The sequence below is a fragment of the Mesorhizobium sp. LjNodule214 genome, from assembly GCF_964252735.1.
In the GTDB taxonomy this organism is placed as follows: Bacteria; Pseudomonadota; Alphaproteobacteria; order Rhizobiales; family Rhizobiaceae; genus Mesorhizobium.
The window spans coordinates 778,604-1,222,406 of record NZ_CAXUPE020000001.1; the positions used below are offsets into that span (position 1 = coordinate 778,604).

Here is a 443,803-nt window from a genome sequence, read left to right on the forward strand (position 1 = left end):
GGCAGAGCGACCTGGTCCCGGTAGTAGCGGTCTTCGGCCTTGGCGGCCATCGGCACCGGATGGCCCTTCGAACGAATGTTCGTGGCGACAAGACTGTAGATATCCATGGCTTCCTCCTGTGCTGGCGCTTTCATCACAGGCATCGTGGCATGGTGGGGCACTCTCAGCTGTCATGCGCGCGAGCGACAGCGGACCAGTTTCTACCGGGATGGAGACACGAGCGCTCACCTTCACCGGGTGGGCATGCCCAGCGAGCGGCTTGCCCCACACGGTCCACAAGGCTCTCCAACGCGAGGTCCTGATGCGGTAGTTCAGCAAACCGCTGGAACTCGGGCTGGACGATTCGCGAGGAATTTTCTGGACTGCCGAAAAAACCTCTGTGACAGCCGCCGCTCGCTTGAGCGGGATGCGGCTTGCGTATCCAATAGCCGTCGCCTGCTTTGCGCAGACCGGCGGAGGATTCTATGTACAAGCTCTACACACGCCCCGGCAGCGGCGGCTTTGTCGTCGAGGCAGCGCTGGCTCTAGCCGGCGCTCCGTTCGACCAGATCGACGTGCCGAAGAAGGACCCGCCCGATCCGGCCTTTCTCGACATCAGCCCTCTGAACCAGGTTCCGGTGCTGACCTTGCCGGATGGCAGCTCGATCACCGAATCGGCGGCGATCTGCATCCTGCTCGCCGAACGCCACCCGGAGGCGGGCCTAGCACCGGCAGCCGGTTCGCCTGCCCGCGCCGACTTTCTGCGCAGGATGGCGTTCATGTCGTCGGCCCTCTATCCGGCGATCCTGCGGTTCTACTACGCCCATCGCTACACCGCCGACGCCGAGGGGGTGAAAGCAGTGAAGCAGGCAGCGGTCGCCGAGATGGATCGCGGCTTTGCTATCCTCGACAAGGCCCTCGCCGGCCGTGACTGGCTGGTTGGCGAGCGGCTGTCGGTGGCCGATATCTATCTCATCATGCTGGTGGCCTGGCATCCCGATGTCGAGAAGGCTCACGTCGCCTGGCCTGATATGGAGCGGCTGTGGGCCAGATTGCGCGATCATGAGCTGATGCAGAAGCTTAACGTTGCACATGACATGTGGCCGACCTGACCAACGCGCGAACGGCTCAGCCCTTCGTCGCGCCATCGCCGAGTTCCGCGCGCCGTTGTTGCAGGAAGCGGCGCACGGCCGGGTCGCGTTCCAGGCCGATCGCTTGGTCGTAGGCCTGTGCGGCTTGCGTGGTCTGGCCGAGCCTGGCCAGCAGGCCCGCACGCGCCGCCCAATAGGGCTGGTAGTCGGCAAGCCGCTTGTCGTCGCCCAGCCGCTTGTCGTCGCCCAGCACGTATAGTGCTGCCAATCCCGCTGCGGCACCATCGGCCTCGGCAATCGCCACGGCGCGGTTGATCGCCACCACTGGCGAACCGGCAATCGCCAGCAGGGCGTCGTAGAGCTGACGGATCGCCGCCCAGTCGGTGCGGCCGCTCCGACGCCGCGCCGTATGGGCGGATTGCACCGCCGCCTCGAGCTGGTAACGGCCGATCACCGCCTTGGCGGCAGCGCGGGAAAGCAGCGCTTCGGCCTCGTCGATCAGCGTGTCATCCCACAGCCCGATGTCCTGTTCGGCAAGCGGCACGAAATCCCCTTCGGGGCTGCGCCGCGCGGCGCGGCGGGCCTCGGCGAACAGCATCAGCGAAAGCAGGCCGAGCGCTTCGGGTTCCTCCGGCATCAGCGAGGCCACCAGCCGGCCGAGCCAGATGCCTTCGGTGGCGAGGTTGCGCCGCTGCGTCTCGGTGCCGGCCGGATCGGACCAGCCTTCCGCGAAGGCCGCATAGATGGCTTCCAATACCGCGTCGAGCCGCATGCCAAGCTCGGCCCGTTCGGGTACGCGAAAGGGAATGCCGGTCTCGCGGATGCGGCTCTTGGCGCGCACCAGGCGCTGGCTCATCGTTGCCGGCGAGACCAGAAATGCCGAGGCGATCGTCGCCGCATCGAAACCGAGAATGGTCTGCAGGATCAGCGGCGCGCGTACGCTCGATTCGATCGCCGGATGGGCGCAGGCAAACATCAGCCGCAGACGCTCGTCGGGCAGCTCCTCGTCAGTCATGTTCGCCTCCATTTCCTCGGCGACCAGCCTGAGATGGTCGCGGGCCGCCTCGCCGGTCAGCCGCCGCCGGATCGCGTCGACCCGGCGCCGTCGCGCCACCGCAAGCAGCCAGGCTTCCGGCCGGTCTGGAACGCCGGCCTTCGGCCAACGCTCCAGCGCCGCCGCGAAGGCATCGGCCAGCGCGTCCTCGGCGCCGGCGACATCGCGCGTGCGGGCGGCGAGCCAGGCGACCAGCTTGCCGTAGCTCTGCCGGGCGGCCGCTTCCGCCGCCGCCCGCGCGATCTCCAGGCCATTTTCCATCACATGGTCTGTTCCCAGATCGGCCGCAGCTCAACCGTGCCGGCGCTGGCGGCGGGGCAGCGTGCCGCCCAGGCGATAGCGGCATCGGCGTCCTCAGCCTCGATCATGTAGAAGCCGGCGAGCTGCTCCTTGGTGTCGGCATAGGGACCGTCGAGCACGTTGGTCTTGCCGTTGGCCATCCGCACCGAAGTGGCGGCCTGGGTCGGCTTCAGCCGGTCGCCGGCGAGCCAGGCGCCCGACTTCTTCAACGCCTCGGTATAGGCGCCATAGGCCGCGCTGATCTCGTAGGTCTTCTCGGTTGGCGCTGCCGCCATCGCGGCTTCGTTGACGTAGATCAAAAGCATGTATCGCATGGTCTTCTCCCGTTTTCTCGAAGGCCGCTTCGTTGCTGGCCGACCCTATGTCGCGTGGCCTCGCCCGATTTCGACAGGCGCCGCAAAAATCTTCGGATTCGTCACGGCGTTTCGATCATTTCTCAGGCAGGTACTCGGTCATTTCCCAGATCGGGCGCACCTCGACCGTGCCGGTGCTGGCTGCGGGACAGCGCCCAGCCCATTCGATGGCCGTGTCGATGTCGGTCGCCTCGATCATGTAGAAGCCGGCAAGTTGCTCCTTGGTGTCGGCATAGGGGCCATCGAGCACGTTGGTCTTGCCGTCAGCCATCCGCACCGAGGCGCCCGCCTGGGTCGGGCGCAGCCGGTCGCCGGACAGCCATGCGCCGGACTTCTTCAACGCTTCGGTATAGGCGCCATAGGCCGCGAGGATCTGCTCGGTCCTCTCACGCGGCGCATTCGCCATTGCGGCTTCGTCGTTGTAGATCAACAGCATGTAACGCATGGTCTTCTCCCGTTTTTTCGAATCGGCCGCTTCGTTGCGGGCCGGACCCTATGTCGCGCGGCCTCGCCCGATTTCGACAGGCGCCGGAAAATCTTTCGGCCTTGGTCGCATCATGCGCAAGCCGGCGCCCACCGCGACAGCACTCAACCGTTCGTCACAGACCATGATCCCAAAAAGTGGAAGCCGGTTTTTGGAAAAGATCATGGTCAGATAGAAGGCATGCAATTGCGGGTTGGCATTTGCCGTCTGCCGTCTAAACTCGCCCCGCTCATGCCGAGGAGGGCAGTGCGGCGCCGCTATTTCAGGGAGGAAATCACGATGCTTAATTTCAGGACGAAACTTGTTGCTGTCGGCGCAATGGCGCTGTCGCTTGGCCTTGGCGCGATGCCGGCCGGGGCGCAGGAATTCATCAACGTGCTGACCGGCGGCACCTCCGGCGTCTACTATCCGCTCGGCGTCGCGCTGTCGGAGATCTACGGCAAGGGCATAGAGGGCGCCCGCACCCAGGTGCAGGCGACGAAGGCCTCGGTCGAGAACCTCAATCTCTTGCAGCAGGGCAAGGGCGAGATCGCCTTCGCGCTCGGCGACTCCGTCAAGATGGCCGCCGAGGGCAACACCGAAGCCGGCTTCCCCGGCAAGCTCGACAAGCTGCGCGGCATCGCCGCCATCTACCCCAACTACATCCAGATTGTCGCCAGCCAGGAGTCCGGCATCAAGACGCTCGCCGATTTGAAGGGCAAGAGCCTGTCGGTCGGCGCACCGGCCTCCGGCACCGAGCTCAACGCCCGCGCCATCTTCGCCGCCGCCGGGCTGAAATATGAAGATCTCGGCCGCGTCGAGTATCTGGCCTTTGCCGAATCGGTCGAGCTGATCAAGAACCGCCAGCTCGACGCGACGCTGCAGTCGGCCGGGCTCGGCGTCGCCTCGATCCGCGACCTCGCCACCTCTGTGCCGATCAACGTCGTGGCCGTGCCGGCGGATGCCGTCGCCAAGATCGGCTCGCCCTATCTTTCGGTGGTTATCCCCAAGGGCACCTATGAAGGCCAGAGCGAGGATGTCGCCACCGCCGCCGTCGGCAATTTCCTCGTCACCCACGCCGACGTCTCCGACGAGACCGCCTATCAGATGACCAAGCTGATGTTCGAGCATCTCGACCAGCTTGCCGCCGCCCATGCCGCCGCCAAGGCGATCGATCCGGCCAAGGCGCTCGACGGCATGCCGGTGCCGCTGCATCCGGGTGCGGAGAAGTATTACAAGGAGAAAGGGCTCATCAAGTAAGCCGTCCCCCTCCCCGTTGAGGGGACGGTGGCCCGCAGTGCGGGGAGGGGTTCTCGGCGACACGCTCCACCTTTAGGCAAAGGTCGAGGCGGTTGAGGCTACCCCACCCGTCCATCCGCCTTCGGCGGCTGTCCACCCTCGCCTCAAAGGGGGAGGGGAGCGCCTCGCCAGGAGCCCGCCAATGACCGAAACGCCGACCGTCCTTTCTCCAACCGCCGAAGAGCCCATCGAAGGCCTGCCGCCGGGCTTTGGCGAAGGCATCGCCGGCAAGGCCGCCTTTCTCATCGCCATCGCCTTCTCTGCCTTCCAGATCTATGTCGCCGCCTATGGCAGCCTGCCCAGCCAGGTGGTGCGTGCGATGCATGTCGGCTTCCTGCTGCTGCTCGGCTTTGCCCTGATCGCCAATCTGCGCGCCAGCAGCCTGCCGGCGAAAGCGGCGTTCTGGGCGCTCGGCCTGCTCGGCTTCGGCACCGGGCTCTACAATTGGGTGTTCTATGCCGACCTCATACGCCGTCCCGGCTTCCTGACCACGCCGGACCTGATCGTCGGTTCGCTGCTGGTGGTGCTGGTCTTCGAGGCCGCCAGGCGGCTGATGGGACTGCCGCTTGCCGTCATCGCCTTCGTCTTCCTCGGCTATTGCTTCGTCGGCAATCATTTGCCGCCGCCCTTCATCCATCGCGGCTATGATTTCGCCCAGCTGGTCGACACCTTCGCCTTTGGCACCGAAGGCATATACGGCACGCCGGTCTATGTTTCGGCCGCCTATATCTTCATCTTCGTGGTCTTCGCCGCCTTTCTCGAACGCGCCGGCATGATCGCCCTGTTCAACGATTTCGCGCTGGGCCTGGTCGGCTCGTGGCGCGGCGGCCCGGCGCAGGTCTGCGTGCTGTCCTCGGCGCTGATGGGCACCATCTCCGGTTCCGGCGTCGCCAATGTCGTGGCCAGCGGCCAGTTCACCATCCCGCTGATGAAGCGCTTCGGCTTCCGCCCGGCCTTCGCCGGCGCCGTCGAGGCGACCTCCTCGATGGGCGGCCAGATCATGCCGCCGGTGATGGGCGCGGTCGCCTTCATCATGGCCGAGACGCTGAACATCCCCTATGCCGAGGTGGTCAAGGCGGCGATCATCCCGGCGCTGCTCTATTTCGGCGCCTGTTTCTGGCAGGTGCATCTGGAGGCCGGCAAGGCGAACCTGCACGGCATGGCCAAGGCCGACCTGCCAAACCCCTGGGACGCGGTGAAGAAACACTGGCCGCTGGTGCTGCCGCTCGCCGCGCTCGTCTATCTCCTGTTTGCCGGCTACACGCCGATCTTCGCCGGCACGATGGGCTTGGCGCTGACCATCGTGCTCATCCTCGGTACGCCCCTGGCGGCCCTGATCGGCCCGTTCGCCTTCCGCGTCGTCTTCTGGCTGGCGCTGGGGCTTGCCGCCGCCTCCTTCATGAGATTCGGCGTCAACATCCTCAGCCTCGTCATCGCCGCGCTCATCGCCGCCTGCTTCACCTTCAAGGGCGGCCGCGAGACACTTGTCATATGCATCGACTCGCTCGCCGAGGGCGCCAAGAATGCGCTGCCGGTCGGCATCGCCTGCGCCATTGTCGGCATCGTCATCGGCACGCTGACGCTCACCGGCATCGCCTCCACCTTCATCGGCTGGATCATTTCGATCGGCGAGAGCAACCTGTTCCTGTCGCTGGTGCTGACCATGCTCACCTGCCTGGTGCTGGGCATGGGCATCCCGACCATCCCCAACTACATCATCACCTCGTCGCTGGCCGGACCGGCGCTGTTGTCGCTCGGCGTGCCGCTGCTGGTCAGCCACATGTTCGTCTTCTATTTTGGCATCATGGCCGACCTCACCCCGCCCGTAGCGTTGGCCGCCTTCGCCGCCGCACCCATGGCCAAGGAGAGCGGCCTCAAGATCGGCGTCCAGGCGACCAAGCTAGCCATTGCCGGCTTCGTCGTGCCGTTCATGGCGGTCTACACGCCGGCGCTGATGCTGCAGGATGCCGGCCCGCTCGCCGCCCAGTTCGGCTATCCGGTCGAGGTCGCCTATGTCGTCGTCAAGGCCTGCATGGGCATCGTGCTCTGGGGTGCGGCCGCCGTCGGCTTCCTCGTCCGGCGCATGGCCTGGTGGGAACGCCTGGTCGCCTTTGCCGCCGGCGTGCTGCTGGTCGCGGCACTGCCGCTCACCGACGAAGCCGGCTGGACGCTTTCCCTGATCTGGATCGGCTGGCATGTCTGGCGCGCACGCCAGGCCTCCGGCACCGCATGAGCCTCTGCATCCTCGCCGCCGGCAAAACAGTGACGCTGGCCGTCACCGCCTTCACCCTGTCCTGGACGCACTCGGTGGAATGGACGCGCTGGCAGGAAGACTGGACGGTGACGCCCTCCGGCCTACAGATCGTCGAAGCACGCGTGAAAGGGTCCGGCGCCGGCATGGAGCCGCCCGAGGGCGCGGTGTTGCGGGATGGCTGGTGGTCCTACAGGCCCGGGATCGGGCTGCAGCCGCGCCTCGTGCTCGCCGCATCCGGCGCGACCGGCGAAGGCTGGACGCTGTGCACGGATCAGGGCTGCCGCGAACTGGGCAAGGCGGCTGGCGACACGATCGTGCTGGAATCGTGCGCCGGGCCATGATCCCGAACCGAAGGTCAGCGCAGCAAAAAGTGGAACCCGGTTTTTCGGCAAAGATCATGGTCAAACAAAAGGATAAAGCCCGATCCAACCCGATCCTGTCGGGATGGATCAGGCTTTGGGCTCAAGCCAGCCTCGATAGCGCACGATCAATCCGGTGAGCGGGTGCGAGATCTCGACATGGAAACGGAAGCGGCCATCCTCGACCGTCTCGTAGGAGGTCGAGCGCGGGCAGAGCCACATCGGGAACGGCAGGCCAAGAAGGCTCCAGCGGCGCAGCACCAACGACAACCGGTTCTCCTCGGCAACCAGCGCCATCGCAAAGCTCAGCGGCCCGAAGCGCTCGCACAGCAACCGCTCGGAGCGGCCACGCCCGGCGAACTGGCGGCTGGAAAAACTGTGCGTGCCGAAAGTCCGCGTCCAGGTCTCGCCGTTCGAATCTATTTCGAAACGGACCCGCACCGGGACATCGGCATTCGCTTTGGGAAATCCGACCAACCAGGCCGCTAGCCGGCTAAGGATATTTTGGCCTCGCTCGACACTGGCGCGCCCTTGCGCTTCTGTCGTGCAGTCATGCATGGCGCGGATCTGCAGGGGCAGGTCGTGCCAGGCGTCGCCGAGCAGGCCCGCATAAAGCGGCTTGCAGGCATCGGCGGTGTCGTCACTGAAACCGGTATGGATCGTCTTGCTGGCAAACAGCGCCTCGTAGTCGCCGAGTTCCAGATCGCGCACCGCCGCTCGCGCGCCCGGCGCCGGCACATGCCCGTCCAGCATCTTGCGCACCAGCGCCTCGACCGCCATCGACGGGATCAGCGGCCCATCATCGCCCTCCGCCAGCAGGTGCCAGGAGCGTTTCGCCGGCCGGCCAGTCTCGCCCACGCCTTCGACCGCAACGAACATGCCGCCGCGGTGCTCGCCCCAGCTGAGCCGGTTGCTCGCCCAATGCATCAGCGGCGCCAAAGGCGACAGCGAACGGACCAGTCCGGCGCGCACCAGCCAGGCAAGGCCGATCAAGGCACGGTGCAGCACCTCCGGCACCGGCCCCGCTCCCATCCAGACGGTCTTGGCCTGCGGCCAGAGATCGGCGAGCGCTCGCAGGTCCGGCACGTCGACCAGAGAGAACAGCGTGCTTTTCAGCGGCAGGCGGCCGGGCGGCGCGATCGTGGTGCGCATCTGTTCGGTGAGAGGGCGGCCCTGTTGCTGGCGACCGTCACGCACCAGTCCGACCGGCCGGCCGGCATAGCTGGCAATGGCACGGATGACGTTTTCGCCGACGCCGGCGAACGGCGACGGCGCGATGCCGCCGCGAATGGCCTCGACCTTTGTCATCGCGGACGACAGCCGGCGCACCACCGCCGCCGTCAGCACGGGGAAGCTCGACACGCCGGACAGCACGAAAAGCCCTTCCGCCTTCGCCGGGGCATCGAAGGCGGAAACGCCAACGACGAAATCCGAACCATCGGCGAGGTCGAGATAGTTGACGCGTGCCGCGATGCAGGCCTCGATCAGCCGGTAGCGACCCGCGCCGTAGGCCTGGAACGGTCCGCTGGCGTCGACCAGAACATCGGGCCGCAACGCGGCCAGCTGCGCGGCGAGATCGCCGTCGCGGTCGAATGCGGCCGGGACCAGCCGAGCCGCGGCGCCGGCGCGGCGTTTGCAATAGGCCCCCGCCTTGGCGGGCGAACGTCCGGCGATGATCAGCGTCAGGCGCGGCTCGCTGTCCAGCAATTCGACAATGCGGCCGCCGAAGGTTCCGTAACCGCCGACGATCAGAACCTTCATACGAATGCTCCTGGGTTCCGATGCCTAGCCAATCAGCCGCTCCCGCATCGCCGCTGACGGAATCTCGCAGCTGTCCCGTCTGCCGAACAGGGCATAGCGGTTCTTGGCGATGCGATCGTAGAGCCAATCGCGCAGCGGGCGTGGCAAAAGCAGCAGGAGCTTGGCCGCCCGCCACGGCCAGCCCAGTTCGGCCATCACGGCGACGAAACTATCGAGGCGGGTGAAGGCGGCACCGTCAATGAGGGCCAGATTGGTCTCGTAGCTGTCGGTCGGCAGGCCGTGCTTGCGAAACAGCGCTTCGCCAAACGGCGACTGCGCCGTGGCAAAGCGGAAGCGCTGCTTGCGGTCGAGCCGGATCACCATCCGGACAAAACCCGAGCAGAACACGCATACGCCGTCGAAGACGATCAGCGGATGGCTTGCGTCGAAGGGGTCAGGAAGAGGGGCTGGTTCAGGAAGGGAGGTTGGCTTGATGACGTCGGTCACGATTGCCTCGGCTGCTCATGTCCTTGGACACTAAGCCAGCCGATGGCTGCATCAAAGCCCTGGCGTTGTCGCACGCCGTCCGTCGGCCAGCGCGGGGCGCTCGGCGCGGTAGGTGGTTGCGCGATGATTGTCGGCCGGTTTGCAGATCCGGCTGTCATGACGGCTTTCGACGGTCATGATCAGTGCGCGCTGATGCCCAGCGAATTGCCGCGGCGTGCGCAGGCCGGGCCCGGGCCGCGCATGTAATAGCGCTCCGGCCGATAGGTCGGCGCGACGAACTCGCGGAGGGCGACGGCGTAGCCGGCGATGTGATTCCAGAACTTCATTTTCCCTGTCCCTGTCCCGATTTCGGATGTCCCTTCCGAATTGCCTGGGATGATAGCGTTGAGGCGTGAATAGTCGGTGAACGTGATGTTAATTTCTGGTCCGAAACGCCCTGGTTCGTGGCCGGAATGCGGCTGATTCGCGGTGTTTCCGTGCAGTCTGTCGGCATTTCGGCTTGTGTGACTTTTGCATCACATATGTTTCGCCTGGATGTCGCTTGGGCGCGGTTCTGTTTCAACGCTTGGCCCCCAGACGAAATTTCCGTGCGCGCGCCCAAAAAAGCTTCCAGCCTTGCCGCGCGTCCCGCCGGAACCGGAATGGGCCCTGTCCGTTCTCGGGTTAAGCCGTATCGCAGAGGGAGTTCGCCATGGCGCCGCGTCCCGCCTGGAAGGGTTATCTGAAGCTTTCGCTGGTCACCTGCGCATTATGCCGGCCGCGTCGGCACCGGCTTCTCCGGCAAGGTGGCCGCGGTTCTGAAGAAGCGGCTCGACGGCCTCAAGGCAAAAACCTCGCCTTTCTCCGCCGCCGTGCCGAAAGGCAAGGGACTGGTCTGGGTCGAGCCCGAACTCGTCGGCGAAGTGGAGTTCCGCAGTTGGACATCCGACCGTATAATCCACCACGCCTCGTTCCAGGGACTGCGTGAGGACAAGCCGGCGGAGGAAGTCGTGCAGGAAAAGCCGAAGCAAGCCACCGGCAAGGCCAGGAGCAACTCGAAGGCGGATGACGCCAAGGCGGCACCGAGGGCTGCTTCGGCCGGAACCGCGAAGACCTCGGTGAAGCTGTCGCACCCGGACAAGCTGCTGTGGCCCGACGAGAAGATTTCCAAGCAGGGTCTGCTCGATCACTACGCGCTGGTCTGGCCGCGCATGCAGCAGTTCGTCGTCAACCGGCCGCTCAGCCTGGTGCGGGCGCCGGACGGCATCGGTGGCCCGCGCTTCTTCCAGAAGCACGCTTCGGCCGGCATGCACGACAAGATCCTGAGGATGAAGGATCCGACGGACGGCGAGGAGATCCTGTCCATCCGGGATTTCGACGGCCTCGCCGCGCTGGTCCAATACGGCGTGGTCGAGGTCCACATCTGGGGCTGCGTCGTTGACGAGCTGGAGAAGCCCGACCAGATCATCTTCGATCTCGATCCCGACGAGGGCGTCGACGTCAAGGCGGTGCGCGAGGCAGCGCTCGACATCCGCGCCCGGCTGGACGAGCTGTCCTTGCCAAACTTCGTCAAGACATCCGGCGGCAAGGGCTATCATGTCGTCGTGCCACTGAAACCGTCGGCAGATTGGGAGGAGGCAAAGACCTTCGCCCATGATTTCGCCCGTGCGCTGGAACAGGCCGCACCCGACCGCTACACGGCGACGCTGTCGAAGAAGGCGCGCACGGGAAAAATCTTCGTCGACTATCTGCGCAACGGCCGCGGTTCGACAACGGTCGCGCCCTATTCGTCGCGGGCCAAGAAGGGAGCGACGGTGTCGATGCCGGTGACATGGCCGGAGATCGAGAAAGGGCTGGCGCCGAACGCTTTTGCCATCGGCGACAAGGCGACGCTGAAGCAATTGTCGAAGGCCGATCCGTGGAAGGATTTCTTCAAGCTGGGTAAGCCACTCAAGCGCGGCTAGATCTAGCCCGTCAGCCCAAAAACACCTTCTCGAACGCCTGCTTGCCCGTCGGTGAAAACACCACCGCCCGGCTGTCCTTTTCGCGTCGCGCCCATTTTTCGGCGAGGATCTTGTCGAGGATCGCTGCCCCCAGCGTGCCGGCGAGGTGCGAGCGCCGCACGCTCCAGTCGAGGCAGGCGCGGCAGATCGGCCGCCGCGCCTTGGTCTCGACGTCGATGCCGAGCGCGGCGAAATGCGAGGCGGCCGACGGCCCGAGGCGGATTTCCTTTTCTTCGCGAACCAGAACGTTCCTGTCGACGAGGCGATCGAGCATCGCCACGGCCTGCTCGCCGGCGAGATGGTCATAGCAGACGCGCGCCACGCGCATCGCCGCGTCGCGCGGACCCGGCCGCACCCGCTTTGGACCGACGGCTTCCGCGACGCCGGTGATCGCCTCGATCATGCCGGCCACTTGCGGGCCGGCGAGGCCGTAGTAGCGGTGCCGCCCCTGGCTCGCCAGCGTCAGCAAGCCGCCCTCCATCAGTTTCGACAGATGCGAAGAGGCGGTCGGCAGCGACACGCCGGCCTCCAGCGCCAGTTCGCTCGCCGTCAGCGCCGTGCCGCCCATCAGCGCAGAGAGCATGTTTGCCCGCGCCGGATCGCCGACCAGGCTGGCGATGCGGGCAATATCCGGTCCTTCACGCATAGTTCGTTCCTCATCGAAGCATTCTCGCGAGAATGCCACTATCCTGCGATCAGATCAAGGAGATGGCGATGAGCGCCACAACGCTCCTGACATCGAATTGCCTAGCATAGGCAAGCGCGCAATGTTTCGACCGTGCTCGAAGCGTCGCCGTAACAGACCCAAGCTGACGAGGAGACAAAAATGACCGTCACATGCTTCATCCGCTACGAGATCGATCCGTTCGGCAAGGCGGCATTCGAGGAGTATGCCCGCAACTGGGGTCAGGTCATCCCGCGCTGCGGCGCCGACCTGATCGGCTACTTCGCGCCGCATGAAGGCTCGGCCACCACCGCCTACGCCGCCTACAACATCGACAGCCTCGCGGCCTACGAAGCCTACCGCGCCAGGCTTGCCGCCGATCCTGCCGGCAAGGCAAACTACGAACTCGCCAGGCGGGAAAAATTCATCCTGAAGGAGGATCGCATGTTCCTGAAGCTCGCCTCCGGGCCGCACGCCAAATTGGTGCTGCCGTGATCGCCGTCATCTTCGAGGTCGAGCCGGCAGCGGGCCAGCGCGACGCCTATCTCGGCATCGCGGCCGAACTGCGCCCGCTGCTCGACGGCATCGACGGCTTCATCTCGATCGAGCGCTTCCAGAGCCTTGTCGATCCGAACCGCGTCCTGTCGCTGTCGTTCTGGCGCGACGAGGAGGCGGTCAAGGCCTGGCGCAACACGGAGGAGCACCGGCAGGCGCAGAAGGTCGGCCGCGGCGGAATCTTTGCCGGCTACCGTTTGCGGATTGCGCATGTCGTGCGTGACTATGGGCTGACTGAGAGGGCCGAGGCGCCTGCGGATAGCCGGGCGGTGAATGGCTGAAGGATAGCTAGGCATTCCCAATCAGCACGCCGGCCGCGAACACCAGCGCGCCGCCCAGCACCACCTGGAAGGCGGCGCGCCAGAATGGGGTCTGCATGTAGCGGTTCTGCACGAAGGCGATCGTCCACAATTCGAAGAACACCACTACCGCCGCCACCACCGTCGCCGTCCAGAAGAACGGGATGAGATAGGGCAGCGCGTGGCCCAAGCCGCCCAGCGTGGTCATGATGCCGACGGTCAGCCCGCGCTTCACCGGCGAGCCGCGGCCCGACAATTTGCCGTCGTCGGAGGCGACCTCGGTAAAGCCCATCGAGATGCCGGCGCCGATCGAGGCGGCAAGCCCGACCAAAAAAGTCTGGAACGTGTCGTGCGTGGCAAACGCCGCGGCAAAGATCGGCGCCAGCGTCGACACCGACCCGTCCATCAGCCCGGCCAGCCCCGGCTGCACATAGGTCAGGATGAACTGGCGCTGCTCGGCGCTTGCCTCTTCGATCTTGACCTCGCCCGGCACATGTTCCTGCTCCAGCTGATGCGCCGAACTCTCATGGCCCTGTTCGGCGGCCGCCAGATCGCCGAGCAGCTTTCTGGTCGAGGCATCCGTGGTGCGTTTGGCCGCCTCGACATAGAACAGATAGGCCTGCCGCTCCATCGCTTCGGCCTGCCGGCGCACGGCGTCGATGCCGAGCGGCCTGACCAGCCAGTCGGGCTTGCGCTCGTAATAGCCCTTCACATGCTCGCGCCGGATCAGGGGAATGCGCTCGCCGAAGCGTTTTCGGCAAAGCTCGATCAGCGAGTCGCGGTGGCCGTCCTCCTCTTCCGCCATCGCCTCGAACACCTTGGCCGATTGCGGAAAGCTCTCCGCCAGCCCGTCGGCATAGGCGCGGTAGATGCGCCCGTCATCCTCCTCGGAAGAAATCGCCAACGCCAGGATCTCCTGCTCGGACAGCGAATCGAAGGAACGGCGGCCGAAGCCGAAAACACGGGAAAGCATGAGGAAGTCACCCTTGTTTAGAATAGTTCTAAACTAGGAGCTTGGGCATCGCCGGTCAATCACGCATCACCGGGAAGGTTCAAAAAATGTTGAACAGGGCCAGTGCCGCCAGCCCTTCATTATCGGCGAACGTTCACTTAGATAGGTAAACCTAAGCCAAAGAAGGAAGCCATGGATGACCGACAGGCCGCACGCGCACCCATTTGACCCAAAACCTGTCCTCGATCTCATCGCCAGCATCGAGGCCGATCTGCAACGCCTCAAAGGCCTGGTCGAGCAGCAGGCCGAAAAATTCGATCCCGCCAACCCGCACAACAAGACGCCCGACGGCAAGCTGACCGAGGAGGGCGTCGAATGCTGCTACCGCATGTTCGACGAAGGCAAGTCGCGCTATTCGGTCGCCCAGCAGATGAAGATCTCCTTCGCCGCCGCCACCCACCGCTTCAACGCCTGGCGCAAGGCTGGTGGCGACAAGCGGCGGAAGACATTGCTGGGGTGAGAACCAGGTTCGCCGCAGGCGAATTGAAAGGTTCTGTGGACCTTTCAAAGGGTTCGAACCGGTCAGCTGCCGGAGGCAGCGGGCCTCCGGCTGAGGCAAAGGCGATTTTGTAACGGTCACATTTTTTCGTTGGCATGCTGCCGCATTTTCCGTGCACCATGAGTGGACCCACCTTCCTGCAAGGCCATCCCCATGACCGCTACCCTTCCCGGCATTGCCGACATCCACCACGCTGCTGTCCGCCTTTCCGGCCTGATCGTTGAAACGCCGCTGATCGAATCGCAAGAGCTCAACAAGCGCTTCGGCGGACGCATCCTGTTCAAGCCCGAGACGCTGCAGCGCACTGGCTCGTTCAAGTTCCGCGGCGCCTACAACAAGCTGTCGTCGCTCAGCGAAGAGGAGCGCAGCCGCGGCGTCGTCGCCTTTTCGTCGGGCAACCATGCGCAGGGCGTGGCCGCTTCCGCCGCGATGTTTGGTGTCAAGGCGATCATCGCCATGCCGGCCGACGCGCCGGCGATGAAGATCGCCAATGTCCGCAAGATGGGCGCCGAGGTGGTTGCATTCGACCGCGTCCGCGAGGACCGCATGACCGTCGTTCGCCCTTACATCGAGCAGGGCATGGTGCTTGTGCCGCCCTACGACGATCCCAGGATCATCGCCGGTCAGGGCACTATCGGCCTCGAACTGATACGCCAGGCAAAGGCGCTTGGTGCGAGCCTCGACGCCGTCGTCATTCCATGCGGCGGCGGTGGCCTCTCCAGCGGCATCTCGATTGCGGTCAAGGACGCTTCCCCGGGCACCTCGGTCTGGGGCGTCGAGCCCGAGCATTTCGACGACACCCGCCGCTCGCTGGCCAACGGCGCCAGGGTCATGAACGAGCCCGGTCATCAATCGATCTGCGATGCGCTGCTCGTCGCCGAGCCGGGCGCGATCACTTTCGAGATCAACCGCAAAAACCTCGCCGGCGTCATTGCCGTCTCCGACCAGGCAACGCGACAGGCGATGCGCGACGCCATGGCCCATCTCAAGCTGGTCGTCGAACCGGGCGGCAGCGTCGGGCTGGCGGCACTGTCGTCGGGCGAGATCGACCTTGCAGGCAGATGCGTCGCCGTGGTGCTCTCCGGCGGCAATGTTGATTTCGGCACCTATGCGGAAATCATGTCGGCGGCCTAGGGTGAAGACCGGTTCGGGGTCGCGCGCCTCTTTCCACCTGCAAGGATCGGAGGGCGTGGGGCTAATAGCTCTGCCCACGGGAGTCGTCAAAGCACGAACGTCTTGCCGACCGCAGATGGAACGACCCTCTCGCCATAAGCGGCCGCAAGTGCGCTAATGGCGCGCCAACCCGTGCAGTGCCCGGGTGAAATCAATTGCAGGTCAAACTGCGCCAGCGCTTCGACCGTCTCCGGGATACTTGGCTCGGTGATCCCGGAGAGGTGGAAGCCGCCAAACACGGCGTAGAGCGGGATATCCGGAAACCGTGCCTTGGCGTGCGTCAGAACGTTGATCAGGCCGGCGTGCGAGCAGGCGGTGAAGACGACTTGCCCCTTGCCGGCCACGTTGATCGCCACGAAACGCTCGTCCGGCATTACTTCGTCCAGCTCCCAACTGCCTGCCGCGGTCTGGCGATACTGGCCGGGAAACCCGCGTTCGAACCGGGTCACGCGAGGGATTTCGCCGCTCACATAGAACGTCTCGTCAAAAAGCAGCAGCTCATCTCGGGTAATGATGACATCGGCGCCGTTTCCGGACAGGACATCCACGCTCGGCACCAGTTCCATCGGCCGAAACTGCCCATCGCCGGATTTGGTCGCGCGCAAGGCGAACATATCGGGATGCATGTAGGTTGGGATACGCTGCCCGCCATTGCTCATCGTGATCATTTGGAGGGCGCGCGGCATTGCACCTGCATGATCCCAGTGACCATGCGACAGCATCACCGCGCCGACTTCCCCTAGATCGACGCCGAGCCTGACCACGTTGCGCTCAAACACCCATTCCTCGGGCCCGGTGTCGAACAGGAGTGTGCGGCTGGCGGGTCCAGTCCGGGCGGTGATCAAGCAGGACAGCCCATGCGCGGCGCAGCACAGGCATTTCCCGGTTAGCCATTGCATCCCTTGTCGGCGGTGGCGGGCGAACTCGGTCTCGACGAAACCAGGATTCGACGAGAGACTGTCGGTCGCGTTGTCGACCAGAAAGATGATCTCTGCAGTATCGACGGCTTTCATGGGAGCGACCCGCCTGACGATGCATAGGGGCCGCCACTCTATCCAATTCTGGTGCCGCGCACAGCTCCGATAGGCATCCAGAGCCTATGCATTTCCTGACCCTAATCCAGCGTCCGCCTGAACCGCACCAGCGCCACGCCGGCAAACAGCGCCACGAACACCACCAGCCAGCCGATCTCGGTCGCCACGGCCGGCATCTCGGCGCCCTTCAGCATCACCGCGCGGATGATGCGCAGGAAATGGGTCAGCGGCAGGATCTCGCCGAAGATCTGCGCCCAGTCCGGCATGCCGCGATAGGGGAACATGAAGCCGGACAGCATGATCGACGGCAGGAAGAAGAAGAAGGTCAGCTGCAGCGCCTGCATCTGCGTGCGGGCGATGGTCGAAATGGTGTAGCCGAGCAGCACCAGCGCCAGCACGAAGATCAGCACGGCGGTCAAGAGCAGCGATATCGAGCCGGTGAAGGGAATGGCGAACAGAAGTTTTGCCGCCGCCAGCACCACCACCACCTGCACGGCGCCGACCACCAGATAGGGCAACACCTTGCCCATCATGATTTCGAGCGGGCTGGTGGGCATGGCGAGCAGGTTCTCCATCGTGCCGCGCTCGGTCTCGCGCGTCAGCGCGATCGAGGTCATCATCACCATCGTCATCTGCAGGATGACGCCGAGCAAGCCGGGCACGATGTTGTATTGCGAAATGCCTTCGGGGTTGTAGCGCCGGTGCACCACCACTTCGAGCTGGCCCTTGGCGCTCTCGGCGGCGGCCTCCTGCATGCCGCGCGCCCGAAGCAGCGCCTGGTTGGCGACGGTGCCGAGCGTCGAAATGGCGCCGCTGGCCACCGCCGGGTCGGTGGCGTCGGCCTCGATCAGGATCTGCGGGTTGTCGCCGCGCTCGACCCGACGGGCGAAATCGGCGGGAATGGTGACGACGAAGGCGACGTCGCCGCGCGACATCAGGAACTCGGCTTCGGCGGCACTTTGCGCGACATGGTCGAAGCGGTAGTAGCCGGTGGTCTGCAGCGCCGAAACCATGGCTCGTGTATAGGGATCGCTGCTCGTTGCCACGAGCGCGGCCGGCAGGCTCTTCGGATCGTTGTTGATGGCATAGCCGAACAGCACCAGCTGCATCAGCGGCACGCCCAGCATCATGGCGAAGGTGATGCGGTCGCGCCGCATCTGGATGAACTCCTTGATCAGCAGCGCGCCGAGCCGGGCGAAGGAAAAGACGCTGTTCATGCCATATTGTCCTTTGAGCCGGACATGAACTGGATGAAGACGTCCTCGAGGCTGGTCTCGCCCGGCGCCACCGTCACACCCTTATGCTTTTTCTCGACATCGGCGAGTGCGGCCTGCAGCGCCCTCCTGTCGGAGCCGACGACATGCAGAGTCGCGCCGAACGGTGCCACCTGGTCGACGCCGGGCCGGCCCTGCAGCGCTTCGGCCACCTGGTCGAGGCGCGGACCTTGCAGCACGAAAGTCGTCAGCCCGGCATTCTTCACCACCTCTTCCACCGTGCCGGTGGCCAGCATCTTGCCGTAGGAGATGTAGCTGATCCGATGGCAGCGCTCGGCCTCGTCCATGTAATGGGTGGAGACCAATACGGTCAGCCCGCCGCTGGCGAGGCGATGGATCTCGTCCCAGAATTCGCGCCGGGCCTTCGGGTCGACGCCCGCGGTCGGCTCGTCGAGCAAAAGCAGCTTCGGCTTGTGCATGATGCAGGCCGCAAGCGCCAGCCGCTGCTTCCAGCCGCCCGACAGCGTGCCGGCGAGCTGGTTGCGGCGCGTGGTCAGGCCAAGGTCTTCCAGCGTCCGCGCCACGTGCTCCTCCACCGGCTTCAGCCGGTAGAGCCGGGCGACGAATTCGAGATTCTCGCCGATCGTCAGATCCTCGTAGAACGAGAATTTCTGCGTCATGTAGCCGACTTCGCGCTTGATGCTGAGGCTGTCGGTGCGTATGTCGAAGCCCAGCACCGTGCCCTCGCCCTCATCCGGCGTCAGCAGACCGCACATGATGCGGATGGTCGTCGTCTTGCCCGAGCCGTTCGGCCCGAGGAAACCGACGATCTCGCCTTCGGCCACCGTCATCGTCACATGGTCGACGACGGTTTTGTCGCCGAAGCGCTTGACCAGGCCATGGACGTCGATGGCGTTCATTTGGCGCCATCCGCCAGATCGACGTCGACGATCTGCCCGGGCTGCAGGGCACCCGCATCGCCCTCCGGCCGCGCCTCGACCAGATAGACCAGCTTCTGCCGGTTCTCGAGCGAGTAGATCACCGGCGGCGTGAACTCCGGGTCGGGCGAGACATAGCTGACGCGCGCCTTCACATCCGCTCCGCAGCCGTCGCAATGGACGCCGAGCAGCGTGCCGACCTTGACGGACGAGAACGCGCTTTCCGGAATGTAGACGCTGAGCTTCACGGCGCCGTCCGGCAGCATCGAAATCACCGGCGCGGTCGGTCCGGCGGTGTCGCCCGGATTGCGGATCACGTCGTTGACGCGGCCGGGCGAGGGCGCCGCCAGCACGCGCTTCGACAGCCGCCATTGCGCTTGCTCCAGCGCCGACTGCGCCTGCTTGACCTGGTTGTCGGCGGCCTTGATCGTCTCGGGGCGCGCCGGCAGACCGCCGACAGCGAGATTGGCCTCCGCCTGGCCGACCTGCGCATTGGCGGTCTCCAGCGTCGCTGAGGCCGTGTCGTAGTCAGCCTGCGTGCCGGTGCCGCGCTTGAACAGGTCGCTGGCGCGGTCGTATCTGCGCCTGGCGTTGGTGGCCTGAGCCTTGGCCATGTCGACCTGCGCCTTCAGCACCGCGATCTCTTCCGGACGCTTGCCGACCTGAAGGTCCGCAAGTTGCGCCTCAGCCTGCGCGAGCGCCGCTTCGGCCTGCGCCACGGCGATCTTTGCGTCGGCGCTTTCCAGCGTCACCACCGGCGTGCCCGGCGCGACACGGTCGCCGCGCTTGACCGCGACCGTCTCGACCTGCGCCACCTCGATTGGCGCCAGGAGCACATAGTCGCCCTCGACATAGCCGACGGCTAAAGGTGCGGCCGGCGCGCAGGCGCCGAACAGCTGGGCGGCAAGCGGCAGCGAACAGAGAAAACTCATGATTTGCCCTCCTTGCGGGCGGCCAGACTATGGGCGGTAAGAATCGCGCCGAGATTGTCCGCCGTCACCGCCACCACCTTGGCGGCTTCGGTCTCGCCGATCTCGCGCCAGCCCATCCTGCGCATGACTGCCTCGCGGCCGATGCGGAAATAGATGACCTGGCCGATCAGCGTGAACACGGTGAGCCGGGTAGCCTCGCTTTCGGCCGTCTCGCCCGTCGCCTGTTCCCACATCTGGCAGAGCCGGCGATGCGTCGGCTCGAACACCCCGCCATAGATGCGATCGAGCGCCGCCGTTGGATGCGACAGCTCTCTAAGTACGAATTGTACGATCTCGCCGGCCTGCGGGCTTGCCACGATGAAGCCCACCATCCGCTCCAACGCCGTGAAGAGCTGCGCCCGCGCCGCCTCGGGAGTGGACGGTGAGCCCGCCTGGGCCGCGCCGGTGGCCTGCCCGGCTATCACCTGGATGGTGTCGACGATATAGTCGGCGGCGGCGGCGCGCAGCCCTTCCTTGCTGCCGAAGTGGTAGGCGATGGAGCCGATATTGGCTTTCGCCTCGGCCGCGATCTCGCGTGTCGAAGTGCCGTCGAAGCCTTGCCGCCCGAACAGCTTGAGTGCCGCATGCACGAGTGCAGCACGTGTTTGGTCGGCAGGCGAAGCTTCGCGATGCGAAGGTTTGGCGCTCGTTTTCCTGCTCATGAGATTGATTTAATCAATCGATTGATTAAGGTCAAATTGATTCTCAGCTTCGGCTTGCCATCCCGAGCCTCTCGCGCTTTAGTGCGCGGCCATGGGCAAGGAAGTCGAGCGCAAATTCCTGGTCTCCAGCACTGCTTGGCGTGAGCTGGTCGAGGCGCATATCCGGATTCGACAATTTTACCTTGCCGCCGCGCCCGGCCGCACGGTGCGCGTGCGCATCAGCGACGGCACCTCGGCCAAGCTGACGCTCAAATTCGGCAGCAAGGCGCGCGAGCGCGACGAGTTCGAATATCCGGTCCCGCTCGCCGAGGCCGAGGAGATGCTGGCGTTCGCCATCGGCCATGTCATCGAGAAGACACGCCACCATGTTAGGCATCGCGGCTATCTCTATGAAGTCGATGTATTCGGCGGAATGCTGGCGGGGCTTGTGGTTGCCGAACTCGAGACGCCGGAAGACGTGCCGGACGAAATGCTGCCAGATTGGCTCGACCGTGAAGTCACCGGCGAGCACAGGTTCTACAACGCGTCGCTCGCCCTTGAGGGGATTCCGGAGATCGCCGCATGAGCTTTCGCATCGATCCGCGCCTGCCGCTGACCCGCGAGGTCAGGCGTATCCTCGCCGAAGAGGTTGGCAAGGCGCTCGCCCATCTGGATGCAGCGCGCGACAATCCCGAGAAGGCGCTGCACAAATGCCGCAAGCGGCTGAAGAACGCCCGCGCGTTGCTGCGACTGGTCCGTTCCGGTGACGAAACATTCTGCAAGACCGAGAACGAGTGCTATCGCCATGTATCGGCCCTGCTCGCCGGCCCGCGCGAGGCGACGGCGCTGATCGAGACCATCGACCGTCTTGCAACAAGCTTTCCCGAGCAAACCGCCGGCGGCGGTCTTGATCCCGTCCGCGACAGGCTGGTGGTGCGCCAGCACGAGATGCATGCGGGCGCCGGCCTCGACGCCGCCATAGGTGCTGCGACCACCGCTTGCGCGGAAGGTCTCGGCCACATCGACAGGCTGGTCCTGCCCGATCAGCCGGAACAGGCCGCTGATATCCTGGCCGACGGCGCCCGTACCTCCTTGCGCCGGGCTCGCAAGGCGCTGGACAAGGCAGGTTCCCGCGGCGCGGCCGATGATTTCCACGATCTGCGTAAGGCGGCCAAGACCCACAGCATGCATCTGTCGCTGCTCGGCCGGCTGTGGCCGACGCCGATCAAGGCCCGCCGCAAGGCGGTCGACGAACTGGGCGAGCGGCTGGGCGACCTGCATGATGTGTTCGTCATGCGCGCCCTTCTCGATACCGATGGTGAGCCGCTCGGTTCGCCGGAGGACACAAAGCTTCTCGCCAAGCTTCTGAAGCGCTCGGAAAAGAGCCTGAAAAAGACTTGCCTCGCCGATGCGGCCGAACTGTTCGGCGACAGTCCCAAGCGGTCGACGAAAAAACTGGCGCGCAAGGTGCGCGACGACCTGGCCGGCGCTGCTCAGGAAGATGCAGGCCTGCCCGTCGCCAGCTGATCATGGTCCAGACCGCCGGTCTGTGCTAATCGCCATCTACGATGACCGCGCCCGCCGAAACGCTTCTCGACCGCCTTGGCCGCTGGCTTGCCGGCCGGCTGCTGGACGAATCCTCCGGCTACGAGCCGTACACGCCGTCCGACGCCGAAACGCTGCGGCGCACGCTCCAGCCAGGTGACGTCCTGCTCATAGAGGGCAACCAGAAGATCTCGGCTGTCATCAAGTATTTGACGCAGTCGACCTGGTCGCATGCGGCTTTCTATGTCGGCGACGCTCTGGCTGAACCCGAGGACGGATCGGAGCGGCGCCGCCTGATCGAGGTCACGCTCGGCGAAGGTTGCGTCGCCGTGCCGCTGTCGCGCTACCGCACCTATAACACCCGCATCTGCCGGGCGAGCGGCCTGGCGCCGGAAGACCGCGACAAGGTCGTCGCCTTCATGATCGGCAAGCTCGGGCTGAAATACGATCTCAAGAACATTTTCGACATGCTGCGCTTTTTCCTGCCGACGCCGCCGGTGCCGGTGCGCTGGCGCCGCCGCATGCTGGCCTTCGGCTCCGGCGATCCGACGCGGGCCATCTGCTCGACGCTGATTGCCGAGGCCTATGGCCAGATCCGCTATCCGATCCTGCCCGAGGTCACGCGCGCGCCCGGCCGCGCTTCGGCGCAGTCGAGCTACATGCGCCGGGAAATCCTGCACATCCGCCACCACTCGCTCTACACGCCGCGCGACTTCGACCTGTCGCCCTTCTTCCGCATCGTCAAGCCGACGCTGGAATATGGCTTCGACTACCGGGCGGTGACCTGGGACGACAAGGCTGCCGACGCAGAAGCGAAGGTGGCCGAATAGCTAAGCGGGCATCGGTCGCCGTGCCCTGGAGGTCGGATCTTTTGCTTTCGCGGCGGCATCTCGTGCGTGCGGGCCAACCGGCATGATCGCCGGAAACGGTGTCGCGCCGAACGCAAAGGTCCATTTGTAGCCGACAAGCGCCTCTTCGGGCGTCGTGTGCTGGTCGTGATGGGCAAGCAGCTTTGCGCGTTCCGCCAACTCTTCCGCCTCTCGCCGCACCATCTCAGCCGTCTCCGGCCGCATCCGCCGGGAGAAGCTGACGAATGTTGCCTCACGCTCCAGGTGGTTGATCGCCCAGCCGATGAAATTCTTGTTGGTCGTCTCGAACAACGGCCTGAGCGGGCCGTCGAAATTCCACTGGATCGGCGTCTCGACCAGCAGCCTCGCCGAAAGGCCGCGGCCGAGCGCGACCAGGCCGAGCTCCTCGAGGTCGCGCAAATAGAGGAACATCGAGGCTTCGCTCAGGTCTTGCGAGCGCATGATACCTTCGGGCGTGAATTTCTCGGACAGCATGATGAAGACGAACAGCAGCGCCGGCCGGCTCGCGAGTTTGCGCTCGATCTCCGGCGCCACATGGTTGGCTGGCCCCGGTCCCCGGTTCATCGAGCCCAGCACGTTCTCCAGCTCGACCTCGGCAGCAGTGCAGATCTCGACCAGACGGTCGAGCTTGCAGTTGCGCTCATGGAATATGCGCTTCACCGTCGGCTCGGAAACGCCCATGCGCTCGGCCAGCATGCGATAGGTGAGGCCTTTTGCCTTCAGCGTTCGTTTCAGCGCCTCGAAGATCGGGCCTTTCATGGAATGCACCTCTTTCGCGCGATTTCGTATCGATCTTCGATACTAGCGCCAAGAGGCCTTTCGGAAAAGTATCGAAAAAACTAGCTCTCCACCGTCACCACAGGAGAGCAACCATGAAGACCCTCATCACTTCGATACTCCTCGCCATTGTCGGTACCACGGCGGTGCCCGCTGCCCAGGCCGGCGAGATCTGGCGCGCTTCCGGCTTCGAGCAGCCCGAGTCGACCCTCTTCGACGCCGCCAACAAGCGCATCATCGTCTCCAACATCGTCGGCAATCCCGGCGAGGCCGACGGCAACGGTTATCTGTCGGTGCTGTCGCTTGACGGCAAGATCGTCACCCGGCACTGGACCGACGGCATGGACGCGCCCAAGGGCATGGCGATTTCGGGCGACAAGCTTTACGTCGCCGACATCACCAAGGTCCGCGTCGTCGACCTCGCCAGCGGCAAACTGGTTTCAAGTATCGGCGTTCCGAACGCGGTCTTCCTCAACGACATGACCGCCGACGCTTCGGGCAAGGTCTATGTCACCGACATGCTGGCCGACACGATCTATCGCATCGACGGCGACAAACCGGAGCTGTTCGTCAAGGACGCCGTACTTGCCTCGCCCAATGGCGTCTTCGCCGACGGCAACAGGCTGATTGTCGCCTCCTGGGGCAAGGGCATCAAACCCGATTTCAGCACCGCCGAGCCCGGCGGCCTGCTGTCGGTCGATCTCGCCACCAAGGCGGTCACGCTGCTGCCTGGTGCCCAAAAATTCGCCGACCTCGACGGCGTCATTGCCATCGGCGACGGCATCTATGCCACCGCCTACATGACCGGCACGCTCTACCGCTACTACGCGGGTGGTGCGCCGGAGGTGGTGGCGACCTTCAAGCTGGGCAGCGCCGACATCGGCACCGACGGCAAATCGACCATCTACGTGCCTCTGATGAATGAGGGCGAGGTGGCGGCGCTGAGCCTCGACTAAGGGAGGCAGCCGGCCGAATCCGTTTTCGACCGGCCGGCTCAGGCTGCAGATACTGGCCCCTTCAATTGCGAGCCTTCTTCTTCAGCGCCGCCTCGACCGTCGGCACGGTGCTGGACCGCATCGCCGACCAGCGCAAAAACTTCATCCTCGATTGCTCGGCGGTGCCATTCTTCGATTCGACGGCGGCCAATGTCGCCCGAGATCCGGTAGACGACGGTGTCGGCATCGCTGGCCTCGCTGGAACATAGGTGAATGGTCGGAAGCGAAACCCCGGCGCGCTCGGCTAGCGTCTTCTGATCGATTCCGGCCAGCCAGAACCCTTGTCTGAGTCTGCAGTATCAATGGACAATATAAGGGTCATGTTGTTTCAAACATCATCATGAACGGATCAAACATGGTCAATCACTGTCGGCCACCGCTTTGCGCCGCTGCAGCACGCGCGCCACCAGCCAGCACAGCATGGCCCATGCGAAGCCGGCGCACCAGCCGGCCAGCACGTCGGAGGGCCAGTGGACGCCGAGATAGACGCGGCTGATACCGACCAGCACGGTGGTCAGCACCGCCAAGCAAAGCACGAAAATCTTGGTCGTCCGCCCATGCAGGAAGCGCGCCGCCAGCGAGCCGAGCGTCAGATAGGTCACCGCCGACAGCATGGCGTGGCCGCTCGGGAACGAGAACGACGTCTCATTGACGAGATGCGAGACGAGATCCGGCCGCGGTCGGTCGATACCGGCCTTCAGCAGGCTCGACAGCACCTGGCCGCCGGCCACGGCGACAAAGATCAGCAGGGCCGTTGCCGGCCTGCGGATCATCAAGAGATAGACGATCACCGCCGTTACGATCAGCACCAGCACGCTGCCGCTGCCGAGGCTGGTGATATCGCGCATCGCCCCCTCCAGCCAGGGCGGCCCGATTGGGCTGTCGGGTTGGCCCGCCTTGCGGAAGGCAAGCAGGATTTCGGTGTCGAAGGCATGCGGCGTGCTCGCCCGCGCCACCTCCATCAATTCCTCGAACCCCCACAGCCCGCCGGCGATCACCAGGCCGGCCAGCAGGACCGGGAATTCGATACGGTTGAGCAGCGTGCGAGCGAAGGTCTTCATGGGGTCTCGCTAGAGGCGCGGTTGCAGATAGGGCCCGAGCATGATCAGCGCCACCGCCGCGACCGCCAGCGCGATGCCCGTCGCCTGCAGCGCGTTGACGCGCTCGCCGAAGAACACCAGCGCCACGACATTGACCGATACCAGCTGGATCACCGCCGACAGGCTGAACGACACCGACATGCCGAATTCGCGGATCAATCTGAGCATGATAAGATTGCCCAGCGAATAGAGCGCCAGCGTCACCACGATCTTGCCCAGGCTTGGCGCCAGCCCCCATTGCTTGGCCGCCGTTGCCGCCAAGAGGAAGATCACGGTCGAAATGCCGAGCTGAAGTAATCCGGAAAGACTCACTTTTTGCCCCTGAGTGACGTTTGTGGCAGCCCTTGTTTCCGAAGCGTGCCGGGACGTCAAGCAACGTCCATCGCACCAAGGTCCAGCTCGTGATTGAAACCGGCTTACAATGTCACGAAAGTGTGATCAGTCGACTGTAAGGGTCGAACAGGTACCCATGCTCCAGCCACTCCAAAAAGCCAGAGGCAAGCCCCCATGACTGAACATCGCTCGACCGACGCCCGTTTCCGCACCAGCCTGCTCGAGGAAAATGACGGCCCGGCCATCAATCCCACCGACAACCGCACCATGGGCGAGATCATCGCCTCGCGCTTTTCGCGCCGCGGTTTTCTGAAAGGCTCGCTCGCCGTCTCGGCCATCGCCGCCACCGTCAGCCCGCTGGCATTGGTCAGTGCCGACAACGCCCGTGCCGCCGAAGGTTCCGCCTTCAGCTTCGACGAGCTCGAGGCCGGCATCGACGACAAGCATCACGTCGCACCCGGTTACGATGCCGATGTTCTGTTGCGCTGGGGCGATCCGCTGTTTGCCGATTCGCCTGAATTCGACCCGACGAAACAGTCGGCCGAGGCCCAGTTGAAACAGTTCGGCTACAACAACGACTATGTCGGCTACATTCCGATCGACGGCTCGGCCGAGCACGGCCTGCTGGTCGTCAACCACGAATACACCAACTCGCATCTGATGTTTCCGGGCATCGTGAAAATCGTCGAGAAGGAGGGCAAGAAGGCGCTCGAAGTCGCACCGCTCAGCAAGGAGCAGGTCGATGTCGAGATGGCAGCACACGGCGGCACCATCGTCGAGATCCGCAAGGAAGCAGGCAAATGGCAGGTCGTGCGCGACGGCAAGCTCAACCGCCGCATCACCTCCAACACCGAAATGGCACTGTCCGGCCCTGCCGCCGGCCATGACCGCCTCAAGACCAGCGCCGATCCGTCTGGCACCAAGGTCATCGGCACCTTCAACAATTGTGCCGGCGGCGTCACGCCTTGGGGCACCTATGTCATGGCCGAGGAGAACATCCACGGCTATTTCTCCGGCGAACTGCCGGCCGACCACAAGGAAGCCGCCAACTACAAGCGCCTCGGCATTCCCGAAGGTGCCTATGAGTGGGGCGCGCACTACGACCGTTTCGACCTCGCCAAGGAACCGAATGAGGCCAATCGCTTTGGCTGGATCGTCGAGGTCGACGTCAACGATCCCACTTCGACGCCGAGGAAGCGCACCGCAATGGGTCGCTTCAAGCATGAGGGCGCTGAATCGATCGTCGCCAAGGATGGCCGTGTCGTCTTCTACCTCGGTGACGACGAGCGCTTCGACTATGTCTACAAATTCGTCACCAAGGGCACGTTCAACCCGAACGACCGCGCCGCCAACATGAACCTGCTCGACGACGGCACGCTGCATGTCGCCAAGTTTGCCGAGGACGGCTCGGTCGAATGGCTGCCGATCGTCTTCGGCCAGGGCCCGTTGACTCCCGAAAACGGTTTTGCCGATCAGGCCGACGTCCTGATCGAAACGCGCCGCGCCGCCGACCTGCTCGGCGCTACCAAGATGGACCGCCCCGAGGACATCCAGCCCAATGCTGGCAACGGCAAGGTCTATGTCATGCTGACCAACAATTCGAAGCGCAAGGCCGAGCAGGTCGACGCCGCCAATCCGCGCGCCGAGAATGCCTTCGGCCACATCATCGAGATCGTCGAGGACGGCGGCGACTTCACCGCAACCAAGGGCAAGTGGGAAGTGCTGCTGAAGTGCGGCGATCCCTCGGTGGCCGAAGTCGGCGCCACCTTCTCGACGGCCACGACAGCCAATGGCTGGTTCGGCATGCCGGACAATTGCGCCGTCGATTCGGCCGGGCGCCTGTGGGTCGCCACCGATGGCCAGGGCCCGAAGGCCACCGGCCGCACCGATGGCCTGTGGGCGGTCGACACCGAAGGTGCCGCGCGGGCAACCTCAAAACTGTTCTTCCGCGTGCCGATCGGCGCCGAAATGTGCGGCCCGCTGTTTGCGCCGGACGACCAGACCGCTTTCGTCGCCGTCCAGCATCCGGGCGACGGCGGCGAAGACTGGAAGCCATTTGGCCGGCCCTCCTACTACGAGGATCTGTCGACCCGCTGGCCCGATTTCAAGCCCGACATGCCGGTGCGGCCATCGGTGGTCGCCATCACCAAGCAGGGCGGCGGCAAGATCGCGGTCTGACCAGGCGGCGACAACGCGCGATACGAAGGAGGACCTGGAGACGGCCCTCCTTTTTGACGGCGGCACTCCATGTCGGGCGAGGCCGATCGTACGGGCTCGGCTTGGCTTTGCCGCCTTTTGGCCGAGATTGCCCTGCAGATGACGCCGATTGCGCCTCTATGGCGCATGCGCGATATGATCGATAATCAGGTCGCGTCAGTGCGACTGATTCGAGGCCTGTGGGCTGGCGGGTCTTCCTTTCGACACGCGGACCGGCCATGCCCTCCTTGCGCATCACCATCGACAGGTTTCTTGAAGGCGCAGCACCCAAGGTTCCGCGCCAGGAACTGACGCATGTCGAGCGCCTGGCGCTGGTTCGCCGGCATGGCGATTTCTCGCTCGCCTACTCGACCGCCGTGCAGCAGAAACTGTCCTATTTCGGCGACAGCGACGGCTACATCGCCTTCGGTACCAAGATGAAGCACCATTTCGCGCTCGGCGACCCGGTGGTGCATCCGCCTGACCGACCCGACTACATCAGACGTTTCGTCGAAGCCGCCAGCGGCCCCTGGTTCGTGCAGATCGGCGCCGAGACCGCGCGCGTGCTGGCCTCGCTCGGCTATCAGGTCAACCGCCTGGGCATCGACACCAGGCTGCCGCTGCCCGACCATGATTTCTCCGGCAAGCGCAACGAGACGGTGCGCTATTCCGAACGCTGGCTGCTGAAGAAGGGCTATTCCTTCGAGGAAGACAGGCGCAGCATCTTCCTCGACGAGATCGCCAGGCTGTCCGAGAACTGGCGCGGCGAGCGCATCGTCAAGCGCTGGGAGATGGGCTTCCTCAACCGGCCCTTCGCCGATCATCTCGGCGCCGACATGCGCCGTTTCGTGCTGCGCGGCCCCGATGGCGAGCTCGTCTCCCTGCTCGATTTCGATCCGCTGTTTCGCGACGGCAAGGTCATCGGCTACACCACGGCCTTCAAGCGCAAGCATGTCGAGGCCACCTCGCATGCCGAGATCGGCCTGACCAAATTCGCCGTCGACCGCTTTCGCGAGGAAGGCATTTCCGTCGTCACGCTGGGTCTGTCGCCCCTGGTCGACATCGAAGCCAGCGGCTTTGCCGAAAATGGCTTCTGGCGCAGTGCTTTCCAGCGCGCCTATGATTCGCCCTGGGTCAATCGCTCGAAGTTCAATTTGCAGGGCCAGGCGGCATTCAAGCGCCGCTTCCACGGCCAGGAGCAGCCGACCTATGTCGCCTTCCGCCAGGGGACGCTGGTCGAGATGCTCGGCCTGCTGCGGCTGGTGAAAGCAATCTGAAGCGGCCGCCCGGTCAGTTCCTTAGCCGGTAGCCCGTCCTGAAGATCCAGGCGACGATCGCTATGCAGATCAGCAGAAAGACGACCGTCATGCCAAGGCTGATACCGACCGAGACGTCCGACTTGCCGTAAAAGCTCCAGCGGAACCCGCTGATCAGATAGACGACCGGATTGAACAGCGTCACCGTGCGCCAGATGTCGGGCAGCATGTTGATCGAATAGAAGCTGCCGCCCAGGAAGGTCAGCGGCGTGATGATCAGCAGGGGCACCAGCTGCAGCTGCTCGAAGCTCTTGGCCCAGATGCCGATGATGAAGCCGAACAGGCTGAAGGTCACCGCCGTCAGCACCAGGAAGGCGAGCATCCAGACCGGATGTTCGATGTGAAGAGGCACGAACAGCGAGGCCGTCGCCAGGATGATCAGGCCGAGGATGATCGACTTGGTCGCCGCCCCGCCGACATAGGCAATGACGATCTCCAGATAGGACACCGGCGCCGACAGCAGCTCGTAGATCGAGCCAACGAATTTGGGGAAATAGATGGCGAAGGAGGCATTGGAGATCGACTGCGTCAAAAGCGACAGCATGATCAGCCCGGGCACGATGAAGGCGCCGTAGCTGATGCCGTCGATCTCGGTGATGCGCGAGCCGATGGCCGAACCGAAGACGACGAAATAGAGCGATGTCGAGATGACCGGCGAGATGATGCTCTGCAGCACGGTGCGAAGGGCGCGCGCCATTTCCACCCGGTAGATTGCCCATACTGCACGAAGATTCATGGCCGCGCGCAGGTTCATGGCTCTTGCCTCAAAAGATTGACGAAGATCTCTTCGAGCGAGCTGTTTTCCGTGTCCATGTCGCGGAAATGGATGCTGGCGGCCTCGAGGTCGCGCAGCAACGAGGCGACGCCTGGCCGGTCGCTCTGGTTGTCATAGGTGTAGGTCAGTTGCTGGCCGTCCGGCGACAGCTCGAGCGCGTAGCGCGAGAGTTTCTCGGGGATGGCCTCGAGCGGGCTGCGCAGCTCCACCAAAAGGCGCTTGCGGCCGAGCTTGCGCATCAATTCGGCCTTGTCGTCGACCAGGATGATCTCGCCGCGGTTGATGACGCCGACGCGATCGGCCATCGCCTCGGCCTCCTCGATGTAATGCGTGGTCAGGATGATGGTGACGCCGTCCTCACGCAGCCGGCGCACCATCTCCCACATGTCCTGCCGCAGCTCGACGTCGACACCGGCTGTCGGCTCGTCGAGGAACAGCACGCGCGGCTCGTGCGACAGCGCCTTGGCGATCATCAGCCGGCGCTTCATGCCGCCCGACAGCGTGATCGCCTTGGCATCCTTCTTGTCCCACAGCGAAAGGTCGCGCAGCACCTTCTCGACGAATGCCGGGTTGGCCGGCTTGCCGAACAGGCCGCGGCTGAAATTGACCGTCGCCCATACGCTCTCGAAGGCGTCGATGGTCAGCTCCTGCGGCACCAGTCCGATCAGGCTGCGCGCGGCGCGATAATCCTTGGTGATATCGTTCCCGTCCACTGTGACCGAGCCCGACGAGCGGTTGACGATGCCGCAGACGATCGAGATCAGCGTCGTCTTGCCGGCGCCGTTAGGCCCGAGCAGGGCGAATATCTCGCCGCGTTCGATGTCGAGGTTGATTTCCTTGAGCGCCTTGAAACCGGTGGCGTAGGTCTTGGTGACCCCGGAAATCGATATGATTGATGGCATGGCTGAAAACGGCTGCTTGAAAGGGGGCGGGAGATTTTTATTCCGCTGAATGTTGGTGCGCGCGGCGGGAAGTCAATGCCACTCCTGACAATTCTGGATAATCGTTCCCCCGCGAGCCGTTTGCCGGCAGGCTGATGCCTTCGCCCAAAGTGCTGCGACATCGCGCCCCGCGTGACGCCAAGCCGCTTTGACCGGACCGCGCCTGCGCCCTATTCTCCAGCCACAAGCAGCAGCCGGAGCCCGCCATGGACCCGCTCATTCTGTCGCGCATCCAGTTCGGCGCGAATATCTCGTTCCATATCCTGTTTCCGGCGATCACCATCGCGCTTGGCTGGGTGCTCTTGTTCTTCAAGCTGCGTTACAACGCGACCGGCGATTCCGCCTGGATGCGCGCCTATTTCACCTGGGTGAAGGTGTTCGCTTTGTCCTTCGCCATGGGCGTGGTCTCCGGCGTCACCATGAGCTTCCAGTTCGGCACCAACTGGCCGGGCTATATGGAGACGGTCGGCAACATCGCCGGCCCTCTGCTCGCCTATGAGATCCTCACCGCCTTCTTCCTCGAGGCGGCCTTCCTCGGCATCATGCTGTTCGGCTTTCGCCGCGTTTCCAACCGCATCCATACGCTGGCAACGGTGCTGGTGGCCGGCGGCACGACGGTCTCCGCCTTCTGGATCATTGCGCTGAATTCCTGGATGCAGACCCCGGCCGGCTTCGAGATGCGCGATGGCGTCGCGCATGCGGTCGACTGGTGGGCGATCGTCTTCAATCCGTCGATGCCCTACCGGCTCGTCCACATGCTGCTTGCCTCCGGCCTGACGGTCTCGTTCCTGATCGCCGGCCTGTCGGCGCTTCGCTATCTCTACGGCGACCGTTCGGAATCGATGTGGAAGGCGCTGCGCACGGGCGTCTTCACCGCCGCCATCCTGATTCCGATCCAGATCTTCGCCGGCGACCAGCACGGTTTGAACACGCTGGAGCACCAGCCGCAGAAGATTGCCGCCATGGAGGCAAACTGGAACACCGGCCCCAACGTGCCGCTGGTGCTGTTCGCGCTCCCCGACGAAGCGGCCAGGGAAAACAAATTCGAGCTCGCCATCCCTGACGGCGCCAGCGTCGTGCTGCGCCACAGCACCAGCGGCGTGGTGCCGGGCCTCAACGACTATCCCGGCAACCATCCGCCGGTCTTCCCGGTGTTCTGGGGCTTTCGGATCATGGTCGGCACCGGTGTCCTGATGTTGCTCGTCTCCTGGTCGGCGGCCTTTTTCCTCAAGCGCCGCCACAGCCTGCCGAAGCCGCTGGCGCTGCTGATGGTGCCGATGGGACTGTCCGGCTGGCTGGCGACGCTTGCCGGCTGGTACACCACCGAAATCGGCCGCCAGCCCTGGCTGGTCACCGGCGTCCTGAAGACCGCCGACGCTGTCGGCCCGGTCGCCGGCAGCCATGTCGCGCTGACGCTTGCCGTTTATCTCATCCTCTACGTGCTGCTTCTGATCGCCTATCTCGGCGTGCTGGTGCATCTGGCGCTGAAGGCGGCCAAGGATGGCGACGCCTCGCCGTTGCCCGGCGTCATGAACGCGGCATTGTCGCAACCGGCGGCCGGGGAGTGAGGAGAAGAACATGACCTTCGACTGGCCAACCTTGCTCCCCCTGATCTTCGCCGGCCTGATGGGCCTCGCCATCCTGATCTACGTCATCCTCGATGGCTTCGACCTCGGCATCGGCATCCTGTTCGCGGCTGCTGAAGACGCCGAGCAAGATACGATGATCGCGGCAATAGGCCCGTTCTGGGACGCCAACGAGACCTGGCTGGTGCTGGCCGTCGGCCTGCTGCTGGTCGCCTTCCCGCTGGCGCACGGCACCATCCTCACCGCGCTCTACATTCCGGTCTTCCTGCTGCTCGTCGGCCTCATCCTGCGCGGCGTCGCGTTCGATTTCCGCGCCAAGGTGCCGGCCGGCAGGAAGCATCGCTGGAACCGCATCTTCTTCCTCGGCTCGATCATCGCCTCGCTGGCGCAGGGCTATATGCTGGGCGTCTATGTGCTCGGCCTCGATGTCGGCTTTGGCGGCGTGGCCTTCGGCGCGCTGGTGGCGCTCTGCCTCGCCGCCGCCTATGCGGCGATGGGCGCCGCCTGGCTGATCTACAAGACCGAGGGCGCATTGCAGAAGAAGGCGGTGGGCTGGCTGCGCACGGCGCTGGTGCTGGCCGCACTCGGCATGGTCGCGGTGTCGCTGGCGACGCCCTTTGCCAGCCCGCGCATCTTCGACAAATGGTTCGTCTGGCCACAAATGCTCTATCTGTCGCCGCTGCCGATCCTGTCGGCGCTGCTGTTCGTCTGGCTGTGGCGGCAGACCTTCCATCTGCCCAGGCCCGACGACCGCCACGCGCTGACGCCGTTCCTGACTCTGGCCGCCATCTTCGCGCTTGGCTTTGCCGGGCTGGCCTGGTCGTTCTACCCCTTCGTCGTGCCCGACAAGCTGACCATCTGGCAGGCGGCTTCGGCGCCCGAAAGCCTCGCCATCATCCTCGCCGGCACCGTCGTCGTGCTGCCGATCATCATCTTCTATTCCTTCTACGCCTACCGCGTCTTTGGCGGCAAGGCGACGGATCTGACGTATGATTGAGACGACAAAGGGTGGCGTTTCAGGGGCGGCGCATCAAATCCCTTCGTCATCCTAGGGTCTCCGCGACGTCGCTTCGCTCTAGGATGACGAAGGGTGGAGGGTTCGCCCCGCCCTCCCTGCCAGGCCTCAGCTCTTGCTGCTTGCCAGCACCAGCACCGGCTTGTCACTATACAGCGCCGGGAACAGCGCCTTCAAATTCGCCACCTTGGGCAGGTCGTTGTAGACGATGTAGGGATAGGTGGGGTTCAGCGTCAGAAAATCCTGGTGGTAGGTCTCGGCCGGATAGAAGGCCTTGCCGGTCTCCAGCGTGGTGACGATCGGCTTCGAAAACACCTTGGCCTTGTCGAGTTGGGCGATGTAGCTCTCGGCGATCTTCTGCTGCTCCTGGTTCTCGGCAAAGATGGTCGAGCGATACTGGGTGCCGCTGTCCGGGCCCTGGTAGTTGAGCTGCGTCGGATTGTGCGCCACCGAGAAATACACCTGCAGCAGCTGGCCGTAGGTGACCTTGGACGGATCGTAGGTGATCTCGACCGATTCGGCGTGCCCGGTGCGGCCAGTGCCGACCGTCTCGTAGACGGCGTTTTCCTGGCTGCCGCCGGCATAGCCGGAAACGGCACTGCTGACGCCCTTGACGTGCTGGAACACGCCTTGCACGCCCCAGAAGCAGCCGCCGGCGAAGACCGCCTTCTCGCTGCCGCTGGTGGCCTTCTCGTCCAGCGCCGCCGGCGGGATCACCACCGCGTCCTCGGCCGAGACGGCCGGGCTCTGCCACAGCGCGGCCCCCGCCGCCGCCAGGATGAGGGCGGCCAGCGCGCCCCTGGCGAAATTGGCCGATCGCCGCGCGGCTTTTTCGTGAATGCCGGTCATGTCTGATCTCCCATGATGGTGTCCTATTATATGGCGGATCGCACCGCCCTTGTCTCACATTGCCGTGCACCGCGCGCTCCAGCCCGGCCCAGTCCGTAAGAGGACCGTCCCTGACCTGGACAGGGAACGGCCATGGCCAGGGACGGCCGGAGGCGAGCCAAAGCTAGTTGGCCGCCCCCATCGCGTCGCAGGCCTTGGTCGCCTCGTCCTTCTTGATGGCGTCGGTTTCCATGGCTGCCTTGTCCATGCAGTCCTTCTTCATCGCATCAGCCGCCATCGGGTCGGTCGATTTCATCGCGTTTGTGCTCATTGCGTCGGTCGCCATGGCGCCGGCCGGTTTCATCGCATCCGTTGCCGGCTTCATCGCGTCCGTGGCCATCGCATTGGCCGGCTTCATCGCATCCTCGGCGCGCGCGATGCCGCCGGCATACAGCGCCGTCGAGCACAGCGCGAAGGCGAGCGCCGGCAGCGTCAGGCGAGAGAAATGGGTCATGATGGTCTCCTCTGGAGGGTTGATGGCGCGAGGGCCGGGAAGTGCGCCGCCGCTCCATGCGGCGTCGCGAAACTTTTGAACGATTAGTTGGCGGCGGCGGCCAGGATCGACCCGCCGGGCGATTGCACCAGCACCGCGGTGCTGAGGCCGCTTGAATCGGCGGGCAGGGAAAACGTCGTCGCCTCGCCCGTCCAGCTGCCAAGCTTCTTCAGCGCGTGCACGACATTGGCATGCGGCAAGGTGCGGCCGGTGTTTTCGCCGCGCGCCACCGGAACCTCGATCACGCCCTGGCGGTAGCGCACCAGCCAGACATCGGCGCGGCCAGCGGGCGCCTTGCCGGCGCCGATGGCGATCTTGCCGCCGCTGAGCGACAGCGATGGGCCTTTTATGCGGCCGCTGCTGGCAATCAGCTGTTCGATCTCGCCGGGACGGGCGCCGACCGCATCGGCATCGCCATTGACCACCACTTGCGGCGTGAACGGGCCGGAGCGGCCGAGCGACGGCTCATAGTTGACCTGGCGCTGCGTGAATTCTTCTCTGCCGAACGTGTCCTTCCAGCCGAGATAGTCCCAGTAGGTGACGTTGAACGACAGCGCCAGCACGCCCGAGCGGTCCTTGACCTTGATCAGATTGGCATTGGCCGGCGGGCAGGACGAGCAGCCCTGGCTGGTGAACAGCTCGACCACGGTCAGCGGCTGCGCGGCGGCGCCTGTCGCGGCGAGGACAAGGAGCGCCGCACCGGCGCCGAGCCACATCGCGCCCCTTTTCGCCTTTGAACCAGTCATCTTGGGTCTCCGTTGCAAGCTGGGCCATGACAACGGTTTCGCCGGTGCGGGGAGCTTCGTTACATCGTTCACCGCTTCGTGATTGGCTGCCTCGGTTTGGGCCAGACTCCGGACGTTTGCGCCGCCCCTCACCTGCCTGCCGGCATCCTCTCCCCGTGTAGTGACGGGGAGAGGGGCGCTCTCGTCAATGGTTTCGCCAACCGCCGACATTGCAGGAAGGGGTGCCGAGGTCGCGGTCAGCCTCTTTCTCCCCGTTCACGGGGAGAAATGCCCGGCAGGGCAATGAGGGGCAGCACCAGCTTCGAAAATTGATCATTCGCAGTCGGCCGACAAGCTAAAACGCCGCCCGGCAACCGGACGGCGTTGGCATAGGGCGTCTGCGACTTGCCCCCCTACTGGGTCAGCACCGTATCCGAAGGCCGCTGGTTGAAGTCGCACTTGCCGGTCACGGTGTAGAAGAAGTCGGCGTTGGAAACCGCGGCCGGCACGGGATTGCCGCCGTCCTCCCAGGCCTGGTAGCCCGGCTGGCCGCAGGGCACGGCGGTGAAGATGTCGACGGTCTGGCCGGTTGCGATCTCGGGCATGTCGGTCGGGCTCGTGCCGATATAGAGCCGGTTGGAGGTGGCCGGATCGTTCGACTTCAGGATCTTCGGCGAGCCGGACGGCACGTCCATCTGCAGATAGAGGCTGCTCATCTGGCTGACGTCGACCACGGCGCCGGCGCCATTGGCGGGATACATCGTATCGACACAACCATATTTGGTGCCACTCGAGTCCGTCTGGATGGCCGTTCCGGCGGGCAGGCTCTTCTGGAGGTCCTTCGTCTTGCCGACCACGCAGACCTGCTTCTGGACCGTCGTGGTGACGTCGGCGCCGCCCGAATTGGTGATGTTGTTGACGATGGCCGTGCCGTAGCCCTTCGGATCGCCGGTGTTGCCATAGGTATAGGTGATCGTCATCAGCGGCTTGGCGTCGGTCGCGCCGAACTTCACGCCGTAGAGCGTCATCGTCTTGCCCCAGTAACCCGACACCTTCGTGACCCTGAACGTGGTCTGCACCAGCGCCGGCCGCTTGCGCACCGCCGAGCCGACGGCGACCTGCACCGTGTCGATCCTGGCGATCTGCATGAAATTGGTCGGCATCGGATAGCTCGCCGATGCCTTGGCGGTGGCGGTGCCGTCGGCGGCGATGTCGAAGCTGTCGAGCTTGGCGGTGCCTTGCCCGCCATTGGCGGCGAAGGACTGCTCAAGTGCCGTCTGGCGATCGGCAAGGGCCGTGCCGGCCGGCATCGTGGTGACCGACAGGATCGCCGCATCCAGGGCATTCTGCATGTTGCCCCTTGTCTGCACCGCAGAGGTGTAGTCGACCGAAAAGCCGACGGCGAGCGCCAGCGGGATCAAGGCCATGATGAAAACGGGCACGAGCGAGCCGCTCGTCGAGCGGAAAAAGCGTATTGCTGATCTGAATGGATGGACGAACATTTTGAGCCCCCGGACCACGGCAGCATGCCGGGCTATCACGCAAGGCGCGGATGATGCCCTAAACGAGTGGATTAAGGTTTAAGCAGTTCCGCGTGTTCGCGGCGGTTGCGACGGGGCGCTTCTGAATATGGATGCTGGCGGGCCAGCGCCCTTGCGCCATGCGCCCCGCCCCGCTTGCCCCTGCAACCCGCCCCTGCTAAAGGCCGCCGCATGACCACCCCGCTCGACCACATCCGCAATTTCTCCATCGTCGCCCATATCGACCATGGCAAATCCACGCTTGCCGACCGGCTGATCCAGTCCACCGGCGGGCTGGAGCTGCGCGACATGAAGGAGCAGGTGCTGGACTCGATGGACATCGAGCGCGAGCGCGGCATCACCATCAAGGCGCAGACGGTGCGGCTGAAATACCGCGCCAACAATGGCGAGGACTATATCCTCAACCTCATCGACACGCCCGGCCATGTCGACTTCGCCTATGAAGTGTCGCGTTCGCTGGCCGCCTGCGAGGGCTCGCTGCTGGTCGTCGACGCGAGCCAGGGCGTCGAGGCGCAGACGCTGGCCAATGTCTACCAGGCCATCGACAACAACCACGAGATCGTCGTGGTGCTGAACAAGGTCGACCTGCCGGCCGCCGAGCCCGAGCGCATTCGCGAGCAGGTCGAGGAAGTGATCGGCATCGACGCCTCCAACGCCGTGCTGATCTCGGCCAAGACCGGCTTGGGCATCCCCGACGTGCTCGAGGCCATCGTCCACCACCTGCCGCCGCCGCGCCAGGGCGACGCTGCCGCCCCTTTGAAGGCGATGCTGGTCGACAGCTGGTACGATGCCTATCTCGGCGTCATCGTGCTGGTGCGCATCATCGACGGCGTGCTGAAAAAGGGCCAGACCATCCGCATGATGGGCACCGGCGCCAAATATTTGGTCGAGCGCACCGGCGTCTTCACCCCGGCCCGCATCAATGTCGACGAGCTCGGCCCTGGCGAGTTCGGCTTCTTCACCGGCTCGATCAAGGAAGTGGCCGACACCCGCGTCGGCGACACCATCACCGAGGACAGGCGCCAGACCGCGCATGCCCTGCCCGGTTTCAAGCCGGCGCAGCCGGTGGTGTTCTGCGGCCTGTTCCCGGTCGACGCCGCCGATTTCGAGGATCTGCGTGCCGCCGTCGGCAAGCTGCGCCTCAACGACGCCTCCTTCTCCTACGAAATGGAAACCAGCGCCGCGCTCGGCTTCGGCTATCGCTGCGGCTTCCTTGGTCTCTTGCATCTGGAAATCATCCAGGAGCGGCTGGAGCGCGAGTTCAACCTCGACCTCATCGCCACCGCGCCCAGCGTCGTCTACCGCTTGGCTCTCAATGACGGCTCGGTCAAGGAACTGCACAACCCGGCCGACATGCCCGACGTGGTGAAAATCTCGGCCATCGAGGAGCCGTGGATCCGCGCCACCATCCTGACGCCGGACGACTATCTCGGCGGCATCCTGAAACTCTGCCAGGACAGGCGCGGCATCCAGGCCGACCTGTCCTATGTCGGCAAGCGCGCCATGCTGACCTACGATCTGCCGCTCAACGAAGTCGTCTTCGATTTCTACGACCGGCTGAAGTCGATCTCCAAGGGTTACGCCTCCTTCGATTATCATCTGACCGACTACAAGGAAGGCGACCTGGTGAAGATGTCGATCCTGGTCAACGAGGAGCCGGTCGACGCGCTGTCGATGCTGGTCCACCGCACGGCGGCGGAAAAGCGCGGCCGCCAGATGTGCGAGAAGCTGAAGGAGCTGATCCCGCACCATCTGTTCAAGATCCCGATCCAGGCCGCGATCGGCGGCAAGGTCATCGCCCGCGAGACGATCTCGGCGCTGCGCAAGGATGTCACCGCCAAATGCTACGGCGGCGACGTCTCGCGCAAGCGCAAGCTGCTCGACAAGCAGAAAGAGGGCAAGAAGCGGATGCGTCAGTTCGGCAAGGTGGATATCCCGCAGGAGGCGTTTATCCAGGCCTTGAAGATGGGGGATTGAGCGGTCCGGCCTCAGGCCGGACGCATCGACCCGGTGGGTCAATGCGAGCGAAAATCCGGGTGGGAGCTGCCGAGGGCAGCGGGTCCCACCCTGGGGGGTTGCGGCAGTGCGGTGACCCGTTAGGCGCGCAGAGCGCGCCAAGGCACCGATCCAGTGAATCGATGGCAGGCTTCGAAGGAGGTGCCAGAGGTAGCGGCCTTCTAGGCGCTAGGTCTGCGGGTGCGAATGGGACGTTCTGCGTTGGGTGTGTCGATACCGAACTATTCCTCAGCGAAGTATCGATTTACCTCCGTGAGCATGTCGCAGAATTCCGCATCGAATTCCGATGCGTGAAATTCATCCAATACCTGGAATAACGAGATAGATACCCCGTAGGCTTCGTCGAGCGCTCGATTGAAAGCGGAAAAGAACTCTTTCCCGGAAATCCGACAGCCAAATCCCCGAGTCGCCCGATCTTTATCAAATTCACTCTTAGCTAACTTCAAAATAGTTTGAGTATCCCTTCCGTCTCGCTTAAGTTGATAAAACTTACTTGTGGAAGATTGGACGTTTATGAGGCAATCCTCCCGAAATTCCAAGGAAATGGAGGACAAAAGATCGTCAATCCAAACATCCTCTATAACTTTTTCTTTCTTTTTAGCAGCCTTCTGCGTAGCCTTGCATATCGCATCACGAGCGATGACATAATTCTCGATCTCTTTACGCCGGAGGACGTGACAAAAAACCCCCGACTTTCTCAGCTTCTGCTCGTGGCCTTCGATTTCCTCTAAGCATCGATAATCTCGGTCAAAGATTGCAGCGATCTTTGGTTGAATTCCAAAAAGCTCTTGAAACGCCCAAGGCAAATTGCCGACCCGCGGCCATTGTTCGTACCCACCAATTTTGATTAGCATCGTATCAGGATCGCTAAATACCCCATCGGAGATCAACATTTGCTCGAACCTGCGATAGATGGAACGATCGTTTCCCTCGAACGCTATTATTCTTTTAGCTCTTGAAAGACGGGCAAAGTCAGCGTTTTCAGAGGAACCCAAAAGTGCATGTGCGCTGCGGTAGCCTTCTTCCGTGGTGATCCGTTTTCCGGTTTGAAATTCTGACCTCACCAGAACGACGTCGCCCGAGTTGGCTTCGTTCATGATCTCCGCTGAATGCGTGGCAAGAAGGATTTGAGAAAATCGCTTTTTGGCAATGCCGTAAAGTCTTCTCTGGAGGTCAGCGTGAAGGTAAACATCTGGCTCGTCCAAGACGAGGATGTCTCCTCCTGATCCTCGAAGAAAATGAGTCATAATTTGCATCCACGCCTGAAATCCAAAGCCAGATAAATAGATTTCCCGTGGATACCCATTCTCAAGGTAGATCATCTCAAGGGTCGATGGCACCCCGACAATTATCTTCGGTTTCTGAACCTCGATGTCTTTCCAGTTGCCCTCTACCAGCGCCGAAAAGTCCTGAAATTCGCTATGGCTCTTCTGTCTCCAAATATTCCGAAAGTTTCGTGCGGCAAGCCGAGTATGTTCGACGCTTCTAACATAGTCGAGATCGTTCGGTTTCTCCGTCTCCTCAAGCTGACTTAACGTAGGAACAACAATTATGGATTCTGGAAAGCATTGCTTGAAGTAAGCCTTTGTGCTCTTAGCTCTCTTCTCTGATTGAAGAAAAACGGTCGGTTGACGATCAGCGTTGAGTATCAGGTGAAGAGCAGAACCATTGTCATGATATATAGAAACCTTAACGTCTTCCTCGGATTCGTTTGTCGGTATGTTTGCGATAGGTAGGCAGAAATTCTTGTTGGTCATTTCGTACGTCGCGCAGACACCGTACGGATTTTGTGTCTTAAGAATTGGAAGCCTGTATTCTGCATAACGCGCGACATCTGCGAACAGCCGAAGAGCGTCGAGTACAGAGGACTTTCCAGCATTGTTAGGACCTACAAAGATATTTCTTTCTTTGCGGGTAACACGGAATTTAGAGTGCTTTCTAAAGTTTTCAAACTCGATTCGTCTTAGAATTTATGCCTCCCTCGCCAAATCCGACCGTGGGCCGGATTTTTACACGATTCTGCAAGAGTCGTAACGGTATCACGTCCGTGCTTTTGTCCTTGGGCCTTCCGCCATTGAGTCCGCATCGCTCCAAGATTGTGATACTCCATCGGCACAATACTCCCGGTCCTTAAGTTCGTGTCCATGACCGCCTTCACTTGCCTAGTGCGCACTCCTCCCCTTCACCATCACCCCGCCTTGGCGTATCCTCCTCCCGGCTGGGGAGACCTCAAATGCGCTCCACTCTCGACACCGTCGCAGCGATCGGCCTAGCCATCGGCGGCGCCTTTGGCCTAGCCGGCACCTTCGTTGAAAGCGCTCCGCTTCGCGAAACACTCTGGACCATCGACGGCGTCGCGCTCGTCGTGGCGGCAGCACTTTTGACGATGAAGTACCAGCGATTGGGCAATGACTGCGTCGCGGCCGGCTTCCTCACCTTCGTCGCCGGCGAGAGCCTGCTGCTGGCAGGCTTCGAAAGCGGGGGAGCTGCTGGAGGCAGCGGGGCCCCGCCAGCGCGACGCTGAAGCTGCACGATTGGGATCAAGCCATCGGTGCCGCGCCGCGCCGCTCGAGCGCGGTCTTGCGGATGATTTCCGCGATCTCCGGGCTGCTGCTGCACAGCATCTGGAAATCCGCCGAGTGCAGCGACAGGAGTGAGACCGCCGTTGCGGCGCTGACGGTCGCCGAACGCGGTTCGCCGCTGATCAGCGCCATCTCGCCGAAGAAGGCGCCAGGGCCAAGCTCCACCGGGTTCGGCATCGCGACTCTGACGCGCCCCTCCACGACGAAGAACATCCGATCACCGGTCTCGCCATTGCGACAGATCACGGCACCCGCCGGCACGATGCGAGGTCTTAACGCGCGCACGATCTCGATTAGCGCGGCTGGGCCGAGCTTCTGAAACAACGGCACGGCGGCGACCAATTGCCAATTGCGGACGAAATCCTCGCGACGGATTTCTTGATAGAAGCCGGAGGCAAGAATGCCAGCCCAGAGCGCGAAGATGCCGATGCCACACATCATGACCCCCCCGGCAAGGACGCGGCCGGCGAAGCTTTCCGGAATAGCGTCGCCATAGCCGGTAGTGGAAAGCGTGACCACCGCCCACCACATTGCCTGGGGGATGCTGCCGAACTTTTCCGGTTGGATGTCGCGCTCGATGACATAGGCCGCGAGCGAGACACCGAACAGAACGATGCCGAAGACCGTGGTGACGCCGATCAGGTTGCGCGCTTCGTTGGTCAGGACCCTGCCCAGCAGCGGGAAGAAAGTCGAGTCGCGCAGCGGTTTCAGCAGCCAGACAGCACAGTAGAGGCTCCGGTCGGGCGTGTCGACGAGCAGAAATGCGGCGAGTGGAACCAAAACCGCGAGCACATCAATGGCGATTGCCGGCGTCCTGTCCCGAACGTCTCCCGTCCGGCGCTTGAGCAGCGTCCCGGCCAGTTGCAGGAGATAGGCGCCCCAAATGACCGCGAGCACGGCAGCCAGAGCCAGTCTGCTTCGTCCGGACATGTCCGGTGTCGTGAGCGTAGCCACCGCCACAAGCCCAGTCGCAGCCAGCAGCGCGTTGAGCGGCGCGTGAATTCTTAAGAAAGGCAGTACCGACATTCTATGCCCACGAGCGGCTACTACCCTCCAGAATAGGATGCCTTCAAGGCAAGCGCAAAGGTGCTTACTGTCGCTGCGATGCGCCGATATCGGTTCTCGGGCAAGGCTAACTTTGTCGACTGTGGGCGCTGCGGGCCGCTCTCTCGATAGTCTCCGCTTTTTCTCCTTCACTCCCTTGTCAATTTCGAACTGCCACCGGAGCCGCGTGGGGAAGTCAAATAGGCGAGAGCGCCTCGCCATCGGCGAGTATTGGATCAGACGCCGCCCTGCAGTATCCTCTCCCCAGCTGGGGAGAGACATCAAATGCGTTCCACTCTGAACACCGTCGCCGCGATCGGCCTCGCCATCGGTGGCGCTTTCGGCCTGGCCGGCACCTTCGTGGCGAGCGCCCCGCTCCGCGAAACGCTCTGGGCGATCGACGGCGTGGCGCTCGTGGTGGCGGCAGCACTCTTGACGATGAAGTACCAGCGGCTGGGCAATGACTGCGTCGCGGCCGGGTTCCTCACCTTCGTCGCCGGCGAGAGCCTGCTGCTGGCAGGCAATGCGGCGGGCCTCGAGGCCAGTGTCCCCTCCTATGTCGGCGGCATCTCGCTCTGGGCGGCAGCCCTCGTCCTGATCAGCGCGCCGAAAACCTTTGCCCTGTGGATGCGCCTCACCGGCCTCATTGCCGCCATCCTGTTTGCCGTGACGGTGGCCATGGTGCTCTGGGGCGCGCCCTTGCTGCCGACCTCGGCGCCGCTGCCGGCCGCCGGCTATCCATTCCTGGTGTTGACCTTCATCGGCTGGATCTGGACGCTTGTGAAGCCGGGGCGGTAAGTAGAGGCGATATATTGGGCCTTGGGGGATTTCAAATTGCGCAAATATGTCCTGCTGTTTCTCGGTCTCTGCCTCGATTACGTCTGGATGAATGCGGCCGTCGTTCTGGTCGACCGGTTGTTTCCTGGCGTTGCCGAGACCGTTCTTGGTCAGCCGACCTCGTGGGCGGCCCGCACCGTCCTTTCGCTGATCCTGGTCAGCCTGGCGTGGGTGGCGAACGTCTCGGTGGGCGAATGGCTGCTGTCTTACGCGCTCGCCGAGCAACCGGCCGGCCGGCGTCAATGGCCCAACCTGCTGCTTGGCACGCTCGGCTTCGTGTCCGGGATCTGGTATGTGCTGCGCCTCACCCAACCTGACGACGGCATGCCGTTCCTGTTCATGGTCGAACAGACGCCGCTGAAGATCGCGGCGGTTGCACTCTACATTGCCCTTTACGGTTGGTGTGGCGTGATGCTGCTGCGGTTTGAGCCCAGGGCAAAGCTCTACAACGCACTGCTGTTCGCATCGACCTTGCCATTGGCCGCGATAAACCAGCTGTTTTCCCATGATGCGCTGGTAGCCTCGATGGTGGCGCGCGCTAACAGCGAGGGTCGCACCTTCACGATGGAAAAAGCGGAGCTCTATGCCCGCCTGTCGATCTATTACGCCGTTCTGCTTGTCGTGGTGATGCTGGCGATCCTGTATTTCTGCCGGGAGAGGCCGGCCACTGCTGCCGAAAGGTCGCTCGAAGGCTCGCCGAGCGGCCGGGCGTAATCCTATCGACTCCGGTCTCTTTCGGGCTCAATCTCGTCCAATGTCCGCGCCGCTCGAACTCCGCAACAGCGCCACCGGAAAGATCTTTCCGTCCATCGGGCCGTTCATCATCGGCGCGATGTTCGGCTTCGGCGCGCTGCAGGGGCTGGCGTCTGGCGCCGATGGCGGGCATGTTCTGGTCATTGCGCTGCTGGCGGTGGCCTGCCTTGGGCTCGGCTTCTTCATCGCCCGCGGCGCCTTCGACACTTCGGTCAAGGTCGTGCTCGACGAAAACGGCTTTCGCGACCGCCGCGCCGGCGACGTGCTGGTGCCCTGGCACGAGGTGCGCAGCGTGCGCCTCACCTCCGGCAAGGGCTCGGCGATGCTCAATTTCGAGCTCACCGAGGAGCCGCCCGACGAGATCAAGTATGCGCCGGCCAACGCGCTGAGCCTGATCCTGCCCTTCGGCAAGAACATCGTGCACATGGAGGTCTCCTCGCTCGATGTCCGTGGCGACGACATGATCGACGCGATCCGGCGGCTGGCGCCGCATGTGGTGGTAACGCCCTGATTCTTCCTTCACCCCACAGGGGGAGAAGGGAGAACCGCCGCATGTGGCGGTCAGCCCCTGATCGTGCGAGCCTGCCCGTCTCCTCCCCGGAAACGCCCCCATGATTCGCCTCACCCTCGCTGCCCTTCTCCTCGCCGCCCCGGCGCATGCCGCCGACATGGCGTTCTTCGTCAAGAACCTGCGGCAGCAATCGGTGGCGGTCGAGCTGTTCAGTCGCGACCGCGAGACGGTCTGGCCGGGCGACGGCAAGGTGTTTTTGATCCAGCCGGGCTCACAGAAGTCGGTGCCGATCTCCTGCAATCCGGGCGAAAACATCTGCTACGCCGCCTGGGTCAACGGCAACGACCAGATCTCCGCCGGCGTCGGCCCGGACAACGACCTGCCCTGCGACAATTGCTGCTTCATCTGCGTGGAGAAGACCACCGAGACGATTGATCTTGTGCCGTAGCGGGGGCGCGGGACTTCGCTTCTCCCCAGGGGAGAAGGGAAAAAGGGGATTACCCCAATCCTCCCTTCCTCCCTCCGGCATCGCATGCGATGATTCTCCCCTCGGCCGTGGGGGCCGATTCTCATCCCAGGGGGTTTTATGTCTTTCGCCTTTCCGCGCCGCATCGTCGTCGCGCTTTCGCTCGCAGCCTTGTTCGCGCCCGCGGCCCATGCCGGCGACGTCACTTTCGAAATCAAGAACAGCCATCCCAACGCCATGCGCGTCGAGCTCTACAGCCAGGACCGCGACTATGTCTGGCCGGGCGATGGCAAGGATTTCTATCTCGACGACGGCGAGACCAAGCAACTGCCGATCTCCTGCGAGGAGGGCGAATCGATCTGCTACGGCGCCTGGGTCGACGGCGACGAGGCGACCTACTGGGGCGTCGGCCCCGGCAACAAGGAAAAATGCGACGACTGCTGCTACACCTGCACCGGCGGCGAGACCGAGGAAATCGACCTGGTCGAGTAGGGCGCAGGGCTGCAAGGCAAAGTGATGACGGCGCTTCGTGTGAGGTGACCGACCCACCGATGTCGGCGCTGCCCTCATCTGCCTGCCGGCATCTTCTCCCCGTATAGTGACGGGGAGAAGGACGCCATCATCGACGGTTTCCCCAATCGCGAGCGTTGCAAAATGAAGCGCCATGATTGCGGTCAGCGGGCTTCTCCCCGTTCACGGGGAGAAGGTGCCGGCAGGCGGATGAGGGGCGGCGCCAACGCTGAAGTGATTGCCCTCTGAATGGGCTACCTGGCTTGACGCCCTCGGCTCCATCGCCCTAGCCTGCCTTCCTTCACAGGAGACCTACCCATGGCAGGCACGGTCGAAGGCGAGAAGATCGATGTCGGCTTTTCCGGCCGGCGCTGCATCCATTCGCGCAACTGCGTGCTGGGCGACCCACATGTCTTCGTGCCCAACGCCATGGCCGAGTGGATCCATCCCGAGGCGGCCAGCGTCGAGAAGATCGTCGCAATCGCCGAGAGCTGCCCGTCGGGCGCCATCACCTACCGTCGCAAGGATGGCGGGCCGCAGGAACAGCCGCCGGTGGTCAACACCGTGCGGCTCAGGGAAAACGGCCCGCTCGCGGTGCATGCCGAGATCGTGCTTGGCGGCGAGACGTTCCACCGCGCCACGCTCTGCCGCTGCGGCGCCTCGGCAAACAAGCCGTTCTGCGACGGCAGCCACAACAAGACCGGATTCACCGCCACCGGCGAGCCGCCACTCAAGGACACGCCGGCGCTGGAGGCGAGGAACGGCCCGCTGAAAGTGACGCCGACCACCAACGGCCCGCTCAAGCTCGAAGGCAATGCCGAGATCGTCACCGGCACCGGCCACACGATCGACCGCACGACGCGGGTTTTCCTCTGCCGCTGCGGCCATTCGGCCAACAAGCCGTTCTGCGATAACACGCATAAGAAGGTGGGGTTCGTGGGCTAAGGCGGCGCTGCGGCCGAAGCAGCCGAGCCCCCCTCCGGCCTGCCGGCCATCTCCCCCACGAGGGCGGAGATTGGCTCTCCTTCCTTGGCCCAGCGCTCGCTGCTTTATCCGCCGCGCCGTATCGGCTAAGGGGCGGGGCAAGAGAATTCCCCGGACCTGCCCATGACCGCCAAGCCAAAACCCCTCCCTCTGTTCCTCGGCATCGACACCGGCGGCACCTATACGGATGCCGTGCTTTGGTCGGAAACCGGCAGCCCGCGCGGCAAGGTGCTGGCCAAGGCCAAGGCGCTGACGACGCGGCACGACCTCGCCGTCGGAATCTCCGGCGCGGTCGATGCGGTGCTGGAAAAATCCCGCACCGATCCCACGGCGATAAAACTGGTATCGATGTCGACGACATTGGCCACCAATGCGCTGGTCGAGGGCCAGGGCGGCCGCGTGGCGCTGGTCATGATCGGCTTTTCCGAGGCGGACCTTGCGCGTGACGGGCTGAAGACAGCTTTGGGCACCGACCCCGTGGTGTTCTGCCCCGGCGGCCATGATGTCCACGGCAATGCGGCAAAGCTAGACCTCTCCGGGCTGGAAGCGGCCCTGCCCGAACTCGGCGGCTCGGTGTCGGGTTTCGCCGTCTGCGCCTATTTCGCCACCCGCAACCCGGCGCACGAGATCGCGGCCCGTGAGCTGATCCGCGAGAGGACCGGCCTGCCGGTCACCGCCAGCCATGAGCTGTCGGCAAAACTCGGCGGCCCGCGCCGGGCGCTGACGACGCTGCTCAACGCAAGGCTGATCTCGATGATCGACCGGCTGGTGGCGGCGACCGAAGGCTTTTTGGAAGCGCGCAAGATCGCGGCACCCTTGATGGTGGTGCGCGGCGACGGCGCCCTGGTGTCGGCAGCGTTCGCCCGCCAGCGGCCGATCGAGACCATTTTGTCGGGCCCGGCCGCCAGCCTGGTCGGCGCCCGCCACATGACCGGCCTCGACGACGCCGTCGTCTCCGACATCGGCGGCACCACCACCGACGTCGCCGTGCTCGACGGCGGCCGTCCCCGGCTCGACCCGGAAGGCGCAACCGTCGGTGGCTTCCGCACCATGGTCGAGGCGGTGGCCATGCGCACTTACGGCCTCGGCGGCGATTCCGAAGTGGCGCTGGAGGAGGGCGCGCTCAACCCGAAGATCCTGCTCGGTCCGCGCCGACTGGTGCCGCTGGCGCTGGCCGGCATGATGCACAGCGACGCGGTAACCGTCGAACTGGAACGCCAGCTGCGCGCGCCGAACCCCGGCCGCATGGATGGCCGCTTCGCGGTGCGCACCGGCGTGCCGGAGCGACTGGCGGCCGGGCTGACCGGCGCCGAGGCCAAGCTCTACGAAGTGATTGGCGCCACGCCGCTGCCGCTCGACAGGCTGCTCACCTCCAACGCCCAGAACGCCACCTTGAACCGTTTGGTGTCGCGCGGGCTGGTGCATATTTCGGGCTTCACGCCGTCGGATGCCGCCCATGTGCTGGGCAAGCAGGCGAACTGGGCCGCCGCCCCGGCCCGTCTCGGCGCCGAGTTGTTCGCCCGCAAGCGCGACGGCCGGGGACAGGCGATTGCCGCCACGCCGGAGGCGATTTCCGAGCGCGTGCTGCTGACACTGACGCGCTGGTCGGCCGAATACATCCTCGAAACCGCCTTTGCCGAAGATGGGCTCGATGGCGCCGCCACCGTGGCGCATGCGCTGGTGCAGCGCGCCGTCGATTTCCACCCCGGCATCGCCCGCCTCAGCGTCGCGCTCGACCGCCCGGTCATCGGCCTCGGCGCCTCGGCGCCGTTGCACTATGCCGGGCTGCCGCCGCTGGTCGGCAATGGCTGCGTGGTGCCCGACGATACCGACGTCGCCAACGCGCTCGGCGCCGTCGTCGGCCAGGTCCGCGTCTCGGCCGAGGCCCGCGTCAGCCAACCCGTGGAAGGCCTGTTCCGCCTCGCGTCGGGTGAAAGCGTCCGCGATTTCACCGACGAGGCGGCTGCGGTCGCAGCGGCGGAGGCCGATGTGCGGGCCATCGCCGCCAAACGGGCGAAGGACGCCGGCACCGACAGCGCCGAGATCGAAGTCGCCACCGAATTCAGCGTCTCCACCGTCGAAAGCCAGCGCATGTTCATCGAAGCGCATGTGGTGGCGGTGGCCTCGGGAAGGCCAAGGATTGCGGTGTAGAAGAGCGGTTCTTCCCTTCTCCCTCAGAGGGAGAAGGGAGAGGCGAAATACGCCGACCTTCACCCTAAGCTGAATTGACCGTACCACCTCGACATGCCAAAGGCCCGGCCTAGCCTTTCATCTGGAGACGCCCTGATGACCGATCGCATTGAGATCGCTGGATTGCGGATTGCCCGCGAACTGCATGACTTCGTCGTCAACGAAGCGCTGCCCGGCACTGGCATTGCCGCCGATGCGTTCTGGAACGGGTTTTCGACCATCGTCCACGATCTGGCACCGAAGAACCGGGCGCTGCTCGCAAAACGCGACGCCATGCAGGAAAAGCTCGACGGCTGGTATCGCGACAATGGCGCGCCGCTCGATATGGAGGCCTACAAAGGCTTCCTGAAGGAGATCGGCTATCTCGTCCCGGAAGGCCCCGCCTTCAGCGTTTCCACCGACAATGTCGATCCCGAGATCGCCGTGGTCGCCGGACCACAGCTGGTCGTGCCGGTGATGAATGCGCGCTATGCATTGAACGCCGCCAATGCGCGCTGGGGTTCGCTCTATGATGCGCTCTACGGCACCGATGCCATCCCCGAAACGGGCGGCGCGGAAAAAGGCAAGGGGTTCAACGCCGTGCGCGGCGCCAAGGTCGTTGCCTGGTCCAAGGACTTCCTCGACCAGGTGGTGCCGCTCACCTCCGGCAAATGGGCCGGCGTCAACGGCCTGTCGGTGGCGAATGGCGCGCTCAAGCTCAGCGCCGGCGCCGGCGGCACCACGCTGGCCGATCCGAAACAGTTTGCCGGCTATCGCGGCGATGCAGCGAACCCCGAAGCCGTGCTGCTGGTCAAGAATGGCCTGCATATCGAGATATCAATCGACCGCGCCAACCAGATCGGCCGCACCGACCCGGCGGGCATCGCCGACATCATCCTGGAATCGGCGCTGACCACCATCCAGGATTGCGAGGATTCGGTCGCGGCGGTCGATGCCGAGGACAAGGTCGTCGTCTACCGCAACTGGCTCGGCCTGATGAAGGGTGACCTCGCCGAAGAGATCAGCAAGGGCGGCAAGACGTTCGTCCGCAAGCTCAATCCGGACCGCGGCTACACATCGCCCAACGGCGGCCAGCTTGCGCTGCCCGGTCGCTCGCTGATGCTGGTGCGCAATGTCGGCCACCTGATGACCAATCCGGCAATAACAGACCGCGACGGCAACGAGGTGCCGGAAGGCATCATGGACGCTGCGCTGACGGCGCTGATCGCCCTGCACGACGTCGGCGCCAACGGGCGGCGGATGAATTCCCGTGCCGGCTCGATGTATGTGGTGAAGCCGAAGATGCATGGGCCGGAGGAAGTCGCCTTCGCCGTCGAGATTTTCGACCGCGTCGAAGCGCTGCTCGGCATGGCCAAGAACACCATCAAGATGGGCATCATGGACGAGGAGCGGCGCACCACCGTCAACCTCAAGGAGGCGATCCGCGCGGCGAAGGAGCGCGTGGTGTTCATCAACACCGGTTTCCTCGACCGCACCGGCGACGAGATCCACACCTCGATGGAAGCCGGCCCGATGATCCGCAAGGGCGACATGAAGCAGGCCGCCTGGATTTCCGCCTATGAGGCGTGGAATGTCGACACCGGCCTCGAATGCGGGTTGGCCGGCCACGCCCAGATCGGCAAGGGCATGTGGGCGATGCCCGACCTGATGGCGGCGATGCTGGAGCAGAAGATCGCCCATCCCAAGGCCGGCGCCAACACCGCCTGGGTGCCGTCGCCGACGGCGGCGACGCTGCACGCCACCCACTACCACAAGGTCGATGTGCACGCCGTCCAGGCGGCGCTGAAGACCCGGCCCAAGGCCAAGCTCGACGACATCTTGTCGGTGCCGGTGGCGGTACGGCCGAACTGGACGCCCGACGAAATCCAGCGCGAACTCGACAACAACGCGCAGGGCATTCTGGGTTATGTCGTGCGCTGGGTCGACCAGGGCGTCGGCTGCTCGAAAGTGCCTGACATCAACGATGTCGGCCTGATGGAGGACCGCGCCACGCTGCGCATCTCCTCGCAGCACATCGCCAACTGGCTGCGCCACGATGTCTGCTCGAAGATCCAGGTCATGGATGCCCTGCAACGCATGGCGGCCATCGTCGACCGGCAGAATGTCGGCGATCCGCTCTACCAGCCGATGGCGCCCGACTTCGATAACTCCGTCGCCTTCCAGGCCGCCTGCGATCTGGTCTTCAAGGGCAGCGTCCAGCCCAACGGCTACACCGAGCCGGTGCTGCACAAGCGGCGACTGGAACTGAAGGCGCGCGGGCAGGCCTGAACCGAAGGCCAAGCGTCAGCGCCCCTCCCCTCAAGGGACTACGCCGCTTGCGCCATCCGCTCCGACATCATCCGGTAGGAAATCGCCTCGGCCAGATGGATGCGGCCGACCGTCTCGCTGGCGTCGAGGTCGGCCAGTGTCCGCGCCACTTTCAAGACGCGATGATAGGCACGCGCGGAAAAGCCGAGCTTTTCGCTGGCGTCCTTGAGCAGTGTCAGGCCGGCGGTATCCGGCACGGCTATCTCCTCGATGATCGAGGGCGAGCAATGCGCATTGGTGATGGCGCTGGTGACGCCCAGCCGCTCGAAACGCTCGCGCTGGATGGTGCGGGCGCGCGCCACGCGCAGCGCCACGGCCGCACTCTTCTCCGCCTTGTCGGGCCGGACCAGATCGCCGGCCGAAACCGCCGGCACCTCGATGCGGAGATCGATACGGTCGAGCAGCGGGCCTGATATCCGCGCCTGGTAGTCGGTGCGGCAGCGCTCGCCGCGCAGGCAGCGATAGCCCGGCTCGCCGGCCATGCCGCAGCGGCACGGATTCATCGCCGCCACCAGCTGGATGCGCGCCGGATAGGTGACGCGATGGTTGGCGCGCGCGATCATGCAGTCGCCGGTCTCGAGCGGCTGGCGCAGCGCGTCGAGCGTCTGCGGCGTGAATTCGGGAAACTCGTCGAGGAACAGCACGCCGTGATGGGCAAGCGACACTTCGCCGGGCCGCGCCCTCAGGCCGCCGCCGACCATCGCCGCCATCGAGGCAGAATGGTGCGGGGCACGGAACGGCCGCCGGTCGGTCAGCTTGCCTTCGCCGAGTTCGCCCGCGACCGACGCGATCATCGAGACTTCGAGCAATTCCTTTGGCGCCAGCGGCGGCAGGATCGACGGCAGCCTTTGCGCCAGCATCGATTTCCCCGAGCCCGGCGGGCCGACCATCAAGAGATTATGTCCGCCGGCCGCCGCCACCTCCAGCGCCCGCTTGGCGCTCTCCTGGCCCTTGATGTCGGCGAGGTCGGGCAGGTCACGCGCCGAGGCGTGGATGCCGGCTTCGGGCCGCGACAGCACTTGCGTGCCGCGAAAATGATTGGCGATGGCAATCAGGCTGCGTGGTGCCAATATGTCGAAATCCTTGCCGGCCCAGGCCGCTTCCGGCCCGCAGGCGAACGGGCAGATCAGGCCCTTGCCTTCGGCATTGGCGCCGATCGCCGCCGGCAGCGCGCCGGCCACCGCGGCAATGGTGCCGTCGAGCGACAGTTCGCCGAGCACGACATAGCCGGCCAGCATGTCGCCCGGAATGGCGCCAAGTGCCGCCATCAGGCCGAGCGCGATCGGCAGATCGTAGTGGCTGCCTTCCTTCGGCAGGTCGGCCGGCGCCAGATTGACGGTCACCTTCTTCGACGGCATCGACAGGCCCGACGCATGCAATGCCGCCTGCACCCGCTCGCGGCTTTCGGCCACCGCCTTGTCGGCGAGGCCGACGATATGCATGTTGACCTTGCCCGGCGCGATCATCACCTGGACGTCGACCGGCACGGCCTCGATGCCCTGGAAAGCAACCGTGCGAACCCGCGCCACCATATTTTTCAACACCCCCGGACCTGACTCGCTCAAAGCCGATGCAATCAGGCCGTGAGCGACGTCGAGCAAGACAAGCACAGATTTCCGAGTTAATCAAGAACATTACGGGAACATAGGGTCTGTCGCCTTCCGGCGAAATGTCAACGCAGTGCGCAGAACTCCATCGGACTGCCTCCGCCCGGAGCAGAATTAACCAACATGGAAAAGGCGAAGGGGTTTGTCACCGATCAGACTCGCATACGATGTTATGGTTGGAAACGGAGGACATCCGCAGCGCGTCCAGGCGCAAACGTGAGGAACACAGGATGCCGACCTTAAGCAACGGCAGTGAGCTCACAGTATGGGAAGAACCCGAATTTCCCAATCCGAGCCCTGACGCGGTGCTTTTCAGCATTGCGGAAACCGACGGCGACGTGATCGGACCGATAGGGGCAAAGGCGGATTTCCCATTCGGTGGGATCGACCTGGCTTCGGTAGATGTCTTCGACGGCTTTTTCACCATCACCAGTCTCACCCACGAGGGCAGGACCGAGACCTGGACGACGGTGGAAACGCAGGTTTTCGACAATGAAGGCAATTTCATCCGCACCCTGTCCGACCAGGCGGCCTACCTGTCGGCCCGGATCGTCTCGGTCAACGCCGACGGCCCCGACACCGTCACGGTGACATGGATCGGGGCGAACGAATATTTCGGCGGCGAAAACACCCAGTACGGCCAGCATCAGATCACCCTGGAAGGCGGCGCGCTTCAGCCCGACACCTTCGTCAATCATGCGCCCACGGTGGCCAATCTGAATTTGTCGGTTTCGCAGGGGCAATTTCTCGACGACATCAAGTTCAGCGCGGCGGATGCCGACTACGATCTCCTGAGCTTTGTCATCCTGGACGGGCCCGACCACGGCGTCCTTGAGCCGAGAACAAATTTCGACGGCAATTACTATCCGTTTCACCAAGGTCACGTCGGCACCAGCCTGCACTATCATGCGGGCTTTCTGAGCGACAATCTGTTCGACTACATGCCCGAGGCCGGCTTCGTCGGCACCGACAGCTTTACGGTTTACGCCACCGACGGCCAGGGCAACAGCAATGTGGCGACGATTGCGATCACGGTCACACCCCCGGCCGAATCCATCGCACTGAGCGACGCCGCAAGCACCGTGAGCTATGGAAGCTACGATCATGCCGTTGTCGTCGCGGCACTGGGCGGCGGCGACCGCGTCAGCGGCACTCCGTTCAACGATACGCTCGACGGCGGCGCCGGCCACGACCAGCTGTTCGGCGGCGAGGGCGCCGACACGATCATCGGAGGCGCTGGCACCGATTGGCTGGACGGGGGCGCCGGCAATGATGAGATGAGCGGCGGTGCCGGCACAGACGCCATCCGCGGTGATACGGGCGACGATTTCCTCGACGGCGGCGCCGGCTCCGACGACCTGCGGGGCGGCTCTGGTGACGACACCCTCAATGGCGGCGCTGGCCGCGACCGGCTGGCCGGCGACGCTGGCAGGGATGTCTTCGTGTTCGACGCGCTTGGGCCGGCGAACTACGACAGTATCGACGACTTCAATGCGCTGGATGATATGTTCCGGCTGGACAGTTCCGTATTCGTCGGGCTGTCGACCGGCCCGCTTTTCGGTGCGGTCTTCGCGCTCGGCGACAAAGCCGCCGATGACAGCGACCACATCCTTTACGACGACACGACAGGCGCTCTGCTGTTCGATGTGGACGAGGCGGGCGGAGCGGCGGCCGTCCAGTTCGCCACCGTGCGCCCAGGCACCTGGCTCACCGCCGACGACTTCTTCGTGGTCTAGTCTAGAGCAATTCCAGGAAAAGTGCGTAGCGGTTTCCGTCCGGAATTGCGTAAAAACAAATGCTTAGAGCGGGTCGGCGGTTCTATCAAAAACTGAACCGCTCTAGGGCAATTCCAGGAAAACCGTTTCACACTTTTCCTGGAATTGCTCTAGAGGATCGGTGGGGCGCAGTTGCGTGGACTACCGCCTCTTGTTCTCAACTGCATCCCAGAACAGGCCGGCAATATCGGCGCCACCAAAGCGCTGCACTTCGCGCACGCCGGTCGGCGAGGTCACGTTGATCTCGGTCATGTAGTCGCCGATGACGTCGATGCCGACGAGGATAAAACCGCGTTCTTTCAGCGACGGGCCGATGCGGGCGCAGATCTCGCGTTCGCGCTCCGTCAGCTCGGTCTTTTCGGCGCGGCCGCCGACATGCATGTTGGAACGCGAATCGTGCTCGGCCGGCACCCGGTTGATGGCACCCACCGGTTCGCCGTCGATCAGGATGATGCGCTTGTCGCCCTTGCGCACGTCCTTCAGATAGCGCTGCACGATATAGGGCTCGCGGAACATCTGGCCGAACATTTCGAGCAGCGAGGCGAGGTTGCGGTCGGCCTCGTGCAGATGGAAGATGCCGGCGCCGCCATTGCCGTAGAGCGGCTTGACGATGATGTCGCCGAACTCCTTGCGGAAGGCGGCGACTTCCATGGGATCCTTGGTGATCAGCGTTTCCGGCATCAAGTCCGGAAACTCGGTGACGAAGATCTTTTCCGGGCTGTTGCGCACCCAGGCCGGGTCGTTGACCACCAGCGTCTTCGGGTGGATGCGCTCGAGGATGTGCGTGGTGGTGATGTAGTTCATGTCGAAGGGCGGATCCTGGCGGAGCAGGACGACATCCATCTCGGACAGGTCGGTGCGCACCTTCTCGCCCAGCGAATAGTGGCTGCCCTTCTCGTCGCGGACCTGCATTTCCTCGATGCGGGCAAACACCTTGCCGTCGCGCATCGACAGCCGGTCGGGCGTGTAGTGGAACAGCTGGTGGCCTCGCCGCTGTGCCTCCAGCGACAGCGCAAACGACGTGTCGCCGGTGATCGACACCGTTGAGACATGGTCCATCTGGACGGCGATTTTCAAGGGCATCTTGGGTCTCCGGCGCGATCCTTGTCGCCGATATAAGGAACTCGGCGGCTTCTGCCAATCAGCCAGAGCCTATCGATCGAAGACGAGGCGGGAATAGCCGAGAAAGGAAAGCGCCATGGCGACCAGCGAGGCGATAGCGAGCGCCGCCAGCGGCGGCATTGCCGGCAGGGCAACCAGGATCGCGCAATAGACGACATAGTTGATGATGCTGGTGGCGATGCCGACGCCGCCATAGCGCGCGCCCTCCGTCGCGATGCCGCGGCTCGACGGCGAGAAGGTCAAATGGCGGTTGAACTGCCAGGTGACGGCCAGCGCAAACCCGATCGAAAGCACGCGGGCGACAAGCGGGCCAAGCGGCGTGACGGCCAGCAGCAGCCACAGGGCCGCCGCATCGGCGACGAAACCGACGCCGCCGGCAAGGATGGAGCGGAGGAGACGGCTCACGGTTCTAGGCCGCCCGGGGAGTCTTGCCCGGTGAGGGTTTCAGGGCAGTCTGCTCAGCGGCCCGTTCACGCCGTTCGACGCGGCCGGACGGCATCGACAGATAGAAGATGCGTTTCTGTTCGGCGCGGCCGCGCGAGACCGAATCGAGGATCAGCCCGGTCACCACCGCCAGCATGGAGAGCAGCAGCAGGCCGACGGACAGCACCCAGGTCGGCATGCGCGGCACGAGGCCGGTCTCGGCGAATTCGATCAGCACCGGCGTCATCAGGGTGAGGCTCGCCCCCAGGAAGAACACGGCAAAGGCGCCGAAGAAGCGCAGCGGCTGCGTCTCCTTCATCAGCATGGCGAACATCCAGAGGATCCTGGCGCCGTCGCGATAGGTCGACAGTTTCGACGATGAGCCCTCCGGCCGGCGGCCATAATCGAGCGCGATCTCGCTGACCGGCAATTTGAGCTGCGAGGCATGCACCGACATTTCGGTTTCGATCTCGAAGCCGCCCGAAACGGCTGGAAAGCTCTTGACGAAGCGCCTGGTGAAGACGCGGTAACCGGAGAAGATGTCGGTGAAGTCAGAGCCGAACAGCCGCTTGTAGAGGCTGTTGAAGATGCGGTTGCCGAAGGCATGGCCGGAGCGGCCGGCGTCGTCGGTGACGCCTCGCCTGGTGCCCACCACCATGTCGCAGCGTTCGGTCAGAAGCGTGTTGATCAGCTGCGGCGCGTCCTCCGGCGCGTAGGTGCCGTCGCCGTCGGCCATCAGATAGATGTCGGCCTCGATGTCGGCGAACATGCGCCGCACGACATTGCCCTTGCCCTGGCGCGGCTCGCGGATGACGGTGGCACCGGCCGCGCGGGCTCGCAGCGCCGTCAGATCGCGCGAATTGTTGTCGTAGACATAGATCGCGGCCGAAGGCAGCGCCTCGCGGAACCGCCGCACCACCTCGGCGATCGTCGGCTCCTCATTGTAGCAAGGCAGGAGCACGGCAATATCGGGCTCGTGGCGAACTTCATGCGGCATTTTCGTCTCCGGAGGCCTGTTTTGGCACGCTGGCCGCGTTGAGTGCCAGCCCGTTCAGGCGGCTTTACTATTTATTGAAGCCGTTAAGGCTAGGTTTAAGCCGCATTCCTTCCGACAAGGGTCACGACGATGAGCTCAGGCAAGGCCGGCGCTTCCTCCTGGAAGTCCGATTTGATGCTGGCGCTGCTTGCCATGCTGGTGGCGCTGGCCGTCAATGCCGGCACCGGCTTCCGCGAATTGACCGATGCCGGCGGCGACAATGACAATCTGCTGCGTCTGGTCGAGGTCCGCGACCTGCTCAGCGGCCAGGGCTGGTTCGACCTGCACCAGTACCGGATGGGGCTGGAAGGCGGCTTCGTCATGCATTGGTCGCGGCTGGTCGACACGCCGATCGCCGCCATCATTCTTGTCGTGCAGGCTTTGACCGGCAGCACCGCTCTTGCCGAGGATGTCGCGCAGATTGCCTGGCCGTCGCTGCTCTTCTGCCTGACCGTGTTCTTCACCACCCGCGCGGCGCGCAATGTCGCCGGCGAGAGCGCGGTTTTGCCCTCCGTCGTCGTCGGCGCGGCGGCGTATCATTTCATCGGCATCTATTCGCCGGGGGCGCTCGATCATCACAACGTCCAGCTGATGCTGACCATGGCAAGCCTCTGCCTGTTGCTGGAGGCGCCGGTGCGACGGACGGCAGCGCTTTTCTCCGGACTTTGCGCCGCGCTGACGCTCGCCGTCGGCATGGAAACCGTCCCCTATGTCGCCACCATCGGCGTCTCGGTCGCTCTGCTGTTTGTCGTCGACAGGTCGGGCGAGAGCCGGATCGCCAGGGATTTCGGCCTCGGCTTTGCCGGTGTCTCGGCCCTGGTCTTCATTGCCACCATCCCCTTCTCGGCATGGGGCCAGGCGCAATGCGATGCCTTCTCAACCGTGCAGTTCGTCGTGGCGGCACTTGCTGGCACCGGCCTTGCAGCCATCGCGTCGATCGATGCCGCCGGTCGCAGCTGGCAGCGGCGTCTCGCGTCGCTCGGCCTGCTCGCCGCAGCCATTGCCGCGGTCGTCGTGGCGCTGTTCCCGCAATGCCTGGCGGCGCCCTATGCCAATCTCGATCCGCGCCTCAAGGAACTGTGGCTCGATCACATCGACGAAGCCCAGTCGCTGTTCACGCTTCTCGCCCATGCGCCGGCCCGCGTCGCGGCCCGCTACGCCACGCCGCTGGTGGCCATCGTGCTGATGGCGATCAGCTTTGGCCGCGGCAACTGGCGGCGGCAGGAAAGCCTCGTGGCTGCGTTGCTCGTCGTTGCTTTCGCCGTCAGCGTCTGGCAGGTGCGGGGCTCGACATTCTCGATCGGCTTCGCCGTCATCCCGCTCTCGGCCTGGATCGCCAAATGGCGCCAGCGCGCCGAGGTCAGCTCCTCACGCGGCGTCGTCCTGCGCATGGCCGCCGCCTGGCTGGTGTCGGTGAACGCCGTCTGGACCGGTGCCGCGGCGGCAACCTCGGTGGCGCTCGATTCCAAGAACACTGTGGCGGCCGACAGCGAGACCGACAATCGTTGCTACCGCATGGCGACCTTTGCGCCGCTCGGCCACATGCCTGATACCACCGTGCTGGCGATCTCCAATCTCGGCGCACCGATCCTGGCCTATTCGGGACATCGCGTGTTCGCCGGGCCCTATCATCGCAATATCGCCGGAAATCTGCTGGCGCTCGATGCCTTCCTGGGGTCTGCCGACGATGCGCGCAAGATCGTGGCGGACCATCACGTCGGCCTGGTCGCGCTTTGCCGCGGCAGCACCGAAAGCGAGCTTCTGGCAGAGAAGGCGCCGCAAGGCTTTCTCGCCGGGCTGATGCACGGCAGTGTGCCGGACTGGCTCGAGCTGGTCGCGGAGACCAAGGGAACCCCGATCGAACTCTATCGTGTCCGGCAAGGCGCCTGAAGGCATCCGACCCTGAAAAGGCCGGACATTTCAGGCGATCGGCGGCCTTTTTTCAGCCGGCGAAAAAATCGATTTGCGATACGTTTCCTAAAGGGTTTGCTGCCAGTCTGCGCGTGAATTCGGACGTGCAAACAGGGACACCGATGCAAACGACGTTTGGCACCGGGCAGGCGGCCAAGGAAAACACGGATCTGGCGTTCACGGATGCGTTGACCGGGCTCGGCAATCATCGCCGTTTCTTTGACAAGGTCGACCGCCTGATCAGCGATCGGTCCGAGGACCCGGCGCCCTTCACCGTCGGCATCCTCGACCTCGACGGCTTCAAGCCGATCAACGATTTGTTCGGCCACAAGGCCGGCGACGACATCCTGATCCAGGTGGCGATGCGGCTGCGCGCGTCGATGGACAGCTATTCCACGGTTTGCCGCATCGGTGCCGACGAGTTCGCCTACCTCTATCCGATGGTGTTCAGCGAGGAGGCGGCGGCGGAAAAGTCGCGCATGCTGATCGAGATCCTTTCGGCGCCCTACGATGTTGGTGAGCGCACGGCCAGGCTTTCGGCCTCGGTCGGCTGCTCGCTGTTCTACTCCGGCGACGAGACCACCGAGATCCTTGTCAACAAGGCCGAAACCGCGCTCTACCATGCCAAGCGCTCCGGCCGTGGCCGGGTCGTCGTCTACACCCGCGAGATGGAGGAAGCCGCCAAGCGCGTCACCCGCATCGAGCAGGCACTGCGCCGCGCCGTTTCGGCCGGCGAGGTGGAGCCGCATTTCCAGCCCATCGTCGATCTCACCACTCGCCGCACCATCGGCTTCGAGACACTGGCGCGCTGGACCGATCGCGACCTCGGCATGGTGCCGCCGAGCGTCTTTATCCCCATCGCCGAGGAACGCGGTATCATCGGTCCGCTGTCGCAGCTGGTGCTGCGCAAGGCCACCGAGGCGGCCCGCAGCTGGCCGAACGATCTGTTCCTGTCCTTTAACCTGTCGCCGTCGCAGCTTGTCGACCAGAACACCGGCCTGCACATACTGGCGATCCTCGACCGCACCGGATTCGACCCGCGCCGGCTGGAGATCGAGATCACCGAAACCGGCCTGATGAACGATCCGGCCTCGGCCGAGAAGATCGTCGAGGATCTGCGTCGCGTCGGCATCCGCGTTTCGCTCGACGATTTCGGCACCGGCCAGTCCTCTCTCGGTCGGCTGCGCGAGTTCCATTTCGACAAGCTCAAGATCGACCGCGCCTTCGTTTCCTCCATCCTCGACGACCGGCCGTCGGAACACATCATCCGCGCCATTCTCGCAATGTGCGAGGGGCTTGGCATGGACGTGGTTGCCGAGGGTATCGAGGAGGAGGCGCAGGCGGACCGCCTCGTCCAGTTCGGCTGCGCCGGCGGGCAGGGCTACCTGTTCGGCAGGCCGGTCGATGCCGAAGCCACGCTCGGCTATCTGCGCGATTCCTATCGCGGTGCCTTGCGCGCCAAGGCGATCTGACGGCGGTTACCGCCAAAGCGTCGCCTATCCGGCGGCCCCGGTGAGGGCGCTCCCTCCATTTTGTCAGACATAAGCGCCAAAATCCGCTTTTCGCACTTGCTCGCCGGAGATCGCTGGATAGGATGCGCGCCGTCCATAGCGGAGAGAGAAAACATGATGCCATCGGCGCGCTTTGCCGACCTTGAAGGCGCCTCGGTGCTGATCACCGGCGGCGGCTCCGGCATCGGCGCCGCGCTGACCGAGGGCTTCTCCCGGCAGGGCGCGAAGGTCGCCTTCATCGACATCGCCGATGGCCCGAGCACAGCACTTGCCGATCGCATCGAAAACGAGCTTGGCCGGCGGCCGCTCTACCTCAAGACCGACCTGCGCGATATCGAAGCGCTGCGGGCCTCGGTCGCCAAAGCGGCTGCTGCGCATGGCGATGTCACCGTGCTGATCAACAACGCCGCGCTCGACGACCGCCATGCCGTCGAGGACGTCACCGTCGAGTTCTGGGACAACAACCACGCGGTCAATCTGCGTCCGCATTTCTTCACCGCGCAGGCTGTGGCGCCGGGCATGAAGCGGGCCGGCGGCGGCTCGATCATCAATTTCACCTCGACCTCCTATCTGATCAACCACCCGGATATGCCGGCCTATACGGCCGCCAAGGCAGGCATCCTCGGCCTCACCAAGGGGCTCGCCGGCAAGCTCGGCGCCGACCGCATCCGCGTCAACGCGCTGGCGCCCGGCTGGGTAATCACCGAACGGCAAAAAGAGCTCTGGGTCACCGAACAGGGGCTCGCCGCCCATCTCGCCAAGCAGTGCATCAAGGAGGTCATGCAGCCGGACGACATCGTCGGCACGGTGCTGTTCCTGGCGTCCGACGCCTCGCGCATGCTGACCGCCCAGATGCTGATCGTCGACGGAGGCTTCCTGTGAGCGCGCTACCGGCGGTCGCCGCGGTCGATTGGGGCACCACCCGCATGCGGGTCTGGCTGATCGACGAGAAAGGCAAGGTTCTCGCCGAGCGTCGCGGCGACGACGGGCTGATCACCGCGCAGCAGAAAGGTTTTTCCACCATCCTCGAAGGACATCTGGCGGCTCTCGGCGCGCCGGAAGCGCTGCCGGTCATCGTCTGCGGCATGGCCGGCTCCCGCCAGGGCTGGCTTGAGGCGCCCTATGTCACCGTGCCGGCGCCGATCGGCGCCATCCTTGCCGGTGCTGCCCGCATTCCCGGCCAGCAGCGGGATATCCGCATCGTGCCCGGCCTCGCCCAGCGCCTCGCCGATGCGCCCGATGTCATACGCGGCGAGGAAACCCAGCTTGCCGGCTCCGGTTTGCCGGCAAAGGGCCGCCATCTCGTCTGCATGCCGGGCACGCATTCGAAATGGGTCCTGGTCGAGGACGGCGCGGTTGCCGGCTTCGGCACCTGGCCGACCGGCGAACTGTTCTCGGTGCTGGCGGCGCACTCGATCCTGCGCCATTCGCTGGGCGAGCAGCCGAAGCCCGTCGCGTCGGACAGTCCGTTCTTCCAGGATTGGTGCCGCAGGGCGCTGGCCGAAGGCGGCGATGTCACCTCAAAGCTGTTTTCGATCCGCGCCGCCGGCCTTCTGCAGGACCTGAAGCCCGACGATGCCGCCGCCTGTCTGTCCGGCCTGTTGATCGGCGGCGAGATCGCCTCGGCCAAGCGCCGCTATGGGGCAGGCGCGGCACCCGTCGTGCTGGTCGCGTCCGGGGCGCTGGCCACACTCTATGGAGCAGCACTCGGCCTTGCCGGGTTCGACGTAAGAGCCGTCGACGCCGATGATGCGGTGCGGGTCGGCCTGGTCGAGGCGGCGCGCGAAAACGGCATGATCGCCAGAAGTGGAGTTGCAGCGTGACGCAGACCGCACCGTTCCCGAAGCTCAAGCGCGGCCTGGTCGCCATCCTGCGCGGGCTGAAGCCCGAAGAGGCGGTGGCCATCGGCACGGCCGTCTTCGAGGCCGGCATCGAGGCGATCGAGGTGCCGCTCAATTCGCCGGCCCCGTTTTCCTCGATCGCCGGCATCGCCGGGGCGCTTCCGGCCGCCGCGCTGGTCGGCGCCGGCACGGTGCTGACACCGGCCGATGTCGACGGCCTGCACAAGGCCGGCGGCAGGCTGCTGGTCAGCCCCAACATCGACGCCGATGTGATGCGCCGCGCCATGGACCACGGCATGGTGACGATGCCTGGCGTCTTCACGCCGACCGAAGCGTTCCAGGCCATCCGGCTCGGCGCCTCGGCGCTCAAATTCTTCCCGGCCAGCGTGCTGGGTGCGGGCGGCATTTCGGCCGTGCGTGCGGTGCTGCCGGCAGACACGCTGATCGGCGCCGTCGGCGGCGTCTCGGAAAAAGATTTTGCCGGCTATAAAGCGGTTGGCGTCACCGTCTTCGGCCTCGGCTCCAGCCTGTTCAAGCCGGGCATGCGCGTCGACGAGGTGGCGGCCCGCGCCCGTGCCGCGGTGGTGGCCTGGGACATGGCTTTCGGGGGCGCATGATGGACACTGTTTCGGTCTTCTGCGACCACATCTGTCAGCTCGGCGAGGGGCCGAGCTACGATCCTGGCACCGATGCTCTGTTCTGGTTCGACATCGTCAATGGCCTGCTGTTGGAGAAGGGCGTTACCTCCGGCGCGCTGAAGATCCATGAGCTTGGCTTGATGGCCAGCGCCATCGCCATCATCGACGACCAGCGCCAGCTGATCGCCACCGAAACCGGCCTGCATATCCGCGATGTCGCGACCGGCAGGCTGACGCTGCACACGCCGATCGAGGCCGGCAACCCGCTGACGCGCTCGAACGATTCGCGCGTCCATCCCTGCGGCGCCTTCTGGGTCGGCACGATGGGCAAGGGCGAGGAAAAAGGTGCAGGCTCAATCTACTGGTTCTTCAAGGGTGAGTTGCGCAAGCTGTATTCCGACATCACCGTGTCGAACTCGATCTGCTTTTCCGAGGACGGAACGGTCGCCTATTACACCGACACCGGCACCGGGCTGCTGATGCGCGTCGCCTGTAACCCGGTAACCGGCCTGCCTGCCGGCGAGCCGAAGATCTTCGTCGACCATCGCTCGGCCAAGGGCTATGTCGACGGCTCGGTCGTCGACCGCGACGGCGTGCTGTGGAACGCGGTCTGGGGCGGCAAGGCGGTCAAGGCCTATGCGCCCGACGGCACGCTGCTGCGCGAGGTTTCGATGCCGGTGACGCAGCCCTCTTGCCCTGCCTTTGTCGGCGCGAAGGCCGACAGGCTGGCGGTGACCTCGGCCTGGAAGGGCAAGGACGACAAGCAGCGCAAGCTCGACCCGCAGGCCGGCATGACCTTCCTGTTCGATATTCCCGTCAACGGCCGCTTCGAGCCGCGCGTGCTGATCGCCTGATCGGAGGACGCTGTTACGCAACCGTCCGGAGCAGTCGGTTTCGCGAAAGCCGATGGCAGGCGCCATGCGAAGGTGGGCGCATTGCCGGGAGCGTTGATCAATGTCGAGCCGCCAACCAAAACTGATCCTTGTCTACGAGCCGGAACAGGCCTGTTTTGACCGGCTGGTCGCCGATGGTCATGCGCCGGAACGCGCCGCCGAGATTTCGTCCTATCTGGCGCAGTCGACCGATCTCGCCCGCGAATTCGATACGCTTGCCACCGCCTGCGACAAACGTGGCCTCGGCTTCGTGCCGGTGGCGCTCGACGATGCGACAGGTGTGCTCTCCGGAGCCGATCCGGGCACGACGCTGGTATGGACGCTGACAGACGGCATCGCCTATTTTCGCGGCGCCGCCGCCCCTGCACAGGCGCGGCTGAACGGCCTGGCGACGATCGGCGCCGACGACGCGCTGTTCGCGCTCTGCCAGGACAAGTTTCGCTCCGGCGCCGTGCTCGGCGCGCTCGGCCTGCCGGTGCCGCAGGCCGGACTTGCGCGCGACGGAAGCTGGCTGGTCGAGCCGCCGGCCTCGGCGGCCGGCTGGTTCGTCAAGCCGAACCGGCTCGGCGCCAAGATCGGCATCTGGCCGGAGTCCCGCTGCCACGATCTCGGCCACGCGCTGGAGCTTAGCCGGCGTGTTTTTGCCGCCTATCGCGACGATGTCGTCGTCCAGCCCTATGTCTCCGGCCGCAATGCGCGCGCCAGCTTCCTTGGCCTGAAGCCGGACACCGGCGTCGAGGCGCTCGGTATCGCCTTCGTCGATTCCGTCGGCGACTTCCAGACCATGGCGGACAGCCTCGCTCTCTATGGTGACACCGGCCAGGCCGCCAGGGCGGCGGGGGCCTATGTTGAGCCGGAGTTGGCGCCGGTCGCCGCCAGCCAGCCGGCGGCAGATCGGGCGATCCGCGCGATCGCGCAAAGGCTGTTCGCCGGGCTTGGCCTGAAAGACGTGTTTTCCATCGATTTCAGGATCGAGGCCAACGACCGCGTTCACCTGATCGAGTTCGAGGTCTGTCCCGGCCTGCCCTGCTTCGACTTCCGCGACTATTGCCGCCAGCAATGGGGCTTGAGCCTGGCGGATGCCATGGCCGAGACGGCGGTGAGCCGGCTGCCTGCCCAGGCCGTTTGAACGGCGCGAGGCTACAAACGCGCTGGCCTTTGGCCGCGTGCAGTCGGCTGCGCGCCTTGACGCTTTCTGTCATGCCTCTAGTGTCGGTCGGCGAGGCCCAACGAAGACCGCGCGATGAACACCACGCCCGTCAGTTCCGAGACGCTCCACCATCATGTCAGGCGCATGGCTGGACGCCATCCGCATGAGGAGCATCGCGTCGCAACCCCGCTCGAACTTCTGTTCGACCTTACTTTCGTAACAGCTTTCGGCCTTGCCTCATCCCAGCTCGCGCATGCGCTGGCTGAGGGCCACTATGCGGCGGCCCTGCTGGGCTTCGGCTTCGCAAGCTTCGCCATCTGCTGGGCCTGGGTCAATTTCTCATGGTTCTCCTCGGCCTACGACACCGATGACTGGATTTTCCGCCTTGTCACCATGGTGCAGATGATTGGTGTGCTGGTGCTGGCAATCGGCCTGCCGCGCATGTTCGCCTCGATCGAGCATGGCGAGCACCTCGACAATTCGGTCATGGTGCTGGGCTACGTGATCATGCGCTTGGCCATGGTGTTCCAATGGCTGCGCGCTGCCCGACAGGACCCTGATCGGCGCCGGGCCTGCCTGACCTACGCCACAGCCATCTCGGTGGCCCAGGTCGGCTGGGTGGTGCAGATCCTCGCCGATTTCTCGGTCGGCGTCAGCCTCATACTCGCCTGCGTCCTCGCATTGGTCGAATTGGCGGGGCCGGTGGTCGCCGAACGCAAGGATGGCGGCACGCCCTGGCATGCCCATCATATTGCCGAGCGTCACAGCCTGTTCGCCATCATCGCGCTGGGCGAGGGGGTCGTCGGCACACTCGCGTCGCTGTCGGCCGTGGTCGAGGAACAGGGCTGGACCATGGATGCGGCATTGGTTTGCATCGCCGGCACCGGGCTGACCTTCGGCATGTGGTGGGTCTATTACATACTGCCTTCAGCCCGGACGCTTCACGCCCACCGCGATCGCGCATTCGTCTGGGGTTATGGTCAGATGCTGATTGTGACCGCCATCGTGGCGACCGGCGCCGGCCTCCACGTCGCGGCCTATTTCATCGAGCACAAGGCTCACATCGGTCCGCTCGCGACGCTGCTTACGGCCGCTGTTCCCGTGGGTGTTTTCCTGGGGCTGATCTATGCGCTCTACTACTATCTCGTTCCGCGCTTCGATCTCCTGCACGTCTGGCTGCTGCTTGCGACCGCGGCCGTCGTCGCACTTGCCATTCTCGCCGCGCTTGGCGGCGTCGACATGGCGGTCTGCCTGATCATTCTGATGCTGGCGCCGGCCGTGACTGTCGTCGGCTACGAAGCGCTCGGACACCGCCATCAGGCGGAAGCGCTCGCAAGCGGCGAGCACTCGACACGGCCCTAACTCATTGTTTTGACGCAATTCCGGACGGAAAACCGTTTCACACTTCTTTTGGAATTGCTCTAGCCGGATGGCCTCCAGAGGAACTATCCGTGCAGCATTCGCTCGAATGCCCGCAATGACGGATCCATAATGTCCCAGCCATGGCCGCGGATCGTGTAGGTCACCGCCTGCGGCTCGAAATCGCCGGGGTTATCGAGGCTGGTCGCGTGAATTGCTATCAGCTCCGGCATCGCGACGAATGTCAGATAGACCGGCGTTCCACAGGTTGGGCAGAAGGCATGCACCTTTTCGTTGCCGCTGGCGCCCGCCACGTGCCAGGTGCTCGCCTCGCCGGTAATTGCCATATCGGCGCGCCGGCCGAAGGTCAGATAGGATCCGTGACCAGTGCCGCTGCGCTTCTGGCAATCGAGGCATTGGCAGTGGTTCTGGAAGATGGGCTCGCCGCTTGTTTCATAGCGGATCGCGCCGCATGCGCATCCGCCGCTATAACGCTTGGTCATTGTCACTCTCCCGCTGGGATCAGGCCGATTTGGGCTTGGCGAAAAGGTCGATGCCGCTGCCGGTTTCGAGGAAGGATTTCATGCTGGACAGCACCGCCGGCCAGCCCTGGCTGATGCCTTTCGCCATGCCGCTGCCGGCTTCGAGCTCGTCGTGGGTGACGGTCAGCCGCACCATGGTGTCGTATTCCTCGATGCCGAACGTCACGCGGCTGTATTTCGACGGGTCGTCGGCCTGCGAGGCGTTCGCCCAGGTCATCACGAGACGGGTCGGCGGCGAGATTTCGACGACCTTGCCGACGAGTTCGACGGTGCGCTCGTCATTGGCGCGGATATGTTCCCATTTCGATCCCGCCTTCCAGTCGGAGACGTTCTCGTGGCCCCAGTAGCGCCTGGCGATATCGGGCCTGGTTATGGCCTCGAACACTTTTTGCGGCGTCGAGCGGATGTAGGTCACATAGACAAAACTGGTCGTCTCTCTGGTCATTGGTCATCTCCTTCGAGTTCCTGCCTCAGGTCGTGCAGCAGGCTGAGCCGCTGCCGTTCGAATTTTCGCACCCACCGCTCGTAGATGTCGTGCAGCGGCACGGGGTTGATGAAGTGCAGCTTTTCCCGGCCGCGCTTGACCGTGCTCACCAGATTGGCCGCCTCCAGCAGGTCGAGGTGCTGGGTGGCGGATTGCCTTGCCATCTCCAGGTTTTCGCAAAGCTGGCCGAGCGTCTGCCCGTTCTGCTCGCACAAAAGGTCAAGCAGCTTTCTGCGCGTCGGGTCGCCCAGTGCTTTGAAAACCTTGTCGGCGTCCATCGGCCTCACTCTGTTGTAAGGCTAACATGCAGGTAAATACCTGCATGTCAATCACCGATCGTCCGGCCTTGCAATTGTTCGATGAGGCTATTCGGACCTGGACGTCGATTGCCGGATGGGTCGCGCGCCAGCCATGTATCGGTTGTTGTCAAACGGCTCCGGCCGGTTGTCGGCCAGGCTCCATAGCTGCCGGCTGGTCCCTGGCAGGTCGCCCAGATAGACATGCAGGGCCCCGGAACGGGCGCTGCCCGTATTCGCGACCGAGTGAATGGTGTTGGACGACATGTGCACCACCGCGGGCGCCAAAAAATCCTGCCGCTCCGGCTCATCGACCTGATCGCCGGCGAGCGGGTAGATGAAATTCGTCTCGCTGCCGCTGTAAATGCCGATCAACGCATCCATCAGGTGGTTGTGCGGCGGATACTGCACGCCAGGCGAGAGCGTGATGTGATAGATCGTCAGGTTCGGGCTTGCGTGCAGCAACAGCTCGTCGTCGTCCTTTTCGTGAACGAGGCCACCGAGCGCGTGGAAGCGACTGGTATAGTCGCTGAGCACGGCTTTGACCTGTCCGAAGGGATCGGGACCCGCCGCCGCGTTGACGATATCTTTGATGGCAGGGTAGAGAGGAGAGTCAGCGGATAGAGGCATTCCACAACTCCAATGTGAGATGCTCAGAGATCGTATCTAAGATGATCAATGCTAGCCAATGCCGATGCCAACGTCAACCGGGGCCAAAGCGAGAGAAATATGAAATCGACGAAATTGACGCCGTCGATGGCGCCCGCAGACGGGCCAACAACGCTATCGACGGCGGACGTGCTGCGCAGCGAACAGGCCTACGAACAATTGAAGAGCGATATTGTCGCTTGCGTCCTGTCGCCCGGCGAAGCGTTGACCGAGAAGCAGATCGAGGCCCGCTACGGGATCAAGAAGGCGACGATCCGCTCGGCGCTCGCCCGCCTCATGCAGGAAGGACTGGTCAGGAGCGAGCCGCGCCGTGGCTATGTCATCACGACGCTGACCTTGCGCGACGTCAACGAGATCTTCGACGTCCGCAGCCTCATCGAGCCCGAAGTGTTCAGGGTTGCCACTTCAGGCATCACCGAACGCGGACTGGATGAGATCAGGCTGGCGGCCAGAAAGGTGCTCAAGCCCGAGACGTTGCGCAGCCCTGTTGCATTCCTGGCGGCCGACCGTGCCTTCCGCCTGGCGATTGCCGAGCTCTCCGGGAACCTGCGGCTGGCTCAGCTGCTCAGCCAAATTCTCGATCAGTCGGAACGGGCGCTCCACCTCGGCTTCAAGTCACGCGATTTCATGCAGCTGATCATCGAACAGCAGAAGCAGTTGCTGCAGGCCTGCGAGAAGAGCGACGTCCCCGCAATCGTGAAACTTGCCCGTTCGCAGTGCCTCGCCCTCAAGCACCAACTGGTCGGGGCTCTGCTTGGCGGGGCGAAACTGCGGGACGTGAACCTTCAGGACTTCGTCTGAACGCTGCCAGCTCTGGTGGTCACCGGGATAGGCCTCAGACCCCTTCGACCAGCACGATCTCGCCATCGGCCACCTTCTGCCGGATCGCGACGGCGCGCTGATATTCCGGCGAGTGGTAGCAATCGTGCGCCGCGGCAAGTGACGGAAACTCGATGATCACGTTGCGTGCGCGACCGGGGCCTTCCGCCTTTTCATGCTCGCCGCCGCGCGCCAGGAATGTCGCGCCGAACCGCTCGAAGGCCGGCTTGGCGGCGGCGACATAGTCCTTGTAGCCTTCCGCGTCACGCACATCGACGCGGGCGACCCAGTATCCTTTCGGCATTCGTCTTCTCCCGAATTGGTCCTTGTCTGTTACGCCGAGCGCATTTCGTCGAGGATCGCTTCTGCGACCGCTCGCCTGTCGGCGGCGCCGACGATCGGCCGCCCGACAACGAGGTGGCTGGAGCCGTTGCGGATCGCCTGCGCCGGCGTCACGACGCGCTTCTGGTCGCCATGGTCGCTGCCCTTCGGCCGTATCCCCGGCGTCACCACGGCCATGCCGGGGCCGACGATCCGGCGCACCGCTTCCGCCTCCTCGGCGGAACAGACGACGCCGCCCATGCCGGCATGCAGCGCCTGTTCGGAGCGGCGCAGCACCAGCGTATGCGGGTCGTATTCGTAGCCGGCGTCGATCACATCCTGTTCGTCCATCGAGGTCAGCACGCTGACCGCGAGCAGGCAAAGCTCGCTGCCCCTGGCGGCTTCCACGGCCGCCCGCATCGCCTTGGGATAGGCATGGATGGTCAGCATGGTCATGCCCATCTTGGCGATGTTCTCGACGCCCTTGGCCACCGTGTTGTCGATGTCGAGCAGCTTCATGTCGAGGAAGATCTTCTTGCCCCCGCTGGCGAGCTCGCGGGCGAAATCGAGCCCGCCGGCGAAGGCGAGCTGGTAGCCGATCTTGTAGAAGGAGACGACGCCTTCGAGCTCGCGCACCGCCTGCTCGGCCTCGCGCAGCGTCGGCAGGTCGAGGCCGACGATCAGCCTGTCTCGCATCGTCTCGGCGTGCATGGCGTCCTCGGCGTCAATCACGCCTCGATCCGGGTGGACAGCATGCGCGAGGTTTCGATCAGTGTGCGGCATAGGCGCTCCATCGATTGGCGTAGTCTCTCATCCCTGAAATGTCCATCGTCGCCGAAGGCCTCGCCGGCGCCCGACACCGAACATTCCGGTGTTACCACCTCCATCTGGCAGCGCACCAGCACGGCGCGCAGATGGTTGATGCAGCGTATGCCGGCGAACTTTCCGTCGGAGGAGGAACACAGGCCGGCCGGCTTGCCGGGGAAAGGTCGGAATGACCGGCCACCATCCCTGCGTATCCGGCTCACCCAGTCGATGCTGTTCTTGAGCAGCGGCGGCAGCGAACCATTGTATTCCGGCGTCGCGATCAGCAGCCCGTCATGCGCGGCGATCAGCCGGCCGAGCTTCAGGGCGTTTTCAGGGATACCTTTTTGCGTTTCCAGGTCCTCGTCCATGATCGGCAGCGGATAGTCGCCGAGCGAGATGCGGGTCACCTCGGCGCCCTGCATGGCCAGCTCTTTCTGCGCCACATCGGCGGTCCTGCCGCTGAACGCGCCCGACCGGACCGAGCCGGCGAAGACGAGGATTTTCGGGATCACTGCCATTGGCATCCGGGGGAAGCGGACCGCTTCAGGGTGTGTTGAGATTCAAGTCAGGCCGAGTCGAAAATGGTGGGGTCCGAGAACCTGAGCGGAGCGTACTCAAAGTACGCGAGCACCGGAAGCGCAGGAAGCTGCCATTTGCAGGCCGGCCTCACCTGAATATCGGCATACCCTAATGTGCCTCGCGCCGGTAGATCCATAGCTGCGTCGGCGGGATGTTGCGGATGATGAAGTCGAAATGCTTGACCGTGTAGTCGCCGCGGCCGGGCGGGATCGGCGACAGCGGGCCATAGGTCAGCTGCACGATCGGCCTGCCTGCCGGGATGCGGTCGAGCAGGCTTTCGATATAGGCGATGCGCTGCGCGACCGGGAAGTTGAGCAGCGGCACGCCGGAGACGACGGAATCGAACACCATGTCGCGCTTGTCGCCGAGCGTCGCGTTGAGATTGAAGGCGTCGCCTTCGATGACGTTGACGCCCGGATAGAGCTGGCGCAGGTGGCGCACGAAATCGGTCGAATATTCGACCGCATAGAGATTTTCGGGTTTCACGCCGAGCGCCAGGATGGCGCGGGTGATGACGCCGGTGCCGGGTCCGACTTCGAGCACCGGCAGGCCGGATTTCGGGTTGACGATGGACGCCATCTTGCGGGCGGTGATGGAGCTGGTCGGCACGATGGAGCCGACCGCCTTCGGCTTGTCGATCCAGCCCTTGAAGAATTTCAGCTCGTCGTCGAACTTCTCCGCCAGCGACTTGCGCAATCCGGGTCCACGTGCCATGCGAGCTCTCCTCAACGGCTCCCCCGAAACGCTACTTAGCAGCTACGGGGTTCAAGACAAGGCTCGAGCCGGCATAAGGTGTTGATGACGCTTGGGAAGCGTCGCGGTGCATGTCGCCCAAAAGTGCGTAGCGGTTTTGGGATAGCGACAATGAAGCAAAGGGCATCAGCGATCGCCGAAGGACTCGAAGAAGTCCTTCATGCGGGCGAAAAAGCCGCTCGACTGGGGCGAATTATCCTGTGACGACAGCTGCTCGAACTCCTCCAGCAGCTCGCGCTGGCGGCGCGACAGGTTCTGCGGCGTCTCGACCGCGGTCTGGATGTAGAGGTCGCCGACATTGGGCTGGCGCAACACCGGCATGCCCTTGCCCCTGAGCCGGAACTGGCGGCCGTTCTGGGTGCCTTCCGGCACCTTCACCTTGGTCTGGGTGCCGTCCAGCGTCGTCACCTCGAACGAGCCGCCAAGCGCTGCCGTTGTCATCGAGATCGGCACCTTGCAGTAGAGATCGGCGCCGTCGCGCTGGAAGAATTCATGCGGCTTGACCGCCAGGAAGATGTAGAGATCACCCGACGGGCCGCCGCGCAGGCCGGCCTCGCCCTCATTGGCAAGCCGGATGCGGGTTCCATCCTCGATCCCGGCTGGAATGTTGACCGACAGCGAGCGCTCCTCGGTGACGCGGCCCTGGCCGGCGCATTTCGGGCATGGGTCCTTGATCGTCTGGCCACGGCCCTGGCATTGCGGGCAGGTGCGCTCGATCGAGAAGAAGCCTTGCGTGGCCCGTACCTTGCCGTGGCCGTTGCACATGGCGCAGGTGACAGGCTGGGTGCCGGGCTTGGCGCCGCTGCCGGAGCATTCCGCACACGAGATGGAGGCCGGCACGCGGATCTGCGCGGTCTTGCCGGAAAAGGCCTCTTCCAGCGAGATTTCCATATTGTAGCGCAGATCGGCGCCGCGCTCGCGACCGCCCGACGAGCGGCGCTGGCGGCCGCCCATCATGTCGCCGAAAATATCCTCGAAGATATCGGCGAAGCCGCCGGCGCCGAAGCCTTGCGCGCCGCCATTCATGCCGCCCTGTTCGAAGGCGGCGTGGCCGAAACGGTCATAGGCCGCGCGCTTCTGCGGGTCCTTCAGCGTCTCATAGGCTTCGTTGATTTCCTTGAATTTGTGTTCGCAGGCATGATCGCCTGGATTGCGGTCGGGATGGAACTGCATGGCGAGCTTGCGGAAAGCGCTCTTGAGCTCCTTCTCGTCGGCCCCCTTTTGCACGCCCAGCGTTTCGTAGAAATCAGCTTTCATCTTTTCCCGCTGTCCGGATGCTCAACGTCTTGATGCATACTTTGCGTCGTTTGCCGGCATGTTGCTTCGATTTAGGAGCGATGCTGCCCGGATGCCAGTGCCGACTTGGGGGCAGCTCGTGTTTTTCCGTCACTTTTTCGGCGAAGGTTGCAAAAAAGCCCGGCCTTGCGCCGGGCTTTTTCGCTTTATCTGCCGTCGGACGGCTCAGGCCGACTTCTTCTTGTCGTCGTCCTCGTCGATTTCCTCGAAATCGGCGTCGACCACATCCGAGTCCTTGGCGGCGTCCGCCTTGGCGTCGGCCTCCGCGGCTTCCTTCTGCGAAGCCTCGTACATGGCCTGTCCGAGCTTCATCGAGACTTCGGCAAGCGCCTGTGACTTGGCCTCGATCTCCGCCGCGTCGTCGCCTTCGGCCGCCGTCTTCAGCGCCGCGATCGCATCGGCAATCGCCGTACGGTCGGTCTCAGAGACCTTGTCGCCATATTCCTTCAGCGACTTCTCCGACGAATGCACCAGCGCTTCGGCCTGGTTGCGGGCCTCGACCAGCGCACGCCGCTTCTTGTCGCTCTCGGCGTTGGCCTCGGCGTCCTTCACCATCTTCTCGATGTCGGCGTCCGAAAGGCCTCCAGACGCCTGGATGCGGATCTGGTGCTCCTTGCCGGTGCCCTTGTCCTTGGCCGAGACGTTGACGATGCCGTTGGCGTCGATGTCGAAGGTGACCTCGATCTGCGGCACGCCGCGCGGTGCCGGCGGAATGCCGACGAGATCGAACTGGCCGAGCATCTTGTTGTCGGCCGCCATTTCGCGCTCGCCCTGGAAGACGCGGATGGTCACCGCCGACTGCGAATCCTCGGCCGTCGAGAACACCTGGCTCTTCTTGGTCGGGATCGTCGTATTACGCTCGATCAGGCGGGTGAACACGCCGCCCAGCGTCTCGATGCCGAGCGAAAGCGGCGTCACGTCGAGCAACAGCACGTCCTTGACGTCGCCCTGCAGCACGCCGGCCTGGATGGCGGCGCCAAGGGCCACGACCTCGTCCGGGTTGACGCCCTTGTGCGGCTCCTTGCCGAAGAACTGCTTCACGATCTCCTGGATCTTGGGCATGCGGGTCATGCCGCCGACCAGGACCACTTCGTCGATCTCGCCGGCTTTCAGGCCGGCATCCTTGAGCGCTGCCTTGCAGGGGTCGATCGTGCGCTGGACGAGATCCTCGACCAGGCTTTCGAACTTGGCGCGGGTCAGCTTCAGCGTCAGGTGCTTCGGTCCAGTCGCATCGGCGGTGATGAAGGGCAGGTTGATCTCGGTCTGGGTCGTCGACGACAGCTCGATCTTGGCCTTTTCAGCCGCCTCCTTGAGGCGCTGCAAAGCGAGCTTGTCGTTCTTCAGGTCGATGCCCTGTTCCTTCTTGAACTCGGTCGCCAAGTATTCGACCAGGCGCATGTCGAAATCCTCGCCGCCGAGGAAGGTGTCGCCATTGGTCGACTTCACCTCGAACACGCCGTCGCCGATCTCGAGCACCGAAATGTCGAACGTGCCGCCGCCAAGGTCATAGACGGCGATGGTCTTGCCATCCTTCTTGTCGAGGCCGTAGGCAAGCGCTGCCGCGGTCGGCTCGTTGATGATGCGCAGCACTTCGAGGCCGGCGATCTTGCCGGCGTCCTTGGTCGCCTGGCGCTGGGCGTCGTTGAAGTAGGCCGGAACGGTGATGACCGCCTTCTCGACTTTCTCGCCGAGATAGGCTTCCGCCGTTTCCTTCATCTTCTGCAGGATCATGGCCGAGATCTGCGAGGGCGACTGTTTCTTGCCGCCGGCCTCGACCCAGGCATCGCCATTGTCGCCCTTGACGATCTTGTAGGGGACAAGCTTCTTGTCCTTCTCCGTGACCGGATCGTCATAGCGGCGGCCGATCAGGCGCTTGACCGCGAAGATGGTGTTTTCAGGATTGGTGACCGCCTGGCGCTTGGCCGGCTGGCCGACGAGGCGCTCGCTGTCGCCGCTGATGGCGACGATGGAAGGGGTCGTACGCGCGCCTTCCGCATTCTCGATGACCTTCGGCTCCTTGCCATCCATGATGGCGATACAGGAGTTGGTCGTTCCAAGATCGATACCGATTACTTTTGCCATTGTTCTGGTTCTCTCCGCTAAGCAGGCTCTCAGGACCCGTGAAGGCGTTCCGACGAAAGCCCCTGTTCACAAGAAATTCCGTTCCGGCAACCGGCGTTCCGGCGCCGAACGGCTTGGCGCGTATATAAGAACAGGCTGCACGGCGCGCAAGCATTCTGCGCAAGGCTTCCACCATCATACCGGTGGGCAGGCAGCGGACCAATTGTCGCCGCCCGTGGTCCGCGCCGGGCGCCAGGCGCAAAATCAAGAAACATTACAGCCGGGTCACGGCCTAAAAGCCTCGGAGCAGAGTGTCTGCAACTTGGGGTAGATCGCTGTTCCGGATGCAATCACCAGCGTCCCATCCCGCAGCACGGTCGTCGGATCGGGCTTGAGAACCGTGCCGCCAGCTTCCTCCACCAGGAGCATGCCGGCCAGGCAATCCCAGGCGTTCATGTGCTCCTCGACATAGCCGAGCAGCCTGCCGGAAGCGGCATAGGCCAGCATCAGGGCGCCCGAGGCATTGCGGAAGAAGACGCCGCCCTCCGCCATGATCAGCCGGATGAGCACGGCGACATGTTCGGTCGCCGCCCGGTTCGAAAGCCCGGTCCCGACCGAGCCTTCGCTGAGGCTGGAGGCTTGGCTGGCCTTGATTGGCCGGCCATTGACGAAGGCGCCGCCACCGCGATGGCCGTGGAAGGTTTCACCGGTCGAGGGTTCATGGATCACGCCGACGACGGTCTCGCCATCCCGGGCGCAGGCGATCACCACACACCAGGCTGGAATGCCGCGCACGAAATTCGCCGTGCCGTCGATCGGATCGATCACCCAGACATAGCCGGTCGACCCGGCCACCGCTTCATGTTCCTCGCCGACGATGCCGTCCTGCGGGTAGTCGGCCGCAATTGCCGCGCGAATGAACAATTCCACCTCGCGGTCGCCATCCGAGACCAGGTCCTGATGGCCCTTGCTCTCGATGATCAGGTTCTCGAGGTCGCGAAAATATTTCAAGCCGAGTTCGCCGGCGCGTCGCGCCAGGTCGATGGCAAAGCGCATGCGCGCGTCAAGGTCGTTGGTCACGGGAAAGCTCGATCGTCAGAGGGCGCTCTGCAAGTAGCAAAAGCCAGATGCGCGCAAAAGGCTCAAAAGGCGCCGAGCTGCCTCAGGCCGCTTGCGACAGCGATTTGTGGACGTCGGCCAGCATCTCGAACGAGCGCACCCGCGCTGCATGGTCGAAGATCTGCGCCGTAACCATCAGTTCGTCGGCGCCGGTGCGGCGCACGAAGGCGTCGATGCCTTGCCGGACCGTTTCCGGCGAGCCGACGACGGCGCAGGACAGCGCCTGGCCAAGCATGGTCTTCGCCATCGGATCGAGGCCGGCTTCATAGCCCTCGACCGGCGGCGGCAGCCGGCCCGGCCGTCCCGTGCGCAGATTGACGAAAGCCTGCTGCAGCGAGGTGAACAACAGCCGCGCCTCAGTGTCGGTAGGTGCGGCGAAGACATTGAGGCCGAGCATGACATAGGGCTTGTCGAGCTGTTCCGACGGCTGGAAGCGCGAGCGGTAGATGTCTAGCGCATGGTCGAGCTCGGCCGGCGCGAAATGCGAGGCGAACGCATAGGGCAGGCCGAGCATGGCGGCGAGCTGCGCGCCATAGAGGCTGGAGCCGAGGATCCAGATCGGCACCTGCTGACCCTCGCCGGGCACGGCGCGCAGGCGCTGGCCCTCCTCGGCCGGCAGGAAATAGCCCATCAGCTCGACGACATCCTGCGGGAAATTGTCGGCGCCGGCCTCCAGATTGCGGCGCAAGGCCCGCGCCGTTCCCATGTCGGTTCCGGGCGCGCGGCCAAGGCCGAGATCGATGCGGCCGGGATAAAGCGCCGCCAGCGTGCCGAACTGCTCGGCGATGACCAGCGGCGAATGGTTGGGCAGCATGATGCCGCCGGCGCCGACGCGGATGGTTTTTGTGCCGCCCGCGACATGGGCGATGACGACCGCGGTGGCGGCGCTGGCGATGCCCGGCATGTTGTGGTGCTCGGCCAGCCAGTAGCGCTTGTAGCCGAGACGTTCGGCGTGGCGGGCGAGGTCGAGGGAATTGGCCAGCGACTGCGAAGCATTGCTGCCTTCGACGATCGGCGACAGGTCGAGGACGGAAAGAGCGGTCATTGAGTCTCCACGATTTTCTTGTCCCGCACCTTGGCCTCGAAGGCGGCCCGGTCAGGGATGACGATTTCGAGCTGGCTTTCGAGGATGTCGGCCAGTTCGGCGGCTGTCGCGATTTCTCTTTGCTCGGTGCGGCCGCCAAGATGATGCGTCGACAGCCGGTTGTTGCGCAGCGCGTAGCGCCGGTCGGGCAAGGCGCGCGCCGCGATCACCGTTGACAGGAAATGCGAACTCGGATGGGTCGACAGGAAATGGCTGCTGACCGCGTAGTCGACCTCGTAGCTCTGCTGCATGTCGAAACGGTAGATGGTGCGCCAGTCGCCGCCGATATCGGCCTGCAGGCGAAAATGGTCGCCGGCCTCAACGATGCGGAAGGCTTCATGCGGGGTCTGTTGCACGAGCCCGGGTTCGAGCAGCAGCGGCGCCGTCAGCGTCAGCCCGCCGAAGCCGACATCGGCAACATAGGTGCGCCCGTTGAGCTCGACACGCAGCAACATGTGGCTGCGCGCGGTAATAGTGTCGTCGGGCTGGCCCCACAGCACCCGTGCGGCAAGGCCGCTGGCCTCGAAGCCAAGCGCCTTCAGCGCATGCATGAAGACCAGATTGTGCTCGTAGCAATAACCACCGCGGCCACGCGCGAAGATCTTGTCCTGCAGTGAGGCGAGATCGAGCTTCACCGGAGTGCCCAGGAACGGGTCGAGGTTTTCGAACGCGATCGCTTGCGGGTGCTGCCGATGCAATGCCGTCAGCGCTTCCAGCGAAGCGTCTGTCCGACCACGGTAGCCGATGCGGGCGAAATAGGCGTCGATGTCGAAGGAAGCGTCGGTCATGGAAGGAAGTCCGGCTTGACCGGGTCGATATAGGCACTCCACCCTGAGACGACAAACAGGCGGCAAACAATTGCCTGTCGGTCATGCCCGGGCCTTGTCGGTCTCCTCGACCGGATCCTCCTCGACGACGACGCTGTGTTGCGCCGCCAGGAAATTGCCGACATGGCTGAGACCGTCGAAATGGTCGCAGAACACCTTGATGACGACCAGCAGCGGCACCGCCATCAGCGCGCCGACGAATCCCCACAGCCACGACCAGAAGGCGATGGCGATGAAGACCGCCACCGCATTGATCTCCAGCCGCCGGCCGACCACCATCGGCGTCACGAACTGGCCCTCGACGAGGTCGCACAGCAACACGAAGGCGGGCGCCAGCAGCGCGAAGGAGATGCTGTCGAAGCTGATCAGCGCGATGACCGTGACGAGCAGTATGGTGATCATCGATCCGACATAGGGCAGGAAGTTGAGCAGGGCCGCCGCCGCGCCCCAGACCAGCGGATTGGGCACGCCGAGCCCCCACAGGCCGAGGCCGATCACCGTACCGAGGCCGAAATTGATCACCGTGATCGTGAGCAAATAGTACGAGATCTCGCGCTCGACATCGTAGACGACACGCAGCGCCCGCTTCTTTTCGCTGAGGCTGGCAAAGGACTGGATGATCTTCTCGTAGAACATCGTGCCCGAGGCGAGCAGGAACAGCGACAGCACGAAGACGATGGTGATGCTGGTGCCCGCCGACAGGATGTTGCCGGCAGCCGAAGACAGGATGCCCGACTGCGCGAATGTTACCTTTTGCACACCCGGTTCCTGCGAGGTCTCAGTCAACCCTTCCAACTGGTACGCAACCTGCATGACCCTTTCGAGCGGCCGCTTGAGCTGCGCCAGGCGATCTGTGAGCTGCTGGCCGATCGACGAGGTGTTGTTGATGAGGTCGATGACAGGGCCGCTCAAGAGATAGCCGGCGCTGGCGAGGAAGACGACCGACAGCAGCACCAGCAGCGTCGCCGACAACACGTCGGGCACGCCGTGCTTGCGCAGGAAGCGCACGATCGGCGTCAGCGTCAGCGCCAGCAGGAAGGCAAGGATGACCGGCATGAAGAAGGCGCGCGCGAAATAGAGCGCATAGATGGTCATCAGGATGAAGATGCCGATGAGCAACGACCGCATCAGATGCGTATCCGTACGCGCTACAGCACGCGCGTCCGGGCTTTCGGCAACACCAGCGCCCGAAGCGGTCGGTTCGGCCTTCATCGTCTCCCCTCGAGCGCACCGCAATCGGCGCGGTTCATCGGCGGAAACGCCCTGGCTGCGCCAAGGTTCCGTTAGCCGGCAATGACCGCGATGCGGACCTCGCCAAGGGCTTATGAATCCGCGCCGCGCTTCCTTGGCTGCTTCATCGACATGGCCGCCCGCCGGGGACCGCGTAACATGTTGCACCTCATGTTCGATCCCTTAGGCATGCGCCCGTACGTCGCCAATTGGCCCGATGTTGCGAGGAGTTTGTTCGAACGTGTCTATCGCGAATCCATCAGCCGCATCATCGACCAGAAGACGAAGGACTTACTGGCCGAGCTGCTCGCCTATCCGGACGTGAAAAGCGAATGGAAAAACCCTGTGGCGATCGGCTTCATGCCCACCATTCCGCTAGGTTTCGTCAAGGGAGATCGGGTTCTTAACTACTTTTCGATGGTCACCACCGTGGGCACGCCCCAAACCGTCGCCGCTCAGGAACTGCGTATCGAGTGCATGTTCCCGGCGGACGAGGCGACCGAGATCCATCATGCGGAGATGATGGGGACCGCCGGCAACCCGTAGCGTGCTACGGCCGGGCCTGGACGAGCCGGCCGTCGCTCAGGCGACGGGCGCTGCCACCGCTGGCGCGGATTTCGCTGTTTCCTTGCGCACGATCGGCGCCACCTTGGTGCCGTAGAGTTCGATCGCCTTCATGACCTTGGCGTGCGGCATGATACCGATCGCCATCTGCAGCAGGAAACGGTCATTGCCGAAGATCCTGTGCTGGGCGACGATCTTTTCGGCCACCTGTTCGGGATTGCCGACGAACAGCGCGCCGTTCGGGCCGCGCGACTGGTCGAAGTGCGCCCGCGAGGTCGGACCCCAGCCGCGCTCGCGGCCGATGCGGTTCATCACCTCGGCCTGCGGCCCGTAGAAATCATCGGCCGCCTTCTCGGTCGTCTCGGCGATGAAGCCATGCACGTTGAGGCTCGTGGCGAGGCTTGCCGGGTCGTTGCCGGCGCGTCTTGCTGCCTCGCGGTAGACCTCGAACAGCGGTGCGAAGCGCGCCGGCTCACCGCCGATGATGGCGAGCGCCAAGGGCAGGCCGAGCGCGCCCGCGCGCGCCGCCGATTGCGGCGTGCCGCCGATCGCGATCCAGATCGGCAGTTTTTCCTGGAAGGGGCGCGGATAGACGCCGCGGCCGTTGATCGGCGCCCGCAGCCGGCCCTGCCAGGTAACTTTGATGCTGTCTCGGATAGCCAGCAAAAGGTCGAGCTTCTCGGCGAAGAGCTCGTCATAGTCCTCGAGGTTGTAGCCGAACAGCGGGAAGGATTCGATGAACGAGCCGCGCCCGGCCATGATCTCGGCGCGGCCGCCGGACAGAAGGTCGAGCGTCGCAAACTGCTGGAAGACGCGCACCGGATCGTCGGAGGACAAAACGGTGACCGCGCTGGTCAGCTTGATGCGCTTGGTGCGCTCTGCCGCCGCAGCCAGCGCCACCACGGGCGCCGATGCGGCATAGTCCGGCCGGTGATGCTCGCCCAGCCCGAACACATCGAGTCCGACCTGGTCGGCCAGCTCGATCTCCTCGATCAAATTGCGCAGACGCTCATGCGGGCCGATCGAACCGGGCCCCGGTTCCGGGCTGACGTCGGCGAAAGTGTAGAGACCAAGTTCCATGGCATGTCATCCCAGCGTTTTGATTTTCGAGCTAGAGGTAGCGATCGGCCGGCTGTGCCGCCAGAGGGGCGGACGGTGAACAGTGCATGTCGATTTCGGCCGAAAGGAGCGTCTCCCGGTTGCAACAGCCCAGAATTTCATGGCTGGCATACCGTTTTGGCGCTTGAACTCTCGGTTTTCGCGCGTATGTAAGCGTCGCGAATTGACTTCAGGGAAGTGGACTTGGCTATCTACAGGGAAAAAGACATTTTCGAGCGGCGCAATGCCGCAAACGAGGCAAAGAAGGCGCTTCTGGAGCGCTTCAAGTCAAAGCCGGCGGCAGATGATCCTGCGGTGCTGGCGCGACAGGCCGAACGCAAGGCAATCCTCGAGGCACGTGCGACGCGCGAGGCCGAAAAGGCCAGGCTGAAGCAGGAAAAGCTTGCGCGCGAAGCGGTCGAGAAGGCCGAGCGCGAGGCAGCCGCGGAAGCGGCCCGCATCGCTGCTGAAGAAGCGGCGCAAGCGGAGGCGAAGATTCGGGAAGCAGAAGAAAACGAGCGCATTGCCCGTCTGCTTGCCGACGAAGCCGAACGCAAGGCCAAGCGCGACGCACGTTACGCGGCTCGCAAGCAGCGCACCGGCAGGACGCCTCCGGGCTTCTCCGCCCGATAGCTTTCGGCGCGATCGACTCGGATCGAATGCCAGGGCCGCCCGCAGCGGCCCTGAATGCGTTTGTGCATGCAAAATTTGTCAGGCATGCGAGCGGGCGGCCTGCCTGCATCAGGCTGCGAGTTTCAACCCCATGATGCCGCAGACGATGAGCGCGATGCAGCCGAGCCGGATCGCGGTCGCCGGCTCGCCGAGCAGCCAGATGCCGAGCAGCGCCGTGCCGACGGTGCCGATGCCGGTCCATACCGCATAGGCCGTGCCGACCGGCAGCGCCTTCAGCGCCAGGCCAAGCAAGCCCAGGCTGACGATCATCGAGGCGATGGTGAGGACTGTCGGCAGCGGCTTCGAGAAGCCATCGGTGTATTTGAGGCCGATCGCCCAGCCGATCTCGAACAGGCCGGCGAAGAACAAAAAAATCCACGACATCGGGAACGCTCCATTGCTGCGTGTCGCCCAAAAGTGCGTAGCGGTTTTGGGACAACGACACGCACCCGATGGCGGGTCGTCCCGGCCGGATTTCGGAGAAAGCGCGAGGTCGTCCTCGCCGCTCCATTTAGGAAGCTTCCCCTGCCCGATCAACAAAACACCGGCAGCATTGTTCATGCCGCCGGTTTGTAATCTGCGCCGAAACGGATTTGCCGGGATTAGAATATCCCAGAGCGGCCTACTTTTCCTTGAGCCTCATCGCCTTGACCGGTGGCGCCTTGAGCGCCGGGGCTGCGGCGGGCTTCTTCGCATCCTTCTTCGGCTTGCGGGCTTCCTTGCCCGCCTTCATCGCACCTTTAGCCATGATTCGTTCCTCCAATTGGTGGCCCCGAAGTGAAACAAGAGATTGGTCCGACTGCAAGAGCCTGTTGCATCTCGGCGCGCCAGTTGAGGGGCTGTCAACGCATTTTCTATTTTCCTCGTCATCGGCCCCGGACCATGCGATGGTCTTGGCCGCACTGCAGCATCAATCCGGCTTTCGCCGGATGACGATCAGGCAGGCCGGTCAGGACGAGAATGCGAATCCACATCGGCTGCGAGATGAGCTTCGACTTTCCGCAGGAAACACCGCTGATAGCGATGCTCAATGTCCACTATTCCAGGGCATCCGATCTCGAACGGCCGGATTTCCTGACCTCCAATCCACCGGTGCCGATCGAAAGCTACCGCGACAGCTTCGGCAATTGGTGCAACCGTCTTGTCGCCCCGCCCGGGCGTTTCACCTTCGGCACCGACGCGGTGATCCGCGACCCCGGCACCTTCGAGATGGGCGACCTGATGGCCTGGCAGCATGAGGTGCGCGACCTGCCGTCGGACACGCTGCTGTTCCTGCTGCCCAGCCGCTATTGCGAGAGCGATGTGCTGGCAAACGAAGCGTGGCGGCTGTTCGGCCACACTCCGCTCGGCGTTCGACGTGTCCAGGCGGTCTGCGACTTCGTTCACAACCACATCGTCTTCAACTACGGCAATGCGCGGCCGACGCGCACCGCAGCCGAGGCCTATCGCGAGCAAAGCGGTGTCTGCCGCGACTTCGCGCATCTGGCGGTCGCCTTCTGCCGGGCGCTGAACATCCCGACCCGCTACTGCACCGGCTACATCAGCGACATAGGCACGCCAAAACCATGGTCGAGCATGGACCTCGCCGCCTGGATGGAGGTCTATCTCGGTGGCCGCTGGCACGCTTTCGATCCGCGCAACAACGCCCCGCGCATCGGCCGTATCCTGATCGCCTCCGGCCGCGACGCAGCCGATGTGCCGCTGACCCATATCTTTGGGCCGGGCACGCTCGCCGGCTTCAAAGTATGGACCGACGAGGTCGTCGAGTAGGGGCTCGCGGTGGTCACCTTCCCTCTGAACGACTGGACCGTTCGCGCGTTGTGAATGCCTGTGGAGCTTTGGCGGGTTGGCCACTAGGCTCTCGGGAGCATAGGACAGGGCAGCACACCATGGCGGCGCATGGCGGGTCGAGGAAGGTCATCTACGCGGCGCTCGCCGGCAATCTCGCCATCGCGCTGACCAAATTCGCCGCCGCCTTCTTCACCGGCAGCTCGGCAATGCTGTCGGAAGGCGTCCATTCACTGGTCGACACCGGCAATGGCGGGCTGCTCCTCTACGGCATGCACCGCGCCGCCCGGCCGCCCGACCGCACGCATCCGCTCGGTCATGGCCGCGAGTGGTGCACATCATGGCGCCCGAGCCGGTCGCCAATGCCATGGTCAATTATGCGGTGCTTGGCCTCTCCTTCCTGTTCGAAGGTAGCTCCTGGTACGTGGCGCTGAAGGAGTTCCGCCGCGAGAAAGGCAGGCTCGGGTGGTTCGAGGCGGTGCGGCTCAGCAAGGATCCAAGCGTCTACACGGTGCTATTCGAGGACAGCGCCGCGCTGCTCGGCCTGATCGTAGCCTTTGTCGGCATATTGGCGGCGGAGGTATTCGCCATGCCTGAACTCGACGGCGCCGCCTCGATCGGCATCGCACTGATTCTGGGTGCGACAGCGATCTTCCTGGCCCGCGAGAGCAAGGGCCTGCTGCTCGGCGAACCGGCCTCGCCCGAAGTGCAGAAGAAGGTGCTGGCCATTGCCCAGCAGGACCCGGCTGTGCAGCGCGCCAATGGTATACTGAGCGTCCATATCGGCCCGCAGGAAATTGTCGCCGGCCTCAGCATCGAATTCGAGGACCATCTGACGGCACCGGAGATCGAAGCTTGCGTCGAGCGGCTGGAGGCCGTGCTGAAAACGGAAATGCCGGAGATTTCGCGGCTGTTCGTCAAGCCGCAGGCGACAGGAACCTGGGAGCGCCGGCGCAAGGCGATCGTATCGGCATCCGGAGAGGCTCTGGACTAGCCGCTGGCCCGTTGCCTCGCGACCGCGCCACGCTAAGATTGCGGCTGGATTTCGGGAGGAACGAAGATGAGAATCGACGGCGGGTGCCATTGCGGCGCCATCACCTACGAGGCGGAGATCGATCCGGAAAAGACCTCGATCTGCCATTGCACGGATTGCCAGAAGCTGACCGGCACTGCCTTCCGGGTGACGGTTCCGGCACCGGAAAGCAATTACAGGATCACCAGCGGCACACCGAAGGTCTATATCAAGACCGGATCCACCGGCGCCAAGCGCGCCCAGGGTTTTTGCGGCGAGTGCGGATCGCATCTCTATGCGACATCCGTCGGCGACGGTCCGAAAATCTACGGCATCAGGGTCGGCACGGCGCGTCAGCGCGAGGAGCTTGTGCCGAGAAAACAGGTTTGGCACCGCTCGGCATTGCACTGGCTGCCGGAATTTGACGGCATGACGACCGTCGAGGAGCAGTAGCGCCGGACGGTCAGTCGCCGTCTTCGACCACACGCAGCCGAAGCTGACCGGTCTTGGAATCGGCGACGCGCGCGCTGGCTTCGACCTTTCCGGCACCGGGGCCCGGCGCCTCGGCTTCGCCTTCCGCGAACTCCAGCGCTTCGATCTTCTGGCCGCGCTTGGTCACTTTCGACGTCGAGACGAGGATGTCGTCGATGTCCTTCGTCGCCTGGCCGAAATGCGTCTGCAGCCGGCGCACCCGCTCGTCGACGCGCCCGACATCCTCCATCAGCCGGATGACCTCGCCCTGGATCAGATGCGCCTGCTCGCGCATGCGGGCATCCTTGAGGATCGCCTGGATGACCTGGATCGACAGCATCAGCAGCGATGGCGAGACGATGACGACGCGCACGCGGTGCGCCTTCTGCACCACCGCCTCGAAATTCTCGTGGATCTCGGCGAACACCGATTCCGAGGGCACGAACATGAAGGCGGTGTCCTGCGTCTCGCCCTGGATCAGGTATTTTTCGGCGATATCGCGGACATGGATCTCGATATCGCGGCGGAAGGCTTGCGCGGCGACCTTCTGCAGGTCGGCGCCGTCGGCGGCGCGGATGGCGTTCCAGGCTTCCAGCGGGAACTTGGCGTCGATGGCCAGCGACGGTGCGCCGTTCGGCATCCTCACCAGGCAGTCGGGCCGGCTGCCATTCGACAAGGTCGCCTGGAATTCGTAGGCGCCATGCGGCAGGCCGTCGGCGACGATCGCCTCCATGCGCGACTGGCCGAAGGCGCCGCGCGTCTGCTTGTTGGAGAGGATCGCCTGCAATTGCACCACCTGGCCGGCAAGCGACTGGATGTTGCCTTGCGCCGTATCGATCACCGCCAGCCGCTCTTGCAGCTTGGCCAGGCTCTCATGCGTCGATTTGGTCTGCTCGGTCATGGTCTGGCCAAGACGTCCGGTCATCGCATCAAGCCGCTGGCCGATCGACTGGGTGAGTTCGGCCTGCCGCGCGCCGAACACTTCGGCTATCGCGCCCATCCGGCCCTGCATCTCGGCCTGGCTCTGCAGGATGCCGGCCATCCGCGCCTCGGCATCGCGGGCGTGGTCAGCGGCTTCCGCAGCCGCCACCGCGCGCGCCCTGGCCGACCGCCACAGCGCGACGACCAGCGCCAGGAACAGGCCGAGAAACAGCACCGTGCCGAAGGCCAGCGCATGGCCGAGCGTGAACGTGCTGGCGCCGAGCCGGGCGACGGGTTCGGAAAGGATGGAGGTCAGGTCGTTCATCGTGCCAGCATAGATGATTCGGTCTGCTGGCACAGATCAAAACGTGAACGAGCCTAAACTGCCCCCCGTTGACGCTTTTCGCATGACGTCTTAGGTGAGACGCCATGTCGATCAAGCCGCTCATCATTCTTCCCGATCCCGTCCTGCGCCAGGTTTCCAAACCGGTCGAGCGCGTCGACGCGCCCTTGCGCAAGCTGGCCGGCGACATGCTGGACACCATGTATGACGCGCCCGGCATCGGTCTCGCGGCAATCCAGATCGGCGAGCCGCTGCGCATGCTGGTCATCGACCTTGCCAAGGAAGACGAGACGCCGGCGCCGCATGTCTTCATCAATCCGGAGATCCTCGAAAGCTCCGACCAGCGCTCGGTCTACGAGGAGGGCTGCCTGTCGATCCCGGATTATTATGCCGAGGTCGAACGCCCTGCTTCGGTGCGGGTGAAATATCTCGACCGCGACGGCAAGCTGCAGGAGATGCAGGCCGAGGGCCTGATGGCGACCTGCCTGCAGCACGAGATCGACCATCTCAACGGCGTGCTGTTCATCGACCACATATCGAAACTGAAGCGCGACATGGTGGTGAAGAAGTTCAAGAAGCTCGCCAGGGACAAGGCGCCGGGCAAGATGGTGGGATAGGGGCATGCCCCTCCGCGTCATCTTCATGGGCACGCCGGAGTTCTCCGTCCCGGTGCTGCGCGCGATCACCGAAGCCGGGCACGAAATATCAGCCGTCTACACGCAGCCGCCCCGCGCCGCCGGCCGGCGCGGGCTGGAGCTGACGCCGTCGCCGGTGCAGCGCGAGGCGGAACGGCTGGGCATCGAGGTGCGAACGCCGACATCGCTGAAAAGCGAAGCGGAGCAGCAGGCGTTCGCTGCCCTGCGCGCCGATGTCGCAGTGGTTGTCGCCTATGGGCTTTTGCTGCCGAAGGCTGTTCTGGAAGCAACCCGGCTCGGCTGTCTCAATGGCCATGCGTCGCTTCTTCCGCGCTGGCGCGGCGCTGCTCCCATCCAGCGCGCCATCATGGCCGGCGACACCGAAACCGGCATGATGGTGATGCGGATGGAGGAGGGCCTCGACACAGGTCCGGTGGCAGTGGTTGAAAAATGCGCCATTGAACCCGATATGACGGCCGGCGAGTTGCATGACCGGCTGATGGACATGGGCGGTTCGCTGATCGTGGAAGCATTGACGCGGCTGGGGATAAATTGTCTGACATTTACCCAACAGGCGACGGCGGGGGTGACCTACGCCAAAAAGATCGATAAATCGGAGACACGCGTAGACTGGACGCGGCCTGCCGGCGAAGTCCACAATCACATTCGCGGCCTCTCGCCCTTTCCGGGTGCGTGGTGCGAGGTCGACATTGGCGGCCGCATGGAGCGGCTGAAACTGCTTCGCTCGACGCTTACGGATGGCGTCGGCGAGTCGGGAGGAATTCTCGATGACCGACTGACGGTCGCCTGCGGGTCAGGCGCGATCAGGCTGGTCGAAGTTCAACGGGCGGGCGGAAGGCCCACCACCGCGCAGGAATTTCTGCGCGGAGCCAAGATCGAAAAAGGAACGAAACTCTCATGAGCATGATGTCGATACGCGTGGCGACGCCGCGGGATCGCGAGGCAATCCGCCTCGTCGAGGAACATGCATTCGGCCAGCAGGCGGAGGCCGGACTGGTCGACGCGCTGGTCACCGGCGGCGATGCCGTCGTCGAGCTGGTGGCGGAAGAGGACGGTCAGGTGGTCGGCCACATCCTGTTTTCCAGGCTTTTCGTGGGCAACGGCGGCAAGAGCTTCCCGGCCGTGGCGCTGGCACCGCTGGCCGTCGAACCGTCCTTCCATGGCTCGGGCATTGGCGGCGCGCTGATCCGTGAGGCGCATATCCGCCTCAAGGACGCCGGCGAGAGCTTGGCCGTGGTGCTCGGCGATCCGGCCTACTACGGCCGCTTCGGCTACACCCATGCCCGCGCCGAGAACTTCGAAAGCGAGTACCAGGGCGAGGCGTTGCAGGCCCTCGCTTGGGGCGATGCGCCCGAGGCCGGCAAGCTGGTCTACGCTTCGGCCTTCACTGCGCTTGCCGCCTAAGCGGCGAACAGCTGCCTGTCATGCCGCGTTTTCGTCTCGACATCGAATATGACGGCAGCCTCTATGCTGGCTGGCAGCGCCAGGCCGGCCAGCCTTCGATACAGCAGGCGATCGAAGAGGCGATTGGCAAATTCTGCGGCGAGCAGGTTTCACTGCGCGGCGCCGGCCGCACCGATGCCGGCGTCCACGCCACTGCCCAGGTCGCGCATGTCGACCTCGTCAAGGCGTGGCCTGATGACAAGGTACGCGATGCCGTCAACGCCCATCTGCAAATGGCCGGAGCCCGCATTGCCATTCTCAAGGCGGCGGCCGTGCCCGACGGCTTCGATGCGCGCTTCTCGGCGACCGGCCGCCACTACCTCTACCGCATCGTCAACCGCCGCGCGCCGGCGGCGCTGGACAAGGGCAAGGTCTGGTGGGTGCCGAAGCGGCTGGACGCCGCCGCCATGCATGAGGCGGCAAAGCTGCTGCTTGGGCGGCATGATTTCACCACCTTCCGCTCCACCCAGTGCCAGGCCGACAGCCCGGTCAGGACGCTCGACCGTCTTGACGTCAGCCGCGAGGGCGACCTGATCGACGTCAGGGCCTCGGCGCGTTCCTTCCTGCACAACCAGGTGCGCTCGATGGTCGGCTCGCTGAAGCGCGTCGGCGACGGCAGTTGGAGCGCCGCCGACCTCAAGGCAGCGCTCGACGCGCATGACCGTGCCGCCTGCGGCCAGGTGGCGCCGCCAGACGGGCTTTTCCTGATCGGCGTCGATTACCCGCAGGCTGCCGGAGATTACCCGCAGCCTCCCGGAGAAGCCGGGTAGGTACGCCGATCAGCTAGCAGTAGCCGCGCCACGTTTGCGCGAACGTTCTGCCATCTCCTCCGCCGAAATACCCCTGCCAGGGTCTGCTTTCCAGGCGTGATATGTCGGCGCGACGTCCTCGCGCAGCCAACGCTCAGCGGCGGCGTCACACTCTTGCAGCGCGCGCGGCTTCATGTTCCAGCCTCGGTCGGTATGGTGATGCCGAGGAGCGCCTGCAGCCCGAACAGCACGGCCAGCGACGCCACGAACATGCCGGCGAAAACCGCGGTGCCGACTGCCGCGCCCCTGCCGATGACGGCATTGGTCATGCGCCAGGTCAGCACTATCGACAGCGCAAACAGGAGCAGCGACACCAGCCCCGAGACTTCGTCGGTCGACGGCAGGAAAAGCCTGATCAGCGCCGACGGCAGCATCAGCCAGGCGATGATCGCCGACGCCCAGTTGCTGGCGACGACATAGTGGACGAAGCGACCGCCGATCCCAGCGCGCGGCGCGATTAGAGCGAGAGCGACGAGCGGCAGCACCCAGGAGCCGATGTCGACGGTCGCCAGCCGCAGAAGCATGCTGAAGCGCCCGGCGAATGCGTTCGGGTCGCCGATCTCGTTGGCGATGCCGACCCAGCCGACGATCAGCGCCGGCGCCGCCACGACGATGGCGAAGAAGGAATTCCAGAAGCCGTCGGCCGAAAGGTCGAGCAGGCGCAGGCCGTCGGCCTTGCCGAGCATCAGCCGCCAGGCGCCGGCCAGCGAAGCGTAGGTTTCATCGGCCGAGAGCATGATCACACCGAAAGCATGGTTAGGCTGCGCCTCGCTCGAACCAGTCTTCGATGAAGCGCTGGTAGATCTGCGTCAGCGTCTCGAGATCGGCAAGTGCGACGCGTTCATCGACCATGTGCATGGTCTTGCCGACCAGCCCGAACTCCACCACCGGACAGTAATCCTTGATGAAGCGGGCGTCCGAGGTGCCGCCCGAGGTCGACAGCGCCGGCGTCCTGCCGATGGCCGTCCTGACCGATTGGCTCAGCGTTTCGATCAGCCGGTCGTCGCGGGTGAGAAACACGTGGCTCGGCCGGTCGCGCCAGACAATATCGTAGTCGACCGGCGTCTTCTTGCCCGGCCGGTACTTTGTGCGGCCGGCCGCCTGGTCGAGGCGGTTATGGATCTCGGCCTGGATGGTCTCGGCCGTCCATGTATCGTTGAAGCGGATGTTGAAGGTCGCCGTCGCCTTCGCCGGTATGACGTTGGTGGCGGGGTTGCCGACATCGATGGAGGTCACCTCCAGATTGGTCGCCTGGAAATCCTTCGTTCCCTCGTCAAAGGCCGGATAAAGCAAGGCATCGACCAGGCTCATCAGCCCGCGCACCGGGTTGTCGGCAAGCTGCGGATAGGCGGCGTGGCCCTGTCGGCCATTGACGGCGACGCTGCCGGACAGCGAGCCGCGCCGGCCGATCTTGATCATGTCACCGAGCGCGTCCGGATTGGTCGGCTCGCCGACGATCGAGGCGTCCCATTTCTCGCCCTTGCTGGCGGCCCATTCGAGCAGCTTTGTCGTGCCGTTGATCGCCGGGCCTTCTTCGTCGCCGGTGATCAGCAGCGAGACCGAGCCCTTCGGCCCGCCATTCTCCTCGACATGGCGCGCCACCGCCGCGATGAAACAGGCGATGCCGCCCTTCATGTCGACGGCGCCGCGGCCATACATCTCACCATTGACGATTTCGGCGGCGAAGGGCGGGTGCGTCCAGGCGGCCTCGTCGCCGACCGGCACCACATCGGTATGGCCGGCAAACATCAGATGTGGCCCGTTGCCGGAGCGCCTGGCATAGAGGTTTTCGATGTCCGGCGTGCCGTCTTCCGAAAACACCGGGCGCTCGACGGAAAATCCGAGCGGCTTCAGCATCGTCTCCAGCGCGCTCAGCGCCCCGCCTTCGGCGGGCGTCACCGAGGCACAGCGGATCAGGGCGGCAAGGTTTGCGGCGGGGTCGGTCGGCAATTTCATGGGCAAAGCGATAGTCGAAAGCGGAAGGTCTGTCACGGCCAGACATCATGACCAGCCATGGCGCCGACAATATGGTTTTCATGCCGTATAGTTGCGGGCCAATAAAGGACTATCGCATGGCCAACAACGACAGTCTGGTCGCAATAGCCGGCGCCGGCAGCATCGGCTGCTATGCCGGCGGCTGTCTGGCGCTGGCCGGCCGGCGGGTGATGCTGCTGGCGCGGCCACGCATCGGCGAGGCGGTGCGCAAGGATGGCCTGCGGGTCACCGATCTCGACGGCCGCGACCGCAGCGTCAAGCCAGAGGCGCTGCCGGCCACCGCCGATCCGGCGACCGCCCTGCGCGACGCCGAGGTGATCCTGGTGACGGTCAAGAGCGGCGCGACGCAGGAGATGGCTGCGCTGATCGCCGCCCATGCCCGCCCGGACGCGGTGGTCGTCAGCCTGCAGAACGGCGTCGACAATGCCGACAGGCTGCGGGCCGGGTTGGCCGGCCGGCAAGTGCTTGCCGGCATGGTGCCGTTCAACGTGGTGCAATCGCCAGACGGCGAAGCGCCGCTGCGCGTGCACCGCGCCAGCGAGGGCAAGGTGATGATCGAAGACGGCCTGGCCGGCCTGGCCGGATTGCTCGCAGTCGAGGGGCTGACGGTCGAAACCCATCGCGACATGACGGCGGTGCTGTGGGGCAAGCTGTTGATGAACCTGAACAACGCGCTGGTGGCACTGTCCAACCTGCCTTTGGCCACCGAACTGGCAGACCGCCGCTGGCGGCTGATCCTGGCTGGCCAGATCGGCGAGGCGCTGGTGGCAATGAAGGCTTGCGGAATCAAGCCCGCACGGATTGCCGGCTTGCCCCCCGCGCTGATGCCAAAAGTGCTCCAACTGCCGGACTGGCTGTTCAAGCGTCTGGCGCGGCGCATGCTGGCCATCGACCCCGAAGCGCGCTCCTCAATGTGGGACGATCTGCAACGCGGCCGGCCGACCGAGATCGGCGAGCTGCAGGGCGCGGTGCTCAGCCTGGCGCAAAGGGCAGGCGTGCCGGCGCCTGTGACAGGACGCGTCGCGGCTTTGGTGCGCGAGGCCGAGCGGCAAAGGCGCGGCTCGCCCGGGCTGAGCTCGGAAGCGGTCGTGGCCTGAACGATCGCGATGGATCAGGGTTGGTTCTTTTTCCCCGGTCGACCAGCCTGAGGCCGGCCTTCGATCAGGGTGATCTTCTGCCAGATCTTGCGCGACAGGTTGGAGGCCAGGTTCTCGATGTCGTTGACGCCGTCGATGACGACGGCGTCATTGACGGACTGGGCGAACAGCGCGGCGATCTTGCCGGTGATTGACAGCATTTCCGAGCAATAGTCGAGGTAGCGGGCGAGGTCGGCGGCGTTGGTGATGCGGGCCGGCGAATGCGCGGTCGGCTTGAAACTGGCGGAAAGCGTCGCCGGGTCCTTGGTCAGCTGGTGCATGTCGATGACATGGATCAGCGAGCGCAAGCCGTGCAGCTGGCGAAAGACCTGCTTGCGCTTGATGCGTTCCTCCGAGCGGATCAGCGCCAGGAAGCCGACAATGGCGAGAATGACCATATTGAGCGAGGCTTCGATGCCTTGCACCGACTGGACGGCGTCGCCGGGCTTGGAAATGCGGTCGAACGGCAGGACGGTGCCGACGAACAGGAACATCAGCGCCCCGGCGACGACGGCGGCGACGACGAGGACGCGCAGCCACCAGATCGGCGCTTCGAGCGCCTTGGCGCCCTTTGCCAGGTCGCGCGACAAGGAGACCAGCTCGGCGGCGACGCCGCGCAGGCCGGCATCGGGAAAACGCTCGGCGACGCGCTCCTGCAGTTTTTCGGCCGTCTCGATGATCAGTTTCGGGTCAAGCGTGCGGTAGCGCATCGACCGGTCCTCGTCAGTCGGCCGGCGCGTTGGTGCGCCTGCCGTAGCGGTTGGGGCCAGGTTGCCCGGGAAACAGGCAGAGCACCAGGAAGGCGATGATCGAGACGACCGGCACGAACAGCACCAGCGCCGCGATGCCCGGCTTGTCGAGATCGTGCAGCCGCTTCACCGCCAGCACGATGTTCGACCACAGCGAGGCGATGAAGGCGACGAAGAAGATGAACGACCACATGTTGCTCTCGGGCGAGCCTTCCGCCACCAGCGTGAAGCGGTAGAGCGGAAAGGCCTGCACGATGGCCACCAGCAGCCCGCCGAGAAAATAGGCCGCGCGGCTGACGCGGCCTGAAGTTTTGAAGAAAAGCCAAATGAGGTCTGATTTTTCAGGCAAGCGGGTCCGGTCCATACTGATTGGCGCCCCTGGTGCCTTCGAGAATACCGAGCTCGACCAGCATCCAGATGCCGCCGATGATCGGCACCAGCCCGATCAGCGACCACCAGCCCGACTTGTCTCGGTCGTGCCAGCGTTTGGCGTAGACACCGAAGACCGGGTAGAGCATGGCGAGCCCGTATATCGCATAGATGAAGCCATAAGGCATGCCGTTGAACGTGGTGCCGATTATGTTGTCGAGGATCATCGCGATAATGGCGCCGACGACTATCACACCAACGCAAGCCCAGAACTTGCCGCGATTGATACGCCCCTCGTAACTTGTCAGAAGGTATTTCCAGTCCATGTTACCCCTCCGCGTTGAAGGCGCGACGCATCGTCGCGCCGGCGGAAGGTGCGTCCGTTTCCGGAAAAGATCAATCGCGCAGCAATTCGTTGATCGAGGTCTTGGAGCGGGTCTTGGCGTCGACCCGCTTGACGATGACAGCGCAGTAGAGGCCCGGTCCTGGTTCGTTGTTCGGGAAAGGCTTGCCCGGAAGCGATCCGGCGACGACGACCGAATTGGGCGGCACTTCGCCATAGAAGACCTCGCCGGTGGCACGGTCGACGATCTTGGTCGACTGGCCGATGAACACGCCCATGCCAAGCACCGAGCCTTCACGCACGATGCAGCCCTCGACCACTTCCGAGCGCGCGCCGATGAAGCAATTGTCCTCGATGATGGTCGGGCCGGCCTGCATCGGCTCCAGCACGCCGCCAATGCCGACGCCGCCCGACAGATGCACGTTCTTGCCGATCTGGGCGCAGGAGCCGACCGAGGCCCAGGTGTCGACCATGGTGCCGCTGTCGACATAGGCGCCGACATTGACGAAGGACGGCATCAGCACCGCGCCCGGCGCGACATAGGCGGAGCGGCGCACGACCGACGACGGCACCGCGCGGAAGCCGGCCTTTTCGAAGTCGACGGCACCCCAGCCATCGAACTTCGACGGCACCTTGTCCCACCACACCGCTTCGCCCGGACCACCCTTGATGATCTCCATCGGGTTGAGCCGGAACGACAGCAGCACGGCTTTCTTCAGCCACTGGTTGACGTGCCACTTGCCGTCGGCCTGGCGCTCGGCGACGCGAGCGGCGCCTCGGTCAAGCAGGTCGAGCGCCGACTGGATGGCGTCGCGCGTCTCGCCGCGAGTCGCGGTCGAAATCGTGTCGCGCTCCTCGAAGGCCTTCTCTATGGTCCTTTCGAGGCTCGCCAGATCGGGCTTCGACATGATTTCGCTCCGTTACCAAGCTGTTAAGGGGCAGCGCCTTAACCTGTTTTGAAAGTCGCGCGGACCCTATGTTAAGGCTTATTGGGGGTCAATCGCGAGTGCGCCATGGGACGGCGCAAGTGAATTATTGGGACGGGTAGAGCAAATGACGCCAATGGAAAAGGCGGGGTGGACGCCGCTGCCGCATTCGGACGAGGATCTGGAGCGGGCAAAGAGCGTGCCGGACACGCCGCAGACGCGCGCCGACACCTACCGGCTGGCCTGGAACGATCCGGAGTTCATGACGCGGCGCGAATTGCGTGCGGTGCGGCTGCAGCTCGAGCTCTTGAAGCCCGAGATGATCCTGGCTGAGCGCGGCATCCGTTCGACCGTGATCCTGTTCGGCGGCGCGCGCATTCCCGAGCCCGGCGGCGAAGCCTGGGCGGCGAAGAACGAGACGCAGAAGAAGAACCTCGAGCTGAACAGCCGATACTACGAGGAGGCGCGCAAGTTCGCCCGCCTCTGCTCGCAGCAGTCTGCCACCTCCTACTACCGCGAATTCGTCGTCGTCACCGGCGGCGGGCCCGGCGTCATGGAGGCCGGCAACCGCGGCGCCGACGATGTCGGCGCGCCGTCGATCGGCCTCAACATCGTGCTGCCGCACGAGCAGGCACCGAACGCCTATGTGACGCCAGAACTCTGCTTCAACTTCCACTATTTCGCCATCCGCAAGATGCATTTCGTCATGCGCGCCAAGGCGGTGGCGGTGTTCCCCGGCGGCTTCGGCACGATGGACGAATTCTTCGAGACGCTGACGCTGATCCAGACCGGGCGCATGGAGCGCGTGCCGGTGATCCTGTTCGGCAAGTCCTTCTGGCAAAAGGCGATAGATCTCGATTTCCTGGCCGAACAGGGCACGATCACGCCCGGCGACCAGGACATCATCGACTTCGTCGACACCGCCGACGAGGCCTGGGGCATCATCGGCCGCTTCTACAATCTCTGAGCGTAGCTGGCCCGCGTCTCAGGCGGGCACTTCGACGATCGCCGTGAGAAAGCTGGCGAGGTCGTCGGTGACGAAATCGACGTCGTCTTCGTTGGCCGGGTCGCGTTCCCAGATCTCCGAGAAGGTCGGCTCGAAGTTGCGCGGCACCACCAGCACCGTGGTCATGCCGAGCGATTTCGGCACGGCCAGATTGCGCGCCAGGTCCTCGAACATCACCGCATTGTGGCCGGTGACGGCGTGCAGCTCGGCAAACCGCTCATAGGTCTGGCGTGCCGGCTTGGGGTTCAGCCCGGCCGCGACGATGTCGAAGATGGCATCGAAATGCTCGAGTATGCCAAGCTGGCGCGCGGTGCGTTCGGCATGCCTGCGATCGCCATTGGTGAAGATGAACTTGCGGCCGGGAAGCTGGCGGATGGCGGCTCCGAGGACCGGATCGGGCACCAGCCACGAATAGTCGATGTCGTGCACCTTCTCGAGAAAGTCGTCGGGGTCGATGCCGTGGCGCGTCATCAGCCCGTTCAGCGTCGTGCCATACTCTAGGTAGAGTTCCTTCTGCAGCTTGCGCGCTTCGTCGCGCGGCAGTGTCAGCAGCTCTCCGACATAGGCGGTCATCTTCACGTCGATCTGCGCGAACAGGTTCGAATGGTGCGGATAGAGCGTGTTGTCGAGATCGAATACCCAGTCGGTGACATGGGCGAAGCGTGCGGGGTCGGGCAGCGTGGTCATGCTTCCTTATGGCACGCTGGCCAGGCGTTTATCCACAACTTATGCGCGTCGAAAGATGTCAAAATGGCGCCTCGTTTCAAATTTTAAGCATCGCCGAAAGGTGGTCTTCAGGGCTTGCTGGGCACAGAGGCGGTTCTGTGGGAGCCAGCGATGAATCGCCTAATTCTGAAATCCGCCGCCGTCGCTTTCGGCTCGGTAGCAGCCTCACTTTTGTTGACGCTGATCATCGTCCCCGCACTGGGCCTCCCGATCAGCCGCACGATCTGGCTGACCTCCACAGTCTGCCCGCTGGTCCTCGCCTGGATCGCCAGCGCAACCACCTTCTGGCAGAGCGACAGGGTGAAAAGCGCGCATCGCGAACTCGCCCGGGCACACGCCCAGCTTGCCGCCGCGCATCGGCGCCTGTCGGAAAAGGCAAGCCGTGACGACATGACCGGCATGCTCAACCGCGAGAGCTTCTTTGCGGCGCTTGAGGGTTCGCGGCGCAAATCCGATCGCGGCGCGCTGCTGATCATCGATGCCGACCACTTCAAGAAGATCAATGACAGCTTCGGTCATCTGACCGGCGACGACGCGCTGCTGCTGATCGCCGCCGCCATCGAACGCGGCGTGCGCAGCGGCGACGTGCTCGGTCGCGTTGGCGGCGAGGAATTCGCCGCCTTTCTTATCGGCGCCGCCGAACAGGAGGCCAAACGTGTCGCCGAGCGCATCCGGCGGGAGGTCGAACTGATCCGCTTCCGTCCCGTCGACGAGCGGACGGTTCCGCTGACGGTCAGCATCGGCGGCACCACTTGCGGCGAAGGCATCGGCGTGTCCGACCTGATGCGCGCCGCCGACCGCCGACTCTACGAGGCCAAGCATCGTGGCCGCAATCTCGCGATCCTCGACCGCGATGTTCCGGAAGCCGCCTGAGGCCCGCAGCAGTTAGGAAAATCCTAACCCTGGTTGCCCTCAACCAGCCCGTTTACCCGGTTGTAGCAGCTTTCCGGCTAGGCTTGGCACGAAACTGGCTTTTCCTGGCGGGCGTGTGCCGTTCAGGGAACGCCGTGCGTGGATCGAAGCCCCCATCGAGAGACGTGACATGACCTTCTTCACCGGGAAATTCTTCACCAGAAAAATGCCGCGCCGCATGATCGTGCAGGTGCTCATCGCACTGCCGGCGCTGTCGCTGTTCCGCAACCAGGCTGTCGTCGTCGACCCTGACGAGATCGTCGAGGTCAACGGCTGGATCCTCAAGCGGGGCGACCTTGCATGATCTTCGACAGCTACGAGGCCTTTCGCGCGGCCAACTTTGCCGCCAAGGTGTGTATCCTCGGTTCCGGCCCCGCCGGCACCACGATCTCCAGGAAGCTTGGCGCCGCGGGCATTCCGGTTGTCGTGCTGGAGGCGGGCTCGCGCGAATTCAGCGACGAGTCGCAGGATTTCTATCGCGGGACCACGGTCGGCGATCCCTATTTCGACCTCGACATCACGCGGCTGCGCTTCATGGGGGGCTCCTCGAACCATTGGGCCGGCTGGTGCCGTGTGCTCGACAAGCAGGACTTCGAGCCCAAGGCCTGGGCGCCGGACACCGGCTGGCCGATCAGCCGTGCCGACATCGAGCCCTATCTGCCTGAGGTGCACGAGATCCTCGAGCTCCCCGACTTCCGGCCGGATGTGCCGATTTCGGACGACATCCGCTGGGTGCAGCTGATCAAGAGCCCGGCTGTGCGCTTTGGCGAGAAATTCGCCGACGAGCTGGACGCGAGCAGGAACATCGCCGTGGTGCTCAACACCTATGCCACCGAGCTCGCCGGCGACGGCAAGCGGGTGACCGGCGCCAGGCTGTGGTCGAATGGCCAGGACGCCGGCGCCTTCAGTGCCGATTATTTCATCGCCTGCACAGGCGGGCTGGAGAATTCGCGGCTGCTTTTGTGGTCGAACCAGCGCTCGAATGGCGGCGTCGTGCCGAACGCCACCGCGCTCGGTCGCTACTGGATGGAGCATCCGACCTTCGAGGGCGGCAATGCCATCCTCGCCGACTATGGCGAGTTCGAGGTCGATGCCGTCGACGAGGCCTTCTTCTCGCCGACGCCGGCCGCGATGGAACGACTTCAGATCATGAATTTCGGTATCAGGCTGATCGAGACGCCCTATCCCCACGTCAAGCGACTGATCGCCGACCTGGCCTGCACGGCGCCCGACATGGCCGAATGGATGTCCTCCCAACTCAGCCAGAACCTGCGTTGCGCCGCCCAGCTCTATGTCGCCTGGGAACAGGCGCCCCTGGCCTCGAACCAGATCGAACTGTCGAAGACCGATGTCGACCATGCCGGTGTGCCGCGCATCGAACTGCATTGGAAAAAGTCGAAACTGGAACGCCGCACCTTGCTGGAGGGGTTGAGGCTGTTCGGCACGACGATGGCGCAGAAGAATCTTGGCCGCGTGCGCCTCGCCGACTGGATCGCCAATGGCGAGGACTATCCGACCAACGAGGAGACCGCCGGCCATCATCATATGGGCGGCACGCGCATGGGCATGGATGTGACCAGAAGTGTGGTCGACGCCAACTGCAAGGTCCATGGCATGGACAATCTCTATGTCGGCGGCTCCTCGGTGTTCTGCACGTCGGGCGAGTGCAATCCGACGACCACCATCACCGCCCTGGCCTGCCGGCTGGCTGACCACCTGGGCAAGGTCATCACGGTGTGACGAAGTCATCACGGTGTGACGAAGTCATCACACACCGTCTGACGTCCAAAAGCAGGTGGCGCCGGCGCCTGTGATGGCGGCCGGCGCCGCCCTGGCGCGCCTTTGAGAAGATCGTACTGAGTTTACAGGCCGTACACGGCGATGCGCACCAGCACGGCCGCGGCGGCCAGCGCCACCAGCAGGATGCCGAGGCCGATGGGCGACCCCCAGCCATACCATTCCATGGCCAGCTTGGCGTATTTGAACTCCTCCTCATGCGAGAGAGGGGCACGGTGCTGAATCAGGCTCATTTTTCACTCCTTGTCGGCGACTGGTCCTTGCCTTGCGCGAGCCACAGCCGCATATTGCTGCGATCGTCTTAATGTTAGACAGATTGATAGTTAGATGATCGAAATAAATTCGTCAAGCACAAATCGTCCCGAAATGGCCGAGGCGATCAGCCTTGCCATCATGCGCTGGCAGGATGCGACGCAGGCCTATGATGAGGCGGTGGGCGCCAAGCTTGGGCTGAACGCGGCCGAACGGCATTGCCTCGGACTGCTCTATGGCGGCCCGCAATCGGCCGGCGCTGTCGCGGCCGCGACGGGGTTGACCCCGGCCGCCGTTACCGCGCTGATCGACCGGCTGGAGGCACGTGGCCTTTTGACCCGCACCCGCAGCCTCGAGGACAGGCGCAAGGTGGTGATCGAGGCAACGGAGCGCACACGGGAGCTGTCGGCGCGCTACTACGGCGCCATTGCGCAGGAAGGGCAAAAAATGATGGCCAGCTTCGGCGATGCCGAGTTGGCCACCATATTGCGCTTCACCACCGCGGCACTCGACCTGCAGCGCGAGCAGCTTGCCCGTCTGAAGGCCGAGGTCGGCTGAGCCATCTGTTTACGCAATTCCAGGAAAACCGCTGCGCACTTTTCCTGGAATTGCCTTAGACCGCCGCCGGGTCGAGCGCCGGCTTGCCTTTGTTGCGTCCGACGATGCCGGCCATGTCGGCGGTCTGGAAGGCATCGCGCAGGACATCGAAGGACGGCAACACGAAATAGGCGCGTTGGAACTTGTCGATCTCGTAGCCGGTGCGCATCACCGTTTCGAGGTCGAAGGGCACATGATGCGCGTCCTTGCTCTCGACGGCGAACTGCAGCTCGGTGAAGGATGACATCAGCCCGGCGCCAAAGGCCTTCAGCGGTTGGCCGGCTTCCTGCATCAGCCCGTATTCGGCGGTATACCAGTACAGGCGGGTGATCATCTCGTCGCCGCCGAGCGCGATCACGTCTTCGGCCTTCTGGCCGTACATCTGCATGAAATCGGCGAAGACCGGCTGCGTCAGGATCGGCACGTGGCCAAAGAAGTCATGGAACATGTCCGGCTCGACGATATAGTCGAGCTCCTGCCGCGTCCTCAGCCAGTTGGTGACCGGGAAGCGGCGGTTGGCGAGATGGTCGAAGAACGGCGCGGCGGGGATCAGCCCCGGCACGGCGACGATTTCCCAGCCGGTGAGCTTGCGCAGCTTTTCGCTGACCGCACCGAAATCCGGGATCCTGTCGAGAAGCCCAAGTGCCGCGACGCCGTCGAGATAGGAGTGATGGGCGAGCTTCTGCGTCAGCTTCGTCTGGCGGTCGCACAGCGTGCGCCACACCGCCTGTTCGTCGGCTTTGTAGTCATAGCCTTGCGCCACGGTGAAATCGGCGCGGCAGACCGAATAATCGCCGCGCAGGCCCTGCGCCGCACATTCCCTTGCATAGTCGGCAACGCTCATCGTCATGGCTGTTCTCCTCATGAATTCATGGCCAATCGTGGAGCAATTCTAGCCCGCGACGGCGAGGCATATCCGCTTTGATGGTGGCCTAAACGCAGCATTTGAGGTAAAAGGCACTATCGGAAAGCTGTTGGAGAGTGAAAATGCCTCAGTTTGACGAGTTCGAAATCAGGATGCTCGACATCCTGCAGCGCGACGGCCGCAAGCCGGTATCGGAACTCGCCCAGGAGATCGGCCTGTCGACCACACCTTGCGCGCGCCGCTTCGAGGCCCTGCAGGACACCGGCGTCATCAAGGGCTTTGCCGCCGCCATTAGCCGTCGCGCCGTCGGCCTGACGGTCGAGGTGTTCATCCAGGTGCGGCTGGTCAGCCATAGCGACGGCTCGCCGGAAAGCTTCATCGCCGCCGTTCAGCGCATGGACGAGGTGTCCGCCTGCTGGACGATGACCGGCGACCACGACTTCCTGCTGCATGTCATGGTGCCGTCGGTCGACGAGCTCAATCACTTCGTCATGCACCGGCTGATGCGGCTTGATGGCGTCCGCGACGTCCACACCCAGCTCGTGCTGCAGAACATCAAGGGCCCGGGCCATGTGCCGCTCGCCCACCTTCGACGCTAGAGCCTGTTCCATCCCGATGAATCGGGATGGGGCTCTATCCTTTTTTTGGCATGATCGTTTCTGAAAACCAGTTCCCACTTTTCAGGATCATGCTCGAGACAGCCTTCCCGCCAATTCTGCGGAAAAGCTGCACGCAAACTGCGCAATGACGCCAAGTCCGGATCGAGATCGGCGGCTAGGAACCTGCGGACCGTCACCGCAAGGGGTCCGCCATGAACATCGTCCTGATCAATCCGCCGCACACCGCCATCGGCAGCCGCGTGCCTGACGACCATCTGCCGCCGCTCGGGCTCTTGGCGCTGGGCGGTCCGCTGCTCGATGCCGGCCATCGGGTGCGGCTCGTCGATGCCGAGTTCGGGCCGATGCCGCTTGCGGTGCTCGTCCGCGACGCTCTGAGCGGGCAACCAGACTGCGTCCTCATCGGCCATTCCGGCTCGACCTCGGCGCATCCGACGGCCTTGCGCATCGCGCAGATGCTCAAGGCTCACGCTCCGGCGACGATCGTCATCTATGGCGGCGTGTTTCCGACCTATCACTGGCGTGACATTCTCGCTGAAACGGATGTCTTCGACTTCATCGTGCGCGGCGAGGGCGAGGCCACCATTGCGGCACTCATCAAGGCGCTGCAGCGGCGCCAGCCGCTGTCCGATGTGCCCGGCATTGCCTTTCGCGACGATTTGCGCCGCCCGTTCGCCACCCAGCCGGCGAAGACGATCACCAATCTCGACGATTACCGCGTCGGCTGGGAACTGATCGACCACGGCCGCTACAGCTATTGGGGCGGCAAGCGCGCCGTGGTCATGCAGTTTTCCAGAGGATGCCCGCATCTGTGCAACTATTGCGGCCAACGCGGTTTCTGGACCCGCTGGCGGCATCGCGATCCCAAGAAATTTGCGCAAGAGATAGCCTGGCTGCACCGTGAGCACGGTGTCGAACTGATCAACCTCGCCGACGAGAACCCGACCGTCTCGAAGAAGGCATGGCGCATCTTCCTCGACGCGATGATCGCCGAGAACGTGCCGGTGCTGATCGTTGGCTCCACCCGCGCCGACGACATCGTGCGCGACGCCGACATCCTGTATCTCTATCGCAAGGCAGGCGTCATCCGCTGGCTGCTCGGCATGGAAAACACCGACGAGCAGACGCTTCAATTGATCCGCAAGGGCGGCAGCACTTCATCCGACCGCGAGGCGATCCGGTTGCTACGCCTGCATGGCATCCTGTCGATGGCGACCTGGGTCGCCGGCTTCGAGGACGAAGACTTTCGCGACCTCTGGCGCGGCTTCCGCCAGCTGATCGCCTATGACCCGGACCAGATCCAGGCGCTCTATGTCACGCCGCATCGCTGGACGCCGTTCTTCAGGATCGCCAGGGACCGCAAGGTGATCCAGCTGGACGCCCGCCTGTGGGACTACAAGCACCAGGTTCTGCAGATGACCCGGCTCAAACCCTGGATGCTGTTCTTCAGCGTCAAGCTGATCGAGCTGGCGGTACAGTCGCGGCCGAAGGCGCTGGCGCGCATCCTGTTCCACAAGGATCCCGAGCAGCGCCATTCGATGCGCTGGTATACGCAGATGGGCCGCCGCGTCTGGTTCCGCGAGGTCTGGGGGGTTCTCGTCCGCGACCGCCGCCTGAAGGACGGTCCGACGCTGGCCGAATTCTGGGGCGCTCCGCAGGATGCCGAAGAGGAATCGATGATCGTCCAACGCCTGGCGCGAAAGCCGGCCATTCCCGTCATCGACAATCTCGAAGCTCCGGCTGGGAAAAGATTAGCCGGCTGACAAGCCGTTACGGCACGATCAGCGTGCCGGCGCCGTGCTCGGTGAACAGCTCCAGCAGCACCGAATGCGGCGTCTTGCCGTTGAGGATGACGACGCCTTCGACGCCGCGCTCGATCGCCTCGATGCAGGTCTCGACCTTGGGGATCATGCCGCCCGACACCGTACCGTCCTTGATCAGCGCTTTGGCCTCGGCCACCGTCAACTCGTCGATCAGCTTCTTGTTCCTGTCGAGCACGCCGGGCACGTCGGTAAGGAACAGAAGGCGCGAGGCCTGGCAGGCGCCGGCGATGGCACCGGCGAATGTGTCGGCATTGATGTTGTAGGTATGGCCATCGCGGCCGGGAGCCACCGGCGCCAGCACCGGGATCATTTCGGAGCGCGCCAGCAGATCGAGCAGCGTGCGGTCAACCTCGACCGGTTCGCCAACGAAGCCGAGATCCAGCACCCGCTCGATGTTGGAGTCCGGGTCGATCATCGTCTTGCGCGCCTTTTCGGCGAACACCATGTTGCCGTCCTTGCCGCACAGGCCGATCGCCCACTCGCCCTCGGCATTGATCAGCGCCACGATCTCCTTGTTGATCGAGCCGGCCAGCACCATCTCGACGATCTCGACCGTCTTCTGGTCGGTGACGCGCAAGCCGCCCTCGAACTTCGATTCGATGCCCATCTTGTTGAGCATGGCGCCGATCTGCGGCCCGCCGCCATGCACGACGATCGGATTGACGCCAGATTGTTTCAACAGCGCGATGTCGCGGGCGAAGGCCTTGCCGAGCTCGTGGTCACCCATGGCGTGGCCGCCATATTTCACCACGACCGTCTTGTTTTCGTAGCGCTGCATATAGGGCAGCGCCCTGGAGAGCAGCGCGGCCTGCATTTCGGCGGTGGCGGCGATGTCCGTCATCGATATGGATCCCAGCTTGGCATGAACGGCGGGGTCTTAGCGGGAATTGGCGCAGGCCGCAAACGGCTTTGCTGTCACAATCTCGAAATCGCCTGCTGCGGGTTCCTATACCGGCGCCTTGAGCGGTGCCCGCCGCTTCTGCCAGCCGGATATCTTCTCCATCTGTGCGGCGAAGGACAAAAGCGTCTCCTCGTCGCCTGGGCGTCCGACGGCCTGGATGCCAAGCGGCAGGCCGGCCGCGGTGACATGGACGGGCAGTGCGATCGATGGCTGGCCGCTGACATTCTGGATCGCCGGCCAGTGGGTAAACCACAGGCTCTTGTCCATCAATTGCCCGAACAGCGATTTCATCTTCAAAAGCCGGGTGAGGTGCATCTTGTCCAGCATGTTCTCGATGAATTCGTCGGCGCCCTTCGGGTCCATGGCGCCGCAGGCGAGCGGCGGGTGCGCGATGATCGGCATCAGCACGGCGTCGTACTGCGCGGTCTCGCCGATCAGGTGACGCGATGTGGCATGCAGCCGCTGCAGGATCTCATAGATCTCGCCGGCGGGAATGATCTCGCCGAAGCGGCTGAGCACGCGCGTGGCACGCTCGATGTCGCCGGCAACCGAGCGGCCGACGCGCAAGGCCTCGGCACGCATCGTGCCGGCCACGGCTGAAGTCACCGTCTTGCAGAAATCAGCCATGAAGTCGCGACCGATATAGGGTAGGTCGATTTCTTCCACCGTATGGCCACCCTCGCGCGCCAGTGCCACGGCTGTGTCCATCGCCGTCAACGTCTCGGCCGAAATCGGCAGGCCGAGCGGCGATTTCCGGTAGACGGCGAGCTTGAGCTTGCCGGGATCGCGCGCGGCGGCGGCGGCGAAAAGGCCTTTCGGCGCCTGCGCGGCATAAGGCGACAGCGGATCGGCGCCGTGGGTCAGGTCGAGCAGCAGCGCCGAATCGCGGACCGAGCGGCTGACGGCATGATCGACGACCATGCCGTACCAGCTCTCGCTGACCAGCGGCGTCAGCGGCACGCGGCCGCGCGAGGTTTTCAGCCCGACCAGCCCGCTGCAGGCCGACGGCACGCGGATCGAGCCGCCGCCGTCCGAGGCGTGCGCCGCTGGCACCACGCCGGCCGCCACCAGCGCGGCGGCACCGCCGGACGAGCCGCCGGTCGTATGGCCCGTATTCCACGGATTGCGGGTGATGCCGAACGCGGCCGACTCGGTCATCAGCCTCAGCCCGTGCTCGGGCGAAGTGCTGGTGGCGATCGGAATGAGGCCGGCGGCAAGGTAGCGCTCGGTCATCACCGAATTGAAGTCGGCGGTGAAAGCCGGAATGCGGCTGCCGCCATGGGTCGGCACGCCGTTGATGGCGATGCCGAGGTCCTTGATCGCAAAGGGTACGCCGGCAAGCGGCAGCTTGCGGTCGACGGTTTTGGCGCGCGATCGCGCCGCGTCGTAGAGCGGCTCGGCGATGGCGTTGATATCGGGGCGGGTCGCCTCGGCCCGGGCGATCGCCGCATCGACAAGCTCCTGCGGCGAGACCTCTCCTTGCTGTACCAGCCCGGCCAGGCCGGTTGCATCCTGCTCCCACAACACCCGTTCAACCGACATCGCCGCCTTCTCCCGCCTGGCTGGAGGCTAGCGGCAGGCGATTTCCTTGGCAACGGCGGAAGATTTGTCGGCGGCAAGCAGGCTCGCCTGGGTGGTGAACAACATCGTCTCCGCGATTGCAAATATAACGCAATCGCCTAATTTGCGGGCATGGCGCCGCAGGACATCAGCAAGCTGATCGTCCGGACTTCGATGAAGGACCGGGCCGCGTTCGATCTGCTCTACAGGCAGACAAGCGCGAAACTTTTCGGCGTCTGTCTTCGTGTATTGAACGACCGGGGAGATGCCGAAGAAGCGCTTCAGGAAGTCTTCGTCAAGATATGGACCAAGGCGGACCGTTTCGCTGTCTCTGATCTGAGCCCGATTTCTTGGCTGGTGGCCATTGCGCGCAATCATGCGATCGATCGCATCAGGGCGCGGCGCGTGCCCGCCGCCCATATCGATGCCGCGCTCGACGTGGCCGATCCGGCGCCGGGACCGGAGGCCATGGTTGTGGCGGGCGGTGAGTCCGAACGCATCTACCACTGTCTCGATGAACTGGAAAAGGACCGGGCGGCGGCCGTCCGGGGCGCCTATCTCAACGGCGAAAGCTATGCCGAACTTGCGGAACGCCATCGCGTGCCGCTGAACACGATGCGGACCTGGCTGCGGCGCAGCCTGCTCAAACTTAGAGAATGTCTGGAAAGATGACGCTGGCAGAGGACAACGGACTGGAACGTGGAGGTGACGACCTGTTCGCCGCCGAATACGTTCTTGGCGTGCTCGCCACGGACGAGCGCCAGATCGCGGCCCGCCGCATCGACACCGAAACCGGTTTCGCCCGCCTGGTCGACAACTGGGAAGTGCATTTTTCGCCGATGGCCGCCGCCTATCCCGAGATAGAGCCTCCGGCTTCGGTCAAGCCGGCTGTCGATCGCCGGCTGTTCGCCTCCTCGTCCGCGGCGGCACAGCCGCGAGCCGGCCTCTGGTCGAGCCTCGGCTTCTGGCGCGGCCTTGCCGCGGCGGCCGTCGCCGCGCTCGCCATCTACGTCGCCGTGCCCTACCTCAACCCGCCGGTCGTTGCGCCGCAGGAGCGGCTTGTCGCCTCGCTGGCAGCCGACGGCAGCGACGTCAAATATCTCGTCGTCTATGACGCCGCCCGCCGCGATGTCGGCCTGTCGCTGGTTTCCGGAGAGCGTGCCGCCGGCAAGGACTTCGAGCTGTGGATGATCGAGGGCAAGAATGCTCCGGTCTCGATGGGCGTCATCCCGGCCGGCCAGACCACGCACCTAGCCGTTACGCCGGCCGTCCAGCAGAAGCTCGCGCAAGGCGCCGTGCTCGCCGTCAGCGTCGAGCCGACAGGTGGCTCGCCGACCGGCCAGCCGACCGGACCGGTCGTCGCCGCCGGCGATCTCAAGGGCATCTGATTCCCTCTGAAGTCCTGATTTGCTGGCGCAAGAAGATTTTTAATCTATCTGGGGCGTCGGAGCGATCACGAAAGCATTTAAGCTGGCAAAGGGTCGATAGAAGAAAATCCGACCGTCGCCGTTCGAAATAAAACTTTTTTCGCAGACCGCCGAAACTCATGCATTTCTACTCCGTATCTCCTTGCGTTCCCAAGAACGGGAAACGATCTCAAGAGGAGTCAGAAATCATGCGTAAACTCGCCACCCTTTTGCTTGCCAGCACGATCGCCGTTTCCGCGCTCGGTGCCGCTGCCTATGCCGCCAATCCGATGGTCGGGGGCGCCCCGATGTATGCCAAGAAGAACATCATCGAGAACGCCGTCAATTCGAAGGACCACACCACGCTGGTTGCCGCCGTCAAGGCAGCCGGCCTGGTCGACACGCTGCAAAGCGCCGGTCCCTTCACCGTGTTCGCACCGACCAACGAGGCCTTCGCCGCACTTCCGGCCGGCACCGTCGAAACGCTGCTCAAGCCCGAGAACAAGGACAAGCTGACCAAGATCCTGACCTGCCATGTCATCGGTGCCAAGGCGCTGGCGGCTGACGTGACCAAGATGGTCAACGATGATGGCGGCGCGCACAAGGCCAAGACCGCCGGCGGTTGCGAGCTGACGCTCAAGGCCGATGGGGGCAAGGTCACCGTCACCGACGAGAACGGCAATGTCGCCAATGTGACGATCGCCGATGTCGAGCAGTCGAACGGCGTCATCCACGTCATCGACAAGGTTCTGTTGCCGAAGATGTAACAAAGGGCCCGCTGCCGGCGAACTGGCAGCTAGAGCATGATCCCGAAAAGTGGGAACCGGTTTTCGGAAAAGATCATGCTCAACAGGCTCGAAGCACCCTGCCGATTGCGCGGGTCAATGACCCGCGCGATCGGCAAAGCGTCCGCTCCGCAGCGTTGCTCCAGGCATGGAGCCGGTGCGGAGTGTTCGTTTTCAGGACCGTCACCGGCTTTTGATTTCCGGCTGGCGGTCTAATCTGGCAAATTGATTTCAGGAGGAATGGCATGACCCGTCGCGACTTTCTCTGGAGCGGCGCCGCTGCCGTGGCACTGGTGGCCGGCGCGGCGGCAATGCTGCGCATGGGTGGCTCCCAGGATGCGCTGGCGGCCCAGACCTTCGAGGTCACCAAGACCGACGCCGAGTGGCGCGCCATCCTGTCCGACGCGGCCTACAACGTGCTGCGCAAGGAAGGCACCGAATATCCCGGCACCAGCCCGCTGCTCAACGAGCACCGCAAGGGCGTTTTCGCCTGCGCCGGCTGCGACCTGCCGCTCTATTCGTCCGAGACCAAGTTCGATTCCGGCACCGGCTGGCCGAGCTTCTGGCAGGAAATCCCCAATGCCGTCGGCAAGACCGTGGACCGCTCGCTCGGCATGACCCGCACCGAGGTCCACTGCCGCCGCTGCGGCGGGCATCTCGGCCATGTCTTCGACGATGGCCCGCCGCCGACCGGCCTGCGCCACTGTATCAACGGCGTGGCGCTAAGCTTCAAGCCGGCCGCCGCCTGACAATTCCAACTGCGGCAAAAAACTCCGGGCTTGCGGCCCGGAGTTTTTTGCGGGATCGGAGCTTCGGACCTGGACTGGAGGAGCATCCCCGAAAACCCGCTGCGCACGTCTGAAAATCAGTGACCGCCACCACCACCGCCGGCCTGTTCGGCTGGCTTGCGGATGAACAGGACGAACAGCCCCAGCGTCGCGAACAGCACCGTCAGCATGAAGAACACGTCCATGAAGGATAGCAGCGCCGCCTGCTGCTGGACCATGCCCGACAGTTTGGAGATCGCCGCCTTGGAGGCATCGAGCCCGGCGGTCTGCTCGAAGTTGAGCGTCATGTTCTGCAGCTTCTGCTGCGCCTCGGCACTGCCCCACTGCACGTGCTCGGCAAGCCTCGCATAGTGGAAGGCGTTGCGGTCGATCAGCACCGTGTTGATGAGAGCGAGGCCGACGGCGCCGCCGAGATTGCGGGTCAGGTTGAACAGGCCCGACGCATTCTTCAGCCGATCCGGCGGCAAGGTGCCCAGCGCGATGTTGTTGATCGGCACCATGCACAGCATCATCGAGCAGCCGCGCAGGATCTGCGGGATCAGCAGTTCCCAGAAATCCCAGTCGGCGGTCAGATGCGTCATCCACCATGTGCCGGTGGCAAAGCCGAAGAAGCCGATCATCATCATCAGCCTGAGGTCCATCTTGCGCGACAGGATGCCGGAGATGGGCGCGGTGAAGAACATCGCCAGGCCGCTGACGAACAGCGCCTCGCCGATCATCATCGAATCGTAGCCGCGGATGCGTCCGAGATAGACAGGGTACAGGTAGGTCAGGCCATAAAGGCCGATGCCGATGACGAAGGAGAACAGCGAGCCGAAGGCGAAGTTGACGTTGCTGAAGGCCCTGAGGTCGACGATCGGCTCCTCGGCGGTGAAGACACGCCAGAAGAACAGCACCGCGCCGACGGTCATGACAATGGCGCAGATGAACACCGCCTGGTCCTGCAGCCAGTCGTTGTTGGGGCCTTCCTCCAGCACATATTCCATGCAGCCGAGGAAGGCGGCCATGCCGGCAAGGCCCCACCAGTCGAACTTGCTGAACAGCTTGAGATTGGGCTTGTCGAAGTCGATCAGCGTCCAGGCCGCTGCCGTCACCATGATGCCGGGCACGACATTGACCAGGAACAGCCAGTGCCAGGACATGGCGTGGCTGATATAGCCGCCGACGGTCGGGCCGATGGTCGGCGCCAGCGTCGCCACCAGGCCGATCATCGGCGAGACGAAGGCGCGCCGCGACGGCGGGAAGATGGTGAAGGCGGCCGCGAAGACGCTGGGAATCATGCCGCCGCCGATGAAACCCTGGATGGCGCGGTAGACGATCATCTGGTCGATGTTGGTGGCCGTCGCCGCCAGCGCGCTGGCGGCGGTGAAGCCAGCCGCCGAAACCGTGAACAGCACGCGTGTCGACAGCATCCGGCTAAGGAAGCCGGACAGCGGGATCATCACCACCTCGGCGATCAGATAGGCGGTCTGCACCCACGGGATCTCGTCGGAGCTGGCGCTGAGGCCCGCCTGGATCTCGGACAGCGAAGCCGAGACGATCTGGATGTCCAGGATCGCCATGAACATGCCGAACACCATCGCCAGGAAGGCGATGACGCGGCGAACTGGCATGTGGTCGGCCTGCACCGGCGCAGCCGGCACCGATCCTGCGGTCAGGGTTGCGGTCGCCATGACACTGCTCCCGGGTTTGGTTTACTTCGTGGCGGCCGGCGCGGTGCGGCTGTCGACGGCGACGACGACGCTGAGGCCGGCGCGCAGCCTGCCGCTCTTCAGCACGTCAGCCGGCACGTCGATGCGCACCGGGATACGCTGCACGACCTTGGTGAAATTGCCGGTGGCGTTTTCCGGCGGCAGCAGCGAGAACACAGCACCCGACGCCGGCGCCAGCGACGAGACCGTGCCTTCGAAGTCATGGCCGTCGATGGCGTCGACCGAAATCCGGACCTTTTCGCCGGGCACCAGCCGGGCAAGCTGCGTCTCCTTGAAATTGGCGACGATGTAGAGCTTGTCCATCGGCACGATGACCGCGAGCTTCTGTCCGGGGCTGACCAGGTCGCCCTGCTCGACGGAGCGGTTGCCGACGACGCCGTCATAGGGCGCCTTGAGCACGGTGAAGGAAAGGTCGCGCGCGGCCTTGTCGTGGCTGAGCTGCAGCGAGGCCAGCGTGCTCGCCGATTCGGCGCGCTGTGCTTCGAGCACGCCGATATTGGCCGCGGCCGCCGCGATCTGGGCATCGGCGCCGACAAGTGCGGCCTTGGCCTGGTCGAGGGCGGTCTGGGCGTCGTCAAGCTGCGCTTGCGTGCCGACATGCGTCTTTACGAGTTGCGCCGCGCGCTGCTGGGCACGGGCCGCATTGTCGGTCGCGGCCTGGTCGGCGGTCTTCTGCGCCTGTGCCTGCTGCAGCGAGGCCTGTGCAGCCTTGGTCTGCGCGTCTATGCGGTCGAGCGTCTTGCTCAGCGTGGCGATCTGCGCCTCGGCTTGGGCGACGGCAATCTTGTAATCTCCGTCATCGACGGTCAGCAGCGGGTCGCCGGCCTTGACCTGTTGGTTCTCGGTCACCTTGACCTGGTCGACATAGCCGGAAATCTTCGGCGAGACGAACGCCATGTCAGCCTGGACATAGGCGTCGTCGGTTGAGATCATGAAGCGGCCGTCGGTCCAGTAATCGTAGCCGTACCAGGCGCCGGCGCCGAGCAGTCCGAGCCCGATGATGGGCAAAAGCAGGGAGCGCACCGAGCGCTTCTTCTTCGCCGGCGCCTCGGCCGGTGCGTCGGTGACGGGCTGCAAGGGCACTTCCGGCGCTTCGGTCGACGGCGCGACCTTGGCATTGGGGAATGGGCGGACTTCGGCGGTGACGGGCGCGTTCGAGGACATGATATCTCTCTATCGGTACTATATAAGGGAAACCTGTTAGACTGAACCGTTCGGTTCGATATGGGCGTTGACTTAGCGCCAAAACGGGCCCATATCAAGGGGCAATCGAACCGTTCGGTTCGAATTATTTTGCGAGGTGTGACTTTTATGGCCGAAACACTATCCGACACCGGCAAGGACCAGTGCGATGTGCTGGACAGCCTGCGTCGTGGCCGCCCGGCGGCCGGGCAGGATCCGGTCAAACGCAGCCAGATCATCGATGGCGCCCGCCGTGTCTTCATCGACAAGGGCTTCGAAGCCGCATCGATGAACGACATCACCCGCGAGGCGGGCGTCTCCAAGGGCACGATCTATGTCTATTTCGCCAACAAGGAAGAACTGTTCGAGGCGCTGATCGAGGAAGAGCGCGGCACGATCTTCAAGAACATGTACGAAATGCTCGACCGCGCCGACGACCTTCGCCAGACGCTGGTGAAGTTCGGCAAGGTGCTGTCGCTCAAGATCACCTCGGCCAAGGTCATCCAGGCGCAACGCACGGTGATCGGCGCGGCGGACAGGATACCCGACATGGGCGCGCGGTTTTACGAACGCGGGCCAAAACGCGGCCATGACAGGATGGTGGCTTTTCTCAATGCCGCGATCGAACGCGGCCTGCTCAAGGTCGACGATGTCGATCTTGCCGCCTATCAATTCACCGAACTCTGCCTGGCCGGGTTTTTCCGCCAGTGCATATTCTCCTACCGCACCAAGGCCCCGAGCCAGGAGGAAATCGACCACGTTGTCAGGTCGGGCGTCGGCATGTTCCTGAAGGCCTACGGCACCGAAAGGCTTGCCGAAGAGGAAAGCCACCAGATGATTGCGCTGGAGGCGAAGCGCTAGTCTCGTTAGCCGCCGTTGGCGGCGAGCACGATCGCCGCGCGCAATTCCTCAAGGCCCTCGCTCTTTTCCGACGAAGTCACCAGAACGAACGGAAACGCCGCCGGTCGTTTCTTGATCTTCGCCAGCGTCTCCTCGATCAGTCGCGGCACGCCGGCCGCCTTGATCTTGTCGGTCTTGGTCAGCACGATCTGGTAGGACACCGCCGCCTTGTCGAGCAACGACAGTACTTCGTCGTCCTTGGCCTTGATGCCATGGCGGGCGTCGATCAGCACGTAGACGCGCTTGAGCGTGACGCGGCCCTTGAGATAGTCGAAAACCAGCTTCGTCCAGTCGTCGACCTTTTCCTTCGGCGCGCTCGCATAGCCGTAGCCCGGCATGTCGACCAGCGCCATCGGCGGCAGGTCGGTGCCTTCGCCGGAAAACCCGCCCGGCACGAAATAGTTGAGCTCCTGCGTCCGCCCCGGCGTGTTGGAGGTGCGCGCCAGCCCCTTCTGGTTGACCAGCGCGTTGATCAGCGACGACTTGCCGACATTCGAGCGGCCTGCGAAGGCGATCTCCGGCGGCCCTTCCGGCGGCAGGAATTTCATCGCCGGCACGCCGCGGATGAAGATCCACGCCTGCGTGAACAGTTCGGGCGCGATCACGGCCTTGTCCAGGGCGTTCAAACGGCTGCCTCCAGGCGGGCAATGTCGGCGCCCCTGATGGCGTTGAGGTTGCGGCTGATCTTGTCCACCGGCCAGTTCCACCATGCCGCCATCAGCAGCCGCCGGACCGTCTTGTCGTCGAAGCGCATTTTCACCACCTTGGCCGCATTTCCGGCAATGATCGCATAGGGCGGCACGTCGTGCGTGACAACCGATTTTGCCGCGACAATGGCGCCGTGGCCGATCGTCACGCCGGGCATTATCACCGCGTCCATGCCGATCCATACATCATTGCCGAGCACCGTGTCGCCGCGTATTTCCTTCGACCAAGTCTTCGGGTCGAACCCCTCTTCCCAGCCATGGCCGAAGATGTTGAACGGATAGGTCGAGAAGCCGGACATGGCGTGGTTGGCGCCGTTCATGATGAAGCGCGCGCCCTCGGCGATGGCGCAGAACTTGCCGATGATCAGCTTGTCGCCGATGAACGGGTAGTGGTGCAGCACGCACCGCTCGGCGAATTTGTCGGGCCCGTCCGGGTCGTCATAGTAGGTGAAATCGCCGATCTCGATGTTCGGCGCGTTGACCAGCCCTTTCAGGAAACCGACACGCATATGCATCGGGATCGGATGCTTGATGTTTGGGTTGGGTCCGCTCATGGCCTGGCTCCGTATCATCTCGGGCAGGTCCAAAATAGCGTGATTTGGGGCGAGATAAACCGGGGTCCCGTGAAGGACGACAGGACCCCGGTCGCCGGGACGGCCTCCCAAACACCGGCGCCTCTGCGCCGGAAGCCGTCACCGTGGCGTGGTGTCTTGCCGCGACTAAGAAACATGACGATCGGCAAAACCCGTGGCCGCTTCCCTCAAGACGGCGTGCCGCCGCGCGCGCTGCGAGGTCGCAACACAACAGATACGGCGCGCGACGCGCCGGAGTTTCGCCGGGTACAAAATGTGATCCCGGCAACAAAAACCCCGGACGAACCGGGGTTTTTGAGAACGTTCGGGGGGTCGAGGCGCCCGCTATTCCGCGGGCGAGGGTTTCTTGCGGAACAACGCCACCAGATTGTCCCACAGCTCGATCTTGGCGCCCTGGCGCTTCATGATCACGCCTTGCTGCAGGATCGACAGCAGGTTGTTCCAGGCCCAGTAGATGACCAGGCCGGCGGGGAAGCCCGCCATCATGAAGGTGAAGATCACCGGCATCCAGGTGAAGATCGCGGCCTGGGTTGGGTCCGGCGGCGTCGGGTTCATGCGCATCTGCAGGAACATGGTGACGCCCATGACCAGCGGCCAAACGCCGATCATCAACATATGCGGCAGCGTGATCGGGATGAGACCGAACAGGTTGAACAGCGATGTCGGATCGGGTGCGGCCAGATCCTGGATCCAGCCGAAGAACGGTGCGTGCCGCATCTCGATGGTGATGTAGAGCACCTTATAGAGCGCGAAGAACACCGGGATCTGCAGTGCCACCGGCCAGCAGCCGGCAATCGGATTGATCTTCTCCGTCTTGTAGAGCTCCATCATCGCCTGCTGCTGCTTCATCTTGTCGTCGGCGTATTTCTCGCGGATCTCGAGCATCTTCGGCTGCACCTTCTTCATGTTCGCCATCGACGCGTAGGACTTGTTGGCGAGCGGGAAGAAGATGGCCTTGACGATGACGGTGGTGGCGAGGATGGCCAGGCCGAAATTGCCGAAGAATTTGTAGAGCGTGTCGATCAGCCAGAACATCGGCTTGGTGATGAAGTGGAACCAGCCCCAGTCGATCAAGAGGTCGAACCGCTTGATGTTGCGGCCTTCGGCATAGGCATTGATCTTGCCGACTTCCTTGGCGCCGGCGAAGATTTCCGACTCCACGGTCGTCGACTGCCCGGCCGCAACCGTGATCGCATCGGACAGGAAATCGGCCTGGTAGCTGTGGCTGTGCGGCCCGGCATTGAATTCGAAATAGGAGAAGTTGGGCTGGAACGGCTGCTTCTCGGTCGGCACCAGAGTGACTGCCCAGTATTTGTCGGTGATGCCAAGCCAGCCGTCGGTCGATTTGCCCGGTTTGTATTCCTTGTCCTTCTCGATCGACGCGTATTTGTGCTCCTGCAGGCCTTCGGTACCGGTGAAGCCGATCAGGCCCTCATGCAGCACATAGATGCTGGCGACGGCCGGCTTGTCGAAGCGGGTGACACGGCCATAGTTGAACAGCGACACGGCGGCGGCGCCGGAATTCTGCACCGTATCGGAAACGGTGAACATGTAGTCGTTGTCGACCGAGAAGGTGCGCTTGAAGGTCAGGCCGTTGGCGTTCGAATAGGTCAGCGTGACCGGGGTCGCCGGCGTCAGCGTCGCGTTGCCGTCGACCTTCCACACCGTGTCCGCGCCCGGCACCGCGCCGGTCTTGTCGTTGCCGACGAAACCGATCTCGGCGAAGTAGCCATTGGGCAGCGCCGCCGGATTGAGCAGCTCGATCTCGGGCGAATTCTTGTCGACCGTTTCGGTGTAGTGCTTGAGCTTGAGGTCGTCGAGGCGCGCGCCGGTGAGGTTGATCGAGCCCTCGAGGCTCGGCGTGTCGATCTTGACGCGGCTGGTCGCCGCCAGCGCCTGCTCGCGGCCGGCCGGGGTCACGGCTTCGCCGCCGGGCGTGTTGGGGATGGCGCCCGGAGCCGGAGTCGGCGTAGTGGCGGCGCCGGGATTGGCCGCTTCAGCCGCCTTCTTCTGCTCGGCCGCCCGCTGCTCTTCGATGCGGGCCGCCTCGCGCTGGGCTTCGACGCGCGGGTTCATGTAGAACACCTGCCAAAGCGTCAGGATCAGCACCGACAGCGCGATGGTGATGAAGAAGTTACGATTGTTTTCCATCGAAGCCCTTGGCCTATCGTGTTCCGCGCAGTCGGCGTGAGAGTTCGGCCTTCAACTGGCCGAACGGGATGGCAAGCACATCTTCACGTCCAACGATGACATAGTCATTGCCGGGCGCCATGTCATCGGCCGCATGCGTGCGCACGGCTTCCCTCAGCCGCCGCCTGACGCGGTTGCGGACGACCGCATTGCCGACCTTCTTGGTGACGGTGTAGCCGACGCGCGGCGCGAGACCGTCGCCGCGGTCGAGAACTTCAACGAGAAAAAGCCGCCCGCGCCGCTTTTCACCGCGGCGGACGGCCAGAAAATCCGCGCGCTTCAGAAGCCGCTTGGGATTTGGCCCCACTGGCTTGCCGGTTGCGGGCAACGATCTCGTCTTCCGTTCAGGCGCTGAGCCGCTTGCGGCCGCGGTTGCGGCGAGCTGCGACGACGCCGCGACCACCCTTGGTGGCCATGCGGGCACGGAAACCGTGCCGGCGCTTGCGGACGAGTTTAGACGGTTGGTAGGTACGCTTCATTTGTTTTAATACCGCGGGGTGCGGCCCTTCTTGATTCTGTCACTGTGTAACAGGAGCTTTGCCGGGCCGGTTTAGGCGCGATCGAAACCGCGCCGGGACGAATGGCCCGAGCGTGAGCGGGCTTATAGAAAGAAGGCTTTTGGAAGTCAATCCGGGCGGCGGGCCGGGTTGTCGCGGTCTTTCGGGCGGCCATATTTGTTCGCCCAAGGATGAAATTGGCAAAAAAGCCGCAATCGCCTAATCTTGGCTGTTCAAGTGTTTGTGAAGACGCTGCATGAGTGAAGCCCTAGCCACGGACGAAAAGGCCGGACCGGCGACCACCGCCGCCCGTACGGTGCCGCTGTCGCGTGGGTTGTCGACGAAGCTTCTCCTGCTCACCATCGTCTTCGTGCTCTTGGCCGAAGTCCTGATTTTCCTGCCCTGGATCGCCAGCTACCGGTTAAGCTGGCTGAAGGAGAGGCTGGGCACGGCGGCCGCGGTATCGGTCGTGCTGGTGCAGGGCGAGCCCAACTCGCTGTCGCGCACCGCCCAGAACGACGTGCTGATGGCGATCGGCGCCAAGGCGATCGCCGTGCGCGACGGCGGCGTCTCCAGGCTCCTGGTGGTGTCCGACATGCCGCCGCAGGTCGACGAGCATATCGACATTGCCAGTGTCGGCCTGGTCGAGGGCATGAGAGGCGCGCTCGACACGCTGTTCTTCGGCGGCAACCGCATGCTGCGCGTTTTCGGGCCGGTGGGCGAGAGCGACAAGGAGTTCGAGCTGATCATGCCTGACTACGCATTGCGCAACGCCATGCTCATCTATTCGCGCAACGTCGCCTTCGTCTCGCTGCTGATCTCGCTGTTCACCGCCATGCTCGTCTATGCCGCGATCGACCTGATCATGATCGGCCCGATCCGCACGATGACCCGCTCGATGCTGTCCTTCTCCGAGGCACCCGATGACCCCGGGCGGATCATTCGTCCGGCCGCCCGCGCCGACGAGATCGGCGTCGCCGAGCGCGAGCTGTCGCAGATGCAGGAACGGCTGCAGAAGATGCTGACCGAGCAGAAGCACCTCGCCGATCTCGGCCTCGCCGTGTCGAAGATCAATCACGACATGCGCAACATCCTCGCCTCCGCGCAACTGATGTCGGACCGCTTGCGGCAGGTGAAAGATCCAACCGTGCAGGCCTTCGCGCCAAAACTGCTGCGCGCACTGGACCGCGCCGTGTCCTACTCCGAAGGCGTGCTGGCCTATGGCCGCACCCAGGAGCCGCCGCCCTCGCGCCGGCGCGTGCGGCTGCGCCAACTGGTCGAGGACGTGCACGGCCTGCTCGACATCGAGGAAGGCATCGAGTTCGTCAATGCCGTCGAGCTGGCCTTCGAGGTCGACGCCGATTCCGACCAGCTGTTCCGCGTGCTCACCAATCTTTGCCGCAACGCCGTGCAGGCGATGGCGGCGGACACCGAGGGCGCTGTGGTGCGCCGGCTGGCGGTATCGGCCGAGCGCATGGGCAGCGTCAGCCGCATCATCGTCACCGACACCGGGCCTGGCCTGCCCCCTAAGGCGCGCGAGAACCTGTTCGCGGCATTCCGCGGCTCGGCGCGCAGCGGCGGCACCGGCCTTGGCCTGGCCATCGCCTACGAGCTGATCCGCGCCCATGGCGGCACTGTCGAGCTGGTCGAATCGATCGGCGGCCGCACCACCTTCGCCGTCACCATCCCCGACCAGCCGGTCCGGTTCGACCAGGCCCGCGGCAACCTGCGCCGCCCGGCCTAAGGTGTGTCGCGATTCAGGTGAGGCCGGCCTGCAGATGGCGGTGTCCTGCGCTTCCAGTGCTCACGTGGTAAAACTACGCTACGCTCCGGTTCTCGGAATCCACGATCTTTGGCTCAGCCTGACCTGAATCGCGACGCACCTGATCTGCACTAGCGGAGCGCCTGCGACAAAACTTTTGCCGGATCGGCTTGCTTTTCGGAAATTCAGTCGCTAGGGAACACGTCTCGTCGCGGCCGGTCGTTCACGATCGGATCGCGGGGCTATGCAAAGCATGGCCTGTTGCGCGCCCGTAGCTCAGCTGGATAGAGCACCAGACTACGAATCTGGGGGTCAGGAGTTCGAATCTCTTCGGGCGCGCCATATTTTCCAAGGGGTTGAGGCATATGGCCAAGAACAGCCTCGCCCTTGGGGGCACACCAGGGGCACAAACTTCCTCAGTCATCGCAGACTTTCTGCAGATCCAGTTCGATTTCACCGATGAGCAAAAGCAGCGCCTCTTGGCCCTGTGTCCTCCCTCAGAACAATTCCTAGAATCCTACCGTCAGACCTTGGCGGCGTGGGTTCCAACGCCAGAAACTGCCATCCTAGAAGCTATCCGAGCTTGTGGGCGCCGGTTCCTCCGCAATAAGGTGCAACCGATCAGCAAGGCCAACCAGCGAGAGTATTTGGAGGCCATCGAGAAACACACGTCGGCGCTGAAGACGCTCTTCACCAGCGTTATGGATTTCGACCACACCATTGCCGACCCCTTCCAGTTCCTCGAACTGTCCGGCCGCCAACGAGGCGACAAACGCTCCAGGCGTGAACATTGGTCGGAAGTGCTCGGAATGGTGGTTATGTTGAACTTTTTCGCCAAATGGCAGCTCGGTCGAGATGTGAAGCCGGCCGATACCGACGTAAAGGAGAAGACGAGACGAAAGACCGAATATCCGCGGCTCGTGCTGATAGCTGATCTGCTTGCGGCCTATGAGAGGATCACCGGGCTAGTGCCTAGCGCCACCGCTTACCAGGATGCAAACGGTCAGCGACGCGTTAGTCAGGCGGTCGACTTCATAAGCGTTGCCGTGCCGCCGATCATGAAGGCGTCTCGTGTCAAGAATTCTGAAGTGCTCGACGACCAGACCATCCGAAAGGAGGTCGCCAAGATCAAGAAGCTGTGGGAGCGCGACCGCCATCCCGAGCGCGAGTACGCATTTCGCGATTGGTAGGGTAAACTTTTTCGAAAATTTCGCGCAGAACAAATTCCTATTATTCGTGACGTTCCCGCCTTCTACTGCGCTCCATCGCATAGGAGGCGAAGCACATGGCGATTCGCATGATCCCGATAGAGGAGGTGCTTGACCGCACGAGCCTCTCTCGCGGGACACTCTACACAGAAATATCCGAAGGCAGATTTCCTCGCCCGGTTCAGATGACCGCCCGTCGGGTTAGCTGGCCAGAGACGGATATCGAAGACTACCTCGCTCATAAGATCGCGGCGCGCGACGGGGGGATCGCCGCATGAAGGCGCTCGACCTCTCCCCGCCCGAGCCCGAGCATTCGGCGATCGTCGACGAGGCGATCGAATTCTATTTCGCGAACTATGGCCAGATCGAGAGGCCGATCATTCCTGCCCTCAAGCGCCGGTTCCCTTTGACAACGCACCAAGCGGTGATCGTGGTCAGAGAGACGACACTGCGCAGGGCGCGCGCCGCATGACGGAGGACGAGGACGATCTCGACGCGCTCGAAGAGCGCATGCGCCGCAAGCTCGGCGCCTTGCAGGTGCCGACTGCGCCTAAGTTCTCCACCCAGGAAGTGGCCATAGCCCAACGGCTGCTCGGCCAGGACAATGCTGAAGCGCTCCAGCGGCGGGTGCGCGACGGTGAGCGATTCAGGCCCAAGCCCGTCACAGTGGTCTATGAATATTGGTTCGTCGATGGCGGCGCCTATTCGATGGGCCACTGGCAACTTGCCCGGATAGAAAACGGCCGCGTAACGCACCAGAAGTCCTGCGATCACGACGAACTGTTAGCGGACGCTGGCCGGCTTCGACGCGAAGGCATTACCGTTCGCGAGTTCAAGGTCGGCACCAGTTCGAGCCCCACGACCCGACCTAAGGCCGACGCCGGCCGCAAGTCCTTTGCCGAGCGCTATGGCTCGCTGAAAATCGGAGGCGGTCGCTGATGGCCAGGAGTCGGTTCAAGCGAAAGGGCAACGCCAAGTTCATCATGATCGAAGGCTACATCATGCGCTCGGCGGCCTGGCTGGCACTCTCCGCAAATGACAGGGCTGCGTATCTGGAACTCAAGTGGAGATACGACGGGCTGAACAACGGTCGCATCGGCCTGGGCGAGCGGGAGCTAGGCGGGGCCTTGCACATCAGCCGCGAAACTGCTCGACGGGCGCTGAATAGCCTGGTCGAGAAAGGCTTTGTCGCACGGGCGAAAGCCAGCGGATTCAATGTCAAAAGCCGGGTCGCTACTGAGTGGCGGCTGACCGAATATCGTTGCGACGTATCCGGCCATCTCTCGACCAAAGACTTCATGAGATAGGCGCCCGACGAAAAAAACACAGGGGCAGCACAGGTCCGTACAGGGGCACCACAGGTCAAGTGGGATCACAAAAAGGAGTCCGGATATGCGTGACAGGGGCATCTCAAGCCCTGTGAAGCCCATTTTCAGCACCTCGCAGGGGCACCACAGGTCCACATATAGTACTACCATGGGAGGGAGCCATGCAGAGTGACGACCTGCCTCTATTCCGGTGGAGGCCGCCTGTCCGGATCATCATCTTTCCGTTGACCAAGCGGGTGGGCAAGGTTCGGCATACAGCCAAGATGCTGGCCGGCAAGCATGGCGAGGACGCGACGCTCTACTGGCGACAGGTCATTGCGGCCAATCGTCGGCACCTGGAACGTGTCGGGCTGCCAGAGACGGACATTGAGGCAGAGCTGCGGTCATTCTTCGATGCCGTGCAGGGTGAATTGGCTCGCATGGCATATGCCGGCCAGAATACCGGCGGTGCCGCTTGACCGAGCGACCGAAAGTCATCTGGACGGCAGCGGCGATCGGCCAGCGTATCGGCGTGAACGGCGACTTCGTCCGATCCGTGCTTGCAACCGAGCCCGGAACGCCGATCCGGCGATGGGGAAAGCGGCTGTACGTGATCGAGGCCGACCTGATCGAATGGCTTCGAAACCCCGACGCCACATAACCCACTGCAACCCACTCAACACATAGCGAGTTCCCGCCGCCGATAAGATCGGCATGCGGCTCTGGCCGCCGAAGGTGCCCGGCGCTATGCCGGTGAAATTCCTGACGCGCGCTAGGAGGCCCGCATTTGCCTGGAATAAATTGGAATGAGGTCTGCAATCCCTTCTGCAATCCTTCTGCCGGAATGAAGGGCTCTTCGATCTCTACCTCGGTCGGCTGGCTGCCTGAAGAAGGCACGCAGATCAGATATCCATAGCGTAAGCGGGGAATTCCTTCTGGAACGAGCTGCGCTATCGGCCTTTTTTCATGTCCGAGCGGGATAAGAGTCGTTCGAGTTCCCACGTTATTTCGGGAAAATCGGAGGCACAAATGGGCGGCCTAGGATCGGGAAATCGCTGGCGAAGCGGAGCCCGCCAGAAGTGCGAGGACCTGCTGGATCTTCGCATTTCGGCCTTGCGCAAGAACGGGCTGCTGGAGCCGGGGCGCCGAGGGAATTTGGAGTGGACCGTCAATGGCCGGTTTGTCGGTTCGATTGGAACCTTCGCGGACGAAGGTAGCTTGGAGTTGACCTACCGCCATCAAGGTCCGTCCCAGGAATGGCGGGACGTGCGCGATCTCATCGCGCTTGATTTTACGGAACAACATTTCGGCGGGCAGCGCCGTTGGTTCATCTGCCCTTCCTGCGACCGAAGGTGTGCAGTGCTTTACGCTGGCGAGAAATTCCGCTGCCGCTTGTGTCTGGATCTCACCTATCGCTCCCAGAGCGAGGATCCTCGCTCTCGGTCTCTCTCCAAAGCCCGGAAATTGCGCCAGCGCCTTGGAGTATCCGCAAACATGCCGCTCCACCTTCTAGACAAGCCGACGGGAATGCACTGGCGGACATACAGTAGGCTCTACGAAAAGGGGTTGACACTGGAGCAGGCGACGCTGCGTGCTTTCGCAGAGATAGCCGACAAGCTACGTGCCGTCAGTAGGACAACAAGCGTCCGCCGGTGAAGGACTGTACGTCCTTCTTCGAGGTCAGGTGAGCCTGATAACGGTGATTCCGAGCTTCTCGGCGTAGGTTCCGCCGCCGCCCGGAAATCCGTTCGTTGCGGACCAGTGCGGTGTGAGCCTTCACTTTTCCAGTGGTGCGGGCAACTCGACCAGCTCTATGCCCTTCGTGTGTGCCCATTTGCCCGCAATACGATCCCCCGCGCGCCTCCTCGCAAGCTGGAGGCAAGGAAAAGATCGGTAACATTACGCGGTGGTGTTCACCGCTTTGTCCGGTCGACCGCTTGGATCTGGCGCATGACCTCGTGCGGGTCGAACCCAATCACCTTGGCTAGATCGAGGAATTCAACGAGATCCAGGCGACGATCGCCGTTTTCTATGTTGGCAATGAAAGGTTGATGGCGATCGAGAGCTTTGGCGACGGCTGCCTGCGTCAATCCTGCCAGCTTTCGCTTCTCGGTCAGCAGTTCAGCAAGTCGCCGATGGCGGTCCGAATGCAGGGTTTTGGCCATCCGCTCGTCGAGCAATTTCCACTTCGACGTTGCGGTAATCCGAATTTCGTATTATCCAAAAATTGGATTTTTGCTGAGACTTTGGGGTCCCCGGACCTGTAAATCTCGGCGGGGACAACGGCCGCCTAGGTCAAGCAGCCAATCCGCACTGGTGGGCGTCGACCATGAAAGCTGATGAGCGCAGAACGTTTTGGCTAAACTATTGGGCCTGCTTCGGGAAGTCGATGGCAGTCTGGTTGGCGATCGCCTGCATCTCGCCTCTGATCGCCGACACATCGTCCATGTCGGCTTTCTCCGTCGTAAGCAGCTTATTGGTGTGGGCGGCAATGGCTGCGGTGTGGTCGATTGACCCGGCTGAGAATGCCGTACGACTTTCTCGTATCGGCTAAAAAGCGATCATGCGAGTTCGATGGGGACAAGCCAGCAGACCCAATTCAGGCCATTTTGAACCGATGCCCCGTATGACTCCACAGCAAAGGATTGCACTGGCTCGAAAGCTCGAGAGCCGCGCTGAAACGGCTGAAGGACTGAGCTCAGAGAAAAGAATAGAGCTTCGCCGCGCAGCGAAGAACGTGCTCGCGTTGAACGCTTTGGAGGAGCGCAGGAACCAGTCGAAGTCCTCGGCCGAAGGACTCGCACGCATATTCGATCAAACTGCAGAGCAACGCTGGTCGGAGGACCTGCGCGAGGAGCTCGGGTATCGTCATATGATATACATGGCCGACGTGTTCGAGGGATGGGCATTCGACAGCCGCATGACGCCTGAATGGACAGCCAAGCTTGCGGGATGGGCAGGGTCAATGCGCCGGCTGGCCGAGGAAGTCGGCCCAGAATGGGATCCACCAAGGCCGACGTGGCGTCCCTCGATCGTTGGATTTCTCGGCCGGAAGCTTCTTGACGAAGGTTGAGAAGCTTGACCGTTCCGGATCGTCGGCGATATCTGAAGTATCGTTCGGACTCAATAAGCTCTGCCCTTGGCGTGGGTAAGGATGGGCTGAGTGACTTTGCCACCGACCACGCCTAGAGCGCCCACATTGCCAGTGCCTTCTCCGCTCCAATCCGGTCGTCCCTGATTCTGAGGACCGCCTGCCGCGTCAAGCCCGTGACCTTGGCTATGGCTGATGCACCAGCCCCTGTGCCCAGCATTGTAACCACCGTGTCGAATGCCTCACGGTCGTAGCTCGGCTTCCTGCCACGGTACGACCTGGGGTCGGACTTGGCGTCCTCAATGCCTGCCTTCTGGGCTTCCTTGGCCGCGACCGCCTGTGCTTCCGCCGTTGCTGCCATGAAGGCTATCAGCGCGTCCCTAACGGCCTGCTGGATGGGGTCTTTGGTCGCTCCGTCGAACACCATGGCATTGATGACGGTCTTGATCACCACACCGTCACGCATGAAAAGCCGGATGCTATCCGACACGTCCCGATAGTCGCGGCCCAGCCGGTCGACCCAGCGCACCACCAGCGTGTCACCAGGGCGGAGGATGTCGAACAGCCGCTTTCCTTGAGGTCGCTCCGCCAGCTTGGTCGAGATGCCGGACACACCGTGGTCGGCAATCTCTTGATCAATCTTGAAACCTGCTAGTTCGGCCTGCCTGCGTTGATGCTCAAGTGTCTGGTCGGCAGTTGAGACGCGGGCATAAAAGACTGTCTTGGTCACAGGGCGACTCCTATCCGAAAGGGCTGTGTCCGTTGACTAACTTGTCCGTTGATCCAAGTCAACCCTAACGGACACTCTTTAGGAACCCATTTCACTTGGCCGCTAGGCTATACCCCAGCGTACATCATTCCTGCCGTTCTTGCTCCACGATTTCGGGGTGATGGCGGGCAGGAACACGCCGGTGATGGTCGGCACTCGCCCCCGGCCTTGTCGGCGGCGGGGGTAGGGTGGCTTTTTGGGGCCCCTGCAAGACATGCGTTTTACGTGCTGGGCAGACTTCCGTCAGGGTTGGCGTCGCGATGGAAACAAGCTCGAAACAGACCTGGCGAGCCGGTGGCGATGGTCGGTTACGAGATCGAGCTATGCCTATACCATCGGAGCTTCGGCCTCACATCAAAAGGCGGCTGAGGCGTAAGTCGCTGCCGTCCTAAGTTCATATGAGAGGATCAATTATGCGATCCGCAACGGTTCTGTCATCGTTGCTCGCGCCGGCTCTGTGGGCGGCTCATCTTTTGCTCGTCGTCTGGGGTCTTCATACCGCGGCGCGGTCCGATCCGGTGTTTTGTTCTAGCGCTTCATCGATCCGAACGACACCGAACCAGCCAACCGAGACCACCACGGCATGTCCGTTCGTGCTGGCGGGATCATCGAGCAATGGTTCGGGGTGATCGGACTTTGGCTTTGCGAACTCATAGCGCCGAGCACCGCCAGCGCACTGAGGGGCTGCCCCGAAACGACGACGATGCAAACGGCCGAAATCGATTGTCAGCGTCGGAGCTCATCGCGCCGAGCCCTGGAGACCGGGCAGGGGAGCCGTCGCCCAAGCAACCTACGCGGCGCGTCGTTGAGCGAAGTGGAGACCCGAGCGGGCTCGACGGGGATCGACGGCGGTGACGATGCTGTGGTGGTGATCGCAGTAGACGCGATCCGGCGAAGTTGGCCCAGCACAAAAACGGTAACCGCCGGGTACTGACGGGTCTTCGCTCACCGGGAAGCGGCACTGATAGAGGCCCAGCTGAATGAGGGGGACGTCTCGCGAAGTTAGTCTGATATTTTCAGGCATGATGATTTCAGGTTCCTAGTTCATAGCCATTGCCGGCTGACGGCCGCAGGCGACCGCGTCGGGGCGAGCTTCTCTCGTTTTTGGAGGGCTATGGGTCACCATATGGTGTCGGTCGCAGCGTCAATGAAGTCTGAGGCTTTGCTTTCTGAAGCCAATTGTTTGCGACCTAAGGCCACACCTCCGCGGGTAAGAACGCACAGGCAAGTGCCATTGTAGGCTGTCTCGGGCGCCGGCCCCGACGAAGTTGTCGGTGGCGGGGGTGGGGTTGGCTTGTGGGGCGCCTATCAGCCCCGCCCGGCCCCTCGTTCAGGTTCAGGGCACTCGTAGCCGCCTCTCTCACCCCAAAACCAAAGCTCCGAAAGACGGAGTTCGACCCCAACGGTGACCTTCAATGTCCGTATTGCGAATGGCAGCAATGCGCCGCATGGCAGTCGTTCCTACGGTCCCGTGTATTCACCAAAAGTGGACATCGCTAATGCCACAGCTCCGCGCGAACAAAGGAGTCGCTTCCCCGAGCATGCACTTGCGGGTCCCGGCCTAGCCTGTAAAAGCTACGACCGCGCGTGTTCCGGTAGACCCGCCTTGCGAAGGCCATCGAGCAAAGGTTCGATCGCTCCAGGATCGGCGTGGGGAAGCAGCATGATTAGCTCATGCAAAGACACGTCTGGTTTGATTTCGAGTGCAGCAGCCAGCGCATGCTCCATGAGCGAAGCGTGCTCGAGATGAGCGTGGGCTGACGCCAGCATGAGCCAAACCAAATGGTGCTTTTTCGGCAAGTGATCCAACGCCTCTACTGCTTCATCGTATCGGCGCAAGTCGAACAAGATTCCACCACGTATTAGCCAGAACCAAAGTGGTGAAAAGACGCTTCTTCCCAGCGCTTCGTCGATAGCCACCAAGGCCTCCGCCTGGCGGCCGGAAAATCGTAGCCAGTGTGCGCGGTCGGCGCGAATTTGGGCATCAACGGGGTTTAGTGCGATAGCGCGATCGAAATGCATGCCAGCCCGCTCATACTGGCGCGACCAAAGCGCTATAATACCGTTGGCATGGTGAACGGTGGGGTCGCTGCTGTCCAGTTCCAAGGCTCGTTGTCCCGCGATCGAAGCGTCTCGCAACGTCCCCGGGTTGGCGTCGAACCAATATTGCCCGAGATGAGCGATAGCCAACCAGGCGTGAGCCTGGACAAACGAAGGATCGATCGCTACCGCTCTGGAAAAGAGCGGAATGGCCTCCCTTTCATGATTGGCGTCACAGAGTTCTCGGCCTTGCAGAAAAAAATCATAGGCCGTCCAGCTTGATGTTGGACGCTTCCGAACCTGAACCGCTGCTGCCGCAACCATTCTCCCCTCAAGCGTCGATGCTACCGCTGCAACGACCTCGTCCTGCACGACAAAGATATCGAGGGATTCGGTGTCGTATCGCTCGGCCCAGATATGGTTGCCGGACTTGGCGTCAATCAACTGCGCCGTGATGCGAATGCGATCACCCGCCCTGCGCACGCTGCCTTCAACGACATAGTTTGCGCCTATATTCCGCGCCGCTTGGACAGAATTTGCCGCTTTGCTCGCAAGCTGGAACGACACGTGACGCGCCGCGACAGTCAGGTTCTTGAAGCGCGACAGTTCGGTTATGATGTCTTCGGTAATGCCATCCGAAAGATATTGCTGACCGGCGTCGCCGCTCATGTTGTCAAATGGCAGCACGACGATGGACGGTTTTGTGGCGGCGGAACTGTCTGTGACGTAGACACCCATCCGTTCGACTTTCGTGCCAACGCGGTAGGCCCGCACCGGTCTCGCCATATTCTTGAGCTCAACCTCGCCGAGATCCTCGAAAGGGGCGTCGACCTTGTCTCTCGTCTCCTCGTATACCTTCGCCGAAATGCAGATCCCTCCTGGTTCCGCCAAGGCTTCGAGACGGGCCGCAACGTTGACGCCTTCGCCGTAGAGGTCAGAGCCTTCGCCAATCACGTCGCCGAGATTGATACCGATGCGGAGAACAATGTGACGCTCCTGCGCCACGGTGTTGTTGGCTTGCGACATTCTTGTCTGGAGTTCCAGCGCAGCTTCGACCGCATGCACTGCGCTGGAGAACTCCATCAGTACTCCATCGCCCATAAGCTTGACGATACGCCCGCCATGCCCGCGGATGAGAGGCTGTAGTATGTCGCTGCGGCGGTGCTTCAACGCCGCCAGGGTGCCGACCTCGTCAACTTCCATCAATCGGCTGTAACCGACAACATCGGCTACCGCTATCGCGGCAAGGCGGCGCCGGACGCGTTCATCAGCCATATTACGTTCGCCTCGGAAGCCGGTCTCGGTGTAGATTACGTACGTCTTATCGCCGAGTCCACAATGACGGATGCTCGGAACGGTAAGCTCGCGAGTCCCCGTAGCCCGCACAAATTTCCCTCCTAAAAAGGCCGCATTGTAAGATCGTGTTATGTTTTGAATGACTAGGTCCGAGCCGCCCGTTCCGAACAGGGAGCTTTGCGCGGCAACGCTGGCCGCGCGAGTCCAACTCGGCATCTCTTTGGCCGCAGACGAGATGGAGCCTGCAATCGCCATGGCGGAGCAGGCAATTCACTTGGCGCCGGAAGACCCCTGGTCCCATTTTGCAGCTGGCTACGCACACATGGTTGCTCGCCATTCTACCGAGGCGTTAGAGGCGCTCAACGAGGCCATTGCGATCAATCCAAGCTTTGCCCTCGCTCATTTGATTCTCGGCTCGACTTACGGTTACGCGGGGTCGGGCGAAGAGGGACTTCATCACCTGGCACTCGCTGAACAAATGAGCCCGCGGGACTCTAGCCAGTCCGCGATCTTCGCAACCGCGGCTACTTGCCACTTCGTCCTTGGTCGTTACGCGGAGGCGATCGCACTGGGCCGACGAGCAGTGCAATTGCGGCCTCACTTCGGCACTGCGTGGCGAACACTCTCGGCATCATCAGGCATGGGGGGCGAAATCGAAACCGGCCGGCAAGCTTTGGCTCACGCGAAAAATCTCCATCCAACTCTCACGCTGGACTGGATATCGCGCTTCCACCCAATCGTGCGCAAGACCGACCTCGATCGCTATCTCGCTGGGCTCCGAGCGGTAGGCTTGGACTAACAACACCGCGTTAGCTCGCCCAGCTCGTCAAGGTACTCCGCAGTCAAGCGTTGAACGTCCTCTATCGTTCTTCACTGACCACAAGCGGACCGACTGCTTCCGGCCAGAACGCGACGTCAGAGCATCTGCTCGGCAATGACCACTCCTAGCGCGTTCTGACATTCAGTCAGCCAACGAGACAATGACGACGGGCAGCTTCGCGCCTGATGGCAGCCATTCCTAAGGTCTCGTCGCTTCACCAAAAGCGGACGGCGCCAACGCATATGCCACGGGCAGCGTTGCGCCAAGAATGGACTTGGGCGAGCCGCCGAGACTGGGGCAGATTTCCGATCCGAACATAGCCGCTAGATTGAGCGAAGGTTGCAATCAAGCGCGCAGATCTAGCACGGAACGCCATGGAAGGGTTCGGACTATTGGTGAACCGCTTCATTGGTGAAAGAAGCGTCGAGAGTTTGGCCACCGATTTTCCCCTCTGCAATTGTGAGACGGAGGGATTGATTGCGGGTGGCCTAGATTTTTCGGTTCTATTCTGCCTATGGTTTTTGACTCGACCTTGTGGGCAGCGTTGTGGACCGAAGGCCAGGATCTGCACATGCGGGAATCATACAGCGCACTCCAAGCTAGGATTGAGGTCCTCGCCAAGGAACTGAGTGAAGGGCGCGAGCAGCAGGCGGCGGCTGGCGCTATCCTTGGAGTGATTGCCGCATCGCCGACGGACATTCAACCCGTGCTGAACGCCGTCGCTGAAAGCGCTGCGCGACTCTGCAATGCGTTTGACGCGACGATCTACCTGCTGCGCGGCGAGAGGCTAGCCGTCGGGGCGCATCACGGGCCGATCCCGGTTAGCGCAGGTGGCCTACCGGTCGTGCGCGACATTGTCACCGGCCGCGCCGTGCTGGATCGAGCGCCCGTCCATGTTCACGATCTGCTCGCGTCCGGAGGCGAGTTTGCCACCGGACGAAAAATGGCTGAGATGCTCGGCTTCCACACGGTTCTTGCCACTCCATTGTTGCGAGAAGGCGAAGCGATCGGGGCCCTCATGATCCGTCATAAGGAGGTCCGACCGTTCAGCGCGAAGCAGATAGAACTCCTCAAGACGTTTGCCGATCAGGCCGTCATCGCCATCCAGAACGTGCGGCTGTTCGAAGAGGTACAAGCGCGTACGCGCGACCTCGGCGAAGCGCTGCAGCAGCAGACGGCGACCGCAGATGTGCTCAAAGTGATCAGCGCATCCGCCTTCGACCTGCAGACTGTTCTGGACACGCTCGTGGAATCGGCAGTCCGGCTGTGTCGCGCGGACAAGGGTTGCCTCGAACGAGTTATCGATGGCAGGTTCGAATACGCCGCCATCACCGGATTTCCCCCGGGCTTCGGGGAGTATGGCGAAGCGCACCAGACGGAACCCGGCCGCGGATCGGCAGTTGGGCGCGCCGCCGAGGAACGGCGCGTCATGCAGATCGAAGATGTCACGGTGGACCCCGAATATACACATTCGGCGATTGCCGCGGTCGGCGGCATGCGCACCGTCCTGGCAGTGCCGCTGCTGCGCGAAGGCGAACTCCTTGGCACCTTTGCCATGATCCGCACCGAGGTGCAGCCCTTTAGCGAGAGGGAAATCGAACTGGTCAAAACCTTCGCCGACCAAGCGGTGATCGCGATCGAGAATGTGCGCCTGTTCGACGAGGTGCAAGCGCGCACGTCAGAACTCGGCGAGGCGCTGCAGCAACAGACGGCGACCGCGGACGTGTTGAAGGTAATCAGCGCTTCGGCCTTCGATCTCGACACCGTGCTGACGGCGCTGACGACGTCGGCGGCGTCGCTCTGCAACGCCGGCACTTCCGGAATCTTCATGTTGAAGGACGGCGCCTATCACATCAGCGCAGCGATCGGCATTTTGCCGGAACACCTTGCCTATGAACGTGCCAATCCTCAGACTCCCAGACGCGGCAGTTGGGTAGGCCGTGCCGCGATCGAGAAAGCGGTGGTGCACGTACCCGACGTCAGCACGGACGCCGAGGCCGAATATCTTGAAATCGCGAAGATCGGCGGTTTTTCAGCCGTCCTCTGCGTGCCCTTGCTGCGCGAGGGAGCCGTGATCGGCGTCTTCGGACTGACGCGGTCCGAACCAGGCCCGTTCAGCGAGCGGCAGATCGAGCTGGTACAGACATTCGCCGACCAGGCGGTAATCGCGATCGAGAATGTCCGCCTGTTCGACGAGGTGCAGGCGCGGACACGCGAAGTGACTGAAGCGCTGGAGCAACAGACGGCGACCGGCGCGATACTGCAAGTGATCGCCGGGTCTCCTACGGACATTCAGCCAGTGCTGGACGCCGTCGCCGAAAGTGCCGCGCGGCTCTGCGACGCCTATGACGCAACGATCTATCTGCTGCGCTCCGACAGGCTAGCGGTGGGAGCGCATCACGGACCGATTCCGATCGACGACGCTGGCTTGCCGTTGGCGCGGGACGTCGTCACCGGCCGCGCCGTATTGGATCGAGTGCCGGTCCACGTTCATGACTTGACGGTCGCCGGAGAAGAGTTTGCAACTGGCCGAATGATGGCCCATCGGCTTGGCTTTCGAGCGATTCTTGCCACTCCGCTATTGCAGGAAGAAAAAGCGATCGGAGCGCTTATGATCCGGCGCAATGAGGCTCGGGCCTTTAGCGCCAATCAGATCGACCTCCTCAAGACCTTCGCCGACCAAGCAGTGATTGCCATCCAGAATGTGCGGCTGTTCGACGAGGTGCAGGCGCGCACCGCCGATGTCAGCGAGGCGCTGAGGCAGCAGACGGCGACTGCAGATGTGCTGAAGGTGATCAGCCGCGCGGCTTTCGACCTGCCGACCGTGTTGAACGCGCTTGTCGAGTCCGCCGCCAAGCTGTGCGGCGCAAGTTACGGTGGGATCTTCCTTCGTTACGGCGACATGCTGCGTGGCCGCGCCACTATCTCCGAGAGAAAGACCGATTGGACGATGGATCATCCGATCAAAGTCGACCGCCGGTGGCTTTCGGGACGCGTAGCCCTCTCGGGTAGTATCGAGTACATACCCGACGTGGAGGAGGATCCGGATTTCAATCTGCAGGAATTCCGGGCAATCACCGACACAAGGGCGCTGATGGGTGTTCCGATGCTCAGGGAAGGCAAGGTCGAGGGCGTGTTCTTCCTCGGGAAGATGGAACCGAATTCATTCACTTCGCGCCAAGGCGAACTTGTGCAGACGTTCGCCGACCAAGCCGTGATCGCGATCGAGAACGTCAGGCTGTTCGATCAGGTGCAGGCACGCACGCAGGAACTGGCGGCATCCCTCCAGGATCTGCAGGCCGCACAGGGACGGCTGCTGCAGACGGAAAAGCTTGCCTCGCTCGGCCAACTCACCGCAGGCATCGCCCACGAGATCAAGAACCCGCTCAACTTCGTCAGCAACTTCTCGCTGCTGTCGAACGAGCTGGTCGACGACATCCGCACGGTGCTGGAAGGGGCGGGAATCGACGGCGGCACAAGAGCCGAGGTCGAGGAGCTTGGCGATACGCTGAAGGCCAATCTCGACAAGGTGGTGCAGCACGCCAAGCGCGCCGATTCCATCGTCCGCAACATGCTCATGCATTCGCGAGAGGGCTCCGGAGAGCATCGCGTCGTCGACATCAACTCGCTGGTCGACGAAAGCCTCGGTCTTGCCTATCACGGCGCGCGCGCGGAAAAGAAGGATTTCAACGTCACGCTGGAAAAGAACTACGATCCGCGGGCCGGCTCGGTCGATCTCTACCCGCAGGAGATCACCCGCGTGCTGCTCAACCTGATCGCGAACGGCTTCTACGCAACCGCAAAGCGCGGCGCCGAAGGCAATGGCGCAGCTTACGAGCCGATGCTTTCCACCTCGACGAAGAACCTCGGTGACGCGGTGGAAATCCGCATCCGGGACAATGGCACGGGCATCCCGCCGGAAGTGAAGGAGAAGATGTTCAATCCTTTCTTCACCACCAAACCTGCCGGCGAAGGCACTGGGCTTGGCCTGTCGCTCAGCCACGATATCATCGTCAAGCAGCATTCCGGCACGATCGAGGTCGAGACGGTGCCGGGATCGTTCACCGAGTTCCGTATCGTCCTGCCGCGCAGCGGCGTGGCGACGGCGAAGCTTGAGCTTGAGCCGGAGGCGGAGGCGGAGGAGCGAGCATGAGCGTGCTGATCCTCGTGGTCGACGACGAACCCGACATCGAGCCGCTGTTCAGGCAGCAGTTCCGGCGCGATTTGCGCGCCGGTCGCTTCGTCATGGAGTTCGCGCTGTCTGGGGAAGCGGCGCTGCAGCTGATCGAACGGGCCGAGGTGGCCTCGCTGATCCTGATCCTGTCTGACATCAACATGCCCCCCGGCATGAGCGGGCTGGAGCTGCTGCCCAGGGCTAAGGCCGCGCGGCCGGATGTGCCGGTCATCATGATCACCGCCTACGGCGACGCCGAGACGAAACGCAAGGCGCTCGAAAACGGCGCCGAGGCGCTGCTCGACAAGCCGATCGACTTTTTGGTGCTGCGCGGCGTGATCGAGGCCAAGCTCGGATGGGCGGCGTGACGTCGCGCATCCTGGTCGTCGACGACGAGCCGGACCTCGAGTCGCTGGTGCTGCAGAAATTCCGCCGACAGATCCGCGACGGGCAGGTGAGCTTCCTGTTCGCGCGCGACGGTATCGAGGCGCTCGGTCTCGTCGGACAGAACCCGGACCTCGACATGGTGGTGACCGACATCAACATGCCGCGCATGGATGGGCTGTCGCTACTGCAGAAGCTGCAGGAAGCGGAGGGAGAGCTTTCGACCATCATCGTCTCGGCCTATGGCGACATGGCTAACATCCGCACGGCGATGAACCGCGGTGCCTTCGACTTCCTGACCAAGCCGATCGATTTCGCCGACCTCGAGGCGACGATCGCCAAGACGCTGCGACATCTCGAAGTGCTGCGTGAGGCCCGGCGGCGCCAGTTCTCTGCCGAGCGCGCGCATGCGTCCCTGTCGCGCTACTTCTCGCCCAACCTCGCCGAGCGTCTGGCAAGCGACCAGCAAGGGATCGACCTGGCGGGATGCCGGCGCGAGGTCGCGTCGGTGTTCACCGACATCGCCGGCTTCACCTCGCTTGCGGAGGCGATCGAGCCGGCGGCTCTAGGCGCCCTGCTCAACGAATACGTCGCCGGCATGACTGACATCGTGTTCGCGCATGAAGGTACGGTGACGAAGATTATCGGCGATGCTCTGCATGTGCTGTTCGGCGCGCCGGGCGAGCAGGCGGACCACGCGGCGCGGGCGGTCGCCTGCGCGCTCGACCTCGACGCCTTCGCCGAGGACTGCCGCAAGCGATGGAGCGACAATGGGGCCGCTCTGGGAGCGACCCGCATCGGCGTCCATGCCGGGCCGGCGATCGTCGGCAATTTTGGTAGCACGCGCTTCTTCGACTACACAGCCTATGGCGACACAATCAACATCGCAGCGCGGCTGGAAGCCGCCAACAAGCAACTAGGCACGCGTATCTGCGTGAGCGAGCGCGTCGCGAGGCAAGTTGGGAATTTCCGGGGGCGGCCAGTGGGCGACCTCGTGTTGAGAGGACGAACGGAGTCGCTGCGCGCTTTCGAACCACTGCGGCCTGAGCAATGCGACGACCTCGCGACGAAGGATTACCTCGCGGCATTTGCCAAGTTGGAAGCCGGCGATCCCGGTGCGATAGCCGCGTTTGCTGCTGAAGTAGGCAGGCGTCCGGAGGACCAGCTTGCGAGCTTCCACCTGAAGCGATTGCTGAACGGGGCGACAGGTGCGCGGATCGACATGGACTGATCTAACGCAACGTTCAAATGTCCGCTTCCTTCGCTGCCTATTTCTTCCTTCCGCGGTTCCACGCAGCACGGTCCCTTCGCGGAGCGACGGTCGATCGCTCGGAATCCAAAGTCGCCAATGGGTCAAGTCACGACATTGGAGCTTGGAGGTTGAAGGTCCGCTATCGTCATTCCCTGTACCACAAGCGGACCTACTGCTGTCGGCCCCAATCTGACACCGGAGCATTCCAGAGACAGGGCTCCCCTGCTTGTTGAAGTCAATCACACGTAGCGACAGCCTTGAGCGCTTCGGCACGGGAGGGTTTGTTCAAATCCGCGATCCGTCGAACAGCAGCGTAGAACCTGGGATAATCGCCGGAGCACAAGTCGAACAAGCGAAGAAACGCCGGACCTGTTCGCCGTAGACAGCAGTCGCGGCGAGCTTTGCGTTGTTGATCGGGGCATCGAACCAGGCGTCGTATCCCCGGTATCCGGCCCAGCGCTTGACGCGCATTTGCCGGTAGCGCATTCGCAGCTTGTCGATCGTAGCTGCTTTGGCAGCCGCCAACTGCTCCGAGGTACGGGAGCTTTCATAGACCTGCCCTAACTCGTCCCGAGTTTCCGACACCAGTCCGAGAAAATCGGCGCTGCGCTTGCGATCGGCTTCGTAGCGGCGCAATCCGGCGTAATCGCCAGCTGCGCGGAGCCATTTCCTTACACCGGTGGTTTCGACAGCAACTGCGAAAGCCTCATTGAATGCTGAGTCGTCATCGACATAGATGCGCTGATGCGCCAGCTCATGAAAAATGAGGCTTGCGAGATACGTGTCATCCTGACGGAGCATGGTGCTTAGTAGCGGGTCACTGGACCAGCCCAGCGTGGAATATGCGGTGACGCCTGTGACATATACGTCGAGCCCCTGTCTATGATGCGCAAATGCGGTCGATGAGCGAGCTTGATGACCATGGGCATCCCGGTGGGTTTTGACCTCGATCTGCTCCGTAGCTTCGTCGCCATCGCGGAGGAACGAAGCTTTACCCGTGCAGCTGCCCGCGTCGGACGGACGCAGTCGGCAGTCTCCCTTCAGATGCAGCGGCTCGAAGGGGTTCTCGGTCAGACTGTGATCGTCCGAGGCAAGGGTGGCAGCGTCGAGCTGAACCCGGAGGGGCAGTATCTGCTCGGGCGAGCACGCGAGCTCCTCGCGCTCAATGACGACATCATGCAGTCGCTGCACGCCGCTCCGGTCCACGGCACCATCCGACTTGGCATTCCCGCGGAACTGTCGGCGCGCTTCCTGCCACGAATACTCGATCGCTTCTCGCATGCCGCGCCGGCGGTCGAGGTCGAGGTCGAAGTCTCGGACTTGCGCAAGGGCAGGTTGCTGGCGCCCGGGCGCCGAGGGGAGTTGACCTGGAATGTCGGCGGCCGTCCTTCCAGTTCGATCGGAATTTTCACGGAGGAAGGCAGCTTGGAGTTGACCTATCACCGTCGAGGACCGGCCCAGGAGTGGCTGCACGTGCACGAGGTCATCGCGCTTGATTCCACGGAACAACATTTCGGCGGCGAGCGCCATTGGTTCATCACCTTGGCTAGGTCGAGGAATTCAACGAGATCCAGGCGACGATCGCCGTTTTCTATGTTGGCAATGAAAGGCTGATGGCGATCGAGAGCTTTGGCGACAGCTGCCTGCGTCAATCCCGCCTGCTTTCGCTTCTCGGTCAGCAGCTCAGCAAGTCGCCGATGGCGGTCCGAATGCAGGGTTTTGGCCATCCGCTCGTCGAGCAAATTTCGCTTCGACGTTGCGGTAATCCGAATTTCGTATTATCCAAAAATTGGATTTTCTTCTTTTGCATGAATTGGATCGGGGACGGTAAATCCGGGCAAAGGCAAAGCTTACTGCACTTAACCAACTCGCCTCGGCATATGGCAGAGTCGTTCGGCTTTGAGTTTGACACGTGGCTGGGGGCCGGGATTCTAGACGTGACGCGTCGGAAACCAACGTGCGTCAATTTCCGACCTTATACCGTCGCTGATATGGAAGCCGGCTTGGTGTCCGAGATCAGACGCTCGGCTGTCGCGGACTTTCTGGCCGCCGCGAAGCTATTCGGGCAACCCCAGTATGCGGGCGCCTTCTGCGAGCCTATCCGCCACTGCCCGTACCATGCCGACCTCGAACATCACGCGGAGCCGAAATCCGGGTTCTAACTCCAGCAATCGTTGCACAATCGGCAGTGCTTCCTCCTTGCGTCCGGCTAGTGCCAGCGACGCGGCATGAAAGAAAAAGAGCGTGCTGAAGCGAGGGTTCGCTTGCGTTGCATTGGCAGAATGCGATGCCGCCTCGTCGTAGCGCGTCTCCTGGACGGCCGCTGCTGCGAGCGCGCAATGGTGCCAGGAACGCGAAAGGGTCGAATGGACTCAGCCGTAGTGCGCGATTGGCGTGGGTGATTGCAGTGGCAGGGTTGCCGCTAATAGCGTGGATATACGCGCCGAAATAGAGCGCCGTGGCGCACGAGACGTTGAGCGACAAGGCCCGCTCGAGCGCGCTCAAAGCCGTTGTGTGGTCTTTGCTCAGTATGGTGATCGCAAACGCGGCTAGGGCCAACGCCGTCGCATCATCGGCACCGCTCGCGATCACAGCGCGCGTGCGCGATGCCGGCGGCTTTGTCGGCCTCGTCAAACCCGGCGCGCGCGAAGAAAATCTCATGGCACCAAGCGAGAAGAGCATGGGCGGTGGCATAGTTCGGGTCAAGCCTGAGCGCGTCCTCCAGAAGCCCCGCCGCGATCTTGGCGTCTGCAGGCATCACCGTTGCCATGTGCGGAACGGCGCGCAGATAGAGGTCATAGGCGTCGAGATTTTCGGGACGCTTTCGCCGCGAGCGTTCGATCTCCGACCGCTGCAGGCTCGGCTCGACGATGCCGACCACTTTGTCAGTGATCTGGTCCTGCAGATCAAAAACGTCCTCCAGCGCACCGTCGTAACGGTCGGCCCACAGATGCGCCCCGGTCTCGGCTTCGAGAAGCTGCGCGGTGATGCGCAGGCGGTTTCCAGCCTTGCGCACGCCCCCTTCCAGGACGTAGCGCACGCCAAGCTCGCGTCCCACCTGCCGAACGTCCACAGCCTTGCCCTTGTAGACGAAGCTCGAATTGCGCGCGATCACGAACAGCCATTTGATCCGCGACAGCCCGGTGATTATCTCTTCCACCATCCCGTCGGCGAAATATTCCTGCTCCGGATCGCCGCTCATGTTCTGGAACGCCAACACAGCGATCGAAGGCTTGTCAGGCAGCGCGAGCTGTGGCGAAGGTTTCTCAGGCACAGCGGGCTCCGCAGGTGCCGCGGGCTTGGCGTGAGCGGGAACGCCGACTTGTAGCGAATAGACTCGGACAGGATCGGCGATGTTCTTGAGGCGCACCGCGCCGCGATCGTCGATCGCGAGATCGAGCCTTGCTTTGACCTGCCAGTACGCTTGCTCAGAGAGGCAGATACTGCCGGGCTCGCATATGCCTTCGAGGCGCGCGGCGATATTGACGCCGTCGCCCATCAGATCGCCGTCGCTCTCCTCTACGACGTCGCCCAGATGGATACCGACGCGGAACTCGATGCGGCGCTCCGGTGGCAGGCCCGCGTTGCGCTCGACCATGCCATTCTGCACCTCGATGGCGCAGCGCACCGCGTCCACGACGCTGCGGAACTCGACGAGGCTCCCATCGCCGGTTCGCTTGACCACGCGACCATGGTGCACGGCGATGGTGGGATCGATCAAATCGCTGCGCAGCGCCCGCAGCCGCGCCAGGATGCGATCCTCGTCCGCGCCGGCGAGCCGACTGTAGCCGACCACGTCCGAGACTAGGATTGCTGCTATTTTCCGGGTCTCATTCATGCCGTCCTCTCTCTCCAGACCTAGCACGCCAGCCAGACCGGTGCCGTAGCGGATCTTGTTGGAATTCGGCGGAGCAGCCTCCGGTAGGTTGAGATTACCGGTTCATGCGGCGAGGTCAATCTGCTGATCAAGCGGCTTGATGGAGAGCGTGTGCCAGCCGTCGACCGTCGTGCAGACCGCCTTCCTGAGAGCGAAGGGTCTGATTTACGTCCATAGAGAAGCTCGCAGCCGAGTCTGCGGCGGCCTGCTCCTGACTTCTGCTGCCTTCTGCCCCACTGAAGGGCGGCCTGAAGACGCCAGAAGACATGCGAGCAACACGTCCGCATGGGCAGGGTCCACCGGACGTCCGGACAAGCACCTCGTTCTGCGTCCAGAAGAATGGGTATTGACTTTTGGACGCGTCTGACTCACAACCCTAGATGCTATTGGACATCGGGGGCTTGGTATGCAGATTGGATACGCAAGGACGTCGACGGAAGAACAGGTGGCTGGGCTGGAGGCGCAGGTGCGTGATCTCCAGGCTGCCGGTTGCGAGGAGGTCTTCTCGGAACAGGTGTCGGCTCTAGGCGACCGGAAGGAACTGGAACGCGTCCTCAAGTTCCTGCGAAAGGGCGACACGATGGTGATAACCAAGATCGATCGTCTTGCCCGCAACACGCGGACTCTCGGCGAGATTGTCGACGACCTTCATGGGCGCGGCATAGGGCTGAAGGTGCTTCAGTTCGGAAACGAGACGGTGGACACGACGGGCGCGTATGGTCGGCTGATGCTGAACATGTTCGCGGCCTTCGCGGAGTTCGAACGCGACCTGATGAAAGAGCGCCAGAAGGAAGGTATCGCCAAGGCCAAGGCGGAGCAGAAGTACAAGGGCCGAAAGCCCACCGCCCGCGCAAAGGCAGGTGAAGCGGTCGAGTTGTTCCACCAAGGAAAGACTGTGTCCGAAGTGGCCAAGGCTGTTGGCATCGGGCGTGGTTCGGTGTATCGCGCCCTGGAGGCTGCGGGCCTCAAGGAGACCGCACCTTCGCAATGACTCAGACCGGGTCGTAGATGCGCCCTGGAGAGTCGCGGCGCAATTCCGGCTCCCCAACTACTCCCGCGCCGCCCTGCCCATCCTTGACCCTCTGTGTGGCCGTGGGGAGAGGGGTGGCTATTTTGACGAATTGGGGGTTCGCTGTTGGACCAGATTTCTCCGGATATCACCACCCTAGACGACGAAGATGACGAACGAGATCGCCCGTTCAACGCCTATCGGTTCGCCGCATCCGACAACGGTAAGGGCATCGTCGCGGAAGCTATCAAGCTCAGAAGATGTACAAGCGCCGCGCCTGGGACCAGGAGACCTTCGACCTGACCGTGGACGCCATCCTGTCCGACCTGATGCACCATCACCTCGTGGACTATCCCGAGGGAATCCACGTCATCCGCTCCAACAGGGTCTTGGGGACGAAAGGTCGGTATAGGCCGCGAGCCTACAGCAAGGTCTTTCCACGCATCCTGGACCTCCTAGCCAAGCCCGAGTTGGGTTATGTGCGCCAGGACAAGGCTGCTCCGATACTTGGAGCTTTCAAATCGACGGTTATCCGACCAGGTCCGACCCTGCTTGCGCGAATAGATGACGCCGACATCGCCACCGACGACCTCGACGAACATCCACACGGCGAGACGATCATCCTCAGTACGACGACACACCCATCACGGATCGTTATCGCCGAGAGCTTGATGACATCAATCGATGGCTGGCTGCCGCCGACCTCCAGTATGATCGCCGGGGCATTCCTTGGCCGCACACGTCCTTCGACATCGGCGACAGACGGTTACCCCGCATCTTCACCCAGGCGCGGTTGAACGTGGCGTTGATGTTGACGTTGACGCTCTGCGACACAGGGTCGAGCTCGAGCAGCCTTTGCTTTTCCTTGATCGCGGTCGCCGCCGCCGCCGGCTGGCCCAGCTCATGAGCGACCAGCGTTTCGCGCGTGATCATCTGCTTATCGGCAAGCTGATCGATCAATTCCCGCAGCCTGGCGCGCACCAAGCCAACGGCGATGAACCAGCGGGCCAAGGTAAGAGCAATGGACGCCGAGGGCATGACCCGGACGGCAATTGCAGCGATGCTCGGGATCAGCGAGCGTAGCGTCTATCGGGCACTGGTCGCCGCATGAGGCATAAGCCGCGCTGGTGCCCATGAGCCATTAGATCTCGGCTATGGTTGCCCGGCTCAACTGGTTCTGGGAGGGGCAGCGCATGCAGGTGCCGACGATGTCGGTTACGAGCTGCCGCTTTGTAGCCCGCCTCGATGTAGCTTTCGCGCTGCGTGTCCTTCGGCGACCATTCGGCAGAACAGTTCCTGCCGCGCGTTGATCTCCGGTCGGGGGCTCGTCGGGCTGATACGTGCCGCCACGGCCGCGAAGGTTAGATCACCGCGCGAATTTTCTCAACGATGCCTGAATGACGGAGTTGCTTCAATCCGAACCACCCGCGCTTCATGACACCAGGTGGGGAGGGGAAGTGGCGCATCTCCTTCCCGGCATGGTCTCCACATCTGGCCGGCGACCAAATAGCGCTTGGTGCGATACGCCAAGGGCGTTTCGACGACCCGATCGTCAAGGCGTACCTCGCCGGTAGACTTGAAGCCGGTGCGCCCTTTAGCTAGATGACGAACAAGTCAAATGATTTAGCGCCGCGAGAGGCCGGGCCGAGAGACTCTCAGAAAATGAAGTCGGCCGCAATCAAACTGCTCACCCCCGTGAGGTTGATGGCCAGTTCAGCGCTCGAGGTATTCCCATCGATATCGACATAGACTGTCGAATTTCCGCCGGAGGCCGAATACCATACGCCATTGACGGTCGCGGCTGTGCCGCCAAAGGCAAAAGTATCATTTACTCCCCCAGGGATGGCGTCGATCGCCGAGAGGTCGATTGCATCTCCACCGGTCAAGCCGGCACCTTCGAAATCGGTGATGGTGTCGCCCGTGTCGAGAAGCGAAAGATACGCAAAAGTGTCGTCGCCAGTGCCTCCATTCAGCGTGTCGGCCCCATAGCCGCCCGTGATCAGGTCGCTACTGTCTTGCCCGTAAATCGTATCGGCTCCGGAACCTCCATAAATGGAGTCGCTCCCACTGCCACCGCCTGGACTTACCGGGGGCTCTCCGCCGTAAAGAGTGTCATTTCCAGTGCCACCGTACATTGTGTCATTTGAACTTCCACCAGTAATCGTATCAGCACCGGTTTGGCCATAAAGGGAAACGTCGGCACCGTTTTGGCCATTTATGATGTCATCTCCATCATGTCCAAAGACATTATCAGATCCGTTTCCGGCATTGATCGTATCGGAACTATTAGTTCCGTTATAACTCTCACTCTCACTCGTTCCACTGATAACTGTGACTGTGACGGTTGAAGATGCCGCTCCCCCAGCCGCGTCGAAATCGTTCGGATCGCCACTACCAGTAAATACCGGCGGCAGGCTAACACCATCATTGGTATCGCCGACGGTGACGGCGATGGCCTGGGTGTCGGTGCTGATGCCGTCGGAGACCCGCACCTGCACGTCGTAGACGTTGTCGGCGCCGGCGTCGGCGGGGTTCTCGAAGTCGGGTGCCGAGACGAAGGCCAGCACGCCGGTGATGGGATCTATGGTGAACAGGGCGGCGTCCGCGCCGCCGACGATTGCGTAAGTCAGCGTCGCGCCGGCATCGGCGTCGGTGGCGGTCACCGTGGTGACGGCGGTGGCGTTCTCGGCGACCGCGACCGAAGCGCTCGCCCCGCCGCCGTTGGAGGTGATCGCCGGGGCATTGTCGTTGACGTCGCCGACGGTGACGGCGATGGCCTGGGTGTCGGTGCTGATGCCGTCGGAGACCCGCACCTGCACGTCGTAGACGTTGTCGGCGCCGGCGTCGGCGGGGTTCTCGAAGTCGGGTGCCGAGACGAAGGCCAGCACGCCGGTGATGGGATCTATGGTGAACAGGGCGGCGTCCGCGCCGCCGACGATTGCGTAAGTCAGCGTCGCGCCGGCATCGGCGTCGGTGGCGGTCACCGTGGTGACGGCGGTGGCGTTCTCGGCGACCGCGACCGAAGCGCTCGCCCCGCCGCCGTTGGAGGTGATCGCCGGGGCATTGTCGTTGACGTCGCCGACGGTGACGGCGATGGCCTGGGTGTCGGTGCTGATGCCGTCGGAGACCCGCACCTGCACGTCGTAGACGTTGTCGGCGCCGGCGTCGGCGGGGTTCTCGAAGTCGGGTGCCGAGACGAAGGCCAGCACGCCGGTGATGGGATCTATGGTGAACAGGGCGGCGTCCGCGCCGCCGACGATTGCGTAAGTCAGCGTCGCGCCGGCATCGGCGTCGGTGGCGGTCACCGTGGTGACGGCGGTGGCGTTCTCGGCGACCGCGACCGAAGCGCTCGCCCCGCCGCCGTTGGAGGTGATCGCCGGGGCATTGTCGTTGACGTCGCCGACGGTGACGGCGATGGCCTGGGTGTCGGTGCTGATGCCGTCGGAGACCCGCACCTGCACGTCGTAGACGTTGTCGGCGCCGGCGTCGGCGGGGTTCTCGAAGTCGGGTGCCGAGACGAAGGCCAGCACGCCGGTGATGGGATCTATGGTGAACAGGGCGGCGTCCGCGCCGCCGACGATTGCGTAAGTCAGCGTCGCGCCGGCATCGGCGTCGGTGGCGGTCACCGTGGTGACGGCGGTGGCGTTCTCGGCGACCGCGACCGAAGCGCTCGCCCCGCCGCCGTTGGAGGTGATCGCCGGGGCATTGTCGTTGACGTCGCCGACGGTGACGGCGATGGCCTGGGTGTCGGTGCTGATGCCGTCGGAGACCCGCACCTGCACGTCGTAGACGTTGTCGGCGCCGGCGTCGGCGGGGTTCTCGAAGTCGGGTGCCGAGACGAAGGCCAGCACGCCGGTGATGGGATCTATGGTGAACAGGGCGGCGTCCGCGCCGCCGACGATTGCGTAAGTCAGCGTCGCGCCGGCATCGGCGTCGGTGGCGGTCACCGTGGTGACGGCGGTGGCGTTCTCGGCGACCGCGACCGAAGCGCTCGCCCCGCCGCCGTTGGAGGTGATCGCCGGGGCATTGTCGTTGACGTCGCCGACGGTGACGGCGATGGCCTGGGTGTCGGTGCTGATGCCGTCGGAGACCCGCACCTGCACGTCGTAGACGTTGTCGGCGCCGGCGTCGGCGGGGTTCTCGAAGTCGGGTGCCGAGACGAAGGCCAGCACGCCGGTGATGGGGTTGCCCGCGAAGAGTCTCTGGGGGTTTGTCGACGATCCAGATCCAACCGGCGGGTCATGTCCCTTCGAGCCGTCTAGTGGCTTCTTGTCCGTACTCGTCGCCTCGGTTCTGACTGTATCTTCTGCGGGTGACGAAGCCGTACTCGATTCAAATTTGCCAGGACGATCAACCGTTTCGTCGCCGGTCGCCATTCCTTCGCGGGCGAGCAAAGATGCATCCGGGCTGCCGGTATTGATTTCGAGCGGCTCCGAGGCAGAAGAGACCTCGAGCGCGGACTTCAACGCGAGCACCGCAAGAATAAGGGCGTTGAGCACACTGATGGCAACGACGGCGGGAAATGCTGTAAAACCGGTCTGTGCGAGACGCCGCCCTGGTGCCATCACACCCTTAGCGGCGCTCATCATCGGGCGACATGTGCGGACAAGACCAATTATCGCGCCGCCAGCAAAAGCGAACAGGAAGAGCTTTCCAGCGATCGAAAGGCAGACCAATACGAAAACGCCAACCCGACTAGGCTTGCCCGCCCGGGCGTCTAGCTCATTTGTTCGCGAGCTTGGTACCACCACACCGTCTATAGGTTTTCAATAGTTAACGGCCGATCCCTGGTCGCATTCCTCTATATCCGGGCACTTTCTAAATTTTTCTGTAACCTTCGGCGGGCTACGCTTCATCCCGAAGGTGTTCGCATGGCATGGATAATGACGTGTCAATTAATTACTGAAAAAAGGAAGGTTTGATGGCCAAGGGCTTTGCACAATCCCTGTTAGCCCGCTCATGGTACCGACCATCCACTGACGTCGTGCACCCTGGCCCCGAACTAATGCATGCGTAGGAGCGATTGTTCATCGCTCGTCAACGAACCCGAGCTCGGAATATGAGTCCTGTATGGTACCTTGTCCTGCCAACTCTCGCAGTCGTTGATTTTGCGATTGGCATCACTGCAATCTCGTTGCCCGACGCGATGAGAGATACTGTGATCGAGGCGACGCATCGAAGCAGTGTGGAACTGGCGAATCAATTCAAATTGACGCGTGACGATCAGAGTCGTTACCTGAGCGCTCTTCTAAAGAGATATGCCGATGCAAACTCAAATACCCAACTTGATACTAATATCCCGTTCAAATTTCATTTGGAGAATTTCCGAAAAGGAATATCTGGAGAAGTCAATTTAACTTCTACCACCCCATACCTTATATTTAATACAGGAAAGGGCCGGTTGGATGATTTTCAGGCAAAAGCTTGGGAGGCTTTCCAAGAGAATTCCGATGTTGTTCTTGAGAGACTGGAAATCATGGGGGGCCAACGCTCGCTACGAGTAGCTGTTGCCGATCACATGACCAATTCGATTTGCATTTCTTGCCACAACAGCAACACGCAATCCGGGAAACACGACTGGAAAATTGGTGACGTTAGCGCCGTACTTGAAGTGACCAGGCGTGTTGAACCTTATTTGGCCGCCGCGGAACAACGCAGCAACATAATTGTAGGGAGCCTTGCGGTTGGCGGTTGTGCCGTCGCACTTGTCCTCATCGCATTCACCGGTCTGATCGCCCGTCGCACACAAGAGAAGCAGGAGGCTGACTGGGCATCCAGCATCAAGATTACCCACCTCGCCCGGCACGACTCATTGACGGGCCTCATAAATCGCGCGGTCTTCATGGAGAAGATCGAGGAGGCCTGCGCCGGCCTACGCCTGCGCGACGAGACATTTAACGTCCTATTGCTGGATTTGGATCGGTTCAAAGCGGTAAACGATATGCTCGGACACCCCGCCGGAGATGCGCTGCTCCAGGAGGTGACGCAGCGCTTGAGATCTGCGCTGCGCGAAGCCGATGTCCTGGCGCGGCTTGGCGGCGACGAGTTCGCGATCATCATCAGGTCGGAGACCAATCCGCGTGGATTCGCAACCGAGCTCGCGAACCGAATTATCGGCGCCATTTCAGAACCGTTCGGTATCGACGGGAACCAAGTGAACGTCGGCGTCAGTGTCGGGATCGCCGCGGCTCCGGACGACGGCGCCGACCCAGTCGATCTGGTCAAGAAGGCCGACATCGCGCTCTATCAGGCAAAAGCGGGCGGTCGGAGCCGCTACTGCTTCTTCGATGCCGGGATGCTCTCCGATCTGGATGCCCGTAACCGGCTCGAACACGACCTGCGCGGGGCGATATCAAGTAAGGCACTGGAACTCCACTATCAGCCCATCGTCGATGCCAAGACTGGAATACCTTGCGGCGTGGAGGCCCTGGCGCGCTGGCATCACCCGGAGTTGGGAATGGTCGCAGCCGACAGGTTCATTCCTCTCGCCGAACAAACCGGACTTATAGTGCCGCTAGGGGAATGGATCCTGCAGAAGGCGTGCGCCGACGCGGCCGGCTGGCCGGAACATATCAAGGTAGCAGTCAATCTGTCTCCTATGCAGTTCAAACAGACCAATCTGCTAGATGTCGTCATGTGCGCACTTGTCGAGTCCGGGCTGCCGCCGCAACGTTTGGAGCTGGAGGTCACGGAGACGGTGTTTCTGGCAAACGATCCGGAGCACTGGGCCGTCCTGCGTCAGCTCAAGGGACTCGGGATATCGATCGCTCTCGACGATTTCGGGACCGGCTATTCGTCGCTCAGCCACGTGACGATGTTCCCATTCGATAAGATAAAGATCGACAAGTCGTTCACGCAGGACATGACAAAAAGCGCCAGTTGCGCCGCGGTTATTTCATCGACACTCGCCATTGGTCGCGGTCTTGACATGACCACTACCGCCGAGGGCGTTGAGACCATGGAGCAATTCGAGCTTCTGCGCGCGAGTGGCGTCACGTTCGTGCAGGGCTATTTGTTCGGAGAGCCTGGCCCCGCTTCCAAACTTGAATTCAGCCGCGTGGGCAACGTGCAAATCAATAACGCGGCCTAGTCTAGCGATGGCGTTTGATCGTGACTGCGCAGCGGAGCCTGATTGACGATCTCGAGGACGCCATTGCGGCAATAAAATGTCGCAGACAGCCGTGAGAACATCGTAGCGGCGTGCAAATTCTGCAATCGTCTACTGGGCGGCCGAAAGGCGAAATTCAGGCGAATCGGGCGTTCGACTTTCTTCCTTTCGGCAGGACAGTTCCTGTCGCGCGTCGATCTCCGGTCGGGGGTTCGTCGGACTGATACGTGTCGCGATGGCCGCGAAGGTTAGATCACCGCGCGAATTTTCTCAACGATGCCTACTTCCTCGTGCCCTCGGCGATCACCATCATGTTCGGCTCGGCGAGGTCGCGTGTGCAGGAAGGCCCGGCTGCTTTGCGGCATCAGGCTCGCCGCATCAACACGATCTGCGGTCCGCTGTTGCTGTCGTTCGTGCCGAAGCTTGCGCCACGCCGACGGAAGGCTCTGTTCCCAGCGCGTGAAATCCCGGATCATCCAGTCGCGATCGGGCAGTTGCACGTCGAACATCGGCGGCAGCACAAGCCCCATCATTACGCCAACCCAAATTTGGAAACTAGGATGACCGGCGGAATGGAAGTCCTCCGAACGGCTATGCACGCAACGCGGCAACGGAGGTAAAAACAGAAAGGACACGGCGCTGAACGCTGCGGTAGACGGCGTTAACTTCAACGATACTTTTGAGCTCGATAATGCGCTCTTTGGCCAGCAAGGGGTACCGTCCACTCGACTACTCAAGGCCTGTTGGAGCGGCCGAGCGGATTTACCGGCGGGACTTTCAATGGCGCGCGGAACCAAATTCCCCTATCTGGGAAGGAGCCTGATCGAGATCGGCATCTTTTCGGCGGTGAGCAACGTGTTGCTGCTGGTGATGCCACTGTATCTGCTGCAGATCTACGACCGCGTGCTGCCGGCCAACAGCATGAGCACATTGATCTATATCAGCCTGCTCGCTGCTGCGGCGCTGGTGGTGCTCGGCATGCTGGAGATCATCCGCGCCTATTATGCCGACAAGGTCGCCTCGCGGCTCGACACACAGATCGGCTCCGATGCATTCCTCGTGTCGATGACCGCGCCGCGCGCCGCGCTCGGCGACGTGCAGCCGCTGCGCGACCTGCAGACGATCCGCACCTTCATCAACTCGCGCTCGCTGTTCTTCCTGTTCGACCTGCCGTTCTCGCCGTTCTTCATCGCGCTGCTCTACCTGATCCATCCGGTGTTGTTCTTCGTCACGCTGTTCGGGGCCTTCGTGATGGTGGGCGTCGCGCTCGCCAACCAGAAGGCGACCGCCAAGCCCGGACAGCAGGCGGCCGACTCCATGATGGTCTCCATGAACATGGCGCAGTCGTTCGGTCGCAACTTCGAGACCGTGCGCGCCCTCGGTATGGTGTCGAACGTGACCGAGGTGTGGGGCAAGAAGTTCGCCGAGTCGCTCAACCAGGCGGCCAGCGCCTCGCGCCGCAACGCGCTGTTCGGCGGCTTCTCGCGCACCACGCGCCAGCTCTTGCAGAACGGCATATTGGGCGCCGGCGCCTATCTGGTGCTGCAGAACGAGATGACGGCGGGGATGATCTTCGCCTCCTCGATCATCTCGGGCCGCGCCCTGCTGCCGCTAGACCAGATCATCGGCGGCTGGCGCCAAGTGACCGACGCCGACCGCGCCTGGAAGCGGCTGAGGAGCATCGACACCTCCGCGACCACCGTCAACAAGGATAGCATCAAACTGCCCGACCTCAAGGGCGCTGTCGCGATCGAAGGCCTGATCTACTATCCGCCGGACGCCGACCGCGCCGCTGAGCCGCTGATCAAGCGGATCGGTCTGCGCATCGAGCCCGGCGAGACGGTGGCCATCATCGGTCCGAGCCGCGCCGGCAAGTCGACGCTCGCCCGCCTCATCGTCGGTGCCATCAAGCCGCATGCAGGCGTCATACGCCTCGATGGCGCCGACATCCAGAATTTCGATTCCGACCAGCTCGGCCGTCACATCGGCTACCTCAGCCAGGAGGTCGAGCTGTTTCCGGGCACGATCGCCGAGAACATCTCGCGCTTCGAGCCGAACGTCGACGACGCGGCGATCTTGCGCGCCGCCGAGGTTGCCGAGACGCACAAGCTGATCCTCGCCCAGAAGAACGGCTACGCGACGATGATCGGCGCGACCGGCGTGCGCCTGTCTGGTGGCGAGCGCCAGCGCATCGGGCTCGCCCGGGCATTCTATCGCGATCCCAAGGTGATTATGCTCGACGAGCCGAACGCCAATCTAGACGCCGAGGGCGAGCAGGCGCTGGAGCGCGCCGTGCTCAACGCCAAGCAACGCGGCACGACCGTGCTGTTGATCACGCACCGGCCGTCGATCGCCGCCAAATGCGACCGCATCCTGATGCTGCGCGAGGGCGTGGTCGAGATGTTCGGCCCGGCCCAGGACGTGCTGCAGAAGCTCGCGCAGGGCGCCGGGACGCCGCTGAAGCCGCCGGCGCCGGACGCGCAGCCGCAGGCCCAGCAGCCGCAACGCGAGCCGGCGGCGGCGCAGCCGTCCGCCTCGTTCGTGGCGGTGATGCGCGCCAACTGATGGTGTCGGATCGAAAGCGTGAGCGGCTTTCGGGATGAATCCGAAGTGGAAACAAGAGATAGAGCGCGAGTTCCGATCTCGTTGGAACTGGCGCACCCTGGGGCGGGATTTCGATGGCAAAAAAGCCGCGCATCTATGACTGGACGAAATCGGTCGACACTAGCACGGCAAATGTCTCGCGCTTCGGCTATGCATTCATCATCGTCTGCCTCGGCGGCTTCGGCCTGTGGGCCTCGACCGCTCCTTTGGCCGGCGCTACCATCGCCCCAGGCTACGTCGCCGCGGCCGGGCAGAACATGATGATCCAGCACCTCGAAGGCGGGATCATCAAGACTATCGGCGCGCGCGAGGGCGATCACGTCAAGGCGGGACAGCCCTTGCTGACGCTCGACTCGACGACGGCCGAGGCGCAGCTCAATCGCATGCTGAAGCAGCTTGCGGCACTGCGCGCCAAGTCGATGCGGCTCGAAGCCGAGCGCGACCTCGGGAGCAAGCTCGTCATCCAGGCCGATATCGTGCGCAGTTCGCGCGGCGACGGCTTTCCCGACGTCGTGGCCGAGCAGCAGGTCGAGTTCAACGCGCGTTATGCGCGCTACATCGCCGAGCGCGAGATCCTCAAGCAGCGCATCCAGGCTCTCCGCGAGGCGATGAGCGGCCTCGACCAGCAGAAGAAGGCGAGCGAGAACCAGCTGAAGATCGTTCGCGAGGAAATCGAGCGCAAGAAGCAGCTGCTCGAGGACGGCCTCACCAACCGCACCGAATACACCAATTTGCTGCGCGTCGAGGCCGAGCTGATCGGCCAGGTCGGCTCGCTGCAGTCGCAGATTGCCAGCTCGTCGACACAGGTCGTCGAGACGAAGCAGCAGATCGAGCGGCTCACCACGGCGCGCGTCGAGGACGCCGTCGCCGAGCTCAACTCCGAGCGGGCGACGATCGCTGACGTCGAGGAGCAGGCGCGGGCCGCGCAGGCGATCCTCGACCGCACTGTGATCCGCGCTCCCGCCGACGGCATCATTGTGCGCTCGGTCCACAATTCGCCGCAGGCCGTGATCAGGGCCGGCGAGCCGTTCATGGAGCTACTGCCCACTTCCGACCTGTTGGTCATCGAGGCGCGCATCAGCCCGCACGACATCGACACGCTGCGCATCGGCCAGCAGGCGCGCCTGCATTTCTCTGCGCTCAACGCACGCATCACGCCGCAGGTGGACGGTACGGTCACCTACATCTCGGCCGACCGCCTGGTCGACCAGGCGTCCGGCCAGCCCTTCTACACCGCGCGACTCAAGATCACCGACGACCTGCCACCAGAGGTGTCGCGCGACAAGATCTATCCGGGCATGCCGGTCGAGACCTACATCTCGACGGGCGAGCGCACCTTCGTCGAGTATCTCGTGCGGCCGCTGCTGGATTCCTTCGGCCGTGCCTTCCGCGAGTCGGACTTGTAGGTATCGCGTGAGCAATAGCCCGAAAAATTAACTGTTGCTCAGTTCGGAGTCTCCTGTGAAATTTAGCCAACGTGAAGTGAATGCTCGCTCATATCCGGCTACCTCCCTGACGATGGGGAAATTCGGCAATTTGCGGGGTCGAACGGGTGCGACTCGTTCCCCGTGGCCGTCCCGTAGACCTTCGGTCCCGAGGTAGGCGGCTGCCGATGTTGCCGAACGCGCGGTGCGGCTTGATCCGAGCGACGCTGAAGCACACGCGGTGTTTGGTATGAGTCTTGCCGATATGGGCGACATCGCCCGTGCCAAGGCTGAGTTGGACACGGCCCTCCGTCTTGCTCCCGGTTCGTCTGAAATTCTGACTTTCTATTCGGGCTTTGCAGCACGCTTCGGTGAACCCGAACACGGCGCTCAGATTGTCGATCAAGTAATGCGGCTCGACCCGAACTACCCGATGTGGACATCCAACTTTTTCCGGTGCCTATTTTATGGCCGGCCGGTATGAGGACGCGTTGAAGATGCTGGAGCGCATAGCGCCTAACAACTACCAAAAGTGGAATTGGGTGGTGCGTAGCAGCTCCCTTGCAGCACTGGGTCGAATCGATGAGGCGAATGCTTCGGTTAGGGAAACTCTCAAGCACCACCCGGACCTGACCGTCGAGAGCATCATCAATGAATCCGGCATGAGCACGACAGAGCGCAGTCGTTTCATAGAGACAATGCCGCTAGCTGGCTTCCCGGCGTGCGCCAAGACCGGGGCGCTGGCAAAACTCGCCAAGCCTGTGCGGCTGCCGGAATGCGAGGCAGAGGAGGCGCAGCCTCTCGGGCAGCCATAGAACAGCTCGGTCGCAAAGGAGGTGTTAGCCGCTGATCGCCCCGGCACTGGCGGGCGGCCGCGCCAATGTGACCGGCAGGCATCCCGTATCTTTACCTGGGATCGATGCCAGAAACGGCGGCCGCCGAAATCCGACCACATACAGGCGAGGTCGCCTGTGTCGCGGACTTTACAATTCCCGAGATCCAGGCGGTCGACCTGCGCAATCCGCGCAAGCTTGTATCTCCCTTCATCCTCGAAGATGCCGGCGCCATCGGCCAGCTGCGCGCAGATCTACCGTTTCTTGAGCGACTCGGTGAGGAGTTGACCAGACCCGTGCTGCCGTCGGGCGCCGCGATTGATTACATCCCCAGCCAGTATCTTTGCGAATTCATCAAGAAGAGCGGCTTCGACGGCGTCGTTTATCGCAGCTCAGTAAGTGACGGCATCAATTTGGCCCTGTTCGATCCTAGCAAGGCCCAGGGCGGCGTCGTTGCCATATACAACGTCGACCGAGTCTCAGTTCAAGTCTCGCAAGCCTAGACCCCGGCCCGAGGGGTCGGTGCCGACGACGAACCTATGATGGGCGCCTGCGAACGGTATCCAACGTCACGGGAAAGCCCATGGGGCCGCAGCGGCGAGCTAACGGTCGCGCACTACGGCAGCAACTCGCAAGAGGGTTGGGCGGGCTCCCGCGCCACGCTCCCAGGCCATGACGAATGCGAAGCCGAAGACGAGCATGGCGGCGACGTGCTCGACGAGCCGCATGACGGCAGAGACGATGACGAGTACGAACTGGGCTGGACAGAGCACATCGACCAGCACCTCGCCGGCAAGGTCGAGCCAAAGACTTGGAACCGCCCCGAAGGTGAGCCGCTGCTAAGCTGGTGCGAAAACCACGGTAAGGGCGTGATGCTTGGTGAACCGGCGGACGATCGCGAAGGCGACGACGAGCAGCCAGACCACTACTGACTTCTGCAAATTTGCAGAAGTGGCCCGCTGCCTCACGGTGGCGGGGTTTTCTCTTTGATGATCTGCCGGACCAACTCCGCCCATGCGTCGAGCGCGCGGCGCTTCTCTCGCAGATAGTCGTTGACGTCGTAGTGTTGCGCCGTCACCGCCGCGCCTCCGCCAGTGTCGCCCGCATGGGCAAGAACCTGCGACACGATGAACCGAGGAATCCCTAACCGCTCGCTGGTCATGATCGAGGCACCTGTCCGTCGCAGGTCATGTGGGGAAGCCTGCGATAGTTTCAGGTCCGAAACGAGTCTCGCCATGGCGCGAGAAAAGGCGCGGCGATCGAGGTGCGCGTCTTGGCCATCCTCGACCCGTGGCGACGCAAAAACGTACTCGCTGCCATTGCCTTCGGTCAGGCGAGCGGCTTCGTCGACCAAGGTGAGAGCGAGGTCTGACAGCGGCACAAAATGAGGGCGCTTGCCCTTCATTCGCGCGGCAGGAATCAGCCAGGTCTTGGATGCACGGTCGATCTCATCCCAACGCATGCCGACCACCTCACCGCCGCGCTGTAGCGTGACTGTGGCCATGCGCAGCGCCACTCCCATGAGGGCGCCGGACGTGTCCCAAGCGCTCCAGACAGCCAGCAACTCGGCATCGGTTAGGACGCGCTGACGCGGCTTCGACATTGATACGGCGATGTCCAGAGCGGGATTGTGCTCGATCACGCCCTCGCGCACCGCATAGGCCATCATCTGGCGGATGATGTTACGACAGTGCCGGCCATTCGATGCCGCCTTTCTCCCTTGCAGCGCGACGAAATCCTTAATCTCGTTGCGCGTGATGGTCGCGACGCCTCGATCGCCAAACTTGGGCTTTACCAGCGTTTCGAAGATGCGCTTCTCCTCGCCAATCGTACTCGGACGCTTCGGCTTGGCTACAGGGCCGCCTCGATGCGTACCGGCCGCTGCTGCCTCGAAATAGGCCTCGCCCAACCCAGAGAACGCATGCAAGCGCTTGCGCCGCTCCTCTGCCTTGGCTTCCTTCGCGACCGCTACGGGATCGACGCCAACGGCAACCTCGCCCTTGGCGGTCCTGGCCAACGCGCGGGCTTTCGAGAGCCCGATCGTCGGGAACTTCCCAAGGCTCTTGCGTCTCTGCTCGCCTGCGGCATTGCGATACCGTACCGACCAAGTCCGAACGCCATTCTCGGTGACGCGGAAAATCAGGCCCGGCTCTTTGTCGTCACGCAGCTCCAGCCGCTTATCGGCTTCGGGCATGACGGTCTTCAGAAAGTCATCGGTCAGCTTGGGCAAAGGGACACTGGGGGGCACGCCGGGGGCACAAAAACGTTGCAGGGCTCCGCACTATCTTGCACACTGCCGCACAATGAGCAAATCAGAAAGCCTAGGTTTTCAGCTATTTATGAGCCATTCGGCATTTCTTCGCACAAACCCGCACGAAAATCTGACCAGACTACGAATCTGGGGATCAGGAGTTCGAATCTCTTCGGGCGCGCCAATTTTCCACCACTCCAGAACAAACTGGGAACCGGGCAGTTTCTCACCCGAGGCAGGCGAGCACTCAAGAGACACCCGGGTTCCGCTTAGCGACCGGCGGCTTTGCGCCTCATGTCGGCCGTAGGAGATCAGCTTTGCCTCTGCCTGAAAGCCGACATCTCAAGAGCAGACCGGCGGTCGTGGTTGCGCCACAAGCGGAATCCCTGGCGCGCGTCCAGGGTCCATCAATTGCCTCTGATATTGGACAGCGCGTCCTTACGTAAATGCCAACCAGAGCTTCATTCTGGAGTGCCACGAGCGCAGGTAGCGGTTCAACCAGAGCCGGAACGGCTTGTGCTGCCGCTGGTCCAAACCAACCCAGTCGCTTCAGGCGCCTCCCTTGCATGTAGCACGCGTCGCGAGCGTCGGCTGTTTGCCCGCCACACTCGGGCGCGCTATGATCCGTCGCGGGCCGAAACCGTTGGCCCGCGACGGAGTAACTAAACAAGAGCAAGAACGAACAGAAGAGGTTACCCGCCCATCTCGTGAGGGGATGCGCCGCCTCGTTTCCTTTTCTTGGGCATGCCCGTTCTCCATCTGGATCTGAAGGAGAAACCAGGAAATGACGGAATTCGAATTGAAGCTGCAGTCGGCCGCCAAGCTTGCCGCGAAAGGCAGGGTTTCGCGTCGTGACTTTGTTCAACTGGCGCTCGCCGCCGGCCTTACCGCCTCGGCCGCCAATGCGATGTTCGTGCAGGCGGTGCGCGCCGAGCCCAAGAAGGGCGGCACCTTGAAGATTGGCATGGGCGAGGGCTCCGCCACCGATACACTGGACCCGGGTCTCTCCCTCAACTCGTTCACCGGCACCGCGCTATTTGGAACCTTGTCGAACAGCCTGACCGAGATCGATTCCAAGGGCAACGTGGTCCCCGACCTCGCCGAAAGCTTTGAGCCGTCAGACGGCGCCAAGAAGTGGGTGTTCAAACTGAGGAAAGGCGCCACCTTTCACAATGGCAAGTCGGTTACCGCCGATGATGTCGTGGCCTCGGTCAGGCATCACACCATCGAGGGCACGAAATCGGTGGCGAAATCGCTCTTGGCTTCGGTCAAGAATGTCGTCGCCGACGGTGCCGAGACGGTCGTGTTCGAACTCGACGGCGGCAACGCCGACTTCCCCTACATCATGTCGGACCTCCCGATCGTGCCGGCAAAAGAGAGCGGCATCGACTGGGAGTCGGGCATCCGCACCGGCCCCTATATGCTCGAGAAATTCGAGCCCGGCGTCATCGCCACCTTCAACAAGAACCCGAACTACTTCAAATCCGACAGGGGCTGGTTTGACCGTGTCGAATGCCTGGCGATCAATGATGTAACGGCGCGCACCAACGCGCTCTATACCGGCGAGGTCCACTACATGGATCGCTGCGATCTGAAGACGCTCGACATTCTGAAGCAGAACCCCGATCTCGTGATCTCGGAGACGACGGGCTACGGCCACTACGTCTATGTCATGAACGTCCAGAAGGCGCCCTTCGACAATCCCGATGTGCGCAATGCGATCAAATACTCGCTCAATCGCGACGAGATCGTGCAGAAGGTGTTTCTCGGCCACGGCGCCATCGGCAACGACAATCCGATCGCACCGACCGTCAAGTTCGCGACCGATCCGCAGCCGAAGCACGTCTACGACCCCGACATGGTCAAGAGCCTCCTCAAGAAGGCGGGGGCCGAGAACACCCAGTTCGACCTGTCGGTCGCGGATGCCGGCTTCACGGGTGCGACCGACTCCGCTCTCCTCTGGCAGGAGCATGCCCGGGCGGCCGGGCTCAACCTGAATGTGATCAGGGAGCCCAATGAAGGCTACTGGGACAATGTTTGGCTCAAGAAGCCGTTCTACGCCTCTTACTGGGCCGGCCGGCCGAGTTGCGACTGGATGCTCACCACCGCCTATGCGGCGGAAGCCGTGTGGAACGAAACGTTCTGGAAAAATCCGCGCTTTAATGAGCTGCTCGTCGCCGCCCGCTCGGAGACCGACGATACCAAGCGTGCCGGCATGTATGCCGAAATGCAGCAATTGCTGCATGACGACGGCGGGCTCATTAATCTCGTCTTCAACTCCTATGTCGATGCCCACACCAAGGCTCTCGCCCATGGCGAGGTGGCTTCGAACTGGCCGATGGACGGGCAGAAGATCGCCGAACGCTGGTGGTTCGCCTAGAGCAATTCCAGGAAAAGTGCGTAGCGGTTTTCCGTCCGGAATTGCGTCAAAACAAATGCTTAGAGCGGGTCGGCGATTCTATCAAAAACTGAACCGCTCTAGGCCGTGTACTCATAAATTGGGATGGCGAACTGGACGCGTTTGATGTCTCCTTGTCCCCCAACGGCGGCTCCGGAGCGGACATCGCAGCGCGTCCGAGTTGGACCACAAGCGGAAATCCCTGGCGCGCGTCTAAGGGTCCATCAATTGCCTCTGATTTTGGACAGCGCGTCCTTTGCGTAAGCGCCAATCAGAGCTTCATTCTGGAGAGCCACGAGCGCAGGTATCGCAGCTCGTGCCGAAGGCCCGACCTTTCCCAGCGCCTCGATGGCCTCCCGGCGGAGATATTCAACCTTAAGCGCTTCAACCAGAGCCGGAACGGCTTGTGCTGCCGCTGGTCCAAACCAACCCAGTCGCTTTGCTGCATATTGCTGGGAAAAGGGATTGCCGGTCCCAAGCTCTGCTTCCAGGCTCGTAACGGTGACGTCCAGCGGCAGCGCAGCGACACGGACACCGTCATTCAGGCGCTCCCGGACGCTTGCGTGTTCATAATCCCATTTGAACGAGAGGTGTAAGGTGTCGGGAAGGTTTTCGAGCCCTTTCTGGTCTACACCCGGTCGGAACTTCAGTAGCATTTGCCTCGCTTCTTCCCGGCGACCGAGCTGCGCCAGCACCGAACTGAGAGGTAGAAAGAGCGCAGTTGCGTCTGGGTTTCGCCTGACGCCTTCTCCGAACACCTCAGCCGCTTGTTTCAGATCACCCATTGCAAAAAGCGCCAATCCACGAGCGAGAACGTAGTGGCTTGGATAGTTCGGGTTGAGCCGCATGGCGGTCGCGACGAAATTCAGCGCCTCGGCAGGTTCGCCTGAGATCGTCAGCGCCAAAGCCGTTGCGATGTGTGCCTCGGGGTCGTTGGGATCCGATGCAATCGCTCGACCGGCATTCCTGCGTGCATCTTCGGCCAGACCTTGATAAACGTCCCGCAATGCCTCGACCGTATAAGACAGTGAAGTTGGATATTTCTTGGCCAGCTCTACGTAATCGTGAGCTCCCCACCAGAAATATGGTTCGTCCCTACCGAGTTCCTTACCCCAGAGTGACTCAACGACGCGGAAGTAGGCCAGCGCCAGGGCGGCATAAGCGCGCCCATATTCAGGATCAAGTTCAGTTGCTTTTTTCAAGGAAGTGATGGCGGCAGCTGTGTCCTTTGCGTTGTAACGGAGATAAAGGCTCCAACCCTGTTCGAAAGCTTCCTTGGCTGCAATGTTGTCCGGCTTGGCACGGGCAATTTCCGTTTTTTCGGTGGTGGTGAGATTGACCTTCAACGCTTCGACGATCTTTGCGACAAAAACGTCCTGGATCGCAAAAATATCGGCGACGTTTCCATCGAACCTGTCCGCCCACACATGCCCGCCGGTGAGGGCATCAATGAGCTGGGCGTTGACTCGCACCTGCTCGCCGGAGCGGCGGACGCTACCTTCGAGGACGTAACGGACGCCAAGTTCTTCGGCGACCTGGCTGATATTTACCGGCTTGCCGCGGTAAACGAATGTCGAGTTTCGCGCGATCACGAAGAGGCCGGAAACCTTGGAAAGGTCGGTGATCAAATCATCGGTCATGCCGTCAGTAAAGGTCTCTTGCCCCGCCTCGTCGGACATGTTGATGAACGGGAGCACGGCGACTGACGGCTTATCGGGCAGCGGCAGCGCCATCTTCGATTGCGAGGCCACGTCACCGGGTCGAACGAGATCGTCACCAAAGCGCTGCCAAAGCACCAGCCCCGCGACGATCAGAATCAATACTGTGGTCGCGACTGCGATCCAGCGCCGCGTGCCGTCAGGTTTGCGACTTCCTGAGATAACCGGGCTGCGCGGGTCCACTCGGTAGAGGCGAACGGGCTTCTCGATGTTCTTGACACGCTGTTCGCCCAAAAACTCGAACCCGTAGTCCAGCTTCCGCTCGACCTGATCAAATGCTGTTCCCGAAATCAACACGCCTCCCGGCGGCGCCAACCCTTCGAGCCTCGCCGCCACATTCACCCCATCACCGTAGATGTCCGCCCCTTCGATGATGATGTCGCCAAGGTTGATGCCAATGCGGAATTCGAGCTGTTTTTCTTTCGGCAGTTCGGCATTGCACTCTGCCATGGTGCGCTGGATTTCGACGGCGCAGGTGACTGCATCAACAACGCTCGGGAACTCTACCAGCGTACCATCACCCATGAGCTTAACGATTCGCCCATTGTGAGCTGCGATTTTCGGATCGATCAGGTTCTCGCGCGTGCTCTTCAGGCGCGCCAATGTATCGGCTTCATCCGCTTCCATAAGGCGGCTGTAGCCAACGACGTCGGTGGCAAGAATCGCTGCAAGTTTGCGCTGCATGCCAGCTCCAGACGTGGGGCACGCTCGCTGTCATGTTAGGCGAGTTTTGCTCCTGAGCCTAGGGCTGCTCAGCTTCGGGTCAGATCGAGACTTCACGCCTTCCATCAGGCTCCAGCGATCTCCCAGGGCATCGAGAGTCAGATTGATCGGGCAGCCCGAGCGTGGGTCGTTTATGCGCACTCCAAAAACCGATTGCAAGATAAGATCAGTTGACTTACAACCGATTGCATTATGCAAGCAGAACTGCGGATACGCCGCGCGAGGAAAGGAAGTGGCATGGCCGAGCTCGTGTTCGGAATGAACCAGTCCCTGGACGGCTACGTCGACCATATGGCGTTTGCGCCAAGCCCCACGCTCTTCCGCCACTTCATCGGGGACATGCGCGGCCTGGCCGGCGGCGCGCAAAAAATGTTGACGGAGATGAAAAGATGAACGCCTACGCCTCAATCACCATCACGCCAATCCTCGTTGCCGACCTGCTCGCCGAGGGCGAGCGGATGCCAGTCTACGTGCACGTCATCGACCATCCCGGCGCGCGCATACTGGTCGACACCGGCATGACGGAGCTGCACCCGGCGATGGCCGACCTCGATCCCCGCCTCCATCCGCTGAGCAAGCAGGACTTCGACCTCACCGGCATCGACATCGTCGTCAACACACACCTGCACGCCGACCATTGCGGCGGCAACCACCTCTTCGCCGACAAGCCGATCTACGTCCAGCGTCGGGAGCTTGACGACGCCCACAGCGAGGACGACTACACCATTCGCGAGTGGGTCGATGCGCCCGGCGTGCGGTATGTGCCGGTCGACGGCGAACTCGAGCTGCTTCCCGGGCTCTGGCTCGTCCCGGCGCCGGGCCACACAGCCGGCATGCAGGTCGTCGTCGTCGAGACTGGCGGGCGCCCGGTCGTCGTTGGCGGCGACGTGGCGGTTTGGTTTGGCGAGCTTGACGAGCCGCACACCGAAGGCCAGCTGCGGGTGCGCGCGCTCGACCCCGAGTTGGTCTGGCTCGCGCACGAGCACGAGCCGTGGCGACCCCGCACCGTATAAGGCATCACGCCGGCGCTCTCTGGGCGGGCGGGGCAAGCGCATATTAACCTGACTGCGCCCTAGCGCAGACCATATTGCATTGCGCCTCGGTCGCGCGGCGCTTGGGAGGAGAATGAGAGTATGGCTAAGCTCGTGTTCGGAATGAACCAGTCCCTGGACGGCTACGTCGACCATATGGCGTTTGCGCCAAGCCCCACGCTCTTCCGCCACTTCATCGAGGAGGCTCAGGGGCAGGCGGGCAGCGTCTACGGGCGCCAAATGTATGAGGTCATGCGTTACTGGGACGACGATCATCCTGAATGGGATGCAGAGCGATACGCCTTCGCGGTGGCGTGGCGGAACCAGCCGAAATGGGTCGTCTCGCGCTCGTTGAAGTCGGTCGGCCCCAACGCCAGGCTTGTTAAGGATGATCTTGAGGGCTCGATCCGCGAGCTGAAGGCCGAGCGCGACGGGGAGATCGAAGTTGCTGGCCCGGACTTGGCGCAAAGCCTCACTGAACTTGGCCTGATCGATGAGTATCGAATCTACCTGCACCCCGTCGTGCTTGGTCACGGCAAACCATATTTCGCCGGACCCCGGCCGCCGCTCCGCCTTATGACCAATGATCGGATTGGCGAGGATGTGATCAGGTTGACCTACGTTCCTGCTTGATCTCGCGACTCGCCGGATGGAAATCGCCGCTGAAGTCCGGTCTCGGGCTTCTGCCGGGCCGCACACGGTCACCCGTCACTCCGGCAACCCCGCGAACCGCACATGTTCGAGCCATCGGTCGAGACTCCCGGGGGCGGTGTACATCTTCTCCCACTGCCTGCGTTGTTTGCTGATGGAGTCGCCGGGCGAGTCTTTGAGGAAAACCGCAAGCGCTTCCTTTGCCTCCCGCTGGTTTCCCAGACAAGCGTAGATCCCCGCAAGCATTCGGTGTGCGCCACTCGTGATTCTGGACATTTTCCGCATCGCCGTCAGCGCAGCCCCGCAATCGTTCTTTTCGTAGAGCGCCCAGCCCATGTCCCAGTGGAACCAACTAGGGTGGAAAGGATCGATGCCCATAGCCTGCTTGATCCGATCGATAGCTTCGTCGATTCGGCCGGCAAAGATCAGCGGGGCCGCACTGCCGTCGAGGATATTCGAGGCGCTGGGATTCAGGGCGATCGCCTGATCGTACCGTGCAATGGCCTGCTCGATCTCTCCGGCTTCGGTATGAATTTTGGCGCGGGCATAATGCGCGTTGGCATCGTCCGGAGCGAGCAGGATGGCCTTGTCGGCGTATTCGGCGGCGCGCTTCAACGCCTCGTCGGGGTTATTTTCCAGCTTGTGCCAGAATACCGCGTCATTGCGATAGGTAAAGGCCAGCCCGATATAGCCGTACTGGGAGTTCGGATCCGCTTCGATCGCCTTGAGGCTGAACTCCCGTAGCAGCTCGTTCCCCGCGGCAGAGAAATCCTTGTCGGTCTCGGCAAACCCCATCTGGACATAGCGGAGTGCGCTGACCTGCGCGGCGTCGCTCCTTGGCAGCGGGCGCTCGATCCTCCGCCCGACCCGATCCGCAAGCGTGCGGATGATCTCCTCCTGGACGACGAAAAGATCGCCAATCTCCCGATTGTAGGTGTTGGCCCAGACATGCGATCCGTCATGCGCATTCAGCAACTGGGCGGTCACTTTCAGCCAGTCTCCGATCTTCTGCTGGCTGCCTTCGAGCAGGTAGTCGACGCCGAGTTCATCTCCGATCTGCCTGGCGTCAACCGGCTGGTCGCGGTACCTGAAGCTCGAGTTCCGAGCGATGACGGCATAAGTCTTGCTCCGCGCAAGCTCGGTGATGATCCCCTCGGCGACGGCATCGCTGAGATATCCCTTGTCCCCGCCGGTACTGAAGTCGTCGAAGGCAAGGATCGCAATCCGGGGCATGTCGCTCGAACGAACCGGAGCGGCTCGCCATATGTCCGCGCCGTAATATGCGCCGATGGCTGCCGCAACGAGAACGAGTGCACCAAGAACGAAGCTGCGGCGCGGGGATCGCACCTGCGAAGGTCCTACGCCGGCAATGGTGGTCGAGCCTGCTGCGCCCGATGGATCGGCATTCAGCCGGTAACCTCTCTTTGGGAGGGTTTCCACGATCACGTGCCTGTCGTCCCCCAACGCGCGGCGAATATCGGCAATGCATTGAGTAAGGCTGTCGTCGGTCACGAACGTATCGGGCCAGACCGCCTGCATCAGCGCATCCTTGGACACGATCTCGCCCGGTCGCGAAACGAGCAAGGAGAGCACCTCGGCAGTCTGGCTGCGCAGATTGACCGCTTTGCCTTCGACGGTTCGGAGTTCTCTGCTTTTCGTCAGGAAGGCAAAACCGCCGAACGTGATCGTTTCAGCAGATTTCGGCTCAATTTCAGGAGCCGTTCGGGACATTTCACCCTCCTGGCGCGCTTCCTAGTTTAGCCAATTCGGCCTTCGCTTCCAAGCGATCCTTGTAACACACCGGATTGGAAGAGGATGAAATGAAACGCACCAGACTCATCATCGCTCTCGCTCTCCTCTTGGCAGCGCAAACGGCTGCACAGGCGGATTCACGCATCGCGAGACTCTGTGGCCCTGGCCATGTCAACGAGGCTGCCTCGGAAGACGACGTCCGTCCCAACCCCGACGGCTATTATGTTACCAGCATTAGGGAGCAAGTCCGCCAGGGTGACCCTCGCATCATCGTGAGCCCGAGCGAGGAGTTCTATCTCTGCACCCGAGCGGCCGCGACCCCCGATATGGACTCGTCAAAGGCGCTGTTGCTGATGCACGAACGCACCGTGAAGTATCTCTTCGTGCCAGTCATTTGGCGCGGCACACGCTCACCATCCTAAACAGCCGCCCGATCGTAATCCGGGAGATGGAGCCGGTGACGTCAAAGCGCCGGCTCCAACGATTACGCAGGGAACGACCAAAGGTCGCGCAGACTGGCTGGCCGCGTCGGTATTCGGCCCGAAACCGGAGGCCCTGCGTCGCCACTCGGGAATTGTGCGAGCTGGCGACCGGTCCTTTCGTCCGCCGCAATCGCCAGACGGTGATCACCGCACTGCCGCAAAAGAGGCGCAACATTTCCCGATCGGCTGATGATTGGAGGAATGATAGATGAGGCGCGAGGTGGTTCTTGCCGTATTAACTGCGGCCAATTTGGTTTGGCTCCTGGGAATCGGGTTGACGCAAGTCTTGCCGGCGACCGCACAGGGCGGCATGGGCATCGTTCGCGGCAGCGCCTTCGAGCTCGTGGACCCCCGGGGGCGGGTGCGCGCCAGCCTGTCCATCCAGCCCGAGGTCGAAGGGGCGAGCGAAACCGTGCTGTTCCGGCTGATCCATCCCAACGGCCAGCCCTCGGTAAAGATCAGTGCTTCGATGACTGGAGCGGGCTTAAGCTTCGTCGGCGGCGACGACGAGAGCTACATTATCCTCGAAGCGGACGGGCCTGAAAGCCGGCTCAAGATGGTGGAGCAGGACGGGCGCGAGCACCTGGTCTCGCCCTAGCAGGTGCGACTGTTGCCGGCCTCCCGAGTGCTGCGTCTTGTCGTCGACCAGTGATCGGGCCAGAGGGGAGAACCCTCCTAGGGCAACCTTCTAATCGTCGATGAGGCGAATATCCGCGTCAGCGACACAATAGGGCGCATAACGGAAATCGCGGATCGCGACGACTTGCTCGTCCAGCCACTCGACCAGCATGAAGCCGCGCACGGCGCCGTCCGCCTGCGGATCGCGGATCAGGATCGCCGGCCTGCCGTCGACGAAGCCGAGCGACAGCGCCCAGTCGCTGACGCGGTCGTAATTGCCGAAATAGGTCGAGGCCTGCGCCTTGCCGCTGAGGCGGGTGCGGTTGACGACCTCAAGCTGGATATCCTCGGCGATCAGCGCCCTGACCGCGTCGAAGTCGCGCGCGTTGAACAGGTCGACATAGCGGCGCAGGCGCCGCTCGTCGCCAGCGTTGAGCTTTGGCGCGACCGTCTCGTCCGGCATTGATGCCAGCGCTCTCAACTCGCCCCGGCCGCGATGCAGCGCCGCCTTGGTGGCAGCCAGCGTCGCGCCCGTAACCTCGCAGGTCTCGGCAAGGCTGAGGCCAAGCACATCGACGAGGATCACGGCGCTGCGCTGCGCCACCGAAAGCTGCATGAAGCTGCGCAGGCTGGCAGCAGCGGCGAGCCGCGCATCGGCACCGGCGGAAGGATCCTCGATCGTCGTCATGTCGGCCTCGGTCATGCGCGACCGCTCCCGCTGGCGCCGGCGCAGATGATCCTGCGCGGCATTGTGGGCGATGCGAAACAGCCATTGCTCGGGACGCTCGACCAGGACATTGCCGTCGAGCGCCTGCAGCGCCTTCAGCATCGTCTCCTGCACGATGTCCTCGCCGTCGATCACCGAGCCCGACATGCGGGCGCAGTAGCGATGCAGCTTCGGGCGCAGGCCAGCAAGCATCGCCTCGAGTGCCGCGCGGTCGAGTTTTGGTGTGCTCATGGTCCTCGTGCTCCGCGTGGCCGGTCCGACATGACGCCAGTACCGCGCCGCCACCTATAGTCAGGCCGGCATGGCCTCTTTGGCGTCCGTCAGCATACGATAGTTGCCGACGATTTTTGCCGCCGATCTGCTGAGTGGCCCGGAGCGCCGCCCGGCATGGTCGGCGCTGAACGCCTTGAAGGCGTCGAGTCCGGTAAGAGCGGAACTGTCCTTCTCCTGGCCGACGAAGTGGACGAACTCTCCAGTCTCCAGTTCCAGCACCAGATAGCGCACGGATTGCGGCTTCGTTTCGTTGAGCGCCTCGAACACCTTTGCCACCAGCGCCCGGTTGTCGGCGATGCTGGCGTCTTTCACGCGGTAGCGGATGAGATTGTAGCCCATGGTCGTCTCCTGATTGGTGGGTCTGCACGAGAAAGACGTTCCGGATTGCCGAAAAGATTCTCGGCATCCTGCGAATCTTTTCGATCGTCTCCATCGTCTTTCATTCGTCGAGGCTGCGCCGCGGCCTCTGTGATGAGGAGAGACATCATGCATATCCAGTTTGCCGAACTTCCCGTGTTCGACCAGGACCGCGCCAAGGCGTTCTACACCGGTCACCTTGCCTGCCAGCTCATAGCCGACCAGCCGATGGGCGACAGTGGCTGGCGTTGGATCGAGCTGGCATTTCCCCATGCGGTCACCAACCTGCATTTCGTCAGGCGGGCAGATAGTGCGCCGAGCGCGGAGCCGGTGCTGGTCCTGGTCGACGACAATGTCGAGGCAACGACCGCGACGCTGAAGGCACGAGGCGTCGAGATCGTCACCGAGCCGCAGGAAGCGCCTTGGCAGCCGGGCCGCACCGTCGCCGAATTCCGCGACAGCGAAGGCAACCGCATGGTTCTCGCCAGCAGATAGGCAAAGCCATCGCTGCCGGCGCATCCATTTTTCGAACCCAGAGGAGATACTGCCATGAATTATCAGGACACGACCCGCAACGGCATCACCGCTTCGACGCTGAAAGTACCGGGGGCCAGCCTCTATTACGAGACGCGCGGTTCCGGCCCGGTGCTGCTGATCATCCCCGGCGGGCCGCAGGACGCCGGCGTCTTCGCCGATGTCGCGCGCCACCTCGCCGACCGCTACACGGTGGTCGCCTACGACCCGCGCGGCAATTCGCGCAGCATGTTCGACGGGCAGGCCGAGGCGCAGAGCCTTGACGTCCACGGTGATGATGCCGGACGGCTGATCGAGGCGCTCGGCGTCGGCCCGGCCTATGTGTTCGGCACCAGCGGCGGTGCCCAGATCGGCCTCAATCTCGCCGCCCGCCATCCTGACCGTGTGCGTGTGCTGGTGGCACATGAGCCACCCAGCATGATGATGCTCGACGACCCGTCGCAGGCCCTGGCCGGCATGCGCGAGCTGCACGACACCTATCGCAGCCACGGCGTCGAGGCGGCGATGCAGAAATTCTTCAGCGACAATGGCCTGTCCGAGGGACCGGACCACGACGAGGCCGGGCAGGAAGACACCGAACAGCCGGCGGCGCCGCAGTTTGCCTCGACGCCGGAGGAGGTCGAAACCTTTGCTCGGGTGAGCGGCAATTTCGAATACTGGCTGGCGCACGGCATCATGCCGCTGTCGCTCTACCGCCCCGACGTCGACGCGCTGCGTGGCGCCCCTGTCGTGATCGGCATCGGCGAAGACTCCGTCGGCCAACCGATCGATGGCATGGGCAAGGCATTGGCCGACAAGCTCGGCACCGGGCGAGTGGCCTTTCCCGGCGACCATATGGGCTTTGCCCCTTACCCCGATCGGTTCGCGGAGACCTTGCACCAGGCGCTTAGCGGCGCGGGGGCCAGTTCCTAACGTCGCGACGGCAATTCCAGAGAGACGGCGTCCGCGCGGGCGCCGTTTCCGTTCACCCGACCGCCGCCGCGGCGGCTCGCCCCGCACTGCGGCCCGAGAAAATGCAACCGCCGAGGAAGGTGCCTTCGAGCGCGGCATAGCCATGCACGCCGCCGCCGCCGAATCCGGCGGCTTCGCCGACCGCATAGAGCCCTTCGACAGGCTGACCATCGGCGCCGAGAACACGGCTGTCGAGGTCGGTCTGCAGGCCGCCGAGCGTCTTGCGCGTGAGGATGTTGAGGCGGACCGCGATCAGCGGCCCGTTCGCCGGATCGAGCATCTTGTGCGGCTTGGCCGTGCGGAACAGCCTGTCGCCGAGATAGGCACGGGCACCGCGCAAGGCGGTGATCTGCATGTCCTTGGAGAACGGGTTGTCGAGCTGCAGGTCACGGGCGCGGATCTCGCGCTCGACCTGCCCGAGTTCGAGCAAGGGCTCGCCGCCGGCCAGCGCATTCATCCGCGCGACCAGCGCCGGAAGCTCGGCCTCGACAATAAAGTCCTCGCCCTTTTCCATGAACGCCTTGACCGGACCCGGAATGCCGGAGGTGGCGCGCCCCAGCACCTGGCGCCAACTCTTTCCTGTGAGGTCGGGGTTCTGCTCGGAACCCGACAGGGCGAACTCCTTCTGGATGATCTTTTTCGTCAGGATGAACCAGGAATAATCGAAGCCGGTGCTCATGATGTGGCTGAGCGTGCCCAGCGTGTCGAAGCCCGGATAGAGCGGCACCGGCAGCCGCTTGCCGCGCGCGTCGAGCCACAGCGAGGACGGGCCGGGCAGGATGCGGATGGCATGGTCGGTCCAGATCGGCGCCCAGTTCTTGATACCCTCGACATAGTGCCACATGCGGTCGCGGTTGATGATCGAGCCGCCGGCCTGTTCGGTGATCGCCAGCATGCGGCCGTCGACATGGTCGGGAACGCCGGTGATCATGCGCCTCGGCGGCGCGCCCAGCCGCTGCGGCCAGTTCTTGCGTACAAGCTCGGGATTGGCGCCGATGCCGCCGGAGGCGACGATCACCGCTTGCGCATGAAGCTCGAAATCGCCTGAAATCTCGCGCGAACTCTTGTGGCCGCGCTCGACATTGCTTGGCTCGAGGATATCGCCGCGCACGCCTGTGACGGTCTTGTCGGTCCGGATCAGCTCGTTGACCCGGTGGCGGAACCTGAAGCTTATCAGTCCCCGCTTTTCCGCCTCGCGTACGCGCTGGACGAAAGGTTCGAGAACGCCGGGGCCGGTGCCCCAGGTGATGTGGAAGCGCGGCACCGAATTGCCATGGCCGATGGCGTTGCCGCCGCCGCGCTCGGCCCAGCCGACGACCGGAAAAAACTTGATGCCACGCTCGATCAGCCAGGAGCGCTTTTCGCCGGCGGCGAAGCCGACATAGGCCTCCGCCCATTTGCGCGGCCAGAAATCCTCCGGCCGGTCGAAGGCCGCCGTGCCCATCCAGTCCTCGAGCGCCAGATCATGCGAATCGCGGATGCGCATGCGCCGCTGCTCGGGCGAATCGACGAGGAAGAGGCCGCCGAACGACCAGAACGCCTGGCCGCCCAGCGACTGCTCCGGTTCCTGGTCGACGATGATGGTCTTCTTGCCGGCCTCGGCCAGTTCTGCTGCGGCGACGAGGCCGGCCAGCCCCGCCCCGACAATGATCACATCCGCATCGTCAGCCATCTTTTCTCCCCCCAGGCTTTGGAAAAGTATCAGACGTTCTCCCAACCGTCCTTGCCGCCGGCGCGGAAGATGGCGTCGATGACCTTCTGGTTGAGCACCGATTCCTCCAGCGTGAAGACGCGCTCCTTGCCGCCTTGTGCCGCACGCGCGAAGGTCTCGACCTCCAGCCGGTATTGCTGCGTGCCGGGGAAGCGGAACACCTGCGCCTCGGTGTGGTTCTGGTTGTGCAGCTCGATGCGATGGTGGTCGTAGAGCCCGGCATTGAACGGCGAGAACACCTCGATGAAACCCTTCTCGCCGTGGAACACCATCACCTGCCGGGCCGCCATCTGCGTCGACAGGTAGAAGGACAGCTCGAAGTCGCCGAAATCGGCACGGATCGAGGAGTAGATGTCGGTGCCGAAATTCTTGTCGCGCTCGATCGTCGCCTGCACGCGCAACGGTTCCTTGCCGGTCGAAAAGCGTGTCGACACCGTCGGATAGACGCCGATGTCGGGCAGCGCGCCGCCGCCGAGATCGAGCTGGTTGCGCATGTTCTTGGGGTCGACATTGTAATAGGAAAACGCGCCCTGCACATGCCGCAGCCGGCCTATGGCGCCGCCGGCGATGAGGTCGCGCACCTTGATCCATTGCGGGTGGTAGGTGACCATGAAGGCTTCGCAGACCAGCACCTTCTTCTGGTCTCGCAGCTTGATCAGCGGCAGGATGTCCTTGGCGTCGAGCGCCAGCGGCTTTTCGACCAGCACATGCTTGCCGGCCTCGATCGCCTTCGCCGTCCATTCGACATGCTGCGAGGTCGGCAACGGGATGTAGACGCCGTCGATATCCTTGGAGGCGAGCAATTCCTCATAGGAGCCGAAGGCATGCGGCGCGCCGAAGCGGTCGGCCAGCGCACGCGCCTTCGACAGGTCGCGGCTGGCGATCGCCGACAGCACGCCGTTCTCTGCCTCGACGATCGCCGGCAACAATTGCTCGCGGCCGATCTTGGCCGTCGACAAAACACCCCATCGGAACATCGGGCTTCTCCATCTCTAGATTGCAGGCGTCGAGGTTTGCCCGAAATCGATGGAAAAGCCAATTGGAGACTGGCCCTTCGAACCACACCTTCGTCATCCTCGGGCTTGACCCGAGGATCCATGCCGTTACCTCGGCCAAAGAGCGCGGCGGAGCAGACTTCTTCACCGCAGCAACGCACCGATGTCACGGCATGGATCCTGTGGTCCGCGCCGCTTCGCTTCGCTCCTTGCTTCGCTCCAGGATGACGACCCCGCCAACCCTGCGCCCCGGGACTAGCCTCTTCTCCCCGTCAGCGTCATGTCGAAGTTGACGACGTTGGAATAGATCGGCGTGCCGACATCCATGCCGTAGCGCGACCTCAGCACCTTGCCGGTGACGTGGAATTTGATCGTGCCACCCTTGAGGCCGCCGAGTTCGGCAGTGAATTTTTCGGCAAACGTCTTGCCGCGCGCCGTCAGCTGCCCGGCGACCAGAGCCGTCGTGTCGCTGGTGCGTTTGACGCTGGTCGAGCGGAACTGGATTTCCGGGCTGTTGGCCGCGTCGAACACCGCGTCGGAGCGCAGGAACGCATCGATGCGGCCCTGGCCGGTGCCAACGCTTTCCGGATAGATGGTGAGGTTGACAGCGGAGCGCCCGACATCGCTGTTGTCGATGCGGATCGTGCCCTTGAAACGGGCGAAGGCGCCGTCGAACCCGCCGCCGCCGGCCTTGCCGATGGTGAAGCGGATGCTGGAACCCGCCGGGCTGATCGTATAGCTGCCGGCCGCGTCGCTGAGGGCGACCGCGGCGAAGACAGGCATGGCAAGGCAAGCGGCAAAAGCCGCCAATCCGAGGATGCGCGCATACATAGGTTTTTTCCTTCTGGAGACACGCACTGTCTGCGTCCTCGTCCCATGAACGTATCAGCCGCTCGTCCTATTCCCCGTCCTGCGCTGACGAAGGCGTGATCATGCGAACGAGCACGCTGTCGCGCAGCCAGAAATGATGGCGCAGCGCAGCCAGCGCATGCAAGACGACAAGGGCGATGCCAACATAGGCAAGATACCAATGCGCTTCTGTCCAGAAGCTCTCCGCAGCGTCCGACATGGCAAGCGGCAGGTTCGGCATCACGAACAGATTGAACGGCATGCTGGGGATTGCCAGCATCGACACCGACACCAGCGCCCAGCCGGACATGGGCAAGGCAAGCTGGAACGCGTAGAGCGCAAGATGCGCGACCGGTGCCGTTCGCCGCTCCAACGCTCCGACCGAGCGTGGCAGCGCCGGCGCCGCATTGCCGAGGCGCCAGGCGATGCGCAGGATCACCAGGCCGAGCAGCAGAAACCCGAAGGATTTGTGCAGCTGGATCAGCTCGAAAGCCGTGCGCTGGCTCTCGATCCGCACCATGACGAAGCCGAGCCCGAACTGGCCGATGAAGATAATCCCTATCAGCCAGTGGAGGATGATTGTTGCCCAGCCATAGCGGGTCGGGCTGTTGGTGATCATTGTCGTCATGGCCACTCAACGATTGCCGGACCAACTTTCGTCCGGTCAGCCACTCACCTTGAAGAAATCGACAAAAGCCCTCAACGCCGGTCGCATCTGACGCCGGCTCGGATAATAGACGAAGAAGCCGTGGAAGGACGGGCACCAGTCCTCCAGCACGCGGGTGAGACGGCCGTCGCCTGTGGCATCGCGCACATAGTCCTCGAACACGAAGGCAAGACCGGCGCCGTCGACTGCCGCCTGGGCGATCAGATGATCCTCGTCGAGGATCAGCGGGCCCTGCGCGGTGAACTCGATCTCCTCGCCGTCCTTCTCGAATTCCCAACGGTAGAGGATGCCGCTGGAGAAGCGGAAGCGGATGCAGCGGTGGTCGGCGAGATCGCGCGGGTGGCGCGGCCTGGGCATGTTTGCGAAATAGGATGGCGCGCCGACCACCGCGCCCCGGATGTCGGGCCCGATGCGCACCGCGATCATGTCGCGCTGCAGGCTCTCGCCGAGCCGCACGCCGGCATCGAAGCCGCCTTCGACCACGTCGGTGAAGCGGTCTTCGATGACGATCTCCAGCACGATGTCGGGATAGGCCCGGGCAAAGGCGCCGAGCCGTGGCGTCAGCGCCAGATGGGCAGCGGTGCGTGGCACGGTCAGCCGGAGATTGCCGGCCGGCCGGTCGCGCGCCTCGACGGCCGATTCCAGCGCAAGGTCAATCTCCGACAGCGCCGGCCTGAGCCGCTCCAAAAGCTGCGCTCCCTCTTCGGTTGGGGCGACACTGCGCGTGCTGCGCGCCAGCAGCCGCACGCCGAGCCGCGTCTCCAGGCTGGACACCGCGTGGCTGACCGCCGAGGGCGCAATGGCAAGTTCCCTGGCCGCGCCGCGGAAGCTGCCGCATTGGGCAACGGTTGCCAGCACCGCCAGCTGGGAAAGATGGGTTCGATTCATTGATCTATCTTATAGAACAGGCTGTGCAAGTGAGAGCCGATTATCGAACAGGAAGCAAGGCGCTATTTCTGTCGCATCACAACAAGGAGATGCGTGATGCAAACCCGCAAGCTAGGTAGTGAACTCGAAGTCTTCCCGGTCGGCCTCGGCTGCATGGGCATGAGCTTTGTCTATGGCGGCCAGCCGGAAGCCGAGGCGATCGCCACCTTGCATCGCGCCGTCGACATCGGCGTCAATTTCTTCGACACGGCGGAAGTCTACGGCCCCTACGAGAATGAGATCCTGCTCGGCAAGGCATTAAAGTCGGTGCGCGATAAGGTGACAATCGCCACAAAATTCGGCTTCAAGATCTTGGAGGAAGGCACGGGCATCGACCGCATGGCCGGCGTAGACAGTCGCCCCGAGCACGTCAAGGCCGTCGCCGAGGCGTCGCTGAAGCGGCTGGGCACCGATGTCATCGACCTCTACTATCAGCACCGCGTCGACCCCAACGTGCCGATCGAGGACACGGTCGGCGCCATGGCCGAGCTTGTGCGTGAGGGCAAGGTCCGCGCGCTTGGCCTGTCGGAGGCGAGTGCCGCGACCATCCGCCGGGCGCATGCCGTGCATCCGATATCGGCCGTACAGAGCGAATACTCGCTGTGGAGCCGCGACCCGGAAGACGAGGTGTTTGCCCTCTGCCGCGAACTCGGCATCGGTTTTGTCCCCTACAGCCCGCTCGGCCGCGGCCTTTTGACCGGCACCATCGCCAAACCCGAGGCCTTGAGCGACGACGATTGGCGCCGCACGCTGCCACGCTTCCAGGCCGACGCCATGGCCGCCAATGCGGCCGTCATCGCCGTGCTGGAAAAGATGGCGGCGGAGAAGGGCGTCACGTCGGCCCAGCTGGCGCTGGCCTGGGTGCTGCATCAGGGCGATTTCATCGTGCCAATCCCCGGTGCGCGCAAGATTCGCCATCTGGAGCAGAACACGGCGGCTGCGGAGATTGATCTCAGCGCTGCCGAGGTGGCGGCCATCGGTGATGCGCTGTCGCCGGACAAGGTCGTCGGCAAGCGCTACACCGAGGAATTGCTGGCGCTGGTGAATGGGTGAGCGGCGACCGATTGAACGATCAGAAAAGAGGGGGCGCTCTGGCGTCCCCTTTTTCGATCGCCGCGCTGCAAAAAAGTTGCGAGAGGTTGGCGCGAAACACCCCCCTCTGAGGGGGGTGCTGTCCCGCCGACATTCAAACCTGTAGGCCTACCAAGGCACGACGGTAATCTCCGGCCAATTGGCTCGCGCCCGCGCACCCTTGGCCTCATGCGTCCCCTGATTGTCCATCACCCGGTTCGGCGTGATGCGGAACGAAAAAATGTCGTCCAGCCCGAACGGCGCCACCACATCAAGTTGCCCATTGCTGCCGAAGCGGACCCCGACCGCATGCGTCTTCGACGCAAAATAGCTGACGGATTCGCTGGAGCTCGTGTAGCGCGGGCACGATTGTCCGAATTTGATCGGGTACCACAGATGCACCCGCGCCTGGTTGCGCACCTCGACCGGCAGCGCCAGCCCCTCGAAATGCTTTGCCGCTAGGCGGATGACCGCATCCTCGGCCTCGTAGGAGAGGTTGGCATCATCGAAATAGAACAGGTCGACATCCTTGATGCCGTAGCCGGACGGTTTGCCGGTCAGGCGGTTCCAGACGCTGTTGTACAGCGCGCCGGAAACCACCAGCCAGTCCGGCAGGTCAAGCTGGCGCACCCGCGCCAGCGTCTCTGCGATCAGCGAGTCAGCCGCGACGATATCGAGAAATGCAGCGCGCTGCTCTTCGAAGGAGAGGCCGGCATAGCGAAGGTGATCCATCGCCCTTTGGAGAGCGATTCGCCACCTGCCGGCAATCCCTCAGCCGCGCAGCACGCCGCCTGTCTGCTTGCCGACATTCTCGACGATGCGCTTGGCCAGCGCCTCGAAATCCTCGTCGGTCAAAGTCTTTTCGACCGGCTGGATCGCCACCTCGATGGCGATCGACTTCTTGGCGGCACCGAGCGACGCGCCTTCGAAGATATCGAACACAGAGACACCGGTGATCAGCTTCTTGTCGGCGGCCAAAGCTGCGCGCACCAGCGTGCCGGCTTCGACCCCTCTGTCGACGACGAAGGCGAAATCGCGCTTCACCGCCTGGAAGGCGGACAGCTCCAGCTTCGGCTTGGTCCGCGTCGGCTTGGCCTTCGGCTCCGGCACTGCGTCGACGAAAACCTCGAAACCGCATAGCGGTCCGGAAACATCCAGCGCCTCCAGCGTCTTCGGATGGAATTCGCCGAACGTGCCGAGCACCACCTTTGGCCCGAGCTTGAGCGTGCCGGAACGGCCGGGATGGTACCAGGCCGGGCCACCGGGCTCGATCTGCAGTCGCTCGACAGGCGCGCCGCAGGCTTCGAGTGCCGCAATCGCATCGGCCTTGGCGTCAAACACGCCGACCGGACCGGCATTGCCGGCCCAGTTGCGGCCGGAGCCGTCCAGCTTGGCGGTGCCGCGGCGCACGCCAGCGGCGACACGCCGCTGCTGGTCGGCGCCGTCGCCCTCATAGGTGCCGGAGACCTCGAACAGCGCCACGTCGCCAATGCCCTTGTCGGCATTGCGCTGCGCGGCGGCGATCAGGCCGGGCAGCAGCGAGGGCCGCATGTCCGACATGTCGGCGGCGATCGGGTTGGCGAGCTTCAGCGTCGCCTGGCCGCCACCGAACAGTTCGGCATGTTTGGCCGGAATGAACGACCAGGTGACGGCCTCCATCATGCCGCGCACGGCAAGCGCCCGCTTGGCCGTGCGGGTGCGGATCTGCAGCGTGGTCAGGATCTTGGAATTGACCGCGTCGTGAGAGCCGAGCGGCTGCGGCGCGATGTTGTCGACGCCGTGGATACGCATGACTTCCTCGACCAGGTCGGCCTTGCCGTCGACATCCGGCCGCCAGGAGGGGACCGTCACATCGACGATCTCGCCCGAGCCCTGCGGCTCGAAGCCGAGGCGCGACAGGATATCGAGGCATTCCGCCCTCGGCACCGCGATGCCGGTCAGCCGCTTCACTTCCGACAGCGGGAAGGCAACGATCTTCGGCGTATGGCCGGCATAGCCGGTCACCTCCATCTCAGTCGGCGTGCCGCCGCAGAAATCGAGCACCAGCTTCGTCGCCAGCTCGACGCCCGGCACCATGAATTCGGGGTCGACGCCGCGCTCGAAGCGGTAGCGCGCATCGCTGATGATGCCGAGCGTACGGCCGGTGCGGGCCGTGGTGATCGGGTCCCAAAGGGCCGATTCGATCAGAACGTCGGTGGTGCTCTCGTCGCAGCCGGAATGCTCGCCGCCCATGATGCCGGCGATCGATTCGACGCCGTCCTGGTCGGCGATGACGCACATCTCCGGCGTCAGCGTGTATTCGCGCCCGTCAAGCGCCTGCACTTTTTCGCCGTCCTTCGCCCGGCGCACGGTGAGGTTGCCGGCAACCTTCTTCGCGTCGAACACATGCAGCGGCCGGCCACGATCGAAGGTGACGTAGTTGGTGATGTCGACCAGTGCGCTGATCGGCCTGAGCCCAATGGCGATCAACCGCTGCTGCAGCCATTTCGGCGACGGGCCGTTCTTGACGCCGCGCACCAGCCGCAGCGCGAAGCCGGGGCAAAGCTCTGGCGCCTCGATCGTCACCTTCACCGGGCACATGCCGTTGCCGGCATGCGGCATGATCGCGCCGCCGACGAGGCGGCCAAGGCCGCTCGCGGCCAGATCGCGGGCAATGCCGTAAACGCTGGTCGCGTCCGGCCGGTTCGGCGTCAGATTGATCTCGATCACCGGATCGTCGAGATGCGCATAGGCGGCGAAGCTGGTGCCGACCGGTGCATCTTCAGGCAGGTCGATGATGCCGTGATGCTCGTCGGACAGTTCCAGCTCGCGCTCCGAGCACATCATGCCGTGGCTTTCGACGCCGCGGATCTTGCCGACCGTCAGCGTCACGTCGATGCCGGGAACATAGGTGCCGGGCGCGGCGAAGGCGCCGATCAGGCCCGCGCGGGCGTTAGGTGCCCCACAGACGACCTGAATGGGGGCCTTGCCGTCGCCGGTATCGACGGTCAGCACACGCAGCCGGTCGGCATCGGGATGCTGCACGGCCGTCAGCACCTTGGCGATGACGAAGGGTTTCAGGCCGGCCTTGTCGTCGACATGTTCGACTTCGAGGCCGATCGAGGTCAGCCGCTCGACGATTTCCGTCAGCGAAGCGTCGGTCTCGAGGTGATCCTTGAGCCAGGAGAGAGTGAATTTCATGACTGTGTTCCGTCCGGGTTAGACGATGATGGTCTTGGCACGCTGGTCTTGAGATGGCGCTGCAAGTCGTCCGGCATGTGCAGGAAGGGCAGCTGCTCGCGCACATGGGCGTGGTGCGTCGGCCTGAAATAGGCCGGCATGTCCATGGCGCCGAGCGTGAAATAGATGTGGTCTTCGAGCCGCCCGTCGACATAGGCGATCGGCGAGCCGCAAATGCCGCAGAACGAGCGTGTCACCGGCCCGTTCTCGAACATCTTCAGCGCCTTGCCGGTGAAGACGACCTGATCGGCCGTGAAGCCGACAAAGGCCGACACCGGCGCGCCGCTCGCCCGCCGGCAATCGCCGCAATGGCAATAGCTGACATGGTGCGGTTCGGCCGAAGCCTCGAACCGCACGGCGCCGCAACGGCAGCCGCCGGTGTGGGGCGCTGTCATGCGCTTAGGCCTCCGAACAGCGTCGGCATGTCGAGCGGTCGGAAACCGTAATGCGACAGCCAGCGCACGTCGGCGTCGAAGAAGGCGCGCAGGTCCGGCATGCCGTATTTCAGCATGGCGATGCGGTCGATGCCCATGCCCCAGGCGAAGCCCTGATATTCGTCGGGGTCGAGCCCGCCATGGCGCAGCACATTGGGATGCACCATGCCGCAGCCGAGGATCTCCATCCAGTCGGAGCCTTCGCCGAAGCGCACTTCGCCCGACCGCGAGCGGTCGCACTGGATGTCGACCTCGAGGCTGGGCTCGGTGAACGGAAAGAAGGACGGCCGGAAGCGCATCTTGACGCTCGGCACCTCGAAGAAGGCCTTGCAGAACTCCTCCAGCACCCACTTCATGTTGGCGACGTTGGCCGATCTGTCGATCACCAGCCCCTCGACCTGATGGAACATCGGCGAGTGGGTGGCATCGGAATCCTGCCGGTAGGTCTTGCCGGGGATGACGATACGGATCGGCGGCTTCTGCCGCTCCATGGTGCGGATCTGCACCGGCGAGGTGTGGGTGCGCAACAGCTTGCGCTCGCCCTTCTCGTCCGGCTGGAAGAAGAAGGTGTCGTGCATCTCGCGCGCCGGATGGCCCTCGGGGAAATTCAGCGCGGTGAAATTGTAGTAGTCGCTTTCGATGTCCGGACCTTCGGCGATGGCGAAGCCGAGGTCGCCGAAGATCGCCGCGATCTCGTCGATGACCTGGCTGATCGGGTGGATGCGGCCGCGCTCGGCCGGCGACTGGCGCACCGGCAGAGTCACATCGACCGTCTCGGCGGTAAGCCTGGCGGCGATCGCCACGTCCTTCAACTCGGCCTTGCGCGCCGAAAGTGCCTCGGTGACGCGGTTCTTCAGGCCGTTGATCGCCGGTCCCTTGATCTGACGCTCCTCGGCGCTCATCGCGCCCAGCGTCTTCAGCATTTCGGAGACCGAGCCCTTCTTGCCGAGCGCCGAAACGCGCACGGCTTCGATCGACGCCTCGTCGGCGGCCGAGGCGATGTCGGTCATCAGGGAATTTTCGAGAGTTTCCATATCGCTCATGTTCCAGACCCGATTGAGCCAAAGAAAAACCCGCGCCAGCCGTGCCAGCGCGGGTTCCCAAAATCAGAATTGCGAATGCTTGGGAAGCGCTGGTCTTAAGCGACAGCGCTTTCAAAAGCGTTCGGCGTGGTGTTCTTGAGGTATTCGAGCGCGACCTTGGCCTTGGCCACGAGAGCGGCGAACGCCTGCGGCTCGTGGATGGCCATGTCCGACAGGATCTTGCGGTCTATCTCGATGCCAGCCTTGTTGAGGCCGTCGATGAAGCGGCCATAGGTCAGGCCGTGCTCGTGGGTCGCGGCGTTGATGCGCTGGATCCACAGCGCGCGGAACGAGCGCTTGCGGTTCTTGCGGTCGCGATAAGCGTACTGCAGCGACTTTTCCACCGCCTGCTTGGCGATGCGGATGGTGTTCTTGCGGCGGCCGTAGAAACCCTTGGCGGCTTTCAGGACCTTCTTGTGCTTGGCGTGCGAGGTGACGCCTCTCTTTACGCGTGCCATGTCATGATCTCCTTAAAAGCAATTCCAGGAAAAAGTGCCTAGCGGTTTTCCGTTCGGAATTGCGTCAAACAAATGCGTGTCCGGACCGAATGCCTTAGAGGCCGTTCGGCAGAAAATTCTTGATGACCTTCTTGCCATCCGGTTCAGCCAGAACCATCGTGCCGCGGGCATTTCGAATGAACTTGTTGGAACGCTTGATCATGCCGTGACGCTTGCCGGCCGCAGCCGACAGGACTTTACCCGTACCTGTGATCTTGAACCGCTTCTTGGCGGCCGATTTGGTCTTCATCTTGGGCATTTTGCTACTCCGTTTCTATGAGGTCCCTGTCGTGCCTTCGGCACTCCGCGCCTCTTGTTTTGTTCGCTTCGGGCCGACCAAAGCCCGAAAAGCAAATGAAACCGCCACGGCATGCCCTGCCGGGCGGTTTTCTTGGAACGGCGGTCCTATACGTCAAAGCAGGCTGGTGCGCAACACCTGCCGGGATGCGACGTTATGGCAGCCGGAACAGCACCGGCAGTATCCCCGATTGCTGCGCGCCATCGATGGTCTCGAAGACTGGCAGCGCTACCAGGAACACCAGCCCGTCGAGCAAAGTGGTCAAGAGCAGGCGCGGCTTGAAGCTGCCGGTATCGCCTTCCCCATAAAGCGAAAGCTTTGGGAAGAAGCGCGGCACTTTCGCCAGATAGGCCTGGTATGGCGCGCCGAGAGCCTCCTTGAGGAATTTCTCTTCGCGCAGGATGACGATATAAAAGGCGCCCGCGCAGAGCAGCCCAAAGCCGATCGTCGCCGTGATCGAGCCGATCTGTGCGCCGACGCCGGCTGCGCCGATGCTCGAGAAGACATAGAGCGGGTTGCGGGTGATCGAATAGGGTCCGCCGGTCACCACCTCGGCGGATTTGCGACCGCCGATGTAGAGCGTCGACCACAGGCGACCGACAACGCCGAGGAAGATCAAAAGCACGCCGAACATTTCGATGGACTCATGCACCGGGGTGTCTGGCGGAAAGGTCGACTGCCCGAACAGCAGCGCTGCGAAAAGGACGACGACGAGCACCGCAAGCACCATCCGGCGTGTGTGCTGGTAGTTGCCCAGCCCATATTTGAAGTCCTTGACGTCGGCAGACTTCACTTCATTGACCATGTCGGAATCCGATCGTCGAGGAGCTGAGAGCAAATTGCTTCGACCTGAACATGCTTTGCTCCAGCCGGCGATCGCAGCGTCTGGACAAGAAAAAGGCGTCCCGCCGATCGCCGGGACGCCCTGGGGTATGATTCAGGCGGATTTAAAGCGCGATGACCACGCTGAACTGATCGTGATCAGCGAGGCGCCAGCACCATCATCATCTGGCGGCCTTCGAGCTTCGGTTCCGCTTCGACCTTGGCGATCGGCGCCACTTCCTCGCGAACCTTGTTCAGAAGCTGCATGCCGAGTTCCATATGCGCCATCTCGCGGCCGCGGAAGCGCAGCGTCAGCTTGACCTTGTCACCCTCCTCGAAGAAGCGCCGCACGGCCTTCATCTTGGTCTCGTAGTCGTGGCTGTCGATGTTCGGGCGCATCTTGATCTCCTTGATCTCGATGACCTTCTGGTTCTTGCGCGCCTCGGCCGCCTTCTTCTGGTTGGCGTATTTCAACTTGCCGAGATCGAGGATTTTTACGACGGGCGGTACCGCATTGGGCGATATCTCGACCAGATCGAGCCCGGCCTCTTCGGCGAGCAGCAATGCGTCGTTGATGGAAACGTCGCCGCGGTTCTGGCCTTCTGCGTCGATAAGCTGGACCCGGGGAACCCGGATGTCGCGGTTGGAGCGCGGCCCATCCTTGGTGGGCGCCGCTGCTTTGAAAGGTCTGCGAATGGTCGTGGTCTCCTTGAGCCGTTTCGTTCAGGGTTATTGCAGTTCGGATGTTCAGGACGCGCCAATGTGGTGAGCGCGAGGCGCAAGTCAATAGCACAGCCTTCTCAGGAAATCACCTGATCGCGGGCCTGCACCAAGCAAAGAAAGTTGCAGACCGCTTTTCGTTGAACGCCTGGCTGTGCCAAAAGACCCGGCGTGAGGGAAAAGCCATGACCGCCACTGCACCTGAGTTCCTGGACGTCGAGGGAACCGATATCGCCGTCAGGCGCGCGCCGGGGGCAGCACCCGGCGTCGTCTGGCTCGGCGGCTACAAATCCGACATGCTGGGCACGAAGGCCGAGGCGCTGGCTGAATGGACGGCAAAGGAAGACCGCGCCTTCCTGCGCCACGACTATTCCGGCCATGGTGAGTCGGGCGGCGCCTTTGCCAACGGCACCATTTCGAAATGGCTTGGGCAAAGCCTCGCCGTCTTCCGTCGCTTCACCAAGGGCAAGCAGATCCTGGTCGGCTCCTCGATGGGTGCCTGGATCGCATTGCGCATGATCCAGGAATTGCGCAAGGCGGGCGATGACCGCATCGCCGGCCTGGTGCTGCTGGCCCCAGCGCCGGATTTCACCGCCGAGTTGGTCGAGCCGGTGCTGACCGAGGCACAGAAGCGCGATCTCCAGGAAAAGGGGTTTTTCGAAAAGCCGTCCGACTATTCGGCCGAGCCTTACATCTACACGCGCGCGCTGATCGAGGACGGCCGCAACAACCTTGTCATGACCGGGCCGATCGACACCCATTGCCCGGTTCACATCCTGCAGGGCCTGGCCGATGCCGACGTGCCGTCAAGCCATACGCTGAAGCTGGCCGCCCTGATGCCGGCCGATGACGTGACGCTGTCGCTCATCCCCGACGGCGACCATCGCCTGTCCCGCCCCCAGGATCTCGACATGCTGCTGCGGGCAGTCGGCGACATGGTGCGGCGAGCAGGGTAGGTCATGCGCATTTCCATCCCGATATCCGCCTTCGTCGCGGCAATCGTCGGCTTTGGCGGCACGCTGGCCGTCGTCATCGCCGCCGCCAAGGCTGTCGGTGCGACGCAGCTCGAGACCGCGAGCTGGGTGACGGCGTTGTGCCTGGCGATGGCGATCGAGTGCCTGTGGCTGTCCTGGCGCACGAAAATGCCCGTCATCACCGCCTGGTCGACGCCGGGCCTGGCGCTGATGGCGGCATCGAGCGGCTTTACGACAAATGATGCGGTCGGCGCCTTCATGGTCACCGGCATTCTTTTGATCGCCACCGGCCTGTTCAAGCCGCTGACCCTGCTGATCGCCAGGATCCCGGCCTCGGTCGCTTCCGGCATGCTGGCCGGGATCCTCGTCAGCTTCGCCACCGGCGCGGTCAAGACCATTCCCGCCGATCCCTGGCTGATCCTGCCGCTGATCGGGACATTTTTTGTCATCCGCCTGTTCAAACCGGCGCTGTCGGTTCTGGCGGTGCTGATCGGCGGCGGCCTCGCCGCCTTCCTCACCGGCCGGGTCGGCGGACTGCCGGTGCCGGAACTGTCGACCCTGACGCTGATTGCGCCGCACTTCGGCGCCGCGTCGATCATCGGGCTGGCCTTGCCACTCTACCTCGTCACCATGGCCTCGCAGAACCTGTCTGGCCTGGCCGTGCTGCGCGCCGCCGGCTACCATCCCGAACCCGGCCCGCTGATCGGCGTCACCGGCCTGTTTTCGCTGCTGTCGGCGCCCTTCGGCGCCTCGACCACCAACCTGGCGGCGATCTCGGCGGCGATCTGCACCGGGCCGGACGTGCATCCGGATCCCGCAGAGCGCTGGAAGACCGGTCCCTATTATGCGCTGGCCTATCTGGTCTTTGCCATGTTCGGCGCCTCGCTGGTGGCGATCTTCGCCGTGCTGCCGCAAAGCCTGATCGTGCTGGTCGCCGGCCTGGCGCTGATGAGCCCTTTGGCCAACGCGCTATCGATCGCGCTCAAGGAAGAGGGCGAGCGCATGGCCGCCACCGTCACCTTCGCCGTCACCGCTTCCGGGCTGACGCTGTTCGGCGTCGGCGCCGCGTTCTGGGGCCTGGTCGCCGGCCTGGCCGTGCTTTTCCTCGAAATGCTCAAAAAGAAATAATCATTTCAGCCCTTTGTCCGGTTTTGGCCGGATCTGTCTTGAATCGCCGTTTTCCCCATCCCATTTCGATTCCACGCAGCCGATCTGGCTGTCTCCAACGGAAGGACTGGGAGAAAATGAACACGACTGCATTGATCCGCCCGGCCTGGACGCCGGCGACCATCGCGTTGATGGTGATCGGCTTCATGGTGTTCTGGCCGCTCGGCTTCGCCATGCTCGCCTACATCATCTGGGGCGACCGGCTCGACGGCTTCAAGCGCGACGTCAACCGCGCCACGGACGGTATCTTCGCCGGCTGCCGCCGCGGTTCCGACAAGGCCGCGCGCTGGGGCCACGGCTCCGCCCGCACCGGCAACGTCGCTTTCGACGACTGGCGCGAAAAGGAACTTGAGCGCCTCGCCGAAGAGCGCCGCAAGCTCGACGAGATGCTGAGCGAGTTCGACGACTACGCTCGCGAACTGCGCCGCGCCAAGGACCAGGACGAGTTCGACCGCTTCATGGCCAACCGCAACAAGTCGACCGCCCCGACGACGACTGAGTCGAGCAAGTCGACGACCACCAAGCGAGGCAAGGGTTCGAACCTGCTTGACGACTGAGGCCGCGCGACAGGTCTCGGCATGACAAACGGCGTCGCGCGAGCGGCGCCGTTTCTTTTTTGTTCTCTTTTCGGCTTCGCTCCACTGGTCGTTTTCCTCGAATCGCGTATCGTCCAGCCATGTCCTTCGGCTTCTTCCGCAACCTGACAAAACCCAAGCCGGCGCCCGTCGTCGAGCGCGAGCATTGCGTCGCCGGCCGCACGCTGCCGCTCAAGATCGTCGAGAGCGCCAGGGCCCGCCGGCTGACGCTGCGCATCGATTCCGGCGGCCAGGGCCTGCGCATTACCGTGCCGCCGGGGTTGCGCCGCGGCGAGGTCGAAAAATTCCTCGACCGCCACCAGGACTGGCTGGAGCAGCGGCTGGCCAAGGTGCCGACAAGGCCGCAGGTGCGGCCCGGCATCAAGATCCCGGTGCGCGGCGTGGCGCACCGCATCGTCCATGAACCGGCCAAACGCGGCACCGTCACCGTGTCGCGCGACGAGCGTGGGCCGCTGCTGATCGTCCATGGCGAGCGCGTGCACCTGCCGCGCCGCATCGCCGATTATCTCAAGCGCGAGGCCAAGCGCGAGATCGAGCGCCTGGTGGCCAAGCACAGTGCGGCGATCGGCAAGCGCGCCAAGGCGATCCGCTTCAAGGACACATCAAGCCGCTGGGGCTCCTGCACGTCCGACGGCAATCTGTCCTTCTCCTGGCGCATCATGATGGCGCCCGCGCCGGTCATAAACTACCTCGTCGCGCATGAGGTGGCGCATCTCAAGGAGATGAACCACGGCCCGAAATTCTGGAAACTGTGCGAACAGCTCTGCCCCGACACCGAGCGCTGCAAGGACTGGCTGAAACGCAATGGCGGTGCGCTACAGGCGATCGTGTTCGATTAGGGCGTCCGGGCCGGCCTCGCCAGCCACTCAATCGTCATTCGCCGCGTTCAACTCCTCGGGCCTTAAGCCCTCATCGCCCTGGCGCGGCCACGGCAGGAAATTCCGCTCGAAGGCGTCGCCGCCAAAATATTCGAGCGCGCGGTGCGCCTCGGCGCCGTTGAAGGCTGCCTTGTCCATCAGATGCGCGATGACCTCGCGCGCCTGCGCGATCTTTTGCCTGAGTTGGGCAACGCTCTGGTCTGTCATGGTCGTTTGCTCCCGCCTGTAGTCCCTATGGGAAAGGTAGTGCTTTCTGGCCTGGCGGCAAACAGCATGCTTTTTCTCGACTCTTATGCTGTTTCGTGCCAATCCCCGCGCCATGGCGCTCGACATCAAGATATGCGGGTTGAAGACCGATGAGGCATTGGCCGCGGCGTTGGCCGGCGGCGCCAGTCATGTCGGCTTCATCTTCTTCGCCAAAAGCCCGCGCTATGTCGATCCTGCGGAGGCAGGGCGCCTGCGCCAGGCGGCAAGCGGCAAGGCCAAAGCGGTGGCCGTCACCGTCGATGCCGGCGATGCGTTCCTGGATGAGATCGTCGAAGCAATGCACCCCGACATGCTGCAGCTTCACGGCTCAGAAACATCGGAGCGACTGGCGCAGCTCAAGGCCCGCTATGGCTTGTCGGTCATGAAGGCACTGTCGGTCAGCGAGGCCGCCGATCTCGAGCGGATAAAACCCCTCATCGGCATCGCCGACCGCTTCCTGTTCGACGCCAAGCCGCCGAAAGGTTCGGAATTGCCGGGCGGCAATGGCGTCGCCTTCGACTGGCGCATTCTGGCCGGCCTTGACGCCGGCGTCGATTACATGCTTTCCGGTGGGCTCAATGCCGCCAATATCGGCGATGCCCTTCAGCTTGCCAATCCGCCCGGAATAGACATTTCCTCGGGCGTGGAAAGCGCGCCGGGCGTCAAGGATCCGGCGCTGATCGAGCAGTTTTTCCGGGCCGTCAGGGCCGCGCGCGACGACCGCGCCGCCTGAGCGTGCTCTAAACCAAAACATGTCCCGGAAAAGTGGGAACCGGTTTTCCGACAAGGACATGCTCAAGACAAGATGCAGGAGATCGGCGATGGACAAGCCGGCGACACCCAATTCCTTCCGCACCGGACCCGACGAGCAGGGCATGTTCGGCATCTTCGGCGGCCGCTTCGTCGCCGAGACGCTGATGCCGCTGATCCTCGACCTGGAACGGAACTGGAACGAGGTCAAGAACGATCCGGATTTCAAGGCCGAGCTACAGAACCTGTCGACCCACTATGCCGGGCGGCCGTCGAAGCTCTATTTCGCCGAAGGCCTGACCAGGCATCTTCGTGAGGTTTCCTCGGCGAAGGGTCTCGGGGGCGGCGCCAAGGTCTATTTCAAGCGCGAGGACCTGAACCACACCGGTTCGCACAAGATCAACAACTGCCTCGGCCAGATCCTGCTCGCCAAGCGCATGGGCAAGAAGCGCATCATCGCCGAGACCGGCGCCGGCCAGCACGGCGTCGCTTCGGCCACGGTCGCGGCGCGCTTCGGCTATCCGTGCGTCGTCTATATGGGCGCCACCGACGTCGCCCGCCAAAGTCCCAATGTCTTCCGCATGAAGCTGCTTGGCGCCGAAGTCAGGCCGGTGACCGCCGGCCACGGCACGCTGAAGGACGCCATGAATGAAGCGCTTCGCGATTGGGTCACCAATGTCGAGGACACCTACTACCTGATCGGCACCGCCGCCGGCCCGCATCCCTATCCGGAACTGGTCCGCGACTTCCAGTCGGTCATCGGTTCGGAGGCGCGCGCCCAGATCCTCGAGCAGGAAGGCCGGCTGCCCGACACCATCATCGCCTGCGTCGGCGGCGGTTCGAATGCCATCGGCATGTTCCATCCCTTCCTCGACGACAGGCAGGTCCGCATCATCGGCATCGAGGCCGGCGGTCGCGGCCTCGACGGCATCGAGCACTGCGCCTCGATGAATGCCGGCGCGCCCGGCGTGCTGCACGGCAACCGCACCTATCTCTTGCAGAATGCCGATGGCCAGATCATGGACGGCCACTCGATCTCGGCCGGCCTCGACTATCCGGGCGTCGGCCCCGAGCACTCCTGGCTGCGCGACAGTGGCCGCGTCGAATATGTGCCGATCCTCGATGATGAAGCACTGGACGCGTTCCAGCTGACGACGCGCGTCGAAGGCATCATCCCGGCGCTGGAATCGGCCCATGCCATCGCGCATGCGGTCAAGATCGTGCCCGCCATGGACAAGGACCAGATCGTCATCGTCAACCTGTCCGGTCGCGGCGACAAGGACGTGCACACGGTGGCCTCGATGCTGGGCATGGAGATCTGATCATGACCACCCGCATCGACCGCCGCATGGCGAAACTCAAATCAGAAGGCCGCCCGGCTTTGGTCACCTATTTCATGAGCGGCGACCCCGACTATGGCACCGCTTTGTCGATCATGAAGGCGCTGCCGAAGGCAGGCGCCGACATCATCGAAATGGGCATGCCGTTTTCCGATCCGATGGCCGACGGCCCGGCGATCCAGGCCGCGGGCCTGCGGGCGTTGAAAGGCGGCCAGACGCTGGTCAAGACGCTGCAAATGGCGGCGGAATTCCGCGCCGGCGACAACGAGACGCCGATCGTGCTGATGGGCTACTACAACCCGATCTACATCTACGGCGTCGACCGCTTCCTCAAGGACGCCATCGCCAGCGGTATCGATGGGCTGATCGTCGTCGACCTGCCGCCGGAGATGGACGAGGAACTCTGCATCCCGGCGCTCAAGGCCGGCATCAACTTCATCCGCCTGGCGACGCCGACCACCGACGACAAGCGCTTGCCCAAGGTGCTGCAGAACACCTCCGGCTTCGTCTACTACGTCTCGATGACCGGCATTACCGGTTCGGCACTGGCGGACACCGGCAAGGTTGCGGCGGCGGTCAAGCGCATCAAGGGCCACACCGACCTGCCAGTCTGCGTCGGCTTCGGCGTCAAGACCGCCGAGCAGGCGCGCACCATCGGCGCCAATGCCGACGGCGTCGTCGTCGGCACCGCGATCGTCAATGCGGTGGCCAATGTGCTGGGACCCAAGGGCGAAAAGACCGCCGACCCGGCCGAGGCGGTCGCCACTTTGGTCAGCGGGCTGTCGCAAGGCGTGCGCTCGGCCCGCCTTGCTGCCGCCGAATAGTCTGACTATTTGTTGTTACGCAATTCCGGACGGAAAACCGCCACACGCTTTTCCTGGAATTGCTCTAGGTCTCTTCCAGGACAGGAGCCGAAGCGATGAACTGGATCACCAATTACGTCCGCCCGAAGATCAATTCGATGCTCGGCCGCCGTACCGACATGCCCGAAAACCTCTGGATCAAGGATCCGGAAACCGGCGAGATGGTGTTCCACAAGGACCTGGAGCAGAACCAGTTCGTCATCCCGTCCTCCGGCCACCACATGAAGATCTCGGCCAAGGAGCGGCTGAAATACTTCCTCGACGACGGCAAATACGAGACGCTCGAAAACCCCAAGGTGATGCAGGATCCGCTAAAATTCCGTGACGAGAAGCGCTACACCGACCGGCTGAAGGACGCCAAGGCCAAGACCGGCCTCGAGGACGCCATCGTCAATGCGCTGGGCAGCATCGACGGCCTGCCGGTGGTGGTCACGGTGCAGGATTTCGCCTTCATGGGCGGCTCGCTCGGCATGGCCGCCGGTGACGCCATTGTGCACGCCTTCGAGGTCGCCTTGCAGCGCAAGCGGCCGCTGATCCTGTTCGCCGCCTCCGGTGGCGCCCGTATGCAGGAAGGGATTCTCTCGCTGATGCAGCTGCCGCGCACCACGGTCGGCGTCGACCGCCTGAAGGAGGCCGGCCTGCCCTATATCGTCGTGCTCACCAACCCGACCACCGGCGGCGTCACTGCGTCTTACGCCATGCTGGGCGATGTCCACATCGCCGAACCCGGTGCCCTGATCGGCTTTGCCGGGCCGCGCGTCATCGAGCAGACCATCCGCGAGAAACTGCCCGACGGCTTCCAGCGCGCCGAATATCTGATGGAGCACGGCATGGTGGACATGGTGGTGTCGAGGCTCGAATTGCGCCAGACGATTTCGCGGCTGTTGAAGATGCTGCTCAAGATGCCGGAAGAGCAGAAGCCGCTTGAGCCAGAAATCCTACCGCCGGCGCTCGCCCAGCCGGAAACGCGGCCTCAGGCCTGACGCGACATTCTTAGCCGCGAACCGCGATTGCGCGAGACTCCGCGCACGCTTAGGATTCTTTTATGACCACGCTTGCCGCCGACCGCGAAATCGAAGCCCTGATGGCGCTTCACCCGAAAGGCTTCGACCTTTCGCTCGACCGCATTTCGCGGTTGCTCGAGCGTCTCGGCAATCCGCAGGAGCGGCTGCCGCCGGTCATCCACATCGCCGGCACCAACGGCAAGGGCTCATGCGCCGCCTTTTCGCGGGCGCTGCTCGAAGCCGCTGGCCATCTCGTCCACGTGCACACCTCGCCGCATCTGGTGAACTGGCATGAGCGCTACCGTCTTGCCGCCGATGGCGGCGGCAGGCTGGTCGACGACGAGGTTTTCGCCGAGGCCATCGCCCGCGTCGCCAAGGCCAATGGCGGCCAAAAGATAACCGTCTTCGAGATACTCACTGCCGTCACCTTCATCCTGTTTTCCGAACATCCGGCCGCCGCCGCCATCATCGAGGTCGGCCTCGGTGGCCGCTTCGACGCCACCAATGTCATTGCCAGGCCGGCGGTATCCGTGATCATGCCGGTCTCGCTCGACCACGAAGCCTATCTCGGCGACCGGGTCGAACTGATCGCCGCCGAAAAGGCCGGCATCATCAAGCCCGGCTGCCCGGTTGTCATCGGCGCCCAGGAGACCGAAACGGCGCTCCAGGTGCTGATCGAAACCGCCGAGCGGCTCGACTGCCCGACCTTCGTCTACGGCCAGGATTTCCTCGCCTATGAGGAGAACGGACGTATGGTCTATCAGGACGAGGACGGCTTGATGGACTTGCCGCCGCCACGCCTGCCGGGGCGTCACCAGTTCGCCAATGCGGCGGCCGCGATCGCCGCGGTCAAGGCGGCGGGTTTCGAGATCAGCCACCGCGCAGCCGAGAAGGCGATGACCAGTGTAGCCTGGCCGGGCCGCATGCAAAAGCTGGCGCAGGGCCGGCTGGCGGAGCTTGCGCCGAAGGGCGCCGATATCTGGCTCGACGGCGGCCACAATCCGGGCGCCGGCGTCGTCGTCGCCGAAGCGCTGGCCGAGCAGGAGGACAAGAACCCGCGGCCGCTGTTCCTGATCTCCGGCATGATCAACACCAAGGACCAGAGCGGCTATTTTCGTGCCTTCAAGGGCCTTGTCCGGCATGTCTACACGGTGCCGGTGAGCATGAGCGATGCCGGCGTGCCGAATGACGAACTGGCCGTTCGCGCCGTCGAGGCCGGTCTGTCGGCTGAGCCGGTAAGCTCTGTCGCCAGCGCCCTGATGCTGTTGCGCGATACATGGGACGGCCCGCCGCCGCGCATCCTGATCGGCGGTTCATTGTACCTGGCCGGCGCCGTATTGGCCGAGAACGGCACGCCGCCAGCCTGAGCGCGCGACGATCACCGCAAGGAGCCAGTGATGATCAAGGTAAAGCAACTCGCTCACGCCTGCATTTTTGCGCATGATCTGGAAGCGACGCGAAGCTTCTATCGGGACGTGCTTGGCATGGACACCCAGTTCAATTTCCTGCGCGACGGCAAGGTTTTTGGCTTCTACCTCAATTGCGGCGGCCGCAGCCATGTCGAGGTGTTCCAGAAAGACGAGGCTCGCTACAACGACCTGAACCAGATCAACCATTTCTGCCTTGAAGTGGAAAGCATCGACACGGCGATCGCCCACATAAAGTCGAGGGGGGTCGACATCACAGCCAAGAAACATGCCTGCGACGACACCTGGCAGGCCTGGATTCGCGACCCCAACGGCGTGAAGATCGAGCTGTTCGAATACACCGAGAAAAGCGCGCAATTCGTCGGCGGCGATCGTGTCGCCGATTGGTGATCGCGCGGCCGCGAGTGGTTATTTCAGTTCGATCTCAATGAAAGCGTATTCGCCCTCATTGGCGTTGATGACGTCGTGCTCGACGCCTTCCTTGCGGAAATAGGGCGCGCCCTTCTTCATCTCGGCGAAGGATTCGCCGTCCTTGGTCAACAGCTTCACCTTGCCGTCCATCAGCGGCACGACGACATAGTCGTGGCCATGGCGATGCCAGCCGGTGTTGTCGCCCGGCTGGAAGCGGTATTCGGTGACGATGACGCGCTCATTGTCGATGAAGACGGTGGCCTTGGCGGATCCGGTCATGGGGTTCTCCTGTCTCTTTCAAGCAGAAGACATGGACGACCGGCGCGCGAGGGCCAGAGCGCATTGAGCGATGGCGCCAAAGAAAAAGCCCGGCGCGATGGCCGGGCTTGTCCTTCAAACACTTTGACTGGCTCAGGCGAGGTTGCCGTTGATCCAATGCGACAGCGCGGTCTTCGGCGCGGCACCCACCTTGATATCGGCGCGTTCGCCACCCTTGAAGATCATCAGGGTCGGGATCGAGCGCACGCCGAACTGCGCCGCCAGTTCCGGGTTCTCGTCGATGTTCAGCTTGGCGATCTTGACCTTGCCGCCGAGTTCGGTGGCGATCTCTTCGAGCGCCGGCGCGATCATCTTGCACGGGCCGCACCATTCGGCCCAGAAATCAACCACGACCGGCTCCTTGGCGTTGAGCACATCGGCCTCGAAATTGCTCTTGTCGACCTTGACGGTGGCCATGCAGAAATCCTTTCGAAAATTCAGTTGCACCAAATGTGGTGGTTGTCGCGCCCTTCTTCAAGCAGTTCTTGTGTCACGCTCCCGTGAGTCGGGCAAGGGCATCATCCATGGCCGCCGGCGGCAGCTCGATCAGCCGGGGAGCCTCGGTAAACAGCAGAGCTGCCGACACCTCGTGGCCGGGATAAAGCGGTTGAAGCAGCGCGCGATAGAGTGCGAGCTGCAGCACATAGGCCGCCGGCACCTCGGCAATCGTCGCAGGCGCCGGCCGGTTGGTCTTGTAGTCGACGATCGACACGCGGCCCGATGTCACTGCCAGGCGGTCGATCTTGCCGGAGATGGAGCGTTTCCTGCCCTTCACCTCGAGGCTGCCCATGATCGAAACCTCGGCGCGCGAAGAGGCGCCGAACAGCGGTGCGAAGCGCGGGTCGGCGAGGATCGAGAACACCGAGGCCAGCGCCTTGTCGCGCTCGGCGGGGGGCCATTCGGCGCCGGCGCGGGCCAGATAGCGTTGCGCGGCATTCCGGCGTTCGCCCTCGGCGATGCCGGGCAGCATTTGCAGAAGCTTGTGCAGCGCCAGCCCGCGCATAACAGCGAAACCGGGTTCCGCCTCCGCATCCAGCACCGGCGAGCGCGTGTCGGCCACGGTTTCCTTGCCCTCGTCGATCAGTGCCGAGGCGCCGGACGGCGACAGCGGCCGCGGCAGGTCCTCGTAGGGCGGCAGTGGCTGGAACAGGCTCTCCGGCAACGGCGCGAACGGCTGCGCCGGCCTGTTCTCTCCGGTTGCCGCGATGCCCACCGGCGGCAGCTTGGTCATGTGGAAGCGGTGCACGGGCTCGCCGGTGGCTGGGTGCTTGCGCTCAGTGCTTTCCGGCGCGCCGACCAGCGCGCGGCTGACGATCGAATGCCAGGTGCCGGTGCTCGGCGCCCGCTTGCCGTGATAGCCACAGACGATCAGCCGGTCCTCGGCCCGCGTCATGCCGACATAGAGCAGCCGGCGGTATTCATCGTCGGCAAGTTCGCGCGCACGCGCTGCTGCTGCCTTCGAAAAGCCGTTGGCGACGTCGCTGGCCGAGCGCCAGAGATAGCCCTTGCCGACGAAATGCTCGCCCGAGCTATTGAACGGCATCAGCCTTGGCAAATGCTGGTCGCTGAACGGCGCCGAGCCGCCATCGACCAGGAAGACGACAGGCGCCTCCAGGCCCTTGGCGGCATGCACCGTCATGACGCGCACCTCGTTGCGGGTCTGGTCCATCTCGCGCTTGATCTCGGGGCCGGTGCTTTCCAGCGTCGCCAGGAAGGCTTCCAGCCCCGGCAGGCCGGTCCGCTCCTCGGCCAGGCAGAAGCTCAGGAATTCGTCGACAATATCGCCGGCCTCCGGTCCAAGCCGCGCGATCATCTTCTTGCGCAGTCCGTCGCGGGCGAGTGCCGCGGCATAGAATTCGAACACCGGCTTGAACGCTGCCTCGTGCGCCCAGGCATCGAGCCGGCTAACGATGGCGGCCAGCGCGGCGTCCTGGCCGGCATGCAGTCTCAGCGAGCCGATCAGCGACAGTCCCGGCGTCCGCCCGCCTGCCAGCGCAAACAGCCGCTCCTCGGACACGTCGAAGATCGGGCTGCGCAGCACTGCGGCCAGCGACAGGTCATCCTCCGGCTGGATGAGGAAATGGCCGAGCGCGATCAGGTCCTTGACCGCGATATGGCCGGGCAGGCTCAGCCGGTCGGCGCCCGCAACCGGGATTTGCCGGTTCTTCAGGCTGCGCGACAAGGCATGGACGAAGCGGTCGCGCTTGCGCACCAGCACAAGAATGTCGCCGGCCGTCAGCTTCCTGCCCTTGCCTTCGATGATCTCGCCGTCCCGGAGCCAGCTCTGGATGGTCGCCGCGACATGCTCGGCAACGCGCACCGCAGGCGCGCTGGCATGGTTGACCGGCAAGGTCCAGTCATCAGGTTCCTCGACCGCATCGGCGCCGATCGACGGCCAGACCTCGACGTAGCCGGGCGCGTCGGTGCGGATCGCCTTGTGGTTCAGCGGATCGGGATCGTGGCTGATGCCGCGCCGCACGCCCGGTTCGGCGAAGACGCGGTCGACGGCGGAAAGCACGTCGTCGGTCGAGCGGAACGACCAGGTCAGCTTGAGATCGGCGAACGAGGCGTCCGCGTCGCGCACGCGTCCGGCAAACAAAAGCCGGCTGTCGGCAAAGGAGTCCGGGGCGGCACCCTGGAAGGAATAGATCGACTGTTTTTCGTCGCCCACGGCAAACACCGTGCGCTGCACGGTCTCGCGCTGGCCGAGCCCGGCAAAGAATTCTTCGGTCAGCCGCTTCACCACCTCCCACTGGTCGGGGCTGGTGTCCTGCGCCTCGTCGAGCAGGATATGGTCGATGCCCTGGTCGAGCTTGTATTGCACCCAGGGCCCGGCATCCGGCCGCGCCAGCAGGCTGACTGTGCGGGTGATGAGATCGTTGAAATCGAGGAAGCCGCGGCTGCGCTTCAGCTGCTCGTAGCGGGCGATCAGCCAGCCGGCGATCGTCAGCGCGGCGCACGTGCCTTCCAGCATCCGGAACAGCGCCAACCTGTCCGAAACCTCGAGGATGGCATTGACGGCCGCCAGATAGCGTTCTGGAAGGTCGGGCAGCCGGTCGAGCAACGCCTTCTTGAATGCTTTTGCCGGATCATAGGGGTCGCCATCCGCCTTGAGGAAGGCCTTGCCGAGCATCTGCAGCCGGCGGATCGGATCTTTCTCGGCAAAGGCGGCACGGGCATAGGGCAGCAGATTGTTCAAGACCGTGCGGGCGTCGGTGGCTTCGGCAGCCTGGGCGAAGCCGGCAAAATAGTCGGGCAGGAAGCCCGGCAGCGGCCAGGCCGAGGCGGCTATGCCTTCGGCCGTTTCTCCGGCGCGGAACCGGAAATCGTCGAACAGCGGCTGGAAGCCCAGCCCGTCACGGCCAAGCGCGCCGATGAAGGCGCGCAAGCCGTCGCGCTTGTGCACGATCTCGGCAAGCAGCGCGTCGAGACCGGCTTCGCCGCCACGCTCCAGCACGGTGGCAAAAGCCTCTGCCAGTCCGGCGTCGCCAGCGGTGGTGCCCGAAATCATGTCGCGGCGTGCGGTGGCGAAAAGCGACGCCTCCATCTGCGGATCGAGCATTTCGAAATGCGCCGGAATGTTGGCTTCCAGCGGGAACTGGTGCAGCACCGATTCGCAGAAGGCGTGGATGGTCTGGATCTTCAGCCCGCCCGGCGTCTCCAGCGCCTCGGCGAACAGCCGTCGCGCCCGGCGCATCGTGTCGCGATCGGCCGCCCCTCGGCCGTCCATTGCTTCGATCCGTGTCGCCAGTTCCGTGTCGCCGAGCGCCGTCCACTCGGAAAGCGTCGAGAACACCCGGTTCGACATATTGGCGGCGGCGGCGCGCGTATAGGTCAGGCACAGGATCTTCGACGGATCGGTGCCGCGCAACAGAAGCCGGATGACGCGCTGCGCCAGTACATGCGTCTTGCCGGAGCCGGCATTGGCCGACACCCAGGCCGAATTCAGTGGGTCCGAGGCGCGCTGCTGGCTGGCGGCGGTGTCGCTCGGGATCGGGTAGGCCCTCTTCATGCCTCCCCCGCCTCGTCGTTGGTGTCGCCGCCGGCCGACCATTCGAGCACGCGCGCCAGATGGTCGTAGTCGCCGTCCGCCTCGCCCTCGCGGAAGGGCAGCGCGCGCGACAGATAGCCGGTCGTCGGGTCGGCATAGTGGAAGAGCAGGTTTTCTAGCCGCGCCCAGGCCTCTTCGGCGAGATCGGCGGCGGTCCTGGGCTTGCGGTTATATTCGAGGATCGATTCCTCGAACACGTCGCCATTCGGCTTCAGCCTGACGAAGGCAAGCTGCGACGGCTCGCGGGCGCCAAGATCCCTGAACGCGCCGCGCCTGAGCAGCGCGCCTTCCAACGCCAGCTGCGGCGCCAGCAGCGTGTGCGCCTGCGCTTTGGAGGGCGAGGAGCCGGTCTTGTAGTCGAGTATGTCGGCCATGCCGCCGGCCAGCAGGTCGACGCGGTCGGCATAGCCGGACAGCGTCACGCCGGTGCGGCCGACGGTGGTCTTCTCGGCGCGCTCCTCCGAATGCCGCCTTGCCACCGCATCGGCGCGGGTCTGCTCCCATCCGATGATGTTGGCGGCGAGTTTTTCGAAGCGCGGCCACCATACCGCCTCGACGTCGGGCGGCAGCGCGGCCTCGGCAAAGCTGACGCGGCCGGCTTCGATGAGGCCGTCCAGGGCGCCGGGTTCGCGCGGGTCCAGTACGCGGCGCGAGAACAGATGCAGGATGGCGTGAAACAACGTGCCGCGCTCGGCTGCGCCCGGGTCGCGGATCACCGGATCGAGCGGCTTCAGGTCGAGGATTTTCCTGGCGTAGATCGCATAGGGGTCGCGGCGCAGCGTCTCGATCTCGGTGACCGAGAATTGCTGCGGCCGGACGCTGAGTGGCGGCCTCGGTTGCGGCCGAGGCGCAAAATCCTGCTTTTCGCCGGCGTCGAGCGCGCGCGCCCAGGTCAGCAACTCGTCGCCGCGTCGCAAGGGCGGCGCCGCATGCTCCATGCCGATGAAGGTGAGCAGGCGCTGCAGCCAGCGCGACGGCACCGCCGGTGCGTCGCCGGAACGGGCCGACCGCGTCAGCACGACCTTTCGCGCCCCCATCGCCATCTGGAAGTCATGCGCGGCAAGGCCGATGCGCCGTTCCGGTGGTTCCAGATCGATACCGGTCTTCATCAGCCGCGACATGAAGCGGTCGCCTTCCGGCTTACGCGGCCACACGCCTTCGTTGAGCCCGCCGATGACCAGCGTGTCGACGCTCTGCAAGCGGGCTTCCAGCGCGCCCCAGATGGCGATGTTGCGATCGGTGCCCTGTGCCGGCTTGACCGTTTCCGGCGCCATCAGCGCCTCCATCACGTCGGGCCATTCGACTGCCGCGAAGGAGAACGGCGCCGAAGCAGCGACCAGGCCGCGCAACAGTTCGGCGAGTTTTTCGCCGGCATCGCCGGCATAGAGATGGGCGAGGCTGCCATCCACTGCCCGGCCGAGGTTTTCCAGCGCGACGATGCTCTCCCGCGTCAGCGCGGCGAGATCGGCGTCGCGCTCGCCACGAAAGGCGGTCAGCGGCGAGAGTGCGGCCACGAGACGATTGAGCACATCCCGTGCATTGTCGATGCCGCGCACCGTCAGGCGAGAAAACCAGAAGGGCGGTCGGCTGTCGCCAAGGCTAGAGAGCCGGGCCTCGAAGAGGTCGACGAGCGAAGCGGCGTCGGGGCGTCCGGTGCCGCCGCGCAACGCCACCAGTTCGACGATCTGCGCCGCGTGGCGGACATCAGCGCGTTCGAGGCCGAGACCGAGCAGCGGGTGCTTGAGCAGCGACAAGAGGCCAACCGGGTCACCCGGCCGGAAAACGGCCTGCAGCGCCAGCCTCAGCATGCTGGCCGCTGGCGTGTTGATGAGCGGCGTGCCGCCGGAATCGTCGGCGATGACGCCGAAGCGTTTGAGTTCAGCCGAAACGCGGCGCGCCAGCGCGCGGTCGCCGGTGACAAGAGCGGCGCGCCGGCCGGGCTGCTCGACGGCACGCTTGAGCGCCACCGCGATCGCCACGGCCTCGTCGCGTTCGCTGGCGGCCTCCACCAGGGTCACGTCGGCCAGGGCCTCGGCGATATCGCCGGCTTCGAAAGCAAGGCGCGTCTCGGTCCAGAGCTCGGTGGTCTCGGCCGGTCGCAGCGCCTCGCCGACCAAGGCCGCGCGCAGTGCCAGCGGCCGGTCCGCGGCGGCGATCTCCTCGACATCCGCCCGCAGCACGCCGACGCCGTTGATCAGCTTCGCCAGGCCGTATTGCGGGTGCCCAAGCAGGGCCGGGCGCGCGCCGGGCGCCGAAAGTGCGGCGAAGGACGCCTCGTCCAGCCTGGTGTCGAGGCCGGGCAGCACGACGGCGCCGTTGGGCAGGCTGGCGATCGCGGCCAGCAATTCGGCCGTCGCCGGGATCGAGCCGGTCGAGCCGGCGGCGATCACCGGTCCGGCCGGCGGATTGCGTTTCAGCCGCGCCGCCTCCAGCCGGATCAGCGCGCTGCGATGCGCGGCCGGGTTCGAGCTCTGGCGCTCTTCCAGCAGCTTCGGCCAGTTGTCGGTGACGATACCGAGAAAATCCAGCGTCACCTGCCACCAGCCGGCGAGATTGCCGGTCACCAGCGTGGCGAGCTTGGCCCAGTCCGTGCCCTCGGTCTCGATCTCGTCCATCAGCCGGGCAAGGTCGCGCGCCAGCCAGATCGCATCGGCGGCCGAGGCCGGAATGACGATCTCCTCGTTGAAACGGGCAGCGACCGCCGCCGGCAGATGGCTCTTCCACAGCCGCACCAGCGGCGCCAGCAAGAGCAGGCGCTCCTGCGCAGCGATCGGCGGCGCCAGATCGATGGCCAAAGCCGCCTCGGCATCGAAAGCGGCCTCGTCCTCGTCGAACTCGCCGAGCGGGCGCACCACCGGCAGGATCGCCGAGCGGCCGCCCAGATGGTCGACAAAGGCGCCGCGCAGCGCCCGTGCGGCACGGCGGGTCGGCACATAGATGGTGACGTCGGCCAGTGCCAGTGGGTCGCCGTCGAAACGAAACCCGGGAACCAGCCGGCCGGCCAGCAACGCCTCCGCCAGCGTCGACAGAAACGGCGCTCCTGATGGTATCGAGAAGACGCGGCGCGAGCCGCTCATTGCGACTCGGTGAGGGCGCCGGCGACCGCCGCTTCAGCCTGCGGAATAGCGTCGGGCGTGCCGACGGTGATCCAGTGGCCTTGCATCTTCATGCCGAACAGGCGGCCAGCGGCGATGGCCGTATCGAAATAGGCGTTGAGCGAGTGCGGTCCTGCCGGGGCGTCCTTGAAGATGCGCGGATGAATGATCGCCGCCCCGGCATAGATCACCCCGGCCGGATCGCCCTTCGATCGGCGTAGGGCGCCATCCAGCGCCATCAGGAAATCCGTGCCGACGCAGTGTCCGGTCGCTGAATCGAGATCGGTTAGCATCAGCAGAATATCCATTTTCGAGCCGTCCCATGCAAGGGAAAGGCGCTCGAGGCTGGGCTGGCCGCTATCGATCCAGAATGTGTCGGCATTGATGATGTAAAAGGCACCCTTGCCCAGCTCCGGCAGCGCCTTGACGATGCCGCCGGCCGAATCGAGCAAGGCTTCGCTCTCATCGGAAATGAGGATTTTCGGCGCCCGCCGTGCGGCGACATGAGCGACGATCTGCTCGGGAAGGTAATGGACGTTGACGATAGCGCTCTCGACGCCGGCCATGGCCAGGCTGTCCAGCCCCCAGTCGAGCAGCGTCTTGCCGGCGACTTTCACCAGCGGCTTCGGCATCGTGTCGGTGATCGGCCGCATGCGCTTTCCAAGCCCCGCGGCAAGCACCATCGCTGTCTTGGGGTTAGCGGTCACAGCGGTCGTTCTTCCAGCAGGCCATGGGCGACATAGAAGGCGTGTAACCCGGCAAGTGCCGGATGCGCCAGTGCCCGCCTTAGATAGTCGCGGATGCGCGGCAGGTGCTTGAGGTAGAATGGCTTGCCGTCGCGCTTCTCGAGCCGCACGAAAATGCCGAGGATCTTCGAATTGCGCTGCGCCGCCATGATGGCATAGGCCTCGACGAACGCGTCTTCGTCGAAGCCGCCGGCCGCGTGGCGCGCCGCGATGTAGGCCTCGAGCGTCCGCTTCTCGATGTCGGGCGATATCGTGACGCGGGCATCCATCGCCAGCGAGGCGACGTCATAGGCGGCGGGGCCGATCAGCGCGTCCTGGATGTCGACGATGCCGAGGCGGTCGTGCCCGGAACGCTCGCCGCGCCAGATGATGTTAGGTGAATGGAAGTCGCGCAGCATCAGCGTGTACTCGCTGGCCGCGAGCCGGTCGAGAACCGCGTTCCATTCCCTGGTGTAGCCGGCCCGCAGGGCCTCGCTTGCCGGGCCTCCGGTGACCATCGGCACATACCAGTCGACCAGCAGCTCGGCCTCGATCATCACCGCGTCGCGGTCGAAGGGCGGCACGTCGTGGAAGATGCCGGGCGCTGCCTGCATCCGCTCGGGCCAAGCCTTGCCATGCATCATGGCCAGCAGTTCGGCAGCCGCCGCGTAGCGCTCGGCGACCGGCTCGCCGTCGCTGCCCAAAAACCCCTCTGAGCCGAGATGCTCAAGCAGCAAGAAGCCCTGCTCGAGATCCTCGGCATGGATTTCCGGCACGCAGACGCCGGCGGCCAGCAAAGCCCTGTCGATGGCGACGAAGGCCGTGACGGATTGCGCGGAATGGGCGATCACGGCATAGGGCTTGCCGTCACGCACTGGCGGCCCCAGCACCAGTCGTGGCGAATTCATCAGCACGCGCGGCGCAAGGCCGGCGCGCGAGACGATCTCATACGAGCGGGCCGAAGCGTCGCCGACGAAATGGCGGCGGCTCGCCTCACCCCATCCGGCCGAGTCGAGAAAGTCGCGCATCGCCATCGACCGTGCCGCGCGCTCGATGGCGGCACCTTGCCCCGACAGGCTTGCCCGGCGGCCCTCGCCCTGATGGACGAGTTCGATCCAGAGCGTGCTTGCCGGCATCTGGGTTTCGGCCCGTTCCGGCCACTCGACCAGCGCTGCCCCTTGCGCCAGCGCATCGTCGAAGCCGAGTTCGTCGAGTTCGGACGCCGAAGATAGGCGGTAGAGATCGAAATGATGCACGGGTACGCGCGTGTCGTAGCTCTGCACCAGCGTGAAGGTCGGGCTCGGCACGTCGAGGGCCGTATCGTCGGCCAGCGCCCTGATCAGCGCCCGTGCCAGCGTCGACTTGCCGGCGCCGAGATCGCCCTTCAGCGCCAGCACATCGCCGGGGCGCAGCACCGTGGCGAGATCCTCGCCGAGCCTTGCGGTCGCGGCCTCGTCGGCGAGAAAGCGCTCCAGCCCTGCCATGAAGCGCGCTACTCGGCCGCGGCGCGGATGCCCGAAGGCGCGTCGGGGAATGTGCAGATGACCGTGGTGCCGCTGTCCCTGCCGGTCTGGATGCGGACGCTGCCGCCATGCAATTCGACGAAGCTCTTGACGATGGACAGGCCAAGGCCTGCACCGCGCCGGCGCCCGCCATTGGTCCTCGGCTCGAAGCGCCGGAACACCGAATCGAGCACGTCCGGCGGCATGCCTGGGCCGTCGTCATGGACGGAGAATTCCACGCCCTCTGCCAACTGGCGGCAGGCAAGCGTGACCGTGCTTGCCTCCGGCGCGTAGTTGGCGGCGTTGCTCAAGAGGTTGTAGAGAATCTGGCGGATGCGGGTCTCGTCGCCGTGGAAGCTTTTCGGCGCCGCCGCCGCATCGACCTTGAGCTTGATCGAATGCTCCTCCAGCCGCTCGGCGACCAGCTCGGATGCTGCCGCGATGGTTCGCTCGACGCTGACTTCGGAAATGTCCAGCTGCATGATGCCGGCGTCGACCGTCGCCAAGTCGAGTATGTCGTTGACGATGGTGAGCAGCACCGAAGAGGATGAGCCGACATGCTCGACATATTCGCGCTGCTTCGGCGTCAGCGGTCCGGTCGCCGGCAGCGACAGAAGCTCGGTGAAGCCGATGATGTTGGTCAGCGGCGAGCGCAGCTCGTAGGAAACGTGCTGCACGAAATCGTTCTTCAGCTGGTCGGATTTCTCCAGCGCCTCGTTCTTGTCCTTCAGGGCCCGCTCGACATTGACGCTGTCGGTGACGTCGACGAAGGTCATCATCACCTGGCCGTTGGGCAGGTGGATGACGGCATAGCGCAGCACGGTGCCGTTGGTGAGCTCGGTCTGGCCATGGCGGTCGCGACGCTCGTCGTCGAAGCCGGTGATGGCAGCGACGAACCCGCCCCACGGGCTGTCCGCGGCGCGCTGGTCGCACAAATCGCGGATCGCCTGGACATGGACGTTGGGCTTGACCACGTCCTGGCTCAGGCCCCACAGAGCGACGAATGCGGGGTTGGACAGGCGAAGCCGCCCGTCGGGTCCGAACACCGCCACGCCCTCGGCAAGGTTGTCCAGCGTCTCGCCCTGGACCCGGACCGCCGTCTGGTATCGGCTTTCGAGGTCCATCTTCTCGGTCAGGTTCTCGAATACCCAGGTCACGCCGCCCTTGGGCTGCGGGTTGGCGACCACGCGGATCGTCTTGCCGTCGGGCAGATGCCACCAATGCTCCTGCGATTCGACCGCGCGGTAGGCGCTGAGCAAGCCCTCCTTCCAGCGCCGCCATTCGGGCTGCTCGGCGATCTTGCCTTCGCTGCGCAGCCGGTCGAGCAACAGGGCGTTGTCCGGGGCGCTGTGCAGGAAGCCACTGTCGAGGTTCCACAACTTCTGGAACGCCTGGTTGAAGAAGCGCAGCTTCTCGTCGGTGTCGAAGATCGCAACCGCCGTGTTGAGCTGGTCGAGCGTGTCGGCGTGGCTTCGGACCGTGCGTTCATATTCGCCGCGGATGGTTTCGGTGGCGCTGGTGTCGCAGGCAAGCCCGGCCGAGCCGTCGGTGCCGGCGAAGTCGGTCACCGCGAACACACGACGGTCGCCCTCGATCACGGTCGACAGCGTCTGCTCGAAGATCGGGCGCGATTTGTGCTGTTCGGCGATCGTCTCGCGCGCCTGGCCGCCAAGGAATTCCTTGGCGTCGCGAACCGCGGCTTCGGCGTTTGGCGCCTCGACCGCCTCGGCATAGGCGCGGTTGACCCATTTCAGCCGCCCGTCGGCCGCGCGCAGCCATGTCGGCATCTTCAGCGCGTCGAGCAGTCCGAGCATGGTGTCGTAGACGGCGCCGAGCCGCTGGTTCTCGATCTTGAGCCTCGCCTGGCTGCGCAGCGTTTCCGACAGCGAGACGAAACGCACCAGCACATGCGCCGCGCTCTTGCGGCCATAGACTTCGAGCGGCACCCCGGCCTGCGTTTCGATGACGAGATCGAAGGCCCTGGCCTGCTCGCGCAAGGCGGCCACGGCATGCTCGAGCGCCGCCGCCGAGCGCGGCATCAGCCAGCGGCCGAAGGCGAGGAAGGCGGCCCGGTCCTCGGGGGCGCCGCTCTCCACCGGCAAGGTTCCGAGGAGCTCGGGCTTCTTGTTCTCCGAGGCCCAGACGACAACGCGCTGGTCGCGCAGGTTGAGCAGCGCTTCCGAGCGCTGCAGCGCCGCGTTGACGTCGGCTATGCGGGTCCTGAGTTCGGCATTCTGCGCCGAGGTGCGGGCCCTTTCGCGGATCAGGAAGATCGCCGAGACGAGTGCCGCGCCCATGACCCCGGCGAACATGGCCATTTGCATGACCTCAACCGCGCTGACCCCCAGTCCGGCCTTTTGCGCGACATCGGGTTCGGCATGCGCGGCAAATACAAGCAGCGGACCGGAAAGCACCGAGGTGGCAAGAAATGCCCTGATGCGTGCTCCGGCACGCCATGACAACCGCCCGCCCGCAACGGCGGGGCCGGTCATTGTCGAATCGTCATGGCCGCCGGAAACGGCCTGTCCCGCCTGACGCGGGTTTTCCCCCGGCATGTCTTGGTCCTCTTCGCCGCCTGAATGCAAGACCGCCCTGATGCGTGCGCCGTCCCTCGTCCCCGAACCGCGAATCACAACATAGCGCTTGCTGGAATCGGCGTGAAGAATCAATCGGCGCAAAAATAAAGCCGGGCGAAAAGTCAATCGCCCGGCTTCAATATGTGGTAGGAATTTTCGCCTTGGTTAATAGCGGTAGTGTTCCGGCTTGAACGGCCCCTGCGGCGTCACGCCGATATAGGCGGCCTGTTCGCCGGACAGTTCGGTTAGCCGGGCACCGAGCTTGCCGAGATGCAGGCGCGCGACCTTTTCGTCGAGGTGCTTCGGCAGCACGTAGACCTGGTTCTGGTACTGGCCGGGCTTGCTGTAGAGCTCGATCTGCGCCAGCACCTGGTTGGTGAACGAGGCCGACATGACGAAGCTCGGATGGCCGGTGGCGTTGCCGAGATTGAGCAGCCGGCCTTCCGACAACAGGATCATCCGCTTGCCGTCCGGGAAGGTGATCATGTCGACCTGCGGCTTGACGTTGGTCCATTTCAAATTGCGCAGCGACGCCACCTGGATCTCGTTGTCGAAGTGGCCGATATTGCCGACGATCACCATGTCCTTCATCGAGCGCATGTGGTCGAGGGTGACGACATCCTTGTTGCCGGTGGTGGTGATGACGATGTCGGCGGTGGGAGCGGCGTCTTCCAGCGTGACGACCTCAAAGCCGTCCATCGCCGCCTGCAGCGCGCAGATCGGATCGACCTCGGTAACCTTGACGCGGGCGCCGGCGCCCTTCAGCGAGGCCGACGAGCCCTTGCCGACGTCGCCATAGCCGCACACCACCGCGACCTTGCCGGCCATCATGGTGTCGGTGCCGCGGCGGATGCCGTCGACCAGCGATTCCTTGCAGCCATACTTGTTGTCGAACTTCGACTTGGTCACCGAGTCGTTGACGTTGATGGCCGGGAACGGCAGCAGGCCCTTCTTCTGCAACTGGTAGAGCCGGTTGACGCCGGTCGTCGTCTCTTCGGTGACGCCGCGGATCGCTTCCCTCTGCTTGGTGAAGAAGCCCGGCGAGGCCTTCAGCCGTTTCTTGATCTGGGCGAACAGGATCTCTTCCTCTTCGCTGCCCGGGTTGGACAGCACGTCCTCACCGGCTTCGGCGCGGGCGCCGATCAGAATGTACATGGTGGCGTCGCCGCCATCGTCGAGGATCATGTTGGAGGTACCGCCATCGGTCCACTGGAAGATCCTGTCGGTGTAGTCCCAGTAATCCTCGAGCGTCTCGCCCTTGATGGCGAACACCGGGATGCCGGCTTCGGCGATCGCCGCCGCCGCGTGGTCCTGGGTCGAGAAGATGTTGCACGAGGCCCAGCGGATGTCGGCGCCCAGCGCCTTCAGCGTTTCGATCAGCACCGCCGTCTGGATCGTCATGTGCAGCGAGCCGGTGATGCGCGCGCCCTTGAGCGGCTTCTTGTCGCCGAATTCCTCGCGGCAGGCCATCAGGCCCGGCATTTCCGTTTCGGCGATCTCGATCTCCTTGCGGCCCCAGCCGGCAAGCGAGATGTCGGCGACCACATAGTCCTTGCTACCCGTCATGGCAGTGCTCCGGTGTGAAATGTCAGTGGCACGCGCCCGCGCCGGAAGGCACATGGAGGGGCGCGAATTGCCGGCCTGACTAGCAGATCGGCCGTCAAACGACAATGGGATATAAAGAAATCTTTATTCGTGCATGTCCTTGCGGGGCGGCGTCAGCATTTCCTGGAAAGCCGCCGCCGGCAGCCAGGCAAGGCGCCGTCAGCTTTCCTCGCCGAAGCGCGAAGCGACCAGCTGCTCCAGCGCGTCCATCGCCTGCAAGGCTTCCGGCCCGCTGGCGGAGACGCGGATCGAATAGCCGGGGCTCGCTGCCAGCATCATCAGCCCCATGATCGAAGTGCCGCCGACCTTGACGCCGTCCTTCTCGACATCGACCGTGGCGTCGAAGCCGCTGGCGACCTGGACGAACTTCGCCGAGGCGCGCGCATGCAGGCCGCGCTGGTTGACGATCGGGAACTCGCGCACGACCTGGTCTTTCTCCGGCGACAGCGCGGTCATTTGCTGCTCAGGAGCTGACTGGCCACGTTGATGTATTTGCGCCCGGCCGCCTGCGCCTCGTCGAGCGCGGCGGCCATGTTGTCGCCCTTGCGGATCGAGGAAAGCTTGATCAGCATCGGCAGGTTCATGCCGGCAATCACCTCGGTGCGGCCGGATTCCATCACCGAAATGGCGAGATTTGAAGGCGTGCCGCCGAACATGTCGGTCAAAACGATGACGCCAGCCCCGGTGTCGACGCGCGCCACGGCGTCGACGATGTCGCGGCGGCGCTGCTCCATATCGTCATCGGCACCGATCGCCACGGTTTCGAAATTGTCTTGTGGCCCGACGACATGTTCCACGGCATGTCGGAACTCGGTGGCCAGTTGACCGTGCGTTACAAGCACGAGTCCGATCATTCGTTGGTGGCTCCCGTCATCGCCGCTTCACAGACGCATTTTATGCTCGCCAGCCATTCCAGGCGGCGGGAGCGCTATCTTGTCGACGCGAGGCGCGTTGACAAGCCCAAAATTGCGCCGGCCCGGGCCATTTTGACGCATTGCAACAAAAAATCCGGACCGGATCATAAAAAAGGCGCGATGGACAACCGCGCCATCACCGCCGGCAAGGCCGTGGCGGCGTTGCGCTCGGCAAGGTCAATACGCGGCACCGGGCAGCCTGCGACCGGCTCGCTGATTTCCTCCTGGAAACGGGCCATCTCCGCCTTCGGCACCAGCCGCACATGCAGGTCGATTACGCCGCCCGCTTCGAATGGCAGCGGGCGCGGCATGAACCCAGGCACTTCGGCGAGGCCGGCGATGGTCGCCGGCACGCGACAGACCAGTCGCCCGGCGTGGGCCGCGGCCAGCAGCCTGTCGTCGCCGATCAGCCGTGAGAAAAGTCCGCGCGCCCGGCAATGGTCGATGAGCACCAGTGCCAGCGTCGTCTTGCCGGCGCCGGACGGCCCGGTGATGAGGACGCCGCGCTCGCCGATCAGGATCGCGGTTCCGTGGATGTTTTCAGGCTTCGCGGCGGCATCGGGCATGATCGTATTCGGGCCGGATCAGCCTTCGGCCGGCAAGGTGACGACGAAGCGCGCGCCCTTGATCTCGCCGGGCTTGGTGCCCGGGATGTTCTCGGCCGTCAGCGTGCCGCCATGCGCCTCGACGATCTGCCGGCTGATCGACAGGCCGAGGCCTGAATTCTGGCCGAAGGCCTCGCCGGCCGGCCGGTCGGTGTAGAAGCGTTCGAAGATGCGGTCGATATTGTCAGCCCGAATGCCGGGGCCGTTGTCGTCGACGGTGACGATGTTGACCTTGCCGGCGCGCGCCAGCGAAATGGCGATGTGGCCATGGTCTTCCGGCACGAAGGAGCGGGCATTCTCGATCAGATTGGTGATGACCTGGCCGATCCTGAGATCGTGGCCGGTGACGAGATAGCCTTTGACGCCTTGCGGCAGCTTGGCGACCTTGAACTCGATCTCGACCGCCTTCTTGTTGCGCGTCGCCTCACGCGACACGGCGACGAGATCGGTGATGAATTTCTTCAGGTCGACGGTCCCGGCGTCTTCCCGCGCGAGCTCCGCGTCGAGCCGGGAGGCGTCGGAAATGTCGGTGATCAGCCGGTCAAGCCGGCGGACATCGTGCTGGATGATCTCCATCAGCCGGCCGCGCGAATTGTCGTTCTTGGCCAGCGGCAAGGTCTCCACGGCGCTGCGCAGCGACGTCAGCGGGTTCTTCAGCTCATGCGAGACGTCGGCCGCGAAACTTTCGATCGCCTCGATGCGCGCATAGAGCGCATTCGTCATGTCGCGCACGGCGATCGACAGATTGCCGATCTCGTCCTGGCGGTCGGAAAAGTCGGGGATTTCCTCGCGGTTCTTGACGCCGCGCCGCACCCTGACGGCGGCCGCCGACAGCCGCCGCAGCGGATTGGCGATGGTCGAGGCGAGCAACATCGACAGGATGGCGGTGACGAGTGCGGCGATGCCGAAGACGCGCAGGATCGCCTTGCGTTCGGCGGCGACGATCTTGTCGATGTCGCCACCCTCGGTCGATAGCATCAGCACGCCAAGCACGGCGCGGAAGCGCTGGATCGGCACGGCCACCGAAACGATCTGCTCGCCCTGCTCGCTGATCCGCACGATGGTCGATGGGCTGCCGGTCAGCGCCTTGACCACTTCGGGGAAAGCCGCACCATTGCCGCCCGGCTGTTCGTGGTAGACCGGCAGGTCGGTGTTGCGGAAGAAGTCGAAGACGAATTTCTGCACCCGCTCAAGGAGGTCCGGCTCCTCTTCCTCGACCGGCGGCAGGTCGTAGCGCAGGATCTGGCCACGCGAATAGAGATGGCGCGAATCGAGCAGCAGGTTGGCGTCGCGATCGTAGATGCGGGCGCGCGTGCGCGTCGGCGAGATCAGCCTTCTCAGCACCGGCGCGACGCGCTCCGGATTGATCGGGAAATCCAGATTGTCGAGCTGGTCGGAGCCGGGTCCGAGGCTTTCGCCGGCCTGCAGCTCCAGCAGCTTTTCCGGATCGATGCTGATCGAATCGGTTTCGACCGTCGCCGACGCCGCGATCGCGCCGGCGATGATCTCGCCCTGCGTCATCAGGCTTTCGACACGGGCATCGATCAGCCCGTCGCGGAAGGTGTTGAGGTAGAGAATGCCGGTGACCAGGACGGCGAGGCCGGCAAGGTTGAGGAACAGGATGCGCCGGGTCAGGCTGGAAAAGATGTGATGGCCGAGGAACCGGCGCATCGGCACGGTGATCTTCGACAGGAATGCGGGCAGAATCCTCGACGGGCGCCTGGCAGCGCCCGCCCTTCTGCTCCGCTCTACGTCCACTGCCATCGAATAGCAGCTCCCGCTGAAATCAAGCCTCGCGGAACCGGTATCCGACTCCGTAAAGGGTTTCGATCATCTCGAAGTCATCGTCGACGGCCTTGAACTTCTTGCGCAGCCGCTTGATGTGGCTGTCGATGGTGCGGTCGTCGACATAGACCTGTTCATCATAGGCCGAATCCATCAGCGCATCACGGCTTTTTACCACGCCGGGACGCTGCGCCAGCGAATGCAGGATCAGGAACTCCGTCACGGTAAGCGTCACCGGCTCGCCCTTCCAGGTGCAGGTGTGCCGCTCCTGGTCCATGACCAGCTGGCCGCGTTCCAGCGAGCGGGCCTGCTGGCTGGGCGCCTTGGCCGCCGCCTCGCGGGCGCTGGTGCGGCGAAGCACCGCGCGCACCCGCTCGACCAGAAGACGCTGCGAAAACGGTTTGCGGATGAAGTCGTCGGCGCCCATCTTGAGGCCGAACAGCTCGTCGATCTCGTCGTCTTTCGAGGTCAGGAAAATCACCGGCAGGTCGGATTTCTGGCGCATCCGGCGCAACAGCTCCATGCCGTCCATGCGCGGCATCTTGATGTCGAGGATGGCGAGATTCGGCGGCCGCGCCGCCAGGCCTTCCAGCGCTGACGCCCCATCCGTATAGGTCTCGACGCGGTAGCCCTCCGATTCGAGGGCAATCGACACCGAAGTCAGAATGTTGCGGTCGTCATCGACAAGCGCGATTGTTGCCATTTCAAGCGGCTCCCTCATGAGCTGTCCCTTCTTTCGTAGAGAAGGGGCTTTTGCAGGACAAATTAGGTACAAAATGTGGCATAGGCTCCGCCCGATGTCACGGACGGCATGCCGGCGGCCACTATCGCACCCCTACGCGGATTGGACGATCAACGACTGCCAATCCTTTGGGCAACCATCAGACTTTTTGCACATATAAACGATTTAAACAACTTTCTAAATTTTTAAATCGATTAATGATTTGATATCATTCGTGTTTTCTGGTTCTGACCATCTCAGCCTCCTTCGCGGAGCACAGGTAATTCACCAGCCATGATGCGGCAAATCATTGAAGGGGCACTTGATGTCGGAAGCCGGCAAACGCAATCCCGCATGCCCGATCGATCTCGAGACCACCGGCATGGTGCGCTATAATTTTAGCGCCGCCGCGCTCTATGAGGAGGCAATCGGCCGCGGCGAGGCACGGCTAACCGCCCATGGCGCGCTCGTCGCCGAGACCGGCCAGCACACCGGCCGTTCGCCGAAGGACAAATTCGTCGTTCGCGACGCGGCGACCGCGCCGCATGTTTGGTGGGACAACAACAAGGCGATTTCTCCGGCTGAGTTCGACACGCTGCTTGCCGATTTCCGCGCCCATGCGGCGGATAAGGATCTCTACGTTCAGGATCTGGTCGGCGGCGCCGATGCGGAGCTGAAGCTGCCGACCAGGGTCATAACCGAATTCGCCTGGCATTCGCTGTTCATCCGCAATCTGCTGATCCGACCTGAAGCCGCCGAACTCGAGCATTTCGTGCCGCAGATGACGATCATCGACCTGCCGTCCTTCCGCGCCGACCCGGCTCGCCACGGCACCCGCACCGAGACGGTGATCGCGGTCGATCTCACGCGCAAGATCGTGCTGATCGGCGGCACCTCCTATGCCGGCGAGATGAAGAAGTCGGTGTTCACCATGCTCAACTATCTGCTGCCGGCGAAGGGCGTGATGCCGATGCACTGCTCGGCCAATGAAGGGCCGGCCGGCGACGCGGCGGTGTTCTTCGGCCTGTCGGGCACCGGCAAGACGACACTGTCGGCCGATCCGTCGCGCACGCTTGTCGGCGACGACGAGCATGGCTGGGGTCCGCACGGCATCTTCAATTTCGAGGGCGGCTGCTACGCCAAGACGATCAGGCTTTCGGCCGAAGCCGAGCCGGAGATATTCGCCACCACGCAGCGTTTCGGCACCGTTCTGGAAAATGTCGTGCTCGGCGCCGACCGCGTGCCGGACTTCAATGACGGCAGCCTGACCGAAAACACGCGCTGCGCCTACCCGCTCGACTATATCCCCAACGCCAGCAAGACGGGCCGCGCCAGCCATCCGAGGAACATCATCATGCTGACCGCCGACGCCTTCGGCGTGATGCCGCCGATCGCCAGGCTGACGCCGGCGCAGGCGATGTACCATTTCCTCTCCGGCTACACGGCCAAGGTGGCCGGCACCGAAAGGGGCGTCACCGAACCGGAAGCGACGTTCTCGACCTGCTTCGGCGCGCCGTTCATGCCGCGCCATCCGTCCGAGTACGGCAATCTGCTGCGCGAGCTGATCGCCCGCCACGGCGCCGATTGCTGGCTGGTCAACACCGGCTGGACCGGTGGCGCCCATGGCACCGGCCGCCGCATGCCGATCAAGGTGACGCGGGCGCTGCTCGCAGCCGCACTCGACGGCTCGCTGAAATCAGCCGATTTCCGCACCGACGCCAATTTCGGCTTCGCGGTGCCGGTCGCGGTTGCCGGCGTCGACAGCGCCATTCTCGATCCTCGTTCGACCTGGGCCGACAAGCCGGCCTATGATCGGCAAGCGGCAAGGCTGGTCGGCATGTTCGCCGCCAATTTCGAGAAGTTCGAAGCCCATGTCGATGCAACGATCATGGGCGCCGCGCCACGTCTGCAGGAAGCCGCGGAATAGCCCTTTCGGCATCCGCTCGCACATCGAGACCCGGCTTCGGTCGGGTCTTTTCTTTTTTGCCCCGCCGCGCCATGACTGCGGCATGACCAACGACGACAAGATCACTATTGCCGACGACGCCGTGATCCACCCGGGCGACCTGCACGAGGATTTCATCCGCTCGTCCGGCCCAGGCGGCCAGAACGTCAACAAGGTGGCGACCGCGGTGCAGCTGCGCTTCGACGCCGCCAACGCGCAGGGCCTGTCGGAGCGCGTGCGCGAAAGGACCATAAAACTCGCCGGCCAGCGCGCCACCAAGGACGGCGTCGTCGTCATCGAGGCCGGACGCTTCCGCACGCAGGAGCAGAACCGGGCGGACGCACGCGCCAGGCTGACGGCTCTGGTCGCCAAGGCGGCCGAGCCGCCACCACCGCCGCGCAAGAAGACCAGGCCGTCGAAGGGCGCCGTCGAGCGCCGTCTAAAGACCAAGGCTGGACGATCCACCGTGAAGAAGCTGCGCGGCCGAGTCGGCGACGACTGAGGTTGCCTTGCCCGGCGAAAGCGGCTTTCGGGTCGCCGTTTTCTTCTGATGATGGCATTCTCTGCCAGACAAACCGAATGAGGCGGAAACTCTGATGCTGGTTCTGCCCAAAGGCGTGCGCCATATGCCCGGCTACCTGCCGCGTCCCGCGCAGGAAGCGCTGGTCGAGGAGATCAGGAAGGTGGTGCAGGCCGCACCTTTGTTCCTGCCGGCCATGCCGCGCACCGGCAAGGAGATGAGCGTGCGCATGACCAATTGCGGCGCACTCGGCTGGGTCACCGACAAGGAGCAAGGCTATCGCTATCAGCCGACGCACCCGGTGACCGGATTGCCGTGGCCGCCGATCCCGGAGGCGTTGCTGCAATTGTGGCAAGAGGTGGCGGCTTATCCACATCCGCCGCAGGCTTGCCTCGTCAATTTCTATGCGCAGGACGCCAAAATGGGCCTGCATCAGGATCGCGACGAGGCGGATTTCTCCGCCCCCGTCGTCTCCGTGTCATTGGGCGACGACTGCCTGTTCCGCGTCGGCCAGACGACGCGCGACGGCGATACCAAATCGTTCAGGCTGAAGAGCGGCGATGTCGTCGTGCTCGGCGGCGAGGGCCGCCTTTGCTTCCACGGCGTCGACCGGATCTATCCGTCGACCTCGGCGCTGCTCAAAAATGGCGGCCGGATCAATCTGACACTGCGGCGGGTGACCCTGCCGGCGTGATGGCCCGGCGCTGCCCGGCAAGTGCAAGGCGAAGCATTTCGGCGCCTGCGCTGACAAAAGACCCGGCCGCGCTCGCGCGGTAGAACAATGAGGTCGCGATACTGATTGTGAGCGCGGCGATGCCGAGGCCGGCAATCACGTCGACCAGATAGTGGTTCGCATGGCTGACCGCCGAGGTCGCCATCAGGATATTCAGCACCAGGAGCGGGTAACGCAGGACGCGGCTGTCCCAGGCTGCCCAGGCGCAAAGGCCGGCCACGCCGGCATGGACGGAAGGAAAGGTAACGATACCCGCGGCCTGGCCGATCCTCAGCGCGAACTCGTGTTGGTCGCGAACCGCATGGAACTGGTCGAGGAAGAAGAAGCCGAATTTGGCATTGATGTTTGCGAGATCGCCATTTCCGACGCCATAGGCCACATAGGTGCCAAGCGCCGGATACCAGGCTCCGAGAATGGTCGAGAACAGGCACAACAGTGCATAGCTGAACAAGAGGGCGCAGGCTCGGACGCCGCTGCCGGAGATTGCGAGCCACATCGGAAGCAGAAAATATTGAATGGAGAAAGATCCGTAGGCAAGGCCAAGCAGGCGGGCAAGGCGCAGGCGGTGGTCGACATAGGTGATGAAACTCCACCAGTCGAAGTGCAGGGCTTTGTCCATCGCAATCAGATTCGCGTCGGCCAGCGGCAAGGCAAGGCTCATCCCCGCATAGGTCCACACCAGCGATGGGATCGTCAGGAGAAAAGCCGCGATAAGTGTCTCGAGGGCTGCATCGATTGGGCGTATCCGGCGCCAATAGGCATAGAGCAAGGCCGGAACGGGTATGGCAGCCACATAGGCGTGAGCTGCCTGCTCATAGTCGAGACTTACCTTGGTGGCGAGAAGGCAAAGCACCATAAGGACATAAGAAAGTCCTACAGTCCAAATCAGGACCTGCCTGGCTTCGCTGTAAGCTGCAGGTCTCATCATTGTATTAGAATTTTCTGTATTAGAGATACATGTACTTTATATCTACTATGATTGACAAGTATTTGTTTTGGTCTGACTCCATTAACAAGAAATGAAAAGCAACGGGTCCCGTGTGAGGTTCCATGTTGGTGCATGCTCACTTGACCGTTACTCGCCGAGCAAGTCCTTCGTGGCGAAACTCGCCTCGAAGCAAAAACAGGCGGGATGGCTTCATGTTGCGAGTGGCCCATCGCCGCCGCGCCAGGGCAAGTTGGCGACGGCTTGCGATCAGGCGGCCGCATGAATCAGACAGTGCGGCGAGCGATGAATTGGGCTGGGCTTGCTCAGGTGGCGGGAAGCGCGTTGCGCCTATGGGTCCAGCGCGGCCCTACGCGCACAAAACCGTCCTCGACCGGCTAGAGCGGATCAGTTTTTGATAGAATCGCCGACCCGCTCTAAGCATTTGTTTTGACGCAATTCCGGACGGAAAACCGCTACGCACTTTTCCTGGAATTGCTCTAAACCGTATCGGCAATCATGCCCCAGAAGCAGGCGCAGGAAGTGTCGCCGCCGTCGTCAAGACAGCGTCGCGACCTATGAGCGGCATCGCAACAGAACCAGTGCGCTGCCCGGGCACTGCGCCTACTTTGACGCGTGTTCTGTACCGACCTGGAGAGCGGAAACCCTGTTGCTGCGCAGATACACGGTGAGTGTCGGCTCGCGATGCAGGACCTCGTATTGCTGCAGCACAAGTGCGATCCGCGGATCGCGCAGCATGAGATCGTCCCAGAGCGGCCCGGTCCCGGCGCTGTAAAGCACGATGTCCGGTTTCTTGGCGGCAATCTCCGACGCCAATTGCCCGATAATGTCGTCGCGGATGGCTTCCAGCCGGTGCCGCTGCCCGGGATCATCGGTGCCGGCGGCGAGCAGGTTGGCGTTGTAGACGGCCCAGGCCGCAGGATAGCGCGAGACGAAGTCGCCATTGACCAGCCTGGCGAGAGGGTGAGCCACCTGCAGTCGGGCCGCAAGCGACATGATCGTCGGCTTTGGGCCGATACGCTGGATCGAGGCGACGGTCCGCTCGATTGCCCCGTTGTCGGCGGCGAGGAAGAGCCGCTGGATGCCGGCTGTGGTCTGTAATATGAGAAAGCCGCCAAGGGCGGCGGCGAGCCAGCCGACCGGCTTCACGCGGCCATTGTCGCCCGCGCGCAGCAATTGCACCCCAAAGGCAAGGATGCCGAGAACCATCATCGGCAAGGCATGGTTTGGCCAGCCCTTGCCCATGATCAGGAAGGCTGGAACGAAGCCGAGCGCGGCCAGCAGCAGGATTTTGGCGTCCCAATGCATCTGCCTGAAACCGCCGGCCAGAAGCACCGTCGCTGCCGCGAAAAAGAACAGCAATCGCGGCCAGTTCAAGAGCAGAGCGAGCAATGGCACGCGTGCCGGCAGATAGACATCTCGCAGAAACGGCAGGATCTCGGTCAGGAATGTCGTCTGGAAAATCACGACATAGGCGATGTAGAGCGCAACGACCGCGGCGCCGATGATGTTTTCGACAACGAACAGCGGTTTCAGGGATCGGCGCTGGAAAGCCAGGCAAATGGCGGGCAAGGCAAAGGCCAGCGCGAAATGCGGCGGCTTGACCATGACCACGATGGCCGCGCAGACGCCCGCGCCGACCTGTTCCCAACCCGTGCCGGCGGCAAATCCCGGCGCCCGCTGGCGAGCGCATTGAAGCGCGATCCAGGGCAGGATCGCGATCGTCGCGAAATGCTCGCGCTGGCCGAATTCGCCCGGGTGGAAGCAAAGCAGGACAAAGAGTGCGGCCGGCAACGCCCACAGCGCGCGGGGCTGGCGATAGGCCGCATCGGCGCGCGCCAGGATGCGGGCGGAGATGGCAAGGCTGGCCAGTCCGGCGCCGATCACGCCGAGGGCCAGCCACAGTTCGGCGCGGCCGCCGACCAGCCGTTCCAGAACCATGAACGGCATGTAGAGCCAGATCGAGAACGGCGGATTGACCTCCATGACATCGGCGTTCAGCCGCTCTCCCGCGAGCAGCCGATCGCAGACGACCAGCAGCCACGACACATCGACATTGGTCGGCACGACCGTGATCGCCAGCCATGCGGCGTAAGCGGCCACCGCCAACGTCAGGAAGAGCGGCACCACCGTCAGCCAGAGGGGTCGCGACGACAGCGCCATGCGCGCCAGGGGCTTGTCGAACGGTTCCGCCCTAGACATTGCGGAACGTCCGTCGGCCGGGCACGATGGAATTCGCCAAAGGCACGGCGATGCCGGTCGAAACGACCGGAACGGCCGCGCGCATGTCCAGCTTCTCGATGAGAAGGACCGGCATGGTGATCGCCAGGCTCACCATGCTGTCTTGTGCCGAAGTCGCTCGGCCTCCTGACGCGCGGTGGAGCGAACATAGACAGTGATTGCCGGCTCCCTGTGCAGCACACGATAGTCGCTCAAGACTGCCGCGATCCTCTTGTCGTTTAGCATGAGCGCATTCCAGGCGGGATCGGCTTCGGGTCCCGACAGCAGGATATCGGGCTTCCTTGCCGATATCTCGGTGGCGAATTCTCCGATTGTCCGATCGCGGATGGCCTCAAGTCTCTGTTTCTGTTCGGGATCATCGGCGTTGCGCGCAAGTTTCTCCGCCTTGGAGACCACCCACGCACCCGGGTGGCGCGAAACGAACCTGCCAACGACCAACCGGGTCAGGGGGTGTGCAGCCTGCATCTGGGAGGCGATCGATATGATCGTAGGGTGTTCGATCGTGCAGCGGATTGCGGCGACCGATCGCTCGATCGGCCCGTTGTCCGCCGCCAACGCGATATACTGCGCTCTGACCGTCGTTTGCAGCACGAGCGCGCAACCGAAGACCAGCGCGGCCCTGCGCACGATCCCTGCCTTGTGAAAATCACCAAACCGCAGGAGCTGGAGGCCTGACGCAAGTACCGTGATCGCCACCATCGGCAGCGCATGGTTCGGCCAGCCCTTGCCCATGAGCAGGAATGCAATGACCAGGCCGAGCGCGCCCGTCAGCAGGATCCTGGTGTCCCAGTGCACATGTCTCGTCCCGCCCATGGCGATGACGATGGCGGCGGACAGCAGCAGCACGACCTTTGGCCAGTTCGCCAAATTGTCGATGAACGGAGCGCGGATCGGCAGATAGACATCCCCGAGAAGGGGCAGGATCTGCGTGAAGTAGGCGCGGTCAAAGATCGCAATGCAGGCGACATAGCTGACGGCTATCGCTGCGCCGATGAGGTTTTCCGTGACGAAGACCGGTCTTGGGGAGCGCCGTTGAAATGCAAGGCACAGCGATGGCAGCACCAGGGCCAGCGCGAAGTGGGGCGGCTTGACCATGACCATGACACCCGCACCCAGCCCGGCCAGGATGCGCTCGGCAAGAGTTCCGGCGACGAAATCCGGCGTCCGCTGGCGTGCGCACTGCAACGCCAGCCAGGGCAAGACGCCTATCAGCGCGAATTGCTCGCGTTGACCAAACTGGTCCGGCAGGAAACACAGGATCATGAATACTGCAGCCGGCAATACCCAGAGGACGCCGGGCTGCCGGTAGACCGGGTCGACGCGCATGAGAATTCGAGCGGAAACGAACACGCTGGCCAGACCGAGACAGACGACTCCGAGCGCCAACCAGAGTTCAGCCCCTATGCCGGTCAGCTTTTCCAGAAGCATGAACGGCATGTATAGCCAGATCGAAAAAGGTGGATTGGTCTCCAGTATGTCCGTGTTCAGCCGCTCTCCAGCGAGCAGCCGGTCGCAGACGACCAGCAGCCACGACACATCGACATTGGTCGGCACGATCGCGATCGCCAGCCATGCGGCGTAGGCGGCTGTCGCCAATGTCAGGAAAAGCGGCACCACCGTCAGCCAGACAGGTCGCGACGACAGCTCGAGGCCCGCCAGGGGCCTGTCGAAAGGTTCAGCGCTAGACATTGCGGAACACCCAGCGGCCGAGCACGATGTAATTCACCAGCGGCACGGCGATGCAGGTCAGAACGACCGGAACGGCCACGGGCATGCCCAGTTTCTCGGTGAGAAGGACCGGCAGGGCGATGGCTGTCGCCAGGCCTGTCGCGTTGAGCAGGAGAAAGCGCGGCAATTCGAAGGCGTGGGCGCCCGCCGACACGAAGGTGAAATATTTGTGCCCGGCATAGGAGAACAGCCCGGCGACCGCATAGGCGACCGCCGACGCCAGGGTCGCCGGCAATATGGCCGCCCCGGTGCCGCCTCGCGAAAGCAGCAAGGCGCAGGCGCCATAGATCAGCGTCGAGGCGCCGCCGATGACGGCGAAGCGCGAAATCCGGCCATAGCGGGGCATGTTCAGCATCTTGGGGGTCAGGCCGCCAGTCGGCCACCTTCGGGCGCCGCGTCGAAAGCCGCATCCTTGCCGAACACGGCCAGCAGCGACACGCCGAAAGGCAGTTCGGCATTCGGCACGATCCGGCTTTCCGCCGAAAACAGCGCCTTCATCGCGCTGTTGATCGGCTTCGGCGGCATTGCCTGCCCGGAGGCGGTGTTCGAGCGGCGCAGGCGATCGGCTAGGCGGGCAAGTGCTGCGACAGGAAACAGCGCCGCGTTGGTGTAGCTCAGCTTCTCGATCCGGTATCCGGCCTGCTCGATGCGCGCCTTCAGCAGCTCGCGCGAATAGCGCCGCATATGGTGCAGCCCGACATCGTGCTTGCTCCACAGCCATTGGTGGGCGGGAACCGTGAGCACGACCTTGCCGCCTGGTTTCAGCATGCGGCGGATCGTTGCCAGCGAGGCTTCGTCTTCGGCAACGTGCTCCAGCACGTCGAACAGGCAGATGAGGTCGAAACCCTGCGACGCGACGGGCATGCCGTCGGGGAGGTGCCCGGCAAGGAAGTCGTGGCCGGTCTTCTCGCGGGCGATCTGGCGGGCAAGATCGTTCATCTCCACCGCGGTGACAGCGCCGAACTGCTCCAGCATCTGGATGTTGCCGCCCGTGCCGGCACCGATCTCGAGGATATCGGCGTCGCCAGGCAGGCCCAGGCTGCGGATAACCGCTTCGGCGATGGCGCGCCGCCCGCAGAACCACCAATGCTCGTCCTCGGTGGCCGCCATCTGGCGGTAAGCGTCGAGCTCCATCAGTCCGTCCCCTCATATGTGCGGCGCACGATGTAGATCGGGCGCTGTTTGATCTCGGCATAGACGCGACCGAGGTACTGACCGATGATGCCGATGCCGAGCAACTGGATGCCGCCGAGGAAGAGGACGCTGACCAGCAGCGAGGCATAGCCGGGAACGTCGATGCCGAACACCAGCGTCTTGGCGATGATCAGCAGGCCATAGAGGAATGACAAAGCCGAGATCGTCGCGCCGACATAGGTCCAGATCTCGAGCGGCGCGGTTGAGAAGCTGGTGATGCCTTCCAGCGCGAAGTTCCACAGCCGCCAGCCCGAGAATTTCGATTGTCCGGCGATGCGCTGGTCGCGTTTGTATTCGACGGTCGCGGTGCGAAAGCCGACCCAGGCGAACAGGCCTTTCATGAAGCGGCGCCGTTCAGGCAAGGAGCGCAGCGCCTCGATCACCTGCCGGTCGATCAGCCGGAAGTCGCCGACATCGTGCGGGATCTTCTGCTGCGCGATCCAGTTGTGGACGCGGTAGAACATCGACGCCGAGCGCTGCTTGAGGAAGCTGTCGCTCGATCGGCTGGAGCGCTTGGCGAGCACGACCTCGAAGCCCTCGCGCCATTTTTCGACGAGCAGCGGAATGACATGCGGCGGATCCTGCAGGTCGACATCCATGGGGATCGCGGCATCGGCATCGCAGCAGTCGAGACCGGCGGTGAGCGCGGCTTCCTTGCCGAAATTGCGTGACAGGTCGATCACCTGGATACGCCGATCGGTTCGCTGTGCCTCGATCAGCCGTTCGAGCGTCGCATCGCTGCTGCCGTCGTTGATGAAGATGAATTCGAAGGCGACACCGGCGTCCTTCAGCGGGTCGGTATTTTCACGCACAGCCGCCAGGAACGGAGCGATCGCTGCTTCCTCATTGTGCACCGGCACGATCAGCGCAACCGTGGCCGTCCCGCTCTTCGGGCTCGTTTCGCCGGCAGTTGCCGGTCGATCGATATGAAAGAATGGCGCGTTCATTGCCTGCCGAAGCCCGCGGATCAGGCCCCGACAATAGAAAAGCTCGGTTAAGATGACTTTAAGGAATGCCTCAAGATTTCACAGCTTCCTGAGAGCCACTTCCTCGACCAGGTGATTGGCGCCCTTGCGCAGGATGAGATCGGCGCGCGCCCGGGTCGGCAGGATGTTCTCGCGCAGGTTCTTCAAATTGATGTTGGCCCACAACCCCTCGGCGATGGCGCGCGCCGCATCTTCCGACAGCTGCGAATAGCGGTGGAAGAAGGAGTCCGGGTTGCGGAAGGCGGTTTCGCGCAACCGCATGAAGCGCTGGATATACCATTGGTGGATCAGCGCCTCCTCGGCATCGATATAGATGGCGAAGTCGAAGAAGTCGGACAGGAACGGCACGATCTTGCCGTCCCTCGGCAATTTACCCGGCTGCAGCACATTGATGCCTTCGAAGATCAGTATGTCTGGCCGGTCGATGGTGACGAACTCGCCGGGAATGACGTCGTAGGTCAAATGCGAATAGACAGGCGCGCGGACATTGCGCTGCGCCGATTTGATGCCCGACAGGAACCTGAGCAGTGCGCCGACATCGTAGCTGTCAGGAAAGCCCTTGCGCTCCATCAGATTGTCGCGGCGCAGGATCTCGTTCGGTAGCAGGAAACCGTCGGTGGTGATGAGATCGACCTTGGGGCTCGACGGCCAGCGCGCCAAAAGTTCCTTGAGCACGCGCGCAGTGGTCGATTTGCCGACCGCGACGGAGCCGGCAATGCCGATGATGAAGGGCGTCTTGACCACATCCTGGGCATTGAAGAAGGCCTGCCGCTGCCTGAACAGCAGCTGGCTCGCCTCGACATGCGCCGACAGCAGCCGCGACAGCGACAGATAGATCCGCTTGACCTCTTCGAGGTTGACCGGGTCGTTCAGCGAGCGCAGCCGGTTGATCTCGTCTTCCGTCAGCGTCAGCGGCGTGTCGGCGCGGAACTGTGACCATTGCTCGGCCGAGAAGAAACGATAGGGCGAATATTTCTCGGTAGGAGCAAGCTGGTCCATCGAGTTTCCTGCCCTCCTCGCGGTCAGCCCTTCGACCGGGATGCCTTTTCAGCGACGCCCGAACGGCCGGTGCGGCCCTCGAGTTCTCTCAACACGTCATCCAGCGGAACCCCCGCGATGCCGAGAACGACAAGCCAATGATATATAAGATCAGCACTTTCCGAAACGAGGGCCTGCTTGTCGCCCTTCACGGCGGCGATCACCGTCTCGACCGCCTCTTCGCCGAGCTTCTGTGCCGCCTTGTCGATGCCCTTCGCGAACAGCTTTGCCGTCCACGAGTCCGGGTCACCGGACCGGGCGCGTTCGCCGATGATTTTTTCCAGATCGGGCAGCGAAAAGTCAGCCATGGGCGCCGTTTAGAGCCGATTATCCAGGGAGTCCAGCCGCATCGGCAAGCCGGCGGCGGCCATATGCGCCTTGGCCTGCGCGATTGTGTAGGTGCCGAAATGGAAGATCGAGGCCGCGAGCACGGCCCCGGCATGGCCGTCGCGTATGCCTTCGACCAGATGGTCGAGCGTGCCGACGCCGCCCGACGCGATGACCGGCGCACGCACCGCGTCCGCAACGGCGCGGGTCAGCGCAAGGTCGTAGCCGGCCTTGGTGCCGTCGCGGTCCATCGACGTCAAAAGGATCTCGCCGGCGCCGCGATCGACCATCTGCCGAGCGAATTCGACCGCGTCGATACCGGTCTTTTCGCGCCCGCCATGGGTGAAGATCTCCCAGCGGTCGGCCTCATTGGCCCCGGATACCTTTTTGGCGTCGATGGCAACGACGATGCACTGGTTGCCGAACTTGTCGGCGGCTTCCGCGACGAAATCCGAGTTCTTCACCGCCGCCGTGTTGATCGACACCTTGTCGGCGCCGGCGAGAAGCAGCTTGCGGATGTCGGCCACCTGGCGCACGCCGCCGCCGACGGTCAGCGGCATGAAACATTGTTCGGCGGTGCGGGCGACGACGTCGAAGATGGTCTCGCGGTTGTCCGACGACGCGGCGATGTCGAGAAAGCAGAGCTCGTCGGCGCCGGCCGCGTCATAGGCCTTGGCCGCCTCGACCGGATCGCCGGCATCGACCAGGTCGACGAAATTGACGCCCTTGACGACGCGGCCGTTCTTGACGTCGAGACAAGGGATGACGCGGGCCTTCAGCATCAGCTTTTCTCCAAGGTCGCGAGCAGATCGACCAGCAACTGACCGACCAGCGGCGGCACGTCGCCCTTGGCGTCGAACGCTGGATCGTAGGCGGAGATGGTGAGGCCGGAGATCGGCAGCAAGCCCGCCATGCCGCACATCGCCTGGCGCAACTGCTCCGGAGCCGGGCCGCCGGGAGTGGCGTAGCGGTTGGCCTGCAGATCCTCGGGGTCGTGCACGTCGAGATCGAGATGCATATGGACGCGTTCGGCGCCGGTGCTCTTCAGCCTCTGCGCCGCACCGGCCCAGTCCGGGCATTCCGTCCGGATGACCGGCAGCGTCTCCAGCAATTGCCTTTCCGCCGTGTCGAGGTCGCGCGCGTTGACCAGCACGCAGCGGGCGGGATCGATTGCCTTGAATCCGAGGATCTGTGCCGCCATCGGCCGCCAACAAAGCCCGAGCACGGCCGCCAGCGCCATGCCGTCGAGAAAACCCGATGTCGAGGTATCGGGCGTATTGAGGTCGCCATGCTGGTCGGCCCAGATCATGGCATCGGCGCCTTCGCCGGCCACCGCGCCGGCGCTGGTCAGGCAATTGCCGGCAAGCACAATGGGAAACCGGCCACGGTCGCGGGCAATACGGACTTCGCCCGACACGGCGCTGCAGACGGCGAAGCCGGTAGCGATCTCGCGCTCCTGCTCACCACTCATCTTGCCGATGTCGTGAACATCGATGTCGTGGCCGGCAAGCTTGAGTGCCTCGGTCAGCCCGCCGGCAATCAACGCGTCCGGCCCCTGGCCGCAGCCGCCGTGATAGTGGCCGCTGTCATAGGACGCCAGGATGATCGATACGTTCACGGCGTTGCCTCCACCGGCTTGCCGTTCAGGATCGCCAGCGCTTCGGCCGGATCGATGCGCCCGTCATAGAGCGCGCGGCCCGAGATCGCGCCTTCGAGCCTTTTCGCGTCGGGCATGGTCATGCGCACGATGTCGGCGATCGAGGCGAGCCCGCCGGAGGCGATCACCGGGATCGACACCGCTTCGGCGAGGTCGATGGTGGCGTCCCAGTTGATGCCGGTCAAAACGCCGTCGCGGTCGATGTCGGTGTAGATGATGGCGGCGACGCCGGCGCCTTCGAACTTCTTCGCCAGTTCGATGACGCCCAGGCTCGACGCCTCAGCCCAGCCTTCGACCGCCACCTTGCCGCCCTTGGCGTCGATGCCGACGGCGATCTTGCCCGGGAACGCCTTGCAGGCTTGCTTTACCAGGTCGGGGTCGCGCACCGCAACCGTGCCGAGGATGACGCGGGCAAGCCCACGGTCGAGCCAGTCCTCGATCTGCGCCAGCGTGCGGATGCCGCCGCCGAGTTGCACCGGGTTCTTCGTCGCCTTGAGGATGGCGCCGACCGCCGCGCTGTTGACGCTCTGGCCCTTGAAGGCACCGTTGAGGTCGACGACGTGCAGCCACTCGAAGCCTTGCTCCTCGAAGGCTCTAGCCTGTGCGGCCGGATCGTCATTGTAGATCGTCGCGGTCGCCATATCGCCGTGCTTCAGGCGCACGCATTTGCCGTCCTTCAGGTCGATCGCCGGAAACAGGATCATCTAGGCGCCCTCCACGATGGCGAAATGCCCGGTTGAAGCCGCCCGCCGATGCTTGAGCGCCGCCTGATAGGCCTCCGACCGATAGCAGTTCAGCGCCGTTTCGTAGCTGGCGAACTCGACCGCCACATGCCTGCCAAAGTCCGAACCTTCGGGGTTTGTGACCTGTCCGCCGCGCACGAGATAGCGGCCTCCGAAGCTGGAAATGGCATCGCCAATGGCGTCACGATAGCGCTGGTGGCCCTCGGGATCGGTCACCGTGAGCATGACCATCCAATAGCCCTTCTTGCTCATGGGTTAAGGCCTCCAGCGCAGGAAATTGGTGATCAGGGCGAGGCCGAGCGCCTGGCTCTTCTCGGGATGGAACTGTGTGCCGACGAGATTGTCCCGCGCGACCGTCGCCGTGACCGGGCCGCCATAGTCCGCGACCGCCAGCACCTCTTCGGCCTTCTTCGCATCGAGATGGTAGGAATGGACGAAATAGGCGTGCAATCCCTTGGCTCCGGTCGCGATGCCGGAAAACAGCGGGTGCTTGCGCGTCATCTCGATCGTGTTCCAGCCGATCTGCGGGATCTTCAGCGCTGGATCGCTGGGCGTGATCTCCTTGACGTCGCCGGCGATCCAGCCAAAACCCTTGGTCACGGTCTTTTCCAGACCACGTTCCGACATCAGCTGCATGCCGACGCAGATGCCGAAGAAGGGCCGGCCCTTGACGATCGCCACCTCTTCCACCGCGTCCCACATACCGGCCACAGCCTTGAGGCCGGCCGCGCAGTCGGCATAGGCGCCGACACCGGGCAGCACGATGCGGTCGGCGGTGCGGACGCGTTCGGCATCAGCCGTCAGTTCGATCGCCGCCGCGATGCCCGCCTCATGCGCCGCGCGCTCGAAGGCCTTGGTGGCCGAGCGCAGATTGCCCGACCCGTAATCGATGATCGCTATCCGCATGTCAGGGCTTTCCGGGCGTGTGGGTCAGGCCCAATGCAATGCCGGTCTGAGGCGGTCGCGCCCGGGCGGCGTCCGGAACGATGCGCTGCATCGTCGCCTGCTCTTCCGCCATCGCTTCGGCCTCCAGCGCATCGCGCGTCTCGGCGTCATAAAGCCTGTCGGCCGCGATGACGCCCCTTTCATGCCAGCCGCGGCGGCGCAGTGCGGAGATCCGCAACGCCTGCCCCTCCAGCCCGATGTAAAGCGAGACCAGCAGCGACAGCAGCGAGCAGGCCCAGGCCAGCCCCAGTTTCTCGCCAAGCATCGACAGGATGGCCATGACGACAAAGGCCAGTGCGGCCTCGATCCACAGCCGGTTCCAGGCGAGCCACAACGGCGCCGCCAGGAAGCCGAGCCAGGCAAATCCGTCGCGGATAAAGGTCACGTCGGCCTTTTCGCTGCGGCCCGGCGGTTCCATCACGACATAGATGGCCATCGCCTATCCTTTCAGGGATCCCTTGGTGGAGGGCACCGCATCCGGCTGGCGCGGGTCGCGTTCGAGCGCCGCACGCAGCGCGCGCGCCACCGCCTTGAAGCAGGTTTCGGCGATGTGGTGGTTGTTGGCGCCGTAATGATTGGTCACGTGCAGCGTGATCCCGGCATTCTGCGCCAGCGCCTGGAAGAACTCGCGCACCAGCTCGGTGTCGAACGTGCCGATCTTGGGCGACGAGAAGGAGACGTTCCAGACCAGGAACGGACGGCCGGAGACGTCGATCGCCGCCCTGGTCAGCGTCTCGTCCATGGCAAGATCGATCGAGGCATAGCGCATGATGCCGCGCCGCTCGCCGAGCGCCTTGGCCAGCGCCTGTCCGAGCGCAATGCCGGTGTCCTCGACCGTGTGGTGATCGTCTATGTGCAAATCGCCCTTGGCCTTCACCGTCATGTCGATCAGCGAATGGCGCGACAGCTGGTCCAGCATATGGTCGAAGAAGCCGACGCCGGTCGCAATGTCGGACTTGCCCGAGCCGTCGACATGGACCGATACGGAGATATCGGTTTCCTTGGTCTTGCGGCTTGCTTCGGCGGAACGGGGCGACATGACCTCATCCTTGTCCATGGTTTCACGCCTTCCAAGCCGTCACATGCTTGAAAGCGAGAGCCTTCTAGCAGCATGATCCGGCGATTGCCAGTTGCCATGCGCGGCGCTATCGAGGCTTGCCGGAGGCCGCTTTGCAATCGCTTGACCCATGCATACATATGGCCGATCAAGTCACTCGTAACGCGCCGGATCGCCTTATCGGGATCGGTGCTGATCGGAGCAGAAAATGTCGAATGAACTGACCATGCACGCCACGACCATCGTGACGGTGCGCAAGGGCAGCAAGGTGGTGATCGCCGGCGACGGCCAGGTCAGCCTTGGCCAGACCATCATGAAGGGCAACGCCAAGAAGGTGCGCCGCATCGGCAAGGGCGGCAATGTCATTGCCGGTTTCGCCGGCGCCACCGCCGACGCCTTCACCCTTCTGGAGCGGCTTGAAGCCAAGCTCGAACAATATCCGGAGCAGCTGACGCGGGCCTGCGTCGAACTCGCCAAGGACTGGCGCACCGACCGCTATCTGCGCCGGCTGGAAGCGATGATGCTGGTGGCCGACAAGTCGGTCTCGCTGGCGCTGACCGGCACCGGCGACGTGCTCGAACCCGAACATGGCGTCATGGCCATCGGCTCCGGCGGCAATTATGCGCTGGCCGCCGCCCGCGCGCTGATGGACTCCGACAAGGACGCCGAGGAGATCGCCCGCAAGGCGATGCAGATCGCGTCCGACATCTGCGTCTACACCAACAACAACTTCGTCATCGAAACGCTCGATGCCGCCTGAGCGGGCCAAACAGAGCGATACATACGAATTTCGGCCGGTCACCGAAAAGGACCTGCCGATGATCGCCGGCTGGCTGGCCGAGCCGCATGTCGCCGAATGGTGGGACGATCCCGAAAAAGAGATCGCCGAGATCCGTGAGCATGTCGACTCGATTTCGGTCGAACCGCTGATCGTCGAGTTGGACGGCAAGCCGATCGCCTATCTGCAAAGCTACGACCCGCATCTGGAGGACGATCATCCCTATGCCGACCAGCCGTTCGGTACGCTGGGCATCGATCTCTCCATAGGCAGGCCGGAGCTGGTCGGCGTCGGCCATGGCTCGGCCATCGTGCGTCAGTTCGTCGAACAGCTTTTCGAGGAAGGGGTGCCGCGCGTCATCATCGACCCGCATCCGGAGAACGCGCGCGCCATCCACGCCTATGAGAAGGCCGGCTTCAGGGAGATCGGGCGCAGGCAATCGGAATATGGGGACGCCGTGCTGATGGCCGTTGATGCGGCCGATGGCGACGCGCAAGAGGGGCACTGACCAAATGAACACTACCGGCGAAGACAAGACGCTCTCGGCCTATGAAGACAGCTGGCGGATGGGGCTTCTGCTCGTGCTGGCTCTGGTCATCTTCCAGGCCGGTGTCCTTTACGGCATGGGCCATCCGCCGATCTGCACCTGCGGCTATGTCAAGCTGTGGCACGGCGTCGTCCAGAGCTCGGAAAATTCCCAGCACATTTCCGACTGGTACACGCCTTCGCACATCATCCACGGCTTCCTGTTCTATGCGCTGGCGCGGTTCCTGTTCCCGCGCTCGCCGGTCGGCCTCCGTCTGGCCTTCGCCGTCCTCATCGAGGGTGGCTGGGAGCTGCTCGAGAACAGCCCCTTCATCATCGAACGCTATCGCGCCGGCACCATCTCGCTCGACTATTACGGCGACAGCATCATCAATTCTGTGGCGGATACGTTCGCCATGGTGCTGGGATTTGTGATGGCGCGAAAGCTTCCTATATGGGTGATCGTCAGCCTTGCCGTGATCTTCGAACTGGGCACCGGCTACATCATCCGGGACAATCTGACGCTCAACGTGATCATGCTGCTGCATCCGTTCGAGTCCATCCGGCAGTGGCAAAGTGGAATTTGAGTGATATGAGCACATTCTCCCCGCGCGAAATCGTTTCGGAACTCGACCGCTTCATCATCGGCCAGAAGGACGCCAAGCGCGCCGTGGCCATCGCCTTGCGCAACCGCTGGCGCCGCCAGCAGCTCGAAGGCCAGATGCGCGAAGAGGTGATGCCGAAGAACATCCTGATGATCGGGCCGACCGGCGTCGGCAAGACCGAGATCTCGCGCCGCCTGGCGCGGCTTGCCGGCGCGCCCTTCGTCAAGGTCGAGGCCACCAAGTTCACCGAGGTCGGCTATGTCGGCCGTGACGTCGAGCAGATCATCCGCGACCTGGTCGAGATCGCCATCGGCCTGGTGCGCGAGAAGATGCGCGAGGACGTCAAGGCGCGCGCCCACCTCAATGCCGAGGAACGGGTGCTTGAGGCGCTCGTCGGCAAGACGGCAAGCCCGGCCACGCGCGACAGTTTCCGCAAGAAGCTGCGCGACGGCGAGCTCGACGACAAGGAGATCGAGGTCGAAGTGGCCGACACCGGCACCGGCGGCATGCCCGGCTTCGAGATTCCCGGCATGCCGGGCGGCAATATCGGCGTGCTCAACATCAACGACATGCTGTCGAAGGCGATGGGCGGCCACAAGACCAAGACACGCAAGACGACGGTGAAGGAATCCTACGCGCTGCTGATCAGCGACGAGTCCGACAAGCTGCTCGACCAGGACGAGGTGGTGCGCAGGGCGCTCGAATCGACCGAAAACGACGGCATCGTCTTCCTCGACGAGATCGACAAGATCGCGTCGCGCGAAGGCGGCATCGGCGCCGGCGTCTCCCGCGAAGGCGTGCAGCGCGACCTGTTGCCGCTGGTCGAGGGCACCACGGTGGCGACCAAATACGGACCGGTGAAGACCGACCACATCCTGTTCATCGCCTCGGGCGCGTTCCATGTCGCCAAACCGTCGGACCTGCTGCCGGAGCTGCAGGGCCGCCTGCCGATCCGCGTCGAGCTGCGGGCGCTGGAGAAGGACGATTTCGTCCGCATCCTGACCGAGACCGAGGCCAGCCTGATCAAGCAGTACATCGCGCTGATGAAAACCGAGGGCGTCGAACTCAGCTTCACCGATGACGCCATCGATTCGCTTGCCGGCATCGCCGTCGATCTCAACGCCAGTGTCGAGAACATCGGCGCCAGGCGCCTGCAGACGGTGATGGAGCGGGTGCTGGACGAGATTTCCTACGACGCGCCGGACCGCAACGGCACGGCGGTCACCATCGATGCCGCCTATGTGCAAAAGCATGTCGGCGACCTTTCCAGGAACACGGATTTGTCCAGATTCATCCTGTAGAAGCGGCGCCGGGCGGGCTCCCGGCGCAAGAACCAGGGTGTGGCCAAATGGAAGCATCTGGCCGCTTTCGTCCGGCGAGACGAGGCGGTTCTCTCGACTCTCCATTGGGCTTTACCTAGTTTGCCCGGCGACTCACAGGCGGCGGCGCATGAAAAAACGCATACTTCTCCTTCTCGGCTTGGCGCTGGCGGCAGCGGTGCCCGCCGCCGGTGCGGCGACGCTGGTGCCGCCGGGAAACCGCAATGCCGAGCAGCCCGACATACCGGGCGCCTCGAGCCGCCGCACCCAGGCCACCAGCACCACCTTCCAGGCCAAGTACCGCAAGGTCTACGCGCTGCTGCAGAACGACGCCGATCTTCGCGGCAAGATCAAGCAGCAGGCGGCGGCCTATGGCATCGATCCCATTCACATCGTCGGCGCCATCGTCGGCGAGCATACCTACAATGTCGACGCCTACGACCGGCTGCAGACCTACTACGTCAAGGCGATCTCCTATTTGTCGAGCAAGCTCTCCTTCGCCTATGACGGCGAGGACATCACGGATTTCGTGCAGCGGCCGGAATTCAAGAAATGCGCTGGCCTGACCGACAGCTACGATCTGTGGGAGTGCCGCGAGCAGGTGTGGAACCATTCCTTCCGCGGTAAGAGTGTTGGTGGCGAGAGCTTTCCCAACGACCGTTTCGGCGCCACCTTCTTCCAGCCCTATTATGCCGGCCAGACCTTCGGCCTTGGCCAGCTCAATCCGCTGACCGCGCTGCAGATGAGCGATTTCGTGCACAAGGTGTCCGGCCTGCCCAAGCTCGACGTCGCCGATCCGAACGGGGTCTACAAGACCATCATGGATCCGGACCTGACGCTTCCTTACGTCGCGGCGACGATCAGGAAATCGATCGACGCCTACAAGGGCATCGCTGGTTTCGACATTTCGGGCAATCCCGGCCTCACCGCGACGCTCTACAATGTCGGCAATCCCGAGCAGCGCGCCGATGCGCTGAAGGCCGAGAACGACAAGCGCCGCGCCGCGGGCGAGCCCGAAAAGCTGCCCGAGGAAAATTATTATGGCTGGCTGGTCAACGACAAATTGTCGGAGCTGAAGGCACTCTTTTAGAGCTGAGGAGTAAGCCGCTCAGGCCTGGGATTCGAGGAACGCCTCGAACTTGCGCAATTCCTCGGCGTCCACCCCGACCATGTGCTGCGGTGCTGGATAGGCGCCGGACTGGATGTCGTCGGCATATTCACTGAACGCGGCAATGCGCTCGTTCTGGATGCGGTCGAACTCCGCCGCCAGGTCGCGATAGCGTTTGGCATGGCGCGGATAGTGTCCGCGATGGGTGCCGAGCACATCTTCCGAGAACAGATACTGGGCATCGCAGCCGGCGCCGGCCCCCATAGAAATCATGATCAGTGGCGTGCGCCTGGAGATCGCGCTCGCCATTTCGGCCGGCACCACCTCGATTTCGGCGGCGAAGGCGCCTGCCGCTTCCAGGTCCTTGACCTGTTTCCAGACGAAGGCGGCACTTCCGGCGGTCTTGCCCACCGCCTTGAACCCGCCCGTCCAGGTCGCATGCGCCGGGATCAGCCCGACATGACCGCAGACCGGAATGTGCTCGTCGCGCAGCCGCCGGATCGTCTGCAGGCTGGCCGAGCAATACATCGCGTCGGCGCTTGCCGCGCGCAACTTCACCGCCGTGCGCAAAATCTCGTCCGTGGTCGCGCCCATTTTGGACTGCTCGTCGCCGGGAATGGCAAAGCAGGTCGGTGCCGCATCGCGAAAGCGCGGGTCGAAGATCAAATCATAGGGGACGGAGATGATATCGATGCCGGCGCGCTCCGCGGCCTCGGCCTCTTCCATAGAGAAGACCCTGAGCTTGGAAAGCTGCCGCTTGCCCTTCAGCGATTGCAGGTCGGCGACCGTCGGTCTGGTGCGCGGCATTTTCTTCCCCTCTATGTCCTTGATTTCCGGATGGCGCGGCTCACGCCGCCAACAGAGACTTCAGCTTGACCGTCTGTGAGCCGAGCGCCTCCGGCGTCGGCGTTGCTCGTTTGGCAATCAGCATTTCGGCCAGCCTGATGTCGCGGGCGACCGCATTGCCCGGCCCGATGCCGCTTGCAGCGACCAGACGGCCGTCCCCAGCCAGATGGAACAGGATGAAGGCGCCGTCTTCGAGGTCGCGGCGCACGACGCTATGCCCCTCGTCCGAAAGCCCGGCGATCTGCAAGGTCAGGCCATATTGATCAGACCAGAACCAGGGCACGGCGGCATGGGCCTCGCCGGCGCCCAGCATGTTCCTGGCCGCCAGCGCACCTTGCTCCTGCGCGTTGCGCCAGGCTTCAAGCCGCACCCGCCTTCCGCCATAGACGGCAAGCGGAAACGAGCAGCAGTCGCCGGCGGCAAAGATGTCCGGATCGCCGGTGCGAAGTTCGGCGTCGACGGCGATGCCATTGTCGATGGTCAATCCGGCTTCCGCGGCCAGCCCGGTCACCGGCATCGCGCCGATGCCGATGATAGCGAGGTCGGCAACGACCTCCAGGCCGCTGGCAAGCGTGATGCGCACCTCGGCGCCGTCGTCGGCGATGGCCGAGATGCCCTGGCCGGCGAGGATCGTCACGCCCTCGGCTTCGTGCTGCTTGTGGATGATTTCGGCGATTTCGGCGGGCACGCCGCGCATCAGGATGCGCGGCTGCGCCTCGACGACGGTGACGGCAGCGCCGAGCTTGCGCGCCGAGGCGGCGAGTTCGAGACCGATGAAGCCGCCGCCGACGATTGCCACGCGGTTTCCGGCCCTGAGATGGGCGCGGATGGCCTGCGCGTCATTGAAGGTCCTGAGATATACGCAGCGCGCTCCGAGGCCCGGCATCGGCAGCTTGCGCGGCAGCGAGCCGGTCGCCAGCAGGAGCTTGTCGTACGGCAGCGCCGAGCCATCCGACAGGCGCACGACATGGGCGGCGCGGTCGATCGCCACGGCCTGAACCGAATGGATATGCCGGATCGACCGCTCGGACAGGATTTCATCGCTGGCGATCGCCTTGATCGCGGGCGCCTCGCCGGTCATGGCCTCTTTCGACAGGGGCGGACGCTCATAGGGCAGATGCGGCTCGTCGCCGACCAGCGTCACTGGGCCTTCGAAGCCGAGATCGCGCAACGCGAGCGCTGCGCGTCCGCCGCATTCGCCGGCGCCGATGATGACCATTGCCTTTGTCATCACCGTCATCCGATCTGAATGAGGACTTTGCCGGCGTCGACCCTGACCGGATATGTCCTGATGTTGACGCAGACCGGCGCGCCCCTGGCCTGCCCGGTCTTGTAGTTGAAGCGGCCATTGTGCTTCGGGCACTCGACGATGTCGTCCATCACCAGCCCGTCGGCCAGATGCACCTTTTCGTGCGAGCAAAGCCCGTCCGTCGCGAAATACTCGTCGTCGGGGCTGCGGTAGATGGCGAAGGTGCGGCCGCCATGGTCGAACCGCATCACGTCCTCTTCATCGATATCTTCGGCGTCACAGGCTTCGACCCAGTCGCTCATTGGTTCCTCCGGAAAAATTGGATTTTCTCTGCGCCCGTCAGGCCGGTCATTCAGCCGCGGCGACGGCGCTGTCGTTGTGCAATTCCTCGCGATACGGCCTGGCGGTCGGCGGCAGCTCGCGCTTGAGGAAATAGTCTTCGTTGCGCAACTGGCGCAGGAAGGCCGGGATCACTTCGCGGTAGCCGGCCAGGATCGACGGCGTCGGCGCCGGCAGATCGTGCTTGATCAGCTCGTGCAGCCTGGGCAGCGCGTGATAGGGCACCATCGGGAACATGTGGTGTTCCACATGGTAGTTCATGTTCCAGTAGATGAAGCGGCTGATGGGGTTGATGTAGACGGTGCGGCTGTTGAGCCGGTGGTCGATGGCATTGTCGGCCAGACCGCCATGCTGCAGGATGCCGGTCAGCACATGGTGCCAGGCGCCGTAGAGCCTGGGCAGCCCGACCAGCATGAAGGGCAGGAACGAGCCCATATAGAGCGCCAGCGCGATCGTCGCGGCATAGATCGCCAGCCAGATACGGGCGAAGAAGATCGCCCTCGGCTGTTCCTGCTCGGGAACATAGGTCTTTTCCTCGGCGTTGATGATGCCGGCCGCGTGGCGGACCATGTCCTTCATGGCGTGCCAGGCATCGAGGACGCCGACGAAGGCGAGGATGACGCGGATGAGGTCCGGCGGCCGCATGATGGCGATCTCGGGGTCGCGGCCGACGATGATGGTGTCGGTATGGTGGCGCGTATGGCTCCAGCGCCACGTCACCGGGTTGCGCATGATCATGAAGCAGGCGATCTGATAGATCGCGTCGTTCATCCACTGCGTGCGGAAGGCGGTGCCATGGCCGCATTCGTGCCAGCGCGAATCGGTCGAGGAGCCGTAGAGCGTGCCGTAGACGAAGAAGAACGGCACGCACCACCAGGTTCCCCAGAACCAGGCGCCACCGGCGCCGCTCAGGATGAGCACGCCGAGCCAGATGACGGTGTCGCGCATCGCCGGCCCGTCGGAGCGCTGCATCAGCTCCTTCATCTGCTTGCGCGGAACGTCGGTGTGGTACCACTCGGCCGCCGCCAGCCCGTTCTCGACGGCCAACTGCGTATCGCGGCCCACCAGGCTGTAGTCGCGCCGGGATGGCGTTGCAGACATCGTTGCCGCCATTGGAACCTCCACCAGCGCCTCGCGATCCCGTCCCGGCGAATGCCAAGGGTATGATCGCAGGCGTCGGAATTCAAAATAGCGCCACTAGATGATAGGATCAATCTCACAAAGATAGTTTCTATCATTTCCCATCAAGATGATGTAAAAGGGTTCGACAAATCAGAGGGCAGTCATGGCAAAACGGCCGACCATTACCGATCTGGCGCGCATCTCCGGCGTCAGCGTTGCCACTGTCGACCGGGTGCTGAACAACCGCCTGCCGGTGCGCGAGGAAACAGCGCGCCGTGTCTATGAGGCCGCGACCGGCATCGGCTATCACGCCGCCGGGCTGATCAAGCAGCGCATGCGCCAGGAGTTGCCGGAATACCGGCTCGGCTTTCTGCTCCTAAGGGGCAATGATGTTTTCTACAGCGATTTCGCGCGGGAGCTCGAACTGGCGGTGTCGCAATCGCAGCGCTTCCGCGGTGTCGCAACCATCGACTTCGCCAGTTCGCTGGCCCCCGACGAGATCGCCGCCCAGATGCGCAAGCTGGCGGCGAAATCCAGGGCCGTCGCCGTTGTCGGCCCGGACCATCCGACACTGACGGCGGCCGTCGAGGCGCTGAAGGCGAGGGGGCAACCGGTGTTCTCTCTGCTGTCCGACTTTGCCGCCGGCATCCGGGAGGGCTATGTCGGCCTCGACAACCGCAAGGTCGGTCGCAGCGCGGCCTGGATGATCGCCAAGGCGGCGAGGAAGCCCGGCAAGGTCGCCCTGTTCGTCGGCAGCCATCGCTTCCATGGCCATGAGCTGCGCGAGATCGGCTTCAGGTCATTCTTCCGCGAACATGCGCCGGAATTCACGGTGATGGAGACGCTGGTCAACCTGGAAGCCAACCAGGTGACCCATGATGCGATGATCGATCTTCTGGCGCGCTATCCGGATCTTGCCGGCTGCTACGTCGCCGGCGGCGGCATGGAAGGCGCGGTCTCGGCGCTGCGGGCGGCGAGGCCCGAAAATATGCCGGTGGTCGTCTGCAACGAGATCAACGCCGAATCGCGCGCAGCACTCGCCGACAACATCCTCACCATGGTGATTTCCACGCCGCTGCCGGCCCTATGCCGCGAGCTTGTCGGCCTGATGGCGCATGCCATCGAAACCGGCGCTGCCAATGCGCCGGGCCAGACCTTCCTGCCCTTCGACATCTATCTGCCGGAAAACATCTAGGCCGGTGAGCCGGCGCCCCGGCACGGCGGAACCGGTCGCAATGATGGGATCCATCACCCTGATAGAATATTGCAAGGCCCTGCCGCGAAAATCCGGCTCGGTTTTTGGAATCGCCCTTGACGGCCTCACCCAAAATGGAATAAATATTTCACTGACTAGGTATTTTGGTCCTTTCGTTCCGGAACATCTGTTTCAAACAGAGGGCTTGGCGTTCCAATCGCAGGGAAACGCCATCCGGAGCAGGGGAGCAGGTGGGAGAGATTCCTCGGGAGATCGGGGATTCCGGGCGAGATCGGTGCAGCCGGACACCAATGTGTGGAGGAGAAATACAATGAAGAAACTGATTTTGGGCGTCGCCTTTGCGGCGCTGATGAGTTCGTCGGCATTCGCGGCCAAGGTCGGCGTGTCGATGGCCAAGTTCGACGACAACTTCCTGACCGTGCTGCGCAACGGCATGATCGAGCAGGCCAAGGGCATGGACGGTGTTGAGCTGCAGGTCGAGGACGCGCAGAACGACGTCGCCAAGCAGCTTGACCAGATCAAGAACTTCGTCGCCTCGGGCGTCGACGCCATCATCGTCAACCCGGTCGACACCTCGGCCACCCAGGCGATGTCGGATGCGGCGGCCGCGGCCAAGGTCCCGCTGGTCTACGTCAACCGCGAACCGGTCAATGTCGACACGCTGCCGGACAACCAGGCCTTCGTCGCCTCGAACGAGGCCGATTCCGGCACGCTCGAGACCAAGGAAGTCTGCCGCCTGTTCACCGAAGCCGGCAAGAAGGAAGCCAATGTCTATGTGATCATGGGCGAGCTTTCCAACCAGGCTGCGGTGATGCGCACCAAGGACATTGACGACGTGATCGCCACGCCGGACTGCAGCTTCATCAAGATCATCGACAAGCAGACGTCGAACTGGAACCGCGATGAGGCCCAGAACCTGATGACCAACTGGCTGTCGACCGGCAAGCCGTTCGACGGTGTCATCGCCAACAACGACGAAAGCGCCATCGGCGCCATCCAGGCGATGAAGGCCGCCAACATCGACATGAAGTCGGTCGTCGTCGGCGGCGTCGACGCCACCCAGGACGCGCTTGCCGCCATGCAGGCTGGTGATCTTGATGCGACCGTGTTCCAGGATGCGGCCGGCCAGGGTGCCGGTGCTCTCGACGCTGCGCTGAAGCTTGCCAAGGGCGAGAAGGTCGACAGCAAGGTCTACATTCCGTTCCAGCTGGTTACGCCGGCGAACATCGACAAGTTCCTGAAGAAGAACTGAGGCTGGCGCTTCGATAAGGGGCGGCGCATCAAATTAGAAAAACAGCGCCGCTCCTCACTTTCCTCCCGCCCCAGCGGGCGGGAGGATGAATGTGGCCGACGGAGGAAAAGACGTGGCACAGACATCTCCTGGCATCGGTGGGCTCACCTATGATGCAAAAAAACGTGCATGGCCTGCTGAGTTCAACGTTTTCCTGGCGCTCGTCATCCTCGTCGGCGCTTTCGAACTGATCGGCCGGGTCTTTCTCGGCGACAGTTTCCTGTTCAACACCCGCGACAATGTCGATGCGATCTTCAACCAGCAGCGCCTCGAAATCATCATCCTGCAGGTGTCGATCGTCGGTATCATCGCCATCGGCGTGACGCAGGTGATCATCTGCGGCGGCATCGACCTGTCCTCGGGCTCGGTCGTCGGCGCCACGGCGATGATTGCCATGAGCTTCGCCCAGGTGGCGACGGTCAACGGCAACCCGAACCCCAAGGCGATGTTCGTCGGCTGGACCGACCTGCCGGTGATCGTGCCGGTGCTGGTCGCCATCGGCTGCGGCCTGCTGGCCGGCCTGGTCAATGGCGCCTTGATCGCCTACACGCGCATCCCGCCCTTCATCGCCACGCTCGGCATGATGGTGACCGCGCGCGGCATCGCCAAATGGTGGTCGAAGGGACAGCCGATCTCGTTTCCGACCGAGAGTTTCGCGGGCATCGGCAAGGGCCTGATGCCGGTCGTGATCTTCATCTCGCTGGCGATATTGTTCCAGCTGATCCTGACCTACACCAAATACGGCAAGCACTGTTATGCCATCGGCTCCAATGAGGACGCCGCGCGCATGTCGGGCATCAAGATCGCCAACCACAAGATTCTCGTCTACGTCATCGCCAGCATCCTCGCCTCGCTTGCCGCCGTGGTGCTGTGCTCGAAGAACCTCACCGCCCAGTCCGGCATGGGCGTCATGTACGAACTCGACGCCATCGCCATGGCGGTCATCGGCGGCGTCTCGCTGTCGGGTGGCCGCGGCTCGATCATCGGCACGGTGATCGGCTCGCTGATCTTCGGCGTCATCATCTCCGGCTTCACCTTCTTGCGCCTCGACGCCTACTACCAGGAGATGGTCAAGGGCGTGATCATCGTCGGCGCGGTGGTTCTCGATCAATGGCGCCAGCGTCGCCGCGCGATAGGAGCTTGATATGTCAGACATCATTCTGAAGACCGAAAACCTGACCAAGCGCTATGGCGGCGTGCATGCGCTCGAAGGCGCCAATTTCGAGCTGCGCAAGGGCGAGCATGTCGCCATCATGGGCGACAACGGCGCCGGCAAGTCGACCTTCGTGCGCCAGATCACCGGCGTCGAGCAGCGCACCGACGGAAAGGTGTGGTTCGACGGCAAGGAAGTGAACTTCGCCGGCCCGATCGAGGCACGCGAGGCGGGCATCGAGACGGTTTTCCAGAACCTGGCGCTGGCCGACGACCTCGACGTGCCGTCGAACCTGTTCCTTGGTCGCGAAAAGGTGCTGTTCAACCTCGGCCCCTTCTCGATCCTCGATCGCAAATACATGCGCAAGGCGACCGAGGCGGCACTGGTCCGCACGGCGGTGAAGATCCCCAATTTGTCCAGCACCATCCGCCATATGTCCGGCGGCCAGCGCCAGTGCGTGGCGATCGCCAGGACGGCGACCTTCGCCTCGAAACTGATCATCATGGACGAGCCGACGGCCGCCCTCGGCGTGCAGGAGACGGCGCAGGTCGAAAACATCATCCGCACGCTGAAGGCAAACGGCGAGCCGCTGATCCTGATCAGCCACAACATGCGCCAGGTGTTCGATCTCGTCGACCGCATCGTCGTCTTCCGGCGCGGCAAGATCGTCGCCAACCTGCGCAAGCAGGACACCGACGGCAACGATATCGTCGCCTACATCACCGGCAGCAAGACCGGGGAGGCGGAACTTGCGGCAGCCTAGTATTGTTTGCGGCGGGCGGTAGCCTCTAGCGGCCCGCTGCAATCCGAAAATCATCCGCGCCCCGATGGGCGCGGAAATTCGTTCGAACCCATCCCCAAAGGAAATATCCATGACTCTCCGCTTCGCTCTTCTCGGTGCCGGTCGTATCGGCAAGGTCCACGCCCGCGCCGTCGGCTCCAACCCCGAGGCAAAACTGGTTGCTGTGGCCGACGCCTTCGAGAAAGCGGCGACGGATCTGGCGTCGGCCTACGGCGCCGAGGTGCGCAACATCGAGGCGATCGAAAAGGCGAAGGACATCGACGCCGTCATCATCTGCACGCCGACCGACACCCATGCCGACCTGATCGAGCGCTTTGCCAAGGCCGGCAAGGCGATCTTCTGCGAGAAGCCGATCGACCTGAATGTGAAGCGCGTCGAAAAATGCCTCGCCGTGGTCGACAAGGCCAAGGCCACGCTGATGGTCGGCTTCAACCGCCGCTTCGACCCGCATTTCGCCGCCGTGCGCAAGGCGATCGACGACGGCGCCATCGGCACGGTCGAGATGGTGACCATCACCTCGCGCGATCCCGGCGCGCCGCCACTCGACTATATCGCCCGCTCGGGCGGCATCTTCCGCGACATGACCATCCACGATTTCGACATGGCCCGCTTCCTGCTCGGCGAGGAGCCGGTGGCGGTCAGCGCCCATGCCTCGGTGCTGGTCGACAAGAAGATCGGCGAGGCCGGCGATTTCGACAGCGTCAGCGTCATCCTCGAAACCGCGTCCGGCAAGCAGGCCGTCATCTCCAACTCGCGCCGCGCCACCTATGGCTACGACCAGCGCATCGAGGTGCATGGCTCGAAGGGCATGGTCGCGGCCGAGAACCAGCGGCCGGTGTCGATCGAGCTGGCCAATGAGAAGGGCTATACGCGCCCGCCGCTGCACGACTTCTTCATGACCCGCTACCTCGACGCCTATGCCAACGAGATCGCGTCCTTCATCGCCGCGGCAACGAAGGGCAAGAAGGCGGCACCAAGCGGAGCGGATGGCCTCGTGGCACTGAAGCTGGCCGACGCGGCTCTGAAATCGGCGAAGTCGGGCAAGACCGTCCGCCTCGACTAAGCCTGTTGAATTTCGAAAAGGAGCAGAGCGATGAACGGTTCAACCGGTCGCAATTCCGAAACGCGCGCCATCGTCACCGGTGGCGCGCAAGGCATCGGCTTCGCCGTCGCCGAGGCCCTGGCTGATGAAGGCTGCCGCGCTTTGGCGCTGATCGGCCGCTCGCAGGAGAAGGGCGACAAGGCGGTCGCCACGCTCAAGAAGGCCGGCGTCGACGCCATCTTCATCAGCGCCGATGTCGCCAAGGTTGCCGACTGCAAGCGCGCCGTCGACACGGCGATCGCCCATTTCGGCACCCTCAATGCGTTGGTCAACGCCGCCGCCACCTCGGCGCGCGGCTCGCTGGTCGAAACGAGCGAAGAGCTGTTCGACACGATCTTCGCGACCAATGTGCGCGGCCCATTCTTCCTGATGCAGGGCCTGGTGGCGCATCTGCTCGAACGCAAGGCGCCCGGCTCGATCGTCAACGTGCTGTCGATGTCGGCGCATTGCGGCCAGTCCTTCCTGACGCCCTATTCGACCAGCAAGGGCGCGCTGATGACGCTGACCAAGAACGTCGCCAGTGCCTATCGCACCAATCGCATCCGCTGCAACGCTGTCCTGCCCGGCTGGATGGACACCGAGGGCGAGGCGATCGTGCAGAAGAAATGGCACGACGCGCCGGACGACTGGCTGGCAAAGGCCGAGGCTTCTCAGCCGATGGGTCAATTGGTGAAGCCGGCGCAGCTCGCTCGCCTGATCAGCTACATGGTCAGCCCGCAATCCGGTGTCATGACCGGGTCGCTGGTCGACTACGACCAGAACATCGCAGGGTCGTCGCCGGAGTAACACCGGCGAATGTCTCGGCGCAGGCGTATCCATGGGCTCTGGCCGAGGGGCGGTCTTTGCGAGAAGATGGCCCCGGTTGCGCCCAAGCCGAGCAAGAACGTCTGATGCATCAATATTGGATCAAGATAAGCGGTCATCTTGGCGTCGGCGTCACCGCGCAGTCGGAAGCCGACGCTCTGCAACTCTTCTCACTTGCCTTCGGGTCCGCCGAGAAAATCATCAGCATCGAGATCATCAAGGATATGAACGATCTCGACCAAAATCATGTGGTGCCCAATTTGGGTGGGGCCAACTGGCTTCGGCGCGGCATCTGGTTTCCCCAAGGCCAAGAGCACATTTCAAACTGAGATACGAGTTCCTCGGCCCGTGGCAGGTCGGATGTTGCTTGTGCTCACAGGCCGCATCCTTTGGCGATTAGCGAAAACGCCCATCACTTCGTCATCCACGGGCGGAGCAAGGAGCGAAGCGACGCGGCGCAGACCCGAGGATCCATGCCGTGACATCAACGTGTTGCCGCGGTGCAGAATTCTGCTCCGCCGCACTCCTTGGCCAAGGTTACGGCATGGATCCCAGGGTCTCCGCGACGGAGCTTCGCTCCTGCTTCGCCCAGGGATGACGAACTCGTGAGGCTTCGGCCCATCCGGCATTGGTGCTGTCAGGACACGTGACAATCGCTTCGGCTTCGACTATATGAGCCTGATGATCAACCTGACCGCCAAATATTGGTACTTTAGCAGCTCGCTGGCGGCGGGAGGATTGCGCTCGATCTGAAGATTGCAGCATCAAAATCCGAACAGCCGCCAGACCTGGCGGCTTTTTTGTTTCAGCCGGCAGGTCTCCCAATCAGGAGCAGAAAGCCGTGTTGACCACCACAGACGATCTTCGGGTCACCGAAATCAAGGAACTGAGTACGCCGGAAGAGGTGATGCGGGAGATCCCGCGCACGCTGACGGCGACGCGCACCGTTGCCGCTTCGCGCAACGCCATCCATTCTATTTTGAGCGGCACCGACGACCGGCTGTTGGTCGTCGTCGGCCCTTGTTCGATCCACGATCCGGTCGCCGCCATGGATTACGCCAGCCGTCTGGCGGCGCTGCGCGAGAGCCTGTCGGACCGGCTGGAGATCGTGATGCGCGTCTATTTCGAGAAGCCGCGCACCACGGTCGGCTGGAAGGGCCTGATCAACGATCCCGACCTCGACGGCAGCTTCAACATCGACAAGGGGCTGCGGATGGCGCGCAACGTGCTTTCTGCGGTCAACAATCTCGGCCTGCCGGCGGCGACCGAATTCCTCGACATGACCACGCCGCAATACATTGCCGACCTCGTCGCCTGGGGCGCGATCGGCGCGCGCACGACCGAGAGCCAGATCCATCGCGAGCTCGCCTCGGGTCTCTCTTGCCCGGTCGGCTTCAAGAACGGCACCGACGGCAATCTGCGGATCGCCGCCGAAGCCGTGAAGTCCGCCGCCCAGCCGCATCATTTCATGGCGGTGACCAAGGGCGGACGCAGCGCCATTGCGACGACCACCGGCAATGAGGACTGCCACGTCATCCTGCGCGGCGGCATTCAGCCCAATTATGACGCGGCGAGCGTCGCCGCCGCCTCTGCCGAACTCGGCCGCATTGGCATAGCACCGCGGCTGATGATCGATGTCAGCCACGCCAACAGCTCGAAGAAGCCGGAGAACCAGCCGAAGGTGGCGGCCGACGTGGCGGGCCAGGTCGCCGCGGGCGACGAGCGCATCATCGGCGTCATGATCGAGAGCAATCTCGTCGCCGGCCGCCAGGATGTCGTGCCCGGCAAGCCACTCGTCTATGGCCAGAGCATCACCGATGGCTGCATCGACTGGGCAACCACCGAGACGGTGCTGCACGGCCTTGCCGGCGCCGTCGAGTGGCGCCGCTCGGCGCGCCGCGCCATGCTGGACAGCCGCCAGGGAGCCGCCTGAGACAAATGACGCCGCCGCGCCGGAACCGGCGCGGCTGCCCGTTATCGCACGTCGATCCAGCGCTGCTCCTCGAACGAGCGCGCCATGGCGTGCACGGTGCGTTCGATCTCCAGGCCTTCGTCGAAATCGATGATCCGCGCCGGCTTGCCGGCGAGCCGGGTCAGGAGTTCGCGGCATTCGATGATCTTGAGATCGTTGAAGCCAAGGCCATGGCCGGGCGCCGGCAGGAAAGCGTCGTAGGGCTTGTGGTGCGGCGCCACCAAAATGGTGCGGTAACCTTGCTCGGTCGGCCGGTCGGCGGTGAGGTAGAGCTGGAATTCGTTGAACCGTTCCTGGTCGTAGAGGATCGAGCCTTTCGAGCCGAAGATCTGGATGGCGATGCGGCCCTTGCGGCCCCAGGCCGAACGGTTGACCAGCAGCGTGCCGGCGACGCCGTTTTCGAGATGCATGAGCACGCTGGCGATGTCGTAGGTTTCGACCGCGCGGCGTCCGCCCGACGCCAGTTTACGATCGGCATAGGGCTTGGCCATGTCGCACATGACGCGGGCGACGCGGCCGAACAGCACGTTGACCAGGGACAGCGGATGCACGGCGAAATCGTCGAGCGCGCCATAGCCGGAAGCCGCCTCGTGCTTCCAGAAGAACGGCGCCTCGGGGTCGGCCATGAAATCCTCGTCCATCTCGATGCGCAGATGGTTGACCTCGCCGATGATCTTTTCCTCGAGCAACTGGCCGATATGGCGAATGGCCGGGTTCTGGATGTAGTTGTAGCCAAGTGCGGCCACCTTGCCGGATTTCTTCGCCGCCGCGGCCATGGCTTGCGCCTCGGCGAAGCCCGGCGCCATCGGCTTTTCGCACCACAGATGCTTGCCGGCCTCAAGGATGGCGATGGCCATTTCCGGGTGGAACTGGTTGGGCGTGGTCAGCGAGACGACATCGACCTCCGGGTCGTTGACGACGGCACGCCAGTCGCCGGAACCCTTGGCGAAGCCGAACTCGCCCGCTTTGCGGTTGGCAAGCTCGTCATTGACCTCGCCGAGATGCACCAGCCTCGGCTTGGCCACATCGGGAAAGACGGTTCCGACCGCGCTCCAGGCAATCGCATGGCACTTGCCCATGAAGCCCGTTCCGATAAGACCGACTCCGACCATCTCTGCAATCTCCGCTGCGGGGAAAAATAGTGTGGATGAATTAATCCATTTTGTTCGCAAATGGAACGTGTGACTCATTTTTTATGGCCTTCTTGCACAGTCTCGCTATGATGTGCACAGAGGGGCGTCGACAGATGGGCTTGGGCGGAGCGACTATGGACGAACGGGTGCCCCGCGATTTCGAGACGCTGCGGGCGACGATCCTTGAGCGGCGCCTGAGCCTGCCCAAGCGTATCGCCCAGATCGCCGCCTATGCGCTCGACAACCCTGACGATATCGCCTTCGGCACCGCCGCCAGCATCGCCGCTTCCGCCGGCGTTCAGCCTTCGACCTTGATCCGTTTTGCCCAGCAGCTCGGTTTCGATGGCTTCACCAGCCTGCAGCAGGTGTTTCGCGAGCGCCTGCGCGAGCGCAATTCCTCCTATGACGAGAGGCTGGCCGCGCTGCGCGCCAAGGCCGAGGAGGGCGCCGGTCACCGGGCGATTTTCGACGGCTTCGTCGCCGCCGCCAGCACCTCGCTGAGCGACATTTCGCGCACGCTCAACGAACCGCATTTCGAAGAGGCGATCGCCCTGCTGGCCAAGGCCGAGACCATCTATGTGCTGGCCAAGCGCCGCTCCTATCCGGTCGCCTCCTACATCGCCTATGCGCTGGGCAAGCTGAAGATCCGCAACCAGCTGATCGAATCGGCCGCCGGCCTGAACGCCGAGATGGTCGGCTTTGCCACGCCGAACGACGCCGTCATCGCCATCAGCTTTTCGCCCTATGCGCCAGCGACCATCGAGGAGACGCGCGCCATCTCGGAGCAGGGCGTGCCGATCGTGGCGATAACCGACAGCTCGTTTTCGCCGCTCGCCCAGTTCGCCAAGGTCTGGTTCGAGGTCGCCGAAGCCGATTTCGGCGGCTTCCGCTCGCTGTCGGCGACAATGGCGCTGGCCATGGCGCTGACCGTCGCCGTCGGCGAGAAGCGGCGCGACACGGGCCGCAAGCGCAAGGCTTAGTATTTTAGGGGGCTCGGCGGTGTCAAAGAAATGGATGAATTCTTAGACCACTATGATCGCGCGGTTCATTCGGATTTCCTGATTCACTGGACAGGGAAAGATCTGGATAAGGAGCACTCGCCAAGCTGGCATACGAGCGGTCACCGATCCAGAACTTCGCCGGAATTGGATCAACTGTACCTCGAACGCCTTCGCAACATCCTGACCTATGGCCTCTGGATGACCGAGGAAGGTGAGCGCACACGAAATTTAGGAACTGCGCAGATTACAATTCCGGCAACGCCGCAATGCTGTTTTACAGAACTCAAGCTATCCGAATCCCGCCGACACGCGAAAAGCTATGGGCGTTTGGGTATTGGGGTTAAACGGCCGTTCCTATTTCAACGCTTTGGCAGACCGCTTGCCTATTTTGGCTACGGCGAGGAAAACAGCGACGACAAATTTTTGGAGGCGTGCTCACGCGACCTTCGAGACAAAAGCTTGCTGAACTTCTTCAAGCCAATGAACCGCGACAAGCTCACTTACGAATATTATGCGGAGTCGGAATGGCGAATCCTCTATTTCGAGGAGTTGCTGAGGGATCGAAAAATCATTGATCCACGCGATAACGCCAACGCGGCCCATCATGAATATTTCAAAGGCCTCCCACCTGAGCACCAGAGAAAGCTCAAGTACCTGATACCGCTAGATGGATGGTTTGCGATGATCATCTATCCCTGTTTGTCGATAAAGAACCGAGCGCAATGGGAAACGAAGCTCGGGATTCTCGACCAGATCGAGAAAATCAAAAGTGTTGACGACCATGGCAACCGAGTCGAAGGCCCGCCGGGCCCAAGAACAGGAAACTGGCCGATTGAGGTAGACCTGGACGCGACCATGCACTTTTGATCGCGAGGTCAGACGCTGCAGGTGCGCGGGGCTATCGAGCGATCGAGCCAGCTCTCCAGGCTCGATCCAGGCACTTTCCAGCAAAGGAATGCTCATTCCATCTTGACTATGGATTGGAATTATTATTTCATATTGACGGCGCCACGCTGCCGCTCGCACGTGTACCCCAAAAATGAAGTTGCTCAAGACAACAAGGCCGATGGGAGGTTCCAATGGGCGAAGCCGTGGAAGCGAGACATACACCGCTCGACGTCATCACCATCGGCCGTGCGTCGGTCGATCTCTATGGCCAGCAGACCGGCTCGCGCCTGGAGGACATCACCTCCTTCGCCAAGTCGGTCGGCGGCTGCCCGGCCAACATCTCGGTCGGCACGGCCAGGCTCGGCCTGCGCTCGGCGCTGCTTACCCGCGTCGGCGACGAGCAGATGGGCCGTTTCATCCGCGAACAGCTCAGGCGTGAAGGCGTCTCGGTCGACGGCCTCAAGACCGACAAGGACCGGCTGACGGCCTTGGTGCTCCTGTCGGTTGAGGAGGAGGGCGTCTCGCCGATGATCTTCTATCGTTCCGACTGCGCCGACATGGCGCTGGCGGAGGAGGACATCGACGAGGCCTTCATCGCCTCGGCGCGCTCCGTCGTCGTCACTGGCACGCATTTTTCGCGGCCCAACAGCGACGCCGCGCAGCGCAAGGCGATCCGCATCATGAAGGCCAAAGGCGGCAAGGTGGTGTTCGACATCGACTACCGCCCCAACCTCTGGGGCCTCGCCGGCCATGCCGAAGGTTTTGAGCGCTATGTCAAATCCGATCGCGTCTCGGCGCAGCTGAAGACCGTGCTGCCCGATTGCGATCTCATCGTCGGCACCGAAGAGGAGATCATGATCGCGTCCGGCGCCGACGATTGCCTGAGTGCGCTGAAGACCATCCGCTCGCTGTCCAAGGCCACCATCGTGCTGAAGCGCGGCGCCATGGGCTGCATCGTCTATGACGGGCCGATCAGCGACGATCTCGAGGACGGCGTCGTCGGCAAGGGCTTTCCGATCGAGGTCTATAATGTGCTCGGCGCCGGCGATGCCTTCATGTCCGGCTTCCTGCGCGGTTGGCTCGGCGGCGAAAACCTTGCCACGGCGGCGACCTGGGCCAATGCCTGCGGCGCCTTCGCCGTGTCGCGGCTGCTCTGCGCGCCGGAATACCCGACCTTCGAAGAACTGCAGTTCTTCCTCAAGCACGGCAGCAAGCATCTGGCGCTGCGCAAGGACGAGGCGATCAACCACATCCATTGGGCGACGACGCGCCGCCGCGACATTCCTTCGCTGATGGCGCTGGCCTGCGACCACCGCGTCCAGCTCGAGGATGTCGCGGCCAAGGTCGGCGCCGACTTCGCGCGCATCGAGGATTTCAAGGTGCTGACCGTCAAGGCGGCCGCCAAGGTGGCTGCTGGTCGTAGCGGCTATGGCATGCTGCTCGACGAGAAATACGGCCGCGACGCGATGTTCGAATTCGCCCGCCATCCCTTCGCCTGGCTTGGCCGCCCGGTCGAATTGCCGGGCTCACGGCCGCTGCGCTTTGAGTTCTCGCAGGACATCGGCTCGCAACTGGTCGAATGGCCGGTCGAGCACTGCATCAAGTGCCTGTGCTTCTACCATCCCGACGATCCGGCGGCGCTGAAGGAAGAGCAGCAGCAGAAGCTCAGAAGCCTGTTCGAGGCCGCGCGGAAAGTAGGCAGGGAACTTCTCGTCGAGATCATCGCCGGCAAGCACGGCAAGCTCGACGACACGACGATCCCGCGCGCGCTGGAGGAGCTTTATGCGCTTGGCATCAAGCCGGACTGGTGGAAGCTCGAACCGCAGGCCTCCGCGAGCGCCTGGGCCAAGATCGAGGCGGTGATCGTCAGGAACGATCCATGGTGCCGCGGCGTCGTGCTGCTCGGGCTGGAAGCGCCGCAGGACGAGTTGGAGGCGGCCTTCGCCGCCACCGCCAAGGCGCCCATCGTCAAAGGCTTTGCCGTCGGTCGCACCATCTTCATCAACGCCGCCGAACAATGGCTGGCCGGCAGGATGTCGGATGACGAAGCGGTGGCAGACATGGCGTCGCGCTTCGAGCAATTGACAGAGGCATGGCTTGCCGCGCGCGGCCGTAAGGCCGCATAAGAAGACGGAAGGCCGGAGGAAACGACATGACCAAAACCGTTCGCCTGACGATGGCGCAGGCTGTGACCCGCTTTCTGTCCCGCCAGATGACCGAGATCGACGGCAAGAAGGTTCAGATCTTCGGCGGCGTCTGGGCGATCTTCGGCCACGGCAACGTCGCCGGCATCGGTGAGGCGCTCTATCAGGTGCGCGACGACCTGCCGACCTTCCGCGGCCATAACGAGCAGGCGATGGCGCATGCGGCGATCGCCTATGCCAAGGCCAATTTCCGCCGCCGCTTCATGGCGGCGACCTCTTCGATCGGCCCCGGCGCGCTCAACATGGTGACGGCTGCAGCACTTGCGCATGTAAACAGACTGCCCGTCCTGTTTCTGCCGGGCGATGTCTTCGCCAACCGCTTGCCCGATCCGGTGCTGCAGCAGGCTGAGGATTTTTCCGACGGCACCGCGACCGTCAATGACTGCTTTCGCGCCGTGTCGCGCTATTTCGACCGTATCACCCGTCCCGAGCAGATCATCCCGGCGCTCAACCGCGCCATGCAGGTGCTGACCGATCCGGCCGAATGCGGCCCGGTGACGCTGTCGCTGTGCCAGGACGTGCAGGCCGAGGCCTATGATTATCCGGAAAACTTCTTTGCCGAGCGGGTGTGGACGCCACGCAGGGTGCGCCCGGATCGCAACGAACTGGCAGCGGCGGTCGCGGCGCTCAAGGGCGCGAAAAAGCCGCTGGTGATCGCCGGCGGCGGCGTTCTCTATTCGCAGGCTTCCGGAGAATTGGCGAAGCTGGTGCAAGGCGCCGGCATTCCTGTCTGCGAGACCCAGGGCGGCAAATCCTCGCTGCCGGACGATCATCCGCTCAACATGGCGGCGGTCGGCGTCACCGGCACTTCGGCTGCCAACCGGCTGGCGGAAGAGGCCGACGTGGTGCTCGCCGTCGGCACCAGGCTGCAGGATTTCACCACCGGCTCTTGGGCGCTGTTCAAGAATTCCGGCCGGACCATCATCGGCCTGAACAGCCAGCCTTTCGACGCCGGCAAGCACTGGGCGCTGCCGCTGGTCGCCGACGCGGCGGAGGGGCTCTCCGAACTCACAGCCGCGCTGAAGGGCTGGAAGGCGCCTGCCTCCTGGACCGACAATGCGCTCAAGGGCAAGACGGACTGGCAAGCCGATGCCACCAAGGTGACGGCCTCGACCAATGCCGCCTATCCGTCCGACGCGCAGGTGATCGGCGCCGTGCAGCGTACCCTGGGCTCCGGCGTGACCTTGTTGCATGCCGCCGGCGGTCTGCCCGGCGAGTTGCACAAGCTCTGGCAGGCCGGCGCGCCGGGCTCCTACCATGCCGAATACGGCTTCTCGACCATGGGCTATGAGATCGCCGGCGGGCTCGGCGTCAAGATGGCCAAGCCCGACGAGGAAGTCGTCATCATGATTGGCGACGGCTCCTATCTGATGCTCAATTCCGAGATCGCCACCTCGGTGATGCTTGGCCTCAAGCTCACCATCGTGCTGCTCGACAACCGCGGCTATGGCTGCATCAACCGGCTGCAGATGGCGACCGGCGGCGCCAACTTCAACAATCTGCTGAAGGACTCGCGCCACGAGATCTTGCCCGACATCGACTTCGCCGCGCATGCGGCAAGCCTGGGCGCCATATCCGAGAAAGTGACCTCGATCGCCGGTCTTGAAACGGCGCTTGAGCAGGCGAAACAGAACAGCAGGACCACGGTGCTGGTCATCGACACCGATCCGCTGGTCTCGACCGACGCCGGCGGCCACTGGTGGGATGTCGCCGTACCGGAAGTCTCGGCACGGCCGCAGGTGAACGCCGCGCGCAAGAAATACGAGGAAGCCCTGAGCGAACGGCAGGCTTGAGCCCGCCGTTCATAAACCCTGGGCCGCCCGCAACGATCTGACATTGGAGTGACGACTTGAAAGCCAAACTGGGCATGTCCCCCATCGCGTGGTGGAACGACGATCTTGCGGAACTGAGCGATGACGTGTCGCTGGAGGAATGTCTGCGCCAGTCCCGCTCGGCCGGCTTCACCGGCATGGAGATGGGCCGCCGCTTCCCCAACGACCCCAAGGTGATGCTGCCGATCCTGAAGGAAGCCGACGTCACGCTGTGCGGCGGCTGGTTCTCCGGCACGCTGGTCGACGAGGAAATGGCCAGGAACAAGGATCGCATCCAGCCGATGATCGATCTGTTCAAGGCCGTGAATGCGCCTTGCATCGTCTATGGCGAGGTCGGCCGTTCCATCCAGGGCGACCGCTCGAAGCCGCTCGCCACCAAGCCCAAACTTTCGAGCGACGAGATGAAGGCCTACGCCAAGCGCCTGACCGAATTCGGCGAATGGTGCGCCGAGCAAGGCATGCCGCTGTCCTACCATCATCATATGGCGGCGGTCGTCGAGACGGAGACGGAGCTCGACGCCTTCATGCGCCATTCGGGCGAGGGCATTCCGCTGCTGCTCGACGCAGGTCATTTGGCCTTTGCCGGCGGCGACGTGCTGCGCGCCATCGACAACCACCACAAGCGCATCAACCACGTCCATGTGAAGGACGTGCGCATGGGCGTGATCGACAGTCTCGACCGCACCAGGCAATCCTTCCTCGATGCCGTGGCGCTTGGCGCCTTCACCGTGCCGGGCGACGGTTCGCTGGATTTCGGCGCTATCGTGCAAAGGCTGGCGGACCATGGCTATGAGGGCTGGTTCGTCGTCGAGGCCGAGCAGGATCCGAAGAAGAACCCGCCGCTTAAAATGGCACAGGTCGGCTACAAGGAACTGATGCGGGTGATGACGGCGTCGGGCTACACGGTCGAGACGCAAGGCTTCCCCAACGCATGAACGCTGGATTTGCCGTGACCGGCGGCCTATCTGAGGTCCGGTTGGTGAAATCCGGATTGGCCCGATGAAAGATAATGAGCACCCGTTCTTCCGGCCGCTGTGGCGGCGCGTTGCCATCGTCGCGGTCTGCCTGATCTGGTCGGCGATCGAGTTCGCCTCCGGCACACCGTTCTGGGGCGTGATCGCGCTCGGCTTCGCCGGCTACGCCGTCTGGCAGTTCTTCTATCTCTACAAGCCAGCCGAAGAGGGCAAGGCACCGACCGAGCCCGAACCGAAGGAGTAACCCAGATGTCGAAGCTGCTCGTCAAAGCCAACAAGGGCCATGGCCGCGTCGCCCATGTGACGCCGAAAAATGCCGGCTGGACCTATGTCGGTTTCGATCTGCATCGGCTGAAGCCCGGCGAGAGCGCCTCGGGCCAGACCGCCGATCGTGAGGTCTGCCTGGTCTTCGTCACCGGCAAGGGCAAGGCGAGCGCCGGCGGCAAGGAACTTGGCCTGCTCGGCCAGCGCATGTCGCCTTTCGAGGGCAAGCCGTGGTCGGTCTACGTGCCCGAGGGTTCGGACTGGTCGGTGACCGCCGACACAGATCTCGAGCTTGCCGTCTGCTCGGCGCCCGGCTTGAGCGGTGACCTGCCCGTCCGTGTCATCGCGCCGGACGATCTTGGCCAAGAGGTGCGAGGCAAAGGCACCAACACGCGTTACGTCACCAACATCCTGCCGGAGGGCAAGCCGGCCGACTCGCTGCTGGTGGTCGAGGTGATCACGCCCGGTGGCCACACCTCGAGCTATCCGCCGCATAAGCACGACCAGGACAATTTGCCGGCCGAGTCCTATCTCGAGGAGACCTATTACCACCGCCTCAACCCGCCGCAGGGCTTTGCCTTCCAGCGCGTCTACACCGATGCCGACAAGAATGGCGAGCGCGATCTGGACGAGGCGATGGCGATCGAGGACGGTGATGTCGTGCTGGTGCCCAAGGGTTATCATCCTTGCGCAGCCTGTCATGGCTACGACCTCTATTATCTCAACGTCATGGCCGGCCCGAAGCGCACGTGGAAGTTCCACAATGCGCCCGAGCACGAATGGTTGATGACGGCCTGACAGAGCATTTTGCAGCCGAGCGGCATCGCTGGGCTTGCTGAAATGCGGCCAAACGAAAGCCGGAATACATTTGGTTCGAAGGGGTCCCGGCTTGCTTTTCTGCTGAAGCTATTGGTCCAGCACGGAAAAATCGTCGGCTAAGGACTTGCCGTGTCGATTTGCCATCGAAAACCCTTCAAAGCTTCGTCAATCCGTCATGCAAATCGCCTATGGCAGCGGGGCCAGTGCATGTCGCCCAAAAGTGCGCAGCGGTTTTGGGACGACGACATGCCAAAAACCAAGACTTAAAGCGCGTCGCACCATCTCCTCAAACGCGTCGCGCTTTAACGAGGAATTTTCGATGCGCTACGCCATCTACTTCACCCCAGGACAGGACGAGCCGTTGGCGCGGATCGCCGCCAACTGGCTTGGCCGCGATCCGTTTGGCGCGGCGACGCGGCCGGTCGAGGCCGTGGGCGAATTGTCGGCGGCGGAAGTCGCCTTCCACACCGCCTCGGCGCGGCGCTACGGCTTCCATGCGACGCTGAAGGCGCCCTTCCGGCTGGCCCCGAACGAGACGGAAGCCTCGCTTCGTGCGGCACTTGATGCTTTTGCCGAAGCGACGCCGGCAGTCACCATTCCGCGCCTGGTCGTCGGCCAGATCGACGGCTTCTTCGCGCTGGTTCCCGAGGCGCCGCTGGCGGCACTCAACCGCTTTGCCGACGACGTCGTGCTCGGCTTCGACCGTTTTCGCGCGCCGCTGACCGAGGCAGAAATAGAACGGCGCAGCCCGGATTCGCTGAAGCCCGCCGAATTCCGCAACCTCTGCCAGTGGGGCTACCCTTACGTCTTCGAGACCTTTCGCTTTCACATGACGCTGTCCGGCCGCGCCGCGTCACAGGAAAGCCCTCGTCTGCGCGCAGCAATCGACAGCCTGTTTGCGGAGGTGCTGCTGCGGCCGGTGCCGGTGGATGCGCTGACGCTGTTTGTCGAAACCGAACCGGGCGCGCCGTTCATGGTGCTTTCCCATCACGCGCTCGGGCGTCGCCCGGCCAGAAAAACTGCTTGAGATCAAGGACTGCCTGAAATGACCGCCGAGACCGTTCTTACCAACGCCCGCATCGTGCTTGCCGACGAGATCGTCGAGGGCTCGCTCGTGCTGCGCGACGGCCTGATCGCCGCCATCGATACCGGCGTCGCCCACACCGGCGAGGACATGGGCGGCGATTACATCATCCCCGGCCTGGTCGAGCTCCATACCGACCATCTCGAGGGCCACTACGCACCGCGGCCGAAAGTGCGCTGGAACCCGATCGCCGCCGTGCTTGCCCATGACGCGCAGGTGGCGACTGCCGGCATCACCACCGTGCTCGACGCCTTGCGTGTCGGCATGGACGAGGACGCCGACCTGACTTCCGCCGACATCCGCAAGCTGGCCGACGCGATCGAGGACAGCGTGCGCGAAGATCGGCTGCGGGCCGATCACTTCATCCATCTGCGCTGCGAGGTTTCAGCGCCCGATTGCCTCAGGGCCTTCGCCAATTTCGAAACCGATGAAAGGGTGAAGCTGGCTTCGCTGATGGATCATGCGCCGGGACAGCGCCAGTTCGTCAATCTCGAGACCTATGCCTACTACTACCAGCGCAAGCTGAAGCTGACGGATCGCGCCTTTCAGAAGTTCTGCGAGAAGCGCATGGCGGAATCGGCCATGAATTCGGGCCCCAACCGCGTCTTCATCGCCGCCGCCTGCCATGAGCGCGGCATCGTGCTGGCGAGCCACGACGACGCCACCTCGGGCCATGTCGAGGAGGCGATCGAGCAGGGTGTGCGCGTCGCCGAATTCCCGACCACCGAGGAAGCGGCACGGGCCTCGAAAGCGGCCGGGCTCGGCGTGCTGATGGGCGCCCCCAACGTCATGCGCGGCGCCTCGCATTCCGGCAATGTCTCGGCCCGCACGCTGGCCGGTGACGGCCTGCTCGACATCCTGTCGTCGGACTACATTCCTTTCAGCCTGATCCAGTCGGCCTTCTTCCTCGGCGATGTCGTCGAGGGCATTTCGCTGCCGCAGGCGGTGGCCATGGTGTCGAAGAACCCGGCCGAGGCGGTCGGCCTCAGCGATCGCGGCGTCATCGAACAGGGACGCCGCGCCGATCTGGTGCGCGTGCGCGTCGACGACCATGTGCCGGTCGTCCGCACTGTCTGGCGCCAGGGGCGCCGGGTCGCATGATGGTCTCGGCGTTGATCGAACGCGAACTGTCCACCGATACCTTTCCGATCCGCCACGGCGTCTTCGTCGCCGTGGTCGGGCCGAGCGGCGCCGGCAAGGACACGGTGATCGGCTATGCCAAGGCGCGTTTCGCCGATGAGAGCCGGCTGGAGTTCGTCCGCCGGGTCATCACAAGGCCGAGCGATGCGGCGAGCGAGGATCACGACACGCTGGCCGACGCGGCCTTCGCCGAGGCCGAGGCCGACGGCGCCTTCGCCATAGCCTGGGAGGCGCATGGCCTGCGCTATGGCATTCCGGCCGATGTCGACTGGTCGGTCGCCAACGGTCAGGTCGCCGTCGCCAATGTCTCCCGCGCCATCATCCCGGCGTTGCGCGACCGCTACGCCAATCTGGCCGTTGTCGAGATCACCGCGACGCCGGAAATCCTCGCCGAGCGGCTGGCCATGCGCGGCCGCGAGTCGCGTGGCGAGGTGCTGGCTCGGCTGGCGCGCAGCACGTCCGTCGCGCTGTCCGGCCCCGATGTCACCTCGATCGACAACAGCGGCGCCCGCGAAGTGGCAGGCGAGCGCTTTGCCGAAGTGCTGTGCAAGGCGATGGCGTTCTCCGACCTGTCGAGCATGATCTAGAGCAATTCCAGGAAAAGTGCGCAGCGGTTTTCCGTCCGGAATTGCGTAAAAACAAATACTTAGAGCGGGTCGGCGATTCTACCAAAAGCTGAACCGCTCTAGGCTGCTTCTTACCTTCTCCCACAAGGGGAGAAGGGAGAGACGAGCAGCTATTCCGCCGGCGCGCCCGCCACGTTCTTGCGCGTGGCGTCGATCATCTGCCGCCGTGCCCGGAACACGCCCCATTGCTGGTCGACCAGCACGCCGATCAGGATCACTCCGCCCATCACCGCGAAATTGAGCGAGGACGGGATGCCGAGCAGATTGACCAGGTTCTGCAATTCCTGCAGCAGCACGGTGCCGAGGATGACGCCGATCAGCGAGCCTTCGCCGCCGCGCAGCGAGAAGCCGCCGAGCACGGCCGCGGCAATGGCGTAGAGCTCGTAGAACTGGCCGTGGCTGGCCGGCGAGATCGAGCGCGTGTACATGGCGAAATAGATCGCCGACAGCGCCGTCAGCACGCCGCAGATGACGTAAGCGGCCATCACCACGCGGCCTGTGCGGATGCCAGAATATTTCGCCGCTTCCTCGTTCTTGCCGATGGCGTAGAGATAGCGCCCGAACACCGAGCGGTGCAGCACCACCCACATCACGATGGAGATGACGATCAGCGCGATGAAGCTGTTCGGCACGCCATAGCTGCGGCCGGCGGTCAGGAATTCGAGATCCGGGAAATTCTGGCCGAAGCCGAAGCCCGCCGTGCCGTCGGCGGTGTAGAAGCGCGCCACGCCGCGATAGATGAGCAAGCCGCACAGCGTCACCACGAAGGGCTGCAGCTTCAGCCGCGTGATCAGCCAGCCATGCACCAGGCCGATGACGGCGCCGAGCGCGATGATCAGCACGAAGGCCAGCGGCCAATCCATCCCGCGCACGGCGATGAAGTCGATGAACAGCGTACCGAGCAGCGCAACCACCGAGCCAACCGACAATTCGATGCCGCCGGTGATGATGACGAAGGCCTGGCCGATCGACAGAATCCCGAACAGGCCGATCAGGTTCGAGGTGTTGGCAAGGTTGATCGGCAGCAGGAAGCGCGGATTGATGATCGCCACCACCGTTCCCACCACCAGGATCAGGATCAGCAGGCCGAGGTCTTTCTTGCTCATCGTCTTCTCCCCAATGCCTGCCTGAGCAGGTTCCGCCAAAGTGTTCCGCGGTTTTGCGACCAGAACCTGCGGCGAAACAAGATCTAGTTCGGCTTCTTGCCGACCGCGAGCAGCAGCACGTTTTCCTGGCTGAAATCGTCCTTGTCGAGAATGCCAGAGATCTGGCCCTCATGCATGACGGCGATGCGGTCCGAGACGCCGATCACCTCCTCCATGTCGCTGGAGATCATCAGCACGGCGACGCCGGCATCGGCCAGCGCCCGCATCAGCCCGTAGATTTCCGCCTTGGCGCCGATGTCGATGCCGCGCGTCGGCTCGTCGAGGATCATCACTTTGGGGTTCATCGCCAACCACTTCCCCAGCACCACCTTCTGCTGGTTGCCGCCCGACAGCGTGCCGGTGCGCGTCGCCACCGACGGCGCCTTGATGCCGAGATTTGCCTTCTGCTTCGCGGCGGTGGCGGCCTCGGCGCTGGTCGAGACCAGCGAGCGCTTCGCATGCGCCGGCAGATTGGGCAGCGAGATGTTCTGCGCTATCGAGAGGTCGAGCAGGATGCCGGTCAGCTTGCGGTCCTCGGGCACCAGGAAGATGCCGCTGGCCACCGCATCTGCGGCCGAGCCGAGCGCGAGTTCCTTGCCGTCAAGCTTGACGCTGCCGCCGAAACGCTCATCGATGCCGAACAGCACCCGCGCCAGCTCGGTGCGGCCGGAGCCGACCAGGCCGGCCAGGCCGAGGATCTCGCCATGCCGGACGTCGAGATCGACCGGCCGGTCGGGATAGGCGCTGGTGCGCACCGCCTTGGCCGAAAGCGCTACGCCGCCCGGCGCGCGCGCCGATTCCGCGGCCTTCTCCCGTTCCTTCAGCATGCGGCCGATCATCAGCTTGACCATCTGGTCATGGTTGATGGCGCTTTTCGGCAATATGCCGGCCAGCATGCCGTCCCTCAGCACCACGACGCGGTCGGCGACCCGCTCGACCTCATGCAGGCGGTGCGAGATGAAGATGACGCTGATGCCTTCCGCCTTCAGCGCCTTGATGACATCGAGCAATTTGTCGGTTTCGGCGAGCGGCAGGCTGGATGTAGGCTCGTCGAGGATCACCAGCCGGGCCTTGATCGACAGCGCCTTGGCGATCTCGACCATCTGCTGCTGGGCGAGCGACAGCGAGGCCACCGGCGCGTCGGCCGAGAAATTGGCGCCGACCCGCTTCAGCAGCGGCGCCACCATGATGCGCAGTTTGGCGCGGTCGACCAGCCTCAGCGGCCCGCCACGGAGCGGCTCGCGGCCAAAGAAGATGTTGGCGGCAACGTCGAGGTTTTCGAACAGATTGAGTTCCTGGTGGACGAAGGCGATGCCGGAGCCGAGACTGGCTTCGACGGTGAGCCCGTCATGCGCCACGCCGTCAACGGTGATGGTGCCGGTGTCCGGCCGGGTCACGCCGCCGAGGATCTTCATCAGCGTCGATTTGCCGGCGCCGTTTTCGCCGACAAGGCCGATCACTTCGCCCGGCCTCACCTCCATCGAGAACCCGTCCAGCGCGACCACGCCGGGATAGGTCTTGCGCACGCCCTCCAGGCTCAGAAACGGAGCGACAGTCGATGCAACGATGGATGTGTCGGAATAATTCATCACGCCTGACCGCAGCCGGTGAGCCCCAGCATGACCCCTTCAGCAGACTGACGGGCCCGCGCAGGCCCGTCAATACGAACGCCGGCTCAAGGCTACCCTTGAGCCGGCGCAATTGTTCTCGCCTTAGTTTCCGGACATCGCCTTGAGATCGGCGGCGTAGGCGTCGACATCGTCCTTGCCGATGATCTTGGTCGGGATGATGATCAGGCCATCGGCCGGAACGCCCGACTTGTCGCCCTTGAGATAGGCGGCCATCAGCTTCATGCCCTGATAGGCCCATTCGAAGGGCTGCTGTACGACGGTGGCCGCCACGGTGCCTTCCTTGACGCCGCCCAGCGTGATCGGATCGTCGTCGAAGCCAACGACGGTGATCTGGCCGAGCTTGCCGGCATCGCGCAGCGCTTCATAGATGCGCGGCGTGTTGTAGGAGTAGAAGCCGACCATGCAGGTCACGTCGGGGCTGGCAACCAGCGCGTCCTCGACATTCTTCTTGGCGCGGGCCTGGTCGATATCGTCGCCGCGCACGTCGATCAGCTCGATCTTGGTGCCGGCGAGCCCGTCCTTCATGCCCTGGATGCGTTCCTTGGCATTGTCGGCGCCGAGCAGGCCGACGAAGCCCAGGCACTTGCCGCCGTTTGGCATCGCCTTCTTGGCGATCTCGGCCGCCTGCTTGCCGGCATCGACATTGGACGAGCCGATATAGGCGACACGCTTGGTCTGCGGGGCATCGCTGTCGGTGGTGAACAGCGCCGTTTCCGACGCGATCTTGTTCAGCCCGTCGGTCGAGGTCTTGGGGTCGACGGCCGACACCATGATCGCCTTGACGCCGGCGGTCACCAAATCGTCCATCAGCCGCTGCTGGATGGCGACCGATGACTGCTCGGGATATTTCAGCTCGAGATTGTAGTCGGGCAGTTCGCCCTGCGCCTTCTTCACGCCGGCTTCGGCCGCCTTCCAGAAGTCGGACGCGCCGTTGACGACGAAGGCCAGCGTCGGCTTGTCGTCGGCGCGCGCGATTGCACTCACCGACAGGCCGAGAGCCAAGGCCGCGGCGGCGATGGATGCAGTACGGATCACAGATTTCATGGTTCAACCTCCCTTTTGAAACTCATCGCTGATGTCTCGGCTGCGGCCCGGACGCCCTCCTCCTCAAGGGTCTGCCCAAAGGTCTGGCAACTAAAGAACGGCGCCAATCCAGCCGCGACCGAAACACTAGACACTCATTTGTCGTTCGTAAATAGTCTGATTTGTCTGACATTTTCGTGAGTGCGCGGCGGGCCTTTTCCGGTGGCAATCCGGACCGGTGGTGCGCCACACATCGGGTCTCGTCGCCACCGGTCCGAGCTCGGATCAGTCACGACGAGTTGACAGTAGAACGCTTACGACTATTAGTAAATAGTATTAGTCATGGTGTTGGAAAGGGCGCGCCGCGGGGCGGAGGAGGCCGGTACCGCGGGGAACATCAGGGAGGAAGGACGGCGGCGGCGCCATGGCTGCTGTTGCAGCGAATAGCTCGAGGAAATCACCGGTTTTGCGGCCTCGACCAGTTGTTTTTGTCGCCATGCGGCGCTACTGGCGCAGAACGCTTCGTGTATGATAATAGTTATAAATAGCGCGCATCTCCGATTAACACGCCGGATTGAAACCGCCTTGCCGTCGATGCCGGCCTAACGGGGCCGGCTTTTGGGAAACGATGCCGACATGAGCGAACCGACGGAACTGCGCGATCCCCCGGAGGCCTCCAGGCGTCGCAAGCCGTCCGCCAGAGGTCCCAAGGGTCGCGTCACCATGACCGACATCGCGAGAGCCGCCGGTTGTTCGCAGGCGACGGTGTCCTTCGTGCTCAACAATTCGCCCGGCATCCGGCTGTCGCAGCAGACCCGCGACCGCGTCATCGAGGCGGCGCGGACGCTCGGCTATGCCGCGCCGGCCTTCTCCGCCTTGCGCCCGCCGGTGACGTCCTTTGAAGGGCTGGACGGCGTCATTGGCTTCGCCGTCGACCAACTCGCCACCAGCCCCGAGGCGGTGGTCGCCATCGAAGGCGCGCGTCAGGCCTCGTGGAATGCCGGCAATGTGCTCCTGGTGGCGCAGACCATGGGCGATGCCGTCATGGAGCCGCGCGCCATCCAGGCACTCACCAGGCGTGGCATCTCGGCGCTGATCTACATGACCATCTTCACCCGCGAGATCACGGCGCCCGACTTCCTCTACAGCCTCGACATCCCGGTCATCCTGCTCAACTGCTATACGGCGGACTATGCCTTCCCCGCCGTGGTGCCTTCCGAGATCGCCGGCGGCCAGAGCTCCACCCGCCATCTGATCGGCCATGGCCACCGCCGCATCGCCACCATCACCGGCGAGCCCTGGATGCAGGCCGCTCAGGACCGGCTGAAGGGCTACCGCCGCGCGCTCGCTACCGCCGACATTCCTTTCGATCCGGAGTTGGTGGTCGAGGGCGACTGGTCGGCCAGCGCCGGCTATGCCGCGACCGTCAAGCTGCTGGCGCTGAAAGACCGCCCAACCGCCATCTTCTGCCAGAACGACCGCACGGCCATCGGCTGCTACGAGGCGCTGAAGGAGGCCGGCCTGCATATCCCGCAGGATATCTCCGTGGTCGGCTATGACGACGAGGAGATCGCCCGCCACCTCTTCCCGCCGCTGACCACGTCGATCCTGCCGCATATGGCCATGGGACAGTGGGCGATCGAGCAGCTGGAAGTGCCGCCTGCGCCCGGACGAGGGCGCTATCCCATCACCAAGCTGGAATGTCCGCTGGTGGAGCGGGAGTCGGTGGGGTCCGTGGCGTCCGCATGATTCCGATGACCCGACCCCATCGCAGGCCTATGCTGGGATTGCGTGCGATCCTCCCTTGGATACCGGAAAGACGCTCATGTGGCCGAACCGTCGTTCATGCGATCTGCTGAAGATCGAGCATCCGATCATCCAGGCGCCGATGGCTGGGTCGGCGACGCCCGAGCTCGCCGCGGCCGTTAGCAATGCCGGCGGCTTGGGATCGCTCGGCTGCGCATGGATGCTGCCGGATGGTCTGCATGAAGCGGTTCGCAAGCTCAGAGCGGCGACTAATCGTCCGTTCAACCTCAATTTCTTCGCCCATCCGCAACCCCGCACGAGCGATGCCGTCCTGGCGCAGACCATCGATAGGCTGCGCCCTTACTACGAGGAGCTTTCCCTCGGCGCGCCGCCGGCAAGGCTGCCGTCGCTGGGGCTGGGTTTCGACGACGCCAGGCTCGAACTCGTGCTTGAGGTCCGCCCACCTGTCGTCAGTTTCCACTTTGGCATACCGGACGCTACAGCAATTGCCAGGCTGAGGCAGGCCGGGATCGTAGTATTGAGCACCGCGACGAACGTCGCCGAGGCGCACAAGCTTGCCAAAGGCGGAGTCGACGCGGTTATCGCCCAGGGATGGGAGGCAGGAGGGCATCGCGGCTCTCACGTTCCGACCGATCCAGGTGACGGCGTGGGAACGATGGCGCTGGTTCCCCAAATCGTGGATGCCATCGATCTCCCGGTCATTGCCGCGGGAGGCATTGCCGACGGCCGAGGCATAGCGGCTGCTTTTGCCCTTGGCGCCAGCGGCGTGCAGATCGGCACCGGTTTCCTGTCCTGTGACGAGGCCGGCACGGATGCGCCGCGTCGCGCCCTTATCCGCTCCGCGACCGACATGGATACGATGGTCAGCAATGCCTTTTCCGGTCGGGCGGCACGGGCGAGGCGCACGCGCTACGCCCTGGAGATGGAAGAGAGCCGAACGCGCCTGCCGGATTTTCCTCAGATGTATGTGCTCAGTGCGCCGCTCGGCGATGCCGGGCACGCAAAGGGGAAGGGAGATTTCGATTGTCACCTGTACGGGCAAGCGGCCGCGCTGAACAGGGAGCTTCCGGCAGGGCAGCTGATGCGCATGCTTGTCGCCGAAACCAAAGCGATATTCGACGCCCTGTCGGCATAGTGTGGCGACAGGCGGCGCGCCCTACCCGCCGACCATCAGCTTGACGACTTCGTCGTGGTTGGTTTCCGAGATGTTGCGCTCGCCGGCCTGGACGCCGCGCCTGAGCACGACGATGCGGTCGGACACGGCGAAGATGTCCTGCAGATTGTGCGAAATGAAGATCACGCCACGGCCTTGCGCCTTGAGCTGGTGGATCAGCGAAATGACCTTGCGCTGCTCGGGCACGCCAAGTGCGGCGGTCGGTTCGTCCATGATCAGGATCTGGGCGTCCCAATAGACGGCGCGGCCGATGGCAACCGCCTGGCGTTGGCCGCCGGAGAAATTGCTGACCGGGGCATCGAGCCGGCTGACATGGAAATCCAGCCGCCCCATGGTCTGCTTGGCGGCAACCGCCATCGCCTTGCGGTCCAGCACCGGCAAGAAGCCGAAGGCTTTGCGCATCGGTTCGCGTCCCAGGAAGATGTTGGCGCCGATCGACAGGTTGTCGGCCAGCGCCAGGTCCTGGTAGATGGTCTCGATGCCCTTTTCGCGCGCCTCCTGCGGCGTCGAAAAGCTCACCGGCTGACCCCTGAGCAGGATCTCGCCGCCGGTCGGCTGGAAGACGCCTGAAATCGCCTTGATCAGCGTTGTCTTGCCGGCGCCGTTGTCGCCGGCAAGCGCCACCACTTCGCCCGGCCGCACGGCCATGGAGAAGTCGTTGAGCGCACGCACCGCGCCAAAATGCTTGGAAAGGTTGCGGACCTCCAGCAGGGGGGTCTGTTCTTGGTTATTCATCCTGGCGGGCTCCACTGAACCGGCGTTGCGCCTGGTCGATAAGGACGGAAATGATGATGACGACGCCGACGGCGATGAACTGCCAGAACGGCTCGACATTGACGAAGACCAGCCCGTACTGGATGACCGCGATGACCAGCGCGCCGGCGACCGTGCCGAAGATGGTGCCGGAGCCGCCGAACAGGCTGGCGCCGCCGATGACGACGGCCGCGACGCTGTCGAGCAGCAGCGGCTCGCCGGCCTGGGCCGCGCCCGCGGTGAAGCGCGCCGCATAGAGCGCGCCGCCGAGGCCGGCGCACATCGCCGACAGCACATAGAGGCGCAGTATGTGGTCCTTGATGTCGATGCCGGCGCGGCGTGCCGCCTGCACATTGGCGCCGATGGCGTAATTGTGCTGGCCGAACCGGGTCTGGCTGAGGATGTAGTGCATCACCACGACGAAGATTGCGGTGATGATGACGAGATAGGGCACGCCGTAGAGCCGGCCGTTGCCGAGCAGAGCGAACCAGGAATTCTGTACCGGCACGGTGGTGCCGCCGGCGAGCAGGAAGGCCGCACCCCGCGCCACGCCGAACATGCCGAGCGTGCCGATGAAGGGCGGGATCCTCAGGCGCGAGATCAAAAGGCCGTTGATGACGCCAGGCACGCCGGCGACGAGTACGGCAGCGAGAATGCCGGCCAGCATGGCCAGCGGCAAGGGAATGGCGGCTCCGGCCATGTTCGTGGCATGGGCCGCGACGACGGCCGCAAGGCCCATGATGAAGCCGAGCGAGAGGTCGATGCCGCCCGAAATGATGACGAATGTCTGGCCGGTCGCCAGCAGCAGCGGCGCCACGGCAAAGATCGCGATGGACTGCACGTTGAACGGGTTGAGCACGAAGGTGGCGCCGAAGGCAAGCCGCGACCAGACCTCGAAACAGATGATCAGGCCGGCGAGGAACAGCCAGGCACGTCCATCGGCGATACGTGCGGTCAGGCTTCTTGCGGGATCACCGTGGTCCGCCTGGGGGGCAACATGCGTTTCGCCGGTTGATGATGTTGAGGTCATGAATGGTTCCGATCCGCGGTGCGGCCTTCTTCAAACAGTCCCAGGACCCGGTCCCCTCCCGACAGGCCGGAAGGAGACCGGACCGGTCAGGACTCATTCGGAGTAGAGGTACTTCGAGATGTTCGGGTCGGCGATGTTGGACTTGTCCATGATCGTGAAGCCGGTGCCGATCGCAACCGGGATCGAATGGCCGGTCAGGTGGGCATAGGCCGAAACGACGCCGAAATAGCCGATCTCGGCCGGATGCTGGGCAATCGCCACGTCGACCAGGCCGGTGTTGATGTTGTCGACGATGCTGACCGGCGCATCGAACGCCACCACCTTGACGGTGCCGCTCTGCCCGGCCTGCTTGACGCCGTTGGCAGCACCCAGGGCGGAGAACAGATTGGCACCGAACACGCCGACGAGGTCGGGGTTGCGCGCGAACACGGCCTGCAGCTGCGAGGCCGCCTTGTTGGCGTCGTCATCGTTGAACTGGGTTTCCAGCACGGTGATGCCCGGATGCTTGGCCATCTCCTTCTTGAAGCCTTCTTCACGCTGGTCGGTGGTCGAGATGCCGGGCTTGACGTTCGAGACGTAGACCTTGCCCTTGTCGCCGATGGACGTCGCCAGTGCCCGCGCGGCGATCTCGCCGCCGAGGATATTGTCCGACGCGATGTAGGAGAGCGGGAAGTCCGCATCGCCGGCGCCGGTCTGGTAGACGCCGCTGCCGATGAAGGTGTCGACGGTGATCACCGGAATGCCGGCATCGCTGGCCTTGCGCAGCGGCTCGACCAATTGGACCTTGTCGGTCGGCGCGATCAGGATCGCGTCCGGCTTCTTGGCGATGACGGCGTCGAGCACGGGAACCTGCGTCACCGGGTTGAAATCCGAAGCGCCCTGGAAAACCAGGGTGACGCCGAGCGCATCGGCAGCCGCCTGGGCGCCCTTGCGCATGGTGATGTAGAAACCGTCGGTGGTCAGGCCAGGAATGAGCGCAATGGTGTACTTCTTGTCCTGCGCCGACGCAGGCGCGATCAGCGCCGATGCCGAGATGGCGAGCGCCGCGAGCGCGGCAACGATCTTCTTCATGAATTCCTCCTCATGGTGTTGGCAGATATGCTGTGGACACTGGAATGGCCGTCGATCTCGGATCGGGACCATGGCGTCGGCCGAAAAACGGATTTCGCCTGCCTGGCTGTTGCGGGCGGCTTTCCTCCCAAGCGCCCCTGTCGTCAGTCCAGCCAGTCGAAACCGGCCATTGTGATGTCAGCGGTCTCGTTCCCCGCCTCCGCAAGGTCGACAAAACCGCGCCGCCCGGCACGCATTCGTGCCGGGTTCGCAGAGTTGTAACACTTTGCTGAAATAAATTGCAAGCGGGTGTTTGGCGGGCCGAACCGCCGCCATTTCAAAACCGGACATCGCCTGTTCGCTCCGCAGAGCCCCGCACGGGAACTATCGCGCCAACGTGGCGACGGCACAACGGGTGATTTCGATGGCCGACGCTATCGGGGCAGGAGCACTTCGAGGATGGCCTGCGCCGTCTTGGTGTCGGTGATGAGAGCATTGATCAGCTTGGCGCGTGCGGCGCCGATGATGGCTGTTGCTTTCTCCGGTCCGGCGGCGACGCCGATCACCAGTGGAACGGCGCGAAGCTGGGCCGGCGACATGGCGATCATCCGGCTTTCCCCTTCCCAGGAGATCAGCGTGCCCTCGGCATCGAAATAGTGGCGAAGGACGTCTCCGGCCGCCTGGAACAGCGCCTGCTCGCTCAGCGTCGCCGCACTTGCCTCCGGCGGGTTGATGGCATGCGGCAGGCCGATGCCGACGATCGCAACGTCGGTCCGGTCCCAGAGTGCCACGCTGTCGCTGATCGCCGCATCGCCAAGGAAGACATCGCGCAGTTCGGTCGACGGCAGATACGGCGCATGGATGAAATGCGGCGTCCCGCCGAACTCCTCGGCGGCCAGCCGCACGAATTCGTTGATCTGGAAATGCGCCGCCTGCTGCTGCATGCCGCCGGTGGCGGCGACGGTGAGCACGCCGGGAATGCGCGGCAGGCCGGCGCGGATCACCTCGCGGATGGCGCGCCCCCAGCCGATGGCCACCACCGAGCCGGCCGAAAGCTCCGCTTGCCTGAGCAGGCCGCCCAGCGGTGCTGCCAGCGCCGTCAGCACGCCGGCTGCCGGCGTCTCGACGACGGCGGCGTCGCGCAGCCCCAGCCCCTCGACCAACTGCGCGGTGACAGCTTCGGGCGTCACGATATCGAGCACCTCGATGCGCACGATGCCCTCCGCCCGCGCCCGCTGCAGCAGGCGCGATATGGTGGCGGTCGAGACCCCCAGCCGCCGCGCGATATCGACCTGCGACATCTCCGCCTCATAGTGCAGCTTGGCGACCGTATGCAGCATCGTACGCGATGCGGTCGCATCCTGGATGGGAGGAACAGACAGCTTGCAATTCCTTTCAGCAATGTGTTACAGACCTGCCGACCACGGGAGTTATCGCCCAAATTTGGCAAAGCCGCAACTTGGGCTCGCTTCCATATCGCGTCCCGAGGGCGCCAGGATCGGACAAAAAGACCATGACCAGGATGACCACCGCGGAGCTGCGCGGCTACCAGCAGATATGCGGCAGGGACGGGGCGATGATGGCCATCGCCTGCGACCAGCGCGGCGGCATGCGCACCTTGCTGGCGTCGGATCCGGAAGAGCAGGCCAGGATCACCAACGACATGCTGGGCGACACCAAGGCCGACATCACGCGCTACCTCGCCAGCGAGGCCTCCTGCGTGCTGCTCGACCCGCTCTGCGCGGTGCCGCGCGTCGTCGATGAAGGCGTGCTGAACCGCGACACCGCACTGCTCATCGGTCTTGACGCCTCCGGCTTCGACGTCTCGCCCGACGGCTACCGCCTGTCGCGCCTCGTTCCCAGCATCAACGCGCGCCGCGTCCGCGAGCTTGGCGGCACCGGCGGCAAGATCATGGTGTATCTGCGGGCCGACAGACCGGAGGCGAACGAGCACAACATCGCCATCCTCAACCAGTGCATCGCCGACTTCGCGCAGGAGGACCTGCTGCTGGTCGTCGAGTTCCTGACCTATCAGCTCGAGGGCGAAAGCGCCGAGGACTACACCGCCAAGATCCCATCGCTGATCGAAGAGGGCACGCGGATCTCGCTGCAATGCGGAGCCAAGGTGCTCAAGCTTCCCTATCCCGGCACGCCGGACGCCTGCGCCCGGATCACCAAGCTGGCCGGCGATGTGCCGTGGGCGGTGCTGTCGGCGGGCGTCAACCATTCGACCTTCCTCGGCCAGGTCGAGATCGCCATGATGAACGGTGCGTCGGGCGTCATCGCCGGCCGCTCGCTGTGGAAGGACTGCATCTCACTCGACCGTGACGTCCAGCGTGAGAAGTTGAGGACCATCGCCGTGTCGAGACTGCGCGAGATCCAGGCGGTGATTGGCAACTACCGGCGCAAAGCCGCCTAGGTGTTGTCGATATTCAGGTGAGGTCGGCCTGCGAATGCTGGTTTCCTGCGCTTCCGGTGCTCACGTACTATAGGTACGCTCCGCTCCGGTTCTCGGAAGCCACCATTCTCGACTCGGCTTGAATCTCAACACACCTTGGAGCAGAGTCGGACAAGCACGAGACGTCATGCGACAAAAATCGATGGCCATAGGGATCGATATCGGCGGCACCAATCTGCGTGCCGCCCGCATCTCGGGCACGGGCGAAATCCTCAAGCGCGTCTCCGAGAAAAGCGCGCCCGACCCGGAGCTGGTGCTCGGCCGCATAGCCGACATGGTGCACCAGCTCGATACCCCCGAAGTGGCGGCGATCGGCATCGGCGTTCCCGGCCGCGTCGATGCGCGGCGCGGCGCTGTGCTGTCCGGCGGCTATGTCGACCTCGCCTCGGTGGCGCTGGCGCAGCGGCTGGAAAGCATGTCCGGCAAGCCCGTCACCATCGACAATGACTGCAACATGGCTCTGTCAGCCGAAATGGCCCGGGGTGCCGCCGTCGGCCACGACAACATCGTCATGTTCACCATCGGCACCGGCATCGGCGGCGCGGTCGCCGAAGGTCGGCGCATCGTGCGCGGCAAGGCGACGGCCGGACAGCTCGGCCATATCGGCGTCGACCTCAACGGCGAAGTCTGCAAATGCGGCCGGCGCGGCTGCGTCGAAACCACCAGCTCCGGCACCGCGCTTGGCCGCCACATCGCCCACGCCGGTCTCGGTCCCGAGGTCACGATCGACCAGCTCTTTGCCCGCGACGCCGACGGCGACGCGCTGGCACGCGGCATATTGGATGCCTGGGCACGGCCGCTGCGCGCCGCGATCGATACGGCGGTCGCCATGTTCAACCCGGACCTGGTGCTGCTCGGCGGCGGACTGGGCGGGGCGGTGCACCGGGCGCTCGCCAATGCGCCGGCTCTGGCCGCCTGGTACCAGGCCCCCGTGCGGCCGGCCCTGCTCGGCGACGACGCCGGCGTGATCGGCGCCGGCCTGCAGGCGCTCGCGGCCGAGACGACAGCTTCCCACGCCTCGCCCCTATCTCTGCCGCTCTCCCTGCCGAGCCATGGCCGGTCTGCCGTGCTCGGCCGGCGCGCCGTGCTGGTCAACGGCATTCCCGCTTCGGGCAAAAGCACGGTCTCGCGCGGCATTGCCGAGCGCATGGGCTGGCCGTTGCTGGCGCTCGATACGATCAAGAACCCGTTCCTCGAAGTGCTGGGCGGCGGCGACCGCGAGTTCAACCGCACGCTCGGCCGTGCCAGCTATACGGCCATCTGGTCGCTCGTCGGCGAGGCCCCGGCGGGATCGATTTTCGTCGTCGATGCCTGGTTCGGCTTCCAGCCGCGCCAGGTGCTCGAGGATCACCTGAAGCGCGCCGGCGTCGTTGAGACCGCCGAAATCTGGTGCCATGCGCCCGGCGAAATCCTGGCCGAGCGCTACCGCGCCCGGCTCGACCAACGCCTTCCCGGCCATCCGGGCGCCGCCTACATCCCCGAGCTGATCGAACTCGCCAAACGCGCCGAGCCGCTGCGCCGCGGCCCGCTCTTCGACGTCGACACGACGCAACCGATCGCCTTCGACGCCATCACCGCGTGGCTGCGGACGACGCTGGCGCCATAGGCTGGGCTAGGGTCTGTTGAGAGTCAGGTCAGGCCGAGCCGGAGTCGAAGACGGGCGCGAAGCGACCAAATTGGGTGGGTTCCGAGAACCGGAGCGGAGCGTACTTGAAGTACGTGAGCACCGGAAGCGCAGGAATCCGCCATTTGCAGGCCGGCATTCACCTGAATACCAACGGACCCTAGAACCAGCGCTCCCTGCGCGGCTCGCTGGCGCCAAGCGCTAGGCCCAGCAAGAGGCCGGCGGCGCCGCCCAGGATGAAGGCGGACGACACCGTGCCCGGATTGTCGTGAACGACACCCGACACCGACTGTGCCCTGCTGCGCAGCGCCTGCGCGGTGCGGGAGGCGCGCTCGGCGGCGCTGTCATACCAGCCATTGGCCTCCTCGACCGCCTCTTCGGCCCGCTCGGCCAGCGCCCGGTTGATCTTGTTGATCTCGCGCTTCAGCTGCGCGACCTGCTTTTCCAGGGCTTCCTGAGCTTCGCGCTGCGTCATCCTCGGTGCCGTGTTTACGTTCGGGTCGTCGGCCATTGCTGTCTCTCCTTTGCTGAAGGGCTTCGGGGGTCAACGACGAGCCGCGGGTCAAGGTTCCCAAGGCAATGACCCTCCGGGGCCTTGGCCTCAGCCTCGACCCGGAGATTTCAGCACAGCCGGTTGCTAGAGCATGATCCAGGAAAGATCATGCTCTAGCAAAAGGCATAGAGTCCCATCCCGATTTTAATCGGGATGGGACATGGCTCTGGAGCAATTCCAGGAAAAGTGCGTAGCGGTTTTCCGTCCGGAATTGCGTAGAAACAAAGAGCAATTCCAGGAAAAGTGCGTAGCGGTTTTCCGTCCGGAATTGCGTAGAAACAAAGAGCAATTCCAGGAAAAGCGCGTAGCGGTTTTCCGTCCGGAATTGCGTGAAAGCAAACAGTCTAGAACCGGTAGAACACCCAGACACGCCGGCGATAGCACCGCCTGCGATAGTAGCCATGACGCCAATAGCGGCGGCAGTGCCGTCTCCAGACGCGGCGCCTGCGACGGCGGCGATGCCAGTGGCGATGATAGACAGGCTGTAAGTCCGCCTGTGTGCCATCATCATCGAAAGGCTGCGTATCCGGCGCGTCAAGCTCATCGAGAATGCCTGGACCGACATTCGGAACCCCGGCCACTGCGTTGATAGGGCGAACCGCACTGGCAAGGGCCGCTGCCCCCGCAACACCAAACATTGCCGTCAAGAATGATCGCCGATCCATCAAAACCTCCCGATCTCCAACCAGCGAAAAGGGGAGATAGCGCGGTGGAGGAGAAAGCCTAGGTGGGCGGGCTTGGAGGAGGGATTGGCGGGGCTGGCAGGAGCCTGATTGCTCTAACCGCGGTCGGTCTTAACCACCTCCAGATTGGGCGGCTGGCCAGCGCCGCGCTCCGGCTCAGGCGACAATAGATCCTCGAGGAAGAACGCCCCTAGCTCCGCCCGATTGGCGAGACCGGCCTTGCGGTACACTGCAGCCGCCTGCTGGCGGACGGTCGCCTCCTCTGAGCCGCGCAAATGCGCAATCTCCTTGTGCGTCAAGCCCTTCAACATGAGGAGTGCAATGTCGGCCTCGCTTTCGCTTAGCCGCCAGGCCTTGAATTGATCGTTGATTGCCCGGCCGAGCCCATCGATGTGCACGCGCGCTGCCGAGCGCCATCTGTCGCTTTCGCTGTGCACGCGGGAGAGGTCGTTCAACAGGTCAAACCGTTCGCGCCTGAGGCCTTTGGTTTCGAGTGCGACATAGGCAGTCGCCGCAACGGCGAGGGCCAGCAGCGCCTTCTCGAACAGGTCGAGCGCGAAGCCGGACAGAGTGAACGGCTCGCCACCCTGCAGATTCTCGACAACGATCAGAATCGCGAACAGCCCGCAGGCAGTCGCCGCCAGAACCAGGATTCTCTTCATGGCCGTTCGCTCCACTGCAAGAGACGACGCAGGGCCGCGCTGGTGCACGGTCCCGCTCAGTTTAGCTCATCTGGTCGAGAATGTACCGGACTGCAGGGTCTGGTTGCCGCCCTCCTCGATCGCGAGAACCTCCCACAGGTAGCCCGTGCCTGGCTCGAAGAACTCCGCCGGGATGGTCATCGCCGTCACCGACGCCGGCAGATACATGCTCAACCCGCGCTTGCCGATCATTTTGGGATGCGGGTCCTCGTCCTTTTCGATGATCAGCTGGTACGCGATAATGTTGACGGTCGAGCCATCGAGCGCCCGTTCTGACGGCGTCCAACTGACGGCCAGCTCGCCCGGTGGCACAGTCTCTCCCTCCTTCGGCGATACGAGCGTAACCCCCGCCGGTATCTTGTGGGTCAGTGTCGCGATCCCGCTGACAGATCCTTCGCTGCCTCCGAGGGCGGAGTAGAGAGTGCGGAACTCATATTTGCCGGCCGGCAGCATTTCGAGAACCTGCGCCAGCGGCAGCTTGGCGTTCTCGGGCTCGGTGGTTTCAAAGAACAGTTCGGTGAGGCCCAGACCATTGACCGTCCCCTTGCCCTGAAACTCGGCGACAACGCCGTTCGGCCCGATGATTTCGAGGCGCTCCCACCCGTCGGCGTCGATGAACGCCTGAAAGCCCGTGTCGTTGTCGGTGGCGTTGTGCTCGATGATGATCTTGGCCTGCTTCAGCGGCGCCGCGCTCGCCGATCCGGCGAGAACGAGGGGAGCAGAGACAGCCAATATGGTGAAGACGGCAAGCAGTAGCGCGGTGTTGGTCGCTGGGGTTCGTTTCGTCATGATGTTCTCCTTAAAGCGGTGACGCATACCCATCGGGTTCGAGCGCCGCCGTCGGGAGACAAAGCCACCGTCAGTCGACTGGAACAATCCGGCGGACATCATAGATGCAGATGCGGGCCAGGACCGGCTGCCCAAGTCCAACGGATGTGATATGGGCCGCCTCGGCCTCGGAGGCGAGCGCCAAGTGCTGTCGTCTTCGATTTTGCCATGCGTGAGAGCAACGCCGTACTAGAAAGCGGACCATTTACCGATTTCACGAAGTACAATAGGGTGACGATCCGAGGGGAGCGTAATGACGAGCGGAACGGACATCCTTGATGCCGTCGTCATCGGTGCCGGTTGGGCGGGGCTAGGCGTCAGTCATGCGCTGACGCAGCGCGGCTTGCGTCACAGAGTGTTGGAGCGAGGTCGCATCGGTGAGACTTGGCGGACCCAGCGCTGGGACTCCTTTCGGGTAAACACACCCAACAGCCAAACGGTTATGCCCGGGGATACCTATGTCGGCCCCGATCCCGACGGTGCGATGACAAGCGGCGAGTTTGTCGCGCTGTTGGAGGACTATGTCCGCCGGCATGGCCTCCCGGTGGAAACCGGTACGCCGGTGATCGACCTTGTTGCGAGCGGTGGCCTGTACCGGCTGGCCCTTCCGCGCGGCGCCCTGTGGGCGAGGAATGTGGTGATCGCCAGCAGTAACCAGAACTGCCCGGCGCGCCCGCCTTTCTCTGCTTTGTTGCCGCCCAAAGTCCAACAGATCGATGCATCAGCCTACCGCAACGCAGCTGGTCTCGACAGTGGAGCCGTGTTGGTGGTCGGTAGCGCCCAGTCGGGCGGCCAAATCGCCGAGGACTTGGTCAAGACGGGGCGAACTGTGTTTCTTGCAACGAGCCGAGTCGGCCGGCTGCCCCGAATGTACCGCGGTAGGCACATCAGTGTCTGGATGGTTCTTAGCGGACTGATAGATGTGACGCGCAGGGAAATCCTTCAACAGGGGCCCATCCCTGGAAGGCCGCTGACAGGAGCGCTCCATACGATCAGCCTGCAGTCGCTCAGCGCGCAAGGCGTTGTCTTGCTGGGTCGGCTCACGGGCGTCGACGACGGCCGCCTCTCGTTCAGCGACGATGCAGAAGCGCATGTTCGCCATGCAGACGAGGGCTCCGCTAAAATTCGAAGCCAGATCGACGAGTACATCGCGCGCAACGGGATCGATGCCCCGAGGGCTGAGCCGGACCCGGCGGAGGTGATTGGCGCGCTTCTGCCGAATCCACCAATCCGATCAATTGACCTCGCCGCGCGCGGGATCACAACGATGATCTGGTGCACCGGGTTCAGAGGGGATTTCGGGTGGGTGCGCGTTCCCAATGTGCTCGATGCACAAGGCCAACCATTGCACGAGAACGGGTTCGCGGGCGTTCCTGGCGTGTATTTTGCCGGCCTGCCTTTCGCGATCTCGCGACGGTCGGGCACAATATTGGCAATTGCGGAGGAAGCAGCCCTGCTGGTCGAAGATATCCAGCGTCGTTTAGACACCTGCCTCTGACGTCCCGATTCAGGGATGCCGACTCTCAGCGAATATCATCCGGTTTGGCGCGCCACTTGCGCGCTGGCGGCGTGACGATGCCCGCCCGTCGGTTGGTTATTCATCCTGGACCGCGCCGAGACTGCGGCGCGCATCAATGCGTTCAGCGTCGGCGCAGTGTCGACCACACAGGCCCAAGCGGAGCTTTGCGACCGACTTTAAGCCGTGAACCTAGGCCACGGCCTTAGAAGCCGTATATTGCGATGACGATCGCGAAGGCGATGACGACTAAAATGCCGACGAAGGTCATCGCACTCACAATGAAGGCGGCCGCGACTGGATACAGCTTGCGCCACGCCAGCGTTGCCGCAACGATCGCGATGATGGGGGATAGCACGAAGAAGATCGGGGTAATTCGGTCGTCGCCGCGAAAGTCGAGTCCTTGTACAGCGACCGACGGAAGCATCGAAAGCCAGCCCAGCATGATGCTGGCGGCAATCGCAAGGGTAGTGCCGCGAAGATCGCGTCGAACGGCCAGCACGAAGGCCGCTATCGCCGCAACCGCCTGGAGCCCGCCTGTCGTGGCCACTGCCCATCCACCGAGCCCGGAGGCCGGGTTCGACACCCCCATGAACACATAGGCAACCGACGACAGTCCCACATACGCCTGAAGCGCAGCCGTGAGAAAAAGGAGCGGCCACACCGCCTTTGCCGCCACTGATTTGTTCCGCTGCTCCTCGCTCGCCATGTTTTGGTCTCCGAAATTCTCGGGCTACCTCGCCTATGCAGCAGTCTGGTCGGAACCTGTCTCTGAGGAAGCGGCCCTTAGCGCGGAGTTGTCAGCCCGGAGGCGGCGTTTTGCAACCCCACCCTCACGACAAGTCTTGGCGCAAAGCGCCCACCGGCGCCTTCAGCAACTATGTCCGCCTTGGGATGGATCAGCCGGAACAGCACGGTTTCGCTCGCCCCTTCGACCTCGGGCTGGATGGACAGGCTGGCGCGCACCCGCCCCCGGGGGTCCACGAGCTCGAAGGCGCTGCCGCGAAGGATGCCCATGCCGCCCTGTGCGGTCGCCGGCAAGATTTGCGTCAACCCGATTCCTAGGAGCAAAACCAAATTGGCCGCAGTTAATACGCCAAGAAATACCTCGCGCCTCATCTATCATTCCTCCAATCATCAGCCGATCGGGAAATGTTGCGCCTCTCTTGCGGCAGTGCGGTGATCACCGTCTGGCGATTGCGGCGGACGACCCATCCTCTGATCGGGTGGCGCGAACAGAACGCGATGGCCCTTTCTATCAAAGGCGGTGTAGACCTCGTTTGCAAGATCAAGCGCTCGAACCAAGCTATGGCAGTCGACGCTCAGGCGAGGCTCGCAGCCAGAATGCGTTGCGATCCCTTTCCACGCATTTCCTCGCGTTGAAGCGTTTTGACGGCATGGTCGTACTGACCCGCGGCATAGAGCGCAAAGCTGTAGTACCAGTGCTATGGGGGAGCTGGGTACTAGCTGCCCTAGTCCGAATGAGTGCCGGTACTGAGGGCCGTTGATGCCGTTCTCCGCACCCAGCCACGTTCAAAGCCACGGCCCATCACTCGATCGGGGATGCGATCGGCTTTCCCTTCTCCACGACGTAGGTCGCGATCACCTTGGCGCCGGCGGGACCGGTCCTGGCGTCGTGGACCTTGGCCGGCGGCACCTGGTAGGATTGGCCGGCCGCGAGATGTCGCGGCGGCTCGCCCTCGATCAGCAGCTCGAAGCCGCCCTCGATGATGTAGCCCGACTCCGGTCCCGGATGTGTGTGGCGTCCGACCGCAACGTTAGGTGCTATTTCGGCAATGCCGATAACCGTCTCGTACGCGGTGCCGGGCACGTCGAAGCGCTGCAACGGCGTACGCTTGATTGGTTGCTGGTCGGTCGCGGCCGCCGGCGTTTCCTGAGCCCCGAGCAGGCCCGTCCAGGCAAAGCCTGACAGCGCGGCGCAAAGCGCAAGGGTGTACCTGAGTTCGGGCATCTATCGCCTCCCTGATTTGACAGTGCCATTATCGGCGACGACTGGGCAGAGCGTCTCGGACTCCCGCGAAGTCCTCCTATGCCGTGGACGAACTGACGATCCCGTGGCCATTGAACGGTATATTCATCCAGTCTAATATCTTTGGGCTGCGGAAGGCGGCGCGGGGGTAGCCAGGGATGAACGGCACCGACTTTGCCTCCTTGCATTTCTCGACGCGCGAGCTTGCACCGGGCAAGCGCCTGCAGGCGCTGCGCGAGCTGTTCGACCGGGCGGTCCGCCTCAACATCGACACCGAGCCCGGCCGTGCGGTTGAGATGCAGATGCACGTCGCACCGGGCCTGCGTCGGGCAACCATGCTGTCGCCGCTGACGGCGCGCCTCACCCGCCCGGCGCCGATGCTCGCGGACGGCGAGGACACCATCTGCCTGATGATGAAGACCAGTGGTCACATGGCCCTGGCTCAGGGGCGGCGCGAAGGCGTGCCCGAGATCGGGGACGGTGTACTCCTCGTCTATCGCGAGCCGGTCGAGCTCCATTTCGTTGACGCTACCTATCTTTCCGTGCGCGTGCCCTTCACCGCTCTGGCCGGGCTGGCCGACGTCGAGGCTGCCGCCGCGCGGCGCATACCGGCCACGACGGAAGCGCTATCGTTGCTGCGGAGCTATGTCGTGGGCCTGCCCGACCGCTTTGCCGACCCTCGGCTCGCCCGGCTATGCGCAACCCACGTCTACGACCTTATCGCTCTGGCGATCGGCGCGACCGAGGAAGGGCGCGAGATTGCCGGTCAACGGGGCTTGCGGGCCGCGAGGCTGCAGGCGATCAAGGCCGACCTGGTAAAGGATGCCGCGATCCACATTGACGAGCTCGCGGCGCGCCACGGGATTTCGCCGCGCTATGTCCAGATGCTGTTCGAGGGGGCCGGCACAACCTTCTCGGATTTCGCTCTCGAACGGCGGCTCGACGCGGCCCGCACCATGCTGACCAGTCCGCGCTACGCGAGTTGGTCGGTCACCGAACTCGCGTTCGAGGCGGGCTTCGGCGATCTTTCGCACTTCAACCGGCGGTTCAAGCGCCGGTTCCTGATGACCCCGTCGGAAATGCGCCACAACGGCAAGGCTGAGGCCACAACCGAACCAGATCTCGCGCCTTGATGGTGCCCACGGCAAAACGTCCGCCGTCGGCGTTTGCGAGCTATCTCAGGCTCAGCTAGCCATTCGCAGCGAGCATCGGGAGTGGTGCGGACAGGACCGCCGCCATTCCAGTCGGCGCCTACGAGCCGGAACGATTGGCGAATCTCGGTATCGGACACGGCGCAATCGATGTCGGCGGTGGATACACGTACTTTGACCCTTCCACTGGAACTGAAGCTTCGGCCGTCCTCGGCTTCACCTACAATTTCGAGAATCCTGATACCGACTACCAGAACGGCATCGACATGCATGTCGACTGGGGCGTTGCGCAGTTCGTCAACGAGCAGTTCTTCGTCGTGCTGCCGGCTACTACTACCAGCAGATCACGGGTGACAGCGGCGCGGGCGCGACGCTCGGCGAATTCAAGTCCCGCGTCGCCGGCATCGGACCACAGCTCGGCTATCTCTTCCCGATCGGCGACAGCATACAAGGCGCGTTCAACGCAAAAGCCTATTGGGAATTCGCTGGCCAAAACAGGTCGGAAGGCTGGAACTTCTGGGCAGCCTTCTCATTCTCTCCGGCTGCACCAAAATAAACGCGCTGGGGTCGGTGCCGGTCAATGGACAGTCCCCTGTCACGATCGAATGTCTGCCTTGGCGCTTAGCAGACGTTGGAAAACGCGGGCTGAACAACAGCGTGGGACGCCGCAACTGGATTCGGTGAACGCCCGCCGGAGGAGCCTTCTCACACCCGTAGGCTACCGTAATTTACGTTGCCCGCTGCCCAAGATTGCCGCAACGTAAGGCTGTACCCCCCAAGGAGGACGGCCATGCCAAGAGGAGTAATCCGAAGTCGTGTCGCTGATCGTCGCGACCGAGAAGATGATTGTTAAGGTATAGTTTTGCGCGACGCGCTTTGACTTCACAGGCACCGATCGCACTGCTTTGTGGTTTGCCTGTAATACTTTCATGGGATATATTAGCAAAGTCGAGAGGGGCCGCGGTGACTCCAGTTCCGCAAGTGCGCGCCAGTGCCTACCTTCCGTTTGTCCAATTCATGGAGGGGCTCGGCGCGCCATATGCGCGGGAGATGGATGATGGATTGATCCCTGCGGTGACAGGCAGGGACTATGAAGCACTGGTTCCGGCCCATCTCGCACATGCCTTCCTTGAGAAAAGCGCCCGGTCTGCCGGCATACCGAACCTCGGCTACATCGTTGGCCGCGATGCGCGAGTAGAGGGCCTCGGTGCTTTCGGGCGCAACCTTCTGCGATCGCTCACGCTGCATGACGCGCTGGGCAAGATCCGCTCCACGTTCTCCCTTTACAGTTCAGCGGAGCAACTTTGGTGGACCCTCTCCGGGTCGAACGTCCAGTTCTTTCATCGCCACATGCACGAGACCGGACCGGGCAGTCGTGTCGCCCAGCAATGCGCCCTGCTGCTGATGCGGGACCTCATCAGGCTCGCCGCCGGACCTGACTGGCAGCCCAGCGAGGTCCTGATGACTCCGAACCGCAACGTCTCCGCAGCGCAGCTGGCGTTCGAAACGGAGAATGTGCGTCCGTCGGAGTTTTGCGGCTTCGTCTTTCCCGCTGAGTTGATGAGCCTGCCCCTTGAGCGGTTCCGGGGCGACGCGAGCGTACACGATCGCGACCTGATGGCGTTCGACGCCTCCGCGCCGGCAGTGGATTTCGTCGGCTCGGTCAAGCAGATCATCGCCGCGCTGATGGTCGAAGGCCGCTGCCATCTGAACGTCATCGCCGAAGCGCTCGGAATGCACTCTCGAATGCTGCAGCGGATTCTCGCGGATTGTCACAACGACTATTCCGAGCTTCTAGCCGAGGTCCGTTTCGAGGCCGCGGTGAGATTGCTGGAGGACCCCAAGCGACGGGTCATCGATATCGCCTTTGAAATCGGCTACAGCGACTCTGCCAACTTCACGCGGGCATTCCGGCACTGGACCGGTGTCTCGCCGTCGGACTTCCGTCGACTGCGGCAGGAGCGCCGCCAGTGAGCCGCCATCGCACGGCCCGTGCCTTCCCGTCCCTCGATCCCGCGTTGTCGTGAAATGACAGGACGGACCAGTGCGCGTCAGGATAGCATCGGGCCAATCTCTGCAACTGCTGAAGTTAGATGAAGTTAGAGGTTCGCTTTTGCCGATAGCGGCTCGGCTGCTGCCGGTCAACTTTTTGAGAGGGATCGCAAAATGACCACCAGACGGAACTTGCTCCTGACCGCTTCCGCCTTTGCCGCTGCAGTGGGATCGACCAAGGCGAAGGTCGCGCAAGCGGCTGACGACATGGCCGATTTTCTGTTCGTCCAAACGGCCGACTCGATGAGTTACGACAAGGCCACGAACAAGTTGACGCTGGTGGATGTTGCCACCTCGACGCTATTCTTCACGGATCGGCCGGAGCGCCTCGCCGGGAACATGAAGACAGCGGCCTTCATTCCATTCTGGAGCACGGGCAAGGACAGCTTCCTCTCCGATCCGCCGAACGCCGACCTGTCGATCCTCGAGGGCGACCAACTCAAACAGTTCGTAGTTGTCCTCAAGGACCCGCAGCTGAACGGCGGCGACCTTTCTTACACTGTCCAGGTCATCGACGGGGATATGCCCGACAAGGGTTCCGAGATCTCTGTTTTCATCGACATCATCGGCATGCCGTTGACACCGCTTTCCTATGCGGGAGTGGCGCGGCGCTCTTTCAGGCGGGCAGCGCTCTACTAATCCTACACCGAGCGGGCAGTTCGCTCAGCCCGCAGATGCCTATCGATGCGGTGGGGCCATCGAAAGAGGATTTCCGACACATGAATGCCTCTCTGCTTCGACCCTCGCGGTGGCGTCTTTCTCCTTCGCGGACAATCCCATCCCCGCGATGGCTGAACGCGCGATCCCCGGCAATCCATAGCGGTCGTGACGGCTTGCAGCCAGCACTGCCAACCTTGTGAACCTAGGAAAGGGACTGACCATGAAATCGATACACAGCGGACACTCTGCATTGACGATGTTCCTTGCGGCATCCACTTTTCTCATTACCAACATTGAGAGCATCGCCCAGGCCACCGAAATCCCCCCATCGCTGGTTACCCCCGACAAGCTCGAGTCGTCGCTCGGCACGCTCGAATTCAAGGACGGCGCCCCGAGTGCGGAGACCGTCCAGAAGGCCTTGGATGCCCTGGACTTCACGCACGCGCTCGACGCCTATGTCAACAGTTTCGGCGGCGCGTCGGCGTATGCGATTTGCCAGGGGTTTCAAAGCGTCGGAGCGAACCCGAACTCGATTGTCGTCTTCTCCGAGCTCATGGATTCGAATTCGCTGTTTCTCACGGGAAATGCCGACACGGTCTACTATATGGGATGCCTCGATCTGACGAAGGGTCCGCTGGTGATCGAACAGCCTCCCAAGTCGGTCGGCACGATCAACGACATGTGGTTCCAGTGGGTCATCGACATCGGCTTCCCCGGTCCTGACCGCGGTGCGGGCGGCAAGTACCTTATCGTCCCTCCGGACTACGACGGGCCGCTCCCGGACGGCGGCTTCTTCGTCGGGCGCGCCAAGACGACCCTCGCGCTCTACGCATCTCGCGCTTACCTGACGGATGGCAAGGACCCGAAACCGGCCGCCGACATGATCCGCCAGACGATGAAAATCTACCCTTATAAGCCCGGAGGCTACGGCACGAGCATCGCCACCGCTCTCGACGGCACGGTCGGGCTCGCCTCCGATCCGCCGGTTCCCGAGACCAAGTTCGTGGAGGGGAGCGGGAAATCGTTCAACACGATCCCGCCGAGCGACTTCGGGTTCTTCGAAACGCTCAATGCCAATGTCCAGCAGCAGCCGGCCACTTCCTACAACAAGGAACTTGCTGGACAACTCGCCGCCATCGGCATTGTGCACGGCAAGCCGTTCGCCCCGGACGACCGTATGCGCAAGATTCTCACCGATGCCGCCGCCGTCGGCAACGCCGCCTCGCGTGCACTGAACTGGCGCGGGAGCGACGTTCCGGGCTGGGCCTTATATCCTGACTCCGGCTGGTGGAGCATGCTCTGGGAGGGCGGCGCCAATTTCGAAACGCCGCCGCCAGTGATGGGCGCCGACGGTCTGTTCAAGCCTTTCCCGCCGACCGGCGCCACCACGCTCAACTCCAAGACAGCGTTCTACTACGGCTACACGCTCGACTCGCCGGGCATGATCATGACGCTCCCGAAGGTCGGCTCTCAGTACCTCATGGGCGCAGTCGACGCCGACAAGAACTATTTCGATGGTGGCAAGACCTACAAGGTGACGCTGCCGAAGGACATTCCGGCGGCCGCGTTCTGGTCGTTCACGCTCTACGACAACCAGTCGCGCTCCATGCTCCAGACGCCGCAGCGCTATCCCCGCGCCGGCAGCCAGAACTTTCCGTCGCCCGCCGCCGAAGCGGACGCCGACGGCACCACCACGGTCTACTTCGGCCCGACCCAGCCAGAGGGGGTGAAACGCGGCAACTGGATCCAGACCATGCCTGACAAGGGCTGGTTCACGCTGCTTCGGCTCTACAGCCCGCTGGAAACTTTCTTCACCAAGGAATGGAGGCCGAGCGAGATCGAGTTGGTCAAGTGATGGCCGCTGGTTCTTAGAGATCGCGTCCCTAACCCTGCACGGGAGTGTGCGCACATGAACCCGACTAAGCATTTGGCAATGCTCACCCTGATCGTCGCGTGCCTCATGTTGCCGGTGTACGCAACGACCGTCCAAGCGCAAACCGTCGAGACCGGTATCGTCAAGCTGACCGATTCCAACATCGAGTACTTCAGCCGGGGAGAAGGCGAACCCATAGTCCTGCTGCCGGGCGGAACCCTGACCGTGGGCTACCTGGATGGCCTGGCCGATGCCCTCGCCAAGGCCGGCCATCGGGTGGTTGGCATCAACTTCCGGGGTTCGGGCAAGAGCACGGGTCCAAGCGAGGGCGTCACGCTTCAGACGATGGCGGACGATGTCGCGGGTGTGATCAAGGCCCTCAACCTCGGGCCGGTAAATGTGGCCGGCAACGACTTCGGCAATCGCGTTGCGCGCATGTTGGCCGCGTCTCATCCTGAGCTGACGCGCAGCGTCATTTTGTTGGCCGCAGGCGGGAAGGTGCAACCCGCACCGCCCGCGGCCAAAGCCCTAGGGATTATCTTCAACCCCGCGTCCACCGACGCCGACATTCTGGCGGTATTCCCCTTTCTGGTTTCCAATCCTGCGGATTCCGCCCGCGTCTGGAAGCTTTTCAAGCCTTCTCTCGATCCGGGAGCGGCGGCTATTGAAAGGGCGGCTGCGGAAAGCACTCCCCTCGATACTTGGTGGGCGCCTCCGGGAGAGACCAAATATCTGATCCTGCAGGGAGCCGAGGATCAGATCGCGCCTCCTGAAAACGGCGAGCAGCTTCAGAAGGAACTCGGCGACCGGGCCACACTCGTCAATGTCCCCGGAGCGGCGCATCTCCTGCCCTTGGAACAGCCAGAAGTGGCCGCGTCTCGAATAGTCGATTTCCTCAAGCAGCTTTGACGCAAAAGTGTTGGCCGCGTTCCAGCGGGAGAGGCCGCGTCTCAGATGCCAGGGAAATGCTGTAGACTCGGATTTCTGTCGAAGCTGGAGGTCCCTCTCGAAGAATTGGGGGCTTGGAGTCCGACATGGTTACCGCGGCGGTGACAGCTTTTGGCAGCAAAGCGGACGATACCCTCCTGGTGATCAAGCGTCTGCATCGGGTCAGGTGAGGACAGAGCCTGCGCCGGGCTGAAAGTCCGCTCACTTACACCTCACACTGGAAGCCGCCAGCCAGCTTTCGGCCCAAAAGGCTGCCGGGCTGCAATGCGCCGCATATCCGACATTGAGGCCCACTCGGTCGTTTCCCGAAAGCTGACGGTCGGCTCAGGCGGGATGATGTCCGGGTTTGATCCAAGCAGGTCATTCACCTGGCGCATCCGGAAGGTCTTGAATGGCGGGGAGCTGTCATTGACACACGCCGTTTTGACAAGAATGTTGTAGCGTCGTGTTTGAACTGCCCGCCCGACTCGAAGGGGGGACAACTGCCGCGACTGTCGGCATTCAGGTCCGCCTGGCGAATAACGTCATTCCGGCGAACCATCGCCACCAGCCTGGGCGATCCGTCAAGGTTGTCTCACGAAGGAGGATGAGTGACATGAAAGCAGCAACTTGTATTGCAGCGGCAACGAGTTATTGTCACAATCCCCACGTATCGTTCAGAAGTAGAACCCTTCACGACATCCGGGAATAAGCTGCCATGAGCATACTGCGACGGGCGGATAGTGAAAGTCGGTCCGAAAACTTGGGTGGGCAACCAAAGAGGACGACCCCTAATGTTTGCAACGCCTGATTTTCTGAAACTAGCCTGTAGCGTGGTGTTTGGCTTGGTGGCCGCCCTGCTCGTGCTAGGCTCGGCGCATGCCATGGGAAGCCTCAGGCGAATTGTTTTCTGCTCCTCGGCTCTGATCTTGATGCTGCTAGCGGCAAATGCGGACCCTCTCACGACGATGGACGAGGTTGGAGCGGCCATCTTGTCATGCTGGAAACCACCGGTCGGTGTTGAAAAGTCCACTGTTACGCTGAGTTTCAGTTTAAAGAGCGATGGATCGTTAGTTGGTCCGCCACAATCGACATTCGTTAATGTCGCCGGCGATGAGGAAGTTCGTCAGCACTTTGTTGCTGCTGCAATGGACGCGGTGGATCGATGCACACCCGTTGAACTGTCTCCCGCCTTGGCCCAAGGGATCGGGGGAAATCCGTTCACGCTGGAATTTGCATCATCCGATAAGGCGCAAACCCTCACGCCCTCGAATTAGCGGAACCCTTTAGCGAGCAGCTCGACGGGAGGTTCTGGCCGAGGTCCATTCGTCGAAGTGTCGCGAACATCTCCTCACTTCGCCGAGCCGCCCGTACATTTGTGTCCGGACGGAGTCGCCATCGTGTGCAGAATTGCGGCGCGAATGTCTGCTCGCGAGTCGGACACGGCCGTTGCGGCAGCGTCCAGGAAAGTCCGACAGTGGCGCAACTTTCCCGTTCGACAATGCGAAGGTTTGACCCGATCCGGACCTTCTAAGGCTTGCCGCCGAGCCCTCGAATGAAGCTGATCATGTGAGCCGCCGCTGCCTCCGGCTGTTCCAAGGGCATGAGATGGGCTGCTCCTGGCACGTCGATCAGCGTCGCCCGATCGCCCAGCTCCTTCTGAAGCTGCTCGCCGTTCTCAGGCGGCGCGATTTGATCCTCTGCTCCCTGCAAGATCAGGTATTTCGTCTCCCCCGGAGGCGCCCACCAAGCATCGAGAGGGGTGCCTTCCGCGGCCGCTTTTTCGATACCTGCCGCTCTTGGATCAAGAGAAGGCTTGAAGAGCCCCCAGACCCGAGCGGAATCTGCAGGATTGGACACCAAGTATGGAAAGACCGCCAAAATATCGGTATCGGTGGACGCCGGATTGAAGATAATCTCCAACGCATGCAAGGCCGCTGGTTTGGGTTGAATCCTTCCCCCTGCCGCCAGCAGGGTGACACTGCGAGTCAACTCTGGATGAGACGCGGCCAACATGCGGGCCACGCGATTGCCAAAGTCGTTTCCAGCCACGTTGACCGGCTCTAGCTTCAGGGCCTGGATCACCCCTGCCACATCGTCAGCCATCGTCTGAAGCGTCACCCCGTCGCTTGGACCGGTACTCTTGCCCGAGCCCCGGAAGTTGACGCCGACGACGCGGTAGCCAGCCTTGGCGAGTGCATCCGCCAGCCCATCGAGATAACCTACGGTCAGGGTTCCGCCCGGCAGCAAAACGATCGCTTCACCTTCGCCTCGGCTGAAATACTCGATGTCGGAATCGGCCAGCTTGACGATGCCGGTCTCGACGGCTTGCGCCTGCGCAGTTGGTGCGAATGCCAACAGCGCGAGGCCGGCGGTGAATAGTGCGATCAATGCTGGTTGCTTTGTTAGGATCACGGTTCTCTCCCATTAATGCAGGACATCGTCGCCAAAGCTATCTGGGGGAAACAGCAATGGAAGGTAATTTACGTGGCGGGCGTGTAAAGCGGGCGCAAAGCGGTCCACACTAGGCTGGACTTTCTAGCCCAATTTTCACGAAAGCGGATCTTCCGCTTCCGGCCCATTTCGGTCATCGCCGACCGCCTACGAGATGACTACGGCATTCCTATCCAAACTCGTCATGGTCTCAGGAGCCTGAGCGCTGCCTTTGTGGGCAACAGTCAACTATCCGCTGGTTGGTTATCTGATTTTCACTTTGCTAGAAAACGGGGCTGTATTTGCAGTATTCCACAAGCGTTAGCATCGATTGGCGCCTGCGCGGTCAGCGGAGAACCGAGGTCTGCCGCTTACGTGGGAATTGCCCAACTCTCAACCGGCCGACCTATGCCACATCTAACCGTTTGTAATATATAACAAAATTGGCGCACCCGACAGGATTCGAACCTGTGACCTCTGCCTTCGGAGGGCAGCGCTCTATCCAGCTGAGCTACGGGTGCCTTCAGGATCGGCGATCTTGAAAACGAACCAGCCGGTGAACCGGCCAGCCACGGCTTCTTAGCGGAAGCGGCGGCGGGCTTCAACGGGCAATTGGAGGTGCGTTGCCTGCTCGCGCAGAGGTCACAGGTTCGAATCCAGTCGGTGCGCCAAATCTACGCTCGGCGTGATATCGTGCTGCGGCCTGAATTGACCCCGCTTCCAACCGGAGCAGCTTGCGCGAACCACGCTACGAAATGTTGATGATGAGCCCCTCACCGGAAGCCGCCACCTTCTTCACGAATTGCTGCACTTCGGCGTAACAGCCAGTCAGCCAGCCGAGGGGTGATTCGTCTGGGGTGAAAGGTCGGTTCCAGATCACACCGGGGTAGATATCGAGCTCCGTCATCCGCGCAGGATCGTAACGGCGGGCGAACTCGGCAGGTGTGAGCGTATCGAGATACACCGCGAAGCGGCGAACCTGATCGGGTCGTAGCGCCCGTGCGTGGCCCTCATCGTCGAGATCTTGGCCACCCCGCACGAAGTAGCAGGCGGGCTCGTCGCCTTCGTCGGCAGTGCCGGTGAAGAGAAAGTGCAGGCCATGCCAGCCCCGGTCGATGTCGATACTCCGATCCGGATCGGGCGGGTGGATCGCCGCGCCGCCGTTGGAGTCGGGAATCACTTCTTCGATCGTGATTGGCGTCAGACGCAATAGCCAGCCGAGCACCCCTCTCGGCCAGACCTTTCTCACCCGCAGCGTCGAGCCGTCTTCAGGGTAAAGGAAGCCGGCCATCGCATCTGGCTCCGCAAGCAATCGCTTGATCTCAGCCTCTGACGCACGATGCAAGCTACATGTCAGGCCCATCTGCCGCCCCCTTCAACGAAGCGCCATTCTATTGGCGCGAACCACTGCCTGCCATAGGGCAATCCGAGCCGGTTTTCGGAGCAATCGGTCGTAGTGGCTTGGCGGGTCTCGGATGCGAGCGGTGGTATTCGCGAAGGCCAGCAAGCCTGAAACGAAAAAACCCGCCTCGGCGGCGGGTCGCTGGCGCAAATCAGCACCATCTCCAAAATAATAGCATAATTGCCGTCACCGGGCAACCGATCGCGAGCCCGCCGGTTCCGCCCACAACGGAGCAAGCGGGCCCCTCACGGCTGCTCCGCAGCCTCGTCTTCGCATCCGCCGCCATCGGCGCAAGGCTGCAGTCACCTCGACATGGTCGTTGCGCTGGGCGGGCTGCCGGCGGCTGCAAACATGACCAAGCTAGCTCGCGCCGCCCTCCGTCTCGCTCTTCACAGCCCGCCTGCGCACGCCGCGCGGCACCCGCTTCGCCTTCTTCGCGCCGGTCAGCTCATGCATGGCGTCGAGCTGCATCTGCTGCATTTCGGCCAGCCGCGTCCATTGGCGCGCGATCAGATAGTCGAGCTTCTCGTGCAGGTGCCGCACTTCCAGCTCGGCCTTCAGATTGACCCGGTAGTCGTTGAACGAGCGCAGGCGGTCTTTTGCTTCCTGCCGCTTCTGGCTCATCATGATGATCGGCGCCTGGATGGCGGCAATGCAGGAGAGCAGAAGGTTCAACAGGATGAAGGGGTAGGGGTCGAAGGCGCTCACCGCGCCCTCGATCAGGTTGATGCCGATCCACACCAGCAGCACGCTGGCGAACGAGATCAGGAACCACCAGCTGCCGCCGAACGCAGCCATATTGTCGGAGACGCGGTCGGCGAATGACCTGTGCTCCTCGAACTCCTCTTCGCTGTTTTCGGAATCGTGTCCTGCCTGGCGATGCTCTCCACCACCTGCCGGTCCAGCTCGGAGAATTCGCCGTGCTCCTGCTGCAGAAGCTCCTCCATGTAGCGCATCCGGTAGCGGCCGAGCTCCTCGCGGCTGATGCGGGCGCCTGTCGGCAGATCCGGGTGATCGGCGCGGATGCGGTCGGCGAGGCTTGGGCGCAAATCGTCGATGCGCACCAGGTCGCGCTTGCGGAATCTTCTGCCGCTGATCGCCGACGGCTTCTTCTTCGGCTTTGCCCGTCCGGGCAGGGCCGGTTCCGAGTCCGGCACGTCTGGCGTTTCGAGCTGCTCGTCCGAACTTTGAGCCCCGATGGTCGGCGCCTCGAAATATTCGCCGCCACTGTCGTTGTCTGGCGCCTTCTCGAGCGTCTTGGGGGCGGTGCTCATGCTGCGGGCTCCTGCTGTTACGCTGGGCGAGAGGCCAGGGCGGCGGAGCATATCCACCGTTCGGGCGGATTTCGCATCCCATGTCCGGCTTTTGCGGTCGAGTCGGAGAAGCAGCTGGGCAGCGGCGGCGCGTTCACGATCGCGCGAGCAGGGCGCCTGCTGCCGGCCTGCGTGCCGAACCTGCCGGCAGGTGCGAAGCTTCTATCCGCCGCTCACTGCTGCACGAACATCAGCCGCGTCTTCGCATCGGCGATCGTCGGCGACAGGCTGCGCTGGATCAGCGCCTCGACATGGTCGTTGCGCTGGCGGGCGCTGTCGGCGCCCATCACCACGATGATTAGCTGGCGGCCGTCGGCGCTGTAGGAAGTCACGATGTTGAAGCCGGAGGCCCTGATATAGCCGGTCTTGATGCCGTCGACGCCGCGCACCCGGCCGAGCATGTCGTTGTGGCCGCGGACCAGCCGTCCGCGGAACATGAAGTCGCTTTCGGAGAAATAGTGGAAATGCTGCGGGAAGCGGTTGCGCAGCGCCATGCCCAGCACCGCCATGTCGCGCGCCGTCGTCACCTGGCCGCCGTCGGGCAGGCCCGACGCGTTGCGGAACACGGTGCTCGCCATGCCGAGCTGGCGCGCCCTGGCCGTCATCATGGCGGCGAACTGATCCTCGCTGCCGCCGAGATACTCGCCGACCGCCACCGCCACGTCATTGGCCGATTTGACGACGATGGCGCGGATGGCGGAATCGACGTCGATCGTCTCGCCGCGCCGGAAGCGCAGTTTGGTCGGCGGCTGCCTGGCGGCATTGTCCGAGACCGGGATCGGCGTGTCCTTGGCTAGGCGACCGCTCTCCAGCGCCTCGAACAAAAGATACAGCGTCATCATCTTGGTCAGCGAGGCCGGATAGCGCTGGGCGCCCGAATTCACCTCGAACAGCTGCTTGCCGGTCCTGGCGTCGACGACGATCACCGCGTATTTCTGTGGCGCCGCCGGCACTGCCAGCACAGTGTCTGGCGGCGCCGTGGTGCAGCCGGCGACAAGCGCCAGCAGGGCAAACACGGCCATCAATTTCTGGATGAGCGGGAAGGGACGCTGGTCGGACAAGGGCTGGACTGTTCTGAACGCGGCTGTTGCTGAGATGCGGCGAAGCTAACGTAACGCGCCTGCCGCGTCCATTTGGTTAACACCTGCAATGACGCATTTGCCCAGTTTTCGGAGGCTGGCGCCGCCCCTCACCTGCCTGCCGGCATCCTCTCCCCGTAAACGGGGCGAGGGACGCTGTCATCGACGGTTCGCCGATCACCAGCGTTGCAAGAACGCGCCAGCGCCGCGGCCAGCCCCTTTCTCCCCGTCACTATACGGGGAGAAATGCCCGGTAGGGCAATGAGGGGCAGCGCCGGCCCTTGCAGGGTTTCCCTCTGCCGCGCCCACAGCCTCCCACGTCCCCCGCCCCGAAAACGCCTGCTTCCTGTCCTGTTTGGTCTTCGGGGTCGCGCTGCTATTATGCGCGCGGCATTGGCTTGGGGGTTTTTATGACGGGTGGAATGGAACTCGGCGCCAAGGCGCCGTCTCTTATCAAGGCATCGCTGGGCCGTACCGGCAAGTGGGCCGGCAGCGTCGCGTTCGTCAGTGGCGCCGTTTCCGACGTGCTCAATCCGCTGGCACCGTTTGCCGCCTATATCGCTTTACTCGCCGCGGTCGCGGCGGTCATCATCGCGATTGCCGTCGTGCTCAAGCTGGTGCTGGCGGCCAAGGCCGTGCCGGCGCTGATTTTTGCCACCAGTGCGGCGGCGGTCGCCGGCGGCGTCTACGGGCTTCAACAGCAGACCAATGCGCAAAACGGGGTGATTGCCAGCCTGGTGCCGGCCATCGCCGAGCTGCAGCAGTCGATGGGCATCGTCGCCGAGAAGGTGGCCAAGATCGAGCAGACCGTCACGCAGACGCAGAAGACGGTCGAAGCCGTCAAGCAGTCGACGGACACCGTGGCGAAAAAGACCGAGGAGATTGCTTCCAACCAGCAGCAGCAGGCCGCGCAAGGCGCGGAAACGCAAAAGACCGTCGAAGCGGTGAAGCAGACCACCGACACGCTGGCCGCCGGCCAGCAGCAGCAGGTGGCGCAGGCCGACAAGCTGCAGGCGACGACCGAGCAGATCGCCGCTTCCATCGACACCATCGCCAAGGGGTTCGCCGCCCTTGCCGCGCAGGGCGGCGCGATCGCCGACCCCAAGCGTCCCGACGAGTTTTACCACAATGCCCGTGTCTACGAACTGTCGGGCGACATGCTCAATGCAAGGCGCTCCTACCTCGCCTTCGCCGGCTTCGATGTCGACGCCGTCGACCCCTACACCCGCTTTGCCACGCTGCTTCGGGTGCAGGACGGCAAGGCCGACGCCCGCGAGGTGTTCGGCGCGCTCTCCGACAAGGGCAAGGCGCTGTCGATCAAGCTGGTCCATCTCATGCAGTTCGACGATGTCCAGCGCCTCGACAAGCTCAACGCCTTCATCGCCGCCCATCCCGACTTCGCGCCGGCCTATTTCCTGCTGGCGCAGGAGTTTTCCGAGGACCGCCTCGGCAGCCAGTCGCTGTCCGACAAGCGCAGCGAAGCCCAGGCGCTGACCAAGTTCGTCGCCTACGAGAAGGATGGCGGGCTGCTCAAATATTTCGTCGACCAGAGAGAACTTGCCGACTGGCTGGACCGCAGCCGCAGCCGGCTGGCCGCCCTTGGCGACGTGCTCGATCCTGCGCTGTTCGCGCCGACGCTGACGCCGATGCGGTCGAACCAGGGCTGGTCGATGACCATCTCGCTGCCCGAGCCGGCAACCGCCATTTCCTGGAGATTGGGCAACAGCGGCCCGTTCACCGACACCGGTTTCATGGCGATGAACGACCAGCGGACCGGCAAGCCGATGCCCAATCCGAGCTTCGAACTGCCCGACAGCACCGCTGCCACCACCATCGGGATAAAGTATCTCGATCTGCGCGGACGCGAGACCGGCCCGTTCGACATAAGCTTCGATCCGGACGCCGCGCTTCAGCAAGGTGCGAAGCAGATCCTCGACCAGTTCTGGACGTCGTGGATCGCCTTCGACGCCAGCGGCAACCACGGCCTGGTCTACTTCTCGCAGATGCTGTCGTTCCGCTGCGCCATCAAACAGGTGCATTACGGCCTGAATGGCGCCGCGCTCGACAAGGAGATCAAGATGCCGCCTTGCGACAAGAAGGACCCTTACGCCATCCCCTACGACTACCAGCCCTATTTCAAGGTCGCCGACAGCGTGAAGTCGATGTCGGTGCAGGTCACCTACACCGATGGCACCAAGTCACCGGTGCGGGAGTACAAGCGGCAGTAGACTTGGTTGCTGTGGCATTGGCGATGACTAGGCGTCGGCGCCGCCCCTCACCTGCCTGCCGGCATCCTCTCCCCGCATAGTGACGGGGAGAGGGGTGCTTTCGCCCAGGATTTCGCCAATCACCAGCATTGCAGAAAGGGCGCTGCAGCCGATGCCGGCTTCTTTCTCCCCGGGCAATGAGGGGCAGCGCCGACTTCGACAATTGGCACCTCTGGCCTCGCCTGATGCAAAATGCCTGCCCTCACGCTTGCGCAATCAACCCCGAGCGGGCTTTGCTCACACCGGGCAGAATCGGCAGGTGGACATGGACACGCTCACTATCGGCGCAAAGGGCATTTCGGTCTCGCTCGATCTCACGGTCGGCCATATCGCCGACATGGTGGTCGACATCGACGGCCGCCGGCTAAACCCGTTGCATCGCGCACCCTGGGTCGGTGCGCCACGCGAAACGCTGCCTGAAAACCTGCCCGAGGGCACGGTGCGCCTGTCTGGCGATTTCCTCTGTGCGCCGTTTTCGCGCAGCGATGTCGAGGAGGCACCTCTGCATGGCTGGCCGGCCAACAGTCAATGGGATGTCGTCGACAGCAGCGCCATCGCCGATGGTTGGCGCGCCACCTTCCGGTTGCGCCGCAAGGTCATGGGTGCCGCAGTCGACAAGGTCCTGACCGTGCGCGACGGCCACCCCTTCCTCTATCAGGAACATGTCTTCTCGGGCGGCGCCGGCGCCATTTCCGTCGCCCATCATCCGATGACGGCGATGAAGGACGGCGGCAGGCTGGCCTTCTCGCCCAAGCGCTTCGCCGCCACACCCGCTGATCCGCTGGAGCCCGATCCGGCGCGCGGCCGCTTCATGCTCGCCTATCCGGCGCGTTCCGCCGACCTGGCGCGGTTTCCGACCGCCGATGGCGGCACGGCGGACCTTGGCGACTATCGCAACGATCAGCTGCGCGAGGATTTCCTCACTCTGGTCGAGGCCGATCACGGCGGGCCGGGCTGGACGGCGCTGGCGCGACGTGCCGAGCAGGACCTGGTGCTGGTGCTGAAGAACCCGGCCGAACTGCCGGTCACCATGCTGTGGTTCAGCAATGGCGGGCGCGACTACGCGCCGTGGAACGGCCGCCACCGCGGCGTGCTCGGCATCGAGGACGGCCGCGCCGCCGTCGGCCGCGCCGCCTCGCTCGGCGACAACTGGCTGAAGCGCGAAGGCGTTGCGACAGCCTTCGCGCTTGCCGAAGGGCGCTCGGTGTCGTTCCGCCATGTCATCGGCGCCGTCCCCCTGGCCGGCGGCGAGCCGCCGCGCGACATCGAAACCACGCAAGGCCGGATGCGCATCCTCGCCGCCGACGGCACGGCGATGGAGATTGCCTTCGACGGCGACTTCCTGCGCATCGGCCGGTCCGTCCCGGCCTGAGGCGCGGGCGCCAATCCCGCGTTTGAAATTTCCACCAACTGTCGCCAAGATGCGCCGATCACCCTGCGGAACATCCAGCCAGGAATGCCTCATGTCCGAAATCGCCCATCTCGCTGCCACCATCTTCAAGCGTGCCGGCAAGGCGTCGCGCTTCGTCGTCGCCATCGCCGGCCCTCCCGGCGCCGGCAAGTCGACGCTATCTGCCTCCCTGCATGACCTGCTGCCGGAAGGGTCTTCGGAGGTCGTGCCGATGGACGGCTTCCACTATGACGACATCGTGCTCAACCAGCGCGGCCTTCGACCAAGAAAAGGTGCGCCGGAAACCTTCGACTTTGCCGGCTTCGAAACGCTTTTGAAACGCATCCGCTCGGGCGAGCCCGACATTGCCATCCCGGTGTTCGACCGCAGCATGGAATTGTCGCGCGCCGCCGCGGCAATCGTCGGTGCCGGCACCAAGTTCATCCTGGTCGAGGGCAACTATCTCCTGCTCGACGAAGAGCCGTGGTCGCGGCTGGCGCCGCTGTTCGATTTCACCATCTTCGTCGACGTGCCGCGCGACGAGCTCGAACGCCGCCTGCTGGTGCGCTGGCACGGGCATGGCCGCTCCGATGAAGACGCCCGCGCCTGGATCGCGTCCAACGACATGCCCAACATCGACCGCGTGCTGGCGCGGCGGCGGCCCGCCGATCTTGTCATCGGCGATCATGCCGGATTTTAGCATTGTTGGTCGGGGAACCTTAAGACTTTCCGGTCGTTATGCCCGACACGGCATTTAGCTGGATCAGGGAATATCCGATGGCACCCAGGACCCAAAAACCCGCCAAGGGCAGGTCAGTTCAACCCAGGGCAACGCAGGCAAAAGCCGGTGCCGGCCCGGCAATCGCCGAGCGTTCGAAGGACGCCAAGCCTGCCTTCGGCAAGGCCGCGCCAAGGAAAGTGATGTCGGGCGCCGCGCCGAAGGTCACCAAGGCGAGGAAGCCGGCGGCAAGCACCGGCTCGAAGGGCGCCGTTCGCACGGCAGCCAACATTGCGGCCGGAGCGGTCGTCGCCACCGCGCGAGGCGTCGCGTCGTTTGCTGCCTCCGTCGTCGGCAGGGGCGGGTCCAAAGCCAAGGCAAAATAGGCCCGGTCAATTCCCCCCGTCCTTGCGGCAGGCCGCGTTCAGCCCCTTGCGGGAATGGTCAGGCCCTTCTGCACGGCCGGTCGCGCAAGGCCGCGCTCCAGCCAGGCGCCGACGATCGGAAAATCGTCGAAGCCGACCAGTTCGCGCGCCTCATAAAAGCCGATCAGATTGCGTACCCAGCCGAGCATCGAAATGTCGGCGATGGTGTAGTCGTCGTCCATGATCCATGTCCGGCCCTTTAGCCTGGTTTCGAGCACGCCGATCAGCCGCCGCGATTCGTCGCGGTAGCGTTCCAGCGGCCGTTTGTCGGCGATCTCGCGCCCGGCGAATTTGTTGAAGAAGCCGACCTGTCCGAAGATCGGCCCGATCGAGGCCATCTGGAAGAACACCCACTGGATCGTCTCATAACGCCGGATCGGATCGGCAGGGATCAGCTTGCCGGTCTTGTCGGTGAGATAGAGCAGGATGGCGCCGGATTCGAACAGGCCGATCGGCTGGCCGCCGGGACCGTTCGGGTCGATCATCGCCGGTATCTTGCCATTCGGGTTCAGCGACAGGAATTCCGGCGTCCAGCTCTCGTTCTTGCCGATGTTGACCGCATGCGCCTCGTAGGGAAGGCCGAGTTCCTCCAGCGCGATCGAGATTTTCACGCCGTTGGGTGTTGTCGCGGAATAAAGCTGGAGGCGGTCTGGATGCTTGGCCGGCCAGCGCTTGGTGATCGGAAAGGCGGACAGGTCGGTCATGGAAGGCTCCGGGATCGGGCGCGGAACAGGCGCAAGGGACGGGTCGCAAAGAATTAGGAGCAGGCCCGGCCCCGATCAATATGGCCGGCAAAGGTTCCGGGCAAATGGTGCAGGACGGCCTCAGACCGCCTTGAAGGCCAGCACCGCATTGGTGCCGCCAAAGGCGAAGCCGTTGCTGATCGCGACGCGCACCTTGCGCTCGCGCGCCACGTTCGGCGTCACGTCGAGATCGCAATCAGGATCAGCTTCGCGGAAATTCGCGGTCGGCGGCACGATGCCCTCGCGGATCGCCATGACGCAGGCGATCATCTCCAAGCCGCCCGAGGCGCCGAGGCAATGTGCGTGCATCGACTTGGTCGAGGAGATGGCGAGCGAATGCGCGTGCTCGCCGAAGACGCGCTTGATCGCCGCCGTCTCGATCTGGTCGTTGGCCTTGGTGCCGGTGCCGTGCGCGTTGAGGTAGTCGACATCCTCCGGATTGAGCCCGGCATCGGCGAGACAGAAGCGCATCGCCGCTTCCGGTCCTTCAATGGTTGGCGCGACGATGTCGGAGGCGTCGGCGGACAGGCCCGTGCCGGCGATTTCGGCCAGGATGGTGGCGCCGCGCGCCATGGCGTGGTCGTAGCTTTCCAGCACCGCCATGCCGGCGCCTTCGCCGAGGATCAGGCCCTGGCGATCGGCCGAGAACGGTCGGCATGTGTCAGGCGACAGAACGCGCAGCGCCTCCCAGCCCTTCAGCACGCCCCAGACCAGCGGCGCGTCGGTGCCGCCGGCGACCATGACGTCGGCGCGGCCGAGCCTGATCTGGTCGACCGCCGAGGCCATCGCATGGTTGGCCGACGAGCAGGCCGAGGTGACGCCAAACACCGGCCCGCGCAGGCCGAGATGCATGCTGACCTGGCCGGAGGCTGCGCCCGGCATGACTTTCGGCACCGTGAAGATGCCGGCGCGGTTCTTTTTCTCGATCAAAATCGCGCGATAGTTTTCCTCGATCGCCTCAAACCCGCAGACCCCAACGCCGACGATGGTGCCCATCCGGTAGGTGTTGTCGGCATGCGCGGTCAATCCGGAGCGCTGCATGGCTTCGCGCGCGGCAATCACCGCCAGCAGGCTGAAACGGTCCATCGATACCAATTGCTTGCGGTCGATGCCGTGCTCGGGCAGCGCCTTGATCTCGCAGCCGATCTTGACCTTCAAATCATGCAGCAGCGGATTGTCGATCGGGCCGATCGCCGAGCGGCCGGCGCGCATCTCGCTCCAGATTGCCGGTGCATTGGTGCCGAGCCCGCAGATCCCGCCGATGCCGGTGATGACGACGCGTTTCAGCATTCGGTCAGGCTTTTTTCGTGATCAGTGCGCGAACTGCCTCGACCATGTCGCCGACATTCTTCAAATTGCTCCAGGCATCGACCGTGTTCATCTCGATCTCGATGCCATACTGTTCTTCGAGATCGAAGATGATCTCCGTCAGTTCCAGCGAATGGATGCCCAGCGACGTCAATTCGGTATTGGTGGTGATCTCTTCGCCGCCAGGCTCGGCATGAGCCTTGATCTTCGCGATGATGTCCGCTGCCAGCTGGTCAGCCATTCGGTTTCTTCCCCAACTTTGTCGTTTCCCGACGCCGACTGATCAGCGCCCCTTTGTCCCCGGATTCACATCGTCGTCGTCGCCCTATACCCCGCCAGGCGCTGCGTGACCGTTCCAAGGTGGCTCCCTCTATAGAAACCGAAACGTTGTGAAGCAACAAGCTATATATCGACAAAGCCACGGGAGTGCTTAACGTTGGTCGTGTGGACATGATGGAAACTATCTCGACTTCAGCGCCCGCGGCCCAGCGTGTTGCGGGGCGAGCCAGGCTTTTCTGCGGCAAGAGCGATGGTCGCACGCGCCTTCGGCGTCTCTATCAGGACGGTTCGGCCAAGATCCGCATGCCGGCAGTCTCGGCCGATCCGCTCGAAGCCGTGCTGATCAACACCGCCGGCGGCCTGACCGGCGGCGATCGTCTCGGCTGGGAGGTGGATGTCGGCGCCGGCGCCTCGGCCTCGATCACCACCCAGGCCTGCGAAAAAATCTATCGCGCGGCATCGGATCGCGGCGAGGTGCGGGTGAGGCTGACCGTCGGCGCCGGGGGCCGCATCGCCTGGCTGCCGCAGGAAACCATCGTCTTCGATCGGGCGGCCTTTGCCCGCACCCTCGACGTCGAGCTTGCCGCCGATGCCGAGGCGCTGCTGCTCGAGGCCACCGTCTTCGGCCGCCTGGCCATGGGCGAGCGCACGACGCATGGCGGCTTTCACGACCGCTGGCGCGTCCGCCAGGGCGGCGCGTTCGTGCACGCCGAGGATTTCCGTATCGGACCGGATATTGCCGCCAGCCTTGGCCGTGCGGCCGTCGCCGGCGGCGCCGCTGCGATGACGACGGTGCTGTTGGTCTCGCCGCGCGCCGAGGCGTTTCTCGATCCGGTTCGCGCAATCATCGGTGGCGAGGGCGACGCCAGTGCCTGGAGCGTGAAAAAATCTGGCAAGCTTCTTGCGAGGCTGTTTGCCGAGGACGGCTACCAGCTCCGCAAGCGGCTGGTTCCGCTTGTCGAATTGCTCAACGGACGGGCGGGTCTGCCCAAATTATGGTCACTCTGATTCTGACTAGGTCAATCCAGGAAAACGCATGAACCTGACGCCGAGGGAAAAGGACAAGCTGCTCATCGCCATGGCGGCGATCGTGGCGCGCAAGCGGCTCGAGCGCGGCGTCAAGCTCAACCATCCGGAGGCGATTGCGCTGATCACCGATTTCGTCGTCGAGGGCGCCCGCGACGGCCGCCCGGTCGCCGAACTGATGGAGGCGGGCGCCCATGTCGTCACCCGAGCGCAGGTGATGGACGGCATCGCCGAGATGATCCACGACGTGCAGGTCGAGGCGACGTTTCCCGACGGCACCAAGCTGGTGACCGTGCACGAACCGATACGGTGAGGAGAAAAGATGCTCGAGCTGCGCCCAAGCTGCGAATGTTGTGACAAGGACCTGCCGCCGGAGGCGACGGATGCGCTGATCTGCACCTTCGAATGCACTTTTTGTGCCGATTGCGTGGAAAAAGTGCTCGGCGGCACTTGCCCGAACTGCGGCGGCAATTTTTCGGCGCGGCCGATCCGCCCGGCGGTGATGCTGCAAAAATATCCCGCTTCGACCAAACGCGTGCTCAAGGCCGGGGGCTGCGGTCCCCGCAAGGCCGCATGACCGGCATAACCCCCGTCAGCAGAGAAGGCATTTCGATGATATCAGCTCCGATGAAACGCACCGCGCTTTCGGCGATCCTGCTGCTCGCCGCTGCCGTGCCCGCCTACGCTCATGTCGGCGTCGGCATCACCTCGTCCTTCACCGCCGGCTTCATGCATCCGCTGTCCGGCCTCGACCACATGACGGTGATGATCGCTGTCGGGCTGTGGGCGGCGCTCAACGGCGGCAAGGCAATCTGGGCATGGCCGGCGGCATTTGTCGGCGTCATGCTGGTGGGCGGTGCGCTCGGCATGCTGCATATGCCGGTGCCCTTCGTCGAACCCGGCATCCTCGCTTCTGTCGTGGCCTTGGGCTTGCTGGTGGCGCTGGCGGTTGATCTGCCGGTTTCGGCCGGCGTCGCCATTATCGGCCTGTTCGCGCTGTTCCATGGTCACGCCCATGGCACCGAGGTTCCTGAAAACGCCGGCGGGCTGGAATACATGGCCGGCTTTGCCGCTGCCACAGCGATGCTCCACGCGACGGGTATTGCGGCTGGTCTCGGCCTTGGTGTGCGCTTCCGCGGACTTGCCCGCGCCGCCGGCGCCGCCTGCGCGGCCGTTGGCGTCGGCCTTGTCTTCGGCGTGCTGTGAGGCCCCAGATGATCCCGGGCGAAGTCATCACCGCAAGCGGCGAAATCGAACTGAACAAGGGCCTGCCGACTGTGACGCTGAAAGTGGCCAACAGCGGCGACCGGCCGATCCAGGTCGGCAGCCATTATCACTTCTTCGAGACCAATGAAGGTCTGAAATTCGATCGTGCCAAGGCGCGGGGCATGCGCCTCGATATCGCCGCCGGCACGGCGATGCGCTTCGAGCCCGGCCAGGAGCGCGACGTAACGCTGGTGCCGCTCGGCGGCAAGCGCGAGGTCTACGGCTTTCAACAGAAGGTGATGGGCAAGCTGTGAGATCGATTGCTGATGCATGTCGCCCAAAAGTGGTGAGCGGTTTTGGGGCAACGACTTGCATGCAAACAAGCAGCGCTTTCGGCTCAGCCCGACGGCTTGGCCGCCGCATAGATGACGACTTTTCCCGGATCGTCGAACTCGACGGCGAGAATGTCCTCGGCAAGCACGCGCCTGGAATCGATGGCATTGAACAGCAGCGCGTTCGCCTCGATCTCCTTGCGCAGTTCCGCGATATCGTCCTGATGCTGCTTGATCTTGGTCTCGATCGCGGGTGGCGGGCCGCCTTCGCTGCGCGCCGCGTCGGTGAGGAACACGATATCGACCTTGTCGAGCTTGGACGTCTTGCGCACGGTGCCGATGTTTTCCCGCGTCCGGTCGATCGCGATGCTGACCCTCCCGGCTTCAGCGCTTGTCCTGGTCTCTTCCTGCTTGACCTCCGAGCCGATGATGCGGTCGACGGTCTCGGTGCTTCCAAGCCCTTGCGCGTTGAGTTCGGTGTGGGAACCGGCCGCAGCGAGAAGCGCCAGCACGGCCATCGCTTGCGGCCATCTTGTGGTAGGGGTGATCGCCATCGCTCGCTCCAGACGGAACTCTTTTCGGGACGCGGTTCAGCGCGAAAAGAACGAAACGAATCCCGCCCGGCGAAGGTTCCCTTTCTGATGTGGCGGGCGGGCCGGGTGCCGGCCCGCCGCAGCCACGCGTCAGCTCGCCTTCCCGGATCAGCTCGCCTTCTTTGTGATCAAGGTCAGCGCGCCGTCGGTGTTCATGCTGGCGGCGATCACCTGCGCCGAGGTCAGCCCCTTGGCTTCGAGCGCCGACTTGACCTTGGGCGTTGCATCGATCGAGCTGCGCAGCTTCTGCAAACCGGCCTCGCCGCGCTGGGCGATCACCTGGTTGACCTGCGTCTGGGTGTCCTTGGGCAGTTCCGTGATGTCGACGATGTTCACGCTCTGGATCGTCGGCACGGCGGGCTGCGCGCCGGGCGCGGCGGGCGCGGCCGGCGGCTGGCTGGGCTGTTGCTGCGCGGGCTGTTGCTGAGCGCTGGCTGCGCTCGCCAACGCCAGGGTGGCGGCGGCTGCGAGAAGTATCGTTTTGCGCATGGATCTTCCTTCCATCGATTTGGCAAACGGTCGTTTTGGGGTGACTCGCCCACCTCAACCGCCAAATGGGAACACAAGGTGTCGCCCAGCAGGTCATTGCGTGACCATAGGATGGCGGCAATGTGGAGCATGGCTTCGCAGCCGCATTTCGGGAGCAGTTTCTGATGGCTAGAATTACCCGCGCCGCCTATGCGCAGATGTACGGCCCGACGGTCGGCGACAAGGTGCGGCTGGCCGACACCGAGCTTTTCATCGAGGTGGAAAAGGACTTCACCGTTCACGGCGAGGAAGTGAAGTTCGGTGGCGGCAAGGTCATCCGCGACGGCATGGGCCAGAGCCAGGTCTCGCGGGCGCAAGGCGCTGTCGACACCGTCATCACCAATGCGCTGGTGATCGATGCGTCGGCCGGCATCTTCAAAGCCGATATCGGCCTCAAGGACGGCCGCATCGCCGCCATCGGCAAGGCCGGCAATCCGGATACTCAAGATGGCGTCACCATAATCATCGGCCCCGGCACCGAGATCATTGCCGGCGAGGGCAAGATCCTGACCGCCGGCGGCTTCGACGCGCATATCCACTTCATCTGCCCGCAGCAGATCGAGGAAGCGCTGATGAGCGGCATCACCACCATGCTCGGCGGCGGCACCGGTCCGGCGCACGGCACCTTGGCCACCACCTGCACGCCGGGGCCTTGGCACATGGCGCGCATGATCCAGTCCTTCGACGCCTTCCCGATGAACATCGGCCTGTCGGGCAAGGGCAACGCCTCCCTGCCGGCCGCACTTGAAGAAATGGTGCTCGCCGGCGCCTGTTCGCTAAAGCTGCATGAGGACTGGGGCACGACCCCGGCTGCCATCGACTGCTGCCTGTCGGTCGCCGACGACTACGACGTGCAGGTGATGATCCACACCGACACGCTGAACGAGTCCGGCTTTGTCGAAAACACGGTCGCGGCGATCAAGGGCCGCACCATCCATGCCTTTCACACCGAAGGAGCCGGCGGCGGCCACGCGCCCGATATCATCAAGGTCTGCGGCTTGCCCAACGTCATCCCGTCCTCGACCAATCCGACCAGGCCCTACACTGTCAACACGCTGGCCGAGCACCTCGACATGCTGATGGTCTGCCATCACCTTTCGCCGTCGATCCCCGAGGACATCGCCTTCGCCGAAAGCCGCATCCGCAAGGAAACGATCGCGGCCGAGGACATATTGCACGACATCGGCGCCTTCTCGATCATCTCGTCGGATTCTCAGGCCATGGGCCGCGTCGGCGAAGTCGCGATCCGCTGCTGGCAGACCGCCGACAAGATGAAGCGCCAGCGCGGCTCGCTGCCGCAGGAGACCGGCGACAACGACAATTTCCGCGTCCGCCGCTACATCGCCAAATACACCGTCAACCCGGCCATCGCGCACGGCCTGTCCAAGGAGATCGGCTCGGTGGCGGTGGGAAAACGTGCCGATCTCGTGCTTTGGAACCCGGCCTTCTTCGGCGTCAAGCCGGAGATGGTGCTGGTCGGCGGCTCGATTGCCGCGGCTCCCATGGGCGATCCCAACGCCTCGATCCCGACGCCGCAGCCGATGCACTACCGGCCAATGTTCGGCGCCTATGGCAAGGCGCTGACCAACTCCTCGGTGACCTTTGTTTCGAAAGCCGCATTCGACGCCGGCCTTCAGGCCAGGCTCGGCGTCGACAAGGCCATGGTCGCGGTCGAAAACACCCGCGGCGGCATCGGCAAGCATTCGATGGTGCTCAACGACGCCACGCCGCATGTCGAGGTCGACCCCGAAACTTACGAGGTCCGCGCCGACGGCGAGCTGCTCACCTGCGAACCGGCGACCGTGCTGCCGATGGCGCAGAGGTATTTCCTGTTCTGATCGATTGGCTTCTAGCTTCGCCAGGTTCATGAATTTGGTCAAATGTGCCTGACTGGAAAGCGTACACGTTTTGTCAATCGCTCGCGCAAAGCCGTGCACGATTTGTCAACCGCGCTGCCGCAAATGGCTCCGTTGGTCACCTGATAGGCTCTATTCGTAGCTCCCAACTTGGAAATCTTGCGCCTTTGGAGCACTATACGCTGCATGAACAAGATTTTTCGAAAACAGCAATTGACGCCTTACGAGGCCGATTATGCTCAGTGGTGCGCCGAACAGGGCGCGCTGTTGCGCGAAGGTCGTCTGTCCGACCTCGACCGCGAGAATCTTGCCGAGGAGATCGAGAGCTTGGGGCGGAGCGATAAGAGGGAAATTGCGAACAGACTTGGCACTTTGCTTCTGCATTTGCTCAAATGGCAGTTCCAGGCGGAGAAACGCAAGGCAGGCTGGTTGCTTACAATCCGGGAGCAGCGGCATCAGATCAGCAAGTTGATCGACGAAAGTCCAAGCCTGAAGACCTATCCGCGAAAGCAGCTTGCAAGTGAATTCGAGTTTGCGCGACTGAAAGCGGTTGACGAAACGGGCTTGCCCGAAGCGGGTTTTCCGGTCGATTGTCCTTATCAAATTGCCGACGTGCTCAATCGGGATTTTTTCCCCGGCGTGCCGTGGTTGCCGGATCAACTCATTCGCGATTAGGAGGCGGGGTTTTCCGCATAGCACCGGACGTCGCAATGTGCGGCCGATGAAAATCAGCTTTGTGATCAGGCATGGCCACCGAAATAGCCTCACCCCACGACGTCTTCCCGCATATCCGCATCGTCATGGGCATGGTGATCGGCCTCGGCGTCACCCGGCTGCTGTCGGGGCTCGCCCGCATCGTCCAGCATCCCGGCCAGTACAAGCTCTATCCCGTGCATCTCGCCTGGGTCGGTTCGATGCTGTTGCTGCTGGTGCATTTCTGGTGGTGGGAATTCGGCCTCTACGCCATCGAGACCTGGACCTTCGGCACGTACCGGTTCCTCATCTTCTATGCCGTCACTCTGTTCCTGCTCTGCGCGTTGCTGTTCCCGGACTCCATGCTCGACTACACCAGCTACGAGGATTTCTTCTATTCGCGCCGCGCCTGGTTTTTTGGCCTGCTGGCGATGACCTATCTGCTCGACGTCGTCGACACGCTGCTGAAAGGGCCGGAGCATTTTGCCCACTACGGCAATGAATATCTCATCCGCACCCCGGTTTTCGTTTTGCTGTGCATCGCAGCCATCCTGGTCCGCGATCGCCGCTTTCACATCGTTTTCGTCGCCGGCACGCTGATCTATCAGGTATCGTTCATCCTGCGGCTCTTCGACACGATCGTATGACGGCAGCGGATGGATGAGGTTTCTCGGAAAAGGCAGGTTCCAACAATGTACAAGGCCGTCGGATCGCGCGGATCCCGGGTCAGCCGTGTTCTCTGGATGCTCGAGGAACTCGGGCAGCCCTATGACTTCGTCGAGGTCAAATTGCGTTCGCCGGAGGCCTATGCGCTCAACCCGTCCGGCAAGGTGCCGATCCTGATCGACGGCGAACTGAAGGTAACGGATTCGGCGGCGATCTGCGTCTATCTCGGCGAAAAGCACGCGGATAAGGGCATGGGCGCCAATCCCGGTCTCGCCGGCCGCGCCGAGATGGATTCCTGGATGCATTTTGCCCAGTCGGAATTCGAGGCACCGCTGTGGAACAAAGTGCGCCACCGCTTCCTGCTGCCGAAGGAGGTGCGGGTCGATGTCGGCCCCGCCGCGGCGCATGACTTCGCCACGGAGGTCAAGGCGCTGGACCGCCGGCTTGGCGACAAGCCTTTTGCCCTCGGCGACCGGTTTTCCGCTATCGACGTGCTTTTAGGCGATATGGGTGGCTGGGCCCGCGCCGGCCGGTTTCGGATAGAGTCCGACAGCGTCAACGCCTATTTCGACCGCGTGCTGGCCCGTCCAGCCCGCGCCCGTGCGCAGGCCAATGGAGGATCTTCCAGATGAAGCTCGACATCCGCACCGACTTCACCAAGTTTCCGCGCGCCGTCTCGGTGCTGGCCGCCGCAGAGACGGGCACGACCGTGCCTTACGCCAAGGCTGTGCTTGCTCACGACGAGCGGCACCTGCGTCGCCGCGCCATCGAGACGTCAGGCGACGAGAAGGTGCTTGTCGATCTGCCGGAGGCGGTTGCCTTGAACGACGGCGACAGGCTGGTGCTGGAGGATGGCCGCCATGTCGAGATCGTCGCGGCGCATGAAGAGGTCTATGACATTCGCGCCCGCAACGCCGTGCATCTGGCCGAGCTCGCCTGGCATATCGGCAATCGCCACCTCGCCGCGGCGATCGAGACCGACCGCATCCTCATCCTGCGCGACCATGTCATCAAGGCGATGCTTGAAGGGCTCGGCGCCACGGTGAGCGACGTCTCCGAACCCTTCAAGCCAGTGCGCGGCGCCTATTCCGGTCACAGCGGCCATGGCCACGATCACGGTCATGCCCATGCCGAGGCGCATGCGCACAGCCATGCCGAAGCGCATTCCCACTCGCACAGCGAATCGCATTCTCACTCGCACAGCCATGGTCATTCCCATTCGCATGATGACGACCATCATCACCATGACTGACCAGCCTTCCGGCATCGCCTTGCTGCGGCTGATGGCGTGGCTGTCGCCGGCCTTTCCAGTCGGTGGCTTTTCCTACAGCCATGGCCTCGAACGCGCCGTGCATGACGGCCTGATAACCGACAGGCAAAGCCTCGCCGCTTGGCTGGAAACGCTGATCGAGATGGGCTCGGGCTGGAACGATGCCGTGCTGTTCGCCGCAGCCTGGCGGCGCGTCCACGACACCGGCGATCTTGATGAGATCGCCGCACTCGCCGAAGCCCTGGCCGGCTCGCGCGAACGCCATGCCGAGACCATGCTGCAGGGCGCCGCCTTCCTGAAGGCGGCGTCGGCATGGCCCTCTCAGGTGCTGGACCGTCTGCCGGAAGACTGCGCCTATTGCGTCGCCGTCGGCGCGGTTGCCGGCGGCAACAGCATCGCCTTGCAGGACGCACTGTCTGCCTTCCTGCAGGCCTTCTTCTCCAACCTCGTCCAGGCCGCGATCCGGCTCGGCGTCGTCGGCCAAAGCGACGCCACCGCGCTGCTCGCCGGCTTCGAACCATTGGCCTTGGCGACGGCGGCCCGTGCCGCCCTCTCGACAATAGACGATCTCGGCGGCTGCGCCTTCGTCTCCGACGTCATGGCGATGAAGCACGAAACCCAATATTCGCGGCTGTTTCGCTCATGATCCTCCTCGCCTTTGCGCTATCGTTCGTCCTGCTCGTGATCACCGTTCTGCATGTCTATTGGGGCATTGGCGGTGTCTGGCCGGGCGGGACGCTGCCTCCTGCGCCCATGCCGTTGTCGGCTTTCGCGGCGTCAGCGAGATGCCCTCGCCCTTTTGCCAGCTTTGCCGTTGCCGCCTGCCTTGGCCTGGCGACGCTGTGGCCGATGGCGCTCGAAGGCGTCTTTGCCTCGCCCTTTCCCAAGCAAGGCCTTGCCGCCACATCGATGCTGATTGCGCTGGTCTTCCTCGGGCGCGGCATTGCCGGCTTCACGCCCTGGTGGCGGCGGCTGGCGCCCGAGCAGCCTTTCGCGCGGCTCGATGTCCGTTACTATTCGCCGCTGTGCCTGCTGATCGGGCTCGGCTTTGCCGTCCTTGCCATCATGGAGTTCCCCGCATGACCCAGGCCAACGGTCCCCTTCGCATCGGCATCGGCGGTCCTGTCGGTTCCGGCAAGACGACGCTCACCGAAAAGCTCTGCAAGGCGCTGCGTGACGAGTTCTCCATCGCCGTCGTCACCAACGACATCTACACCAGGGAAGACGCCATGATGCTGGCCAGGCTGCAGGCGCTGCCCGAAGACCGCATCGTCGGCGTCGAGACCGGCGGCTGCCCGCACACCGCCATCCGCGAGGACGCCTCGATCAATCTGCAGGCGATTGCCGAGCTGAACAAGAAATTCCCGGATCTCGACGTCATTTTCATCGAGTCCGGCGGCGACAACCTTGCCGCCACCTTCTCGCCCGATCTCGCCGATCTGACGCTCTATGTCATCTCGGTCTGCCAGGGCGAGGAGATCCCGAGAAAGGGCGGCCCGGCGATCACCCGCTCCGATTTCCTTATCATCAACAAGAGCGATCTCGCGCCCTATGTGAACGTCAATCTCGATGTCATGGAGAGCGATGCCGCCCGCATGCGTGGCAAGCGGCCCTTCGGCTTCACCGACCTGTCGCGCGGCAAGGGCCTGCAGGAGGTGATTGATTTCATCGTCGAGCATGGCGGGTTGCAGTCGGCCCGCTCGGCGGCCTAACAGCTGCGCCATCAGTTTGCCATTGCTGGCCTGCTTTGGGCGCGGCATTCTCGGGAAAATGGAGTTTTTCGATGAGCATTGCCCGCCTGCAGAAAGAGCCGCTGACCAATCTGCCCTTCTATGAGGAGCGCGTCGATCTCGCTTGCGCCTTCCGCTGGACGGCGCGGCTCAACATGCACGAGGCGGTGGCCAATCATTTCTCGCTGGCCATCAACGAGGACGGCACCAAATTCCTGATGAATCCCAACCAGGTGCATTTCTCGCGCATCAAGGCCAGCGACCTGCTGCTCATCGACGCCAGCGATCCCGAGACGCTCTCCGGCCCCAATGCGCCCGACCCGACGGCGTGGGGCCTGCACGGCGCCATCCATCGCAATGTGCCGCATGCGCGCTGCGTCATGCATGTGCATTCGGTCCACGCCACCGTGCTCGCCGCGCTCGCCGACTCGCGGCTGCCGCCGGTAGACCAGAACTCGGCGATGTTCTTCAACCGCCATGTCGTCGACGCCAATTATGGCGGGCTGGCCTTCGAAGAGGAAGGCGAGCGCTGCTCGCAGCTTCTGACCGATCCGAAGGTCAAGGTCATGGTCATGGGCAATCACGGTGTGCTTGTCATCGGCGACAACGTCGCCGATGCCTTCAACCGCATGTTCTATTTCGAGCGCGCCGCCGAGACCTACATCAAGGCGCTGTGGACCGGCCGTCCGCTGCGCACGCTGTCCGACGCCATTGCCGAGAAGACGGCGAGCGAAATGGACGACTATCCCGGCCAGGCCGAACGGCATCTCAGCGAATTGAAGGCGATCCTCGACGAGCAGGAACCGGTCTATCGGAACTGAGAGCTATCTCTTTGTTTGACGCAATTCCGGACGGAAAACCGCTAGGCACTTTTCCTGGAATTGCTCTAAAGCCCGAATTCCCGGCGCAGATCTTCGGCGCTGTTGATGACGGTCGCACCTGGCGGCCCTTCCATCGGCGCTTCCGGCCAGAACATCGTGCGCATTCCCGCCGCCAGCCCGGCCATGGCGCCGGTGCGGCTGTCGTCGACCGCCGCGGCGTCAGCCGGATCGACGCCGGCCAGGAAGGCGGCGCGCAGGAACGGCTCGGGATGCGGCTTGCCTTCGTGCACGTCGTTGCGGCTGATCGTCTTCATGCCGGGATAGACGAGGCCGACCGCGCGCAAATTGGCATCGACGATCAGCCGGTCGGAATTGGAGACCACCGCCTGCTGCACGCCGCGTTCCCGCAGTTCGTTGAAGATCTCGATCGCGCCGGGGCGCGGCTTCAGCGTCTCGGCCATTGGCAAATAGTGATCGTATTTGCGCACGATCCAGTCGTCGAAGGGCAGGTCGAGGCCGAACTCCTCGCGCAGCATCTCGTAGACCGGCCATGCGGCGACGCCCAGCACCCGCTCATGCAGATTGGTCGGCGGCGCGATGCCGACGCTGCGCAGCGCCGCCACAAGGGCTGCCTCGTGCAGCGGCTCGCTGTCGACCAGCGTGCCGTCCATATCCCAGAATACCGCTTTCGGCGTCATGCAAGGCTCCTTTTGTGACCCCCATAAAGCGTTTGTGTCCGGAGATAAACCGTCGAACCCGCGATCCTCGATATTGACGCAGCTGCAGCCTCTGCGCGGAGGTCCGGTTTATGATGCCAGAGTCCGGTCAGGCATTCCAAAGGGCTTAAGCAATTGCCCCTTGTGATAGACAATTGCGCATGGCGCCATTCCTTGTAAGCTAAGGCGCCCGCTTGCGTACTAGGCGGGGCTTGGGAGGCAGGACGTGAATTCGCGGCAGGACGGCGGCAGCAACCGGTTGGACGACGCAGCGCGCGCCGGCTGGCTCTATTATGTTGCCGGCAACACGCAGGACCAGATCGCCGCGACGCTCGGCATCTCCAGGCAGACGGCGCAGCGGCTGGTGTCGCTGGCGGTGTCCGAAGGGCTGATCAAGGTGCGCGTCGATCACCCGATCGCCAATTGCCTCGATCTGGCGGCGCGGCTGAAATCGCGCTTCGCGCTCGATCTGGTCGAGGTCGTGCCGAGCGACCCGACCTCCTCTTCCACCATCGTTGGCGTTGCCGAGGCGGCCGCGGCCGAGATCGAGAGGCGGCTGAGATCGCCGGCGCCGATCGTCATGGCGATCGGCACCGGACGCACGCTGAAGGCCGCGATCGAGCAGTTGCCGCCGATGGAGTGTCCGCAGCACAAGGTGGTCTCGTTGACCGGCAACATTTCGCCTGATGGCTCGGCCGCCTTCTACAACGTCATCTTCACCATGGCCGACAGGGTCAAGGCACGCTCGTTCCCGATGCCGCTGCCGGTCATCGCCTCTTCGCCGGAGGAACGCGAGATGCTGCTCGCCCAGCCGATGATCCAGCCGACACTGGCGCTTGCGGCAGAGGCCGACGTCACCTTCGTCGGCATCGGCGACCTCGGCCCGAAGGCGCCGCTCTACGAGGACGGCTTCATTTCGGAAAGCGAGTTGAAGGCATTGCAGAAAGCCGGCGGCATCGCCGAGATCGTCGGCTGGGTGTTCGACCGCGAAGGCCGCATGATCGAGGGCATTACCAACGAGCGGGTTTCGTCGGCGGCGCTGCCGTCCCGCGAAAAGTCGCTGGTCATTGCGCTCGCCATGGGCGAACGCAAGCTGCCGGGCATCCAGGCGGCGGTGAACCGGCGGCTGGTCAACGGCCTCATCACCGATGAGCGCACCGCCGCGGCCCTGCTCGCGGCCAGCTGACTTTGCATAAGACAGGCAAGCCTATTTATACGGTTCGCTGGGGTCGTTGCCGTCGAGGAAACCCATGTCGCGCTGCAGATGCGGTGACAGCTCCCTTATGTCGATGTAGGCCCGCCGCCTTGCCGTGTGCCGCGCAAATCCACGCGCCAGCCACGAAAACCAGCCTTGGCCTGGCGTGAAAGACAGCTTTTCCTGTACCGTGGTCATGATCGTCAGCCTCCGCTATGTCTAGACGAGAGTGATCGTCGACCCCAGATATCGGCAGGATCGGGGCTCGCTTCCAATCAAACGTCGATCATGGCCCATAAGGAGGACTTATGCCGAATCTTGAGGCGCGACAGATTTCCCAGCTCCCTCCGCTGCAGGCGATCAGGGTGTTCGAGGCAGTGGCGCGGCATCTCTCCTTCACCAGGGCGGCCGAGGAACTCGGCATGACGCAAGCGGCGGCAAGCTATCAGATCAAGCTTCTGGAAGAGCGCGTCGGCGGCCCCTTGTTCCTGCGCCAGCCAAGGCAGATCGCGCTGACCGAGGCCGGGCAGCGCATGGCGCCTGCCGTCAGCGAGGCGTTTGCGTTGTTGAGCGGGGCCTATGCCGCCGCACGCACCGGCGCGGATAGCTTGCTGTGCGTCACCACAGTTCTGACCTTTGCCTCCAACTGGCTGGCGCAGCGCCTGGGCTCGTTCCAGATCGCCCATCCTGCGCTGGCGGTGCGGCTCGACACGTCGAGCCGGCTGACCGACTTCGCCCGCGAGGAAGTCGATCTCGCCATCCGCTCAGGCAGCGGCAATTGGCCAGGCTTGGAGGCCCACAAGCTTCTCGATGCGGATTTCACGCCGATGCTCAGTCCCAAACTGGCGGCGAGCATTGGTGGTGTGAAGGAGCCGGCCGATCTGCTGCGGCTGCCCATCCTCGACCCTGGCGACATCTGGTGGAAGGAATGGTTTGCTGCCGCCGGCGTGCATTCGCACGACCTCGCCAGCCGACCCGAGAGCCGCATGGGCGCGCAGGCCTATGAGGCCAATGCCGCCATCGCCGGCCATGGCGTGGCGATCCTGACCGGGTCGCTGTTCAAGGCCGAGTTGGCCGACGGCCGCCTGATCCAGCCCTTCGACCTGGTCGGCAACGACGGTCATGCCTATTGGCTGGTCTATCCCGAGACACGGCGCAACGCGCCGAAGATCCGCGCCTTTCGCGACTGGATCCTGACTGAGATCGCCCGCCAGTAGGCAGCCAGCTTTCCCGCGACTCGTCGCCGGGATCCGCAGCTTCCCTGCCGCGACATCCATCTTCCTACGTCCTCAAAGCGCCCGGCGCACGATGCCGCGCGGCTTCGTCGTGCTGCGTTGCAGCAACGAATCTGGCTTGACATATTTAACGCCAAGTGAGTAATTGCTCACAGCCAAGGCAAATGCTCATCTTGGTTTATGGGAGGAATTTGATGAAACTTCGCACGCTCACACTGGGCCTGTTGTCGGCCAGCGCTCTTGCGTTCGCCGCTCACGCCGAATCCATCACCATCGCCACCGTCAACAATGGCGATATGGTCCGCATGCAGAAGCTGACGGACGACTTCACCAGCAAAAATCCCGACATCCAGCTCAACTGGGTCACGCTCGAGGAAAACGTCCTGCGCGAGCGCGTCACCACCGACATCGCCACCAAGGGCGGCCAGTACGACGTGATGACCATCGGCACCTACGAGGTTCCGATCTGGGCCAAGCAGAGCTGGCTTCTGCCGCTCGACAAGCTCGGCGACGACTATGACGCCAAGGACATCATCCCGGCTATCGCCGGCGGTCTTTCGGTCGACGGCAAGCTCTATGCCGCGCCTTTCTACGGCGAAAGCTCCTTCGTCATGTACCGCAAGGACCTGATTGAGAAGGCCGGGCTGACCATGCCCGACGCACCGACCTGGGACTTCATCAAGCAGGCCGCCGAGAAGATGACCGATCGCGCCAATGGCGTGAACGGCGTCTGCCTGCGCGGCAAGGCCGGCTGGGGCGAGAACATGGCCTTCCTGACCGCCATGTCGAACTCCTTCGGCGCCCGCTGGTTCGATGAGAACTGGAAGCCGCAGTTCGACCAGCCGGAATGGAAGAACACGCTGCAGTTCTATGTCGACCTGATGAAGGCCGCTGGTCCGGAGGGCGCCTCGTCCAACGGCTTCAATGAAAACCTGGCGCTGTTCCAGCAGGGCAAGTGCGGCATGTGGATCGACGCCACGGTCGCTGCTTCCTTCGTCTCCGACCCGAAGGCATCCACCGTCGCCGACAAGGTCGGCTATGCGCTGGCGCCGGACAATGGCCTCGGCAAGCGCGGTAACTGGCTGTGGGCCTGGTCGCTGGCCATTCCCGCCGGCACCCAGAAGGCTGACGCGGCACAGAAGTTCGTGTCCTGGGCGACCAGCAAGGGCTATGCCGAGCTCGTCGCGTCGAAGGAAGGCTGGGCCAACGCACCGCCCGGAACGCGCTCCTCGCTCTATGCCAACCCCGAGTACCAGAAGGCAGCGCCCTTCGCCAAGATGACGCTGGACTCCATCAACGCCGCCGACCCGACGCATCCGACCGTCAAGCCGGTGCCCTATGTTGGCGTCCAGTTCGTGGCCATCCCCGAGTTCCAGGGTCTCGGCACCACCGTCGGTCAGCTCTTCTCGGCGGCACTCGCCGGCCAGTCGAGCGTCGACGATGCGCTGAAGCAGGCCCAGGACGCCGCCACCGCGGCGATGACCGAAGGCGGCTATATCAAGTAAGGCTCCTCCCGGTGCCGAAAGCCGGTCGCACACCATGACCGGCAGGGGCCGCCCGAATCCCAGTTCGGGCGGCCACCTTCAAAACCCGGGAAATTCTGGCACAACTCTGAAATCTGTCTGACCTTTGGAGGGTGACCGTCATGGCTACTCAGCAGACCCGCTCGCTTGCCCGCTTCATGATGGCGCCATCCGTGGTGCTGCTGTTCGTCTGGATGATTGTGCCGCTGGTCATCACCATTTGGTTCTCCTTCCAGCAGTACAACCCGCTCAACCCGATCCGCGATGGGTTCGTCGGCTTCTCGAACTACGCGCTTTTCTATTCCAACCCGGCCTTCCTGCAGTCGATCCTCAACACGCTTGTCCTCGTCGGCAGCGTTCTGTTGATCACGGTGATCGGCGGCATCGCGCTGGGGCTGCTGATCGATCAGCCGATGTGGGGACAAGGCATCGTCCGCATCCTCGTCATCTCGCCCTTCTTCGTCATGCCGCCGGTGGCCGCATTGGTCTGGAAGAACATGATCATGCATCCGCAATACGGCGTCTTTGCCGACATTGCGCGTTTCTTCGGCATGCAGCCGATCGACTGGTTCGGGCAGCATCCGATGCTGGCGATCATCATTATCGTCGCCTGGCAGTGGTTGCCCTTCGCGACGCTGATCCTGCTGACCTCCCTGCAGTCGCTTGACGGCGAGCAGAAGGAAGCCGCCGAGATGGACGGCGCCGGCTTCGTCAGCCGCTTCATCTATCTGACGCTGCCGCACATGTCGCGGGCGATCACCGTCGTCATCCTGATCCAGACCATCTTCCTGCTGTCGATCTATGCCGAAATCCTGGTCACCACCAATGGCGGCCCGGGCTACGCTTCCACCAACCTGCCTTTCCTCGTCTACCAGAAGGCATTGCTGGAGTTCAAAATCGGCCAGGCATCCGCCGGCGGTGTGATCGCCGTCATTCTCGCCAACATCGTCGCCTTCTTCGCCATGCGCGCCGTCGGCAAGAACCTGGACAAGTAAGGGAGGCTAAGATGGCACGTGCAGTCACCACCCAGCACAAGACGATCGCGACCGCGGCCGCATGGATCGTCGCGCTGCTGATCTTCTTCCCGATCCTTTACACGATCATCACCTCGTTCAAGTCTGAGCAGGAGGCGATCCAGGGCTTTGCCCTGATCCCGTCCGGGACCATCGAGAGCTATTCCGAGGTCCAGGCGCAGAGCGGCTACTTCAAGTTCTTCCTGAACTCGGTGCTGCTGTCGGTCGGCTCGACCATCCTCGCCCTGCTCGTCGCCATACCGGCGGCGTGGTCGATGGCCTTCTCGCCGACCAAGCGGACCAAGGACATCCTGATGTGGATGCTCTCGACCAAGATGATGCCGGCGGTCGCCGTGCTGTTCCCGATCTACCTGATCTTCCGCGACTCGGGCCTGCTCGACAGCCGCGCCGGCCTGATGGTCATGCTGATGCTGATCAACCTGCCGATCGTGGTCTGGATGCTCTACACCTACTTCCGCGAGATCCCCGGCGAGATCCTGGAAGCAGCGCGCATGGACGGCGCCTCGCTGTGGAACGAGATCGTCTATGTGCTGACGCCGATGGCGGTGCCAGGCATCGCCTCGACCATGCTGCTCAACATCATCCTGGCCTGGAACGAGGCATTCTGGACGATCCGGCTGACCACCACGGAAGCCGCACCGCTCACCGCCTTCATCAGCTCCTTCTCCAGCCCGCAAGGCCTGTTCTGGGCCAAGCTATCGGCAGCCTCGACGCTGGCGATCGCGCCGATCCTGATCATGGGCTGGTTCAGCCAGAAGCAGCTGGTGCGCGGCCTGACATTTGGCGCGGTGAAATAACAACGCCGCAGGCGGACGACGGACACCAATCCCCCGGGAGGAAACCATGGGAAACATCACGCTCAAGAACGTCTCCAAATCCTTTGGGTCGACGTCCATCATCCCCGGCCTCGACCTGGTCATCGAGAATGGCGAGTTCGTCGTCTTTGTCGGCCCGTCCGGCTGCGGCAAGTCCACGCTGCTGCGGCTGATCGCCGGCCTGGAGGACACCAGCGGCGGCACCATCAACATCGATGGCCGCGACGTGACCGGCGAGGCGCCGGCCAAGCGCAAGCTGGCCATGGTGTTCCAGTCCTACGCGCTCTACCCGCACATGACGGTGGCCAAGAACATCGCCTTCCCGCTCAAGATGGCGGGCGAAGACCAGGTGACCATCGACAAGAAGGTCAAGGACGCGGCGCGAATCTTGAACCTCACCAACTATCTCGAACGCCGGCCCGGCCAGCTCTCCGGCGGCCAGCGCCAGCGTGTCGCCATCGGCCGCGCTATCGTGCGCCAGCCTTCGGCCTTCCTGTTCGACGAGCCGCTCTCCAACCTCGACGCGGCACTGCGCGGCACCATGCGCCTCGAGATCAGCGAACTGCACCACCAGCTCAAGACGACGATGATCTACGTCACCCACGATCAGGTCGAAGCCATGACCATGGCCGACAAGATCGTCGTGCTCAATGCCGGCAATATCGAGCAGGTCGGCTCGCCGATGGAGCTCTACAAGACGCCCAGGAACCTGTTCGTCGCCGGCTTCATCGGCTCGCCGAAGATGAACCTGATCGAAGGCGCGTCCGCCGCCAAACATGGCGCCAAGACGATCGGCATTCGTCCCGAGCACCTGCAGATCTCGACCACGGCTGGCGAGTGGAAAGCGACCGTCGGCGTTGCCGAGCATCTCGGCTCCGACACCTTCCTGCACGTCCAGGCCGACGGTGTCGGGCCGCTGACGGTACGCGCCGACGGCGAGCTCGCCGTCCATCACGGCGACACCATCCACCTGACCCCGGACAAGGCCAAGCTGCATCGCTTCGGCCCCGACGGGAAGGCGATGTAAGCATGCGCCTGGCCGGCAAATCGGCGCTGATCACCGGGTCGGCGCGCGGCATCGGCAAGGCCTTCGCCGAAGCCTATGCGCGCGAGGGCGCTATCGTTGCGATTGCCGACATCAACCTCGAAGCCGCCGAGAAGACGGCTTCGGAGATCGGCGGGAAGGCCTATGCGATCAAGCTTGATGTCAGCGACCTCGCTTCGATCGAAGCGGCGGTGAAGGCGGTCGAGACCAGGACGGGTGGGCTCGACATATTGATCAACAACGCCGCTCTGTTCGACCTCGCCCCGATCGTCGAGATCACCAAGGCAAGTTACGACAAACTGTTTTCGGTCAATGTCGCCGGCACGCTGTTCATGCTGCAGGCGGCAAGTCGATCGATGATTGCACGCGGCAAGGGCGGCAAGATCATCAACATAGCAAGCCAGGCCGGCCGGCGCGGTGAGGCGCTGGTCGCCGTCTACTGCGCCACCAAGGCCGCCGTCATCTCGCTCACCCAGTCGGCGGGGCTCGACCTCATCAAGCACCGCATCAACGTCAATGGCATCGCACCGGGCGTCGTCGACAGCGACATGTGGGATGATGTCGATGCGCTGTTCGCCAAATACGAGAACCGGCCGAAGGGCGAGAAGAAGAGACTGGTCGGCGAGAGTGTGCCTTACGGCCGCATGGGCAAAGCGGAAGACCTGACCGGCATGGCCGTGTTCCTGGCCAGCGAGGACGCCGAATACATCGTCGCCCAGACCTACAATGTCGACGGCGGACAGTGGATGAGTTGAGGGGGCGAAGGCGCTCTTCTCCCCGTACCTCCGCGGGGAGAAGACGCCGGGATCGCGAAAGCCGGGTTCGGCCAAAGGGTAAAAGCAGATGACCGTGAAACTCTCGTCTTCCATTCTCACCAAGCTTCCCTCGGAGGTCGCCGGCCCGAAATACGTTCGCTCGGCACTCAAGGCCGGCATCGTGCATTTCGGCGTCGGCAACTTCCATCGCTCGCATCAGGCAGTCTATCTCGACGATCTGTTCAATGCGGGCCTTGGCCACGACTGGGCGCTGGTCGGCGCCGGCGTCTTCGAGGGCGAGAAGGTCGGCCGCGGCAAGCTGCAGGAACAAGACTGGCTGACCACCGTGGTCGAGCAGGACTCTGGCCATATGAGCGCCCGCGTCACCGGCGTCATGATCGACTTCCTGATGCCGGGCGATGCGGCTGGTATCATCGAGCGGCTTGCCGATCCGGCGATCAGGATCGTTTCGCTGACCATCACCGAAGGCGGCTATTTCATCGACCCGGCCTCCGGCGTGTTCAACCCGACCCATCCCGATATCGTTGCCGATGCGCAGGCTGGGGCGACGCCGAAGACCGTTTTCGGCCTGATCCTCGCCGGCCTGATGCGCCGCCGCAGCGACGGTGTCGTGCCTTTTACCGTCATGTCCTGCGACAACATCCCACACAACGGCCACGTCACCTCCGACGGCGTCATCGGCCTTGCCCGCCTGATCGACGAGGACCTCGCCAATTGGGTCAGCGACAACGTCGCCTTTCCGAACGGCATGGTCGACCGTATCACGCCGGCCACCACCGACCGCGAGCGTGGCATCCTGGCCAGCGATTTCGGTTTGGAGGACAATTGGCCGGTGTTCTGCGAACCGTTCAAGCAGTGGGTCCTTGAGGATCATTTCACCGACGGCCGCCCACCGCTGGAAAAAGTCGGCGTGCAGTTCGTCAAGGATGTCGCGCCCTACGAGCTGATGAAGATCCGCATTCTCAATGGCGGCCATGCGACGATCGCCTATCCGGCTGGACTGATGGACATTCATTTCGTGCATGAGGCGATGCAGGAGCCGCTGGTGCGCGGCTTCCTCGCCAAGCTTGCGCGGGACGAGATCATCCCGACCGTGCCGCCCGTGCCGGACACCGTGCTGGAAGACTATTATCAGCTCATCGAGCGCCGTTTCTCCAACCCGAAAATCGGCGACACCATCCGCCGGCTTTGTCTCGACGGCTCCAACCGCCAGCCGAAATTCATCATCCCGGCCATCGCCGACCGGCTGAAGGCGGGAAAGAGCGTCGCTGGGTTGGCGCTGGAATCGGCGCTCTGGTGCCGCTACTGCTTCGGCACCACCGACAGCGGCGCCGTCATCGAGCCCAACGACCCGAACTGGGACCGGCTGCAGGCGGCGTCGCGGACCGCTAAGGACGCGCCATCCGCCTGGCTTGCCATGGAGGACATCTATGGCGATGTCGGCCGCTCGCCGGTCTTCGCCGCAGCGTTCGCGCATGCGCTCAAAATTTTATGGGCGAACGGCGCGCGCACGACGCTGACGCGCTATCTCGTCGGCCAGCTCTGACGCCGGTTGGACGCATCGAATGACGCCCGAACTGGTCATCTTCGACTGTGACGGCGTCCTGGTCGACAGCGAGGCGCTCTCCGTCTCGGCGCTGCTCGGCATGATCGCGCTTGCCGGCGGCGCCGTCAGCGAGGATCAGGCCTACGAGCATTTCCTCGGCAAGAGTATGAAGAGCGTCCGCGAGATCCTCGGCCGCGACTTCGGGCTCTACATCACCGACCAGCAACTGACCGCGATGCGCGTTGAACTGATGCGCCGGTTCCGCGAGGAGCTGCAACCGATTCCTGGCATCAAGGACGTGCTGCCGAAGCTTGGCGTGCCGTTCTGCGTCGCTTCCTCCGGCACGCTCGAGCGCATCAGCTATGCGCTCGACGTCACCGGATTGCTCGGCCTTCTGCAGCCGCATCTGTTCAGCGCCACCATGGTGGCTAGAGGCAAGCCGTCGCCGGACCTTTTCCTCCACGCGGCCGCCAGCATGCGCGCCCATCCGCGCAAATGCCTCGTCATCGAGGACAGCCCGGCCGGCATTGCCGCAGCGCGGGCGGCGGGCATGCGCGTCTTTGCCTTCACCGGCGGCTCGCATGCCGGCAACCCGGCATTGAAAGCGCGGCTTGCGTCGAGTGAACCGGACTTTATATTCGCTGACATGCTGCAATTGCCCGATCTGATTGCAGGCCTGGGAGCGAGAGTAAAAGCATCTTGACCAACAGTTTCGTTTGCGCGGTCGATGTCGGCACCGGGAGCGCCCGTGCGGGCATTCTCGACACCAAGGGTACCTTGCTTGGCCGCGCCGATCACCCGATCGCCATGAACCAGCCCAGGGCCGATCACGCCGAGCATGATTCGCAGGATATCTGGTCGGCGGTGTGCATCGCCGTGCGCGCCGCCCGGCAAAAGGCCGGCGTGGCGGCGGGCGACATTGTCGGCATCTCCTTCGATGCCACCTGCTCGCTCGTGGTGCGCGACAGGCAAGGTGGCCAGCTCAGCGTGTCGGTGACCGGGGAGCGGCGCTGGGACACCATCGTCTGGCTCGACCATCGCGCCATCGCCGAGGCCGATGAATGCACGGAAAGCGGCCATGTGGTGCTCGACTATATTGGTGGCGTCATGTCGCCCGAGATGGCGACGCCGAAGCTCATGTGGCTGAAGCGCTATTTGCCGGGGACATGGAATGAAGCCGGCTCTCTATTCGACCTCACTGATTTCCTGACCTGGAAGGCGACCGGATCGCTGGCGCGCTCGCAATGCACACTGACCGCCAAATGGACCTATCTGGCGCATGAAAAGACCGGTTGGAGGCGCGATTTCTTCGAGACGGTCGGTCTTGGTGATCTTTTCGAGCATGGCAATTTGCCGGAGAAGGCCAGTCCGGTCGGCGCCGACATCGGCCCGCTCAGCGCCGAAGCGGCGGCGGAGCTTGGCCTGACGGAGAAATGCCGGGTCGGTGCCGGCGTCATCGATGCCTATGCCGGCGCGCTCGGCGTGCTTGGCGGCTTTGCCGGCGACGACAGCAATATCAGCCGCCATCTGGCTCTGATCGCCGGCACCTCCTCCTGCGTCATGGCGATGTCGCCCGATCCGCAACCCTTCGCCGGCGTCTGGGGACCATACTATGGCGCGGCACTGCCAAAACTCTGGCTGTCGGAAGGCGGCCAGTCGGCAACCGGCGCGCTGCTTGACCATATCATCCGCTGGCACGGGGCCGGTGGCGAGCCTGATGCCGCCATGCACGCAAAGATCGCGCGCCGCGTCGCTGAATTGCGCGCCACCGAGGGCGAGGCTCTCGCGGCAAGGCTGCATGTGCTGCCGGATTTCCACGGCAACCGCTCACCATTAGCCGACCCGCACGCCGTCGGCGTCGTCAGCGGCCTGACGCTCGATTCCTCCTTCGACAGCCTGTGCAAGCTCTACTGGCGCACCGCCGTCGGCATCGCGCTCGGCGTGCGCCACGTGCTGGAAGCGCTGAACGAGAACGGCTACCTGATCGATACGCTGCACGTCACCGGCGGCCACACCAAGAACCCGCTTTTGATGGAGCTCTATGCCGACGCCACCGGCTGCACGGTGGTCGAACCGCTGGCCGACGAGGCGGTGCTCCTCGGTACCGGCATGGTCGCCGCCACCGCCGCCGGGCTTTTCCCCGACCTGAACGCTGCCTGCGTCGCCATGCAGCAGGGCGGCAGGAAACGCGCCGCCAACCCGGCCGCGGGCACCCGCTTCGACCGCGACTACCGCATCTTTCTCGAGATGCACCGCCAGCGGCAGGCGCTCGACGCCATCGGCTAGAGCAATTCCAGGAAAAGTGTGAAACGGTTTTCCGTCCGGAATTGCGTCAAACAAACAGATAGAGCGGTTCTGCGTTTCCGTAAAAAGGGAAAACCGCTCTAGGCAAGCTCTGGCTCAATAGCTGCCCGCTCCTCCTCCCTTGCCTTCATGTCGCATTTCGTTCAATAGACGGCGCAAACGCTGCGAAACCGAAGGTTTTGCCGTTTGACGTGCGGCTTCCGGGCAGGGTCCCGACGCGCCGCAATCGGAAAGAGCAGGACAATGTCTGCGATCGAAGCCGGCGCTTGCGCGCCGGAAAATCTTTGGCGTCAGGAAATCAGGGCGACGCTGGCGCTCGCCTGGCCGATGGTGCTGACCAATCTCGGCCAGACCGCGATGACTGCCACCGACGTCATGATGATGGGCCGGCTTGGGCCCGATACGCTGGCCAGCGGCGCGCTCGGCGCCAACCTCTATTTCATGCCGCTGATCTTCGGCCTCGGCCTGATGCTGGCGACCTCGCCGATGATGGCGACCGAGCTCGGCCGCCGCGGCTATTCAGTGCGCGATCTGCGCCGCACCGTGCGGCAAGGGCTGTGGCTGGCGATCCTGATCTCGGTCCCGATCTGGATTTTCCTCTGGCACGGCGAGGCAATTCTGCTGGCCATGGGCCAGGAACCAGCGCTGGCGCACCAGGCCGGCGTCTATTTGCGCTGGCTGGAATGGGCGGTGCTGCCTTTCTACGGCTATATCGTGCTGCGGTCCTTCATCTCGGCGCTGGAGCGGCCGGGCTGGGCGCTGATCATCGTCTTCGTCGCGGTTGTCTGCAACGTCTTCTTCAACTGGGTGTTCATGTTCGGCAATCTCGGTGTCACCTCGATGGGCATTGCCGGCTCCGGTCTCGCCACGACGCTCTCCAGCATGCTGATGTTTTGCGGCATGGTGGCGGTGGTGATGCTGGAGAAGAAGTTCCGCCGCTACCAGCTTTTCGGTCGCTTCTGGCGCGCCGACTGGCCGCGCTTCAAGGGCCTGCTGCGGCTCGGCATGCCGATCGCCGGCCTCCTCGCCTTCGAGGTGACGATCTTCAACGCGGCGGCGCTGCTGATGGGCCTGATCGATGTGGATTCGCTGGCAGCACACGCCATCGCCATCCAGATCGCCTCGATCTCCTTCATGGTGCCGCTCGGCCTCAACCAGGCCGTCACGGTACGGGTCGGCCTTGCCCATGGTGCGGGCAATCCGGAAGGGGTTTCCCGCGCCGGCTGGACCGCCTTCGTCATCGGCGTCTCGTTCATGGCGCTGACGGGCCTCGTGATGATCCTGTGGCCGCATCTGTTGATCAGTGCCTTCATCGACCTAGGCAATCCGGCCAATGCTAGGGTGATCGCGCTTGCCGTGTCTTTCCTTGCGTTTGCGGCACTGTTCCAGATCTTCGACGGCGCGCAGGCGGTGGCCGCCGGCATGCTGCGCGGCCTGCACGACACCAAGGTGCCGATGATCTATGCCGCGATCGGCTATTGGGGTATAGGCCTGCCGCTCGGCGTGCTGCTCGCCTTCCATTCCGGCTTCAACGGCGTCGGCATCTGGATCGGCCTGTCGTCGGGGCTGGCCGTTGTGGCCGCAATGCTTCTGGCACGCTGGCTACGGCGCGACCGCATCGCGCCGTCGCTCGCCTTCGGGCATTGAAAAACAAAGCGGCCGCCGGACAGGTTCCGGCGGCCGCATTGTTTTCGCGGTCCGCTCAGTTGCCGTCCGACGACATCGCGCCGAGCAGCCTGCGGATATCGCCGAACCTGGCGATGGCGCCGAACACAAGTGCGGCCACCGCGACGAAGAACACCGACACCGAGGCCATGGTCGGCGTATAGCCGTAGCGCAGCGCGTTGAAGATCTTGATCGGCAGCGTCTCGGTGGTGAAGCCGATCGTCATGTAGGCGACGATATATTCGTTGAGCGACAGCACGAAGGCGAATGCATAGCCCGAGACGAGGTAGGGCAGGATCAGCGGCAGCACCACCGTCTTCAGCACTGTGCGGTCGTCGGCGCCCATGGTGGCGGCGGCTTCGACGAGCGAGCGGTCGATCGAGGCAAAGCCCAGCGACAGCGTCACCAGCGGCAGCGTCACGAAGAAGATCGCATGGCTGATGATGGCGGTGAAGAACTGGCCGAAGAGCCCGACCGTTGCCCAGAAGCTGAGGAAGCCGAGCGCCGTGATGACAGGCGGCAGGATGAAAGGCGCGAGCCCCAGCACCTGGAAGATGTTCGCCCAGGGCGCGATGCGCCGCCACAGGAACCAGGCCAGCGGCAAGGCGACAGCGACGGCAATTGCGGCAGAACAGAGGGCAAGCGTCACCGAATGGATCAGCGCCAGCCGCCATTCCGGGTCGGTGAAGATCTGTCCGTACCACGCCAGCGAGAAGCCGACCGGCGGGAAAGCCAGATCCTGTTTCTCGTTGACCGAGACGCCGGCGACGACGATGAGCGGCGCCGCCAGGAACAGCGCGACGATGGCGAAATAGAAGCGGCGAAGCCAGGTCTCGGTCACAGCGCGTTCTCCTTGCGTCCGACGAGCAGCGTCATTCCAACCAGCGCCAGCGAGATCAGCACCAGGAACACCGCCATCGCCGCGGCAAAAGGCATGTTGGATTGGTAGATCGCCTGGTCGGTGATCAGCACCGACAGCGTCCAATGCTGCGGCCGTCCCAGGATCTGTGGCAACAGATAGGAACCGAGCGCAAAGACGAAGACCATGATCAGCGTCGCCACGATGGTGTTTCGGAGCGCCGGCGCCACGACGTTGAAGAAGGCCCGAACCGGCGAGGCGCCGAGCGTGCGTGCCGCCTCAAGCAGTGTCGGGTCGAGACGCACGAGGGCGGGGTAGAGCACCAGTATGGTGTAAGGCAGCGCCTGGTAGACCATGCCGGTCAGCACCGCGCCGAAGGTCGGCAGCAGCGCCACCGGCTTGTCCATCAGCCCGATCGCCACGAACAGATTGGTGATGCCCGCGGTGCGCGAAAACAGCGTCGACCAGGCAAAGCCGATGATGACTTCCGACAGCGATAGCACCGACAACAGCCCGACCAGCCACAGCGTCTGCACGCGGCGCGGCCGCCGGGTCAAAAGATAGGTGAAGGGAAAGGCGATGGCGACGCAGCAGATGGCGACCAGCACCGCCAGCATCAGCGAAAAGCCGAGCACGCCGCCGAAGAACACCGACAGGAAGCGTGCGTAATTATCGAACACGAAATCCGGCGTGTAGAAGCCGGACGGATTGCGCTTGAAGAAGCTCACCGCAATCATCGTCGAGAACGGCACGACGAAGAAGACGATGAGCATCAGCGCCGGAAAGAACAGCGGCGTGTAGTCGGCTACCGACTTTGGAGCTTCGCGTCTCATGAGCCGAGCACCACGCAGCTTTCGGGCGGCAGCGTGACGCCGACCTTGGCGCCAACTGGCACGTCGTGCCGCTCGCGCGGCGTCGTCACGGCGATGATGCTGGTGCCGCCGACCTCGACGAAGGTCTCGATGGTGCCGCCGAGATCGCGCACGAAACTCACCTCGCCGGTGATCGCCGATCCGCCGGGAGCGCCCAGATGCACGTCCTCGGGACGGATCGACACCGAGGCCTTGGTTTGCCCGGCCGGCATGGTAAGGCCGGGAATAGCGGTGCCGAGGATGGTGGTGCGACCGGCGCTGTCGGCTTCCGCCGGCAACAAATTGGTGATGCCGATGAAGTCGGCGACGAAGGCGTCGGCCGGCTTGCGGTAGATCTCGATCGGCGGCGCTGCCTGCAGGATCTTGCCATGGCCCATGACCACGACGAGGTCGGCCATGGTCATCGCTTCGCGCTGGTCGTGGGTGACGACGATGGTGGTGATGCCGAGCCGCTGCTGCAGTTGGCGCAGTTCCACCTGCATGGCCTCGCGCAATTTGGCGTCGAGCGCCGAGAGCGGCTCGTCGAGCAGGAACAGTTTCGGCGACAGCGCAAGCGCACGGGCGATCGCCACGCGCTGGCGCTGGCCGCCCGACAGTTTCGCCACCGGGCGATCGGCAAAGCCGGGCAGGTGGATCAGGCTCAGCAACTCGTCGACGCGTTTCTTTTGGTCTTCCTTGGAGGCGCCGCGAATGCGCAGCGCATAGGCGATGTTGTCGCCGACGGAGAGATGCGGGAACAGCGACAGCGACTGGAACACCATGCCGAGATTGCGCTTGTGCGTCGGCAGCGGCGTGATGTCCTCTCCGTCGAGCACGATGGCGCCGCTGGTCGGCTCCTCGAGCCCGGCAATCATGCGCAGCAGCGTGGTCTTGCCGCAGCCCGATGGCCCGAGCAGGCAGACGAAAGTGCCGTGCGGCACGTTGAGCTGGACATTGTCGACGGCGGCGAAGCTGCCGAATTTCTTGGTGATGGCGTTGATGTTCAATCCGGACATGACTCACCCCTCTCAGGCATTGCACTGCAAGGGCCGCCGGAGGCTATCCGGCGGCCGGTCAGGTTAATGCAGGTCGGCTTAGCCGACGATCAGCTCGGTCCACTTCTGGTTGATCCAGTCGGCCTTCGACGTATAGAGGTCGTAGCGCGGGATGATCGGCTCGATGTCCGACGACACCGCGGCGAACTCTTCCGGCTTGAGGTCGAGCACCTCTTTCTTGAGCGTCGGCGTCGTGCCGACCTTGCGCGACATGAGGCCCTGCATCGAGGGTTGGCTCATATAGTCGATGAAGGCATGCGCCTCATCGACCTTGGTCGAGGCGCGCGACAGCACCCAGTTGCCGGAATCCTGGATGCCGCCTTCCTTCGGGAAGGTCGAGCGGACATGGAAGCCGTCGGCGGCCGCGAGCCCGGTGACATCGTGATAATACTGGCCCATCGGGATCTCGCCCGACTTCAAGGCCTGCTCGAACTGCGCCTCGTCGCGGTACCAGAGGCGGACATTCGGCTTGACCTCGGCGAGCTTCTCGAACGCCTTGTTCAGTCCGTCCTCGGTGTCGAGTGCGTTGGTGCCGCCCATGAAGGTCTTGGCGGTCACTTCGAGCAGGAACGAGTTGGAGGCAAGCGCCAGCAGGCCGAGCTTGTCTTCGTTCGCCTTGTCCCACAGTGCGGCCCACGATGTCGGCGCGTCCTTGTAGACGTCGGTGTTGGTGACCAGCGTGATCCACCAGGCAACGGCGCCGATGCCGGCAACGCGGCCATCCGGATACTTGCTGACGAAGCGAGGCAGCAGGTCGTTATAGTGCTTGAACTTCGATGTATCGAGCGGCGTCCACAATTCGGTCGACTGGCCCTTTATCGTTGAGGCCTGCGACATCATCGAAAGGTCTGCCGGCGCCTGGCCGGCCTTGGCCGCCTGTTCGAGCTGCACCAGCCAGGCCTCGCCGGTCGGCTCGGCGACCGACTCCACCACGATGCCGGTCGCCTTGGTAAAATCCGGGAAGACATGCTCGTCGAAGGATTTCTTGAAGTAGCCGCCATAGACGCCGACCTTCAGCGACTTGTCCTGCGCCCGCAGGATCGACGGCATGGCGAGCATGCCTGCCGTTGCGAGGCCGGCGCCAAGCACGCCGCGTCGTGTCAGGGATTTTCCAATCAGTCTGTTCATCTCGTTTCTCCTCGGTTGATGCCGGCTAACCGGCGGGTTCCCGTCAGTGGGCCGCCGCTCGTTGTTCGAGTGTGCGGGCATATTGCGTCAGTGGAAAGCACACGACGAAGAAGATCAGCGCCACCAGCCCGTAGACCTTGAACGGCTCGAAGGTGGCGTTGTTGATGGCGTTCGACGTCCTGACCAGTTCCTCGAAGCCGATGATCGAGGTCAGCGCCGTCGATTTGATCAATTGCACCAGGAAGCCGACGGTCGGCGCGCGGGTGATCGAGAACGCCTGCGGCAGGATGATCAACCTCAGCTCCTGCAAATAGTGCAGGCCCAGGCTGGCGCCGGCATCCCACTGTCCCTGCGGCAGCGCAGCGACGCCGCTGCGCCATATCTCGGCCAGATAGGCGCTGGCGAAGAAGGTGAGGCCGAGCACCGCCGCCGTCCACGGCTCGATGCGCAGGCCGAGCATCGGCAGGCCGAAGAACATCAGGAACAGCTGCATCAGGAGCGGCGTTCCCTGGAACAGCGCGATGTAGCCGGAAGCAATCCGCCGGCTCCATTTGTTCTTGGCGATCCTGAAGAACAGCACGACGAGGCCGACCAGCGCACCGCCGACGAAAGCGGCAAGCGACAGCAGAACTGTCCAGCGGGCGGCGAGCACCAGGTTGCGCAGAATATCCCAGAAGGTGAATTCGATCATGACACACCGGCTCCCAGAACGCGGCGTCCGCCTGACACCAGCAGCCGGCGCAGCCCCATCGACAGCGCCAGATAGACCATCGTCACCACGAAATAGGTTTCGAAGGCGCGGAAGGTGCGTGCCTGCAGCATGTCTGCCTCGTAGGTCAATTCCCGCACGGCGATCTGCGACACGACAGCGGATTCCAGCATCATGATGACGACCTGGCTGGTCAACGCCGGGTAGATCACCTTGAGCGCCTGCGGCAGCACGATCTTGACGAACACCTGGCGCGGCCTGAGCCCGAGCGCCAGTGCTGCTTCCGTCTGTCCGCGCGGCACCGCGTCGAGCCCGGCGCCGACGATTTCGATCGTGTAGGCCGCCATGTTGAGCGTCATCGCCAGCATGGCGGCCAGGATCGGATCGAGCCTGATGCCGAGGCTGGGCAGGCCGAAGAAGATGAAGAAGAGCTGCACCAGGAACGGCGTGTTGCGCATCACCTCGACATAAACGCCGATCGCCCGCTTCAGCAGCAGCGGGCCGTTTCGCCTGCCGGCCGCGCCCAGGATGCTGAGCAGCGTTCCCACGAACGTGGCCACGACGATCAACAGGATCGTCGTGGCCGCGCCGCGCGCGATCGCGCCCACAGCACCCGCAAGCCAGCCGAAGTCGAGGCTGTAGCCCATGACGATAGGTCCCGTCCGGAATTGCGTAAAAACAGATACTTAGAGCGGGTCGGCGATTCATCAGAAGCTGAACCGCTCTAGGTATCAACGACTCTGGGCTCAATCCTTGAGGTTGTCTGGATTGAGCGGCGTCTTCAGCCAGGCCTTCGAGCTCTCATCCAGCTTGCCGTCGGCCAGCATCTTGGCGACCGCGTCGTTGACCGCCTGCTTCAGCCGGTCCTCGTTCTTGTTGAGGCCGATATGCGAGGGCGAGGTGAGCAACTGGAACTTCTGCTCCGGCTGCAGCGCGTCCTGCTTGGCCAGCACCTGGGCGCCGACGTCGTTGCCGACCACCATCAGCTGGGTCTGGCCGGAGATGAAGGCCTGGATGACGGCGTTGTAGTTGTCGAAGCGGCGGATGTCGGACGAAGCGGGCGCCGCCTCGGTCAGCGAGGTGTCCTCCAGCGTGCCGCGATTGACGGCGATCGACTTGTCGGCGAGATCTTCCTTGCCTTTGACTGCAAGGGCGGCCGGGCCGATGACGGCGATGTAGTATGGCGCGTAGGCAGCGGCGAAATCGATCACCTGCTCGCGCTCCTTGGAGTAGCCGACGCTCATCAAAATATCGACGCGTTTGTCGGTCAGATACGGGATGCGGTTCTGGCCGGTGACGCTGACCAGGTTGAGCTTGACCTTCAGGGAATCGGCGATGGCCTGCGCCACGTCGATGTCATAGCCCTTGATGCTCATGTCGGCGCTGGCCGAGGAGAAGGGCGGGAAGTCGGAGAAGATGCCGACATTGATCGCGCCGACCTTGGCGATGTCGTCGACCGCATCGGCATTGGCCTGCGTGGTGAAACCAAAGCCGGTCGCGCCGAGCATCAGCGCGGCGGCAATGGATGATTTGAGCTTCATGTGAAAAGTCATTGTCGTTCCCCTGCTGGAAGCTTGTTTGTTTGAGGTCGGCCGCCGGCTCCAGCGCGGCGGCCGCCTTCGATTTGTCAGTTCGTCAGGATCCCTTGCTGGTGATCGCCGGGCTGAACACCATCAGGCTCAGGATCTCGAACAGAATCTGAGCGCCGACATGAGCGGTGTTGGTGGTCGCGTCATATTGCGGCGCCACCTCGACGACGTCGCCGCCGACGATGTTGAGACCCTTGAGGCCGCGCAGCAGTTCGAGCACCTCGCGCGTCGTCAGCCCGCCGATCTCCGGCGTGCCGGTGCCCGGCGCGAAGGCCGGATCGACGCTGTCGACGTCGAAGGAGATGTAGGTCGGGCCGTCGCCGACAATCTTGCGCGCCTTCTCGATGATGGCGGGGATGCCGAGGCCGGTCACCTCTTCGGAATGCACCACGGTCATGCCGGATTCGTAGCTGAACTCCCATAGATACTCGGCCGCGCCGCGGATGCCGATCTGGATGGTGCGCGACGGGTCGAGCACGCCGTCCAGCACTGCGTTGCGGAACGGCCCGCCATGATGGAACTTGGTCAGGTCGAACAGGCCGCTGGTGTCGCAGTGGGCGTCGATATGGATCATGCCGACCGGCGCCTTCTTGCCGACCGCCTTCAGGATCGGATGGCTGATCGAATGGTCGCCGCCGACTGAAAGCGGGATCACGCCGGCATCGACGATCTGGTTGGTGCGGCGCTCGATGTCGTCATGGCTGGCCTCCAGCCGGTAGCGGCTCTGGAACGGTACGTCGCCGATGTCGGCGACCCGAAGCTCATGCGTCGGCGCGCATTCCAGTACGTGGTTGTAAGGGCCGATGCGCTCGATGGCGCGCAGCGCCCGCGGCCCGAAGCGCGAGCCCGGCCGGTTGGTGACGCCGAGATCCATCGGCACGCCGATGATCGCCACCTGCAGGTCGCCGAAGTCCGGATTGTCGGCGGCAATTTCGCGATAGGGTGCTGCAAGGAAGGTCGGGATGCCGGAATAGGGCGCCAGCCTTGTGCCGCTCTTGGAGAAGATCTTGTCGGCGACCTTGCGGAATTTCGGGTCGAACATCTCGCCGCCATGGCCCTCGCCATATTTGCGACGCAACGCTTCGAGCTTGCCGCGATCATAACCCATGTCGGTCTCCTCCTGTCTGAATGATGACTCGAAAGGCCTCGGCGACGCTTGGCGAACTGACCACCATCCGGCCGGACCGCTGTCCCGCTCTGGCTGCCTTCGAATTTCACGTCTTGATGCTGCTCTGGTCCAAAGTGTCCGGCAGCTGGATTGAAAAATCAATTGATATTGTTAGTGTGATTGTTGTGAGAAAATCTCACAATCAATTTGGCGCGCGATCTTGTCCGAAAACCGGCCTCGGGATCGTGCTTAGCGAGTGCCGATGGCCAAGCGTCTGCCCCCGTTGAATCCGCTGCGCGCCTTCGAGGCTACGGCGCGCCACGCCTCGCTGACCAAGGCGGCGACCGAGCTCAATGTCACCCACGGTGCCGTCAGCCACCAGATCAAGGCGCTCGAGCAATCGCTCGGCGTCAAGCTGTTCGAGCGCGCCGGACAGCGGGTGAAACTCACGCCGCATGGTGCCGAACTCTTGCCGGCGGTGTCGACCGCCTTCGACGGCATCGCCGCCGCCACCCAGCGCATGACCAGGCCGGCCAGTGCCGGCACGCTCTCGGTCTCCTGCGTGCCGGCGCTGCTGCTTTTGTGGATGGCGCCCCGGCTCGGCAGCTTCATGTCACAATATCCCGACATCAGGCTGACGCTCGTCCCGTCCAACGACCCCAGGGACATCCGCGCGCCGCACATCGATGTCTGCGTGCATTATGGCGACGGCAGCTGGAGCGACTGCTGGATGCGCAAATGGTCGGGCCTGGAGCTGTTCCCGGTGGTCAGCCCGACGCTGATCAACAACCGTCCGATCCGCACCGTCCGCGATCTCGCCGACCATGTCTTCCTGCACGGCGATGACGGCCGCGAATGGCACACCTGGCTGGCCGCCGCCGATGGGCTCGACCTGGAGCGCGGCCGCCGCCACCATCTCGGCGATGCCCGCACCGCGACCGAGGCGGCGGTGCACGGCCATGGCGTGGCGCTAGGCGATTCCGTGACGGCAAGCACGCTGCTCGCCAGGGGCCTGCTGGTCGCGCCGTTCAGCCTGTCGGTGCCGGCGGTCGACGATTTCTACGTCGTCTGCCGCAACGAGATGCGCTCGGCACCGATCGTGCAGCTGTTCATCGACTGGCTGTTTGCCGAGAAGGAGCAGGCCGACGGCCGCGCCGACGCTCCGGTGGCCGGCCGCATCGGCATCCGCAGGAAGCGTCCGGCATTGCGCGTCATCGGCGCCAAGACCGCATCCTGAGCTGGACTGGAGCGGTTCTTTTTGTCGGGCCAGCCTGGAAAGCGGGCAGCGCTTTCAAAAATTCAATGCTAAGAGGCAATTGCAGGGAGCGAGCAGCGAGGGCGACGGCAAGACATGGCAAAGACCGATATTGCGCGGCGTGTCTACAACCACACCTGGAAGCTCGACCCGATCGTCCGCAGCCTGCTCGACACCGATTTCTACAAGCTTTTGATGCTGCAGATGATCTGGGGCATGTATCCCAAGGTCGACACCACCTTCTCGCTGATCAATCGCACCACCTCGGTGCGTCTTGCCGAGGAGATCGACGAAGGTGAACTGCGCGACCAGCTCGACCATGCCCGCACCTTGCGCTTCTCCAAGAAGGAGATGATCTGGCTGGGCGGCAACAATTTCTATGGCCGCAAGCAGATCTTCGAACCGGAATTCCTCGCCTGGCTGGAAGACTTCCAGCTGCCCGAATACGAGCTGTCCAGGCGCGACGGCCAGTATGAGCTGAGCTTCAGCGGCCCTTGGATGTACACGACGCTGTGGGAGATCCCGGCGCTCGCCATCATCAACGAAATGCGCTCGCGCGCCGCCATGCGCGCTTTCGGCCCCTTCGCGCTCGACGTGCTTTATGCCCGCGCCAAGGCCAAGATGTGGGCCAAGACCGAGCGGCTGAAGGCCTTGCCGGGCATCCGCATCTCCGACTTCGGCACGCGCCGCCGCCATTCCTTCCTGTGGCAGCGCTGGTGCGTCGAGGCACTCAAGGAAGGCATCGGCGAGGCCTTCACCGGCACCTCCAACGTGCTGTTGGCCATGGACAACGACCTCGAGGCGCTGGGTACCAACGCACACGAACTGCCGATGGTGTTTGCCGCCCTCGCCAATTCGGAAAAGGAACTGAAACAGTCGCCCTACAAGGTGCTGCAGGACTGGCAGCGCTACTATGGCGGCAATCTGTTGATCGTGCTGCCCGACGCCTTCGGCACCGCATCCTTCCTGCGCGATGCGCCGGATTGGGTCGCCGACTGGACCGGCTTCCGCCCCGACAGCGCGCCGCCGATCGAAGGCGGCGAGAAGATCATTTCCTGGTGGCGCGAGAGAGGCAAGGATCCCAGGCAGAAGCTGCTGATCTTCTCCGACGGGCTCGAGGTCGAGACCATCGAGGAGACCTACCGCCACTTCAAGGGCAAGGTGCGCATGTCCTTCGGCTGGGGCACCAATTTGACCAACGATTTCGAAGGCTGCGCGCCAACGGAGACCAACAGCCTCGATGCGATATCGCTGGTCTGCAAGGTCACCGAGGCCAATGGCAGGCCGGCGGTCAAGCTGTCGGACAATCCGGCCAAGGCGACCGGCGATCTGAAGGAGATCGAGCGGTATCTCAGGATTTTCGGGGCGAAGGATCGCGTGGAGCAGCTGGTCAAGGTGTGAGGGAGGCCACCGGTGCTGAATCCGGCATCTCCGCAGGTTGGCAATTGTGGATAGGCTGAGTTCCGTCGCGCCCCCCTCTGTCCTGCCGGACATCTCCCCCACAAGGGGGGGGATTGGCTGCCATCGCGGCTTTCGCCAATCTCCGACGTTGCAAGAAAGGCGCCGATCGCGCGAACTGCCGATCTCCCCCCAAGTGGGGGAGATGTCCGGCAGGACAGAGGGGGGCGCCGTAGAGCACTGCCGCCTCCTGCTCTGTTGCTTTACAGGCATTGCCGCACTCTCGCCCACCGCCGCCTTCGCCCACGCCTCCGACCGCGGCCACGTGCTCCTTCTCCCTACCGGCTACTACATCGCCGGCGGAGCGCTGGCCGTTGCCGTCAGCTTCCTTATTCTGGCCTTGCTGCCACCGGACGCCCTCGATCGCTTCTGGCGCCGACGCCTGCCACTCTTCGTCTTCGGTGACGGTCTTCGCACCACCATCAGCCTGATCTCCTTCGCCGGCTTCGCAATCCTAGTCACCGCAGGCCTGTTCGGCAGCCGCGACCCACTCTCCAACCCGCTGCCCCTCGTCATCTGGACACTGCTGTGGGTGGGCTTGGCCATGTTGCAGGGGCTGCTCGGCGATCTCTGGTCGTGGCTCAATCCCTGGTATGCGCCATGGCGCATCATCAGTCGCCTGATCGGGCGCGAAGAAGAGGCGCAGGAAATGCGGCCGCTAACATGGCTCGGCAGCTGGCCGGCCGTCATCCTGTTCTGCGCCTTCGCCTGGTTCGAGCTGATCGACCCGGCGCCAGACGATCCGGCACGCCTGGCCTTTGCCGCCGGCCTCTACTGGCTGCTGAGCTTCATCGCCATGCTGGTCTTCGGCTATCGCGGCTGGAGCCAACGCGGCGAGTTCCTCACGGTCTTCTTCGCCATGGTGGCGCGTTTCGCCCTCCTTGAGCGCAATGAAGACGGGCGCGATGGAGACGGGCGGCTCAATCTCTGCTGGCCAGGCGCCAAGCTGTTGGCGGCCGAACCGCTGCCACCCAGCGGCGTCGCCTTCCTGCTGTTGGCGCTGTCGTCGGTCTCTTTCGACGGCCTGTCCAAAACCTTCTTCTGGCTCGGCCTGTTCGGCATCAATCCGCTCGAATATCCGGGCCGCACGGCGCTGGTCGGCATCGGCAGTTTCGGCCTTGTGCTGACATTCGTGCTGCTGGCAGCGGCATTCATGCTGGCCGTCATCCTCGGCCGATACCTCGCCGGCAGCCGGCATTCCCTCGGCGAGGCGGCGGGTCTGTTGGTCTGGTCGATCGTGCCGATCGCGCTCGCCTATCATATCGCGCATTATCTTACGGCACTGCTGGTCGACGGCCAGTATGCGATTGCCGCCCTTTCCGACCCGTTTGCGCTGGGCTGGAACCTCTTTGGCACCTCTGAAATGCAGATCGAAGCCGGCGTCGTTGCCGGCGCCGACTCGGCCTGGTGGCTGTGGAATCTGCAGGCCGGCATCATCATCGCCGGCCACATGCTGGCCGTGCTCGTCGCTCACGGTCTCGCCTGGCGGCTGCACCCGATTCCCGCCCGCGCCGCGCTCAGCCAGTTGCCGCTCACGGTGCTGATGATCGCCTATACCGTCTTCGGCCTTTGGTTGCTTGCCACGCCGACCGCGGGATGAGACGAGGCGACCAACATCCTTTGGGGAAAGCTCGCTTGCCACGCCGGGGCTTTGGTGATTTAGTTTGTACACATGCAATTTTTCATCCTCTGACGGAGGATGAATGAGCCGCCTTATCGCTGGTCAAGACTGAAAAACAGGGGAACGGACATGGCTGACAAGAACGGATTTTTCGACCTCTCCAGGACCACTCTTTCTCGCCGCACCGCGCTGAAGGGCCTTGCCGCCGGCGCCGGCCTCGCAGTCGCTCCGGGCTTTGTCCGCTACAGCCAGGCGCAGAGCTCGGCACCGGTCAAGATCGGCTTCCAGTCGCACCGCACCGGCATCGGCGCCGCCTATGGCCGCTGGTATGAGAAGACCACCGCAGCCGCCGTCAAAGCCATCAACGATGCCGGTGGCATCAATGGCCGTCCCGTCGAAGTCATTATCGAGGACGACGGCACCGACCCCGCCCGTGGCGCCGAAGTGGTCGGCAAGTTCGCCACCCAGCACAAGACCGACATAGTCTTCGGCACGCTGTTCTCGCATGTCGTTATCGGCTCGGCACCGGCCGCCGGCGAGGCCAAGATCCCGTATTTCGTCGTCAGCGAAGGCCATCACGTCGCTTCGACCAAGCTCAACCGCTACGTCTTCCAGCCGGGCATCACCGATGTGAAGAGCCAGATCCAGTCGATGGCGCCGTGGATCGCCGCCAATGCCGGCAAGAAGGTGACGCAGATATTCCCGGATTTCGCCTTCGGCTACGACCACCGCGACTACCTGCCGCCGGCGCTGAAGGCTCAAGGCGCGGATGTCATCGCCCAGATCGCCATCCCGCCGACGGAATCCTCCTTCACCAAATATTTTCCGCAGATTCCGGCCGAAACCGAGGTGATCTATCACGTCATGGTCGGCCCGGCGGTGCTCACCTTCGTCAAGGAGCTCGGCGAGTTCTACGGCTCCAACCGGCCGCAACTGTTTGGCTTCATGGATTCGCTGGAAGCCACCGACATCAACAGCCCCGGGCTGGAATTCCTCGACGGCAGCCATTTCTGGGAAGGCTCGCCGCGCTATGCGCAGCCGGATGATTCCGCCGCGCAGAAGGCCTACCGCGCCGCCGTCGGCATCGACGACAATGGTGCGGCTGTCGGCGACCCCAAGGATGTCTCCACCGCCTCGCACATGTTCGGCTGCTGGGAAACGCTCTACGTCGTCAAGAAGGCGATGGAAGATGCCGGCTACAAAGGGCCGGAAGACCGCGCCAAGCTGGTCGAGGCGACCGAGGCGCTGACCGAGTTCGCCGAGGGCCCGGAGCACCCGCAGGGGCCAAAAACCTTCAACGGCAAGATCCACCAGTGCTTTGGCATCCAGAACATCTCCAAGGTCGAAGGCGGCAAGCTCAAGGTCGTCCACAAGACCAAGATCGAGGACGGCCTCTACGAACCGGAAGGGGATTATACGACGCAGGCGCTGTGAGGCGCCTCATCCTCCCCCTTGTGGGGAGTCGGCACACGAGCTTCGCGGTCGCGAAGCTCGTGAGACGGGGTGGGGGTCGCGACGACCCATGCCCCACCCCCCACCCGACCGCTGCGCGGTCACCCTCCCCACATGGGGGAGGGTAAAGGGCGCCCTGCATGCACTTTGGACCCCATCTCCTACTCGCCGCCCTCGAAGGCCTCGTCACCTCCGCCGTGCTGGCGCTGACGGCGCTTGGCCTGTCGCTGGTGTTCGGCGTCATGCGCGTCGTCAACGTCGCCCATGGCGAGTTCTTCATGCTGGGCGCGGTGCTGGCCTGGGCGATTTCGACGGCGATTTCGGGCCACCCGGCGCTCGGCTTCCTGGCAGCTCTTGTGCTGGCGCCATTGATCGTTGGCGCCATTGCGCTCGTCGCCGAGCGGCTGGTGCTGCGCCGGCTCAATTACAATCCCGAAGCCACCATCGTCGCCACCATCGGCATGCTCTACATCATCCAGCAGCTGGCACTGACCTTCTACGGTCCGGAAGCGCGCCCGGTGGAGCCGCCTTTCAGTTATCGCATCCTTCTGCCATGGTTCGGCTATTCCGGCTACAAGCTGTCGGTCATCGCGGCCTCGGCGCTTCTGCTCGTCGCAACGTGGCTGGTGCTGACACGCACGAAGATCGGCCTTGTCATGCGCGCCACCCAGTATGACAGCGAGACGGCGCAAGCCTTCGGCATTCCGGTCGACCGCGTCTATGGCGGCGTCTTCGCGCTCGGCGCCATGCTGGCGGCCATCGCCGCGGTGCTGATCGTGCCGATCAGCCAGGCGCACTACCTGATGGGGCAGGATCCGCTGCTGCTATCCTTCATTGTCGTCATCATCGGTGGCCTTGGCTCGCTGCGCGGCACCGTCGTCGCCGCCGTGCTGATCGGCCTGTCGGACGGCATCATCTCGGTGTTCTTCTCGCCGACGCTGGCCAAGATCATCGCCACTTTCCTGGTCGCCATGGTGCTGGTGTTCCGGCCGCACGGCCTGTTCGGGACGGCGTCGCGATGACCGAAGCATCGCCGGCAAAGCCCTATGCGCTGCATCTCGGCGCCATCGCCCTGCTCTTTGCGCTCAGCTTCGTCCTGCCGGACTATCACCACGGCCTGCTCGCCCGCATCATGGTGCTGGCGGTCTTCGCCATGGGCTACAACATGCTGTTCGGCTATGTCGGGCTGCTCAGCCTCGGCCACGCCATGTTCTTTTCCGCCGGGCTCTATGGCGCCGGGCTAACCGTCTATCATCTCGGATGGAACGTGCCGGCCGCCTTCGCCGCCGGCCTTGCCTGCGGCGCGCTGCTGGCGCTGGTGATCGGTGTGCTGGCGCTGCGCACCACGGGCGTCGCCTTCATGATCGTCACCATGATGTTCGCGCAGGTGTTCTATCTCGTCATCCTCTATTTCGCGTCATGGACCGGCGGCGACCAGGGTCTGGTCGTTCAGCAAGCGGCGCGCGTCCTTGTCCTCGGCTCAGCGTCGTTCGACCTGACCCACCCGACCGTGCGCTACATGAGCGCTCTGGCATTGTTTTCGATCGTGCTGCTCGTCACGCTTGCCATCGTTCGCTCCAGATACGGCCGCGTGCTGGTCGCCATCCGCGAGAACGAGGAGCGGACGAAGATGCTGGGCTACGACACCTTCTCCAACAAGCTCATCGCCGTCGTCGTCTCCGGCACCATCTGCGCGGCCTCGGGTGCGGCCTATGCGCTGCTGTTCGGCTATGTCGGCTCGAGCTTCGCTTCGGTGCAGTATTCCATCCTGCCGCTGCTCTGGGTGCTGCTCGGTGGCGCCGCCACCACTCTTGGTCCGTTGATCGGCACGCTGTTCATGTACTATATCATCGACATCGCCAGCGGCTTCACCTCGGCCTATCTGCTGATCGTCGGCATCGCGCTCATCCTGCTGGTTCTGTTCTTCCCGAAAGGCATTCTGGGCTCTATCCGCCAGCGCTGGCTTGGGTGGCTGCCATGATGCCGCTGCTGACGACCAAGGGCCTGTCGCGCAGTTTCGGTGGCCTGCGCGCGGTCGATGGCGTCGACTTCGCGCTGATGCCGGGCGAGATCCGCGCCGTCATCGGTCCCAACGGCGCCGGCAAGACCACCTTCGTCAGCCTGGTCAGCGGCCGCATCCAGCCCTCGTCAGGCATGATCGTCTTCGATGGCGCCGACATCACCAACCTGCCGGCCTACGCCAGGGTTCGGCTCGGCGTCGCCTACACCTTTCAGATCACCAGCGTCTTTGCCAACCTCTCCGCCTACGACAATGTCGCGCTGCCGGTGCAGCGCACGCTGACTGATGGCCGCTCGAAGGGCGCTGTCCGCACCGGCGTCATGGCGGCGCTCGAGCGCACCGGCCTCGCCGACCGCGCCCACATGCCGGCCGGGCAGCTCTCATATGGCCATCAGCGCCTGCTCGAAGTCGCGATGGGCCTGGCGCTGAAGCCGCGCCTGCTGATCCTCGATGAGCCGACGCAAGGCCTGGCCGACAGCGAGATCGACAATTTCATAGAACTCGTGCGCGAGATCGCCAAGAGCGCCACGGTGCTGCTGATCGAACACAACATGCCTGTCGTCATGCAGCTTGCCGACCGCATCACCGTCTTCAACGCCGGCAGGATTCTCGCCGAGGGCACGCCCGAGGCGATCCGCGAAAACGCCGAGGTGCAGGAAGCCTATCTGGGGACGACCCCATGACCGAAACACCGCCTGAAGCCTTAACAATCTCCGGGCTCGACTGCTTTTACGGCGAAGTCCAGGTGCTCTACGGCCTTGACCTTGTGCTGAACAAGGGCGAGGTGCTGTGTCTGTTCGGCCGCAACGGCGCCGGCAAGACGACGACCCTGAAGGCGATCATGGGCCTGGTTCCGGCAAGCGCCGGCTCGATCAGACTCGACGGCAAGGAATTGACCGGCCTGCCGGCGCATGAGGTGCCGAAGGCCGGCGTCGCCTATGTGCCGCAAGGCAGACGGCTGTTTGCCGAGATGACTGTGGCTGAAAACATCGAGATCGGCCTGATGACGCGCGCCAAGGGCAAGGCGACGCGCGAGAACGTGCTCGACCTCTTCCCGCTGCTGCGCCAGCGGTTGAGACAACGCTCCGGCACTCTGTCGGGCGGCGAGCAGCAAATGCTGGCCATGGCCCGCGCGCTCTGTCTCGAACCGCAGGTGCTGTTGCTCGACGAGCCGACCGAAGGGCTGATGCCGTCGATGATCGCAAAGATCCGCGAGACGGTGGCCAAGCTGCGCGAGCTCGGGGTGTCGACCATCCTCGTCGAGCAGAGGGTCGATGCCGTGCTGTCGGTCGCCGACCGCGTCTGCTTCATCGAGAACGGCCGCAACCGCGAGACCGTCGATGTCGAGGAGCTGCGCGCGGACCCTTCCGCCGTGCGCCGCTATGTTGGCGTCGGCTGATCAGCCGAAGAACAGGAAGCCGGCGATCAAGAATGTCGGGATCAGCACCAGCCCCGACCACGCCATATAGCCGAAGAAGCCCGGCATCTTGACGCCACGATGTCTGGCGATGGCAAAGACCATGAAGTTCGGCGCATTGCCGATATAAGTGTTGGCGCCCATGAACACCGCGCCGACCGAGATCGCCGCCAGCGTCGAGGCAGCCTCCGTCATCAGATGCTGAGGATCGCCCCCGGCGAGTTCGAAGAACACCAGATAGGTCGGCGCATTGTCGAGGAAGGACGACAGCGCCCCGGTCAGCCAAAAATAGGCGAGGTCGTTGGGCTGGCCCGTGGGCGAGGTGACGAGCGCGACCAGCGGCGCCAAAGCGCCTTCGTGACCGACCCTGAGTATGGCGATGACCGGCACGATGCAGATGAAGATGCCGGCAAACAATTTTGCGACTTCGGCGATCGGCCCCCAGGTGAAGCCGTTCGCCTCGCGATGGCTCTTGTATGAGACACGAAGCGACAGGAAGGCCAGCGCCAGGATGATGGCGTCGCGCACGAGGTTCTGCAGCTCGAGCCCGATGCCAAGGATGGAAAGGCTGATACCCGGCTTCCAACTGGCGGAAAGCAGGATCGCGCCGATCACGCCGGCCAGCAGCGGCAGGTTGGCCAGGCCGCGCAGCCGCACTGTCGTATCCGGCGTCGGATCCTTGATCTTCGGCGCGCCGCCTTCGCGGCGGTGCAGGACGATGTCGATCGCCAGGAAGACGATCAGCACCAGGCCGCCGACAAACAGGGTCTCGCGCCAGAGATTCGTGGTCGTCCAGAAGAAATCGACGCCGCGCAGGAAGCCGACGAACAATGGCGGATCGCCAAGCGGCGTCAGCGAGCCGCCGATGTTGGAAACCAGGAAGATGAAGAAGATGACGACATGGGCGTTGAACGGCCGGTTGTCATTGGCGCGCAGGATCGGCCGGATCAGGATCATCGAGGCGCCGGTGGTGCCGATGACCGAGGCGAGGATGGCGCCGATCAGCAGCAGCGCGGCATTGACCTGGGGCGTGCCATGGATGTTGCCGGCAAGCAGGATGCCGCCAGAGATCGTGTAGAGCGCAAACAAGAGGATGATGAAGGACATGTATTCGCTGAGCAGCGTGTGCAGCACCGCTTCGCTCGCCGAAGGGATACCGAATACGATCGCCAACGGCACCACCACCAGTCCCGCCCACAGCGCGGTGATCTTGCCGTAATGGTGCTCCCAGATATGGTGGAAGAGCAGCGGCCCGGTGGCGATCGACAGCAGCAGGCCGGCAAAGGGCAGCGCCCACCACAGCGACATCGTCGCGCCGGGCAATTCGTGGGCCTCCGCCGCGACGGCCAGTCCCGGAAACAGGAGAATGGCGACGGCCAAGGTGCCCGCCGCCAAAACCGTAGACAATCGTCTGAAGCCCCCCCGGTGCCTCACGGGTCTAGTCCGAGGCTTGGTCTTCGAGCGTCACGCCGGCCTCGCGCATCCGCTTCAGCATCGCCTCGACGGAGCCGTTGAGGTCGATGCCGCGGCAGGCGTCGAGCCGCACCGTCGTCTTGAACCCTTGCTTGACCGCATCGAGCGCCGAAAAGGCGACGCAGAAGTCGGTCGCCAGGCCAACCAGGGTCACTGTGTCGATGCCGCGCTCGCGCAGATAGCCGGCGAGACCCGTCGGCGTCGTATGGTCGTTCTCGAAAAAGGCCGAATAGCTGTCGATCGCCGGGCGGTACCCCTTGCGGATCACCAGCTCGGCCTTGGTCCAGGCCAGACCCGAGTGGAAATCCGAACCGAGACTGCCCTGGATGCAATGGTCCGGCCACAATGTCTGCGGCCCATAGGGCATATCGATCATCGTGAAGGGCTGCGAGCCCGGATGGCTGGAGGCAAAGCTCGAATGGCCGGCCGGGTGCCAGTCCTGGGTCAGCACGACATGCTCGGTTCGCCGGATCAGATCGTTGACCAAAGGCACGATTTCGTCGCCGCCGGCCACGGCCAGCGCGCCGCCCGGACAGAAGTCGTTTTGCAGGTCGATGACAACAAGCGCTTCGTCGGCCATGGGGCCTCCTTCTTCTCTGTCTCGGCTCAGGCTCCACCGCCGACGCGACCGGACGCAGAAACTTGACCAGATGGCCGGCGGCGTCAACCTCCAGTGTCATAACAAATGCGTGCCGACCCAACCGACGCAAGCCGCGGCGCAAACTCTGGCTTTGACAATTCCTGCCGGCTTGATATCATTTGCATACGAATGAATTTGACCGGTCCGGACGCCGGCAGGATCCGTCGGGAGGCCCCTTCGAGGCGGCCCTTTTCTGGGAAGGTCCCTTTTGTTTTGGAAGGTAGGGCGTGATCCGTTACGCGAAACCCACCACGGTCGACGAGGCGCTCGCTTTGCTTGGCGAGGATCGCTGGCGCATTCTTGCCGGCGGCACCGATTTCTATCCGGCACAAGGCAGCAAGCCTTTTCGCGACAATGTCCTCGACATTAACGGTCTCGCCGCGTTGCGCGGCATTGTCGAGACCGACAACCACTGGCTGGTCGGCGCGCGCACCACCTGGACCGATCTCATCCGCCATCCGCTGCCGGCCGCATTCGATGCTTTGAAGCAGGCCGCGCGCGAAGTCGGGTCTGTCCAGATCCAGAACGTCGCCTCCATTGCCGGCAATCTTTGCAACGCCTCGCCCGCTGCCGACGGCGTGCCGGGATTGCTGGTGCTTGATGCCGAGGTCGAACTGCGCTCGGCACAAACGACACGTCATCTGCCGCTGCAAGAATTTATCCTCGGCAATCGCCGCACCGCCTTGCTGCCGGGCGAGATGGTCACCGCCATTCGCGTCCCGAAACCCGCTGCTACCGGCACATCCGCCTTCGTAAAGCTTGGCGCGAGGCGCTATCTCGTCATCTCCATCGCCATGGTGGCAGCGCGCCTGACCATCGAGGGCGGCATCGTCAGCGACGCCGCAATCGCCGTCGGTTCCTGCTCGGCGGTCGCCAAGCGTCTTGCAGCTGTTGAGGCAGCCTTGCGCGGCCTGCCTACAGATCGGGCGCTTGCCGTTGCGGTTCAATCCGCGCCGATGGACGAACTGTCGCCGATCGGCGATGTACGAGGCAGCGCCGAATACAGAATTGATGCGGCGCGCGAAATTGTTGCCCGGGCCGTCCTCGGTGCGATCGGCCATGCCGCCGACGAAAAGGTGGCAGCGGCATGAGTATGAATCGCGCCGACATCGCTTTCGAGGTCAACGGCGCCGCCGTCAGCGTCTCCGTGCCGCCGGTGCGGCGGCTCTCGCAGGTGCTGCGCGACGAGTTGCGGCTGACCGGCACCAAGGTCGGCTGCGACGCCGGTGACTGCGGCGCCTGCACGGTGCTGGTCGACGGCGAGCCGGTCTGCGCCTGCCTGATGCCGGCGGCCTCGGCGGCCGGCGCGGCGATAACCACGGTCGAAGGCCTAGCCAACGGAAAACTTTCGGCGCTGCAGGCCTCGTTCCTCGATCATGGCGCTGCGCAATGCGGCATCTGCACGCCCGGCCTGCTGGTCGCAGCAACCGCGCTTCTCGAAAACAATCCTTTCCCGAACGAGATCGAGACACAGGATGCGCTGGGAGGCGTGCTCTGCCGCTGCACCGGCTACCGAAAGATCGTCGCGGCGGTGATGGACGCCTCACGCCATGCCAATGGGCTCGATCACCGTATGCCCGGTTCCGGCCATGCCGTCGGCGCCTCGCCGGTCCGCCTCGATGGCTTGCCCAAAGTCACCGGTGGCGAGAGGTTCGGCGGTGATTCCTTCCCGGCTGATGCGCTGGCAGTGCTGGTGGTCCGCTCGCCGCACTATCGCGCCCGGTTCACCTTCGGCGACCTGGATTCCTGGGCGAGGGCCCGTCCCGGCGTTGCCGGCGTCTTCACCTCCGCCGACATTCCGGGAAAGAACTGTTTCGGCGTCATCGGCCCCTTCGCCGACCAGCCCGCCCTGGCGGAAGGGTTTTCGCGTTTTCGCGGCGAGGCGGTGGCGCTGGTTGCCGGCGAGCGTGAGGCCATCCTCGATCTCGACCTTGCGGATTTTCCGATTGCCTGGACCGAACTGCCCCATTTGCTGCAGCCCTGTGAGGCGCAGGTCGACGGCGCCGAACTGATCCACCAGCACAGGCCGGCGAACCTGCTCACCTCCGGTTTTGTCGAACGCGGCGACCCCGACGCGGCGCTCTCCGGCGCCGCAGCCATCGTGTCTGGCACCATCGACACCTCCTATGTCGAACACGCCTACATCGAGCCGGAAGCCGGCTATGCCTATATGGACGGCGACACGCTGGTCGTCGTCGCCTGCACGCAGGCGCCGTACATGGACCGCGACGACACGGCCAAGGTGCTTGGCCTTGCCGTCGACAAGGTGCGCATCGTGCCGACCGCCACCGGCGGCGGTTTTGGCTCGAAACTCGATGTTTCGCTGCAGCCTCTCATCGGCCTTGTGGCAATGAAGACGGGACGGCCGGCGGCACTTGCCTATACCCGCAATGAATCGATGATCTCGACCACCAAGCGCCATCCGGCCGAGATGCAGGCGACCATCGGCGCCGATGCCGACGGCCGCATCGCCGGCATGGTTTTCTCGGGTGATTTCAACACCGGCGCCTATGCCAGCTGGGGCCCGACGGTCGCCAACCGCGTGCCGGTGCACGCGTCCGGCCCCTATGCCACGCCGAACTACCGCGCCGAAGGCCGCGCCATACACACCAACGGCCCGATCTCCGGCGCCTTCCGCGGCTTCGGCGTGCCGCAGGCGACGATCATGCAGGAGACGCTCTACGATGAATTGGCCGGCAAGCTTGGGTTGGACAGGCTCGATTTCCGCTTGAAGAACTGCCTTCGCAACGGATCCGAAACGGTTACTGGGCAAAAGCTGGACTCCGGCGTCGGCATCGCCGAATGCCTCGAGGCGCTGCAGCCGCATTGGACGCGCGCCCTGGCCGAAACGGAGCTGTTCAACGCCGGCAGCAGCACAAAAAAACGCGGCGTCGGCGTCGCCTCCTGCTGGTATGGCTGCGGCAACACTTCGCTGCCCAACCCCTCGACCATCAAGGTCGGCATCTCGGCCCAGGGCGAGGTCGTCCTGCATCAGGGCGCCGTCGACATCGGCCAGGGATCGAACACGGTCATCACCCAGATCTGCGCCGACGCGCTCGGCCTGCCACTGGAAAAATTCCGACTAAAGAGTGCCGATACCGCCATCACCCCCGACGCCGGCAAAACATCCGCCTCGCGCCAGACCTTTGTCACCGGCAAAGCCGCCGAAAAGGCCGGCCGTGCCCTGCGCGAAGCGATCCTGCGCTTCGCCAATGTCTCTGAGAGGGCGGCGATCGCGCTTGACGGATCGAGTCTCGCCATCCGCGAGGGCGAAGCGACGCGGCGGGTCGATCTCTCGACGCTGCAAGCCGACAACGATGGCCTCGTCTTCGTCGCCGAGGAAACTTACGACCCGCCGACGCTGCCGCTCGATGCCAAGGGCCAGGGCAAGCCCTATGCGCTCTACGGTTATGGCGCGCAGATCGCCGAACTCGAGGTCGACCTCAAGCTCGGCACGGTCAAGCTGATCAAGATCACCGCGGCACACGATGTCGGCAAGGCGATCAATCCTTTGCTCGTCGAAGGCCAGATCGAGGGCGGGATCGCGCAAGGCATCGGCATGGCGCTGATGGAGGAATACATCCCCGGCCGTACCGAGAATCTGCACGACTATCTGATCCCGACCATTGGCGACGTGCCGCCGATCGAGACCATCTTGATAGAGGTTCCCGATCCTGAAGGACCGTTCGGCGCCAAGGGGCTGGGCGAGCATGTGCTGATCCCGACGGCGCCGGCGATCCTCAACGCTATCAGACACGCCACGGGCGTGCTGGTCACCAAGGTGCCGGCGACGCCGAGCCGCATCCGCGCGGCGATCCGCGACAAGGAGGCACGCCAATGAGCGAGCTTGCCGAACGTTTCGAAACCCACGACCCCGGCGAAAAGCAGGTGGCGGAGAAGATCCGCTGCGATGCCTGTCCGGTCATGTGCTACATCGCCGATGGCCGCACCGGCGCCTGCGACCGCTACGGCAATGTCGGCGGCCGCATCGTGCGCATGGATCCGCTGACCATCCTCGACCATGCGGCCGAGACCGGCGGTGCGGTCGTGCCTTTCGTTGCCGAGGGCGAGGCGTGGAACGGCGAGCTGGTCAACACCGGGCGCCGTTTCGTCACCGCGATTGGCGCCGGTACCACCTATCCCGACTACAAACCGGCCCCGTTCATCGTCAGCCAGCAGGTCGAGGGCGTCGATCTCGTCACCGTGGTGACGGAGGGCATCTTCTCCTATTGCGGCGTCAAGGTGAAGATCGACACCGACCGCCATATCGGACCCGAAACGGCGACCGTGCGCGCGGAAGGCGAGGCCATCGGCCATGTCACGACGGGGGAATACGGCTCGCAGATGCTGTCGCTGGGCGGCGTGCATCACCTGACCGGCGGCTCCAAGGCCGAAGGGCGCGCCACTTGCGACGCACTGCTCAATTTGTGCAGCCGCAAGCCTGTCGCACTCACCATCGACGGAGGTGCCACAATCATCGTCGAAGCCGGCAAACCACCCGTCATCGACGGCAAGGTCGAGCACCGCATGCGCGTCGGCTGCGGCTCGGCCACCATCGGCATGTTCGCCACGCAGTGGCGCGGCCTGGTCGACGAAGTGGTGGTGGTCGACGACCACATCACCGGCGTCGTCTCCGAGCATCAGGCCGGCAAGGTGCTGGGCTGGCAGGATACCGGAATAAAAATCATCGGCCGCCGTTCGACGCCCGGCCGCTATTTCAAGGTGTCGGAGCCCGGTCTCGGCTGGGGCGGCACGAGCATTTCCGACCCGCTGTCGATCCTCGGCGAGTGGAATGCCAAGAAGGGGGCGCGTCCCGGCCTTTCGCTGCTGATGGTGTCGACCACCGGCGAGCAGTTCGCCTATTACGAACTCGACGACGATTTGAAGCCGGTCGAAAAGCCGTTCCCGGAACGGCTGCAGAAGTCGGTCGGTCTGATCGAGGAGAATTGCGAGCCGGCGCTCTGCACCGTGCTGTTCATCGGCGGTGCAGGCGGCTCGCTGCGCGCCGGCGTCACGGAGAACCCGGTCAATCTCACCCGCTCGGTGCAGGGCCTGAAGACCTACGTCACGGTCGGCGGCGCGCCGGTCTATGTCTGGCCGGGTGGCGGCATCACTTTGATGGTCGACGTCACCCGAGTGCCGGAAGGCGCCTTCGGCTATGTGCCGACCCCGGCGCTGGTGGCGCCGATCGAATTCACGCTGCGCCGCGACGACTATGTCAGGCTGGGCGGCTACGAGGCCGAGATCCGCAGTGTCGAGGACATCCTTGCCAAGGGCGGCGAATATCTCAATCCGCGTCGCGGCACCGGTGCGCCGATAAGCAATCCCTGGCCGCCGCTGGCGCAGCTGCGGCGCGCGGCGAACGGGGCCGGCTGATGAACGGCCCGCAGGCGCATTGGCTTGATGACGGAAGGCGGCTGCATCTCAACCACGGCCCGATCGACCTCATCATCGAGGCCTTTGGCCCGGCCGAAGAATGTCGAGCAGCCTGTGGTCAGGCGGTCGCACGCTTCCAGACGATCCTGACCGAGTTGGTCGATGAACTGCCGGAACTGCGTAAACCAGCGGGACTTGGTCCGCGCGTGTTTTCGGGTCCAACGGCACACCGGATGGAAGCGGCGGTTGCGCCGCTGTCAAAAAACTTCATCACGCCGATGGCCGCCGTCGCCGGCTCGGTAGCCGACGAAGTGCTTGCTGCTCTGCTTGCCGGCCGAAAGCTCGACCGCGCCTATGTCAACAATGGCGGCGACAGCGCCATCCATCTCGGCGCCGGCCAGTCGATCACCCTCGCCATTGCCGGTACCGGCCACGGCCTCGCGGACCGCATCACCATCCGCGCCGAGGACGGAATTCGCGGTGTCGCAACCAGCGGCTGGCGTGGCCGCTCCTTTTCGCTGGGTATCGCCGATGCCGTCACCGTGCTGGCACGGACCGGCGCCGAGGCCGATGCGGCCGCGACATTGATCGCCAATGCAATCGATCTGCCCGATCACCCCGCCATCAAGCGCGAGCCTGCACGCGATCTGGCGCCCGACAACGATCTGGGCAACCGCTTGGTGACGACGGCTGTCGGCCCGCTTTCACCGGCAGAAATCGGCACCGCACTGGACAGCGGGCTCGCTGTCGCCGATGATTTTCGCCGAAATGGCCTGATATCAGCTTCGGCGCTTTTCCTTGCCGGCCAAACCCGCATCAGTGGCTCCATGGCGCTTGCCGCGCCCACAAAAATCCCAGGGAAGGAAGTTGCCCATGCCTGAGTTTCCGATCCGCAAGATCGCGGTTCTGACGGAAGAAATCTTTCACGACGGCGGGCCGGCGCCAAATGAGCCGCGCCGCCGCGCCGCGGCCCTGGCGCTGGTGAAGAACCCCTTCGCCGGTCGCTATGTCGAGGATCTGCAGAGCGCCATGGACGATCTGAAGCCGCTCGGGCTGATGCTCGCCGACCGACTGATCGCAGCACTTGGCGGCGACGTGAAGCAGATCGATGGTTACGGCAAGGGCGCCATCGTCGGCTCCGCCGGTGAACTGGAGCATGGCGCGCTGTGGCACGTACCGGGCGGTTACGCGATGCGCGAGCGGCTCGGCGACGCCAAGGCGATCGTACCGTCGGCAAAGAAGGTCGGTGCCTTCGGCTCGAAGCTCGACGTGCCGCTCGGCCACATCAACGCTGCCTATGTGCGCAGCCATTTCGACGCCATGGAAGTCGGCGTCAGCGACGGGCCGCGTCCCGATGAGATCCTGTTCTGTCTGGCGATGACCTGCGGCCCGCGCATTCACGACCGCATGGGCGGTCTGGCGGCCAGGGACATCAAGGCATGGGATGGGCTGCGGTGAGCGCCGGAGAGGAAATCAGGCTGAAGCTGGTCGAGGCCGAAGAGCCTGAGGAGAACGACTACCATCTGCAGGAGCAGGTCGGCTTCATCCTGCGCAAGGCACATCAGCGCCATGTTGCGATCTTCGCCGCCCACATCGCCGATCTGACGCCGCCGCAATTCGCTGCTCTGGCCAAGCTGCACGACGTCGGCGAGACCTCGCAAAACCAGCTCGGCACCCTCATCGCCATGGACGCGGCGACGGTGAAGGGCGTCATCGACCGGCTGAAGGCGCGCGGCCTGGTCGAGCTTTCCAAGCACGAGGTCGACAAACGGCGCCTGCTGGTCAATCTGACCGCTGAGGGCCGCGATGCGATCGAGCGGCTGATCCCGCTTGCCCGCGACATCACAGCGGAAACGCTGGCGCCGCTGTCGGCCAAGGAAGCGGCCACCTTCATGCGGCTGCTGGCCAAGCTAGCGTAGGACGCACTTCCTGAAGGCCCACGAAAAAGCCCGGCGCGAAGCCAGGCTTTTTCGTTTCAGCGAGACGTCTGGCCGACTCAGTGATCCATGGCCTTGACGATCTCTTCCGTCATCTTCTTGGCGTCGCCGAGCAGCATCATGGTGCCGTCCTTGTAGAACAGCGTGTTGTCGATGCCGGCATAGCCGGAGCCGAGCGAGCGCTTGACGAACAGGCAGGTGCGGGCCTTGTCGACGTCGAGGATCGGCATGCCGTAGATGGGCGAGGACTTGTCGTCGCGCGCGGACGGGTTGGTGACGTCGTTGGCGCCGATGACATAGGCGACGTCGGCCTGCGCGAATTCCGAGTTGATGTCCTCGAGCTCGAACACCTCGTCATAGGGCACGTTGGCTTCGGCGAGCAGCACGTTCATGTGGCCGGGCATGCGGCCGGCCACGGGGTGGATTGCGTATTTGACGTCGACGCCATTGGCCTTGAGCTTGTCGGCCATCTCGCGCAGCGCGTGCTGCGCCTGGGCGACCGCCATGCCGTAGCCGGGCACGATGATGACCTTCTGCGCATTCATCATCAGATAGGCGGCGTCATCGGCCGACCCCTGCTTGACGGTACGCTCGATGCCGTCGTCCGCCGCTGCAGCCGTCTCGCCGCCGAAGCCGCCGAGGATGACGGAGATGAACGAGCGGTTCATGCCCTTGCACATGATGTAGGACAGGATCGCACCCGACGAGCCGACCAGCGCGCCGGTGATGATCAGCGCCAGGTTGCCGAGCGTGAAGCCGAGTGCCGCCGCCGCCCAGCCCGAGTAGGAATTCAGCATTGAGACGACCACCGGCATGTCGGCGCCGCCGATCGGGATGATGAGCAGCACGCCGAGCACCAGCGAAGCCACCACGATCAGCCAGAACACCAGCTTGGATTCGGTGGTGACCAAAAGCACAATCAGCACGACGAGGGCGATGCCGAGCGCGATGTTGATGAAATGGCGGCCGCCGATCATGATCGGCTTGCCCGACATGCGGCCGTCGAGCTTGAGGAAGGCGATCACCGAGCCGGTGAAGGTGATGGCACCGATGGCCACGCCAAGGCTCATTTCGATCAGCGCCTGGGCATGGATGTCGGCGACCGTGCCGATGCCGAAACTTTCCGGCGCATAGATCGCGGCAGCCGCCACCATCACGGCGGCAAGCCCGACGAGCGAGTGGAAGGCGGCGACCAGCTGCGGCATCGAGGTCATGGCGATACGCCGCGCGGTGACGGCGCCGACCGAACCGCCGATCAGCAGCCCGAGCACGATCAGGCCGAAGCCACCGGCCGTAGGGGTGGCCAGCGCCAGCGTGGTGGCTATGGCGATGCCCATGCCGATCATGCCGTACATGTTGCCCTGGCGGCTGGTGGTCGGGTGCGACAGGCCGCGCAGCGCCAGGATGAACAGGATGCCGGAGACCAGATAGAGGAAGGAAGCGAAGTTGGCGTTCACGTCACTTGTCCTTCTTCTTGTACATGGCCAGCATGCGCTGGGTGACGAGGAAGCCGCCGAAGATGTTGACCGACACCAGCATCAGCGCAACGAAGCCGAAGCCGGTGGCAATGCCGGACGCCGAAATACCGACGGCAAGCAGCGCGCCGACGACGATCACCGAGGAGATGGCGTTGGTGACGGCCATCAGCGGCGTGTGCAGCGCCGGCGTGACCGACCACACGACGTAGTAGCCGACGAAGATCGCCAGTACGAAGATGGCGAAACGGAAGACGAACGGGTCGATGGCGCCGCCGGAGAGGGCATGCGCGGCGTCACCCGCCGCCCCGGTGGCGGGCGCCGTGGCCAGATCCTGTACGGCGAGCCGCACGGCGGCGGTCGCCTGGTCGAGCTGGTCGAGAGCTTTCTGCAAGGCGTCCATCACGCGATCCCCTTCGGCTTGGCAGCGGACTTGCCCGTGGCGACTTTCTTGTCGGCTGCCTTTTTCGGCGCGGCCTTCTTCACCGACGCGTCGGCGACCATGGTCTTCGCCGGGATTGTCGCCGGTTCGACATGCGGCTCGGCCGCCTTGGCGAAGGCCGGATGCACCACCCTGCCGGCATCGGTCAGCATGGTTGCCTTGACCAACTCGTCATCGCGCTTGATGGCAAGCGTCTTCGTCGTCTTGTCGACCAGCGTCTCCAGGAAGGCAAAGAGGTTCCTGGCATAGAGCAGCGAGGCCGAAGCGGCGACGCGGCCCGGCACGTTGAGATGGCCGACGATCTTGACGCCGTTGGCGGTCGTCACGACCTTGCCAGGCACGGCGCCCTCGACATTGCCGCCGCGTTCGACGGCGAGGTCGACGATCACCGACCCCGGCTTCATCGACGCGACCATCGCCGCCGAAACCAGCTTCGGCGCCGGACGGCCGGGGATCAGCGCCGTGGTGATGACGATGTCCTGCTTGGCGATGTGCTCGGCGGTCAGCGCCGCCTGCTTGGCCTGGTATTCCTTCGACATTTCCTTGGCGTAGCCGCCCGCCGTCTCGGCCGCCTTGAATTCCTCGTCCTGGACCGCCAGGAATTTCGCGCCGAGCGACTGTACCTGTTCCTTCACCGCCGGACGCACGTCGGTGGCGGTGACGACGGCACCAAGCCGGCGCGCGGTGGCGATCGCCTGCAGGCCGGCGACACCGACGCCCATGATGAAGGCCTTCGCCGCCGGCACGGTGCCGGCCGCCGTCATCATCATCGGCAGGGCCCGGTCATACTCGGCGGCCGCGTCGATCACCGCCTGGTAGCCGGCGAGATTGGCCTGCGAGGACAGCACATCCATCGACTGCGCGCGGGTGATGCGCGGCATGAATTCCATCGAGAAGGCGGTGACGCCTGCCTTGGCCAATGCCGCGACTGCCGCATCGTTGCCATAGGGGTCCATGATCGCGATGACCGCCGCACCCGACTTGTAGCCCTTCAGCTCCGCATCCGTCGGCCGGCGCACTTTCAGCACCACATCGGCCTTGGCGGCATCGCCGGCCTTGCCGATCGCGGCGCCCGCCTTGGCGAACTCTTCGTCCGGAATGCGCGAGGCCGTGCCGGCGCCGGCTTCGACGACCACGTCGAGACCCAGCCCTGCCAGCCGCTTCACCGTATCGGGCGAGGCCGCGACGCGCGGCTCGTTCGCGTCGAGTTCACGAGGGATGAAAACCGTCTGTCCCACCGCATGATCCTTTCGGCTGGAACCTGTTGCGCAAGACGCCGGCCGGACCCTCCGGCAGCGTCCCTGGCGAAGGATTTCGGAAAGTCTATCGGAGAATGAAGGCGCCGGCAGCCAGGATCAGGGCACAGAGGATGGTCGCCGAGAAGAAGCCGCCAACGAAGAAACCGAACGCCATCGCGATAACTATGGCGAGGCAAAAGAGCGAACCGTACTTGGCCAGCGCCAAGAAGCCCGTATAGGTGCGGTCGTGCTCGGCATAGTCCATCTTCGCGCCCAGTTCGACAGGACCGGACGGCGTGTGCTCAGCCATAGGAATACCCCTTCGAAGACATCTTTGAGGCACATAGCGAAAAGCCGGGCGGAGAGCAATGGCGCTATTGCCGCATCGCCGGAGACAACAGCCTCAAAGGAAAGTTGAAAGCCGTCCCGCCCTGGCGGGTCCCTGGCTTTCGTGGGGAGTGACGGGTCCGGATCTCAGCCCGCCAGGTGCGGGAACAGTCCGAGCAGGCCGGCGATGATCAGATAGATCGCGACGATGTAGTTCAGAAGCCGCGGCATCACCAGGATCAGCACGCCTGCAATCAGCGAGATCAAAGGGGTGAGCGCGATCGCGGAAATGGTCATGCTCTTGGTCCTTTCTCGAGTTGCTGTCCGCCGTCCTCAGCCGATGCAGCGACGGTATCTGTCGCCACGACAACGCCGGCACGGCCGGAAAGCTCCTTGCCGGTGCTGTCACAAAGACCGTGAAGGCTCAGGCGGCTTCGGGGAAATACTTGGCCGTCGGCAGGATGGTCAGCGGTGCAAGCTCGCCGGTCCGCGCCTTCGCGAACAGCATGCGCCGTTCCAGCGCCGTCGAGTGGAAGAACGGGTAGCGCTGCAGCGTCGGCGCCATGTTCTGCTCGCACAGCGATTCATAGAAGAAGATCGGCATGGTGAAAGGCGGATAGATACGCGGCTCGCCGACCTGCACCGAGCCGAAGATACGATGATAGAAGGCCGTGTGCTCTTCGCGGATCATCGAAATGCAACTCGTCGCATTGAAGAACGTGTTGGCGATGACCGCGAGCCGCAGCGTGACATAGGGCAGGGCCCGGTGAGTCGACGACAGTTGCGGGTCGACCGCCAGCCGGCTGGGATCGATGAAGGTTTCGCCCCGCGCCAGGCGCAGGAGCAGCCTGTCGCCGAACACCGTCATGATTGGCGCTTCGGGGCTCTCGCGGGTCAGGTGATGAAGCCTGACGGTGCTGACAAGCTCGCCGTCCATGAAAACGCCGAAACAATAGCAGTTCGGGACGTCGTCCAGATGATCGGAAAGCTTCTGCTCGACAATAGTGTCAAGCAGGCCGTGTGAATGGAACGCCTTGTAGCGCAGCCGCGAGATCGCTTCGAAATCCTCGCCACTTTCGCAGCGCCGATACTCGACCCGCTCCAGAAGTTCGAGCACGTTGCGCGCGAACAGCGAAGGAGGCTGAGGCCTGGCCGCCGAAGCCGCCGCAGGCAGACCTGACTCACGCATGTCCATATTCTTCCCTCGTACCACCGCAGGAGAACAATATCGGACGACAGAATGAACAAGAAGATAAAATTACGATCGTCTGCGTTTACCGAAGGTTAACCTTAACAATTGGTTAACGCCATCGACAATTCGACTCCTCTTGAGCCGGCTTTTCAAGCGTGATCGTGGATCAGGGTGAATCAGGTGGTGGCGCGCTTTGCGACCGGGCGCAATTCCGCGGCAAAGGGCCAGGTCACATTGGACATGGTCTCGATGCCCGATGCGCTGAGCGCGGCGCCGAAGAGGAAGCCCTGGACCAGGTCCGGCTTCACCGAATGCAGCAGGATCTTGAGCTGTTCGAAGGTCTCCACGCCTTCGACGGTGACAGTCAGGCCGAGAATCCGGGTCAGGTCGACGACGCCCTTCAAGAGGTCGAGCGAGCGCGGGTTCTGGGTGACGTCCATCAGGAACGAACGGTCGATCTTGATCTTGTCGAGCGGCAGCTTGTGGAGGTAGCTCAGGCTCGAATAGCCGGTGCCGAAATCGTCGAGCGCGATACGCACGCCAAGCTGCTTCAGCTCCTCGATGTACTGCCGTGTCAGCGACTTGTCGTCGAGCAGCGCGGTTTCGGTGACTTCGATCTCCAGGCGGGCGGCCGCGAGCCCGGACGTGACCAGCGCGTCGCGGACCTTCTGGATGACATCGCTGTTGCGGAAATCCTTGGCGGAAAGGTTGACCGAAACGCTGGTCTGGTCGGGCCATTTGGCGCATTCCGCGCAGGCCGCCTGAAGCACGAAGGTGCTGATCTCGGAAATGATGCCCATCTCCTCGGCCAGCGGAATGAAGATGCTGGGCGAAACCGGCCCAAGATCGGGATGATCCCAGCGGCACAATGCCTCGCAGCTGGCGATGCGCATCGTACTCATCGACACGATCGGCTGATAGACCACGCGCAGGCCCTTGCTCTCCACGGCGCTGCGTAGATCCGCCTTCATCAGCTGACGGTTGCGGAAGGCGGCGTCCATCGCAGCCTCGAACAGCCGCCAGTTGTTCTTGCCGAGCTCCTTGGCCTTGTAGAGCGCCAGGTCCGCCTTGACGATCATGGCGTCGACGTCGGTGTCCTCCACCTTGGACAGCACCGCGCCGGCGCTGGCCTGGATGCGCAGCCCATGTCCGGCGACGTCGACTTCGCCCTGCAGGTCGCCGAAAATCTGGTCGAGCAGGCTGGTCAGGTGGCTTTCGTCCTCGATGCGGTCGAAGAAGACCATGAACTCGTCGCCGCCGAAGCGGCTGACGGTTATGCCTTGCCCGGCAACCGCCGCCAGCCGCTCCGCGACGGCATAGATCAGCCCGTCGCCGACCGGGTGGCCCAGCGTGTCGTTGACGCTCTTGAAATCGTCGAGGTCGAGCACGGCCAGGCCGCAGAGACGGTCGCGGTCGCCGGAGGCCATCGATTCCCCGACCAGCTCGTGGAAATAGGCGCGGTTAGGCAGCCCGGTTAGGCTGTCATAGCGCGCCATGAAGCGGATCTTTTCCTCGGCCTCGACGCGGGCCGTGACATCCTCGAAAGTGATGACGCCCAGATCCTGGCTGCCTTCGCGGGCCGAAAACTCGTAGTGCTGGCCGGTGGAGAAGGAAACCAGCACCTTGCGGTCGCGCCCTTCGCGCAGCGCCCGCGTCAGCTGCGCCTCGACATAGCGGCAATCCTTCGGCGCCAGCATGCCGCCGGCAACGCCGCGCAGGAGCAGCGAATGGATCGATCGCCCGAGCAGCTGGTTCGGCGATTTGAGCGACATCAGATGCGCGGCCTCGGCGTTGCCGACCACCACCTTGCCGTCGGGGCCAAGCATCACCAGGCCATGCGACATTGTGTTCAGCGCCCGGTTGAAGCGTTCAGCCAGCCTGGCCGCGGTCTTGCGCTCCGAAATGGCGTCGAAAAGCACCGTGCGGACGTGAGCGGCCATTCGGGTGATGATGAAGATGAACGGCACGATGTAGAGGCCGAGGATGAAGGTGGGCACGTCGCCCTTGAGCATCAGTCCGATCGCGATCGGCAGCACGACCGTGAAAGCCTGCACCGCGACCATGGTCTTGGAGCCGTAATTGCGACCGACGATCGTCACCGTCGAGCCCATTATGACGGCGATCGAAGCACTTTCTCCGAACATATCGGGGATGAGGTAGATGGTCGTGAGGCAGAAAAGCCCCATGAAGAAAGCCTGGATGGTGCCGCCGACCAGATAGTAGCGTTCCCAAGTCTTAGCCGCTTCATAGCTGTCGAAATTGCCTTCGCGCTGGCCCTTGCGGATGCCGTAATAGCGGTAAAGGCCGGCGGCGAGCATGATTGCCGCCAACGCGAGGTAGGCCGGATGCTTTGAGGTGAAATAGACAAGAACACCGATGAGTCCGTGGCAAAAAGCGCCGATCAGCAGGATTCCGGGATCGTTGAACAACGATCGCACGAACCCAGCGTAGACGTCCTCACCTATTTCTCCGGTTTTGTGTTCTTGCATGGCCCGCGGTGTCGCACGAACCGCAGTCATGTCATATTCGCATTAAGAAAGGTTTAGAGAGGCCGTTTCAGGCCCTGCCGTCAAGTTCTTACCCGGGAGCAAGCCCGGGAAACTGGTCGTCAGGTAAACAAGGCGTATCGGCCTACTCGGCGGCCTGAAGTTCGGGCTTTGCGGGGACTCTTGCCAGGCGTTCGAGCAGCCGCGAGCGTTCTCCGGCGGCCTTTTCGGCGCTCGCCTGCCTGACATGGCCGTAACCGCGAATGAGCGCGGGCACCGAGGCCAGCGCGGCGGCAGCCTCGATCCGGCCCGGCGCCAGCGCCGCGGCGACAAGCGCAAGGTCGGCCTCGTACTGGGCAAGAAGCTGCCGCTCCATGCGCCTTTCCGCGCCATAGCCGAACGGGTCGAAAGCGGTGCCGCGCAGGCCTTTCATCGCCGCCAGCAGGCGGAACCCCTTCATCATCCACGGGCCGAAGCTCGATTTGCGCGGCTTTCCGTCATTGCCGCGCCGGCCCATGATCGGTGGCGCCAGGTGGAATTCGAGTTTTTCGTAGCTCTGGAACTGTTTTGACAGTTCGGCGGCGAAGGAGCCGTCGGTGTAGAGCCGCGCCACCTCGTATTCGTCCTTGAGCGCCATCAGCTTGAACAGGTTCCTTGCGGCAGCCTCGGTGACCGCGGTCGAACCGGGCACGGCCTTGGCTTCGGCCGCACGTAGCGTGGCGATCCTGTCTGCATAGCGCTTGCCATAGGCGGCGTTCTGATAGGCGCTCAGGAAGGCGACGCGGCGGGCAATGATGTCGTCCAAAGTCTCGGCGATCGCGCTGGCCGCCTTGCCCGGCTGGGCGATGAGACCGCGCACGAAATCGGGCTGGTGGGCGGCGCGGCGACCCCAGCGGAAGGCGGCGATGTTCATCGCCACGGCTTCGCCGTTGAGCTCGATCGCCTTCTCGACTGCCTCGGCTGACAGCGGCAGCCCGCCATGCTGGAAGGCAAAGCCGAGCATGAACATGTTGGCGCCGAGCGAGTTGCCGAACAAAGCGGTTGCGGTGCGGGTGGCATCGAAGAAGTGCGCCCTGTCGTCGCCCGCAGCCGTGCGGATGGCTTTCCTCAGACGTTCGACGGGCAGCGAGAAGTCAGCCGATCGCGCGAATTCGCCCGGCATGATCTCGGCGGTGTTGGCGAGGAAGATGGTGTGGCCCTCGCGCACCGCTGCCAGCACCTTCTGGGCGCCGGAGACGACGAGGTCGCAGCCCAGCACGAGATCGGCCTTGCCGGCCGAAACCCGGATTGCGTGGATATCGTCGGGCGTGCGCGCGATGCGCACATGGGTGAACACCGAGCCGCCCTTCTGGGCGAGCCCGGCCATGTCGATCATGCCGCAGCCCTTGTCCTCGAGATGAGCAGCCATGCCGAGCACGGCGCCGATGGTGACGACGCCGGTGCCGCCGACACCGTCGATGATTGCCGCCCAGCCTTGTTCGCCGAGCGGGAATTCGGCCGGCGCCGGCACGCCGTCGAGCGGATCGGATTTGCCGGCGGTGCCCTCGGCCTTCCTGATCCTGGCGCCATGTACGGTGACGAAGGATGGGCAGAAGCCATTGACGCAGGAGAAATCCTTGTTGCAGCTCGACTGGTCGATCCTGCGCTTGCGGCCGAATTCGGTCTCGACCGGCTGGATCGAGACGCAGTTGGACTGCACGCCGCAATCACCGCAGCCCTCGCAGACCAGTTCGTTGATGAACACGCGCTTGTCGGGATCGGGGAAGGTGCCGCGCTTGCGGCGGCGGCGCTTTTCGGCGGCGCAGGTCTGGTCGTAGAGCAGCACGGAGATGCCCTTGACCGCGCGCAATTCGCGCTGGACGAGATCGAGGTCGTCGCGGTGATGGATGGTGACGCCGGCCGGGAACTCGGCTTTGCCGGCATATTTGTCCGGCTCGTCGGTAACGACGGCGATCCGCTCGATGCCCTCGGCCCGCACCTGCCTGGCGATCATGTCGACGGTCAGGCCGCCTTCGTGCGGCTGGCCGCCGGTCATGGCGACGGCGTCGTTGTAGAGGATCTTGTAGGTGATGTTGGCGTCGGTCGACAGCGCGAAGCGGATCGCCAGCGCGCCGGAGTGGTTGTAGGTCCCGTCGCCGAGGTTCTGGAAGATATGGTCGCGCTTGGAGAACGGCGCCTGGCCGATCCATTGCGCGCCCTCGCCACCCATGGCGGTGAAGCCGACAGTGTTGCGGTCCATCCACAGCGCCATGAAGTGGCAGCCGATGCCGGCGGCGGCCAGCGAGCCGTCTGGCACCTTGGTCGAGGAATTGTGCGGGCAGCCGGAACAGAAGAACGGCGTGCGCGAGGCGATGTCCGACGTGTCGGCGAGCATCGCCTGGAACTGGCGCAATTTCGCCACCCGCGCGGCGATCTCTTCCGACGGACCGATCGTGCGCAGGATCCGCTCGCCGAGCGCAATCGCGATCTCGTTGGGATCGAGCGCGCCCTTGGCCGGGAACAGCCAGTCGCCGCGCTCGTCCTTCTTGCCGACGATGACCGGCTGGGTGGCGGTGCCGTAGAGGTTTTCGCGCAGCTGCACCTCGATCAGCGAGCGCTTCTCCTCGACGACGACGATGGTGTCGAGGCCGCGGGCAAACTCGGCGATATGCTCCAGGTCGATCGGCCATGGGCAGCCGACCTTGAACAGCCTGATGCCGATGCGGTTGGCCGCCGCCTCGTCGATGCCGATATCCTCCAGCGCCTGGCGGACGTCGAGATAGCTCTTGCCGATGGTGATGACGCCAAGCTTTGGCTTGCGGCCGCCTGAATAGACGATCCGGTTCAGCCCGTTGGCGTGGATGAAGGCGGACGCAGCAGTGCGCTTGTATTCGTGCAGCCGCTCTTCCTGGCCGAGCATGTCGATCTCGTGGCGGATGTTGAGGCCGCCGGGCGGCATCTCGAACTCCGGCACGACGATGTTCAGCCGCTCTAGCGAGGCGTCGACGGAAGCCGTCGATTCGATATTGTCCTTGACGCATTTGATCGCCGCCCATGTGCCGGCGAAGCGTGACATGGCAAAGCCGTAGAGCCCGTAATCGATGATCTCCTGGACGCCGGCCGGATTGAGGATCGGCACCATGGTGTCGACGAACAGGAACTCGGTGGCATGCGCGTTGGTCGAGGATTCGGCCATGTGGTCGTCGCCCATCAGGGCAAGCACGCCCCCATGTTTCGAGGAGCCGGCGAGGTTGGCGTGGCGGAACACGTCGCCGGAGCGGTCGACGCCCGGCCCCTTGCCGTACCAGACCGAAAACACGCCGTCATGCGTGCCTTCGCCCAGGAGTTCGGCCTGCTGCGTGCCCCAGCAGGCGGTGGCGGCAAGCTCTTCGTTGAGGCCGGGCTGGAAGACGATGTCGGATTGGGCGAGCTGCTTCTTGGCCTTCCACAGCTGCATGTCCAGGCCGCCGAGCGGCGAGCCGCGATAGCCCGAGACGAAGCCGGCTGTGTTGAGGCCGGCGCGCCGGTCGCGCTCGCGCTGCATCAACAGCATGCGGATGACGGCCTGCGCGCCGGAGAGGAAGATGCGCTCCTTTCCAAGATCGAACTTGTCGTCGAGCGCGACGTCGTGCAGCGTCATCAGGCATTTCCTCTGCGGTGGCCGCGCAGGAGCACGCAGCCAACGTAGGAGTCGGATGCCGCAGTCTTTCTCCCCTTTGGAGGGGAGGTCAAACAAAATCGGAGGTGCCAGGCAGCGCGCAACGAACGATCCGGCGTGCACGCTTGAGCGTATGAAAATTGCGCCGTGGCGGTCCGCGAAGAAAGTTCCGGCGGCCGATCCGCTGCTGGCGTGTCAGGCCTTCGAGCAATCCGGCTTCGGCTCGCCCGGCAGCTTGCCGTCGACATGGCCGACCATGTCCTTGTTGAGCTCGTAGACCGGGCCGACCACCAGGGGACGGTCGGGCAGGATCGACTGATCCAGCGACGAGGTCAGCGTCGTCTCGAAGCTCTGCAGAAGCGTGCCGCTGGAATCTTCGATGCGGATCGACACCGCATAGGGCTTGTCCTTGACCACGCAGGTCAGCGGCGGGCTGGTCAGCGTTATATACGGCAGCTTCGGCCAGATCTTCTGGTTGACGATGATCGGATCGCCACCGGCCGGGTTCTGGAAACTGACCACGGCAACCTGTCCTTCGCCCATCGGCCGCAGCGGGTTCAGCGTGATGACATAGGTGGCGATGCCCAGCCGGTAGTTGAACTCGAACAACTTGCCGGAAATGGCGAACAACTGCTCCTTGCCGGAGTCGCGGCAGGCGCCAAGCACTGCTGCCGCCAGCAAGGCGGCGCCGAGAACCATCGAACGCGGATATGTCCTAGACATTGGTGACCTCCCTGGCCGCCGTGCGGCGGCGATAGTAGCGGTTTGCCTTCTGGCGGTTGCCGCAGACCGCCATGTCGCACCAGAGCCGGCTGGAGTTGCGGCTGCGGTCGACGAACAGCCAACTGCAGTTGGGACAGATCCTGAGCCTGGCGACGGTGTCGTCGCGCAGCAGCGACAACGCCGAGACGGCAAGTGCTGCCTCGAAAGCGATCGGCGTCGCAGGATCGCCGAACGGTCGGCCGGAGGCGCCGATTTCGGTCCGGCTGCCGGCCAGGCCGTCGGCGCAGGCTTGCAGGAACCCGGGCAGATCGCCGGTGGCCAGAGCGCCTTTCGACACCGCATGACGAAACAGGCGGTCGGTTGTCTCACGGATCGACAGCACGACCGGTGCGATTTCCACCGGGGATGGCGCCTCCAGGCGACGCCCACCAAGCTCCGTGGCGCGAAAACCGCTTGCCGCGTCGGCAAAGCGGGCGATCTCGGCCGGATTGTCGAAGCGGTCGAAGGTCTTTTCCGGATCGAACCGCAAAACGACCGTGTTGGCCGCGTCGAGCGCGAGGATGCCGCCGGTGAAGCGACGCGGAGTCCAGGAGACTGTCATGCCGAGAATCTAACCGATAAATCGCATTTGACAAGTTAGATTCCGAATGCAAACGTCCCTTTGGGGATGTGGGTCCGCCACCGTCACCCAAGGGTGCTGCATGCTGTATTTCTTCCAGCAGGTTCTCAACGGGCTGCATTCGGGCGCGCTCTATGCCTTGCTCGCCTTCGGCTATGTGCTGACCAACGGGCTGCTGCACCGGACCAACCTCGCCTATGGCGCCATGTTCGCCTTTTGCGGGCACGCGATGATCCTCGCGGCTGCTTTCGGCTACCAGGCGCTGTGGCTGACGCTCTACGCAGCGGTCGCGCTCGGCATCGTTGCGGCGCTCCTCTACGCGGCGCTGATCAGCCATGTCTTGTCGCGCAGCGTCTTCGAACCCTTGGCCGACCGCTCGCCGAACGCGATCGTCGTGACGACGCTGGGCATCTTGCTGGTGCTGTCGGAGGCCAGCCGCATCGCCGCCGACACCCATGATCTCTGGCTGCCGCCGATGCTGGCCCAGCCGGTGATCTTTGCTGAGAACGCCGGCTTCAAGGCGACGCTGACACTGATCCAGCTGCTCGACTGCGCAGCCGTGATAGGCGTGCTGGCGCTGGCCGCCTGGGCATTCGCCCGCTCGAGCTTCGGCCGCTCCTGGCGGGCGGTGTCGGACGATCCCAGAGCGGCGGCGATGTGCGGCGTAAACGTGCGCGCGGTGTTTCGGCTGGCGGTGCTGTTCGGCGGTCTGTGCGCTGCGCTGGCCGGCATCCTTGCCGGCATCTACTACGGCAACATCAGCTTCGGCACCGGCCTGGTCTACGGGCTGAAGATCCTGTTCGTGACGGCGGTCGGCGGTTATCTCTCGCCGCTCAAGGCAGCGCTTGGCGCGGCCGCCTTCGGCATGGCCGAATCGCTGTGGGCCGGCTATTTCCCGCTCGAATGGCGCGATGCCTGGATGTACCTCTTCCTCGTCGCCATGCTGGTGCTGATCGGCGCCGGCCGCGATCAGCAGAAGATCGCCTGAGCCGAGTCTGCGACTTTGGTCGGATGCCGCCTGGTGAGTTGGCGGTTTTGCACCGCTCACCACCTCACAACAGCGTTTAGCCTGCCCATGCCGTGTTGACCAGCCCGGCCACGCACGGCATACCGTTAGGCCACAATGGCGCGGCGGAAAATAAGGGGAGCCGGCGCGCCTCCGACATCAGGGAGGAATGCATGGCAGGGCTTCTCGCTCTATCCAGAACGATCGACCGTGTGAACGAGTTCATCGGCAAATGGGTATCGTGGCTGATCCTGCTGGCAATCCTGGTCAGCGCCGGCAACGCCGTCATCCGCAAGGCGTTCGACATATCGTCGAACGCCTGGCTGGAGCTGCAGTGGTACCTGTTCGGCGCTGCCTTCATGCTGGCGGCCGCCTATACGCTGAAGCAGAACGACCATATCCGCATCGACATCGTCTACGGCATGTTCTCGCGCCGCGTGCAGCACTGGATCGACCTGCTCGGCCACCTCCTGTTCCTGATGCCGTTCGTGACGCTGATGGTGATCTATTTCGTTCCCTATGTGTCGCTGTCGTTCCGCAGCGGCGAAATGTCGAACAATTCCGGCGGCCTGATCATCTGGCCGGCAAAAGCCATCCTGCTGGCCGGCTTCTTCCTGCTGGCGCTGCAAGGCATCTCCGAGATCATCAAGAAGATCGCCATCATGCGCGGCGACATGGACGATCCCAATCCATTCATATCGGCGCATGAACAGGCAGAACTCGAGGCCAAGGCACTCGCCGAAGAAGCCAAGGCGCTTGCCCAGGAGGTGCGCCCATGATCGAGTTCATCGCCCAGAACATGGCGCCGATCATGTTCGCCTCGCTGGTCATCTTCCTTTTGATCGGCTATCCAGTCGCTTTCTCGCTCGCAGCCAACGGCCTGATGTTCTTCTTCATCGGCGTCGTGCTGTCGCCTTATTCGGGCGGGTCGATCAACCTCGCCTGGCCGCTGCTGCACGCGCTGCCCGACAATTTCTACGGCAGCCGGGTGATGTCCAACGACACGCTGCTGGCGATCCCTTTCTTCACCTTCATGGGCATAGTGCTCGAACGATCCGGCATGGCCGAGGACCTGCTCGACACGATCGGCCAGCTGTTCGGGCCGATCCGTGGCGGCCTTGCCTATGCGGTGATTTTCGTCGGCGCGCTGCTGGCAGCCACGACGGGCGTGGTGGCGGCGTCCGTCATCGCCATGGGCCTGATCTCGCTGCCGATCATGCTGCGCTACGGCTATGACCGGCGGCTGGCATCAGGCGTCATCGCTGCTTCCGGCACGCTCGCCCAGATCATCCCGCCCTCACTGGTGCTGATCGTGCTGGCCGACCAGCTCGGCCGCTCCGTCGGCGACATGTATGCTGGCGCGCTGATCCCCGGCCTCGTGCTGACCGGCATCTACATGGCCTACATCCTGCTCATGTCGATCATCCGGCCGAATTCCATGCCGGCGCTGCCGCTGGAGGCCCGTACGCTCGGCCATGGCGTGCTGTCGCTGCTCGCGGCACTGCTAGTCGCAGTCGCGGCTTCCTATGCGGCCTACCGCTATCTTGCGCCAACACATGGCGACAATGCCGACATTCTCGGCGCCAGCGTTGGTGTGCTCTTCATCTACATCGTCGCGATTGCCGACCAGCGGCTGAACTTCAACATGATGTCCAGGCTGGCGCAGCAGGTGATCATCGTTCTGATCCCGCCGCTGGCGCTGATCTTCCTGGTGCTAGGCACCATCTTCCTCGGCATCGCCACCCCGACCGAGGGCGGCGCCATGGGCTCCGTCGGCGCATTGATCATGGCGGCGGCAAAGGGGCGGCTGTCGCTCGACGTGATCAAGCAGGCGCTGGCCTCGACGACCAGGCTGTCGTCCTTCGTGCTGTTCATCCTGATCGGCGCGCGCGTGTTCTCGCTGACCTTCTACGGCGTCAACGGTCACATCTGGGTCGAGCATCTGCTGACGTCGCTGCCGGGCGGCGAGGTCGGCTTCCTCATCGGCGTCAACATCCTGGTCTTCCTGCTCGCCTTCTTCCTCGATTTCTTCGAGCTCGCCTTCATCATCGTGCCGCTACTGGCGCCGGCCGCCGACAAGCTCGGCATCGACCTGATCTGGTTCGGCGTGCTGCTCGGCGTCAACATGCAGACCTCCTTCATGCACCCGCCCTTCGGCTTCGCGCTGTTCTACTTGCGCTCGGTCGCCGCGCGCGTGCCCTATCTCGACCGCCTCACCGGCAAGCAGATCGCGCCTGTCACCACCGGCCAGATCTACTGGGGCGCGGTACCCTTCGTCTGCATCCAGGTGATCATGATCGGGCTGACCATCACCTTCCCGCAAATGGTGATGCACTACAAGGGCGCGACGGTGGATCCCGGTACGATCGACATTCAGCTGCCGGACATGCCTGGCCTGTCACCGCTGGGCACGGCGCCGGCGGATGGCGGTGCGCCGGCCAATGGCGGCGCTGCACCGGCAGCACCTACCAACGACCTGTCGCAACCACCGAACTTCGGCGATGCTCCGCCCGCCAAGCCGGCGGCGCCGGCAACTGACCTCTCGCAGCCGCCGAACTTCAACTGATGTTGGAGCGCCGACAGCGATGAAAGCGGTCCGCCTGGAGGCAGTGGGCAGTATCGCGCTGCGCGAGGTCGGCAAGCCGTCAGCCGGGCCGGACGACTTGCTGGTGCGCATAGAGGCCTGCGGCGTCTGTGGCACCGACCGGCATCTGTTCCACGGCGAGTTCCCCTGCAAGCCGCCGGTGACACCGGGGCATGAATTTTCCGGCATCGTCGAAGCGGTTGGGGCGGCCGTACTGGGCTTTTCCGTCGGCGACCGGGTCACCGGCGATCCCAATATCGCCTGTGGCCGCTGCAAGCATTGTCACGCCGGCCGGGTCAATCTCTGCAGCAATCTCAGCGCTATCGGCATCCACCGTGACGGCGGCTTTGCCGACTATGTCGTGCTGCCGCAAAAGCAGGCGTTTCTTCTCCCGGCTGATCTCAAGCCGACGCATGGTGCCTTCTGCGAGCCGCTTGCCTGCTGCCTGCACGGCGTCGATCTGGCCGCAATCAAGCCGGGCGCTTCGGTCGTGGTGCTCGGCGGCGGTGTGATCGGTCTGCTCACCGTGCAACTGGCGAAGCTCGCGGGGGCAACGACCATCATCCTGTCGACGCGCCAGGCTTCGCGGCGCTCCCTTGCCGAGGATATCGGCGCCACAGCAACGGTCGATCCGGGTGCGGTCGACGTCATCGATGCCGTTGCCGGATCGGCGGGGCTAGTCCCCGGCGGCGTCGACGTGGTGTTCGAATGCGCCGGCGTGCGCGACACCGTCGAGCAATCGTTGCGGCTGGCCAGAGCCGGCGGCACGGTCATCATCGTCGGCGTGGTGCCACAAGGCATGAAGGGGGCGTTCGAGCCCTTCGACCTGTTGTTCCGCGAGCTGAAGGTGCTGGGCTCTTTCCTCAATCCCTATACCCACGGCCGCGCGGCCCAACTCATCGCCTCGGGTGCGATCGAGATCGACAGGCTGATCTCCAGGCAGGTCACTCTCGAAGAAGCGCCGGCGGTAATCGCCAACCCGCCGGCTCCGGGAGAGGTCAAGGTGCTGGTAGTGCCGCGCAGCAGTTGAAATGCCCGGCCAGGAGGATACCGGTCGAGGCCAACACTGCTTTGGCTGAAAGAAAAACCCCGGGCGAAGGAGCCCGGGGTCTTTCTTGAGCAGGAAAGTCGAAGCGCCTACAGCTTGCCGTTGCGCTGCTGGACCATCATGAAGGTGTCGTAATTGTATTCGGCCACCTGGGCCCAGAGATAGTGCTCCTTGCGGAACGCCTTGATCGAATCCCAGATCTTCTTGAACGGCGCGTTCGAGGCTTCCATTTCGGCATAGACCTCGTTCGCCTTTTCGAAGCAGGCGGCCATGATCTCCTGGCTGAACGGCTTCAGCTTGGCGCCGCCGGCCACCAGACGCTTCACCGCCGCCGGATTGAGAGAGTCGTATTTCTGCAGCATGTTGGCGTCGGCCGCCTGGGCGGCGGTGTGCACCAGCGACTTGTAGGCGGGCGAAAGCTCTTCATATTTCGCCTTGTTGAACATCAAATGGACCGTCGGTCCGCCTTCCCACCAGCCGGGGTAGTAGTAATAGGGCGCGACCTTGTAGAAGCCGAGCTTCTCGTCGTCATAGGGGCCGACCCATTCGGCGGCGTCGATGGTGCCCTTTTCCAGCGCTGGATAGATGTCGCCGCCGGCGATCTGCTGTGGCACGACGCCTAGCTTGGCGACCACCTTGCCGGCAAAGCCGCCGATGCGCATCTTGAGGCCGGAAAGGTCGGCGACCGTGCTGATCTCCTTGCGGAACCAGCCGCCCATCTGCACGCCGGTGTTGCCGCCCGGCAGGCCGAACAGCCCCTCCGTGGCAAGGAACTCGTTGAACAGGTCGATGCCGCCGCCATGATAGTGCCAGGCATTGATACCGCGCGCGTTGAGCGAGAACGGCACCGCCGCGCCCAGCGCCCAGGTCGGGTCCTTGCCCCAGTAATAATATGCCACCGTGTGGCAGGCCTCGACGGTACCGGCGGTGGTGGCGTCGGCGGCCTGCAGACCGGGGACGAGCTCGCCGGCTGCAAAAACCTGGACCTGGAAGTTGCCGTCGGTCGCTTCCGACAGCATCTTGGAGAAGACCTCGGCGCCGCCATAGATCGTATCCAGCGACTTCGGGAAGGACGAAGCCAGCCGCCACGTCACTTTCGGATTGGATTGGGCGATAGCGGGCGCGGCAAGCGTCGCGGCCGCCGCCGCGGCCCCCACACCGGTTACGCCAGCCTTGCGGATGAATGAACGACGATCCATGCAGTTCCTCCCTTTTGGATCAACAGGCCAATATTCGGGAACATCCTCGATATCCCGGCTCGGCCTGGGGCGAAACAATACACAGGCAAAAGGTCGAGTCCAGCACGGCAGCCGGTTTTGACGACGGCGCTTTCGCGGAATTCGCAGCATCGGCGCACGGCCTGCAACTATAGTCTAATGCCAATTCCCGACCTGATTCCGTGGCCCATACGACGCGATGAAACTTGTCATGGAAAAGTGCCTTCGGATCGCCTATTTTGTAGGCAGAATAGTTCCTTAGCTCCCAATGGATACCGGACCCAAAATGCAGCAGCCGCTCGTCGCCATCTCGACCGACGTCCGCCGGTTCGACAACTACACCTGGCACGCCGCCCCGCAGCAATATCTGGAGGCGGCGATTTCGGGCGCCGGCGTCTTCCCGGTGCTGGTGCCGTCCTTCGGCGATCGGCTCGACTTCGATGAATTGCTGTCGTCGGTCGACGGCGTCATGGTCACCGGCTCGAAATCGAACGTGCATCCCTCGCTCTATGGCGGCGACGCCAGCGAAAAGAACGGTCCTTACGATCCGGCGCGCGACGCCACGACGCTGCCGCTGATCCGCCGGGCGGTGGAGCGCGGCGTGCCGCTGCTCGCCATCTGCCGTGGCATCCAGGAAATGAACGTGGCGCTGGGCGGCACTTTAGCCACCGAGATCCAGGAACGCGACGGCACGTTCGACCACCGCGCGCCGGTGAGCGACAATCAGGACGAGCGCTTCGCCATCCACCAGAACGTGACAATCAAGCCCGGCAGTTGCCTGGCAGGCGTGTTCGGCGCCGGCGAGATCATAGTCAACTCCGTGCACCGCCAGGCGGTAGACCAGCTCGGTCCGAAGCTGCAGATCGAGGCAGTCGCCGACGATGGCACGGTCGAGGCGGTCTCCGTGCGAGACTCACGCGCCTTCGCCGTCGGCGTGCAATGGCACCCTGAATATTGGGTCAAGTCGGACAGCAACTCGGCCAAGATATTCCGCGCCTTCGGCGACGCCGTGCGCCTGCACGCGGCGGCGAAGTCCGGCGCGCGCGCCGCGGCGGAATAATCCCGATTATCAGTTGCCGGCAGCTGAATGTTCTCGGTTGTCGGCTGCCGCCAGCGACAGCAGCGGCAACGCCGGCGCGTAGGATTCGTAGCCGTCGCCATCGGCAACGGCGAAGGTGACGATCGGATCGGTGCCGTTGGCGCTGAAGGCAACCGTGCCGTCTTCCTGCTCGCGCCAGAATTTCGCGCGCTCGATGCCCGGCAAAAGCCGGCGGCAGGTTGAGGCGATCGTCAACAACGACAGACCCTCCGAGACTTCAGCACCGCGTTTCACTGCGCAGGCCGCCTCGTCGCCATTGGCCGCCAGCCGGTAGGTGCTGGATGGCTGAGCTTCCCTGGCGACACTTGCGCCACTGCTGCCGTGGAATAGCTGAATGCCGCCGGCCAGTGCGGCAACCGCAATCAATGCTGAAAGCGTCTTCACTCTGTTTCTCCGCACGTTCGAAGGCGCGGCAGCGCGCTTCAAAGCCTTGCCCTGATGCATGAGCCCAAAACCCTTCGCGGTTTCTGGAAATATGCATAACGAAGTATGCAGAATGATTTCAAAGCGTTAAGCCGACGTTAATAAGTGCGGCGGCCTGCAGTTCAGCTGCGCGGCTTGACCTGCACCGTCTCCGACACGGGGGTCAGCGGCCGGCGCTCGGCGAACCAGGACACCAGATTGTCGACGCATAGGTCCGCCATGCCCCGGCGGGTATGCTCCGAAGCCGAGCCGACATGCGGCAGCAGCGACGTGTTGGGGGCGGCCAGCAGTGCCTGCGGCACGTTTGGTTCGTCGGCAAAGACATCGAGCCCGGCGGCGGCGATGGTGCCGCTGGCAAGCGCTGCGGCAAGGGCAGCCTCGTCGACCGTGCTGCCGCGGCCGATGTTGACGAAGACGCCGTTCGGCCCGAGCGCCGACAGGATTTCGGTATTGACGGCCTTTTCCGTCGAAGTGCCGCCCGGCGCGACCGAGATCAGTGTGTCGACCGCTTCGGCAAGCCCCTTCAGCGTCGGATGATATTGATAGGCCAGGCCCTCGACCTGGCGGCGGTTGTGATAGGCGACCGGCAGGCCGAAGGCTTCCAGCCGCCGGGCAATGGCCAGCCCGATGCGGCCCATGCCGAAGATACCGACGCTGCGGCCGCGCAAGGTAAGCCGGCTCAGGCGATAGGCGCCGTTCTTCACCCAGCTGCCGTCGCGGAGCCATTTCTCGGCGGTATACATTTCGCGCACGGTGTTGATCAAAAGGCCGATCGCCGTGTCGGCGACCTCCTCGGTCAGCACGTCGGGCGTATTGGTGACCATGATGCCGCTTTGCGCGGCGTGGCTGGCGTCGACCGAATCGTAGCCGACGCCGAAATTGGCGATGATCTCGAGATTGGGCAACGCGTCCATCAAGGCGGCATTTATCCCGCCGAACGAAGCGATGCCGCGCACCGTGCGCCGCATCTCCTCGGTGACAAGAGCCGGGTCGGCCTGTTCGATCGTCACCCGCTGGAATGCCTGGTCGATACGGCCGATGGCATGCTCGTTGAAATGGCCGGGCACCAGGATGGCGACCGGCTCTCCAAGTTCAGGCTTTGTCATGCACGCTCCACCGGCTTGCCGGTCGACTGACGCACATGCAGTTCCGGCTTGATTAGTTCCTGCGACGGCCGCACCGTCTGTCCGTTCAGCTTGTCCAGCAGGGCGCTCGCGGCGCGACGGCCGACCTCGCGCTGGCCGTTCCAGACCGTGGTCAGTGCCGGCGTTGCGATCGCAGCCTCCTCGAGATCGTCATATCCGGTGACGGAAATGTCGACGCCCGGCACCAGGCCAGCGCGCGCGATGCCGTTCATCAGCCCGATGGCGACGAGATCATTCCAGCAGCAGGCGGCGGTTGGCTTGTCTTTCAGCGCCAAAAACTGTCCAGCGGCCTCGAAGCCGGCCTGCTTGGTGCGCGGACCGGCGATGCGCCAGGACGGCCTGACCTCGAGCCCCGCCGCTTCCATGGCGTTGACATAGCCCTGGTAGCGGTCGCGGCCGGTCGAAGTCTGGTCGGTGCCGCCGATCATGGCGATGCGCTTGTGGCCGAGCGAGATCAGGTGGTTGGTGGCGAGCCCAGTGCCATAGGCATCGTCGCCGCGGAAGACTGGTACGTCGGCCCCGGCGACAGAGCGCGCGATCAGCACCGCCGGCAGGCCGTTTTCCTCGGCCATGATGATGTCTTCGGCAGGTGTGCCGATGGCCGGCGACATGATGACGCCGTCGGCGCCGAGCTGCAGCAGCGTGTCGATGAAGGTGCGCTGCTTCTCGAGCTGGTCGTAATGGTTCGAGAGGATGAAGGTCTGCCGGCTGCGGTCGAGTTCGCTTTCGATCGAGCGCAGGATCTCGGCGAAGAAGGGGTTCATGATGTCGTGCACCACGACGCCGACAATGCCCGAGCGCGAGGTGCGCAGGCTGGCGGCGCGGCGGTTGTAGATATAGCCGATGGCGCGGGCATGTTCCTTGATGCGGTCGCGGGTGCTGCCGGCGACCAGCGGGCTGTCGCGCAGCGCAAGCGATACCGTGGCCGTGGACACGCCAAGGGCATCCGCGATCGTCGAAAGCTTGATCTTCTGTGCCAGCGCCTTGCGCTCCCCGAAGCGATTTAAACTGTTTAAAGGCGGCTCTTATGCCATCGATCGGGAGCAAATCAAAGTTTTTTTGCCAGCGTTTCCGCCTCCGCGTCCAGCGCCGCGTGATTGCGCAGGCGAAGCCGGTGTTCGCGATGAATGATGTAAAGGCCGCTGGCGACGATGATGGCCGCACCCACAAGCGTCCAGCGGTCGGGAAACTGGTGGAAGATGATCCAGCCGGACAGGATCATCCACACCATCTGCGAATAGGGGTAAGGGGCGAGTGCCGTGGTCGTCGCCAGACGATAGGCCTGCACCAGCAGCCAATGACCGGTGGCGCCGAACACGCCGAGCATCAAGAGGATGAACCAGTGCCAGCCGTCCTGCGGCAGCGACAGCGAGAACGGCAGTGTGGGCAGGAGCAGCACCGCCGGCGCCAGCGCCGAAAACAGGATGAGGCTCTCCGAGCTTTCGCTCGCCGACATGCGGCGGGTCATGATGACATAGAAAGAGTTCGACAGCATCGAGCCGAGCGCAAACAGGTGGCCGACGCCGAAAACGCCGACGCCCGGCCGGGTGATGATCAGCACGCCGACGAAGCCTGTCAGGATCGCCAGCCAGCGGCGCCAGCCAGCCCATTCGCCGAGCAGCGGGCCGGCAAGGGCGGTGATCACCATCGGACCGAAGAAGTAGATCGAGGTGGTCTCGGCCAGTTGCAGGGTTCTGAGCGCCATGATGTTGAACATGGTCGAGCCGAACAGCAGGACGCCGCGCAGGATGTGGGCCGGCAAATTGTTGGCGCGGAACCGCGACGGCTCTTGCCAGCCACGCAGAAAGATGCCGACCAGCAGCACGTGGACGACGAAGCGGGCCCAGGCGACGATCAGCGCCGAGATGCCGGCCAGCACGAGATACTTGCTGCTGGTGTCGAGAAAGGTGAAGCAGACATAGGTGGAAAGCATGAACAGCATCGCCGCAGGCGGCGTTGCGCTTTCGTCTGGTTTTCTGGGAACGCTCAATTTCGGGCCGGAAGGAAAGGTAGATAGGTCACCTTTGCGGCAATCGCCGCCTGCCGGCAAGCCAAAAGCGACTGGCACAACAAGCGCTGTCGACAGGCTCAGAGCGCGGCTGGAACCACCGTCGGCAAAGCGCTTGATCCACTCGATCCTGCTTCAGGCGTGCATGCGGGCGCCCTTGGTGATCTTGTCGACCAGCTTCTTCTCGGCGCGCAGCGCGATCCCGACGACCTTGGCGTCATCTGGGGCGAATTCGGCGAAGACGGCGCGGTTGGCGGCGTCAAAGCCGGTCGAGAACATCTCCTCGACATAGAGCGACGTCGTCACGCCGCGCTCCAGCGCGCGCCGGTGGATCGCGCCGAGCGTCGCGCCGTCGGCCGAAAGCACGATGACCGGCTGGATCGACAGCGGATTGTAGATGTTGCCGGCGCGGTCGCGATAGGGTTGGCCGATGATATCGGCAAATTGCGCGACGATGCCGCTGGTCAGGAAGGCGGTGACGTTGAGCTTCTGCCAGACGGGAAGATCTTGCCTGAGCACGATTGCAAATTTTGTATCGAACATGAGACAGTCGCCAGTTCCAGAGTGTTGTTGAAGCGATGACGCACGATCTAGGCCGGCAGGCCCTCCAGGGTCTTGAACGTTTGTGCTGGGATACTGCCGAGGACGGCATCGTCTCGGCGCCGGGCACGGCCGGCATCGAGCGCATCGAGGCGCGGTTTCATGGCAACGCCTTCGATCTCCACCGCCACGATACCTACGCGATTGGGGTGACGCTGCACGGCGTACAGAGCTTCCGCTATCGCGGCGCGGCGCATCACAGCCTGCCCGGCCAGATCATCATCCTGCATCCCGACGAATTGCACGACGGCGGCGCCGGTACCGAGGAAGGCTTGCATTACCGGATACTCTATCTGGAGCCGTCGCTGCTGCTCGACTGCCTGGGCGGCGCGCCATTGCCTTTCGTCGAGGATGCCGTGGTGAGCGATCCGGCTTTACGTGGCACGCTGCTTTCCGCACTGGTGCCGCTCGATGAGGAGCTGGACGAACTGTTTGTTGCCGATTTCATTGCGCAGCTGGTGCAGAATCTGGGACGCCATGCCGGGCAGCCGGCAAAGCGGATGGAAAAGACGGCGTGGCGCGCCGCAGCACTGGCGCGCGACTATCTGGAAGAGAATGCCGAGCGGGCGGTGCGGTCCAGTGAACTGGAAGCCGTCACCGGTCTCGACCGCTATGCGCTTTCGCGCCATTTCCGCGCGACCTATTCCACGAGCCCGCACCGTTTCCTTTTGATGCGCCGGCTGCAGCGGGCACGGCGCATGATCGAGGCAGGAGAGGCGCTGGCCGAGATCGCCATTGCCGCCGGCTTCAGCGACCAGAGCCATTTCAACCGTCATTTCAAGAAGGCGTTCGGCCTGACGCCGGGACGCTGGTCGGCGCTTGTGCGCGGGCCATCGACGGCGGCGGCGTAGGTATCGAAGACGTTGATAGAGGAGGCTGGACGACGCGGAATGCGTTGCCTACCGGACGACGCGGAATGCTTCGCCGGTTAGTCGTCGAGTTCGGCGTCGTCGTCGATCAGCACCAGCTCCTCGTTCGAAAGGTTTGCTTCGATACGGGCGAGCAGCTTGAACAGCGCCTTCTGGTCCTTCTTGTCGAGGCCCTTCAGCGCCTGCTTCTCGGTCTTCTTCACCGATTTCTCGATGGCGTGGATGATCTCGCGGCCGGTGTCGGTGAGGAAGATATGCGCTTGACGGGCATCGTTCACCGAAGCGCGCTTTTCCAGGAAACCCTGCGCCTGCAGCCGGTTGATGGTCTTGGTGATGGTCGGCGGGCGCACGCCGAGGCGGCCGGCGAGGGTGCCCGGTGTCTGGCCGTCCTCGCGGTCGAGCGACAGCATGATCTGGTCCTGTCCGGCATAGAAGCCGTGCGCCAGAAGCCGCGCGGCAAGTGCCGTACGGGCCAGCCGCGCCGCCGAATGCAGCCGGCTCATTGTTGCAGTTTTGTCCGCCTTGGCCATGGTCATCCCTCTTCGGCCGAACCGGTACCGGCAGCATAGACGCAGCCGCCCGGTTGGCAATCGACGATCAAAAAGAATCCGGCTTGCGAAAACAGCTTTGCCGGCAAGCATTGCGATGTCCGCCGTGGTGAATGCCAGATGTTTATTTCAGTTAGATGACAAACGACTTTTTGGGTCGGAGGACTTTTCCCGTGGGCATGGGAGGAGCCCGAAACCGAACTCAGCCGGCCTTCACAGCGACGACCAGCAAGGCCTGATAGGCATCCGCCGCCTCGCGCAAGGCGGCCTGCGACAAGGGTCCGGCCCGTTGCGCTATGCCGTCACGCGCATTCGAGGTGTCGCGTTTGCCGGTACGGTCGTTGTAGGGCGAGACGGTCGCAAAGATCTGATCGCTCAAGCCGTCGGGGAAGAACAATTGGCCGGTCATCACCGACCGTTCGTCGGGGAAGACCTTGAAGTGGATATGGGTGGTGCGGCCGCGATACCAGCCGGGGTAGATGGTGGCGAAGGAGACGATGCCGCTTGCGTCCGTCTTCTGCCAGCCGCGCAGGAATGTCTGGCCGGAGGTATCGACATCCTGGCCGTCGCCCTGTCCCGGGTAGCCGGAATAGTGCCCTTGCGCGTCGCAATGCCAGATATCGACGCGGGCACCGGCAAGCGGTTGGCAGGCGGCATCGACGATCTGCAGCCGCACATTAAGACCGACGCCCTTTTTGCCTTCGGTGACATCGGCACGCTCGAGTTTCGGGTCGAAATAGAAAGGCCCCTCCGTCACCTCAGGCGTGATGGTGCAGACGCCGGCGCCGGCCTCGAACAGGGCAAGCCCGGCATAGGGCGAAGCCTGCGCGGCCCTTGCGGCAGCCGGCAGGAAGGCGCCGCCGCCGGCTGTCACGGCGATGAGGCCGAGCGCCTGACGCCTGTTCAATGGCATTTTGGGCGGTTTGTTGGACATCTGGCCCCTCTCGCGCCGGCCTGTTTGGCCCAGTGGTTTGCCTCGTGCAAAAGCATAGCGCACATCCTATATGGAGCCGACAACATCCTTTACGAGGCCCGGAGTTTTCGAGATCCGGATTTTCGGGGCCAGATAACTCGAGGCAAGACATGAGCGATGCACAGACGCAGATTCCCGTAACCGTCCTCACCGGCTATCTCGGCGCCGGCAAGACGACGCTGCTCAACCGCATCCTCTCGGAAAGTCACGGCAAGCGCTATGCCGTCATCGTCAATGAATTCGGCGAGATCGGCATCGACAATGATTTGATCGTGGAGTCCGACGAGGAAATCTACGAGATGAACAATGGCTGCGTCTGCTGCACCGTGCGCGGCGATCTGATCCGTGTCGTCGAGGGCCTGATGCGCCGGCCCGGCCGTTTCGACGCCATCGTCGTCGAGACCACCGGCCTGGCCGACCCGGTGCCGGTGGCGCAGACCTTCTTCATGGACGACGACGTGCGCTCCAAGACCAGGCTCGACGCGGTGGTGGCGCTGGTCGACGCCAAGCACCTGCCGCTCAGGCTGAAGGATTCCAGGGAAGCCGAGGACCAGATCGCCTTCGCCGATGTCGTCGTTCTCAACAAGACCGATCTCGTCACGCCCGACGAACTCGCCAAGGTCGAGGCGACGATACGCGCCATCAACCCGGCGGCCAGGATCCACCGCACGACGCGCGCCGGCGTGGCGCTGGCCGAGGTGCTCGATCGCGGCGCTTTCGATCTTTCGCGGGCGCTGGAGAACGATCCGCATTTCCTCGAAGCGCATGACGATCACGATCATCATGACCATGACCATGACCATGACGGGCACGACCATCACCATCACGCGCATCCGTCCGACATCCATGACGTGACTGTGCAGTCGGTGTCGCTGCGCGGCGGCGAGATGGATCCGAAGAAGTTTTTCCCCTGGATCGAAAAGATCACCCAGATGGAAGGTCCGAACATTCTGCGGTTGAAGGGTATCATCGCGCTCAAGGGCGACGATGAGCGCTATGTCATCCAGGGCGTCCACATGATCATCGAAGGCGACCACCAACGCGCCTGGAAGGACGGCGAAAAGCACGACAGCCGGCTGGTCTTCATCGGCCGCGAACTCGACGCCGAGCGGCTGAAGAAGAGCTTTGACGCCTGCCAGGCCGCTTGATTTCCAGGCCTTATAAAGCTAGCGCTGCCTCCTTCTGGCCTTCTCCCACAAGGGGAGAAGGCGGAGCGCACCTAGTCGCGCTGTGACGTAGACGGCCGGCAACAATCTCGAATGGACCAGCTCGAATGCCCACCGTCGCCCCGCTCGATCTTGAAGGCCACTGCGTCGCTGCCGTCTTCCTCGGCGACGTGCCGCATTTCGCGCTGGCCGATGGCGCGGTCCACCGGCTCGACCATGGCCACAAGACCGTGCAGGCCAATGACGGGCTGCTCGCTGCCTTCCATGACACGGCGAACGACCGGCTGATCACCGGTGGCGAGGATGGCAAGGTGTTTGCCATTACCGCCGGCAGCAATGCCGTAGAACTGGCGAGCGCCGGCAAGAAATGGATCACCAGCGTCGCCGCCGGGCCGCAGGGCGCCATCGCCTTCGCCTCTGGCAAGACCGCCTGTGTGCGCTTTGCCGACGGCAAGACCAAAGAATTCGCGCATCCGCGCTCGGTTGAGGGGTTGGCCTTTTCGCCAAAGGGCATGCGCTTCGGCGTCGCCCGCTACAATGGCGCGACGCTGCATTTCCCGGCCGCCGAGGGCAAGCCGGTCGAGCTCGAATGGGCCGGCGCCCATACCGGCATCACCTTTTCGCCGGATGGCGCCTTCCTCGTCACCACCATGCAGGAGAACGCGCTGCATGGCTGGAAGCTGGCCGACGGCAAGCACATGCGCATGAGCGGCTATCCCGGCAAGGTCAAAAGCCTGTCGTGGAGCGCCAAGGGCAAATGGCTGGCCAGTTCCGGCGCGCCGGCGGCGATCGTCTGGCCGTTTTCGGGCAAGGACGGGCCGATGGGCAAGGCGCCGCTGGAGCTCGGCACGCGTGGCAATGCCATGGTGACGACGGTCGCCTGCCATCCGAGCCAGGATGTCGTGGCCGTCGGCTATGACGACGGCATGGTGATGGCGGTGCGCTTTGCCGACGCCAAGGAAGTGTTGTTGCGACGCCCGGGCAAAGGCGCCATCACCTCGATGATGTGGGACAAGGAAGAGCGCCGCATCGCCTTCGGCAGCGCGGCCGGCGACTGCGGCGTCATCGACATCACAGCCTGAACTCGCTTACTCGGCCCCGCACGATACCTTGCCGGTGACTTCAACCGGCTTGCCGTCCTGGTCCGTATCCGCTGCGGCGTCATAGATGGCGAGCGTGTAGCGGCCGTCATAGACGCCCTCGTCGCTGGTCTTGGTCAGGATCGTCAGTTCGACCGAGTTGTACGTTTGCGCGGCCTCGTGCTCGCGATAGATGTTCAGCCGCAATTCCTTGCCGTCGAGCCAGTACTGCGTCAGGTTCGAATCCTCGAACACGGTCTTGCGCAGGCTGTCACCGGCAGGCCTGTTGAGAATTTCGAGATCGCCGCGAAAGTTGAAGGTCGGCCCGCCCATGCCCCTGGTGACACCGGCTTCGACCTGGAACATTGCCGCCGCATCTTCAGCGGAGCACCAGATACCGCCGCTCGCAAAGGCCGCGCCAGCCGACATAAGCAACGTCGCAGTGCAGATGATCGCCCGCATTTTTTCTCCCCCAAAACCACAAGCCAGGCCGTATTGGCACCGGGTTTTGCCTCGAGGTCAAGCGCCAGCCGAGTGGCGCTGAGCCAATGCAGGGCAACCAGGCGGCCAATTGCGGGTTGAGACCGCGATTGTCTACAGTGCCCGGCGAGAGGGCCCTCATGCATTCAATCGACCATTCAAGAACTTCGATCGGTGGCGTCGGCCGCGACCGCATCGCCAGGCTGCGCGAGACGGAGGCGGAGGTTTTCCGCAAGGCGCGGCCGAAATCGGCGGCAAAAATTGGCAACGGCCTGCCCGGTTTCTTCGGCGGCGTGCCGATGCATTGGATGAACGACTGGCCGACACCGTTCCCGATCCTGGTCGACAGCGCCAAAGGCGCGACCATTACCGATATCGATGGCAACCGGCTCGACGATTTCTGCCTCGGCGACACCGGCTCGATGTTCGGCCATTCGCCGCCGCCGGTGGCGCGGGCCATCCGCCGCCAGGCCGGGCGCGGCCTGACCTACATGCTGCCTTCCGAAGACGCGCTCGCCATCGGCCCCCTGTTGCAGCAACATTTCGGCCTGCCGTTCTGGCAGATTGCGACGACGGCGACCGACGCCAACCGCTTTGCGCTGCGCGTCGCCCGCGCCGTCACCGGTCGGGAAAAGATCCTGGTCTTCAACGGCTGCTATCACGGCTCGGTCGACGAGACGATGTTGCGGCTGGTCGACGGCACACCGGCCAACCGGCCGGGACTGGCCGGCGAATTCCGCGACCTCACCCAGAAAACCGGGGTTGTCGAGTTCAATGATTTGCCGGCGCTGGAAGCCGCGTTGCGCGGCAAGGATATTGCCTGCGTTATCACTGAACCGGTGCTGACCAACTCCTGCATGGTGTTGCCGGACCCCGGCTTTCACGACGCGCTGCGAAAGCTGACCCGCGCGGCCGGCACGCTGCTCCTGATCGACGAAACCCACACCATCTCGACCGGACCTGGCGGCTACACCAGGACGTACGGGTTGGAGCCGGATCTGTTCGTGCTCGGCAAGCCGATCGCCGGCGGCGTACCGGCGAGCATCTGGGGCATGAGCGAGGATGTCGCCACGCGATATGCCGCCTATAACAGGACCAAGGAGCCGGGCTATTCCGGCATGGGCACGACGCTGTCCGGCAACCCGCTGCAGTTCGCGACGATGCGTGCGACGCTGGAAGAGGTGATGACCAAGGCGAATTATGACCGGATGGACCATCTGGCGCGACAGCTCCACGCCGGGCTGACCGGGGTCATCGACCGCTATCGCCTGCCCTGGCATGCTGCCCGTGTCGGCGCCCGCGTCGAATTCATCTGCGCGCCTGGCCCCTTGAGGAATGGCGGCGAGGCCGAAGCAGCGCATGCGCCGGAGCTCGAGGCCGCGATCCATGTCGCGCTGGTCAACCAGGGCGTGCTGATTGCGCCTTTCCACAACATGATGCTGATCTCGCCGGCCACCAAAGCGGCCCAGGTCAATCGGCTGATCACCGCTTTCGCCGCGGTTGCGGCAAGGCTTGCGGCATGAGACAAGCGCGCATGCCAACCCCAACCGCCGTAGCGACCTCACCTTCGGGCTCGACGCCCAGCGAAGCGAAAGCTTTCCTCGACGCCCATCCCGAGATCGAAGCCTTCGACATCGTCTTGACCGACACCAACGGCGTCGGCCGCGGCAAGATCGTGCGCCGGCATGAGCTGATGAGCATTTTCGAGGGCGGCCGGCACATGCCGATTTCCATCCTCGGCCTCGACATCACCGGCGAGGATGTGCACGAGACCGGGTTGATCTGGACGACCGGTGACGGCGACCTCCGGGCATGGCCGATCCCCGGCACGCTGGTGCCGCTGTTCGGTACAAGTCCGCCGCGCGGCCAGGTGCTGATGGCGATGTACCATCTCGACGGCCAGCCGATGTCGTCCGACCCGCGGCTGGCGCTGGCCAGGCAAGTGGACATATTGGCGGCCAAAGGCCTGCATCCCGCCGGCGCCTTCGAGCTCGAATTTTTTCTCCTTGCCAATGAGCGCGATGCCGACGGCAATGTGCAACCGGCAAATGCCGTGCTCGACGGTCGTCGCTCCGCCAAGACCGAGGTCTATTCCGTCGACCACCTGCACGGCATGGAGCCGCTGTTTTCCGACATCTATGCCGCGGCCAAGGCGCAAGGCATTCCGGCGGAGACGGTGATTTCCGAATATGCGCCCGGCCAGTACGAGCTGACGCTGAACTACCGCAAGGACGTCATGCGGGCAGCCGACGACCTCGTCATGCTGAAACGGTTGGTGCGGGCGCAGGCGCGCCGTCATGGTGTCACCGCCTGTTTCATGGCCAAGCCGATCGAGAAATATGCCGGCTCGGGCATGCATTTCCACGTCTCGCTGCAGGACGATGCCGGCAGGAACGTCTTTGCCGAAGCCGCCGGAGAGACATGGTCGCTGCCGCTGCTGCGCGGCCTCGGCGGCCTGATCCAGACCATGGCCGAATCGATGCTGGTGTTTGCGCCGCACGCCAATTCCTGGCGGCGCTTCGTTTCGCAGTCCTATGCGCCGGTGGCGCCGACCTGGGGCGTCAACAACCGCTCGGTGGCGCTGCGTGTACCAGCGGGCGACGCGAAAAACCGGCGCATCGAGCACCGTCCCTCGGGCGTCGACGCCAATCCCTATCTGGTGGCGGCAACCGTGCTCGCCGGCATCGTCAAAGGACTTGACGACGGCCTCGACCCCGGTCCGGAAACAACCGGCAACGGCTATGAATCGGCCGTCACGCGAACAACGATGCCGGTCGACTGGCGCGCCGCGATCGAGGCCGCACGGGTTTCAACGTTCCTGAAAGGCGCGCTCGGCGAGGATCTGCACCGCACCTTCGTGGCGATCAAGCAATCGGAATATCTGCGCGTCGCCCGCACCGTCAGCGAACTGGACTATCATCTCTATCTGCACGAGGTGTGAGTAGGGTTTGATAGCCGACTGACCGTTTCAGCGGATCAGGATTGCCCGCAGATCATTGACATTCGTGCCCGTAGGGCCGGGCACGAAAAGATCGCCTGTTGCATTGAACGCCATCCAGGCATTGTTGCCGGCCAGCATCGCCTTGGCGTCGACACCCGCCGTCCTCATGCGCGACACCGTCGAGCCGTCGGCAAAGGCGCCGGCATTGTCTTCCGAACCGTCGATGCCGTCGGTATCGGCGGCGAGCGCATGGACGCCCTCCATGCCGCTGATGCCGATGGCGAAGGCGAGCAGGAATTCCGAGTTGCGGCCGCCCTTGCCCTTGGCGCGGAGCGTCACCGTGGTCTCGCCGCCCGACAGGATCAGCACCGGCTTTTGGAACGGCCGGTTGCGCGTCGCGACCTCGCGCGCGATCGCCGCGTGCACGCCGCCAACCTCGCGCGCTTCTCCCTCGATGGAATCGGAAAGAATGACGGCCTCCACGCCCTGCCGCTTCGCTTCGGTGGCCGCCGCTTCCAGCGACACACCAGCCGAGGCGATTAGGTGCACCTCATTGGCCGCAAAGCGCGGATCGTCCGGTCGTGGCGCATCGGCTGCCGGCGAATTGATATGCGCCATGACCGAAGCCGGCAGCGTCATGCCATAGGCGGCGATCGAGGCCAGTGCATCCTCGCGGCTGCCGGTGTCGGGAACGGTGGGCCCGGAGGCGACCAGCGCCGGATTGTCGCCGGGAATATCCGAGACGACCAGCGACACCACCTTGGCCGGATAGGCGGCGGCGGCCAGCCGGCCGCCCTTGATGGTCGAGAGATGCTTGCGGATGGTGTTCATCGCCGCGATCGGCGCGCCGGAGGCAAGCAGTGCCTCGTTGACGGCGATCTCGTCGGCCAGTGTCAGGCCGCCGGCCGGCGAAGGCAATAGCGCCGAACCGCCGCCCGAAATCAGCGCCACCACCAGGTCATCAGCGGTCAGTCCCTGGACTTTCTCCAGCAATCGCCGTGAGGCCGCTAGGCCGGCCGCATCCGGCACCGGATGCGCCGCCTCGATGATCTCGATCCGCTCGCATTTGGCGCCATAGCCGTAGCGGGTGACGACCAGCCCTTCGATCGGACCGTCCCACACCTTTTCGAAGGCAGCCGCCATCTGCGCCGAGCCCTTGCCTGCGCCGATGACGATGGTGCGGCCCTTTGGCTTCGCCGGCAAATGATCCCGGATCGTCCGTTCCGGGTCAGCGGCGGCCACCGCGGCGTTGAAGATCGAGGTGAGGAAGGTCTTCGGATCGAATTCTGTCATTTTGCTTCCGGCGGCAATGCCAGTTCGGCTGCGTCAATGCGCAGATAGTTGCACAGCGCATCGACCACGACGCCGTGGTCTTCGCGCTCCGGCAGGCCCGAGACGGCGATCACGCCGATGACGCCAGCGCCCCTGACCGTCACCGGAAAGCCGCCGCCGGCCAGCACGTAGTCGGCGATATCCAGCCCTTCGCCGACCTTGAAGGTGCGATCGGGGCGCTGCTGCTCAAGCACCATGCGGTAGGTGCTTTTCAGGAATCGCTTCACCACGTTGATCTTGCGCCGCGCCCAATCGGGATTGGAGGCGTTCGAGCCCGGCATCGCCACGTAGAAGAGCGGCCGGTCGAAAGTCCTGATGTCGACGATGATGGGCATGTTCTCGGCCAGCGCGCGGTCGCGGATCGCCGAACCGATCTTGAACGCGACGGCCTCGTCGAAGCTGGGCAAGACGAGCGTGGCTTCCTGTCTTTTGATGGTCTCGATGTCGTCGGCCATTGTCTTCGCTCCCGATGTCGTGGCTGGCTTTGGCCGACTATCGCGGCGCGGTCAAGACGTCAGCGGTCAGGCGCACCCATCTACCAGAACGATGTCCAGCGCCGCCTCGGCATGAAGTTGGGTGACGTCGAAAGCTGGCAACGGATAGTCGTCCCTAGCGGCCAGCAGCGGAAGTTCGGTGCAACCTAAGATCACCGCCTGCGCGCCGTGCGCCTGGAGGTCTAGCGCCATGTCCAGCAGCGCAGCCCTGGAGGCCGGCTTCACGATGCCCAGCGTCAATTCATCGATGATGATGCTATGCAAGGCCTCGCGTTGTTGCTGCTGCGGTGTCAGGACTTCGAGGCCATGGCGCTGACGCAGACGTCCCGAGAAGAAATCCTGCTCCATCGTGTAGCGCGTTCCCAGCAGCCCGACACGCGTAAAGCTCCGCAACCGAATGGCCTGCGCCGTGACATCGGCGATATGCAGCAGCGGGACGGAAAGCAGGGGCTCCACCTGGTCGGCCACACGGTGTCCGGAGACGGAGGTGATCATCACCAAATCGGCGCCGGCCCTTTCCAGGTGTCGCGCCGCTTCGGCTACCCTTTCGGCGACTACGTCCCAGCGTCCGAGCGCGGCCATTTCATTCAGCTCGTCGAAATCGAGCGTGAACAGGACCGACCTGGCATTGTGATGTCCGCCGAGGCGTCGATGAGCGGCCTGATTGAGCAACCGGTAGTAAATCGCGCTCGATTCCCAACTCATCCCGCCTATCAACCCGATAAGGTTCGCCTGACGGACGGTCATTGATGGGCCCCCCTCGCACCTGCTGCTTGCCTTATAGCAACTCGCTCTTCGCTCGTCGCCCGGCGACATAGACCTCGCTGACAGTGCGGTCGTCGCCCAATGTCTGCAGCAGGAACAGCTCCTCAGCCAAGGTTTCGATGGTTTCCATCCTGAGCCGCATGGCCGGTGTCGCGCGAGCGTCGAGCACGACGATGTCGGCGTCGGTACCGGCATCGAGCGTGCCGACTTTGTCAGCGACAGATAGCGCCTCGGCATTGCCGCGCGTCAATTGCCAGAAGGATTGGAACGGGTTCAGCTTTTCGCCATTCAGCGCGATGACCTTGTAGCCTTCGTCCATGGTGCGCAGCATGGAGTAGTTGGTGCCGCCGCCGACATCGGTGGCGGCGGCGATGCGGAGAGCTTTGTCACGTGTGCGGTAGCGCTGATAATTGAACAGGCCGGAGCCGAGGAACAGGTTGGAGGTCGGGCAGAACACCGCCACCGAGCCGGAACCCGATAGCGCGTCCGCCTCGCGTTCCGACAGATGGATGCAATGGCCGAACAGGCTTTTGCGCCCCAGCAGCCCATAATGCTCGTAGACGTCGGTGTAGTCGCGCGACCACGGGTAGAGTTCCCGGGTAAAGGCGATCTCGGCATGATTTTCCGACAGATGCGTCTGCATGTGGAGATCGGGGTTTTCGCGGCAGAGCGCGCCGGCCATTTCCAGCTGCTCCGGCGACGAGGTGATGGCGAAGCGCGGCGTGATGGCGTAGTGCTGGCGCCCCTTGCCGTGCCACTGGGCGATCAGCGCCATGCTGTCGTCATAGCCGGATTGCGGCGTGTCGAGCACGCCATCCGGCGCATTGCGGTCCATCATCACCTTGCCGGCGATGTTGAGCATGTTGCGGTCATGCGACTCGGCAAAGAAGGCCTCGGCGGAAGCCTTGTGCACCGAGCAATAGGCAGCGACCGTCGTCGTGCCGTGGCGCAGCATCTCGTCGAGGAACAGCCTGGCGATGCGGCGGCCGTGCTGAGCGTTGGCGAACTTCGTCTCCTCCGGAAAGGTATATTTGTTCAGCCAGTCGAGCAGTTCGGCGCCATAGGAGGCGATGACCTGCATCTGCGGAAAATGCACATGCGCGTCGATGAAGCCCGGCAACAGCAGATGCGGCCGATGGTCGATTTTTTCGACGCCTTCGCCCGCCTGTTTCTCGACTTGCGCATAGGCGCCGGCCGCAACGATCCGGCCATCGCGGATCAGCAGGCCGCCATCCTCCTCGTAGCGCCAGGCGGCATGGTCGTCGATGCTTTCAGGCCAGCGCAGGAAGGACAGCGTGCGGCCGCGCAGAAGGATGGAGGTCATGCTTATTTCCCTGCGCCTTCGAACCAGGCGACCAGCAGCGCCCGCTCCTTGTCGCTGATCTGGGTGACGTTGGCGGGTGGCATGGCGTGGCTGCGGCCGGCCTGCAAGTAGATTTCGCGGGCGTGCTCGGCGATGCTGGCGTCCGTATCCAGTATCACCCCCTTCGGCGCGTGGTAGATGCCCTCATAGGCCGGCTCCTGCGTGTGGCACATCGAGCAGCGGCCAAGCACGGTGTCGCGCACGGCCGGGAAATGCGCCGAGGCAATGTAGACCTCGGCCGCGGCGGAGGCCTTCGGCTCGCCGGTCAGCACCTTGGGCGCCGTCGACAGCCAGATGATGATGACGAACAGCACGGCGGCGCCGAGCCAGGTCCAGGTCGGGTTGCCCTTGCGCGCATGGACGCTGTTGAAATAGTGCCGGATCAGCACGCCGATGATGAACACCAGCGAGGCGATGACCCAGTTGAACTGGGTAGCAAACGCCAGCGGATAGTGGTTCGACAACATCAGGAACAGGACGGGCAGCGTCAGGTAGTTGTTGTGAAGCGAGCGTTGCTTGGCGATCTTGCCGTATTTCGGGTCGGGCTTCCTGCCGGCGATCAGGTCGGCGACGACGATCTTCTGGTTTGGGATGATCACCATGAAGACGTTGGCCGACATGATCGTCGCGGTGATGGCGCCGAGATGCAGGAACGCCGCGCGGCCGGTGAACAAGTGCGTCAGCCCCCAGGCGATGAACACCAGCACGCCGTAGAGAACCAGCATCAGGCCGGTGTCGCTTTTGCCGAGCGGCGAGCGGCACAGAAGATCATAGACTACCCAGCCGACGCCGATGGTCGCCAGCGACAGCAGGATGCCGACCGGCACCGACATCGGCAGCACATTCGGATCGATCAGGAACAGGTCAGCGCCCGCATAATAGACCACGCACAGCATGGCGAAGCCCGACAGCCAGGTGGCGTAGGACTCCCATTTGAACCAGGTCAGGTGCTCCGGCATCTCGGCCGGCGCCACCAGATACTTCTGGATGTGGTAGAAGCCGCCGCCATGTACCTGCCATTCCTCGCCGAAGGCGCCGGCGGGCAGGCCGGGTCGCTGGCGGAGCCCAAGATCGAGCGCGACGAAATAGAAGGACGAGCCGATCCAGGCGATGCCGGTGATGACATGCAGCCAGCGCACGGCGAAACTCAGCCAGTCCCAGAAAATCGCGAAATCCATCATTGAAGTCGTCCCTGCCGATGACGCGACTTTACGGTGTCGGGCGCAAACGAAAAGAGGCGAGGTGCGCGATGACTTTCAAAAAAAAATGGAAAATACTAGGCTTGGCATACTGAGCCGCATTGAGAGCCACGAAATCCGCATGGCCTATCTCGACAACATCGCCGTTTTCGTCCGCGTCGTCGAACTCGGCAATCTGTCGGCGGCGGGCCGCGACATGCGCATTTCGCCGGCGGTCGCCTCCAATCGCATCAAGGAGCTGGAGAAGCACCTCGGCGTCCGCCTGTTCAACCGCACGACCAGGCAGTTGATGCCGACCGAGCATGGCACCGTGTTCTATACCGGCGCCAAGCAAGTGCTGGAAGCGATCACCGAGGCGGAAGCCGCCGTCTCGGCGCTGTCAGGCCAGCCGCGTGGGACGATCAGGGTCACCGCGCCGCTCGGCCTTGGCCGGCGGCTGGTGGCGTCGGGCATTCCCGATTTCCACGACAAATACCCCGATATCGAAGTCAGGCTTCGCCTCTCCGACCACAATGTCGACATCATGAAGGAAGGCATCGACGTTGCCTTCCGTCTCGGCATCATCGAGGATTCCAGCCTCCGGATGCGTGGCATCATGGAATGCGAGCGCGTGCTGGTGGCGGCGCCGAAATATCTGGAAGCGCGCGGCGAACCAAGCGAGCCTCACGAACTGATCGGCAAGAAGCACGACTGCCTGATGCTGCGTTATTCCGGTGCGCGCGAATATGTGTGGACGCTGCAGATGCCCGGCGGCCCGCAGAAATTCGAGGTGCATGGGCCCTATGACACCGATGACGGCGACGTGCTGACCGGCTGGGCGCTGTCCGGCCGCGGCATCATCAACAAGCCGCGCTTCGAGGTCGAGCCGTTCATCCGCGATCAGCGGCTGAAGGTGATCCTTGCCGACACGCCGCCGACGCCGGTGCAGTTCGCCGCCGTCTATCCGCACAAGAAGCTGCAGGACCCGAAGGTGCGGCTGCTGCTCGACTTCATGGCCGAGCGCTGCCAGCGGCTGATCAAGGATCTGCTGGCCGGCAAATGACGGTCCGCTGGCCCATTCCGCAGGGTTGCCTTGAACGCAGGCGAACTTAGCTTCGCGTCATGCATCTCGCTGTGTCGCTCAATATTGCTTCCGTTGCCGAACTGGATTTCAGCCGTTTGGCTGGCTTCGTGCGGAAGGCCGAAGCGGCCGGGCTGGACATGGTCAGCATTTCCGATTCCAGTGGCAGCCAGCAATCGGGCAGCCCGTTCGAGGCGACGACCCTTCTGGCGGCACTGGCGACCGTGACCGAAAGGATCGGGCTCGTAGCCAGCGCCTCGACGCTTGCCCACCAGCCCTACAATCTGGCGCGCCGTTTTGCTTCCCTCGACATCATCAGCCATGGCCGAGTGGGCTGGAACGTGACGATGTCGCAAAACTCGCGCGAAGCGGCCAATTTCAGCCGGCCGGAAGGCATTTCCGACGATGATTTTCGCCGCCGTGCGGAAGAGTTCATCGGCATCGTGCAGGGTTTGTGGAAGGGCTGGGATGCGGATGCGCTGCTGTTCGACAAGATCGGCGGCCGCTTCCACGACCCGGAAAAGATGCACCTGCTCGACCACAAAGGCGAGTTCTTCTCGGTGCGCGGCCCGCTCAATGTGGCGCGCTCGCCGCAGGACACGCCGGTGCTGGTGATGTCGGGTCTGTCGGAAGCCGACCTCGATTTCGCCGCCCGCATCGCCGACGTAATCCTGCTTGAGGAACAATCGCCGGAGGGCGCGAATGCCGCTTGCGACGACCTGAAACGACGGGCGCTTGCCAATGGCCGTAGCCCGGACGCCGTGAAGGTGCTGCTGACCGTTGCTGCAGGGTCCGAGCTTGCGGCCGACAGGTTGGAAGCGTGGTTCGGCGCGGAAGCCTGCGACGGATTCAGCCTGGTCTTGCCGGCGCTGCCTACGGCGCTTGACGATTTCGCCGATCGCGTCCTGCCGGAACTTCGCCGTCGCGGCCTGCTGCGGCCCGACTACACCGGCACGACGCTGCGCGCGCATCTCGGACTTGGCGGAGGCAACAGGCCATGACCGTGCGCAAAAGACAGATGAAGCTTGGCGCCTTCCTGTGGGCGGCAGGGCACCACATCGCTGCCTGGCGCCATCCCAAGGCGCATGTCACGGCGGGTATCGACATCGACCATTACATCCAGCTGGCGCGGACGGCCGAGGCGGCCAAGCTCGACATGATCTTCTGCGAGGATGCGGCCGGCCTGCGCGAGGCCAATGTCGGCATCGCCAGCCAGACCTCGCGCTCGATCGGCTTCGAGCCGATCAGCCTGCTTGCGGCGATCGCCGTCCAGACCGAGCGCATCGGCCTCGTCTCGACGGCCTCGACCAGCTACAACGAGCCTTACGGGCTGGCGCGGACCTTTGCGTCGCTCGACCAGCTAAGCGGCGGCCGCGCCGGCTGGAACCTGGTTACCTCGGCTAGCCATATCGAGGCTGCCAATTTCGGCTCGACCGGCCTGCGCCCGCATGCCGACCGCTATGAGCGGGCACGTGAATTCGCCACCGTGGTCACAGGCCTCTGGCGCGGCGCCGACACTGGCGGCCTCAGCCATGATGGCCAAAGCTTCTCGGTCCAGGATGCGCTCGATCTGCCGCGCTCGCCGCAGGGCGCGCCGGTCATGGTGCAGGCGGGAGCATCGGAGGACGGCAAGGACCTTGCCGCCAGGACCGCCGATGTCGTGTTCAGCGCGGCGCAGACATTCGAGGAAGCAAAAGCCTTTTACGACGATCTCAAGGGGCGGCTGGCCGCCTATGGACGCGAGCCGGACGACATCAAGATCATGCCGGGTGTGGCGCCGGTCGTTGCCGCAACCGAGGCCGAGGCCCAGGAGAAGTATGAGGAACTGCAGGAGCTAATCCCCGACGACGTCGGCGTCGCGCTGCTCTCCAGCTATCTCAGCATCTCCGATCTGTGGCGCTATCCGATCGACGGACCGCTGCCGGAACTGCCGCCCAGCGAAGGGATGAAGAGCCGGCAGGCGCTGGTCATCGAGCAGTCTCGCCGCGACAATCTTTCCATCCGCGACCTTGCCCGCCACTTCGCCGGCGCGCGCGGCCACTGGCGCGTCGTCGGCACGCCGGCGCAGATCGCCGATGAATTGCAGGCGCGCTTCGAAGGCGGCGCCGCGGACGGCTTCAACGTCATGCCGTCCTGGTTCCCCGGCGAGCTCGATTCGTTTGCCGCGCTCGTCGTGCCGGAACTGCAGCGGCGCGGCCTGTTCCGCACGCAATATGAAGGCCGCACCTTGCGCGACCATCTCGGCCTGAAACGGCCGGTGTGAAACGCCTCAGCCGGCGTCCATCATTCGGGCGGTTCCGGACACCCTGATCGAGCTGCCCGGGGTCGGCGGGATATCGGCATGGAGCCGCGAACGCATGCCCATATCCTCGCCCTGCACGATATCGATGGCGCCACCATGCGGCCAGCCGAGATCGCGCAGATAGCCGGCAAAGGCGGCGGTCGAGGCCCCTGTCGCCGGGTCCTCATAGACGCCGCCCGACGCGAACGGGTTGCGGGTGTGGAACAGGCGCGGCGTCTCGGCATAGGCGAGCAGGATCGTGACCAGCCCTTCGCGCCGCATCAGCGCCTGCCCGGCTTTCAAATCATAAGCCATGGCAGCCAGCGCTTGGCGCGACTTCAGCGCCAGCACGAGATGGGCGGCGCCGCCATGGATCAATGCCGGCGCAATTGCCGGGTCGAGAACCTCAGCCGAGTAGCCGAACAGCGTCAGCGTCTCTGCAAGAAGCTCCGGCGGAGCGGCCTTGCTGCGCGTCGGTGGCGACTGCAGCGCGGCGGCGATGTTCGTGCCGTCGCGAAACCCTTCGACAGTGATCCCGGCCTGGTTGAGGATCAGTGGAAAAGTCCCGTCCCCGAATTGCCGGACGAGGCCCGCGCCGAGCGCGATCGTGGCATGGCCACAGAAAGGAACCTCGGTTTCAGGCGAAAAGTAACGAACCCGCCAGCCATCGCCCTCGGGGGCGGCAAAGGCGGTCTCCGAAAATCCGACCTCGGCAGCGACACGCTGCATTGTAGCGGCGTCGGGCAAGGCATCGCCTATCACCACCCCGGCAGGATTGCCACCGGTGTCGCCATCCGAAAAGGCCGCGATTCGCAATATGTCCATCTCGTTCCACCCAGGTTGAAGGCGCGCAGCAAACGTCTTTTCGGGCGATTTGGGAAACGAAGAAAGCGAGGAGCAGCTGTGAGTGGGGGTCACAGCCCGCTGGATTTGCCGGCTAAGCCGGCGCAGTCACCCGGCCATTTGCATTCCAGCTGAAACGGACGCCGAGGCGGCATGGGCAACCAGCGCCGTCATGATCTCGGCGGCGGCGAGCGCTGCGATCACCGGCGGGCGCTTGTCCTTGACGGCATCGCCGCCGATCGGCGAGACGAGGCGGGCGAACTCTGCCTCGCTGCCGTCCGCCGACTTCAGGAACCAGTTCTTGAACGTCGCCTTCTTGGTCTTCGAACCGATCATGCCGACATAGGCGGCATCGTCGCGCTTCAGCGCCTCAGCGACGATCAGGAAATCAAGCGCATGGTCGTGCGTAAGGATGGCGAAGGCCGATCCCGCCGGCGCCTCGCGCACCACGGCCTCGGGCATCGGCGTCAGCCTCGTCTCGACCGTTTCCGGCATGCCTTCCAGTGCGTCGGCGCGCGTCTCGACGACGACGGCATGAATGGGCAAAAGCGCCAGCGCCGATGCCAGCGCCTGGCCGACATGGCCGCCGCCAAAGAGATAGACGTGAGGCAGACGCGCCTCTTCCGCTTCGGCATTGCGGATCAGTTCGGCCTCAAGCGCCGCGTCGAGCAGCCGAATCGACACCTCCACCCTGCCGCCGCAGCATTGGCCGATTTCCGGCCCAAGCGGCACGTCAAGCGTGGCGCAGACTTCGTCGACCTCGATGCGGGCTCCCCTCCCCCTCGAGGGGAGGGTGGCGGCGAAGCCGCCGGGTGGGATCGCCGCGGCGGTGCTCGACATTTTCCCAAGTCTCGCGCTACCGGCCCCCTCTGGCCGCTTCGCGGCCATCTCCCCGAGAAGCATCTGCCGTGCCTTGTCGATCGCCATATATTCGAGCTGGCCGCCGCCGATCGTGCCAAAGATCGCCATACGCGAGACGAGCATGAAGGCGCCCTTCTCACGCGGCGTCGAGCCTTTCGTGCCTGCCACTTCGACCAGGGCAACCCGGCCGGCACCAGCTAAAAAGGCTTTCAGGCTGTGCACTTTCGAGTTCATTTTCGCGTTCCCGATTGGGAAATATAGGCGTTTTCGACCGGATTTGCACGATTTGGCCGATTTACACCTTCGTCTTGGCCTCGACTTTCAGCCGCTCGATCGCCATCAGCACCCGCTCCGGTGTCGCCGGCGCATCAAGGCGCGGGCAGATCTTGTGATCGGCAACGCTCGCCACCGCATCCGACAGCGCATGCAGCACGGACATGCCGAGCGGGAAGGGCGGCTCGCCGACCGCTTTGGAGCGATGCACCGTCGGCTCGCTCGCCTCCGGCCAGTCGGCCAGCGTCACGTTGAAGATCTTCGGTCGGTCGGAAGCGAGCGGGATCTTGTAGGTCGACGGCGCATGCGTGCGCAGTCGGCCCTTGCCGTCCCACCAAAGTTCCTCGGTCGTCAGCCAGCCCATGCCCTGGATGAAGCCACCCTCGATCTGGCCGAGGTCGATGGCGCGGTTCAGCGAGCGGCCGGTCTCGTGCAATATGTCGGTGCGCTCGACCATGTACTCGCCGGTCAGCGTATCGACCGACACTTCCGAGCACGACGCGCCATAGGCGAAATAGTAGAAGGGGCGGCCCTGGCCCTTGTCGCGGTTCCAGTGGATTTTCGGCGTCTTGTAGAAGCCCGCCGCCGAAAGCTGGATGCGCGCCATATAGGCCTGCTTGATGAGATCGGCGAAAGCGATTTCCTGGTTGCCGATGCGGACCCGGTTCGGCAGGAAGACAACCTGGTCGCGCGGCACCTGGTACTTTTCGGCGGCGAAGTCGGTCAGCCGGTCCTTGATCTGCCTGGCGCCGTTCTGCGCCGCCATGCCGTTGAGGTCGGAGCCGGAGGACGCGGCAGTGGCCGAGGTGTTCGGCACCTTGCCAGTGGTCGTGGCGGTGATCTTCACCTGGTCGAGGTCGATCTGGAACTCTTCCGCCACCACTTGCGCGACCTTGAGATAGAGGCCTTGCCCCATCTCGGTGCCGCCATGGTTCAGATGCACCGAACCATCGGTGTAGACATGCACCAGCGCGCCCGCCTGGTTGTAGTGCGTGGCGGTGAACGAGATGCCGAACTTGACCGGCGTCAGTGCGAGTCCGCGCTTGATGAAGCGGCTGTTGGCGTTGAAGGCCTCGATGAGGCGGCGGCGCCTTGTGTAGTCCGAACTCGCCTCCAGCTCGGCGACAATGCGGTGGATGATGTTGTCTTCGACCGTCTGATGATACGGCGTGATGTTGCGATCCGAGGTGCCATAAAAGTTCTGCTTGCGGATCTCGAGCGGGTCCTTGCCGACGGCAAAGGCAACCTCATCGATGACGCGCTCGGCGCCGACCATGCCTTGCGGGCCGCCGAAGCCGCGGAAGGCGGTGTTCGACACGGTGTTGGTGTAGAGCGGCGCCGACTGCGCATGCACGGCGGGCCAGAAATAGGTGTTGTCGCAGTGGAACAGCGCGCGGTCGGTGACCGGGCCGGACAGGTCCGACGAGAAGCCGCAGCGCGCCGCGAACATGAAATCGACGCCCAAAATGTTGCCGTCATCGTCGAAGCCGACCTCGTATTCGACGAGGAAATCATGGCGCTTGCCGGTGGCGATCATATCGTCGTCGCGGTCGGGTCGGATTTTTACAGCGCGATGGTGGCGCTTGGCGGCGATCGCGGCCAAGGCGGCAAACTGGTTGCCTTGCGTTTCCTTGCCACCAAAACCACCGCCCATGCGGCGGATTTCCACCGTGATGGCATTGCTCGGCACGCCGAGCGCATGGCTGACCATATGCTGGACTTCGCTCGGATGCTGGGTCGAGGAATAGATGGTGACGTCATCGTCCTCGCCGGGGATGGCCATGGCGATATGGCCTTCCAGGTAGAAATGCTCCTGGCCGCCGACACGCATCTGCCCCTTTAGCCGGCGCGGCGCCGCCTTGATCGCGGCGGCGGCATCGCCGCGCTTCAAAGTCAGCGGCGGCGTGACCAGCTTGTCCTTGCGGGGATCGAGCACGCCGATGTCGGTGACAAAAGGCAGCTCCTTGTATTCGACTTTGGCCAGCTTGGTTGCGCGGCGCGCCTGTTCGCGCGTCTCGGCGATGACGCAGAAGATCGGCTGGCCGTAGAACTGCACGTTGCCGTCGGCCAGCACCGGCTCGTCATGGCGGCCGGTCGGCGAAATGTCGTTCTCGCCGGGGACGTCCTTCGCCGTCAGCACGTCGACGACGCCGGGAGCGGAGCGCACCGCCGACAGGTCCATCTTTGTGATCGTGGCATGCGTGGCCGTGCAAAGCCCGAGGCATCCATGCAGCGTGCCCGCCGGTTCCGGCATGTCGTCGATATAGACGGCCGTGCCGCTGACATGCTTGTGCGCGGAATCATGGCGCTGGTCGGTGGCAACGCCGCCGGAGATTTTTTGCGCCTTGAGATTGGGGGAATGGCTGGTCATCACGCCGCCTCGTACCGTGAAACCTGGAACGGCGCCTTGGTTCCGGTGGCTTCGACAAAGAAGCGCAGCAACAGGTTCTTCGCCGCCATCGCCCGGTATTCGGCCGAGGCCCGCATATCGGTCAGCGGCGTGAAGTCTTTTGCGTATTCGGCCATCGCCGCTTCCACCGTCGCTTCCGTCCACGGATTGCCGAGCAACGCCTTTTCCACGCCGAAGGCCCGTTTCGGCGTCGCCGCCATGCCGCCATAGGCGATGCGGATATCAGCCACTGTGCCGTTCTTGGCCAAGGTCAGGTAGAAAGCGCCAAGCGCGGCGGTGATGTCTTCGTCACGGCGCTTGGTGACCTTGTAGACGGCAAACTTTGTGCCCTTGGCTGGCACCGGCACATGCACGGCCTCGACGAACTCACCGAGCCGCCTGTCCTGCTTGCCATAGGCGATGAAGAAGGATTCGAGCGGGATCGTGCGGCGCTTCTTGCCGCGGCGCAGCGTGAGGCGCGCGCCGAGCGCGATCAGGGGCGGCGGCGTGTCGCCGATCGGCGAGCCGTTGGCGATGTTACCGCCGATCGTGCCCATATTGCGAACCTGCTCGCCGCCGATGCGGTCGAACAGCGGCCCGAGCGTCGGGATGCGCTTCGCCAACATCGAGAACGCCTCGCTGTAGGTGATGCCGGCGCCGATCGAAATCACGCCCTTGTCTTCCGAAATGGTGCAGAGGCCGTCGAGATTGCCGATGAAGACCACTGGCGAGATGTCGCGCATGTGCTTGGTCACCCACAGGCCGACATCGGTCGAACCGGCAACGATGGTGGCGCCGGGCTCTTTGTCGAGCACGCTGGCCAGATCATCTGCATTGGCCGGCACGACCAGCCGCTGCTTGCCGGCACCGATCTCGATGCGCGAACCGTCTTTCATCGCCGCGAGCTTGGCGGTGATCGCCTTGCGCTCCGCCGCCAGCGGGTCCTTTGCCGCCTTGCCGTAACTGGAGATGGCACGCGCGGCGCGCATGATCGCCTCGTAGCCGGTGCAGCGGCAGAGATTGCCCTGCAGCGCCTTTTCGATCGCAGCATCCGAAGGCTCGGGCGAGCGCATCCACAGCGCGTAGAGCGACATGACGAAGCCCGGCGTGCAAAAGCCGCATTGCGAGCCGTGGAAATCGACCATTGCCTGCTGCACGGGGTGCAGCTTTTCGCCGTCGCCGCGCAGGTGTTCGACCGTCACCACATGCGTGCCGTCGAGCGAGCCGAGGAAGCGGATGCAGGCATTGACGCTTTCATAGACCAGCCTGCCGGCGGAAAGCCTGCCGACCAGCACGGTGCAGGCGCCGCAATCGCCTTCGGCGCAGCCTTCCTTGGTGCCGCGCAGCGTGCGGTTGAGCCGCAGCCAGTCGAGCAAGGTCTCGTCGGGCGCGAGGGTCCCGAGCGCGACATCCTCGCCGTTGAGGATGAAGCGGATCTCGTTGCGGGTCTTGATCCTGGCCATGTCTCAGCTTCCCCGATAGGTCGAATAGCCGTAGGGCGAGATCAGCAGCGGCACATGATAGTGCACCGGCTCGGCCATGCCGAAGCGGATCGGCACGCTGTCCAAAAAGGCCGGTTCGGGCAGTTTGCCGTGCCGGCGCAGATAATCGCCGGCGGCGAAGACCAGCTCGTACTCACCGGTGCGGAAGTCGGCGCCCGCAAGCAGCGGCGCATCGCAGCGGCCGTCATCGTTGGTGACCACCGTCTTCAGATGCGTGCGGGCCTGGCGCTCGATGCGGTAAAGCTCGATCGACAGGCCTTTCGCCGGCCTCCCGGTCGCGGTGTCGAGGACATGGGTCGTCAGACGCCCGCCATCGGCTTTCGACGTTTCTGTCACTGGCCGTCTCCCATTCCGGTACAGTCGAACGTTCTGGTGAATTGTGCGCCCATTAAAGGCGATGCATAAGTCCCGGTCGAGCGGAGTGCGACAAAAAGCACTTTCAAAAATTTTCGGGGGAATGCGCAAGCACTCCTTTCGATATCTTCATCTCAACATCCGGCAGGAGTGACAATGCGTTACGAACGGGACATGCGCGGCTACGGGGCCAATCCGCCGGATCCGAAATGGCCCGGCGGCGCGCATGTGGCAGTGCAGTTCGTCGTCAACTACGAAGAAGGCGGTGAGAACTGCGTGCTGCACGGCGACAAGGCTTCGGAAGCCTTCTTGTCCGAGATCGTGGGTGCAGCCCCCTGGGTCGGCCAGCGCCACTGGAACATGGAATCGATCTACGAGTATGGCGCCCGCGCCGGTTTCTGGCGGCTCCACCGCCTGTTCACCGAAGCGCAGGTGCCGGTCACCTGCTACGGCGTTGCCACGGCATTGGCGCGCTCGCCCGACCAGGTGGCGGCGATGCAGGAGGCCGGCTGGGAGATCGCCTCGCACGGGCTGAAATGGATCGACTACCGCGACCATGCGCCGGAAGACGAGCGCCGCGACCTCGAAGCGGCGATCCGCCTGCATTACGAAGTGACCGGCGCACGCCCGACCGGCTGGTATACAGGTCGCACCTCGGTCAACACGGTGCGGCTGGTGGCCGAGGAGGGCGGCTTCGACTACGTGTCCGACACCTATGACGACGAATTGCCTTACTGGTTCGAGCGCGACGGTGCCGAAAAGCCGCAGCTCGTCATCCCCTATACGCTCGACGCCAACGACATGCGCTTCGCCACGCCGCAAGGCTTCAACTCGGGCGACCAGTTCTTTGCCTATCTGAAAGACAGTTTCGACACGCTCTATGCCGAGGGCAGGCAAGGGCGGCCGCGCATGATGAACATCGGCCTGCACTGCCGGCTCGTCGGCCGGCCGGGCCGCGTCGCGGCGCTGAAGCGCTTCGTCGACTACGTCAAGTCGCATGACAGAGTGTGGCTGGCGCGGCGCATCGACATCGCCAGGCACTGGCACGAAAACCATCCGCTCCGGCTGCCGGCGCTGCGCCCGTCGAAAATGGAATTCGAGGCGTTCGTGCATGCATTCGGCGGCGCCTTCGAACATTCGCCGTGGATCGCCGAACGTGCCTACGAGCTGGAGCTCGGTCCGGCGCATGACAGCGCCGGCGGCCTGCACAACGCGCTCTGCCGCGTCTTCCGCGCGGCCAGCGAGGCCGAGCGGCTCTCCGTGCTCAATGCCCACCCGGACCTTGCCGGCAAGCTGGCGAAGGCCAGGCGGCTGACGGCGGAATCGACGAAGGAACAGGCCTCGGCCGGGCTCGACGCGCTGACCGACAAGGAGCGCGAGCTGTTCTCCAAGCTCAACGCCGCCTACGTCACCACTTTCGGCTTCCCCTTCATCATCGCGGTGAAGGGCAAGACCAAGGAAGAAATCCTGGCGGAGTTCGAGGCGCGCATCGGCAACAGCCGCGGCGCCGAATTCGACACCGCCTGCAAACAGGTCGAGCGCATCGCGCTGCTTCGGCTGAGAGACATGCTGCCGCAATAGGGTCAGGACACATGGATATGATCAAGACGCCCGAGCGAACCTACTACGCGCCGCATGGCGGCCACCCCGGCCAGAGCGAGCTTTTGACTGGCCGCGCCGTCTTCACCGAGGCCTATGCCGTCATCCCCAAGGGCGTGATGCAGGACATTGTCACCAGCGCCCTGCCGTTCTGGGACAAGACCAGGGTCTGGATCATCGCGCGGCCGCTGTCGGGCTTTGCCGAGACGTTTTCGCAATACATCGTAGAGGTCGAGCCGGGAGGCGGCAGCGACCGGCCGGAACCGGATGCCGGGGCCGAGGGCGTGCTGTTCGTGGTCGAGGGCGAGCTCAGCGTTTCGCTTGCCGGCAATGCGCATGTGCTGAAGCCGGGCGGCTTTGCCTTCCTGCCGCCGGGGAGCGGCTGGACCGTGCGCAACGAAAGCGGCGCCGCGGTCCGCTTCCACTGGGTGCGCAAGGCCTATGAAGCGGTCGACGGTCTCGACGTGCCAGAAGCCTTTTTCACCAATGAGCAGCAGGTCGCACCGAGCCCGATGCCCGGTACCGACGGCCGCTGGGCAACGACACGCTTCGTCGACCCCGCCGACATGCGCCACGACATGCATGTCACCATCGTCACACTGGAGCCGGGCGCGGTCATCCCGTTCGCCGAGACCCATGTCATGGAGCACGGCCTCTATGTGTTGGAAGGCAAGGCCGTCTACCGCCTCAACCAGGACTGGGTCGAGGTCGAGGCCGGCGACTATATGTGGCTGCGCGCCTTCTGCCCGCAGGCCTGCTATGCCGGCGGCCCCGGTAAATTCCGCTATTTGCTCTACAAGGACGTCAACCGGCACGCCAAGCTCGGCGGAGTGGGTCTCGGGGATCGCGCCCGGTGACCCGCATCGTTGCCCGGCCGCTGACCCGCGAAAGCTTCGCCGAATTCGGCGACGTCATCGATATGGGCGGCGACAACCACTACCCGATCAATGGCGGCAAGGCCGAGCGCTACCACGATCTCGCCACAGCGGAAGCGCAGGGGCCGAACTCGCGTGTGCTGATCTCCATGGTGCGCGGCACGCCTTACGAATTGCCGCTGAAGCTGACCATGGTCGAGCGCCATCCGTTCGGCAGCCAGGCCTTCATCCCGCTGTCGCTACGGCCGTTCCTGGTCGTCGTCTGCCATGACGGCAAGGATGGCCCCGGCGAACCGCACGCCTTCATCACCGCGCCCGGCCAGGGCATCAACTATCCGCGCAATCTCTGGCACGGCGTGCTGACGCCGATCGGCGAGGCCCAGGATTTTGTCATCGTCGACCGCGGCGGCGACGGCTCCAACCTCGAAGAGTGCCATTTCTCGCACCCCTACGAGATCCATCTTCCCGAGGGAAAGCAATAATGACCGACATTTCGCTGATCGACCGCCTGCTCGACGTCATCGAGCAAGACATCGTGCCGAAGACGGCCGACGGCGTCACCCATGGCAACAAGCTGTTCGGCGCGGCGATCCTGCGCAAGGACGACCGCTCGCTGGTGCTGGCCGAGACCAACAACGAGATGGAAAATCCGCTCTGGCACGGCGAGGTGCACTGCCTGAAGCGCTTCTATGAAATGCCCAAGGCCGAGCGCGTCGACACCAAGGATGCCATCTTCCTCGCCACGCACGAGCCCTGCTCGCTCTGCCTGTCGGCGATCACCTGGACCGGCTTCGACAATTTCTACTATCTGTTCAGCCACGAGGATTCGCGCGACTCTTTCGCCATTCCGCACGATCTGAAGATCCTGAAGGAGGTTTTCACCCTCGATCCCGGCGGCTACAATGCCGAGAACGCCTATTGGAAGAGCTTTTCGATTCGCAGATTGGCGCGCTCGTTGCCGGAAGCCGAGCGCGAGCGCCTGGAAGAGCGGATCGGCAAGATTTCCGCCCGCTACGATGAGTTGTCGGGCGCCTATCAGGCGAGCAAGGCCGAAAACGACATTCCGCTGAACTGACGCGGATTGACCAGCCGAATTCGTTGGCTGGCCCACGACGCGACCCAGCGGGCTCCATCATCTGGCGTTCCTGGAGTCCTCGCATGAAAACCGTCACCGAATTCCCCCGCAAGGTCGTCGAATTCCCCGATATGGGCATCGTCATGCCGGACGGCTGCCGGCTGTCGGCGCGGGTGTGGATGCCGGCAGATGTCGGCGACGATCCGGTGCCGGCGATCCTCGAGCATTTGCCCTACCGCAAGCGCGACGGCACCATCGCTCGCGATCAGCTGACGCATCCCTATTACGCCGGCCACGGCTACGCCTCGATCCGCGTCGACATGCGCGGCAATGGCGATTCCGAAGGGCTGATGGACGACGAATATTCCGAGCAGGAATTGCAGGACGCCTGCGACGTCATCGCCTGGGCGGCCTCCCAGCCCTGGTGCAACGGCAAGGTCGGCATGATGGGCATTTCCTGGGGTGGCTTCAACTGCCTGCAGGTGGCGGCGATGCAGCCGCCGGCGCTGAAGGCGGTGATCAGCCTGTGCTCGACCGTCGACCGCTATGCCGACGACATCCATTACAAGGGCGGCTGCCTGCTGATCGAGAATTTCGGCTGGGCCTCGACCATGCTGTCCTATTCGTCACGGCCGCCCGATCCGCTGATCGCCGGTGACAACCGATGGCGCGATCTGTGGCTGACCCGGCTGGAGAACCAGCCATTCCTGGCGCCGCTGTGGCTGAAACACCAGCACCGCGACGCCTATTGGAAACGTGGCTCGATCTGCGAGGACTATTCCGCCATCCATGCCGCCGTGCTGTCGATCGGCGGCTGGCACGACGGCTATCGCAACACGATTTCCCACCTCGTCGGCAACATCGAGGCGCCGGTTAAGGGCATCGTCGGCCCGTGGATCCACAAATACCCGCATTACGCTGGACCGCAGCCCGCCATTGGCTTCCTGCAGGAAGCCTTGCGCTGGTGGGACCGCTGGCTGAAGGGCCTCGACACCGGCCTCGATGCCGATCCCGCCTATCGCGCCTATGTCATGGACAGCGTCCGTCCCGCGCGCTGGCATCCCGAGCGCCCGGGGCGCTGGATCGCCGAACAGCTTTGGCCATCGCCCGACATCAAGGCGCACACGATCGAACTCATCGCCGAGGGCGACAGGCCGGTCATCATCGCCTCGCCGCAGTCCTGCGGCCTTGCCGGCGGCGAATATTTTCCCTTCACCTTCGGCCCGGAACTGCCCGGCGACCAACGTCCGGACGATGCGCTGTCGGTCTGTTTCGATCAGCCGCCGCTCGGCGAAGCGATCGATATCGTCGGCGCGCCGGAAGTTCTTGCCTGGCTCAAGGCGGATCGGCCCCAGGCGAACATTGCCGTACGCCTATGCGATGTGCATCCCGACGGCGCCTCGGAGCTGATCTCCTACGGCGTGCTCAACCTGACGCATCGCAACTCGCATGAATTCCCCGAGCCGCTGGTGCCGGGCGAGCCCGCCACCGCCAGGGTCGTGCTCGACCAATGCGCCTACCGCGTGCCGGCCGGCCACCGTTTGCGTGTTGCCGTGTCGAACGCCTATTGGCCGATGATCTGGCCGTCGCCCGAACCGGTCCGTCTCGAGCTCAAGGCCGCGACGCTGACGCTGCCGCTGCGCCCTCCGGCTCAAGGCGACGAGATCACGTTCGCAGCTCCGGAAGGAGCCACGCCCTGGGCGACGGAGACGATTCGGCCCGCCAATTCCGAACGCCATATCGACCGCGATGAGAAGACCGGCATTGTCACGCTGTCCATAACGGACGATTTCGGCGAGGTGCGCGATCTCCAGCACGGCCTCGCCCATGGCAGCGTCGCGCGCGAGACATGGGCGATCCATCCCGACGATCCGCTGTCAGCGTCTGGAAAGACCCACTGGACGCAGACCTTGTCGCGAAATGGATGGTCGGTGCGCACCGAAACATTGGCTGAGATGCGATCTGACGCACAAAGCTTCACAGTTAGCGCCAGAATCGAAGCCTATGAAGGCGAAAAGCTGGTTTTCGAGCGCAACTTCGAGGAGAAAATCCCCCGCGCGCTGCTGTGAGTGCTCGCCCGATCGGTCCAATTGCGAGGTGCGATTTACGCCACGGCATGTCGCATTCGGTCTTGCTTACTGCTTTCCCTTGCGGTCATTATTCTCCTCACAAGAAACGAGAAAACGACCATTCAGGTCGAACCAACAGAGTGAGGAACTCATCATGTCCAATGAACTGGAATATCTGAGCCGCCGCGTTGCATCGGGCAAACTCAGCCGTCGTGATTTTCTCGGCCGCGCCGCCGCTCTCGGCGTCGCTGCCCCCTTCGCCAACTCACTGCTGTCGAGCGCGGCGCGCGCCGCCGGCCCGGTCAAGGGCGGCACGCTGAAGGCCGGCCTGGTCGGCGGTGAATCCACCAACAGCCTCGACCCCGCGCTGATGATGACGCAGGTGCCGTTCGCCTTCGGCAAGTGCTGGGGCGAAATGATCGTCGAGCTGTCCCCCGAAGGCAAGCTCGAGAACCGCATCGCCGAGGAGATCGGCTCGTCGGACGACGCCAAGGTTTGGACGCTGAAGATCCGCGACGGCGTCGAATTCCACAATGGCAAGACCGTGACCGCCGAGGACGTCGCTGCGACGCTCGAGCGCCATTCGGACGAGAAGTCGAAGTCCGGCGCGCTCGGCTACATGAAGGGCATCGAGAGCATCAAGGCCAGCGGCAAGGAAGTGGTGCTGACGCTGAAGGAGGCCAACGCCGACCTTCCCTACCTGCTCAGCGACTACCACCTGATCGTCCAGCCCAACGGCGGCAAGGACAAGCCCGATGCCGGCATTGGCGCTGGCCCGTACAAGATCGTTACCAACGAGCCCGGCGTGCGCCATGGCGCCGAGCGCTTCGCCAACTACTGGCAGGGCGACAAGATGGGCCATGCCGACCAGATCGAGGTCATCGTCATCAACGACGCGACGGCGCGCACTTCGGCCCTGCAGGGCGGCCAGGTCAACATGATCAACCGCGTCGAGCCGAAGATCGTCGACCTGATCAAGCGTCTGCCCGGCGTCACCATCCGCAACCATGCCGGTCCCGGCCACTATGTTTTCATCATGCATTGCAACACGGCGCCGTTCGACAACAACGACCTGCGCATGGCGTTGAAGCTGGCGATCGACCGCGAGGAGATGCTCGACAAGATCCTCCGAGGCTATGGCTCGCTCGGCAACGACTTCCCGATCAACGCCTCCTACCCGCTGTTCATCGAGATCGAGCAGCGCAAGTACGATCCCGACAAGGCCAAGTTCCACTACAAGAAGTCGGGTCACGACGGCACCGTGCTGCTGAGGACCTCGGACGTCGCCTTCCCGGGTGCCGTCGACGCGTCCCAGCTCTTCCAGCAGAGCGCCGCCAAGGCCGGCATCAAGATCGAGCTCAAGCGCGAGCCCGGCGACGGCTATTGGAACGAGGTCTGGAACAAGCAGCCCTTCTCCGCCTCCTACTGGGGTGGGCGTTCGACCCAGGACCAGATGTACTCGACCGCCTATCTGTCGACGGCCGACTGGAACGACACGCGTTTCAAGCGTCCGGATTTCGACAAGATGGTGCTGGCGGCGCGCGCCGAACTCGACGAGGCCAAGCGCAAGCAGATGTACCACGACATGGCCGTCATGGTGCGCGACGAAGGCGGCCTGATCCTGCCGATGTTCAACCAGTTCATCGACGCGACGGGCGCCAAGGTTGGCGGCTGGGTCGACGATCCGCATCAAGAGCTGATGAACGGCTACGCCTTGGCGAAGTGCTGGCTCGAAGCCTGAGCCTGGCCTTGCCGAGATGTCCTCACCCATCGTGAAACTGGCGGCCCAGCGCGTTGCGCTGGGCATCCTTCTCCTGTTGGCCGTATCGGTCCTGATCTTCGCCGGCACACAGATCCTGCCTGGCGACGTCGCGCAAGCCATCCTCGGACAGTCGGCGACGCCGGAGTCGCTCGCCAATCTGCGCGAGCAGCTCGGCCTGAACGACCCTGCCTATGTCAGGTATTTCCACTGGCTTGGCGGTGTCGTCACCGGCGATCTCGGCACTGCAATGTCGAGCGGCCAGGATATTGCAACGTCGATCAAGGGACGGTTGTGGAACACACTGTTCCTCGCCTTCTGGGCGGCGATCGTCGCTGTGCCGCTGGCGATCATCCTCGGCCTGATCGCGGTGCGTTACCGTAATGGCTGGGTCGACAAGCTGATCTCGGGACTGGCGCTCGCATCGACCTCGTTTCCCGAGTTCTTCATCGGCTATGTGCTGGTCTATTTCTTCGCCGTGAAATGGCAGATCTTCCCCGGCATTTCGACCGTCTATGACGGCATGCCGTTCGGCGAGCGCATACAGGCGATCGCGCTGCCGGCCACCGCGCTGACGCTGGTGGTGCTCGCCCACATGATGCGCATGACGCGCGCGGCGATCCTCAACGTCATGCAGTCGGCCTATGTGGAGACGGCGGAGTTAAAGGGCCTATCGGCCTTCAATGTCATTCGCAGGCACGCCTTTCCCAATGCCATTGCACCGATCATCAACGTCGTCATGCTCAACCTCGCCTACCTGATCGTCGGCGTCGTCGTGGTCGAGGTGATCTTCGTCTATCCCGGCATGGGGCAATATCTCGTCGACCATGTCACCAAGCGCGACGTGCCTGTCGTGCAGGCGGTCGGCCTGATCTTCGCCGCCGTCTATATCAGCTTGAACATCATCGCGGACATAGCGGCGATCGTCGCCAATCCGCGTCTCAGACATCCTAAGTAAGGGGGCGGGTATGCTCGATATCAAACGCATCCCCATCCCGGCATTGATCGGCATCGTGCTGACGTCATTGTTCGTGCTGGCGGCGATCTTCGCACCCTTGATTGCACCCCACGGCAATGGCGAGATCGTCGGCGACGTCTGGGAGCCGATGTCGGCGGCGCATTGGCTGGGCACCGACAATCTCGGCCGCGATCTGTTGTCGCGCATGATCTACGGCGCCCGCATTACGCTGTTCATCGCGGTGCTCGCCACCGCGCTGTCCTTCTCGCTCGGCGCCATCCTCGGTTTCTCGGCGGCGGTCTTCGGCGGCTGGTTCGACACGCTGCTGTCGCGCCTCGTCGACCTGCTGATGTCGATCCCGACGCTGATCATGGCTCTGGTCGTGCTCTCCGTGCTGCCGACCAATCTGGTGACGCTGATCCTGGTGATGGGCGTTCTCGACTCGACCCGCGTCTACCGCCTGTCGCGCGCTGTCGCCGTCGACATCAACGTCATGGACTATGTCGAAGCCGCCAAGTTGCGCGGCGAAGGTGAGGCCTGGATCATCTTTCGTGAGATCCTGCCCAACGCGCTGTCACCGCTGGTCTCCGAACTCGGCCTGCGCTTCATCTATGCGGTGCTGTTCCTGTCGACGCTGTCCTTCCTCGGCCTTGGCGTACAGCCGCCGGATGCCGACTGGGGCGGCATGGTCAAGGAGAACAAGGACGGCATCGTCTTCGGCATTGCGGCGGCGCTTATTCCCGCCGCGGCGATCGCAGCACTGGCGATCTCCGTCAACCTCGTCGCCGACTGGGTGCTGAACCGCACGACAAGCCTGAAGGGAGGGCGCGGGTGATGGCTGACAGCAAAGCGAAATCCGGCCTGCTGCTCGACATCCGCAATTTGCGCATCGAGGCCACGGTCTATCCGCCGGGCGAGGCGCCAAAGAACATTGTGCTTGTCCACGATGTCTCGCTGACGCTGGAGAAGGGCAAGGTGCTCGGCCTGATCGGCGAGTCCGGCGCCGGCAAGTCGACCATCGGCCTGTCGTCGATGGGCTATGGGCGCGGCGGCGTGCGCATCACCGGCGGCGAGGTCATCCTCAACGGCCGCGACATCCTCAAGGGCGGCAAGGAAGGTTTCCGCAAGCTGCGCGGCCGCGAGGTCTGCTATGTCGCGCAATCGGCGGCTGCGGCCTTCAACCCGGCGCACCGGCTGATGGACCAGGTGGTGGAAGCGACGCTGCTGCACGGCACGGCGACACGCGCCGAGGCCGAGAAGCGCGCCGTAGCACTGTTCAAGAAGCTCAGCCTGCCGAACCCCGAAACAATCGGCGAGCGCTTTCCGCACCAGGTGTCGGGCGGCCAGCTGCAGCGCGCGATGACGGCAATGGCGCTGTGTTCCGAGCCGGACTTGATCGTCTTCGACGAGCCGACCACGGCGCTCGACGTGACGACGCAGATCGACGTGCTGGCGGCGATCAAGGACGCCATCCGCGACACCCATGTGGCGGCTTTGTACATCACCCACGACCTTGCCGTCGTCGCCCAGGTCTCGGACGAGATCATGGTGCTGCGCCACGGCCGCCTGGTCGAATGGGGCGGCACCCGCCAGATCATCAAGGAACCGCGCCAGGAATACACCAACGCGCTGGTCTCGGTGCACGAGATCGAGCACCATGAGCAGAAGCCCGGCACGACGCCGTTCCTGTCGGTCAAGAACGTCACCGCCGCCTATGGCCGCAGCCACATCAAGGTGCTGAAGAACGTATCGGTCGACATCTATCCGGGCCAGACGCTGGCGGTCGTCGGCGAGTCCGGCTCCGGCAAGTCGACGCTGGCGCGCGCCATCACCGGGCTGTTGCCGCCTGAGGAAGGAACCGTCACCTTCGACGGCCGGCCGCTTGCCAACAAGCTCGCCGACCGGCCGAAGGAGGATCTGCGCCAATTGCAGATGATCTACCAGATGGCCGACGTGGCGATGAACCCGCGCCAGACCGTCGGCACCATCATCGGCCGGCCGTTGGAATTCTATTTCGGCATACGCGGTCGCGAGCGTGACAAGCGCGTCGCCGAGCTGCTCGACAAGATCGAGATGGGCAAGGGCTTTTCCGATCGCTACCCGGCCGAGCTTTCAGGCGGCCAGAAGCAACGCGTCTGCATTGCCCGCTCGCTCGCCGCCAAGCCGAAGCTGATCATCTGCGACGAGGTGACCTCGGCGCTTGACCCGCTGGTGGCCAACGGCATCCTGAAGCTGCTGCTCGAGCTGCAGAAGGAGGAGAACGTCGCCTATCTGTTCATCACCCACGATCTGGCGACGGTGAAGTCGATCGCCGATTCGATCGCGGTGATGTATCGCGGCGAGGTGGTCCGCTATGGGCCGAAGAGCAAGGTGCTGACGCCGCCCTTCGACGCCTACACCGACCTGTTGCTGTCATCGGTTCCCGAAATGGAGATCGGCTGGCTGGAAAAGGCGATCAAGGGTCGGCGCATGGCGAGCGCGGGCAACTAGGGCGACGCCAGTTCCTGCCTGGTTTGATTAATCCGAAGCGCCGTGCTGCCCGATGGTTGCACGGCGCTTCTATCTCAACGGCCAGATCGCATGGAGCAGCCTGTGGCGCTCGAGTCCAAACTTCTGCTCATCGTCCTCGACGGCGTGCCTTATCGGAATTGGCGCCGGCTGATGGGCAATCTCGAAGGCTGGGTGCAGTCGGGCGAGGCGCGCGTGTGGAAGATGCGCTCGGTGCTGCCGTCGACCTCGGCCTGCTGCTATGCCTCGATCCACACGGGGGTGTCGCCGCAGGTGCACGGCGTGCTGTCCAACGAGAACCGGTTCCGGGTCAAGCAGCCGGATATCTTCTCCGAGGTCAGCCGGGCCGGCGGCAAGACCGGCGCGGTCACCCATTCATACTGGTCCGAATTCTTCAGGTCCTATCCGTTCGATCTGGTCGAGGACATGGAGTTCGACGAACCGGGCGGGCCGATCACGCATGGACGCTTCCACACCATGACCGGCTACAATCTCAAGAACCAGATGACGCCGAGCGACGTCGATCTGTTCGCGACGCTGACCATGCTGACCAGGCGCCACGGCATCGACTACGGCATCCTGCACAGCTGCACGCTGGACTCGATGGGCCATCGCTTCGGCCACGACTGCCACGAGATGGACCATGCCGTCTACGCAATGGACGCCATGCTGGCCGCCTTCCTGCCGGGCTGGCGCGGCGCCGGCTACGAGGTCATCGTCACCGCCGATCATGGCCAGACGGATCGCGGTCATCATGGCGGCCATGACGACGAGATGCAGGATTTCGCGCTGTATTATTTCGGGCCTGGCAAAGGACCGCAGGCAGATACGCTGCTCGACCAGTTGCAGCTGGCGCCGACGGTGCTGAAGCGGCTTGGCGTGCCGGTGCCGGGGACGATGAAGGCGAAGCCGTTCTTGAGCTGAGCGGCCGCGCTTCCAGTCCACAAGGGGAGAGGGGAAAAAGGCGCGCCTCTGGCAACACTCACCTTCTTCGGTTAGCCTCCCAAAATTCCTTGGCGGAGGATGAACCTTTTTGGACCGATCGGCGACAGAGCAGACAGGAGCCAGGCGGCTCGACCGGCCATGACGGCGGCGACGGAGACCGATCGCGCGCTTGTCGACCGGGTCGCGAAGGGCGACAGGGCCGCCGTGCGGCTCCTGTTCATGCGCCACCACGCGCGGGTCTACCGCTTCGTGGTGCGCCAGACGGGATCGGAAATGATGGCCGACGATATCGCGAACGAGGTATTTCTCGAGCTCTGGCGCCAGGCGCCGGGCTTCGAAGGACGCTCGGAAGTCTCGACATGGCTGCTCGGCATTGCCCGCTTCAAGGCGCTGTCCTTGCTGCGCAAGAAAAAGGAAGACTGGATCGACGACGATGACGCGGCGCAGATCCCCGACAGCGCCGACACGCCGGAAGTCGTCACCATGAAGGACGACAAGGCTGCCGCCCTGCGGCGGTTCATCGATGCGCTGCCGGAAGAGCACCGCACGGTGATCGACCTTGCCTATTACCATGGGCAGTCGGTGACCGAGATCGGTGAGGTGCTCGGCATTCCGGTCGCCACCGTCAAAACCCGGATGTTCTACGCCCGCAAGAAACTCGGCGAGGCCCTCAAGGCCGCCGGTTACGACAGGGGGTGGCCATGAGCGCCGCTGAAAAAATGTCGCGCCGCGATGAGATGGAAACGCTGCTGCCGTTCTACCTGAACGGCTCGCTGGAAGGCGCCGAACTGGAGGCCGTCGAGGAATGGCTGGCGACCGACCCGGCGGCACTTGCCGCATTGGGCGAGGCCGAGGCCGAATTTTCCGGCACCGCCGCCGCCAACGAGGCAATCCGCCCGCCGGCCGATGCGCTCAGCCGCTTTGCCAAGGCGCTTGACGCCGAGGCCGGCCCGGCGCGCGCTCCGGCAGGTCAATCATGGCTGGCGCAGGCTTTCAACCGCTTCATGGCGGTGCCGGTCGGCGTCGCCTGGGCCGCGGCCGCGGTGCTGCTGGCGCTCGTCATGGTGCAGTCCTTCGTGCAGCCCGGCGGCAAGGGCAATGATTTTGAAATCGCCGGCACGGAGGACGATCTGGCGAAAATGCCGTTCGCGCTGGTGAAGTTCAAACCGGAGGCGAAGATGTCGGATATTGCGGCCTTTCTCGGCCAGAATGGGCTGAAGGTCGCTGGCGGGCCGACCGCCGACGGCGTCTTCCGCATCGCCATAGCGGCCGAGACCGCTGCCGACTACGAGAAACTGGTCAGCCTTATTGCCGCCCAGCCTTTCGCGGAAGCTGTGATCGAGGGAAGGAAACCGGCGAGTGGCGGCTAGAGCATGATCCCGAAAAGTGGATTCCGGTTTTCGGAAAAGATCATGCTCAAACAAAAAAGAGCTGTCATCGGATTTGCTGGATTTTTGCTGGCGGCGACGACAATCGCCGCCACGCCTGTTTTTGCGCAGAGCAAGGATCCCAACCAGCCGCAGACGAAAACCGACTGTCTCGACCGGACGAATGCGGCCGGCGCCGATTGCGCAAAGGACGGCGGCGGAACGCCAGGCGCCGGGCCTGCCGCGACGGGCACGGTCTTCCTCCCGGCGCTGATCGTCGACCTGTTCCCCAATCCTGCCGGCGGCGGCGGGACGCCGTTGCCGACGCCCGACCCGCGTCGCGACCCGGCCAGCGCTTTGCCTTCGCCGACTGCGCCCGCCGATGCACCGGTGGTTCCGGCCGCCGTGCCGGGCGGTCCGGTCATTTCACCGACCGATCTCGTCGCCACCGAGCCGCAGCGCGCCATCGTCGGTGATCACGTGCCCGACGAGGTGCTGGTGACGGTCGACGGCGATGCCGGCGTCGTGCAGCAGATCGCCGCTTCCTTCGGCCTCGAAGTCCGCTCGCAGCGCCAGTCGCGGCTGCTCGGCACCACGTTGGCGCGCTTCGGCATTCTCGACGGCCGTCCGGTCGGCGTCGTGCTGGCGCAGATGGCCGCCGACGGCCGCACAAGGCGGCGCGAGCCCAACCATGTTTATTCGCTGCAGCAGGCGGCCGGCATCGTCAACTATGCCTTCGACCGCATCGAGCTCGACGAGAAACAGGCCAGCGGCGAGAACGTGCGCGTCGCCGTGATCGACACGGGCATCGACGACAGCAATCCGGCGCTCTCCGGCGTCATCGCCGATCAGTTCGACGCCATGCCCGAGGTGCCGATCGAAAAGCGCGATCACGGCACCTCGATCGACGGCCTGATCGCCGGCGTCGGTGCGCTGAAGGGGATGGCGCCGGGAGCGAAGATCTACCACGCCCGCGCCTTCGAGGGCGGCAAGTCGACCATGGACGTCATTCTTGCGGCGCTCGACTGGGCGGCCGAACAGGATGTGCGCATCATCAACATGAGCTTCGTCGGCCCCAAGAACGACCTGCTCGGCATCGCCTGCCGCAATGCCCGTGCGCTCGGCATCGTCCTGGTGGCCGCCGCCGGCAACAACGGGCCGAAGGCACCCTATGGCTACCCGGCAGCCTATGACGGTGTCATCGCCGTGACCGCCACCGATGCCAAGGACGGATTGATGCCGCAGGCCAATCGCGGCGCCTATGTGTTCATCTCGGCGCCTGGCGTCGAGATGGTGGCACCGAGCGGCGCCGGCTCCGAAGTGGTCACCGGCACCTCGTTCGCGGCGGCGATCGTGAGCGGGGCCGTCGCCAATCTGATCCACATCGCGCCCGACCGCTCGGCCGACGAGATCGAGAAGGCGCTGGCGGCAACGGCCAGGGATCTCGGCCCCAAGGGCCGCGACAATGATTTCGGCTATGGCCTGCTGGATACCAAGGCCGCAGAAGGGGCGAAGGAATAGTCCAATCGAATTGTGAATTGAGTTGTCTACAACAAGGTTGATAGATGAGTAGCTCTCAAATGGAAAAATATGTCTGGTCCTCGGTATTATATTACACCATGGTCGCAGTCGCATTTGTGATGATTTTTATCTCGATCGACAGGCTTGGCGGCCTGTGGAGTTTGGTCGCACTATTCGGATATGTTATACTGATTTATTCTCTCAACATATGGCGACGGAGAAGGCATCCGAGAAGCGTCTATCAAGTGAAATTGGCTCAACGGGGATTGGACGACTAGTTACCGGGGGTTTTGCAATCTCTAAAGCGGTTTTTATGAACGAGGTGGCAGACGTCCGCAAAGGGATCGAACGCGGTCATTCTGGACCTCTACGCCGGCGCGCCAGCCACAGACCCCCTGACCACCAGGTCGACCGGCCAGACCTCGCCGCGGGCGCCCTCTTCCAGCCCTGATATTCGCGCCGCCAGCCGCTCGGCGACGCGCGCGCCGGCGAGGCGGATCGACGATCGCGTCGTCGACAGCGGCACGGAAAAATTCTCCGGTTTCAGCCACGGAAAAACGTCGTCATGGGCGATCAGCGACAGGTCGCCCGGAATGGTCAGGCCGAGATCGCGCACGGCGCGCACGACGCCCAGTGCCATGATCAGGCTGGAGCAGGCGATCGCCGTCGGCGGCTCGTTTTGCTCGAGCAGTCGCCGGGCGGCGCGATAGCCGTTTTCCTCGGTCATGGTGACGGAGCAGATATGGCGCTCGCCGAGCGTCAACCCGCTGGCAGTGAGTGCCCGGCGCATGCCGCGCTCGCGATGGATGGCGAAGGTCTCGCGGTCGTCGCCATTGATCAGCGCCAGCCGCTGGTGGCCGAGTTGGATCAGCAGCCGCGCCGCCTCGTGGAAAGCGCCTTCATTGTCGATGTCGGTGAAAGGGTAGTCGAAGCCGAAGCCTTCGCTGCGGCCGTGGACGATGAAGGGGATGCCGAGCGTATTGAGCAGCGCCACTCGCCGGTCGACTGGCCGCGGCGAGGAGATGTAGACGGCATCGACCTGCCGGTTGGCGACGATGCGGCGGTAGGTGGTCTCCTGGTCGTCGGCGTCGGCCGGCGACAGCACCAGGTCGAGCTCGTGCGAGCGGGCATAGTCGCCGAGGCCGGAGAGGAATTCGACGAAATGCGGGTCGATCTCGACGGCGGCGCCGGTCGGCAGGACATAGCCGATCATTCCGGTCTTGCCGGTCGCCAGCCGGCGCGCGCTCGGGTTGGGGCGATAGCCGTGGCGCTTGGCGGCGTCCATCACGCGGCGCCGCGTTTCCTCGTTGACCTCCGGATAGCCGTTCAGCGCGCGGCTTACCGTGGTCTGCGAAAGCGCCAGCATATGCGAGAGCTGCTTCAGGTTCACCGGAGGCCTCCAAGCCTCAAAGCGCTTTTAATTTTGAATCCAAGCGGCGCCATGGCTGGCGCCGCCGAACAGAGCGAGCATACGCACTGGTCTGGCCAGTTTGAAGCAGAATTGCTGTTGCGTCGCCATAAAACTGTGCTGCAGTGCAGTTTAGTTCTCGCTTATTTGCCGAAACTAAATCGATTAGCCAGCCACCCTCTTGACTCCCGAGCGATTCAATGGCGAGATCAAAAAGACCAAAGCGCTTTGGAAGGCTCTTCGAAAGGTTGCGGTTCCTTTCTGACTGAGTCACAGTCCTGCGGCGTCGGCGGGCGGAATGGAGGTTCCGTCCGGGTGTTCATGACCACTGGGAGGAATAGCGATGAAGAAAATGCTTCTGCTGGGCGCTGCGTTCGCAACGCTCGCTCTGAGCCTGCCGGCGCAAGCCGAACTGAAGTTCAAGCCGGGCGAGGATCCGCGCTTCAACTGGGCGAATTACGAAGAGCTGAAGAAGGTCGACCTCAAGGGTGAGACGCTGACCATCTTCGGGCCGTGGCGCGGCGAGGACGAAGGCCTTGTGCGCACCGTTCTCGAATATTTCCAGGACGCCACCGGCGTTGAGATCAAATACTCCTCGTCCGAGAATTACGAACAGCAGATCGTCATCGACACCCAGGCCGGCAGCCCGCCCAACATCGCCGTGCTGCCGCAGCCCGGCCTGATCCAGGACCTGGCCTCCAAGGGCCTTCTGACGCCGCTCGGCGACGACACCGCCAAATGGGTCAAGGACAATTACGGCGCCGGTCAGTCCTGGGTCGACCTCGGCACATTCAAGGACAAGGACGGCAAGCCGGGCTTCTTCGCCTTCCCTTACAAGGCCGACGTGAAGTCGCTGGTCTGGTACTCGCCGGACAATTTCGAGGAAGCCGGCTACAAGGTACCGAAGACGCAGGAAGAACTGGCCGAACTCGAGAAGAAGATCATCGCCGACGGCGGTACGCCGTGGTGCATCGGGCTCGGCTCCGGCGGCGCCACCGGCTGGCCGGCGACCGACTGGGTCGAAGACATCATGCTGCGCACCCAACCCCCGGAAACCTACGACAAATGGGTGAAGGACGAGATCCCGTTCAACGATCCGGCGGTCGTCAACGCCATCGACATCTTCGGCAAGATAGCGACCGACGACAAGATGGTCGACGGCGGCGCCAAGGCGGTTGCCGCGACCGACTTCCGCGACAGCCCGAAGGGCCTCTTCGCGGTGCCGCCGAAATGCTATTTGCACCACCAGGCATCGTTCATCCCGACCTTCTTCCCGGAAGGCACCAAGGTTGGCCAGGACGCCGACTTCTTCTACTTCCCGCCTTACGCCTCCAAGCCTGAGCTTGGCACCCCGGTGCTCGGCGCCGGAACGCTCGCCATGATTACCAAGGATAGCAAGGCCGCGCGCGCCTTCATCGAATTCCTGAAGATGCCGCTCGCCCATGAGATCTGGATGGCCCAGGGCGGCTTCGTGACGCCGCTCAAGTCGGTCAACAAGGATGCCTATGCCAGCGATGCGCTGAAGAAGCAGGGCGAGATCCTGGCCAACGCCTCGACCTTCCGCTTCGACGGCTCCGACCTGATGCCCGGCAAGATCGGCGCCGGCTCCTTCTGGACCGGCATGATCGACCTGGTCGGCGGCAAGTCGGCCCAGGATGTCGCCACCGACATCCAGAAGAGCTGGGACGCGATCAAGTAAGCCGCCGATCGTAGGCTTACCCGTCCTGACTGGATCCGGGCCTCGATGGCCCGGGTCCCATCGTCGGCCAGACTGTAGCGTTTTTCGTGAAGCATAGAGTTCCGGCATGAAGCGTGGCCTGCCGCGGCGAGAACCCGACTGGCACCCGCTCGCGCTTCACAACTGAATCGGCTCGTGATCCCGTCGCCAAGGCTTTTTCTCGAGCGGCGGATCATGCGCAGGGGAGAGGGACCCATGGCGACTCAGATTTTTTCGGCCATATTCGTCATCATCGTCGGCGTCGGCGGCTGCGTCGCCTATTTCTGGGGCGCCAACAAGCTTGTGGACATCATTTTCCCGTCGCGCGGCGTCCAGGGTGCAGCAGCCATCGACAATCTGCGCCGGCAAGGCATGATCCGCCCCTGGCTGTTCGTCGGCCCGGCCATGATCATCCTCACCATCTATCTGATCTACCCGGTGGTCGAGACGCTGCGGCTGTCCTTCCTCGATCGTGGCGGCGGCAATTTCGTCGGCTTCGCCAACTACGAATGGGCATTCGGCGACCGCGAGTTCCGCAACTCGATCCTCAACAACATCGTCTGGCTGGCGGTGGTGCCGGCAGCCTGCACCTTCCTCGGGCTGATCATCGCGGTGCTCACCGACAAGATCTGGTGGGGCACGATCGCCAAAAGCCTGATCTTCCTGCCGCTGGCGATCTCCTTCGTCGGCGCCAGCGTCATCTGGAAATTCATCTACGAATATCGCGGCGAGGGCCAGACGCAGATCGGCCTCCTCAATGCCATCATCCAGTATTTCGGCGGCCAGTCGCAGGTCTGGATATCGCTGCCGTTCTGGAACAATTTCTTCCTGATGATCATCCTGATCTGGATCCAGACCGGCTTTGCCATGGTCATCCTGTCTTCCGCCCTGCGCGGCATCCCGGAAGAAACGCTGGAAGCCGCCGTCATCGACGGTGCCAACCCGTTCCAGATATTCTGGAAGATCATGGTGCCGCAGATCTGGGGCACCATCGCCGTCGTCTGGACCACCATCACCATCCTGGTGCTGAAGGTGTTCGACATCGTGCTGACCATGACCAACGGTCAGTGGAACAGCCAGGTGCTGGCCAATCTGATGTTCGACTGGATGTTCCGCGGCGGCGGCGATTTCGGCCGCGGCGCCACCATCGCCATCATCATCATGATCGCGGTCATTCCGATCATGGTCTGGAACATCCGCCAGGCCAACAAAGAGACGGGAGGGCACTGAGATGGCCGTCGCAACCGGAAAGTCGTTTGCCAGCCGCTTCGGCGTCCACATCGCGGTGCTCATCTTCGTGGCGATCTGGACCGTGCCGACGCTCGGCATCCTCGTCTCGTCGCTGCGCGACAAGGACCAGATCATCGCCTCCGGCTGGTGGAACTCGTTCGCCAGTTCCAGCCAGACCGAAGCCGGCCGGCTGCCGCCGGCCTCGGCGCAAGTCGAAAAGGACGGCAAGTTCGTGCTTGCCGGCAACATCTTCGGCGATGGCGCTGCCCGCGACATCAGCGCCTTCGGCGTCAAGTCGGCCGCGCCGACGCAATACCCCGCCGGCACGACCGCCGATCTCGGCGACGGCGCGACCTTGCAGCTCAACGCCGACGGAACGTTCGTCATGGCCTCGCCAAAAGCCTTCGAGGGCGACCGTGGTCAGCGCGTCTACTATGCCTCGTCGGCGCCGCCGAAATTCACCACCGACAATTACCAGACGGTGCTGTTTTCGGAAGGCATCGGCCGCTCCTTCATGAACTCGCTGACCGTCACCATTCCGGCGACCGTCATCCCGATCCTGATCGCGGCTTTCGCCGCCTATGCACTGGCCTGGATGCGCTTTCCCGGCCGCGCGCTGCTCATCGCGGTCATCATCGGCCTGCTGGTCGTGCCGCTGCAGATGTCGCTGATCCCGCTGTTGAAGCTCTACAACGGCGTCGGCACTTTCTTCGGCGTGCCGTCGAAGACCTATCTCGGCATCTGGCTGGCGCATACCGGCTTCGGCCTGCCCTTCGCCATCTATCTCTTGCGCAGCTACATTGCCGGTCTGCCGCGCGAGATCATGGAATCGGCGCGCATCGACGGCGCCAGCGATTTCGAGATCTTCGTCAAGATCGTCTTGCCGCTGTCCTTCCCGGTGCTCGCCTCCTTTGCCATCTTCCAATTCCTGTGGGTATGGAACGATCTTCTGGTGGCGATGGTTTTCCTCGGTACCGAGGGGGATCAGATCGTGCTGACCGCCAAGCTCAATGCGCTGCTCGGTTCGCGCGGCGGCGATTGGGAGATCCTCACGACATCGGCGTTCGTGACCATCATCGTGCCGCTGATCGTGTTCTTCTCGCTGCAGCGCTATTTCGTACGCGGGCTGCTTGCCGGCTCGGTGAAAGGAGGTTGAGAGCAATGCAATCGGCTTTGAAGGTGACATCCAGACCGGACCCCGCCGTCGATCGTGACTGGTGGCGGGGCGCGGTGATCTACCAGATCTATCCGCGTTCCTATCAGGACTCAAACAGCGACGGCATCGGCGACCTGAAAGGCATTGTCCAACGGCTGCCCTACATCGCTTCGCTCGGCGTTGACGCCATCTGGATCTCGCCCTTCTTCAAGTCGCCGATGAAGGATTTCGGCTACGACGTGTCGGACTATTGCGACGTCGATCCGATGTTCGGCACGCTGGCCGATTTCGACGCCTTGACTGCCGAAGCGCACCGGCTGGGCCTCAAGGTGATGATCGACGAGGTTCTGTCGCACACCGCCGACATCCATCCGTGGTTCAAGGAAAGCCGCTCGAGCCGCACCAATGCGAAGGCCGACTGGTATGTCTGGGCCGATGCAAAACCCGACGGCACGCCGCCCAGCAACTGGCTGTCGATCTTCGGCGGTTCGGCTTGGCAATGGGACACCAGCCGCCAGCAATATTACCTGCACAACTTCCTGGCCGAGCAGCCCGATCTCAACTTCCACAACACGGAGGTCCAGGACGCGCTGCTCGACGTCACCCGCTTCTGGCTGGAGCGCGGCGTCGACGGTTTCCGCCTCGACACCATCAATTTCTATTTCCACAGCCAGGGGCTGGAAAACAACCCGCCGCTGCCGCCTGAAGAGCGCAACGACCAGACGGCGCCGGCAGTCAACCCCTACAATTACCAGGACCATCTATACGACAAGAGCCGCCCCGAAAATCTCGGCTTCCTCGAACGCTTCCGCGCCCTGCTCGACGAGTATCCGGCACAGGCCGCGGTCGGCGAAGTCGGCGATTCGCAGCGCGGGCTGGAAGTGGTGGCGGCCTACACCGCCGGCGGCAAGCGCGTGCATATGTGCTATTCGTTCGACTTCCTGGCGCCGGAGAAGATCAGCGCCGCCAAAGTACGCTTGGTTCTGGAAGCCTTCGGCAAGGTCGCCAGCGATGGCTGGTCGTGCTGGGCCTTCTCCAACCACGACGTGATGCGGCCGGCCTCGCGCTGGGCCGCCGGAGAAGCCGATCCGACCGCCTATCTCAAGGTCATCTCGGCGCTGCTGATGTCGCTGCGCGGCTCGGTCTGCATCTATCAGGGCGAGGAGCTCGGCCTCGGCGAGGCGGAGCTCCAGTTCGAGGACCTGCAGGATCCCTACGGCATCCGCTTCTGGCCTGAGTTCAAGGGCCGCGACGGCTGCCGCACGCCGATGGTATGGGATGCCGCCGCCAGGAACGGCGGCTTCTCGACCGCAAAGCCCTGGCTGCCGGTGCCCGGCAAGCATCTCTCGCAAGCAGTCAACGTGCAGCAGGGCGACGCCAACTCGCTGCTCGAGCACTACCGGCGCTTTCTCGCCTTTCGCCGCCAGCATCCGGCGCTGGCCAAGGGCGACATCACCTTCATCGAAAGCGAGGGCGACACCGTCGCCTTCACCCGCCGCGAGGGCAACGAACAGGTCGTCTGCGTCTTCAACCTGGGCAGCAAACCGGCCGAGGTCGCCCTCGGCGGCCAAGCGCTGCAGCCCTTGCCCGGGCACGGCTTTTCAGGACAGTCTGGCACAGGCTCGGTCCGCCTCGGCGGCTACGGCGCCTGGTTCGGGCGCATCGATTAATTCGCAGGGAAACCACCAGGAGGAAATCATGGCCGATGTCACGCTGAGACAGGTGAAGAAATCATACGGCAATCTGCACATTCTCCACGGCATCGACCTCGACATTAAGTCGGGCGAGTTCATCGTCTTTGTCGGCCCTTCGGGCTGCGGCAAGTCGACCTTGCTGAGATCCATCGCCGGGCTGGAGGAGATCACCTCCGGTGAGCTCAAGATTGCCGGCGAGGTGGTGAACGATGTGCCGCCGTCGAAGCGCGGCATCGCCATGGTGTTCCAGTCCTACGCGCTCTACCCGCACATGACGGTCTACGACAACATGGCGTTCTCGATGAAGATCGGCAAGGAAAGCAAGGCCGAGATCGACAAGAGGGTGCGGCAGGCGGCCGAGATCCTGCAACTGACCAAATATCTCGACCGGCTGCCCAAGGCGATGTCGGGCGGCCAGCGCCAGCGCGTCGCCATCGGCCGCGCCATCGTGCGCAATCCGAAAGTGTTCCTGTTCGACGAACCGCTGTCGAACCTCGACGCGGCACTGCGCGTCGCCACCCGCATCGAGATCGCCAAGCTGAAGGAATCGATGCCGAATACGACGATGATCTACGTCACCCACGACCAGGTCGAGGCGATGACGCTGGCCGACCGCATCGTGGTGCTGAAGGAAGGCCATATCGAGCAGGTCGGCACGCCGATGGAGCTCTACAAGCGGCCGGGCAATCTGTTCGTCGCCCAGTTCATCGGCTCACCGGCCATGAACATCCTGCCGGCGACGATCGACAAGACCGGCAACCCGACCATTGTCAGCCATGTCGGCGGCCGCAAGGCGACGGTGCCGATCGCCACGCCGGCATCGGCGAAAGGCGCTGCGGTCAGCTTCGGCGTCAGACCGGAGGATCTGGTGATTGCTACCGGCGCGGACTATCTGTTCGAGGGAACGGTGGATTATGTCGAGCAGCTCGGTGAGGTTCAGCTCGTCTATGTCGATATCGGCCGCGCCGACCTGCCGCTGGTGACCAAGATGCCGGGCAATGTCGAGGTCAAGCGCGGGACGACGCTGCGGCTGGGCGCGGACGCCGGCGACCTGCATATCTTCGACGCGGACGGCCACTCCTTCTCGCTCCACGCGCCGGAAGTGAAGGCGGCCTGAAGACAGGCCATCTGGCATTGCATAAAAACATAAAAACAAGAGCGGCGGGCCTAGCCCGCCGCTCTTGTTTTGCTAACGACCTCGGCGGTCAGTTGTTGCCGAAGAGGTTGCGGTCGCTGCCCTGAGAGGCGGACTTCTGCACGTCGCCCGACGAGTTCAGCAGCTTGTAGACCGGCGAGCCGGTATTACGCACAGACGAGGTCTGCGTGGTGTCGATGTTGGCGGTCGTCTGCTTGTTGACGGCACTCGCACCAACGCTGTCGTTGCGGGCATAGGCGCTGCCGCCGGCGATCAGAAGCGCGGCGGCAGTAAGGACAATCTTGTTCATTTTGGGTGCTCCTGGATTTTCAGTTCCCGGAGCGGCGGGCTTGACCGCCGCTCTGCGTCTTGGGATCGGCTGTTAGTTGTTGCCGAACAGGTTGCGGTCGCTGCCCTGGTCGACAGGCTTCTCGGTGGCCGGTTCCGACTTCTTGATCGAAGCGGTGTACGAGCTGTCCACTGCAGCAACGGGCTGGTCGGCGCCATTGGAGCCATAGTTGTCGCTGCCTGCGAAGGCGCTGCCGGAAATGGCCAGAAGGGCGGCGGCAGTGAGAACAATCTTTTTCATTTTTAAATACTCCAGTATTTCAGTTTTCCGTCCGTCTAGCGGCGTGTCTTGGGAAGGAATTCGCGTCGTTCGGACAGCCCCGATGTGGGAAAGCCAGGTGGCGGTTTCCAATCACGAAGTTGTTCCGTGTGGACCATGACTCTGCATCTTGAAATTGTACCAGAGCCTACTACCACCGAACCTTTTATCAACTTTATCAATTGGTTATCAAAAAGCCGCCTATGCATCACCAACTGTGTCGGAGTGCCAGCGTTCACACCGTCCTGCACGCACCGTCAACAGAAACGAACCGTTCGGTTCGATTTTAGAATCTGCTAATAGTCACTTTTCGATACTGTTAACCATTTTGACGCCGGCTAAAGCCCGATCGCGAGCGATTCGTGACGGGCACCAAGTGCGGCAGAAGCGGAAATCGGCGTCCCTGGAGTTTGGCTGCGGTAATCACCATCCGTGTCGCGACACATGGATGCGATGTCGTTTTCATACCGCCGGCAATCCGGCCGTCATGGTTAGATCAATTCATCTCAGGTGCTGCCTCGTCGCCGACGAAGCGGAGAATTGGGAAGCCGGTCAAAACCCGGCGCTGCCCCCGCAACGGTGGTGGAGTTCAAGTCGCAACGGGAGACCACTGGGCAATCCGCCTGGGAAGGTGTCGCGACCGTCCGCAAGGACACTCCAGAGCCCGGAAACCAGCCGGAGATTTCTAGACTCGACTGATCGCGGTGGGCGGTCAAGAGGTGGATGGTGCATGTCCGGTCTGCCGCCGGATTGCCGCCGGTCTTTCCTCCATCACCACCAGTTCAGTCCTTAAACGATAAGGACAGGACATGGATGCGCGCAACGACATGCTGAGGCTGCTGCACAGCCGCAAGCAGGGCTACTCGCTGGAACAGCCCTTTTATACCGACGCCGATTTCTTCAAGCTCGACATGGAGCTGATCTGGTATCGCGACTGGCTGTTCATCGGCCATGACTGCGAACTGCCGAAGCCCGGCAGCTTCATCACCGCCCAGATCGGCGACTATCCAGTCGTGCTGGTGCGCGACCAGCAAGGCAAGATCAACGCCTTCCACAATTCCTGCCGCCATCGCGGCAGCCGCGTCTGCAACGCCGAGAAGGGCACTGCGGCAAAGCTGGTCTGCCCCTATCACCAGTGGACCTACGAACTCGACGGCCGGCTGTTGTTCGCCCGGCAGATGGCCGATGGTTTCGACAAGAGCCAGTTCAGCCTGAAGCCGGTCGCTTGCGAAAGCGTCGGCGGCTACATCTTCATCTGCCTGGCAAAAGAGCCGGCCGACTTCGCGCCGATGCGGGCGATGATCGAGCCTTACCTCCTGCCGCACCGGTTGCGCGAGGCAAAGGTCGCCTTCGAATCGACTATCGTCGAGAAGGGCAACTGGAAGCTCGTCTGGGAAAACAACCGTGAGTGCTACCACTGCGCCGGCAATCATCCCGAACTGTGCAAGACTTTTCCGGAAGCACCGACGGTCACCGGCGTGCAAGGCGCCGACAGCGACCCCGAAATGCTGGCGCACTGGGCGAAATGCGAGGCGGCGGGCCTGCCGAGCAAGTTCCGCATCGACCCGGCCGGACAATATCGCGCCACCCGCGCGCCGCTGCTGCGCGATGCCGTCAGCTACACGATGAACGGCAAGCGCGCGGTGACAAAGAACCTGTCCGACACGGTCTCGGCCGATCGGATCGGCACCTTGATGCACTATCACTACCCAACGACATGGAACCACATCCTCATCGACCACGCGGTGACCTTCCGCGTGCTGCCGATCAGCGCCACGGAAACCGCGGTGACGACGAAGTGGCTGGTGCACAAGGATGCGGTCGAGGGCGTCGATTACAACCTCGAAGAACTCACCCATGTCTGGACCGAGACCAACGACCAGGATCGCCGCATCGTCGAGGAAAACGCCTTCGGCATCCTGTCGCCGGCCTACGAGCCCGGCCCCTATTCGGAACTGCATGAGGGCGGCGTCATCCAGTTCGTCGAATGGTACGCGTCCTTCATCGGCCCGCGCCTTGCCGAAGGCGGCCGGCCGGCGCTGCGCAATGTCGCCTGAGGGGTGAGGGGATGAATGCGATGACCGATCTCGGCCTCTACCGCCACCTCGACGAGATGGCGCCCTGGAACGACAGGCTGCAGGTGCTGGAGGTGATCGGCGTCGCCGACGAGGCGCCCGACGTCAAGACCTTCACCTTCCGCTCCGACAACCAGACCTGGTTCCGCTACAAGCCGGGCCAGTTCGTGACGCTGGAACTGCCGACCGCCGACGGTCCGCTGATGCGCACCTACACGCTGTCGTCGTCGCCGTCACGGCCCTTCTCAATTGCGGTGACGGTCAAGGCACAGGCCGGCAGCGTCGGCACGCGCTGGATGTTCGATCATCTGAAGCCCGGCACCCACGTAAAGGCCTACGGGCCGGTGGGCGACTTCTCGCTCCACAGCCATCCTGCGGCAAAGTATCTGCTTATCTCGGCCGGCTCCGGCGTCACGCCGATGATGTCGATGCTGCGCTGGTTGAACGACTGCGCGCCATGGACCGATGTCGGCTTCGTCAACTGCGCGCGCCGGCCGGAAGAAATCATCTTCCGCAAGGAGCTGGAATTGCTGGGCAGCCGAATGCCCGGCCTGTCGCTCGGCTTCATGATCGAGGAGCGCTCCAGCCGTGAAGGTTGGTTCGGCCATATGGGCCGCATCGACGCCATCCGGCTGCCGCTCTTGGCGCCCGATTTCCGCGAGCGCGAAATCTTCTGCTGCGGCCCGGATCCATTCATGCGCGCGGTGCGCGGAATGCTCGAAGCCTCGGGCTTCGACATGGCCAGATACCACCAGGAAAGCTTTGCCGCTCCCGCGGTCGAGGAAATACCCGCGCCGTTTGCCGTACCAGTGGACGGCAGCACCAGAGTGTCTGCCGAGGCCGCGACCCCGATCCGCTTCGCGCTTTCGGATGTCGACGCCGAATGCGTCGCCGGGCAGACCGTGCTGCAGACGGCGCGTGCCTCCGGCGTCAGGATCCCCGCGGCCTGCGAATTCGGCCTGTGCGGAACCTGCAAGGTGAAGAAGGTTTCGGGCGACGTCGAGATGAGCCACAATGGCGGCATCCTCGATCACGAGATCGACGACGGCTTTATCCTTGCCTGCTGCTCGAAGCCTCTGTCGGCGCTCGAAATCGAGGCCTGAAAGGCAGGCGGCTCACACCCCGTAGCGCTCGGTGCGGATGAGGCCGGCCGGGACATCGGCATCGATCAAAGCCTGGGCGGCGGCCGACACGAAGGCGTTCGAGCCGCAGACGAAGGCAAGCCTCGGCGGCTCGGGCAGTCGCGTCAGGGATTGCATCATCATCTGGGCGTCGATCCGCCGCGAATAGTCCTCGGGCCGCCGTGCGGCCTCGCGCGTCAGTGTCAGCACCAGCTCGAAGCCGTCGCGGCGGTCGTCGAGGCCGATCAGCTCATCGCGAAAAATCACCTCGTCCCAGATCCGCGCCGAAAACACCAGCGCGACCGGCACGGAGGATTTCCGCGCCGTCCGGTGGCGCACCATCGCCATCAGCGGCACCACGCCGGAGCCACCTCCGACCAGGATGATCGGCCCGCCATCGCTGTCGGACCAGATGAAATGGCCGCCGAGCGGACCGCGCAATTCGATCTCATCACCGACAGCCGCGACCTCGTGGAAGAAGGGCGAGACCTCGCCGTCCTCAAGCCTTTCGATCGCCAACTCGATCGTCCCGCCGCTCTCCGGCGCAGAAGCAATGGAATAGGAGCGCCGCGCCTGGTAGCCGTCCGGCGCTGTCAGCCGGACATCGACATGCTGCCCGGCCTGGTGGACGAAGGGCCGCGACAGCCGGAAGAAAAAACTGGTGACGCGCGGCGTGCGCTTTTCGATGCGAGTGATCTTCGCCGTCTGCCAGGGCGATTGCGCCGCCGAAGCCTCGCTCATAGGTCGTCCGTATAGCGCTGCTCGCGCCACGGGTCGCCATAGATATGATAGCCGCGCAATTCCCAGAAGCCCGGCTCGTCGCGTTCGGTGAACTGCAGCCCGTTCAGCCATTTGGCCGATTTCCAGAAATAGAGATGCGGCACCAGGAGCCGCGCCGGCCCGCCATGGTCCGGCGTGATCGGCTTGCCTTCATAGAGCAGCGCCACCATGGCCTTGCCGGCGACAAGGTCCTTTGCCGGCACATTGGTGGCGTAGCCGTCGAACGAGTGCGCCAGCGTGAAGGCGGTCGGCGGCTCGATGCCGGCATCGGCGAGGATGTCGTCGACCAGCACGCCTTGCCATGCCGTGTCGAACTTGGTCCACGCAGTCACGCAATGTATGTCGCGCGTCATCCTGCTCAGCGGCAGCGCATTGAACTCGGCCCAGTTCCATTTCTTGGTCGGCCGCGGCCCGTGCTTGAGCGTGAACGACCAATCCTCGGTGCGCACGCGCGGTGTCGGTCCGGCCGACAGCACGGGAAAGCCCTGCTCGAGATATTGCCCGGGCGGGATGCGCGCGTCCGTGACCGTCGGGGGCTTTCGTCCGGAAAAGAAGCCGCGGGTAACCATCGGGACAATCCGTTTGCGCTGCGGCCGAAATCGACCTCAGCCAGTGTTCAAGAAGAAATCCCGGGGGGCAACAGGAATCTTACCGGCCCCAACCGGCTCGCCGCAGACGCGGCAAGCCTGTGTTGCTCGTCCTCAGCCGGCGGCGAAGGGCACTGCGACGAAGATCTGAGCGTCGCCGCGATCGACGAGCAGCAGCACGGATTTCCTGCCGGACTTGCCGGCCTGCGCGATCGCCTGGTTTGCCTGCCTGGCGTTCTTCACCGGTGTCTGGTCGACGCCGACGATGACGTCGCCCGGCTGGATGCCGGCCGCCGAGGCCGCCTTGTCCGGATTGACGCGCTCGACCAGCGCGCCGCGCTGGCTGTCGGTCAGGTTCAGTTGCTCGCGAATATCCGGCGTGAGGTCGGTGAGGCCCAGGCCGAGCGAGGGCACGCGCAAGGCCTGTTCCTGGGACTTGCCGTCATCGCCTTCGGCCGAGGCGGTCTTCGCATCATCGCTGTTGCGTCCGACATCGGCGGAAATCTGCATGGCCTTGCCGTCGCGCCAGACATCGAGCGTTTCCCTGGCGCCCGGCGCTACATCGGCGACGGCACGCGACAGGTCTTTCGGATCCTTTATCTCCTGGCCGGCGAAGCTGGTGATGACGTCGCCGGTCTTGATCCCCGCTTTGGCGGCCGGCGATCCGTCGGTGACCTCGGAAACCAGCGCGCCGCCGGGATGGTCAAGGCCCATGGCGCTTGCGACGTCCGGCGTCACCTCCTGGATTTGGACGCCGAGATAGCCGTACTGGATGTCGCCGCCCTTCATCAGCTTGGCGACCACCTTTTCGGCCTGGTCCGACGGGATGGCGAAGCCGACGCACCTTGATCGAAGTGGCGCCATCGATGACGTGGTTGTTGGTGACGATGGTGCCGTCGGCTCCGACGATGAAGCCGGACCCAAGCGCCTCGGCGCGCTGCGGCTGCTGCTGCGGCGGGGTCTTGGGCATGGGAGTTCCTTGGTCGCCGAAGAACTGGCGGAAATAGTCGTCGAAGGGCGAACCGCCGTCGAAGGGTGAGTCTTCGCTCATCGTTTCCGGCTGCGCTTTCATGACGGTGGTGACGGTCACCACCGCAGGCTTGTCGGCGGCCACGATCGGGGCGAACGACCCGTTCGGCGCCTCTATGCCGGCGACGGGGGTCTGGGTTGTCGGAACGGTGCTGCTTGCGCCCATGTTGTTCGCACTGTCTGCGAAGGACACCACGAAGGGGGATAGGATCAGCGCAGCGCCCAGCAAGGCCGCGACGCGATGTCTGCGAAGGATATCTGACATGGTCGTTTGTCCGGGCGAGAGTTGATCCGGCGCCGCGGCCGCCTTTTCTGTGTGGGAAACCGGCCATCCGGCGTGTCGATGGTCGCGATTGCCCGTCTCGCCTGGCATGGCAGCCGACCGGATCGACAGCCCTGCATCTAGGGTCTGGATGGGTCCGAATTAGGGTTTTTGTGCCATCTTACGAAGATTTAATGTCCGCACACTGACCGATCACAATGTCGTCAGACGACAGGTGGCAGGGCATCAACGCCCGTTGGTGCGCCTGAGATAGGCCGAGGCGATCTCTCGCATCCGCTTGCCGTCGAAGCTCGGCCCGTGCCCGCCATGACCGATGCGGGTCGGCAGGTCGAGCAGCCGCTGCATCGTGCGGCGATAGGCGGCCCGGTCGGAATCCGGCAAGTCGTCGACCAGCATACCGTCATAGATGGCGTCGCCGGCGAAAAACAGGCCGTCGGCCTCGTCGAACAGCGCGATCGAATCGGGCGAATGTCCCGGCAGGTGCAGCACCTTGAACTGCCGGTCGCCGAGATCGACGACATCGCCCTCGGCAAGCGTCCTCGTCAGTGGTGCCGGCGGGATCCTGTAGTCGGCCGCTTTCCAGCCGGGCGCCGGCAATTTCGAGACGGCGCCGTCGAGATTGTGGAACATGTAGGCGTAGGTCACCGCCTCATCCATGCTGTCGAATTTTCCGGCGCTCATTGCCGGTCCCGCCCGCAGCGGAAATTCGTGCAGCGAGCCGACATGGTCGAGATGGACATGAGTGGCGACGACCAGCAGCGGCTTGCCGGCGGGCGTGTCGATCTGAGGCGCCAGCGGGCAGATGCCCATGCCGGTGTCGACGAGCAGGTCGACGTCACGGCCTTTGAGATGCCAGATGTTGGCGCGCACGAAATCATGCACGAACGGCTCGGTCAGCATCGTCGTCCTGGCGTCGATACCGGTCTTGCTGAACCAGTCGCCCACCAAGCGGTCGTTCATCAAACGAAGGGCTTTCCGACCTTGTATTTTTCCGGCACCAGCCGCTTCAGATAGGCCATGCCGGTCTCGGACAGCTGGTTGACGTCAGCCTTCATGAAATCATCGGGCATGTGGCGCGTCTTGCCGGCGACATTCTTCAGCGGCACCTTCTTCAGCACGGTCTTCGTGCCGTCATATTGCAGCGCCACCGAGCCGCCGCCCTCCTCGGCGACCGCCACCGCAAAGGCGCCGGCATCGAAGGCTTCCTGCGCGTCGACGGCGCTGATGGCGCCGACATAGCCGCGCGGCATGTAGCCCAGCGCATCGACGCGCGCCCGCTTGCCCGGCAGCCCTTCGGCGAGCGCCCGCTCGAGCGCTGCCGGCAGGTCGCTGCCCGACAGCTTGACGTTGCCGTGCGCGTCGCGCTCGAGTTTCTCCGGCGGCACCAGGCTTTCGACCAGCGCCTTGCCGTCGGCGGTGCTGACGCCTTCGGACACGGCGACGATGCAGCGCTTGTGGCGGTCGAGCGTGGCGCGCACGTCGTCGATGAAACCGGCTGCCGAGAACGGCCGCTCCGGCACGTAGACGAGATGCGGGCCGCTGTCCGGATCGAGCTGCCAGGCGGCGGCGGCGGCGGTGAGGAAGCCGGCGTGCCGGCCCATGACGATGCCGACATAGATGCCGGGCAAGGCGCGGAAATCGAGATCGACGGAGAGGAAGGCGCCGGCGACGAACTCGGCCGCCGAGATGAAGCCCGGCGTGTGGTCGTTCTCCTCGAGGTCGTTGTCGATGGTTTTCGGCGCATGCACGAAAGCCATCGTGCCGCCGGCGGCATCGGTCAGGATCTGCTGCGTGCCGGACGTATCGTTGCCGCCAATATAGATGAAGGCGTCGGCGCCGGCCTTCTTCAGGCCGTTGAGGATGACCTCGCAATAGGCGGCGTCGGGCTTGTCGCGTGTCGAGCCCAGCGCCGCACTTGGCGTCGCCGCGATCAGCCTGAGCTGTTCCTCGGGAATGGCCGAAAGGTCGGCATAGTTGCCGTCACGAATGCCGCGCACGCCGTGGATCGAGCCCAGGACCTTGGCGCCGGGATGCCGCTTGCGGATCTCCAGTGCTGCACCAACCATGGTCTGGTTGATGACGGCGGTCGGTCCGCCGCCCTGCGCGATCACAAACGTTCCTGACATGCTTCATCTCTCCTGAGCAATGGGCTTCGCAGGCACATTCGCCTGTCTTGCCGGATCACGCAACGGGAGAGTCGACTGGCGGAAGCGTCAGACGACGACGACCGGGTTCTTCTTGGAAACGCGGCTGTACAGGTCGATGATGTCCTGGTTGATCAGGCGCACGCAGCCCGACGACATCGCCTGGCCGATGCTCCACCATTCGGGCGAGCCATGGATGCGGTAGCCGGTGTCTTTGCCGTCCTGGTAGATGTAGAGGGCTCTTGCACCGAGCGGGTTGGTGAGGCCGCCGGGCTGGCCGGCCTGCCATTTCACCAGCTCCGGCTTGCGCGCGATCATTTCGGGCGGCGGGGTCCAGACCGGCCATTCCTTGCCGTACTGGATGTTGGCGCGGCCGGACCAGCGGAAGCCGTCCTTGCCGATGCCGACGCCGTAGCGGATCGCCTCGCCGCCCGGCTGCACCAGATAGAGCATGCGCTCCTGCAGATGCACGACGATGGTACCGGGCGCCTCGCCGGTCTGGTCGACGACGATCTGGCGGCGGAATTCCGGCTTGACCTTCTTGTAGGGCACCTCAGGCACCTCGAAGCCGCCGTCGGTGAGCGAGGCATACATCACGTCCGGGCCGGTGATGTTCTTGTCGACGCTGATCGCGGGACGAATCGGCTGCACCGAGCCGGTGGTGGTGTCGTCGAGTTGCAACTGCGGCAGGTCGAGCGTCTGGCTGCAGCCGGCCATGCCGAGCAGCGTCATCGCGCCGGCGCCTGAAAGCACCGCGCGGCGGGAAAGCAGATTTTCGGTTTCGATCGCGTCGCCATTCGCTGGCGGCGTCAGATTTTGCGGCTTACGCATGCACCCAAACCCTACGCTGTCGGCGGGAAACACGGTCCGGCCGGATAGGGGCAGTTTCGCCAATCATGGTTGAAAAAGCGTGAAGGGCCGGACTTTGGTCTTAACCCTGTTCGGCAGTTGCCCGCGGCAGCAGGGCGAAACGGCCCGCCGGACATTTCGAAGAAGCCTCTTTACATTCCCGCGCACCCAAGGATTTATCCTTTTCTTTGCGCTCAAGGAGACATCGATGTCCTTCGAAAACTGGGCCGCCTTCGCCGCCTCCTCCACCATTCTTCTCGTCATTCCCGGCCCGACCATCCTTTTGGTCGTGTCCTATGCGCTGGGCCAGGGCTGGCGCACGGCGCTGCCGATGGCGGTCGGCGTGGCGCTGGGCGACTTCACCGCCATGACGCTGTCGATGCTGGGCATCGGTGCACTGCTCGCGGCATCGGCCACCGTGTTCACGGTGCTGAAGGTGATCGGCGCCTGCTACCTGATCTATCTCGGCGTGAAACTGTTCCGCGCCGGCGGCGCGCTCAGGGCCGAGCCGCGCACCGACGCGGTGTCGGCGGCCAAGATGATGGCGCATGCCTGGCTGGTCACCGCTCTCAACCCGAAAAGCATCACCTTCTTCGTCGCCTTCCTGCCGCAGTTCCTCGACCGTCACGCGGATTTCTGGACGCAGATGCTGGTCTTCGAAACGACCTTCCTGGCGCTCGCCTTCGCCAATGCCTTCGGCTACGCGCTGATCGCGGCAAGGGCGCGCAACGTCGTGCGCAATCCCCGGGCGATCCGCATCTTCAACCGCACCGGCGGCACGCTGCTGGTCGGCGCCGGCATCGCAACCATGGCGATGCGCTCGGGTAATTGACGCAGGAGAACTTGCCTGCCCTGCCTCACGTGCCCCTAGAAGTGCCTGGACCTCAGGTTGGCGTGCCAGCCCTTGTTGGCCTAAGATAGGTCAGATCCGGCATCTGATGGAGGGCTAAGCATGGCGGTCAAGGACGCATTCGGCCTGACATTATCGGGTGCGACGGAAGCCGGCTTCGCGCCCTACGCCCAGGCCGTGCGCGAACTGCAGTGCTTCATCGGCGATCCGGTCGCCTCAGCCGACCGCGCCATCACCGAAAACCCCGATTTCGTCATGGCGCATGTGTTCAAGGGCTATCTCTTCGGTCTCGCCACCGAGCGCGAGGCAAGTTTGGTGGCCAGGAAATGTCACGAGGCGGCGCTGCCGCTTGCCGCGACCCCACGCGAGCAGGCGCATGTTGCGGCCCTTGGCCATCTCGCCGCCGGTCGCTGGCATGAGGCCTCCCGATTGCTAGAGGACGTCGCCATCGACTTCCCGCTCGACATGGTGGCGCTGCAGACAGGGCACCAGATCGACTTCTTCACCGGCAATGCCCGCATGCTGCGCGACCGCATCGGCCGCGCTCTGCCCGCCTGGCAGAAGGACATGCCCGGCTACCACGCCGTGCTCGGCATGCAGGCCTTCGGGCTGGAGGAGATGGGCGACTACGCGCGCGCCGAGCGGTTGGGCCGCACTGCGGTCGACATCGAGCCGCGCGACGGCTGGGCGCAGCACGCCGTTGCCCATGTCATGGAAATGCAGAGCCGGCAAAAGGACGGCATCGCCTGGATGCGCGCCAATCCGGAGGCGTGGACGAAGGACAGCTTCCTGCAGGTGCACAATTGGTGGCATCTGTCGCTGTTCCACTACGATCTCGGCGAGACCGACGAGGTGCTGGCTCTCTATGACGGGCCGATCTACGGCACGCCGTCGACGCTGGCGCTCAATATGGTCGATGCCTCGGCGATCTTGTGGCGGCTTCATCTCGGGGGGGCCGATGTCGGCGACCGCTGGAGCGCACTCGCCGACAACTGGCCCAAGGCCGGCGCCGGCAATTACGCCTTCAACGATGCCCACGCGATGATGGCCTTCGTCGGTGCCGGCCTCGAAGCGCCGGCCCGAACCCTGCTCGAAGCGCAGCGCGAGGCGATGCGCTGCGGCGACGACAATGCCGCCTTCACCCGGGATGTCGGCCATCCCCTGACGCTCGCCATCAAGGCCTTCGGCGACGGCAACTATGCCGAGACGGTACGGCTGATCCGGCCGATTCGCGCCATCGCCCAGCGCTTCGGCGGCAGCCACGCGCAGCGCGACGTCATCGATCTCACGCTGATTGAGGCGGCGCTGCGTTCCGGCGACCATGCACTGTCGCGGGCGCTAACGGCGGAACGCACACTGGCGCGACCGGACAGCCCGCTCTCGGCATTGTTTTCGCAACGCGCCGCCGAATTGTCCGAGAATTGACCGGCGGCGAATCTTGCCTTAAAAACTGGCCAAGCCAGATTTTTTCGAGATCCGAAAAAATTAAGGGCAGTGGGAGGAATGCATGTATCTCGGCCTCGATCTGGGCACGTCGGGCGTCAAGGCGCTGTTGATCGACGCCGGTCAGAACGTCGTTGGCTCCGGCCATGGTTCGCTCGACGTGTCGCGACCGCATCCCGGCTGGTCCGAGCAGGATCCTACCCATTGGATTCAAGCCTGCGAGACGGCAATCGCCGAGCTGAAGACATCGCATCCAAAACAGCTCGCGGCGGTGAAAGGCATCGGCCTCTCCGGCCAGATGCATGGCGCCACCTTGCTCGACGCCGCAGACAAGGTTCTGCGCCCCTGCATATTGTGGAACGACACGCGCAGCCACGCCGAAGCGGCCGCGCTCGATGCCGATCCGCGCTTTCGCAAGCTCACCGGCAACATTGTCTTTCCCGGCTTCACCGCGCCAAAACTCGCCTGGGTGAAGAACAAAGAGCCTGCCGTGTTCGCCAAGGTGGCGAAGGTGCTCTTGCCGAAGGATTTCCTGCGGCTCTGGCTGACCGGCGAGCATATGTCGGAAATGTCGGATTCGGCCGGCACCTCCTGGCTCGATGTCGGCAGGCGGCGCTGGTCCCCGGACCTGCTCGCCGCCACCTCGCTCGATGAGAAACAGATGCCGTCGCTGGTCGAAGGCACGGCGAAAGCCGGCGTGCTGCGCGCCGAGCTGGCCTCGAAATGGGGCATCACAGCCGGCATCCCGATTGCCGGCGGCGCCGGCGACAATGCGGCCTCTGCCTGCGGCATGGGCACGGTGGGTGCCGGCCACGCCTTCGTCTCGCTCGGCACGTCGGGCGTGCTGTTTGCCGCCAACGCCTCCTATCTGCCCAATCCGGCAAGCGCGGTGCACACATTCTGCCATGCGCTGCCCAACACCTGGCACCAGATGGGCGTCATCCTGTCGGCAACCGATTCGCTCAACTGGCTGTCCGAGATCACCGGCAAGGGCGCCGGCGAACTGACCGCCGAACTCGGTGAAAAGCTCAAGGCGCCGACTGGGGTTTCCTTCCTGCCCTATCTCTCGGGCGAGCGCACGCCGCACAATGATTCCGCCATTCGCGGCTCCTTGACAGGGCTTGCACACGAATCCAGCCGCGCCGTGCTGACTCAGGCCGTGCTCGAGGGCGTCGCTTTCGCCTTCCGCGACAGTCTCGAAGCGTTGAAAAAGGCCGGTACGACATTGACGCGGGTGACGGCGATCGGTGGCGGCTCGCGTTCGCGCTACTGGCTGAAGGCGATCGCCACCGCGCTGCAGGTGCCGGTCGACATTCCTGCCGATGGCGATTTCGGCGCTGCCTTCGGCGCCGCGCGACTCGGTCTGATTGCCGCGACCGGCGCAGACCCGCTTGCCGTCTGCTCCGCGCCGGCCACCGACGCCACCATCGAGCCGGATACGGCGCTGATCAACGCCTATGCCGATGCCTATCATCGCTACCGGGCGCTTTACCCGGCGATCAGGGGCGCCGCGGCGTGAGCGGGGTTTTGCCCACGCCGCGGCATCGCGGCTCACTGCGCCGGCACCTTGTCGAGGAAGCCGGTAACGCTCTTCAGCCGGCCGTTCTCGATGACGCCGATGTCGGTGCCTTCGATGACGGGTTCCGTGCCTTCCGGGCCGAGGTTCCACGAGAAGCGGATCGTATCGGCGAACCCGTCCGGTGTTCCCTTCAGCGAGAAGCGGAAGCCGGCAAAGCGCTGCTGCACGCCGTCGATGAGTGCGGCGACACCTTCATGGCCGTCGCCCTGCATGACCGGGTCGCGGTAGCTGACGTCCTCGGTGAAGGTCGCCTTGAGCAATTCCGCCCGGCGGCCCGCATCACCCTCGTTCCAGGCGGTGATGTAGTTTTCGGCGATAGCGTTGAGGTCGGTCATGGTCTGTCTCCTTCGTTGAGTGGCTTTGACACGAGCCTTTTCGATCAGCGTGAGCGTGAAACCAATTACGCCTGAGGTAATCAGGGCGAACTATCGAGAGGACAAGAATTATGAGCAGCGGATTTTTCGGCGACATCCAGAAGATCAAATATGAAGGACCGGATTCGACCAATCCGCTGGCCTACCGGTTCTACAATCCCGACGAGGTGGTCGCCGGCAAGCGGCTGGAAGACCATCTGCGCTTCGCCGTCGCCTACTGGCATTCCTTCGCCTGGCAGGGCGGCGATCCCTTCGGCGGCCAGACCTTCGACCGCCCCTGGTTCGCCAAGGCCGGCGGCATCGACACGATGGAGTTGGCCAAGCTCAAGGCCGACGTCGCCTTCGAGATGTTTTCGCTGCTCGGCGCCCCCTATTTCTGCTTCCATGACGCCGACGTCCGGCCGGAAGGCAAGGATTTTTCGGAAAGCGCCGCCCGCCTCGACGAAATCGCCGACTATTTTGCGAGAAAGATGAAACAGACCGGCGTCAAGCTCCTGTGGGGCACTGCCAACCTGTTCTCGCACCGCCGCTTCATGTCGGGCGCAGCCACCAACCCCGATCCCGATGTCTTTGCCTATGCGGCGGCAACGGTGAAAAGCTGCATCGACGTCACCAAGCGGCTGAAGGGCGAGAACTATGTGCTGTGGGGCGGCCGTGAGGGCTATGAGACACTGCTCAACACCGACCTTGCCCGCGAGCAGGAACAGGCCGGACGCTTTCTCAGCCTCGTCGTCGACTACAAGCACAGAATAGGCTTCAAGGGCACCATCCTGATCGAGCCGAAGCCGCAGGAACCGACAAAGCACCAGTACGACTATGATGTCGCGACGGTGTACGGCTTCCTCAAGCGCTTCGGGCTGGAGAAGGAGGTCAAGCTCAACGTCGAGCAGGGCCACGCCATCCTGGCCGGCCATTCCTTCGAGCACGAGCTGGCGCTGGCCAATGCGCTCGGCATCTTCGGCTCGATCGACATGAACCGCAACGACTACCAGTCGGGCTGGGACACCGATCAGTTCCCCAACAATGTGCCGGAGATGGCGCTGGCCTACTACCAGGTCTTGCTGGCGGGCGGCTTCAAGACCGGCGGCACCAATTTCGACGCCAAGCTGCGGCGCCAGTCGCTCGACCCGCAGGACCTGTTGATCGGCCATATCGGCGGCATGGACGCTTGTGCGCGCGGTCTCAAGGCCGCTGCCCGCATGGTCGAGGACAAGGCGCTGTCGGGGCCGCTGACCGAGCGTTATGCCGGCTGGAACTCCGCCGAGGCCAAGGCGATGCTGTCGGGCAAGCGCACGCTCGAGGAAATCGCCGAGCGCGTGGTGAAGAAAAAGATCGAGCCGCAACCGCGCTCGGGCCGACAGGAATTGCTCGAGAACATCGTCAACCGCTACGTCTGAGCACGAAAACCGTCTCATTCCGTTCCAAACATTGCTGCCCGGAACGGCTTTGCGCGACGGGCAGGGCCGACGACACGGTTCTGCCCCGCATCGCCCCTCAATCGCCTCGCTCTTGCCTTCAAACAGCCGTCACGGACTTCGTATAGTGTGGCTCATGGCGGGAATCAGGAAGAAGGAGGCGAACCGATATGCAGCACGAACGCGAAATCGACGCCCTGCTCTCATCTGGCGAGGCTGGCTCGATCATCGACCGGCTGATGGCGCTGCCGCATCCGAAGGATGGCACGCGCCGCATGAATGAATGGGATCGCGCGGTCGCCAGCCGCTTCGAGATCCATCTGGCGCGGCAGATGCGCTCACAGATCGACGGCGCCGGCGCTCGTCAAGACGCCGCGTAGTCGTCGCGGTCAGCCGCGGCGCAATCTCACCGGCGCTTCGCCGAAAGCTCTTGAAAACGCTCTGGAAAACGCTGCGGCGGACGAAAATCCCGTCCGCCCGGCGATGTCTGCCATGGCGACGCGCGTGTCGACCACCAGCCGGCGCGCGGCACCCAGCCTGAGCCTGAGGTAATAGGCGCCAGGCGTTTCGCCGATCGATTTGCGAAAGATGCTTTCCAGCGTCCGCGCCGTAACGCCGGCGCGCTTTGCCACGGCATCGATGGTCAGCGGCTGGTCGACATGCGCTTCCATCAGCCGGATGGCTTGCGCCAGCCTGGGATCGTAGCCGTCGAGGCGCCCGAGCGAGACCAGCGGCTGCGCGTCGGTGGCGGCGCGCGCCTGATCGTAGATGAACACGCTCGCCACATCGAGTGCCACCGCCATGCCGAGCCGCGTGCGGATCAGGTGCAGCATCAGGTCGAAGGTCGGCGAGGCGCCACCCGAGGTGAAGACGGGACCGTCGATGACATAGCGGTCGGGACGGACATCGACGCCGGGGAAGGCGGCGGAAAAGTCCTCCATGTCTTCCCAATGGGTGGTGGCGCTGCGCCCTTCCAGCAGGCCGGCGCGTGCCACCAGCCAGGTGCCGGCCTCGACGCCGCCGCAGGCCCGCGCGGCACGCGCCGCGCGCCGCAGGCCGGCAAGCAGCGCCGACGTGGCATAGTTCTGCGTGCCAAAGCCGGCGACCACGATAAGCACGTCGGTGACTTCGGTGGCATCGAAGCGGCCGCTGACCGCCACCGGCAGGCCGCAAGTGGTGATCGGCGCCTCGCCGGTCACCGAAACCAGTTTGAAGTCGAACAGCGTTTCGCCGGAAATGCGGTTGGCAGCGCGCAGCGGGTCGATGGCCGAGGCCACGCACATGATCGATGAGCCCGAAAACACCAGCAGCGTCACCTTGAGTGATGAGCGCTCGGCGCGAAAGATTTCAGGTTTTTCGCTTTTGATCATGACAACTTCGTAAAACGCAAAACAGTTTCCCGCAAGTCAGTCATTGTTGGGGAGTTTCTGTGCATGTCGTTGTACCAAAACCCGTTCCCACTTTTGGGCGACATGCATGATGGTCGAATTTGGGAGAGAGACCGATGCCGCTTGCGATGAACCGTGAGGTTTTCATTACCTGTGCCGTGACCGGGTCCGGCGGCTCGCAGGACCGCAGCCCGCACGTGCCGCGTTCGCCCAAGCAGATCGCCGATTCGGCGATCGACGCGGCCAAGGCCGGTGCGGCGATCGTCCACTGCCATGTGCGCGACCCCGAGAGCGGCAAGCCGCGCCGCGATGTCCATCTCTACCGCGAGGTGACCGAGCGCATCCGCGACGCCAATGTCGACGTGGTGCTGAACCTCACCGCCGGCATGGGCGGCGACATGGTGTTCGGCTCGCCGGAAGCGCCGCTGCCGCTGAATGAAAAAGGCACCGACATGGGCAGCGCCACCAACCGCATGGAACATGTGCGCCAGTGCCTGCCGGAAATCTGCACGCTGGATTGCGGCACGATGAATTTCGCCGAGGCCGACTATGTCATGACCAACACGCCCGGCATGCTGCGTGCCATGGGCGGCATGATGACGGCGCTCGGCGTCAAGCCGGAGATCGAGGCCTTTGACACCGGCCATCTGTGGTTCGCCAAGCAGCTGGTCGAGGAAAAGGTGCTGAACCCCGATGCCCTGGTGCAGCTCTGCATGGGCGTGCCGTGGGGCGCGCCCGACGATCTCAACACCTTCATGGCCATGGTCAACAACGTGCCGTCGACCTGGAACTGGTCGGCCTTCGCCATCGGCCGCAACCAGATGGCCTATGTGGCAGCGGCGGTTCTGGCCGGCGGCAATGTCCGCGTCGGGCTGGAGGACAATCTCTGGCTCGACAAGGGTGTGCTGGCGACTAATGCGCAGCTCGTCGAGCGGGCGGCCAGCATCGTCACCAATCTCGGCGCCAGGATCCTCGGGCCGGAAGAAGTGCGCCAGAAGCTCAATCTGACCAAGCGCGCACCGATCGCCGCGTAGGCTCAGGCCGGGGAGGTCGGCATGGCTACCGTCAAATTCACCGCGATGAAGGATGGCGACCGGGAAGACTATGAGTTCCTGACCGCGCATGAGATCGACTACGCCGCCAGGACCGGCGAGCGGCTGCTCGACGCGCTGGTGCAGCTTGACGAGGGCCTGTCCGGCTACAAGATCACCCGGCTCGGCCATTCGCTGCAAGCGGCGACGCGGGCCTGGCGCGACGGCGCCGACACGGACTGGATCGCCTGCGCGCTGCTGCACGACATCGGCGACATCTACGCGCCCTACAATCACGACGAATATGCGGCTGCGATCCTGAAACCCTTCGTGCGCGAGCAATGCACCTGGGTAAAAGCACGGCGACTTTCAGCGCCTCTATTACGCCCATCATCTCGGCGGCAACCGGCATGCGCGCGACCGCTTCGCCGGGCATGCCTATTTCGACGATTGCGACCAGTTCTGCGAGCGCTGGGACCAGTCGAGTTTCGACCCGGATTACGAGACGCTGCCGATGGAGTTCTTCCGGCCCTTCGTGCTCGAAGTCTTTGCCCGCAAGGCCTACGACGCTGCCGTCATCCGCGCCGGCGAGCGTGTGCCCCTCATCGATCCCGAAACTGCCAGGACAAGAACCGGAGCCTCCGCATGAGCATCATCAACAAGGCAGCTGCCATCGGCGGCGGTGTCATCGGTGCGGGCTGGGTGGCGCGGCTGCTCTTGAACGGCATCGACGTGGCGATCTTCGATCCCGATCCGGAAGCCTCGCGCAAGGTCGGCGAAGTGATGAAGGGTGCGCGCCGCGCCTACAAGCAGATGCTGCCCGGCGGTCTGCCCAAGGAAGGCAAGCTCACCTACGCCAAGACCATTGCCGATGCGGTGGCTGACGCCGACTTCATCCAGGAAAGCGTGCCTGAAAGGCTCGACCTCAAGCACCGCGTGCTGGCCGAAATCGACGCCCATGCGCCGGCCAACACCATCGTCGGCTCGTCGACTTCCGGCATCAAGCCGACCGACATGCAGGTGGCGATGAAGAAGCATCCGGAGCGGCTGGTCGTCGGCCATCCGTTCAATCCGGTCTACCTCTTGCCGATCGTCGAGATCGTCGGCGGCGAGCAGACTTTTCCTGAGGCGATCGAGGTCGCCAGGGAGATATATGCGTCGATCGGCATGAAGCCTGTCGTCATCCGCAAGGAGATCGAGGCTTTCGTCGGTGACCGCCTGCTCGAAGCAGCGTGGCGCGAGGCGCTGTGGCTGATCAAGGACGGCATCTGCACGGTCGAGGAACTCGACGACATCATGCGCTATGGCTTCGGCCTGCGCTGGGCGCAGATGGGCATGTTCCAGGTCTATCGTGTCGCCGGCGGCGAGGCCGGCATGCGCCACTTCATGGCGCAGTTCGGACCGTGCCTGCAATGGCCGTGGACCAAGCTGATGGATGTGCCGGAATTCAACGACGAGCTGGTCGACCTGATCGCCACCCAATCGGACGAGCAGGCGCACGGCCTGTCGATCCGCGAGCTGGAAAAGATCCGCGACGACAATCTGGTCGCCATCATGGAAGCGCTGTCGAAGCAGAACAAGGGCAAGGGCTGGGGCGCCGGCGCCTTGCACAAGGACTACACCAGGCAGCTCGCCAAGCTGGCGGCGAAGAAGCCGACCGCCTCCAGGGCGGCGGAGAAGGCCAAGGCGACCAAGCCGGTGAGGAAAGCCGACAAGCCAAAGAAAAAGAAGAAGGGCTGAGACCATGGATTTCGGTTTGTCGGAGGAGCAAAAACTCATCGTCGAGACGACGCGCGCGTTCGTCGAAAACGAGCTTTATCCGCATGAACGCGAGGTGGAGCGCACCGGCGTGCTGCGCCGCGAGCTGATCGAGGAGATCAAGGTCAAGGCGATCGAAGCCGGGCTCTATGCCGCCAACATGCCGGCCGACGTCGGCGGGGCCGGGCTCGATACGGTGACCTGGCTGCTCTACGAGAAGGAACTGGGCCGCGCCAACTACGCGCTGCACTGGACCTGCGTGGCGCGTCCCTCCAACATTCTCTTGGCCGGCACGCCCGAGCAGCGCGAAAAATATCTCTTCCCCTGCATTCGCGGCGAAAAATGGGATTGCCTGGCGATGACCGAGCCGGGCGCCGGCTCCGATTTGCGCGGCATGAAGGCGACCGCCGTGCAGGATGGCGACGACTGGGTGCTCAACGGCACCAAGCACTTTATCTCCCACGCCGACCTTGCCGACTTTGCCATCGTCTTCATGGCTTCGGGCGAGGAGGATTCGCCGCGTGGCAAGCGCAAAAAGATCACCGCCTTCTTCGTCGACAAGGGCACCAAGGGCTTTGCCGTGCGCGACGGCTACCGCAACGTTTCGCATCGCGGCTACACCAACGCCATCCTGGAATTCGACGACTGCCGCTTGCCGGCGAGCCAGGTTCTGGGCGAGGTGCACAAGGGTTTTGAAGTCGCCAATTCCTGGCTCGGCGCCACCCGCCTGCAGGTCGGCGCCACCTGCCTCGGCCGCGCCGAGCGCGCGCTTGGCCATGCCGTCGAATATGCCGCCCAGCGCCAGCAGTTCGGCCAGCAGATCGGCAAGTTCCAGGGCGTGTCGTTCAAGCTCGCCGACATGGCGACGGAATTGAAGGCCGCCGACCTGATGGTGTTCGAAGCCGGCTGGAAGTACGATCAGGGTACCGTCACCGATCAGGACATGGCCATGGCCAAGCTGAAGGCCACCGAGATGCTCGCTTTCGTCGCCGATGAGGCGATCCAGATCCATGGCGGCATGGGCCTGATGGACGATCTGCCGCTCGAGCGCATCTGGCGCGACGCCCGCGTCGAGCGCATCTGGGAAGGCACTTCGGAGATTCAGCGACATATTATTTCGCGGGCGCTGCTGCGTCCGTTCGGGGCTTAGAGCATGATCGCCAAAGCCGGGATCCAGATCGTGCTCAAACGAAAAGATGACCATGCATAAACTCGAACGTCTCCTGCGCCCGAAATCGATCGCCGTGTTCGGTGGGGCGCAGGCTGCCGCCGTGGTCGCCCAGTCGATCAAGATGGGCTTTGCCGGCGAAATCTGGCCGGTGCACCCGACCAAGGATGAGGTCGCCGGCCGCAAGGCCTATCGATCCGTCGCCGACCTGCCGGGCGCACCGGACGCCGCCTTTGTCGGCGTCAACCGGCATCTCTCCATCGAGGTGGTCAAGGCACTAGCCGAGCGTGGCGCCGGTGGCGCCGTCTGCTTTGCCGCCGGCTTTCTCGAAACCGAAGCCTATGATGAGGACGGCGAACGGCTGCAGGCCGAACTGGTCACGGCAGCCGGCCAGATGCCGATCATCGGCCCGAACTGCTACGGCCTGATCAACTACGCCGATGGCGCGCTTTTGTGGCCCGATCAGCATGGCGGCATCAGGCTGCCCGAGGGCGGCCGCGGCGTCGCCATCATCACCCAGTCGTCCAACATCGCCATCAACATGACGATGCAGAAGCGCGGCCTGCCGATCGCCTTCCTGATGACGGCCGGCAACCAGGCACAGACCGGCCTGTCCGAGATGGCGCTCGGCCTGATCGAGGACGAGCGCGTCACCTCGCTCGGGCTGCACATCGAGGCCTTCGATTCGGTAGCCGGCTTCGAGCGGTTGGCGGCCAGGGCGCGCGAGTTGAAGAAGCCGATCATCGCCATGAAGGTCGGCCGTTCCGAGCAGGCGCGGCAGGCGACGGTGTCGCACACCGCCTCGCTGGCCGGCTCCGATGCTGCATCAGGTGCTTTCCTGAAGCGGCTCGGCATCGCCCGCGTCGATTCCATCCCCGCCTTCATCGAGGCGCTGAAGCTGCTGCATGTCACCGGCCCGTTGCCCGGTTACCGGCTGTCGTCGATGAGTTGTTCGGGCGGCGAGGCGTCCGTGATGGCCGACAGCGCCGAAGGGCGCTGGGTCAATTTCCCGGAGCTCACCCACAAGCACCGCGCCCATGTCAAATCGACGCTCGGGCCGCTGGTCGCGGTGGCCAACCCGCTCGACTATCACACCTTCATCTGGAACAACGAGCCGGCGATGACCGCCACCTTCACCGCCATGGTGTCGGGCGGCTTCGACCTCAACATGCTGGTGCTCGATTTCCCGCGCCCAGACCGCTGCTCGGATACCGATTGGTGGGCGACCTTGCGTGCCTTCGAATCGGCGCTCAAGACCAACAAGGCGCAAGGCGCGATCGTCTCGTCGCTGCCGGAGAACCTGCCCGAGGAATACACAGCCGGCCTGATGGCGCGCGGAATGGTGCCTCTGTTCGGCATTTCCGAGGCGATGGACGCCGCCCAGGCGGCAGCCTTCATCGGCTGGGCCTGGCGTGAGCCGCAGGCGCAGCCGATCGACACCTCCGCATCCGGCGCGCCGGTAGGCGGCCATGTCACGCCCGACGAGGCCGAGGCGAAGGCGCGGCTGATCAAGGCCGGTCTGCCCGTGCCCAAGGGCGAACGCGCCGGCAATGCCGTCGAGGCGGTGATCTCGTCGATGGCGTTGGGCTTCCCGGTGGCACTGAAGGCTTTGGGCGTCACCCACAAATCCGAGATGGGCGCGGTGCTGCTCAACCTCAAGGATGCCGAATCCGTCAGCACCGCCGCCCATGACCTCGGCCCGCTCGGCACCGGCCTGTATGTCGAGCGCATGGTGCGTGACGGCGTCGCCGAACTGATCGTCGGCTTCACCCGCGACCCGATGTTCGGCGCGGTGATGACGCTGGGCACCGGCGGCGTTCTGGTCGAGCTGCTGCGCGACAGCGTCACCCTGATGCTGCCGGCGACGCGCGACGACATCGAGGCGGCGCTGCACGGCCTGAAACTCTATCCGCTGCTCGAAGGCTATCGCGGCCGGCCGAAGGCCGATGTCGCGGCGGCCATCGAGGCGATATCGGGCATCGCCGCCTTCGTGCAGCAGAATGCCGGCGAGATCGAGGAACTCGACATCAACCCGCTAATCGTCTGCGCCGAAGGCAAGGGCGCCTGGATCGCCGACGCGCTGCTGGTGCTTGGAGAAAAGAAGAATGGCTGACGTTATTTCGACCCGGCGCGAGGGCACAATCCTCGAAGTTACGCTTGATCGGCCGAAGGCCAACGCCATCGACCTCAAGACCTCGCGGCTGATGGGCGAGACGTTCAAGGCATTCCGCGACGATCCGGAGTTGCGTGTCGCCATCGTCAAGACCGCCGGCGACAAGTTCTTCTGCGCCGGCTGGGATCTCAAGGCGGCTGCCGGTGGCGATGCGGTCGACGGCGACTATGGCGTCGGCGGCTTTGCCGGGCTGCAGGAATTGCGCGACCTCAACAAGCCGGTCATCGCCTGCGTCAACGGCATGGCGGTCGGCGGCGGCTTCGAACTGGCGCTGTCCTGCGACCTCATCTACGCCTCCGACCATTCCTCCTTCGCGCTTCCCGAAATCCGCGCCGGCACGCTTGCCGATGCGGCGACGATCAAGCTGCCGAAGCGCATTCCCTACCATGTCGCCATGGACCTCCTGCTCACCGGCCGCTGGATGGATGTCGCCGAGGCGCATCGCTGGGGCCTGGTCAACGAAGTCCTGCCGAAGGAGAAGCTCGAGGACCGCGTCTGGGAGATCGCCCGCCTGCTCGCCAGCGGCCCGCCGCTGGTGTTTGCCGCGATCAAGGAGACGGCGCGCGTTGCCGAGGCGCTTACCTTCCAGGAGGTGATGAACAAGGTGACGCGCCGCCAGCTGCCGACCGTCGATGCCCTCTACGGTTCCGATGACGGTATGGAAGGTTTTCGTGCTTTTGCCGAAAAGCGCGACCCGGTGTGGAAGGGCAGGTAGGACGCAGTCCGTTCAGCAGCCATGACCGACTACAAAACCCTCATCGACGCCGGGACCTGGGCCTTCATCGAGAAGACCAATTCCTATTATCCGCCCGATACGATCGACTACACGATCGCCGAGCAGCGCGCGATCTATGACCGCATGTGCCGAGAATTCTTTGCCGGCTATCCGCAAGGCGTGACGGCAGAAACCACCACCATTGCATTACCAGCGCACGATATCCCGATCCGCGTCTACCGCAACGCGTCGCCGAACAACGCCGCGATGGTGCTCTATGTCCATGGCGGCGGCTTCATCCTCGGCGGACTGGACAGCCATGACGATGTCTGCGCCGAGCTTTGCGCCCGTACCGGCTACGAGGTGGTGTCGGTCGACTACCGGCTGGCCCCGGAGCATCTGCACCCCGCCGCCTTCGATGACGTATTGAGCGCCTTCGAATGGGCTGCGGCCGCCTACAAATGCCCGGTCCTGCTCTGCGGCGACAGCGCCGGCGGCAATCTCTGCGCCGCCGTCAGCCATGCGACGCGCGGCCACGCCAAAACACCGGTCGGCCAGGTGCTGATCTATGCGGGCCTTTTCGGCGACCGTTCGAAGGGCTCCTATGTGACGCATGCCGAGGCGCCGATGCTGACGGTGCGCGATATCGAATTCTACAAGCACATCCGCACCGGCGGCGTGGATCGGACCGGAGACATCACCCTGTCGCCGCTCGCCGACGCCGATTTCGCCAACCTGCCGCCGACCGTGCTGGTCACCGCCGAATGCGACCCACTGTCGTCCGACGGCGAGGCCTATCGCGACCGCATCCTTGCTGCCGCCGGGCGAGCTCATTGGTTCGAGGAGCCGGGGCTGGTACATGGCTATCTCCGGGCCAGGCACACGGTCGGCCGGGCTCGTGTGAGCTTCACCCGCATCGTCGAGGCAGTGTCGGTGCTGGGCAGGGGTGACTGGACCTGGTGAAACCCTTCGTCATTTGCGCCGATGCGCCATGACGGCGTCTTGCCGTCAGTCACTTCGATCAACCTCTGCGACCCAGCCGTTCGTCCCGGCCAATGAACCTTTCCGCCTCCGTCCGCGACTGACGTGAGGTGCCGCATGGTGCGGCCCGGAAAGGAAGCCCCCCATGACCAGACACCCAGAGGCTCCACGGTCTCCGGGAACAACAGGAGCTCAGCGCGACCATCGCCTTCGGGACGGGGTCGATGCGCTGGGCTTTCCGCTGATTCCGTTGACCCTGCGTAAGAGCCGGCGTATCGTGACTATGAGGAAAGCAGACAATTCGATCAGGGACGAACGTGACGGAACGCCGCGCCTTGCCCTGATTTGCGCGGCAACTCCGGACGTTTCTCCCGTATCCTGTGGGGGGAATGTCATGTCTCGCGATCACGGCTCGTTCGTGCCCTCTCGCGCCGGCCGCTTGCGCCGCGCGGGGCAAACCGCCAGCGCTTTGCTGGCATTGGCGCTGACCGCCAGCCTGTGGCTGGGCGGCCCTGCCCAGGCACAGGAAACCCAGATCATCTATCCCGGTTCGATGGCGGTGACCGGATTTTCCGGCACCATCATTCCCGGCTTCGAGGAAGGCCTGCCGCCAGGCGTCGATCCGGTCGACGAAAACTTCATCGACACCACGCGCGCAACCTTGCGCGTTTTCGACGTTTCAGGGCTGGGCGGACCGGCCTCGGGCCAGCTCGTCTACACGCCGCCTCCCTTCGAGGTGACGGCCGAGCAGGTCGGCCAGGTGTTCGCGCTGGCCTATGACGACGGCGTGCGCGACGGCGTTCCCTCGGGCATTCCAAACCTCTATGCCGGCGCCACCTCGCTGCACGGCATCCGCATCGTCACCCCGGACGAAGACGCCGACGGACGGCCGGAACGGCAACGCCGCGGCACGGCAGGCGCCACCTTCATGGACGGCCAGTTCGGCATCGAAAACGGCGGTGGTCCGGGCACGATCTGGAAGATCGACGGCATCACCGGTGCCGTGTCCAAATTCGCCGACATCGACACCAACAGCGGTCCCGGCATCGGCGACATCAGCTTCGACGCCATCCACCGCCAGTTCTTCGCCAGCGACCTCGACACCGGCCTCATCCATCGCATCGACGCCAACGGCGCGCTGATCGACAGCTTCGACCACGGCGTTGCCGGGCGCCCGGCGCACGGGCTCGCTCCTGTCGCCGACGACGGGGCGGTGATGGACATCCAGGGTGCTGCCTTCGACAGCGAAGACCCCGACAGTTGGGGCTACACGCAGGACGAACGCCGCGTCTGGTCCGTCGCCTATCATGGTGGCCGGGTCTACTACTCGGTCGGTGAGAAGGCCGAGATCTGGTCGGTGGGCGTTGCCCGCGACGGCAGCTTCGCCGGCGATCCGCGCTGGGAGCTGACGGTCAAGGCCAACATGGACTACGCCGTCACCGACATCGCTTTCGACAACCAGGGCTTCATGTACCTGGCGCAGCGCGGCCCGGTGGAAAACCGCTACGACTACAGCCAGTTCGCCGATTCCGGCAAAGGCGAGGTCATCCGCTACTGGCGCGAAAATCCGGACGATCCGGCGACGGAATCGGTCTGGGTGGAAGAGCCGCAGGAATATGCGGTCGGCTTCCCGCAAGGCAACCGGCAGTCGGCCGGTGGCCTGGACCTGCAATATGGCTATGACGCGGACGGCAATCTCGACACCCGCTCCTGCGCCGACACGCTGGTCAACACCGGCGACAAGCTGCGCGACAATCCGGCATTGGCCGAACAGCTCGCCGCGGGCGGGCCGTCCGCCGTGCACGGCGTGCAGATCACGCCGACGCCGCTGGTCAAGCCGGCCAACGTGCCGCCTTTCGGCTCGTGGTTCGTCGACTTCGACGGCTATTTCGAAGACCCCGAGGTGGAAGGCCATGTCGGCGACGTCGAGGTCTGGCGCCCCTGCGAGGGCCGTGCCGGCTACTATGAGGAGATTCCGGGCGGCTATCTGCCACCGTTCTATCCGCCGGACTTCCCACCGCCCGGCGATCTGCCTCCCTGTCTCGATGTCGAGGACGTCCAGTATTTCTGCACGCCCTCCGGCCTCGAGGCCGATCTCTACCTCCATGACCATGCCGGCTTTGGCGGCGATTCGATCAAGGCTTCGTCCAGGACGCCAGGCGTCGGGGTGACTTCACCCATGTCGCATGCGCCCGGCGCGCCCTACACGATCAACATCACCGGCCATTATCCGGGCGACACTGTCAATGTCGGGCTCTGCTTCTACAGGCAGTCCGACCGCGACAAGGGCGGCTACTTCCCTTGCTGCAAGATGACCGTGCCGCTCAGAACGCCAGCTGTCAGCTGCGAACCGTGAGGAGGGAAAGATGATGAATCTCGCACTTTCCCCGCTCGCGACAAGCACGCAACCAACCGTCATGGAGACGATCATGAAACCCCTGTCACTCGCCAGGCGCGGCGCGCACTGGCTGATGGCGGCCGGTATCGCGGTCGCCATGCTGACCCCGGTACAAGGCTTCGCGCAAGACGCTGTCCCGATCAGCCCGGAGCTTAGGCTCGACCTCGACAGTTCGCGGGTCATCAATCCGAGGCCCGACCGGATCGTGCCCTTCTTCACCAAGAAAGGCACTCAAAGAGGCTGCGACTACGTCATCTATTCCCTGAGCTTCGGCTTGCGCGGCGATCCGCAGGGCTTTGCCGATCCAAGCTTCGTGGCCAGACTGAAAAAGGTCAGGGTCGACTTCAAGGACCAGCTTCCGCACGGCCTTGAGATCGTCAACGTGAACGTGTCCGGCGACGGCACGGATTCGTCCGGCGGCCCGCTACCGGGTGCCACGATCAGCACCTCGGCAGATCCGAACGACACGGCGACGGTTTCCGATTTCCGGATTTCCGCCGCCGATCTCGACGGCGACGGCGCTCCGAACGAGCGCATCATAAATTTCCGCATCACGGCCAAGATCGATCATGCGGCGTTTCCCGCGCCGACGATCGTCGACAACCAGGGTCTGATCACGGTGACCGCCGGACCAGGCACCGCGAAGGTCATCCCGTCGCAGGATCCGAGCAAGCCGGATGATGGCGATTTCCTCACCGGCGAAAAGACCTCGATCAGGATCGACCTGACCAAGTGCAACCCGCCGCCGCCACCTCCCGGCAAGGAATGCTTCAAGGTGGAGCGCGGCAAGGTCGATTGCGTGCCCGGCGGCGGCGCCTTCATCTACCACATGCCGGTTGGCCCGGAGATGGGCGGCAAGTGGGTGCAGGTTTCGACGACGACGCCCGGCATCACCATCATCCCCGACACGCAACTGGTGCCGGCGGGCGGCGGTGTGCTCAACTGGAAGATCGTCGGCGCATCGCCCGGCGACGTCATCCACCTCATCGTCACCGGCATCGAGACCTATGCCGGGCCGGAAGAGGGTTGGGGCCTGTGCTGCACGCAGACCATCGACATCGTCATTCCGCGCGACCTCAGATGCCCGCCCGAAAAGGAGCCGGACCTCAAGGTCGAGAAGCGCGCCGACGTGACGCGTTGCACGATGGGTGGCGGCTGTGACTTCACCATCAGGGTCACCAATGTCGGCGGCGCGCCCTATCACGGCAAGATCGTCCTCGACGAGGTGACGCTGCCGGCCGGTTCCACGCTGGATTCAGGGCCCAATCCGCCCTGGGTCTGCGTGCCCGGAGCAACGCCGATGACGTGCACCTATCCGGTGACCACGCTCAACCCGGGGGCCTCCGTCGACCTCAAGCTCGGCTTCAAGCCGGCCGGGGGCTGGCAAGGCGGTGCTTTACGCAACTGCGCCATCTACAATTATGGCGCCAGCGGCAAGCCGTTGTTCGGCAGCCAGCAGAACGATCGCGGCTGTGCCTCGATCCCGATCTGTCGGCGTGGCGACCGCGACCCGGAATGCCGGCCGCCGGTTGAGAAGAAGGTCGATCTGATCCTGAAGAAGCGTGCCCGCATCCCGGTCTGCACGCCCGACGGCATCTGCTACTTCGTGATCGACATCATCAACAACGGCAGCGTCCCCTATAATGGGCCGCTGACGGTGATCGACAGCTATCCTGGCGGCGCGCCGGCATCCTCGACCTTCGGCCCGAGCCCGCCCTGGACATGCGGACCGAACGGCCCCGGCCAGTTCCGCTGCGACAATGCCGGCATCGTGCTGATGCCGGGCGCCTCGACGCCGATCGTCGTCAAGGCAGTGATGCCGGCCGGCTACCAGTCGGACACCGTCGAGAACTGCGCGGCGGTGAAGCCCATCCCCGGTGAGGTCGACCTCACCAACAACAAGGCCTGCGCCAAGGAACGCTTCCGTCATCCCAATGGCGGCAAGCCGGCTCTGCGCATCACCAAAGTGTGCAACGGTTCGCTCGCCGGTGCCGCGGTCATCTCGTGCCGCATCACCGTCATCAGCCTCGGCACCGCTGCCCCCACCGGTCCGGTGCGGGTCAACGATGCCGCCACGCTGGTGGCGGGCGGCGCGCCGGTCCAGATCCAGACCGTCACGCCCGACGGCGCGGAATGGGCTTGCGGGCCAGTCCCCGCCAATGCGCTGTCGTGCCAGATTCCCGGCGCCGTGATGACGCCCGGAACCTCAAGGCATTTCGACGTCACGGTCTCGGCCAATGGCGAGTTCGAGAACTGCGCGCGCGGCTCCTACGGGCCGGCGCCGGGAGACGACATCGTCTATCCGATCGGCCAGGCTTGCGCCAAGGGCGGCGGTGTGTCGACCATCCGTGTCGAGAAGACCGGCGACAGCGAGTGCCAGCCCGGTCGGCCCTGCACGTTCGAGATCACCATCACGAACGACGGGACGACCCCCTTCTCAGGTCCGGTCCGCATCGGTGATGCGGTCGGCGTGGAAGGCCTCGGCAGGCTGGAAGGCGTTGCGATCACCTCGATCGAACCGCCCTTCGGCTGCTCGCCGGAACCGGCAACGCTACCTCTGTCCTGCGTCGCCAACCTGACGCTCGGCGCCGGGGAAAGCCACGTGCACGCTGTCACCGTGGTCATTCCCGACGACGGTCGTCTGGCCAATCTGCAGGGCACGGTGAACGGTCAGAACTGCGTTGGCGTCCTGTCTCCCGACACGCGGGTGCAAGGCGGCGGCGACGTGCTTTCCGGCAATCAGGCCAATATCCAGGGCGATCGCGGCAAGGCCTATGCCTGCCATCCCTTCATCATCAAGAACGAGGTGGAGAAGGAATGCTCGCAAGGCTTCGTCATGAACGATGCCGGCAGGTGCGTCTGCCCGCCCGGCACCACCTTCCGAAACGGCCAGTGCTCGCCCGGCGGCGGCGTCATCACCGACCCGAAGCCGAAGCCCTGCGTCCTGCTGAAGGGCCAGATCCGCACCGAGGACGGCCGCTGCATCTGCCCGCGCGGAACCGAACTTGAGAATGGTGCCTGCGTGAAGGTCACGCAGGGCTGCACCATCCCCGGTTCGGTCCCGACAGCGGACGGCAACTGCCGCTGCCCCGCCGGCACGCATCTCGACAGGAATGCGAACGCCTGCGTGCGGGACAAGCAGAAGCCCGAGCAGTGCACCATTCGCGGCCAGGTCCATGACGCCGACGGCGATTGCGTCTGCCCGAGGGGGACTGAGGTGCGCAATGGTGCCTGCCGGCCGATCCGGCCGAAACCGGAGCAGTGCACCATTCGCGGCCAGGTCCACAACGCCAATGGCGATTGCGTCTGCCCGAAAGGAACTGAGGTGCGCAATGGTGCCTGTCGTCCGGTGCGGCCAAAGCCGGAGCAGTGCACGATCCGCGGCCAGGTCCACGACTCCAACGGCAATTGCGTCTGCCCGAAGGGTACGGAGATCCGCAATGGTGCCTGCCGGCAGAAGAAGCCTCAGCTGGAGCAGTGCACCATCCGCGGCCAGGTGCATAACAAGCGCGGCGAATGTGTCTGCCCGCGTGGCACCGAGGTCCGCGACGGCGCCTGCCGCAAGGTTCGGCAGGAATGCGCGCCCGGCTCGCAGCTGATCAACGGCCAATGCCAGCCGATCATCATCAGGCGCTGCCCGGCCGGCACCGTGGGACGGTATCCGAACTGCGTCCGCAGGCAGCCGGAGATCAACCCGAACCTGCTGCTCAATCCGAACATCCTCCAGCAGGTCCTGCCAAGGCGCACGCCGCAGGTGGACCAGCAGGATCCGGCCACCCTGAACTCCAAGCCGTAATCCTGGGCACCAAAAGACCAAACCCCGCCGGAGCAATCCGGCGGGTTTTTTCGTTGGCTTGATCGATTGCGTGAACCTTGATGCGGCAAGCGGCGACCAACGCCTGAAGGAACACTTCAGGAGAGAGATATGTCTTCAGTCAGCCACGCCTTTCGCAATACGGTTGCGACCGTTGCCTTGCTCGCAGCCGGACTAGCCACCACCTCTGCCTTCGCCGAACTGGCCAACATCAAGTCGATGTCCTTCGACACGCAGAGCGTCAACACCACGCTCCATGTCGTTTCGAGCGACAAACAGAAATGGGATACACTGAAAAGCGGCACCGTCCAGTTCTGGGGCCACATGAAGATCAACACACGCTGGCCCGGCTACGTTCAGGAAGTCGGCGTCGCACTCGGCGTCTGCGGACCCGGCCAATGCGGGGTTTTTCCGCCGATCTGGAGCGACGCGCCGGTCAGCCGCGACTACGACCACCAGGAAAACTTCGCCTTTGACCCGTCCAAAATACCGCTGTCGTCGGACACCGGCATTGCCGTCGTGCCCTATGGCGACCAGATCATCGCCAAGTGCAACCAGCACCTGCAGGCCGACGGACCGACGAAATCCTATACGTTCAACCACACTTTTCACGCCAGCTTCACGGCGCTTACCGACAAGGCGCTCGACATGGACAATGCCGTCGCCGAAGTCCAGCAGGGCAGCTGGCCTTATCCGCTTTTCGACTCACATTACGCCGAGCATGGCACATTCCAGGTCCAAATCGTCTGCGATCCGGTGATCAAGCCCACGGTCCAGGACATCGCCACCGATTTCGGCAAGTTCGAGGTCGACAACGTCAAGCTGTTCTTGACCACCTACCAGTCCAATCAACCGGGCTCGACGCCCGGCACGGTCTGCCCCTCGCTGAAGGTCACCAGCCGGGCGCAGGCCAACCAGACTGGGCCGGTCTCGATGCGCATCTGGCGACAGAAGGACGGCGGAGCGATCAGCTCCGAGTTCAAGCAGGCGTGGGCGTCTTACGACGCGGCCAAGAACGGCTATTTCGCGACCTACGAGAAATGGGAGAATGTCGGTGCCACGGCCTACTTCCAGTACAAGACCGAAATCGTCGGGAATGGTCCGTTCGAACCCTTCGACGGTTGGAAGGACATCACGGTGCATTGCACCGGCGCCGGCGGCGGTGGCTTCACCGACGCACCGCAGACCGATCCCGACAACCCGCCGGCGCAAGCTGGCTGGCAAGGCGAGGTCGCTGTTTCCGATAGCGCCGGAGGAAAGAAACTGTGCCCACGCAAGGGCCAGGTCGCATTCGAAGTGAGCCGTGACGAGCCTGGCGCGTTCCACTACCGGATCAGTTGCTCGAACGGCGCATTCTTCACGGGAACCAAGGTCGCCTTCAACGATGGCGGCGTGTTCAAGGCGAGCGCGGCACACGATCTCAGCATCGTCAGAACCCGCTCGATCCAGTGCACGCTGCAGGAGATCAAGCAGAACGGCTCCATCGCCACCGTCGATACGGACAAGGAGGACTTCACCTGCATAAAGCGCACCTTCGAACCGGAAGCCGACGATCTCGTCTCGAGCACGCGCCCGGACTTCGGCAAGCCGAGACTGCCACCAGTCGTCGTCGATCCCGGCCGCAAATGCCTGCCCGGCCAGAAACAGGTGGGTAGCAAATGCATCGACAGGCCGATCGTTGCCGCATGCAAAAGCACCGAAAAGCTGGTCAACGGCAGGTGCATCGGTGTCAGCATCCACTGCCTGCCCGGTTATCGTCAAGTTGGCTTGAAATGCGTGAAGAACCCGGTGATCGCCGACAAATGCAGGCGCGACGAACTGCGCATCAACGGCAAATGCGTGCGCAAGCCTCCCGTCGTCATCGACTGCAAACGCGGCTACCATCTGATCGGCAAGGCGTGCGTGAAGGATGCGATCATCACCACTGGCTGCCGGACAACCGAAAAGCTGGTGCGTGGACATTGCGTGCCCAAGCCGAGCGTGACCGACTCGCAGAAGTTGAAGCAAGGCAGGGCCAAGCCGTTTCTGCAGGGACAGGCCAAGCTGCGGCGGCTGGTGAACTGAAATCCTGACGCAAATGTAGAAGAGAGGCGGCCGATGGCTGCCTCTCTTCTTGTGTGGAGAACGCATCGGCGCCGGATTCCTGTCGACAAGCAGCGCCGGGACCATTAGAGCGACGTGCGTCCATTTGGACGCACTAAGTACGCTCTAACACTTTTGAATCTACGCATCGTGCTTTCCGAAAATCGG

At 63.7% G+C, this 443,803-nt stretch carries 423 protein-coding genes, 2 tRNA genes, 12 pseudogenes and 1 riboswitch (1 of these 438 only partly in view); of the genes and pseudogenes, 234 read left to right on the plus strand and 203 right to left on the minus strand.

Features of this window, described 5'->3' with window-relative positions; genetic code table 11:
* On the minus strand, window positions 1-107 hold the 5' portion of the coding sequence (locus ACSQ3Z_RS03765; protein ID WP_436170034.1) for a hypothetical protein. It extends 82 nt beyond the left edge of the window; 107 of the gene's 189 nt are visible here — the first part of the coding sequence; it begins with the start codon at window positions 105-107; its stop codon lies beyond the left edge, outside the window.
* 357 nt (window positions 108-464) lie between these two features.
* On the opposite strand from ACSQ3Z_RS03765, the gene ACSQ3Z_RS03770 reads away from it, so the two are divergent.
* Complete coding sequence (locus ACSQ3Z_RS03770; protein ID WP_436170035.1) at window positions 465-1,091, plus strand: glutathione S-transferase family protein; 627 nt, start codon at window positions 465-467, stop codon at window positions 1,089-1,091.
* A 16-nt stretch (window positions 1,092-1,107) separates the two neighbouring features.
* Here the strand turns inward: ACSQ3Z_RS03770 and ACSQ3Z_RS03775 are convergent, their stop codons facing one another.
* From ACSQ3Z_RS03775 to ACSQ3Z_RS03785, 3 genes are all read right to left on the minus strand, one after another.
* The gene (locus tag ACSQ3Z_RS03775) at window positions 1,108-2,385 is read right to left on the minus strand and encodes an RNA polymerase sigma factor (RefSeq protein ID WP_436170036.1); all 1,278 of its coding nucleotides are present in this window, start codon (window positions 2,383-2,385) and stop codon (window positions 1,108-1,110) included.
* Window positions 2,385-2,738 carry a YciI family protein gene (locus tag ACSQ3Z_RS03780; protein WP_404282113.1) on the minus strand — a complete coding sequence of 118 codons (354 nt, stop codon included), beginning with the start codon at window positions 2,736-2,738 and terminating at the stop codon, window positions 2,385-2,387. The genes ACSQ3Z_RS03775 and ACSQ3Z_RS03780 overlap by 1 nt, the downstream gene beginning before the upstream one ends.
* A 115-nt stretch (window positions 2,739-2,853) precedes the next feature.
* Window positions 2,854-3,222, minus strand: a complete 369-nt coding sequence (locus ACSQ3Z_RS03785; RefSeq protein ID WP_436170037.1) for a YciI family protein — start codon at window positions 3,220-3,222, stop codon at window positions 2,854-2,856.
* A 318-nt stretch (window positions 3,223-3,540) separates the two neighbouring features.
* On the opposite strand from ACSQ3Z_RS03785, the gene ACSQ3Z_RS03790 reads away from it, so the two are divergent.
* The 3 genes from ACSQ3Z_RS03790 to ACSQ3Z_RS03800 all read left to right on the plus strand — a co-directional run bounded on the left by ACSQ3Z_RS03790 (window position 3,541) and on the right by ACSQ3Z_RS03800 (window position 7,134).
* The gene (locus ACSQ3Z_RS03790) at window positions 3,541-4,500 is read left to right on the plus strand and encodes a TAXI family TRAP transporter solute-binding subunit (protein ID WP_436170038.1); all 960 of its coding nucleotides are present in this window, start codon (window positions 3,541-3,543) and stop codon (window positions 4,498-4,500) included.
* Window positions 4,501-4,681: 181 nt separating this feature from the next.
* Window positions 4,682-6,772: a TRAP transporter permease gene (locus tag ACSQ3Z_RS03795; protein WP_436170039.1), complete on the plus strand. Its 2,091-nt coding sequence runs from the start codon at window positions 4,682-4,684 to the stop codon at window positions 6,770-6,772.
* Window positions 6,769-7,134 carry a DUF1850 domain-containing protein gene (locus tag ACSQ3Z_RS03800; RefSeq protein ID WP_436170040.1) on the plus strand — a complete coding sequence of 122 codons (366 nt, stop codon included), beginning with the start codon at window positions 6,769-6,771 and terminating at the stop codon, window positions 7,132-7,134. The genes ACSQ3Z_RS03795 and ACSQ3Z_RS03800 overlap by 4 nt, the downstream gene beginning before the upstream one ends.
* A 108-nt stretch (window positions 7,135-7,242) precedes the next feature.
* Here ACSQ3Z_RS03800 and ACSQ3Z_RS03805 read toward each other — a convergent pair whose 3' ends face one another.
* From ACSQ3Z_RS03805 to ACSQ3Z_RS03815, 3 genes are all read right to left on the minus strand, one after another.
* The gene (locus ACSQ3Z_RS03805; protein ID WP_436170041.1) at window positions 7,243-8,913 is read right to left on the minus strand and encodes a DUF4166 domain-containing protein; all 1,671 of its coding nucleotides are present in this window, start codon (window positions 8,911-8,913) and stop codon (window positions 7,243-7,245) included.
* Between the two features lie 24 nt (window positions 8,914-8,937).
* Window positions 8,938-9,399, minus strand: coding sequence for a thiol-disulfide oxidoreductase DCC family protein (locus ACSQ3Z_RS03810; protein ID WP_436170042.1), 462 nt, complete (start codon window positions 9,397-9,399; stop codon window positions 8,938-8,940).
* 179 nt (window positions 9,400-9,578) lie between these two features.
* Complete coding sequence (locus tag ACSQ3Z_RS03815) at window positions 9,579-9,725, minus strand: hypothetical protein (protein ID WP_006200592.1); 147 nt, start codon at window positions 9,723-9,725, stop codon at window positions 9,579-9,581.
* Window positions 9,726-10,145: 420 nt separating this feature from the next.
* Between ACSQ3Z_RS03815 and ligD the strand changes: the two are divergent.
* Window positions 10,146-11,342, plus strand: a pseudogene (ligD, locus tag ACSQ3Z_RS03820) (DNA ligase D); the annotation flags it as partial.
* Between the two features lie 10 nt (window positions 11,343-11,352).
* Here ligD and ACSQ3Z_RS03825 read toward each other — a convergent pair.
* Window positions 11,353-12,027: an ArsR/SmtB family transcription factor gene (locus ACSQ3Z_RS03825; protein ID WP_436170043.1), complete on the minus strand. Its 675-nt coding sequence runs from the start codon at window positions 12,025-12,027 to the stop codon at window positions 11,353-11,355.
* Between the two features lie 180 nt (window positions 12,028-12,207).
* Here ACSQ3Z_RS03825 and ACSQ3Z_RS03830 point away from each other — a divergent pair, with 180 nt between their 5' ends.
* Together ACSQ3Z_RS03830 and ACSQ3Z_RS03835 are read left to right on the plus strand one after the other, a co-directional pair.
* Window positions 12,208-12,540: an NIPSNAP family protein gene (locus ACSQ3Z_RS03830; RefSeq protein ID WP_436170044.1), complete on the plus strand. Its 333-nt coding sequence runs from the start codon at window positions 12,208-12,210 to the stop codon at window positions 12,538-12,540.
* Complete coding sequence (locus tag ACSQ3Z_RS03835) at window positions 12,537-12,881, plus strand: antibiotic biosynthesis monooxygenase family protein (RefSeq protein ID WP_436170045.1); 345 nt, start codon at window positions 12,537-12,539, stop codon at window positions 12,879-12,881. The genes ACSQ3Z_RS03830 and ACSQ3Z_RS03835 overlap by 4 nt, the downstream gene beginning before the upstream one ends.
* Before the next feature lie 7 nt (window positions 12,882-12,888).
* On the opposite strand, the gene mbfA is transcribed toward ACSQ3Z_RS03835, so the two are convergent.
* Window positions 12,889-13,872, minus strand: a complete 984-nt coding sequence (mbfA, locus tag ACSQ3Z_RS03840) for an iron exporter MbfA (RefSeq protein WP_436170046.1) — start codon at window positions 13,870-13,872, stop codon at window positions 12,889-12,891.
* Between the two features lie 175 nt (window positions 13,873-14,047).
* Between mbfA and ACSQ3Z_RS03845 the strand changes: the two genes are divergently transcribed.
* Both ACSQ3Z_RS03845 and ACSQ3Z_RS03850 read left to right on the plus strand, forming a co-directional pair.
* A complete protein-coding gene (locus ACSQ3Z_RS03845; RefSeq protein WP_436170047.1) occupies window positions 14,048-14,371 on the plus strand; it encodes a hypothetical protein in 324 nt (107 codons plus the stop codon).
* A gap of 192 nt (window positions 14,372-14,563) precedes the next feature.
* Window positions 14,564-15,544, plus strand: coding sequence for a threonine/serine dehydratase (locus ACSQ3Z_RS03850; protein WP_436170048.1), 981 nt, complete (start codon window positions 14,564-14,566; stop codon window positions 15,542-15,544).
* Between the two features lie 86 nt (window positions 15,545-15,630).
* On the opposite strand, the gene ACSQ3Z_RS03855 is transcribed toward ACSQ3Z_RS03850, so the two are convergent.
* From ACSQ3Z_RS03855 to ACSQ3Z_RS03875, 5 genes are all read right to left on the minus strand, one after another.
* Window positions 15,631-16,596 (minus strand): MBL fold metallo-hydrolase, encoded by a 966-nt coding sequence (locus tag ACSQ3Z_RS03855; RefSeq protein WP_436170049.1) that lies wholly within the window; start codon window positions 16,594-16,596, stop codon window positions 15,631-15,633.
* Between the two features lie 101 nt (window positions 16,597-16,697).
* Entirely contained in the window at window positions 16,698-17,834 is a 1,137-nt protein-coding gene (locus ACSQ3Z_RS03860) for an ABC transporter permease (protein ID WP_436170050.1), read from the minus strand.
* Window positions 17,831-18,751 carry an ATP-binding cassette domain-containing protein gene (locus ACSQ3Z_RS03865; RefSeq protein WP_436170051.1) on the minus strand — a complete coding sequence of 307 codons (921 nt, stop codon included), beginning with the start codon at window positions 18,749-18,751 and terminating at the stop codon, window positions 17,831-17,833. Before ACSQ3Z_RS03865 ends, ACSQ3Z_RS03860 begins: the two co-directional genes overlap by 4 nt.
* Window positions 18,748-19,701 (minus strand): HlyD family secretion protein, encoded by a 954-nt coding sequence (locus tag ACSQ3Z_RS03870; protein ID WP_436170052.1) that lies wholly within the window; start codon window positions 19,699-19,701, stop codon window positions 18,748-18,750. The genes ACSQ3Z_RS03865 and ACSQ3Z_RS03870 overlap by 4 nt, the downstream gene beginning before the upstream one ends.
* Window positions 19,698-20,402 carry a CerR family C-terminal domain-containing protein gene (locus ACSQ3Z_RS03875; protein WP_436170053.1) on the minus strand — a complete coding sequence of 235 codons (705 nt, stop codon included), beginning with the start codon at window positions 20,400-20,402 and terminating at the stop codon, window positions 19,698-19,700. Before ACSQ3Z_RS03875 ends, ACSQ3Z_RS03870 begins: the two co-directional genes overlap by 4 nt.
* Before the next feature lie 91 nt (window positions 20,403-20,493).
* Here ACSQ3Z_RS03875 and ACSQ3Z_RS03880 point away from each other — a divergent pair, with 91 nt between their 5' ends.
* The 3 genes from ACSQ3Z_RS03880 to ACSQ3Z_RS03890 are packed head-to-tail and all read left to right on the plus strand — an operon-like array spanning window position 20,494 to window position 22,756.
* Window positions 20,494-20,967, plus strand: coding sequence for a CYTH domain-containing protein (locus tag ACSQ3Z_RS03880; protein ID WP_436170054.1), 474 nt, complete (start codon window positions 20,494-20,496; stop codon window positions 20,965-20,967).
* Window positions 20,964-21,908, plus strand: a complete 945-nt coding sequence (locus tag ACSQ3Z_RS03885; protein WP_436170055.1) for a CHAD domain-containing protein — start codon at window positions 20,964-20,966, stop codon at window positions 21,906-21,908. Before ACSQ3Z_RS03880 ends, ACSQ3Z_RS03885 begins: the two co-directional genes overlap by 4 nt.
* 41 nt (window positions 21,909-21,949) lie before the next feature.
* Entirely contained in the window at window positions 21,950-22,756 is an 807-nt protein-coding gene (locus ACSQ3Z_RS03890) for a lipo-like protein (protein WP_436170056.1), read from the plus strand.
* Here the strand turns inward: ACSQ3Z_RS03890 and ACSQ3Z_RS03895 are convergent, their stop codons facing one another.
* Entirely contained in the window at window positions 22,757-23,554 is a 798-nt protein-coding gene (locus ACSQ3Z_RS03895; protein ID WP_436170057.1) for a helix-turn-helix domain-containing protein, read from the minus strand.
* A gap of 113 nt (window positions 23,555-23,667) precedes the next feature.
* On the opposite strand from ACSQ3Z_RS03895, the gene ACSQ3Z_RS03900 reads away from it, so the two are divergent.
* The gene (locus tag ACSQ3Z_RS03900; protein ID WP_436170058.1) at window positions 23,668-24,528 is read left to right on the plus strand and encodes an SMP-30/gluconolactonase/LRE family protein; all 861 of its coding nucleotides are present in this window, start codon (window positions 23,668-23,670) and stop codon (window positions 24,526-24,528) included.
* Between the two features lie 74 nt (window positions 24,529-24,602).
* Window positions 24,603-24,722, plus strand: a pseudogene (locus ACSQ3Z_RS03905) (STAS domain-containing protein); the annotation flags it as partial.
* A 204-nt stretch (window positions 24,723-24,926) separates the two neighbouring features.
* Here ACSQ3Z_RS03905 and ACSQ3Z_RS03910 read toward each other — a convergent pair.
* Together ACSQ3Z_RS03910 and ACSQ3Z_RS03915 are read right to left on the minus strand one after the other, a co-directional pair.
* Entirely contained in the window at window positions 24,927-25,628 is a 702-nt protein-coding gene (locus ACSQ3Z_RS03910; RefSeq protein ID WP_436170059.1) for a phosphatase PAP2 family protein, read from the minus strand.
* Window positions 25,629-25,637: 9 nt separating this feature from the next.
* The gene (locus tag ACSQ3Z_RS03915) at window positions 25,638-25,979 is read right to left on the minus strand and encodes a hypothetical protein (protein WP_436170060.1); all 342 of its coding nucleotides are present in this window, start codon (window positions 25,977-25,979) and stop codon (window positions 25,638-25,640) included.
* A gap of 195 nt (window positions 25,980-26,174) precedes the next feature.
* On the opposite strand from ACSQ3Z_RS03915, the gene ACSQ3Z_RS03920 reads away from it, so the two are divergent.
* Window positions 26,175-28,178: a PhoX family protein gene (locus ACSQ3Z_RS03920; RefSeq protein ID WP_436170061.1), complete on the plus strand. Its 2,004-nt coding sequence runs from the start codon at window positions 26,175-26,177 to the stop codon at window positions 28,176-28,178.
* Between the two features lie 257 nt (window positions 28,179-28,435).
* Window positions 28,436-29,473, plus strand: coding sequence for a phosphatidylglycerol lysyltransferase domain-containing protein (locus tag ACSQ3Z_RS03925; protein ID WP_436170062.1), 1,038 nt, complete (start codon window positions 28,436-28,438; stop codon window positions 29,471-29,473).
* A gap of 13 nt (window positions 29,474-29,486) precedes the next feature.
* Here the strand turns inward: ACSQ3Z_RS03925 and ACSQ3Z_RS03930 are convergent, their stop codons facing one another.
* Both ACSQ3Z_RS03930 and ACSQ3Z_RS03935 read right to left on the minus strand, forming a co-directional pair.
* Window positions 29,487-30,248, minus strand: a complete 762-nt coding sequence (locus ACSQ3Z_RS03930; protein WP_436171826.1) for an ABC transporter permease — start codon at window positions 30,246-30,248, stop codon at window positions 29,487-29,489.
* Window positions 30,249-30,262: 14 nt separating this feature from the next.
* On the minus strand, window positions 30,263-31,189 hold the full coding sequence (locus ACSQ3Z_RS03935; protein WP_436170063.1) for an ABC transporter ATP-binding protein: 927 nt from the start codon (window positions 31,187-31,189) through the stop codon (window positions 30,263-30,265).
* 245 nt (window positions 31,190-31,434) lie between these two features.
* On the opposite strand from ACSQ3Z_RS03935, the gene ACSQ3Z_RS03940 reads away from it, so the two are divergent.
* On the plus strand, window positions 31,435-32,796 hold the full coding sequence (locus ACSQ3Z_RS03940; protein ID WP_436170064.1) for a cytochrome ubiquinol oxidase subunit I: 1,362 nt from the start codon (window positions 31,435-31,437) through the stop codon (window positions 32,794-32,796).
* A gap of 10 nt (window positions 32,797-32,806) precedes the next feature.
* The gene (locus ACSQ3Z_RS03945) at window positions 32,807-33,811 is read left to right on the plus strand and encodes a cytochrome d ubiquinol oxidase subunit II (RefSeq protein WP_436170065.1); all 1,005 of its coding nucleotides are present in this window, start codon (window positions 32,807-32,809) and stop codon (window positions 33,809-33,811) included.
* Window positions 33,812-33,937: 126 nt separating this feature from the next.
* Here the strand turns inward: ACSQ3Z_RS03945 and msrA are convergent, their stop codons facing one another.
* From msrA to ACSQ3Z_RS03965, 4 genes are all read right to left on the minus strand, one after another.
* Window positions 33,938-34,678, minus strand: a complete 741-nt coding sequence (gene msrA, locus ACSQ3Z_RS03950; protein ID WP_436170066.1) for a peptide-methionine (S)-S-oxide reductase MsrA — start codon at window positions 34,676-34,678, stop codon at window positions 33,938-33,940.
* Between the two features lie 163 nt (window positions 34,679-34,841).
* Window positions 34,842-35,171 carry a hypothetical protein gene (locus tag ACSQ3Z_RS03955; RefSeq protein WP_436170067.1) on the minus strand — a complete coding sequence of 110 codons (330 nt, stop codon included), beginning with the start codon at window positions 35,169-35,171 and terminating at the stop codon, window positions 34,842-34,844.
* Between the two features lie 83 nt (window positions 35,172-35,254).
* Entirely contained in the window at window positions 35,255-35,956 is a 702-nt protein-coding gene (locus ACSQ3Z_RS03960) for a DUF1223 domain-containing protein (protein ID WP_436170068.1), read from the minus strand.
* A gap of 392 nt (window positions 35,957-36,348) precedes the next feature.
* Window positions 36,349-37,437: a TadE/TadG family type IV pilus assembly protein gene (locus ACSQ3Z_RS03965; protein WP_436170069.1), complete on the minus strand. Its 1,089-nt coding sequence runs from the start codon at window positions 37,435-37,437 to the stop codon at window positions 36,349-36,351.
* A 210-nt stretch (window positions 37,438-37,647) separates the two neighbouring features.
* Here ACSQ3Z_RS03965 and lepA point away from each other — a divergent pair, with 210 nt between their 5' ends.
* On the plus strand, window positions 37,648-39,453 hold the full coding sequence (gene lepA, locus ACSQ3Z_RS03970) for a translation elongation factor 4 (protein WP_436170070.1): 1,806 nt from the start codon (window positions 37,648-37,650) through the stop codon (window positions 39,451-39,453).
* A 260-nt stretch (window positions 39,454-39,713) separates the two neighbouring features.
* On the opposite strand, the gene ACSQ3Z_RS03975 is transcribed toward lepA, so the two are convergent.
* The gene (locus ACSQ3Z_RS03975) at window positions 39,714-41,462 is read right to left on the minus strand and encodes an ATP-dependent nuclease (protein WP_436171827.1); all 1,749 of its coding nucleotides are present in this window, start codon (window positions 41,460-41,462) and stop codon (window positions 39,714-39,716) included.
* Between the two features lie 263 nt (window positions 41,463-41,725).
* Here ACSQ3Z_RS03975 and ACSQ3Z_RS03980 point away from each other — a divergent pair, with 263 nt between their 5' ends.
* Window positions 41,726-42,016, plus strand: coding sequence for a hypothetical protein (locus ACSQ3Z_RS03980; RefSeq protein WP_436170071.1), 291 nt, complete (start codon window positions 41,726-41,728; stop codon window positions 42,014-42,016).
* Window positions 42,017-42,032: 16 nt separating this feature from the next.
* Here ACSQ3Z_RS03980 and ACSQ3Z_RS03985 read toward each other — a convergent pair whose 3' ends face one another.
* On the minus strand, window positions 42,033-43,100 hold the full coding sequence (locus ACSQ3Z_RS03985) for a cyclic nucleotide-gated potassium channel (RefSeq protein WP_436171828.1): 1,068 nt from the start codon (window positions 43,098-43,100) through the stop codon (window positions 42,033-42,035).
* 303 nt (window positions 43,101-43,403) lie between these two features.
* Between ACSQ3Z_RS03985 and ACSQ3Z_RS03990 the strand changes: the two genes are divergently transcribed.
* The 8 genes from ACSQ3Z_RS03990 to ACSQ3Z_RS04025 all read left to right on the plus strand — a co-directional run bounded on the left by ACSQ3Z_RS03990 (window position 43,404) and on the right by ACSQ3Z_RS04025 (window position 51,637).
* On the plus strand, window positions 43,404-43,916 hold the full coding sequence (locus tag ACSQ3Z_RS03990) for a hypothetical protein (protein ID WP_436170072.1): 513 nt from the start codon (window positions 43,404-43,406) through the stop codon (window positions 43,914-43,916).
* Between the two features lie 36 nt (window positions 43,917-43,952).
* A complete protein-coding gene (locus ACSQ3Z_RS03995) occupies window positions 43,953-44,669 on the plus strand; it encodes a hypothetical protein (protein WP_436170073.1) in 717 nt (238 codons plus the stop codon).
* Between the two features lie 40 nt (window positions 44,670-44,709).
* Window positions 44,710-45,219: a hypothetical protein gene (locus ACSQ3Z_RS04000; protein WP_436170074.1), complete on the plus strand. Its 510-nt coding sequence runs from the start codon at window positions 44,710-44,712 to the stop codon at window positions 45,217-45,219.
* A 100-nt stretch (window positions 45,220-45,319) separates the two neighbouring features.
* A complete protein-coding gene (locus tag ACSQ3Z_RS04005; protein WP_436170075.1) occupies window positions 45,320-45,667 on the plus strand; it encodes a hypothetical protein in 348 nt (115 codons plus the stop codon).
* A gap of 138 nt (window positions 45,668-45,805) precedes the next feature.
* The gene (locus ACSQ3Z_RS04010) at window positions 45,806-46,177 is read left to right on the plus strand and encodes a hypothetical protein (RefSeq protein WP_436170076.1); all 372 of its coding nucleotides are present in this window, start codon (window positions 45,806-45,808) and stop codon (window positions 46,175-46,177) included.
* A 336-nt stretch (window positions 46,178-46,513) separates the two neighbouring features.
* On the plus strand, window positions 46,514-47,140 hold the full coding sequence (locus ACSQ3Z_RS04015) for a CDGSH iron-sulfur domain-containing protein (RefSeq protein WP_436170077.1): 627 nt from the start codon (window positions 46,514-46,516) through the stop codon (window positions 47,138-47,140).
* A 162-nt stretch (window positions 47,141-47,302) separates the two neighbouring features.
* Window positions 47,303-49,330 carry a hydantoinase/oxoprolinase N-terminal domain-containing protein gene (locus tag ACSQ3Z_RS04020; RefSeq protein ID WP_436170078.1) on the plus strand — a complete coding sequence of 676 codons (2,028 nt, stop codon included), beginning with the start codon at window positions 47,303-47,305 and terminating at the stop codon, window positions 49,328-49,330.
* A 135-nt stretch (window positions 49,331-49,465) separates the two neighbouring features.
* Window positions 49,466-51,637 (plus strand): malate synthase G, encoded by a 2,172-nt coding sequence (locus ACSQ3Z_RS04025; RefSeq protein WP_436170079.1) that lies wholly within the window; start codon window positions 49,466-49,468, stop codon window positions 51,635-51,637.
* A gap of 38 nt (window positions 51,638-51,675) precedes the next feature.
* Here the strand turns inward: ACSQ3Z_RS04025 and ACSQ3Z_RS04030 are convergent, their stop codons facing one another.
* The gene (locus tag ACSQ3Z_RS04030) at window positions 51,676-53,208 is read right to left on the minus strand and encodes a YifB family Mg chelatase-like AAA ATPase (RefSeq protein ID WP_436170080.1); all 1,533 of its coding nucleotides are present in this window, start codon (window positions 53,206-53,208) and stop codon (window positions 51,676-51,678) included.
* A 305-nt stretch (window positions 53,209-53,513) separates the two neighbouring features.
* On the opposite strand from ACSQ3Z_RS04030, the gene ACSQ3Z_RS04035 reads away from it, so the two are divergent.
* Window positions 53,514-55,019 (plus strand): calcium-binding protein, encoded by a 1,506-nt coding sequence (locus tag ACSQ3Z_RS04035; protein ID WP_436170081.1) that lies wholly within the window; start codon window positions 53,514-53,516, stop codon window positions 55,017-55,019.
* A gap of 180 nt (window positions 55,020-55,199) precedes the next feature.
* On the opposite strand, the gene gshB is transcribed toward ACSQ3Z_RS04035, so the two are convergent.
* The 3 genes from gshB to ACSQ3Z_RS04050 all read right to left on the minus strand — a co-directional run bounded on the left by gshB (window position 55,200) and on the right by ACSQ3Z_RS04050 (window position 57,600).
* The gene (gene gshB / locus ACSQ3Z_RS04040) at window positions 55,200-56,141 is read right to left on the minus strand and encodes a glutathione synthase (protein ID WP_436170082.1); all 942 of its coding nucleotides are present in this window, start codon (window positions 56,139-56,141) and stop codon (window positions 55,200-55,202) included.
* 69 nt (window positions 56,142-56,210) lie between these two features.
* On the minus strand, window positions 56,211-56,585 hold the full coding sequence (locus tag ACSQ3Z_RS04045) for a GtrA family protein (RefSeq protein WP_436170083.1): 375 nt from the start codon (window positions 56,583-56,585) through the stop codon (window positions 56,211-56,213).
* A gap of 4 nt (window positions 56,586-56,589) precedes the next feature.
* Complete coding sequence (locus ACSQ3Z_RS04050; RefSeq protein ID WP_436170084.1) at window positions 56,590-57,600, minus strand: glycosyltransferase; 1,011 nt, start codon at window positions 57,598-57,600, stop codon at window positions 56,590-56,592.
* A 129-nt stretch (window positions 57,601-57,729) separates the two neighbouring features.
* Between ACSQ3Z_RS04050 and ACSQ3Z_RS04055 the strand changes: the two genes are divergently transcribed.
* The 8 genes from ACSQ3Z_RS04055 (at window position 57,730) to ACSQ3Z_RS04090 (ending at window position 66,945) form a co-directional block, all read left to right on the plus strand.
* Complete coding sequence (locus ACSQ3Z_RS04055; protein ID WP_436170085.1) at window positions 57,730-59,529, plus strand: GtrA family protein; 1,800 nt, start codon at window positions 57,730-57,732, stop codon at window positions 59,527-59,529.
* Window positions 59,530-59,672: 143 nt separating this feature from the next.
* The gene (locus tag ACSQ3Z_RS04060) at window positions 59,673-61,022 is read left to right on the plus strand and encodes a putative bifunctional diguanylate cyclase/phosphodiesterase (protein ID WP_436170086.1); all 1,350 of its coding nucleotides are present in this window, start codon (window positions 59,673-59,675) and stop codon (window positions 61,020-61,022) included.
* A 153-nt stretch (window positions 61,023-61,175) separates the two neighbouring features.
* Window positions 61,176-61,943 (plus strand): SDR family NAD(P)-dependent oxidoreductase, encoded by a 768-nt coding sequence (locus tag ACSQ3Z_RS04065; protein WP_436170087.1) that lies wholly within the window; start codon window positions 61,176-61,178, stop codon window positions 61,941-61,943.
* Window positions 61,940-62,884: a 2-dehydro-3-deoxygalactonokinase gene (locus ACSQ3Z_RS04070; protein WP_436170088.1), complete on the plus strand. Its 945-nt coding sequence runs from the start codon at window positions 61,940-61,942 to the stop codon at window positions 62,882-62,884. The genes ACSQ3Z_RS04065 and ACSQ3Z_RS04070 overlap by 4 nt, the downstream gene beginning before the upstream one ends.
* Window positions 62,881-63,519, plus strand: coding sequence for a 2-dehydro-3-deoxy-6-phosphogalactonate aldolase (locus ACSQ3Z_RS04075; protein ID WP_436170089.1), 639 nt, complete (start codon window positions 62,881-62,883; stop codon window positions 63,517-63,519). Before ACSQ3Z_RS04070 ends, ACSQ3Z_RS04075 begins: the two co-directional genes overlap by 4 nt.
* Window positions 63,519-64,394: an SMP-30/gluconolactonase/LRE family protein gene (locus tag ACSQ3Z_RS04080; RefSeq protein WP_436171829.1), complete on the plus strand. Its 876-nt coding sequence runs from the start codon at window positions 63,519-63,521 to the stop codon at window positions 64,392-64,394. The genes ACSQ3Z_RS04075 and ACSQ3Z_RS04080 overlap by 1 nt, the downstream gene beginning before the upstream one ends.
* A 100-nt stretch (window positions 64,395-64,494) precedes the next feature.
* Window positions 64,495-65,562, plus strand: a complete 1,068-nt coding sequence (locus tag ACSQ3Z_RS04085; protein ID WP_436170090.1) for a D-alanine:D-lactate ligase-like protein — start codon at window positions 64,495-64,497, stop codon at window positions 65,560-65,562.
* A 114-nt stretch (window positions 65,563-65,676) separates the two neighbouring features.
* Window positions 65,677-66,945, plus strand: a complete 1,269-nt coding sequence (locus tag ACSQ3Z_RS04090; RefSeq protein WP_436170091.1) for a low temperature requirement protein A — start codon at window positions 65,677-65,679, stop codon at window positions 66,943-66,945.
* A gap of 83 nt (window positions 66,946-67,028) precedes the next feature.
* Here ACSQ3Z_RS04090 and ACSQ3Z_RS04095 read toward each other — a convergent pair whose 3' ends face one another.
* The 4 genes from ACSQ3Z_RS04095 to ACSQ3Z_RS04110 all read right to left on the minus strand — a co-directional run bounded on the left by ACSQ3Z_RS04095 (window position 67,029) and on the right by ACSQ3Z_RS04110 (window position 68,894).
* The gene (locus ACSQ3Z_RS04095) at window positions 67,029-67,445 is read right to left on the minus strand and encodes a GFA family protein (RefSeq protein WP_436170092.1); all 417 of its coding nucleotides are present in this window, start codon (window positions 67,443-67,445) and stop codon (window positions 67,029-67,031) included.
* A gap of 19 nt (window positions 67,446-67,464) precedes the next feature.
* Window positions 67,465-67,929 carry an SRPBCC family protein gene (locus ACSQ3Z_RS04100; RefSeq protein ID WP_436170093.1) on the minus strand — a complete coding sequence of 155 codons (465 nt, stop codon included), beginning with the start codon at window positions 67,927-67,929 and terminating at the stop codon, window positions 67,465-67,467.
* Window positions 67,926-68,246 carry an ArsR/SmtB family transcription factor gene (locus ACSQ3Z_RS04105; protein WP_436170094.1) on the minus strand — a complete coding sequence of 107 codons (321 nt, stop codon included), beginning with the start codon at window positions 68,244-68,246 and terminating at the stop codon, window positions 67,926-67,928. The genes ACSQ3Z_RS04100 and ACSQ3Z_RS04105 overlap by 4 nt, the downstream gene beginning before the upstream one ends.
* A gap of 87 nt (window positions 68,247-68,333) precedes the next feature.
* Entirely contained in the window at window positions 68,334-68,894 is a 561-nt protein-coding gene (locus ACSQ3Z_RS04110; protein WP_436170095.1) for an autotransporter, read from the minus strand.
* 99 nt (window positions 68,895-68,993) lie between these two features.
* Between ACSQ3Z_RS04110 and ACSQ3Z_RS04115 the strand changes: the two genes are divergently transcribed.
* Entirely contained in the window at window positions 68,994-69,734 is a 741-nt protein-coding gene (locus ACSQ3Z_RS04115) for a GntR family transcriptional regulator (RefSeq protein WP_436170096.1), read from the plus strand.
* 34 nt (window positions 69,735-69,768) lie between these two features.
* Here ACSQ3Z_RS04115 and ACSQ3Z_RS04120 read toward each other — a convergent pair whose 3' ends face one another.
* From ACSQ3Z_RS04120 to ACSQ3Z_RS04165, 10 genes are all read right to left on the minus strand, one after another.
* On the minus strand, window positions 69,769-70,056 hold the full coding sequence (locus ACSQ3Z_RS04120; RefSeq protein ID WP_436170097.1) for a DUF1330 domain-containing protein: 288 nt from the start codon (window positions 70,054-70,056) through the stop codon (window positions 69,769-69,771).
* A 29-nt stretch (window positions 70,057-70,085) separates the two neighbouring features.
* The gene (pyrF, locus tag ACSQ3Z_RS04125) at window positions 70,086-70,784 is read right to left on the minus strand and encodes an orotidine-5'-phosphate decarboxylase (protein WP_436171830.1); all 699 of its coding nucleotides are present in this window, start codon (window positions 70,782-70,784) and stop codon (window positions 70,086-70,088) included.
* Between the two features lie 17 nt (window positions 70,785-70,801).
* Window positions 70,802-71,398, minus strand: coding sequence for an NADPH-dependent FMN reductase (locus ACSQ3Z_RS04130; protein WP_436170098.1), 597 nt, complete (start codon window positions 71,396-71,398; stop codon window positions 70,802-70,804).
* 169 nt (window positions 71,399-71,567) lie between these two features.
* Window positions 71,568-72,173 (minus strand): phospholipid N-methyltransferase PmtA, encoded by a 606-nt coding sequence (gene pmtA / locus ACSQ3Z_RS04135; RefSeq protein WP_006200598.1) that lies wholly within the window; start codon window positions 72,171-72,173, stop codon window positions 71,568-71,570.
* Window positions 72,174-72,338: 165 nt separating this feature from the next.
* Window positions 72,339-73,469, minus strand: a complete 1,131-nt coding sequence (gene dnaJ, locus ACSQ3Z_RS04140) for a molecular chaperone DnaJ (protein ID WP_436170099.1) — start codon at window positions 73,467-73,469, stop codon at window positions 72,339-72,341.
* A gap of 204 nt (window positions 73,470-73,673) precedes the next feature.
* Window positions 73,674-75,590, minus strand: a complete 1,917-nt coding sequence (gene dnaK, locus ACSQ3Z_RS04145; RefSeq protein ID WP_436170100.1) for a molecular chaperone DnaK — start codon at window positions 75,588-75,590, stop codon at window positions 73,674-73,676.
* 264 nt (window positions 75,591-75,854) lie between these two features.
* Window positions 75,855-76,649 (minus strand): inositol monophosphatase family protein, encoded by a 795-nt coding sequence (locus tag ACSQ3Z_RS04150; RefSeq protein ID WP_436170101.1) that lies wholly within the window; start codon window positions 76,647-76,649, stop codon window positions 75,855-75,857.
* A gap of 82 nt (window positions 76,650-76,731) precedes the next feature.
* Window positions 76,732-77,733 carry an LLM class flavin-dependent oxidoreductase gene (locus ACSQ3Z_RS04155; RefSeq protein ID WP_436170102.1) on the minus strand — a complete coding sequence of 334 codons (1,002 nt, stop codon included), beginning with the start codon at window positions 77,731-77,733 and terminating at the stop codon, window positions 76,732-76,734.
* Entirely contained in the window at window positions 77,730-78,560 is an 831-nt protein-coding gene (locus ACSQ3Z_RS04160) for an arylamine N-acetyltransferase family protein (protein ID WP_436170103.1), read from the minus strand. The genes ACSQ3Z_RS04155 and ACSQ3Z_RS04160 overlap by 4 nt, the downstream gene beginning before the upstream one ends.
* 81 nt (window positions 78,561-78,641) lie before the next feature.
* Window positions 78,642-79,811: an AI-2E family transporter gene (locus ACSQ3Z_RS04165; RefSeq protein WP_436170104.1), complete on the minus strand. Its 1,170-nt coding sequence runs from the start codon at window positions 79,809-79,811 to the stop codon at window positions 78,642-78,644.
* Between the two features lie 81 nt (window positions 79,812-79,892).
* Between ACSQ3Z_RS04165 and ACSQ3Z_RS04170 the strand changes: the two genes are divergently transcribed.
* Window positions 79,893-80,375, plus strand: a complete 483-nt coding sequence (locus ACSQ3Z_RS04170) for an MmyB family transcriptional regulator (protein WP_436170105.1) — start codon at window positions 79,893-79,895, stop codon at window positions 80,373-80,375.
* 36 nt (window positions 80,376-80,411) lie between these two features.
* Here the strand turns inward: ACSQ3Z_RS04170 and ACSQ3Z_RS04175 are convergent, their stop codons facing one another.
* Window positions 80,412-81,473, minus strand: a complete 1,062-nt coding sequence (locus tag ACSQ3Z_RS04175) for an LLM class flavin-dependent oxidoreductase (protein WP_436170106.1) — start codon at window positions 81,471-81,473, stop codon at window positions 80,412-80,414.
* A gap of 222 nt (window positions 81,474-81,695) precedes the next feature.
* On the opposite strand from ACSQ3Z_RS04175, the gene ACSQ3Z_RS04180 reads away from it, so the two are divergent.
* Window positions 81,696-82,124 (plus strand): DUF6481 family protein, encoded by a 429-nt coding sequence (locus ACSQ3Z_RS04180; RefSeq protein WP_006200609.1) that lies wholly within the window; start codon window positions 81,696-81,698, stop codon window positions 82,122-82,124.
* Window positions 82,125-82,232: 108 nt separating this feature from the next.
* On the opposite strand, the gene sugE is transcribed toward ACSQ3Z_RS04180, so the two are convergent.
* Window positions 82,233-82,547 carry a quaternary ammonium compound efflux SMR transporter SugE gene (sugE, locus tag ACSQ3Z_RS04185; RefSeq protein ID WP_436170107.1) on the minus strand — a complete coding sequence of 105 codons (315 nt, stop codon included), beginning with the start codon at window positions 82,545-82,547 and terminating at the stop codon, window positions 82,233-82,235.
* A 238-nt stretch (window positions 82,548-82,785) separates the two neighbouring features.
* Complete coding sequence (locus ACSQ3Z_RS04190) at window positions 82,786-82,911, minus strand: hypothetical protein (protein ID WP_006200611.1); 126 nt, start codon at window positions 82,909-82,911, stop codon at window positions 82,786-82,788.
* Window positions 82,912-83,123: 212 nt separating this feature from the next.
* Between ACSQ3Z_RS04190 and ACSQ3Z_RS04195 the strand changes: the two genes are divergently transcribed.
* The 3 genes and pseudogenes from ACSQ3Z_RS04195 to ACSQ3Z_RS04205 all read left to right on the plus strand — a co-directional run bounded on the left by ACSQ3Z_RS04195 (window position 83,124) and on the right by ACSQ3Z_RS04205 (window position 85,416).
* Window positions 83,124-83,933 (plus strand): transglutaminase-like domain-containing protein, encoded by an 810-nt coding sequence (locus ACSQ3Z_RS04195; RefSeq protein WP_436170108.1) that lies wholly within the window; start codon window positions 83,124-83,126, stop codon window positions 83,931-83,933.
* A 119-nt stretch (window positions 83,934-84,052) separates the two neighbouring features.
* Window positions 84,053-84,945 (plus strand): annotated as a pseudogene (locus ACSQ3Z_RS04200) (cation diffusion facilitator family transporter).
* 66 nt (window positions 84,946-85,011) lie between these two features.
* The gene (locus tag ACSQ3Z_RS04205; protein WP_436170109.1) at window positions 85,012-85,416 is read left to right on the plus strand and encodes a GFA family protein; all 405 of its coding nucleotides are present in this window, start codon (window positions 85,012-85,014) and stop codon (window positions 85,414-85,416) included.
* Between the two features lie 10 nt (window positions 85,417-85,426).
* Here ACSQ3Z_RS04205 and ACSQ3Z_RS04210 read toward each other — a convergent pair whose 3' ends face one another.
* Window positions 85,427-86,680 (minus strand): DNA recombination protein RmuC, encoded by a 1,254-nt coding sequence (locus ACSQ3Z_RS04210; protein WP_436170110.1) that lies wholly within the window; start codon window positions 86,678-86,680, stop codon window positions 85,427-85,429.
* A 104-nt stretch (window positions 86,681-86,784) separates the two neighbouring features.
* Between ACSQ3Z_RS04210 and def the strand changes: the two genes are divergently transcribed.
* From def to truA, 4 genes are read left to right on the plus strand one after another with little or no spacing between them, the layout of a single operon-like run.
* Entirely contained in the window at window positions 86,785-87,315 is a 531-nt protein-coding gene (gene def / locus ACSQ3Z_RS04215; protein WP_436170111.1) for a peptide deformylase, read from the plus strand.
* Window positions 87,316-87,319: 4 nt separating this feature from the next.
* The gene (gene fmt, locus ACSQ3Z_RS04220; protein WP_436170112.1) at window positions 87,320-88,255 is read left to right on the plus strand and encodes a methionyl-tRNA formyltransferase; all 936 of its coding nucleotides are present in this window, start codon (window positions 87,320-87,322) and stop codon (window positions 88,253-88,255) included.
* Complete coding sequence (locus ACSQ3Z_RS04225) at window positions 88,252-88,758, plus strand: GNAT family N-acetyltransferase (RefSeq protein ID WP_436170113.1); 507 nt, start codon at window positions 88,252-88,254, stop codon at window positions 88,756-88,758. Before fmt ends, ACSQ3Z_RS04225 begins: the two co-directional genes overlap by 4 nt.
* 20 nt (window positions 88,759-88,778) lie before the next feature.
* The gene (truA, locus tag ACSQ3Z_RS04230) at window positions 88,779-89,567 is read left to right on the plus strand and encodes a tRNA pseudouridine(38-40) synthase TruA (RefSeq protein WP_436170114.1); all 789 of its coding nucleotides are present in this window, start codon (window positions 88,779-88,781) and stop codon (window positions 89,565-89,567) included.
* A gap of 170 nt (window positions 89,568-89,737) precedes the next feature.
* Here the strand turns inward: truA and ACSQ3Z_RS04235 are convergent, their stop codons facing one another.
* Both ACSQ3Z_RS04235 and dapE read right to left on the minus strand, forming a co-directional pair.
* A complete protein-coding gene (locus ACSQ3Z_RS04235; protein ID WP_436170115.1) occupies window positions 89,738-90,343 on the minus strand; it encodes a transporter in 606 nt (201 codons plus the stop codon).
* Window positions 90,344-90,362: 19 nt separating this feature from the next.
* Window positions 90,363-91,562, minus strand: coding sequence for a succinyl-diaminopimelate desuccinylase (dapE, locus tag ACSQ3Z_RS04240; RefSeq protein ID WP_436170116.1), 1,200 nt, complete (start codon window positions 91,560-91,562; stop codon window positions 90,363-90,365).
* A gap of 116 nt (window positions 91,563-91,678) precedes the next feature.
* On the opposite strand from dapE, the gene ACSQ3Z_RS04245 reads away from it, so the two are divergent.
* Window positions 91,679-92,698, plus strand: a complete 1,020-nt coding sequence (locus tag ACSQ3Z_RS04245; protein WP_436170117.1) for a 2-dehydropantoate 2-reductase — start codon at window positions 91,679-91,681, stop codon at window positions 92,696-92,698.
* A 14-nt stretch (window positions 92,699-92,712) separates the two neighbouring features.
* Here ACSQ3Z_RS04245 and ACSQ3Z_RS04250 read toward each other — a convergent pair whose 3' ends face one another.
* The 4 genes from ACSQ3Z_RS04250 to dapD form a co-directional block, all read right to left on the minus strand.
* A complete protein-coding gene (locus tag ACSQ3Z_RS04250) occupies window positions 92,713-93,447 on the minus strand; it encodes a hypothetical protein (protein ID WP_436170118.1) in 735 nt (244 codons plus the stop codon).
* A gap of 13 nt (window positions 93,448-93,460) precedes the next feature.
* Window positions 93,461-93,835 carry a DUF805 domain-containing protein gene (locus ACSQ3Z_RS04255; protein WP_167480895.1) on the minus strand — a complete coding sequence of 125 codons (375 nt, stop codon included), beginning with the start codon at window positions 93,833-93,835 and terminating at the stop codon, window positions 93,461-93,463.
* Window positions 93,828-94,181: a DUF805 domain-containing protein gene (locus ACSQ3Z_RS04260; RefSeq protein WP_436170119.1), complete on the minus strand. Its 354-nt coding sequence runs from the start codon at window positions 94,179-94,181 to the stop codon at window positions 93,828-93,830. Before ACSQ3Z_RS04260 ends, ACSQ3Z_RS04255 begins: the two co-directional genes overlap by 8 nt.
* Window positions 94,182-94,251: 70 nt before the next feature.
* A complete protein-coding gene (dapD, locus tag ACSQ3Z_RS04265; protein ID WP_436170120.1) occupies window positions 94,252-95,106 on the minus strand; it encodes a 2,3,4,5-tetrahydropyridine-2,6-dicarboxylate N-succinyltransferase in 855 nt (284 codons plus the stop codon).
* Between the two features lie 145 nt (window positions 95,107-95,251).
* On the opposite strand from dapD, the gene ACSQ3Z_RS04270 reads away from it, so the two are divergent.
* On the plus strand, window positions 95,252-96,091 hold the full coding sequence (locus ACSQ3Z_RS04270) for an LOG family protein (RefSeq protein ID WP_120017619.1): 840 nt from the start codon (window positions 95,252-95,254) through the stop codon (window positions 96,089-96,091).
* 18 nt (window positions 96,092-96,109) lie between these two features.
* Here the strand turns inward: ACSQ3Z_RS04270 and ACSQ3Z_RS04275 are convergent, their stop codons facing one another.
* The gene (locus ACSQ3Z_RS04275) at window positions 96,110-96,817 is read right to left on the minus strand and encodes a pyrimidine 5'-nucleotidase (RefSeq protein ID WP_006200628.1); all 708 of its coding nucleotides are present in this window, start codon (window positions 96,815-96,817) and stop codon (window positions 96,110-96,112) included.
* A gap of 150 nt (window positions 96,818-96,967) precedes the next feature.
* Between ACSQ3Z_RS04275 and ACSQ3Z_RS04280 the strand changes: the two genes are divergently transcribed.
* From ACSQ3Z_RS04280 to ACSQ3Z_RS04290, 3 genes are all read left to right on the plus strand, one after another.
* Window positions 96,968-97,729 (plus strand): GGDEF domain-containing protein, encoded by a 762-nt coding sequence (locus ACSQ3Z_RS04280; RefSeq protein WP_436170121.1) that lies wholly within the window; start codon window positions 96,968-96,970, stop codon window positions 97,727-97,729.
* A gap of 169 nt (window positions 97,730-97,898) precedes the next feature.
* A complete protein-coding gene (locus ACSQ3Z_RS04285) occupies window positions 97,899-98,072 on the plus strand; it encodes a hypothetical protein (RefSeq protein WP_436170122.1) in 174 nt (57 codons plus the stop codon).
* A complete protein-coding gene (locus ACSQ3Z_RS04290) occupies window positions 98,069-99,508 on the plus strand; it encodes a GMC oxidoreductase (RefSeq protein WP_436170123.1) in 1,440 nt (479 codons plus the stop codon). The genes ACSQ3Z_RS04285 and ACSQ3Z_RS04290 overlap by 4 nt, the downstream gene beginning before the upstream one ends.
* A gap of 122 nt (window positions 99,509-99,630) precedes the next feature.
* On the opposite strand, the gene ACSQ3Z_RS04295 is transcribed toward ACSQ3Z_RS04290, so the two are convergent.
* Entirely contained in the window at window positions 99,631-99,798 is a 168-nt protein-coding gene (locus ACSQ3Z_RS04295; RefSeq protein ID WP_436170124.1) for a hypothetical protein, read from the minus strand.
* Between the two features lie 94 nt (window positions 99,799-99,892).
* Here ACSQ3Z_RS04295 and ACSQ3Z_RS04300 point away from each other — a divergent pair, with 94 nt between their 5' ends.
* Window positions 99,893-100,375: a MarR family winged helix-turn-helix transcriptional regulator gene (locus ACSQ3Z_RS04300; RefSeq protein WP_436170125.1), complete on the plus strand. Its 483-nt coding sequence runs from the start codon at window positions 99,893-99,895 to the stop codon at window positions 100,373-100,375.
* 55 nt (window positions 100,376-100,430) lie between these two features.
* Here ACSQ3Z_RS04300 and phhA read toward each other — a convergent pair whose 3' ends face one another.
* Window positions 100,431-101,264 carry a phenylalanine 4-monooxygenase gene (gene phhA / locus ACSQ3Z_RS04305; protein ID WP_436170126.1) on the minus strand — a complete coding sequence of 278 codons (834 nt, stop codon included), beginning with the start codon at window positions 101,262-101,264 and terminating at the stop codon, window positions 100,431-100,433.
* A 137-nt stretch (window positions 101,265-101,401) separates the two neighbouring features.
* Between phhA and ACSQ3Z_RS04310 the strand changes: the two genes are divergently transcribed.
* Together ACSQ3Z_RS04310 and bchE are read left to right on the plus strand one after the other, a co-directional pair.
* Window positions 101,402-101,878, plus strand: coding sequence for an Lrp/AsnC family transcriptional regulator (locus ACSQ3Z_RS04310; protein ID WP_436170127.1), 477 nt, complete (start codon window positions 101,402-101,404; stop codon window positions 101,876-101,878).
* A gap of 212 nt (window positions 101,879-102,090) precedes the next feature.
* Window positions 102,091-103,659 (plus strand): magnesium-protoporphyrin IX monomethyl ester anaerobic oxidative cyclase, encoded by a 1,569-nt coding sequence (gene bchE / locus ACSQ3Z_RS04315; protein ID WP_436170128.1) that lies wholly within the window; start codon window positions 102,091-102,093, stop codon window positions 103,657-103,659.
* A gap of 7 nt (window positions 103,660-103,666) precedes the next feature.
* Here the strand turns inward: bchE and argB are convergent, their stop codons facing one another.
* The gene (gene argB / locus ACSQ3Z_RS04320; protein ID WP_436170129.1) at window positions 103,667-104,560 is read right to left on the minus strand and encodes an acetylglutamate kinase; all 894 of its coding nucleotides are present in this window, start codon (window positions 104,558-104,560) and stop codon (window positions 103,667-103,669) included.
* 105 nt (window positions 104,561-104,665) lie between these two features.
* Entirely contained in the window at window positions 104,666-106,162 is a 1,497-nt protein-coding gene (locus ACSQ3Z_RS04325; RefSeq protein WP_436170130.1) for an amidase, read from the minus strand.
* A 150-nt stretch (window positions 106,163-106,312) separates the two neighbouring features.
* Between ACSQ3Z_RS04325 and ACSQ3Z_RS04330 the strand changes: the two genes are divergently transcribed.
* From ACSQ3Z_RS04330 to msrB, 4 genes are all read left to right on the plus strand, one after another.
* Window positions 106,313-106,852, plus strand: coding sequence for a sigma-70 family RNA polymerase sigma factor (locus tag ACSQ3Z_RS04330; RefSeq protein ID WP_006200641.1), 540 nt, complete (start codon window positions 106,313-106,315; stop codon window positions 106,850-106,852).
* Window positions 106,849-107,568 (plus strand): anti-sigma factor, encoded by a 720-nt coding sequence (locus ACSQ3Z_RS04335; RefSeq protein WP_436170131.1) that lies wholly within the window; start codon window positions 106,849-106,851, stop codon window positions 107,566-107,568. Before ACSQ3Z_RS04330 ends, ACSQ3Z_RS04335 begins: the two co-directional genes overlap by 4 nt.
* Before the next feature lie 227 nt (window positions 107,569-107,795).
* Entirely contained in the window at window positions 107,796-108,353 is a 558-nt protein-coding gene (locus ACSQ3Z_RS04340) for a fasciclin domain-containing protein (RefSeq protein ID WP_436170132.1), read from the plus strand.
* Window positions 108,354-108,616: 263 nt separating this feature from the next.
* Window positions 108,617-109,120: a peptide-methionine (R)-S-oxide reductase MsrB gene (gene msrB / locus ACSQ3Z_RS04345; protein ID WP_436170133.1), complete on the plus strand. Its 504-nt coding sequence runs from the start codon at window positions 108,617-108,619 to the stop codon at window positions 109,118-109,120.
* A 116-nt stretch (window positions 109,121-109,236) separates the two neighbouring features.
* On the opposite strand, the gene ACSQ3Z_RS04350 is transcribed toward msrB, so the two are convergent.
* Together ACSQ3Z_RS04350 and ACSQ3Z_RS04355 are read right to left on the minus strand one after the other, a co-directional pair.
* On the minus strand, window positions 109,237-110,832 hold the full coding sequence (locus ACSQ3Z_RS04350; RefSeq protein WP_436170134.1) for a DHA2 family efflux MFS transporter permease subunit: 1,596 nt from the start codon (window positions 110,830-110,832) through the stop codon (window positions 109,237-109,239).
* A gap of 21 nt (window positions 110,833-110,853) precedes the next feature.
* On the minus strand, window positions 110,854-112,035 hold the full coding sequence (locus ACSQ3Z_RS04355; RefSeq protein WP_436170135.1) for an HlyD family secretion protein: 1,182 nt from the start codon (window positions 112,033-112,035) through the stop codon (window positions 110,854-110,856).
* Between the two features lie 147 nt (window positions 112,036-112,182).
* Here ACSQ3Z_RS04355 and ACSQ3Z_RS04360 point away from each other — a divergent pair, with 147 nt between their 5' ends.
* The gene (locus ACSQ3Z_RS04360; protein ID WP_436170136.1) at window positions 112,183-112,914 is read left to right on the plus strand and encodes a TetR/AcrR family transcriptional regulator; all 732 of its coding nucleotides are present in this window, start codon (window positions 112,183-112,185) and stop codon (window positions 112,912-112,914) included.
* Window positions 112,915-112,919: 5 nt separating this feature from the next.
* Here ACSQ3Z_RS04360 and yihA read toward each other — a convergent pair whose 3' ends face one another.
* The 5 genes from yihA to rpmH all read right to left on the minus strand — a co-directional run bounded on the left by yihA (window position 112,920) and on the right by rpmH (window position 116,922).
* On the minus strand, window positions 112,920-113,579 hold the full coding sequence (yihA, locus tag ACSQ3Z_RS04365; RefSeq protein ID WP_436170137.1) for a ribosome biogenesis GTP-binding protein YihA/YsxC: 660 nt from the start codon (window positions 113,577-113,579) through the stop codon (window positions 112,920-112,922).
* Complete coding sequence (locus ACSQ3Z_RS04370; protein ID WP_436170138.1) at window positions 113,576-114,214, minus strand: CatB-related O-acetyltransferase; 639 nt, start codon at window positions 114,212-114,214, stop codon at window positions 113,576-113,578. The genes yihA and ACSQ3Z_RS04370 overlap by 4 nt, the downstream gene beginning before the upstream one ends.
* Before the next feature lie 363 nt (window positions 114,215-114,577).
* The gene (yidC, locus tag ACSQ3Z_RS04375) at window positions 114,578-116,404 is read right to left on the minus strand and encodes a membrane protein insertase YidC (RefSeq protein WP_436170139.1); all 1,827 of its coding nucleotides are present in this window, start codon (window positions 116,402-116,404) and stop codon (window positions 114,578-114,580) included.
* A gap of 13 nt (window positions 116,405-116,417) precedes the next feature.
* Window positions 116,418-116,771, minus strand: coding sequence for a ribonuclease P protein component (gene rnpA, locus ACSQ3Z_RS04380; protein WP_436170140.1), 354 nt, complete (start codon window positions 116,769-116,771; stop codon window positions 116,418-116,420).
* A gap of 16 nt (window positions 116,772-116,787) precedes the next feature.
* The gene (gene rpmH, locus ACSQ3Z_RS04385; protein WP_008833937.1) at window positions 116,788-116,922 is read right to left on the minus strand and encodes a 50S ribosomal protein L34; all 135 of its coding nucleotides are present in this window, start codon (window positions 116,920-116,922) and stop codon (window positions 116,788-116,790) included.
* A gap of 274 nt (window positions 116,923-117,196) precedes the next feature.
* Here rpmH and ACSQ3Z_RS04390 point away from each other — a divergent pair, with 274 nt between their 5' ends.
* The 10 genes from ACSQ3Z_RS04390 to ACSQ3Z_RS04435 all read left to right on the plus strand — a co-directional run bounded on the left by ACSQ3Z_RS04390 (window position 117,197) and on the right by ACSQ3Z_RS04435 (window position 122,873).
* Window positions 117,197-118,684 carry an ATP-binding protein gene (locus ACSQ3Z_RS04390; protein WP_436170141.1) on the plus strand — a complete coding sequence of 496 codons (1,488 nt, stop codon included), beginning with the start codon at window positions 117,197-117,199 and terminating at the stop codon, window positions 118,682-118,684.
* A 283-nt stretch (window positions 118,685-118,967) separates the two neighbouring features.
* Window positions 118,968-119,044 (plus strand) — tRNA-Arg (locus tag ACSQ3Z_RS04395).
* Window positions 119,045-119,067: 23 nt separating this feature from the next.
* Entirely contained in the window at window positions 119,068-119,892 is an 825-nt protein-coding gene (locus ACSQ3Z_RS04400) for a hypothetical protein (protein WP_436170142.1), read from the plus strand.
* Window positions 119,893-119,987: 95 nt separating this feature from the next.
* Window positions 119,988-120,188: a helix-turn-helix transcriptional regulator gene (locus ACSQ3Z_RS04405; RefSeq protein ID WP_436170143.1), complete on the plus strand. Its 201-nt coding sequence runs from the start codon at window positions 119,988-119,990 to the stop codon at window positions 120,186-120,188.
* Entirely contained in the window at window positions 120,185-120,382 is a 198-nt protein-coding gene (locus ACSQ3Z_RS04410) for a hypothetical protein (protein ID WP_436170144.1), read from the plus strand. The genes ACSQ3Z_RS04405 and ACSQ3Z_RS04410 overlap by 4 nt, the downstream gene beginning before the upstream one ends.
* On the plus strand, window positions 120,379-120,849 hold the full coding sequence (locus ACSQ3Z_RS04415; RefSeq protein WP_436170145.1) for a hypothetical protein: 471 nt from the start codon (window positions 120,379-120,381) through the stop codon (window positions 120,847-120,849). Before ACSQ3Z_RS04410 ends, ACSQ3Z_RS04415 begins: the two co-directional genes overlap by 4 nt.
* Window positions 120,849-121,217 carry a GntR family transcriptional regulator gene (locus ACSQ3Z_RS04420; protein ID WP_436170146.1) on the plus strand — a complete coding sequence of 123 codons (369 nt, stop codon included), beginning with the start codon at window positions 120,849-120,851 and terminating at the stop codon, window positions 121,215-121,217. Before ACSQ3Z_RS04415 ends, ACSQ3Z_RS04420 begins: the two co-directional genes overlap by 1 nt.
* Before the next feature lie 182 nt (window positions 121,218-121,399).
* On the plus strand, window positions 121,400-121,696 hold the full coding sequence (locus ACSQ3Z_RS04425; protein WP_436170147.1) for a DUF6074 family protein: 297 nt from the start codon (window positions 121,400-121,402) through the stop codon (window positions 121,694-121,696).
* The gene (locus ACSQ3Z_RS04430; protein ID WP_436170148.1) at window positions 121,693-121,878 is read left to right on the plus strand and encodes a hypothetical protein; all 186 of its coding nucleotides are present in this window, start codon (window positions 121,693-121,695) and stop codon (window positions 121,876-121,878) included. The genes ACSQ3Z_RS04425 and ACSQ3Z_RS04430 overlap by 4 nt, the downstream gene beginning before the upstream one ends.
* Window positions 121,879-122,246: 368 nt before the next feature.
* Window positions 122,247-122,873 (plus strand): hypothetical protein, encoded by a 627-nt coding sequence (locus ACSQ3Z_RS04435; protein ID WP_436170149.1) that lies wholly within the window; start codon window positions 122,247-122,249, stop codon window positions 122,871-122,873.
* Between the two features lie 257 nt (window positions 122,874-123,130).
* Here ACSQ3Z_RS04435 and ACSQ3Z_RS04440 read toward each other — a convergent pair whose 3' ends face one another.
* Complete coding sequence (locus tag ACSQ3Z_RS04440; protein ID WP_436170150.1) at window positions 123,131-123,397, minus strand: helix-turn-helix domain-containing protein; 267 nt, start codon at window positions 123,395-123,397, stop codon at window positions 123,131-123,133.
* Between the two features lie 446 nt (window positions 123,398-123,843).
* On the opposite strand from ACSQ3Z_RS04440, the gene ACSQ3Z_RS04445 reads away from it, so the two are divergent.
* Window positions 123,844-124,290, plus strand: coding sequence for a hypothetical protein (locus ACSQ3Z_RS04445; protein ID WP_436170151.1), 447 nt, complete (start codon window positions 123,844-123,846; stop codon window positions 124,288-124,290).
* Between the two features lie 112 nt (window positions 124,291-124,402).
* Here ACSQ3Z_RS04445 and ACSQ3Z_RS04450 read toward each other — a convergent pair whose 3' ends face one another.
* The 3 genes from ACSQ3Z_RS04450 to ACSQ3Z_RS04460 form a co-directional block, all read right to left on the minus strand.
* Complete coding sequence (locus ACSQ3Z_RS04450; RefSeq protein ID WP_436170152.1) at window positions 124,403-125,038, minus strand: recombinase family protein; 636 nt, start codon at window positions 125,036-125,038, stop codon at window positions 124,403-124,405.
* Between the two features lie 829 nt (window positions 125,039-125,867).
* Window positions 125,868-126,101: a GcrA family cell cycle regulator gene (locus tag ACSQ3Z_RS04455; protein WP_436170153.1), complete on the minus strand. Its 234-nt coding sequence runs from the start codon at window positions 126,099-126,101 to the stop codon at window positions 125,868-125,870.
* 551 nt (window positions 126,102-126,652) lie between these two features.
* Window positions 126,653-128,392 (minus strand): adenylate/guanylate cyclase domain-containing protein, encoded by a 1,740-nt coding sequence (locus ACSQ3Z_RS04460; RefSeq protein WP_436170154.1) that lies wholly within the window; start codon window positions 128,390-128,392, stop codon window positions 126,653-126,655.
* Between the two features lie 256 nt (window positions 128,393-128,648).
* Between ACSQ3Z_RS04460 and ACSQ3Z_RS04465 the strand changes: the two genes are divergently transcribed.
* The 4 genes and pseudogenes from ACSQ3Z_RS04465 to ACSQ3Z_RS04480 all read left to right on the plus strand — a co-directional run bounded on the left by ACSQ3Z_RS04465 (window position 128,649) and on the right by ACSQ3Z_RS04480 (window position 135,022).
* Window positions 128,649-129,212: a tetratricopeptide repeat protein gene (locus ACSQ3Z_RS04465; protein ID WP_436170155.1), complete on the plus strand. Its 564-nt coding sequence runs from the start codon at window positions 128,649-128,651 to the stop codon at window positions 129,210-129,212.
* A 721-nt stretch (window positions 129,213-129,933) separates the two neighbouring features.
* Window positions 129,934-133,386: pseudogene (locus ACSQ3Z_RS04470) on the plus strand (GAF domain-containing protein); the annotation flags it as partial.
* A complete protein-coding gene (locus ACSQ3Z_RS04475) occupies window positions 133,383-133,775 on the plus strand; it encodes a response regulator (protein ID WP_436170156.1) in 393 nt (130 codons plus the stop codon). The pseudogene ACSQ3Z_RS04470 and the gene ACSQ3Z_RS04475, both read left to right, overlap by 4 nt.
* A complete protein-coding gene (locus tag ACSQ3Z_RS04480) occupies window positions 133,763-135,022 on the plus strand; it encodes an adenylate/guanylate cyclase domain-containing protein (protein ID WP_436170157.1) in 1,260 nt (419 codons plus the stop codon). The genes ACSQ3Z_RS04475 and ACSQ3Z_RS04480 overlap by 13 nt, the downstream gene beginning before the upstream one ends.
* 256 nt (window positions 135,023-135,278) lie before the next feature.
* On the opposite strand, the pseudogene ACSQ3Z_RS04485 reads toward ACSQ3Z_RS04480, so the two are convergent.
* Window positions 135,279-135,931, minus strand: a pseudogene (locus ACSQ3Z_RS04485) (aminopeptidase); the annotation flags it as partial.
* 33 nt (window positions 135,932-135,964) lie between these two features.
* On the opposite strand from ACSQ3Z_RS04485, the pseudogene ACSQ3Z_RS04490 reads away from it, so the two are divergent.
* A pseudogene (locus tag ACSQ3Z_RS04490) lies at window positions 135,965-136,159 on the plus strand (LysR family transcriptional regulator); the annotation flags it as partial.
* 323 nt (window positions 136,160-136,482) lie between these two features.
* Here ACSQ3Z_RS04490 and ACSQ3Z_RS04495 read toward each other — a convergent pair.
* A complete protein-coding gene (locus tag ACSQ3Z_RS04495) occupies window positions 136,483-136,770 on the minus strand; it encodes a helix-turn-helix domain-containing protein (protein WP_436171831.1) in 288 nt (95 codons plus the stop codon).
* Here ACSQ3Z_RS04495 and ACSQ3Z_RS04500 point away from each other — a divergent pair.
* Window positions 136,657-137,205, plus strand: coding sequence for a hypothetical protein (locus tag ACSQ3Z_RS04500; protein ID WP_436171920.1), 549 nt, complete (start codon window positions 136,657-136,659; stop codon window positions 137,203-137,205). The two genes, ACSQ3Z_RS04495 and ACSQ3Z_RS04500, sit on opposite strands and share 114 nt — an antisense overlap.
* A gap of 407 nt (window positions 137,206-137,612) precedes the next feature.
* Here the strand turns inward: ACSQ3Z_RS04500 and ACSQ3Z_RS04505 are convergent, their stop codons facing one another.
* Window positions 137,613-138,881: an adenylate/guanylate cyclase domain-containing protein gene (locus ACSQ3Z_RS04505; RefSeq protein WP_436170158.1), complete on the minus strand. Its 1,269-nt coding sequence runs from the start codon at window positions 138,879-138,881 to the stop codon at window positions 137,613-137,615.
* A gap of 445 nt (window positions 138,882-139,326) precedes the next feature.
* Between ACSQ3Z_RS04505 and ACSQ3Z_RS04510 the strand changes: the two genes are divergently transcribed.
* From ACSQ3Z_RS04510 to ACSQ3Z_RS04520, 3 genes are all read left to right on the plus strand, one after another.
* Window positions 139,327-139,911 carry a recombinase family protein gene (locus ACSQ3Z_RS04510; RefSeq protein WP_436170159.1) on the plus strand — a complete coding sequence of 195 codons (585 nt, stop codon included), beginning with the start codon at window positions 139,327-139,329 and terminating at the stop codon, window positions 139,909-139,911.
* A gap of 278 nt (window positions 139,912-140,189) precedes the next feature.
* The gene (locus ACSQ3Z_RS04515) at window positions 140,190-140,726 is read left to right on the plus strand and encodes a hypothetical protein (protein WP_436170160.1); all 537 of its coding nucleotides are present in this window, start codon (window positions 140,190-140,192) and stop codon (window positions 140,724-140,726) included.
* Window positions 140,727-140,965: 239 nt separating this feature from the next.
* Window positions 140,966-141,040: a hypothetical protein gene (locus ACSQ3Z_RS04520; RefSeq protein WP_436171832.1), complete on the plus strand. Its 75-nt coding sequence runs from the start codon at window positions 140,966-140,968 to the stop codon at window positions 141,038-141,040.
* 544 nt (window positions 141,041-141,584) lie between these two features.
* On the opposite strand, the gene ACSQ3Z_RS04525 is transcribed toward ACSQ3Z_RS04520, so the two are convergent.
* The gene (locus ACSQ3Z_RS04525; RefSeq protein WP_436170161.1) at window positions 141,585-144,101 is read right to left on the minus strand and encodes a beta strand repeat-containing protein; all 2,517 of its coding nucleotides are present in this window, start codon (window positions 144,099-144,101) and stop codon (window positions 141,585-141,587) included.
* A gap of 986 nt (window positions 144,102-145,087) precedes the next feature.
* On the opposite strand from ACSQ3Z_RS04525, the gene ACSQ3Z_RS04530 reads away from it, so the two are divergent.
* Window positions 145,088-147,019, plus strand: a complete 1,932-nt coding sequence (locus tag ACSQ3Z_RS04530; protein ID WP_436170162.1) for an EAL domain-containing protein — start codon at window positions 145,088-145,090, stop codon at window positions 147,017-147,019.
* 266 nt (window positions 147,020-147,285) lie between these two features.
* Here the strand turns inward: ACSQ3Z_RS04530 and ACSQ3Z_RS04535 are convergent, their stop codons facing one another.
* Window positions 147,286-147,570, minus strand: a complete 285-nt coding sequence (locus tag ACSQ3Z_RS04535) for a hypothetical protein (RefSeq protein WP_436170163.1) — start codon at window positions 147,568-147,570, stop codon at window positions 147,286-147,288.
* A 247-nt stretch (window positions 147,571-147,817) separates the two neighbouring features.
* Between ACSQ3Z_RS04535 and ACSQ3Z_RS04540 the strand changes: the two genes are divergently transcribed.
* The 5 genes and pseudogenes from ACSQ3Z_RS04540 (at window position 147,818) to ACSQ3Z_RS04560 (ending at window position 152,830) form a co-directional block, all read left to right on the plus strand.
* Complete coding sequence (locus ACSQ3Z_RS04540; protein WP_436170164.1) at window positions 147,818-149,602, plus strand: type I secretion system permease/ATPase; 1,785 nt, start codon at window positions 147,818-147,820, stop codon at window positions 149,600-149,602.
* Window positions 149,603-149,715: 113 nt separating this feature from the next.
* A complete protein-coding gene (locus ACSQ3Z_RS04545) occupies window positions 149,716-151,047 on the plus strand; it encodes an HlyD family type I secretion periplasmic adaptor subunit (protein ID WP_436170165.1) in 1,332 nt (443 codons plus the stop codon).
* A 199-nt stretch (window positions 151,048-151,246) separates the two neighbouring features.
* Window positions 151,247-151,880: pseudogene (locus ACSQ3Z_RS04550) on the plus strand (tetratricopeptide repeat protein); the annotation flags it as partial.
* Between the two features lie 80 nt (window positions 151,881-151,960).
* Window positions 151,961-152,401, plus strand: a complete 441-nt coding sequence (locus ACSQ3Z_RS04555) for an RES family NAD+ phosphorylase (protein WP_436171833.1) — start codon at window positions 151,961-151,963, stop codon at window positions 152,399-152,401.
* Window positions 152,402-152,437: 36 nt separating this feature from the next.
* Window positions 152,438-152,830, plus strand: a complete 393-nt coding sequence (locus ACSQ3Z_RS04560) for a hypothetical protein (RefSeq protein ID WP_436170166.1) — start codon at window positions 152,438-152,440, stop codon at window positions 152,828-152,830.
* A 32-nt stretch (window positions 152,831-152,862) separates the two neighbouring features.
* On the opposite strand, the gene ACSQ3Z_RS04565 is transcribed toward ACSQ3Z_RS04560, so the two are convergent.
* Window positions 152,863-154,146 carry a tyrosine-type recombinase/integrase gene (locus tag ACSQ3Z_RS04565; RefSeq protein ID WP_436170167.1) on the minus strand — a complete coding sequence of 428 codons (1,284 nt, stop codon included), beginning with the start codon at window positions 154,144-154,146 and terminating at the stop codon, window positions 152,863-152,865.
* A 787-nt stretch (window positions 154,147-154,933) separates the two neighbouring features.
* Here ACSQ3Z_RS04565 and ACSQ3Z_RS04570 point away from each other — a divergent pair.
* The gene (locus ACSQ3Z_RS04570) at window positions 154,934-156,529 is read left to right on the plus strand and encodes an ABC transporter substrate-binding protein (protein ID WP_436170168.1); all 1,596 of its coding nucleotides are present in this window, start codon (window positions 154,934-154,936) and stop codon (window positions 156,527-156,529) included.
* Between the two features lie 242 nt (window positions 156,530-156,771).
* Here ACSQ3Z_RS04570 and ACSQ3Z_RS04575 read toward each other — a convergent pair whose 3' ends face one another.
* Entirely contained in the window at window positions 156,772-158,949 is a 2,178-nt protein-coding gene (locus ACSQ3Z_RS04575; protein WP_436170169.1) for an adenylate/guanylate cyclase domain-containing protein, read from the minus strand.
* Between the two features lie 276 nt (window positions 158,950-159,225).
* On the opposite strand from ACSQ3Z_RS04575, the pseudogene ACSQ3Z_RS04580 reads away from it, so the two are divergent.
* From ACSQ3Z_RS04580 to ACSQ3Z_RS04590, 3 genes and pseudogenes are all read left to right on the plus strand, one after another.
* Window positions 159,226-159,345 (plus strand): annotated as a pseudogene (locus ACSQ3Z_RS04580) (dihydrofolate reductase family protein); the annotation flags it as partial.
* Window positions 159,346-159,377: 32 nt separating this feature from the next.
* Entirely contained in the window at window positions 159,378-160,001 is a 624-nt protein-coding gene (locus ACSQ3Z_RS04585; protein ID WP_436170170.1) for an MBL fold metallo-hydrolase, read from the plus strand.
* 120 nt (window positions 160,002-160,121) lie between these two features.
* A complete protein-coding gene (locus ACSQ3Z_RS04590; RefSeq protein WP_436170171.1) occupies window positions 160,122-160,652 on the plus strand; it encodes a dihydrofolate reductase family protein in 531 nt (176 codons plus the stop codon).
* A 75-nt stretch (window positions 160,653-160,727) separates the two neighbouring features.
* Here ACSQ3Z_RS04590 and ACSQ3Z_RS04595 read toward each other — a convergent pair whose 3' ends face one another.
* Window positions 160,728-162,401, minus strand: coding sequence for a winged helix-turn-helix domain-containing tetratricopeptide repeat protein (locus ACSQ3Z_RS04595; protein ID WP_436170172.1), 1,674 nt, complete (start codon window positions 162,399-162,401; stop codon window positions 160,728-160,730).
* 89 nt (window positions 162,402-162,490) lie between these two features.
* Here ACSQ3Z_RS04595 and ACSQ3Z_RS04600 point away from each other — a divergent pair, with 89 nt between their 5' ends.
* Window positions 162,491-162,844 carry a hypothetical protein gene (locus ACSQ3Z_RS04600; protein ID WP_436170173.1) on the plus strand — a complete coding sequence of 118 codons (354 nt, stop codon included), beginning with the start codon at window positions 162,491-162,493 and terminating at the stop codon, window positions 162,842-162,844.
* Window positions 162,845-163,112: 268 nt separating this feature from the next.
* Window positions 163,113-163,502: a hypothetical protein gene (locus ACSQ3Z_RS04605; protein ID WP_436170174.1), complete on the plus strand. Its 390-nt coding sequence runs from the start codon at window positions 163,113-163,115 to the stop codon at window positions 163,500-163,502.
* 90 nt (window positions 163,503-163,592) lie between these two features.
* Here ACSQ3Z_RS04605 and ACSQ3Z_RS04610 read toward each other — a convergent pair whose 3' ends face one another.
* Complete coding sequence (locus ACSQ3Z_RS04610; protein ID WP_436170175.1) at window positions 163,593-164,480, minus strand: sigma-70 family RNA polymerase sigma factor; 888 nt, start codon at window positions 164,478-164,480, stop codon at window positions 163,593-163,595.
* Window positions 164,481-164,540: 60 nt separating this feature from the next.
* A complete protein-coding gene (locus tag ACSQ3Z_RS04615; protein WP_436170176.1) occupies window positions 164,541-164,861 on the minus strand; it encodes a hypothetical protein in 321 nt (106 codons plus the stop codon).
* 147 nt (window positions 164,862-165,008) lie between these two features.
* Between ACSQ3Z_RS04615 and ACSQ3Z_RS04620 the strand changes: the two genes are divergently transcribed.
* Window positions 165,009-165,374, plus strand: coding sequence for a VOC family protein (locus ACSQ3Z_RS04620; RefSeq protein WP_436170177.1), 366 nt, complete (start codon window positions 165,009-165,011; stop codon window positions 165,372-165,374).
* A gap of 54 nt (window positions 165,375-165,428) precedes the next feature.
* A complete protein-coding gene (locus tag ACSQ3Z_RS04625; protein WP_436170178.1) occupies window positions 165,429-166,325 on the plus strand; it encodes an alpha/beta hydrolase in 897 nt (298 codons plus the stop codon).
* Between the two features lie 52 nt (window positions 166,326-166,377).
* Here ACSQ3Z_RS04625 and ACSQ3Z_RS04630 read toward each other — a convergent pair whose 3' ends face one another.
* The 5 genes from ACSQ3Z_RS04630 to ACSQ3Z_RS04650 all read right to left on the minus strand — a co-directional run bounded on the left by ACSQ3Z_RS04630 (window position 166,378) and on the right by ACSQ3Z_RS04650 (window position 171,474).
* Complete coding sequence (locus ACSQ3Z_RS04630) at window positions 166,378-168,036, minus strand: FAD-binding dehydrogenase (RefSeq protein ID WP_436170179.1); 1,659 nt, start codon at window positions 168,034-168,036, stop codon at window positions 166,378-166,380.
* A gap of 29 nt (window positions 168,037-168,065) precedes the next feature.
* Entirely contained in the window at window positions 168,066-169,052 is a 987-nt protein-coding gene (locus ACSQ3Z_RS04635) for a Gfo/Idh/MocA family protein (protein ID WP_436170180.1), read from the minus strand.
* A gap of 273 nt (window positions 169,053-169,325) precedes the next feature.
* Window positions 169,326-169,901, minus strand: coding sequence for a YceI family protein (locus ACSQ3Z_RS04640; protein WP_436170181.1), 576 nt, complete (start codon window positions 169,899-169,901; stop codon window positions 169,326-169,328).
* A gap of 67 nt (window positions 169,902-169,968) precedes the next feature.
* Complete coding sequence (locus ACSQ3Z_RS04645; protein ID WP_436170182.1) at window positions 169,969-170,547, minus strand: cytochrome b; 579 nt, start codon at window positions 170,545-170,547, stop codon at window positions 169,969-169,971.
* A 36-nt stretch (window positions 170,548-170,583) separates the two neighbouring features.
* Window positions 170,584-171,474, minus strand: a complete 891-nt coding sequence (locus tag ACSQ3Z_RS04650) for a LysR substrate-binding domain-containing protein (protein WP_436170183.1) — start codon at window positions 171,472-171,474, stop codon at window positions 170,584-170,586.
* A gap of 96 nt (window positions 171,475-171,570) precedes the next feature.
* Between ACSQ3Z_RS04650 and ACSQ3Z_RS04655 the strand changes: the two genes are divergently transcribed.
* Complete coding sequence (locus ACSQ3Z_RS04655) at window positions 171,571-172,566, plus strand: aldo/keto reductase (RefSeq protein ID WP_436170184.1); 996 nt, start codon at window positions 171,571-171,573, stop codon at window positions 172,564-172,566.
* A 147-nt stretch (window positions 172,567-172,713) separates the two neighbouring features.
* Here ACSQ3Z_RS04655 and ACSQ3Z_RS04660 read toward each other — a convergent pair whose 3' ends face one another.
* The 8 genes from ACSQ3Z_RS04660 to infC all read right to left on the minus strand — a co-directional run bounded on the left by ACSQ3Z_RS04660 (window position 172,714) and on the right by infC (window position 179,632).
* The gene (locus ACSQ3Z_RS04660) at window positions 172,714-173,316 is read right to left on the minus strand and encodes a nucleotidyltransferase family protein (protein WP_436170185.1); all 603 of its coding nucleotides are present in this window, start codon (window positions 173,314-173,316) and stop codon (window positions 172,714-172,716) included.
* A gap of 39 nt (window positions 173,317-173,355) precedes the next feature.
* Window positions 173,356-175,764 carry a phenylalanine--tRNA ligase subunit beta gene (pheT, locus tag ACSQ3Z_RS04665; protein WP_436170186.1) on the minus strand — a complete coding sequence of 803 codons (2,409 nt, stop codon included), beginning with the start codon at window positions 175,762-175,764 and terminating at the stop codon, window positions 173,356-173,358.
* Complete coding sequence (locus ACSQ3Z_RS04670; protein WP_436170187.1) at window positions 175,761-176,198, minus strand: GFA family protein; 438 nt, start codon at window positions 176,196-176,198, stop codon at window positions 175,761-175,763. The genes pheT and ACSQ3Z_RS04670 overlap by 4 nt, the downstream gene beginning before the upstream one ends.
* A complete protein-coding gene (pheS, locus tag ACSQ3Z_RS04675; protein ID WP_436170188.1) occupies window positions 176,195-177,280 on the minus strand; it encodes a phenylalanine--tRNA ligase subunit alpha in 1,086 nt (361 codons plus the stop codon). The genes ACSQ3Z_RS04670 and pheS overlap by 4 nt, the downstream gene beginning before the upstream one ends.
* Window positions 177,281-177,375: 95 nt before the next feature.
* Window positions 177,376-177,777 carry a 50S ribosomal protein L20 gene (gene rplT, locus ACSQ3Z_RS04680; RefSeq protein ID WP_006201247.1) on the minus strand — a complete coding sequence of 134 codons (402 nt, stop codon included), beginning with the start codon at window positions 177,775-177,777 and terminating at the stop codon, window positions 177,376-177,378.
* A 94-nt stretch (window positions 177,778-177,871) separates the two neighbouring features.
* Window positions 177,872-178,075: a 50S ribosomal protein L35 gene (gene rpmI, locus ACSQ3Z_RS04685; protein WP_006201248.1), complete on the minus strand. Its 204-nt coding sequence runs from the start codon at window positions 178,073-178,075 to the stop codon at window positions 177,872-177,874.
* Between the two features lie 193 nt (window positions 178,076-178,268).
* On the minus strand, window positions 178,269-178,919 hold the full coding sequence (locus ACSQ3Z_RS04690; protein ID WP_436170189.1) for a methyltransferase family protein: 651 nt from the start codon (window positions 178,917-178,919) through the stop codon (window positions 178,269-178,271).
* A gap of 176 nt (window positions 178,920-179,095) precedes the next feature.
* Window positions 179,096-179,632: a translation initiation factor IF-3 gene (gene infC, locus ACSQ3Z_RS04695; RefSeq protein ID WP_081482097.1), complete on the minus strand. Its 537-nt coding sequence runs from the start codon at window positions 179,630-179,632 to the stop codon at window positions 179,096-179,098.
* 209 nt (window positions 179,633-179,841) lie between these two features.
* Between infC and ACSQ3Z_RS04700 the strand changes: the two genes are divergently transcribed.
* From ACSQ3Z_RS04700 to ACSQ3Z_RS04715, 4 genes are all read left to right on the plus strand, one after another.
* Entirely contained in the window at window positions 179,842-180,612 is a 771-nt protein-coding gene (locus ACSQ3Z_RS04700) for an alpha/beta hydrolase (RefSeq protein ID WP_436170190.1), read from the plus strand.
* Window positions 180,613-180,615: 3 nt separating this feature from the next.
* Complete coding sequence (locus ACSQ3Z_RS04705; RefSeq protein WP_436170191.1) at window positions 180,616-181,758, plus strand: benzoate/H(+) symporter BenE family transporter; 1,143 nt, start codon at window positions 180,616-180,618, stop codon at window positions 181,756-181,758.
* Between the two features lie 116 nt (window positions 181,759-181,874).
* Window positions 181,875-182,354 (plus strand): DUF2852 domain-containing protein, encoded by a 480-nt coding sequence (locus tag ACSQ3Z_RS04710; RefSeq protein ID WP_436170192.1) that lies wholly within the window; start codon window positions 181,875-181,877, stop codon window positions 182,352-182,354.
* A 119-nt stretch (window positions 182,355-182,473) separates the two neighbouring features.
* Complete coding sequence (locus ACSQ3Z_RS04715; RefSeq protein ID WP_436170193.1) at window positions 182,474-183,232, plus strand: M48 family metallopeptidase; 759 nt, start codon at window positions 182,474-182,476, stop codon at window positions 183,230-183,232.
* Window positions 183,233-183,259: 27 nt separating this feature from the next.
* Here ACSQ3Z_RS04715 and ACSQ3Z_RS04720 read toward each other — a convergent pair whose 3' ends face one another.
* Window positions 183,260-183,478: a hypothetical protein gene (locus ACSQ3Z_RS04720; RefSeq protein ID WP_436170194.1), complete on the minus strand. Its 219-nt coding sequence runs from the start codon at window positions 183,476-183,478 to the stop codon at window positions 183,260-183,262.
* Between the two features lie 112 nt (window positions 183,479-183,590).
* Between ACSQ3Z_RS04720 and ACSQ3Z_RS04725 the strand changes: the two genes are divergently transcribed.
* The 6 genes from ACSQ3Z_RS04725 to ACSQ3Z_RS04750 all read left to right on the plus strand — a co-directional run bounded on the left by ACSQ3Z_RS04725 (window position 183,591) and on the right by ACSQ3Z_RS04750 (window position 189,291).
* Window positions 183,591-184,250: a phosphoribosylanthranilate isomerase gene (locus ACSQ3Z_RS04725; RefSeq protein WP_436171834.1), complete on the plus strand. Its 660-nt coding sequence runs from the start codon at window positions 183,591-183,593 to the stop codon at window positions 184,248-184,250.
* 88 nt (window positions 184,251-184,338) lie between these two features.
* Window positions 184,339-185,589, plus strand: coding sequence for a tryptophan synthase subunit beta (trpB, locus tag ACSQ3Z_RS04730; RefSeq protein ID WP_436170195.1), 1,251 nt, complete (start codon window positions 184,339-184,341; stop codon window positions 185,587-185,589).
* Window positions 185,590-185,591: 2 nt separating this feature from the next.
* Window positions 185,592-186,431 carry a tryptophan synthase subunit alpha gene (gene trpA, locus ACSQ3Z_RS04735; RefSeq protein ID WP_436170196.1) on the plus strand — a complete coding sequence of 280 codons (840 nt, stop codon included), beginning with the start codon at window positions 185,592-185,594 and terminating at the stop codon, window positions 186,429-186,431.
* Between the two features lie 95 nt (window positions 186,432-186,526).
* Entirely contained in the window at window positions 186,527-187,453 is a 927-nt protein-coding gene (gene accD / locus ACSQ3Z_RS04740) for an acetyl-CoA carboxylase, carboxyltransferase subunit beta (RefSeq protein WP_436170197.1), read from the plus strand.
* Window positions 187,454-187,515: 62 nt separating this feature from the next.
* Window positions 187,516-188,841: a bifunctional folylpolyglutamate synthase/dihydrofolate synthase gene (locus ACSQ3Z_RS04745; protein WP_436170198.1), complete on the plus strand. Its 1,326-nt coding sequence runs from the start codon at window positions 187,516-187,518 to the stop codon at window positions 188,839-188,841.
* A 30-nt stretch (window positions 188,842-188,871) separates the two neighbouring features.
* On the plus strand, window positions 188,872-189,291 hold the full coding sequence (locus ACSQ3Z_RS04750; RefSeq protein WP_436170199.1) for a VOC family protein: 420 nt from the start codon (window positions 188,872-188,874) through the stop codon (window positions 189,289-189,291).
* 18 nt (window positions 189,292-189,309) lie between these two features.
* Here the strand turns inward: ACSQ3Z_RS04750 and ACSQ3Z_RS04755 are convergent, their stop codons facing one another.
* The 13 genes from ACSQ3Z_RS04755 to ACSQ3Z_RS04815 form a co-directional block, all read right to left on the minus strand.
* Entirely contained in the window at window positions 189,310-189,591 is a 282-nt protein-coding gene (locus ACSQ3Z_RS04755; protein WP_140606681.1) for a cupin domain-containing protein, read from the minus strand.
* Window positions 189,592-189,723: 132 nt separating this feature from the next.
* A complete protein-coding gene (trxA, locus tag ACSQ3Z_RS04760; RefSeq protein WP_436170200.1) occupies window positions 189,724-190,047 on the minus strand; it encodes a thioredoxin in 324 nt (107 codons plus the stop codon).
* A 73-nt stretch (window positions 190,048-190,120) separates the two neighbouring features.
* Window positions 190,121-193,642 (minus strand): double-strand break repair helicase AddA, encoded by a 3,522-nt coding sequence (addA, locus tag ACSQ3Z_RS04765; protein WP_436170201.1) that lies wholly within the window; start codon window positions 193,640-193,642, stop codon window positions 190,121-190,123.
* Window positions 193,639-196,758 (minus strand): double-strand break repair protein AddB, encoded by a 3,120-nt coding sequence (gene addB / locus ACSQ3Z_RS04770; RefSeq protein WP_436170202.1) that lies wholly within the window; start codon window positions 196,756-196,758, stop codon window positions 193,639-193,641. The genes addA and addB overlap by 4 nt, the downstream gene beginning before the upstream one ends.
* Window positions 196,755-197,483, minus strand: coding sequence for a nucleotidyltransferase family protein (locus tag ACSQ3Z_RS04775; protein WP_436170203.1), 729 nt, complete (start codon window positions 197,481-197,483; stop codon window positions 196,755-196,757). The genes addB and ACSQ3Z_RS04775 overlap by 4 nt, the downstream gene beginning before the upstream one ends.
* Complete coding sequence (gene tsaE / locus ACSQ3Z_RS04780) at window positions 197,480-198,985, minus strand: tRNA (adenosine(37)-N6)-threonylcarbamoyltransferase complex ATPase subunit type 1 TsaE (protein WP_436170204.1); 1,506 nt, start codon at window positions 198,983-198,985, stop codon at window positions 197,480-197,482. Before tsaE ends, ACSQ3Z_RS04775 begins: the two co-directional genes overlap by 4 nt.
* An 8-nt stretch (window positions 198,986-198,993) precedes the next feature.
* Window positions 198,994-201,558 carry an ATP-binding protein gene (locus ACSQ3Z_RS04785; protein WP_436170205.1) on the minus strand — a complete coding sequence of 855 codons (2,565 nt, stop codon included), beginning with the start codon at window positions 201,556-201,558 and terminating at the stop codon, window positions 198,994-198,996.
* 186 nt (window positions 201,559-201,744) lie between these two features.
* Window positions 201,745-203,145, minus strand: coding sequence for an adenosylhomocysteinase (ahcY, locus tag ACSQ3Z_RS04790; RefSeq protein ID WP_436170206.1), 1,401 nt, complete (start codon window positions 203,143-203,145; stop codon window positions 201,745-201,747).
* A 198-nt stretch (window positions 203,146-203,343) separates the two neighbouring features.
* Window positions 203,344-203,640: an HPr family phosphocarrier protein gene (locus ACSQ3Z_RS04795; protein WP_436170207.1), complete on the minus strand. Its 297-nt coding sequence runs from the start codon at window positions 203,638-203,640 to the stop codon at window positions 203,344-203,346.
* Window positions 203,637-204,038, minus strand: a complete 402-nt coding sequence (locus ACSQ3Z_RS04800) for a PTS sugar transporter subunit IIA (protein ID WP_010912939.1) — start codon at window positions 204,036-204,038, stop codon at window positions 203,637-203,639. Before ACSQ3Z_RS04800 ends, ACSQ3Z_RS04795 begins: the two co-directional genes overlap by 4 nt.
* 164 nt (window positions 204,039-204,202) lie before the next feature.
* Complete coding sequence (locus ACSQ3Z_RS04805; RefSeq protein ID WP_436170208.1) at window positions 204,203-204,664, minus strand: HPr kinase/phosphorylase; 462 nt, start codon at window positions 204,662-204,664, stop codon at window positions 204,203-204,205.
* An 18-nt stretch (window positions 204,665-204,682) separates the two neighbouring features.
* A complete protein-coding gene (locus tag ACSQ3Z_RS04810; protein WP_436170209.1) occupies window positions 204,683-206,467 on the minus strand; it encodes a stimulus-sensing domain-containing protein in 1,785 nt (594 codons plus the stop codon).
* A gap of 22 nt (window positions 206,468-206,489) precedes the next feature.
* Window positions 206,490-207,191, minus strand: coding sequence for a response regulator transcription factor (locus ACSQ3Z_RS04815; RefSeq protein ID WP_006201274.1), 702 nt, complete (start codon window positions 207,189-207,191; stop codon window positions 206,490-206,492).
* Between the two features lie 343 nt (window positions 207,192-207,534).
* On the opposite strand from ACSQ3Z_RS04815, the gene ACSQ3Z_RS04820 reads away from it, so the two are divergent.
* The 3 genes from ACSQ3Z_RS04820 (at window position 207,535) to ACSQ3Z_RS04830 (ending at window position 210,368) form a co-directional block, all read left to right on the plus strand.
* Entirely contained in the window at window positions 207,535-209,136 is a 1,602-nt protein-coding gene (locus ACSQ3Z_RS04820; protein ID WP_436170210.1) for a phosphoenolpyruvate carboxykinase, read from the plus strand.
* An 82-nt stretch (window positions 209,137-209,218) separates the two neighbouring features.
* Window positions 209,219-209,656: an alternative ribosome rescue aminoacyl-tRNA hydrolase ArfB gene (gene arfB / locus ACSQ3Z_RS04825; protein ID WP_436170211.1), complete on the plus strand. Its 438-nt coding sequence runs from the start codon at window positions 209,219-209,221 to the stop codon at window positions 209,654-209,656.
* 94 nt (window positions 209,657-209,750) lie between these two features.
* On the plus strand, window positions 209,751-210,368 hold the full coding sequence (locus ACSQ3Z_RS04830) for an alpha-ketoglutarate-dependent dioxygenase AlkB family protein (protein WP_436170212.1): 618 nt from the start codon (window positions 209,751-209,753) through the stop codon (window positions 210,366-210,368).
* Here ACSQ3Z_RS04830 and ACSQ3Z_RS04835 read toward each other — a convergent pair.
* From ACSQ3Z_RS04835 to hisB, 16 genes are all read right to left on the minus strand, one after another.
* On the minus strand, window positions 210,331-211,263 hold the full coding sequence (locus ACSQ3Z_RS04835) for a phosphatase PAP2 family protein (RefSeq protein ID WP_436170213.1): 933 nt from the start codon (window positions 211,261-211,263) through the stop codon (window positions 210,331-210,333). The two genes, ACSQ3Z_RS04830 and ACSQ3Z_RS04835, sit on opposite strands and share 38 nt — an antisense overlap.
* A 693-nt stretch (window positions 211,264-211,956) precedes the next feature.
* Window positions 211,957-213,555 carry a hypothetical protein gene (locus ACSQ3Z_RS04840; protein WP_436170214.1) on the minus strand — a complete coding sequence of 533 codons (1,599 nt, stop codon included), beginning with the start codon at window positions 213,553-213,555 and terminating at the stop codon, window positions 211,957-211,959.
* Window positions 213,548-213,670 (minus strand): hypothetical protein, encoded by a 123-nt coding sequence (locus ACSQ3Z_RS04845; RefSeq protein ID WP_436170215.1) that lies wholly within the window; start codon window positions 213,668-213,670, stop codon window positions 213,548-213,550. The genes ACSQ3Z_RS04840 and ACSQ3Z_RS04845 overlap by 8 nt, the downstream gene beginning before the upstream one ends.
* A gap of 14 nt (window positions 213,671-213,684) precedes the next feature.
* On the minus strand, window positions 213,685-215,283 hold the full coding sequence (locus ACSQ3Z_RS04850; RefSeq protein ID WP_436170216.1) for a hypothetical protein: 1,599 nt from the start codon (window positions 215,281-215,283) through the stop codon (window positions 213,685-213,687).
* Window positions 215,276-215,677, minus strand: a complete 402-nt coding sequence (locus ACSQ3Z_RS04855) for a GtrA family protein (protein ID WP_436170217.1) — start codon at window positions 215,675-215,677, stop codon at window positions 215,276-215,278. Before ACSQ3Z_RS04855 ends, ACSQ3Z_RS04850 begins: the two co-directional genes overlap by 8 nt.
* An 8-nt stretch (window positions 215,678-215,685) precedes the next feature.
* The gene (locus tag ACSQ3Z_RS04860; RefSeq protein WP_436170218.1) at window positions 215,686-216,456 is read right to left on the minus strand and encodes a class I SAM-dependent methyltransferase; all 771 of its coding nucleotides are present in this window, start codon (window positions 216,454-216,456) and stop codon (window positions 215,686-215,688) included.
* Window positions 216,456-217,463 carry a glycosyltransferase family 2 protein gene (locus ACSQ3Z_RS04865; RefSeq protein WP_436170219.1) on the minus strand — a complete coding sequence of 336 codons (1,008 nt, stop codon included), beginning with the start codon at window positions 217,461-217,463 and terminating at the stop codon, window positions 216,456-216,458. Before ACSQ3Z_RS04865 ends, ACSQ3Z_RS04860 begins: the two co-directional genes overlap by 1 nt.
* Before the next feature lie 78 nt (window positions 217,464-217,541).
* The gene (coaA, locus tag ACSQ3Z_RS04870) at window positions 217,542-218,501 is read right to left on the minus strand and encodes a type I pantothenate kinase (protein WP_120011716.1); all 960 of its coding nucleotides are present in this window, start codon (window positions 218,499-218,501) and stop codon (window positions 217,542-217,544) included.
* 23 nt (window positions 218,502-218,524) lie between these two features.
* On the minus strand, window positions 218,525-218,848 hold the full coding sequence (locus tag ACSQ3Z_RS04875; protein WP_436170220.1) for a phosphoribosyl-ATP diphosphatase: 324 nt from the start codon (window positions 218,846-218,848) through the stop codon (window positions 218,525-218,527).
* Between the two features lie 9 nt (window positions 218,849-218,857).
* Window positions 218,858-219,652, minus strand: a complete 795-nt coding sequence (hisF, locus tag ACSQ3Z_RS04880; protein ID WP_436171835.1) for an imidazole glycerol phosphate synthase subunit HisF — start codon at window positions 219,650-219,652, stop codon at window positions 218,858-218,860.
* Window positions 219,649-220,485: an arginase family protein gene (locus ACSQ3Z_RS04885; RefSeq protein ID WP_436170221.1), complete on the minus strand. Its 837-nt coding sequence runs from the start codon at window positions 220,483-220,485 to the stop codon at window positions 219,649-219,651. Before ACSQ3Z_RS04885 ends, hisF begins: the two co-directional genes overlap by 4 nt.
* Window positions 220,482-221,228 carry a 1-(5-phosphoribosyl)-5-[(5-phosphoribosylamino)methylideneamino]imidazole-4-carboxamide isomerase gene (gene hisA, locus ACSQ3Z_RS04890; RefSeq protein ID WP_436170222.1) on the minus strand — a complete coding sequence of 249 codons (747 nt, stop codon included), beginning with the start codon at window positions 221,226-221,228 and terminating at the stop codon, window positions 220,482-220,484. The genes ACSQ3Z_RS04885 and hisA overlap by 4 nt, the downstream gene beginning before the upstream one ends.
* A complete protein-coding gene (locus ACSQ3Z_RS04895) occupies window positions 221,229-221,519 on the minus strand; it encodes a DUF1330 domain-containing protein (RefSeq protein ID WP_436170223.1) in 291 nt (96 codons plus the stop codon).
* Window positions 221,520-221,522: 3 nt separating this feature from the next.
* On the minus strand, window positions 221,523-222,173 hold the full coding sequence (gene hisH / locus ACSQ3Z_RS04900; protein WP_436170224.1) for an imidazole glycerol phosphate synthase subunit HisH: 651 nt from the start codon (window positions 222,171-222,173) through the stop codon (window positions 221,523-221,525).
* Window position 222,174: 1 nt separating this feature from the next.
* Window positions 222,175-222,648: a DUF2628 domain-containing protein gene (locus ACSQ3Z_RS04905; protein ID WP_436170225.1), complete on the minus strand. Its 474-nt coding sequence runs from the start codon at window positions 222,646-222,648 to the stop codon at window positions 222,175-222,177.
* 3 nt (window positions 222,649-222,651) lie between these two features.
* Window positions 222,652-223,251: an imidazoleglycerol-phosphate dehydratase HisB gene (gene hisB / locus ACSQ3Z_RS04910; RefSeq protein ID WP_006201293.1), complete on the minus strand. Its 600-nt coding sequence runs from the start codon at window positions 223,249-223,251 to the stop codon at window positions 222,652-222,654.
* Window positions 223,252-223,477: 226 nt separating this feature from the next.
* Here hisB and hslV point away from each other — a divergent pair, with 226 nt between their 5' ends.
* From hslV to ACSQ3Z_RS04935, 5 genes are all read left to right on the plus strand, one after another.
* Window positions 223,478-224,029, plus strand: a complete 552-nt coding sequence (gene hslV, locus ACSQ3Z_RS04915) for an ATP-dependent protease subunit HslV (RefSeq protein WP_006201294.1) — start codon at window positions 223,478-223,480, stop codon at window positions 224,027-224,029.
* The gene (locus ACSQ3Z_RS04920) at window positions 224,019-224,555 is read left to right on the plus strand and encodes a GNAT family N-acetyltransferase (protein WP_436170226.1); all 537 of its coding nucleotides are present in this window, start codon (window positions 224,019-224,021) and stop codon (window positions 224,553-224,555) included. The genes hslV and ACSQ3Z_RS04920 overlap by 11 nt, the downstream gene beginning before the upstream one ends.
* Window positions 224,556-224,559: 4 nt before the next feature.
* Entirely contained in the window at window positions 224,560-225,159 is a 600-nt protein-coding gene (locus ACSQ3Z_RS04925; protein WP_436170227.1) for a DUF2585 domain-containing protein, read from the plus strand.
* A gap of 5 nt (window positions 225,160-225,164) precedes the next feature.
* On the plus strand, window positions 225,165-226,478 hold the full coding sequence (gene hslU / locus ACSQ3Z_RS04930) for an ATP-dependent protease ATPase subunit HslU (RefSeq protein ID WP_436170228.1): 1,314 nt from the start codon (window positions 225,165-225,167) through the stop codon (window positions 226,476-226,478).
* A gap of 148 nt (window positions 226,479-226,626) precedes the next feature.
* Window positions 226,627-227,586: a DUF1402 family protein gene (locus tag ACSQ3Z_RS04935; protein WP_436170229.1), complete on the plus strand. Its 960-nt coding sequence runs from the start codon at window positions 226,627-226,629 to the stop codon at window positions 227,584-227,586.
* A gap of 18 nt (window positions 227,587-227,604) precedes the next feature.
* On the opposite strand, the gene ACSQ3Z_RS04940 is transcribed toward ACSQ3Z_RS04935, so the two are convergent.
* Genes ACSQ3Z_RS04940 through ACSQ3Z_RS04955 form a run of 4 tightly spaced genes read right to left on the minus strand, consistent with a single transcriptional unit; the run spans window position 227,605 to window position 231,151 of the window.
* On the minus strand, window positions 227,605-228,411 hold the full coding sequence (locus tag ACSQ3Z_RS04940) for a 3-methyl-2-oxobutanoate hydroxymethyltransferase (RefSeq protein WP_436170230.1): 807 nt from the start codon (window positions 228,409-228,411) through the stop codon (window positions 227,605-227,607).
* Window positions 228,412-228,451: 40 nt separating this feature from the next.
* A complete protein-coding gene (locus ACSQ3Z_RS04945) occupies window positions 228,452-229,690 on the minus strand; it encodes an NAD(P)/FAD-dependent oxidoreductase (RefSeq protein ID WP_436170231.1) in 1,239 nt (412 codons plus the stop codon).
* Window positions 229,687-230,001: a MocE family 2Fe-2S type ferredoxin gene (locus tag ACSQ3Z_RS04950; protein ID WP_436170232.1), complete on the minus strand. Its 315-nt coding sequence runs from the start codon at window positions 229,999-230,001 to the stop codon at window positions 229,687-229,689. The genes ACSQ3Z_RS04945 and ACSQ3Z_RS04950 overlap by 4 nt, the downstream gene beginning before the upstream one ends.
* 46 nt (window positions 230,002-230,047) lie before the next feature.
* Window positions 230,048-231,151 carry a fatty acid desaturase family protein gene (locus tag ACSQ3Z_RS04955; RefSeq protein ID WP_436170233.1) on the minus strand — a complete coding sequence of 368 codons (1,104 nt, stop codon included), beginning with the start codon at window positions 231,149-231,151 and terminating at the stop codon, window positions 230,048-230,050.
* A 172-nt stretch (window positions 231,152-231,323) separates the two neighbouring features.
* Between ACSQ3Z_RS04955 and ACSQ3Z_RS04960 the strand changes: the two genes are divergently transcribed.
* The 8 genes from ACSQ3Z_RS04960 to ACSQ3Z_RS04995 all read left to right on the plus strand — a co-directional run bounded on the left by ACSQ3Z_RS04960 (window position 231,324) and on the right by ACSQ3Z_RS04995 (window position 239,461).
* Window positions 231,324-232,355 (plus strand): LacI family DNA-binding transcriptional regulator, encoded by a 1,032-nt coding sequence (locus ACSQ3Z_RS04960; protein ID WP_436170234.1) that lies wholly within the window; start codon window positions 231,324-231,326, stop codon window positions 232,353-232,355.
* 331 nt (window positions 232,356-232,686) lie between these two features.
* A complete protein-coding gene (locus ACSQ3Z_RS04965) occupies window positions 232,687-233,628 on the plus strand; it encodes a sugar ABC transporter substrate-binding protein (protein ID WP_436170235.1) in 942 nt (313 codons plus the stop codon).
* A gap of 112 nt (window positions 233,629-233,740) precedes the next feature.
* On the plus strand, window positions 233,741-234,811 hold the full coding sequence (locus tag ACSQ3Z_RS04970; RefSeq protein ID WP_436170236.1) for an ABC transporter permease: 1,071 nt from the start codon (window positions 233,741-233,743) through the stop codon (window positions 234,809-234,811).
* 1 nt (window position 234,812) lies between these two features.
* Window positions 234,813-235,583 carry an ATP-binding cassette domain-containing protein gene (locus ACSQ3Z_RS04975; protein WP_192178314.1) on the plus strand — a complete coding sequence of 257 codons (771 nt, stop codon included), beginning with the start codon at window positions 234,813-234,815 and terminating at the stop codon, window positions 235,581-235,583.
* 109 nt (window positions 235,584-235,692) lie between these two features.
* A complete protein-coding gene (iolG, locus tag ACSQ3Z_RS04980) occupies window positions 235,693-236,685 on the plus strand; it encodes an inositol 2-dehydrogenase (protein WP_436170237.1) in 993 nt (330 codons plus the stop codon).
* Between the two features lie 30 nt (window positions 236,686-236,715).
* A complete protein-coding gene (locus ACSQ3Z_RS04985; protein ID WP_436170238.1) occupies window positions 236,716-237,510 on the plus strand; it encodes an SDR family oxidoreductase in 795 nt (264 codons plus the stop codon).
* A gap of 56 nt (window positions 237,511-237,566) precedes the next feature.
* Entirely contained in the window at window positions 237,567-237,857 is a 291-nt protein-coding gene (locus ACSQ3Z_RS04990; RefSeq protein ID WP_436170239.1) for a hypothetical protein, read from the plus strand.
* Between the two features lie 512 nt (window positions 237,858-238,369).
* Window positions 238,370-239,461 (plus strand): 3-deoxy-7-phosphoheptulonate synthase, encoded by a 1,092-nt coding sequence (locus ACSQ3Z_RS04995; protein ID WP_436170240.1) that lies wholly within the window; start codon window positions 238,370-238,372, stop codon window positions 239,459-239,461.
* A gap of 41 nt (window positions 239,462-239,502) precedes the next feature.
* Here ACSQ3Z_RS04995 and ACSQ3Z_RS05000 read toward each other — a convergent pair whose 3' ends face one another.
* A complete protein-coding gene (locus ACSQ3Z_RS05000; RefSeq protein WP_436170241.1) occupies window positions 239,503-240,612 on the minus strand; it encodes a Gfo/Idh/MocA family protein in 1,110 nt (369 codons plus the stop codon).
* Between the two features lie 155 nt (window positions 240,613-240,767).
* On the opposite strand from ACSQ3Z_RS05000, the gene ACSQ3Z_RS05005 reads away from it, so the two are divergent.
* The 10 genes from ACSQ3Z_RS05005 to phnN all read left to right on the plus strand — a co-directional run bounded on the left by ACSQ3Z_RS05005 (window position 240,768) and on the right by phnN (window position 251,426).
* A complete protein-coding gene (locus ACSQ3Z_RS05005; protein ID WP_436170242.1) occupies window positions 240,768-241,613 on the plus strand; it encodes a MurR/RpiR family transcriptional regulator in 846 nt (281 codons plus the stop codon).
* 30 nt (window positions 241,614-241,643) lie between these two features.
* Entirely contained in the window at window positions 241,644-242,501 is an 858-nt protein-coding gene (locus tag ACSQ3Z_RS05010; RefSeq protein ID WP_436170243.1) for an abortive infection system antitoxin AbiGi family protein, read from the plus strand.
* Window positions 242,502-242,713: 212 nt separating this feature from the next.
* On the plus strand, window positions 242,714-244,648 hold the full coding sequence (locus ACSQ3Z_RS05015; RefSeq protein WP_436170244.1) for a bifunctional 5-dehydro-2-deoxygluconokinase/5-dehydro-2-deoxyphosphogluconate aldolase: 1,935 nt from the start codon (window positions 242,714-242,716) through the stop codon (window positions 244,646-244,648).
* A 26-nt stretch (window positions 244,649-244,674) separates the two neighbouring features.
* Window positions 244,675-246,519 carry a 3D-(3,5/4)-trihydroxycyclohexane-1,2-dione acylhydrolase (decyclizing) gene (iolD, locus tag ACSQ3Z_RS05020; protein WP_436170245.1) on the plus strand — a complete coding sequence of 615 codons (1,845 nt, stop codon included), beginning with the start codon at window positions 244,675-244,677 and terminating at the stop codon, window positions 246,517-246,519.
* Window positions 246,520-246,575: 56 nt separating this feature from the next.
* The gene (gene iolE / locus ACSQ3Z_RS05025) at window positions 246,576-247,493 is read left to right on the plus strand and encodes a myo-inosose-2 dehydratase (RefSeq protein ID WP_436170246.1); all 918 of its coding nucleotides are present in this window, start codon (window positions 246,576-246,578) and stop codon (window positions 247,491-247,493) included.
* A gap of 64 nt (window positions 247,494-247,557) precedes the next feature.
* The gene (locus ACSQ3Z_RS05030) at window positions 247,558-247,776 is read left to right on the plus strand and encodes a DUF3329 domain-containing protein (protein WP_192178304.1); all 219 of its coding nucleotides are present in this window, start codon (window positions 247,558-247,560) and stop codon (window positions 247,774-247,776) included.
* 5 nt (window positions 247,777-247,781) lie between these two features.
* Window positions 247,782-248,594 carry a 5-deoxy-glucuronate isomerase gene (gene iolB, locus ACSQ3Z_RS05035; RefSeq protein WP_436170247.1) on the plus strand — a complete coding sequence of 271 codons (813 nt, stop codon included), beginning with the start codon at window positions 247,782-247,784 and terminating at the stop codon, window positions 248,592-248,594.
* 340 nt (window positions 248,595-248,934) lie between these two features.
* Entirely contained in the window at window positions 248,935-249,642 is a 708-nt protein-coding gene (locus tag ACSQ3Z_RS05040; protein ID WP_436170248.1) for a DUF1045 domain-containing protein, read from the plus strand.
* Window positions 249,643-249,660: 18 nt separating this feature from the next.
* On the plus strand, window positions 249,661-250,800 hold the full coding sequence (locus ACSQ3Z_RS05045; protein ID WP_436170249.1) for an alpha-D-ribose 1-methylphosphonate 5-triphosphate diphosphatase: 1,140 nt from the start codon (window positions 249,661-249,663) through the stop codon (window positions 250,798-250,800).
* Complete coding sequence (phnN, locus tag ACSQ3Z_RS05050) at window positions 250,797-251,426, plus strand: phosphonate metabolism protein/1,5-bisphosphokinase (PRPP-forming) PhnN (protein WP_436170250.1); 630 nt, start codon at window positions 250,797-250,799, stop codon at window positions 251,424-251,426. Before ACSQ3Z_RS05045 ends, phnN begins: the two co-directional genes overlap by 4 nt.
* Window positions 251,427-251,575: 149 nt before the next feature.
* Here the strand turns inward: phnN and ACSQ3Z_RS05055 are convergent, their stop codons facing one another.
* The 3 genes from ACSQ3Z_RS05055 to ACSQ3Z_RS05065 all read right to left on the minus strand — a co-directional run bounded on the left by ACSQ3Z_RS05055 (window position 251,576) and on the right by ACSQ3Z_RS05065 (window position 255,285).
* The gene (locus ACSQ3Z_RS05055; protein ID WP_436170251.1) at window positions 251,576-252,571 is read right to left on the minus strand and encodes an ABC transporter permease; all 996 of its coding nucleotides are present in this window, start codon (window positions 252,569-252,571) and stop codon (window positions 251,576-251,578) included.
* Window positions 252,572-252,654: 83 nt separating this feature from the next.
* The gene (locus tag ACSQ3Z_RS05060; protein WP_436170252.1) at window positions 252,655-254,199 is read right to left on the minus strand and encodes a sugar ABC transporter ATP-binding protein; all 1,545 of its coding nucleotides are present in this window, start codon (window positions 254,197-254,199) and stop codon (window positions 252,655-252,657) included.
* A 123-nt stretch (window positions 254,200-254,322) separates the two neighbouring features.
* Window positions 254,323-255,285 carry a sugar-binding protein gene (locus tag ACSQ3Z_RS05065; protein WP_436170253.1) on the minus strand — a complete coding sequence of 321 codons (963 nt, stop codon included), beginning with the start codon at window positions 255,283-255,285 and terminating at the stop codon, window positions 254,323-254,325.
* A 615-nt stretch (window positions 255,286-255,900) separates the two neighbouring features.
* Between ACSQ3Z_RS05065 and ACSQ3Z_RS05070 the strand changes: the two genes are divergently transcribed.
* Both ACSQ3Z_RS05070 and ACSQ3Z_RS05075 read left to right on the plus strand, forming a co-directional pair.
* The gene (locus tag ACSQ3Z_RS05070; protein ID WP_436170254.1) at window positions 255,901-257,013 is read left to right on the plus strand and encodes a LacI family DNA-binding transcriptional regulator; all 1,113 of its coding nucleotides are present in this window, start codon (window positions 255,901-255,903) and stop codon (window positions 257,011-257,013) included.
* 76 nt (window positions 257,014-257,089) lie between these two features.
* Window positions 257,090-258,166 (plus strand): NAD(P)H-dependent flavin oxidoreductase, encoded by a 1,077-nt coding sequence (locus ACSQ3Z_RS05075; RefSeq protein WP_436170255.1) that lies wholly within the window; start codon window positions 257,090-257,092, stop codon window positions 258,164-258,166.
* 21 nt (window positions 258,167-258,187) lie between these two features.
* On the opposite strand, the gene ACSQ3Z_RS05080 is transcribed toward ACSQ3Z_RS05075, so the two are convergent.
* The 4 genes from ACSQ3Z_RS05080 to ACSQ3Z_RS05095 form a co-directional block, all read right to left on the minus strand.
* Complete coding sequence (locus tag ACSQ3Z_RS05080) at window positions 258,188-258,940, minus strand: ATP-binding cassette domain-containing protein (protein ID WP_436170256.1); 753 nt, start codon at window positions 258,938-258,940, stop codon at window positions 258,188-258,190.
* On the minus strand, window positions 258,933-259,988 hold the full coding sequence (locus ACSQ3Z_RS05085) for an ABC transporter permease subunit (protein WP_436170257.1): 1,056 nt from the start codon (window positions 259,986-259,988) through the stop codon (window positions 258,933-258,935). Before ACSQ3Z_RS05085 ends, ACSQ3Z_RS05080 begins: the two co-directional genes overlap by 8 nt.
* A gap of 93 nt (window positions 259,989-260,081) precedes the next feature.
* Entirely contained in the window at window positions 260,082-261,059 is a 978-nt protein-coding gene (locus tag ACSQ3Z_RS05090; protein ID WP_436170258.1) for an ABC transporter substrate-binding protein, read from the minus strand.
* Between the two features lie 413 nt (window positions 261,060-261,472).
* The gene (locus ACSQ3Z_RS05095) at window positions 261,473-262,378 is read right to left on the minus strand and encodes a sugar-binding transcriptional regulator (RefSeq protein ID WP_436170259.1); all 906 of its coding nucleotides are present in this window, start codon (window positions 262,376-262,378) and stop codon (window positions 261,473-261,475) included.
* A gap of 173 nt (window positions 262,379-262,551) precedes the next feature.
* Here ACSQ3Z_RS05095 and ACSQ3Z_RS05100 point away from each other — a divergent pair, with 173 nt between their 5' ends.
* The gene (locus ACSQ3Z_RS05100) at window positions 262,552-263,457 is read left to right on the plus strand and encodes a tagatose-bisphosphate aldolase (RefSeq protein WP_436170260.1); all 906 of its coding nucleotides are present in this window, start codon (window positions 262,552-262,554) and stop codon (window positions 263,455-263,457) included.
* Window positions 263,458-263,623: 166 nt separating this feature from the next.
* A complete protein-coding gene (locus ACSQ3Z_RS05105; protein WP_436170261.1) occupies window positions 263,624-265,102 on the plus strand; it encodes an ROK family protein in 1,479 nt (492 codons plus the stop codon).
* A gap of 178 nt (window positions 265,103-265,280) precedes the next feature.
* Here the strand turns inward: ACSQ3Z_RS05105 and ACSQ3Z_RS05110 are convergent, their stop codons facing one another.
* The 4 genes from ACSQ3Z_RS05110 to ACSQ3Z_RS05125 form a co-directional block, all read right to left on the minus strand.
* Window positions 265,281-265,631 (minus strand): hypothetical protein, encoded by a 351-nt coding sequence (locus ACSQ3Z_RS05110; RefSeq protein WP_436170262.1) that lies wholly within the window; start codon window positions 265,629-265,631, stop codon window positions 265,281-265,283.
* Between the two features lie 148 nt (window positions 265,632-265,779).
* Window positions 265,780-266,217, minus strand: a complete 438-nt coding sequence (locus ACSQ3Z_RS05115) for a hypothetical protein (protein ID WP_436170263.1) — start codon at window positions 266,215-266,217, stop codon at window positions 265,780-265,782.
* A gap of 234 nt (window positions 266,218-266,451) precedes the next feature.
* A complete protein-coding gene (locus ACSQ3Z_RS05120) occupies window positions 266,452-267,018 on the minus strand; it encodes a helix-turn-helix transcriptional regulator (protein WP_436170264.1) in 567 nt (188 codons plus the stop codon).
* A 66-nt stretch (window positions 267,019-267,084) separates the two neighbouring features.
* Window positions 267,085-267,948 carry a hypothetical protein gene (locus tag ACSQ3Z_RS05125; RefSeq protein ID WP_436170265.1) on the minus strand — a complete coding sequence of 288 codons (864 nt, stop codon included), beginning with the start codon at window positions 267,946-267,948 and terminating at the stop codon, window positions 267,085-267,087.
* A gap of 190 nt (window positions 267,949-268,138) precedes the next feature.
* Between ACSQ3Z_RS05125 and ACSQ3Z_RS05130 the strand changes: the two genes are divergently transcribed.
* Window positions 268,139-269,383 carry a flavin-containing monooxygenase gene (locus tag ACSQ3Z_RS05130; protein ID WP_436170266.1) on the plus strand — a complete coding sequence of 415 codons (1,245 nt, stop codon included), beginning with the start codon at window positions 268,139-268,141 and terminating at the stop codon, window positions 269,381-269,383.
* A 223-nt stretch (window positions 269,384-269,606) separates the two neighbouring features.
* Here the strand turns inward: ACSQ3Z_RS05130 and ACSQ3Z_RS05135 are convergent, their stop codons facing one another.
* From ACSQ3Z_RS05135 to ACSQ3Z_RS05145, 3 genes are all read right to left on the minus strand, one after another.
* Window positions 269,607-270,110 carry a hypothetical protein gene (locus ACSQ3Z_RS05135; RefSeq protein ID WP_436170267.1) on the minus strand — a complete coding sequence of 168 codons (504 nt, stop codon included), beginning with the start codon at window positions 270,108-270,110 and terminating at the stop codon, window positions 269,607-269,609.
* Window positions 270,111-270,187: 77 nt separating this feature from the next.
* The gene (locus tag ACSQ3Z_RS05140; RefSeq protein ID WP_436170268.1) at window positions 270,188-270,520 is read right to left on the minus strand and encodes a hypothetical protein; all 333 of its coding nucleotides are present in this window, start codon (window positions 270,518-270,520) and stop codon (window positions 270,188-270,190) included.
* Window positions 270,521-270,950: 430 nt separating this feature from the next.
* On the minus strand, window positions 270,951-271,373 hold the full coding sequence (locus ACSQ3Z_RS05145; protein WP_436170269.1) for a cupin domain-containing protein: 423 nt from the start codon (window positions 271,371-271,373) through the stop codon (window positions 270,951-270,953).
* Between the two features lie 176 nt (window positions 271,374-271,549).
* On the opposite strand from ACSQ3Z_RS05145, the gene ACSQ3Z_RS05150 reads away from it, so the two are divergent.
* The 7 genes and pseudogenes from ACSQ3Z_RS05150 to ACSQ3Z_RS05180 all read left to right on the plus strand — a co-directional run bounded on the left by ACSQ3Z_RS05150 (window position 271,550) and on the right by ACSQ3Z_RS05180 (window position 279,331).
* On the plus strand, window positions 271,550-272,524 hold the full coding sequence (locus tag ACSQ3Z_RS05150) for a helix-turn-helix domain-containing protein (protein ID WP_436170270.1): 975 nt from the start codon (window positions 271,550-271,552) through the stop codon (window positions 272,522-272,524).
* 95 nt (window positions 272,525-272,619) lie between these two features.
* Window positions 272,620-273,098 (plus strand): annotated as a pseudogene (locus tag ACSQ3Z_RS05155) (SphA family protein); the annotation flags it as partial.
* A 506-nt stretch (window positions 273,099-273,604) separates the two neighbouring features.
* The gene (locus tag ACSQ3Z_RS05160; RefSeq protein WP_436170271.1) at window positions 273,605-274,516 is read left to right on the plus strand and encodes a helix-turn-helix domain-containing protein; all 912 of its coding nucleotides are present in this window, start codon (window positions 273,605-273,607) and stop codon (window positions 274,514-274,516) included.
* Between the two features lie 192 nt (window positions 274,517-274,708).
* Window positions 274,709-275,233, plus strand: a complete 525-nt coding sequence (locus tag ACSQ3Z_RS05165; RefSeq protein ID WP_436170272.1) for a hypothetical protein — start codon at window positions 274,709-274,711, stop codon at window positions 275,231-275,233.
* A 241-nt stretch (window positions 275,234-275,474) separates the two neighbouring features.
* Window positions 275,475-277,109: a DUF1254 domain-containing protein gene (locus tag ACSQ3Z_RS05170; protein ID WP_436170273.1), complete on the plus strand. Its 1,635-nt coding sequence runs from the start codon at window positions 275,475-275,477 to the stop codon at window positions 277,107-277,109.
* Between the two features lie 54 nt (window positions 277,110-277,163).
* Window positions 277,164-278,036 carry an alpha/beta fold hydrolase gene (locus tag ACSQ3Z_RS05175; protein WP_436170274.1) on the plus strand — a complete coding sequence of 291 codons (873 nt, stop codon included), beginning with the start codon at window positions 277,164-277,166 and terminating at the stop codon, window positions 278,034-278,036.
* Between the two features lie 812 nt (window positions 278,037-278,848).
* Window positions 278,849-279,331 (plus strand): hypothetical protein, encoded by a 483-nt coding sequence (locus ACSQ3Z_RS05180; protein ID WP_436170275.1) that lies wholly within the window; start codon window positions 278,849-278,851, stop codon window positions 279,329-279,331.
* A 253-nt stretch (window positions 279,332-279,584) separates the two neighbouring features.
* Here the strand turns inward: ACSQ3Z_RS05180 and ACSQ3Z_RS05185 are convergent, their stop codons facing one another.
* The 5 genes and pseudogenes from ACSQ3Z_RS05185 to ACSQ3Z_RS05205 all read right to left on the minus strand — a co-directional run bounded on the left by ACSQ3Z_RS05185 (window position 279,585) and on the right by ACSQ3Z_RS05205 (window position 284,263).
* The gene (locus tag ACSQ3Z_RS05185; protein ID WP_436170276.1) at window positions 279,585-280,469 is read right to left on the minus strand and encodes an alpha/beta fold hydrolase; all 885 of its coding nucleotides are present in this window, start codon (window positions 280,467-280,469) and stop codon (window positions 279,585-279,587) included.
* 462 nt (window positions 280,470-280,931) lie between these two features.
* Window positions 280,932-281,008, minus strand: a tRNA-Arg gene (locus ACSQ3Z_RS05190).
* 227 nt (window positions 281,009-281,235) lie between these two features.
* Complete coding sequence (locus tag ACSQ3Z_RS05195) at window positions 281,236-281,850, minus strand: YfbM family protein (RefSeq protein WP_436170277.1); 615 nt, start codon at window positions 281,848-281,850, stop codon at window positions 281,236-281,238.
* Window positions 281,851-282,249: 399 nt separating this feature from the next.
* Window positions 282,250-283,163 (minus strand): annotated as a pseudogene (locus ACSQ3Z_RS05200) (DUF1003 domain-containing protein).
* 212 nt (window positions 283,164-283,375) lie between these two features.
* Window positions 283,376-284,263 carry a D-alanyl-D-alanine carboxypeptidase family protein gene (locus tag ACSQ3Z_RS05205; RefSeq protein WP_436170278.1) on the minus strand — a complete coding sequence of 296 codons (888 nt, stop codon included), beginning with the start codon at window positions 284,261-284,263 and terminating at the stop codon, window positions 283,376-283,378.
* A gap of 428 nt (window positions 284,264-284,691) precedes the next feature.
* On the opposite strand from ACSQ3Z_RS05205, the gene ACSQ3Z_RS05210 reads away from it, so the two are divergent.
* The 4 genes from ACSQ3Z_RS05210 (at window position 284,692) to ACSQ3Z_RS05225 (ending at window position 289,042) form a co-directional block, all read left to right on the plus strand.
* Window positions 284,692-286,509, plus strand: a complete 1,818-nt coding sequence (locus ACSQ3Z_RS05210; protein ID WP_436170279.1) for a methyl-accepting chemotaxis protein — start codon at window positions 284,692-284,694, stop codon at window positions 286,507-286,509.
* A 304-nt stretch (window positions 286,510-286,813) separates the two neighbouring features.
* Window positions 286,814-287,920, plus strand: coding sequence for a hypothetical protein (locus ACSQ3Z_RS05215; protein ID WP_436170280.1), 1,107 nt, complete (start codon window positions 286,814-286,816; stop codon window positions 287,918-287,920).
* A gap of 91 nt (window positions 287,921-288,011) precedes the next feature.
* Window positions 288,012-288,638 (plus strand): nucleoside triphosphate hydrolase, encoded by a 627-nt coding sequence (locus ACSQ3Z_RS05220; protein WP_436170281.1) that lies wholly within the window; start codon window positions 288,012-288,014, stop codon window positions 288,636-288,638.
* 77 nt (window positions 288,639-288,715) lie between these two features.
* A complete protein-coding gene (locus ACSQ3Z_RS05225; protein WP_436170282.1) occupies window positions 288,716-289,042 on the plus strand; it encodes a hypothetical protein in 327 nt (108 codons plus the stop codon).
* Between the two features lie 38 nt (window positions 289,043-289,080).
* Here ACSQ3Z_RS05225 and ACSQ3Z_RS05230 read toward each other — a convergent pair whose 3' ends face one another.
* The 3 genes from ACSQ3Z_RS05230 to ACSQ3Z_RS05240 form a co-directional block, all read right to left on the minus strand.
* On the minus strand, window positions 289,081-289,785 hold the full coding sequence (locus tag ACSQ3Z_RS05230; protein ID WP_436170283.1) for a glutathione S-transferase family protein: 705 nt from the start codon (window positions 289,783-289,785) through the stop codon (window positions 289,081-289,083).
* A gap of 120 nt (window positions 289,786-289,905) precedes the next feature.
* The gene (locus ACSQ3Z_RS05235) at window positions 289,906-291,114 is read right to left on the minus strand and encodes a beta-ketoacyl-[acyl-carrier-protein] synthase family protein (RefSeq protein ID WP_436170284.1); all 1,209 of its coding nucleotides are present in this window, start codon (window positions 291,112-291,114) and stop codon (window positions 289,906-289,908) included.
* 4 nt (window positions 291,115-291,118) lie between these two features.
* A complete protein-coding gene (locus ACSQ3Z_RS05240; RefSeq protein WP_436170285.1) occupies window positions 291,119-291,373 on the minus strand; it encodes an acyl carrier protein in 255 nt (84 codons plus the stop codon).
* Window positions 291,374-291,582: 209 nt separating this feature from the next.
* On the opposite strand from ACSQ3Z_RS05240, the gene ACSQ3Z_RS05245 reads away from it, so the two are divergent.
* The 5 genes from ACSQ3Z_RS05245 to ACSQ3Z_RS05265 are packed head-to-tail and all read left to right on the plus strand — an operon-like array spanning window position 291,583 to window position 293,957.
* The gene (locus ACSQ3Z_RS05245) at window positions 291,583-292,419 is read left to right on the plus strand and encodes an urease accessory protein UreD (protein ID WP_436170286.1); all 837 of its coding nucleotides are present in this window, start codon (window positions 291,583-291,585) and stop codon (window positions 292,417-292,419) included.
* Window positions 292,420-292,447: 28 nt separating this feature from the next.
* Window positions 292,448-292,750, plus strand: a complete 303-nt coding sequence (locus tag ACSQ3Z_RS05250; RefSeq protein ID WP_095805092.1) for an urease subunit gamma — start codon at window positions 292,448-292,450, stop codon at window positions 292,748-292,750.
* 9 nt (window positions 292,751-292,759) lie between these two features.
* Window positions 292,760-293,014 carry a DUF1272 domain-containing protein gene (locus ACSQ3Z_RS05255; protein WP_436170287.1) on the plus strand — a complete coding sequence of 85 codons (255 nt, stop codon included), beginning with the start codon at window positions 292,760-292,762 and terminating at the stop codon, window positions 293,012-293,014.
* 35 nt (window positions 293,015-293,049) lie between these two features.
* Window positions 293,050-293,643 (plus strand): HupE/UreJ family protein, encoded by a 594-nt coding sequence (locus tag ACSQ3Z_RS05260; protein ID WP_436171836.1) that lies wholly within the window; start codon window positions 293,050-293,052, stop codon window positions 293,641-293,643.
* Between the two features lie 8 nt (window positions 293,644-293,651).
* On the plus strand, window positions 293,652-293,957 hold the full coding sequence (locus tag ACSQ3Z_RS05265) for an urease subunit beta (protein ID WP_436170288.1): 306 nt from the start codon (window positions 293,652-293,654) through the stop codon (window positions 293,955-293,957).
* A gap of 83 nt (window positions 293,958-294,040) precedes the next feature.
* Here the strand turns inward: ACSQ3Z_RS05265 and ACSQ3Z_RS05270 are convergent, their stop codons facing one another.
* Both ACSQ3Z_RS05270 and ACSQ3Z_RS05275 read right to left on the minus strand, forming a co-directional pair.
* Window positions 294,041-294,529, minus strand: a complete 489-nt coding sequence (locus tag ACSQ3Z_RS05270; RefSeq protein WP_436170289.1) for a hypothetical protein — start codon at window positions 294,527-294,529, stop codon at window positions 294,041-294,043.
* Between the two features lie 147 nt (window positions 294,530-294,676).
* Window positions 294,677-295,057 carry a hypothetical protein gene (locus tag ACSQ3Z_RS05275; RefSeq protein WP_436170290.1) on the minus strand — a complete coding sequence of 127 codons (381 nt, stop codon included), beginning with the start codon at window positions 295,055-295,057 and terminating at the stop codon, window positions 294,677-294,679.
* 164 nt (window positions 295,058-295,221) lie between these two features.
* Here ACSQ3Z_RS05275 and ureC point away from each other — a divergent pair, with 164 nt between their 5' ends.
* The 9 genes from ureC to ACSQ3Z_RS05320 all read left to right on the plus strand — a co-directional run bounded on the left by ureC (window position 295,222) and on the right by ACSQ3Z_RS05320 (window position 302,132).
* Window positions 295,222-296,934 carry an urease subunit alpha gene (ureC, locus tag ACSQ3Z_RS05280; protein ID WP_436170291.1) on the plus strand — a complete coding sequence of 571 codons (1,713 nt, stop codon included), beginning with the start codon at window positions 295,222-295,224 and terminating at the stop codon, window positions 296,932-296,934.
* A gap of 204 nt (window positions 296,935-297,138) precedes the next feature.
* Window positions 297,139-297,627 (plus strand): DUF29 domain-containing protein, encoded by a 489-nt coding sequence (locus tag ACSQ3Z_RS05285; RefSeq protein ID WP_436170292.1) that lies wholly within the window; start codon window positions 297,139-297,141, stop codon window positions 297,625-297,627.
* 71 nt (window positions 297,628-297,698) lie between these two features.
* Entirely contained in the window at window positions 297,699-298,292 is a 594-nt protein-coding gene (locus ACSQ3Z_RS05290; protein ID WP_436170293.1) for a hypothetical protein, read from the plus strand.
* A 45-nt stretch (window positions 298,293-298,337) separates the two neighbouring features.
* Window positions 298,338-298,943, plus strand: coding sequence for a glutathione S-transferase family protein (locus ACSQ3Z_RS05295; protein ID WP_436170294.1), 606 nt, complete (start codon window positions 298,338-298,340; stop codon window positions 298,941-298,943).
* Window positions 298,940-299,563, plus strand: coding sequence for an urease accessory protein UreE (locus ACSQ3Z_RS05300; protein ID WP_436170295.1), 624 nt, complete (start codon window positions 298,940-298,942; stop codon window positions 299,561-299,563). Before ACSQ3Z_RS05295 ends, ACSQ3Z_RS05300 begins: the two co-directional genes overlap by 4 nt.
* Window positions 299,538-300,227, plus strand: coding sequence for an urease accessory protein UreF (locus tag ACSQ3Z_RS05305; RefSeq protein WP_436171837.1), 690 nt, complete (start codon window positions 299,538-299,540; stop codon window positions 300,225-300,227). The genes ACSQ3Z_RS05300 and ACSQ3Z_RS05305 overlap by 26 nt, the downstream gene beginning before the upstream one ends.
* Window positions 300,224-300,664 carry a DUF3995 domain-containing protein gene (locus ACSQ3Z_RS05310; RefSeq protein ID WP_436170296.1) on the plus strand — a complete coding sequence of 147 codons (441 nt, stop codon included), beginning with the start codon at window positions 300,224-300,226 and terminating at the stop codon, window positions 300,662-300,664. The genes ACSQ3Z_RS05305 and ACSQ3Z_RS05310 overlap by 4 nt, the downstream gene beginning before the upstream one ends.
* Window positions 300,661-301,293, plus strand: a complete 633-nt coding sequence (gene ureG, locus ACSQ3Z_RS05315; protein ID WP_436170297.1) for an urease accessory protein UreG — start codon at window positions 300,661-300,663, stop codon at window positions 301,291-301,293. The genes ACSQ3Z_RS05310 and ureG overlap by 4 nt, the downstream gene beginning before the upstream one ends.
* Before the next feature lie 71 nt (window positions 301,294-301,364).
* Complete coding sequence (locus ACSQ3Z_RS05320) at window positions 301,365-302,132, plus strand: class II aldolase and adducin N-terminal domain-containing protein (RefSeq protein WP_436170298.1); 768 nt, start codon at window positions 301,365-301,367, stop codon at window positions 302,130-302,132.
* A 65-nt stretch (window positions 302,133-302,197) separates the two neighbouring features.
* On the opposite strand, the gene ACSQ3Z_RS05325 is transcribed toward ACSQ3Z_RS05320, so the two are convergent.
* A complete protein-coding gene (locus ACSQ3Z_RS05325; protein ID WP_436170299.1) occupies window positions 302,198-302,830 on the minus strand; it encodes an HAD family hydrolase in 633 nt (210 codons plus the stop codon).
* 244 nt (window positions 302,831-303,074) lie between these two features.
* Here ACSQ3Z_RS05325 and ACSQ3Z_RS05330 point away from each other — a divergent pair, with 244 nt between their 5' ends.
* Complete coding sequence (locus ACSQ3Z_RS05330) at window positions 303,075-304,034, plus strand: sugar-binding transcriptional regulator (protein WP_436170300.1); 960 nt, start codon at window positions 303,075-303,077, stop codon at window positions 304,032-304,034.
* 21 nt (window positions 304,035-304,055) lie between these two features.
* On the opposite strand, the gene ACSQ3Z_RS05335 is transcribed toward ACSQ3Z_RS05330, so the two are convergent.
* Window positions 304,056-304,241 (minus strand): hypothetical protein, encoded by a 186-nt coding sequence (locus ACSQ3Z_RS05335; RefSeq protein ID WP_436170301.1) that lies wholly within the window; start codon window positions 304,239-304,241, stop codon window positions 304,056-304,058.
* 110 nt (window positions 304,242-304,351) lie between these two features.
* Between ACSQ3Z_RS05335 and gcvA (ACSQ3Z_RS05340) the strand changes: the two genes are divergently transcribed.
* The 10 genes from gcvA (ACSQ3Z_RS05340) to ACSQ3Z_RS05385 all read left to right on the plus strand — a co-directional run bounded on the left by gcvA (ACSQ3Z_RS05340) (window position 304,352) and on the right by ACSQ3Z_RS05385 (window position 315,968).
* Window positions 304,352-305,260, plus strand: a complete 909-nt coding sequence (gene gcvA, locus ACSQ3Z_RS05340; RefSeq protein ID WP_436170302.1) for a transcriptional regulator GcvA — start codon at window positions 304,352-304,354, stop codon at window positions 305,258-305,260.
* 212 nt (window positions 305,261-305,472) lie between these two features.
* Window positions 305,473-306,783: an ABC transporter substrate-binding protein gene (locus ACSQ3Z_RS05345; protein WP_436170303.1), complete on the plus strand. Its 1,311-nt coding sequence runs from the start codon at window positions 305,473-305,475 to the stop codon at window positions 306,781-306,783.
* Between the two features lie 140 nt (window positions 306,784-306,923).
* Complete coding sequence (locus ACSQ3Z_RS05350; protein WP_436170304.1) at window positions 306,924-307,796, plus strand: carbohydrate ABC transporter permease; 873 nt, start codon at window positions 306,924-306,926, stop codon at window positions 307,794-307,796.
* A gap of 11 nt (window positions 307,797-307,807) precedes the next feature.
* Window positions 307,808-308,632 (plus strand): carbohydrate ABC transporter permease, encoded by an 825-nt coding sequence (locus ACSQ3Z_RS05355; protein ID WP_120011784.1) that lies wholly within the window; start codon window positions 307,808-307,810, stop codon window positions 308,630-308,632.
* A gap of 46 nt (window positions 308,633-308,678) precedes the next feature.
* Complete coding sequence (locus ACSQ3Z_RS05360; protein WP_436170305.1) at window positions 308,679-309,677, plus strand: ABC transporter ATP-binding protein; 999 nt, start codon at window positions 308,679-308,681, stop codon at window positions 309,675-309,677.
* A gap of 2 nt (window positions 309,678-309,679) precedes the next feature.
* Window positions 309,680-310,450, plus strand: a complete 771-nt coding sequence (locus tag ACSQ3Z_RS05365; protein WP_436170306.1) for an L-iditol 2-dehydrogenase — start codon at window positions 309,680-309,682, stop codon at window positions 310,448-310,450.
* Between the two features lie 88 nt (window positions 310,451-310,538).
* The gene (locus ACSQ3Z_RS05370; RefSeq protein WP_436170307.1) at window positions 310,539-312,017 is read left to right on the plus strand and encodes a mannitol dehydrogenase family protein; all 1,479 of its coding nucleotides are present in this window, start codon (window positions 310,539-310,541) and stop codon (window positions 312,015-312,017) included.
* A 19-nt stretch (window positions 312,018-312,036) separates the two neighbouring features.
* Window positions 312,037-312,720, plus strand: a complete 684-nt coding sequence (locus ACSQ3Z_RS05375; RefSeq protein WP_436170308.1) for an HAD family hydrolase — start codon at window positions 312,037-312,039, stop codon at window positions 312,718-312,720.
* Window positions 312,717-314,303 carry an FGGY-family carbohydrate kinase gene (locus tag ACSQ3Z_RS05380; protein WP_436170309.1) on the plus strand — a complete coding sequence of 529 codons (1,587 nt, stop codon included), beginning with the start codon at window positions 312,717-312,719 and terminating at the stop codon, window positions 314,301-314,303. Before ACSQ3Z_RS05375 ends, ACSQ3Z_RS05380 begins: the two co-directional genes overlap by 4 nt.
* Before the next feature lie 261 nt (window positions 314,304-314,564).
* Window positions 314,565-315,968, plus strand: coding sequence for an MATE family efflux transporter (locus tag ACSQ3Z_RS05385; RefSeq protein ID WP_436170310.1), 1,404 nt, complete (start codon window positions 314,565-314,567; stop codon window positions 315,966-315,968).
* 55 nt (window positions 315,969-316,023) lie between these two features.
* On the opposite strand, the gene ACSQ3Z_RS05390 is transcribed toward ACSQ3Z_RS05385, so the two are convergent.
* The 8 genes from ACSQ3Z_RS05390 to speB all read right to left on the minus strand — a co-directional run bounded on the left by ACSQ3Z_RS05390 (window position 316,024) and on the right by speB (window position 323,285).
* Window positions 316,024-316,827: an ABC transporter permease gene (locus ACSQ3Z_RS05390; RefSeq protein ID WP_436170311.1), complete on the minus strand. Its 804-nt coding sequence runs from the start codon at window positions 316,825-316,827 to the stop codon at window positions 316,024-316,026.
* Window positions 316,824-317,678 (minus strand): ABC transporter permease, encoded by an 855-nt coding sequence (locus ACSQ3Z_RS05395; RefSeq protein WP_436170312.1) that lies wholly within the window; start codon window positions 317,676-317,678, stop codon window positions 316,824-316,826. The genes ACSQ3Z_RS05390 and ACSQ3Z_RS05395 overlap by 4 nt, the downstream gene beginning before the upstream one ends.
* On the minus strand, window positions 317,675-318,712 hold the full coding sequence (locus tag ACSQ3Z_RS05400) for an ABC transporter ATP-binding protein (RefSeq protein WP_436170313.1): 1,038 nt from the start codon (window positions 318,710-318,712) through the stop codon (window positions 317,675-317,677). The genes ACSQ3Z_RS05395 and ACSQ3Z_RS05400 overlap by 4 nt, the downstream gene beginning before the upstream one ends.
* A 78-nt stretch (window positions 318,713-318,790) precedes the next feature.
* The gene (locus ACSQ3Z_RS05405) at window positions 318,791-319,879 is read right to left on the minus strand and encodes an ABC transporter substrate-binding protein (RefSeq protein ID WP_436170314.1); all 1,089 of its coding nucleotides are present in this window, start codon (window positions 319,877-319,879) and stop codon (window positions 318,791-318,793) included.
* A gap of 43 nt (window positions 319,880-319,922) precedes the next feature.
* Complete coding sequence (locus ACSQ3Z_RS05410; RefSeq protein ID WP_436170315.1) at window positions 319,923-320,570, minus strand: amino acid ABC transporter permease; 648 nt, start codon at window positions 320,568-320,570, stop codon at window positions 319,923-319,925.
* Complete coding sequence (locus ACSQ3Z_RS05415) at window positions 320,567-321,235, minus strand: amino acid ABC transporter permease (RefSeq protein WP_436170316.1); 669 nt, start codon at window positions 321,233-321,235, stop codon at window positions 320,567-320,569. The genes ACSQ3Z_RS05410 and ACSQ3Z_RS05415 overlap by 4 nt, the downstream gene beginning before the upstream one ends.
* Before the next feature lie 99 nt (window positions 321,236-321,334).
* Entirely contained in the window at window positions 321,335-322,141 is an 807-nt protein-coding gene (locus ACSQ3Z_RS05420) for a transporter substrate-binding domain-containing protein (protein WP_436170317.1), read from the minus strand.
* Between the two features lie 82 nt (window positions 322,142-322,223).
* Window positions 322,224-323,285, minus strand: coding sequence for an agmatinase (gene speB, locus ACSQ3Z_RS05425; protein WP_436170318.1), 1,062 nt, complete (start codon window positions 323,283-323,285; stop codon window positions 322,224-322,226).
* Window positions 323,286-323,547: 262 nt separating this feature from the next.
* Between speB and gcvA (ACSQ3Z_RS05430) the strand changes: the two genes are divergently transcribed.
* The 8 genes from gcvA (ACSQ3Z_RS05430) (at window position 323,548) to ACSQ3Z_RS05465 (ending at window position 332,490) form a co-directional block, all read left to right on the plus strand.
* Window positions 323,548-324,522, plus strand: coding sequence for a transcriptional regulator GcvA (gene gcvA, locus ACSQ3Z_RS05430; RefSeq protein ID WP_436170319.1), 975 nt, complete (start codon window positions 323,548-323,550; stop codon window positions 324,520-324,522).
* Between the two features lie 114 nt (window positions 324,523-324,636).
* On the plus strand, window positions 324,637-325,941 hold the full coding sequence (gene pncB, locus ACSQ3Z_RS05435; protein WP_436170320.1) for a nicotinate phosphoribosyltransferase: 1,305 nt from the start codon (window positions 324,637-324,639) through the stop codon (window positions 325,939-325,941).
* Between the two features lie 202 nt (window positions 325,942-326,143).
* Window positions 326,144-327,598 carry a hypothetical protein gene (locus ACSQ3Z_RS05440; RefSeq protein WP_436170321.1) on the plus strand — a complete coding sequence of 485 codons (1,455 nt, stop codon included), beginning with the start codon at window positions 326,144-326,146 and terminating at the stop codon, window positions 327,596-327,598.
* A 150-nt stretch (window positions 327,599-327,748) separates the two neighbouring features.
* Window positions 327,749-329,053 carry an ABC transporter substrate-binding protein gene (locus ACSQ3Z_RS05445; protein ID WP_436170322.1) on the plus strand — a complete coding sequence of 435 codons (1,305 nt, stop codon included), beginning with the start codon at window positions 327,749-327,751 and terminating at the stop codon, window positions 329,051-329,053.
* A 158-nt stretch (window positions 329,054-329,211) separates the two neighbouring features.
* A complete protein-coding gene (locus tag ACSQ3Z_RS05450) occupies window positions 329,212-330,093 on the plus strand; it encodes a branched-chain amino acid ABC transporter permease (RefSeq protein ID WP_436170323.1) in 882 nt (293 codons plus the stop codon).
* Window positions 330,090-331,052, plus strand: coding sequence for a branched-chain amino acid ABC transporter permease (locus ACSQ3Z_RS05455; RefSeq protein WP_436170324.1), 963 nt, complete (start codon window positions 330,090-330,092; stop codon window positions 331,050-331,052). Before ACSQ3Z_RS05450 ends, ACSQ3Z_RS05455 begins: the two co-directional genes overlap by 4 nt.
* Window positions 331,049-331,774 carry an ABC transporter ATP-binding protein gene (locus tag ACSQ3Z_RS05460; protein WP_436170325.1) on the plus strand — a complete coding sequence of 242 codons (726 nt, stop codon included), beginning with the start codon at window positions 331,049-331,051 and terminating at the stop codon, window positions 331,772-331,774. The genes ACSQ3Z_RS05455 and ACSQ3Z_RS05460 overlap by 4 nt, the downstream gene beginning before the upstream one ends.
* Window positions 331,771-332,490 (plus strand): ABC transporter ATP-binding protein, encoded by a 720-nt coding sequence (locus tag ACSQ3Z_RS05465; protein WP_436170326.1) that lies wholly within the window; start codon window positions 331,771-331,773, stop codon window positions 332,488-332,490. The genes ACSQ3Z_RS05460 and ACSQ3Z_RS05465 overlap by 4 nt, the downstream gene beginning before the upstream one ends.
* Here ACSQ3Z_RS05465 and ACSQ3Z_RS05470 read toward each other — a convergent pair whose 3' ends face one another.
* The gene (locus tag ACSQ3Z_RS05470) at window positions 332,491-333,816 is read right to left on the minus strand and encodes a sodium:proton antiporter (protein ID WP_436171838.1); all 1,326 of its coding nucleotides are present in this window, start codon (window positions 333,814-333,816) and stop codon (window positions 332,491-332,493) included.
* A gap of 130 nt (window positions 333,817-333,946) precedes the next feature.
* Window positions 333,947-334,561 carry a bifunctional nicotinamidase/pyrazinamidase gene (pncA, locus tag ACSQ3Z_RS05475; protein WP_436170327.1) on the minus strand — a complete coding sequence of 205 codons (615 nt, stop codon included), beginning with the start codon at window positions 334,559-334,561 and terminating at the stop codon, window positions 333,947-333,949.
* Between the two features lie 287 nt (window positions 334,562-334,848).
* Between pncA and ACSQ3Z_RS05480 the strand changes: the two genes are divergently transcribed.
* From ACSQ3Z_RS05480 to ACSQ3Z_RS05505, 6 genes are read left to right on the plus strand one after another with little or no spacing between them, the layout of a single operon-like run.
* On the plus strand, window positions 334,849-335,712 hold the full coding sequence (locus tag ACSQ3Z_RS05480) for an FAD binding domain-containing protein (RefSeq protein ID WP_436170328.1): 864 nt from the start codon (window positions 334,849-334,851) through the stop codon (window positions 335,710-335,712).
* Window positions 335,709-338,462: a molybdopterin-dependent oxidoreductase gene (locus ACSQ3Z_RS05485; RefSeq protein WP_436170329.1), complete on the plus strand. Its 2,754-nt coding sequence runs from the start codon at window positions 335,709-335,711 to the stop codon at window positions 338,460-338,462. Before ACSQ3Z_RS05480 ends, ACSQ3Z_RS05485 begins: the two co-directional genes overlap by 4 nt.
* A complete protein-coding gene (locus tag ACSQ3Z_RS05490) occupies window positions 338,459-339,997 on the plus strand; it encodes a 6-hydroxynicotinate reductase (protein ID WP_436170330.1) in 1,539 nt (512 codons plus the stop codon). The genes ACSQ3Z_RS05485 and ACSQ3Z_RS05490 overlap by 4 nt, the downstream gene beginning before the upstream one ends.
* Complete coding sequence (locus ACSQ3Z_RS05495) at window positions 339,997-340,878, plus strand: UPF0280 family protein (protein WP_436170331.1); 882 nt, start codon at window positions 339,997-339,999, stop codon at window positions 340,876-340,878. Before ACSQ3Z_RS05490 ends, ACSQ3Z_RS05495 begins: the two co-directional genes overlap by 1 nt.
* The gene (locus tag ACSQ3Z_RS05500) at window positions 340,871-341,455 is read left to right on the plus strand and encodes an amino acid synthesis family protein (RefSeq protein ID WP_436170332.1); all 585 of its coding nucleotides are present in this window, start codon (window positions 340,871-340,873) and stop codon (window positions 341,453-341,455) included. The genes ACSQ3Z_RS05495 and ACSQ3Z_RS05500 overlap by 8 nt, the downstream gene beginning before the upstream one ends.
* A complete protein-coding gene (locus ACSQ3Z_RS05505; protein ID WP_436170333.1) occupies window positions 341,437-341,916 on the plus strand; it encodes a MarR family winged helix-turn-helix transcriptional regulator in 480 nt (159 codons plus the stop codon). Before ACSQ3Z_RS05500 ends, ACSQ3Z_RS05505 begins: the two co-directional genes overlap by 19 nt.
* Window positions 341,917-341,993: 77 nt before the next feature.
* Here ACSQ3Z_RS05505 and ACSQ3Z_RS05510 read toward each other — a convergent pair whose 3' ends face one another.
* From ACSQ3Z_RS05510 to ACSQ3Z_RS05555, 10 genes are all read right to left on the minus strand, one after another.
* A complete protein-coding gene (locus ACSQ3Z_RS05510) occupies window positions 341,994-343,391 on the minus strand; it encodes an NAD(P)(+) transhydrogenase (Re/Si-specific) subunit beta (RefSeq protein ID WP_436170334.1) in 1,398 nt (465 codons plus the stop codon).
* Window position 343,392: 1 nt separating this feature from the next.
* Complete coding sequence (locus ACSQ3Z_RS05515; RefSeq protein WP_436170335.1) at window positions 343,393-343,812, minus strand: proton-translocating transhydrogenase family protein; 420 nt, start codon at window positions 343,810-343,812, stop codon at window positions 343,393-343,395.
* Window positions 343,812-345,089, minus strand: coding sequence for a Re/Si-specific NAD(P)(+) transhydrogenase subunit alpha (locus ACSQ3Z_RS05520; RefSeq protein WP_436170336.1), 1,278 nt, complete (start codon window positions 345,087-345,089; stop codon window positions 343,812-343,814). Before ACSQ3Z_RS05520 ends, ACSQ3Z_RS05515 begins: the two co-directional genes overlap by 1 nt.
* An 85-nt stretch (window positions 345,090-345,174) precedes the next feature.
* Window positions 345,175-345,399 (minus strand): aa3-type cytochrome c oxidase subunit IV, encoded by a 225-nt coding sequence (locus tag ACSQ3Z_RS05525; protein WP_436170337.1) that lies wholly within the window; start codon window positions 345,397-345,399, stop codon window positions 345,175-345,177.
* Between the two features lie 164 nt (window positions 345,400-345,563).
* Entirely contained in the window at window positions 345,564-345,713 is a 150-nt protein-coding gene (locus ACSQ3Z_RS05530) for a DUF3096 domain-containing protein (RefSeq protein ID WP_006202401.1), read from the minus strand.
* Window positions 345,714-345,840: 127 nt separating this feature from the next.
* A complete protein-coding gene (locus ACSQ3Z_RS05535; RefSeq protein ID WP_436170338.1) occupies window positions 345,841-346,605 on the minus strand; it encodes an N-acyl amino acid synthase FeeM domain-containing protein in 765 nt (254 codons plus the stop codon).
* Between the two features lie 179 nt (window positions 346,606-346,784).
* Complete coding sequence (locus tag ACSQ3Z_RS05540; RefSeq protein ID WP_436170339.1) at window positions 346,785-349,097, minus strand: putative bifunctional diguanylate cyclase/phosphodiesterase; 2,313 nt, start codon at window positions 349,095-349,097, stop codon at window positions 346,785-346,787.
* A 142-nt stretch (window positions 349,098-349,239) separates the two neighbouring features.
* Entirely contained in the window at window positions 349,240-352,713 is a 3,474-nt protein-coding gene (locus tag ACSQ3Z_RS05545; RefSeq protein ID WP_436170340.1) for an indolepyruvate ferredoxin oxidoreductase family protein, read from the minus strand.
* 213 nt (window positions 352,714-352,926) lie between these two features.
* Window positions 352,927-353,454 (minus strand): hypothetical protein, encoded by a 528-nt coding sequence (locus ACSQ3Z_RS05550; protein WP_436170341.1) that lies wholly within the window; start codon window positions 353,452-353,454, stop codon window positions 352,927-352,929.
* Window positions 353,447-354,055 (minus strand): CGNR zinc finger domain-containing protein, encoded by a 609-nt coding sequence (locus ACSQ3Z_RS05555; protein WP_436170342.1) that lies wholly within the window; start codon window positions 354,053-354,055, stop codon window positions 353,447-353,449. The genes ACSQ3Z_RS05550 and ACSQ3Z_RS05555 overlap by 8 nt, the downstream gene beginning before the upstream one ends.
* A gap of 100 nt (window positions 354,056-354,155) precedes the next feature.
* Between ACSQ3Z_RS05555 and ACSQ3Z_RS05560 the strand changes: the two genes are divergently transcribed.
* The 4 genes from ACSQ3Z_RS05560 (at window position 354,156) to ACSQ3Z_RS05575 (ending at window position 358,693) form a co-directional block, all read left to right on the plus strand.
* Entirely contained in the window at window positions 354,156-355,061 is a 906-nt protein-coding gene (locus ACSQ3Z_RS05560) for a branched-chain amino acid ABC transporter permease (RefSeq protein WP_436170343.1), read from the plus strand.
* A gap of 191 nt (window positions 355,062-355,252) precedes the next feature.
* Window positions 355,253-355,858: a TRAP transporter small permease subunit gene (locus ACSQ3Z_RS05565; protein WP_436170344.1), complete on the plus strand. Its 606-nt coding sequence runs from the start codon at window positions 355,253-355,255 to the stop codon at window positions 355,856-355,858.
* The gene (locus tag ACSQ3Z_RS05570) at window positions 355,855-357,645 is read left to right on the plus strand and encodes a TRAP transporter large permease (RefSeq protein ID WP_436170345.1); all 1,791 of its coding nucleotides are present in this window, start codon (window positions 355,855-355,857) and stop codon (window positions 357,643-357,645) included. The genes ACSQ3Z_RS05565 and ACSQ3Z_RS05570 overlap by 4 nt, the downstream gene beginning before the upstream one ends.
* A 19-nt stretch (window positions 357,646-357,664) precedes the next feature.
* Window positions 357,665-358,693, plus strand: a complete 1,029-nt coding sequence (locus ACSQ3Z_RS05575) for a zinc-dependent alcohol dehydrogenase family protein (protein ID WP_436170346.1) — start codon at window positions 357,665-357,667, stop codon at window positions 358,691-358,693.
* A gap of 107 nt (window positions 358,694-358,800) precedes the next feature.
* Here ACSQ3Z_RS05575 and ACSQ3Z_RS05580 read toward each other — a convergent pair whose 3' ends face one another.
* Complete coding sequence (locus tag ACSQ3Z_RS05580; protein WP_436170347.1) at window positions 358,801-359,910, minus strand: TRAP transporter substrate-binding protein; 1,110 nt, start codon at window positions 359,908-359,910, stop codon at window positions 358,801-358,803.
* A 304-nt stretch (window positions 359,911-360,214) separates the two neighbouring features.
* On the opposite strand from ACSQ3Z_RS05580, the gene ACSQ3Z_RS05585 reads away from it, so the two are divergent.
* Window positions 360,215-360,988: a gamma-glutamyl-gamma-aminobutyrate hydrolase family protein gene (locus ACSQ3Z_RS05585; protein WP_436170348.1), complete on the plus strand. Its 774-nt coding sequence runs from the start codon at window positions 360,215-360,217 to the stop codon at window positions 360,986-360,988.
* Window positions 360,989-360,997: 9 nt separating this feature from the next.
* Here the strand turns inward: ACSQ3Z_RS05585 and ACSQ3Z_RS05590 are convergent, their stop codons facing one another.
* The 5 genes from ACSQ3Z_RS05590 to ACSQ3Z_RS05610 all read right to left on the minus strand — a co-directional run bounded on the left by ACSQ3Z_RS05590 (window position 360,998) and on the right by ACSQ3Z_RS05610 (window position 365,146).
* On the minus strand, window positions 360,998-361,411 hold the full coding sequence (locus tag ACSQ3Z_RS05590) for a hypothetical protein (RefSeq protein ID WP_436170349.1): 414 nt from the start codon (window positions 361,409-361,411) through the stop codon (window positions 360,998-361,000).
* 161 nt (window positions 361,412-361,572) lie between these two features.
* Window positions 361,573-362,556: a 2-hydroxyacid dehydrogenase gene (locus ACSQ3Z_RS05595; protein ID WP_436170350.1), complete on the minus strand. Its 984-nt coding sequence runs from the start codon at window positions 362,554-362,556 to the stop codon at window positions 361,573-361,575.
* Window positions 362,553-363,575: a LacI family DNA-binding transcriptional regulator gene (locus ACSQ3Z_RS05600; protein ID WP_120011830.1), complete on the minus strand. Its 1,023-nt coding sequence runs from the start codon at window positions 363,573-363,575 to the stop codon at window positions 362,553-362,555. The genes ACSQ3Z_RS05595 and ACSQ3Z_RS05600 overlap by 4 nt, the downstream gene beginning before the upstream one ends.
* A gap of 68 nt (window positions 363,576-363,643) precedes the next feature.
* Window positions 363,644-364,528: a DMT family transporter gene (locus tag ACSQ3Z_RS05605; RefSeq protein WP_436170351.1), complete on the minus strand. Its 885-nt coding sequence runs from the start codon at window positions 364,526-364,528 to the stop codon at window positions 363,644-363,646.
* A 210-nt stretch (window positions 364,529-364,738) separates the two neighbouring features.
* Window positions 364,739-365,146, minus strand: a complete 408-nt coding sequence (locus tag ACSQ3Z_RS05610; RefSeq protein ID WP_436170352.1) for a DUF2000 family protein — start codon at window positions 365,144-365,146, stop codon at window positions 364,739-364,741.
* A 35-nt stretch (window positions 365,147-365,181) separates the two neighbouring features.
* Here ACSQ3Z_RS05610 and ACSQ3Z_RS05615 point away from each other — a divergent pair, with 35 nt between their 5' ends.
* Window positions 365,182-366,054: an AraC family transcriptional regulator gene (locus tag ACSQ3Z_RS05615; RefSeq protein WP_436170353.1), complete on the plus strand. Its 873-nt coding sequence runs from the start codon at window positions 365,182-365,184 to the stop codon at window positions 366,052-366,054.
* Between the two features lie 77 nt (window positions 366,055-366,131).
* Here the strand turns inward: ACSQ3Z_RS05615 and ACSQ3Z_RS05620 are convergent, their stop codons facing one another.
* Both ACSQ3Z_RS05620 and ACSQ3Z_RS05625 read right to left on the minus strand, forming a co-directional pair.
* Window positions 366,132-366,602: a MarR family winged helix-turn-helix transcriptional regulator gene (locus tag ACSQ3Z_RS05620; protein ID WP_436170354.1), complete on the minus strand. Its 471-nt coding sequence runs from the start codon at window positions 366,600-366,602 to the stop codon at window positions 366,132-366,134.
* A gap of 220 nt (window positions 366,603-366,822) precedes the next feature.
* On the minus strand, window positions 366,823-367,554 hold the full coding sequence (locus ACSQ3Z_RS05625) for an intradiol ring-cleavage dioxygenase (protein WP_436170355.1): 732 nt from the start codon (window positions 367,552-367,554) through the stop codon (window positions 366,823-366,825).
* A gap of 149 nt (window positions 367,555-367,703) precedes the next feature.
* Between ACSQ3Z_RS05625 and ACSQ3Z_RS05630 the strand changes: the two genes are divergently transcribed.
* Both ACSQ3Z_RS05630 and ACSQ3Z_RS05635 read left to right on the plus strand, forming a co-directional pair.
* On the plus strand, window positions 367,704-368,741 hold the full coding sequence (locus ACSQ3Z_RS05630) for a CobW family GTP-binding protein (protein ID WP_436170356.1): 1,038 nt from the start codon (window positions 367,704-367,706) through the stop codon (window positions 368,739-368,741).
* Between the two features lie 125 nt (window positions 368,742-368,866).
* Window positions 368,867-369,841 carry a WD40 repeat domain-containing protein gene (locus ACSQ3Z_RS05635; RefSeq protein WP_436170357.1) on the plus strand — a complete coding sequence of 325 codons (975 nt, stop codon included), beginning with the start codon at window positions 368,867-368,869 and terminating at the stop codon, window positions 369,839-369,841.
* Window positions 369,842-369,847: 6 nt separating this feature from the next.
* On the opposite strand, the gene ACSQ3Z_RS05640 is transcribed toward ACSQ3Z_RS05635, so the two are convergent.
* Window positions 369,848-370,300, minus strand: coding sequence for a hypothetical protein (locus tag ACSQ3Z_RS05640; protein ID WP_436170358.1), 453 nt, complete (start codon window positions 370,298-370,300; stop codon window positions 369,848-369,850).
* A 158-nt stretch (window positions 370,301-370,458) separates the two neighbouring features.
* Here ACSQ3Z_RS05640 and ACSQ3Z_RS05645 point away from each other — a divergent pair, with 158 nt between their 5' ends.
* Window positions 370,459-371,841 (plus strand): aspartate aminotransferase family protein, encoded by a 1,383-nt coding sequence (locus ACSQ3Z_RS05645; protein WP_436170359.1) that lies wholly within the window; start codon window positions 370,459-370,461, stop codon window positions 371,839-371,841.
* Entirely contained in the window at window positions 371,838-373,259 is a 1,422-nt protein-coding gene (locus ACSQ3Z_RS05650) for a glutamine synthetase family protein (protein ID WP_436170360.1), read from the plus strand. Before ACSQ3Z_RS05645 ends, ACSQ3Z_RS05650 begins: the two co-directional genes overlap by 4 nt.
* A 27-nt stretch (window positions 373,260-373,286) precedes the next feature.
* On the opposite strand, the gene ACSQ3Z_RS05655 is transcribed toward ACSQ3Z_RS05650, so the two are convergent.
* From ACSQ3Z_RS05655 to ACSQ3Z_RS05675, 5 genes are all read right to left on the minus strand, one after another.
* Window positions 373,287-374,552: a glycerate kinase type-2 family protein gene (locus tag ACSQ3Z_RS05655; protein ID WP_436170361.1), complete on the minus strand. Its 1,266-nt coding sequence runs from the start codon at window positions 374,550-374,552 to the stop codon at window positions 373,287-373,289.
* Complete coding sequence (locus ACSQ3Z_RS05660) at window positions 374,549-375,046, minus strand: heme-degrading domain-containing protein (protein WP_436170362.1); 498 nt, start codon at window positions 375,044-375,046, stop codon at window positions 374,549-374,551. Before ACSQ3Z_RS05660 ends, ACSQ3Z_RS05655 begins: the two co-directional genes overlap by 4 nt.
* Before the next feature lie 66 nt (window positions 375,047-375,112).
* Window positions 375,113-375,832: an aspartate/glutamate racemase family protein gene (locus tag ACSQ3Z_RS05665; protein WP_436170363.1), complete on the minus strand. Its 720-nt coding sequence runs from the start codon at window positions 375,830-375,832 to the stop codon at window positions 375,113-375,115.
* 31 nt (window positions 375,833-375,863) lie between these two features.
* Complete coding sequence (guaD, locus tag ACSQ3Z_RS05670) at window positions 375,864-377,174, minus strand: guanine deaminase (RefSeq protein WP_436170364.1); 1,311 nt, start codon at window positions 377,172-377,174, stop codon at window positions 375,864-375,866.
* 2 nt (window positions 377,175-377,176) lie between these two features.
* Complete coding sequence (locus ACSQ3Z_RS05675) at window positions 377,177-378,394, minus strand: urate hydroxylase PuuD (RefSeq protein ID WP_436170365.1); 1,218 nt, start codon at window positions 378,392-378,394, stop codon at window positions 377,177-377,179.
* A gap of 139 nt (window positions 378,395-378,533) precedes the next feature.
* On the opposite strand from ACSQ3Z_RS05675, the gene ACSQ3Z_RS05680 reads away from it, so the two are divergent.
* The 3 genes from ACSQ3Z_RS05680 to ACSQ3Z_RS05690 are packed head-to-tail and all read left to right on the plus strand — an operon-like array spanning window position 378,534 to window position 381,735.
* Complete coding sequence (locus ACSQ3Z_RS05680) at window positions 378,534-379,454, plus strand: LysR substrate-binding domain-containing protein (protein ID WP_436171839.1); 921 nt, start codon at window positions 378,534-378,536, stop codon at window positions 379,452-379,454.
* Between the two features lie 59 nt (window positions 379,455-379,513).
* Window positions 379,514-380,473, plus strand: a complete 960-nt coding sequence (locus ACSQ3Z_RS05685) for an LLM class flavin-dependent oxidoreductase (protein ID WP_436170366.1) — start codon at window positions 379,514-379,516, stop codon at window positions 380,471-380,473.
* Window positions 380,470-381,735, plus strand: a complete 1,266-nt coding sequence (locus ACSQ3Z_RS05690) for an LLM class flavin-dependent oxidoreductase (RefSeq protein WP_436170367.1) — start codon at window positions 380,470-380,472, stop codon at window positions 381,733-381,735. The genes ACSQ3Z_RS05685 and ACSQ3Z_RS05690 overlap by 4 nt, the downstream gene beginning before the upstream one ends.
* A gap of 6 nt (window positions 381,736-381,741) precedes the next feature.
* On the opposite strand, the gene ACSQ3Z_RS05695 is transcribed toward ACSQ3Z_RS05690, so the two are convergent.
* From ACSQ3Z_RS05695 to uraH, 5 genes are all read right to left on the minus strand, one after another.
* Complete coding sequence (locus ACSQ3Z_RS05695; protein ID WP_436170368.1) at window positions 381,742-382,578, minus strand: PhzF family phenazine biosynthesis protein; 837 nt, start codon at window positions 382,576-382,578, stop codon at window positions 381,742-381,744.
* A 126-nt stretch (window positions 382,579-382,704) separates the two neighbouring features.
* A complete protein-coding gene (gene xdhC, locus ACSQ3Z_RS05700; protein WP_436170369.1) occupies window positions 382,705-383,691 on the minus strand; it encodes a xanthine dehydrogenase accessory protein XdhC in 987 nt (328 codons plus the stop codon).
* 61 nt (window positions 383,692-383,752) lie between these two features.
* Window positions 383,753-386,101, minus strand: a complete 2,349-nt coding sequence (gene xdhB / locus ACSQ3Z_RS05705; RefSeq protein ID WP_436170370.1) for a xanthine dehydrogenase molybdopterin binding subunit — start codon at window positions 386,099-386,101, stop codon at window positions 383,753-383,755.
* Window positions 386,101-387,582 (minus strand): xanthine dehydrogenase small subunit, encoded by a 1,482-nt coding sequence (gene xdhA, locus ACSQ3Z_RS05710; RefSeq protein ID WP_436170371.1) that lies wholly within the window; start codon window positions 387,580-387,582, stop codon window positions 386,101-386,103. Before xdhA ends, xdhB begins: the two co-directional genes overlap by 1 nt.
* Before the next feature lie 3 nt (window positions 387,583-387,585).
* Window positions 387,586-387,957, minus strand: coding sequence for a hydroxyisourate hydrolase (uraH, locus tag ACSQ3Z_RS05715; RefSeq protein ID WP_436170372.1), 372 nt, complete (start codon window positions 387,955-387,957; stop codon window positions 387,586-387,588).
* A gap of 174 nt (window positions 387,958-388,131) precedes the next feature.
* Between uraH and puuE the strand changes: the two genes are divergently transcribed.
* The 13 genes from puuE to ACSQ3Z_RS05780 all read left to right on the plus strand — a co-directional run bounded on the left by puuE (window position 388,132) and on the right by ACSQ3Z_RS05780 (window position 402,651).
* Window positions 388,132-389,556 carry an allantoinase PuuE gene (gene puuE, locus ACSQ3Z_RS05720; protein WP_436170373.1) on the plus strand — a complete coding sequence of 475 codons (1,425 nt, stop codon included), beginning with the start codon at window positions 388,132-388,134 and terminating at the stop codon, window positions 389,554-389,556.
* An 11-nt stretch (window positions 389,557-389,567) separates the two neighbouring features.
* Entirely contained in the window at window positions 389,568-390,431 is an 864-nt protein-coding gene (locus tag ACSQ3Z_RS05725) for a bifunctional allantoicase/(S)-ureidoglycine aminohydrolase (RefSeq protein WP_436170374.1), read from the plus strand.
* Window positions 390,428-390,931, plus strand: a complete 504-nt coding sequence (locus tag ACSQ3Z_RS05730; protein WP_436170375.1) for an ureidoglycolate lyase — start codon at window positions 390,428-390,430, stop codon at window positions 390,929-390,931. Before ACSQ3Z_RS05725 ends, ACSQ3Z_RS05730 begins: the two co-directional genes overlap by 4 nt.
* Window positions 390,931-391,524: a nucleoside deaminase gene (locus tag ACSQ3Z_RS05735; protein WP_436170376.1), complete on the plus strand. Its 594-nt coding sequence runs from the start codon at window positions 390,931-390,933 to the stop codon at window positions 391,522-391,524. The genes ACSQ3Z_RS05730 and ACSQ3Z_RS05735 overlap by 1 nt, the downstream gene beginning before the upstream one ends.
* Before the next feature lie 83 nt (window positions 391,525-391,607).
* Window positions 391,608-393,593, plus strand: a complete 1,986-nt coding sequence (locus tag ACSQ3Z_RS05740) for a CocE/NonD family hydrolase (RefSeq protein WP_436170377.1) — start codon at window positions 391,608-391,610, stop codon at window positions 393,591-393,593.
* 154 nt (window positions 393,594-393,747) lie between these two features.
* Window positions 393,748-395,334 carry an ABC transporter substrate-binding protein gene (locus tag ACSQ3Z_RS05745; RefSeq protein ID WP_436170378.1) on the plus strand — a complete coding sequence of 529 codons (1,587 nt, stop codon included), beginning with the start codon at window positions 393,748-393,750 and terminating at the stop codon, window positions 395,332-395,334.
* Window positions 395,335-395,350: 16 nt separating this feature from the next.
* Window positions 395,351-396,310, plus strand: coding sequence for an ABC transporter permease (locus ACSQ3Z_RS05750; protein ID WP_436170379.1), 960 nt, complete (start codon window positions 395,351-395,353; stop codon window positions 396,308-396,310).
* A 10-nt stretch (window positions 396,311-396,320) separates the two neighbouring features.
* A complete protein-coding gene (locus tag ACSQ3Z_RS05755) occupies window positions 396,321-397,145 on the plus strand; it encodes an ABC transporter permease (RefSeq protein WP_436170380.1) in 825 nt (274 codons plus the stop codon).
* The gene (locus ACSQ3Z_RS05760) at window positions 397,145-398,800 is read left to right on the plus strand and encodes an ABC transporter ATP-binding protein (protein ID WP_436170381.1); all 1,656 of its coding nucleotides are present in this window, start codon (window positions 397,145-397,147) and stop codon (window positions 398,798-398,800) included. Before ACSQ3Z_RS05755 ends, ACSQ3Z_RS05760 begins: the two co-directional genes overlap by 1 nt.
* A 102-nt stretch (window positions 398,801-398,902) precedes the next feature.
* Window positions 398,903-399,742, plus strand: a complete 840-nt coding sequence (locus ACSQ3Z_RS05765; protein WP_436170382.1) for an alkaline phosphatase family protein — start codon at window positions 398,903-398,905, stop codon at window positions 399,740-399,742.
* Window positions 399,743-399,901: 159 nt separating this feature from the next.
* Window positions 399,902-400,468 (plus strand): sigma-70 family RNA polymerase sigma factor, encoded by a 567-nt coding sequence (locus ACSQ3Z_RS05770; RefSeq protein WP_040582815.1) that lies wholly within the window; start codon window positions 399,902-399,904, stop codon window positions 400,466-400,468.
* Window positions 400,465-401,133, plus strand: coding sequence for an anti-sigma factor (locus tag ACSQ3Z_RS05775; RefSeq protein ID WP_436170383.1), 669 nt, complete (start codon window positions 400,465-400,467; stop codon window positions 401,131-401,133). The genes ACSQ3Z_RS05770 and ACSQ3Z_RS05775 overlap by 4 nt, the downstream gene beginning before the upstream one ends.
* 42 nt (window positions 401,134-401,175) lie before the next feature.
* The gene (locus ACSQ3Z_RS05780) at window positions 401,176-402,651 is read left to right on the plus strand and encodes a S8 family serine peptidase (protein ID WP_436170384.1); all 1,476 of its coding nucleotides are present in this window, start codon (window positions 401,176-401,178) and stop codon (window positions 402,649-402,651) included.
* A 367-nt stretch (window positions 402,652-403,018) separates the two neighbouring features.
* On the opposite strand, the gene ACSQ3Z_RS05785 is transcribed toward ACSQ3Z_RS05780, so the two are convergent.
* Window positions 403,019-404,041: a substrate-binding domain-containing protein gene (locus ACSQ3Z_RS05785; RefSeq protein ID WP_436170385.1), complete on the minus strand. Its 1,023-nt coding sequence runs from the start codon at window positions 404,039-404,041 to the stop codon at window positions 403,019-403,021.
* A 361-nt stretch (window positions 404,042-404,402) separates the two neighbouring features.
* Between ACSQ3Z_RS05785 and ACSQ3Z_RS05790 the strand changes: the two genes are divergently transcribed.
* The 5 genes from ACSQ3Z_RS05790 (at window position 404,403) to ACSQ3Z_RS05810 (ending at window position 410,973) form a co-directional block, all read left to right on the plus strand.
* Complete coding sequence (locus tag ACSQ3Z_RS05790; protein WP_436170386.1) at window positions 404,403-405,758, plus strand: ABC transporter substrate-binding protein; 1,356 nt, start codon at window positions 404,403-404,405, stop codon at window positions 405,756-405,758.
* A gap of 234 nt (window positions 405,759-405,992) precedes the next feature.
* Window positions 405,993-407,006 (plus strand): carbohydrate ABC transporter permease, encoded by a 1,014-nt coding sequence (locus ACSQ3Z_RS05795; RefSeq protein WP_436170387.1) that lies wholly within the window; start codon window positions 405,993-405,995, stop codon window positions 407,004-407,006.
* Between the two features lies 1 nt (window position 407,007).
* The gene (locus ACSQ3Z_RS05800; protein ID WP_436170388.1) at window positions 407,008-408,162 is read left to right on the plus strand and encodes a carbohydrate ABC transporter permease; all 1,155 of its coding nucleotides are present in this window, start codon (window positions 407,008-407,010) and stop codon (window positions 408,160-408,162) included.
* 5 nt (window positions 408,163-408,167) lie between these two features.
* Window positions 408,168-409,832 (plus strand): beta-galactosidase BglA, encoded by a 1,665-nt coding sequence (gene bglA / locus ACSQ3Z_RS05805; RefSeq protein ID WP_436170389.1) that lies wholly within the window; start codon window positions 408,168-408,170, stop codon window positions 409,830-409,832.
* A gap of 28 nt (window positions 409,833-409,860) precedes the next feature.
* Window positions 409,861-410,973, plus strand: a complete 1,113-nt coding sequence (locus ACSQ3Z_RS05810) for an ABC transporter ATP-binding protein (RefSeq protein ID WP_436170390.1) — start codon at window positions 409,861-409,863, stop codon at window positions 410,971-410,973.
* Between the two features lie 88 nt (window positions 410,974-411,061).
* On the opposite strand, the gene ACSQ3Z_RS05815 is transcribed toward ACSQ3Z_RS05810, so the two are convergent.
* Both ACSQ3Z_RS05815 and ACSQ3Z_RS05820 read right to left on the minus strand, forming a co-directional pair.
* Window positions 411,062-411,301 (minus strand): DUF680 domain-containing protein, encoded by a 240-nt coding sequence (locus ACSQ3Z_RS05815; RefSeq protein ID WP_436170391.1) that lies wholly within the window; start codon window positions 411,299-411,301, stop codon window positions 411,062-411,064.
* A gap of 72 nt (window positions 411,302-411,373) precedes the next feature.
* Window positions 411,374-411,580: a DUF680 domain-containing protein gene (locus tag ACSQ3Z_RS05820; protein WP_436170392.1), complete on the minus strand. Its 207-nt coding sequence runs from the start codon at window positions 411,578-411,580 to the stop codon at window positions 411,374-411,376.
* Window positions 411,581-412,089: 509 nt separating this feature from the next.
* Window positions 412,090-412,292: riboswitch (cobalamin riboswitch) on the plus strand.
* A gap of 115 nt (window positions 412,293-412,407) precedes the next feature.
* Here ACSQ3Z_RS05820 and ACSQ3Z_RS05825 point away from each other — a divergent pair.
* Together ACSQ3Z_RS05825 and ACSQ3Z_RS05830 are read left to right on the plus strand one after the other, a co-directional pair.
* Window positions 412,408-413,655 carry an aromatic ring-hydroxylating oxygenase subunit alpha gene (locus tag ACSQ3Z_RS05825; RefSeq protein WP_436170393.1) on the plus strand — a complete coding sequence of 416 codons (1,248 nt, stop codon included), beginning with the start codon at window positions 412,408-412,410 and terminating at the stop codon, window positions 413,653-413,655.
* A 20-nt stretch (window positions 413,656-413,675) separates the two neighbouring features.
* Window positions 413,676-414,776 (plus strand): 2Fe-2S iron-sulfur cluster-binding protein, encoded by a 1,101-nt coding sequence (locus ACSQ3Z_RS05830; protein WP_436170394.1) that lies wholly within the window; start codon window positions 413,676-413,678, stop codon window positions 414,774-414,776.
* Between the two features lie 12 nt (window positions 414,777-414,788).
* Here ACSQ3Z_RS05830 and ACSQ3Z_RS05835 read toward each other — a convergent pair whose 3' ends face one another.
* The 6 genes and pseudogenes from ACSQ3Z_RS05835 to ACSQ3Z_RS05860 all read right to left on the minus strand — a co-directional run bounded on the left by ACSQ3Z_RS05835 (window position 414,789) and on the right by ACSQ3Z_RS05860 (window position 420,349).
* Window positions 414,789-415,535: a ferredoxin reductase gene (locus ACSQ3Z_RS05835; protein ID WP_436170395.1), complete on the minus strand. Its 747-nt coding sequence runs from the start codon at window positions 415,533-415,535 to the stop codon at window positions 414,789-414,791.
* Window positions 415,532-416,143, minus strand: coding sequence for a molybdopterin-dependent oxidoreductase (locus ACSQ3Z_RS05840; RefSeq protein ID WP_436170396.1), 612 nt, complete (start codon window positions 416,141-416,143; stop codon window positions 415,532-415,534). The genes ACSQ3Z_RS05835 and ACSQ3Z_RS05840 overlap by 4 nt, the downstream gene beginning before the upstream one ends.
* A 132-nt stretch (window positions 416,144-416,275) precedes the next feature.
* Window positions 416,276-417,455: pseudogene (locus ACSQ3Z_RS05845) on the minus strand (PDZ domain-containing protein).
* A 243-nt stretch (window positions 417,456-417,698) separates the two neighbouring features.
* On the minus strand, window positions 417,699-418,433 hold the full coding sequence (locus ACSQ3Z_RS05850; protein ID WP_436170397.1) for an MBL fold metallo-hydrolase: 735 nt from the start codon (window positions 418,431-418,433) through the stop codon (window positions 417,699-417,701).
* Window positions 418,433-419,599, minus strand: a complete 1,167-nt coding sequence (locus tag ACSQ3Z_RS05855; protein ID WP_436170398.1) for a diphosphate--fructose-6-phosphate 1-phosphotransferase — start codon at window positions 419,597-419,599, stop codon at window positions 418,433-418,435. The genes ACSQ3Z_RS05850 and ACSQ3Z_RS05855 overlap by 1 nt, the downstream gene beginning before the upstream one ends.
* An 87-nt stretch (window positions 419,600-419,686) precedes the next feature.
* Window positions 419,687-420,349 carry a L,D-transpeptidase gene (locus ACSQ3Z_RS05860; RefSeq protein ID WP_436171840.1) on the minus strand — a complete coding sequence of 221 codons (663 nt, stop codon included), beginning with the start codon at window positions 420,347-420,349 and terminating at the stop codon, window positions 419,687-419,689.
* A gap of 325 nt (window positions 420,350-420,674) precedes the next feature.
* On the opposite strand from ACSQ3Z_RS05860, the gene ACSQ3Z_RS05865 reads away from it, so the two are divergent.
* The 3 genes from ACSQ3Z_RS05865 to xylB all read left to right on the plus strand — a co-directional run bounded on the left by ACSQ3Z_RS05865 (window position 420,675) and on the right by xylB (window position 424,278).
* On the plus strand, window positions 420,675-421,298 hold the full coding sequence (locus ACSQ3Z_RS05865) for a LysE family translocator (protein ID WP_436170399.1): 624 nt from the start codon (window positions 420,675-420,677) through the stop codon (window positions 421,296-421,298).
* A gap of 120 nt (window positions 421,299-421,418) precedes the next feature.
* Entirely contained in the window at window positions 421,419-422,741 is a 1,323-nt protein-coding gene (locus tag ACSQ3Z_RS05870) for a tetratricopeptide repeat protein (protein ID WP_436170400.1), read from the plus strand.
* Between the two features lie 82 nt (window positions 422,742-422,823).
* Entirely contained in the window at window positions 422,824-424,278 is a 1,455-nt protein-coding gene (gene xylB / locus ACSQ3Z_RS05875) for a xylulokinase (RefSeq protein WP_436170401.1), read from the plus strand.
* A 32-nt stretch (window positions 424,279-424,310) separates the two neighbouring features.
* On the opposite strand, the gene ACSQ3Z_RS05880 is transcribed toward xylB, so the two are convergent.
* Window positions 424,311-424,673, minus strand: a complete 363-nt coding sequence (locus ACSQ3Z_RS05880) for a nuclear transport factor 2 family protein (RefSeq protein WP_436170402.1) — start codon at window positions 424,671-424,673, stop codon at window positions 424,311-424,313.
* 110 nt (window positions 424,674-424,783) lie between these two features.
* Here ACSQ3Z_RS05880 and xylA point away from each other — a divergent pair, with 110 nt between their 5' ends.
* Entirely contained in the window at window positions 424,784-426,109 is a 1,326-nt protein-coding gene (gene xylA / locus ACSQ3Z_RS05885; protein ID WP_436170403.1) for a xylose isomerase, read from the plus strand.
* Between the two features lie 188 nt (window positions 426,110-426,297).
* Complete coding sequence (locus ACSQ3Z_RS05890) at window positions 426,298-426,507, plus strand: hypothetical protein (RefSeq protein WP_436170404.1); 210 nt, start codon at window positions 426,298-426,300, stop codon at window positions 426,505-426,507.
* A 9-nt stretch (window positions 426,508-426,516) separates the two neighbouring features.
* Here the strand turns inward: ACSQ3Z_RS05890 and ACSQ3Z_RS05895 are convergent, their stop codons facing one another.
* The gene (locus ACSQ3Z_RS05895; protein WP_436170405.1) at window positions 426,517-427,497 is read right to left on the minus strand and encodes a GlxA family transcriptional regulator; all 981 of its coding nucleotides are present in this window, start codon (window positions 427,495-427,497) and stop codon (window positions 426,517-426,519) included.
* 134 nt (window positions 427,498-427,631) lie between these two features.
* Here ACSQ3Z_RS05895 and ACSQ3Z_RS05900 point away from each other — a divergent pair, with 134 nt between their 5' ends.
* The 10 genes and pseudogenes from ACSQ3Z_RS05900 (at window position 427,632) to ACSQ3Z_RS05945 (ending at window position 443,617) form a co-directional block, all read left to right on the plus strand.
* Entirely contained in the window at window positions 427,632-428,549 is a 918-nt protein-coding gene (locus tag ACSQ3Z_RS05900; protein WP_436170406.1) for a 3-keto-5-aminohexanoate cleavage protein, read from the plus strand.
* Window positions 428,550-428,570: 21 nt separating this feature from the next.
* Window positions 428,571-429,195 (plus strand): annotated as a pseudogene (locus ACSQ3Z_RS05905) (HD domain-containing protein).
* On the plus strand, window positions 429,192-430,286 hold the full coding sequence (locus ACSQ3Z_RS05910) for a carnitine 3-dehydrogenase (protein WP_436170407.1): 1,095 nt from the start codon (window positions 429,192-429,194) through the stop codon (window positions 430,284-430,286). The pseudogene ACSQ3Z_RS05905 and the gene ACSQ3Z_RS05910 overlap by 4 nt, the downstream one beginning before the upstream one ends.
* A 4-nt stretch (window positions 430,287-430,290) precedes the next feature.
* Window positions 430,291-431,454, plus strand: a complete 1,164-nt coding sequence (locus ACSQ3Z_RS05915; RefSeq protein WP_436170408.1) for an acyl-CoA dehydrogenase family protein — start codon at window positions 430,291-430,293, stop codon at window positions 431,452-431,454.
* A 52-nt stretch (window positions 431,455-431,506) separates the two neighbouring features.
* Window positions 431,507-433,585: an acetate--CoA ligase family protein gene (locus ACSQ3Z_RS05920; protein ID WP_436170409.1), complete on the plus strand. Its 2,079-nt coding sequence runs from the start codon at window positions 431,507-431,509 to the stop codon at window positions 433,583-433,585.
* A complete protein-coding gene (locus tag ACSQ3Z_RS05925; protein WP_436170410.1) occupies window positions 433,578-434,360 on the plus strand; it encodes a carnitinyl-CoA dehydratase in 783 nt (260 codons plus the stop codon). The genes ACSQ3Z_RS05920 and ACSQ3Z_RS05925 overlap by 8 nt, the downstream gene beginning before the upstream one ends.
* Window positions 434,361-434,381: 21 nt before the next feature.
* Complete coding sequence (locus ACSQ3Z_RS05930) at window positions 434,382-435,323, plus strand: alpha/beta hydrolase (protein ID WP_436170411.1); 942 nt, start codon at window positions 434,382-434,384, stop codon at window positions 435,321-435,323.
* 412 nt (window positions 435,324-435,735) lie between these two features.
* Window positions 435,736-437,697 (plus strand): hypothetical protein, encoded by a 1,962-nt coding sequence (locus ACSQ3Z_RS05935; RefSeq protein WP_436170412.1) that lies wholly within the window; start codon window positions 435,736-435,738, stop codon window positions 437,695-437,697.
* Window positions 437,698-437,707: 10 nt separating this feature from the next.
* Window positions 437,708-441,535, plus strand: coding sequence for a hypothetical protein (locus tag ACSQ3Z_RS05940; protein ID WP_436170413.1), 3,828 nt, complete (start codon window positions 437,708-437,710; stop codon window positions 441,533-441,535).
* A gap of 129 nt (window positions 441,536-441,664) precedes the next feature.
* Entirely contained in the window at window positions 441,665-443,617 is a 1,953-nt protein-coding gene (locus ACSQ3Z_RS05945) for a hypothetical protein (protein ID WP_436170414.1), read from the plus strand.
* Window positions 443,618-443,803: the final 186 nt, after the last annotated feature.

Bases quoted from the DNA above. Each gene is read 5' to 3' on its own strand.
- ACSQ3Z_RS05920 (WP_436170409.1), top strand. From the start codon at position 431,507: ATGCATAAACTCGAACGTCTCCTGCGCCCGAAATCGATCGCCGTGTTC.
- ACSQ3Z_RS04645 (WP_436170182.1), bottom strand. From the start codon at position 170,547: ATGACGACAATGATCACCAACAGCCCGACCCGCTATGGCTGGGCAACA.
- ACSQ3Z_RS04235 (WP_436170115.1), bottom strand. From the start codon at position 90,343: ATGCTCTCGGCCGATGAAACCTACGCTTCGCTGGCCGGCGCCTGGCGG.
- ACSQ3Z_RS04195 (WP_436170108.1), top strand. From the start codon at position 83,124: ATGCGAATCCACATCGGCTGCGAGATGAGCTTCGACTTTCCGCAGGAA.
- ACSQ3Z_RS05240 (WP_436170285.1), bottom strand. From the start codon at position 291,373: ATGGCTGACCAGCTGGCAGCGGACATCATCGCGAAGATCAAGGCTCAT.
- ACSQ3Z_RS05420 (WP_436170317.1), bottom strand. From the start codon at position 322,141: ATGACTTTTCACATGAAGCTCAAATCATCCATTGCCGCCGCGCTGATG.
- ACSQ3Z_RS04615 (WP_436170176.1), bottom strand. From the start codon at position 164,861: ATGGGCTACAATCTCATCCGCTACCGCGTGAAAGACGCCAGCATCGCC.
- ACSQ3Z_RS05060 (WP_436170252.1), bottom strand. From the start codon at position 254,199: ATGAATTATTCCGACACATCCATCGTTGCATCGACTGTCGCTCCGTTT.
- ACSQ3Z_RS04655 (WP_436170184.1), top strand. From the start codon at position 171,571: ATGCAAACCCGCAAGCTAGGTAGTGAACTCGAAGTCTTCCCGGTCGGC.
- ACSQ3Z_RS04595 (WP_436170172.1), bottom strand. From the start codon at position 162,401: ATGTCCCGAACGGCTCCTGAAATTGAGCCGAAATCTGCTGAAACGATC.
- ACSQ3Z_RS04850 (WP_436170216.1), bottom strand. From the start codon at position 215,283: ATGTCTAGCGCTGAACCTTTCGACAGGCCCCTGGCGGGCCTCGAGCTG.
- ACSQ3Z_RS05825 (WP_436170393.1), top strand. From the start codon at position 412,408: ATGGATGCGCGCAACGACATGCTGAGGCTGCTGCACAGCCGCAAGCAG.
- def (WP_436170111.1), top strand. From the start codon at position 86,785: ATGTCGATCAAGCCGCTCATCATTCTTCCCGATCCCGTCCTGCGCCAG.
- ACSQ3Z_RS04515 (WP_436170160.1), top strand. From the start codon at position 140,190: ATGTACAAGCGCCGCGCCTGGGACCAGGAGACCTTCGACCTGACCGTG.
- ACSQ3Z_RS04975 (WP_192178314.1), top strand. From the start codon at position 234,813: ATGTCAGACATCATTCTGAAGACCGAAAACCTGACCAAGCGCTATGGC.
- bglA (WP_436170389.1), top strand. From the start codon at position 408,168: ATGCAATCGGCTTTGAAGGTGACATCCAGACCGGACCCCGCCGTCGAT.
- puuE (WP_436170373.1), top strand. From the start codon at position 388,132: ATGCGTTACGAACGGGACATGCGCGGCTACGGGGCCAATCCGCCGGAT.
- ACSQ3Z_RS03865 (WP_436170051.1), bottom strand. From the start codon at position 18,751: ATGAACGCCATCGACGTCCATGGCCTGGTCAAGCGCTTCGGCGACAAA.
- pheT (WP_436170186.1), bottom strand. From the start codon at position 175,764: ATGAAATTCACTCTCTCCTGGCTCAAGGATCACCTCGAGACCGACGCT.
- ACSQ3Z_RS04800 (WP_010912939.1), bottom strand. From the start codon at position 204,038: ATGATCGGACTCGTGCTTGTAACGCACGGTCAACTGGCCACCGAGTTC.
- rplT (WP_006201247.1), bottom strand. From the start codon at position 177,777: ATGGCACGCGTAAAGAGAGGCGTCACCTCGCACGCCAAGCACAAGAAG.
- ACSQ3Z_RS04425 (WP_436170147.1), top strand. From the start codon at position 121,400: ATGCAGAGTGACGACCTGCCTCTATTCCGGTGGAGGCCGCCTGTCCGG.
- ACSQ3Z_RS05635 (WP_436170357.1), top strand. From the start codon at position 368,867: ATGCCCACCGTCGCCCCGCTCGATCTTGAAGGCCACTGCGTCGCTGCC.
- ACSQ3Z_RS04560 (WP_436170166.1), top strand. From the start codon at position 152,438: ATGATGGGCGCCTGCGAACGGTATCCAACGTCACGGGAAAGCCCATGG.
- ACSQ3Z_RS05150 (WP_436170270.1), top strand. From the start codon at position 271,550: ATGAACGGCACCGACTTTGCCTCCTTGCATTTCTCGACGCGCGAGCTT.
- ACSQ3Z_RS05410 (WP_436170315.1), bottom strand. From the start codon at position 320,570: ATGATCGAATTCACCTTCTGGGATATTCTGCGCAACCTGGTGCTCGCC.
- ACSQ3Z_RS04370 (WP_436170138.1), bottom strand. From the start codon at position 114,214: ATGAGCGGACCCAACCCAAACATCAAGCATCCGATCCCGATGCATATG.
- dapE (WP_436170116.1), bottom strand. From the start codon at position 91,562: ATGAAATTGCCGACCGACCCCGCCGCAAACCTTGCCGCCCTGATCCGC.
- ACSQ3Z_RS05675 (WP_436170365.1), bottom strand. From the start codon at position 378,394: ATGATGGATTTCGCGATTTTCTGGGACTGGCTGAGTTTCGCCGTGCGC.
- ACSQ3Z_RS04295 (WP_436170124.1), bottom strand. From the start codon at position 99,798: ATGAGCCTGATTCAGCACCGTGCCCCTCTCTCGCATGAGGAGGAGTTC.
- ACSQ3Z_RS05135 (WP_436170267.1), bottom strand. From the start codon at position 270,110: ATGGCGAGCGAGGAGCAGCGGAACAAATCAGTGGCGGCAAAGGCGGTG.
- ACSQ3Z_RS04480 (WP_436170157.1), top strand. From the start codon at position 133,763: ATGGGCGGCGTGACGTCGCGCATCCTGGTCGTCGACGACGAGCCGGAC.
- ACSQ3Z_RS05545 (WP_436170340.1), bottom strand. From the start codon at position 352,713: ATGACGCTGCACGACGTCGCGCTCGACGACAAGTTCGATCTTGGAAAG.
- ACSQ3Z_RS05935 (WP_436170412.1), top strand. From the start codon at position 435,736: ATGTCTCGCGATCACGGCTCGTTCGTGCCCTCTCGCGCCGGCCGCTTG.
- ACSQ3Z_RS05555 (WP_436170342.1), bottom strand. From the start codon at position 354,055: ATGACAGTCTCCTGGACTCCGCGTCGCTTCACCGGCGGCATCCTCGCG.
- ACSQ3Z_RS04610 (WP_436170175.1), bottom strand. From the start codon at position 164,480: ATGAGCACACCAAAACTCGACCGCGCGGCACTCGAGGCGATGCTTGCT.
- xdhC (WP_436170369.1), bottom strand. From the start codon at position 383,691: ATGAACTCGAAAGTGCACAGCCTGAAAGCCTTTTTAGCTGGTGCCGGC.
- ACSQ3Z_RS05890 (WP_436170404.1), top strand. From the start codon at position 426,298: ATGCAGCACGAACGCGAAATCGACGCCCTGCTCTCATCTGGCGAGGCT.
- ACSQ3Z_RS04495 (WP_436171831.1), bottom strand. From the start codon at position 136,770: ATGGCCAAAACCCTGCATTCGGACCGCCATCGGCGACTTGCTGAGCTG.
- ACSQ3Z_RS04940 (WP_436170230.1), bottom strand. From the start codon at position 228,411: ATGCCGCGCACCAGACCGACGGTCGCCGACCTGCAATCGCTGAAGGGC.
- ACSQ3Z_RS05115 (WP_436170263.1), bottom strand. From the start codon at position 266,217: ATGAGCTTGACGCGCCGGATACGCAGCCTTTCGATGATGATGGCACAC.
- ACSQ3Z_RS04650 (WP_436170183.1), bottom strand. From the start codon at position 171,474: ATGAATCGAACCCATCTTTCCCAGCTGGCGGTGCTGGCAACCGTTGCC.
- ACSQ3Z_RS04575 (WP_436170169.1), bottom strand. From the start codon at position 158,949: ATGCAGCGCAAACTTGCAGCGATTCTTGCCACCGACGTCGTTGGCTAC.
- ACSQ3Z_RS05235 (WP_436170284.1), bottom strand. From the start codon at position 291,114: ATGCTGAAACGCGTCGTCATCACCGGCATCGGCGGGATCTGCGGGCTC.
- ACSQ3Z_RS04300 (WP_436170125.1), top strand. From the start codon at position 99,893: ATGATCGAAATAAATTCGTCAAGCACAAATCGTCCCGAAATGGCCGAG.
- ACSQ3Z_RS04640 (WP_436170181.1), bottom strand. From the start codon at position 169,901: ATGTATGCGCGCATCCTCGGATTGGCGGCTTTTGCCGCTTGCCTTGCC.
- ACSQ3Z_RS05360 (WP_436170305.1), top strand. From the start codon at position 308,679: ATGGGAAACATCACGCTCAAGAACGTCTCCAAATCCTTTGGGTCGACG.
- ACSQ3Z_RS03920 (WP_436170061.1), top strand. From the start codon at position 26,175: ATGACTGAACATCGCTCGACCGACGCCCGTTTCCGCACCAGCCTGCTC.
- ACSQ3Z_RS05325 (WP_436170299.1), bottom strand. From the start codon at position 302,830: ATGACGCCGAAAGCGGTATTCTGGGATATGGACGGCACGCTGGTCGAC.
- ACSQ3Z_RS04855 (WP_436170217.1), bottom strand. From the start codon at position 215,677: ATGCTGAACATGCCCCGCTATGGCCGGATTTCGCGCTTCGCCGTCATC.
- ACSQ3Z_RS05835 (WP_436170395.1), bottom strand. From the start codon at position 415,535: ATGAGCGAGGCTTCGGCGGCGCAATCGCCCTGGCAGACGGCGAAGATC.
- ACSQ3Z_RS05795 (WP_436170387.1), top strand. From the start codon at position 405,993: ATGGCGACTCAGATTTTTTCGGCCATATTCGTCATCATCGTCGGCGTC.
- ACSQ3Z_RS05355 (WP_120011784.1), top strand. From the start codon at position 307,808: ATGGCACGTGCAGTCACCACCCAGCACAAGACGATCGCGACCGCGGCC.
- trpA (WP_436170196.1), top strand. From the start codon at position 185,592: ATGACCACCCGCATCGACCGCCGCATGGCGAAACTCAAATCAGAAGGC.
- ACSQ3Z_RS04935 (WP_436170229.1), top strand. From the start codon at position 226,627: ATGAAAAAACGCATACTTCTCCTTCTCGGCTTGGCGCTGGCGGCAGCG.
- ACSQ3Z_RS04405 (WP_436170143.1), top strand. From the start codon at position 119,988: ATGGCGATTCGCATGATCCCGATAGAGGAGGTGCTTGACCGCACGAGC.
- ACSQ3Z_RS05895 (WP_436170405.1), bottom strand. From the start codon at position 427,497: ATGATCAAAAGCGAAAAACCTGAAATCTTTCGCGCCGAGCGCTCATCA.
- iolG (WP_436170237.1), top strand. From the start codon at position 235,693: ATGACTCTCCGCTTCGCTCTTCTCGGTGCCGGTCGTATCGGCAAGGTC.
- ACSQ3Z_RS05290 (WP_436170293.1), top strand. From the start codon at position 297,699: ATGGCCACCGAAATAGCCTCACCCCACGACGTCTTCCCGCATATCCGC.
- ACSQ3Z_RS05750 (WP_436170379.1), top strand. From the start codon at position 395,351: ATGTCCTCACCCATCGTGAAACTGGCGGCCCAGCGCGTTGCGCTGGGC.
- ACSQ3Z_RS05085 (WP_436170257.1), bottom strand. From the start codon at position 259,988: ATGACCTCAACATCATCAACCGGCGAAACGCATGTTGCCCCCCAGGCG.
- ACSQ3Z_RS05770 (WP_040582815.1), top strand. From the start codon at position 399,902: ATGACGGCGGCGACGGAGACCGATCGCGCGCTTGTCGACCGGGTCGCG.
- ACSQ3Z_RS05800 (WP_436170388.1), top strand. From the start codon at position 407,008: ATGGCCGTCGCAACCGGAAAGTCGTTTGCCAGCCGCTTCGGCGTCCAC.
- ACSQ3Z_RS05560 (WP_436170343.1), top strand. From the start codon at position 354,156: ATGCTGTATTTCTTCCAGCAGGTTCTCAACGGGCTGCATTCGGGCGCG.
- ACSQ3Z_RS04950 (WP_436170232.1), bottom strand. From the start codon at position 230,001: ATGAGCGACTGGGTCGAAGCCTGTGACGCCGAAGATATCGATGAAGAG.
- pyrF (WP_436171830.1), bottom strand. From the start codon at position 70,784: ATGCACGCCGAGACGATGCGAGACAGGCTGATCGTCGGCCTCGACCTG.
- ACSQ3Z_RS04705 (WP_436170191.1), top strand. From the start codon at position 180,616: ATGCGCATTTCCATCCCGATATCCGCCTTCGTCGCGGCAATCGTCGGC.
- ACSQ3Z_RS05040 (WP_436170248.1), top strand. From the start codon at position 248,935: ATGCGCTACGCCATCTACTTCACCCCAGGACAGGACGAGCCGTTGGCG.
- fmt (WP_436170112.1), top strand. From the start codon at position 87,320: ATGCCCCTCCGCGTCATCTTCATGGGCACGCCGGAGTTCTCCGTCCCG.
- ACSQ3Z_RS04170 (WP_436170105.1), top strand. From the start codon at position 79,893: ATGACCGCGATGCGGACCTCGCCAAGGGCTTATGAATCCGCGCCGCGC.
- ACSQ3Z_RS05630 (WP_436170356.1), top strand. From the start codon at position 367,704: ATGAGCGATGCACAGACGCAGATTCCCGTAACCGTCCTCACCGGCTAT.
- ACSQ3Z_RS03830 (WP_436170044.1), top strand. From the start codon at position 12,208: ATGACCGTCACATGCTTCATCCGCTACGAGATCGATCCGTTCGGCAAG.
- ACSQ3Z_RS05310 (WP_436170296.1), top strand. From the start codon at position 300,224: ATGATCCTCCTCGCCTTTGCGCTATCGTTCGTCCTGCTCGTGATCACC.
- gcvA (WP_436170319.1), top strand. From the start codon at position 323,548: ATGGCCAAGCGTCTGCCCCCGTTGAATCCGCTGCGCGCCTTCGAGGCT.
- ACSQ3Z_RS04000 (WP_436170074.1), top strand. From the start codon at position 44,710: ATGTCCGCGCCGCTCGAACTCCGCAACAGCGCCACCGGAAAGATCTTT.
- ACSQ3Z_RS04165 (WP_436170104.1), bottom strand. From the start codon at position 79,811: ATGAAGGCCGAACCGACCGCTTCGGGCGCTGGTGTTGCCGAAAGCCCG.
- lepA (WP_436170070.1), top strand. From the start codon at position 37,648: ATGACCACCCCGCTCGACCACATCCGCAATTTCTCCATCGTCGCCCAT.
- ACSQ3Z_RS03770 (WP_436170035.1), top strand. From the start codon at position 465: ATGTACAAGCTCTACACACGCCCCGGCAGCGGCGGCTTTGTCGTCGAG.
- ACSQ3Z_RS03780 (WP_404282113.1), bottom strand. From the start codon at position 2,738: ATGCGATACATGCTTTTGATCTACGTCAACGAAGCCGCGATGGCGGCA.
- ACSQ3Z_RS04510 (WP_436170159.1), top strand. From the start codon at position 139,327: ATGCAGATTGGATACGCAAGGACGTCGACGGAAGAACAGGTGGCTGGG.
- ACSQ3Z_RS04010 (WP_436170076.1), top strand. From the start codon at position 45,806: ATGTCTTTCGCCTTTCCGCGCCGCATCGTCGTCGCGCTTTCGCTCGCA.
- xdhA (WP_436170371.1), bottom strand. From the start codon at position 387,582: ATGGCCAGGATCAAGACCCGCAACGAGATCCGCTTCATCCTCAACGGC.
- ACSQ3Z_RS04110 (WP_436170095.1), bottom strand. From the start codon at position 68,894: ATGCCTCTATCCGCTGACTCTCCTCTCTACCCTGCCATCAAAGATATC.
- ACSQ3Z_RS04205 (WP_436170109.1), top strand. From the start codon at position 85,012: ATGAGAATCGACGGCGGGTGCCATTGCGGCGCCATCACCTACGAGGCG.
- ACSQ3Z_RS03960 (WP_436170068.1), bottom strand. From the start codon at position 35,956: ATGACTGGTTCAAAGGCGAAAAGGGGCGCGATGTGGCTCGGCGCCGGT.
- dnaJ (WP_436170099.1), bottom strand. From the start codon at position 73,469: ATGAAAGCTGATTTCTACGAAACGCTGGGCGTGCAAAAGGGGGCCGAC.
- ACSQ3Z_RS04330 (WP_006200641.1), top strand. From the start codon at position 106,313: ATGGCGCCGCAGGACATCAGCAAGCTGATCGTCCGGACTTCGATGAAG.
- ACSQ3Z_RS05855 (WP_436170398.1), bottom strand. From the start codon at position 419,599: ATGTCAGGAACGTTTGTGATCGCGCAGGGCGGCGGACCGACCGCCGTC.
- gshB (WP_436170082.1), bottom strand. From the start codon at position 56,141: ATGCCCTTGAAAATCGCCGTCCAGATGGACCATGTCTCAACGGTGTCG.
- ACSQ3Z_RS05090 (WP_436170258.1), bottom strand. From the start codon at position 261,059: ATGAAGAAGATCGTTGCCGCGCTCGCGGCGCTCGCCATCTCGGCATCG.
- ACSQ3Z_RS04535 (WP_436170163.1), bottom strand. From the start codon at position 147,570: ATGATGGGGCTTGTGCTGCCGCCGATGTTCGACGTGCAACTGCCCGAT.
- ACSQ3Z_RS03875 (WP_436170053.1), bottom strand. From the start codon at position 20,402: ATGAGCAGGAAAACGAGCGCCAAACCTTCGCATCGCGAAGCTTCGCCT.
- ACSQ3Z_RS05400 (WP_436170313.1), bottom strand. From the start codon at position 318,712: ATGTCCGGATTGAACATCAACGCCATCACCAAGAAATTCGGCAGCTTC.
- ACSQ3Z_RS03860 (WP_436170050.1), bottom strand. From the start codon at position 17,834: ATGAACAGCGTCTTTTCCTTCGCCCGGCTCGGCGCGCTGCTGATCAAG.
- ACSQ3Z_RS05265 (WP_436170288.1), top strand. From the start codon at position 293,652: ATGATCCCGGGCGAAGTCATCACCGCAAGCGGCGAAATCGAACTGAAC.
- ACSQ3Z_RS04700 (WP_436170190.1), top strand. From the start codon at position 179,842: ATGACCGCCACTGCACCTGAGTTCCTGGACGTCGAGGGAACCGATATC.
- pncA (WP_436170327.1), bottom strand. From the start codon at position 334,561: ATGGCCGACGAAGCGCTTGTTGTCATCGACCTGCAAAACGACTTCTGT.
- ACSQ3Z_RS04785 (WP_436170205.1), bottom strand. From the start codon at position 201,558: ATGCCGGGGGAAAACCCGCGTCAGGCGGGACAGGCCGTTTCCGGCGGC.
- ACSQ3Z_RS05915 (WP_436170408.1), top strand. From the start codon at position 430,291: ATGGATTTCGGTTTGTCGGAGGAGCAAAAACTCATCGTCGAGACGACG.
- ACSQ3Z_RS05605 (WP_436170351.1), bottom strand. From the start codon at position 364,528: ATGCTTTCCACCTATGTCTGCTTCACCTTTCTCGACACCAGCAGCAAG.
- ACSQ3Z_RS05335 (WP_436170301.1), bottom strand. From the start codon at position 304,241: ATGACCACGGTACAGGAAAAGCTGTCTTTCACGCCAGGCCAAGGCTGG.
- ACSQ3Z_RS05650 (WP_436170360.1), top strand. From the start codon at position 371,838: ATGAGACAAGCGCGCATGCCAACCCCAACCGCCGTAGCGACCTCACCT.
- ACSQ3Z_RS04280 (WP_436170121.1), top strand. From the start codon at position 96,968: ATGAATCGCCTAATTCTGAAATCCGCCGCCGTCGCTTTCGGCTCGGTA.
- ACSQ3Z_RS05375 (WP_436170308.1), top strand. From the start codon at position 312,037: ATGACGCCCGAACTGGTCATCTTCGACTGTGACGGCGTCCTGGTCGAC.
- ACSQ3Z_RS05880 (WP_436170402.1), bottom strand. From the start codon at position 424,673: ATGACCGACCTCAACGCTATCGCCGAAAACTACATCACCGCCTGGAAC.
- ACSQ3Z_RS04815 (WP_006201274.1), bottom strand. From the start codon at position 207,191: ATGGCAACAATCGCGCTTGTCGATGACGACCGCAACATTCTGACTTCG.
- ACSQ3Z_RS03850 (WP_436170048.1), top strand. From the start codon at position 14,564: ATGACCGCTACCCTTCCCGGCATTGCCGACATCCACCACGCTGCTGTC.
- ACSQ3Z_RS04570 (WP_436170168.1), top strand. From the start codon at position 154,934: ATGACGGAATTCGAATTGAAGCTGCAGTCGGCCGCCAAGCTTGCCGCG.
- ACSQ3Z_RS05625 (WP_436170355.1), bottom strand. From the start codon at position 367,554: ATGTCCAACAAACCGCCCAAAATGCCATTGAACAGGCGTCAGGCGCTC.
- ACSQ3Z_RS05870 (WP_436170400.1), top strand. From the start codon at position 421,419: ATGGCGGTCAAGGACGCATTCGGCCTGACATTATCGGGTGCGACGGAA.
- ACSQ3Z_RS03800 (WP_436170040.1), top strand. From the start codon at position 6,769: ATGAGCCTCTGCATCCTCGCCGCCGGCAAAACAGTGACGCTGGCCGTC.
- ACSQ3Z_RS05535 (WP_436170338.1), bottom strand. From the start codon at position 346,605: ATGCGTGAGTCAGGTCTGCCTGCGGCGGCTTCGGCGGCCAGGCCTCAG.
- ACSQ3Z_RS05110 (WP_436170262.1), bottom strand. From the start codon at position 265,631: ATGGCCGACGACCCGAACGTAAACACGGCACCGAGGATGACGCAGCGC.
- ACSQ3Z_RS05285 (WP_436170292.1), top strand. From the start codon at position 297,139: ATGAACAAGATTTTTCGAAAACAGCAATTGACGCCTTACGAGGCCGAT.
- ACSQ3Z_RS05075 (WP_436170255.1), top strand. From the start codon at position 257,090: ATGTGGCCGAACCGTCGTTCATGCGATCTGCTGAAGATCGAGCATCCG.
- ACSQ3Z_RS05740 (WP_436170377.1), top strand. From the start codon at position 391,608: ATGAAAACCGTCACCGAATTCCCCCGCAAGGTCGTCGAATTCCCCGAT.
- ACSQ3Z_RS05610 (WP_436170352.1), bottom strand. From the start codon at position 365,146: ATGTTCGATACAAAATTTGCAATCGTGCTCAGGCAAGATCTTCCCGTC.
- ACSQ3Z_RS05215 (WP_436170280.1), top strand. From the start codon at position 286,814: ATGGACACGCTCACTATCGGCGCAAAGGGCATTTCGGTCTCGCTCGAT.
- ACSQ3Z_RS04025 (WP_436170079.1), top strand. From the start codon at position 49,466: ATGACCGATCGCATTGAGATCGCTGGATTGCGGATTGCCCGCGAACTG.
- ACSQ3Z_RS04620 (WP_436170177.1), top strand. From the start codon at position 165,009: ATGCATATCCAGTTTGCCGAACTTCCCGTGTTCGACCAGGACCGCGCC.
- ACSQ3Z_RS05925 (WP_436170410.1), top strand. From the start codon at position 433,578: ATGGCTGACGTTATTTCGACCCGGCGCGAGGGCACAATCCTCGAAGTT.
- ACSQ3Z_RS05725 (WP_436170374.1), top strand. From the start codon at position 389,568: ATGGATATGATCAAGACGCCCGAGCGAACCTACTACGCGCCGCATGGC.
- ACSQ3Z_RS05580 (WP_436170347.1), bottom strand. From the start codon at position 359,910: ATGGATCGTCGTTCATTCATCCGCAAGGCTGGCGTAACCGGTGTGGGG.
- ACSQ3Z_RS05685 (WP_436170366.1), top strand. From the start codon at position 379,514: ATGCATCTCGCTGTGTCGCTCAATATTGCTTCCGTTGCCGAACTGGAT.
- phnN (WP_436170250.1), top strand. From the start codon at position 250,797: ATGATGGTCTCGGCGTTGATCGAACGCGAACTGTCCACCGATACCTTT.
- ACSQ3Z_RS04020 (WP_436170078.1), top strand. From the start codon at position 47,303: ATGACCGCCAAGCCAAAACCCCTCCCTCTGTTCCTCGGCATCGACACC.
- ACSQ3Z_RS03990 (WP_436170072.1), top strand. From the start codon at position 43,404: ATGCGTTCCACTCTGAACACCGTCGCCGCGATCGGCCTCGCCATCGGT.
- ACSQ3Z_RS05695 (WP_436170368.1), bottom strand. From the start codon at position 382,578: ATGGACATATTGCGAATCGCGGCCTTTTCGGATGGCGACACCGGTGGC.
- addB (WP_436170202.1), bottom strand. From the start codon at position 196,758: ATGAGCGGCTCGCGCCGCGTCTTCTCGATACCATCAGGAGCGCCGTTT.
- ACSQ3Z_RS05645 (WP_436170359.1), top strand. From the start codon at position 370,459: ATGCATTCAATCGACCATTCAAGAACTTCGATCGGTGGCGTCGGCCGC.
- ACSQ3Z_RS04245 (WP_436170117.1), top strand. From the start codon at position 91,679: ATGGCCAACAACGACAGTCTGGTCGCAATAGCCGGCGCCGGCAGCATC.
- ACSQ3Z_RS04750 (WP_436170199.1), top strand. From the start codon at position 188,872: ATGATCAAGGTAAAGCAACTCGCTCACGCCTGCATTTTTGCGCATGAT.
- ACSQ3Z_RS04860 (WP_436170218.1), bottom strand. From the start codon at position 216,456: ATGGAGCTCGACGCTTACCGCCAGATGGCGGCCACCGAGGACGAGCAT.
- ACSQ3Z_RS05585 (WP_436170348.1), top strand. From the start codon at position 360,215: ATGCAGCAGCCGCTCGTCGCCATCTCGACCGACGTCCGCCGGTTCGAC.
- ACSQ3Z_RS05385 (WP_436170310.1), top strand. From the start codon at position 314,565: ATGTCTGCGATCGAAGCCGGCGCTTGCGCGCCGGAAAATCTTTGGCGT.
- ACSQ3Z_RS04805 (WP_436170208.1), bottom strand. From the start codon at position 204,664: ATGCCCGATGCCGCCGCGAAGCCTGAAAACATCCACGGAACCGCGATC.
- ACSQ3Z_RS05210 (WP_436170279.1), top strand. From the start codon at position 284,692: ATGACGGGTGGAATGGAACTCGGCGCCAAGGCGCCGTCTCTTATCAAG.
- ACSQ3Z_RS03805 (WP_436170041.1), bottom strand. From the start codon at position 8,913: ATGAAGGTTCTGATCGTCGGCGGTTACGGAACCTTCGGCGGCCGCATT.
- ACSQ3Z_RS04155 (WP_436170102.1), bottom strand. From the start codon at position 77,733: ATGACCGCTCTTTCCGTCCTCGACCTGTCGCCGATCGTCGAAGGCAGC.
- ACSQ3Z_RS05530 (WP_006202401.1), bottom strand. From the start codon at position 345,713: ATGACCATTTCCGCGATCGCGCTCACCCCTTTGATCTCGCTGATTGCA.
- ACSQ3Z_RS05440 (WP_436170321.1), top strand. From the start codon at position 326,144: ATGTCCGGCAGGACAGAGGGGGGCGCCGTAGAGCACTGCCGCCTCCTG.
- ACSQ3Z_RS05680 (WP_436171839.1), top strand. From the start codon at position 378,534: ATGGCCTATCTCGACAACATCGCCGTTTTCGTCCGCGTCGTCGAACTC.
- ACSQ3Z_RS04960 (WP_436170234.1), top strand. From the start codon at position 231,324: ATGGCAAAACGGCCGACCATTACCGATCTGGCGCGCATCTCCGGCGTC.
- ACSQ3Z_RS05010 (WP_436170243.1), top strand. From the start codon at position 241,644: ATGGATGAATTCTTAGACCACTATGATCGCGCGGTTCATTCGGATTTC.
- ahcY (WP_436170206.1), bottom strand. From the start codon at position 203,145: ATGACGGGTAGCAAGGACTATGTGGTCGCCGACATCTCGCTTGCCGGC.
- ACSQ3Z_RS04795 (WP_436170207.1), bottom strand. From the start codon at position 203,640: ATGACCGCGCTGTCGCCGGAGAAAGACCAGGTCGTGCGCGAGTTCCCG.
- ACSQ3Z_RS05370 (WP_436170307.1), top strand. From the start codon at position 310,539: ATGACCGTGAAACTCTCGTCTTCCATTCTCACCAAGCTTCCCTCGGAG.
- ACSQ3Z_RS03785 (WP_436170037.1), bottom strand. From the start codon at position 3,222: ATGCGTTACATGCTGTTGATCTACAACGACGAAGCCGCAATGGCGAAT.
- ACSQ3Z_RS05775 (WP_436170383.1), top strand. From the start codon at position 400,465: ATGAGCGCCGCTGAAAAAATGTCGCGCCGCGATGAGATGGAAACGCTG.
- ACSQ3Z_RS05505 (WP_436170333.1), top strand. From the start codon at position 341,437: ATGGGATGGGCTGCGGTGAGCGCCGGAGAGGAAATCAGGCTGAAGCTG.
- ACSQ3Z_RS03870 (WP_436170052.1), bottom strand. From the start codon at position 19,701: ATGAGTTTTCTCTGTTCGCTGCCGCTTGCCGCCCAGCTGTTCGGCGCC.
- ACSQ3Z_RS04920 (WP_436170226.1), top strand. From the start codon at position 224,019: ATGCCGCCTGAGCGGGCCAAACAGAGCGATACATACGAATTTCGGCCG.
- ACSQ3Z_RS05225 (WP_436170282.1), top strand. From the start codon at position 288,716: ATGGCACCCAGGACCCAAAAACCCGCCAAGGGCAGGTCAGTTCAACCC.
- ACSQ3Z_RS04390 (WP_436170141.1), top strand. From the start codon at position 117,197: ATGAGTGAAGCCCTAGCCACGGACGAAAAGGCCGGACCGGCGACCACC.
- ACSQ3Z_RS04355 (WP_436170135.1), bottom strand. From the start codon at position 112,035: ATGTCCTCGAACGCGCCCGTCACCGCCGAAGTCCGCCCATTCCCCAAT.
- ACSQ3Z_RS05140 (WP_436170268.1), bottom strand. From the start codon at position 270,520: ATGAGGCGCGAGGTATTTCTTGGCGTATTAACTGCGGCCAATTTGGTT.
- ACSQ3Z_RS04260 (WP_436170119.1), bottom strand. From the start codon at position 94,181: ATGGACTGGAAATACCTTCTGACAAGTTACGAGGGGCGTATCAATCGC.
- ACSQ3Z_RS05515 (WP_436170335.1), bottom strand. From the start codon at position 343,812: ATGGACGCCTTGCAGAAAGCTCTCGACCAGCTCGACCAGGCGACCGCC.
- ACSQ3Z_RS04085 (WP_436170090.1), top strand. From the start codon at position 64,495: ATGTCGAGCCGCCAACCAAAACTGATCCTTGTCTACGAGCCGGAACAG.
- ACSQ3Z_RS05665 (WP_436170363.1), bottom strand. From the start codon at position 375,832: ATGACCGTCCGTCAGGCGAACCTTATCGGGTTGATAGGCGGGATGAGT.
- trpB (WP_436170195.1), top strand. From the start codon at position 184,339: ATGGACAAGCCGGCGACACCCAATTCCTTCCGCACCGGACCCGACGAG.
- ACSQ3Z_RS04030 (WP_436170080.1), bottom strand. From the start codon at position 53,208: ATGGTGGCGCGGGTTCGCACGGTTGCTTTCCAGGGCATCGAGGCCGTG.
- rpmI (WP_006201248.1), bottom strand. From the start codon at position 178,075: ATGCCCAAGATGAAGACCAAATCGGCCGCCAAGAAGCGGTTCAAGATC.
- argB (WP_436170129.1), bottom strand. From the start codon at position 104,560: ATGACGGACATCGCCGCCACCGCCGAAATGCAGGCCGCGCTGCTCTCC.
- ACSQ3Z_RS05470 (WP_436171838.1), bottom strand. From the start codon at position 333,816: ATGTCGCTGTGGTGGGCGCTGCCCTTTGCCGGCCTGCTGCTGTCGATC.
- ACSQ3Z_RS04625 (WP_436170178.1), top strand. From the start codon at position 165,429: ATGAATTATCAGGACACGACCCGCAACGGCATCACCGCTTCGACGCTG.
- ACSQ3Z_RS04710 (WP_436170192.1), top strand. From the start codon at position 181,875: ATGAACACGACTGCATTGATCCGCCCGGCCTGGACGCCGGCGACCATC.
- ACSQ3Z_RS03825 (WP_436170043.1), bottom strand. From the start codon at position 12,027: ATGCGTGAAGGACCGGATATTGCCCGCATCGCCAGCCTGGTCGGCGAT.
- ACSQ3Z_RS04585 (WP_436170170.1), top strand. From the start codon at position 159,378: ATGAACGCCTACGCCTCAATCACCATCACGCCAATCCTCGTTGCCGAC.
- sugE (WP_436170107.1), bottom strand. From the start codon at position 82,547: ATGTCGTGGATTTTTTTGTTCTTCGCCGGCCTGTTCGAGATCGGCTGG.
- ACSQ3Z_RS03895 (WP_436170057.1), bottom strand. From the start codon at position 23,554: ATGAAAGGCCCGATCTTCGAGGCGCTGAAACGAACGCTGAAGGCAAAA.
- ACSQ3Z_RS05840 (WP_436170396.1), bottom strand. From the start codon at position 416,143: ATGGTTACCCGCGGCTTCTTTTCCGGACGAAAGCCCCCGACGGTCACG.
- mbfA (WP_436170046.1), bottom strand. From the start codon at position 13,872: ATGCTTTCCCGTGTTTTCGGCTTCGGCCGCCGTTCCTTCGATTCGCTG.
- pheS (WP_436170188.1), bottom strand. From the start codon at position 177,280: ATGAGCGATATGGAAACTCTCGAAAATTCCCTGATGACCGACATCGCC.
- ACSQ3Z_RS03890 (WP_436170056.1), top strand. From the start codon at position 21,950: ATGACCGCGCCCGCCGAAACGCTTCTCGACCGCCTTGGCCGCTGGCTT.
- dapD (WP_436170120.1), bottom strand. From the start codon at position 95,106: ATGTCGAAGCCCGATCTGGCGAGCCTCGAAAGGACCATAGAGAAGGCC.
- ACSQ3Z_RS05830 (WP_436170394.1), top strand. From the start codon at position 413,676: ATGACCGATCTCGGCCTCTACCGCCACCTCGACGAGATGGCGCCCTGG.
- ACSQ3Z_RS05620 (WP_436170354.1), bottom strand. From the start codon at position 366,602: ATGGCCAAGGCGGACAAAACTGCAACAATGAGCCGGCTGCATTCGGCG.
- ACSQ3Z_RS05930 (WP_436170411.1), top strand. From the start codon at position 434,382: ATGACCGACTACAAAACCCTCATCGACGCCGGGACCTGGGCCTTCATC.
- arfB (WP_436170211.1), top strand. From the start codon at position 209,219: ATGACCAACGACGACAAGATCACTATTGCCGACGACGCCGTGATCCAC.
- ACSQ3Z_RS05145 (WP_436170269.1), bottom strand. From the start codon at position 271,373: ATGCCCGAACTCAGGTACACCCTTGCGCTTTGCGCCGCGCTGTCAGGC.
- ACSQ3Z_RS04420 (WP_436170146.1), top strand. From the start codon at position 120,849: ATGGCCAGGAGTCGGTTCAAGCGAAAGGGCAACGCCAAGTTCATCATG.
- ACSQ3Z_RS04035 (WP_436170081.1), top strand. From the start codon at position 53,514: ATGCCGACCTTAAGCAACGGCAGTGAGCTCACAGTATGGGAAGAACCC.
- ACSQ3Z_RS05120 (WP_436170264.1), bottom strand. From the start codon at position 267,018: ATGAAGAGAATCCTGGTTCTGGCGGCGACTGCCTGCGGGCTGTTCGCG.
- ACSQ3Z_RS05815 (WP_436170391.1), bottom strand. From the start codon at position 411,301: ATGAACAAGATTGTCCTTACTGCCGCCGCGCTTCTGATCGCCGGCGGC.
- ACSQ3Z_RS04605 (WP_436170174.1), top strand. From the start codon at position 163,113: ATGAGGCGCGAGGTGGTTCTTGCCGTATTAACTGCGGCCAATTTGGTT.
- ACSQ3Z_RS05220 (WP_436170281.1), top strand. From the start codon at position 288,012: ATGTCCGAAATCGCCCATCTCGCTGCCACCATCTTCAAGCGTGCCGGC.
- ACSQ3Z_RS04505 (WP_436170158.1), bottom strand. From the start codon at position 138,881: ATGAATGAGACCCGGAAAATAGCAGCAATCCTAGTCTCGGACGTGGTC.
- ACSQ3Z_RS05230 (WP_436170283.1), bottom strand. From the start codon at position 289,785: ATGACCGACCTGTCCGCCTTTCCGATCACCAAGCGCTGGCCGGCCAAG.
- hisB (WP_006201293.1), bottom strand. From the start codon at position 223,251: ATGTCGCCCCGTTCCGCCGAAGCAAGCCGCAAGACCAAGGAAACCGAT.
- yidC (WP_436170139.1), bottom strand. From the start codon at position 116,404: ATGGAAAACAATCGTAACTTCTTCATCACCATCGCGCTGTCGGTGCTG.
- ACSQ3Z_RS04630 (WP_436170179.1), bottom strand. From the start codon at position 168,036: ATGGCTGACGATGCGGATGTGATCATTGTCGGGGCGGGGCTGGCCGGC.
- ACSQ3Z_RS04810 (WP_436170209.1), bottom strand. From the start codon at position 206,467: ATGGCAGTGGACGTAGAGCGGAGCAGAAGGGCGGGCGCTGCCAGGCGC.
- bchE (WP_436170128.1), top strand. From the start codon at position 102,091: ATGAACATCGTCCTGATCAATCCGCCGCACACCGCCATCGGCAGCCGC.
- ACSQ3Z_RS05455 (WP_436170324.1), top strand. From the start codon at position 330,090: ATGACCGAAGCATCGCCGGCAAAGCCCTATGCGCTGCATCTCGGCGCC.
- ACSQ3Z_RS04745 (WP_436170198.1), top strand. From the start codon at position 187,516: ATGACCACGCTTGCCGCCGACCGCGAAATCGAAGCCCTGATGGCGCTT.
- ACSQ3Z_RS04905 (WP_436170225.1), bottom strand. From the start codon at position 222,648: ATGGCCATCTATGTCGTGATGGAACCGCCGGGCCGCAGCGAAAAGGCC.
- ACSQ3Z_RS04100 (WP_436170093.1), bottom strand. From the start codon at position 67,929: ATGACCAGAGAGACGACCAGTTTTGTCTATGTGACCTACATCCGCTCG.
- ACSQ3Z_RS05125 (WP_436170265.1), bottom strand. From the start codon at position 267,948: ATGATGTCCGCCGGATTGTTCCAGTCGACTGACGGTGGCTTTGTCTCC.
- ACSQ3Z_RS05320 (WP_436170298.1), top strand. From the start codon at position 301,365: ATGAGCATTGCCCGCCTGCAGAAAGAGCCGCTGACCAATCTGCCCTTC.
- ACSQ3Z_RS05565 (WP_436170344.1), top strand. From the start codon at position 355,253: ATGGCAGGGCTTCTCGCTCTATCCAGAACGATCGACCGTGTGAACGAG.
- ACSQ3Z_RS05810 (WP_436170390.1), top strand. From the start codon at position 409,861: ATGGCCGATGTCACGCTGAGACAGGTGAAGAAATCATACGGCAATCTG.
- ACSQ3Z_RS05900 (WP_436170406.1), top strand. From the start codon at position 427,632: ATGCCGCTTGCGATGAACCGTGAGGTTTTCATTACCTGTGCCGTGACC.
- hisH (WP_436170224.1), bottom strand. From the start codon at position 222,173: ATGCGGATAGCGATCATCGATTACGGGTCGGGCAATCTGCGCTCGGCC.
- ACSQ3Z_RS04360 (WP_436170136.1), top strand. From the start codon at position 112,183: ATGGCCGAAACACTATCCGACACCGGCAAGGACCAGTGCGATGTGCTG.
- ACSQ3Z_RS05450 (WP_436170323.1), top strand. From the start codon at position 329,212: ATGCACTTTGGACCCCATCTCCTACTCGCCGCCCTCGAAGGCCTCGTC.
- ACSQ3Z_RS05170 (WP_436170273.1), top strand. From the start codon at position 275,475: ATGAAATCGATACACAGCGGACACTCTGCATTGACGATGTTCCTTGCG.
- ACSQ3Z_RS05300 (WP_436170295.1), top strand. From the start codon at position 298,940: ATGAAGCTCGACATCCGCACCGACTTCACCAAGTTTCCGCGCGCCGTC.
- ACSQ3Z_RS04845 (WP_436170215.1), bottom strand. From the start codon at position 213,670: ATGCCGGTCCTTCTCATCGAGAAGCTGGACATGCGCGCGGCCGTTCCG.
- ACSQ3Z_RS05130 (WP_436170266.1), top strand. From the start codon at position 268,139: ATGACGAGCGGAACGGACATCCTTGATGCCGTCGTCATCGGTGCCGGT.
- ACSQ3Z_RS04715 (WP_436170193.1), top strand. From the start codon at position 182,474: ATGTCCTTCGGCTTCTTCCGCAACCTGACAAAACCCAAGCCGGCGCCC.
- ACSQ3Z_RS04210 (WP_436170110.1), bottom strand. From the start codon at position 86,680: ATGAACGACCTGACCTCCATCCTTTCCGAACCCGTCGCCCGGCTCGGC.
- ACSQ3Z_RS04250 (WP_436170118.1), bottom strand. From the start codon at position 93,447: ATGCGCTACCGCACGCTTGACCCGAAACTGATCATCGAGACGGCCGAA.
- ACSQ3Z_RS05735 (WP_436170376.1), top strand. From the start codon at position 390,931: ATGACCGACATTTCGCTGATCGACCGCCTGCTCGACGTCATCGAGCAA.
- ACSQ3Z_RS05180 (WP_436170275.1), top strand. From the start codon at position 278,849: ATGTTTGCAACGCCTGATTTTCTGAAACTAGCCTGTAGCGTGGTGTTT.
- ACSQ3Z_RS04455 (WP_436170153.1), bottom strand. From the start codon at position 126,101: ATGCCTGAAAATATCAGACTAACTTCGCGAGACGTCCCCCTCATTCAG.
- ACSQ3Z_RS05755 (WP_436170380.1), top strand. From the start codon at position 396,321: ATGCTCGATATCAAACGCATCCCCATCCCGGCATTGATCGGCATCGTG.
- gcvA (WP_436170302.1), top strand. From the start codon at position 304,352: ATGCCGAATCTTGAGGCGCGACAGATTTCCCAGCTCCCTCCGCTGCAG.
- rpmH (WP_008833937.1), bottom strand. From the start codon at position 116,922: ATGAAGCGTACCTACCAACCGTCTAAACTCGTCCGCAAGCGCCGGCAC.
- ACSQ3Z_RS05295 (WP_436170294.1), top strand. From the start codon at position 298,338: ATGTACAAGGCCGTCGGATCGCGCGGATCCCGGGTCAGCCGTGTTCTC.
- ACSQ3Z_RS05175 (WP_436170274.1), top strand. From the start codon at position 277,164: ATGAACCCGACTAAGCATTTGGCAATGCTCACCCTGATCGTCGCGTGC.
- ACSQ3Z_RS05910 (WP_436170407.1), top strand. From the start codon at position 429,192: ATGAGCATCATCAACAAGGCAGCTGCCATCGGCGGCGGTGTCATCGGT.
- ACSQ3Z_RS04435 (WP_436170149.1), top strand. From the start codon at position 122,247: ATGGGCGGCCTAGGATCGGGAAATCGCTGGCGAAGCGGAGCCCGCCAG.
- ACSQ3Z_RS05940 (WP_436170413.1), top strand. From the start codon at position 437,708: ATGATGAATCTCGCACTTTCCCCGCTCGCGACAAGCACGCAACCAACC.
- ureC (WP_436170291.1), top strand. From the start codon at position 295,222: ATGGCTAGAATTACCCGCGCCGCCTATGCGCAGATGTACGGCCCGACG.
- ACSQ3Z_RS04670 (WP_436170187.1), bottom strand. From the start codon at position 176,198: ATGACAGCGCCCCACACCGGCGGCTGCCGTTGCGGCGCCGTGCGGTTC.
- ACSQ3Z_RS04115 (WP_436170096.1), top strand. From the start codon at position 68,994: ATGAAATCGACGAAATTGACGCCGTCGATGGCGCCCGCAGACGGGCCA.
- ACSQ3Z_RS04895 (WP_436170223.1), bottom strand. From the start codon at position 221,519: ATGAGCAAGAAGGGCTATTGGATGGTCATGCTCACGGTGACCGATCCC.
- ACSQ3Z_RS05045 (WP_436170249.1), top strand. From the start codon at position 249,661: ATGACCGCCGAGACCGTTCTTACCAACGCCCGCATCGTGCTTGCCGAC.
- ACSQ3Z_RS05445 (WP_436170322.1), top strand. From the start codon at position 327,749: ATGGCTGACAAGAACGGATTTTTCGACCTCTCCAGGACCACTCTTTCT.
- ACSQ3Z_RS04270 (WP_120017619.1), top strand. From the start codon at position 95,252: ATGACGCCAATGGAAAAGGCGGGGTGGACGCCGCTGCCGCATTCGGAC.
- ACSQ3Z_RS04835 (WP_436170213.1), bottom strand. From the start codon at position 211,263: ATGGTGCTTTGCCTTCTCGCCACCAAGGTAAGTCTCGACTATGAGCAG.
- ACSQ3Z_RS05250 (WP_095805092.1), top strand. From the start codon at position 292,448: ATGAACCTGACGCCGAGGGAAAAGGACAAGCTGCTCATCGCCATGGCG.
- ACSQ3Z_RS04065 (WP_436170087.1), top strand. From the start codon at position 61,176: ATGATGCCATCGGCGCGCTTTGCCGACCTTGAAGGCGCCTCGGTGCTG.
- ACSQ3Z_RS04060 (WP_436170086.1), top strand. From the start codon at position 59,673: ATGCAAACGACGTTTGGCACCGGGCAGGCGGCCAAGGAAAACACGGAT.
- ACSQ3Z_RS05575 (WP_436170346.1), top strand. From the start codon at position 357,665: ATGAAAGCGGTCCGCCTGGAGGCAGTGGGCAGTATCGCGCTGCGCGAG.
- ACSQ3Z_RS03980 (WP_436170071.1), top strand. From the start codon at position 41,726: ATGCGCTCCACTCTCGACACCGTCGCAGCGATCGGCCTAGCCATCGGC.
- ACSQ3Z_RS04865 (WP_436170219.1), bottom strand. From the start codon at position 217,463: ATGAACGCGCCATTCTTTCATATCGATCGACCGGCAACTGCCGGCGAA.
- ACSQ3Z_RS04830 (WP_436170212.1), top strand. From the start codon at position 209,751: ATGCTGGTTCTGCCCAAAGGCGTGCGCCATATGCCCGGCTACCTGCCG.
- ACSQ3Z_RS05245 (WP_436170286.1), top strand. From the start codon at position 291,583: ATGATGGAAACTATCTCGACTTCAGCGCCCGCGGCCCAGCGTGTTGCG.
- ACSQ3Z_RS05270 (WP_436170289.1), bottom strand. From the start codon at position 294,529: ATGGCGATCACCCCTACCACAAGATGGCCGCAAGCGATGGCCGTGCTG.
- ACSQ3Z_RS03925 (WP_436170062.1), top strand. From the start codon at position 28,436: ATGCCCTCCTTGCGCATCACCATCGACAGGTTTCTTGAAGGCGCAGCA.
- ACSQ3Z_RS05055 (WP_436170251.1), bottom strand. From the start codon at position 252,571: ATGAGCAAGAAAGACCTCGGCCTGCTGATCCTGATCCTGGTGGTGGGA.
- ACSQ3Z_RS05260 (WP_436171836.1), top strand. From the start codon at position 293,050: ATGATATCAGCTCCGATGAAACGCACCGCGCTTTCGGCGATCCTGCTG.
- ACSQ3Z_RS04985 (WP_436170238.1), top strand. From the start codon at position 236,716: ATGAACGGTTCAACCGGTCGCAATTCCGAAACGCGCGCCATCGTCACC.
- ACSQ3Z_RS03985 (WP_436171828.1), bottom strand. From the start codon at position 43,100: ATGTCGGTACTGCCTTTCTTAAGAATTCACGCGCCGCTCAACGCGCTG.
- xylB (WP_436170401.1), top strand. From the start codon at position 422,824: ATGTATCTCGGCCTCGATCTGGGCACGTCGGGCGTCAAGGCGCTGTTG.
- ACSQ3Z_RS04080 (WP_436171829.1), top strand. From the start codon at position 63,519: ATGGACACTGTTTCGGTCTTCTGCGACCACATCTGTCAGCTCGGCGAG.
- phhA (WP_436170126.1), bottom strand. From the start codon at position 101,264: ATGACGATGAGCGTTGCCGACTATGCAAGGGAATGTGCGGCGCAGGGC.
- ACSQ3Z_RS04015 (WP_436170077.1), top strand. From the start codon at position 46,514: ATGGCAGGCACGGTCGAAGGCGAGAAGATCGATGTCGGCTTTTCCGGC.
- ACSQ3Z_RS05540 (WP_436170339.1), bottom strand. From the start codon at position 349,097: ATGCAAGAACACAAAACCGGAGAAATAGGTGAGGACGTCTACGCTGGG.
- trxA (WP_436170200.1), bottom strand. From the start codon at position 190,047: ATGGCCACCGTCAAGGTCGACAAGAGCAATTTCGAGGCCGATGTGCTC.
- accD (WP_436170197.1), top strand. From the start codon at position 186,527: ATGAACTGGATCACCAATTACGTCCGCCCGAAGATCAATTCGATGCTC.
- ACSQ3Z_RS03945 (WP_436170065.1), top strand. From the start codon at position 32,807: ATGACCTTCGACTGGCCAACCTTGCTCCCCCTGATCTTCGCCGGCCTG.
- ACSQ3Z_RS04840 (WP_436170214.1), bottom strand. From the start codon at position 213,555: ATGTCTAGGGCGGAACCGTTCGACAAGCCCCTGGCGCGCATGGCGCTG.
- addA (WP_436170201.1), bottom strand. From the start codon at position 193,642: ATGAAGAGGGCCTACCCGATCCCGAGCGACACCGCCGCCAGCCAGCAG.
- ACSQ3Z_RS05195 (WP_436170277.1), bottom strand. From the start codon at position 281,850: ATGGGCCTGACATGTAGCTTGCATCGTGCGTCAGAGGCTGAGATCAAG.
- ACSQ3Z_RS04415 (WP_436170145.1), top strand. From the start codon at position 120,379: ATGACGGAGGACGAGGACGATCTCGACGCGCTCGAAGAGCGCATGCGC.
- ACSQ3Z_RS04600 (WP_436170173.1), top strand. From the start codon at position 162,491: ATGAAACGCACCAGACTCATCATCGCTCTCGCTCTCCTCTTGGCAGCG.
- ACSQ3Z_RS04095 (WP_436170092.1), bottom strand. From the start codon at position 67,445: ATGACCAAGCGTTATAGCGGCGGATGCGCATGCGGCGCGATCCGCTAT.
- ACSQ3Z_RS04190 (WP_006200611.1), bottom strand. From the start codon at position 82,911: ATGGCTAAAGGTGCGATGAAGGCGGGCAAGGAAGCCCGCAAGCCGAAG.
- ACSQ3Z_RS04465 (WP_436170155.1), top strand. From the start codon at position 128,649: ATGGAGCCTGCAATCGCCATGGCGGAGCAGGCAATTCACTTGGCGCCG.
- ACSQ3Z_RS04055 (WP_436170085.1), top strand. From the start codon at position 57,730: ATGAGCTCAGGCAAGGCCGGCGCTTCCTCCTGGAAGTCCGATTTGATG.
- ACSQ3Z_RS04105 (WP_436170094.1), bottom strand. From the start codon at position 68,246: ATGGACGCCGACAAGGTTTTCAAAGCACTGGGCGACCCGACGCGCAGA.
- ACSQ3Z_RS05255 (WP_436170287.1), top strand. From the start codon at position 292,760: ATGCTCGAGCTGCGCCCAAGCTGCGAATGTTGTGACAAGGACCTGCCG.
- ACSQ3Z_RS05495 (WP_436170331.1), top strand. From the start codon at position 339,997: ATGAACGGCCCGCAGGCGCATTGGCTTGATGACGGAAGGCGGCTGCAT.
- ACSQ3Z_RS04285 (WP_436170122.1), top strand. From the start codon at position 97,899: ATGACCTTCTTCACCGGGAAATTCTTCACCAGAAAAATGCCGCGCCGC.
- ACSQ3Z_RS04050 (WP_436170084.1), bottom strand. From the start codon at position 57,600: ATGCCGCATGAAGTTCGCCACGAGCCCGATATTGCCGTGCTCCTGCCT.
- ACSQ3Z_RS04130 (WP_436170098.1), bottom strand. From the start codon at position 71,398: ATGGCAGTGATCCCGAAAATCCTCGTCTTCGCCGGCTCGGTCCGGTCG.
- ACSQ3Z_RS04340 (WP_436170132.1), top strand. From the start codon at position 107,796: ATGCGTAAACTCGCCACCCTTTTGCTTGCCAGCACGATCGCCGTTTCC.
- ACSQ3Z_RS03940 (WP_436170064.1), top strand. From the start codon at position 31,435: ATGGACCCGCTCATTCTGTCGCGCATCCAGTTCGGCGCGAATATCTCG.
- ACSQ3Z_RS05100 (WP_436170260.1), top strand. From the start codon at position 262,552: ATGACCAGGATGACCACCGCGGAGCTGCGCGGCTACCAGCAGATATGC.
- ACSQ3Z_RS05615 (WP_436170353.1), top strand. From the start codon at position 365,182: ATGACGCACGATCTAGGCCGGCAGGCCCTCCAGGGTCTTGAACGTTTG.
- ACSQ3Z_RS05865 (WP_436170399.1), top strand. From the start codon at position 420,675: ATGTCCTTCGAAAACTGGGCCGCCTTCGCCGCCTCCTCCACCATTCTT.
- ACSQ3Z_RS04660 (WP_436170185.1), bottom strand. From the start codon at position 173,316: ATGGATCACCTTCGCTATGCCGGCCTCTCCTTCGAAGAGCAGCGCGCT.
- ACSQ3Z_RS04820 (WP_436170210.1), top strand. From the start codon at position 207,535: ATGTCGGAAGCCGGCAAACGCAATCCCGCATGCCCGATCGATCTCGAG.
- ACSQ3Z_RS04350 (WP_436170134.1), bottom strand. From the start codon at position 110,832: ATGGCGACCGCAACCCTGACCGCAGGATCGGTGCCGGCTGCGCCGGTG.
- ACSQ3Z_RS05015 (WP_436170244.1), top strand. From the start codon at position 242,714: ATGGGCGAAGCCGTGGAAGCGAGACATACACCGCTCGACGTCATCACC.
- ACSQ3Z_RS05525 (WP_436170337.1), bottom strand. From the start codon at position 345,399: ATGGCTGAGCACACGCCGTCCGGTCCTGTCGAACTGGGCGCGAAGATG.
- ACSQ3Z_RS05690 (WP_436170367.1), top strand. From the start codon at position 380,470: ATGACCGTGCGCAAAAGACAGATGAAGCTTGGCGCCTTCCTGTGGGCG.
- ACSQ3Z_RS04400 (WP_436170142.1), top strand. From the start codon at position 119,068: ATGGCCAAGAACAGCCTCGCCCTTGGGGGCACACCAGGGGCACAAACT.
- ACSQ3Z_RS04725 (WP_436171834.1), top strand. From the start codon at position 183,591: ATGGCGCTCGACATCAAGATATGCGGGTTGAAGACCGATGAGGCATTG.
- ACSQ3Z_RS03775 (WP_436170036.1), bottom strand. From the start codon at position 2,385: ATGGAAAATGGCCTGGAGATCGCGCGGGCGGCGGCGGAAGCGGCCGCC.
- ACSQ3Z_RS05005 (WP_436170242.1), top strand. From the start codon at position 240,768: ATGGACGAACGGGTGCCCCGCGATTTCGAGACGCTGCGGGCGACGATC.
- xdhB (WP_436170370.1), bottom strand. From the start codon at position 386,101: ATGACCAGCCATTCCCCCAATCTCAAGGCGCAAAAAATCTCCGGCGGC.
- ACSQ3Z_RS05365 (WP_436170306.1), top strand. From the start codon at position 309,680: ATGCGCCTGGCCGGCAAATCGGCGCTGATCACCGGGTCGGCGCGCGGC.
- ACSQ3Z_RS04955 (WP_436170233.1), bottom strand. From the start codon at position 231,151: ATGGCGGCAACGATGTCTGCAACGCCATCCCGGCGCGACTACAGCCTG.
- ACSQ3Z_RS05660 (WP_436170362.1), bottom strand. From the start codon at position 375,046: ATGGCCGACGACATCGAGACCATCAAAAGACAGGAAGCCACGCTCGTC.
- ACSQ3Z_RS04635 (WP_436170180.1), bottom strand. From the start codon at position 169,052: ATGTTCCGATGGGGTGTTTTGTCGACGGCCAAGATCGGCCGCGAGCAA.
- ACSQ3Z_RS03885 (WP_436170055.1), top strand. From the start codon at position 20,964: ATGAGCTTTCGCATCGATCCGCGCCTGCCGCTGACCCGCGAGGTCAGG.
- ACSQ3Z_RS04690 (WP_436170189.1), bottom strand. From the start codon at position 178,919: ATGGTCAATGAAGTGAAGTCTGCCGACGTCAAGGACTTCAAATATGGG.
- iolB (WP_436170247.1), top strand. From the start codon at position 247,782: ATGTCGAAGCTGCTCGTCAAAGCCAACAAGGGCCATGGCCGCGTCGCC.
- ACSQ3Z_RS04925 (WP_436170227.1), top strand. From the start codon at position 224,560: ATGAACACTACCGGCGAAGACAAGACGCTCTCGGCCTATGAAGACAGC.
- ACSQ3Z_RS04945 (WP_436170231.1), bottom strand. From the start codon at position 229,690: ATGACGGTGATGACAAAGGCAATGGTCATCATCGGCGCCGGCGAATGC.
- ACSQ3Z_RS03790 (WP_436170038.1), top strand. From the start codon at position 3,541: ATGCTTAATTTCAGGACGAAACTTGTTGCTGTCGGCGCAATGGCGCTG.
- ACSQ3Z_RS05165 (WP_436170272.1), top strand. From the start codon at position 274,709: ATGACCACCAGACGGAACTTGCTCCTGACCGCTTCCGCCTTTGCCGCT.
- ACSQ3Z_RS04090 (WP_436170091.1), top strand. From the start codon at position 65,677: ATGAACACCACGCCCGTCAGTTCCGAGACGCTCCACCATCATGTCAGG.
- ACSQ3Z_RS05395 (WP_436170312.1), bottom strand. From the start codon at position 317,678: ATGAGACGCGAAGCTCCAAAGTCGGTAGCCGACTACACGCCGCTGTTC.
- ACSQ3Z_RS04475 (WP_436170156.1), top strand. From the start codon at position 133,383: ATGAGCGTGCTGATCCTCGTGGTCGACGACGAACCCGACATCGAGCCG.
- ACSQ3Z_RS04120 (WP_436170097.1), bottom strand. From the start codon at position 70,056: ATGCCGAAAGGATACTGGGTCGCCCGCGTCGATGTGCGTGACGCGGAA.
- ACSQ3Z_RS05405 (WP_436170314.1), bottom strand. From the start codon at position 319,879: ATGAACAGACTGATTGGAAAATCCCTGACACGACGCGGCGTGCTTGGC.
- ACSQ3Z_RS04410 (WP_436170144.1), top strand. From the start codon at position 120,185: ATGAAGGCGCTCGACCTCTCCCCGCCCGAGCCCGAGCATTCGGCGATC.
- ACSQ3Z_RS03815 (WP_006200592.1), bottom strand. From the start codon at position 9,725: ATGAAGTTCTGGAATCACATCGCCGGCTACGCCGTCGCCCTCCGCGAG.
- ACSQ3Z_RS03900 (WP_436170058.1), top strand. From the start codon at position 23,668: ATGAAGACCCTCATCACTTCGATACTCCTCGCCATTGTCGGTACCACG.
- ACSQ3Z_RS05345 (WP_436170303.1), top strand. From the start codon at position 305,473: ATGAAACTTCGCACGCTCACACTGGGCCTGTTGTCGGCCAGCGCTCTT.
- hisA (WP_436170222.1), bottom strand. From the start codon at position 221,228: ATGATCCTGTTTCCGGCGATCGACCTGAAGGACGGCAAATGCGTGCGC.
- xylA (WP_436170403.1), top strand. From the start codon at position 424,784: ATGAGCAGCGGATTTTTCGGCGACATCCAGAAGATCAAATATGAAGGA.
- ACSQ3Z_RS05570 (WP_436170345.1), top strand. From the start codon at position 355,855: ATGATCGAGTTCATCGCCCAGAACATGGCGCCGATCATGTTCGCCTCG.
- ACSQ3Z_RS05305 (WP_436171837.1), top strand. From the start codon at position 299,538: ATGACGACCATCATCACCATGACTGACCAGCCTTCCGGCATCGCCTTG.
- ACSQ3Z_RS04310 (WP_436170127.1), top strand. From the start codon at position 101,402: ATGCCTCAGTTTGACGAGTTCGAAATCAGGATGCTCGACATCCTGCAG.
- ACSQ3Z_RS04875 (WP_436170220.1), bottom strand. From the start codon at position 218,848: ATGGCTGACTTTTCGCTGCCCGATCTGGAAAAAATCATCGGCGAACGC.
- ACSQ3Z_RS05105 (WP_436170261.1), top strand. From the start codon at position 263,624: ATGCGACAAAAATCGATGGCCATAGGGATCGATATCGGCGGCACCAAT.
- ACSQ3Z_RS05820 (WP_436170392.1), bottom strand. From the start codon at position 411,580: ATGAAAAAGATTGTTCTCACTGCCGCCGCCCTTCTGGCCATTTCCGGC.
- dnaK (WP_436170100.1), bottom strand. From the start codon at position 75,590: ATGGCAAAAGTAATCGGTATCGATCTTGGAACGACCAACTCCTGTATC.
- ACSQ3Z_RS04545 (WP_436170165.1), top strand. From the start codon at position 149,716: ATGGCAAAAAAGCCGCGCATCTATGACTGGACGAAATCGGTCGACACT.
- ACSQ3Z_RS05000 (WP_436170241.1), bottom strand. From the start codon at position 240,612: ATGGTCGGAGTCGGTCTTATCGGAACGGGCTTCATGGGCAAGTGCCAT.
- ACSQ3Z_RS04335 (WP_436170131.1), top strand. From the start codon at position 106,849: ATGACGCTGGCAGAGGACAACGGACTGGAACGTGGAGGTGACGACCTG.
- pncB (WP_436170320.1), top strand. From the start codon at position 324,637: ATGGCAAAGACCGATATTGCGCGGCGTGTCTACAACCACACCTGGAAG.
- pmtA (WP_006200598.1), bottom strand. From the start codon at position 72,173: ATGGCACGTGGACCCGGATTGCGCAAGTCGCTGGCGGAGAAGTTCGAC.
- ACSQ3Z_RS03930 (WP_436171826.1), bottom strand. From the start codon at position 30,248: ATGAATCTTCGTGCAGTATGGGCAATCTACCGGGTGGAAATGGCGCGC.
- ACSQ3Z_RS04965 (WP_436170235.1), top strand. From the start codon at position 232,687: ATGAAGAAACTGATTTTGGGCGTCGCCTTTGCGGCGCTGATGAGTTCG.
- ACSQ3Z_RS04500 (WP_436171920.1), top strand. From the start codon at position 136,657: ATGGCGATCGAGAGCTTTGGCGACAGCTGCCTGCGTCAATCCCGCCTG.
- ACSQ3Z_RS04225 (WP_436170113.1), top strand. From the start codon at position 88,252: ATGAGCATGATGTCGATACGCGTGGCGACGCCGCGGGATCGCGAGGCA.
- ACSQ3Z_RS05080 (WP_436170256.1), bottom strand. From the start codon at position 258,940: ATGAATAACCAAGAACAGACCCCCCTGCTGGAGGTCCGCAACCTTTCC.
- ACSQ3Z_RS03935 (WP_436170063.1), bottom strand. From the start codon at position 31,189: ATGCCATCAATCATATCGATTTCCGGGGTCACCAAGACCTACGCCACC.
- ACSQ3Z_RS04540 (WP_436170164.1), top strand. From the start codon at position 147,818: ATGGCGCGCGGAACCAAATTCCCCTATCTGGGAAGGAGCCTGATCGAG.
- ACSQ3Z_RS05275 (WP_436170290.1), bottom strand. From the start codon at position 295,057: ATGCGCAAAACGATACTTCTCGCAGCCGCCGCCACCCTGGCGTTGGCG.
- truA (WP_436170114.1), top strand. From the start codon at position 88,779: ATGCCGCGTTTTCGTCTCGACATCGAATATGACGGCAGCCTCTATGCT.
- ACSQ3Z_RS05550 (WP_436170341.1), bottom strand. From the start codon at position 353,454: ATGTCTAGGACATATCCGCGTTCGATGGTTCTCGGCGCCGCCTTGCTG.
- ACSQ3Z_RS04160 (WP_436170103.1), bottom strand. From the start codon at position 78,560: ATGACCGACGCTTCCTTCGACATCGACGCCTATTTCGCCCGCATCGGC.
- ACSQ3Z_RS05460 (WP_436170325.1), top strand. From the start codon at position 331,049: ATGATGCCGCTGCTGACGACCAAGGGCCTGTCGCGCAGTTTCGGTGGC.
- ACSQ3Z_RS05485 (WP_436170329.1), top strand. From the start codon at position 335,709: ATGAGTATGAATCGCGCCGACATCGCTTTCGAGGTCAACGGCGCCGCC.
- tsaE (WP_436170204.1), bottom strand. From the start codon at position 198,985: ATGGCAGGGCTGGAGCGCTTTCTCGCCGACGAGGCCGCGACCGCAAGG.
- msrB (WP_436170133.1), top strand. From the start codon at position 108,617: ATGACCCGTCGCGACTTTCTCTGGAGCGGCGCCGCTGCCGTGGCACTG.
- ACSQ3Z_RS05640 (WP_436170358.1), bottom strand. From the start codon at position 370,300: ATGCGGGCGATCATCTGCACTGCGACGTTGCTTATGTCGGCTGGCGCG.
- ureG (WP_436170297.1), top strand. From the start codon at position 300,661: ATGACCCAGGCCAACGGTCCCCTTCGCATCGGCATCGGCGGTCCTGTC.
- ACSQ3Z_RS04005 (WP_436170075.1), top strand. From the start codon at position 45,320: ATGATTCGCCTCACCCTCGCTGCCCTTCTCCTCGCCGCCCCGGCGCAT.
- msrA (WP_436170066.1), bottom strand. From the start codon at position 34,678: ATGACCGGCATTCACGAAAAAGCCGCGCGGCGATCGGCCAATTTCGCC.
- ACSQ3Z_RS05095 (WP_436170259.1), bottom strand. From the start codon at position 262,378: ATGCTGCATACGGTCGCCAAGCTGCACTATGAGGCGGAGATGTCGCAG.
- ACSQ3Z_RS04720 (WP_436170194.1), bottom strand. From the start codon at position 183,478: ATGACAGACCAGAGCGTTGCCCAACTCAGGCAAAAGATCGCGCAGGCG.
- speB (WP_436170318.1), bottom strand. From the start codon at position 323,285: ATGGGTTATGATCGCGGCAAGCTCGAAGCGTTGCGTCGCAAATATGGC.
- ACSQ3Z_RS05945 (WP_436170414.1), top strand. From the start codon at position 441,665: ATGTCTTCAGTCAGCCACGCCTTTCGCAATACGGTTGCGACCGTTGCC.
- ACSQ3Z_RS04755 (WP_140606681.1), bottom strand. From the start codon at position 189,591: ATGACCGGATCCGCCAAGGCCACCGTCTTCATCGACAATGAGCGCGTC.
- ACSQ3Z_RS03795 (WP_436170039.1), top strand. From the start codon at position 4,682: ATGACCGAAACGCCGACCGTCCTTTCTCCAACCGCCGAAGAGCCCATC.
- ACSQ3Z_RS04445 (WP_436170151.1), top strand. From the start codon at position 123,844: ATGACTCCACAGCAAAGGATTGCACTGGCTCGAAAGCTCGAGAGCCGC.
- ACSQ3Z_RS05065 (WP_436170253.1), bottom strand. From the start codon at position 255,285: ATGAAATCTGTGATCCGTACTGCATCCATCGCCGCCGCGGCCTTGGCT.
- ACSQ3Z_RS04175 (WP_436170106.1), bottom strand. From the start codon at position 81,473: ATGGAACTTGGTCTCTACACTTTCGCCGACGTCAGCCCGGAACCGGGG.
- ACSQ3Z_RS03855 (WP_436170049.1), bottom strand. From the start codon at position 16,596: ATGAAAGCCGTCGATACTGCAGAGATCATCTTTCTGGTCGACAACGCG.
- ACSQ3Z_RS03965 (WP_436170069.1), bottom strand. From the start codon at position 37,437: ATGTTCGTCCATCCATTCAGATCAGCAATACGCTTTTTCCGCTCGACG.
- hslV (WP_006201294.1), top strand. From the start codon at position 223,478: ATGTCGAATGAACTGACCATGCACGCCACGACCATCGTGACGGTGCGC.
- ACSQ3Z_RS05760 (WP_436170381.1), top strand. From the start codon at position 397,145: ATGGCTGACAGCAAAGCGAAATCCGGCCTGCTGCTCGACATCCGCAAT.
- ACSQ3Z_RS05350 (WP_436170304.1), top strand. From the start codon at position 306,924: ATGGCTACTCAGCAGACCCGCTCGCTTGCCCGCTTCATGATGGCGCCA.
- ACSQ3Z_RS05465 (WP_436170326.1), top strand. From the start codon at position 331,771: ATGACCGAAACACCGCCTGAAGCCTTAACAATCTCCGGGCTCGACTGC.
- ACSQ3Z_RS03910 (WP_436170059.1), bottom strand. From the start codon at position 25,628: ATGAAGACCTTCGCTCGCACGCTGCTCAACCGTATCGAATTCCCGGTC.
- ACSQ3Z_RS04460 (WP_436170154.1), bottom strand. From the start codon at position 128,392: ATGGCTGATGAACGCGTCCGGCGCCGCCTTGCCGCGATAGCGGTAGCC.
- ACSQ3Z_RS05655 (WP_436170361.1), bottom strand. From the start codon at position 374,552: ATGACAGAATTCGATCCGAAGACCTTCCTCACCTCGATCTTCAACGCC.
- iolD (WP_436170245.1), top strand. From the start codon at position 244,675: ATGACCAAAACCGTTCGCCTGACGATGGCGCAGGCTGTGACCCGCTTT.
- ACSQ3Z_RS05490 (WP_436170330.1), top strand. From the start codon at position 338,459: ATGAGCGAGCTTGCCGAACGTTTCGAAACCCACGACCCCGGCGAAAAG.
- ACSQ3Z_RS03845 (WP_436170047.1), top strand. From the start codon at position 14,048: ATGACCGACAGGCCGCACGCGCACCCATTTGACCCAAAACCTGTCCTC.
- ACSQ3Z_RS04290 (WP_436170123.1), top strand. From the start codon at position 98,069: ATGATCTTCGACAGCTACGAGGCCTTTCGCGCGGCCAACTTTGCCGCC.
- coaA (WP_120011716.1), bottom strand. From the start codon at position 218,501: ATGGACCAGCTTGCTCCTACCGAGAAATATTCGCCCTATCGTTTCTTC.
- hslU (WP_436170228.1), top strand. From the start codon at position 225,165: ATGAGCACATTCTCCCCGCGCGAAATCGTTTCGGAACTCGACCGCTTC.
- ACSQ3Z_RS05070 (WP_436170254.1), top strand. From the start codon at position 255,901: ATGAGCGAACCGACGGAACTGCGCGATCCCCCGGAGGCCTCCAGGCGT.
- ACSQ3Z_RS05780 (WP_436170384.1), top strand. From the start codon at position 401,176: ATGCTCAAACAAAAAAGAGCTGTCATCGGATTTGCTGGATTTTTGCTG.
- ACSQ3Z_RS05415 (WP_436170316.1), bottom strand. From the start codon at position 321,235: ATGGGCTACAGCCTCGACTTCGGCTGGCTTGCGGGTGCTGTGGGCGCG.
- ACSQ3Z_RS03880 (WP_436170054.1), top strand. From the start codon at position 20,494: ATGGGCAAGGAAGTCGAGCGCAAATTCCTGGTCTCCAGCACTGCTTGG.
- ACSQ3Z_RS05790 (WP_436170386.1), top strand. From the start codon at position 404,403: ATGAAGAAAATGCTTCTGCTGGGCGCTGCGTTCGCAACGCTCGCTCTG.
- ACSQ3Z_RS05745 (WP_436170378.1), top strand. From the start codon at position 393,748: ATGTCCAATGAACTGGAATATCTGAGCCGCCGCGTTGCATCGGGCAAA.
- ACSQ3Z_RS04325 (WP_436170130.1), bottom strand. From the start codon at position 106,162: ATGTCGGTTGAACGGGTGTTGTGGGAGCAGGATGCAACCGGCCTGGCC.
- ACSQ3Z_RS05030 (WP_192178304.1), top strand. From the start codon at position 247,558: ATGAAAGATAATGAGCACCCGTTCTTCCGGCCGCTGTGGCGGCGCGTT.
- ACSQ3Z_RS03955 (WP_436170067.1), bottom strand. From the start codon at position 35,171: ATGACCCATTTCTCTCGCCTGACGCTGCCGGCGCTCGCCTTCGCGCTG.
- ACSQ3Z_RS05595 (WP_436170350.1), bottom strand. From the start codon at position 362,556: ATGACAAAGCCTGAACTTGGAGAGCCGGTCGCCATCCTGGTGCCCGGC.
- guaD (WP_436170364.1), bottom strand. From the start codon at position 377,174: ATGACCTCCATCCTTCTGCGCGGCCGCACGCTGTCCTTCCTGCGCTGG.
- ACSQ3Z_RS05860 (WP_436171840.1), bottom strand. From the start codon at position 420,349: ATGACGCTGCTCGGCATGGCCGGCTGCAGCCAGACGCTCGACCTGCCG.
- ACSQ3Z_RS05850 (WP_436170397.1), bottom strand. From the start codon at position 418,433: ATGAACGACCGCTTGGTGGGCGACTGGTTCAGCAAGACCGGTATCGAC.
- ACSQ3Z_RS04275 (WP_006200628.1), bottom strand. From the start codon at position 96,817: ATGACCACGCTGCCCGACCCCGCACGCTTCGCCCATGTCACCGACTGG.
- ACSQ3Z_RS04590 (WP_436170171.1), top strand. From the start codon at position 160,122: ATGGCTAAGCTCGTGTTCGGAATGAACCAGTCCCTGGACGGCTACGTC.
- ACSQ3Z_RS05500 (WP_436170332.1), top strand. From the start codon at position 340,871: ATGCCTGAGTTTCCGATCCGCAAGATCGCGGTTCTGACGGAAGAAATC.